Below are 456,087 nucleotides of genomic sequence, written 5' to 3' on the forward strand. Positions count from 1 at the left end.
GATCATCAGCCATTTGAATTAAAGCAAGCTGAAGCATCAGGTGTTGATTTATTATTGTCTGGACATACTCATAGAGGACAAATGGCACCGAATCATATCATTACAAGAAGAATGTACGAATTAGATTGGGGATATGTACAGAAAGACTTATTTCATGCGATTGTTTCCTCGGGATTTGGATTTTGGGGACCGGCTTTAAGACTTGGGAGTCGATCAGAGATTATTCAAATAGAACTTACATTTGATTGAGTAGAAAAAACAAGGGGTTACCTGTAAACACTGTTCCTAGTCTGATTTACTAAATATAGAGATAGACTGAACAAATATAAGATGTTGCACTTTATATTTAAAGGGATGAATCTTTATAAGAGATTTATCCCTATTTTTTTATATAAAAGACCACTTGGAAGAACCTTTACAACAACAACAAACTGTTTTACTAAGACAATGTAAATGTTGGGGTAAATGAAGTTGGTTGTAATATAAAATCTTGTTTGTTTAATAATAAATTCAAATGAAAATGAACGTACTTTTTGTTGAAGCGTATATTAAAAGTTTGCCAAGATGTTAATTCTATCAGATGGAGCTTTCGAACCATAACAAGATTCATTCTGCTGTAGCTTTGAAAAAAAGTTTGATGAAATTAACTCTATAAACCTTGATAAAATAGTAAATAGAAAAAGCGTGTTTTGAAAAAAGATTGATCAAAACACGCTTTAAATATATTCAATTAAACCATTCGTTTATAAATAAGTTTGATCATTTCTTGATCCTTGTGCCATTAAAGCGCCCGATTGTGAAATTGGCAAAGGTAGTCTAATTATCGAATAGCCCTCTTCCTCTCAGATTTGCGGAAATTGGCTCCTTTCCTATTTCACGTGCCCATATAGATAACTGGCCGATATGGTGGATTTCGTGGACAATGACATGACGTATGATCTCTCCGTGTGTACATTCAATGACTCGGCGCCTGATTAGTGCGTCTCTAGAGCTAGTAGGTTCTTCATTGAAATCAGTTTCTGAAAGTTTCCGAGAATCCATTTCATTTGTCCAAGATGTCACAAATGGCTTCACTTTCTCGTGGTATTGAGCTGAAAGATTTTTCACTTTTTGTAACCTAGCATAATCTTCAAATAATGGCTCCTTAGGCACTGGTTCACCTCGCAAACCTATGATCCACATATATTCCACATCTACAATGTGAAATAGGGTATGTAGGATACTGCCGAACCCACCGACCCGTTTCTTTAATAGCTCTTCATCCGGTATGTCTTCGCACAATGTAAACCAATCATCACGAACTTGCCAGTTATATTGAAACAGTTTCAACATCACAACAACCTCCATCTTTTAGATTAACATTTAATATTCACCAAAAGACTTCAAAATCCTTATTTAAATAATAACTCTAAAAAACCTGTTAAAATCCTCTACAAACGGGCCCTTTAATTGAACATTCCAGATAAAGTTAAAGGGTTAAAAGAAAAACCCTATTATACAGGGTTTTATCAAACTTTGTTTTAAATTATCAATCTTTTTTATAAATCAACATCTGCGATCGAACTTTTTCCTTCAGGGGCTCTTACAGACTTGGAAGTAAAAGGTTTGTCTAAAATTGAAAGCAGAAAAACCATACCTTGTTGAATGGGTATGGTCTGCTAAGCATTTTGTCTTAGTTGTCCCTTTTGGTATACAATTGGGGTATTTTTGAATTCTTTGTATATTATTGATTTGCCTTTGAAATTCCTACTGGCTTCCTTAAAGATATGTTGGATTTTTCTTCGGAAGCATTTTTAACACGTTTGATAAAGAAGGAAAGTAGCAAACTAATTATTCCGATTATAAGAATAATAAAATATGAGTCAGTTATTCCATGGATGGAAGCTTCCATAATCATATGTTGTTGTGTTTCACGTTGTCCTCCTCCCGTGGCGATTAAGTCTTGAAAGTAATTCTTTGTACTGTTTGTCATTACCGTCACAAGTAGTGCAGTACCTATTGCACCAGCTACTTGTCTAATGGTGTTGGATATAGCTGTGCCATGTGCATAAAGACTAGATGGTAATTGATTTAAACCTGCAGTCTGTATAGGCATAATCATCATCGCCATCCCGATACGACGAAATGTAGACATCAGAATGAGAAAAGTGTAGCTGGTCGAGTCAGTCAAATCGATAAAGCCAAGGGTTGAGATGATAATAATAGCTATACCGATAATAGAAAGCCATTTTGCTCCAAAGCGGTCAAAGAGCTTTCCAACTATAGGACTTAGCAAGCCCATTAGAAGTGCTCCAGGAAGCATAAGCAAACCAGACTCCAATGCAGTAAAACCGCGAGCATTCTGAAGGTACAGAGGAAGCAACATCATATCTGCATACATCATCATGGTAACACCTATATTTATAAGGGTAGTCAAGGTAAACATGTTGTATTTAAAGGCTCGAAGATCCAGTAATGGATTTTGAGAGACCAGTTGACGCCAAGTGAACAGGGAAAGGGCAAGGATTCCTACAATTAGAGGAACAACTACCTCTGTACTTGACCAACCATTGTTGCCAGCTTGGCTGAAGCCATACATTAAAGTACCAAATCCGATGGTTGAAAGGATTACACTAATAAAGTCTACCTTGGAGCGGACAGTTTCTGACACATTTTTTAGATAAATAAAACCGCAGATGATAACAATAACCGCAAATGGAATCATGCCGTAAAACATGGCTTGCCAAGGAAATGTATCAAGAACATAACCAGTAAGAGTTGGTCCAATTGCAGGGGCAAAAATAATAGCTAGCCCAACCATACCCATAGCCGATCCTCTCTTCTCTGGAGGGAAAAGCGATAAAACAACAGTCGTGAGCAAAGGCATAATAATTCCAGCACCAGCTGCTTGAATCAACCGGCCGGTCAGAAGTACAGGGAAATTGGTTGCGACTGCAGAAACAATCGTTCCGACAAGAAAAATAACCATTGAACTTTGGAATAATTGACGAGTGGTAAATCTTTGCATTAAAAAGCCTGTGATAGGAATCAAAACCCCATTTACCAACATATAACCCGTTGTAAGCCACTGAGCTGTTGAAGCTTTAATACCAAAATCATTCATTAACTCCGGAATGGCAACACTCATGATTGTTTGATTAAACGTTGCCAGGAAAGCACCTATTATCATCACAAACATGATTGGTCCCTTTTTTATAGATTGACTCATTGTTGCACTCTTACTCAAATTCATTCATCCTTTCAAGTATTCTATCGTATATTTAATTTACAATATGTTGTATAATCAACATTGTATAAATGAGATTATATACACAATTTATAGTGTTTACAATCTACAAATAGTGACAATGTGTAAAGTAGTTTACATAAATAAGTTTTATGTAGTTTATCCTGAAGAAATACGACGTAAATATTTAGAATGTAGCTTTGCATTTGACAAGAAAGGAAAGAGGAAATAATGGAAAATAAAAAGTCTCAAACAGACCCTCGCATACTCCGTACACGAAAATTAATTAAAGATGCCTTTGTTGAATTACTTGAGGAAATGGATATCCAAAAAATATCTGTTAATCGATTGGCAGAGCGAGCGACCATCAATCGAGTGACCTTTTATCTACATTATCGTGATATTCCAGATATGTTGGGAAAAATGACGGAAGATATGATTGAGGACATTTCAATGGCTCTTAATAAAACACAAATGAATCACATATTTTCTGAAGATGAGATTTGGCAAACATTAGAGAATCTCCTTGAGCATATAGCTGAATATGCAAACTTTTATAAAGTCATTCTAACGTCTAAGCAAATCCCGATCTTTAGAGATAGTTTATTAAAGTTATTGAGGGAAAGGATATCTACAAGGATAGAAGAACACGGAAGATACACAGATTATCAGATAAAAGATGTAAAAAGAGACGTTATGATATGGTATCATTCTTCAGCTATAATAGGTACGATTATTTCTTGGCTTCAAAATGATATGCCATATACACCAACTTTTTTAGCGAAACAATTCTCTTTGCTTCACCATAGAAGGCTAAATGAAGAAAGTTGATTATGTGCAAAATTTAACTATGTTAGTGTAGGTATGCGCTGAACTCTGTGTGGTAAAAAAATCCGTGTTCTCCTAGCTGATGACTTACAAATTGCACGAGAGCAGATAAAATTATGAATAAATGTACTTAAAGTAACAGGATGCTTTAGTCAAACAAGAATTATAAATAGAATTTAATAAGAAGCAATGTAGTACTGAAGTTAATTGTACCACTGCACTTATTTTAAATGTTGTGGTAATAACGAGTCTTTACAGGTCATTTAAAGTAAAAGGGACAGATTCTATCCCTTTTACTTTTATCTAAATGTAAAACATCATATATATAATTTTATGATTTCTGTCCATTAGGAAATATTACTTTTTGGTTTTAAATTTCTTATAATTTTGATTTTTCCATTTAATTTATTTAAAATAAAAATATGAGGTTTTAGTGATGTCAATGAAGAAAGAGCTGTATGAAAGTTTTGAAGAAAATAAGGGGGATACGAGTATGTTAATTAAGTCTATTAATTGTAAAGTTGACGAAGAAAAAAAGGAACGATTTTCAACTGCTCAAGAGCAATGGGGAGAGTTAAAAGAATTAGAAGGGTTTCACGGACAAATCGGGGGATGGAATGAATCAGAAGCTTATATAGTCGGTTGCTGGGAAAATATGAAAATGTATCAAAGTTTTATGAATGAAACACATGATACGATTTTTCAGAGTAGCCATCAAAAAGATACGTATACATCATGTGAAACGGAACTATATCAATCTTTATTTGACATAACGGATACCTCATTTGTAGAAGCAATGGAGCATAGCTCCTTCCTACGAGTAGCAATATGTGATGTGAGGCAAGGGAACGAAAAACAATTTTTACATATGCAAGAAAACGTTTGGAATCCAGGTATGGCAAGAACAGAAGGAATGATGGGAGGCATTGTTGGAAGATCTCTTTCTTCGAACCGTTACATTGTTCTGTCTTTATGGAAAGATGCAGCAGCTCACCAACATTATGTGAAAGAAATATTCCCTCAATTACACCATATAGCAAACCCATCTGAACCAGTGTTACATATAGAGGGGAAACAACTCACACTTGTCAGTTCTTGGTCTGTACTACCTATTCATTGTGTATAAAAATTCATTCATGCATACAAAGGAGTGGCATGTATGCCTTATCCAAAGCATATTGTAACGGCTGCAACGGTCGTATTAAATGATAAAAATGAAATTTTACTTTTAAAAGGTCCAATGCGAGGCTGGGAAATCCCTGGTGGTCAAGTAGAAGAAGGGGAAGCAATTCCAATAGGTGCTATTAGAGAGGCGAAAGAAGAGACCGGAATTGATATTGAGATTATAAAGTATTGCGGAGTATACCAAAATGTTTCACAATGTATTTGCAATCATTTGTTCATAGGAAAGCCAGTCGGTGGACAAGTTGCAACGAGTAGCGAAAGCTTAGAGGTAGGGTATTTTCCTATTGAAGAAGCATTACAAATGGTAACATGGACAAATTTCAAAGAGCGTATTTTATATTGTTTAGATGAAAAGAAACAACCATTTTTGGTGACTTTTTAATGAAATAACAGAATAGATATCGATAAAACAGCGGTTGTTGAAAAATAAACCGCTGTTTTATATTAGTATTTTTTATAAAGGAGGTAAATCAATTTTTCCTTCCTCAAATAACTCTTTCAGCATGTGCTTTGTATAACCAGCTGCCTGTGCGAATGTAATTTTTGCAGGCATAGGGGCTTCATTGACATCAACGATAACGTCAATAATACAGGGTTTATTTTGTTTTACAGCTTTTTCAAAAGCAGGCATTAACTCCTCAAGTTTTTCCACACGGTAACCAATTCCACCGCATGCTTCAGCATATTTTGCGAAATTTGGATTTGTAAGTTCTGTACCAAATTCAATATTTCCCATTACTTCTTGTTCAAATTTAATCATAGCAATTTTATGGTTGTTTAATACGACTACAATGATTGGGAGGTTATATTTCACAGCTGTTACAAAATCATTCATTGTCATACCAAATCCACCATCTCCGCAAATTGCGAAAACTTGTTTATTTGGATACGCAATCTGCCCGGCAATTGCGCCAGGAAGACCGCAGCCAAGTGTTGCTAACCAGCTCGACAAAATGAAGCGTTGATTTGTCATACGGAAATGGCGTGCTGTCCAAACTGTTACATTTCCTACATCTACTGATAAAATAGCATCATCGTGTGCAACTTGCTGCACAGCATGCATTACTCTTTGTGGTTTAATTGGAATAGAAGTGTCGTTTTCTTGATTGTGCAGTTTTTCTTCCCACTTCTTCATCAGTTCTTGATGATGCTCTAAGAAAAAGTGATCGTTATGTTTTTCAATATTTTGTGTGAGCCATTTTAAGGTTTTATCCGCATTACCAGCAAGACCAATATCAGTTGGATAACGCTTTCCGATTTGTGCTGGATCTGTGTCGATATGAATTGTTTTTGCTTTGTCTGGCAAAAATCCTGTGAATGGGTAAGAAGTACCGACCATAATGAGTGTATCAGCATTTTTCATTGCTTCATATGAAGGTTTTGTCCCGATTAAACCTAAACCACCGATACAAAGTGGATGCTCATCTGGAATAATCCCCTTAGCTGGAAGTGTTAACACAATAGGAGCTCCAATATGTTCTGCAAAAGCAAGTAAAGATTCCCTTGCATCTTTGGCTCCTTTTCCTGCTAGAATAACAGGTTTTTCTGCTTTATTTAAAGCAGCCATTGCTTTTTCTAAATCATGCTTTTGCGGAAATAACTCCGGCATCGTAAAAGAAGAGGTTGTAATTCGTGCTTTTGCATCTACCTCAAATTTTTGAATGTCATCCGGAACTGTAAGAACTGACACGCCTTTTTTTGTATAAGCCATGCGAATTGCCTGATTTACAACAGCTGGAAGTTGTTCAGCTGACATGATTCGCTGATTATAAACTGCAACATCATCAAACATTCTTTCTAAATTAACCTCTTGAAAAAAACCAGTTCCAATTAAATCAGACTCAATTTGACCGGTAATAGCGAGGACCGGTGCTTGATCTAATTTAGCATCATATAATCCATTTAGTAAATGAATTGCACCTGGTCCTGCGATTGCCATGCATACACCGAGTTTTCCTGTTAATTTTGCATAAGAAGCGGCTGCTAAAGCACCTGCTTCTTCGTGACGGACTTGAATGAATTTAATTTTATCTTGTGCTTTACGAAGGGGTTCGATAATAGAATTAATGGAATCACCCGGCATGCCATATACGTGATCAACGCCCCATTCGATTAGTAAATCGACTAGTACTTCACCAGCTGTTTTTCGAAACAATGTACTCACTCCTTTATCATTAAGCTAAATTTATTTTTTGATAAAAGAGGTAAAATATACAAATAAATGGAAGGTGTGGAGAAGATAGTTTATTTAATTACGATAATCCACAATGATAAGATATACAAGGGGAATGAAAGTACTGTGTACGAAAAAGATTCACATAGGAGAGTAAGCACAATAAAACAAGCAAAGTAGCTAATTTACTACTTTGCTTGTTTGTTGTAATAAAGTACAAGGAAAAAGTGAAAAGTACTCAATGATTCATATGGTTAGTAAAGTGATGTATTTTCTGCTGATGATAATAAGAAGGGAAGAGAATTCAATAGCTGTTAGCGCTTATGTATAGCTTGGAAATCATTTGAATCATCATTAGGGGAGATGTAAGAAAAAGCCTTGCAGAGAACATCCTGCAAGGGGCAAACTATGGTTTATCCTAATCGAGGCAATAAACGTTCTCCGCTTTTCATTTCACTTCCACATAAAGGACATTTCGGATGTTCTTCAAATGCGAAATTCTTTCGCATCCATCCTAAGCACTCTTCTGACTCACATTCCCAAACTGGGATTTCTTCTGGTGCTACTTCTGCAACGTCATTCTTTTTGTTACGATACATGAGATCACTCCTTTTATGTGAAATATTTGTTTATATAAGTAAAAAGGTTGTTAACCGTTCGTGTTAACAACCTTTTTATTGTCTAAATTATAGCTTTACAACGTTTTTAGCTTGAGGTCCGCGGTTACCTTCTTCAACTTCGAAGCTAACTTCTTGACCTTCGTCAAGAGTTTTGAAGCCATCGCCAGTGATAGCTGAGAAGTGAACGAATACGTCGTTTCCGTCTGCAACTTCGATGAATCCGAAACCTTTTTCGCTGTTAAACCATTTTACTTTACCTGTTAATGTCATGGTAAATGCCTCCTAAAAATAAAAAAATAAATGTAATATGATCCGTCTTATTTCTAAGAAAATAAAAATTCACATATTATCAAAAACCCATAAGGAACGCATATCATCCCTATTGATGCTTGATAATATGTGAAGTGGATTTGTTAGTATAGTGTATTCTATGGTTCCATTTTACAATGAAATGAGAAATATTGCAAGTGATGGTAACATTTTTGATATCCTAACAAATTACCTCTCCATACAGGATTAACTGACTTGGAGAGGTAGTGGGTTATAAGGAAGCTACGATATAGAATCGATGTGCTTTTACTTCAACATATTCAGCCTGTTGAATAGAGTTATGGATGTGAAGTAGGTGATCTTCATATTTGGATACGGAAAAATCAGGGATTTGCCATGGAACTGCTTTTAAATAATACACAATGCTTCCGATGTCGTAAAAGCGTTGATAAGGGAATGCTTCTTGTTGCTTAAGAATTTGAAAGCCAGCTTGTTTTAATTTGAAAGAGGCATATTTCATATTCCAATAAATGTATTTGCTTTCTGTATTTGCATGAAGCAGGTGATTTAATTCTAAATTATCTAATCCGCCAACTTGTTGTGTGATAAAAACTCCCTTTTGCTTTAAAATTCTTTTTATTTCTGTCTCAGAATATGATTCATGTTTATTAATAATTAAATCAAATTGGTTATCTGCGAAAGGTAAACATGTATCATCCTCGACTGGATAAACAGAGACACCTAAAGGCTCTAACTTTGCTTTTGCTAAAGTTATATTTGGTGGATAGCCTTCTGTTGCTGCAGTTCTAGCAGGAAGAGGGGTTAACAAAGATAAAAACTCACCGCCACCGGTCCCCATATCTAGCATGTTATCTACTTTTTGTATATAGTGTAATACATTTGCTGCATAACTCCACGGCAGAGGCTCTGTACTAAGCCTACCGGTATCTGCTAAAAATGAGAAGTTCCATCCATGAAAAGGTTTATCGGCCTGTTTAATGAAATTGTAAAAAGTGTCCTTCATAATAATTCCTCCTGAGTTATATATTAATAGCTGTAATATATAAGAGGAGGCCCACGACATGAAATGAAGTTACTATATGTCTGTTACATAGTGATACATATATGTACATTTCCTTTCTAGTAGAATATCAATGAAATATCTTAAGCGTTATTGTAAGATTTTAACGGCGATTAGTAAATATCGAAATCAGAAAAATGAGATTTTTTATTAGTAATAAGAAGAATAGTATGAAGAAGTTGTATAAAATATGGAATTACAAATGAAATTTTGTTAAGAATTTTTTTGAAATGAAACTTCAGGGTTAGAAAAGTTTAATTAGATAAACAACGTTTAATTTCAATCTAAACACTATTCAAACTAAATAATTAAGAAATAAAAATAAAAACTATATATCATTATATATGAATATACTTTTATTCCGCTTTTTTATAATGGTGATTATATTTTTGTGAACATAAACTTTTTTTAAAAATTTATGATAATATATTGTAAGATAAAATTTATTCTTTATGTCACTTCTTACATTTTATGTTAAAAAAAGGGGAATATAAGTAGTGATTTGTAAGTGGAGGAACAACATGGATAATCTTACAATTTGTGTTAATTATACGTTTGAAAATGAACGAAGAGAACAATTATACGAGTTGTTCGAACGAGTATTTCACATTCCGGTACATATATTACAAGACTTTTATAAAAAGGGATTTTGGAATGAAACATACTCTCCGTTTACTTTATTTGAAGAAGATACAGCAATTGCAAATGTTTCTATGTTTTCAATGCCAATGATGGTTGGGGGAGAGCGTATAAAAGCAGCTGGCATTCAGTCTGTGATGACACATCCTGATTATCGTAATAAAGGTTTGATGAAGCAATTGTTGTGTGAAGCATTGAAAAACATAGATGAAGAGTATACATATTCATTTTTATTTACAGAAACACCAGAACTGTATACATCATTTGGCTATCAAGTAGTGAAAGAATATATATCCACTATGCGGTATGAAAAGAATGAACTACAGTTATCGGCTATTCGAAAATTAGATTTTTTTAATGTAGAAGATTTGCAGCTTATAAAAGATGTATTTGAAAACAAAGAATGTCTTTCGCGAGTTTTTGCACCGTTACACTATCAATCTTCTTTTTATTTACATATGTACGATGAAAAGTGGAATGATAAGCTTTACTTTTCAGAAGAACTCAAAGCTATACTTATATACGAAGTTGTTGATGGTGTTTTAAAGTTATATGGAGTAATAAGTGAATTAATGCCTGTATTAGATGAATTATGTGCGGTAATTCCGGAAGCATTTCACACAATAGAGTTTTATTTTTCTCCAGATCAATTAGGAGTCGAAGATTTCGAGTTGAAATTATATGAATCAAATAAGCATTTTATGGTAAGAGGAGAACTTCCTAGTGAATTTAATCAGTGTAAGTTTCCAATCTTAGCAGAATTTTAATTTTTTTATTTAGAATAGTTAGAAAATACCGACTTTGCTGTTGCGTTTACAATAACAATACATATATAATGATTCAAATTATGGTAGGTGAACATGATGCCGATTCTATGTTTAGAAGGTGCTAGTGCCGTCGGAAAAACAACCGTTTGTAGGGAGTTGGAAAAACGATACGGTGCATACATTGTTCCTGAAGTAAACTTATTTTTTGAACGTCCTGCTGAAGAACAGAAGAATTGGTATTTGGATCGGCAAGTAGAGCGCTGGAAAATGGCATTAGAGCAGTCAAGGAATAATGAACTTGTTGTATTAGATGGAGATATATATCAGCCGTTTAGCTATAACTGGTGTTTTCACTTTCAAGTCTTTGGACAAACACTATCTTCATTAGAAACATTTTTTTGTGAAAAGATGTTTCATAAAGAGATTGGGTTACCAGATTGTTATTTTTATTTGTATATAAATAATGATACTTTACGTCAGAGAAAAGAGCATGATGTGACACGTAGACGTGGGAATTTTGAGAAACATATACATATTACAGAGTCGCATAAAAAATACTACACTGCTCTTAATAAGATAAAAGCAAATTATTGTACAATGATAGAAGCGAACCTTGTACAAGAAACAGTAGAAGAAATCATGGATACAGTATTCTCTGCTAATTTTAATTTGTATGATCGATATAATGTAAAGCTTTTGAACGAAATGATAAATTGGTTACAGGAAAATAAAGCGTAAAATACTATATCAATAGAACAGTACTTTATGGAAATAAGTAAAAAACACTCATCGAATTATAATTGATGAGTGTTTTTTGTTGTAACGAATTTTTCTTCTATCCAATTTACAACGTTTTCTAACTCGGCTTTTGTAATTCTATATTCAACTGCTGTTAAATCAAGACTTTAGGTTAATCTCAAAATTTCAGTTGTTTTTCAGGTTTATTTTTGTAAACTGTCATCCCTTCTAAAATAGGTGCTTTATATTATATGTTTTCATTATCGTCCTTTTCTTTGAAACGAGTTGTTAAAGTTGGCCACCAGTGAAAACCATCTTTTTCTAATAAAGCATCAGATTCCTTAGGACCTGTGGATCCAGATTCATAGTTAGGAAAGTCTTCGGCTTTTTTATTTTCCCAAACATTTGAGATAACATCAACAAATTTCCAGGAAAGAGCCACTTCCTCCCAATGCGCGAAATTGGTTGAGTCACCGCGCATACAATCATATAGGAGAACTTCATATGCCTCGGGTGTGTTCATTTTATCTGCACAGTTATTGCAATAGCTTAATCTAATTGGTGTTGATGTAACACTGCTATTTGTTTGTTGGGCATTTAAATGCAGTGTAATTCCTTCATCGGGTTGGATATGAATAATTAGTAAGTTAGGGTGAGTCTTTTTTTCTTTATTTAAATATAGATTCATTGGTAAGTCCTTAAATTGTATGACAATTTCAGTCGACTTCTCTTGCATACGTTTACCTGTTCGAATATAAATAGGAATCCCTGACCATCTAAAGTTTTCAATCATTAGCTTACCGGAGACAAATGTTTCTGTATTTGATGCTGGATCTACCGCATTTTCTTCTTTGTAGCCAATCACATTTTCTTCATTAACGATGCCGGTTCCGTACTGCCCACGAACAAAATATTGTTCGACTTCGTCTTCAGATAGAGGTTTTAAAGCACGAAAAATTTTTATTTTCTCGCTTCGAATCTCATCTGCTGTTAATTTAATGGGCGGCTCCATTGCAAGAAGTGCAACCATTTGTAGCATATGATTTTGTACCATATCACGGAGAGCACCTGAGGACTCGTAATAACGTCCGCGATCCTCAACTCCTAATGTTTCACTTGAAGTAATTTAAACGTTAGCGATATATTGATTGTTCCAAAGTGGTTCGAAAATAGCATTAGCAAAGCGGATGACTTTAATATTTTGAACCATTTCTTTTCCTAAATAATGGTCAATTCGATAAATTTGTTCTTCTGTAAACGCTTGGCGAAGCTGATTGTTTAGTGCTTCGGCTGATTCGTAGTCATGGCCAAACGGCTTTTCAATAACTAAACGAATCCATCCTTCCGTAGAAGTTAATCCTTCTGATTTTAAATTTGTAGCAATTGTACCGAAAAAATCAGGTGCCATTGCTAAATAAAAAATGCGGTTTCCACTCGTATGATAATTGTCATCAAGAGTGCTTAACAAACTTTTAAGCTCTTGATAAGAAGATATGTTTGTTACATCAAAAGGATGGTAATAGAAATGGGAAGCAAATGTATCCTGACTTCCATCATCATCTGGAAAGTGGTTAACAGATTGTTTGACATTTTCACGAAATGTTTCATTAGACCAAGGTCTTCTTGCAACACCAACAACAGCGAAATCTTCAGAGATTTCTCCATTTCGATACAGTCTATAAATAGAAGGAAACAATTTTCGTTTTGCTAAATCACCTGTTGCGCCGAAGATAACAATAATAGCTTTAGGAGTTTTTATCATATAATGGTCCTCACTTTATTCAAATTAAATTTACACTTAGTATGCGGTTTGCTTGGTAACATATGTAAATTTATTGTTAAATAATTTGTTTTAGCTGATAGGATACATATAGTACATTTGAAAAAAGAAGGAGAATTTTAACCAGTAGAGAAATGTAGAACTAAATTAAAGGTGGAGGAATAAGATGAAAGTGCAATTGGGAGCAGTGACGAGAGAGAACTGGCAAGAGGCTCTAAAAATAAAAGTAAAAGATGTTCAAAATCATTTTGTACCTACTGTAGCAGTATCACTAGCTAAGGTGTATATTAAACCAGATGGTGATAATGTAAATTATCTGCCCTTTGCAATTTATGAAGAAGAGCGGGGAATGATTGGTTTTGTGATGCATGCTTATGTAGAGAATACTAATGATATGTATTGGATCAATGGCTTTATCATTGATGAAAAGCATCAAGGTAAAGGATACGGTCGAGCGGCGCTACGAGAGCTAATGAATTGGATTATAAAGCAATATGCGCAGTGTAAAGAAATTCGCTTAACAGTTCATAAAGAAAACTATGCTGCTCGTCAATTATATAAAAGTTTTGGTTTTGTTGAAGCAGGGGAATTTGATCAAGAAGAAGATTTATTGTGCTTTATAATTAGCAGGGAAGAATAGGCGATAGGTAGATTTGAGGGTATATTAGTTAGAGCTAATATATCCTTTATATTTTTACGATGTTTTTCGATTTACATTAGTATGTGAATTTAAAAAAAGCACTTTTGTTGACGAATATATTGATATTTGTAAATGATAACATTTGTAAGGATTTTTGTTAAAATACAGCAATATTAATTCATAATTTTATATCTATGTGTACGAAAAGATATTATAATAACTGAATAAACAAATGATTATTTTAGGAGGAACTTTTTTGAAAGAGTTGATATATTTAGATAAGGATTTTATACATTCTTTTATTGCACAAATAAATAATGAATTAATAGGTACTAAAAGTATAGAGGTTCAAGAACAAAGAATGGAAACAAAGGAAAATACGCTAGGGCAGCAGTATAGTGCTCTGAATCAATTTGAAAATTACCTTCTTAAAAATTCTTCTTTAGTCAATTTTAATGAGCAGAAGGACAGCGAGGAAGTGACACCAGGTTCATATATTAAGTTTACTTCAAATTTTCAACCAATAAATTTTGATGTTGTTCAAAAAATGATAAATGATAAATTTATTAAATTTCTTTTTAATAAACTAGAAGAAGCAAAAAATGTCGAAGTACAAAATATCCTTGAACAAACATTAACATTAGAACAAAGGACTGTTTTTTTGAATGAACTAGAAAAAACCTATGAGAATATGGTGAGTGCTCAAAAGAATAAGATTCATTCAGTTAAAGATATGTTGGTATACATTAAAGAGGCTATTCCGTTTAATTCCTTTATAAAGATGGATAATTGTTTAATACCAGTTAAGGAAAGCTATTTAAGAGCGAGTATAGAAGAACTGGCTTTTAAATACAGATCGGAAAACACATCAATTGAAATTACCCTTATTGGAAAAATAACGAAAAAAATTAATAAAAAAGAAATGAATGACCTTGATTACTCGAATTTTGTGGATAAGCAATCACAAGAAATTTTGAATGAGCTTTTGGGATTACCTACCAATTTATTAGGTGGATTTGGATTGGTAACGGCAAATGATTATATCATTTCACCGGTTGCTATGTATTTTGAATAAGGATGCACTTTTTGATTTAACGGGTAGTAAGAGCGCGATTGGTTTAACTAACCCTCAGTGAAAGATGAAGAAAGAATCACTGAGGGCAGTTTCACTTTTTCTAATACTTTTGCCTTTGTAATGTTAAGTCCATTTTGGGGTGTTTTACAATTTTTAATAACTGGAAATAAAAAATACTTTTAACGTCTATAAACAAGATTACATTTGGTTGTTATCTAATTTTTTTACGAATCTGTCATACTGTAAACGGAAGAGATGAATAAGCAAAGGAAGGTCATCTTCGCTTTTCATGTAATAACTAACCCATCCAGAATTAGGGAAAATATGATGAGGCTGAGCTAATCCTTGCTTTAAAATCTCATCTCTTATTGATTTTGGAAATGGCAAATCAGCTAATGTGTCTCCGTGAATATGACCTAATTCTTTATTTTTATAATTAAATTCAACCCCACCGTATCGATGCGGCTTCTCAGTTACACCGTTCCAACTAAGAAGCTCTTTTTTAATCATTTCACTAAGTGACATAATAGTTCACTCCTTATAAATCGTAGATTTTAATAGTATAATATGTTTTTTCTTTGCTGTTTATATCGTTCAAAAGTATGAATGTATATACGAAAATGGTTTCATATACGTAGTTTAAAGAATCGATTTAAATTTGGATTCTGACAGTATCTTTGAACATTCTTGGAATGGGTATGGTATAATTTGGGAGGTGGAACCGGTATGAAAAAGTTAGGAGGGAGAACATGGGAAGAGAAGTACACTTTGATGATGAAGGTGTAGTTTTGAAGTTGAATGGAGTAACTGGTTTTTTTGCATTGAAACTATCCTTAAAAATGCCATTTCATACTATTAAAAGTGTATTTGTTGATTATTTTGATGCTCCGCGATGGATGCTTCGGATGCCTGGAACTTCTATTTCTTCTCTCAATATCTTTGAAGGAAGTTTTAAATATGCAGATGAATGGTATTTTCTTTCCTATGAAAATAGAGTACCTCTCGTAATGATTGAATTAGAGGGTCACGAAAAATATAAGTATGTTGTTTTTGAAATTGATAATCCTACTAAGGTGGCATCAGATATTAGGAAACGTTTGAGAGATTAGTGGGAATTATTTATTTTAATATAAGCGTTACATAAAGGGTGATACAATTCTGTAATTGTACCACCTTTTACATGTTATTGGCGCAATTTACTTTTTCCTAGCTTATTAGTGAGGGTGTGAAAACAAGGACCTCATGTTTTTATGTATGGAAACAGTTGCTTCGAAGTTTTAAATATGTAAAAAGTTTATTCTCCATGTAATGCTCTGTGAATTGCCACCTGTGCTTTAGATGTATTAGCAAAATTCAACCATTTTGCTTCAAGCTGAATGTTTTGAGAATCAATAATCATTTCGACAATATCTAAATGTGATAGAGTTGTCATAATTGACGTTTCAATGCCATTCATTTTTGCCGAAGACATATATATTGCCATTTTTCTGTTTACCGCAAATGCAAAATCAATAATCGTTGCTCCTTCACAAATTCACCTTCATTTGTCTATTTTTTACTTAATGGAATAATAGTTCGCTTTCATACAGGAAAAAGCCTTTCTAATGGCATATAATTGTAAGTAGATCTACATATCATTTTCAGCATCATCCATATGTATCATATATAAGGAGGATTATGTATGAGAATAGAAGTAGAAAAGTTACTGCAAAACCTTGAAGTATTTGGATTAGAACATGACCACATAAAAGAAACGAGAGAAGAAAAGTTACGCAACGTTTCTAAAGAAATGGGGCAGTTTTTATCTATTTTGGTGAAAATAAGTGGAGCAAAACATATTTTAGAAATTGGAACGTCCAATGGATTTTCTACATTATGGCTTGCCAATGCCGTAGAGGAAACTAAAGGGACTGTCACAACAGTTGAACTCTCAGCGAAACGAGTTGCACAAGCAATTGAAAACTTCGAAAAAGCAAACCACACAAATTATATTCATATTCACAACCAAGAAGCTGGGGCATTTTTATCAGATCAGCTAGACAAGTCGTATGATTTTATTTTTTTAGATGCAGAACGAACGCAATATATGTGGTGGTGGGAAGATTTAAAACGTGTTTTAACGCCTAAAGGGCTTATCGTCATTGATAATGCAACTTCGCATGCGGAAGAATTACAGCACTTTTTTGAGTTAGTAGAAGCAGAAAAAAGCTTTGAAACAGTATTACTACCTTTTAAAATGGGTGCCTATGTAATTCGGCAAAATAGCTAAAGGAAGTGCAGACCTCTAAACTAAAGAATCCGACTTAAGAATGGATGTTTCTCAGTCTTAAGTCTGAGGACAATCAAAAATACAATAGGTATACTTATAATATAAAACAGGGAATGAATGTAATATAAATTGTTTAGAGATATGGTACCCTACCATAATTATAAGTGTATGCATATAAAGGAGCGATTTTGTTGACGGAATTGCAAAAGAAGGAAACCTTATCAGTAGAGGACAATATAGAAGTAGTCGTAGATACAGTCATTAAAGATGATGAATTAGTTGAACTAAATAAAGAAGCAGATTTGTATGTACAAAAGTTAAATAGTGAGCATAATGCAGATCTTTCAAAAGTATTGGCACAACTTGCTGATTTAGGAGATAAAGAACAGCGTGATGCAGGACAAACATTAACAGCTTTAAAACGTCCAGTAACGGCAATGATGAATGGAAAAAATGAGGATATACCTAAAACATTACTTGATTTGCGTAAAGTTGTTTCAGAATTAGATCCGAACTCATTGCAAGCAACTGGTATGAAACGAATTATGTTTAAAGTATTTAAGAAAAATCCAATGGAAACGTATGTTCATAAATATCAATCCATTGATAAACAAATCGAAGAGATTATTAAGTCACTATTAGTTGGTCGTGATAATTTACGAGAAGACAGCGTCGGCTTAGAAATGTTAAAAGAACAATCTCAACAAAAGATTCATGCGCTTGATAAACAAGTATATTTAGGAAAAAAACTTGCGGATATGTTGGAAGTGGAGAGACAAAATCCAGAGAGACAAAAAGATGTTCCGTTAATTAATGATGCACTAGAAAAAATTCTTGTACGTACGCGTAACATGCAGCAAGCGAAGAGTGTCTTACTCCAATCTATTGCCTCTGTTGATATTATTAAGAAAAATAATGAAAAATTAACAGAAGCGATTCGAAATGCAATCACAATGACACAAAACGTTGTAACAGTATCTGCGGCTATTCAATTGGCGTTAACGAATCAAAGGAAAACAATTGACGCAGTGAATGCAACAAACGAAGCGATTGAATCTATGATATTAAGTAACTCGCAAGCATTGAAACAAAATACAGAAGAAACGACGAAATTATTAGAAAATCCAGCAATCGGCATGGAGAAACTTCGTGAATCATTCCAAAACGTCTTTGCAGCGATTGAAGCGTCTGAAAAATCGACAGAGCGAATTATCGAATCAAGTAAAATGTTTGTAAAAGAACTAGACTCGTTCAACGATGAAATGAAAAAGAAACTCATTCAGCGTCCGACTAAATAAGTTGCAATAGAGGAGGTGAAAACATGAATTTCTTTCAATTTATTTTGACGCTGATAGGTATTGTTCTTTTGCTAGGGCTTACCGCAGTAGTTTTACTAGCTTACTTTGGACGAAAGTTTTATTTATCATGGACAAAACCGTATAAACGAGCCACAGACTCAATAGAACGCTTATCACACAGCACAGTACCATTCTTACAAGAATTTACACAGCATCCGTTGTTTTACCGCTGGATTCGTACGGAAGGAAGCAGTAGCCAAAAAGTATTTACAGTTCTTTTTTGCACAGCTAATCAGCGCACAAAGGACCATGTTTTTTCAATGTTGCCGAGGGAAAAGCAGAAAAAACTACATTATGTCGTAAAAACAACAAAGCAAATTACAAGTGAAGATATGGAAATGGCAACGATGAAAGTAAAAGAATTTTTGAAACAAGAATCACAGCAACCATCGAAGCCAAAAGATTTCTCGTTTTACAAATTATACTTCTATGACCGTTATCCAGACGCATTAAAACATATTGAAATGTACAAACGTTCAGTAAATCCATCATTGCAAAGAAGTATTGATGATGTGACAATCTCCGTTTTACATGCCATTCCGTATTATCAAGAAAATCGTATGTTTGAACAGCAACATAAACTTGAGACTTTCTTAATGAAAGACTTAGTAGATATGTTGTCACTCATTGCACAAATTCCACCAGCGCAGCGTTCTGAGAAAGAAGAAGAGCTTACTGCTTATCTAAAAGGGTTTCAAAAAGAAATGGAAGCAGTAGAGCGTAATATTCGTAACGCTGTTGATTATGATTTACAAGTGAAGATGCGTGCGGCGAAAGAGAAATTTAAGAATTAAAGAAGCGAGCATTGATATATCAATGCTCGCTTCTTTAGTTTGAAGTAAAAATAGTAATATATAATTTCATGTACCGTAATGATACTTGTAATTTTATTAAATTCCTTGTATAGCTCGAACCATTCCATAATTAATTCAGCTATAAACGCGAGAAACCAAGGATGTAAAAACAAGATTAAGGAAAAACATGGAAAGGATATTTTGTTACTACAAACGAATTATTTATACATTTGCTACACAATAAAGGAAATGGAGGGAGTGTCTTTATGCCATTAGTAAAAATTTATTAAAAAAAAAGAAATGGAATAGATAAAAAGCTGATTGCTTTTACTGTAAGAGAGATACTTAAGGATGTTTTTAAAGTACCTGCTAATGATGGACCTGTAAAGTTTTTTGAAATAGATGAAAGTGACTGGTTTATGCCTGATGGATGGGAAGAAGAAAAGGTCTTTATTGAGTTTCTAATCTTGCCTGGACGCAAGAAAGAAACAAAAGCTAAATTGCTAAAAGAAATAACAGAACAAGTATCAAATATATTGAAAATCGACAAGAATGCCATAATTATAACGCTACACGAACTATCTCTTGATAATTGGGGATTTAAAGGAGGACAGCAAGCTTCTCAAATAGGTGTTACCTTTAGGCTGGATGTTTAATTTTGATACTAAGGAAACTTATTTATTAATCAAGCAGTGATAACTTAAAGAAATCTTGACTTGATGTAGATTTAAAACAGAGTTAAGCTGTTTAGAAATAAAGTGAAACTTTCATCAGTAGGACTTTTTTTATAATCTTGAGGTGGGAGTTTTACTGCCCACGAATAGTAAGATAAATTTGGAATGCTTTACCCCTTTAGATTTGATTTTCTAAAGGGGGTATTTTTATGCCTCAAACTCTCGGCTATTAAAAGTTAATAAAATATAAATTTGTTTAATAATAGTAGTTTCAAATTATTTTAGATAATTTTGAATAGGCGGTAAATTTGAATAGGATTTGGTATAATAATCTTATAAGCATAATTTATAAGAGGTGAAATTCATTTATGAAAAATGAAACTTTACATAGTATGGACGATGTAATTACTATGCTAGACTCTCTATTAAGATCACCTGAGCCGTTTTGGAATCATTTTTATTCTGATCGCGATAAAGAAGTACCTTTCTTTGCTAATGTACCGGATGAAAATTTAGTTTCTTATTTTGATAGAAACGTGATTCAGAAAGGAAAAGTGCTAGAATTAGGATGCGGTCCTGGACGAAATGCTCTATATTTAGCAAAAGCAGGTTGTGAAGTAGATGCAGTTGATTTATCAGAAGAAGGGATTAAATGGGGAGAAGAAAGAGCGGCTGAACAAGGCGTATCAGTTCATTTTATTTGTAAGTCTATCTTTGATTTGCAGGTTGAGAATCAATATGATTTTGTATATGATTCTGGCTGTTTACATCATATCCCGCCTCACCGAAGAATACATTATGTTGAGTTAGTCAAGCGAGCATTAAAGCCAAACAGTTATTTCGGTTTAACATGCTTTGCTGCAGGAGAATTAGATGAAAAAAATGGCTCGGAAATATCAGATTGGGATGTATATCGAGGCTGGAGTTTACAGGGAGGAATTGCGTATTCAGAAGAAAAACTACGTGATGTTTTTCAAGATTTTGAAGTAATTGAACTACGTAAAATGAAAGAATTTAAGCAACCGAATGAAGTGTTTGGAGAATCATTTCTTTGGACGGCCCTTTTCAGAAAGAAAGTGTAATTACGATGGAGAGAACCATTGTAATTTTCTTGAGTAATAATGATTTAGAAGAAATTGAAGCGATAAGAAGAAAACATGATCCTTTATTTGGCCTAATTTCACCTCATATTACGCTAGTATTTCCTTTTGTGAGCGAAGTGCCAAACGAGTGTCTAAAAAACATTTAGAAACAATCATAAGTAGCATGAATACTTTTCATATTACGTTAAATCCAGCTGTAACTAATGCGGATGAGTACTTATTTTTACTTATAGAAGAAGGAACAGAAAATATAATTGAGCTACATAATAAGTTATATACAGATTTTCTTCAACCGTTTCTTCGAAGAGAAATTCCCTATATTCCTCATGTTACAGTAGGAAAAAAAGGTGATAAAGAAGAAGCTTTTCACGTTATAAAAAATCTTCATCCACTTCGAGATACTATGCGATTCACTATTGATAAAATTACAGTGGAAAGAATAGGTGAAAACGAGGAATCTATTATAGAGTTTGAAGTACAACTTACAATAAAATAAGAAAATTGTTTTTCGAAATGAGAATCTTCATTGAAGTGAATTTTCTTTATAGGTAATTTTATGTACCTTTACTTGATTTTGTACATATAGTATAATAATTCCATAATTTAGATTTCAATAAGAATAAAAAAATAAATTAGACGAGGTGCTTTTTGTGAGTGGAGTAGTATCTAAATAGGAAAAAAATTTAATTAAGTAAATCCAATGATGAAGGGTATTTTTTAGAAATATATACCCCTTATTTGTTTATGGATTTATTTAAGTTACCTATGAAGATACCTACAACACTTTATAAAGCATGTAGCGGTATTTATTATTCAACACATAGGCCTTTATTTCAAGAAGGTTTGTTTAATGATAGATATTTGTTTCTACACTTGTCTTGTAAATGTCTGTAAAGCTGCGGTATCTCCGCAGCTTTTTTTATTTTTATCTCACGACTTTTGGATAGGAAGAGTTCTTCAGTATGGATGGGAATCGATCCTTTCTGATAGAAGTTTTATTTATAGACTTATTGAAATCTTATTATTAGGTATCTTCATACATGATTCAATTATTAAATCATAGTGAGGAGAACAGAAATGAATATCATGACATTTGAAAAATTGCAGTATAACGAATTAAAGGAAATTGTAAAATCATATTGTGTAAGTGGATTAGGAAAACAATTATTAGATAAATTGCAGCCAAGCTCAAATATGAAAGTAGTGAAGAATCGATTAAATGAAACGACTGAAGCAAAAGCAATATTAAATACAGAAAGTCATGTTCCATTAGTAGGAATTTCTAATATAGAGAACATAATTCGTAAGCTTGAAAAAGGAATGATTTTGGAACCAACAGAATTAGTTAATGTAGCAGATTTTTTAAGAGGATGTAGAAAAATTAAGGGATTCATGTTAAGTAAATCATTTTTTGCGCCTGTTTTAAGTTCTTACGTATGCTCTATGTCAGAGTTTACAAATATTGAGGAAGAGATTCATTTTTCTATTAAAGGGAATCGAGTTGATTCTGCTGCGAGTAAGGAGTTAAAGCGAATTCGAAATCATATCGAAACAACAGAAGGAAAGATTGGAGATCGATTAAATAAATTTTTAAAAAGTAGTGCAAATAAGGAGTATATTCAAGAATTCTTTATTAGTAAAAAAGATGATCGATATACTGTTCCTATTAAGGCTTCTTATAAAAATCAAGTTTCAGGAACAATTGTAGAGGTTTCTTCTAAAGGTTCAACAGTATTTATGGAACCTGCTGTTATTTCAAAATTAAGCGGTGAGTTAGCGAGTTTAAAAGCGGAAGAGGCGATAGAGGAGTATCAAATATTAGCGACTTTATCAGGAATGATTTTTGAGAATGTTAGTGATATAAAAATTAATATTGAGCTTATAAGTCAATATGATATGATTTTCGCGAAAGCTAAATTTAGTAAGAGTATGGATGGTATAGCACCGAAATTAAATAGTCATGGATATATAAAACTAGTTGAATGTAAACATCCTCTTTTACAAGGTGAGATTGTTCCATTAAATTTTGAGATTGGAAAAGAATATCGCAGTTTAGTCATTACAGGACCAAATGCTGGAGGAAAAACAATTGTCTTGAAAACAATTGGATTATTAACTTTAGCAACAATGTCAGGGTTTCATATTCATGGTAATGAAGAGACTGAAATTTCCCTTTTTGATTCTATTTTTGTAGATATAGGTGATAATCAAAGTATTGAAAATGCTTTAAGTACTTTTTCTTCACATATGAAAAATATTTCAGAAATTATGAGAGTATCTAACAATAATACATTGTTATTATTTGATGAAATTGGTAGTGGTACAGAACCGAATGAAGGTGCTGCACTTGCAATTGCCATTTTAGAAGAGTTTTATCATATGGGGTGTATAACAGTTGCTACGACTCATTATGGTGAAATTAAACGATTCTCAGAAATTCACAGTGACTTCATGAATGCGGCTATGCAATTTAATAATGAAACATTAGAGCCGATGTATAAGTTAATTATTGGGGAATCTGGAGATAGTAACGCACTTTGGATTTCTAGAAAGATGAATTTACGGGAACATGTTTTGGAACGAGCACAGTGTTATATGGAGAATAAAGATTATAGCTTAGAGCTAGTAAAAGAAAATAAAATAAAGAAGCCTGAAGTGAATGTGGTGAAAACGAAAGAAACTTATGAGTATGAGATTGGAGACAAAGTAAATTTATTAGATCATAATGATTTTGGTATTGTATATAAGAAAAAAGATAGTTTCAATAATATTGTAGTACTATATAAAGAAGAGTTTATTGAAGTGAATTGTAAGCGCGTTATTCTGGAATTGAAAGCAGCAGAGTTGTATCCAGAAGGCTATGATTTAAATACGTTGTTTGTAAGTTATAAAGAGAGAAAGCTACAACATGATATAGATCGAGGCTCTAAAAAAGCATTAAGAAAAATACAAAAAGAAATGAGAAAAAAGTAAACGAAAATATAATTCAATTGCCAGCAATCCCTCACTTTAACGTTAACACGTTTTGAAGAGAGGGATTGTTTTACATACTAAAAATAGAGTAAATGTAATCTTATTTTGAATAAATACAATAACAGTGTGTTTTGTTTTTCATATTTAGCTAAATAAATGGTACAATCAATATTTGATATGAAAAATAGTGAAAAGAAGTGATCGATTTGAAAAGTTTTTTAGAATTAGGAATTAGCACTACGTTAAATGATACATTAAGAGAAAATGGAATTGCGGAATCAACTCCGATTCAAGAAAAAGCAATCCCGGTAGTTTTAGCTGGAAAAGATATTATTGGACAAGCGAAAACAGGAACTGGAAAAACATTAGCATTTATTTTACCGATCCTAGAAAAAATAAATCCACAGTCTAGTCATGTACAGGCGTTAATTGTAGCGCCAACGCGAGAATTAGCGCTGCAAATCACAAACGAAATTGAAAAAATGACTGTGCATGTAAAGGATATTCATGTGCTTGCTGTTTATGGTGGGCAAGATGTTTCACAGCAAATGAAGAAATTACAAGGAAATACACATATTGTTGTGGCGACACCTGGCCGATTATTAGACCATTTACGCCGCGGGACAATGGAATTATCACATGTATCGATGCTTGTTTTAGATGAAGCAGATCAAATGTTGCATTTTGGTTTTTTACCAGAGGTAGAAGAAATTATTGAACAAACACCTGCAGAGAGACAAACGATGTTGTTTTCTGCAACGATGGCTAAGCAAATTCAATCGCTTGCAAAGCGTTATATGAGAAAACCTGAAATTATAAAAATTCAAAGTGCAGAGGTTACAGTAAATAATATTAAACAGCGCGTTGTTGAAACGACGGACCGAGCAAAACAAGATACACTGCGTCAATTAATGGAACGAGACCAACCGTTTTTAGCAGTTATTTTCTGCCGTACGAAACGCAGAGTTACAAAATTGTATGAAGCGCTGAAAGGATACGGCTATAACTGTGATGAACTTCACGGTGATTTATCACAAGCAAAACGCGAGCGTGTTATGAAACGCTTCAGAGATGCTGAAAGTCAATATTTAATCGCAACAGATGTAGCAGCAAGAGGTCTTGATGTAGAAGGGGTTACACATGTGTTTAACTATGACATCCCAGAAGATGTCGAAAGTTACATTCACCGCATCGGGCGGACGGGCCGTGCTGGCGGAAGTGGACTTGCGATTACATTAGTTGCGCCAAAAGATAAAATGTATTTACAACAAATTGAAAAAGGAATTAACGCATCATTACAACGACAAGTATTAGAGCAGCCTAACGAGCAAGAACCTGTAAAAAAGGAAACAAGATCACAAAAGCCAAAAGAAAAGAAACAGTTTAAAGAAAAGAAACAATTTGGACAATCCGGACGTCGTGATAGAAAAGAAGGACCGAAAACAGAGAAATCTCGTTTTGGTCAACCAAGCAAGAAGAAGCGCAGCGCAAAGCCGGGACAGAAAAATCGCGGAAGATAAGTTGAAGCTATATAAATTATGAAACATGAGTATCCTTTGAATAGGGACTCATGTTTTTTTGTGCGTAAAAAAATGACAGATATATTAACAAGTGTGGGGATTTAATGAAGAATTATCTAAATTGAAACCGGGATAACATTTACATGATTTATACAACATAAATAGAACAAATCTTGTAATAGCACATCATAGGAGTAATGAAAAGAAACAGCATGATTACAATTGTAAGGTTAAAAATTTTTATTATTTAGGAGGAAAATTCGTCATGATTAAAATTGTACTTCTTCGTCACGGTCAAAGTGTATGGAATTTAGAAAATAGGTTTACTGGATGGACCGATGTTGACATGTCTGAAAAAGGATTACAGGAAGCGCGAGAAGCAGGGCAAATTTTAAAGGCGAATGGCTATACATTTGACGTAGCATACACTTCCGTGTTAAAACGAGCAATTCGAACGTTATGGATTATTCTTCATGAGATGGATCTCGCTTGGGTACCTGTATATAAAACATGGCATTTAAATGAAAGGCATTACGGTGCACTGCAAGGTTTAAATAAAGATGAAACCATTAAAAAATATGGGGAAGAACAAGTACATGTATGGCGCAGAAGCACAAATGTCAGACCGCCAGCACTTACGAAAGACGATTCGCGCTATGAAGTTTCAGATCCTAGATATAAATATTTAAAAGAGGGAGAATTTCCACTTACAGAGTGTCTAGAAGATACAGAGAAACGAGTGCTTACGTATTGGCATGAAGAAATTGTACCTGTATTACAAAAGGGCGAGAAAGTTATTATTTCATCGCACGGTAATACAATTCGTTCGCTTGTAAAATATTTAGATCACTTATCTGATGATGGCGTTGTTACATTAAATATTCCTACGAGCATTCCGCTTGTATATGAATTAGATGATAACTTAAAACCGATTCGACATTATTATTTGAGCATAAATGGAGAAGTACCAGAAGGTGAAATTCCGAAGCATATAACACTCTCATAAAAATGAATAGAAAATTTCATGTTATTAAAATGGATGTGTCATAAGGTACATCCATTTTGGATTTTTTGGATGAGTTATATTGTGAGTGTTTCTTATAGTATATTGAAAAAAGTAGTTCTTGAGGCTCTTGTTGATGAAATAGAGGGATTGTGTTGTTAGGAAGTGTATAAATATTAAAAGTGTATGAATTATAAGGCTTAATTGACGAAATTATGTAATATGTAAGAGGTACAAACAGGTCATATATCATTTGAAAATGATACAATACTTATATAAACCTACACCTTGTTACATAGTAACAAGGTGTAGGTAAAATCAAAACTTAACTTTATTTCAATGGAAAAGAGGAGAAGCATATGTATAGCAATTTAGAGGAATTAATTAAGCATCCTGTATTTCATCATTTTGCAGAAATTTCAAAGATTCCAAGAGGATCTGGTAATGAGAAAGAGATTAGTGATTATTTAGTAAAGTTTGCACAAGATAGAAATTTAGAAGTTGTGCAAGACCATGCGTTAAATGTCATTATGAAAAAGCCGGCAACACCTGGATATGAGCAGGTGCCAACAATTATTATTCAAGGTCACATGGATATGGTATGTGAGAAGAATCAATCGACTGTTCATGATTTTGAAAAAGATCCAATTCAATTACGAATTGTAGAGGATATGCTGTATGCGAATCATACAACATTAGGTGCGGATAATGGGATTGCAGTTGCTTATGCATTATCCTTATTAGATGCAACTGATATTCCGCATCCTGCTCTTGAAGTCGTTATTACGACAGAAGAAGAGACAACGATGGGCGGCGCTTTTGCGGTTGATCCAAATCATTTTAGCGGTAAAATCTTTATTAATCTTGACTCAGAAGAAGATCACAAATTGTTAGTAAGTAGTGCGGGCGGTGCAAAAGCAGTTGAAACAATTCCCGTTGTTTGGGAAGAAGCTCCAGATCATGCATTACCTTATCGCCTTTTTGTTGGCGGATTAAAAGGTGGACACTCTGGCATGGAAATTGATAAAGAAAGAGGAAATGCCAATAAAATTTTAGGTAGAGTCCTTCATGATTTATTGAATGAAATTTCATTTTTTATAAATGAAGTTCATGGCGGATTAAAAACAAATGCAATCCCACGTGAAAGTGCAGCAACGATTTTACTTTCTGCAAGCGATGTGCAAAAGGTAGAAGAGAAAGTGGAAGAGTGGACAGGCATTTTGCAAGAAGAACTACGTGCTGTGGACCCAGATGTATATGTTTCACTTACGAAATTAGAAGAAACAGTTGAAAATGTATTCGCACAAGAAACGCAAAAGCAGCTTATTTCTTCATTATTCTTAATCCCTAATGGCATTCAAAGCATGAGCATGGATATAAAAGGACTAGTGGAAAGTTCTACAAACTTAGGCGTTGTTGAAACGTTACATAATGAAATTAAATTAAGAAACGAAGTAAGAAGTTCTGTGAAAAGTTTAAAACAACATATTGTAAATGAAGTTAAGCATATTGCAGAATTGGTAGGGGCTCAGTTTGAAAAAGAGTCTGAGTACCCAGAGTGGCCATATAATCCAAACTCCTCAATTCGCAGCTTATTTGAAAAAGTTCATAAAGAAAAGTATGGTACAGATGCAGAAATTTTTGCAGTTCATGCGGGAATCGAGTGCGGTGTATTTATTGAAAAAATCCCAGGACTTGATGCGATTTCACTTGGACCAGATATGTTTCATGTTCATACGCCAGATGAGCATGTAAGTATTCCTTCTGTTGTGAATAACTGGGAGTATTTTATTGAAGTATTGCGTGAGACGAAGTCGCTGATTTAAATATGTTTTAGGTTAAAAGAGATGCTTATATCCTTAAAGCATCTCTTTTGTTTTTTCTACCTTAAAAAAGGTATCGATTTAAAATAAAACTTATTTTGTTGATGGAATGTTGGTCAATATTCTTAATTGAAAAACTTGACCAGAGTAATTCAAGTTAGTTTATATAAATATTTAATCTACTACTAAAGTTGTAAAAAATTTAGATAATATGTAGCAAGTGTCTGTTATTAAAAAAGTGTAAAATAAATTTAAATGACTAAATTTTCTGGAATGAGGAGGGAGTTAATTGATTAGAGAAAAAAATAAAAAACTTGTAGTAATCACTGGAATAACTCAAGGTTTAGGGCGGGCATTGATTGATCGGTTTTCTGAATTAGATTGGTTGATTGTTGGATGCGGTCGTTCTAAGAGTAAGATTAAACAAATTAGAATTCAATTTGATGACAAACATGATTTTCAATCTGTTGATGTTTCGGACGATAAGGCTGTTAGAGCTTGGGGAGAATATACTCTTGAGCGATACGGTGTACCAGATTTACTTATCAATAATGCTTCCATTGTTAATAAAAACGCACCGCTATGGAATATTTCTTCGGAAGAATTTGCAAATGTTATGAATATCAATGTGAATGGTGTAGTCAATGTGATACGGTCATTTGTTCCAGCTATGATTCATAATAAACAAGGTGTCATTATCAACATTAGCTCTAGTTGGGGAAGGTCTGGTGAAGCTAAACTTGCACCGTACTGTGCTTCCAAGTTTGCTATAGAGGGTTTGACTCAATCAATGGCATTAGAATTACCAAAAGAAATGGCAGTAGTTTCAATGGATCCAGGTGGTAGCATCAATACTCCGATGCTGCATTTGTGTGCACCAGAATATATATCAAGTTCTCCAACACCTGAAGCTTGGTCACATGTCGCTGTACCATATATACTTAGTATTACATCCAAAGACAATGGAAAATCACTTACTTGTCCAAAGGTTTTCTAAAGTATCATACCTGAGAGATACGAATATACACTTTGGTTTGGTGGTGAAATTTTGTAAAAGGGGGTTCCATGTAAAATGGGAGACTGCTGCGGTGCTTCGAAAAATGTAACTAACGATGTTGTTTGTCCTTTATCCAAAATGAAAGGAAAACAAGTCAAACTAATTACATTAAAAAGCTTGCTGGATGCTAATGCCTTGGCTCGATTGGAGTCAGATAAAACATACTATTTTTGTTCAGAGCAAGAATGTGACGTAGTGTACTTTAATGAAGAACAGCAAGTATTTATTAAAAACGATCTTAAGGTTCCTGTTTTTCAAAAAGATATAGAGGAAGATGTTCCTGCTTGTTACTGTTTTAATTGGACACGAGCACGCATTCGTGAAGAAATAAAACAAACCGGAAAGAGCCAAGCGGTACAAGAGATATCAATGCATATTAAAGCAAACCGTTGTGGATGCGAGGTAAATAATCCTCAAGGTTCTTGTTGTTTAGGAAACGTATCTGCGTTTATAAAGCAAGTTGAAAAATAATATTATTAACTTCCGCTAACATTAATTATGTGAACGAAGCAAAAAATAGCTAGAGCTCATAATCGTTATCTACCTCAACTCCAGCTATTTTTGTTTATCATATCTGGCGAGAAGACCCTCTACCTCAAGCGTGAAGCGGTAGGTGGGGGTAGTTCAATCAGAATCAATAAGGTTAACAGCCCTAATTTTCATGTCGGGTTGTTGAGCTAATATCTGTTGTTTTGCTTCTTCTATATCACTCGCTTGTACTTTTCTGTAATACACAACTCTTTTAGGACATTGATATTCAACATTATAGTCTTTCTGTTTGGAGTCCATTTTTATTCCTCCTTGCATTATATAAATCTTTAAGGGAGTATCTTTTTTATATTTTAGACATTGAACATTATTTCTTTGATTCACTCATTGCGTACAAATAAAAAATATAATCAGTTGAAGTCCCTGTAAAACCTAACTGTCTTAACATAGCTGTAATATTTCCGCGATGGTACGTTCCATGATTCACAACATGCTGTATCAATTCAAAAACTGTTGTGTCTAGCCGTCCAAAGTGAGGGTGTTCAGGAGAAATGGCTTCATTTAAGTTCTCCTTATGAGTGAAGAATGCTTGGTAGTCTTCGGATAAATTTAAAAATAATTGTTCCATTTCTTTAATAGTTGTCTCTTTTATTTTTTCTGAAAGATGTATTGCTGATGTCTTCACTTCATCAAAAGGTTTGCCTAATAAAGTACCTAGCCAGATTGTATCAGCGACATACATATGCACGAATACTTGTGAAATAGAGGGGAATACACTTTGTATTTCTGTAGACCAAATATCTGTTGGCAATGTTTTTAAGTGTGCAAATATTTTTTGATTTGCCCATACATGATAATCATATGCTTGTAATGCTGGATGTTTCATTAAGAATTCCTCCGGTTTCATTTGATTTCACGTTATAAAGGGAGTGCTTACTTTATATATACAACCGGTGTTCATGATTTTCCTTTTAGAAACTATGAAAAAGCAGTTTTTTAAAAGGGAAGGGAGTTTTTTACTTTGTCCTGCATAGTTTCTAACATCTAAGCAAAAAGTAACGTTGGAGGTGAGCAAAGTGGGTCGAAAAACTAAACAGGATCCTTCCAGAGCAGGCCTTGGTTCTTCACAAGTTGAAGGGCAAGGAACTACTACGCAAGAAACAGGTTCCATTAAAGTACCTTCATCAAATAAGAGACAAAAACGTAGTTAATCATAATTTTTCATGAGTTTACTGTGTAACGTAGTAAAGTGAAAAAGCCATTGGAATTATGCTTATTAATTCCAATGGCTTTTTTAGATGTTCAAAGATACAAGGCGATAGTTTTCTTATGATCTGTTTTAGGAACAGATTTCTCCCTGTTTTTCTCTCATGTTATCATTAAAAATATTAAGATGTAATTTGTTTTAAAAAGGATGTGTACATACAATGACGTTTTCTAATAAAACAGTGGTCATTACGGGGGCTGGAAATGGAATTGGAAAAGGAATTGCTTTACGTTATGCAGAAAAAGGAGCTAATGTCATTTTAGCAGATATAGATGAAAAAACAGGAACACAAACAGCTACTTGTATAAAAGAACAGGGAGGAGAAGCACTTTTCGTACAAACAGATGTAAGGTTGGAAACAGATATTGTTCGATTAATGGAAGTATCTAATCAAACATACGGTCAGATAGATATTTTAATCAATAATGCAGGAAAGACGTTATTCAAGTCTCCTTATGATATATCGTTAGAAGAGTGGGACGATATAATAAACACAAACTTAAGAAGTGTTTTCTTGGGATCACGTGAAGCAGCAAAATATATGCGTCATAACAAGGAAGGTGGAGCCATTGTGAATATTGCCTCCACAAGAGCCATTATGTCTGAGCCGAATTCAGAATCTTATGCTGCCACAAAAGGTGGGATAGTTGCAATTACACATGCGCTTGCAGCCTCATTTAGTGAAGATATGATTACAGTTAATGCCATTTCTCCAGGTTGGATTGAAACAGGAGATTATGTGAAATTAAGTAAAATCGATCATGAACAGCATCTGTCAAAGCGTGTAGGAAAACCAGATGATATTGCACGAGCTTGTCTTTATTTAACGGCAAAAGAAAATGATTTTGTTACAGGTATTAATCTTATCGTAGACGGCGGAATGACGAGAAAAATGATGTATGAGGAATAGGCGGTAATCAATCAAGCAATATATTAATTTCCTGTACCAATTTAAATTTAGATAATCAACCACCTTAGAATTGTTACGACCATTCCGAAAGTCAAAAATAAAAAGCCGATTTTCTCGTGTTAAGGGAAATCGGCTTTTTGTTTAGGAGATAACGTTATATTATCATGGGTTTTATGTTATTTGTTTGATGGGTCTCCATATGAATCAAGCTAAGGTAATTTTTTATCCCGCTACTTTAGGGCAGTAAGAGCCCGATTGGTGAGAGCTTTCCATCTGTGGGGGATGAAGAAAAATCCCACTGATGGAAGTTTCACTTTATCTATTTTAAAATTTAACAACATTTGTTTTATAATTTACAGATAGGGAGGGTAACATCTATCGTTGTTCCTCTATTCACTTCACTTTCAATACTTATCTTGCCTTGATGCATTTCAATAATTTTGTAACAAATCATTAATCCTAGGCCAATGCCTTCTTCTTTAATGCTATAAAAAGGTTCTCCAAGGTATGGTATGCGCTCTTGAGGAATCCCACATCCTTGATCAATAAATCGAATATTTATTTGATTATTATCAGCTCTATTAATTTGAATTAAAATTTCTCCACCTGTTGTCATAGATTCAATTGCATTTTTTAAGATGTTAACGAATACTTGTTTTAATTGATTCCCTTCACAAAGTATCATTGGAATATTAGACATAACTTCTGTCTTAATTTGTATATTATTCATTAGTGCCTGGGGCTCTAGTAGCATTACAACTTGATTCATTAACATACTTATATCATTAGGCTGAATTTTCACCGCCTGTGGTTTGGCTATTGCCATAAATTCATTCGTAATGCTTTCAATTCGATCAATTTCTGATGATACTATATTTATATAGTGATGATTATTTTCATTTTCCATTGTTTTTAATAATTGCATAAATCCTTTCATTGCAGTTAAAGGGTTTCTAATTTCATGAGCTATTGCTGTAGCTAATTGACCTACAACAGCAAGCTTTTCAGATTTTCTTAATAATTCTTCCGTCTTTATTCGTTCGGTTATATCTCGAGAAATACTTAAAAAAACTTCTTTTCCATTCAACTTGAATACACGAATACTAAATTCAGTCGTTATTTTCTTTCCTGTATTAAAAACATATTCATCTTGCAAAGTAAAAGAATCTTCCCCTTTTTTAATTTTTTCTATTAATCTTTTTAAAAGGGGAACATCCGTAGAAACAAGATCAGGAAATGGCGTACTAAGAATTTCATCTCTACTTAAATTAAACCTTTCACATCCAATCGCATTTACTTCAATGAATCGAGTGGGAGTTCGATTTTTATTCAATTCTACTACGTATACCGCATCCGCTGCCTGTTCAAATAGTGCACGATATTTCAATTCACTTTCTTGCAATTGTTGATATAATTGATGTCGTTCTTTTTCTGCTTGTTTTCTTTCGGAAATGTCCCTACATATTGCAGAGAGAGCCATTACATTCCCCCTTAAATCTAGAATAGGTGAAATCGTCATACTTACATCAAATAAATCCCCATTTTTTCGTTGTCTAATGGTCTCTAATCTAGTAATTGTAGATTTTCCAGACAGAATATTTCGAATGATTTCTTTAGATTCATCCATTAAGAAACTAGGTACACAAGGTAACTTTTCACCTATTATTTCGTGTATTGACCAACCAAATATCGTTTCATAAGCTTTATTCGCTTGTAAAATATGCCCTTCTCGATCAGCGATAATAATCGCATCTATGTTGTTATCTACAAATGACTCCAGTAATTCTTTGGTCGTTTTTAATTCACATTCCATTTTCTTTCTCTCTGTAATATCAATTGCAGAACCAACAACTTCAATAACTTTTCCATTTTGCTTAATGGGCCTAAGCGCAATTAGAGCAATGGTTTCATCATCTGGCCAAGGAATTTCAAATATAACTTCGTTCCCATCCCATGCTTGTACATAATACTTCAGTAATTGAGGAACGAGATGGGGAGGAATAATGGAGGAATCGATAGTACGTAAACTTTTTCCTACCACTTGTTCAGAATAAAATCCATTTTGATAATAAAATTGTCCATCACACATCGTATGTATAAAATGCGTATCTATTTTAATAAATTTAAAAATTCCTCCTTGCAGCTCATGAACAGTATCTTTAAGTTCTTGCTTCGATTTTTCTAATTTTTGATTCATTCTAAATAAATCTCGTGTTAAGGAATATAATTTTTGATAAGCTTCCATCAGAAAAAGTCCAATTAAAAGGCCCATACTTATAAATAATAAGCTTTGAATGTATAGAATATCAGATGTTGCAGCAGGAATGAAGAATTCGCCTACCAATCGAATCGTAGCCACATAACAAATCATATAAAGGAAGCTAGCTTTAAACGGATGTAAGTTTTTGGAATATGTTTTAAAAATAGTAAATATAATACCTGTTCCTAATAAAGCAACGACATAAGGTCCACAATATCCGTCCATATAAATAATACGCATTATTAAAATGCTAATTAACGTAAACCAACCAGCAGTACGACCAAAGTAAACAAACGAAAAAATGAGAGGAACAACTCGAAGATCATAGTAAAACCCCATGTATTTAAAAGAGAAGGCCATCAAAATAACAGCAATGATTGCCCCATATAGTTTTTCAATAAACTGGTTAGATTTCATTACAAACACTTGGATGAATATAGTTGAACTAACTAGGAAAGCAAAAATAAAAAGGTTAATAAAAAAGTCTTTGATAAACATATAGTGTCCCTCCTTATATCAAACGAATTCGACAGAAAAGGAGAAAATCCTACAAATAATATTATAGAAATAGAGGGACAGCACTAATACTCATCAACTTAAGATATTTATTGGTCCTAATAACAAAAAATTTTATCGTTCTAAATATTGTTTTTAAATAAATTTTTATCATTTGTATATATTGGTATAATCAAATAAGGATCATGGAACAGGCTCAGTAGCTAAGTAAATTTCGTATCGTTAGGTACGATTACCTTAGAAGCCCCCACCTCTATGCAAAGCCTCGGGGGAGGGTAGTTCACTTGATTATGAATTAAGTTTAAATATAAAGCAGGTGGATATAGTAAAACTACCAATCTGAAAAAGGTGTTTTTGGTACATGAAAACACTCTTTGTTAACATAAAATCAATGCATTCCCAAACCCTGAAAAGTCCCTTCAGAAATCTGAAGGGACTTTTCATTCAGATAATCAGTGTTATTGGAAGTAAATATATTTGTTTTTTAACTGTAGCGCTCCGTTAGTTGAGCTGTAAAATCTCGAAAGTTCTTGTTTGTAGAAGTTAAAAAGACTGGGCAAGACGGAATCCAAGGTCGTCAATGCAAAATGACGGATGGCTACGACGGCGACACGAAGCCCCACAACCCCTGGCCTCTTCAGCCCAGCTACCTCCTCGGAAAATTCGGTAGGAGCCGTACACTTGTTCATCATATAAATCCCAACACCACTCCCAAACATTACCTAACATATCATACAGACCCCATGCATTCGGTTCTTTTCTTCCCACTTCATGGATTTTGCCACCTGAATTTTCATTATACCAGGCAATTTTATCAAGCTCTCCGTATCTATAACCAGTAGTCCCTGCTTTACATGCATATTGCCACTCTGCTTCTGAAGGAAGTCGATAGCCGTCTGATTTCCAATCACAAATAATGTTTTCACCATCATTACTTATAGAATAACACTCTTTCAGTCCAGCTTTTTTTGAAAGTAGATTACAAAAAGAAATTGCATTGTTCCAGGAAATATTCACAACCGGTTTTAGATCTCCGTCAAAAGAATTAGGTGATGTATTTGTAATAGCATAGTATAGATCCATAGTTACAGGATATCGTGCAAGAAGAAAAGGTCTTATTTCAGCTTTCCATTTGCTTTTTATTCTATCGTCTCTTAATTCTATTTCTCCCCCTGGAATTTTTACCATTGGATAGTCAAGGTAACTCTTTATTTTATAGGACACGCTACCTTCCTCCTAACAATCTTGTTTTTTACAAATTTTACCGCATTTAGAATCATTAACTCAATACAAAAATTACGTTGTTTTTTGCAGATAACTGCCCGTTATCCATTCATACTGCTTTTATAGCTGAGGGAGGAAGGTCGATCAACTATGATGCCTTAGAGCACATCCCTTAGTTGAAGAAGGAATAGTGTATATCGCATTCATTTCCTGTATATAAATTGTATATTCACTAGCTTGTCTAATATATTATTTTAATAAAAACTCTTTTCACAAAATTAATTATTCTTTTTAGGCTTTGTGTAAATAGAGTCTTTTTTTGCGTGACTTTTCTGGAATGAAACAAGCATGTAACAAGAGTTTTATAATTAAAATTTTGGAGAGAAAAATAAAAAATATTGTATATTATCATGCACATATTGTTTGCTAAGGAAATATATGTATAATTAAATTAGAACAATCGTTCAATTTTAGTGAGAAGGTTTGATTTTAGTGAACAAAAGACGTTATGACAGTGAACAAGCAAGAAAAGACATAATGGAAAAGGCAGTGCAAATATTTACTGAAAAAGGCTATAATCAAACTTCAGTAGCAGATATTTCAAAAGCTTCGGGTTACAGCAAAGGACACATTTATTATCATTTTCAAAATAAAGAAAAGCTTTTTGTTCTTTTAGCGCAAAAAACGATGCAAAATTGGCATGATAAATGGCTGATGGTAGAACCTAGCTATTCCTCAGCAACAGAGAAATTGTACGGTATGGCCATACATGTCCTATACAATTATCAAACACCTTTATTAAAAGCGGGGCAAGAATTGGCTTCCAATCCAAATTCAAGTCCTGAATCGGTGAAACAGCTATATGATTTATCTATTATTCCGCTGGGTACTTATCGCTCCATCTTTCAAGAAGGAGTAGACAAAGGAGAATTCAAAAATGGGAATATAGATGAATGGACCATATTGTTAGGAACATGGCTGGGTGGTTTATGTCAACTCACTAATACACAAGAATTCAGTTCCCTAGAGTCTATTTTTAAACAGGCAGTTACTATCTTCTTAGGAGCTATTAGTAACGAAAATTAGGGGGAATTAAAGTGAAAATAGGTTTAATCGGAGACAGTTTAACTGAAGGGCGACCAGGAGTTTCTTTCTTCAAAATTCTACAAGAACAGTTTGTAGCTGATAAATTCGTTAATCTTGGTAAACCAGGGGAATCAATAAAAAGTTTACATTCACGACTAACTAAATCAAAGTTAGAGACCGATTACGAGCTTACTTTTCTTTGGATTGGAGTTAATGATGTTTATGCTAAATTACTAAGTGTTCAAGCACAACCCATCGCAAAAGATCATGAGGAATTTAAAGATTATTACCAAAAAGTTTTAGAGATAGTTCTTGCCTCTTCAAAACAAGTGGTCACAGTGTCACCAGCATTAGTTGGAGAAAATACTACGAGTGTGTCGAATAAAGAAATAAAGCATTTGTCTACCATTATTCAATCGATTTCTAGTCAGTATCCAAATGTAAGATTTCTGAATATGCAATCCGTGTTTGAAGAACATCTTGCTAAAGTTAAAAGTTCAGATTATATCAGCACCAAAGTTATGAGAGTTATGTTAGATGTCCTCTTCTATAAGAATCCAAATCGAATCAATCAGCTATCCCAAAAACGAGGACTTCATTTCACAATGGATGGCGTGCACTTTAATAGCACAGGTGCTAGAATTGTTGCAGCCGAATATGCGTCGACTATAGATCGACTCTTATACAACAGGCATTAGGTAGTAGCAATTAATTTTGTATAAGGTAGGGTGCATGAAGGAGGAGTTATAGTGGGGGAAGGTAGGAAAGTTTCTATAGTAACGGGTGGTGCATCGGGGATAGGCCGGGCGCTTTGTAGTGAATTGGTATCTCAAAATGTATTTGTAATTATCGCAGATATTAATAAATTAGAAGGACAGATTGTAGAGGCTGAGCTTAACGAAAATGGAATTAATTCTAGGTATGTGTGCTTAGATGTTACACATTTTGAAAGTGTGGAGCGAACAATTACGGATATATATAAAGAGTTTGGTAGATTAGACTATCTCTTTAACAATGCTGGTATTGCTATGTACGGTGAATTATATGATATGTCGATTGAAGACTGGAAAGAAATCATGGATATTAATTTGTGGGGAGTCATTTACGGAACTCAAGTTGGGTATAATCTTATGAAAGAGCAAAGTTTTGGTCATATTGTTAATACAGCATCAGCAGCAGGACTTGGACCCTCTCCAATATCCTCACCCTATTCTACAACAAAACATGCTGTTGTAGGTTTAACCACATCTTTGCATTATGAAGCCGAAGAATACGGTATTAAAGTAAGCACATTATGTCCCACATTCGTTGATACTCCTATTTTTAATACAGCAAAAGCAGTTAATATTGATAAATCAGTTATTACAAAACAGTTGAAAAAGCAAAAAATGATAACCCCGCAGCAACTTGCAAAAATTACATTGACTGGAATTCATAAAAATAAACCAATCATTTGTCCCATGCCAATGCGAAGAACAGTGGATATTATTTTTACATTGTTTCCATCAGTCCACAGAAAATTGATGAGATTAGTATGTAAAGTAAGTAGAACAGCTCGTGTGAATTCATAAAAACGATATCCTAAAAAGAAACACGCTATTCTTTTTGTAAAACTTCAGGAAAGGATAGTGTGTTTCTTTATGTCCTTAAATGCTTCTTAGCTTGTTAATAATAAGGAATTAAGAGAAAAATATGTATGCAATAAACAATAAAAAGAAACGTTTGACATATATTAAAATTAGCTTAAAATAAAAGTGAGTACTCACTCATTTTTATTGTGAAGAGGAGGGAAAATTTATGTCTCTAACAAATGAGGCAGTATTGCTTAAAGGTGTTTCCAAGTACTTTGGTAAGAAACAAGTGATTCAAGATATTTCATTTTCAGTCGGAGAAGCTGAAATTTTTGGGTTAGTTGGTCCGTCTGGTTCGGGGAAGACAACACTTATTAAAATGATTGCTGGTATTAGCGAAGCAACAACAGGGGAAGTAACTGCACTGCAAACGGTTATGCCGAATTTGAATGGAATGAAACAAATTGGATATATGGCTCAAGCTGATGCATTGTACGATGAACTATCTGCTTATGAAAATGCTGATTTTATTGCGACAATGTACGGATTAAAAGGAAAGCAAAAGAAGGAGCGCATCCTTGAAGTTTTTGAGCTTGTCCAGTTATCTCAGGATGCAAAAATGCAAGTGCAGCACTTTTCAGGTGGAATGAAGAAACGTTTATCACTTGCTATGTCACTTTTGCATGAACCAAAGCTTCTTATTTTAGATGAACCAACTGTTGGGATTGACCCTGTTCTTCGAAAATCAATTTGGAATAAGTTTTATGAGCTGAAAAAACAAGGAACGACAATTATTGTTACAACGCACATTATGGATGAAGCAGAGTTTTGTGAACGCCTTGGTTTAATTCGTGAAGGGAAGTTAATCGCAATGGGTTCTCCAGCTGAATTAAAAGAGCGAACAACATCGGGACGTATTGAAGATGTCTTTTTACTGGAAGGAGTGGTGGAATAATGAGAGTATTGGGAGTTGTTATCCGCATTATTCGTCAGTTTTTCCGAGATAAAAGGTCGCTTGCGCTTATGTTCGGAGCACCGATGTTACTTCTTTGGCTTCTTTCACTTGTATTCACACAAAAAGATTACAAGCCTCATATTGCTTTAGTTGATGTACCGGCACCAATTGTAGAATCAATGAAAAAGCAAGATGCTTCTTTTTATGAGTATGATAAGGAAAAAGCACGTAGTGAATTAGAAAATCAAGCAATTGATGCGATAGTTACTGTAGATCATGGAAAGATGAAAATAACGTTAGAAGGTAGCGATTCATCGAAAAATCGTGCTGTTATGCAAGTTTTGCAAAAGAGTATGGAGAAAAAAGAACCGACGACTATGAAGCCTGATGTTTCTTATTTACATGGATCAGCTGATTTTACGATGTTTGATGGATTAGGCCCGGTATTAATTGGTTTCTTTACCTTCTTTTTTGTCTTTATTTTATCAGGGGTTTCATTCGTTCGAGAACGTTTAAGCGGGACTTTGGAGCGATTATTATCGACACCAATTCGGCGCTGGGAAATTGTTGCGGGTTATATCATTGGATTCGGTATCTTTGCGTTTTTACAATCCGTACTAATTGTTAGTTTTTCTGTGTATATTCTTGATTTATATGTTGCAGGTTCACCTTGGCTCACGTTACTTATTACATGTATGCTTTCATTAACAGCTCTAACACTTGGAACATTTTTATCAGCGTATGCAAACAATGAATTTCAAATGATTCAATTTATTCCATTGGTCATCGTGCCGCAAATTTTCTTTTCGGGTTTATTTCCGATTGAGTCTATGAATAAGTGGTTACAACTTCTTGGAAAGCTATTTCCATTAACATACGGTGCAGATGCGATGCGGCAAGTTATGATTCGAAATCAAGGATTTGGCGAAATTGCTGGTGAACTTGGAGTTTTATTATTATTTGCACTAGTGTTTACGGTAGGTAACGTATTTGCTTTGAGGAAACATAGACGAATATAATGGAAATAAAAAGGAGTTTATCATGACAGAGGATTGGTTAGAAGAATTAATTGCTGCCACAGGGACGGATAAGCGTAATGAACGGCAAATGCGCATTTTAGAAGCGGCAGTGGATATGTTTAGTGAAAAAGGATATTCGGCAACGTCAACGAGTGAAATTGCTAAGCGTGCGGGTGTAGCGGAAGGAACGATCTTCCGCTACTATAAAACGAAAAAAGATTTGTTGTTGGCCGTTGTGATGCCGACCTTGACGAAATTTGCCGCACCGTTTTTTGTACAAACTTTTGCGAAAGAAATATTTGAAAATACGTATGATTCATATGAGAATTTTTTACGTGCTGTCATTCGGAATCGTTTTGAATTTGCGAGAAAACACTTTCCGATGTTGAAAATTTTAATTCAAGAAGTACCGTTTCATCCAGAATTGAAAGATGAAATCCAGCAATTACTTGCAAAGGAAATTTACTCTCGTTTTGAAAAAATTGTTAATCATTTTCAGGAGCAAGGACAAATTATTGAACTTCCAACACCAGCAGTATTACGGTTTACCTTATCACCTGTAATGGGTTTGATTTTAACTCGTTTTTTATTACTACCAGAAGAAAAGTGGGATGATGAGGCTGAAATCGAGTCTACAGTTCAATTCATTTTATATGGACTAACACCTCGGAGGTAATTATATGAGGCAATTCGTAAAACCGAAAGTTGTCGTAAGTAAATGTTTAGAATTTGAAGCATGTCGTTATAATGGTGACAAGATTTCTGATACAACAGTACGAAATTTACAGCCGTATGTAGAATTCATTCCAGTTTGTCCAGAGGTAGAAATTGGCCTTAGCATTCCAAGGGAAACCATTCGTATTGTCGAACAAGATGGGAGGCAAAAATTAGTTCAGCCATCAACAGGTGCCGATTTAACGGATAAAATGCAGCAGTTTTCAGATGTATTTTTATCTTCTCTACCGGATATAGATGGTTTTATTTTGAAAAATAGGTCCCCAAGTTGCGGAACTCGTGATGTGAAAATATATGCTGGGGTAGGAAAAGCACCAACAAAAGGAAAGGGTGCGGGTTTATTTGGTAGTGCAGTATTAGCTACCTTTTCACATTTAGCAATTGAGGAAGAAGGAAGGTTGTCGAATTTTATCATACGTGAACATTTCTTTACGCAGTTATTTACGATTGCTCATTTTAAAACGTTAAAGAAAAAGAAAAACATGAAGGCTTTGGTTGAATTTCAATCTGATTATAAATACTTATTTATGGCGTACAATCAGACGAAGCAAAAAGAATTAGGGCGTATCATTGCTAATCAGGAAAAATGTCCGATTGATGAAGTATTTGCAAACTATGAAAAAACATTGTATGAGTTGTTAAAACGTACACCGCGGTATACATCAAATATAAACGTATGTCAGCATATTTTTGGCTATTTTAAAAATGAATTGAAGAAAGAAGAGAAAGATCATTTTCTTTCTTTACTTAGTAAGTATGCAGAAAAGAAAATACCATTAAGCAGTATTCTCACTATTTTAAAATCGTGGGCACTTCGGTTTGAGGAAACATATTTACTGAGACAAACATATTTTGAACCGTATCCAGAAGTTTTAGTGGAAATCACAGATTCTGGAAAAGGGAGAGATTATTAAACAAAAAACTACATAATTCGACCTTTTTATTCCTATGTTGTTGTAGAACAATGTAGGAATTTTTTCGTGCATTAGTACAGATTCTGTTTTACAATTGAATTATGACAGAATTATAGCAATTATCTTACTACTGTTCATTCTTTTTTCGAAGCAAGATTTGTACTATATACGCGCACGCTGTCGAAATAGCGAATTCGATAAGGGGTGTGACAAATGGAATTTACTCTTACTAGAGAAAAACAAATGATCAAAGAAATGGTGCGCGACTTTGCTGAAAAGGAAATCGCTCCAAAAGCGGTGTATTACGACAAAACGGCAGAATTCCCATATGAAACGTTTCAAAAGATGGGCGAACTTGGTTTGTTAGGAATCCCATTCCCTGAAGAATACGGTGGTTCTGGCGGCGATACGTTATCGTATGCATTAGCAGTTGAAGAAATTGGCCGTGCTTGTGGTGGTACAGGTTTAAGTTATGCTGCAACAATCTCACTGGGAGCTTCTCCTATCTATTATTTTGGTACAGAAGAACAAAAACAAAAATATTTAGTTCCAATGGCATCTGGTAAGACACTTGGTGCATTTGGATTAACAGAGCCAAATGCTGGATCTGATGCTGGTGGAACACAAACGAAAGCGGTATTAGATGGCGATGAGTATGTAATTAGCGGCGAGAAGTGCTGGATTACAAATGCTGAGTATGCGAATACGATTATTGTAACCGCTGTCAATGGTGTTGAGGAAAGTGGTAAGAAGCGAATTTCTGCTTTTATCGTACCGACAAATAGCGAAGGATTAACAATTTCTAGTCCGTACGACAAAATGGGTGTTCGTGCTTCGAATACATGTGAGATTGTTTTAGATAGCGTTCGTGTACCAAAGGAAAATATCCTTGGGGATGTAAATAAAGGATTTAAACAATTTTTATATACGTTAGATGGTGGCCGCATTTCCATTGCTTCATTAGCAGTAGGGATTGCTCAATCCGCATTTGAGCGTGCATTGCAATACGCAAAGGAGCGTAAACAATTTGGTCGTTCTCTATCAAACTTCCAAGCAATTCAATTTAAATTGGCTGATATGGCAACAGAAATTGAATTAGCACGTAATATGGTACATAAAGCTGCTTGGTTAAAAGACAATGATAAGCCATTTGGGAAAGAAGCTGCGATGGCAAAGCTCTTTGCATCTGAAACAGCAAGCCGTGTAGCAAATCAAGCGGTTCAAATTCATGGTGGTTACGGATATATGCGTGAGTATGAAGTAGAGCGTCATATTCGTGATGCAAAGTTATTAGAAATTGGTGAAGGTACTTCTGAAATTCAACGTCTCGTTATTTCAAGACATTTAGGATGTCGTTAATAGGAGGGTTCGCTATGTTTCGAAAAATACTAATTGCTAACCGCGGTGAAATTGCTGTTCGCATTATAAAGACGTGTCAAAAACTAGGGATTCGTACAGTTGCGATTTATTCAGAGGCTGATGAGTTTGCACTTCATGTAAAAATGGCAAATGAGGCTTATCTTGTTGGGGGGCCGCGCGTTCAAGAGAGTTATTTGAATCTTGAAAAGATTATCGAAATTGCGAAAGAAACAAATGTAGAGGCAATTCACCCAGGTTATGGATTGTTATCAGAAAATCCGACATTTGCAGCGCGCTGCGAAGAAGAAGGAATTGTCTTCATTGGTCCTCCTAAAGATGTTATTGCGAAGATGGGAAGCAAAATTGAGTCCCGTAAAGCAATGCTAGAAGCTGAAGTTCCAATTGTACCTGGTATTTCAACTAGCATTCCAACAGTAGAAGAAGCGAAAGAAATTGCAAGTCAAATTGGTTATCCACTTATGTTAAAAGCATCCGCTGGCGGCGGAGGCATTGGTATGCAAGTGATTGAAACTGAACAAGCGCTCACTCAAGCGTTTGAAAGTAATCAAACTCGTGCAAAGAATTTCTTCGGAAACGGAGAAATGTATATGGAACGATTGATTACAAATGCGCATCATATTGAGATTCAAGTGCTTGCTGATAAACAGGGGAATACAGTGTATTTGTGGGAACGTGAATGCTCTGTGCAGCGCCGTAATCAAAAAGTAATTGAAGAAGCGCCATCACCATTTTTAGATGAAGAAACGCGCAAGGCGATGGGAGAAGTTGCAGTAAAAGCTGCGAAAGCACTTGGTTATGCGAATGCAGGGACAATTGAATTTCTCGTTGATGATGAGAAAAACTTCTATTTCTTAGAAATGAATACGAGATTACAAGTAGAGCATCCAGTAACAGAAGAAATTACAGGTCTTGATTTAGTAGAGCAACAACTACGCATCGCATCAGGCGAAACACTTTCGTTCACGCAGGACGAAGTAAAACGCAGTGGTCATGCCATTGAAGCTCGTATTTATGCGGAAGATCCAAAAACATTTTTCCCATCACCAGGGAAAATAAAGTCTCTTTCTCTTCCAACATCAGTTCGTGTCGATCATTTCTTAGAAGATGGTGTAACAATTACACCGTTTTATGATCCGATGATTGCAAAAATAATTGCACATGGTGAAACGCGCGAAGATGCAATTCAAAAACTGCAAGTAGCATTAGAAGAATTGAAAGTGGAAGGTATTAAAACAAATACGCCAATGCTTCTGCAAGTGTTAGAAGATGAAGTATTTCAAAGTGGTATTTATACAACAAGCTTTGTCACGAAACAGCTTGTGAAAAAATAAAAGTTACGAAATTTAAAGGAGGAAATAATGATGACAAAAGTGTATGCATCGATGGCAGGAAACGTTTGGAAAATTGTAGTGGGTGTAGGAGATACAGTAGAGGAAGATCAAGATGTCGTCATTTTAGAATCTATGAAAATGGAAATTCCAATCGCTGTAGAAGAATCTGGAACAGTTATGAAGATTCTTGTGCAAGAAGGCGATTTTGTTAATGAGGGAGATGTATTAGTAGAAATTGAATAATTAGAAACGGGGTGTAATGATTGAAACTACCTTCTTTTGCTTCTATTAAAGAAGTTGGACCGCGTGATGGTTTGCAAAATGAAAAGAAAATTGTTGGCTCAAAAGATAAAGTGAAATGGATTCATATGTTGACAGACGCAGGTCTTTCTTATATTGAAGTTTCATCTTTCGTTCACCCTAAATGGATTCCTGCTTTAGCAGATGCACAAGATGTGTTTACAATGCTTGAGCGGAAACCACATGTTACATATGCAGCTCTCGTTCCAAATCAAAATGGTTTGGAACGGGCGCTTTTGCAAGATGTAGATGAGGTGAACGTTTTTTTATCTGCTAGTGAAACACATAATAAGAAAAATATTAATAAATCAATTGATGAAGCACTTTCTGTTATAGAAGACATAACGAAACAATCATTATTTGCTGGGAAAACGGTACGTGGTTACGTATCTACTGTGTTTGGTTGTCCATATGAGGGTGAAATAAACGTTCATGCCGTAGATGAACTTTGTGACAAATTGTTTTCGTACGGTATTTATGAAGTATCGCTTGGAGATACGATTGGGGTAGCAAATCCGGTACAAGTAGAACGTGTACTAGAGCACTTACTCAAAAAATATGATTCTTCCAAGTTTGCGATGCACTTTCATAACACGTACGGCATGGCACTTGCCAATGTTGTAAAGTCATTAGAATGCGGTGTTACAACTTTTGATAGTTCATGCGGTGGTCTTGGCGGATGCCCGTATGCGCCAGGTGCGTCTGGAAATGTCGCAACAAATGATTTAGTCCACATGCTTCATAAAATGGGCGTGCAGACAAATGTAAATGAAGAAAAGTTATTACAAGCAACAAAATTTATTCAAAGCAAGCTCGATATGCAGATTCCGAGCCATGTATACCGTGCTTTGCAACATAAAACAGTGAGTAGGTGATCCCATGTTACAGCTGCAAAATATTTCAGTTGAGTACGTAACGCCTCATATTGTGAAAGTAACGTTAAATCGCGAACGACAAGCAAATGCTTTATCACTTGCTCTTTTAGAAGAATTACAAGAGACACTTAGTCGTATTAACGAAGAAAATGATGTCCGTGTCGTAATGATTACGGGTGCAGGTGCAAAAGCATTTTGTGCAGGTGCAGATTTAAAAGAACGTGCGAATATGAACGAAGAACAAGTGCGCCATGCAGTTGGGATGATTCGCTCTACAATGGATATGGTAGAACAATTATCACAACCTGTTATTGCAGTCATAAATGGGATTGCGCTTGGTGGCGGTACAGAATTAAGTCTTGCTTGTGATATTCGCATTGCTTCTGAAACAGCAAGTCTTGGTTTAACAGAAACCTCGCTCGCGATTATTCCAGGAGCCGGTGGTACGCAGCGTCTTCCGCGTTTAATTGGAATTGGACGTGCAAAAGAATTAATTTATACAGCAAGACGTATTTCTTCGGCAGAAGCAAAGGAATATGGACTTGTGGAACATGTTGTTCCTGCTGAAGAACTAGAAGAAAAAGCGCTTGAAATTGCAAAGCAAATTGCTAAGAATGGTCCAATTGCTGTTCGCCTTGCGAAAGAAGCGATTACAAATGGTATGCAAGTAGATTTACAAACTGGTTTACAAATGGAAAGGCAAGCGTATGAAGGAGTTATTCATACGAAAGATCGCTTAGAAGGATTACAAGCATTTCGGGAAAAACGGAAGCCGATTTATAAGGGGGAATAAATATGCTAGATCAAAAACAACAATCTCGTTCATTAGAAGAGCGTGTAGAAACGATAAAGCAAGGCGGTGCACCGAAATACCACGAACAAAATACAGCAAAAGGGAAGCTGTTTGTTCGTGATCGTTTAGCGCTTTTGTTTGATAACGGTGAGTATGTAGAAGATGCGTTATTTGCAAACTGCGAACAAGAAGGCTTACCTGCTGATGGAGTTGTTACTGCAACTGGTAAAGTAAATGGGCGCACTGTTTGTGTTATGGCAAATGATTCTACCGTAAAAGCAGGATCATGGGGATCTCGTACAGTAGAAAAGATTTTACGTATTCAAGAAACAGCTGAAAAATTACGTGTACCGCTCTTTTATCTTGTTGACTCCGCTGGCGCACGTATTACTGACCAAGTTGAAATGTTTCCAGGTCGCCGAGGTGCAGGGCGTATTTTCTATAACCAAGTAAAATTATCCGGGAAAGTACCGCAAATTTGCTTACTATTTGGTCCATCGGCTGCTGGTGGTGCATACATTCCTGCTTTCTGTGACGTTGTTATGATGGTTGAAGGAAATGCATCTATGTATCTTGGTTCACCTCGTATGGCTGAGATGGTAATCGGTGAAAAAGTAACATTAGAAGAAATGGGCGGCGCACGTATGCATTGCTCTGTATCTGGTTGTGGAGATGTACTATGCAAAACAGAAGAAGATGCAATTTCAAAAGCACGTCAATATATTTCTTACTTTCCAAGTAACTACTTAGAAAAAGCTCCAATGACAGAACCTCAAGAACCGAAAGAATTTGAAAAAACATTAGAACAAATTATCCCAGAAAATCAAAATGCACCTTTTAATATGCTTGATTTAATTAAACGTATTATTGATGAAGACTCTTTCTTTGAAGTGAAAAAATTATTTGCACAAGAACTTATCACTGGACTTGCACGTATTGACGGTATGCCAGTTGGAATTATTGCGAATCAGCCTCGTATGAAAGGTGGCGTATTATTCCACGATTCCGCTGATAAAGCAGCAAAATTTATTACATTATGCGATGCGTACCACATTCCGCTTTTATTCTTAGCTGATGTACCAGGCTTTATGATTGGTACAAAAGTAGAGCGTGCGGGTATTATCCGTCACGGCGCAAAAATGATTTCTGCGATGAGCGAAGCAACTGTACCGAAAATTTCTATCGTTGTACGAAAAGCATACGGTGCTGGTTTATACGCGATGGCAGGTCCAGCATTTGAACCTGATTGCTGCCTTGCACTTCCGACAGCTTCAATTGCGGTAATGGGTCCAGAAGCAGCGGTAAACGCAGTATATGCAAATAAAATTGCAGCACTTCCAGAAGAAGAACGTCCAAGCTTTATTGCTCAAAAACGTGAAGAGTATAAGCAAGATATTGATATTTATCGTCTTGCATCAGAAATGGTGATTGATGGTATTGTTCATCCGAATCAATTACGCGCGGAATTGAAGCAACGTTTTGAAATGTATATGAGTAAATATCAAGTATTTACAGATCGAAAACATCCAGTTTATCCAGTATAAATGGAGCTTCCATCAGTAGAAGCCTCTAATTTTCCATTGCTGGTAAGTAGAATGAATCAAGTTCGTAATAGGCAATGCTTTGTTTGTCTAAGTGAGCAAGAAAAATAGCCCTTTTGAAGGGCTTTCTTTTCCAAAAAATAAGGGGGGAAAAATAGTGAAGCAAGCAGTTTGGTTTCCAACAGAAGAATATAAAGCAAAAACACGCTTATATCAATGGATGCAATCACTTGGCTATGATGATTATGAAACATTTTATAAAAAGTCTATTGAAGATACAGCTTGGTTTTGGGGAGAAGCAGAGCGAGCTGTGGGCTACCAATGGATGCGTCCATATACAGAAGTGTTAGATTTGGCAAACGGTATTCCATTTGCTAAATGGTATGTGGATGGAACTTGCAATGTCGTAGAATCTGCACTGTCTCGCTGGATTGCAGAAGATGATACGAAAGCGCAAAAGGCTCTCATTTGGGAAGGCGAAAATGGAACATCAAAATCGTTTACATATGAAGAGTTAGATCATTGGGTGAGCTGCGTTGCAAATGGTCTTAAGCATTTAGGGATTGAAAAAGGAGATCGTGTAACAATTTACATGCCGATGATACCAGAGACAGTGGTTGCAATGTTAGCTGTGATGAAAATCGGTGCGATCATTTCTCCTATTTTCTCAGGATTTGCTTCAGATGCAGTTATGACGCGTGTACAAGCGGCAGGATCCAAAATGATTATTACGGCAGATGGATTTGCACGCCGCGGTAAAACAGTTTCTTTAAAAGATGAAGTGGATAAAGCATGTGAGCATTGTCCAAGTGTTGAAAAAGTAGTAATTGTCCGTCATGCTGGGAACGAATTTACACCTCATGATTATGATATTTCATGGAACGTTCTTGAAAAAGAGAAACCATTTACTCATGCGGAAGAGATGAAAAGCGACGACCCACTTATGCTTATTTATACATCTGGTACAACAGGTAAGCCGAAAGGAACGGTGCATACCCATGCAGGGTTCCCGTTAAAATCGGCGTTTGATGCTAGTTTTGGCATGAACGTGAAACAAGGTGACCGCGCACTATGGATTACCGATATGGGCTGGATGATGGGACCGTTTCTACTATTCGGTTCTCTTATTAACGGAGCAACAATGGTTATGTATGAAGGGGTGCCGGATTATCCAGAACCAGATCGTTTATGGGAAATGGTTGATCGTTATAAAGTGACACATCTCGGTATTTCACCAACATTAATTCGTTCATTAATGGCAAAAGGTGATACATGGGTGGACAAACATTCACTGCAAAGTTTAGAAGTAATCGGTTCAACAGGCGAACCATGGAATCCAGACCCATGGATGTGGCTTTTTGAAACAGTTTGCAAAGGAAAAGTACCAATTTGTAACTATTCTGGTGGTACTGAAATTTCTGGAGGTATTTTCGGAAACGTCCTTATTAAACCAATTGCACCAATTAGTTTTAATGCATCACTGCCAGGAATGGCCGCTGTTGTATTAGATGAGAATGGCGCACCGGTTCAAAATGAGGTCGGAGAATTATGTCTAGAAAAACCTTGGGTTGGTATGACGAAAAGCTTCTGGGAAGAAGACGATCGTTATGTAAGCACATACTGGTCCCGTTTTGAAAACAAATGGGTGCATGGTGACTGGGTATTATATGATGGAGAACAATATATTATCACAGGGCGTTCTGATGACACGTTAAATATTGCAGGAAAACGTATTGGACCTGCGGAGTATGAATCGATTCTTGTAAAACACCATGATGTCGTGGAAGCTGGAGCAATTGGAGTTCCAGATGAAGTGAAAGGTGAAGTGTGTCATTGCTTTGTTGTGTTACGCGAGGGCACTTCGTTTACATCAGAATTGAAAAAAGAGTTAATGAGTCTAGTAAACTCTCACATTGGGAAAGCATTGTGTCCGAAAGACATTCATGTTGTTGAAGATTTACCGAAAACACGTAACTCAAAAGTGATGCGCCGTGTTATTAAAGCTGCGTATTTAGGAAAAGAACTTGGAGATTTATCTTCGCTTGTAAATCCTGAGGTTGTGACGTATATTCAAAGATTACAATCTCAGCAACAACTATAATTTTTAAAAAGCAAACTCTTTAATATAGGGAGTTTGCTTTTTAATTTGTGCTTTTGAATACTAAATCTAAGTAGGAGCAAGAAATAATGTACTGTATAAAAATCGAATAGCAAAGAAAAAAGTTCTTTCGCATTTTACCTAAACTTCTATTCGATAACAGTCTTTCTCGATAGTTGCACAATTATATTTTTAAAATTAGCTTCTTGTTTACTTCATTATGAAATAACAAGAATATTTGCAGGAGTTGAAGTCAATATTATAACTGTTAAAAGAAAAAGGAGGTTATGATCATGAATAAACAACGTGCACAAGAAATAGCTGCTTCACCAGTTATGGCTAATGTAACTTATAATGGAGTGCAAATCTACATTCAAAATGTAAATGAAAATAATGAAACAGCTAGAATTTATCCTCTCAACCAACGAAATAATGAACAAGAGGTTCCTGTATCTAGCCTAATAGAGCACTAATTGCTTACATGTTTTCTTAATAAAATAACTGTCGGGAAAATTTCGACAGTTATATCTTTATAATAAAGTCCGATTGTTTATAAAAAAGAGCGAAGTCCTGTATTAATAATGCAAGATTTCGCTCTTTTTATTGTTACAAGGTATTAATTAGGGTTGCAGAACCTATTTTGTGTATGTTTTGAAGAGGGGAAGACTTGGTAAATCAACCAAATTGAATGATCCAGCAGATTTAATTTTGGTTTTTATAAAAAAGTTTGATCAAACATTTCAATCGGCAGATATTCAAACTCAGACTATATTGTGTCACAAAATAGTAATGAAAAGTGTGCTTTATATATTTTTTTCGATTGTTGTAAAAGAAAATATAGTCCCATTTTTATTTGATTGTAAAGTATATTTTATATCGAGCATTCCAGATATATCCTTAATTATTTTTAATCCCAGCCCCGTACTTTTACTATTAATATCGAAACCAATTCCATTATCCTTAATAGAAACAATACTATTTTCAATAGTTACCTCAAGTTTTTTAGCTTTTGAATGTTTTAACGTATTTTGGAAAATGTTATCAAATAACCTTTGAATCCACAAATCGTTACTAGTCCATATCAAATCTTTATTTAGTGGATTATATATTAATTTAATATCATGAATACTATACAAATAACCCCACTTTTTAACCATGGTTTCTAATAAATCATGTATATTCACTTCATTATTTAAAATATAAGAATTCTCTAACGTATCAGTGGATTGTAAATTAAATTCATTGGTTAATTCAGCAATATATTGTATTTGTTGATATAAAGATTCTAGTATTGGTGCTTGATTATTATATTGACCTTCTAAGTAAAATAATTGTAATCTCACAGCTGTTAAAGGTGTATTAATATCATGTCTTAATTTATTTAAAAGTTCCTTTTTCATTTCCTCTTGCTGCTTAAGTTCTAATTCTCGATATGTAGTTCTTTCAATTAATAAATTTACTGACCTAATTAGTTCTCCTATTTCATCATCGCTTTTAACGTCTAATTTATTCGGGATCTTTTTATCACTAGCTAAATTTCGAATGGTTTTATTCAATATATTTATTTTATTTAATAGTGAGTTAATCGATTTCGAAAATAAAAAGGCTAATAACAATAGTGATAAAAAAAACACGACTAGCATTGTAGGATATGCAAAAGATTCATGAAAAGGAATGCCGTTATTTTCCATTTTAAAGGCCCTATCATAAATTACTGACATAAGGATACTAATCAATAGTAATAAAAACGGTACGCTTATAACAGCAGAAAATAACAATAGCTGGTATTTTTTCTTTAATTTCATTTCTTCATATAGGTATTTAATCTATACCCTTCTCCGTATATATTTTGAATAATCTCACCTATTTTATCATTGATTTTTGTTCTAATCTTTTTTATGTGTACATTCATGATATTTGGATTTCTGTCTTCAAGTTGCCATAAATAGTCAAAGAAATGTTCTTTCGTTAAAATTCTATCTCTATTTTCATATAAATAGAAGAATATTTTACGTTCAATCGCAGTAAAAACAACTTCATTATGTAAGCTATTATCGAAAACCTTTTTATGTTCTGCGTCAATATATAAATGTTTAATTTGCGTAAAAGTACCATATTTATTATCTAGCATTTTCTGCATTCTGAGTAATAATTCTCTAGGATCAAAAGGCTTTATCATATAATCCTCTCCAATTGTCAAACCTTGGAGTTTGCTATCCATATCACTTCGGGCGGATAGAAAAATAACCGGTATATTTAATCCAAGATTTTTTATTTTCTTTGTAATTTGATAGCCATCCTCACCTGGCAGCATAATATCCATTATGACTAAATCTATCTCATGGATTATATCAATAATATCTTTTCCTTCTTTCTTCCAACAAACATTATACTCTTCGCGTCGCAAAATTTTTTGCAATAAATCCCCAATTATCAAATCATCTTCAACAATTAAAATGTTATATCCTTTCATCACTTAGGCCTTTCATTTTTTACTTTTTTAACAAATTCCATGGTTAGATTATATATCTCATCAGGTGCGTATAAATAAATGCTGTGCGTACCTTTAAGTGTTATTACATCTGCTATGAATAGTTGGTCTGCAAACTCCTCATAATCTTTATTTTTCTGTCTTGTATATTTTGAATTTTTATATTGATCAGCAATCGCATCTAAAAATAAAATAGGTGTTTCTTTTGGTAACGGTAGGTTAACTGATTTTTTACTATTATTGTAACTCTGTAACAGCTCTTGATCCATATCATCATTAAAAAATTGTTTATATGATAGTGCTTTATAAACTTGTTTTTCATGTTTAGTTAAAAAAGATTGCCGAATTACTTCGGGATTAAAGGTAACAGAAGGAACAAGACGCTGAAAACCAATTTTCGTTAAAATATTTATTCCTCTTACTTTTAATGAATCCACTAGACCCATTTTATAAGTTACGTACTGCTGAGGTAAACCAATATCTAAAGCAATAATTCCTTTTACTTCATTCGGATATTTTTGTGCCCAGTAAATCGCTTCTATACCTGATATAGAGTGTGGCACTAATATATATGGAGGTTTGTTTCCACTTTGAATTAGCGCTTTTCTACTTTGTTCTAATATTGTATCAATATCTCTGTCATCGTGAAAAACATCACTGTATCCATAACCTGCTCTTTCAATTACAGCAATCTTGTTTTCTTTTGAAAACTTGCTATATAGTCCTTTCAATTCATAAACAGGAGCAGCTATCCCAGAGCCAGACATAAATACAAATGTATCTTCACCGCTTCCTTCATTATATACATTAATTTTCTTATTATTAAAATTAATTAATGTTCCCTCGCTTTTAATTAACGCTGATTCCTTGCTTAATTGGTAGTTATGGTATATAAAAACAGATACTGACACAAGTAAAACAACCGCAATGAACGCAACAAATATATTCTTTAATACCTTAAATAATTTTCTCATAGGATCCTCCTTTCAAGTTATATTGAAAGGATACGATATAAAAATAAATTTCTAATAAATTTTATAGTAATTAAATTTTTCTCTATTTTTTAGGTAAAAGTCATTTTTTAACTTCAAATGTTCTTCTTCTTTTGGAAATAAACGCCCCTTTGGTAATCAAAGCCAAAAAAGGGGGAGTATCGCAATTTTTTACAAACATCACGACTTTAGTTCAAAGTCACAGCTTTGATTAGATATATGGAGTTAGTAAAGTTCATATGAGCATAGTAGTTAAGTCCTTACAACAGGGGGAAGTGTCCGTATGATAACGTTTGTATCAGGTCATTTCATGCTACTTTAAAGATAACGTATACAATAGAAAGCCTAGCGCTATTTCAATATACCGAGGGATGATATAATTGTAAGAGAATACATAGTAGCATTAGTTATAAAACTCCTCAAGCAATAGAGGGTTTGGCAGTTTAGGTTTACCTTTTTTGTGTCCGTTAAATTCAGTAATTAAAGCAGATAGAATCATATTCTAAAGGGGAGAAATTAATGAGTGATATGGAAAAATATAGTGATAAATTAGATGAAAATAAAGATAATATAGTTACGTTATATATTACTAGACATGGTAAAACAATGCTAAATGCTAGTGAGCGTGTGCAAGGTTGGGCAGATTCTCCATTAGTAGAAAAGGGTGTTGAAGTAGCTAAAGATTTAGGAAATGGATTAAAAGGTATTCATTTTGTTGATGCTTATAGTAGTGATAGTGGTCGCGCAATTGAAACTGCTAACTTGGTATTAAAATATAGCGGGCAATCAACGTTAAAACTTGAACAAAGAAAAGACTTACGGGAATTGAATTTTGGGATTTTTGAAGGCGAGAAGAATGAAATTATGTGGAAAGTTATTGGAGATGCTGCTGGAGTTACATCAGTTGATGAACTAATGAAGTTATCTATTGAGAAAATTGTTAATTGCAGTGCAGCAGCGGACCATACGAAGCAAGCTGAAGATTGGAAAACCTTTTCAACTCGTATAAAAAAAGAAATTGATAAAATTAGTGAAGAGACTGCCAAAAATGGTGGAGGTAACGTTTTAGTTATATCTCATGGAATTGCGATCATGGTATTAGTAGACATGCTTGATAGTAGTAAAACAAAACTTGGATTAGAAAATGCAAGTGTAACTAAAATTCTCTATAAGGATGGGGAATATAAAATCGAATCTGTTGGTGATATGAGTTATGCTGAAAAAGGAAAAGAAAGTGTAAGAGTATAAAGATATATAAAGTAATAGAATGAGAAAAAGGCGGATTTCTTACGGGAGTAAGAGGCCGCCTTTTTCTTGCTGTTGATAAGTGGGGTAGTGTCAACAAACGTTAATATCTTAATCTCAATAGTTCTCACCATTGTTTTATTAATTTCCTTTTTTCTTTCGTTAGAATGTTCCCAATCAATGCCTATTCACCCCCAATATTCGTTTTAAATCAGCCATTTAGATAAAAGAAAACATTTTTTTAACTGAACAAAAATCCGCTATTAATTTAAACAGAATTTTTCTTTTTTACTCTTGTTGAAATTGTAAAACTCCAGTCGTGTTACTTCATTAAAAGGCCAAATTCTTAAATAAGAGAAGGAATTATTAAAAAATGAATCGAAACTTTAATTAATTTAATTATCAAAGCAAGTAGCGTGAATGAAACTACGTAATATGTATGTTAAGAGCAAAATTAGCCTATTTTTTCAACCCTCTTGGTGTAATTATACCCATTCTCTTTTATCAATAAATCCAATTAAAAGGAGTTCGAAGTTATGAAAATTTCTAAGGGAGTAGAGATGCTCCATCTTGAATTTCATGGGAATATTATTCACCCAACTCTTTTGTGGAATCAAGAAATGGCGGTTTTAATTGATACCGGGTTCCCGAGACAAATTGAAGATTTACGCCTGGCAATGGATGCAGTAGGAGTATCGTTCGACAAACTAAAAGTTGTAATTTTGACTCATCAGGATCTGGATCATATAGGCAGCCTTCCTGAGATATTACAAGAGCGTGGAAGTAATATTAAAGTATATGTTCACGAGCTGGATAAGCCTTATATCCAAGGAGAATTACCTCTATTGAAAGATGGGCACCTAGAGAATCCTCCGAAGGGAAGAGTGGACGATACCTTGAAAGATGGTCAAGAATTACCGTATTGCGGCGGAATTCGTGTCATCCATACTCCAGGGCATACCCCTGGTCATATCAGCTTATATTTGAGACAGAGTAAAACACTCGTTGCTGGGGATTCAATGTACAGTGTAAACGGAATAATTGAAGGGGTTCATGCCCCAACCACACTTGATATAAAGGCGGCTCGACTCTCTTTGAAAAAATATTTAGACCTCGACATTGAATCTATAATTTGTTATCACGGAGGATTAAGTAAGTTAAATATTAATGATCAGATTCAAAAAGTAATTTCATATTAAAATTCTAGTATATTCGTTTCAAGAAGCAACTCTTAACAGGTTATTCTATAGTAGAAAAAAACGCTATTCTTTCGGTATAAATTCAAAACGAGAGGATGGCGTTTTTATATGTATTTATTAATTTTTGAGTTTGGTCCATTTTATATTTTGTAAATTTTGTCGAATAAAGAAGGGGAAATAATCTATAGAAAGGAAATAAATAGAAGTAATTAGAAAATGAATGAAAGTAGGCCGAATCGATGAAAGAAAAGATCGGGGTAGGAAATACAGCAGAAATTTATTTATGGAACGAAAATGAAATTGTAAAACTATTTCATGAACATATTCCACAATCATTTATTGAAAAAGAACTTTTTGTCAGCCAAGAAATTCAAAATCTTGGATTATTTGTTCCTAAAGTAGGGGATAAGGTATTTGATCAAAATAGAACGGGTATTATTTATGAAAAGATTGATGGTGTAACTTTAACCGAACAACTAGCTAAAGACCCTATGAATGTAGAGAAAGAAGCAAAAAGATTTGCTGAATTACATTTTCAAATTCATGGTATGAAGTCCAGTGCACTTTCGGATATACATGAAAGTTTAATTTTCCATATAAATCGTTGCAATCGATTTACACTTGAGCAAAAAGAAAAGATTGTGTCATATATAGCGGCATTACCAACGAATCAAGCGGTGTGTCATATGGATTTTCATCCTGATAATATTTTAATCTCAGAACAGGGACCAATTGTTATTGATTGGATGACGGCAGGTTCTGGTAATCCATTTGCTGATGTTGCACGTACTGTCATTATATTAAAATACGCTCATCTACCAGCAAGTATACCAGAACCAGTGAAGCAAGGTATTATGAGGCTGCGTCATGCATTTTGTGAGGAGTATGTAAAAGAATATTTAACTTTATCAAAAGGTACGTGGAAAGATATAGAATCGTGGTTTCTACCTATTATCGCAGCAAGATTAATAGAAGGAATACCTGAAAATGAGAAAGATGAGCTATATAGACATGCTTTCTTTTATTTGAAATAAAATAATATACATTTTATTAAAATTTGAAGCGAACATACTAAAAATTCATAAAGGAAGAGTGGAACGAAATATGTGGAAGGCATTATCTAAGCCATGGAAAGAGTGTTTCAATCAAGCGTGGTTATCGTATTGTAATGGTTCATTTCCAATTGGTGCTGTTATTGTAGATGGTAGTGAAAATATCATTTCAAAAGGTAGAAATACAGTTTACGAGACGGCAGCAATGCCAAATGAAATATGTAATAACAAAATTGCTCATGCTGAAATTAATGCAATATTAAAAATAAACAATTTAGAAACAAATGCAGCGCGTAAGGAATATGAACTGTATTCTTCGATGGAACCATGTCCTTTATGTTTTGGTGCCATTGTAATGTCTGGGATTACAAATATTCATTATGCAGCAAGGGATAAGTTGGTCGGGGCAACCGATTTAAAAGACGGAAATGCTTATTTACAAGGGAAAAATATGAATATTGCAGGGCCACACAAAGAACTTGAAATCGTGCAATTTGTTTTGAAGACAGATTTTGTATTACGGAGAGGTCATTCTGTAGATCGGTTATTACAGACATGGGAGCAAGATTGCCCTATAGGCATTGCTATCGGTCGAAAATGGTATGAGACAAATAAACTAATACAGGCGAAGCAGGAAAAGAAAGATATTTCAACTATTGTAGATGAAATAATAGCTGAATTAGAAGCTTTAAAAGAAAGTGGTGGAATAAAAAAATAGATGTGAATTTTGAAGATAGAAAATATGCTTTTGATGGCATTGTCGAAGAATACGAAAAAATAAGACCTACATATCCAAAGAATGGGGGATATGTTGGTGATATAAGTTATGGTGAAAAAGGCAAAGAAATTATTAGAGTATAAAAGATGTACAAAGTAATAGCAAGAAAAAAGGCGGATTTCTTACAAGAGTAAGAAGCCGCCTTTTTTCTTGCTATTGATAAGTGGGGGGATGTCGTTTTCTAATTTGTATTTATATAAAAAATCCCCACTGATGAAAGTTTTACTTTATTAGCTTCTTCTTTGTTTTTAGGTAGTATGTTCTTTAGATTAAGAATGAAATTTTGATCCATTTTAAGTGATTTTAAAAAAATTTTGAAGGGATTTTCACTATTTATAGCGAATTTATGTGGTGAAAAATGGAAGTGGAGGGATTTTTATGAAAAATTTTGTAAAACAGACTGCAAAATGGGTAACAGCTTCGACACTTGTAGCTGGGGTATTATTTCCTTCTGGACTTACTATAAGTGCTGCGGAAACGGATTACCCTGTAAAAGGAGCATACCATCCGGCAGTTACATCTCCTGTTCAGCTGAAGACACCATTTCAGTCGCAATTCATGAACAAGCACGGACAAGATATATTTGGTCCAGCCAATCCAGACTATAAAATGAACGTTAACTATGATTCTACCAATCACACTATTAAAGGGGAAATGACTGTCACCTTTAAGAACAATACTCGTACGCAGCTAAACGAACTTTATTTTAACTTGTGGGGAAACGCAGAAACATTTAAAGAAAATGGCGGAAGTATGTCTGTTTCTAATGTAAAAGTAAATGGGAAAGCAGCAAAATTTACTGTTGATAGTACTGCAATGCATATTTCATCTGTTCAAATTCCCGATAATCAAAAATCTACTGTATCGATGGATTTTGTAGTTCATGTACCGGAACAACAAGATCGTTTTGGTTGGAATAAAAACACTGTTTCGCTTGGAAACTGGTTTCCCATTCTGGCAGTTTACGATAAAGAGGGCTGGAATGTAGATGCTTATTTTCCATATGGAGAATCTTTTTATTCTTTAACTGGAGATTTTGATGTAACACTTACAACTGATAAAGCCCAGGTCATTGCAACGACAGGAACGGAAGTGGGACAACCAGGTATTTCAGGAAATTTAGCAACGCATCATTATAAAGCTAAACAAGTTCGCGATTTTGCAATAGAAATGGATCCAACTTACAAAGTAAAACAAACGAAAGTAAAGAATGTAAAAATTAATGTGTATTATACAGATGAACAGGAAAAATATGCTGATTCGATGGTTGAGGCAGGGGTTGAGAGCATCAAGTTGTACAGTGACCGCTTTGGAGAGTATCCATGGCCAGAACTAGATATCGTTGGCATGGAAGGCTGGTTTGGCGGAATGGAATATCCACAATTAACGATGATTAGTATCGCTGGTGATCGTTCTCAAGAATGGGTCAAACATGTTACTGCGCATGAAATTGGGCATCAATGGTTTTACGGCATTATTGGAAATAACGAGAACGATGAACCGTGGCTTGACGAATCATTTGCTAGTTTTGCAGCTGCACTTTACAGCAAAGAACTTGATCAACTAAAAGCGGAACCTGTCGGAGACTATCATGTTTCATATCCTGTTTCAACATTTACTGAACGTGCTGCAGAAGGCGGGATTGGAGCATATTATGGTATGATTTATGGTTACGGTTCAAGAACAGTTAATGATCTTCGCCTTGAACTTGGCGATGAAGTCTTTTACAAAGCGATGAAAGATTATTTTAACGAAAAGAAATTTGGTGTGAGTACGACAAAAGATTTTATTCAAATTATGGAGAAATCAACTGGAAGAGATTTGACAAATTTCTTTGCGTCTCATAGGGTATTTGTTTCTGACCAAGAATAGACAGAAAAACCTGCCACGAATCGAATTCGGCAGGTTTTTCTGTTTAACGATAAATATCCCGCTGATAAGTTGCTACTTTCATCATATACACTACTTTGTAGAAAATATTATCATAATATGAGAGGATGAAGATAACGAATTTTCATTCTAATATTGGTACAATTGTAGATGAGACTATACGGAAAATTGAATTGTTCAAGGTAAAAAATTAAAGGGGGACGAAGAGATGAATCACCATTTAGAAGAAAGAAAATATACCTTCGATGATATTGTCTACGAATATGAAAAAATACGGCCGATCTATCCTGGAGAACTATTTGCTGATATTATTAATTATTCAAAAATTGAAAAATATTCCCCCGTTCTTGAAGTCGGCTGTGGTACAGGAAAAGGGACGGAAGGGTTTGTTCAATTAGGGTATAAAAATATTGATTGTGTTGAGCTTGGAGAGCGGCTAGCTCAATTTACAGCTGATAAATTCAAATATGAAAAAGACGTTCAAGTGTATCGAAGCGCTTTTGAAGAATGGACTCCGAAGCATAATGAATATTCGCTTGCATTCTCCGCAACTGCGTTTCATTTTATACATCCAGATATCGGCTATCCGAAAGTAGCAAATATATTGCGAGAAAATGGAACAATGGCATTTTTCTGGACATATTACATACAACCTAAGACAGACGTTTTTCGGGAGATTGAGGCTTGCTATGAAAAATATGTCCCGCATTTACACCCTAACAAGTTACCAACGCCAGAAGAACTAATTGAAGAACGAAAAAGTCTTACAATGAAACATAATTTGTTCCAAGATTTGATCGTTAAAACATATAAGTGGACTGATACGTATACAAGTGATGATTATATTGCGTTAATACATACACAGTCAGCACATCGTCTGCTTCAAAAAGATATAAAAGAAAAATTGTTTCATAGTATTTATAACGTAATCGAAAAACATGGTGGCATCATTGAAAAACCACAGTTTGTTGCATTGTATTTAGCACGAAAAAAATAATAAGGGATATCCTTAATAAAATCTAGGTAAGAAACAAAATGTATTCTCTAGCAACGAATCTACATAAGAAAGGGAACTTAATGATGAATAATTTCGAATGTAAAATGTTAACGATGTGTATGGTACAAGATGGAGACAAAGTCTTGTTAATTAATCGTCCGGATCGTTTAGGCTTTCCAGGATTTATTGCTCCAGGTGGAAAAGTCGACTTTCCAGAAAGTATTGTAGACGGAGCAATCCGAGAAGTACGTGAAGAAACTGGCTTAATTGTGAAAGACATCATTTTTAAAGGGATATCGGAGTTTTGTGAGCCGAATATGAAATTAAGATATATGGTATTTAATTATCTTGCTACATCTTTTGAAGGACAGCTACTTGAAAATCCGCCTGAGGGAGAATTAGTATGGGTGGATATAAAAGATGCGGTAAATTTACCAATGCAAGATTGGTTTAGAAAAAGGTTTCCGTTATTTTTTGAACCAGGAACATTTGAACGGCATTCGGTATGGGATAAAGAGCGTGATATTACTTTATATAGAGTAGAAAAACATTATAAACAATCACAGGTTCATGAAGTGTGATTGTTTATGAAAACTCCTCATCTTAAGCGTTAAGATGAGGAGTTTTTGTTTGTGAGGCTCATATTGATAAATATTAGAAATTAGTTTTTTTATATAATTGACTGAATGATTCAATCAAAAATAAAGGAGGTTGCAACATGTCATTTTCTAAATTCCCCTTAATTTTCTCATTACGTTACATATAAAATTTCACGTAACGTAATGAAAAGGATTATTTTTTATTTTGAAGAATAAAAATTAGTAGTTGTAAGCATTTTTTTTATAAAGGGGATTGTGTAAAAAGAAGCAATTTATAAATTCTATTTCTCTAACAGGAAATTGGGAATTAGATATTCAAAATATGCTTGAACAATATAACCTTTTGTTAAGGGCACTAATGAAGCAAAAGAATAGCAAAGAGATTTGGATTAGATGAAACAGAAGCAGTTATTGCTCGCTATTTACATGATATTAGTGCGATTATTACATATTAAAGTAGCAGAACAGATGCTGATTTTGATTTAAATGAAAAGCTAGGGAGGCAATAAAGAATGTTACACATACCTTCATCTTTCAAAACAACCATACAAGAAGTTCACGGAGAACGAGGACAACAATGGATTGAAAAGCTTCCAAGTACGATTCAAGAGCTTGAAGAAAAACTAGCGCTACAAATCATTCAACCGTTCCCAAATCTTTCTTATAACTATGTTGGTATAGCTCGAAAGGAAAATGAACAAGAACTAGTATTAAAACTAGGTGTACCATCTGAGGAGTTTAACAACGAAATAGAAGCGCTTCGTCATTTTCAAGGAGAAGGGGCAGTGACATTACTTGATTCAGATCCTGACTATGGATTTTTATTATTAGAATATATAAAACCAGGTATGTCACTTACGCATTTGGAAAACGAAGAAAAAGCAACGACTGCTATAGGACAAACGATGAAAAAACTTTGGAAGCCAGTTCCTGCTCAGTATAAATTCCCTTCTATTGAGAAATGGGCAAATGGATTACAAAATTTACGAGTGCATTTTGATGGTGATACAGGTCCTTTACCAAAAGAGCTTGTGGAAAAAGCAGAAGATTTATTTCCACAATTAATCAAAACAATTTCAAAACCGCTTTTGCTTCATGGTGATTTACATCATGACAACGTGTTATGTAAGGGGCTAGATAAGTGGGTTGCAATTGATCCAAAGGGAGTTATAGGTGAAGCAGAATATGAAACAATTGCGTATTTAAGAAATCACTTATTTAATAAAACAAATCCTAAGATTATATTAGCAAATCGTATACAACAATTGGCAGAGGAACTTCAACTAGACAAAGAAAGAATTATAGCGTGGGGACTATGTCACTGTATCCTTTCATCTTGGTGGTACATAGAAAGTCATGAACGAGTGCCTGAAGAAACAATTGCTTGTGCTCGCTGGTTTGATGAATTAAGAGTTAGTTTGAAATATGCTTGAACTGTTTAATAAAGAATATAGATCAATTACAAATAAAACTTTAGAAAACTAGGAGTGATTTCCGGTGTGTAATGTTGAGATAAGGAGACCACGAATTGAGGACATTGAAGAGATTCATCAATTCTTTAATACAACGATTAAAGATACGTTTGCTAAAGAAGGTTTATCGGAGTTGGTTGACGATATAGAAAAGGAAATTGAAAGTAAGGAACAATACTTGAAATGTGACTTTGATAGCAATGGGAGAAATCGATATTTTTTGATAGCTGTAGATACAAATTGTAATAAAGTTATCGGTACAATTGAATATGGCCCAGCTAGTGAACTGATTAACGTTTGTACAGATAGAGCACTGAAAGGTTTATATGAGGTAGGAACTGTATTTGTACTTCCAGAATATCAAAGGCGTGGTATCGGAACATTACTTTTAAATGTAATGTTTCTCACCCTGTTGAATAAGAATATTAAAGAGTTTTGTTTGGATAGTGGATATACAAATGCACAGAAGATATGGAAGAAAAAGTTTGGAGATCCGGATTATTTGCTGAAGGACTATTGGGGTGAGGGATATGATCATATGATTTGGAGGAGACGTACTGATGATATGTCTATAATATTTAGTAAATGAGTAAAGTATACTTCGAGATAGCAACACATTACTATTAATCTAAGTTCATATAAGTTCAATTTTAGATGAGATTATTAATTTCTTCTAAAGACCTAGTTTCTGAGTTTACAAAAAAATAGATAGGAGTTCAATTGCCATTGAAACAAAAACTATATTCTTATTGTTTACAAGGAAATGTTAATAAAGCTTATGAGTATCTGCAAAATATTGATAATAATATAGGTTTGGAAAACCTTAAAAATAAATACTACAACCGTTTTTATGCTGAAAAACCAATATTTCAATATAAAACGAAAGATATTTGGATGAGAAGTGTTATTAGAGTATATTACGAATACTTTATATCCGTCTTAACAAATAGAAAAAATAAAGAGGAAGCAGAAAGTATCTTAGCGGAACACCTAATAGAGTTGTTACCAGGATTCGAAACTACAAATGACCTAGATTCTATTGAAGAACTATTAGCTAAAGAGTTTAAATCAAGAGGTTTTTACTTTCTTGGAGGAGTTACCCCACCCTATAGGGGGCCATATATTTGGAGAAAAGAAGAGAAGATTGAGTATGAAGTTATCCTGCCAGATAAATCTAAAAAGGTTGTTGTATATTTCATGTCAGATTTTATTATGCAGAGCTGGTTGCATTTCGCTACCTTTGGTGAGAGAGCCGCAGGAGGATGGGCATCAAAAAATGCCTTATATTGTGTAAAAGAAAGGTATGAAAAAGTTCTAAATAAGCCGGATTTTTTATACTCATACCTTGCTCATGAAGCGCAACACTTAGCGGATTATGAAGACTTCCCATGTCTTCTTCCCGTAGATTTAGAATATCGAGCAAAATTAGTAGAATTAATTTACCATCCTTTAAATAATAAAGTATTAATGAAAAAGTTTTTATCAGATGCTGATAATAATAGGGAAAATCCACATCCATATTCAAGTTATGTAATTTGTTCTAATTTGTCAAAAGAAATATACGGTGTGGATGATGTGACTGATCCTGAAAAATGGAGGGAAATCGGCTCTAAAATACTTAGTAATGTAGCTAAAGAGTTGTTTCAAAAACATACCAACTTATTAACCAATCAGGGTAAAGAAAACGTAGAGAGTGTTATTTAAAAGAGGATTACTTAAAAATATATTAGATTGCTTTGGTTTAATCAAACACTAAAGTTACTAAATTTTGTGCAAAGTATTTACTTTTTCATTGGACAAATCATCTCTCCCTAGATAACTGTTCCAAAGTATATGGTGACATATTACGTTGGAATTTGTTAGAACATAATTGTAGTTTATTAGAAATCGATAGATTCATAAAAAACGCCATAGTACATTATAGAAAAATGCCGAGAGGGGTGTGTGTGATGGGTTTCCCGCCTCAACAACAAAGTAAACCTGGCATTGAATCATTAATGGTACCCAGACCTATATTTGATAACCCCAATTACAAACCAGCCGGTAAGCTTATAAATAAGATAGCGCTTATAACTGGCGGGGATAGTGGAATTGGGAGGGCTGTCGCCGTAGCCTTCGCGAAAGAGGGTGCAGATATTGCAATCTCATACCTAAATGAACACAGCGATGCAAAAGAAACAGAGTTCTATGTCAAAAAGTACGGCCGAAGTTGTATTACCATTCCAGGTGATATTGGGTATGAGCAGCATTGCCAACAAGCTGTAATGCGAACGATTCACCAATTTGGTCGTATTGACATTTTGGTGAATAATGCAGGTGTACTATACATAAGGAATAGTCTACTTGATGTAGATTCGAATCAACGAGCAAGCACCTTTCACACAAATGTTTTTTCGCAGTTTATTCTTACGAAAGCTGCTTTACCATACATGAATTCAGGGAGCTCCATAATAAATACAACATCCCTTAGTGCCTATCATGGAGATCAAGATGCAATTGACTACTCGGCGTCTAAAGGAGCCATTGTTTCATTTACGCGTTCGCTGTCATCGTCACTGGCATCGCAAGGGATTCGAGTTAATGGTGTGGCCCCAGGACCAATTTGGACTCCATTAATTCCATCTTCCTTACCGCCAGAATGGATTGCCACATTTGGAGACCATGTTCCTATGAAGCGAGCTGGCCAACCGTTTGAAGTGGCACCTGCTTATGTATTCTTGGCCTCCGATGATGCATCTTACATATCAGGGCAAATTCTGCACGTGAATGGTGGGGAAATTGTAAACAGCTAAATACCTACAAAACGAATATTAGTTGTTATTATTCAAACTGGGTATTTTCTCCACACCCTTGGATGACTCACTCCTATTGTAGTGTCATCCAAGGCTTTTTTTATTTCTTCCATAAGAAAGTTGTACTATGTTGAATTGTTTTGCTATACCGAATATTTGAATTTACTAAATACAAAAAATAATGAAGTTTGTCTTTTCTTTGCAAATGCGTTCAAAATAAAAATCTAATGTTTACTAATTTTACGATAACTCTCCTGCCTGCAAATTGACATTTACGAATAAGCTGTAACGAAAAAAGAAGGGGATAAGTTACAAAGAGCGAAGTAAAAGATTGAGGGTAATAAGTTATTTCATTATCAGGAGTACTAATAACATTGCATGATAGAAAATCAAAGCCTACATCATAATACTTCGAAAACACCTATTTAGGATTATTGTTGTTAGTGTAATAACAAAAAGGAATACATCATCATATTATCATTACCTCTCCTTGGTTTACTAGTAATGAGATATGTACTACATATAAGAAAAGAAATATAAGGAAAGGAATTCTATCTATGAAGCGAATTGCAATTGTTGCAGCATGGGAACCAGAGCTTACATATTTACATAAATATTACCCAAGCTATCGGAAAGAAAAACGAGCAGCTTGGGAATTTTATTTTCATAAAATGAACGGGATGGAATTGATTTCTGTCATAACTGGCGTCGGTAAAGTGCATTGTGCAAGTTGTGTTCAGCTTCTTATTAGTGAATTTCAACCAGAGCAGCTATTTATGACAGGGATTTGTGGAAGTTTATCAAGCAAGGTGAAAAACGGTGATATTGTTGTTGCCACTAAAGTTATGCAACATGATGTAACAGGAGCTGGTACTGGAACGGATCCATTTGATTTATATACTGGCAGAGCAGCGAGTATTGAACCTTCTAAACATTTGATTAAAGAAATGAAAAAATTACAACTAGTTTATACCTCTCATTATGGTACATTCATTTCAGGCGACCAACGTATTCGAAGTTCAGAAACAAGAGAATTGCTTCAGACAGTTTATGGAGCGCTTGCAGTAGATCAAGAAGTTTCTGCATTTTCTTACGTTTGTCATGTAAATGGCAAACCATTTCTTTGTTTAAAATCTGCTTCAGATCAGGCGAATGATAAAACAGTTGAAGAACAAAGAGTATTTAAAATGTTAGCTTGTGAGAAAGCGTGCGAATACATAGTTGCATTTTTACTGCACTTTTTTAAAGAAATTAAAGTGTAGGGCTTTACATATGGTAATACAACTATTTGTTAATGATTTTTTCCGAAAAGGCATTTTTGGGATGGAGATGCAAATGAAAAAAAGTATACAGAAAGTTGGTATGTTTTTATTTTTGGCGATTATCTTCATGATGGTTTTAGTTTGGAAAACATACACAAGTAACGAAATAAAAAAGTCTACAACGAAAATAGATAATAATACAGTTTCTAATGGGATGGATGGTTATATATTGCTTCAGGGAAATACTGTGTTTTTTATTGAAGAGAAACATATAAAAATAGATAACGACAGAAAAAATTTAGAAGAAAGGCTAAAATGGAGCAGTCCCGCTGACGCTATTTTGCAATTTAATAATCCAAGTATAAAAAAGCAATTACAAACGGGTGATAAAGTTAGAATAGAATGTAGTGAAATACTTGAATCATATCCTGCGAGGATACGAGTTACAAAGCTGGAGAAAATTCAGGGTTAAGAGGGACAGATGCGATTATGGAATAACAGTTTGCTAAGTAAATTGGAGGATTGTACAGTGGGTAAGAGTTTATCATAAATGTCACTTGAAGAATTGTGGAAATTGTTTCCGATTATACTGAAAGAACATAATCCAATATGGAAAGATTGGTATTTACAAAAAAAGGTGACAAAACTAACACCTTGTATTTAATGACAAATTTATTATTAGATGGAGCTCATCCTAAGACAATTGAACAATACTTAAATCAAGATTCAATTGTACAATACCCAGTAACAAATAATGGAAGAATTGCATTCTATTCCGAAAAATATCCCGACAAGGGGTGAATATACCTATTTTTGACACATTTTAGTATAAAAAAATGGAGTCTAGTTAAATTTATTGCTTGAAATTCTAAAAAAATAACGTAATCTATAATAATGGATAGGAAAAAGTTTTAGTAAAGAGGTTATGAAAATGGATAAAGTATACAACGATTTATTGAACATATTAGATGATAATAAAGTTAAGAAAGATGAACCGCTAAAACGATACACTTTCACGAAAACAGGTGGAAATGCGGATTATTTTGTTTTACCTACTACGTACCAAGAGGTACAAAACGTAATAAAATATGCAAATCAAAATAATATAGATTTTACTATTTTAGGTAATGGTTCAAACATAATTATTAAGGATGGCGGCATTAGAGGGATTGTTTTGAATTTAACTAAATTAACTGATATCTCATTGAAAGATACTAAGATAATTGTTCAAAGCGGAGCAACCATTATTGATACTTCTAGATTTGCATTGAAAAATCATCTAACTGGATTAGAATTTGCTTGTGGAATTCCAGGAACAGTTGGCGGAGCAGTATTTATGAATGCGGGAGCATATGGTGGCGAAGTATCACAAGTTATTGAAAGTGTATTAGTTTTAACTAGAGATGGCGAAATTCTTAATTTAAATAAAAATGATTTAGAATTAGAATACAGAAACAGTTGCATTTCTAGAAAAGGATATCTTGTGTTAGAAGCGACTTTTGATTTACAAGAAGGTGAATACAATAAAATCAAAGAAAAAATGGATGAATTGACATTTTTGCGTGAATCAAAACAACCATTAGAATATCCTTCTTGTGGCAGTGTTTTTAAACGTCCCCCAGGTATGTTTGCTGGTAAGTTAATTCAAGATAGCGGGCTGCAAGGAAAACAAATAGGAGATGCCCAAGTATCTACTAAGCACGCTGGATTTATTGTAAATTTAGGTGAAGCTACAGCGAGTGATTATGTAAAACTTATCCGATATGTGCAGGAAAATGTAAAATCCAAGTTTAATGTAGAATTAGAAACAGAAGTGAAAATTATTGGGGAAGATTTAGTATCTTAATAGTAAGCGCCTCTCGAAATGAGAGGTGTTTTTTATTTGGGATAATTGACCGGTAGCAAAAGTTAAAAAGTTATTTTTTTTAGAAAATAAAAGAGAGTTTAACAGATATGCCTAGTATGAAGATTTATAACGGTGATATTGCTAATTTTCTTATTAAGCAAATTTCTAGTCATTTATATATAAGAAAATCCCCTTTCTATAGTTATTTGTTTTAAAGAGACTATCTAGTAACCCAGATATGTGAGCTTTATATTTTTGTATCTTCTCATATCCTTTTATTGTAAAATTCTATTTAGATAAGGGGGAATATGTATGAAATTTGAAGATAACAGAGGACTAGGAATTCAGTTGGGTGCTTTGCTAGTGACAGAACATCATAGATATTTAGTGATTAAGAAAAATGACCATTATTCTTTACTTAATATTGAAACAATGGAATGCAGTATACTAGAAGTAGCCTTGGAACATATTGAAGAAGTAATGGCAGAGGATTTGCAGGAAACAGTGAAACAAATTATTCCTGCCGAGCATTTGAAACTTGTTGCGAAGAATATTGTATGAAAGGGCGTCTTGCAAATGGATGATACTGAATATTTCGTCATTCGTGATTTAGAAGCGTTACAAGCACATTTTGAAAATCTATTACAAACAGAAATTCAAAGTATTGAGGAACTTGAAGGTTGGTTGAAGTGTCAGTCCAGATTATTAGATGAAATAGATGAACAGCTTAAACAACATTATATTCAATTTCAATGCAACACTTATAACCAACAAGTAAAAGAAGCATATGATTTTGATCAAAAACATGTGCAGCCATTAGTGAAACACTACAAAAGCTTACTAGACAATAAATACTATGAATCTCCATTTCGTTTGCAATTAGATCCTGAATATTTCGGTTTATTGAATAAAAAAGTAGAAAATGCGATTAGTTTGTTTAATGAGAAAAATATAGCTTTAGAAATTGAAGAAGATGAGTTAGTAACGAAGTATTTCGAGATTACAGGTAACTTAACAGTAATGTGGGAAGGTGAAGAAAAGTCATTAAGCGACATGCAGGTGTATCTTCAAAATCCAGAACGTACGATTAGAAAAAATGCTATGACTCTTATTCAAGAAAGCATATTTTCAGTTGAAGAGGATCTTCAGATTATTATGGATAAGTTAATTGTGTTGCGACATCAAAAAGCTCAAAATGTTGGTTTGCAAAATTATCGCGACTATATGTTCAAAAAATATGAACGGTTTGATTATACAGCGGCGGACTGTCTTGAGCTAGCAGAAGCAATGCGTCAATATGTTGTTCCGTTACAGAAGAAGTTTCAAGAAAAACAACAAAAAACTTTGGGGGTAAATACTTTTAGACCTTGGGATATTAGAGCAGTCGCAGTAAGCGAGAAGCCTTTACAACCAGTACAAAATGTAGACGATTTAGTAAAAGGAAGTTTTCATATTTTAGAAAATGTTGATTTGCGTTTTTCAGCATTACTACATGAGATGAAAGAAAATAATCTCTTAGATTTAGAGAGCCGTAAAGGAAAAGCTCCGGGTGGTTTTTGCGAATACTTACCTGCTTCTAAACAATCGTTTATTTTTATGAATTGTTGCAGCACCCAAGATGATGTGGTGGTGCTTTTACATGAAATGGGTCATTGCATTCATAATGAATTTATGAAAGATATTGAGATTCAACAGTATCGAAATGTTCCTATGGAATCAGCAGAATTGGTGAGTACAACAATGGAACTCATGACGATGGAGTATTGGGATACATTCTATACAAATAAAGCTGATTTTAACATGGCAAAGGGTGAGCAGCTTAGGTTAATGGTAGAGTATTTACCTATTATTATCGTAGTTGATCAATTTCAGCATTGGATGTATGAAAATCCATATCATACACATGTGGAAAGAAAGGAAAAGTTTCAAGAACTTGCAAGAACATATGACTCTAACTTTGTGAATTGGAAAGGTTATGAAAATTGGTTAGCAACAAAATGGCTGTCTATTTTACATATTTTCGAGGTTCCATTCTACTACATTGAGTACGCAATTGCACAAATAGGTGCCTTGCAGATGTACAAGCAATATAAAGAGAATCCGAAGCAAGCTTTAATTAATTATAAAGAGGCTTTATCTTTAGGAAGTACAAAATCGGTAAAAGAAGTATATGAAGCGGCAGGTATTCGTTTTGATTTTTCTGTGCAAATAATAAAAGAGTTGATGGATTTTGTGGAGAAAGAATTAGAGTTATTTGAAGAAGCGTAACAAGATGTTGAGATTTTACCTTACAATAAATTTATTATTAGCTAGTACAGGAAGAATACAGTAAAATTCCAAAACAGATTTTGGATAGTTTCAAAATAGGGAGGGTTGGCAAAGTGAAAATATCTGCATTACAAAGAGAGGTTAGAGAGTTTAGTAAAAATAAAGGTTTTGAGAACTCAACGATTGAAGAAAGAACTTTATTTTTGGTTACAGAACTTGGAGAGGTCGCTCAAGAAGTCTTAAAAATCTCTTCCAAGCCGGATTCTGATAATATTAATGAACTAAAGGAACAGTTAGGTTTTGAAATATACGATGTGGTATGGAATCTTTTTGATCTTGCAAACAAACTCGATATTGACTTAGAAGATGCATTTAGAAAAAAGAGTGAGATAAACAAATATAGACATTGGGATGTATAAAAATAGTTCATTTCTATATTTTTATTCACTTTATCATGGGCACCTTGAAAATTATGATCACAAATATCGCGCGAAAGCTAATGTTATTATGTATGAGGTGTCTAGTCAAGAATGTTCTTTAGAAGAAATAAAACAGCATTTAGAAACGTTTTTACAAGTAGTTAATAAGAAATGCACATTACATAATTATATTATGTAAACTTCGTGCGAGATGTAAAGAGATAAAAATGTTCTTTAACTAACAATAAGGAGTATGAGCCTAATATTTTGAAAGTTAGAACTTTTATTCTATTATAGTATTAAAAATACTGAAAATTCGGAGTGAATTATTATGGAATGCGTAATAGGGGATGTAAAAGTTCATTATGAGATTTATGGTTCTGGAAAACCAATCATCATGCTTCATGGTTTTTCTCCTGATCATAGACTAATGTTAGGGTGCATGGAACCTGTTTTTGTGCAAAGAGAAGGTTGGAAACGAATTTATATTGATTTACCAGGAATGGGACAAACGAAGGGAAACGAATCTATACAAAACTCAGATGGAATGTTAGATCTTGTTTTAAAATTCATAGATACAATTATTCCAGACGAATCTTTCTTAATTGCAGGCGAATCATATGGTGGATACATAACTAGGGGAGTTATATCCAAAAGAAAAGAAAAAATAGATGGCGCAGCATTTATTTGTCCTATGATTATTCCAAATATAAACAAGAGACAGCTTCCTCCGCATACCGTTATTTACCGAAATGAAAAGTTTTTATCTCAGTTAAGTGCGGAGGAACGTGAGAATTTCAGTTTGAATTTTGTAGTGCTTAACGAAAATAATTGGCAACGTTATCTTGAAGAGATTATATCAGGAATTAAAATAGCAGATGAGGCGTTTTTAACAAAAATACAGAAGCAATATGCTTTTTCATTTGATGTGGATAATGAGATATCCTTGTATAAAAAACCAAGCCTCTTTTTATTAGGGAGACAGGATTCAGTAACAGGGTACAAGGATGCTTGGGAGATTATTGATAAATTTCCCCGAGCTACTTTTGCTGTTTTAGATAAAGCGGGACATAATTTACAGATTGAGCAGGATAGTTTATTCCATTCATTAATAAACGAATGGTTAAATAGAGTAGAAGAAAACATTGTGGCCTTTGAATGAAGATTAATAATTTATAGAAAATGAATTAAAATCCTGTTTAGTGCAGGATTTTTTTTATTAAATTAACGTATGAGATTTTATGGAACTGTTAAAAATGAGTGGTTATTCATTCATTTTTATGTTAAATTTAAAGATACAGAATATTCAAAATAAGGAAAAGAGGATATGATTATGAAAACAGGTGATGTTTTTACATGGGAAAGAACTTTTACTGAAGAAGATGTTTTACAGTTCGGAAGTTTTTCAGGTGACCAAGGTAGGCATCATATTGAGCATGATGAAAAAGGTCGTTTAATGGTGCAAGGCTTATTAACTGTAAGTATAGGAACGAAAATTGGCGGTGATCTAAATTACATCGCAAGAGAAATGGTAAGTGGATTTATTCGACCTGTTTTTACTGGAGATACCATTACATGCGAAATAACACTTTTAAATGTTGAACAAATGGAAGGTTTTAAAAAGGTAGAAATAAAGTTAGTATATCGTAATCAAAATGGGAAAGAAGTAATTACAGGATCAAGTTATGGAATTATTCGGGATTGAAAAAATATTAATGAAATTTCTTGAAATAAAAAAATAATTAGGTAACATGCTATTTATAATTTGGGCTAGTAAAGTAGCCTATTTTCATGTTTGTATAATTAGGAAGCTAATTATATAAACGCCAAAAGTAAGTGCTTAACGATGTAGTTTTGAAATATTAGGTTTATTATTTGATTTTTTTGTTTTTTAGTCATTAAACAAACTTCGAAAAATGTTATTTAAGAGTCAGAAATAGTTCGTATATCAACTAATAACGTTTTTATCCTATATATACTCTTCAGTATATATAGGATAACCTCTTAATTCTTCCCACATATGCTGAAGGCCTCCCTTCCATCATGGCTGCACCCATTTTCGAATATTAGTAATACTTACTTACAAATTAAAATCTTTAATTTTATTTAATTATAATTTATGAGTATACTTATTGTAATAATATTTTGAATATTCATAATAGTGGCTGCTTAAATGCTTCTACGTGAGTAAAAGGGGGGATCATTTAATGAGTTATAATTTAGACGAAAATCTGAAAAGAAGTGCAAGTAATTTCCCAGACAGTATCGCTTATATCTATAGAGATAAAAGTGTTACTTATAAAGAACTAAATCAGCAAGTAGATCGATTGGCTGCTGGTTTGTCTGCCCGGGGAATCGGGAAGGGAGATGGAGTGGCTCTTTTATTAGGAAATAGCCCTGAATTTCTCATTACGTACTACGGCATTTTACGAATAGGTGCATTTGTTGTTCCGATGAATCCTTTGTATACCAAAGAGGAAATCAACTACATTTTAGACGATAGTCAAGCTAAAGCGGTTATTGCGCACATATCGGTAGAACCGAAGTTATCAGAAGTAAGGGAACAATTGAAAAATCTAAAGCTAGTCATTTATACAGATGCCGAGGATCAGGAATGTACATGGGAGCATCTGATGGAAACAAGCAATAATGTTTGCCTAAGCTCTTTCAAAGTTTGCCTAAGCCCTTTCATTGATCAGGAGGACCTTGCAGTCATTTTATACACATCAGGAACAACAGGGAAACCAAAGGGTGCGATGTTATCGCATCGGAATTTGGCTTCGAATGCTGACGCCATTTCAGAATTAATTGAACTCCATGATAAAGATTGTGTAGTATCTGTTCTACCAATGTTTCATGTTTTCTGTATGACTATTTGTTTGAATGCGCCAATTGCTTGCGGGGCAACTGTCCTGATTATACCTAAATTCAGCCCTCTTGATGTGGTCCGTACCATTCGAGAAAAAAAGGCAACAGTGTTTGCAGGAGTTCCTACGATGTACAATTTTATCTTTCAATTTCCTGAATCCACTGCGGAAGATTTCTCATCCATTCGCTTGTGTATCTCTGGCGGTGCCTCGATTCCGGTCGAGCTGCTACAAAAATTTGAAAATAAGTACAACGTTTTTATCTTGGAAGGGTATGGGCTTTCGGAAACTTCTCCTCTCGTTGCTATTAATCCTTTAAATGGAACCCGCAAGCCAGGATCTATCGGTCTAGACATACCAGGCGTCAAGAGCAAAATTGTCAATGTGCAAGGAGAAGAATTGCCAAGAGGAGAAGTCGGAGAATTAGTAGTTCAAGGGCCAAATGTAATGAATGGATACTTGAGGATGCCGAAAGCTACATCAGCTGCCTTTATAGATGGATGGTTTTACACTGGTGATCTAGCAACAATGGATGAAGAAGGATACATCTACATCGTTGATCGAAAGAAGGACATGATTATTGTTGGTGGATACAATGTATATCCTCGTGAAGTGGAGGAAGTTCTGTATCAACATCCTGCTGTTATAGAGGCGGCCGTAATCGGAGTTTCTGATGGAGAATACGGAGAAAACGTAAAAGCTTATGTCGTAGTTAATGATGAGCAGATCACCATGAATGACATTATTCGATTCTGTCAGGATAAGCTGGTGAAGTACAAGCTTCCTAAACAAGTGGAATTTTCTAAAGAGTTACCTAAGAACTCAACAGGGAAAATTTTGCGCAGAGAGTTAAGACAATTGCTTGAAGTTAAGTAAGAAACTAACCATATTATTGAAGGAGGATTATGTATGTCATCTATTTTAAAGGAAAAAGTTCAAGAACCAGTAGCGTGGAAAGGTATTGATTTAGATAAAGATGATTCATGGGTATATTATTTGTCCGAGAAAGCGATCACATCTCTTGAAAGCGCTTTATTTTGTGTTAAACAAAAGGGGTTAAAAGCACCTGGTTTTAACAAGGAGGACTTCCCGATTCCGGATCTCTCTGACGAAATTGCTTACTTTGTTGACGAACTAGAGAATGGGAGGGGGTTCCTATTAATTCGTGGATTACCAATGGACAGATATACGGATGAAGAAGCGAGCATCATTTACTGGGGTCTCGGACTTCACATGGGTATTCCGGTATCGCAAAACGCAAATGGTGACCTCTTAGGGCACGTCATTGATCAAGGTCTTAGCTTAGAAAATTCAAATGTACGCGGTTACCAAACGAAACTCCATCTTCCTTTTCACGCAGATGGATCTGATGTCGTCGGATTATTAAGCCTTCGAAAAGGGAAATCTGGGGGGTTTAGTAGTATCGTAAGTTCCATGGCTGTTTATAATGAAATTCTTGAGAAGTACCCAGAGTATATTGGAATTCTCTGTTGTCCATTCATCTTTGATCGTCGTGGTGAGGAAGCGCCAGGTGAATCTCCGGTATTTACATCACCAATTTTTAGTTATTATGATGGCAAATTGAGCTGCAGATATGTCCGTACATTTATAGAATCAGCACAAGCGAAAACAGGAATCCATTTGTCAAAAGTTGAAATTGAAGCGTTAGACATACTGGATTCCCTCCTTCATGATGAAAAAATGCATTTTAATATGATGTTGGAGCCAGGTGATATGCAATTCGTCAATAATTATACTGTCCTTCACTCACGTACTCAATACGAAGACTATGAAGAACCGGAACGCAAACGTCATTTACTAAGATTGTGGCTCACGATGCCAAATGGCCGAGAAATTGCAACTGATTTCGCGATGTTTATTGATGAAAAAACAGGTAAAGCGGGTCGCGGCGGTATTCCCGTACGTGGAAAAACGGCTGGTGGTATTATAGAAAACTTGAAGTAATTGGGCTTAAACCTGAAAGACTTATACAGTTGATTCATGTGATGGGGAGCACCTTTTCAGATTTCAGGAAAAGGTTTTCCCTTGATGGTCAAATTAAGGGGGATTTATACATTGAGCACTCCAAAATATTCTTGGATTATATTATTATTTCTAGTTGCTTCTGGTATGATCAACCAAGTTGATAAAATTGTCATTGGATTGGTTTCCGTTCCCCTAATGAAAGAGTTACATTTAAGTCCTTCACAATGGGGATTGGTGGGAAGCTCCTTCTTTTGGTTTTTTACCTTTTCCTCTATCATTCTTGGCGGCATGGCTGATTCCAAAAACACGAGAAAAATGTTAACTTGGATGTCACTTATATGGTTGATTGTTCAATTTGCTACACCTTTTGTTTCTAGTTTGTCTTTGCTAGTGTTTACAAGAATGATCTTGGGAGCAGGCGAAGGTCCAGCTCCAGCTCTATCAACGGCTATCATGGGAAAATGGTTCCCGAAACATAGACATGGTATAGGTTTTGGTGCTGTTCTGTTAGGAACAACAGGCGGATCAGCGATTGCTTCGCCACTATTAATCTCCTTAATCGATCAATATGGATGGAGATCTGCTTTTATAGCCATGGGGATTGTTGGACTTATTGTACTCATTTTATGGATCATTTTCGGTAAAGAAAGTCCACAAGAAATTGGATTGTCTTCATTTCATCAAGAGGAGCAACATTCATCAACTCTTTCTAAGGTTTCTTGGCGTCAGTTTCTTCCGCATCTGTTGTCTAAAAATTTTGTTTTTACCGTTTTATGTGGAGGTTGTGCCTATTGGCTATTGTCTGTTCAAGCGATATGGTTTCCAGCATACTTTACTAAAGTTCAACATTTTGATGGTCAAACATTAAAATTAGCTGTGTCGTTACCTTTTCTTTTTGCTGCCATTAGCCAAATTGGATTTTCTATGCTATCAGATCGGATTTATCGCAAAACTGGGGATATTCGTAAAGCACGAATAAATCTTGCCGGTTCCATGATGGTGCTATCTGCACTTTGTGTATATATGGCAAATACTGTGAACTCAACTGCTATATCCATCCTGTTTTTCACTCTTGCTCCAGGTTTTGCGTATGTCATTCTTTCACTCGCACCCGCAATATTGATGGATTTTTTTTCTCCCAAAAACATCGGAAAAGCACAAGGGACGTTCATTGCTCTTTCAAGTTCAACAAGTATTATTGCCCCGCTCGTATTTGGGTATTTCATCCAATATGCAGCGACTGAGGCAATGGGATATCGTTATGGGTTTCAAGTAACTTCTTTGGGTATGTTCGTTATCGGATTATTATTTTGGATCGTTGTTCGCCCCGCAAAGCAAAGCAATACAACAATAAAAGCAGAGGAGCAAGTGAGTATTTAAAAGATATACAGCATGTTAGGGGATAGTTATAACTTCAACGAAGGATATTCTCAGTTAGTGAATATAACAAATTGAGGAAAGATGACCATAATTAAGTTCATTAATCATTTGATCAATGAATCTATTACTTAGTTCTTTTGAAAGAGTTAGTTTGTGAGATTGGATGACGGTATATATTAATACAACTTAATTATAAATTAAAAATAACAATTTTATTTCATTTATAATTATAAGTATACTAAAGGAAAGAAAATTCAAAATATTCAGTCATAAAACTTATGTAGACGCTATTAATGTTTTCGGAGATAGCGAGAGGTCCGGGCCCAAGAGCGATTAAGATGTTTCGCTTTTCTTCATTCTTAACGCTAAAAAATTCGGTCATATCAAGTAAGAAAATAACCAAATGAATAAAGGAGGAATATTTATGTCAGTCATTATAAAGGAAAAAATTCAAGGGCGTGCAGCATGGAAAGGTATTGAACTAGCTAAAGATGATTCATGGATTTATTATTTGTCCGAAAAAACGATTGCTGCTCTTGATAAGGCATTATTACATGTTCAGCAAAAGGGATTAAAAGCACCAGATTTTAAAAAGGAGGATTTCCCAATTCCTGATCTTGCTGACGAAATCAAATACTTTGTCGACGAACTGGAGAATGGGAGAGGTTTTCTATTGATTCGCGGATTGCCAATGGAACAGTATACTGACGAAGAAGCAAGCATCATTTACTGGGGTCTCGGACTTTACTTGGGACTGCCAATCATCCAAAGCAAAAATGGGGACCTCTTAGGACATATCAAAAACATAGGTAAAGACTTTAATGATAATACAAAAGTAAGAGGTTACCAAACAAATGTGCATCTTGACTATCACACAGATCTTGCTGATGTGGTCGGATTACTATGTCTTCGCAAAGCGAAATCTGGTGGTTTAAGCAGTATCGCTAGTGCAATGTCTATCTATAATGAAATTCTGGAGAAGCACCCAGAGTACCTTGAAATTCTTTATCGTCCATTTGCCCATGATCTTCGTGGGGAAGAAGCACTAGGTCAATCTCCGGTAGTTCAATCACCAATATTTAGCTATTACGATGGTAAATTGAGCTGCAGATATATGCGCCAGTATGTCGAATCAGCACAAATGAAAACAGGTATCTCTTTGTCGAAAGAGGAAATCGAAGCATTTGATTTTATAGATTCCCTTACTCATGATAAAAACTTTCATATTGATATGATGATGGAACCAGGTGATATGCAATTCGTTAATAATTATGCGGTTTATCATTCACGTACATTATTTGAAGATTATGAAGAAGATGACCGCAAACGTCATTTATTAAGATTGTGGCTCATGATGCCAAATGGCCGAAAAATTGCCCCGGATTTCGAGTTTTATATCGGAGGAGCCCCTGTAATTAGATAAAAAGCTGGTGGTGACGTTAATCACCAATGTCTCTTATATCAAGTTGTATGGTGATTTTATTCATCGAAATAAGGTGAATAAAATCACCATTGTATGTTTTTTTATGATGAAGTGAATGTGAGCGTTTCAGGATCGAAATCAAGGTTTAAGAAATAGCCGAGTTAATTTTAAAATAAATTGAAGTGAGGATGATGTTTCATGGCAAATTTAGATCTGCAAGCAGAAAAATATTTACAAGCATATAATCAGATGCCGCCTATTCACGAGATGGATCCTAAGGCAGTAAGAGATATGTTGTCCAATGCACCGCGCCCTGCTGTAAAATTAGATCCAGTTTCAAAGGTAGAGAACTTGATGATACCGGTAAGCAAAGACGAAGAAATCAAATGTAGGGTATACATACCGGAGGGGCAAGGTCCTTTCCCGATATTTATTTACTACCATGGTGGAGGATGGGTTCTAGGAGACATTGAAGTGATGGATGCAAGTTGCCGAATGATAGCAAATAGAACGGTTAGTATTGTTGTATCTGTAAACTATCGTCTTGCTCCAGAGTATAAGTTCCCGACTCCAGTCGAAGACGCATATGCGGCATTGGAATGGGTTTATGAAAAAGGGCCCTCCTTTAACGGAGATGTTACTAGATTGGCAGTCGGAGGGGATAGCTCAGGTGGAAATCTAGCGACAGTAGTAACTATGATGGCGAGAGACAGAAAAGGTCCCGACATCGCTGCACAGGTCTTAATCTACCCTGCGACAAATCTTGAGTTTAATACGGAATCCCATCAAACATTTGCAAAAGGATTTGGTCTGGATCGCGAACAGCTGATTTGGTTCCGTGATCATTATTTAAGGAATGATGAGGACAGGTATAATGAATACGCTGCTCCTTTGGTTGCTGAAGATTTAAGTGGTCTTCCGCCAGCAATCGTGATTACAGCAGAAAATGATGTGCTTCGGGATGAAGGAATGGCTTATGCTGAACGTCTGAAAAAATTTGGTGTGCAAGTTGAATATGCATGTGAGCTTGGTATGATCCACGGCTTTTTTGCACACATGGCTATTTTCTCTAAGAACATTGAATCAACTGTTTCTAAGATTGACAAGTTCTTGAATGCTGCTAAATATACTATAGAGATAGATTGAAATTAAAAAGTTCTAAAAAATGAGCCTCAGCTTTTAGTGAGGCTCGTTTTTTAAATACACTATTATCGGTAATCTACGATACAGTTACAATATCGATCCTAGCTTTTTTAGTAAAAAACGGTTTCTCCAATTCCGCCGGTTACTGAAATGACATCACCAGTAATCGATGCTGCCAAAGGTGAAGCTAGGAAGGTAATGACATTAGCAATTTCTTCTACTGTAATCAAGCGACCGAGTGCATTGAGTGCTGCCATCTGACGCACAGCCTCTTCGTTAGTGACGCGGTTTCTAAACATTTCCGTATCGACAATCCCTGGATAAACAGCATTGACGTTAATTCCGTGCTTTCCTAATTCCAATGATGCGGATTTTGTTAAATGGACAACAGATGCATTACGTGGACCGGAACTAAAATAATTGCCGCCAATTCTAGCAGCCAGACCACTTATATTTATAATACGTCCCCAATTATTTTCTATCATATAAGGAGCTACAGCTCGCATACAACGAAAATAGCCCATATACTTTTCTTCAAAATCTTTCAAAATAAGTTCATCTTTAATACTATTAAAATCCTCTGGCTCAAAGCCGCCAACACGGGCCCCACTGTTGATTAAAATATCAATGCTTCCCATTGCTGCTGCGGATTTTTCAATTAAATTTAGGATAGAGTCAGGATCAGTGGTATCTGCCACAATTGGATAAATATTTCTGCCTGTTTCTTGAGCTAATTCCTCTGCAGCGATTTTTAGTGAGGATTCGTTTCTTGAACAAATCGTACAATCTACACCTTCTAGAGCCAATTGGCGAGCAGTAGCTTTACCAATTCCTCGGCTTCCTCCAACAATCAGTGCTTTTTTTCCAGATAACTTTAAGTCCATAGTTCAACCTCCTGTTTTGATTTAACCGTAAAAGACCAAACTTGAAAGTCAATTTTCGGAATATTAAATCATTTCTATTTTTGATTCTACAGATAAATTATAATTAAATAAAATTAAAAATTTTAATTTGTAATTAAGTACTACTAATATAAAATAAAAAAAACTATTTTGTAAATAAAATAGGCCCGATACCTTAGTAAAATGTATGGGTCTTTTATTTTTCTTGTACGATTGAATAGGCTCTTCAAGAGGATAAGCGCACTCCTATTCTCGTTTATCCTGCTATTCGTGGCCACCTCAAGGTTGAGGGAAGCGAAGAAGATAGGGGAGAATAACTGCCCGTAAAAGCCCGATTGGTGAGAGCTTTCCATCAGTGGAAGATAAAGAAAGCCCCCACTTTCACTTTATTGAGGAAAGGAGGAGAGATACATGACAAAATTTGAAGCACTAAATCTGCAGATTTACATATGGATAATCATGTCTAAAAGCGACTCTAACTTTTACTAGTAATGTTATCAGTCTGGGGCCAGAAAATATTTTTAGTTCACTTACTTTCGTGGAATTGAGTAAGTAGGCCGTTTCTTTTGTTTCCTTGAGATTTACAAGTATTAGATTAGAATGATTCTATCTTCACCGGTTTGTACAGCACCGTATGCCTGTGAGCAATTAAAAATTTTTAGTCTTAATTCCTTTTCTAAGTTGGCAATGGGCTGGTTGATCGTGAATTGGGTCATAGGAAGATTCCATGTTACCGTAGATAGAGAGCTGTGTTTTGTGATTTTAACAATATGTTGTAATTGTTTACTGTCCATAACTGTACCCCTTTTTGGATATTAGTAATACTTACTTACACATTAAAATTTTTAATTTTATTTAACTGAAAATTATGAATATAATGAATTAAATAACAATTGACACAGTCGTAATAGTTGTTATTTAAAGCGCTTTCATGCAGATGAAGGAGGGGGATAGCACTTAAAAAGTTATAATTTATCTGACAAAGAATTTGAGAAGGGAGATGGAGTCGCTCTTTTATTAGGTAACAAGCTATCATATTTATGAGAGCACTTTCATCATTAGGAAGGCTTGCAGTAATTCTATACACATTAGGAATAACCGATGAAGCAAAGGCTGCAGTGTTATCTCATCGAAACTTGCACATAAATGACTGATTCTGTCAGGATTAGCTGATTTAGTACAAGCTTCCTAGATAAGTGGAGTTTTTAAAGGAGTTACTTAAGAAAACAAATGAGAAACTTTAAAAGTTGTATTAGAAAAGGAAGGAGGAGTACCTATGCCGTCCATTTTAAAGGAAAAAATTCAAGGAGCAGTAGCGTGGAAAGGTATTGATCTAGTTAAAGATGATTCATGGGTTTATTACTTGTCTGAGAAAACGATCGCATCTCTTGAAAACGCTTTATATCATGTTAAACAAAAGGGTTTAAAAGCACCTCATTTTAAAAAGGCGGATTTTCCAATTCCGGATCTCTCTGACGAAATTACTTATTTTATTGAAGAGCTAGAGGATGGAAGGGGTTTCCTATTAATACGTGGATTACCAATGGAAAGGTATACGGATGAGGAAGCGAGCATCATTTATTGGGGTCTCGGACTTCATCTAGGTATTCCGGTAACGCAAAACGCAAAAGGTGACCTCTTAGGGCATGTCATTGATCAAGGTCTCAACATTAATGATTCAAATGTACGCGGTTACCAAACGAATGCACATCTTCCCTTTCACCCAGATGGATCTGACGTAGTCGGATTATTAAGTCTTCGAAAAGCTAAATCTGGAGGGTTCAGTAGTATCGTAAGTTCTATGGCTGTTTATAATGAAATTCTTGAGAAATACCCAGAGTATCTTGGAATTCTCTATCGTCCATATTTCTTGGATCGGCGTGGTGAGGAAGCACCAGGAGAATCTCCTGTATATTCATCACCAGTTTTTAGTTATTACGAAGGTAAATTGAGCTGCAGATATAATCGCGGATATGTCGAATCAGCACAAGCGAAAACAGGTATCCATTTGTCACAAGTTGAAATTGAAGCATATGACTTAATGGACTCCCTCCTTCATGATGAAAACATGCATATTGATATGATGATGGAACCGGGTGATATGCAATTTGTTAATAATTATACCGTTCTTCATTCACGTACTGTATACGAAGATTATGAAGAACCGGAACACAAACGTCATTTACTAAGATTGTGGCTTACGATGCCAAATGGCCGAGAAATTGCACCTGATTTTGCGATGTTTATTGATGAGAAGACAGGTAAAGCAGGTCGTGGTGGTATTCCCGTACGTGGAAAAACAGCTGGTGGTATTGTAGAAAACTTAAGGTAAGGGGAGATTTTTATATTGAACACCCCAAAATATTCTTGGATAATATTATTATTTCTAGTTGCTTCTGGTATGATCAACCAAGTTGATAAAATTGTCATTGGTTTGGTTTCCGTTCCCGTAATGAAAGAGTTACATTTAAGTCCTTCCCAATGGGGATTGGTGGGAAGTTCCTTCTTTTGGTTCTTCACCTTTTCCTCTATCATTATTGGGGGCATGGCCGATTCCAAAAATACGAAAAAAATGTTAACTTGGATGTCACTGATATGGTTGACTGTTCAATTTGTTACACCTTTTGTTTCCAGTCTGTCCCTGCTAGTGCTTACAAGGATGCTCTTGGGAGCAGGTGAAGGCGCAGCTCCTGCTCTATCAACGGCTATAGTGGGAAAATGGTTCCCAAAACATAGACATGGTATAGGCTTTGGCGCTGTTCTCTGTGGAGCAACAATTGGGCCTGCAATTGCTTCACCATTATTAATCTCCTTGATCAATCAATATGGATGGAGATCTGCTTTTATAGCCATGGGGATTGTTGGACTTATTGTATTAGTTTTATGGGTCATTTTCGGTAAAGACAGTCCACAAGAAATCGGGTTGCCTTCTTTTCATCAAGAGGAGCAGCATTCATCAACCCTCTCTAAGGTTTCTTGGCGTCAGTTTCTTCCGCATCTTTTGTCTAAAAATTTTGTTTTTATCATTTTGTGTGGAGGGTGTGCCTATTGGTTATTGTCTGTTCAAGCGATATGGTTTCCGGCATACTTTACCAAAGTTCAACATTTTGATAATCAAACATTAAAATTAGCTGTGTCGTTACCTTTTCTTTTCGCTGCAATTAGCCAAATTGGATTTTCTATGCTATCAGATTGGATTTACCGCAAAACTGGTGATATTCGTAAAGCACGAGTAAATCTTGCTGGTTCCATGATGGTGCTATCTGCTCTTTGTGTATATTTGGCAAATGCCGTAAATTCAAGTGCTATATCCATCCTGTTCTTCACCCTTGCTCCAGGTTTCGCCTATGTCATTCTTTCACTCGCACCCGCAATATTGATGGACTTTTTTTCTCCCAAAAACATCGGAAAAGCACAAGGGGCCTACGTTGCTCTTGCAAGCTCAACAAGTATTATTGCTCCGCTCGTATTCGGGTATTTTATCCAATATGCAGCGACTGAGGCAACGGGATATCGTTATGGGTTTCAAGTAACTTCTTTAGGTATGTTCGTTATCGGATTATTGTTTTTGATTGTTGTACGTCCCGCGAAGCAAAGTCACACAACAATAAAAGCAGAGGAGCAAGTAAGTATTTAAAAATCATTGATGGATCGAGGAGGGAAAGAAATAAGTAAATATGAAAAGGAGGTTGCATAAATGGATCGTTGTGTATATTGTCATGAAGAATTAGCTATTATGGAGCGAAATCGCAGTGAGTGCTGGAATTGTCAAGAGAGGATGTCCGAGACTTACTCTGACGATCATATTGAAGTAGAAGATGAAGTAAAATAGTTTGTATAACAAAATTTGGAGTTTCGTAGGTAGCAAAAAAGCAGGGAATTCTCTGTTTGAACCAAACTAAAAGAAATATGTAAGAGCTTGTGAATCACCAAATCAATCGGAACGATTTCCCCCTTTATGACAGGGGGATAATTTTTCATTATGAAATCAGGAGCAGGTGTAATAGCCAAACTTTCAATGATGTCTTGCATAACTCCGTCCATATTTATAGTAATTGTTCAATGTTCATGACTGTACTCCTTTTTGAATATTAGTAATACTTACTTACACATTAAAAATTTTAATTTTATTTAATTATAACTTATGAGTATAATCAGTAACATAATATGTTTTAAAAATTTTGAATATTCTTAATTCAGGAGGGGATCTAGAATGTCATCTAAACAATTGTTTGATTTAACAGGACAGACAGCAATGGTTACCGGAGGTGGTAGCGGGTTAGGGCGTGTAATGGCACTGGCGTTGGCTGAGGCCGGAGCAAACGTGGTAGTTTGTTCACGTCGTATAGAGGTTTGCGAAGAAGTTGTGAAAGAAATCGAGGCGTTAGGAAGACAAGCACTTGCCGTATCATTGGATGTAACAGTTCCTGAATCTATCGTTCAAGGTGTGGAGAAAGCAGTTTCTCATTTTGGAAAAATCGAAATTTTAATCAACAGTAGCGGAACAGTTTTTGAAACGCCTGCTACGGATATGCCTTTAGAACAATGGCAATCTATGCTCGATACAAATGTGACAGGAACATTTTTAATGTGTCAGGCTGTAGGAAGACATATGATAGACAACGAATATGGAAAAATCATTAACATTTCTTCTTCAATCGGCTTTAAAGGTACTGACCCAGAAGCTGTAGATTCTGTAGGATATACAACAAGTAAGGGTGCAGTTATGACTTTAACAAAGGATCTTGCAGTTAAGTGGGGGCGCCATGGAGTGCATGTGAATTCCATTGCTCCTGGAGTTTTCACTACTGGAATGAATAACCCAGAAATACCGGGAACACTTGTACATAAGGCTGGCCCGATTATCGCCTCCCAAGTTCCAGTGAGAAGGTTAGGTAGAGACAATGATTTAGTAGGAGCAGTCCTTTATTTTGCTTCAGCAGCTTCTGATTATTGTACAGGACAAATATTGACTCTTGATGGGGGACTTGGCGCTAAGTAACTATCAAGTTGATAGCGTAAATTAATAAAATTTAATTATATGTTAAAAATAATAATTTTACTTAATTGATAATTATAAATATACTGAAAATAATAAATTCGAAATATTCAATTAACTTATTATTGTAAACGTTATCAATATGCGGATTTCAAAAAATTGAAAGAGGGGATAGAAGTGAGTAACGTAAAAAGTGTAAAAGAGGTAACGGCATTCCATGCCAATAATATTTGTCCAGACGATTTGCCTTGGATTCCTTATTTTGGAGATGCAAAATTTAAATTGCTTAAAGCCAACCCGGTGACAGGACAGACGGTTACGCTATTAAAAGTTCCTGCGGCTATGCAGCTTCCCGCTCATTTTCATCCTGGTACAGTTATTGTTTATACCGTCCAAGGTTCTTGGAGATATCTTGAGGATCCTTGGATCTCTAAAGCTGGTGATGTCGTTTATGAACCAGCTGGCTCCTCACATACACCTCAGGCTGTAGGGGATGAAGAAGTTATTACGTTGAATATTGTTGAAGGAACATTAGACTATTTAGGTGAGAATGGAGAAATTATTGCCAGAGATAATTTTGAGTCATTCCTGAAAAAATACCATGACCATTGCGCGGCTGAAGGAATTGAACCTGTAGATGTGACAAAATTTTAAAAGATAGATTCGTAAAAAAGAGAAGCCAGTCGTTCACATGCGACGAAGGTGCTTCTCTTTTTTTCTTTCTTAACTCGTAATAATTTTGGATTTTAGATAATGAATATATTTGTTGGCGAAAGTGGATAAATGTTTATTCTCTGATCGAACCAACCCTAAAGAAATATTTACAGTCCTATGATTCATCAAATCAATCGGAATGATATCACCATTGATGACAGGGGGATAATTTTTCATTACGAAATCAGGAGCAAATGTAATAGCTAAACTTTCAATGATGGCTTGGAGAACCCCGTCCATATTATTTGACGTAAATAGGATTTTTAAGGGCTTATATTTGTTAAAGAAATCTTGAACAAAATACTGCATAAATTCACCGTTATATGTAACGAGAGTTTGATCAAGTATATCATGCGGAGCTATGGTACCAAGAAACGCTAAGGGAGAATGCTTAGAAACATACACTTTCTGTTGCCCTTCAAATAGTGTTTCAAAAGCTATTCCTTCCATGTTTATGTTCAAATCGGCTGAATATGTAATTAGTCCGATGTCGGTCTTATGCTGTCGAATATCTTCAATCACAGCAGATCCACTTTTTTCGGACACCTCCACATTCACATGTGGATATTCTTGTCTAAAAGCGGCTATAGCTTTTACCAGAAACGTCGTCAATCCGGGTAAAGAAGATAATCTTAGTTCCCCCACATCCAAGGAATTGAATGAGTTGGCTGTCTCTTTAATTTCTTCAATTTTTTTCAGTACTTCGTAGGCGAGTTTTAGAATGATTCTACCTTCATCTGTTGGTACAGCACCGTGTCCACGGGAGCGATTAAGAATTTTAATCCCTAACTCCTTTTCTAAGCTGGTAATGGATTGACTGATTGTGGATTGGGTCACATGAAGATTCTGTGCTGCAATAGTCAGAGAACTGTGCTTTGAGACTTCAATAATATATAGTAATTGCTCAATATTCATGACTGTACCCCTTTTTTTGAATATTAGTAATACTTACTTACAAATTAAAATCTTTAATTTTATTTAATTATAATTTATGAGTATAATCAAAACAATAATAATATTTGGAAATTTTAGAATATTCTCGATATAAAGGAGGGTTTAGAATGTCATCAAAACAATTGTTTGATTTAACAGGACAGGAAGAAATAGTTGCTGAAGGTGGTAATAGTTTAGGGCGATTAATGGAAGTTAATGATACTCACATGGGCAGAAGAAGATGCAAACGTTGTAGTATGTTCACGTCGAATAGAGGGTCACGAAAAAGTTGTGAAAGAAATCGAAGTATTAGGGAAACGAGCACTTGTCCTAGCATTGGCGTAACAGATTCTGAATCTGGCGTTTAAGGTGTGAATAAAGCGCTTTCTTATTTCGTAACTGGATAAATAATACATGGGGAGGAGACAGATGTCAACAGAAACGGTTTTAATTACAGGTGCTACAAAAGGAATCGGTTTGGAATTTGCTAAAATTTTCGCAAGCCATAGTTATAACTTGGTTTTAGTGGCCAGAGACGCAACGTTGCTGGAACAACAAGCCGAGAATTTTAAAAAGGATTATGGCATACAAATAAATACTTTTGCCGGCGATTTGAGCAGCTTTACAACGGTAGAGAGCTTGCATCGCCATTTGAAAAACGAGGGAATTGACATCAATATTTTGATTAATAATGCTGGAGCTGGCGGGTTCGGGCTCATGACGGAAATGGATATTCAGAAAGAAATGGAATGTCTGCAGCTCAATATGATTTCGCTTACGTATTTAACTAGACTTTTTACGGATGACATGGTGAAACGAAAGCAAGGAAAAATTTTAAACGTGGCTTCACTAGCGGCCTTTCAGCCAGTTCCACGGATGTCGATGTATGGAGCAAGCAAATCGTACGTCTTATCCTTTTCGGAAGCGATTGCGGAAGAACTGAAAGGAACCGGGGTTCAAGTTTCCGTATTATGTCCTGGCTTTACCAAAACACCGCTCACGCAGCAATTTGCTGGAGCAGGAACGAAAGTGTTTAATAAGAACATGTTGGATCCGCAAATGGTTGCCAAGTGCGGCTTTGAAGGGTTAATGAAGAATAAAAGGGTAATCATCCCGGGCTTTAAAAATAAACTCATGGCTAAATCTGTGGGACTACTGCCAAGGAAATGGGTAACCATCTATACTCGAAAACTTCTCGAGCAAAAAGTGTAAAAAATAACAGACTATGGTATTGTTGGTGATTTATTTTAGGTGGTTCCACTTCTAACGGTAGAATTCAAAAAAATACTTGTAACTCTTAACAGAATCAAGGGAATATCTTTATAAATATATGACAACTAATAAATTATTCAGGTAATAGGAGGAGAAAAGGTGGCCCAAAACTTTAACTTTTATCAAATTTGGAAAGATAATTACTCCCGGTATAGCAACTTTTGGGATGAGCAAGTGACTAAAGAGTTTCCTGCTCAAGGGATAGGACAGATGTTGGAGATGAATCTTCAATTCAAAAAAATGATGAATGACACAACAGAACGTTTTTATGAATTTGTTAATCTACCAACACGGGATGACCTTGCGCATATTTCCTCTCAGATTGTCAATATAGATGCAAAGGTTGATGATTTAGAAGAATTTATACAAGAAACTCAGGATAATCAAGGAGATTCAGCGGAATTGCAACTTGAAATGGTAAATTTAAAAAAGGAAATGAAGAGTCTTGATACTAAACTGAATCAAATTATAACCTTATTAAAATCTCAAAAAGATGTGAGTACAAAAGGTACTGTATAAGTGATACAGAAAAAACAAATCTTTAAGTCTATTACTAATTATATAAGGGGTGAAGTCATGAGTGTTCTTATGACAAAAGAATACGAAGAGTTTATCGGAATGTTAACTGAGGAGTATCAACAGATGTATAGACGTGTAAAAAGTGCAACTCAAGTGTTAACATTGGATGCCGGGCCCAAAGTAGGTCCAACACCGAAGGAAGTTATTTGGACTAGGAATAAAACGAAGCTTTATCGATATATTTCTGATCAACGCAAAAAACATAAAACTCCGATTCTATTGATTTATGCACTGATTAATAAACCATATATTATGGATTTAACAAAGGGTAGCAGTTTAGTAGAATATTTAGTTAATCGTAATTTTGATGTCTATCTCCTTGACTGGGGGACACCCGGCCCCGAAGATAAAAATATGAAATTAGATGATTATATTATGGACTACATCCCACGTGCGGTTCGTAAAGTATTGCGAAAGTCTAAAGCTGATGAGGTGTCCATACTTGGTTACTGCATGGGTGGTACGATAACATCAATATTTGCGGCGCTGCACCCTGAATTGCCGATTCGCAACCTTATTTTTATGACAACTCCTTTTGATTTTGAAGAAACAGGTCTATACGGTGCTATGCTAAATGAACGGTATTTTGATATTGATAAAGTGGTCGAAACACTCGGTAATATTCCACCTGAAATGATTGACATTGGAAACAAATTACTCAAACCGATGGCAAACTTTTATGGGCCATATGTTAGTCTTTTCGATCGTGCTGAAGATGAAAGGTTCGTAAAGAATTTTAAGCTTTTGCAAAAATGGTTAAACGACGGCATTCCATTTCCAGGTGAAGCCTATCATCAGTGGATTAGCGATTTTTATCAAAAAAACAAGCTGATTAAAGGGGAACTGGTTATTCGTGGTCGTCAGGTTAAACTTGAGGCAATCACTGCTAATGTGCTCAACTTATCAGGTGAAATCGATATTATTGCTCAACCACATCAAGTAGAAGCATTGATGAATCACATATCAAGTAAAGATAAACAATATATAAATTTACCTGTTGGACATACGTCTATTGCTTTTGGAAGTAAAGCTTCAAAAATAACTTATCCAACGATTGGAGATTGGCTGGAAGAACGGTCCAGTTAATTGTAAACAATGTTCGAATAAGATAGTCTATATTCTTAACCTGCAGAAGTTGTGAAAAGCTAAATTCTATTAGTTTAGAAGACCTTTAGTCCATAAATCATAATGTAAGTGTTTATTTAGAAGAGATAATCTTAAGAAGAAAGTGAACTCCACAAAGTAAAGATTTTTTCATTTTTCACTTTGAGAGTAACTGTTACTGTAAAATATTAATGAAGGGGTGAAATTATGTGGGTCTGTACTACACACATGAAAGAAACATTACTATTTTTAGAAACCCCCCATGTTAGCAAAGCTTCGTTTCAAATTAAGTGTTCCCTTTGTGATAATCTTGCTACTGCGAAAGTTTATTACACTCACCGAACTTACCATTTTACTAAAAAACAATTCATAGATTCTTTATCAAAATCTCCTTCTAAAAAATCTGGTTAATTAGTTTTAAAAAATATAAATTTACATAAAGTGCAGGTTTTATACTTTTTTTGTGGATATGCATATTTATCTGGAATATGAGCACATTATTTACCAATAAAATGGAGGTGCTAAAGATGAATATTCAAGAACATAATCATACCAATGAAATTCTTATAACAAGCGCAAAGAGCGCGATTGAGCAAATGAAATATGAAATTGCACGTGAATTTGGGATCACACTCGGTCCAAATACAACAGCACGCGCAAACGGAACAGTTGGTGGAGAAATTACAAAACGCTTAGTACGAATGGGCGAAGAAAAGCTAGCTGGACAATATAGAATTCACTAAAATGACGTTTGCTTTCTCTTTTATTATTTTAGGGGGGATTGCCGTACACATAGTAAGTTAAGATTTTAAAGTCCCCTCCCTATATTCTACTTCATTGAAATCCATAATTAAGTAATTATTGTAACGTTATAATTTTTTTGAAATCCATTTTTATCAATAAAGTAGTTAAAAGCCTGTTTTGATGATTTTCAAAACAGGCTTTTTCTTTTACATACTAACATTTTTCTTCTTCGCTAACATGAATTTTTTATCTAAAAAGTTTGTACCTAATACACCGAGAATAATCATGATTGCCCCGATGATATGGTAGTATGCAAGATCTTCTTGCAAGAAGATTACACCAGCGAACATCGTAATTAAAGTTGATACATTGCTAAATACACTCATTTTTGACGCTTCCATAATGGATAAAGCGTAATTTGATAGAAATGCTGTTAATAACGAAGAGAGTATCCCTAAATATAAGATTGAAACTAGAAATAATGGGCTTGTAAAGGGCTGAAAATATAAATTTATCGTTCCCGCAGCAATATGATTTCCGATAGACAGTGCATTAAAACAAACAAACCCAATTGTAGTCATCATGTATGTTACATCAACTAATCGAAATTGTTTTGTCATCTTTCGTGCTAGAACGTTATAACCAGCTGACGATAATGCTGATAAGAGAATGAGTATAATTCCGATAAAACTAGTAGTATGAGAACCAAATCCTTTCGTAGCAAAAATGTAGATGACACCAGATACAGATAAAAGAAGTGAAAGTTTTTGCCAAATTGTTGTTCGTTCTTTTAAAAAGTAAGAGGCACATACCATTGTAAAGATAGGAATGGTAGCTTGAATAATGCCTGCTTCAGAAGATGATGTATACACTAATCCAAATGCTTGAAAAATAAAGAATAAAGCTGGGTATAGGATTGCTACTGGTAAAATAGAAAGCATGTTTTTAAATGTGATATTTAATTTGACAAAACCGAATATTACTGGAATTGATGCGACAAGAAAAGAAATGATAAATCGATGAGCTAATGTATCTAATGGCCCTGTAATCGTAAGGGTGAGTTTTACAAACATGAATGAAAAACCAATAATGAATGTATAAAGAATGGCTGCGGCGTATGCTTTTTTTGTTTGTGTCATATTTACACCTCGTATCATCAATTTTCTTACTGGCCAGTATATGTAAATGGTAATGCTTTCTTGTGGGTGCTACAATACAAATAAATACCATCTGTACCGGTACAGAAATATATAGAGGTGTAAGTGTGTATAAATATTTAATCGTTTTTAGTGACTTAGAAAAGTTAATTCAAAATGGGGAGTTAAAAGAAGGTGATAAATTACCCTCTATTCGATTTTTAAGTGCACGTTATCAATGCACGAAAAGTACAATTATTCGTGCACTTCAAGAATTAGAAAAAAGGCATATGATATACTCCGTTTTGAAAAGCGGATATTATGTTGTGAAAAAAACAAACGAATTTCATGTTAGTCGTAGTAGTGTAATAGATTTCGCAACTTCTGCACCTGATCCAGATATTTTTCCGTATTTAGATTTTCAGCATTGCATCAATAAAGCAATTGATACATATAAAAATGACTTATTTATATACGGGACTCCGAAAGGGTTGCCATCGTTAATTCGAGTTGTTCAAAGGCAATTAACGAATTACCAAGTGTTTACGAATGAAGAGAATATTTTTATTACATCTGGCGTGCAGCAAGCGCTGTCTTTGTTAACTTCTATCCCGTTTCCAAATAAAAAGAAAACGATTTTAATTGAACAACCGAGTTATCATTTATTTATCGAGTATTTAGAAACGCACAACATCCCTGTTATTGGAATTGAACGAACAGCGGAAGGGATAGATTTAAACGAATTAGAACGTATATTTCAAACAGAAGATATTAAATTTTTTTATTCGATGCCGCGGTTTCATAATCCGTTAGGTACATCGTATTCTAAGAAAGAAAAGGAAGTTATTGTCCGTTTAGCGAAGAAATATGATGTGTTTATCGTGGAAGATGATTATTTAGTGGATTTAGAAAGAGATGCTAAAGCGGATCCGATGTATAGTTATGATAATTCTTCTCATGTTATTTATTTGAAGAGTTACTCCAAAATTATTTTTCCTGGACTCCGAGTTGGTGTTGCAGTCATACCTAACTGTTTAACGGAAATTTTCTTTACATATAAAAAATTACTAGATATCGATAGTTCGATGATTTCCCAAGCAGCTTTAGAGGTTTACATAAAAAGCGGGATGTTTGATCGACATAAACAAAAAATTCGCGCTTCCTATTATGAAAGATCCAAGAGATTAGCTGTTTCTTTGAAAGAATGTAACGTTGTAAATAAACGTTTATTTCAATATCACGATGTGAATTTTCCTTGTATTCATACACACATTACGCTAGATAAAAATGTTATCGTTCAGCCACTTATTCGAAGGCTGCTAAAAAATAATGTATTACTAGATTCGATTGATAAAAATTATTTATCTTCGTTTCCGAAAGAAAAAATATTGAAATTGAATGTGTCGAATGTAAAGGAAGAAATGATTGAAGAGGGAATATGTAAGATTATTGATGAAATGAAACGTATATAAATCAAAACAGGTTTATCATAACTTTTGAGATGAGTCCATATGAACAAACTATTGTGAAAGGAGATGAGAATTTTGAGAAAGTCAATTCATTGCGTTATAGGAGAATTAAATGAGTTAATCCCTTTTCTCATTTCTTTAGAGGCAGTAAATGAAAAATTATTTTTTAGTCCTATTTGTCAAGGGAAATGGTCAACGGCTGCAATTATCTCTCATTTCATGTATTGGGATCGATATATTTTGGAGGAACGTCTTGAAGGTATGGTTAATGGGGATTTACTTCCAAAATCTAAGGTGAATCTAGAAGATATGAATAGGTTGGCGGAGGAGTATGCACATTCAGGAATTAGTAAGGCACAACTAATTCAAGAGGTCTGTGAAACGAGACAAAGATTATTAGATGCGTTAGTAGATAGGAATTTAGAGATTATTTTTCATATAGGATCAAAGGAAATGACAGTAAATGAATATTTTAAAGGAATGGTGGAACATGACAACCATCATATTAAACAAATTAAGGGATTCTATTTGACTCATTCATTTCCGTTCGGTAATATAACTGAGTGGTTATAAAATGTATAGGAATGTGATGAATATGGGCGAGAAAAAATACACCACAAGTTTGTTTGAAGTAATAGCTGAGGAAAACCGTAGAAAAATTATAGATCTTCTCAGAAAACGACCAAGGTCTGTTGGGGAATTAGTTGAGTGTACACAATTAAGTCAGCCAGGAGTTTCTAAACACCTTCGAAAATTAAGGGAAGCTGGGCTAGTGAGAATCATTAAGGATTCTCAAAAAAATATTTACCATTTGAATGCGGAGCCCCTTGCAGAAATTGATAACTGGTTAGAACCTTATCGAAAGTACTGGTCAGACAAATTAGATATGCTAGAACAATTATTAGATGAGGAGGAGTAATGTATGCTAGCAGTTGTAGAGAAGTTTGAGGATGGATATGTAGCCACATATAATCGACCACTACATCATTCAGTTGAAAAGGTTTGGGCCACATTAACTGAAAATGGGAAATTGGAAAAATGGATGCCAAACTTACAAGTTGTAGACCTTCGAAAAGGCGGAATGATTAAGTTCAATATGAACGACGGGACGGGGAAATCTATTGATATTTCGATTATAGATTTCAAAGAACTGGAATATTTGCAATACGAATGGGGAGAAGGTTGGGTTCGATTCGAGTTATTTCCAAAAGATGATGGTTGTTTATTAGTATTAAAAGAATTTATTCCTACCCTGAGTGATCATACTTCAAAAGATTTAGCTGGATGGCATGTATGTCTAGATATGTTCAGTACTTTACTGGACGGTCAATATATGGACTTCCCAAAAAGCGAATGGGAAAAATGGCATGAGAAGTATGTAAGGATAGTTAAACAATTATAGTGAATTTAATATTCAACTAAAGATGATGGATCTGTAATATCCGTGTAGCACAGGTGTTGTAGAACGATCTCCCGTTAGAGGACACCTGCGGACATCGTGAATAAAGACGATACGTTTGAGAATTTAACAATAGATGACCAGCTATTTTAAGTAATTTAAAAGCTTTTTCAAAACGTGAAACCTATTGACACCAAAGGCAATCACAGGATTGTTGTAATAAACTAAACACCACTATTTTCCAAAAGGAGATATGTTTAAATGAAAAATCCGATTACAATACCGGACCTCTCATCGAGACCGTTTAATCTAACAGTTGAACGATTAATGAATTCTTCGCCGGAAGCGCTGTTCAAAGGGTGGACAGAGCAGATTGACCACTGGTTTGCAGCACCTGGATCAGTACTAATGAAGGCAGAGGTCAATGAAGTCTTTTTCTTTGAGACAATCTACAAATTTGATGTACATAGTGAGGCACAGCGTCATCCACATTACGGACGATTTTTAAGACTTGAGCAAAACCATCTCGTAGAATTGACATGGGTTACGGGCGCTGAAGGAACAAAAGGAGCTGAAACAGTTGTCACGGTTAAGCTTGAACCTCACGGATATGGCACAAAGCTATATCTTACTCAAGCAGGATTTCCAGATGAGGAGTCAAGGAATCAAGCCGAACACGCTTGGCCATTTGTACTTGAAAACCTAGACAATAAGATGATGGATCGTTAATAAACAAAAAGAGAGTTGATTTAGTATGAACAACCTTACAAAAATGAAAATATTAAAGCCAACTAATGAAGTATTTGAAGCATTTGTAGATCCTTCAAAAATCAGGAATTTTTGGTTCTCATCGAGCTCCGAAAGATGGGAACAAGGCAAGACGGTTACATTGAGATATAATGAATACGATGCTCAAGTAGATATAGAAATAATGGAAGTCGAGATAAATAAGAAAATTGTGTACCAATGGGCGGCAGGACATATTGTTACAATTACGCTAAAAGAATTGGATAATTCGAGTACAATTATTGAAGTTAACGAAGAAGGCTTTAAAGAAAATGATAATGAGTTAATAAGTCAATTGATTGATAATAAAGAGGGTTGGGTTTATATGTTGACCTGTTTAAAGGGATATTTGGAATATGGTGTTAATTTGAGGGCAGCATTAGTTAAATAACTATCTGATTAATCTTTTGTCTGGCGACACAAACCTGGGGATTTCTCTGTAGAACGACACAATTCATGCAGTTTACACAAGAGAAAAATTTTTAATCAAAATTTCAATCTAAATACTTGTTGTTGATTTGTATTTTCATAACCAATTTGTTTACAAAAATTCATGTGCTTGTTGTAGCTTTAAAATAAAGTTACAACGTTTATAAAAAAGATGAGATGCTTGATCTCTTAAATCAAAGACGTCGAAATGAGTTTTGATTAAACTTTTTTATAAAACTGAAAGATTATTTAGAAGAAAGGATTCATTTTGACTAAACTATATCCAAAATGAATCCTTTTAATTTACTGTAAAATACGTGTTTGTAAGATAATTTTGATCAAACTTTATTTCAAAGCAACAGCTTGGCTACTAGATTTGAAAAATTTTAGTTTTATGATGATCAATAAAAACGAAAGCAGTGTAAATGTAAATCCGCTCCAGATAAGCTGGTGAATGCCTAGTTGAGAAATGAACCAGCCGCCAATAGAGGTTCCTAAAGTAATTCCAAGGTTGGAAAACGAGACGAATAAGCTATTGCCAAATTCCGGAGCTTCTTTTGCTTCACTTATTAACTATGTTTGACCAATAATTAAACTGTCGGAATGTACGATTCCCCAAATGAATACTATAAAAATCATTGGAATAAGATAAGACCCTAAATAATAAACCAACAAATAATTGGACCAGCATGGGTACTAACGTCGCATCACAGGTTAGAAAACCACTGGTAGATTTGCAAGAGAACGGAATTTGCTATAGTTATAAATCAGTTGTTCCGGTTCGATTGCTAGGCGAAGATTAGGAAACCGCTGTAACAATGTGCCAAATGCGATTTGTCCTTCTAGACGTGCTAGTGGAGCTCCCAAACAGTGATGGATACCAGTGCCAAATGCTAAATGATTATTTTCCTCCCGTGTAATATTCAATGTCTCTGGAGAAGGGAATTTCTGTGGATCAATATTTGCGGCAGTCAGAGAGAACAGAACTAATTCGCCTTTGCGAATCTTTTTTCCATGCATTGTCATATCTTCACCAGCAAAACGATTACCAATCATAATTGGACCAGCATAGCGCAATAGTTCGTCGACTGCGGAAGGGAGCAGGGAAGGATCGTGCCGCAGTAAATTCATTTGTTCGGGATGTTGAAGCAACGCCAGTACGCCATTACCGATTAGATTGACTGTCGTTTCATGTCCGGCGATAATGAGCAGCCAGATTGTCGAAAGAAGCTCGTTCTTACTTAATTTGTCTTCTTGCTCTTGCGCTTGAACTAGTGCGCTCATCAAATCATCATCAGGATTTAGGCGCTTTTCGTTCAGCAATACTTCGATGTAATGAATAAACTTTTCAAGTGTTGCAGTAACTGCAGTCACCTGACGAGGATCCAGAGCGGCGTTCATGAGTTCTTGTGTCCATTCGCGAAACTGGTTTCGATCAGCTGCGGGAATCCCAAGCATCTCTGAAATGACAATAAGGGGTAGTGGGTAAGCGAAATCCGCAATAATATCCATCTTTCCTTGTTCCTGTACAGCAGCCAACAATTCGTCGGCAATTTGCTGAATACGGGGACGAAGATTCTCGATTATACGCGGTGTAAAGGCTTTGGAGACTAGCCGACGTAGGCGCGTATGATCAGGAGGGTCTACCGTAAGCATATTCGGCATATTCATCATCCATTCAAACAGTTTATCCACAGATGTATTCTTCTCAATGGATTTCTGCTTATCATGGGGCGGTGTGAATTTCCGCAAATCTTTGATAAAACGGGGGTCTTTCAGTATGGTAACAACATCATCATAGTGCAATGCGAACCATGCCCCTCCCATACCATAAAAGTCATCAAGGTAAAAGAGACGCTCTTGTTGCTCGATGAGGTTTTTATAGAACATAATCGGATTACGCATAGTTTCCGGCGAGTTAAAATCGCCAATATTGATTTTTTTCATTAGTTTCCTCCTTGTCAGTATAACTAGTGAATAATATGGCATTTATACTCTTCTTTACCGTACAATCCCATGACCGTTCATGTTACAAAAACGAGTCATCTGATTCTTAGACGTAATCAAATGAATATATTTCTCTTCAAGAGCAAAGAAAAGAATTCCTTCTTTCTTAACTCGATTAGGAGAAAAAGTAAACAAGCATCTAACAGTATATGAAAATCTGTTAATAACGAGTAAACTTTTTTTATTTGCTTTATCAAAATTAAATCACTGTATCGAAGTCATTTGATTTAGGCGGAGAAGTTGCTTTTTTCATAAGTTGTTCCCATAATTGTACGGATTTTTTCCATTCTGATGCGGCCTGACCTTTTTGATACATAGTATTCTCATAACTAAGAGTAAGTTGTTGCATATCAGTCGAATTGTAAAATGTATCTATACGGAGTGCGTACTCTCGTAATGTTTGGCTTTCATTGCGGGGAATGCCTATTCTTGCAAATTGTTTTAAGAGTGCATTGTAAGCCTTTGGATAAACAGCATTACCTTTTCGGTATTTATAGTGGAGGATTATGAAAAATGTAAGCCACTTCATTCTAGTAGTAAAGAGAATGTAGCCAAGTACAATCATTGATATTATAGAGAGGAATAAGTACCACCAAGAAAATTCTTTTTTGGAATTCGTAATCTTCTTAGTTGAGACTTCTTCGGTATTTTCTATTAAATTTTTGAGCTTGGCTTCATTATTTCGCTGTTGTATTTGATCGTTGTTAGGATTAATCACTTCACTATTTTGTGAGCCAGAAGCCGGAGAGTCATTTATAAAGTTATACGTGTTGCTGAATCCTTTTGTTGGTTCGAACGGAACCCAACCGTATCCTGGAAAATAAACTTCCACCCATGAATGTGCCTCATTATTAGTAATTTTATAGACGCTATCACCTTCTAAATTAACGAATGTATTGTCTAGAGTGCCTTCGGTATAACCTTTTACCCAACGAGCGGGAATACCAACAGAACGAAGTAATACAATCATGGACGTTGAAAAATTATTACAGTAGCCGCTTTTCGTATCGAAAATGAATTGATCTACATAATCTTGTTTTTTGGCAGGTACTACAACATGCTCTGTTTCATAGATAAAAGAATTGTCTGCGAAGTAGCTTTCGATAGCTATTACTTTATCATATCGAGTGATTTTATCCTTTGTAAGATGTATCGCCAAGTCTTTTACTCGTTGTGGTAATGATCCGGGAAGCTGTGTATACTTTGTTATAAAATAAGGACTCGTTTCCATCCACTCACCCGTTTTTACAGCTTTTAAGTTTTCTATGGAAAACTGAGGAATTTCATAAGTCACTTTATATTCTTTTAACGAAGTAGAGGAGCTTTCTTTCATCGTATAAATTTTTTCTGAAAACGGATCAACGCTGAATGATACATCAGAAAGAGTTTCAACTGATACTAATCCTTCAGGATAAATAAGATGAGGATAACTTTTTTGCATATGAATTGTTGCTACGGCTGTACTTGTTTTTGTATTCGATTCATACCACTTCACTATATTGTTTTTATTCTTAAAATAACTTTTTTTTGGCTCCTCAGAAACTTCCCAACCTTTTCCGGTATAAAAGTCTTTTGTTTCTACCCTCCAATATTGACTATTTTGCGTTTGTGCTGTGAAAACAATTGTATTATCTGGTTTAAAAGGGCCACCTAGTTGAGAGTCATCTACACTGTATCCGATTTTTGAAACTTCGGCTTTCTTACTTGTTGCAGATGTATCGAATTTAAAAAAAGTGATGGGATGTTGCCATTGAGGGCCAAACTTTGGAGCAAAATATGCGATGACTACCGATAATACAATGCATATCGCAATTGGTATATGTAATTTTGATATCAGTTTGGAATGTTGTCGTAAGTGCTCAGTCGCTTTTATTTGTTCGAGATGAAGAAGATTAAGCATAAAAAAGCCTATGACAACGGTGCGAATAATTGCATGAGTGGCGTTGTATAAGTGTAAGTTATGAAAAGTCGTGATATAAATAATGGTCAATATAAGAAATAATAGTCTATGTTTTTGACGAATCACCCAGTAAGAGATGAGTGAACATAAAAACCAGAGCAACAGCAAAAATGAAAAGGTACGAAAAGCTGTGGAAAGACCTTGCCAATTTGTTTGAAAGAGAAAAGTGATATTTCGGAAAATATCAGAAAAGAATGTTATTATCCAAGATGGATTAATAAAAGTACCTTTGTAATATAGAGAATGAATAATGAATAAAATAACTGCAATTTTTATAGGGATTTTCCATTTTGTTTGCAAAAAGGAGAGAAAGAAGCACAACCCTATAAATGCTGTAAAAATATCTAATCTCTCCATATTCGTAACACTTATAAGCGGTCTTAACCATTCTAGTAACATAAGAAATCCACATAAATACATGAGGAACCTACTTATATCCCGTTGATTTTTTGTATGTAGTGTCATCATTTGCTCACCTCAATCAAAAAATACATTTGTATAACGATTCTCATAAACTACTTTTACAAATATTTTTCGCTTTTGTAGTGCTTCTAATATGCTCAGCTCGCGATTTGAGAATTGGTTTGCTTTTTCTTTCACAACAAATACTATCAGCTTTCTATTTTTCAGTACTAATCCTTCAGCTGCTTTTAGAATGTCAGGAGAAAGGTCACTTGTTATGAGTATAACTGTTACTGGGTGATACATTTTTCTTAATTCCATTTCTACAGTTTGAGAGAGCGGGAATATACTATCTGCTTGCACCTTTGCTAAATGACGAAAGATTTGTTGCAGCTGCATATCTCCGTTGTGCAAAGGGAAAACAGTCCGTTCTTTTCCGACAGATACGAATGACGCAGGTGAATTCTGTTTAAAGATAGCCTTGACAAGAGAGGCTGTAAACGTAACATTCGACTCGAATAGGGGAGATGGAGTTCTATCCATAAAGATCATCACATCTTGACTACGCTGCTGTTCAAATTCTTTCGTCATAATATTATTTTTGCGAGCGGTTGCTTTCCAATCGATCCATGAAAAGCGATCGCCAGGTTTATATTGCCGGACACTAACTGAGATTGTAGAATCTTTTGTTAAATTTATGTTTGCTGAGAGCGCTCCTTGTTCGAAATGATTTTCTAATTTTCGGTAATTTATATCTACATATTGAGGATAGATTAAAAATGTATTAGGAACTGAAAACCTGATATCTTTTTCAATAATACCGAATATATCGCTACTTTTTACACGTACATTTGAAAAAGTGTGTTCTCCTCTAGGTATAGTGTTAATTACATATTGATACGAAATATTTCGTTTAAATCCTGGAAATAATATTACTTTGGCAGCCTTTGCTTGTTTGCAATTTTTAAATTGTGGAGGAAGTTCATCTTCTATTATTAAATAAAGTAAGGGAAAGGGAATTTTTCTTTCTATTATAATAGTGCTTCGAAATTGTTCTCCAGCCATGTATTCTTTCTCATTTGTTAGCCGTCTTACTTTAGCATCTCGCAAGGCGTAAAAGGGAAGGAGTAGTGAGTAACAGGTAAAAGGAGTAATGCTGTAAAATAAAAACCAACTTACAAACCCTCCATGCATCATGGCATATAAAAATGTTAAGACAAGAAGTAAAGGGATTAGCATTAACTTTCCGATGTTATAAACTACTCGTAGTAGCTGTTTCATCAAGGATTTATCGTCCGTTGAATCGGCACTGAAGTTCGTGCGACGATTTTTGTGATGACTTTTTCTCCTGTAATCCCTTCAAATTTTGCTTCCATTTTTAGAATAAGTCTATGAGCTAAAACATAAGGGGCCAAAAATTTAACATCATCTGGAATTACATAATCCCTGTCATGAATGAGCGCGTAAGCCTGAGAAGCTTTCATTAAGGCGATAGAGCCACGTGGACTTGCACCTAACTGTATAGAATTATATGATCGAGTTTGATTGACGAGCTTTATGATGTAGTGCTTGATATCTTTTTCTATATATATTTTTCGTACGCTTTGTTGTAATTTTAGTAATTCTTCTATTGTAATAATAGCCTGTAAACAGGAAAGTGGATTTATTTTTTCCATCCGATTTAAAACTTCGAATTCTTCTTCTGGTGTAGGATAGCCCATTTTCATTTTCAGTAAGAAGCGGTCGAGTTGAGCTTCGGGCAAAGGGTAGGTTCCCTCATATTCAATTGGATTTTGTGTGGCCATTACAAAAAACGGCTTTGGTAACGGGTGGGTCATTCCATCTATTGTGACATTGCCTTCCTCCATACATTCAAGTAAGGCGGATTGTGTCTTTGGTGATGTACGATTAATTTCATCGGCAAGCACGAAATTTCCCATAATGGGTCCTGGCATGAACTCAAATTGCAGCTCTTTCGGATTATAAATAGAAACACCTGTCACATCTGATGGGAGTAAATCAGGTGTGAATTGAATTCGTTTGTAATCGGCATCAATTGACTTAGCAAGGGTGCGTACTAACATTGTTTTTCCAACACCTGGAACATCTTCTAATAGTACATGACCTTCAGCTAAAAGAGCTGTCAAGGTCAGAATCGTTTCTTTGCGTTTTCCGACCATTACTTTTTCGATATTGTTGATTATCTTTTCTACAATTGGATGTAATGAATCAAGCTGTGTCATTATACGCCTCCTAATTTTATTTTCTTTTTTTTTGATCTATGTAAATAAGAATTGAGTCTTTGGGTATGTTGTGGTGGTATTAATTTATGAGGTGATTGTTCCTTTTAATTACATTATAATTTCTATACCTGCTAGGAAAATCCTACGCTACACTTTTAAAATATTTGGTCTTGATTCTAGATGACATGTAAATAAAGTATGGTTCAAATAAGAAAAGGCTATATAGTGACAGAATAAGCACTCTACAGCCTTTTCAATTAGATTAACTTGCAATCTGATTGTTTGAATCCTTTGATTTTTCTGTTTGTAAAAAGCGCTTTGTTTCTGTAACAACGATTCCACTTAATCCAATAAGACCAATTAAATTTGGGATTGCCATTAGTCCGTTAGCGATATCAGAAAATGTCCAAACAAGTCCTAGTTTTAAATTTGCTCCAAACGCGACCATACCAACAAAAATGAAACGGTAGTATCGAACGGCATTACGGCCAAATAGATATTCAACACATTTCTCTCCATAGTATGACCACCCTAACATTGTTGAGTAAGCAAATAAAATAATTGCAATGCCAAGAATCATACTTCCGGCATTTCCAAATACAGTTTGGAATGCAAAGGTCGTCGCTTCAACGCCTGTTTTCCCAGAATTCCAAGCACCTGTTGTAATGAGTACTAAACCAGTGATTGTGCATACGACAAATGTATCAAGGAACGTTCCTGTCATAGATACGAGTGCCTGTTTAGCGGGGGAATCAGTCTTCGCTGCTGCTGCTGCAATTGGTGCACTTCCAAGTCCCGCTTCGTTTGCAAATACACCTCGTGCCATCCCGATTTGAATAGCTGAAGCAACTGTTGCTCCGGCAAAACCGCCAGCAGCTGCAGTGCCGTTAAAAGCACCTGAAAAGATGAGCTGAAATGCTTCTGGAATTTGATCTATATGATAAAAAATAATAATAAGTCCAGCAAGTATATAAAAGAAAGCTTTAATCGGAACAAAGTAACCTGTTACTTTTCCTATTTTTTTAACGCCGCCTAAAATGACTATTGCGATGAAAAGCGCCATTACAATTCCAGTCACGAAAGGCGATACGGAAAAATTAATTTTCATGGCCTGAGCAACAGAGTTGGACTGCACCATATTTCCGATTCCAAATGAAGCTGTTGTCCCGAAAATAGCAAATAATATAGCGAGCCATTTCTTGTCTAACCCGCGTTCTAAGTAATACATTGGGCCACCAGAGTATTCACCGTTAGCTCCATGAATGCGATACTTTACCGCGAGGATAGCTTCTGAATATTTTGTTGCCATTCCAAACAAAGCGGTAATCCACATCCAAAATATTGCGCCAGGTCCCCCGATAGATACTGCTGTTGCAACGCCTGCGATATTCCCCATACCAATAGTGGCTGACATCGCAGTCATCAATGCTTGGAAATGACTAATATCCCCTTTAGAAGATTTGTCCTCTGATTTTCCGAATGCTAGCTTATGTGCATATAATAGTTTAACAAATTGCAAGCCTCGCAGGCGTACCGTAAGGAGGATTCCTGTTCCAACAAGCAGTACGAGTGTAGGCAGCCCCCATACATAATGATTAATTACTTCCAATACTTGACTTACTGTTTCCATCTCTATTCTCCTTTACAAAAAAATAAAAAACCATTTCATATAAACGAAATGGTCTCTGGAGATACAAGGAATAGAAAAATAAACCGATTCGGGAATCGGTATTTTCTGTCGCTTGTCTCTGTCCTTTTACCTGAGAGATTATCCACTGTAATGGTGGATTTGCTCCTTCGGTGCTCTGTTTCCTCCTTTTTGCTATGCAATAGGAGGGAGTCTCTCCAGAGATTCGTCCCCATACAGTTCTACTTGAATACAAGACCTGAGAGTTTCAAAGCTGTCCGACCAGCTTTTTGCCCCATCGGTAGATCAAAGGATCTTCTCCTGTATGGTTCATCCGAATGCTATGAAATTAATATGAGTTATTATAATCATGATTTATATTGTAAGTCAAGAATTAAAAATATATAGATTCATAATTAATATTTTATATATCAATAATTTTTAACTGCTTACTTAGGCTGAAAAAGGCTTGTCTTTCGTATTTCATATATCATTTTAGTAAGCACATCATTATAATTTTCCTGCGTTAATTCATAAATTTCCATTTCACTATTAGCCTTTATTTCATCTATTTTAGGATGAGAATCATAGTATATTGTTCCTAACACAGTTTGAGAATTTCTCATGAATGGATTGATAGTAGATAGAAATTTAGAAGATGCGATTTGCATAGGACCAATCTCATCTATCACTATAATCTTCTTTGCGTTATTTTGAATAGATTGAATAGCTATCCTTTCAAATTTAGAAACGTTTATGCCATATCTGCCTACTCTAATATCACTTTTAGAATTAACATCTGCAATTACTGCTTCTTCCCCAGTAAGAGAGATAATTCTAAAACCAGTTCTATTAGAGTTCTCGACAATCTCCTCTGTATAAAATCCACTAAAGTTTTCTACTCCAATTTCATTTATTATTTTCTTAAGAGCTGTAGTTTTACCGACCCTAGGTTTTCCAGTTAGAAAAAAATAATTTCCCATAAAGATATACTTCCTCCTGTGTCGTAAGAGTAACTACTTGTTGAACTAGAGATGTTTCATTTCACTATTTTGTAAATGAGGACACTTAGCAATTAAAGTTTGTATGAACAATTCTTCGTTTTCTGGTGATAGTTTGACACTGCCGAATGTAGCATTTGGATAGTGAATTTCTACACCGTGAAATGCAGCTGCTGGGCGAAACCCCATAAGCATATCATCAGTTGGATGAACCCTTGTAATATTTTCATAGGGAACATTGCACCAAAAAGGACCGCACCTTGCATATAAACTCTTTTCTCGTAATTCATAGCGAATCCCAAAAATAATCCATAACATAAATAAATCAAATATTAAAATGATACTGGGAATGATGAACCAATCCACAGAATTCAATGTTTTATCTAGTAAAAGTGGAAGAGAAAGAAGTGTATTACATAACAGAATGGTTCCAATTATCATATACCAATATCCTCGATCTCGTCGTACTTTCCATCTCATTACATCACCTTCTCCTTCCAGAAATGATGGCTTTTTTGGGGTATATACAAATATTACCACATTTTCATTTGTATAATTAGGAAGATGTTACGTTAAGGAATAAAAATTGAAATTGAGGTAGTTTTTGTGAAATTTAGATGGCAAAATAAAGAGGAAAGATGTTCGTTTCTTGAAATGAAATATAACTAATATTATGGCAGAGGAGAAACACATGAAACCATTACAAGGAAAAATTGCAGTAGTGGCTGGTGGAACACGTGGTGCCGGACGTGGTATTGCGATGATGCTTGGTGAAGCCGGTGCTACTGTATATGTGACAGGAAGAAGTACAAAAGGAAATTTATCATCAATAGGAAGAACAGAGACAATTGAAGAAACGGCTGAACTTGTAACGAAGCATGGTGGAAAAGGAATTGCAGTTCGCGTTGATCATACTGTGAAAGAAGATGTTGCAGCTTTATTTGCGAAGATTGAAATAGAGCAGAATGGACAGTTAGATATTTTAGTGAATGATGTATGGGGAAGCGATCCGCTGACAGAATGGAATGTACCATTTTGGGAACATAATTTAAATAATGGAATCCAAATGCAAACAACAGCTGTACATTCTCATATAATAACAAGTCATTACGGTGTTCCGCTTATGGTGAAAAATAAGAAAGGGCTCGTTATTGAAATTACAGATGGTGTTGATTACGAATATCGAGGGAATATGTTTTATAGCCTCGCTAAAATTTCAACAATTCATTTAGCCCAGGCAATGGCAAGAGACTTAGTTCCCTACAACATAACATCTGTTGCAGTCAGTCCAGGATTTTTACGTTCTGAAGCTATGTTAGATATATTCGGTGTGACAGAAGAAAACTGGCAAGAAGGAGCAAAAAAAGATCCGCATTTCATTGCATCAGAAACACCATTTTTTATCGGAAGAGCAATTGCTGCTTTAGCGAGTGATCCTAATGTTCATAAGAAAACAGGAAAAGCGCTTAGTTCGTGGGAATTAGCAAGAGAATATAAGTTCAAAGATATAGATGGAAGACAGCCTGATTGGGGAAAATATTTTGAAGAACATGTACAACATACTTTATAAAGAATTTCCATTGATTTAGGAAAGAATAGATAAAAACTCGTAATCATACGGGTTTTTTATTTATTTTAGTCGTCTTCAATATTCAAATGATCGCTAAAAGGTTAATTAATATTGACATGAAACCAAAAGGTGTTATATTCTATGGAAGTGAAACCAAAAGGTTGTATTTTAAAATTAGGAAAGAAGGAAAAGTAATATGAATACGTTACAAGATATTAAACAAACTATCGTGCTAGAAGCACCTATTCAAAAAGTATGGGATACAGTATCAACTGCGGAAGGTATTGCATTATGGTTTATGCCAAATGATTTTCAACTAGAAGTAGGGCATGAATTTCATATACAATCTCCTTTTGGGCCATCTCCATGTAAAGTATTAGAAATAGATGCTCCTCATCACCTTTCTTTTGCGTGGGATACAGACGGTTGGATTGTTTCTTTTATTTTGAAAGATTTAGGAGATAAAACAGAATTTACATTAATTCATGGCGGTTGGAAAGACCCTGACTTTATTCTTCCGAAAGCGAACGAGAAAAGTGCTATTGTTCGCGATAAAATGGCATATGGTTGGATGGGTATTGTCAACGAAAAACTTAAAAAGGTTATTGAAGGCTAAGTGTCTCCATCAGCAGAAACATATGATGTATTCCAAGCGATTGCTGATCCAACTCGCAGAGAGGTACTTCGATTACTGGCAGAAAAAGAATTGCCTATTTCAGAAATAACATCTCATTTTCCAATTAGTCGTACAGCTGTTACAAAACATCTTCACATTCTTTCAGAAGCAAAGCTAGTGAGTGGAAAAAAGGTGGGAAGGGAAAAAATTTATCAGCTGCAGCCGGAACCTTTACAAGAATTAAAGCAATGGCTTTCGTTTTACGAACAATTTTGGAATAATAGATTATCTATTCTGAAACATGTGGTTGAAAATGGAGACAACAGTGGATTAAAGATTGTTGAAACAAAATTGAATAAACAAGAGGAATAAGATAATTTCCTTCTAAATGAAAAAGAGTATGTTTGAAACGATTTGTTTTGAACATACTCTTTTTCATATGGCAAATATGATTAGAGCTAATTTGAGGACTATATTTTCATAAACAAACGTGAAACGTCTTTAAAGAATTTCATTAATGACAATACTATGCATAAATTGCCATTAAAGGAATGGACTGTAGATGAATATTGTTTTCGAAAGTATCATACTAATCGTTACAGGTATCCTCGGTTTGAAGCTAACGGGGAGTAAAACTCTTAGTCAAATGACGAGAGCTGAAATTATTATCGTTGTATCTATTGGGCGAATTATTGTAGAACCAGTGTTAAATAAGAAAATAGGACCAACTATACTCGCTACATGTATATTTTCTGGGATTTTACTTATAATTCATTATTTAGAAATGAAATCACGAAAGGTGGAGCAATTTCTAAATGGTGATAATATCGTTCTTATTAAAGATGGAGAACTTTTAAAGAACAATTTAAAACGTGCCAAAATGACAGAACAGCAATTATTTATGCATCTAAGAGTACAGGGAATTCATGATATTCAAACGTTACAGCAAGTAACTGCAGAGCCAAATGGTCGTATCGGATATCAATTAACTGCTCAAGCTCAACCGGTTACTCGTGAGGTGTTAGAAAATGTACTGCATCAATACATTTCTAAAGAATAAGAAATATAATTATGCCTATTTTTGAAAATCGAAAATGATCTCACGTAGCTTTTGTAATCCAACAATTAAATCTTGATCTTTTAGCATAGAATAGCTGATACGCATATACTCGTGTTTGGACTCGTGAACAAAGCAAGCTGTTCCTGGTAAAAAAGAAACGTCAAATTCATTTGCTTTTTTTAGTAATGCAAATGAATTCATTGAGTCCGGAAGGGAAATCCATAAGTTAAAGCCACCTTGTGGTATTTGAAAATGAAGTATATCTGTTAAGGGTGCAAGTGTTTCTATCGTAGCATCCCGACGCATTTGTAAGGCAGTTCGTAGTTTTTCTAAATGATTCTTCATTCTTTCTGTCCGCAAAAAAGGTAGAATGGCTTTTTGCGTTATTAGTGGACTACCTATATCCATTAATGCTTTCGCAGCATATAACCAATCAAATACAGGTCCTTCTGCGACTAAGGCTGCAATACGAAGCCCTGGTGCTAACGTTTTACTGAATCCTTTTAAATAAATGACATGACCGTTCTTATCAAAATGTTTAATAGGAGCCGGAAGCTCAATATTATTAAAATAGATCTCACCAAAAGAGTCATCTTCAATAATAAAAAAATGATAAAATTCTGCTAGTTCTATAAGCTCTTTTCTTCTTCGTTCACTCATTAATGTTCCAGTAGGATTATGAAAAGCAGGATTCACGTATAACAAAACTGGATTATTCTTTTGACACACCTCATCTACTAAATCAGCACGAATGCCTTGTTCATCAAGCCCAACGGGAATAACATGAATTCCTTTGTTAACAAACACATCAATGGCAGCACCGTAACATGGACTCTCTACTATTACTGTGTCTCCAGGCTTTAATAACGTTTGAGCGATTAAGTCAATCCCTTGCTGGGCACCACTTGTAATTAATAAATGAGCAGGATCAGCTGTTAATCCTTGATAGTCTTTTAAATATTTGCAGATTTCCATGCGAAGCTCTTCATCACCTTGTACAGGCCCGTATGTAGCTAACATCATTTTGTCTTTGTCTAATATTTTTTGCATTTCGCTTGATAGAAACGGATTAGGTAAAAGACGTGGGTAGAGAATGGCCTGTGAAAAATCATAATACTTTTTGTGGCGATTGATAATATATTGAGACCTAATCACATTAACAGCTTTCATATGTTGCCATTCATAAGGATTCTGTATGTTTAGGGAAGTATTTCTTTTTCCTCTTATGTAAACCCCTTTTCCTGGCTGTATGTATACATAACCTTTTGTCTCAAGCTGTTTGTATGCTTTACGAACTGTTAATACACTTATTTTTAAATCGTCTGCCATAATACGTAGAGAAGGGAGAGCGTCTCCATCCGCTGACATTCCACCTTGAATACGCTGAACGATTTGTTCGTATATTTGCTGGTAGAACGGTATATTAGATTCTTTTCGGAGTACAATCTTCATTATCTCACCTAATCTTCTTTTTATTTTCATTTAAACTGAAAAAAACTTTATTATCAACAGAAAATTCATATAACTGTTATATAGCTTGATGTACTGTTATACACCGTTTCCTCTATACTCATTTCAACAATGAAAGGGAGGAAGCGTTATGGTTATTTTAAATTATCTTCTTATTTGTATTATTTTTGGGACGACATTTTTAACGATTAAAATAGGAATCGCAGCAGGGGCTCCGCCGCTTTTTTCAGCAGGGATTCGTTTCTTTTTCGCAGGTATAATTGTTATCATGTTTTTTATCGTGAAACGGAAACAAATCATACCATACCTTTTAACAAAAAGAATTATATTTGCTGGCTTTTGTCTTACATTTATGACATTTGCAACTTTATATTGGGCAGAGCAGTATATCTCATCGGGATTAGCGGCTGTTCTTTCCGCTACAGGTCCAATGATGATTTTATTGCTTCAAGCGAAACGAACGAAAATGAAATTGAGAAGGGAACAACTTTTTGCCCTTATACTTGCTCTTATAGGAGTAGTGTGTATTTCTTTACCGGGGTTGCAGCAGCAATTTTCTTATATGTGGAGTGTTGCTTGCCTTGTTATATTAGTAGGAGAATTTTTCTACGGAATGGGTACGATTCGTTCAAAGGAAATTTTATCAGATTTACCAAATGTCTCACCGTTTTTAATTAATGGAATTCAAATGTTTTATGGAGGTTTATTATTAATTGTTTTTTCTCTCTTAGTAGAGCAGCCAAACCTATCTGTCTTAACTTCATGGAGCGTTCAATGGCCTATTCTGTATTTAATATTTATAGGATCGATTGGTGGTCATGGATTATACTATTGGCTATTATCCAAAACAAACCCTGTATTTCCATCTACTTGGCTTTATGTTTCACCATTAATTGCTGTTATAACAGGATATATATTTTTAGGTGAACCAATTAAACCAGAAATGGGAATAGGAGCTTGTTTCATTTTGATTGGTGTTTTTATGGCGAATCGCTCTATACTTGCGGTGTATTGGAGACAAGGGAAGTTATTGAAAAAAGAGATGTAAGAATTATTATAAAAAAAATCTAATTCATACGTATTAAAAAAGCCTCTCACGTATCATTAAAACATTGATACATGAGAGGTTTATGTATAAAACGTTAATTCACTTTCTTTATAAATCCTTTGTAGTGACGTTTCACGAGCTGGCTTTCTAGCGTTTTCATTGTTTCTAACGCGACACCAACAATGATGAGTAAACTTGTCCCACCGATTTGCGCAGAAGCGGGTAAATCAGAAACTTTTGTAAATATAATTGGTAAAATAGAAATAGTTCCTAAAAAAATTGCCCCAATAAAAGTTAAGCGATATAAGATTTTTGTTACGTATTTTTCTGTCATTTTCCCTGGGCGGATACCTGGAACATATCCATTTTGCTTTTTCAAGTTTTCAGCCATTTGTTCAGGATTTACTTGAATAAAGGCATAAAAGTATGTAAAAGCAATAATGAATCCAACATATAGAAACATTCCAATTGGATGTGTAAAATCCAAGTTTGTATTAATCCATTTGGACACTGCAGAGTTTGGAAATAGCTGTGCAATTGTCCGCGGCGTCATTAAAAATGCTGAGGCAAAGATAACGGGAATTACACCTGCACTATTTACCTTAAGAGGTAAGTGTGTATTTTTTGCTCCTTGATACGGATTGTTTCCAGAAGAAGCTTTCGCATATTGAATAGGAATTTTCCGATTTGCTTGCTGAACATAAATGACACCAACGATGATTGCTAAAATGACTAAAATAATTAATGCAATTTTTATAATATGCATAAAGAGTTGATCTCCAGCATTATGAATTTGTTGTAGGTATATTTGATTCATAATACTTGGAATTCCTGCCACAAGGCCTGCAAAAATAATAATTGAAATTCCGTTACCTACTCCATTTGCAGTAATTTGTTCACCTAACCACATTAAAAACGCAGTACCAGCAGTTAATACGGTAGCAATTAATAAATAAGTTTTCCAACCTGGATCAGTTATTAATTGTCCACCTGCCATATTGTTAAAGCCAATAGACATTCCTATTGACTGAATGAATGCAAGAACAATTGTAAAGTAGCGGGTAAATTGAGCTGATTTTTTACGGCCCATTTCACCTTGCTTTGCCCACTCTGCAAATTTAGGAACGACATCCATCTGTAATAACTGCACGATGATGGAAGCTGTAATATATGGTGTGATGCCAACTGCGAAAATGGAAAAGTTTTTTAAGGCACCTCCGCCAAATACATTGAGCATTCCTAAAATATTTGTTTGATCTTGTACTTTTAATACCTCGGCATTAGTATGAGGAACTGGAATGAATGTGCCAATCCGAAAAACAATTAACATTGCTAAAGTAAAAAGGATTTTCCTTCTGATCTCAGTCACTCTCATAAAGTTTGAAATTGTACGAAACATCATTTCGCCTCCTATATGTTTACCAGTGGTTTCAAGTAAAGAAAAACTGGCTTTTATATCCTCACGTATAAACTGCAAACCTCCTTCCGAATAAAATTCATTATGACAAATGGATTTCTATACAGTTTATGGATATAAAATGAAGCGATATTTATATTTTCGTAACAACTCAATAACCATAATATAACTATAAAATGCGGATTTGTACATAGATAGGGCTAAAAAGAACGGGAAATACAAGAAGTATACTTTTTATAGCATCTTTATGGAAAAGAGGAAATTTCATATTTGATAACGAACATAAGTTATGTTTCACAATTCAACAAAGGGGTTTATTATATGGAATTTCATTTACATAATATAGATGTAGAAGAACAAACAATTACAATGATTCAAGAAGCAATGGAAAATGGTAAGTTCACATCAAGAGAGCTTGTTATGTATTATTTATACCGGATTGCCAAGTATGATAAAGCTGGACCTAATATAAACGCTATACTTGAAATGAATCCTGATGCAATTTTTCTTGCTGAATCATTAGATCATGAACGAAAGAAAAAGGGAAAACGAGGGCCTCTTCATGGGATTCCTGTTTTACTAAAAGACAATATAGAAACAGGAGATAAAATGCATACAAGTGCTGGTACACTTGCTTTAGAAAACCATGTGAGTCAAAAAGATGCGTTTCTAGTTAAAAAGCTTCGGGACGCAGGAGCTATTATTCTCGGTAAAACAAATATGACAGAATTAGCAAATGGAATGTCGCTAAAAATGTGGGCTGGGTATAGTGCAAGAGGAGGACAGACTCTTAATCCTTATGGTCCTGGAGAATTTTTTGTAGGTGGATCCAGTTCCGGTTCCGCTGCTGCAGTTGCTGCAAACTTTACAGTATTATCAGTTGGTACAGAGACAGATGCGTCTATCTTAAGTCCAGCGATACAAAATTCTGTAGTTGGTATTAAACCAACTGTTGGACTGATTAGTAGATCAGGAATTATTCCATTTACTTATTCACAAGATACTGCAGGGCCGATTTCTCGAACCGTAGAAGATGCTGCTCTTTTATTGGGTGTATTAAGTGGTCAAGACGGACTAGATCCGGCCACTTATTGCTGCGAAGGAAATAGTGTACAAGATTATACTGCATGTTTAGATAAGAATGGATTAAAGGGAGCTCGCATTGGTGTGTTCCAGCAATTTTCTGAAGAGAATTTTCTACCGGGTGAATTTGATGAATCGTTATTTTATAAAGTAATTCAAGTCTTAAAGGAAGCGGGAGCTGAAGTAATAGAGAATATTGAAATCCCTTCTTTTCATAGGAAATGGAGTTATGAAGTGCCAACTCATGAGATAAAACATAGTTTAGGAAACTATCTTTATCAACTGCCAGCACATGCTCCTGTTCATAATGATCGTGAGTTATTAGAATTTAATAGTAAACATGCTGATAAAACATTAAAATATGGACAGAATATGCTTGAATATAGAGCGTCTTTACCAAATACATTAAGTAACTCTGAATATTTAATGGCAAAATTAGAGGACCTTTATTATTCACAGAATGAAGGGATAGACTTTGCAATTCAAAAATATAATCTAGATGCAATCTTATTTCCTTCTTATATAGGATCCACTCTTTCTGCAAAAGCAGGTTATCCATCAATTGCTTTGCCAGCAGGATATATGGAGAATGGGCGACCATTTGGTATTACTTTTGCTGGAACGGCTTTTAGCGAGGGAACTTTAATTAAGATTGGTTATGCTTTTGAGCAAGTGACAAAATTTCGAAAACCGTCTAGTTTAATAGAAAAAGTATAGTAGATATAAAAGTGGTTTTGTGTAAGAAAAGAAGGACTCATGAATAAATAATATGTACGGGTAGTGATATAGTGAGGATTGGTAAATTTGGAGAAGTAAATAAATTGAGTATTGATACAATTAGGCATTATATGGATTTAGGGTTAATTGTACCTGAAAAGAAGGGAGGGCATTATTTTTTTGATGAGCGCTGTCAAAATGATTTAGAGATTATTTTAGAATTTAAAAGGATGGGCTTTAGTTTAAACGAGATTAAAAAATTTTTTCTGTATAAAAATTTTGGTGAATTTACGGATTATGAACATGATACGTACTATCAATCTTTATTTATGGATAAATATAAGCAGGTTGAGCAGGAAATAAATAATTTAGTAGAAATAAAGGACAATTTAAAGACGAAATTAAATGAGTTAACAGCAAAATCTAAAGGTTCAAGCTGGGTGATGGGGATTGATTTAAAAGTACTCGATATGCTGAAATGTTTAAGGTGTAGTGAAAAACTTATTCTTCAAGATGGAATGATAAATAGAAATCAAATTATGGAGGGAAAGTTAATTTGCAATTGTGGTGAAGAATATCTTGTTGAATCAGGCATTTTAAAGGTTGGTAATTCATTTCAAGCGACTACTGGCCCTCATCATGAAGAATTTGTTCTTGAATATATTCATGTAACTGATCCAGCTTATTTGGAAAATATCCATAAAGTTGGAGAATGGTCAAAGAGGAAACTTGGTCAATTAGACTTAAACGATAAAGTATTACTTGAGTTAGGATCCGGAGTTGGTTTTTTTCTGCGAAATATTTTTCGGGACCTACCGGAAAGTTGCTTGTATATTGCCATTGATCGCAACTTAGAGCGGCATCGATTTTTAAAAGGTGTATTAGAGAGAACTGGTTTCAAAAGAAACATTCTCTTTATTTGCGCTGACTTTTTAGATATACCGATACAGGAATACTCTGTCGATATCGTGATTGATCATTCAGGTACTAGTAATTATAGCTTTGAACACGAGGAGTTTTTGCTTCGTGAAGTGGTTTCCCTATTCAAATCTGATTGTTACTTGTTGGGATCATTTATTGCTTTTAAAAATTTTAGCACCAAAAGCAAAATCGAAGCTAGATTTAGAGACAACTTTATAGCTAGAAAAATTAAGGAAAACATCAATAGTTTAGAGTATATCCCCCTTGAGGAAAGGACTTCAAAATATATTGATCGAGGTGGAAAGTATGAAAATTTCTTTGTACAGGGGGAAGAAATATATTCATATTCATTTTTTGGAAAAAGGTAGGGTTAACCCTATCTTTTTTTCATTTTCCATTAAAAATTTATGGATTGCACCTATTGTTGTCGGGTTCACCCAGCAGCGTACACTTTGTTATATAAAAAGTTAAGCGAGGTGGAGTATTCATGGATACATTACAAATGAGTGTAAGAAATGAAAAGAACCAAAAACAAATAAAAAACCTATTCCTTTATTCTACAGGAAAGACTGTGTCAATATTTGGTACAGCTATTTATAATTTTGCATTAGGATTATACGTTTTAAAGCTGACAGGTTCGGCGTTAAGTTTTGCAGTTAGCCTTATATTAGGGGTTATTCCGATGATTGTCATCAACCCGTTTGCTGGAGTGATCGCGGATAAGGTCAATAAAAAGACGTTAGTTGTTATAATGGATCTACTTAACGGAATTCTGTTAGTTTCTGTTTATATATTATGTATGAAATATGAATTGAACTTACTCGTCATTTATGTAACTACCTTTTTTTTGACGGTGTTTACTACTTTTTTTGGGATAGCGTTAGAAGCGGCGAAGCCAAACATCGTGTCTGAAAAAATGTTGATTAATATCAATTCTATTAGTAAAATAATTGATTCCGTTTCTTCTATTCTGGGCCCGATGTTAGGGGGAATTGCTTTTGCAATCTTTGATATTAGAACTTTTATTATCATAAATGGAATTTCTTTTATCCTTTCTGGATTATCGATGATGTTTATTCATTTCAAACTTTTCAATCACCAATCAAATGAAGATCATTTAGGTGGGAAAATTCATTTGATTAGAGATATAAAGGATGGATGTTCCTATTTATTCGAAAGAAAGAGCATTAAGAGCACGTTTATTATCTTAATCTCAATTAATTTCTTTCTCGGCTTCGCTGTAACTATCCCACTACCATATATTATTAATACAGTTCTAAAGTTAAGTTCAAGGGAGTTTGGTATGATCCAAGGGGCCTTCCCAGTGGGTATGATCTTAGGGGCTTTATTGGTAAAAAAAATCACAGAAAGGATTTCTTATTCCATTCTTTTGAAATATTTAAGTTTTGCTTTATCAATTTTTATGATTATCTTAGGAGTCCCCGTCATTCTCAAAAGCTTACAAATGAATTCCATCGTTTATACTTGTTTTTACAGTGCTGTCATGTTCTTGTTTGGAGTGGTCATAGCGCTTATTGATATCCCTCTATCTTATTTTATGCAAAAAGAGATTTCAGATGAATATAGGGGTAGGGTACTAAGCATTGTTCTTAGTATTGCGAAAGTGATGCTTCCTATGGCAATGATAGCATCAGGAGTTCTATTAAATCTAATTCCTTCTTATGTCATGCCCGTTGCAGGAGGAATGTTATTTTTTCTATTTAATATGCGTTCATCGAATAAGTTGAACTTTGAATTGACTTCAAAAAATATAAGCACTTAATTTATAATAACGCTGGTTTATTGTATAACAAAAGCAGTGTTTATAGTTGAAAAAAACTCCACTTTAAGTATACTGAATACACACCTTTACCTTAAAGGTAAAGGTGTGTTTGATCATTTATAGATCAAATTTCTGGAGCGTATAAAAGAATAAAAAGGAAAAGGTGTTATAAATGAAATCGTATATTATAGTTGGAGCGGGGATTCTTGGAGCATCTACTGCCTATCATCTTGCAAAAGCAGGAGCTCGTGTCACATTAGTTGATCGCCAAGATTTAGGACAGGCGACTGATGCAGCGGCGGGAATTGTATGTCCTTGGCTCTCGCAGCGCCGAAATAAAGCTTGGTATCAAATCGCAAAAGGCGGGGCGCATTACTATGCTTCTTTAATTCAACATTTAGAAGCGGATGGCGAAACAGATACAGGTTATAAACGTGTAGGTGCGATCAGTATTCATACAGAAGAGAAAAAATTAGATCAAATGGAAGAGCGGGCATATAAACGACGTGAGGACGCTCCAGAAATCGGTGAAATTACTCGTCTATCACCTTCTGAAACAAAGAGCTTATTTCCGCCGTTATCAGAAGAATATAGTGCTGTACATATTAGCGGTGCTGCTCGTGTAAACGGTAGAGCACTTCGTCAGTCTCTTGTAAATGTAGCTAAAAAACACGGTGCTGTATGTATCGAGGGAAATGGATCATTAGTTCATGAAGATAATCGAGTTATTGGTATTGAAGTAAATGGTGAGACTTTACTAGCCAATCAAGTAATCGTAACTGCTGGTGCTTGGGCAAATGAGTTATTGCAGCCGCTTGGTGTTAATTTCTTAGTTACATTCCAAAAAGCGCAAATTGTTCATCTCCATATGCCAGAAATAAATACAGAAAGTTGGCCTGTTGTTATGCCACCAAATGACCAGTACATTCTTGCGTTTGAAGATGGTCGTGTTGTAGTAGGTGCAACACATGAAAATGATACTGGATTTGATTACCGAGTAACAGCAGGTGGATTACATGAAGTATTCGATAAAGCGTTATCGATTGCTCCGGGTCTATCAAATAGCACGGTACTTGAAACGAGAGTCGGATATAGACCATTTACACCCGGATTTCTTCCTGTAATTGGTGCATTACCTAACTTTGAAGGCATACTAGTTGCTAACGGACTTGGTGCTTCTGGGCTAACAGCAGGGCCTTACTTAGGTTCTGAACTTGCGAAACTTGCTCTTGGTGAACAGACAGAACTTGATCTTAGTTATTATGATGTATCCGGAGCAATTGAACAACCAAAGAATTAGAGAAATAGTATGTACTACATATAGGGGTAGCCTACATGCCTATCAGTCTAAAAAATAAAATAATTCATAACAAAAATTTTCTTTCTCTACAACTATTTATAAGAAGTAAGATTCTTTTTTTGTTGTGAAGAGAAAAGGATTTCTTAGCTTGATGGCCATGTTTCGGTACCCCTATAAGAAATTAATGACAGGATTCTTATTTTAAAATAGCTTAAATTGATGGATGTGATATTACCTCTAAACGTAGTTTCTTACTTATTAGTTAAACTGGACATTTCAACAGATTTTTGAGTACAACGTTTCATAGCTGAAATGATAGCTGTTCTTAAGCCTTTTTCCTCTAATGTTGCTACAGCTTCTATTGTCGTTCCACCTGGAGAACAAACCATATCTTTAAGTGCGCCTGGATGTATTCCTGTTTCAAGTACCATTTTTGCAGAACCTAATACAGCTTGAGCTGCGAATTTATATGCTTGAGTTCTTGGCATACCATCTAGTACAGCAGCATCTGCCATGGCTTCTATAAACATATATACATATGCTGGAGAAGAACCACTTACAGATGTTACAACATCCATTAATTTTTCGTTTACTATCTCTGTTTGGCCAAAACTATTAAATATATTTAGTATGTCTTCTAGATCTTTTTCTGTAACCATTTCATTAGCACATAACGCAGACATTGCTTCTCCAACAAGAGCAGGTGTATTAGGCATTACTCTAACAACCTTTAACTTTCTGCCGAAAGCATTTTCAGTACTTTTAATACTTTTTCCTGCAGCAATAGTTACGACTATTACATCGTTTTTTATCTGCTCTTTTATTTGGTTAATTACTGATGAGTATAGGTCTGGTTTGATTGATAAAATTAAAATATCAGCCTTGTTAGCTACTTCATTGTTATCAGTAGTTGTAGTTATGTCATATTTTTCACTAGCATTTTTTAAATTAATGACACTTACATCTGAACAAATTATTTTATCCGAAGAAACTATATTTTTGTTAATCATTCCACCTATCATAGCGATACCCATGTTTCCGCATCCGATGAATCCTATTTGTTTGTTCATAATAATTCGCTCTTGCTCCTTTTAGTATAAATTTTATTGGTTTGAAATTATTATTTTAAAAAAATAATAATATTCCGTACAGAAGAAATAAACATTATAAACTATATCGAGATTCGTATAAAAAAACATTTTAAGAGAGTACATTACTTTTTGCAATACAAAAAATATATAGAAATCATTTTTATTCTGCACTATACCAGTACATTTTCTTTAATTTAATATTTTTTGTTATATACCACTCAATAACATTTTAAATAATTTTGGAGAATATAAACGTATCACTATCTTTTCTTATTTTCTAAAATATCTCTTGACATAAAAATGCGTTATATCGCATACTAGATAAAAATTAAAGTGAAAATCGTTGAAGGGAACTAGTACATATGTCTTCTTGCGCAAGAGAGTGGAATCCGCAGGCTGAAAGATTCCTCGTATAGAAATTATCGAACCTATCCCTGAGTCCTAAACGAAAGTTTAGGCGTATGCCTGCGTTACAGGTGACAAGCGGATATAGATTTATATCAATGAAGGTGGTACCGCGGAACAATGACCGTTTCGTCCTTTTTTAAGGGCGGAGCGGTCTTTTTTATTTGGTTCTTTATTGCGAGATAGGCATCATTGGTGAGAGGTTCTTTGCTGCAAATTGCACGTGGTAGAAGAATAGTTTGTCTCCATTTGAAAAAAGAAGCAGCACAATTTACAAAAAAACTTTTATTTTAGACTAGGGGGTACAAAAGTGAAAAAACAACGTATTGTCGTAAAAATCGGAAGCAGTTCCTTGGCAGCGAATCATGGTGGCATCTGTGGCGAACAGCTTTCAGATCACGTTGCCGCCTTGGCACGACTGAAGCAGGAAGGACATGACATCGTACTGATTACATCTGGAGCCGTCGCCGCAGGTTTTTCCGCTCTCGGGTATCCCGGCCGACCTGTGACAATTAAAGGGAAGCAGGCTGCCGCCGCTGTCGGGCAAAGCCTGTTGATGCAAGCGTATACGGAGGAATTCCGCAAATATGGGATTGTTACCGCACAGCTTCTGTTGACAAGAAGCGATTTTTCTAGAAAAGAACAATACAGCAATGCCTACGCCACTTTATCGGAGCTACTAAACCGATCCGCTCTTCCTATAATCAATGAAAACGATTCTATTTCTTTGGAGGAGCTGACATTTGGTGATAATGACATGCTGTCAGCTTTAGTAAGCGGGCTCGTCTCGGCGGATATGCTCATGATTTTTACGGATGTGAACGGTTTGTATGACCGGAATCCCCAGAAAAATCCGGACGCGAAAAAGTATTACTTTCTCCCTGCCGTTACGGAAGAAATCGCCTCTCTTGCTGGAGATGCTGGCTCAAAACTTGGTACTGGCGGCATGAAATCGAAAATCGATGCGGCAAAGACGGCACTATCTCTCGGTGTGAGTGTATTCATTGGAACAGGACGTGGAAGGGAGAAGTTTTTAGATGTTTTGAAGGGTAAAGGTGATGGAACGTATATCGGCAATACGCCTCAAAAAGCGATCAAGATGAACAAGCAATGGATTGCGCTGCATTCGTTTGTCAGCGGACAAATCGAGGTGGATGCCGGAGCAGCCGCCGCTATCATTCAGCGTGGAAAAAGTCTTCTGCCTGCTGGTGTTACCGATGTGTTTGGGAACTTTCAAGCCGGCGAAGTCGTGGAGGTCATCACGCAGCAAGGACGTGTGATAGGGAAAGGACAGTGCAGATATAGTGCAGAGGAATTGCGGGAGCTAAAAGGTATGCAGAGCCACGACATTCAAGTGCGAGGCGAAAGACATAGCTACGAGGTCATTCATAGAGATAATTGGGTTTCGTTTTAAGAATAGAGAGATGTGCTCGTTCAAGTGAAGAACACAGGGTTCTTCGTCCTAAAAGGCGCTGTTTGTCTTTTCTCGCTCTAAGCGTTTAATATTTATGCAGGAGAAGGGGAGTCTTGGATGGTAGTACCTAGTTGGTGGAGTTGGACACGTCTCAAAATTTATACTTTTAATCTTTAAAAGGGGGAAATGAAAATGAATGAAGTGTTGGCAAAGGGACAAAAAGCGAAAAAGATTGCGGCAGAGCTTGTGACCAAATCGACTAATGAAAAAAATAAGGCACTGGCGGCTGTCGCTGAGCAATTGATAGTAGAGACATCCTATATTTTGGAGGAGAACAAACGGGATATCGAACAAGGTAAAGCGAAAGGAATGTCTGCCTCTCTCCTCGACCGCCTCATGCTGAATGAACAGCGCATTATTGATATGGCAGAGGGTATCCGGCAGCTGATTGAATTACGCGATCCTGTCGGAGAATGTGTAGCTGCATGGGAACGGCCGAATGGATTGTCTATTCGGGAAATGCGCGTGCCGCTCGGTGTTGTCGGGATGATTTACGAAGCGCGGCCGAACGTGACGGTAGATGCGGCTACAATTTGCTTGAAAACAGGTAACGCAGTGATCTTGCGTGGTAGTTCTTCCGCCGCTTATTCCAACAAGGCCATCGTCGCTGTCATTCATCGAGCGCTCAAACAAACGAGCTTGCCTCCAGATAGCGTACAGCTCATTGAAGACAATTCACGAGACAGCGCAAAGCAGCTGTTTACATTGAACGAGTACTTGGATGTTCTTATTCCAAGAGGTGGCAAGCAGTTGATAGATACTGTAGTGAGAGAAGCGTCTGTTCCTGTATTGGAAACAGGTGCAGGAAATTGTCACATTTTCATTGATGAAACAGCAGATAAACAGATGGCATTCGATATTATCGTAAACGCCAAAACACAGCGTCCGTCTGTATGCAATGCTATTGAAACAATTATACTTCATGAGAATTGGGCGCAGCGATTCGGTACCGAGCTGTTTTCTTTCTTGAAGGAAAGAGGAGTGGAGCTGCGTGGAGATAAGAAAGCATTGGCAATTGATTCTTCTCTTGTACCCGCTTCAGAAGAAGACTGGGAAACAGAGTTTGTGTCTCTTACGCTGGCAGTCAGAATCGTTTCCTCTGTTGAAGAAGCGATCCGCCACATCAATACTTATGGATCCATGCATTCCGAAGCGATCATTACAGAGAACGAGGAAAACGTCAGCAAGTTTTTCACGTCCGTCGATGCCGCGGCGCTCTACCATAATGCTTCGACCCGCTTTACTGACGGCTTTGAATTTGGCTTCGGCGCAGAAATCGGCATCAGCACGCAAAAGCTGCATGCGCGGGGACCGATGGGGCTATCTGCATTGACTTCCACAAAATATGTGATTCGTGGAAATGGGCAGATTCGGGGATAAGAAGTAGAAGGTCAGATGCAAAGCCCCTTTTGTTTTATTTTTGCTTTCAGTTTCTATCACTTTTTTAGTATTAAAGTGGTTTCTAGAAAACTTAAACTTAGCTTGATAGCGTCACATCGCCATCAAGCTAAGACTTGAAGCAGGAAATCTAATTTTTTCGCTTATGTTTTGTCAATTAGTTTGAATGAATGTATGGATAGCCGATGCAGGTTTTTTAATTACTGGAGTTGGATTACCATTACTAGGTATCACAGCATTTGTTTTTTTGGGTGAAAATAATTTACAATCTTTAGCTAGACGTGTACATCCGTTGTTTGGTATTGTATTTATGACTATTCTCTATCTAGCAATTGGTCCTTTTTTCGCTATCCCTAGATCTGGTAATGTATCATTTGAAAGATGCAAGTCCTGTTGCATTAATCATATTTACAGTCTTATTTTTCATAGTTTCATGCTTGTTATCATTTAATCCTACAAAAATTATTGATTTAGTTGGATTTTTTTACTCCTATTAAATTGGCATTTATCGAATTGCTCGTAGTTGTGGCTTTTGTTTTTGGAATTAGTATTGTGAATACAATTAAAGAAAAAGGAGTTATCACTAAAAAACAGCTTATGATTATTTGTGCAAAAGCGACGGTTATTGTTGATACAATCTTAGCTCTTATTTATACGGCCCTTTCCTATATGGGCGCTTCTAGTGTTGAAAAACTAGTTTGTTTAGATAATGACGCTAAAGTTTCAGCAAAAGTTTCGGACTATTATTTTGGTTCTTGGGGTGCAATTTTATTAGGTTTAATGATTACAGCGGCATATTTGACCACGGGTGTAGGGCTTATCACTGCTTGTTCTTCTTTTTTCATGAATTGTTTCCAGCCAGCTCTTATAAAAAAATGCTTTTATTTTGTCTGTGTTTAGTACACTTGTAGCAAATATAGGACTAACACAACTAATTACAGTTTCAATCCCTGTATTAATGACCTTGTATCCAATTGCTATCTCTTTAATTTTCTTAACATTCTTACATCATGCATTTAATGGTAGGTCAGAAGTATATCAAGGCAGGTTGATGTTAACATTTATTGTGAGTCTATTTGATGGTTTAAACGCTGCTGGAATACACATTGAAGTAATTCATAATTTTTTCACTTAGTTCCTACCTATGCATAAAGTAGGTTTAGGTTAGATACTTCCATTTATTATAGGGGGTTATCTGGTTACATTTTTAGTGGATTACGGAAGAGGAATATTCTTATTTATCGTGCAATTCTGCAAATAAGTAATTTGTCGACTGAATAACGAAAGGAAGATGAAGAATCTTTCTAACTGTTAGGAATGTTTAACAAGAAGTGAAGAATGAGTTTAGGGGGAGTTTTAAAAAAGACTCAAAAAAGGGACGCTTGCTTCATCATTTCGATACAGAATAGAGGTTGTATTATAGTATCTTGATTAAAATTTCGGTTATTAATAGTGTAAGGGGAGGAAATAGAATGGCACACGAAGAACTGAAGAGAGGCTTGAAAGCGCGTCATATTCAGATGATTGCTTTGGGCGGTACAATTGGTGTTGGTTTATTTATGGGTTCAACGAGCACGATTCAATGGACAGGCCCGTCAGTAATGCTTGCTTATGCAATTTCAGGGATTTTTATATTCTTCATTATGCGTGCAATGGGAGAAATGTTGTACTTAGAGCCAAGTACAGGTTCATTTGCGACATTTGGCCATAAATATATACATCCATTAGCAGGGTATATGACTGCATGGAGTAACTGGTTCCAGTGGGTTATCGTTGGAATGTCAGAAATTATAGCAGTTGGGACATACATGCAGTACTGGTTTCCAGATCTACCTGCTTGGATACCAGGTATCATCGCAATGGTGATTCTTGGTGCAGCGAACTTAATTTCCGTTAAATCATTTGGTGAATTTGAATTTTGGTTTGCGATAATTAAAATCGTTACAATTATATTGATGATTATTGCAGGGGTTGGTCTTATTTTCTTCGGATTTGGTAACGGAGGAAATGCAATTGGATTATCTAACCTTTGGAAAAATGGTGGCTTCTTTACAGGTGGCTGGTCAGGGTTCTTCTTTGCTCTATCACTAGTTGTTGGAGCTTATCAAGGTGTTGAATTAATTGGGATTACAGCTGGCGAAGCAGAAGATCCCCAAAAAACGTTAACTGAAGCGATTCAAAGTATTATTTGGCGTATTTTAATCTTCTATATTGGTGCGATTTTTGTTATTGTAACTGTTTACCCGTGGGATCAACTAAATTCAATTGGCAGCCCGTTTGTTGTAACTTTTGCGAAAATTGGGATTACATCAGCAGCTGGACTTATTAACTTTGTCGTAATCACGGCTGCAATGTCTGGTTGTAACAGTGGTATTTACAGTGCAGGACGTATGCTTTATACATTAGGAATGAATGGACAAGCACCAAGATACTTTACAAAAATCTCCCATAACGGTGTGCCTTTATTTGGTACGATTGGTGTGCTAATTGGTTTAGCAATTGGCGTTATTTTAAATTATATTGCACCAGGAAAATTATTCGTGTATGTATACAGTGCAAGTGTTCTTCCTGGTATGATTCCATGGTTTGTCATTCTAATTAGCCAAATTCGATTCAGAAAAGTAAAGGGAGCTGAAATGGACAATCATCCATTCAAAATGCCTTTTGCGCCTGTTACAAACTATTTAACGATTGCCTATTTAATTTTGGTATTAATCGGTATGTGGTTTAATAAAGACACACGTATCTCACTTATTGTAGGAGTTATTTTCCTGGCTATCGTTGTCATTAGTTTTTATGCTTTTGGAATAGGAAAACGTGTTCCAGTAGATGCTCAAACAGATGATGAAGTGATTAACCGATAATTCACTTTGTTTGATTAACGTTAAAGTAAGTAATAGCGAGTAAAAAAATTGGTTCTGGTGCAAAGATAGAATAAAAGACAATAAAGCGTATATATTCCTAGCGGACTTGTAGCTTATGCTGCAAGTCCAAACAATTAAAACTTCATGTACACAGTAACTGAAATCAAGGTTTGATAACCTGCTTTTGCAGAATTTTTAAAAAAACAACATATTTAGTTTATATGTGATATTATACTTAGGATAACAAAACTACATTAGTTTTTCTCAACTAAACCCTTAATAGTGTCCCGCCAACATTACGCGGATTTACAACGTTAAGGGCTCCAAGAAGAAAAAATTCCTCAATTCAGCCACGCTAAAAAACTGTTTCTATATGTCATAAAGTTTTTTGCAGGGATGACATACTGCAAAATTCTCATTCAGGACCTTGTGACATACTCTTTTCTAGACATATCGGGCCTGTTATAAAGCATGCTTTTTGATAGTAGCCACACATGAAAAATACCTTATTTTATTGTTGTTGTTTAAAAACGTTAGTCATATTATTCCATTTAAGGGCTAGATTATGGAACAATTAATTGACAAGAAAAGCTATTAAATTTATTGTAATCCATGGACTTTGTTGGATATATATTAGAGAATGCCTATTTAAGGTAAGAATTGCTCTTCTGTTTCTTTCTACTAACATAGTTTACAGGTGGTGTATTGTGAAAGAATTAATATTCGTCCAAAATAAAAAAAGAATCCTTATGAAATTTGTATTTTTAAAAAAGGATATAGTGCTTACCATTTCACTGATGCTGGCAATTGTAAGCTGTTTTATATATCCGCCAAGGATCGAATATATTAACTTTGAAGTGCTGGTTAGTTTATTTAATCTAATGGTGGCCATAAAGGCCTTTGAAGAGCTAAGGTTATTAGACAAACTTGCCGTTGCTATATTGAATAAATGCAATAATAGCAGATCAATATCAGTTATTCTTATTTTCTTATGCTTTATTTGCTCCATGTTTGTAACGAATGATGTCGCTTTGCTCACTTTTGTACCAATAACACTTGTCATTAGTAAAAGGACACAAATGAATATGATGGATACGATTATCCTGCAGACAATTGCGGCAAATATCGGAAGCAGCTTGACGCCTATGGGGAATCCGCAAAATTTGTACATCTATTCTTACTATGGAATTAAGCTCATCCCATTTTTTGGTTCAATCTTATTATTAGCTGTGCTTGGCATCAGTTCGTTGTTTATGTTTACTCAAAAGCTTCATAAAACAGAAGTAAAAATAGAATTTCCTGTTATCACCATAGAGGATCGGAAAAAAGCTACAGTCTGGAGCCTGATACTTGTCATTATTATCGCGTCTATTTTTGGATTCATCAATTATTACATTGCGCTAATAATCACATTGATAACAGTATTTAGTTTGAATAGAAAATTACTATTTAAGATTGATTATTTTCTTCTGATAACCTTTGTCTGTTTTTTTATTTTTATTGGAAATATATCTAACTCAAATGCCATGGACACATTTGCTCGCGCCAATTTAAGAGGAGGAACATCGATCTTTTTTAGTTCCATATTTTTGAGTCAATTGATTAGCAATGTTCCTACTTCAATTCTTCTGTCAAACTTTACTTCTGATTGGAAACCCTTATTATTAGGAGTAAATATCGGAGGACTTGGAACAATTATCGCATCTTTAGCCAGTGTAATCTCTTATAAACTATTCATTCAGGCTAACCGTAAAGAGAGCAAAAAATATTTAATTAAATTCAGTGTTTACAACTTTTCATTATTAGTCATACTTGCATGTATACAATACTTCATCTTTAAATTTCTAAAAATCTTTTAAAAAAATGATTACCGATGGGAGTGTAAAAAACCTATAGTGTTCTTATTTTTTTTCTGAAGTAATGAAAAAGCCCAATTTCTCAACATTAAATTAAGAAATTGGACTTTTTAATATTGGTACGCTTAAAGGGTGCGGCGACCAGTCCTTCTTTTTGGAGCCACTCACAAAAGTGGTCTTTTTTTATGCAATTTTACTATAGAGAACTAGATTTCGATGTAGTTTTTATTCATGATCAGTTATTTTTTCTTTACCGAACACACTAAAATAAGGAATATGTTTAATGAATTATATAGACTCATTTCAGCATTATTTACAAGAAGAGGGAAAACGCAATCGTACAATTCAAAAATATGTGATTGAAATAAAGTTTATTTAAAAACATCTACATCCTAGATAGCAAGAATACCGTTTTTTCGTTATGGGAGGATTTTAATTTATTAACTTGGTGGTGAAACGCAAATTTCGTACGCTAGAAAGCCGATGATTTCTACGCTAAGGAATCGTCGGCTTATTACATTTTTTTTGCTATATAGTTGTTTAAAATGATACAAACACGCTGAATTCTTTATGGGATATGTCAGAAAAACACGGGTCTACAACGTTAAACTAATTTCAGTTTAAAATATTTAATTTCATTTTCCTTAGTTATTATTCGATCCTTCTACTAACTTACTCAAATAAGGAAACCTTTAGCTAAACAAGATTTATTTTTCCATACTAATCATGTACTCTTTTCAGGATAATAGTTTCAGTATGCTAAAGGTTTAGAGATTGATTGCGATTTTTTGAAGTTTTTGCACCAAAATCACTTTTCTGATAGTTAAAAAATCTTTTTTGTAAAACTATGTCTTTTTTAGTTAGATTCTGTAGTGTTGATTATAAATTAATGAAAGTTCTGGTGCAAAAATTTGAAGAAAAGTGGAGGGAGTAAATCTATTTATATTATGTATTGATTTATAAGGGGAATACCAGAGCAGTCAAGTGCTTTTCTAAGAAGCTTTAATTATAAAATAAAGAGACATTACTCTAGAACAAATATGAAAGCGCTTGAATTTACTTTTATTTTCGGAAAATTTATTTAATTCCCTGTACAAATAATAAAAGAGACAAAAAGGATCTATATAAGTCAAATTTATAAACCCGGCATACAGAACAAGCACGATGGTGCAGCAACATTTCTGGATAAAAACTATTTTCTGCAGAAGGAGCTAGAGCATTCACGTGTAGAAGTGTCAGACTCTTTAAGATGTCAGCTGTACGGTTACATGTTACGGATATTCGTATAAACGAGGAAATACCATTTTCATAGAAAAATTTTACCTGTGTTACATGTGTATATGAGACGAGTTTAGTTATGTCGGGAAATTAAGATTTTTTATATGGATTAGGGGTTACTAAATTTTAATATGAGGTGATGATATGGAACAATTTTTGACGAATCTATTGGCATCAACAATTGACTTTATGTGGTCTAAATTGTTAATTATTATGCTTGTTGCTTGCGGAATATATTTCACATTTAAATCGAAATTTGTACAGTTTCGAATGTTAAAGGAAATGGTCCGTGTGTTAATGGAAGGGAAAGCTGGTTCTAAAGATGAAATTTCCCCATTTCAAGCGTTCTGTGTTGGTATGGCCGCTCGCGTTGGAACGGGAAATATCACAGGAATTGCGATTGCGATTGCATTAGGCGGTCCTGGAGCAGTATTCTGGATGTGGATTATTTCTATTATTAGCTCAGCATCCAGCTTTGTTGAAAGTACGTTAGCGCAAATATATAAAGTAAAAGATAAAAATGGTTTCCGCGGTGGTCCATCCTATTATATGGAAAAAGGATTAAACAAACGTTGGATGGGAGTAGTATTCTCCATTTTAATTACGATTACTTTCGGTCTTGTATTCAATTCTGTCCAATCAAATACTGTTACACTTGCTTTTCAGAACTCATTCGGTACAGATCGTTTAATTGTAGGGATTATCATGGCAATTGCTTTCGCTGTCATTATCTTTGGCGGTGTGCAGCGTATTGCAAAAATGGCTGAATACAAGGTAGTGTTCCTAGCGGTGTTATACATTGGTGTTGCATTATTTGTTGTAATTACGAATATAACAAAAATGCCGGAGGTTCTTTCTCTTATTGTTCAAAACGCATTTGGCTTTAAACAAATAGCGGGTGGTTCCATCGGCGCAGCGCTTATGAATGGAGTTAAACGTGGCTTATTCTCAAATGAAGCTGGTATGGGAAGTGCGCCAAACGTTGCCGCAACGGCAACAACAAGCCATCCGGTGAAACAAGGACTTATTCAAGCATTTGGCGTATTAACGGATACACTGATTATCTGTACAAGCACAGCATTTATTATTTTACTTTCTGATGCATACAAACAACCAGATCTAACTGGTATTGCACTTACACAAGCAGCATTAAGTGAACACATCGGTTCTTGGGCATCAGGCTGTCTAGCTATCTTTGTTTTCCTATTTGGATTCGGTGCTTTAATTGGTAACTATTATTACGGAGAAACAAATATTCGATTCTTAAACAATAGTAAAGTATGGTTGATGGTATACCGAATAAGCGTGTTGGCCATGATTGTATTCGGTTCTGTTGCAAAGGTCCAATTTGTATGGGATTTAGCGGATTTATTTATGGGCTTTATGGTTATCATAAATTTAATTGCTATTTCATTCCTATCAAAAACAGCATTTGCTGCGTTACATGATTACATGAAACAGAAAAAAGCGGGTAAAGATCCTATTTTTTATAAAGACAGCATTAAAGGGCTTGAAAACGTTGAATGTTGGGAGCATTATCAGGATGCTTCAACTTCTGAAAAGAAAAGTATGTAATAAAAAAGATATTCGGACTGTAATATGTCTGAATATCTTTCTTGGTTCTAGTGCAAATAAAATTGATTACAATAAAAAACAGTGTTGTAACTCGAGGGTTTTGAAACAGATTCTTTAACAACTAACGGATGCAGAATAGTAAAAGGTGTACATATATTGCAACTATATTAAGATCATGAAAAGAGGGACCTGAAAAGCAGAGAAAGTACTGGTCGATTCCCTTAAAATGATTTTTTAAACATTACAGTTCTATTAAGTAAAAATATGTTTAGCTGCTTATATCGGTAGAAAAAGAAAAAACAGCTGTTTTTGATTTAGCCACATTGCATTACCCTTAAGAGCAATATAGCTTATAATTGGTTAGGTTATATAAAATTTGAATGTGCTATTACCTATCAATCTATATAGAAAGGTGACCGTCTTGACAGTGTTTTTTTGCACTTTTTGTCTATTCTCCATAAAGAAAAATGTATACTGTATAAAATTAATAGGACGGGGGAATAAGGTTAAATGATAAAGGAGTGTAGCGTTCAAGTTGAGAGTCAAAGGAAGGCTTGCTTAGATCAATGGGTAGCACATTATCGATCCTATGCTGCTAAAGGACAAAACGTCAGTTATATTCCTGCTTTGGGAAAGATAAATTTATCGCAATTAGGTATTTGTATCATAGAGCCAGATGGAACAATGATACAGTCAGGCGATTGTAAGGTACCTTTTACCTTACAAAGCATATCAAAAGTAATTGGCTTTATAGCTGCTTGTTTAAGCCGAGGTATTTCTTATGTGTTAGAGCGTGTTGATGTAGAACCAACTGGAGATGCTTTTAACTCGATAATTCGTTTAGAGATGCATAAACCCGGAAAGCCGTTTAACCCTATGATTAATGCCGGAGCGATTACGGTAGCTTCGCTTCTGCCAGGAACGTCGGCACAAGAAAAATTAGAACATGTTTATGCATTAATCGAAAAAATGATAGGGAAGCGTCCAGCCATTAATGAAAAAGTGTTTCAATCTGAATGGCAAACAGCCCATCGAAATAGAGCTTTAGCACACTATTTAAAGGAGAATGGTTTTTTAGAATCGGATGTGGAGGAAGCACTAGAGGTTTACTTGAAACAATGTTCGATAGAAATAAATACAGAGGATATAGCCTTAATAGGACTCATACTTGCACATGATGGATATCATCCTATTCGTAAAGAACAAGTCCTGCCTAAAGAGGTAGCTAAATTAACAAAAGCCTTAATGCTCACATGTGGAATGTACAATGCATCTGGCAAATTTGCTGCTTTCATCGGATTGCCAGCTAAAAGCGGGGTGTCCGGAGGGATTATGACACTCGTCCCGTCAAGGCTAAAGAGCGAACTACCGTTTTCAAATGGATGTGGTATTGGTATTTATGGACCAGCAATTGATGAATATGGGAATAGTTTACCAGGAGTTATGTTATTGAAACGTATTGCACAAGAATGGGATTTAAGTATTTTCTAAAAAACATCGTGTATGTTTTGGTGCCAGAACGAACACAAAAATGTTCAGACTGTATAATGTGTCTGAGCATTTTTGTGTTACATAGCATCTTCCTGTTTTAAAGCCGAATAATATCAAGAATACTCACAATGTTCAATTCTTTCGTTTGTATCTGATATATAGTTTTTATAAAAAATAGCGTAAGTGTTATATTAATGTCAACGGGTTTGTATACTAATTGTTAGTCAAAATTGGGAAGTGATTATCTTGAATTTCAGTAATTTAGTAAAAAAAGACATCTATATTTTGGTTCTGATGATATTTACAGTACCCTTAGCAGGTGAAATAAAGTTTTTCCCCTTTAATGAGACGTTTCGAATGAGCTTTGGTGCACCAACATTTTTCTTTTTTTTGTTATTATTTCGGCGAATGCCAGCATTTTTACCGGGTTTTTTAACAGGAATGGTAGTTGTAGAATTTCGTATCCTGATAGACCTCATCACACAGGAAAATATGAATTGGATATCTTCTTTTCATATCCAATATCCTAGTTTTTTCTTTTATTTTACTTATTCTTGTCTCTTTTATTTAGCAAAAATCAAACGATTTCATCACCAACCATTGATGATTGGGTTTATTGGCTTCATCATCGAAATATTATCGGACGGTGTAGAATTAATAATTCAATATTTTGTATTAAAAACAACTATTACACCAGAGGCACTATATGAGATAATCGTTGTCGCATTTTCCCACAGTTTTATAGTTCTAAGCTATTTCAATATGATGAAACTGTATGAAGCACAGTCGAAGGAGAGGCATATTAAAAAACAAAATGAACACATGCTCATGCTCATTTCCAATTTATATGAAGATGCTGTTCATTTAAAAAAAACGTTGCAAGATGCTGAAAATATAACGAAAAAATCTTATGAATTATATAAAAGTTTAGACTCTTTAGGGAATGAACAGATGAGCTTTCGAGTTGAGGATTTACGGGATAATGCGTTGAAAATCGCTGGTGAAGTCCATGAAATTAAAAAGGATAACCAACGTATTTTTGCTGGGCTTTCAAAGTTGATTTCTGATGAAAGTTTTACAGATTATATGTCCATATATGAATTGGTAAACATCATCGTACGAGCAAACGAGAAATACGCTCGTTTACTAGAGAAAGACATCCAATTTGTGTACAAGATTAATGGTTTGCATCCTCATTATCATATTTACACAATTTTATCAATTATAAACAATGTCGTTGGAAATGCTGTAGAAGCTATTCAAGATATGGGAACCATCACAATTGACATTAATAAAAAGCATGATTCGGTTGAATTTCGAATAGAAGATAACGGTCCTGGTATTCCCTCGAAGTATAAAGAGTTAATTTTTGAACCGGGGTTTACTTCTAAATATGATGCTGCTGGTAACGCATCGACAGGTATCGGACTATCGTATGTAAAAGAAATGGTTGAACAACTTGAAGGTGAAGTTACATTTGAGGACAAATCTGAAGGGAAAGGATCGATTTTTATAATTAGATTAGGGATCGATCACATAATTGGGAAAGGGTGATTCTATGAATTTTTATTTAGTAGATGATGAGAAAGCAGTTCGCTCAATGTTGGCTCAAATTATTGAGGATGAGGATCTTGGAGAGGTTGTAGGAGAAGCTGAGAATGGTTCATTATTAGATCAACAAATGCTAATCTTGAAAAATATAGACATTTTATTTATCGATTTGTTAATGCCTATTCGAGATGGAATAAAAACGATTCGTCAAATAAAACCGTCATTCAAAGGGAAAATCATCATGGTTTCTCAAGTAGAATCAAAGGAATTGATTGCTGAAGCATATTCGCTTGGTGTTGAATACTTTATTATCAAACCGATTAACCGGATTGAAGTATTAACAGTCGTTCGAAAAGTTATCGAACGAATCCAATTGGAAAAATCGATAAAAGTCATTCAAGAATCACTTAATACTGTGCTTAAATTGGATAGTTATCAAAGTTCTCCAGAAAAATACCGTAACGAAAAACATATAAGTACTTCCAGCCATTTTCGAAAATCCGTTCATTTTCTTCTATCGGAATTAGGGATAGCTACTGAAAGCGGAAGTAAAGATTTAATGGACATGTTAGATTATTTATATAAATATGAACAAGATAAAACGTTTGAACAAGGGTTCCCCTCTCTAAAAGAGATTTTTGTGAATTTAGCTCAAAAAAGCCTTGGGGAATCAACCGAAGAGGCTGAATTAAAAAGATGGATTGAAGCCACCAAACAACGGATCCGAAGGGCAATCTACCAATCATTAAACCATTTAGCATCCATTGGACTTACTGATTTTTTAAACCCGAAGTTCGAAAATTACGCTTCTAGGTTTTTTGATTTTACAACCGTAAGGAGAAAGATGACAGAATTGAAAAATGAACCAACAGTACCTCCTCGTATTGATGTGAAAAGATTTATTCAGATTCTTTATTTTGAAGCGAAGCAGCTACATTTGGAATTTTAATGAGGAGCCCTTATTTATTTTTAATCTCAAGTGATGAATTTATAACTATCATTTGCAAAAAGGAGGCTTTAGAAACACTGGACTAAAGGAAAAAAATAAAAGTAATTTAGCTAAAAATATAACTAAATAGTTAGTTATATTTAAGGTAAAAAAGATGCTATCTAGCATCTTTTTTACTTTAAGAGGTACCTTTACATACTTATATTATTTTTAATTTGAATGTAAGCATATTAATAAGATAAAAGGAAATAATATCTAGCAAATTGCAATTAAAGATCGTAATTTAGGACAGAAAGTCTCAGTGTTAACCAATATTCAATATCGAATAAGAATAATGTTTCACCGTTCAATTTCTTAACCTTTTAGGAACTTTTTATTAAGCAAATACCAGATTTCTCAGAATTTTGCTCCTAGGATGGTACCTTTATAAGGAAATAAAAATGTGGAACATGATTATTTCCCATTTTTCAGATTAGAAAGTGTTTATACAAGCTTTTATCATATTTTTTATTCCACGTTATACGCTGTTGTAATCACCAGAAGATTATTATGAATGTTGGATTTCTAGTACGCTTCTTTGTCTATTGCGTTTCTTGACAGCGTTTGTTTCATTATTTACTCCCGCATTGAATATTTCCTTTGTCTCGTTTCATTCTGAATTAATTCCCATCAAGCTAGTTGCTTTTATTATAGGAATACGAGAATGGGTTCCTTTTCCCGCTTTAATATAAGCGTTGATTATGGAAGTAGCCATCGAGGTTTTACAGGAAGCAGGGTTGCGTTTACCTAAACCGATTGGTCCTGCAGTGGGAATTGTGGATGAACTAATCATTGGCCAGGCTGCCGTAGAAGCAAGGAGTGTCAGTACCATTATGATAATTATTGTAGCTGTAACAGCTATTTCTTCCTTTACTATCCCCACAATATAGTATAGGGATTGCATTAGCCATCCTTCGGTTTGTAACCATGTTGAGTGTGCCTTGTTTGGATTATACCAAGTCATTCTCTTTATTCTTACTTGGTAGCCATTTGGTGAAACTGAAAAGTTTTGGGTTTCGTATACCAGACCAGTTGTTTTTTATCAATTAAGTGATTGGAAAGATTTTATGGCTCGCATGCCGCAAAGGATAGCTTATGACGAAAGGAAGTGACCCTCAGTGATTACCAAATCCAAAGACCGAATTACAACACCACAAGCAGTTGTTATTGTTACTAACTTTATTCTTGGAACAGGAATCCTCACCCTGCCCAGAGCATCCGTTGAAAAAGTGAAAACACCAGATGTCTGGATAAGTGTAATTTTAGGTGGGATCATCGCAATGATTGTAGGGGTAATCATCGTCAAATTAAGTCAGCGGTTTCCCGAAAAAACCTTTTATCAATACAGCCAAGAAATTGCAGGGAAATGGATAGGCTGTTTACTTAGCTTGATTGTTGTATGTTATTTTCTGTCAACTTCTGGGTTTCAAATCCGTTCAATGGCAGAAGTAACGAGCCTTTTTTTGCTGGAAGGAACTCCTTCATGGGCCATTATCATGCCATTTATGTGGATAGGTCTCTATTTAATTATGGGTGGCATCAACCCAATTGCCCGGATGTTTGAAATCATATTTCCTATTACGGTTTTTGTTTTTTTACTAATTTCCTTGATGAGTGTCGGGATATTTGAGATAGATAATCTCCGTCCCGTATTAGGATTAGGATTTATGCCCGTGTTGACTGGGATAAAAACAACGACCCTCGCATATACAGGTCCTGAAATTATGTTAATCCTTTTGGTGTTTATGGAACAGCCAACCAAAGCAATAAAAGTTATTCTAGCTGGAATTTCTATTCCGTTAATCTTTTACATAATAACTGTCGTAATGGTCATCGGTGCATTATCTGTTGATGGAGTTGTAACGAGAACATGGCCGACAATTGATCTCATGCGCAGTTTTGAAATTCCTGGTTTGATATTTGAACGTTTTGAGTCTTTGTTGCTCGTAATATGGATTATGCAAATATTTGCTACTTATACAATCAGTTACTACGCTGCTGCTTTGGGATTGGCGCAGCTCTTCAAAAAGAGCATTTATCCTTTTATGTATGGTTTGCTTCCGATTATTTACATTATTGCTATGACTTCGAAAAATATAAATGACTTACTTAAATTTGGGGATATGATTGGCAATGCTGCATGTGTTTTATTTGGTTTACTGCCACTTCTCCTTCTTATTGTTATTCGGTATAAGGGGATACAGCATGAAGAAAAATCTTAATAATGTACGATTTTGACTTCGTTGTTGATTCCTGTGCTCCTGTTTCTGACAGGATGCTGAAGCAATAAAGAAATTGAAGGGTTGAGTTTAGCTTCAAATATAGCATTGGATAAAGGTAAAGAGTCAACAACTGAGAAAGAGATTTAAGAAAAAGAAAGGGGCTATCCTAAAAGAAACCTTATAACAGCTACTTATCAAATTGTTAGCTTACAAACGAAAATTAAAGAAGGTGCAGCAAAACCAAAGCGTTATATGAATGTTTCCGAGACCGGAGATTCTATTCATCAAATAATTTGTGAGTTTTCATTGAAAAGAGAGAGCCCTTTGTTCAGCCCACATTTAGTATATATACAAGGGATAACATCATAATGGTTTTTTTTACATAATTGTGATACTATTTACCTTTATAACAAAAAAGGACGTGACTTATCGTGATTAAAATTGAGATACCAGCACCAGATGTTACGATTACGCAGCGTAAACAAATCATTAAAGGTGATGAACCAAAAATTACTCCGATTAATGGATTTATTGACTTTCACCTGGTTCCTAGAGATAAAGGCGGCATTTTTATGTTTTATAATATGAATGATGAGCTGCTATTTGTTGGAAAAGCCCGGAAATTAAGACAAAGAATTAAAAAACATTTTGAAGATACTGTTTCACCAATGAAAGTACATAGAGATGAAGTGTACAGAATTGATGCATGTATCGTAGAAGATCCAATGGAAAGAGAAATTTACGAAACATATATTATTAATGAACTTCAAGCAAAATATAATGTAGATAAAGTATTTTTTAAATAAAAGGCTCTAACTAAAACGACCTCAGAACAATGCTGAGGTCGTTTTAGTTAGAGCTTAGTAATACATCTTTAATCTACGGCGAAGACTTGAATAGAAATCATTAAAAAGCGAAATAACGTAACGCTACGACCCATATAGAAAAGAGGACAAGGTAATATCTTTTAAGGAGGAAAGCGTGTGCGAATATTCCATGTAAGTGAAGAGAGCCATATCCAAGTGTTTCAGCCCCGAATACCTACTCGAACGGACTTAGATCCAACGAAAGGGCTTGTATGGGCGATAGATGATAAATGCTTACCTAACTTTTTAACGCCTAGAAAATGTCCACGTGTTTGCTATCATGTTGGACCAAATACATCTGAAATTGACAAGCAAGCATATATATCATCAAAAACATGTTCACATGTAGTAGTTATTGAAAACAAATGGTTTGAAACGATGAAAAATACTAAATTATACATGTATGAATTTGATACAAAGCAATTCACACTTCAAGATGAGATTGCTGGTTATTATATAAGTGAAAAAACACAAATTCCGATTGCTACATTAGAAGTAGCTGATTTATTTCAAGAACTGTTTAAACGGAATGTTGAATTACGTTTAGTAAATAATTTGTGGGATATTTGTGATGAAATTCAAAAAACAACATTTAACTGGTCAATGTGTAGAATGGGGTTTGCACAGCCAAGGTTTGAAGAATAATTTCTAATCAAGGAATCCATTTTGATCAATCTATTTTTCAAAATGGATTCTTTTGTTTTGGTTTAATATGAGCATTTTAGAAGTAGTTTTGAATGAATGTTATTTCACAACTACATTTTTGCAAGATTTAATTGCCAAGAAACACCATACTTATCTTGGACCCAAGCAAATTTTGCACTCCAAGGAGAAGCAGTTAACGGCATTAATACCGCGCCATCCTGAGATAACTTATCAAAAACTCGATCAATTTCTTCTTCCGTATCACAAGAGACAAATAATGACATGGCGGGAGTAAACTGATGTACATCTTTATTACTATTATCAATACACATAAATAGTTGTCCTTTTAATGAAAACGTAGCATGTAGCACTTTTCCTTCTTCAGCAGCTTCGTTTGCTCCATAACGAGAAATACTTTTGATTTCTGATTGATCAAATATAGAAGTGTAATGCTTCATTGCCTCCTCGGCTGTTCCAGGGAACATTAAGAAGGTAGTAATTTTTTGATTTGAGTTTTCCATTTTCTACTCACTCCTTTTATTAAATACAAAGACTTTTTCATTTTCATAAAACGAACATACATTCTTACCTATGCATTTATATTATCTTTAAGGGTTCTTCATTGTCAATTGTTATCACCTTATTTTCTAAATCACATTATTTTCATTTGGTATAAGAATCTATTAAAAACGAGTAACTTTACATAACTAAAAAATACAAACATATACTGGTACAAGCAAACTTGAAAGGAGACAATCATGAATTGGTTAGAAGCCTTTATCTTAGGAATTATTCAAGGTTTAACAGAGTTTTTACCAATTAGCAGTACCGGTCATTTGTATTTAGGGAGACACCTTTTTGGTTTAGATGAGGCAGGGCTCTTTTTAGATACGATGCTTCATATAGGGACGTTATTGGCGGTTTTTATTTACTATAAAAAAGAATTTCTCTATTTAATAAAAAATCCGTTCTCGAAATTAACTTATTTATTAATTATCGGAACAATCCCTGCAGTTGTAATTGGTTTACTATTTAAAGATTTCTTTGAAGAGATCTCAAAAACGGGTATAACGATTGGATGGGAATTTTTAGTTACAGGTTTATTTTTATATATGGCGGAGAAACAAAAAAGCGGACGGAAGAAGATGGATGATATTACATATAAAGACGCATTTATTATCGGTTCGTTTCAAGCATTTGCTATTTTTCCAGCGATATCTCGTTCAGGCATGACAATCGTCGCAGCACTTTGGAGAAAATTAGATCGTGAAACAGCAGCTTATTTCTCATTTTTATTATCAACCCCTGCAATTGTTGGCGCAATTATCTTACAGTTAGTTGATGTTTTTCAAGGAAAAGCAGAAGCAATCTCTAACACGTCACTTATTGTGGGTACACTATCTGCAGCATTCTTTGGATATATTGCCGTCTCATGGATGATTCAATATTTAAAACATCATTCTTTAAAAACATTTGCGTATTATGTATGGGCTCTTGGGCTTCTCATTCTTACCTTGCAATTTACCGGTGTATTTTAAGGGTGGAGGAACATGAAAAAATATGAGAAAATGATAAGGTTATTGTATGGGGGATTCTTTATACTAGGTTTAGCCGGTGGAATGTTATTAGAAAAACCTAACATCGGAATTTTTATAGGGATTGCTTGTGGATTATTTGCGCATTATTTGCGCATACGATTCTTGTTATGAGAAGTAGAGATGAATGAAATATCACCAGAAACTAAAATCCTGTATAAATATGATAATACAGGATTTTTAAATTTATTATGTTCAATTAAGAGATTTTAAAGTAGTAAAATTGATAGATAAATAGGGGACAAGGTAGATAGGGGGTAATATTTTGGAGAAGGCAATTGTAATTGGAGGAAGCATTGCTGGAAAACTTGCTGCAAAGGCTTTATCTCATTCTTTTCAGCAAGTAATAATTTTAGAAATAGGTGAAGAATGGACGGAAAAGATTCCTAGAAAGAGAGTGCCGCAAAGTTATCATCCACATGTTTTATTAAAAGGCGGAGAAGAAGCAGTTGAGGAGTTATTCCCTCAATTTATTTCGCAATTAATTGAGGATAAAAGTATTGTAAATAACTTTACACAAGATGTAAAGTGGCATCATTTTGGTCATTGGAAACCACAATTTACAGGAGATTTAACCATGGTTCAACAAAGTCGTCCTATGTTTGAGTGGCGTTTAAAAAGACGAATTGATCAAGTATCTAATATTGTAACTAGATATAGAATGATGGTTGAACAAATATTGATAGATGAAGAGCATAATAAAGTATACGGAGTACGAGTGAAAAACCTTGAAACAGGTGTAGAAGAAGAAATTCATGCAAATGTAGTTGTGGATGCAAGCGGGTTTGGGTCAAAAGCTGTGGAGTGGTTACAAACATATGGTATACAGGTTAAAGAGGAAAAAGTATGGATTCAACTATTTTATGCTACTAGGGTATTTCGTCTAAAAACAAAAGAACGGCTAGATTGGTGTAACCTTCTTGTTTCTCCTAGTTTTCCTGAAAACCCTTACGGTGCTCTTATCCAAACAATTGAAGACGATCGTTTTTATATAACTTTTAGCGGTTACGCAAATGAGCGTGCTCCGCAAACTGATGAAGAATTTTTCGCTTATGCTCAGAAATTACCAGTCCCTGATGTGCAAAGTTTTCTTGAAATAATAGAGCCTCTTTCAGATATAAGAATACATAAAATTCCTTATCAAGTGCGTCGCCGATTTGACTTAGTAAGGCATGTTCCGGAAGGTTTTTTAGTAATTGGAGATGCTCATTGCCGTTTTGATCCCGTTTTTGGACAAGGGATTTCGGTCGCTGCAATGGAAGCTTTAGAGTTGGAAAGGTGTCTCAGGGAAAATAAACATCTCGAAAAAGATTTTACTTACAAATTTCATAAGAGTATTTCGAAGTTGATAGCAACGCCGTGGGAAATGACTACAACAGAAGCATTTCGCGTTTCGAACATTAAAGGGGACAGACCTCTTATGCAACCATTTAAACAGTGGTACACCAAAAAGGTATATCGTCTTTCTGCTTTTAATCCGGAAATTTATATTCGATTGGTTAACGTTATGAACTTAATTCGTAGTCCCTTACATCTTTTTCATCCTAAAGTACTATTTGCTATATTTACGAGTCGAGGAAAGTAGCCTTTTTTCAGCAGGATTTTGTGACGAAATAGCAAATGTATATAGTTGATTGATTTTGAAAAGGAATGGTTAGCAAATGGAAGTCTACATAGAAAAGTTAAGAGAACAAGATGCAGAAGAATTGTTTGCTTTTGAATGTAGTAACAGGCCTTTTTTTGAAAAGATGGTGCCTAGTCGTGGTGAAGATTACTATACATATGAAACGTTTCAAAAGATTTTTTATGAAGTATTAAAAGAACAATTTGAAGGGATTTCATATTTTCACCTCATAAGAAATCAGGCAGGAACAATTGTCGGGCGAATCAACTTAGTAGATATTGAGAAAGATATAGAATTAGGGTATCTTGGCTATCGAGTAGGAGAAAAATATGTTGGAAGAGATGTTGCAACTAAAGCTGTAAAACTCCTTTTAGATGAAGCGGCGAACTATCATGTTACTGAAATTCACGCGAAAACAACAAATAATAATTTTGCTTCTCAAAAAGTATTAGAAAAGAACCATTTTTTACGTATCTCAATTGATGAAAATGCAGCAGAATTACATGGCCAAAAAATTAATTTTATCCATTATATTTGGAGACATTCTAACTAAAACAAAAAGGAGAGCAATATAATTATGGACTTACGTTATCCGATCGGTCATTTTACTTATGAAAGTATTACGCAAGATACAATAGAGAATTGGATAGAGCAAATTGAAAATCTTCCAATTGAACTAACACAGGCAATAAAAGGATTAGATAAAAATCAACTTGATACGCCGTATCGTCCTGGCGGATGGACAGTGCGCCAAGTCGTTCATCATATTGCAGATAGTCATATGAATAGTTATATTCGGTTTAAATTGGCGCTGACGGAAAATAATCCAACGATTAAACCGTATTTTGAAGAAAAATGGGCGGAGCTTCCTGATTCCCAGTTACCAATAGATGTATCCCTAGCACTTTTAGAATCATTACATACGAGATGGGTTACTTTGCTGCGATCTATGAAATCTAATGATTTTGAAAAAACATTTAATCATCCTGAAACAGGATTAAATAAATTAGGTGTAACGATTGGGCTTTATGTATGGCACGGTCGTCATCATACTGCACACATTACTTCTCTTCGTGATCGATTAGGCTGGTAATAGTTCTATAGATTATAAATTAAGAAATTGAAATGCAAGGGGGCAGTTTATATGGGGATAACTAATAAATGGACTGAGGTAGATCGCTATATAACAGATTTACTAGTTCCATCTGATCCTGTACTTGATACAGTACTCCAGGTTAACGCAGATTCTGGCTTACCCGCGCACGATGTTTCTCCGAATCAAGGAAAATTCCTGCAATTGCTTGCCCAGATTCAAGGAGCACGCACTATATTAGAAATTGGCACGTTAGGTGGTTATAGTACTATTTGGCTGGCACGGGCATTACCTAAAGATGGTCGTCTTCTTTCGTTAGAGGCAGATCCAAAGCATGCAGAAGTAGCCCGTTCTAACATTAAGCGTGCTAATTTGAATGATATAGTGGAGATTCGTCTTGGACCGGCACTAAACACTCTACAGCAACTTGTTGATGAAAAACATGAACCATTTGATTTCATCTTTATTGATGCTGATAAACGGAATAATCCGTATTATTTAGCATGGGCACTGAAACTTTCTCGCCCGGGTACTTTAATCATTGGAGATAATGTCGTACGTGATGGTGCAGTACTAGAAAATTCAGGTGATGATCAAAGTGTTCAAGGGATACGACAATTCTATGAGTTGCTGGCTACTGAGCCACGCTTGAGCGCAACGGCAATCCAAACTGTTGGTTCCAAAGGATATGACGGCTTTGCACTTGCGGTCGTTACGTCTATTTAAAGTGAATTTGAACCAAAAGAGACGATATGTCTTTCTTATCTAGTTACTAATGTAAAACATAAAAAAATTTCCAGTATAGTAATTTTTAAGATGCCAGGTGGACATTATTTAAAGTTAAAAGACTTGCATTTGTAAATGCAGGTCTTTACTTATGAGTGATGATTTAATAGGGGGATAGAAGTACCGTTTTTTTAAACTTAAGGTTTGTAATTATGTTCTTTTTGAGTAATCTACATTTCTTGTATAAAAATAGGTGTGATTATGGTTTCAAAACGATTTTTATGCAATCGTCTTCACGATTATTAAAAATTCGATAACCATGACTTGCATCTTCAAGAGGGATTTTATGTGTAATAATTTCTTTTGGGTCAAACTCGTTATTCGTTATTTTTTCAAACAGTTCTGGCATAAGATGAATGACGGGCGCTTGTCCCATTTTAAGATTTATATTTCTAGTCCAAAATGCTCCTAAAGGAAATGCATTGTAGTTTCCTCCATAAACACCCGTTATTTGTACAGTTCCACATTTTCGAACAGCCTTCGTAGCAATTTGAATAGGACCAAGAGTGCCACCTTGTAATTTTAATTTTTGTTCAAGATATTCTAGAGGTGATTTTTTCCCGTCCATACCAACGCAATCAATAACTATGTCGGCGCCGCCATGAGTAATCTCTTTTAAATGTTCTCCCATATCAGGATATTTTGTAAACTCGAATACCTCAACTTTGTTCATTTTTTTAGCATGATTTATACGATAATCTAAGTAATCAACAGCGATGACACGTTTAGCACCTTTCATCCATGCAAATTTTTGAGTCATTAATCCAACAGGGCCACATCCAAGAACAATGACAGTATCGCCCGGTTTTACACCTGCGTTTATGACACTCCAATATGCAGTTGGGAGAACGTCGGATAAGAAAAGCAATGATTCGTCTTCAAGTTCGCATGATTCAGGGATAACAAAAGGAGTAAAATTTCCAAAAGGAACTTTTAAATATTCAGCCTGGCCACCTGGATGGTTACCAAATTTCTCTGTATAGCCAAGGTATCCTCCGGAATCATAGTGAGGATTTGAATTATCACATTGACTCTCCATTTCGTGCTGACATTAAAAACAATGCCCGCATGAAACGTTGAAAGGAATTACAACACGGTCTCCTTTTTTGACCCTGGTGATATCAGGTCCTACTTCTTCTACAATACCCATCGGTTCGTGGCCAATAATATATCCTGGAGGTAATGGCATGTTCCCTTGATACAAATGTAAATCAGATCCACAAATAGCAGTTGAAGTAATCTTTACGATAATATCATCTTTCTTTTCAAGTTTTGCATCTTCTACCTGATTAACTTCAACAAAATTTGGCCCTTGATAAGTCACAGCTTTCATAATTCTAGAACCTCCTAGTTTATTGAATGCACCTTTTAGCACCTTTAAATATGTTCAGTCAAAGAAGTAAATAATATACTTATTCATCTTGTAACAGATAATAAATTTGTATGTGTTGGAAAATATATAAACAGATAGATTTTTAAAAAGCAATATAAGTTTGAAAAAGGAGGATATTCATTGTGAACATAGCAGGAAATAAACTATCCATTTTTGCTTTAGGCGGCATAAAGGAAATAGGGAAAAATATGTATGTTATACAGTATGCAAATGACATTGTGATAATTGATTGTGGTTCGAAGTTCCCCGATGAAAGTTTATTAGGAATTGATTTGATTATCCCTGACATTACATATTTAAAGGAAAATCAAGATAAGATTCGGGCTTTAGTTGTTACACACGGACATGAAGATCATATTGGAGGTATTCCATATTTATTAAAACAATTGAATGTGCCAATTTATGCAACACGTTTAACGCTAGGGCTAATTGAAGTTAAATTAAAAGAACATAAACTTCAAAATGAAACAGATCTATTTGTTATTGACTCTGAATCGTTAATTGAATTTGGACAAATAAGTCTAACTTTTTTCAAAACGAATCATAGCATTCCAGACTGTCTTGGCATTGCTTTTCATACACCAGAAGGTACAGTAGTACATACAGGTGACTTCAAATTTGATTTGACTCCTGTAAATAATCAATATCCTGATATTCATAAAATGGCTAAAATCGGAAGTAATGGTGTTTTAGCATTACTCTCTGAAAGTACAAATGCGGAACGTTCTGGATTTACTCCATCAGAACGATTTGTAGGTGAACATATTGAAGAAGCATTTCTCAAAGCTCGTAGAAAAGTTATTCTTTCCACTTTTGCATCTAATGTGAATCGCCTACAGCAGGTGGTAGATGCTGCATGTAAAACAAATCGAAAACTTGCTTTGCTTGGAAGAAGTATGGTAAATGTAGTATCTGTTGCATTAGAGCAAGGGTACTTAAATATTCCAGAGGGAATGTTAATTGAAGCACATGAAATCAATCAAATGGAGCCGGACAAGGTAGCCATTCTTTGTACTGGCAGTCAAGGTGAGCCTATGGCTGCTTTAGCTCGTTTAGCGAGTGGAAACTATAGACAGGTAGATATCCTGCCGGAAGATACTGTAATTTTAGCTGCAACTCCTATACCAGGTAATGAACGAAATGTTTCACGTATTGTAGACAACTTATTTTTATTAGGAGCTAATGTAATTTATGGATCAGGAAGTTCAACAGGGATGCACGTTTCTGGACATGCTTATCAAGAAGAATTAAAATTAATGCTCACTTTAATGAAGCCAAAATACTTTATTCCGATTCATGGAGAATTTAGAATGCTACATCATCATCGCCTTTTAGCGGAGTCCGTTGGTGTTGAGAAAGATAATATTTATGTTATGAACAATGGTGATGTTGTTGATATAAATAACCAAGTGGCATATCAAACTAGACGAATACCTGCAGGAAATGTATATGTGGACGGATTGGGTATTGGTGATGTTGGAAATATTATTTTACGTGATCGTAAACAGCTTGCAGAGGATGGTATGCTTGTTATAGTCATAACTCTTAGTAAAACTGATGGGAAAATGATTTCTGGTCCAGACACAATTTCTCGTGGATTTGTATATGTGCGCGATTCAGAAGATTTTTTAAAGAAAATTAATCAACTGGTTGTAACAACTGTTAATAATTCACAAAAAGCAAATATTAGCCAATGGAATGTTCTTAAAAAGAATATAAAAGAAACACTTGGACAATTTACATATGAACATACAAAAAGAAAGCCAATGATTCTTCCTATAATAATTGAAGTTTAAAATAGCTACTTTCATATACTAATTAACTTAAAGTGAAGTGAAAAAATTATAAAAGTCTAATTTCAAAAAAACATGTTACAGGTGATAGATAATATGCCGGAATACAAAAAGACTATCTCTATTGCAAGATAGTCTTTTTGTATTTTTAATCAAAATTAATGTATGTTGTTCCAAAATATACGGGGTAAATACTTTTGATTGTGTATAAAAATACAAAATATTATTTTATTGTGTAAGCTACAAGTGCTTTTTGAATGTTGTAAATACTATCGTCTTTTCTAAATTCTTTCGTAATCGGTGTAGACATGCTTGATACCCAAATTTTTAATTCGGCATCTAAATCGAAGTGACCAGCTGTTTCTATGCTAAATTGTGTAATACTTTTATATGGAATAGAATGATATTCTGTTTTTTTACCAGTCATACCTTGTTTGTCTACTAAAATCATTCGACGATCTGTAAATACAATTAAATCACGAATTAATTTATAAGCGTGTTCTACTTGCTCATCATCTAACATAATCGCTTGTAGATCACGTTCTACGCTACTTATATCTGCATCAGATGCATTTCCTAAAATACCACTAAATAAACCCATTATAAATTCCTCCTTTATATATAGAGTCAGTTTCTTTTATTGTAACATGTAACGGAAAAGCAGGTTCTTACTTTTCGATATAAGAATTAATTTTCAATTGCAATGAAACAATTTGATACTTCATCATAATATCTTATGCTAATATATTTATGTAAGAACTTTTGGACACTATGAACTAAAAATGTGATAGAGGGACAATATATGAATAATATCGGATTAGTTTTAGAAGGCGGAGGAATGAAAGGACTTTATACAGCAGGTGTATTAGAATTTTTCATGGAAAAAGATCTTTATTTTCCTTATGTGATAGGTGTTTCAGCTGGGGCTTGTATGGCCGCTACGTATTTATCTCGTCAAAAAGGAAGAAATAAGAAAGTAAATACGGAACTTGTAAGCGATCCACGTTACATATCATTTCGAAATTTTTTACGAAAACGTGAGTTGTTTGGCATGGATTTTTTATTTGATGAAGTACCTAACAAAATTGTTCCATTTGATTTTCATACATTCCTAAACGGGGCAGAACAGTTTGTTATTGGCACAACTGATTGTAATACAGGAGAAGCTGTGTATTACAATAAGCACGAACATGGAAATGATATTTTAAAAATTATTCGTGCATCAAGTTCAGTGCCATTTATTGCGCCGGCCGTTGAATATGATGATAAAAAGTTACTAGATGGAGGGATTACAGACCCAATTCCCATTCAGAAGGCACAGGCTGATGGGTTCCAAAAAAATGTGGTCATTATGACAAAACCAGCAGGATTTGAAAAACAACGGAATAAGCTGTCATCTATTGCGAAATGGTTGTATCGACATTATCCTAATGTGGCAAATCGTCTCGTGGAGCATTACGAAATCTATAACAATACTATATCTTATCTCTATTCAGAAAAACAAAAAGAGAATTTCTTTGTTATACAACCAAGTGTGCAATTGCCTGCAGGGGGATTAGAGCGGAATAAAGAAAGATTAGTTCATTTATATGAACTTGGCTATAACGATGCAAAGAATCAGTTTGAGCAGCTGAAACAATGGGTTAAGTAAAATAATATTTTGTTAGATGGGGGAATTTGAAATCGTTGGTTTTTTAAACAGATTTGTATTCCTTATGATTGGGCACAAGTAGAAGAAACAGTGATTAAAAATGGTTGTCAAGATTGTGCGATTGTATTGAAAAGAATAACAGCGTAATGAAATTAGATTGAACAACTTATGTTCAATCTAATTTCATTTACCGTATTTTTACAATAAAAACCCAAACCGTTCTAACAATATTCATCTATATTCAACTAGCAAAGGAATTTGACTTCTTACATTAGAATTTACTATCTGAAAAGTAAATAAGGAGGACCAAAATATGAAAACTCGTTTTCACCACGTTGTCAGGGGTGTACTTATAAAAGATGGAAAGCTTTTGGTAGCACATTTTAAGGGACATCATTCTTTTTTACCAGGGGGGCATATTGAATTAGGTGAGTCAGTCGAAAATGCACTTATACGAGAGTGGGAAGAAGAAATAGGTACAGCTTGTTCAATCGAAAAATTCCTTGGTGTAATTGAAAATCAGTGGAAAGATGGAGACACACTACATTATGAAATTAATCATGTATTTAAAGTTAACAGTGATAACTTAAATGCAGAAACACCTCCTAAATCTAGAGAATCTCATCTGGATTTTTATTGGATTGTACCTAATGAAGATAATTTGAAAAGATTTAAAGTCATGCCAGATGCTGCTGTACAAACACTTATGAAAAAAATTCAAGAACATGACATAGAAACATGTTGGGTTAGTACACTTTAACTACTTGAAACTGGATTTATGTCAAAAAGGGTGTTTTCACGTCTAGAAAACACCTTTTTAGTTTGTAAAGCTTTTACATTATTCTATAAAGTCCTAAATATAAATTTTGTTCACAAAATATACATTATAACTACAGTAAATAGCAAGGAAACGATTAATTGATAACTGAAATAAGTATAGAGTTAGAAAAGAAAAGGAGGCAAAAAATGAAGAAACTAATGAGTCCAATTATGCATGATTTGGCGAAGCAATTAAATCAAGGAAATCCTTCTGCTGTTACATTGTTTTTAGAGAGCATAAAGAAACAAGAAACACCTATTGTGGAGACTTGTCCAATTGATGCTGTGTACCATCTTGTTACATATATTTGGTTAGGTGATGAACAAACTGAAAATGCATATGTATTTGGCAGTTTTCCTGGTTGGGATATAACGGCGAATAAAATGGATAAGCTTTCACATACAAACATATGGTTTAAAACGTTTCGAACAAAAGAAAAGTTTGCTTCGACGTATTATTTTTCAATTAATGATGACTTTGAACAAGATTGGGTAAAGCGAAGTGAAAACTATAAGCGTGATCCATTGAATTCTAAAATATTTGAGCATAAAGCAGGACCAATATCTGTTTTAGAGTTAGGCCTATCGTCACAAACTGACAAAACAAAGCAACAAACTCATATTCCAAAAGGAAAAGTAGAAACATATCAGTTTTATAGTTCTATATTGAAGAATGAACGACAACTTTGGATATATACTCCGTATAATTACTCACCTGAACAAGCTCCTTATGACCTTCTTATCATGTTTGATGGCAGTTCTATGCTGCAGACGTTATCAGCAGCTGTAACACTAGATCATCTTATACATACAAAGGAAATTCCACCTTGTATTCTAATTGGCATTGATCATGTAGATCGATTTACAGAACTCACATTTTATGAGGAAATGAATATGTTTTTAACAAAAGAACTACTTCCTTGGATTCAGTCTCGGTGGTTTAGCAGCTTTTTATGCAGCGTTGCAGTATCCAGATATCTTTGGAAATGTTTTATCATTGTCTGGTTCTGTACATTGGAAAAAAGAAAATTACGCAGGGTCACATCCTTGGATTGAAAATCAATTTAAAAGAAGCAGCACATTACCACTACATATTTATATGAGCGCTGGGGAGTTGGAAAATAAACCATTGTTAGAAGCAAATAGGAAGTTATCACAAGTACTTAAAGAAAAAGAATATCAAAGCACATATGTTGAATTCCTTGGTGGTCACGATGAATTGTGGTGGTATAAACAGCTTGCTCAAGGATTAGTATCCTTACAACAATTTAAAATACCTATGAAATAATAAAAAGGGAGGAGAAAACATATGAAAGATAGAGAAAAAGAAATAGATAAGGCATTAAAGAAACAAGAAATTTTAGTGAAAGATGAAAAAGTATGGTCATTTACGTACGAAGATCATATTAGTTCGATTATTAAACGCGCTCAAAAAGAAGGTGTATTTGATGACTTAGTAGGCAAAGGGAAGCCACTGCAAATTGATAAAAGTCTCTCTTATAATCCAGAAAAACAACTATATAAAACGATGAAAGATAATCATATATTACCGAGGTGGATTGAACTTTTGAAAGAAATTGATGCGTTAAAGGAAAAATTGCATACATGCATGGAGAAGGAAGAATTTACTGCAATGGTTGAAATGATTAATAAAAAAATTTACGAGCACAATTTAACTTGCCCGCCATCAGCACAAAAAATGAAAATTAGTATACCAGGTTAATATTGTAAGGTTGTTACTCTTTCTGAAGATAAGCTCGGAAAGAGTTTTTTTATAGAATAATTCGTTATAAGCGGATTTTAATAAAAAAATACTGTATAAATCACTTGATTATATAAATAAATTCATCGAGAATTCTCTTTAAATGGATTTTTTATGTGCGTTATTTAATAAATACATATAACGAAGTAAACTGTTAGGAAGGAAGTGAAAAAGATGCATTCAGAAACTATTATTTTACGTAATATGAATCAATATATTGAAGCAGAAGGTTTAAAAAGAAAGCGTTTAGCGAAACGTTTGAACATGTCCGAGTCCAATTTCTCTGACTATCTAAATGAAAAACGAATGAATGGTATTTATGATTTTGCAGCTAAATTAGCTGATGTTTTAGGGCATGAACAAACGTTTTTTATGACTGATTCGTTTCATCATTTAAATCAAGAGCTAGAGGAAAGGGCTTTAGCTTTTCGGCCGGTAATCTGTTATCAGAGAGAGGGATAGAGGGGTTAGCTCAGTTAACAAAAATTTGTGATTTACTCGAAATTTACGATAGAGGTGATTCACATACCTGAGCTTTCGTTTGCAGATCTTCCGCAAATTTTAGAAGAAAATCAAAAGATAAAGTCTGAAATAGAAAATTTAATGAAAAAGTATTTGTAGCATTACCACCCAAGAGGCTGGACAATGATTGAAGGTGCGAAAAAATATATTTCTATACAACATTTTTTCATTGAAGCACCAATTCAAGATCAGTCTTTGGGTGGTTTTATTCGTTCTACAAATACGGATAAGTATATTTGCTATGTGAATACGTATCAATCTCGAATTTATCAAAATTTTAGTCTGCTTCATGAACTGTATCACCTTATTTCATTTCAAGAGCTTAAGTAGCAATTACATATTATTTATGTAGGCCTTGATAAAAATCAGTCTGAACGAAAAGCTGATTATTTTGCATCTGTTCTATTAATTGATGAACACGAGTTAAAAGCTTTTTATACGGGTACAGAAAATGAATTTGAAACTACATTAACAAAGATTCTTCTTTGCATGAGTCGTTTTCAGGCCCTGTATAAAGCAATTCTTATTCGTCTCTATGAACTGTACCTAATTGATGAACAATCATTAGAAACATATTTTGATAAAAAAGTTGATTATCATAAAGAATTTGAAAATCTTGGGTTAGATCCTTATATGATTGAACGAAGTAACGTTGTGAATTTTGGAAAACTAGAAAAATTAATGAATCAGCATGGTTTACCTCATGCAGCACAACAAGCTAATCAACAAGTTCTTGAAGAAGTTATTGGGTATTTCTATAATGTGAAGGGAGAGGCAGCAGAGTGACATCTTCAGAACTAAAAGGTTTTTATCCAACAACAAACCGCAAAAGAAATGCGTCTTACAGAGGATTTAGAAAGACTATATTTAGCTTATTAATACAGTCCTTTATGTAGAACTTAAAGTAGAATACGCAGCAGCACAAGCGAAACAATAGTTTTTAATTGCAAGTAAAAAAGCATTTCCCTGCATAGAGTCATTACGAGAAAGCATTAGAAAAGCAAGAAATACATTTCAAATTGCTGAAAAGATTGTATTTAACGACTATGAGGCTTTTTTTGTGAATTGTAACCATAAAAATCATGGAGAAATGTCATTATTATGGACAGCCTGTATATTGAATCAAATCCTAAGCAAACAAACCATCACATTTGTTGGAGTTGATCAAGACTTATATACATACGTAGAACAATGCTATTTTCTTATGGGGAATAAAAAAAGCATGCTAAATAATCCTCAGGTAATATACATTATTAGTAATAAGGTCTTGTTGCAAAGTTATTACATATAACAAGGCGATGTTGATACACTGGCAACACTAGTGCAAGTATATCGAAATGAAAAGCGCAAAGTGATTTATCATAATCGAAAAAGTGGCATTCTACATTTAGTTCGTCAAACAGAAAAGATAGTAAATAAAGAGTTTGTAGAAAAGACAATAGCTAATAGAATACAAGTTATTTATTAAAATTCTTCCTAAAATAACAAGGGAGGCTTTTTTTGTTCTATAAATGCATTATGTTAACTAGATGATAGGAATTTAGTAAAGGAAAATATAGGTTAGAGCTGAATGATGACAAATTTTTATGTAAGACATATTTCTGTATATATTTAGGGAATAAGATATTAATCGTATAATAAAAAACAAGCCAGAAAAAAACTTTTAAGTGCAAAATAAATATAAATTATAGCTTTGAACATTTAGCGTGAAAATTCTCCAGCTGTGTGCGAATGATTTTGCTGAATGAAATTATAATGGTTCATTTAAAATATGGAGTTTCGAACGATTATTTAAATCTGCTATAGATTGTTTCAAAAATATCCGTTTCGTCTCAAAATATATAGTTTACTTGGTTTTAGAGATATGAAACTCCTTCTATTTTACAACTTCCTATAATTTATATTATGTTAACTAGTAAAAAATAATCAACATAATTAAAGTAAGTTCTATTTTTAATCCCTCCCTATTTTTATCTTCTTGTCATAAATAAAAAATCAGTTAGTGTGCTTGTTTAAAGTCTGCACACTAACTGAAAGATAATTTATTTTTTCAGTTGGAAAATTTCACATTTCCTTTGTAAGAATAATTCTTTGTCTTTATAAATCTATTCAGCAAAATGTTGAATTTCGTTTTTGCCACTTAAGTATATATGATACTGTTTTTCTTTGTTAATAAACTTAGGTTTGTGGTTCTGTTCGGTTAGCACTTCTTTTAAAGAATTCATAAAAAGATAACAATAAAATAAGGACTTTAGCAACTAAAGAAAGATGCTAAAGTCCTTATCTTTTACTTAAATATAAAATCTAGTTTAAATGAGTATAATTCTTTCACTCTACAATCTATTTTTATTTATTGTCAAATTATCCAATCCAAACACCGCTACTATTGAAGTAATACCATTTGTTATCAATTAATGCCCAGCCCGTTCTCATATAACCTGAAGAGTCAAGGTAGTACCACTTTCCGCCGGTATTTAGCCAGCCTGTGTGTTCTGATCCATTGTTGTTATAATAATACCAAGAACCATAGTTTTGTACCCAACCTGTTTGCATAGCTCCTGAATTTTTATCAAAGCAGTAATATGCATTGTCTATCCATCGTCTTCCTGTTTCCATTTGGCCGTAAGAGTCAAGATAGTACCACTTTCCGCCGGTATTTAGCCAACCTTTGTATTCTGATCCATTGTTGTTATAATAATACCAAGAACCATAGTTTTGTACCCAACCTGTTTGCATAGCTCCTGAATTTTTATCGAAGGAGTAATATACATTGTTTATAGACTGTCTACCTGTCTGCATTTGGCCAAAAGAGTCAAGGTAGTACCATTTTCCACCGTTATTTAGCCAGCCTGTTTGCCTTACGCCATCGTTCTTTAAGAAGTACCAATATCCATTAACTTTTACCCAGCCTGTTTTCATTTCACCGGTATTAGGATCGAAATAATACCATGAATTCACTCCAGTTTTTTCGTTTTTGATTGGAACCCAGCCTGTTTCTCTAATACCACTATATTTATCTAGATAGTATTTCTTTCCGTTTAGTGTTAGCCAACCTGTTACTTTTTTACCATTCTTATCATAGTAATACCAATTTCCGCGTTCTTGTATCCAGCCTTGCTTTTTGCTTACATTACTAGCATATGTAATTTTAGAAGCATTAGTAGTATTTTGCGTTGCCTTAGTTTCTTCTGCATGAGCAATAGCTGGAATTAATAGTGTTGTAGAAAGTAAGCAAGTAATAATTTTCTTTTTCATTTTTATCATTTTTCCCCTTCCATTCAATTGGTAACATTGACAATTTTATCAAAAATATGGTATAAATTAAATGTTTTTTTATTAAAATTATATTTTGTCTTAAAATTTGCACATTTAAATTACATGCAAAACAACACATTTATACTTTGCGTATTGAATCTATTAGCTGCTATTCATCAATCTATTTTTTGGTGAACAATTTTGTGAGAATAATTCTATAACCCCTCTCTCCTGCTTCTGCTGCTATTTTAATTTATGTATAGTTTAGGTGTTAAGGAAACATTTCATTTTTACTCTTTATTTCCATAGCTCTCCTTTTTTACTGAAAAAACGTTTATAACATTAAGGAAACGGGAGTTTTTAATTACTAGAAGGACTTTAAGATATTAAATCGAAAATATACCAATTAGTACATATAAATTGGAGTGATAAAAAACAATGAATAACTCTTTGGAAACAGAGGTAAATAAAGTTGTTGAGTATTATTCTGCATTTGATGAATGGGGACGCCTTGATCGTGAACCGCTAGAATTTCAGGTTAATTGGCACTATATACAAAAATATTTACCTAAGACAGGAAAGATACTAGATAATGGAGCTGGACCGGGTAAATATGCTATGAAATTGGCTGAACAAGGGTATAGAGTCACATTAACTGATCTTGTGCCTAGATTAGTTAATGTTGGTGAAAATAAGGCAAAAGAACTGGATTTATTTAACCAATTTGATGGGTTTCATGTTGCGGATGCAAGAAGTCTTACTATATTAGAAAATGAGCAGTTCGATGCTTCTCTTATGATGGGGCCTATGTACCATTTGCAAGCAGAACAAGACCGTAATTTAGCAATTAAAGAGTTATATAGAGTCACAAAGAAAGATGGGATTGTTTACATAGCTTTTATGCCAAGGATTAAACATGTTCTTTCATCATTGTTGTATCCTCAGACGTGGAAACCGAATGATAACATGGATTCCATTCAGCAATTTATGCGTACGGGTGAATTTAATCATAGTGATGAAGGACGATTCACAGGAGCTTATTATTTTAATATTGAAGACATTCAACCTTTTATGGAGTCTTATGGCTTTGAGACATTAAATCTTATTGGTTCATCTAATATAGGTACTCTTTTATCCAAAGAGCAATGGGAGTATTGGCAAAATCGTGGAGACAATGAGTTTGCTCAACTTATTGAATTATTAAAAGAAACAGCAACCAATCCTTACGTTTTAGGAGTATCTTCTCACTTGCTTTACATTGGAAAAAAGAAAAAATAACTGAGGTTTGTGCCACTAGACAATTAACATATATCAAGAACCTCAATTCCGCAAGTTCTTCATAATTTTCCCTTACAGAATTGTTGTATTTTTAGAGATAATCCTATCGTTTTTAACGGTAACTTTTAGAAGGTTGATTGCACATGCACTATACATCAGAGTATACCGAACTATTGGAATTCGAGTCCTCAAGTTTATAAGAAAAGCCGCGGTTATTTTCGCGGCTTTTCTTTACTTCCACCAACCATCAAAAATAGTTACAGGAAGTTGTCGTTTATGTTCTGAAACTAAATATCGTTTTTCGATTGCTTCAGCCACTTCTTGTGCTACTTGCTTGCCTTCTAAATAATCGTCTAATTCCTCATAAGAAATTCCTAGCTCGGTTTCGTCTGCTTGTTGTGGTTTGTTATCTAATAAGTCCGCTGTTGGAACTTTTAAATATAATCTCTCAGAAGCGCCTAAAGCCTTTAATAATTCTCTTCCTTGTCTTTTTGTTAATCCAGCTAAAGGAAGAATGTCAGCACCGCCATCGCCGTATTTCGTAAAGAAACCTGTTACAGCTTCTGCTGCGTGATCTGTACCAATTACAAGAAGGCCATGCTGTCCCCCTACTGCATATTGCGTAATCATTCGAACTCGAGCTTTTACATTTCCTTTATTGAAATCTGTAAGTTGTTCTTTTGCATCCTTTTTATACTGCTCTGCAAAAGCATCAACTGTAGTTTTAATATCAAATGCAAGTTCTTCATCTGCTTGAATGAATTGTAAGGATGCTTGTGCATCATCTTCATCTTTTTGAATTCCATAAGGTAAACGAATAGCTACGAATTTTACATGATGTCCTTCGTTTCTTAGTTCTTCTACTGCTAGTTGAGCAAGTCTGCCAGCTAATGTTGAATCTTGACCACCGCTAATTCCTAAAACGAAGCCTTTTGCTCCTGTTTTACGTACGTAATCCTTTAGAAAATCTACTCTTTTACGAATTTCTTGAATAGGATCAATTACTGCTGATACATTTAAGTCCGACATGATTTTTTGTTGTAAAATTGTCATTTCAAAATCTTCCCTTTCAGTTTATAGAAGTTCGATATTAAATGTAGTACCACAAACCTTTTTGTTTGATTTAATAACATAGCAGCTATCTTGGAGAAGGTAACTTGTTTTTTCTCCATTAGAAAATTTTTCACGAAGATATGTAGAACCAATGTCCTTGGCTAACCTTTTATTAATTAATTGAAAGATATCATTTTCTATCAGTGATATCTGTTAAAAGATTTGCATCCATGATAAAGAACAAATCGGATTCTTTAAGCATGTTTCTAAACGTAATATGTATAGTGTTTGCCTGGTAATACATTTAATTCATGAGTGTCCAAAATGAACTTAGGATTCTCTTCTATAGCTAAACTTACCATATCAGAACGATAATCGCCAAGAATTTGTGTGTTCTTATTATGTAAAAAAGTACGATTAACCAAAAGTCTAATCGTACTTTTTTAAGATATATTATTCTTGTTCCGACATTGCTTCCTTTGGCACACCGAAGAAATAGGTTACGATAAATCCACCGATGTAACCTGCAATTAATCCAATGACGTATTTCCACCATACTCCACCAACAATTAAAGGAATTAATGTCACACCAGATGGTCCGATAGCAATTGCGCCAACGTTACCAAGTAATCCAATGACGGCTCCTCCAATACCTCCACCGATACATGCGGTGATAAAAGGACGTCCTAATGGCAATGTAACACCGTAAATTAATGGTTCCCCAATTCCAAGAATTCCTACTGGAAGTGCCCCTTTGATCATATTTGTTAAAGATTTATTTTTACGACAGCGAATCCATAATGCGATTGCTGCCCCAACTTGCCCAGCCCCTGCCATCGAAAGAATAGGAAGTAATTGTGTCATACCTGTTGTATTAATCATTTCAATATGAATTGGTATTAATATTTGGTGTAATCCTAACATAACAAGTGGTAAGAATGTTGCGCCAAGTACAAATCCTGCAAATGCACCACCGCGTAATAATACCCAATTGATAGCACCAATTAAGTTATTTGAAACGAAACCTGCAAATGGCATGATTAAGAAAATGGTTACAAGCCCTACTATTAATAATGCGATTGTAGGTGTCACGATAATATCAATTGCATCGGGAATCACTTTACGTAATTTCTTTTCTACAAATGCTAAAATCCAAACAGCCAATAATACGCCAATAACTCCACCTTGTCCTGGTGATAACGGCTGACCAGTAAAGATATTAAGAATTGGATTTTCTGGCGTCATGCCAATTAATAGGGTAATACCACCGATTACTCCACCAAGTGCTGGCGTTGCATCGAATTCTTTTGCTGCATTAATGCCGACATAGATTACTAGATAACTAAAAAGTGCATTTTTTATTACATTTAAAACTGTTACGTATTGTCCCCAAGTTTCTTTTTCTAAATTTCCTGCAGTAATATTATTTAATAGAATGGAAGCAATACCAGCAATTAACCCTGCTCCAACGAATGCTGGTATAAGGGGAATGAAAATGCTTCCAATTTTTCTTAAAAAATTTTTAAAAGGTGTATTATTCTTTTTCTTTAATTCTGCCTTGATGTCTGCACCTTTTGCTTGTAGTTCTTCTGCAGAAGAAGCTTTTGAAGAAACACTCTTTCCTTTTTTCTCTGCTAATACAATACCGAATTGTTCTGCTACTTTTGTTACAACACCCGGTCCAAGAATAATTTGGTATGTTTCATCATCAACAGTACCAAAAACCCCATCAATCTTTTTTAATACTTCTTCATTAATTAAATTACGATCTACAGGTGTAACACGAAGACGTGTCATGCAGTTTGTATATGTTGAAACATTTGCACTACCACCAACCGCATCTAAAATTTGAGATGCCATGCTATGATATTTGTTCATCATGTCTCCTTCTTTTCGGTTATTTTAATGCTTGTCTAACAGATCCTTGCGTTTCGTCTAATTTCTTTAATGCTTCTTCTTTTGAAAGTCCTGTCAAAATCATTACAATTGCAATTTTAGGCTTATTATCTGCTTTTATTAAATAGGTTTCAGCTGTTTCATAATCACAAGATGTTGCTTCCATCACGATACGCTTTGCGCGCTCAACTAACTTTTCATTTGTTAGTTGAACATCAACCATTAAATTCCCGTACACTTTCCCGATTCCTACCATAGAGGCTGTTGAAAGCATATTGCAAATTAATTTTTGAGATGTGCCAGCTTTTAAGCGAGTTGAACCAGTTAATACTTCTGGTCCGTTTACTACTTCAATAGCAATGTTTGCGACTTTTCCTAATGCTGAGCCTTTATTACAACATACTGCAACTGTTTGTGTACCAATTGAATTTGCATATTCTAACCCGCCAATAACATATGGAGTTCGACCGCTTGCTGCAATTCCTACTACAATATCTTTGTTTGTTAAATTAATATTTTTTAAGTCTTGAATACCTAATTCTTTACTGTCTTCTGCACCTTCTACTGCTTTAATGAAGGCTTTTTCACCACCAGCGATTAATCCAATTACTTCTTCTGGATAAGTTCCGAATGTTGGAGGACATTCAACTGCATCTAACAAACCAATACGTCCGCTAGTTCCAGCCCCTATATATATTAAGCGGCCGCCTTTTCTTTTTGCTGCAACAATCGCTTCAACTGCTTTGGCGATTTGTGGGAGTTCTTGTTTCACTGCTTCTGCGACTTTCGCATCTTCTTCATTCATGATTGTTAAAAGATCAATTGTTGACATTTCGTCTAAATTCATTGTTTTTTTATTGCGTGCTTCGGTTGTTAAATTTTCTAGCATAATTCTCATCCTCACTTTTTGAAATCGCTTTCTTTTGTTGGTTACAGAATAATATCTATGCACTTGATGATTTTTTATCTCCTTCATAGATGTTATATTAAGATTTCGCTTTACATACAATACGTAAAGATTTTATGACACCTCCTGAAAGAATAAAATTTTTTATTAGATTTAAATCTTAGAATTTGTGATTATTTTTAGTTCTTCATTCAGTTTATATGGCTTTATTGTGAACTAACTGTTTCCTTTATACATTAGTACCTGAATCCTATATAATAAGAAATGTATTCTTAAAAACTTAACAGAATGGATGGACATAATGAAGATTTTAGTAATTGAAGATGATCAGCCTCTTCTAGAAGGAATCACAGCAGTTCTACAAGAAGAAGGATATGAAGTTGATTGTTCTATAGCTGGCGATGAGGGCTTATTTATGGCTAAGCAAAATATTTACGATGCTATTATTTTAGATATTATGTTGCCAGAACTTAACGGATTTGAAATTGTGAAAGGGTTACGTACTGCTTCTGTTAAAACCCCTATTCTTCTTCTTACTGCTAAAGATAGTGTAGAAGACCGTGTAAAAGGTTTGGATGTTGGCGCAGATGATTATTTGATTAAGCCGTTTGCAGTACCAGAACTACTTGCAAGAATACGCGTGTTGTTACGGGAAAAAGGAACAATTGGAGAACAAAATTTTTCCTATGGCCCTATCCAGCTACATGTACAAGAACATGATGGATATATAGCTGGCAATAAATTATATTTGACTACTAAGGAATATGAACTACTTGAATATTTTATACGAAATAAAGAACAAATCTTAATCCGTGATCAAATTTTCAGTCGTATTTGGGGGTTAGATTCAGACGTAGGGCTCGGTGTTGTAGATGTATATGTGCATCATCTGAGAAAGAAATTAAACACATTTCATGATGAATCGTTTATTCATACCGTACGTGGTGTCGGTTTTATATTCAAAGGAAATGACCAAAATGTTTAAAAAAACAAAGATTCAACTTGTTACCTTAAATACGGTTGTTTTTTCATTGATTTTATGTGTATTCGGTGTTGTTTTGTATGTTTATATGAATCATTTTATTTATACGGAGATTGATTCGAAGCTTGCCGGCGTGTCTGAAGAAATACAGCAAGAAGGCATGAAACATGTTTTGAAAGAACATGAATCCAAACGAGAATCAGAACGGAAAACTGTGTACTTAGTTTGGGATGAAAACGGGCATTTCATAAAAAGTATACCTGAAAATGCTGTCTTTTCTAACGATATTAATGATTTTTCCCCTTCTCGATTTCAGGACAACAAACTATGGACACAAACAATCAATAAGCATAGTTATCGTATCCTTAAGTTTGAACCACCATCCAGTTATTTGGAGGATATTGGGATGAAATCGGCTCATACGGTTGAGATTGTCTTAAATATAGATTCTGAGGTCACTATACTGCAAAACTTGCTTATATTGACTATAGGAGGCTGCCTTGCGGGGGTAATTATTTCTTTCTTTATAGGGTGGTTTTTAGCAAATCGTTCACTTGTACCAATTCAAAACTCTTGGGAAAAACAAACTCAGTTTGCAGCAGATGCTTCTCATGAACTTCGAACACCGTTGTCTGTTATCCAGACACACTTGGAATTATTATTCCGTCATCCGCAATATACAATTGAACAAGAAAGCATGACAATTTATAAAGTGCTACAAGAAGTAAAGAGAATGAATAAACTTGTATCAGATTTGTTGACTCTCGCAAAGACAGATTCGAATCAGTTGCTTATTCAAAGGAAGGAGTTTGCAATAGGTGAATTAGTCAGCACAATCATTCATCAATTTGAACCAATTGCAGAGCTGCAAAATATTTCGATCCTTGAAGATGTCGACAAGCAACTCATGTATAAAGGAGATAAAGAACGGATACATCAGTTACTCGTTATCTTGATGGATAATGCCATGAAATACAATATTAAGAATGGACAAATCAAAGTTACCTGCAACAAGAATGGCAGTTTAGTCAATATCATAATAGAAGATACAGGTATCGGCATATCAAATGAGGAATTGCCCCATATTTTTGACCGCTTCTATCGCAGTGATAAGAGTAGAACGCGTTCTGAAGGCGGAACAGGGTTAGGTTTGTCCATAGCTAAGTGGATTACGGACGCTCATGATGGAGAAATAAAAATACAGAGTGAACGGCATAAAGGGACACGTGTTACCATTAAATTTCCAATATAACTAATAAAAGGGTGCTAAAAGGAACTGTTTCCTTTTGACACCCTTTGTTTATATAAATTTAAAATACAGATATGATCAACTTGTAAGCTGTTTTCTGTATATTTATTTCTTAAATAGCTGGTGAAGCAGATGATACATGTGTTGTTTTTTTGTTTTTTGAAAATTTTAATGCTTTCCACCCATTTGCAATCAATATGCCTACTAATAGAAAAATTAACCCTCCAAACATCATATAAGAAACTATACTTGCTATTGCTGTAATAATCCCGAATATAACTTGATCTTTATACTTTCCTAGAGAAGTCGGTGGATCAGTAAGCATAAAGAATGCTAAGAATAAGGTTGAATTTATATAAGGGACTCTTAGCATATCCCCCACATTTGCAGTTCCTGTAATTCCTATAATCAAAAGTATAAGAAAATAAACACCTAAAAATGAAAAAACTTGTGGAAACTTATTTACTTTCTGTGTTACAAGAAATCCTGCGATGCATACAAACATAATGCACCAAGTAGGAAGCATAGATAATCCCCCCCACCAACTTTGTCCGCTTGAAAATAAAAGAGCTGTAACAAGTAATCCGAAGGCAGCAGGATTAAATATAGGTTTTTTCTTAACTGTAAATAGATGCTTTGATGCAATTGCAATTGCTGCCGTTAATGCTGTAATATACGATGAAACCATTGGACTTAGTACGAGTGCGACAATTATCCCTGTTATAGCAGCTCCATCGGGAAATGTAAGCTTTCGTTTTTTTTGCATAGCGATGAAGGTATCTATAAACATTGCAGTTGCAGCTGCAATCCCTGCATGAACAAGACCGGTATAATTGGTCATATTTACCTGAGCTATTAACATTAATAAAAGCAGCATAACTAAGACGAGTCTTTTAGGAGTCATAAAGGGTTTATGGTTTCGCTTTTGTTGCCGGCTTTCTCTTGTTTCGTCCATGATCAAATATCCTTTTGGTGTACGAATATATTTTTGCCCACTCCCGCTCTTTACGTTTACTTTTTTATCCACGCTCATACAAATATTCCTCCATTCCTTGTGTCATATTTATGTCTAAAGAGGATGTAATCCATATACCTTCAAGATCAACATTTTTCAGCAGTGTAGCTCCTTCTTTTCTGCCTAATAGAAAAGCTGCTGTTGAAAAAGCATCTGCCATCATCGTAAAAGACGCGATTACAGTGCAGCTTACGATATTAGATTGAGACGTTCCTAAATGTGGGTGTATGAGATGATGCTCATTCATTTGAACAGGACTCTTTCGTTCATAGCTGCCAGAAGTGCAAACCGCCTGATTGGTTAGCTGAACTTTACAAATTGTTTTTTCCTTTTGGAAAGGATGTTGAATACCAATGACCCATGGTTCTCCCTTTTCATTCGTACCACTAGCAAAAATGTCTCCGCCGGCGTCGATAACAAAGCCTTCAAAATCACGTAGTTCTTGAACTGCTAAGTCAACTGCTAAGCCTTTTGCAACAGCACCTAAATCTAACAAAAGCGGTTTTTTCAGCAAAATAGTCCGTTTTTCTTCATCTAGAATCACATCTTGATAATTAGCAGGAACTACCGTAGATGAAACAAGTTCTTCACCTGTTAAATAATGACGGTTAAATCCGTACTCCTCAAGTGTATGCCCTAACGTTAGATCGAATGTTCCTTGCGTTAAATCAGCTACTTGCCATGCAAAGCGAACAGCCTCAAAAAGAATATGACTGACTTGGATTGCTTTACTGCTTTGAGTGCATAGACGCCGAAGTTCACTCTGATGATTGAAACGGCTGCATAATTCTTCTACAGCGTAAAATGCTTGAAATGCCTTTCCCACTTTTTCTTTTATATATCTTTCTGTGTGTGATGTGACTACTTTGATATGGATAATTGTTCCCATGTAAAGGGCGGATTGTTCATATGTTTTTCTTATTCGATTATGCATTCCCTGTCACACTTCCTGAATTTTGTGTTTTATAAGATACATTGGCCTGCTTTGCCTGTAATAAAGCATTCTGAACTGCTTCTTGAAAATCTTCCGTACTTCTTGTTGCGCCGGAAACTACATCTACATCTGCACTTTGTCGATCCACGACTTGTTGAGGCAAGTCGTCAATGTAAGATTGAGAATAAGAAGTGGTGCAATCTGTAATTTGCACAGATGTAATTTTATCTTTTTGAATGGTAACTGCTACTGTTACTGAACCAATGTGATTTGCGCCCTGACCATTATATGTTCCGTCTTTATAGATACTTTTAGCCTTTTTAATTGCTATATCAGAAGTACTAGAAGGTGCCTTAGGTTGCGGCGTAGATTCCACTATATTTTGGGAGGTTTGTTCCACTTCTGCTTTTGAAGACTCCGTAGTAATATATCCAGCTGTATAAATCATTCCTACAGCAACTGTGCATAGTGTAATCATTTTATTTCCCATTTTAGCCATACTCATGACCTCCTGCATCATTATTAAAATATTTGAATATCTATTTTGCATTTTACAAGGCTATTTTTAAAAAAGTTTTAAAAAACTTTTTCTTTAGTAAAAGATTCTTGTTTTTCTTTTTTACCCTACATATTGAATCTATATACAAATTTAAATCTTTCATAAAAAAAGAACAGCCTTTCCCGATTAAATATTGAGAAAAGGCTGTTCTAGTTAGCTGTTAAATTTTTAATCTAGTATACGTCTTCTTTATTTCTCATCTTGGGGTCCCGCTCCATGGCCATCAAGCTAAGGAGAACAAATACCCTAAAACGAAAAAATCAGCATCTTCAGATTGAAAATGTGTAAAATTCTTGTTTTGGGATTTTATAAAATTTTTAAGTTGATGACAATGTGGCGCTATCACAATAACAGCTTAAAATATTCTCTATTATGTTAAGGAATGTAACATGCTGCTTGTTCATGATGAAAAATTGTTTTTTGGTATTCTTCTAAACGATCATAGCATATACATAATTGAATATGGGAAATCCATGTATAGCAAACTTCATGGCTTTAGGTTTAGGTCCTTTAATTGTTGCATTTTAGATTATTATAAATCTTAAAATAATTACTATTTTGAGTGTAATATATTTTATTTACATCAACAATTTGTGAAAGTTTATTACTTGATGATCTTTTCATTTTCTGTATGGATATTATTTTGTTTACAATGCTATGCTAAATACACAAAAAAGAGTCTTAATTATTAAGACTCTTTTTTGATAAACAATTTGTATTTTAGAGTAACACTTACTAACGGAATCCAAGATTTCTATACTAAAATTTCTTCAATTCTTTCAAAGTATCCAGCACAGCAACCGTAAACAAAGAGTCTGCTTCTTTCTCCAAAGCTCGGAAATACAAGCTTCTTAAAAATGTTCTAATATTTTGTACTAATATATCATTTTGAGGAGCTGGGGCGGCTTCAATTATCGTAAAGCTATAAAGCCAGTTTTTCCATTCTTCTTGTGCCAAGATATTTTGGTTCCATAAAGACATTACTGCTGTCACTAATCTCTCATCTTCAAAGTTTATGTATAAGTAATCATGCAGACAAACCTTATGACGAACAGCAGCAAGGATTGCGTGCGAAAATTCACGATTTCGTATCGTACGGGATAAAGCGTCTAGGGCATCTGCGACATGCGCAGTAGAATGCGCCCACCCTTTTCCTTCTACATATCCTCTTACATCCTTTTCAAGGTATACATACTCAAGAACTTGTTCTGCGACGCTGTACAGTTGTTCTTCTGATAAGAATGGTTCTTTTTCATGAATGGATACAATAAGTGGTGGAATTAAAATAGAAAATGCACGCTTAAAAACAGAGTCTGTTCCCTTTTCACCAATTTTATAAAACAAATAATCAGGACTCAGCGCTTGCAGCAGCAGTCCGCGTAACTCTTTCTGTCTAAATACTTCGCCTGTAATCCATCGTTCGAGCGTACTGTAAATCAAATCATCACGAAGCTCGGCATCGGATGATCCGATATATTCAAGCATCCATTGTGCATATGGATATGCATCTACATCTTCCGGGACGGAGTAATTGTTATTTTTGATTTGTTGTAGCTCTTGTTTCAATTCGTATTGATCCATCATAATATGTTCTGTCCTCTCTTAAAGTTTTTACGTCATATTTTTTATACTACCTTATATTTCGCTGTATATGCCATACTATATTTATAATTTCATAGCATTACGTAAGAACCGCGCCTATTGTTCGCTTGTAATTGCATCCCTAAAACCAAATTTAATCTATTTGTTTACTAAATCCATAATTGGGATAGTGTCAGGAAAATATGGATTTACAACGTTAAGGAAATTACAATATTAAAAAGCCCCCTTTGAAACCTTTGCAGAAACGTTTTTCCTAATAAAATAAATGAAATAATAGTGGCAAAGAAGACAAAAAGGGCAATGATGACCAAGGTAACGAAAGAACTTCCATTCGTTGGATATCTAGGACAGGAACTGTCTAAAGTAACGCCTCCCTCTACCTCTAAGAGGAGCGTAGGTGGCGGGTAGAGTTCACTCAAACAATATTCACAATCTTTATACATTCAAGAGTGTTTGCGTTTTTGAGTTATACTTGATTGAGTTTCCTGCTGATATATCCAAGTTGCTGCACCTGTTGTGATCCCCAAAAACAACCACTCACCGTATACTAAGGCGACAAGCCACGCACTATTATCAAGAGGTATGGGACCATCAAAACCAAGTAACTGCATGAGAGACCCAAAAATGGCTAGAAAACCGAAAGGCACTGTTGCACAAGTTGCTGTCCAACCTCCAACAAGCAGTATCCACCGCGGAAAAATCCGCCCCCATTTTTGAACAAGAGCTAGGGAAAGTAATGCGTTTGCACCAAACAATACAATTTCTCCATAGGCCGCATGATGTCCAGATGCATGTATCCCGGCTAGACTTCCACCGAACGAAAGGTAAATTTTCAATAAAGGATATGGAAGTGATAATACAAAAGCTGCATAGCCAAACCATTTTTTTGAATGTGATTCCATTTTTATTATATAGTTAACCATATCACGAGAGGCATGCTGGAATTTCACGGTAGTTAAAGCCAGCAAAATCGCTGTCATGAGGCTGATCGCACGAGTCGCAAATCCAATCCAATCCACGATGGGTGGCAAACCGGGAGTCCCAAGGATTGCTACGGTACGAAGAACATCAAAAATGATGCCTCCCGATGACCAGATGAGTAGGATACAAGTGCCCCATGCTACAATGAGTACGATGAATCGAGGGAGGAGTCGCCGATAATTCCAACCTATCATAAGTAAACTAACAATTATCCCGAGAATCGCGGTCAAAGCTGTGATTTCAGTAGGAGCAAATCCCTTTGTATAATCATCACCGTTAGAAAAGAACAACTTGAATATTACGGCAACAAACGTTAAAGCAGATGCTGCAAACGTAGACCACATTTGAAAAGTCGATCCATTTGTATCCTGATTGTTCGAAGTCTCCACTTTATTAATATTTTTGTTCATACTCACACAAGCCTCCACATTATTAATTTTATTCCACACTAGAGACAACGTTCATGGCGGGTCCAAGAATTTTATAAATTCACTTGAGAGAGGTTCAAAGGAAGTGGTTAATTGTATCCAGAGTGCTTACATCTTTTTTTGTTTTGGGGTAACCATTCAGTTATCTTGATAGACAGAATATTGTGCCCCTCTTAGCACTCTCGATTTCCGATTGAAATGAATTAGATTTTAAAGAGAACTGAAACCTCATGACAAGGAAAGTTTCCAAAACTAATAAAACAAATAGTAAAATGATATGAGGAAGCAACGCACGCGTAAGAATCAATGAAACCAAAATCGTACACAAAATATTTGCCACATGTCACACAACAAAAATTTTTGTCTGCCTTTGCTTAATGTTCATAAGAACATAATTTAAAAAAGCAAGGAAAATAAGTAAACAACCGAAACTCGCGAACCAAAGGTCATTGATCGTATATCCCTTGTAACTGATTAGGGTCACAGCAATATGGCCGATTCCAAAAATAAAAATAGCGGTAGTAATTATTAAATTTATTTTTCTCATCTTGAAATCCCCTTGCGAATTTGATTAGAAAGTACTTTAATCACGTTAGAAAACTTAAGTTATGGCGAAGATGGAAAGCAAAGCAGCATTTTTTTCAAAACCGATCATCATCCTTTCTTTTTTAACTCATAAAATAACCCCACCTTCATCTTAATCATCGAAGGTTAAAATGAAGGTGGGGTTGAGTTTAAATTTCGTTTAACTATTTTTCTATTAAATAAATCCTCGTTCCGCAAGAGGAGCTTTCGAATTCACATTAATCAAATTTAAAAATTATATATAAGTATACATGAAGAAGAGGGACTTGCTTTTCTAATGAAAAGTAAATCCCTCTTTTTTTGACTGTAAACCTTAAATACGTCTCTTCTTTGGATGCAATAAAATAAAACATGCTTACGCTGCCCCGCGATCAATCTTTTGTTTTTCCTTTTGCTGATTAGGTGGTCGAATCAAAATCGAGATGATAAATGACACAATACACAATGCGCCAATTACCATAAAAGTTGGCTTAAATCCACCTAGAAGTGCACCAATAAATGAGCCTGCAAGTGCTCCGAAACCAAAACCTTGATACACGATACCGTAGTTTTTACTATGATATTTTAGACCAAAGAAATCACCAACAATGGCTGGGAAAATCGTGATATTTCCACCGAAACAAAAAGCAACGCTTGCTACACAAGCGAAATAGGTACCATAATTTAAGTTCACAAAACTAAGAACAAAAACAGACATAGCTATAATGACAAAAGTTGTCGTAACAATTTTTAAACGGCCGATTTTATCTGACAACGGCCCCAGAATGATTCGACCAACCGTATTAAAGATCGCAACCATAGCGACAGCATTAGCTGCCGTTGCCGCGCTAAGCCCTACAAGTTGAACACCAATATCCTTTACCATGCCAATTAAATATAAGCCACTCATACATGATGTAAATAACATGATAAATAGCAGATAAACTTCTCTTGTATGTAACATTTCTCTTGTTGTATAGTCATGGCTCATTGTTTCATGAACTGCATCTTGCTCAGGGGCTTTATGGATAAAACATGCGCCTATAACTACCATAATTGCAACAATTAAGCCCCAATATAAAAACGCTTGTGATACGCCAACTGAATCAATTAGCTTTCCATTAATGTATTTAAAAATTAAACTACCTGTGCCGTATGAAGATACGGAAATACCAGAAATTAAACCTTTACGCTCTGGAAACCACTTTATTAAATTGGATAGTGAAGTGATATAGGCTGTACCATCTGCGTAACCTACAACAACTCCTGCTAGTACATAAAGCATTAGTAACGAGGAAACTTGTGAACTAAGTATCAAGCCAATTCCTAGAGCTAATCCGGCTATCATAATAAGTTTGCGAATTCCCCATTTCTCTTGTAATTTACTCGCAAACAAAGTTGAAAATGATAAAGAGAAGCTAGTGATTGAAAAGGTTATGGCAACAGCATTAAGATTCCAGCCAAATTTATTTACTAAAGGCTGATTGAATAAGCTCCATGTATAAATCGTTCCAAGGCCTATTTGTACAATAATTGTACCGAGGACAACAAGCCATGGATTAACAGATGAAGGTTTCATATGATCCTTCCCTCTCTTTTCTTATTTCAATTCTTTTCAATGATTATCTAACGATGTTTATTATAACCACAATGCTACGCGAGATACGGATATTTAAATGAAAATTAATACCGAATAGTACCTTCCATATAAAAAAGACTTTATTGTTCTTTAGCAACAAAAAGACACTTATCAATGAAGTGTCTTTTTGTTGATTACATATGTACGATGATATTGCAGTAAAGCTATGCTAAGGCATCTTCAAATTTAGATGCTTTTACTTATGGTAACAATCTGTATGAACAAAGGGTTTAGTGAGCAAATGTATCAGCAACTATATTGCTAAATTCTCGTAAATAGTAAAGGTAATTCTTTCCCCCGTAGTTATATCTTTTGTTATACATCTTTGCGACAACGACATTATATTCAGGAATAACTAGAATTGTTGGCCCTGTCACACCTAATATTTGATAAGATCCTTTTGGAACTCTTTCACCTATTTCACTTTGTAATGCTGGTGTATTTTGAACAAACCAAAATAATCCGTTCTGTGGTAAATCTTTGTTTTTATAATGAGGACTTTGAATTTGTGTTGCTAATTCAATGACTTCTTTCGGGACGATTTGTTTTCCATTCATATACCCTTTATTTAGATGAAGGTGTCCCCAATAAGCAAATTCCCTAGCAGAGACAAAAAGATTTGTTTCTGTTCCATCATCTGTTGCTCCTATTTTGCAAACAGCTTCTTCATTTGGATTTATTACTACTTTTACTAAATCTTCATAATCTGCTGTTTGCCAGGCTGTTTCTTTAAAATCTGCTGGTATAAAGACTCGTTCTCTCAGCAAGTCCGGAAAACTTTTATTATTTAATTTATAGATTAGATTTGTCATCATTTCGATGTTAACACCTCTATAAGCCCATTCTTCTCCTGGTTCAAATTCTCGATACATGATTCCGCTGTCATTCATATGTAAACCGTGAGAATGTGTTACTAAATGTCTTAAAGTTGTTTTACCGAGTAAAGTTTTATCATAGTCTTCGAAGTAATCTACAGCATAATCGTCTAGACTTCTAATTTTCCCCTCATAAAGTGCATAGGCAATCGCGAGTCCTAAATAACTTTTTCTTGCAGAAGCAACATTAAATTGTGAAGTTGCTGTAATAGGGGGACTGTTTTTTGAATTAGAATGGTTTCCACTATAGTGCTCTAGTGCAACTTTATTATCTTTTATAATAAATAGTGCCGCTGCCGAACTGTGGTTTCGTTTTTTTATGTTTTCTATCCATGAAATTAATCGATTGTATTTTTCCATTTTTTAATCCCTTTCTTTATCAGATGTATACCGACATTTCAAATTCGACAAAAAAAGAAAAACACCTTTTCTTAGTATATAGAGTTATGATTATAAAAACTGCATGCCTTTTTCACACCTAAAAAGCAAAAAAAGCAGGAGATTTCCCCCTACTTTTTAACTAAAATTTTAGATGTCTTATTCAGTTGAACTCTCTTCAATTGACCCATGATTCATATTCTTTCCGTAAAATATTTCATCCATTTCCAACTTTAACTTCTTTGTAATTTCCCCCTGTTCGTTTATAGATAATGTTTCCTGTGTATATCCAAACAAATAGTTATTGAGGTCAAATTCTTTTAGTTTACATTTTGTATGAAAAATATGTTCTTGATATACATTGACATCAATCATGTCATACAAATTTTTTACATTCTCAGGGATGTAATTTTGGATTGAGCTTATTTCGTGGTCGATAAATAATTTATTACCTGTTATATCTCTTGTAAATCCTCGCACTCGATAATCAATTGTCATAATATCGGTATCAAATGAATGAATAAGGTAATTCAGTGCTTTAAGTGGTGAAATTTCTCCGCATGTAGACACATCGATATCAGCTCTAAACGTACTAATCCCCTCATCGGGATGATATTCAGGATACGTATGAACCGTGATATGGCTCTTATCTAACTGTATGACAACCGACCCAGGAAGAGGACCAGGTGATTCGTTAAATGATTCAGTCGGAACTTCTACAATTGGTCCTTCTGAAACTAAAATTGTTACACTTGCTCCTTGTGGAACATAGTCTTGCTTGGCTACATTTAATACATGTGCACCTATAATGTCAGATACGTTTTTTAAAATCGTTGTTAATCTATCTGCGTTATATTGTTCATCTATGTATTCTATATAAGCTTCTCGCTCTTCTCTTGTTTTTGTATAGCAAATATCATACATATTAAAACTTAATGATTTAGTAAGATTATTAAATCCATGCAACTGAATACGTTGCTCTGGTGTTAGTTTCATGGCGAAACTCCCCTTTTTTTATATTTAATAATGATTTACACATCCTTCATGAAATATAGTTCCATCCTATAATTTTTTAATGCATATTTTGCTTATTTAGAATTACTTATAAACCTTTTTACTATGCTTTAATTTAAATGGTTTGTGCATAACTTTCCTTTATATATTTAATTGTTTTTTTATTTTTACCAAAATACGGTAAATGAAATTCATTTTTTTATGAGAGGTATGGCTGAATTTTGTTATATAAAAAAAGCTTGAATCTGGTTGAATTCAAGCTTTTTTACGATTTATTGTTCAAAACATTATTTATTTAAATCTTTTTTCGTTACTTTGCTTCTAATATTTACATCTTTGGAGAATTCAGTATCGTTTTTTAGATTATTAGGATATTTGTTTTTACGTTCTCGATTATCATTTCGGTTCGTCATAAATTTACCCTCCTTTTGTTAAAGTTTGTACCTATTTTGTACGAAAGAAAAGATTTGATACAGATTAGATTTTTTCTTTTTATGTAATGAAATTTACAACCTTGTTTCCACTTTTTGTGAACTTTCTTTTAGGCAAAATATACACTTGTTAGCACATACTATTCTTATTGGAGGTGACAATCATGGGACACAATCAAGACCCGTTCACAACAAAGAAGCGTAATGCCAACGGACAGTACGATAAGGAAGCACACAGCATCGACAGCCATGGGAATTTTGTACCTAACACACCAACGAATGATGCTATTCTTCGTGCTGAAAGACCAAAAAAATGACTAACATGAAGGATAAGATATTGGAATTAGTACCAGAAACGGTAAAGAAGTTACTTCAAAAAGAAATTCAACCTAAAAAAAGACTTGTCATTGATTTGGTTATTGATGATGCAACTACTTATCAATTTGAGCCAGAGCAAGTAATCCCTTGTATTATGGCAGCTTATTATGTTTACGAATCCACAGCCTATCCTGATGAAATGGATGAAGAGTGGAAACTGAGCTTAGTTTTTCATGCTGCTTATCGTTCAGCGATGAAACTTTTATCTTATGGTAAGTATAAAGCGGAACGATCTGAGTGTGGATGGATGAGGTATACAAATTTATAAAGTTTTATTTAAAAATCGCTAATTAAATCACATTATTAAGTTTGTTTTCACGTAAAAAAGTCCGATTTTAACCGTATTAAGGTAAATCGGACTCATAACAAACGTAATTCTTGAAGAAATAGTATCTAGTATCCCAAACTTTCTAGATTTCTTTATTATTTTTTTGTATTTGATAACGCATTATATATATTTGCCTCACCATCTCCAAATAAAGCATCGTGTCCTGGTTTACCGTAATCTTTTGCTGTTTGTTTAATTAAGTTTGCTACTTGTGCAGGAGAATATGTTGGATGAGCTGCTTTAATAACCCCTGCAATTCCCGCTACTTTTGGCGAAGCCATTGATGTTCCATGAAGTAAAGCGTAGTTATGCAGATTTGAAGTAAAATATGGAGCCAAATATGTTGGCCATGTACTTAATGCACGATAATGGAAATCACGCTGGTTTAAATCTCCTGTTTCAGCATATGTAGGACCGTTATCACCACCTGGTGCCGCTACATCAATAAAGCTGTTTCCATAATTAGAGTAGAATGCAATTTTATCTTTTGACCATTGATTAGAAGAAGATACAGTGATTACACCCGGAATTTGACCAGGAGTTTCAACAGATGGACCTTTAAAGATAACGTCAGCTGAGCCGTATTCCTTATTTAAGTAATCTGTTACCATTTTCTTATCGTTCATATTCAATGATTCGTTTCCAGCTGCAGCCACGACTGTTACATTTTTTTGTACAGCATACTCAATTGCACGCTTCCAAAGAAGAACATCAGCAATATCACTATATTTTTGTCCATTATTATAGTATTTCAGGCTATCAAATCCGCCAATAGACATATTAATAACGTCTACTTTATCATTTGCAGCTGCAACAATAGCGTCTACAATCCAAGCTGTTGGCGCACTTCCTGATTCAGGGAAAACGCGATATGAACGAATTTTAAGATCTGGCCCAACCCCTTTTAGTTTACCGTTCGCTGCAATTGAGCCTGCTACATGAGTTCCGTGTCCCCCGCGATCCTTCACATCAGCAGAATTACCTGTTTCAGTTTCGTCTACACCAGCTGGTACAAAGTTTTGACCACCGGTATAGTTTTTTATTAAATCAGGATGATTAGCGTCAATACCGCTGTCAATTACACCAACTGTTGCTCCTTTTCCTGTCCCTCCATTAATCTTATAGGATTCACCATCATTTGTTATATTCTTTATATCCCATTGATAGTTCCAATAGTTGTCTATATTTTCTGGCTGTGGAATATCAGTTACTGGCTTTCCGTCTGCAGCTGCTGGACTTATTTCTTCTTTATCTAAAGTATGGACAATCTCTTGGTTCGCAGCTTGGATTGAAGAAACCCCTTTCAAATTATCTAAAAAGGAAGTGTTGCTCGATTTTACTTCTAAAGCGCCGATGGCAGGAATGGCGCGGATAACTTGTCCACCTGCATTCGAAATAATAGATTGATAATTACTTGGCAGATCCTTCTTAAATGCAATCAAGTAATTTTTTTCCGTTTGAGCAGAGTTGGTTGTTGTTTTTGTTTGTGCTGACACATTGTTTCCTGCTAGAGCGCCAAATGCTAAGGCTGTAGCTAATGTTACAGAGGCTAACTTAAAATTCATTACAATTCCCCCTAAAAAAATTAGTAATGTATAGCTAAGATTCTATTCCACATAAGAGAGGATAAAACCTCTAATAAATTACCTATGTCAAGATTATTTTTTACTGTCCCCTCCTTTATGAATTAAGTAGCTTTCGAACAGTAAATGATCCAGGTGGGAGTGTTGTTGTTCTATATTTTAAGGGGGAGAGCCAATATTGTTTTTTACTCGAAATGATTCCCCTAATCATTTCTTGTTTCCATACATTATTTTTTATAAATAGATAACCTGTCCAATCAAGAGGATATACATTTAAATAGAATGGTATGAGAACTACCTTCAAAGACCACCGTTTTTATTCTTGTTTTTCTAAACGCTACTTTATGTGTCTATCTACATATGAAGTATGGTTATTTGGAAAGGAGAGGTTTACAATAGCTTATTCATTCGAACAATGCATGAATATATGTTTAGAAATTTTCATTGCTCCAGATACAGATATAGAGCTTTCTATTAGTGACTACAACGAATGTTCGCCAGGGGTTACAATTCATGGTGACGTAATCATCATTGTGTTACCGTTAGTTGCATGTGTAGAAATTACAATCGAGGATGATTTTAGCATTTCGGTTGAACTTATTGGTTCATTAGTCTTTCTTTCTCTCCCGCCTGATAATAAGGAATAACACCAAAAAGCTGTCATCTAATATGGATTATTCGAGGACAGCCACATCACGATCGAGCTAAGCTTATGTAAGGATTGTTTAACGAGTTTCACGCTGCTTAATCGTCAAACATGATACAATTGTAAAGGACACCTAATATATCAAAGACGGTCTTTTTCTCATTCCCATGAGCTTTTCACATGTTTTTCTGTAGGAGAGTGAACAAGTGGACTAATACCTTTGGTCACTCTTGAGTGTTTTTGTATGGCTTGGAACAAAAGATGAGATGACTTTATAATGCTAACTCTTTTTTTAACAAGGTAAGATTATAATCATGAAATTTTTTCATTGCTTTTGGATAATTATATTTTTTTATGAGGGCATATGTTTCTTCTTGTTTGTCTTCTAGTAATAACTGTTTAACTTGTGAAATATAATCAATTGATTCGGATATTCTCTTTTTCATCTCTGTTTTATCATTTGTAAATCCACCATGTCCTGGTATTAAGATGTTGATATCATATTTCTCTATTATAGATTCGAATTTTTTTAAAGTTGCTAAATAGTCATCACTGCTATGATAAATATACGGAAACTCTACATTAGATAAGTAGTCTCCAGCTATTACGATACCAAATGGTTCGAGAACTGTAATAATGCCATCTTCAGTATGACCTGGAGCCTGATAAAAATAAAATTTTATATCTCCTATTTCTAATTCCTCATATTCTTTGCTAATTGAAATATCTACATTTGGAAACTTTATTTCATATCCTCTTGTTAAATAATAGGAATCATCAAAATCTTTAATGCTATTGATAATTGATTGCTTGTCGGGGTAATCATTTAATTTCTTACTTGCAATTACTTTGATGTGAGAAAACGCACCGTAACCTAAAATATGATCAAAATCGGAATGTGTAAAAAGTAAGTAAACGTCTTTATGTTTTTTATTTTTATAAACATAGTTCTGAATTTCATTTACTTCATTAGGTAACCAAGTAGGATCTATTACTAATACCAATTTATCAGTTTCTATAATAACTGAGTTTGTTTGATAAAGAGCGCTTTGAAAGATGGTTATGTGATTATCTTTATACTGAATCATAGTCCTATGCCCCCATTTTAGAATTGTTCATTTGTTTTGATGAGATTTAGATACATATCTCTATAAAATCAAAAATTATAAAAAAATAAAAGGAAATTATTACAAATACTCTACAGAAAGAATATCATTCTTTTTGTTTGTAAGCTATGAAATCTTTTAGCTTGCTGGGTATATGAATGTACCCCTTATTGAATTATCACTATCTGCACTCTTCTTCTCTTTATTAGTGGCTTATAGGGAATAGTGCATTGAAAAAGAAACCGAAACAATATTGTTTCGGTTTCTTTTTGTTCATTGATTAATATTCTATTTCATCATAATCTTTAGGCTGTGGTACTGGTTGCATATTACTTGCGTCTTTTGGATCGCTGTAAATAGCATTTTCCTCCGTATTTAATTTTCTAATGTTTGATTTTTTATTATAATTAGGCTGTTTTTTCATCTGAATCATCTCCTTAACATCTTTTCAAATGTAATTATGTCCTATACTACTCTTTTCTACTCTACTTGAATAATTAGGAGTTGATTCACATATTTATTTATTTTTTTGGTTTTTATCAATTGTAAAAATACGGTAAATGAAATTAGCTATTGATTTTTTATTATCTAATTGTTTTATCACGTCATCAAGATTCTAAAAAACAAAGAAAGTTTCGGGATAAACCTTTAACGACTTACATGTTAATTTTGTTTTGCTTTATAACGTCTTTCTTCATATAACTGATAGGCCCAGATGGATGCGGTAAGCCAAGTTCCGCTAGCTAGGTAACCTCCCAGTACATCACTTGGATAATGAACTCCTAAGTATATACGACTTACGCCAATAGCAATAATCATTATTGTGCTAATTAAAATTAAAATAACACGTCCAAATGAACTTTTGACGTGCCGCCACAACAAAAAAGCGACGATTCCGTACAAACTAAATGCAGCCATTGAATGTCCACTAGGAAAACTGAACCCATTCGCATCAACAATACGATGAATACTTGGTCTGGCACGCTGAAATATCATCTTTAATATCCAATTTAGAAGTGCTGATCCTATAACAACCCACACGAATAAAATCAATTCTCTTCGATGGTGCAAAACCTTATATAAAAAAAGGATGATAGCTACCGCAAGAAAAACAACGGATAGCCCCGACCCGATGAAAGTAAAGAATTTCATGATACTTGTAAGTGTTGGAGATTCCAGTCCTTGAATAAAAGAGATGACGGCATTGTCAAATCCAACAATTTTTTGGTCACTTATAAGCAGTGCAATGAGCCCAAATGCACTAGCACATAAAAGACTAATAAAAAAAGCGCGAGTTAGTTGTAATTTTAAATTCATTTCGTTAAAATAATCCTCCTTAAATACACATGCCTATCATCAATTACAGCAATCATACTGCTCTTGTTACAGGCAAGCAACGATAGATCCGAATATTTGCCATGATATTTGCCGGTATTACTGGCAAATCCGTTATAGCATTAAAGGTACCTATCACTATACTTCTCTGTCCTTCGGATATAATAAGCTTTTTGTCTTCTTCTGTAAAGGTGTAGTAAAGTCCGTATGAAACAAATGGTATCCAAGCCCGAAATAAATGACCGCAAAATCTAGAAATGAGGACAGAGCGTCGGCCAAAATGGTCAAACAACATCACAATTGGTATTAAAAGCTAGAGAAACATAAGAAAAGTGGCCAAGCGTAAAAAGTGTAGAAATCATAAAAACCAAATAACACGATGATTTATATTTATAAAATCTTATCCTCACTATTATTTTTTAGTCTCACTTCTTTATTCATTCATATAGGAAACAGGTAATAACAAGTCCACATCGGTTCCTTTTCCTTCCTCGCTTCGTATCTTGATTTCTCCCTTATGTTGTTTCATAATATTTTTTGCAATAGCTAGCCCTAATCCTGTTCCCCCTGTCTCTCGACTCCTTGCTTTATCCACCCGGTAAAATCGTTCAAAAATATGTTCTATTTCTTCCTTGGGGATACCGATACCATAATCGCTTACTCGTATAACAGCATGATCTTCCTTCTTCTCTAAGAAAATTTCAATTTTGTCAGAACTATACTTGATAGCGTTATCGAGCAATATGATGATGACTTGTTTTATCTTCAGCTCATCCATTTTAACTATAATAGGTGCTTGATCGTAATGGAGTGTAATTTCTCTTCTATAAACATCTTTGAATTGCTGTAAAATGCTTTGACATAGTGATACTAAATCAGATGATTTCATTTCTAAAACAGTTTCTTTTTCTGATGCCGCTAAATCCAGTAATGCTTCCGTCATTCTTTGCATTCGAGTTGCTTCTGAATGAATTGCCTCAATTGCTTCTATTGTCATTTCTTCGTTTTTGATGCCTCGTCTTCTTATTAAATTGGCATAACTTCTAATAACTGTAAGAGGGGTCTTTAGCTCATGAGAGGCATCCGAAATAAATTGTTTTTGTTTTTCGGAGTTTTCTTGTAGTCTCTTAATCATAAGGTTAAACGCTGTAGCCAACTTTTCAAGTTCATCCTTTGTTTGTTTATGAATAGCTATTGTTTTTGGAACACCGCTTTGTTCAATATCTTCCATCGTTTTAATCATATTGGAAATTGGTCGCATAATAATATTTGACAACCATCTTCCACTGAGAAGAGACAATATAACGGCGATAGCGGAACAAGCGATAAGAATAGATAATAAAATATCTTTTCTCGTTTCAAGTCCGGTTAACCGCTCGCCAATCTCCAATGTACCCACCACATGATTATCAAAAGTAATGGGAACGCGAGTGATTAAGATTTGTTCCTCACGAATTTTGTATAGCTGTGACTCAGATTTTTTAGAGAATTTAGCTCCTATATCAAATAAATGTTTATCATCCGTAACTTGGCTGATCACATGAGAATCAGAATCTATAATCCGAATGAAGGAATGCTCGACTAAATATGATTTTAATGTGTCTTCTGTCAGCATCGTTGTATTTTGTTTATGAAGTTCTTGTATAATATCGTGTGTTTTTTCAAACAGTACTTGTTCTTCCATATTTACAGTTGTTTTCATAAAAGAAAAAAATACAACAACGTTTATAATTAGTAATATACAAAATAGCCAAGCTGTCGTTAACAAATTAATTTTTGTTGTGATCTTCATCTTATTTCTCCCTTATGGAATACCCTATTCCCCGGATTGTATGAATTAATGGAGAAGAGAACTCCTCGTCTATCTTCTTTCTAAGATGACGAATATACACGTCGATTACATTCGTTTCTCCTTCGTATTCATATCCCCAAACATGAGTAAGAATACCCTCACGTGTTACAATCTTGTTTTTATTAGTAAGTAGATATACTAATAAATCATACTCTTTTGGAGTTAGTGAAATGGATTTCCCGTTCCTTGTCACTTCTCTCGTATCCATATTTATCGATAAATCAGCAATGGATAAAAGAGTTGCTTGTTTATGTAACGGAACCCCAGCTGTCATCATGGTGTTCGAACGAATGCTTGAACGTACCCGCGCAAGAAGTTCCTCCATTTCAAACGGTTTTGTAACATAATCATTTGCCCCTTGGTCTAAGCCCATGACTTTATCTAATGTTGTATTTCGAGCCGTTAAGAGGATTACCGGTACATGGATACCAGCCTTTCTTAATCGTCGTAACACTTCTATACCGCTCAATTCCGGCAACATTACATCCAGCAAGATTAAATCTAAATTTTCGTGTAAGGCTACTTCTAATCCTGATTTCCCATCATGTTTTACTAATACTTCGTACTCTTCATACTCCAGTTCTAACTGTAGTACCCTGGCTATTTGCACTTCATCTTCTACAACTAAAATCCGTTTGTTCATAATCTCCTCTTCTTTCTACATTCATTGTCTGTCATATTTCTGTATGCACTGGATATTAAATTTGCTTATTTACGATAAGGCGAAACATCTCAAATAGTAAGAAATTCAAGAATATCCACACCGCGCCATATACATATCCACCCACGATATCGCTTGGAAGTATATGAGAAAACCCAATATTTGCAATTGCTATACATAGTAATAGTAATATACCCAGAAGAGGGAGAGCAAATTGTATATACTTATTCTTCAGGTGGCGTACCATTAGAAATAAGCAGCTGCCAAACACAATAATGGTAATGGTTGCTTTTTCATCTGGAAAAGTAGAAGAACGAGTTGCCGCATCTTTTCCAATAAAGTGAAAATAAGACAGTGTGTGTATGATCGCATTATGGTATATATGCGCTCCAAGTATGGAAACGATAAGTAAGAGGCCTTCAAGCCATCTATTCCTTCCTTTTCTCCAAATGGCTAAAATCGTAATCATAATGAGAACACTAAATGCGATAGGTGACTGCAACGATAGGAATCCTTTGATACTACTTGTCCATCCTGTTTGAAGTACAGAATGAACAATATAGGTAGTAACCTCGTTAAACTGAGTAAACTCATTATATAAATAATCCTGTGCCATTCCCAACATTAAGGTTGTCATTCCTAGTAAGACTAGTGTAAGACTGATAAGGAATACTTCCGTTGCTCGGATTGTTCGAAAATAAGAAATAAGCCGATTAAGCAGTCGAATGAAAAAGCTTTTGATTTGATTTTTGTAAAATTTGTAAACTAGTAACCCTACTATAACGATAGCGAGTACAAGGACAATGTAGATGAGATATCGACCGGCCAATTTATGAAAATCCTGCCAGCGCGGTCCTAATATTTTACCTAGTGTAATAAAGCTAATTGCCCATAAACTTGCCCCTATATATGCTGGAATAAAGAAGGTTCGATACGGCATTCTTGAAATACCAGATACGTATCCTGTGAAGTGCCGAACCCCAGTAATGAAATAAGCAACTACCAACAATTTACTGCCTGATCGCTCCATCCAAGCGGCTACTTTTTTGTAGTTCTTAGGTCCAAGGTGAATATACCGTCCATACTTCTCAATCAGTTTATAGCCTCCTAACCTTCCAATCCAGTATGTGACTGTAATTCCGACTCCTCCCGCAGCAATAGCTGTCAGAATGGCCAAGGTGTAATCCATTTTTCCTTGAAACACAAAATATCCGGCAAAACTCATAAAGAATTCAGCCGAAATCGGAACCGCAAGCAGTTCAATCAAAATAACAGTGAATAAAATACTATAGCTGTGCTGCTCAAATAATGAAATTAAATGTTCCATGTCGTTCCTCCGAGCCTCATTCTTTTTTTTGTTTTTATTTATAAACTACCATAGCACCAAATACTCGTTTTTTTTCATTTTTAATTCAATTTTAATGTAATTTTCATAGGATGTTCAGCTTCCCTCGGTACACTTAGGGTACATATTTTTGGTGAGTTTGAGTGTTCACTTTTCTAAATAAGTCACCAAACTCTAACAAGTAAGGAGTTGAACAATATGAACTATGAAATATTTCAATGGATTAACGATTTGGCCGGTCGCTCCTCTTTTTTAGATAGAGGTATGATATTCATCACTAATAGCGTACCTTATGTCGTAATCGCATTCATGTTATTTCTATGGTTTACTACAAACAAAGAAAAAAGAGTAGAAAAACAATATACAGCTATATACATTGTCTTTTCTTGCTTACTTGGATTGTCCATAAACGCAATCCTTCACCTTGTCTACTACCATCCACGTCCATTCGTGGCACACCATGTTCATCAATTAATACCGCATCCTGCTGATTCTTCGTTTGTAAGTGATCACTCGGTATTAGTATTCTCTATAGCATGTACGCTGTTGCTACGAAAAGATTCTTGGAAGTATCCGGTATTAATATGGGCAATAATTGTTGGCATTTCGCGTGTATTCGTCGGGGTCCATTATCCTGCAGACGTGATTGGTGGCGCTCTTATTTCATATGGGGCAAGCCTATTGGTTATGAAGTTCTCTAAAAAGTTGGAGCCTTTAGTACAAGTAGTGTTCTACATGTATAAGAAATTAACGAAACATATCCCTTTCCTAGCTAAGTACAGCTATAAGATCTAAATCTAGAAAGATAAGGATGTTTCTAAGGAAAAAGAGCGCAAGCTCCTATGATTACTAGAGAAACATACTTTTTCTTATATTTCGAAAATTACATTTACACAAATGAAACGAGGAGGTCAGAGAATGAAGAAGATTATTGAGGGATCGATGCAACGAGGCATATTAATGATTATTTGTGCTCTCATTATATTGGCTTGGGGAGGCATTTCTGCTTTCCAAATGCAACGCGACTACTTACCAGGAATTAACAACAATACTCTTACAGTAAGTATGCGTGTTCCAGCGGAGCAAGCAGATCAAATCAAGAAAGAGATTACAGACCCGCTTGCGAGTGCTGCACAAACTGTAGACGGATTAGCGAACGTAGAAACAACCTCATATGATGGTGGTTTGTTTATGAGTTTGTATTTTCCTATGAATTTTGACATGAAGAAAGCAGAAGACGAAGTAAACAAAGCGTTGGCAAATGCACAGTTACCGCCTACTGTTACAGCGAAACCAACTGTGACGAGAGTCACTACAAGTTCATTTCCTGTTTTAACGTATAGCTTAACAAGCTCTAAATTTAACGAACAAGCACTGCGCTCTAACGTACAACAAGACATTGTAAAACAACTCAAATCTGTACCAGGTGTTTCAGATGTGAGTGTCTTTGGCGGAGCAAAGGATGGATTTGTATTAAACGTACGCATGAAGGATTTAGCAAAAAACGGACTAACACTGGATGATGTAAATAAATCTTTAGCTACATCTCTTCCAAGTTTACCAAAAGGAACAATGCTAAATAATCAATTATCCATTCCAGTAAGCTTTGATGGATTAACACTAGATGAACAACAAATAAAAAATGTACCTGTTAAAAATGCAGAAGGGAAAACTGTACCGTTATCAGCGATTGCAGATATCTCTCATTCCTTAAATGATGTGAAGACTGTGTCTAGAACAAATGGTCAAGCTAGCGTAGTGCTAAATGTTATTAAAACTCCTTCTGCTAATATTACAGACGTAGCACAACAGGTAAAAGACCGAGTACAACATCTTGATTCCGTTAAAAATGGTGACGTTTCAATGCAAGTCTTATTGGATCGCGAACAGGAGTTAAACAGTTCCTTATTCGGATTAGTTCGAGAAGGATTACTCGGCTGTGTATTCTCCATGATCTGTGTATTTTTCTTTTTCCGTAATGTTCGATCCACTTTGCTTATCGCAATCTCATTGCCGATTTCCCTATTGGCAACAACTGCGATATTAAAATCTATGGGTATCACGTTAAATATTTTAACAGTTTCCGGTTTGATTGTAGCGATGGGACGAATTGTGGATGATTCGATTGTCATTTTGGATAACATGTACCGTAAAAAAGAAGAATCAAAAGAGAAATCTTTACTCTCATTACTAGGGTCTGCGGTAACGGAAATGTTACCTGCGATTCTCGCATCCACTTTAACAACTATTGCAGTATATATACCGATCACCATGGTAGGAGGTATGATCAGTGCATCTTACAGTGGATTTGCTTGGTCAGTAGTCATTGCGCTTATTACTTCATTCTTTGTTGCGATGTTCGTCATCCCAGCTTTAGCATTCATGGGTTGGAAAGGTGCTCCATCCAATAAAAAATCAGTAAGCATAGAGCCGAAGATGAAGCCGGTTTTACAATCTGCTTTAAAACATAAAAAAACAATGGTGTTTGGGTCTGTTATTATCTTTGTGTTCGCAGCCATTTATGCTGCTTTCCTTCCTATTAACTTTTTGCCAAGCGCCAAATCTGGTCAAATTGCCGTTAAGGTAGAATTACCAAAAGGAAGTACATTACCAGAAGTAGATGCAGAAGTTCAAAAAGTGGAAAAAACTTTAAAAGAAAATCCGAAGGTGAAATCGTATTCTTCTAGCTTTGGTTCCACTATGACTCCTCAAAGTGATGATGTGTTCGACCAAGGAGGAGGATTTATTCAAAGTCCAAATGTCGCGAATCTCTCTGTTGCATTGAAAAATGATAAGGATGCAGATTCTGTTATTCAAAATTTACAATCTCAATTGCCGCATCTTTCCGATAAAGTAGCCTATACCGTAACTAGTCAAAATATCTCCGGTGATGATTCACAAATGAAACTATTGCTCACTGGTGCAGACCAAGTTACACTCGATCAAACGGCTCAAAAGGTAAGAACGGAGTTAGCAAAAATACCTGGATTAAGCGTAGATGGAAAAGTAGATTTAACGAATGGATTACCGAAATATAAAGTAACTTTAAATCGTTCAGCTATTGAACAACAAGGTGTGAACGTTGCCGACATCCTAAAAGTAGTAAACAGATATATGGCACAGGCGAAGGATGCAACGATTACCATTAATCACAAGAACCTTCCAGTAGACGTATATCTCGATCAAATTGCTTCTGGACAGGATTCAAAGGTTCAGATCGATGCTTCGCCAAGTGATGTAATGGCTTCATTAGGAGCTGAAGCGTTCCAAACGAAAAACGGAAATAGTGTAAGATTTGACCAGCTAGCAACGATTACAAAAGATTCATCTCCGTCTACAATCAGTGAACGAGATGGCCAACCATTTTCTGTTGTTACAGCTCAAATTACTTCAAATGACATTAACAAAGTTTCAGGCCAAGTGGATCAAACACTGCAAAACATGAAGCTTCCGAATGGTGTAAGTTATTCTATAGGAGGTATATCAGAACAAGTTAAACAAATGATTTTTGATATGTCCGTTGCTATAGCGTTCTCCATTTTGTTAGTGTTACTGATTATTTCATCAGTATTTAAAGGTTGGAGAGCTCCATTAGCTGTACTCCTCAGCATTCCGCTTGCCTTAAGTGGTGTCGTAGTTGCACTCGTGCTATTTGGCGGGGAATGGAACTTAGCAGCCCTAATTGGGGTACTTATGTTGACGGGAATCGTGGTAACGAACGGAATTGTATTAATCGACAAAATCGAACGAAATCGAAAAGAAGGAATGCCTATTAAAGAGGCTGTTTTGAATGGTAGCCTTTCAAGGATTAGACCAATTTTAATGACAGCAGCAGCAACAATCCTTACTTTGTTACCACTTGCATTTTCTCATAATGCGGATACGGTTATTTCTCAAACATTAGGTATCGTGGTTATAGGAGGAATGGTAACATCGACAATTAACAGTTTTATTATCATTCCAATTATTTATGAGTGGCTTCATAAGAAGTCCGCTCACAGTAAAATAGAAGTAACAAAGGATGCTAAACACTTATCCTAAACATTATAGAAATACTGCCAATAAAAATAGATTTTTTAAAAGAAAATTTTGTTCCTCTAATTTAAAGAAACAAAAGCCTCAAAAACTGTAGTTTTTGAGGCTTTTTTATTTTAAGAATGTTATATCACAAAGAGATGAAAGTACTGGAACTCTCCATTGTGAATTTTTCTTGCAAACTATGAGAACTAATTCTTCTGTCATTCAATTCATTTACGATTGGTAAAAATGCAGAAAATTAACTTATCAGTATTTATAATGAATTTTAAAAAAAGACCGCCTCATTGACGATCTTTTTAAACTACATCTCCCGTTACTAACATAGAATTTTTTTGAAGGCCATCGGAACGCAGGCTGTACGCGACTACTTTCTTCTTGTACTGTTTGAACACATCAACGTGATCGTCATAGCTGTATACAGAAAACCTAACATCCTTTTTTCCCCTCTTAGTATCAATTATTACTGGAGTCCCACTGCTCTGTGGAGGAAAGTAATATTTCTCTAAAAATAACGCTTCGTTAAAATGATTAATAACTTCAATTTTTCCTTCGTTTTGTAAGCGTTTTCCGTCGAACGTTACAGTGACACTCTCGTCATTAAGCGTTGGATGCAATTCAAATTTGCTGACAAATGAGTCTACAACAGAGGTTGGAATAGATGTCACTATTATTTTAATCAAACCAAAAATAATCAACGAAACTATAAACCAGGTCGTCATATTTTATCATCTCCGTTACGGTTTAAAATAATATCATTACATAACTAATATTACCATAGTGCAAATAGTTAAATTTTGTACATTATGTGAAACTTGATAAAGTTATGGGGAAATGTCAATGGTAAATCATGGTCACACCAATGGTCTTTGATATTTTAGGCATCGTATACAATTGTTCTATGCTACACAATCATGCAGCTTAATTAAAAAAATGGAACCCCCCCGCTTCAACTAAAATTAATCTTATATAATCTTAGTTTGGCTTGATGTGCATATGGTGCTATCCATACATAAAATGTTTACTACATTAAAAAGCTTGCATTCAATTGAATGCAAGCGATCTGGGATTCCTTATAAAGTGAAACTTTAATCAGTGGGGATTTTCTTCATCTCCCACTGATTATTAGCCCTCACCAATCGGACTTTTACGGGCAGTTTATCTCCCAACTAACTTCTTTGTTTTTGTCGAATTTTGAGGTGAAGTATTACTGCCCGTTAAGAAGGGATAAACTAGGGCTATTTTTAATTTGCAACAATTTAACAATGCAAACTCCCTTTCAACCAAGGACGTTGACGATGGAAACCAATCGGTATCTGGATTAGGCTCGTTTTTTCTTCTGAACTAAGCTTATAAATTTCATCACACACGTTAACATCGAACCCAAGAAGCGGGTGTCCTCCTAGCCCAAGGGCGGAAGCTGCTAACAATAATTTTTGTACAAGAATGCCTGCTTCCATCTGTTGAATGCGATATCCTCTATATCCAAGTGCTGTTTTAAGGTGATTTTTATCCCCTACCACATGTAGACAAAGCGGCACTTGGAATAGGTTCACATTGTGGAATGTCATTCCGCTTTGCAGTAAAAGTCGATGATCTCCAAGCTGTACTTGTCGTAATGCATGAGCATCACTGTCATAATGATAAACGCCGTTCTGAATACCTTCAACGCCAAGCACACATACATACAGTGAGACTCGGATCATGCGTGCTTCGTGCGTTTCATCCAAATCGTTTTGATAAGCAAAGGAATCAGTTGCATCGTATAGTAACTTAGTCAATTGTTCTTGACTCATTTTCTTAAAAGTGAAATCCATTTCTGGTGAAAATCGATTTTGGCACGCAGATGCTAAGTCGTACGACATTCGCTTTATACGAGGAAGAACTAACGCTTGACCATCACGCATTTTATTCGTTTCACTCTTGATTTTTTGAAACGCTCGTGTAGATTCAAGCATAGATGCTTCATTCATTTGAATTAGCATCGGATACTCTGCAATCTTTCGTGATCGGACATAGTGATTATGATGAATGATTGGTAATTCTTCGCATAGTTGAGTAGCAGAGACTTCTATATTCGTAGCATCATCTTCATTATTAAACTGTGGGGTTTCAAAATTTATCGATAGAGGGATAACTGCATACGCACTCTCCTCTTTTTCGGATAACCCAAGTAAATGATTGATGGCCCGGTCTAGAAATTGAAAATGCACGCTTGATGTGAATCCAAATTTTTTTGCCACTTCTTGCAATTGTCCTATTAGCACGCCTGCATCCAATCCTTGCAGACGATAAGAAAAGTTATGGTATTTAAAAAAGTTTTTCCAAAACATTGTCGATACAAAAACAACACCAAAACAAGTGGATATGTCACAACTATTTCCAAGAGCCCGCGTTACATAGGAATCAAAATGACCTTCTCTTACTAACACTAAGCGGTGGTGTGCTACATCATAGTGATAAATCCCAACAGGCACATTTTCTGTCTTTAAATATATATACAATTCATTTGGATATAAGCCTCCACCCGAGGGAACAAATCTCCGATACGACTGCATAAAATTTATTTCTGGTGTTGGTAAGGTTGACTGACAGAATTGAGTAATCCCAAATACGTACCAGAGAAAATGACCGATTTCGCGAAGATTTGGTTCTGTTGATACTTCGAGATTTTCAAGTGTCAGTGTTACTTCTGAAGATAACGGAATTCCCGGTAAGTCCCGATAAAGCTTATATGAAAGTGGACCATCTTCCCAATCCACCTCCCAAGTCGAAGATGTTGATTCGTCGGTATTAAAATGTAAATTGTTCAAAAATGTCTCTAAACCCATCCTTCTCCCTCCTAATCATCACTTACGCAAACGGATGCGGATGTGGATTGAGTTGTTCGAACGTTAGCGATTGATTCGTATATCCGAGTTCCATTGGGACCCGTAATACTCTCTCTAGACCTGTTAAACGCGTAAGATGATGCCCAAATGTCATTGGCAACATTCCTGGAATGAGTACTTTCACACAATGTAATCCATTTCGCATTATTTCTGGAGTCGTCTGATCTACTACAATCACATCGAGGTTTAACTGGTGCAACATCTGAAGTATTTCGCTTAAATCATCTGTCAAATCTGCATATCTTGTTTTCTGTTTGAATGCCTCGGTAAATGTTTGTAGCGGACGATTCTTATCTAACAAAAACTGAAACCGCTCTTCTGCTTCTGGCAAACCGCATACCATAGGATGGTCAGGCATTTGCTTCACGAGCGAAGGATTGTGGAACATCTGTACATATTTTTTACGATTCGCCTCAAATTCCTTATCAAGTGTTAACATCATGCCAGCTAATTCATATATTGCACTTTTCGTTGCCCGTACTGGATCTAAATGAGCTCCAGCTGCACAGATAATATTTATTCCCTTCTCTTTTCTGTTTTTTGCCAGTGCCCAGACGCTTGGAATTCCGTGCTCCATTGTCGAGTTAAACAAATGTATATCATATCCCCCTACTGCACGCACGCGTTCTACCATCAACTGCAACTCTTGATCATGGACAGAAGAAAGATCAAGACGCGGGAGAGGAAGCTGAGCATACCAAGTTAACAAAAATGAATCGCGCTCAATTACTTCCAAAATGCCATAAAAAATCGCTTCTTCTAAACTGCCACCCAATGCACAACCATTGGAAGTCTCATAAACAAAACCATCTCTACCGCCTAAACTATAATAAGCAAGTAGTTCTGGAACTAAAATTGGACGTTCTTGCAAAAATGAATAACCCCATACCCAATTCATTGGACGATCTGGATGAAACGGTTTAAATGGAAAATTAGGTTGCATATATTGTTCCTTTGCATGTACACCCACTTCAAGGGGATTAAGTGCTTGATGAGCTAAATTGCGGAATGTGTCCTGAATAACTGTACGTTTCCCCCGAGGTTCTAGACCGCAATATCGTTCTAATCCTTCTAAAATAGCAGTTAATTCGCTAGTTGCATATGAATGGGTACGGCCAGCTGTTACTTCATTTCCAAAGAGAAACGGAAGATTTACAGTTACCTCGGCAAATGGAGGTGTAAGGTTATACATTTTAGCATTTAAAAACCCCGTTTCATAATCTAGATAATCCTTGGCTAATACTTTACTCAGTTCAGAGATTGAACGACAACGATAATCATTTATGTTAATCTTCGGGCTTGATTGCAATGAAATCTCGGCTAAATTTGATGAATCATTAGGTACTTGACTACAATTTGAGCATAAAGGATGAGGTAGAAAAAAATGATACGAGCTTTTCAATGTTTGTAAATTAACGAAAAACATGTGTCCTTCTGATCGTGCATGATCATCTTGTAAAATGCACCGCACTTCTTCTAGCAAAATATGCGTCATCTGTAATAATCCATTCCTTGATGCCCATGTGTCTCGGGGCATTTCCTTTTTTGTTGTTAGGCTCTGCAATATCTTCCACATCTCTTTAGAATCATTTCCTGCAAAAGTACGGCGTATATCTGTACATTGGGAACATCCTGGTGTGCCAGGACGAACTAGTGGACCGATTATTCCTTCTCCAAATGAAACGAAGGCTCGCAGCCAAGGAATATTTGTTGATTGAAGTATACTTTCTGCTTCTTTATGAAAAGAAGGATTCCAAGTATCGTGTAATACGAGAACTAAATCCGTTGTTGCGGGTATTTTTAGATCAAAGTCAGTGTGTTGATTGATTTCATATTGGACAGATAATTCTTCATATACGCGATTTGCCAATAGTCCCTCTCCAATAATTAAAATGGAAGCGCTCACCGGGATTCCTCCTCCCCCAATAATACCCCAAATATTCCTGCCAATTCCTCCTTCCAGACTTCTTCTAGCGTTATTTCAAATACGCAGAGCCGTTTTCCATTCTGTTTTAGCGTTTGTTCAGCAGATTGTAATATTTCTAAGTGTGTCTTGTCTTCGTAAGAAGAAATAACGAAATGTAATGGCGTTTTATCTGGTAATAAAACCGATGAAGGCTCTAATGCTTGTGATGTAAGACAATCATCACAATTTTGCGCTTCTATAAGCGCCTGCTGTAATGCATTTCGTAGTGCTATTGTTATATCGAATCCTACACTTCCGTACCAACGATTATTCGTGCCGACCCATATAACAGGAAAATCGAAAATAGGTTCTCCAAAAGCGATTGTAGGTGTTCCTTGCAGAGTGGTAAGTGCTTGTAAATAAAAGCGACAGTGCTCATCTTCTATTGCGTCTAATTCTACCCGAGAAACAGCAATATTTTGGCTCATCTGTCTTTTATGAAATTCTTCATTCAAACACTTTTGTAATCCTCGTAAAACACATTCTGGAATTGTTTTTCCGGTTCCAATTCCTACAACATTCTGTGAATCTGTCATATTTCTCTTTATTTGCGGATGTTCGGAAAGTTTTGAAACAAGTAAGCTAGCCATTTGTGACATATAAGCCTCAACTCCGGCTAATCCAGCTTCGTACCTTGCTTCCATATGTGTTAAACCTGTACAAATCATATCTGGTAATAATTCAGCAGGTCCTTCTGACAGCGGATCAACCGTTTGAATGCGACATTGAGCCAATGGCAGCTGTTTCAAGTCCCCTGCTTCCCAAATATGAAAAATCCCTGCTTCTTTTGATACAAGGTAATTCAAGTTCAGAATAGATTCATCCAATTCATTTTTATTTGCGTTCTGTTTGATTCTTGTATGGAAATCTCGAACCCATTCGATTTCCACTCTCTCAGTTACTAAAGGATGAGGTAAAAAGGAATGCCAGTTTCCTTCTAACGTTTCCGAATTTAGCAGAAAAAATTGATTCGTTTGCGTGGGTTTTGTTACATCAGTAACATTTTTAAACAGTTCAAATACAACTACATTTGCTAACATTGCTTCTGTTGTAGAAGAAAAAGTGTGTTCTTGAGAAACTTTAGAAAATGCAGACTTGTGTATACGTCGCCAAGCTGATTCCCAGCAAGCATCACTTTCTGGGTGTACGAGTGGCCCGGCTAATCCGACCCCTTGCATATATATGGCAGGGATGAATATCTTTTTTTCTTCTTTACAAATGGAATGAAGAATTTTTACTTTCTCTATGTCTTCTTCTTGTGTTACATACAAAATTGTATGAAATGGTTGCAAAGCCCTTTTTAAAATATTTACTTTTTCTTTTTGTGGAAAAATCTCTTCGACCCTCACCTCGGGGTCTGTTTTTTGGGCATGTTCTATTAATTCTTTTATTCGTCTTTGATTGGTTGATACTGGGTCAGTAATCATCATATGAAATTTCGGTAACCCAGATTCAAGTAATGCGGAAATAAGAGAAACAAAAAAAGAACCAGCGCCAACAACTAATACTTTCGTTTGGCGATAAGATTGAAAACGATATGCACCTGAAACGCCTGAGTTATCTAAAAATTCAATCTGAGATGCGTATTTTTGGAGAATGTTTTCTGGTAATTGGTGTGGATGATCTTGACTTATATCTGTTGCAAATTCATTTTGGTACAGTATTTCTGCTATTTCAAATACTCGCTTTCGATATGGCTCAGATAAGCCATCCGTCAAATTTCCTAATGTGTATTCTCCATTGAACATTGGTATCAGTTTTTCAATCCATTGGTTGATAGAATTCCCTTCCATTCGGAATGAACTAGCATTATTTCTAAAATACACTTCTCCTTTTGGATCAGAGAGAAAAAAAGTATCTCTTTTCATTTTTAAACGTGTAGAAGCGTTTAATTTTGTCATTGTACTCCTCCTTCTCTGTTCATTGTTCTTGAATGAGCAGGATAACTTCCGTCATAACAATTTTATGTATACTATTTTTTCTTATGTCAAATGGAAAAGTGAAGAACGGTTCAAGAAAAGTATTTCTACAACAAAAATCATGTAGCAACACTTTTCTTGAAGTAAAATTCCCGTTAACAAATCAGTATTAAATAAACCAGAACAACGAGCATCCGAAGCAACCACCGCAACCACCGCATCCAAAGCATCCAAAGCATCCAAATCCTCCGCAACGGCCAAATCCTCCGCAACGGCCAAATCCTCCGCAACGACGAGTATAGTCCTCATCAACATAGTATGGATAAGGAATTTGGCTATCCCAGTATACGACATTTCCAGTTTGATAATCATTCAGATTTAACGCTTGTAATTCATGTTGAAAATTATTCATTTCATAACCCCCATGTAAATAATTAGCAAGCCATAATAAAAATACGTCCTGTAATAGATAAGACATAGGAATTAAATAATGCATACTCCGTCCACGCAGAATCCGCCACCACAACCGCCGCATCCGCCACAACCGCCGCATCCGCCACATCCAAATCCAAATCCAAGGCATCCAAAGCATCCAAAGCAACGGAATCCGCAACGGCCAAATCCTCCACAACGACCGAATCCTCCGCAACGGAATCCTCCGCAACGACCACATCCTCCGCAACGACGAGTATAGTCCTCATCAATATAGTATGGATAAGGAATTTGGCTATCCCAGTACACAACATTTCCAGTTTGATAATCATTCAGATTTAACGTTTGTAGTTCTTGTTGAAAATTATTCATTTCATAACCCCCATATATATTTTTAACGAGCCATAATGAAAATACGTCCCGCAATAAGTAAGACGATAAATTATTGTGAATGCACTCTTCAACAAAGTATGACCTATAATTAGGGATTGTAACTTGTTCAAATGCCTAATTTGGGGTTATATAAAATAATCATAGTTCTAGGCTTGTGAATACAAAAATCCCTCAAAAATTCAAAATATAAATATATCAATATACAAAACAAGTATGAAAGAATGAAAGATATAACTGTAAAAGAGGATGTATATATTTCTATATTTTTCATTCCCTGGACGTTTTTTGACAAAAGAAAAACACGCAGTCTATGCGTGTTCTCAAACTTATAATTTCATTAACAATGTTTTTATTTCGTATTGCTCTAAGCACCAATTATATTTATCTATAATCTTTTTAGGAACCGCAGCTAAATCTACTACTTCTTGATATCCATGATTACTATAAAAAGGTTTTAAATGTTCAAATGGAATACAATATACATTTTGAATTTGAAGGTTCCGAGCTTCTTTAATAAGAAATGCAACGATACTATCAGCAATCTTCTTTCCTCTATAGTCTTCTAACGTATATATTCCACCCATTTCAAAGATGTTTTCATCAACTTTTACTAATCTTCCTAAGCCGGCTTTTTGACCATTATAATACGCAATTCCGATCTCTTCATTGTCTAAATGTGATGGCACAAAATTAATCTTTTCATATTGAAAATTAACCCATTGCATATCATCTAAGTTAGCTTTCTGTATATATAGCATTTGCTTTCTCTCCTTGATATAAAGTGAAACTTCCATCTTTGTTACTCTACATTTTGATTTATTGACTGATGTGCTGCAACGCTTACTTTAACACTTTTAATCGGTAAAAATGTTCCGATACATGCAATACATGCGCAGCCAGCAAAGACAAATGGTAATGTATTAACGGCTAAAAATGATAGTGTTCCGAAAATAGCAAGATCTAATATCGAATCTAGAATAGATAGTAACGAAATCGTTGTTGCTCGTACATGAGACGGTATAATGTCATTACTAAGCTGCGAATAAATCGGATATCGAATTGTGCGTACGAACCGTAAAATAAAGAACGCTCCTAATACGACCCACAGTTTATTTCCATAAAACGTTGATAAAAGCAACCCGCCAACAGCTAAACCACCTGTTACATTCATTAATACTATACGTGAGAATTTGCTAGTAAGCCATCCGATTGATATCGAAGAAAAATATCCAAGGATGGCAGCTAAAGCGTACATAATACCAATTGCAAATACAGGAAGGCCTGCATTCGTGAACAATGGTTGGTTAAATGTATCATAAACTGCACTTGCCGGAATGAATACAAGAGAGACATTTAAAAACATAACAAGTAATTGTGGTGCCTCACGAATAACCTTTATTCCTTCGATTACTTGTGAAAAAGACTCTTCTCGGTAAGATGACAGTTTCTTTGGACTTTTAATAAAAAGTAATAAAACAAGTTCTATCAGATGAAATAATATTCCGAGTATAATTAAAAATGTAAATTGTTCTTCACGTAAATCTTTAGCGAAATACGAACCGAAGATTACTGCGATTAACATTGAAATGAAGCCTGCTGATTGGATTTTCCCTATTGCTTTATCCATTAGATCGTGCTCATTTGTTTCCTTTAATGATTCATAAATTAACGCTTCGTCTGCGCCAGAGAAAAATGTAACCGAAAAACCGTTCAATAAACTATATAAACAAAATAACCATAGATTATCTGCAAATAATAAGATAGAAATACTAAAAGTTTTTATGATAGATCCTGTCAAAAATGATAATTTCGCACCGAATCGATCAGCAAAAATACCTGTTGGTAATTCTCCAACAAGTACAGCTCCACTCCAACACATGAGTACAATAAATATATTTGCTGCCGTTAATCCTCTTTCCATATAAAAAAGTGTCATTACCGGCTGCAAAAAACTTATCGTTCCAAAAAACTGTACCCAAAATAAAATTCCAATGTTATGTGACGCGATAGTTTGTTTCTTCAATTATTCTCCTACTTTCTACCATTCGTTTTTTATGATGATTTTAGAAGTAGGAGTGTTATCTTGCGCTAGTTGATATTCACTCCTCTTCCTTCATTTGAAAATGTTTTTAGTGTTTTTTGCATGTTAATTCCTCCTTCAATATAGATAACTTCATTATAACAATCTTCTTAATATTAAATAAACTTATTTTTAATATTGAGAAGATTGTACGAATATGTAAAGTGGTATATAATAGAAAACAATAAATGATTATTTTAGGTATTCCTAAAATAAAGGAGCGATACATATGAAAATTACTATTTATTTTGGAAGCCATGAAGATCAAGATGTACGTACAATGGATTGTCATTTAGACGTTGAAGATGCAGAAGAAATTACATCCATTTCTTAATATAAATATACATAATTCATAAGGGGTGATTAATCGCCCCTTTTCTTAATTTAGATGCCTTTTTGAGGCATCTTTTTATTTATCCCGCTATTCGTGGACAGTAAGAGCACCATCCCAAAGTTCAAGATAGGTGGGGATAACTGCTGGCATGCGCCCGATTGGTGAGAGCTTTCCAGTTGGGGAAAAAACCCACTGATGGAAGTTTCACTTTATTTTTGAAGATAAAACATTTACTTTTTAACCAGTAAATAGTACAATATAAACATAAGAACAAATGTTCGTTTCATACTCCCTCTCCCCTATCGGATGGGTATTAGGAAGGAAGGATTACATTGACTCAAAATAAACGCAGAGGAAGAAAAAAGCATACTCCTACCATTTCAAATACAGGCTTTATTGGCTCTGTGTTTATCGATACATTGGAATTACAAAAAAAATCATATTATTTTTCCCGTAAACGACTACATATTGCACATCATGTATTAGATGGTCTTGTACAAGCAACAAGTTCTCTTTTTGCTGAACATAATGTTGCTGCCTATTTATCATGCGTGTATTTACATAAACAAAAGAAAATCGGTTTCGTTCTTTCTACGAAACCTTTTAAAGAGTCTGAAGGCGTTGCTTATTTTAAAAATTACTTAATTGAAAAGAATTTTTACAATGGAAAGATAGAAGAGATAGATTACCAAGAAATTTTTAATACTGGTTTTATTGGGGTTGTTTTTGCAGACTTATCTAGCATTGATCGCTTTAATTTTGAATTTGAAATGAGTCTTTTATCAAAGTTAATGAAAGACATGATTATTCCAGTTAAAGAGTTATTTTTACGTAATAAAATCCCCGCCTATATTTCTACGGTTGAATTGGAAGAACAAAATAAAATGGGATTTGTTTTATCTGCGAAGCCATACGATGAGCGTGCTGAAGCTGATTTGTATTTTGAGATGTATTTGAAAGAACGTGGTTTATATGTTGGTGATGAAGAAGAGGACATTGACAAGATTGTGATTCGAAAAAAAGTTGAGATATTATAGTAAAAAGGATGGCTAATATGTTGTTAGCCATCCTTTTTGTTATAAACTATTTAAAGTTTTCATTTTCTAATATCACAACATCTTCATTTGTTAGTCTTCCGGCTTGTTTCGTATATTCTACAAGCCTGATAATATTATTACAGGCTTGTTTTGCGCCGACAACTAATAATGGTACACCAATAAAATCGATTTTTAATCTTCTTGAAAATAAACCACCAAATGTCATAGCGATTGGAACAGTTGGTGATGTATTAGAGAATACAATTTTTTCATGGTTTTGATATCGATCTTGTAATAGTACACTTAAATTTTTTAAAGCTGGAACGACAACTTTAGATGCACCGTGGCCAACCGTATAAACAGGATTTCCATTTTCATCTCGTCCATGAAAAATAATTTTCCCCATATCAGAGGTTTTTAATTTATTGAAATAATCAACGTTTAATATTTCATCTTTGGTTAATTTTCGATTAGTAGGCAGCTTTTTCAGATGGTACGCTGCTGCTAATGAAGTTGTATGTGTTCCGCCATAGTCAGTATAGATATAGATCATACTATCATCCTTTAAATTGATGTATATTATTACTAGTATGACCATTTATCTGTATACTAAACTTTTTCCAAATAGCATAAGCTCCGATTTCAGATAAAATCAATTGTCAGATCATTAAATTGTGTGATTGTACTTAGATAACAACGGAATTCGTTTTGTTATTTTAGCATAAATTAGAAACAATAGATGTGCCAAAGGCTCTATTTTACTTGTATATTTAATGACTAAAGTACTTGTTAGGAAAGTTAAAACGGCTCCTCCGATAATATCTGCTGGATAATGTACACCAACATAAATACGTGAAATCCCAACCAATATAGCCCAAAGTAAAGCGATATTTTTCCAAGCTTCTCCACGTAAAAGCATTGTAAATGCGATAGAAAATACAAGTACAGCATGATCACTTACAAACGAAGAATCATTAGCATGTGGTACTAATTGGTGTACATGGTATGTGATAAATGGTCGTGGATGATAATATACTAAGTGAATCACAGCATTTAAAAGTAATGCTATACCAAGAGAAAGAACCATATACAAAGCTGTATATTGCTTACGAATAGCGTCTTCTTTTTGTTTGTTGCTAAACCATAAAGAAAGCAGGAAAATAATTGCAACAAAGGGTGCGCTCTTTGTAATGAATATCATTCCTTTATCTAGAAAAGTAGACGACCCTGCCCAGCTATTGATCCAGTGAAATATTGTGTAATTCATATCAGTTCTCCTTACTTAATTAAACATGTTATCAATTATTGTTGATTTACACATTATACACTAGCTATATGAAATACTCTTTAATTTTTTCTCATCTTTTTCTCATTTTTCTTCTGTATCTTAAAAAATTCTATGCTAGTCCTTTATAAATAAAAGCGGAAGATATATGAGATATCTTCCGCTTTTATTATATATTTTTTACACAATAAAACGATAAAGTAACCTTTGTTCCTTTTTGTTCTTTACTGTCTATCATGATACGTCCATTGTATTTTTCTGTAAGGCGCTTTGCAATGGAAAGACCTAATCCATTACCACCTTGTTTCCGGCTTCTTGCTTTATCAACTCGATAAAAACGATTGAGTACATATGGTAGGTCAGATTCAGGTATTCCGACTCCATGATCTGTAATGATGATTTTAATTTTATCTTCTTCTACTTCACTTTGTAAACAAATGTGTTTTTCATGTTCTTTTGCATATTTTATAGCATTATCTAGTACGATGACTAAAATTTGTTCGAGATAAGAAGAAGGAATAGAAACATATGCATGATTCGCATGTAACTGTCTATCGAATTGAAAGTCAGCATGCAACAATTCGAAATTTTGTGTGACTTGTTCTATTACTGAATTTACATGTACAGGCTCGGCTGCAACAGGATATATTTGTTCAGATTCTGCTCGAGATAATTCTAATAACTCTGATACAAGCTTATTGAGACGATCCACTTCTTTTAAACTCGAATTCAGAGATTTTTGCAAGACATCAGGATCGTCTTTTCCCCAACGATTTAACATTGACAGATGTCCTTGTATAATCGCAAGTGGTGTGCGTAATTCATGGGATGCATCTTCAACAAATTGTTTTTGTTGCATGAAGGAAGTTTCTAAATTGTCCATCAGCTCATTAAAAAGTAATCCGAGCTTGGCAAATTCATCGTTATTTTCGTGAATCGGCACTCTTTCTTTTAAACCATTTGTCTTTATTTTATTCATCGTATCTGTAATAGCTTGAACACTTAATAAAAGTTGCTTTGCAAGAATTGTACCGCCTAAAAAGCTAAGTAATAATCCGCCGATGCCAGCAGCTATCATAACGAGAAAAATCAGCTTCATCAAATGATCGAAAGCTTCGAAATTTTGCCCAACTTCAATTGTGCCAGTAAATGTAGGTGTTTTAATAGGCATACGCTGCACAAGTACCTTATCTTCAAGATGCCTTGTCATAGAGGTTTCTGATTGATCGACATTCATTGGAACAACCCAGTTCGGATTAAAATCGCGGGAAACAGTGACAAGTGCTTTTCCTTTTGCATCCAAAATTCGAATCATTTGATTTTTATCATTTATACTTGCAAGAAACTCTTTGCTATTTTCAATCGTATTTGCTGTGTGATTTGTATTTTCATTATTGAAATAGGCTTCTATTTCTTTTACTTGCCTATCAATTTGTTTTTTTTCATAATTAAGCGTCCAATGGTCAATAATAACATACTGTAAAATATTATATAAAAAGAACAAGATAAATAATAATGTACTTGACCATAGTGTTAATTTCCATTTTATAGGAAGATTTCGGATGTGATTTTTTAATTGCTTCATCATCGCATCACATACCCTACGCCTCTGACAGTTTGAATATAAGTTTCTTTGTCTTGGCTACTCAATTTATTACGTAAATACCGAACATATACATCTACTATATTTGTCTCGACAACTGCATTGTATCCCCATACTTGCTCCAAAAGCATCTCTCTCGTCAATACACGATTAATATTTTTCATAAACATCATAAGTAACTCGAATTCTTTATTTGTTAATTCAATAATTTCTTCGATTTTGTGCAACGTGCGAGATTCTACATCGAGTTCTAAATCTTTAAATCTTAAAAGGAGTTTATTTTTATGTTCCTTTTTTTGATTCCGCCTCAAGATTACACGCATTCTTGCTAATAATTCTTCAATGGCAAAAGGCTTTGGTAAATAATCATCTGCGCCGCTATCTAATCCAGTTACACGATCCATTATACTATCACGAGCTGTTAGCATAATAATAGGCGTCTCTTTTGTTGCACGTAAACGGCGACATACTTCTATTCCATTAAGGCCAGGAAGCATTAAATCAAGAAGAATAATGTCATAATTATGATGAAGAGCAGTTTCTAATCCTTTTCGCCCATCATACACAACATCTACTGCATATCCTTCATATTTTAGTTCTAACTCTAAAAATTCTGCTAAACTTTCTTCATCTTCGATAATTAAAATACGTTGCAATACTATCACTCCTATACGTTAAGGTGAATGAGTAATCCAATCCCAAATATAATGGCAACAATTTGATGAGCTTTTCGATACTTTATATATTTTTTCTTATCTTTTAGTTTGTGTAATAGAATCCCTACTATCGCAACAAGAATTAATCCTATCAAGGTGAAAATTCCACTATAAATCCGAATCATGTGACGGCTACCTACCATTAAAAAATATATCCCATGACAAGTAGCAACTGAAAAAACTGCATATCCGATGAACATATGATATTGCTTTAGTAACATATAAAGTTCTTTTGTGTATTTCGCAACCGTTATTTTCCTTTTATGAAAATATAACCAAATATTACGAAATAACCATAAAGAACCTGCTGCAATCGCTCCGTATTCTGCCAAAGAACCAAGATTTTTATTCAGACCTTTTAATACTATTTGATCTCCTACCATGAAATCCAACACTAATATTGTAACACTAAATGCAATAATACAAGACCCTATAATTTTTATAGATAAATGAAAAATTTGATTGAATAGACTTCTTGACATTTCCATCTCCTTCTCTCAACGATTATGTAAAGTGATTGTTCATTTATATTTTAACCATAAAAAAAGAAAAGACCGTGAAAGAAAGATTAAAATTAGATGAGAAAGTGTATAATTGATTCTTAAAGAAGATACTGAATTTAGCAATTCTCTGTTTAGCTTTCTTAAATAGAAGTTTTACTTTATAAGTAAGTTGTTTTAAAATATTGCTCTGTTAAAAAGTGTTGTTGAATTTCTTGTTAAATTAACTGATAAGTTAGTTTAACAAGACAAAAAATAAAAAAAAATAGAGATAAAATAATCTCTATTTTTTTTCATCAGATTTATTATAAGAGCCATACCATTCCCTCTAAAGACTACTTAAATGGAAATTTAGAATGTTCAACAAATGATCGGAAATCATCTGTATTAGCAATAATTTCACCCCACTGCATAAAATCTTCGTCAGATAATTTCCATGTGTGTTTCTTCGTATCATGGCGTACGACAGCAAAATTATGTTTATCAGTAGAATAGATTTTAAAACCATTCTTTTTACAGCTGTCTATAAAGAAATAATCTTCAGCTCTATTTACTTTTTCAAATTGAACTTTTTTGAATACTTCTTTTTTGAAAATTAGAGTAGCTCCTGCCACAGAATCAGTGAAGGCTTTTTCTGTATTTGATACCAACATCAAGGCTTTTTTATTCTTAAAATAAACATAATAAGAGCTTTTACCTAAAACAGAAATTTCTTTATTTTTAAATTCGGGCATTGCATGAGCTAAGTAGTATGCACCATAGTAATCATCATCATCAAATTTGGCTATATAATTATATTTAGATTTTTCTACTCCAAAATTTAAACAATCGCCTAACGTTGCCTGTTCATGTAGTTGATACACACGGACATTACGAAATTCGAAAGCCTTTTTTTTCCATTTATCTAGATTCATAGTATCCTTATTTAAAATAATAATTAATTCTTTATCTTTCCACACTTGCTGTTCATAGTTTCTAAAAACATTTTCTATATACTCCTCTCTAATTGTACAAGTAATGATTGAAACCATTTTCTTTTTCACTCCTAACATAATATAGATACCTTAGACGAAGAAAGGGTATAAAATACACATTAAAATTCCACAATCTATTTTAGGAAACCCTCTTTATTTTGATTTTTTGTCAACAATTTTCGTCAAGATATAAATTAAATTGTTGTATTTTTTTAACTCTTTTATTTTATCCATATCAGATAAAAGTTCATTTTTCTCTTCCAAGTCAAAACCTGCTGCATTCAATATGTTAATATGTCGAATATCAACCTTTAACAAGAGTACAATAGTTTCTAGAATCGCAGTGAACTTTTTTTGAAAAGATAGTAAATCATTTGGGTGATTTTGAACGAGTAACTTATATTCACCTAATACTTTGTTCATCGTTAATAAATCTGTAATTCGAGCAAGCTCTAAGCCTAGGATAAGAATGTCCACATCAGGATGTTTTAGGGTAAATAAGTGGTAATTTGCTATCGCTTCTTTCCATCTGTTCTCTCCGATAGGATGCTCTTGATGATAAGCTATAACTGTCTTACTAACTAAATATTTAGCCCCAGCCTTATATAAGCGGTATCCTAGCTCCCAGTCTTCATAACCATAATTTATAAAATCTTCGTCGAATGGACCGACTTGTTCAATTAATTTTTTACGTAAGGAAACATTTCCGGTTAAAAATGCCATCCACGGGAACTGAAATCCATTTAACTGCGCATCAAAATTTTTTAGTATTGTATTATACCAATATGTTGAAGGGGTCTTAACTTTTAATTCTCTATAAAGCCTGGTATCTATATCTTTTCTTTCTAATAACGGATAGGAAGCAGTAATATTGGAATGCTTAAAATTTTCAAGTCGATTGTAGAGTACTTGGTTATTTTTTGTCTTAGTGTATATTTCTTTTATTTGTTCTTGATTAAATTCTGGGAATATACAAGAATATACGGCGTTATAGTGCATACCTCCTGATAAAACCAAGTTATCCGTTAATTGATGATGTTTAAAATGATTTTCAACGAATTCAGGCTCTACAATCATTTCTGCATCTAAAAATATAAGAACTTTTCCTCTCGAATATTCAATCCCAATATTCCGAACTTTCGCTCTACCAAGATTTTGTTTACATCTAAAATACCTAAGATGATAAGAAAAATGATGCTTTCGTATCATTTGTAAGGTTTGATCAGTTGAAGCATCATCAATAAAGAGGACTTCCATTTTCGAAAGGTCGAAGGTTTGATTATTTAAAGAGTATAAAGTTAATAAATTTAGCGGGTATTTATTATAGGAAGGAATGATAATACTTACTTCTATACCATGATCTTTATTTAGATCCATCTTATTTTGACTAGGGGTATTTAACTTTTTTTTATCCATATAGTTAAATTCTTCACTCTCCATTTCTATTCTCTTTCCTTTTCAAACTACTAATAGTTAATGCGAAAAAAAGAGTAAAAGATTGGACAACCTCACTAGGTAAAAGCGCTTTTTAACAAAAAGTTTTTCGATTGTAGAAATTGGCCTATTCTAGGTAATACATCATTTTTGAGTATTCTTACATACTCTTCTAGTTCATTAATTATTATTTAGATTTCTAAAGCTTTATAAAGGTAATAAATAAAAACGGATATATAGGCACGATGTCTTTAAGGAACCCTATCACAAAATGATCGCGCAATGACACGGAGGTCTATTTATATGCAAAATAAGAGTAAAAGAACTTACCCAATAAAAGGTAGATTCTTTTACTCTTAATACATAAGTTTATTTTAAATTTACTAATTAAATTTAAATATTTTGCTTTTGTTATATTATCTATTAACATGTCTATCAAATTGAACCAACAAAAATATTCCTTATTTAAACAGGTTGAGAAATTGGTAAATAAATTTCTACCGAGGTTCCTACTCCAACTTTACTTGTTATATGAATCCTTCCTTGATGACTTTCAATAATTTTATAACTAATCATTAGACCAAGGCCTGTCCCTTTTTCTTTCGTACTATAAAAAGGTTCTCCGAGTTTTATAATTCTTTCTTCCGGAATACCTATTCCCTCATCTGAAATACAAATAACTACCTCATTGGCGTTCATTTTTTTAGCAGTAATTTTGATTTCCCCTCCATTTGGCATTGCTTCAATAGAGTTTTGTAAAATATTGATAAATACTTGCTTTAATTGATTTTCGCAGCAATCAATATACAAGAAGTCAGGATTTGTTTGGCATGCAATATGAATATTTGTCATAATTGCCTTTGTGTTAATTAATGACACAACATTTTCCAATATAAAACAAAGGTTCTTCCTTTCGAAAGAAGTAATCTCAGGTTTAGCGATCGATAAAAACTCATGAATGATAGATTCGATTCGCTCAATTTCAGAAATCATGAGTCGAAAATATTCTGTATCATGCCTTTCTCTAGTTTGTAATAATTGTATAAATCCTTTAATGACTGTTAGAGGGTTTCGTACTTCATGTGCAACTCCTGCAGCTAGTTGACCAACCGCAGCTAATGTATCTGACTTATTTAATAATTCTGCCGTCATTTTCTTCTCTGTAATATCACGAACCATAACCATAACTTTATCTGTTAAAAGCGGCAAACATCTTGCTTCAAAAAAATAAGTACTATCATGCATTGGTAAGGAATACTCTACAATTTCCAAAGAAGGTTTCTGTTGTATTTTTGCAATTGCTTCGTGCAGCTGCTGGGCGACATCTGAAGGTAAAACTTCTTGAAATCTTTTTCCCATAAATTGTTCGACAGGTACATAAAACTTTGATGGGCAGCCTGCCTTATAATCAACAATTGTTCCGTCAAAATCTGTTAAAAAACATAAATCTGGTAGAGCTTTAAAGATTAATTCTAACTCTGAAGATTTTTCTATAAGTTTCTTTTCTACCTTTCTTCGATGTGTAATATCAATGCCAATTGCCCAATGGCTTAATCCAGGGACAGGGAACTTATCTGATATATTTGACCACACAATCGTTTTTTTATCACCATTTTTACAAGTAAGCACCATTTCCCAATCTCGGAAGTTTTTACCTATAACAGAAAATTCATGTAGCAGTTGATTTCGGTATCCTTCATCGGGATAGAGTAGTTCTAGAGCATGAGGATTTTTAATAATTTCAGCTGCGCTATAACCTGTTACTAGTTCGCATTCTCTATTCCATACAATGAAAACACCTTCTTCATCACATGCATTAACTAAAACCGGCATGTTTTGTAAAATGGTATATAGATTTCCAGCAGGTATGAATAGATTTTCTTTAAGCTGCTGTAATTTACTAGTCATTAATGCTGCAAGAGATTTGAAATATATTGTGCAAGACTCAACAAGGTTTTTGGGAGCAAAAATGATGAAGGCACCAACAGCTTGTTCATTTATTATAATCGGAACATGAATTTTTATATGTAAATTTAAATCGATGGATTGTGCACCGTAATGAAATAATACCTCTCCATTACAATCAAGAAGCTGATGTGAAATATGTGTTAAAAGATAAAATTGTTCTGTTATTGTTTGTATTTCTTCAATATTAATAAGTTCTGTAAGCCGGTACATATACTCCCACCTCTACCTCTATAAATGTAATTTAAATGTATTTATATTAATTTTTTAATTATGTCTAATTTTTAATTTATTTAGCTTTTTTATTATACGAGTTATATTCATTAAGGTACATAGAAAAAGAAAAGTTATTTAGAAATTTTTTGTTTTTCAATAGAATTGATGAGGAAAGTAGATAAAAACAAAAAAAAGAGAACAAATTCCAACAAAATTTGTTCCCCTTTTTTCATCATTAACTATTTATCTCGCATTAACGAACAGTAAGTCTTTCACTGATGGAAGTTTCATTTTATATTATTTAAGACATAGCGGCGAAGAGCATAAGCAACACCGTGGTCATCATTTGAAAGTGTTTTGTATCGACAAATTGCCTGGATTTCTTCTACTGCATTTCCCATGGCGATAGATATGTTAGCTTTCTCCATCATAGACATATCGTTTAAACCATCACCAATTGCAACAGTATGTTCTCTTAATATATCAAGATGGTTCGCTAACGTATATAAGCCATTTCCTTTTTGGGCGTGAATATGATTGATTTCAAGATTGTGCCAGTAAGATGCAGTAATTGATAATTCCTTATTATTGATGAATTGATCTTTTAATAACTTTAAACTTTCCTTCTGATACGAGAATGGTAGAATTTTATGAATATGAATTTGCTTTGAAAATAGTGGTTTGCAACTTGCAATTTTTTTGATTTCAGTATGCTGTAAATATAAAGCTGCTATATGCTCTAGTTCTTCTTTATCAGCATATGAATCAGATTCTATTATAAAATCCATCTCAAATTGAACGCTTTCTTCGCCATATTCTGGAACGTATACACCTTGATCTGTATACAATTGATAAAACATTTTTCTTTCTTCTAGGTAATCAACAATTTCTTTCGCATGTTCATTTGCTATTGGAAATCGATGCAACATTTTATTATTTGAATACAAAATTGCACCGTTTTCTGCAATAATTGGACATTTTAAATTTGCTTCTTGCAAAAGTTTTTGGACATCTATTATAGAGCGCCCTGTACAAATAGCTACAACATGCCCTTTTACCTGACATTCCTTAATAGCGGCAGCATTTTCTTCACTAATTATCTTCTTTGATGTAAGAAGAGTTCCGTCTAAATCAATTGCAATAAGTTTCATTCTATTCCCTGCTTTCGTTTCTATATAACGATTGATATCGTTCTCATATATGAGTGTATGCAACAACATCTTAGTTATAATTTATGAAACGCATTTCAGGTCAAGGGTTAAATGCTGGTTTGGAATAAAATTTGTTCAAAAAGGTCCACTGCATAGGAGTTTTCTTTAACTAGCGGTCTGTTCACACGTCGGTTCAAATTCACTTTATATTGCAATTCCCTGAAAAATGCTACTAACTTTAAGAAGCTATATTTCTAATGAATATTGAAAATAAAAGAAGAAGATACATATCCGAGCCTTAAAAATCATATTTAGTAACGATTGATGGAAATTAAATTTTGGAGGATATAATAATGAATGAAAAACATCATAAACAGAGGCAATCTTTATTAGAAGAAAGCCATTATGAGAATCGAGACTCCAATGAGTCAGCTAAACTTCATTCCCAGACGATCGGCTCTAAGGGACCTGTACTGGAACAAGATGGTGTACTACACGAAACCTTACAAGAATTTATTCATGAAAAGATTTTAGAAAGACCTGTTCATGCAAAAGGATTTGGTGCATTTGGTTATTTTCAAACGATATATTCGATGTCCGGACATACAAAACTGAGCTTTTTACAAAACCCTAATCAGAAAGTTCCTGTTATGGTTCGCTTTTCGTTAGCTGTCGGTATGAAAGGAACACCTGATACATCTAGAAATGTACGTGGTTTTGCTACAAAGTTTTATACAGAAGAAGGCGCTTTTGACCTTTTATGTAATCACATTCCTGTCTTTTCTGTTCGTGATGCGATACGATTTCCGGAATTTATTAAAGCATTCTCACCTTCACCAAAAAATAATTTAATTGATCCTGATAGGTCCTGGAGCTTTGTAGCAAGAGCTCCTGAATCGATTCATTTTGTTATACGTTTATACTCTGATGCTGGTACGGTAAAAAGTCTTCGCCGCATTCCAGGACATAGTGTAAATACATATGTATGGAGAAATGCTCAAGGTATTAGAAAGTACGTTAAATACCATTGGTACCCATTTGAAGGTGTACAATACATTGATCGCGAAGAAGCAAATAGATTAGCCGCTGAAAATCCTGATTACGCTGGCCAAGATTTATACGATGCGATTGCGGGTGGTAAACCGGTGGTATATGGCTTATATGTCCAGCTCATGGATCCAAAGGATGAAGCAAATCTTTCTTATGATCCTTTAGACGCTACAAAAGTATGGGATGAAAAAGAGTATCCCCTAATACCAGTAGGCAAAATGCTATTAAATAGAAATCCTGATAATTATATGGAACAAGTAGAAAAAGTCGCCTTCTCCGTTTCTAATTTACTAGACGGCGTAGAATTATCTGATGATAAAATACTGCAGGGCCGTGCCAATATTTATAGTGATTCTCAAAGAAGAAGAATTGGAGCTGAATTTCGTAAATTACCGGTTAACCAACAGCAAAATTGGACACCAGCTAATCAAATTACAAGTGGTGATGGGAGATATGTTAAAGGCAAACTAGAAAGAGCTTCTATAACAAAGCAAGACGATTTTGGGCAGGCTAGTGAATTCTATACGAGGTTAACTCAAATAGAAAAAGAACATCTTGTCGAAAATTTAGTTAGTGATTTGAAAGTTATATCTGATGATATTAGAAAGAAAGTTATGGAGTATTTCAATAAAGTATCATCTGACTTAGCAAAGAGAATTGAGATTGAAATGAAAAAGTGATAAGAAGATTAAAAAACGTCATTTTTACGATTAAAATGATGTTTTTTTGTATGAAATTTATTAATTTCCACCATGTTCTTAATAACCGTATACTTTCACAAATACTACAATTGTTGCATTGAATTGAACTACCCCCATCTACCGCTTCGCGCTTGAGGTGGGGGATTAATCGCCAGATATGATAAAATTTAATTAAAAGTATCGCGCGAACCCATATTTTACGATAAATAAAAAGAAGCCAAAGTGGTCATGTCCGCCATTGGATTACTCGGCGCAGGAAATGAAACTACAACGACACTGATTTCCAATGTATTTTATTCTATGCTGTTTGACCAGCCGGGTATTTATCAAGAATTGCGAGCAGACGTATCGTTGGTTCCCAAGTTGATTGAGGAAGTGTTGAGTTTTCGCTTTCCGTCTACAAATGATCGTAAGGTGGTGCAAGATACTACGATTTTTGGACACGAAATGAAGCAAGGACAAATGATTATGGTATGGACTGGCGCTGCTAACCGGGATGAATCTCAATTTACCCACGCAGAAGAGTTTGATATCCATCGACCAGAGAATCAATCCCATCTCGCCTTTGGATCCGGTCCACATTTCTGTTTGGGCGCCCCGCTCGCTCGGATGGAAGCGCGCATCGCTTTGACTTCATTTGTGAAACGGTTCGCCGATATCCGTCAAGTAAAGGAGTTTGATGTTATCGAGCATTTGACCGATTCGCCGATGGGCCAAACCTTAAAGAGTTTACCTATTTTAATTGATCATAAAAAATATGAATGAAAATGATATTTATTATCGATAATATAAATAATAAAAGGGTAACCTATATCGTGGTTACCCATAGAGAGTTAAACTTCTGGTACAAATGTTTTACAATCTGTTTCTTTACTATCAGATGCCTGTTTACCTGTATGACTTACTACATAAATCGATTCTGCATTGCACTTATTTCCATTACCCCAGTACTGGCAGTTATTTACTTCACAAAGAACATCTTGAGCCATAGTATGACACCTCCTTTTTATTTAGTATTAACAGCATCGAGAGGTGTCATACTGTTTCGTATTCATTTGTCTAGAAAGATAATGGTAATTCTTCTAATGATCGCATTAAATAATTACCACTCCACTTTATATCCTCTCTTCTTTCTTTTATTTTAAGGCCAGGCATGCGATGTAATAAGGTAGAAATCGCGATCTTCGCTTCTAAACGAGCGAGCGGCGCACCAAGGCAGAAATGAATGCCGTGCCCAAAGGAAATATGACGATTATTTTTTCGTGTAATGTCAAAAACATCAGCGTTTGAAAATACCTTTTCATCACGATTGGCAGAGGCTAATGAAATAATAATCGCATCTTTTGGCTGAATATTTTGACCATGTAATGTAAATGATTCCGCAGCCCAGCGCATAGTCGTTAATTCAACAGGGCTGTAAAAACGTAATGATTCTTCAATTGCCGAATCAATTAAATCAGGATTTTGTCGCAGAAGTTGCAACTGATCAGGATGCTCAAGCAACGCAAACGTCATGTTTGTAATTAAATTTACAGTTGTTTCATGTCCAGCAACGATAAGCAGCATAATCATCGAACTTAATTCAGGTGCACTTAATTTTGTTCCTTCGCTTTCTACTTGTATTAATGCACTTATTAAATCGTCTGAAGGATCTTCTCGTTTTTTATCTATTAAATATTGTAGATAGTGAATGAATTCACCTAGTTTTTTATCGACTTCAAGAATAGCTTCTGGCGTCTCTGGAGAATCAATGACTGCATGTGACCATATTCTAAATTTATCTCGATCTTCTTGAGGGATACCAAGCATCTCGCTTATCACAATAATTGGTAGCGGGAAAGCATAATCGTTTACAAGGTTTATAGTGTGCTGGTGTTCTACTTTATCTAGTAAAGTATCAGCAATGGATTGGATACTATCTTTCAGCTGTAAAATCATCTGCGGGGTAAAAGCTTTTTGAACAAGGGATCTTAGGCGACTATGGTCAGGTGGATCAAAGTTCAGCATTTGTTTTCTCAAAAATTCTCCATTTTCTAGTGTAAAAGAGGCTTTAAATTCTTCTTTACTAAATACATTTTCAGCATTTTTCAGTAATCGTGCATCTTTCAAAAGACTCACTGCATCTTCATATCTTGTAATAAGCCAATTATGAGGATATACCTGATAGACAGGATGAGATGCGCGTAAATCTTTGTAAATGTCATATGCTTCATGCTTAAATTTTGATGAAGTTAATTGTATCTCAGGCAATGTATTGCGATTCAATTCATTGTTTGAAGACATACTTCCAACCTCCATCTTTAGAAATAATTGGTGACCATGGCACCTAATGACCATTATAACGCATTGGATTTTATAAAAGTTGAGAAAATTGCGACTGAATATTACTTTTTATGTTGAAACAAAAAAGAGATGTTCAGATATACACCCATTTCTTGTTGATTTATATAATGTACTACTCTAACTTTACTATGTTAGGTACATCTTCTCTATCATATTTTTTTTGTGTATGTATTTCCATCTGGAGTTACAAATAACAAAGTAATCTTGCCACAAACACCGGAGTAAAACTGAAACTCCCCTTGTGAATTTGTAACAGTGCGTTCCTGATTAGCAATTGAATTTTCATAAACTTTCACATTAGATACAGGTTGATTCTTATAATCAACCGCAACAGCTTTGATTTGAACAGCATTCGCTCTACAATCTAATTCATTTTCATTATGCATTTTATTGAATACAGCAATCACTATTCCAAAAGCAACTATTACAATACATGTAAGAAAGGCTATTATTCTTCTTTTCTTCAAGACGGATCGCCTCTTTTGTTTCGTATTCATACATACTTTTTAGCTATCATAGTTATTGTAAGAAGAACTATTACTTTTTTGGTTTTTGATTTGTTTTAGTTGTGCCACAATCATAATGCTAATGACAACGAGTAAAAACCATGAACTAATTTTTCCAATGTGAACGAGTTTCCATGTTCCATGTTGATTTGGATATTGCCACGCTCCAAAAAAAGTTGCGATATTTTCTGCAATCCAAATGAAAAAACCAATCAATAAAAACGAAAGAACAAGCGGCATTTTATATGTAATTCCCTGCACAGAAAAATGAACATAAGTATGAAAAAAGACTACAAATAATAAGGCTGTTAAAAACCAGCGGAAATCATACATAAAGTGGTGTGTGAAAAAGTTAAAATAAATCATCGCCCCCAGTGGTATCGTCCATATCGCATTTGGCCATCCTTCTACTTGCAAGTGTAGCCTGCGCCATGCCTGACATATATAGCTAGCAACACTCGCATACATAAAACCACTATAAAGCGGCACTCCCATCACCTTTGTCCATGCTTGTTCTGGATAGGACCAAGAAGCATGGTGTACTTTATATATTTCTAATGCTAACCCAATGAAGTGAAAAACGGTAATCACTTTGAGCTCGTCTTTTGTTTCTAGCCCGGTTTTATACATTCCATATTGAATAAAGAGGCAGACGAGTAAGATAAAATCATAACGGTATAGGCCAGGAATATGGATAAACTTCGAAAGAGCAAGTGTTAAAAAGATTAGTACAGGAAAAATGCAGGAAAGAGCTTGTTGATAACCAAAATAAAATAATTGTCGTAAATATACCATTCTTACTCTCCTTAAATCGTGTATCAGCTGTTTGATAACTACCATTTATTTCATTTTTGAAAATCTTTCTATAATCTTCGCCTTAAGAAATATTTGGTAAACGTAGCATTTAATCCTCATTATAACGCATTTGATTTTATGAAAGTTAGGAAAGATACAATCGTATATTACTTTTTATATGAAAATAAAAAAGGAGATGTTCACATATACATCTCCTTTCATTCGCTATCATTTTTCTGGCTGTGCTAATCGTACATTATAAGACCTCATAGAATGCAAGGATCCTGTCATATGAAAAATCCCCTTTTGTATTAATGTTTTCAGGCGATATTCAATAAAATCGTCCCCTACGCATTGCTCAAAATGTCCTAAAACTTCTCCAACTAATCGAGCAGACTTATAGAATTGATCTGTAAATCCATCAGTTTCTAAACTTTTAGCACATTGTATGATGAAATGATCCATATAGTCTTTAGAAACAGAAACAACACGATTATTCTCCCAAATACGTAAAACTGCGTGCTCTTCGCGTAATGTTTCCCATTCATTTTCAAATACTTGTCGCTCTTCTTTTGTTAAAGGAGATTGCTCTTTATATGCTTCGCGTATTGCCATTAATCTGCTAGGAGCAAGTTCTGCGGTATGGCGTACTGTGTAATCCAAGTTTGGTGTGCGAAATAACTTATCAAAACCATCAGCTGTATTCACGACATATATATGATGAGTAGCCTCTTTTAGTAAAAATAAAACAAAAGTAAGTCCTACATGTTCATATGCATTATTCCCTGTCCAAATTGTAATCGGAATATGAGATGGAATCGCATATGATTTTTCTAAAATTGCTTTCATTTCTTGCAAATATTCTTCATAAAAGCAGCCGTCTATCGTTAATTTTTCCTGGAGCCATTGCTGACGTGCCACTTGCCCTGCTTCTTCATCTAAATGAAAAAGAGGTCCAACAGAAAAAGCATCGGAAAATAACAAAACGTGCTCTTCTTGAATGTTCGCTTCTTTTAAAGCGCATTTTAATGACCCTGCTGCTGAATCACCAAAAGCGATATGAACATGTTTACTTTTCGTAATATCAGTTTTTTGTATGTACTGTTGAATCAGTTCTTTTGGTGTATTTATAAGTGAAGTTAATGTTTCTTTATTAAAATGTGTTTCTAGTGAGTGAAGTTGTGTGAGTATATTGAAGAGCACTTCCTTTGCTTCTTCTTCAGTTAAGTGTTCGAGTGTTTTCTGTAAATGTTTGAGCATAGTTTCTCCTTTATGTGTGTATTATTATTAGGCATATAATTGGCATAGGCTTTACGTTACTCAACTTCCTCTTCTAACCAAGGAATATAAATGATATAACTAACTTAATAGATACAAAATATATTTGACTGTTTCTCATATCAATTATACATTATCTACATACTCAAAAAGGAAGAATAGCTAATCATGCCGGTAATCTAATTCGGCAAAACAACAATTGAATAAGACATCCAGTATACACAAACAAAAACAATTAACGTAACAGTTGAATGAAGTGTACAAATATTAGCACCTAAAGGCATTCCTGATGAGCAGCTACTTCCTGTATTAAAAAGAAAAGCATCATGGATTGCAAAAAAAACTACGTGAAATTAATAACATTGAAGATCCTATCAAAAAAGAATTTGTAAATGGAGAAAGATTTTCGTAACTTAAGTCGTAATTAGCGATTAAAAGTATATAAAACAGATATACTATCCCCTTCCACTTTATAATATTTGCAAGGAAGGTTTATTGCGAAAATCCTAGATGATATGGAGAATGCAATGGAGAACAATGAGACAATTGTTTAAAGAATGGTAGATTTATATTTTCCTTCATTATTTTCTCATCAAAAACCAAGCTGGTTTATTATTTGTCGTTCGATTCCCTTTCGCCATATAATGGAAAAAGATTTTATGTTCTATTAGTGGGAATAAAATTTTATTAAGCTCCCTACCGCCAATAATCCATAATGTTCCGCCGCGATTGCGTTTATCTAATATTTCGACATCTTGTGCTTTCAAATATGTCATAAGATCAAACTGCGTGGCTTCTGCCTGCTCTTGCTGTGCATCTTGTTTTGATGTTGTCTCGCTTTTTTTATTTGTTAAGTATGAACCAAATAAAAACCAAGCTGGTTTATTTTTTGTCATACGATTGCCTCCTGCCACAAAGCGAAAGAATATGTTCTTTTCTTTTAATGGAAATAAAATTTCATTTAACTCCCAGCCGCCAAGCACCCACAATGTACTTCCAAATTCACGTCTGTCAATTACATCTACATTGTATTTTTGAAGATATGTAACTAAATCAAAAGTTGTGTCAGGTACTTGTTCTATTTTTTCTTCATTAGAAATAGCAATTGGTGTTTCTTCTATTTTCTCTTCATTAGAAACAGCAATTGGTGTTTCTTCTATTTTCTCTTCATTAGGAATAACAATTGGTGTTTCTTCTATTTCCTCTTCATTAGAAATAGCAATTGGTGTTTCTTCTATTTTCTCTTCATTAGGAATAGCAATTGGTGTTTCTTCTATTTTCTCTTCATAAGAAATAGCAATTGGTGTTTCTTCTATTTTCTCTTCATAAGAAATAGCAATTGGTGTTTCTTCTATTTTCTCTTCATTAGAAATAACAATTGGTGCTTCTTCTATTTTCTCTTCATTAGAAATAACAATTGGTGCTTCTTCTATTTTCTCTTCATTAGAAATAACAATTAGTATTTCTTCTTGTTTTTTGAAAGCGACATTGATTATCTCTTGTTGTTGCATCATTTGTGCGAATACTTCTTGTATCGTTGTTTGAATGGATTTTCCAATCGTTTCTTCCACTGTTTTACTTAATAGTTCTGTTAATTCATCGCTACTAATCTCAGATGTCATTTGTGGTATCTCCGGATCGCGATATTCCGGAGCTTTGAAGCTGAAATCGCCATATAACTCCATAAACCAAACTGCGATTTTAAAAACAGTACGATAAATTTGTATGGATTCTACGATACTACCGTAATGCACATTATGGGCAGCTTTATTGCCGATTTTATGAATTAAGTCAAAATAATTACGGAACTTTTCATCTATAATTCCTTCATGAAATAGCTTATATATGCGCTCTATATACTTTATCTCATATCCACTTTGTAAATTTTCTTTATCCCAAATCTCATTTGCAACAGCTTCTCCAAATAGACGAGCTTTAACGATTGTTCCATGCGGATCATTATAGATGCTCTTTTCTATGCTATATGCAATATGAGCTAGGTTTGGATACTGCGGTTGCAAAAAGGCGAGTACATATTTTTCTTGCATGATGTCCTCCCTGTTATTAATGTATTTTTATTTATTTTACTATAAGATTGTTGATTATATATTTTGTCTTCATAAAAAATTTCGATATTTAATATACAGTGAAAAAACCCGCATACCCCATTGATTATTACAGGGTATTACGGGTTTTTATAGTTGTACAAACATAGTTTCTAAGCATTATAACGATTTCTTCTTCGTTCCATTCTAGTTTGTCCTTGCTCTGTTCCGTTATGTTGCTCTGTTTGTGTTGTATGGTAAGTTGGTATTCTTTCTTTATGATTTCGTTCATACGGACGAGTCTCTCTTTGTTTGGAAGACTTTTTACCGAACTTGAATATTTTAAATTTAATTCGTGGTAAACTCGGAATGCGAATTTTAAATGTAGGTCTCATTCGCTTCTTTTTTTGTTTAAATATGGTTGTTTTTTCTTGTCTGTTACTACTGTTATCACGATGTAGTGCATTTGCAAGTAATCCACCAATTAAAAATCCTGCTACTAGAATAATTAAATACAATCGTTCTGTTGTGAGTAAGTTCATCATTCGCCCTAAAACCGCTAATGATTGAATTTGTTTTATATCCCACAACATAGCACCCCATAATGCGAGCAAACCTAGTGTAATTGCATACGTGCGGAATCGAAATAAAAACGGAATCACAGCAATACATGCAGCGATTTTTGCATTTGCTACTAAAGAGCTGGTTGATACGAATTGATTCCAAATAGTCAGCAAGAGTGTGATAAATGCTGTATAAGCTACCCAACTAAATATTCGTGAATGCATTCGTTTTGCATGATAGCTTCCAAAACTAGTTAAAAACAATAATCCTCCCATATATAATGATAATTGTAGAGGCATTTGTTTCATTATACCCGCAACTGGGAACAGGACGCTGAGCACCATTAACAGTACATCAAGTTTCTTCACAATTCTCAATCCCTTTCAGCTTTCTTTCTAGCTTCTATATCATAATGGTATTTTTCTATTTTGTATATGTATAATTCGTCAAACAACTACATTCTTAAAAAACATCTTAATCCTATTCATGCCAAAAAGTAAACAAAAAAACACAGCTTTAATTAACAATAGATAGCTACTTTTTAATAATGAAATGACAAATCCCGCTACTTATAAAAGAGCGGGATTTTCACATAATCGTATGTAAAGCTACATCAGATCTTTCCGATACAGATTAATTACATCTTTTAAAGCTGCAGCTGCAGCTCCTCTTGGATTAGAAGCCCCGCCAATAGAAGTAACTGTTCCCATTGTATCCGTGTAAAAGGTAATTCCTTTTTCAGTTCCTATAACGCTTGCTAGTGAGTGATTATGTTCTACTGCATATGGATGTACTTCAAGCCGCACTTCTCCTTCATCTGCTTTATATGCTTTCGCTAGAAGTTTCATTTGCTTTCCTTGTTCTTTTGCTTTTTGTATATCTTGTTTTGATAGATTTTCTATCCCTTCAATGCTTATATCTTCAAGTTTATATTCTGTATGCAGTAAACTGTTCGATAGCAGCAACAACTTACAAGCACTATCCATTCCGCTTACATCTAATGAAGGATTCGTTTCAGCAATTCCTTGTTGCTGCACTTGTTGCAACGCTTCTTCGTATGAAGTTTTGTCTTCATGCATTTTCGTTAAGATATAATTTGTTGTGCCGTTTAAAACTCCTTCTATACGTTCAATTTTACATCCTGCTAAGCTGAATTGACCAATATCTAATGTGGGAAGTGCTGCAGCTGTTGCACCGCTATAGCGAATACGAATATTTGCAAATCGAGCCGCTTCGTTTATTTCTTTCCATGACGTGACAAGTGCTCCTTTTGAAATAGAAACAATATCCATTCCGTTTTCAATGGCCTGTAAAATATACTGCTTTCCTGGATTGCCGTTTTCGAGATTGGTTGGTGTGGATTCAATGAAAACATGACCGTTCATTTTTTCGTTATTAACAGAATGTTGTTCTAAATATTTGTGTAAAGCTACTGATCCCTCACCTAGTGTAAGTAAAGTGTCGATACAAAGTCCTTCTGGATGATATAATTTCAAATCACGTCCAATAATACCAACAAGGACTAAATCTAAACCGAATTCTTTTTGAATAAAGGATGATTTTTCATGAATGAGTTTTACAAATTCTTTTCCAACGGTGCCGTAACCGGCAAGAATTAATTTTACCTGCATAGTATCCTCCATAAATAACTACAATAGTTTCTGCTTTGTTATTAAAAATCCTTATTAAACGGATATAAACCCTCACATTATACATATACCTTTTAGTTATTATAATATGATTATTTTACATTGTATTTTCTGAAATTTTATTTTTCAATGATAAATATAAAACAAATTGCGGTCCAATTGGCCCTATTCTACGATGTCCTCTATCTTCAAATCCGACTGTTGTATATAATTTTTGAGCGGGAATATTTCTTTCATTGACCGCTAAAACAATTTCCTCTATGTTCGGAAAATATGTATCTACATAATTCGGTAGCTGATATAGCGCTTGTTTCGCATATCCTTTACCTTGTTCTGTATAATTAATTGAAAATGAAACGAGTAATAAAGAATTTTCTTTATTTGTATATTCCTGTACACGATTCCCTGATTGCAGCGCAAAAATACCGACTGGCTTGTCGTTAGCTAATATTACAATAGGATTCCGAGTTACATCCTGCTCTGCTTTGGCTAAAAGTTCCATTGGATGAGATGTAAATTGCACTTGTTCTTCAGGTAAAGTAAACGCTTGTAGTGATTCTTTAAATTTTTCCGTATATGGAACGAGTTGAATAGATTCATTCATTTGCATGACGTATATCCCTCCATTTATAAAAACATATGTTTCCTTTTATACAAAATCATACAACATTTTCAGTAATAAACAAAACATTCAGTTTTTGTTTCAAGAAATAATCCCCGTGCTGTATAACACGGGGATTATTTTACCGTTTTAAATTTTGATTGGATTGATCAACTTGTTCTTGTTTTAGTTCATTTTGTTCACTTTTGTTTAATTGTTGATCATTTTCTTTAGTTGGATTGATCTTTTTGTTTTCAAATACATCATTTGGTACTTGCGGCATTACACGACCAACTATTGCTGCGAGTTCATCAAGAATGCCTTCACCAGCTTTTCCTTCTTTTATTCGTTTGCCCATGTCTTTTAACCGCTGATACGTATCGATATCTGCTACAACTACTGCATTTGCTCCGAGTGGGTCATGCTTTATGCTTTCCGCTACTGAGTATTTGATTGTCTCTACCCTAGAACGGTCTAGTTTTGCGTTGACATCGATTCCGACAACTGCATATTTTCCAAGTACAACTGCTGTTGCATCGTTTACACCTGGTACGCTCGCTGCTAATTTTGCCAAGTGATCCGCCACTTTTTCATCTGATTTATAAGTAACATCCTGATTTGTTTCGCTTTTTGTTCTTATTAATTTAGCATTCGAAGTTGGACTTGGACTCGCTGCATTATCGTTCTTTTTTGTACTGCAGCTTGCTAATAGAAGCAAACAAATACAAAAGTAAAAGATTTTCCTCAAAGGTGTCACTCCTATTCATTAGTCATAAACTTGTTCTACACTTTGTAATTTTTTCACTTTTTCTTCCATGCCATTATTGGCATTAATAAAGATTTGATATGTGTCTTTGCCAAGTGTCCCTAAAAATTCATAACATAGTACCTCTTTATGCAAGTCATTTACAACGACTGCTTCACGTTCTTCCATAACTTTTAAATTGGGATTGATTTTCTTCCGTGCATCCGAAACCGATAATGTTGGTTTTGGGAATTTTAAATCTTTACGAGAAGCTAAATAGTCTTTTGCCGAGAAGCCGACAATCGAACCATCATCGAGTGCAATTTTCATTTGAATGGATTCCGGATATATACGCACGTTGTCCCGATTCGTTACAAATGTGAAAACACCGACAGAATCGTATTGCGAACTTTCATATAACTCCATGTTTTTGAATTTATTTTGTTTTAAAAAGGAAAGCCCCTTATCTCCTGCATCTTTTAAGCTAATTTTTTGTTCTTTAATTTCCCGATTGTTCATGACCCAAATTGGAAAGCCACCTTGTTCAGTAATGTCCATATTCGTTTCACTATTTGTCTTTGGATCCTTTACAGTAATGCTATAAAATTTTTCTTTTGCTCCCTTACTACTTTTTTCAACAGAAATGTTTTCAGATCCCTTTAAGCTAAGGAAAGATTTTGCAATATTTATTGCTTGGTCTTCCGAAATTTTTGGACCAGATATGTGCGTCTCGCCTTTTTTCTCTTTTTCCAAACTTGTAAACGTTGGTCCAAAATGGCTTTGGGAGTAAGATTGACTGTTTTTTTCCACTGTTTTAAAGCCATCGATGATTGTGTTGTCAGCTGGATTATTATTAGAGGCAAGAGCTAATTCAACATCCATCCAACGTAAGTTGTTTTTTAGGGCAAGATGCTGTACTTTGCGCAGTTCATCTTGAATATTTGCAGCATTATTATATAGCTGCTGGAGTGTATTATATTCTTGATCGTTTAATGGTTCTTTATCTAAATCGCGTATAGCTGTACGGTAACTAAAGTCTCCAATATTCGATAGAAATTCTTCTGTTTTATTAAACGGAAGCAATGTAAGTGGCAATTGGCCAATATCAGAGTGTGCCTGAGATGTGATGCGCCACACGTCAGCTAATGCAGGTGATAATGATGTTCGTGAATTCATTGCTAATGTTGTCCCAATTTTATCGTGTAATAAATCGACTTGATACGCTAAATCATGGAATGCCCGCTGGTAGTTATTTTCAGCATGAATTAATACCGCATTTTTCTCTTGGTGTTCTTTATATCCCCAATATCCTGTACCTACAACTCCAATTGTTAATAAAACGATAATGAGACCTCTAAACATATCTCATCCACCTCCTAACTAGTTACAAAAAATGTGTCTTCCAATTTTTTTAATTTGCGGACGACTCCAAATCCATTTGCTTGTTGCTGTATCTGGATTAAAGTAATAAATCGCGCCTCCAGATGGATCCCATCCGTTAATCGCATCAAGTACAGCTTTTTTTGCTGTTTCATTTGGTGTTAAATTGATTTGTCCATCCGCAACAGCGGTAAAGGCACGCGGCTCATAAATCACACCTGCTACTGTATTTGGAAAAGACGGGCTGCTGACGCGATTTAAAATAACAGCTGCTACGGCAACTTGTCCTATATAAGGTTCACCGCGAGATTCTCCGTATACAGCATTTGCCAATATTTTAATGTCGTTTTGCGAATATCCATTTGGAACATTTGTACCTTTATTTGGTGCCGGTTTGTTATTTTTCTTATTTGCTGTGTTATTTGATTGTTTTTCATATTTTGTAGCTTTAACGAGTTTTTGTTTTGTAGCTGTACCTGCAAGTCCGTCAACTGGTAACCCGAACTTTTGTTGAAAATTCCGAAGTGCCCAATATGTACCCCATCCAAAGACACCATCTACTTTTCCATTGTAAAATCCAATATATTTGAGCCTTGATTGTAGTTCGATTACATCTTCTCCAGAAGCTCCTCTTTGAATGACTTGATTGGAAAAAGCCTCTACCTCCTTCTCATGAACACTACTTACTAACAAAGCGGCCGCCAATGTTATGAGTAAAAGCGGTACTTTGAAGAAAGCTTTACGACGCATAGTTCAACCTCCTTGAATATGGCGATGATTTCAAGGTTATTTTTTGTAAATGATGCGGTTTTATGTAATGAAGACAAAAAAAGGCAAATTCATATGAATTTACCCAAGTGTAAACACTATAAAGTGAAACTTCCTCCCCGCACTGATGGTCAAACCAATCGGGCTTTTACGAGCAGTATCTCCTACCTACCTTCTTTGCTTTCCTCTGAATCTTTGAGGCTGTTCATGCGGGATAAAAAATTCGATAAAGGAGCTTAATATGACACGTTTATTTACTCGTTTACTTCTGTGTATTGGACTTACTGCAATTATCTTAGTTATTTATAAACCTTTTCCTGCTGTTCATGCGCAGCCACCATACGCGAAATGGGGAAAACTTGCAGTGCAAAAAACGAAAGAAAAATACCCACAAGCTGATATTATCGATTATCTTCATATAGGAAGAAGACCGAAAACAGTAAATACATCAGTTGAAAAATTTAAGTTGTGGTTGCGGGATAAGAACGGAAAAGAATTTGGGGTATTTGTTGATGTAGAATTTGAAACAAAAACAGAAAATTTTATAAATATTTATTTCAAAGAAACACCGAAATAAGAAAAAATAAAATATCACAACAGAAGAACAAGCTTTATGTAGAGTGGGTTTACAAGTAAACTAATGTTGTTTTGATTGCCTTTTAAATATTTATGTTCGGAATGAACAATCACAGATGTGTATATTCTTAGAAGCATGGTTGTCGGAATACACTTAATCATTACTTTATGCAATTAAATGTCTCGAAATAAATGGATTTTAGATTGCATATAAGTATTGTACAAATTATGTAGGTAGGTTTGTCATTTTACAATGCAACTCGTATAAAGTTCAACTAGCCATCAGTGGTTTTTTCAGCTTCCACTGATGGCTAATTGAACTGATTGGGCTTTTATAGGTAAAATTTGTCCTTTTTAATACGTTTCTTGTAAATGGTTCATAAACAATTCAAGCGGTACCAACCCCCGTTTTGGCATTTGGCTACTAATAACTGCAACTAACTCTAATTGCGGTACAATAATAATATATTGACCGCCATATCCCATCGCAAAATATGTATGGTATGGTATGTTGAAGTTGTTTGGATCTAATACCCACCAATGATAACCGTATGCCCCAATATGTTCGTATGTTGTAAATCTTTCTTGATGGGATTGCTCAATCCAGCTTGAAGAAACAAGTTGCTGTCCGTTCCAATATCCATTTTGTAGACATAACAAGCCGATTTTCAGCATGTCTTCTGCTTTCATTTTCATGCCAAAACCACCGACAAAAATCCCCTGTGGATCTTGCTGCCACTCATAGTCGGTAATATGTAAAGGATCAAATAGATGTATCTTTGCAAATTGTTCCGTCGTCATGTTAGTTGTTTTTTGTACAATATAACTTAACAAATGTGAAGAACCTGAATTATAATTCATTTTTGTTCCGGGCTGATTCATCAGGGGCTTCTTTAAAATATAGTCTATCCAATGATTGGACTCAACAAAATCATTCGGGAAAACAACACCATTTCCAAATTCCTGCCATTCCTCACCCGTTGTCATCGTTAATAAATGATATATAGTCAGATCTTGTTTTTCTTTTGGTATATTTGGAATCCACTCTACAATGGGTGTATGTATACTATGGATATATCCTTTTTCAATTGCAATGCCAATTAGAATAGAGATAATACTTTTTGTTATCGAATTAATTTTATATACATTTTGTACACATTTCTCTGTTTTATAATATTCTGTAACGATTTCACCTTTTTGATAAATGAGAAAAGCATTTACTTTTCTCTTCTTAAATGCATGTTCTAATTCTGGTAAGTTCAATAGAAACTCCTCCATTACTACTTATTGCTAATTTGACTATTATAACGGAATTTAAAATGAGAAACAAAAAAGAGTAGATTTTTTCTACTCTTTTTATATGTATTCATATGAGCGGTTTGTTTAAGGAAGCGGCGGATTATCCCATTCTTCGCGTTTCCAAGGTGCTTGGCGAGGATCACTATATTCATCTGAGTATAAGAGATAAGCCGGATCACCGTAATAAAATGTATCAGGAGCAGCTACATATTTTGTTACACCATCAATTGGATCATTGCTATAGAGAATCCATGGTTGATTCGTTTGATCTCCTTCATCAAGACGTCCGTTGTGTTTTGTGATATCTCCATTATAACGAATTTTCACTCCATCTTCTTTATCCCATTTCATCGCATGAGCTCCTCCATCAACACCAATTAAAGGATGCCCATCATCTTTTGGGACTTCTGCCCATGTCTTTATTTTATAACCATTGTGGCTCGATATAAGCAGATGAATTGGAACACCATTTTTTAAGTAAACAAAATACTTTTCCCAATCGTGTTCATGGTTGTTAATCCAATCATTGTCAGCATAATAAAGCCAATATTCATATATTTCATATTCTCCTCTTTTAGCAATATGAAAATAAACAGCTGGTTGTTGATTATTGGGACCACGATTTGTTACCCCTGTTGATCCTATCCCTGTTACAGCATTTCCAATTTTGAAACGAATTTCATTTTCTTTATTATGTTCAATATCGTTATCATAAGACTGGAAACGAAATGCGTGAGGGAAATTTTTTTCTCCTGTATCCATCCAATCTGTTCCATCAAACTGAAGTGTTGCTAAATAAGCAGATGGATTGGGAGCTGCTTCAACATTTGATGAAAGAATTCCAAAAGATGTCCCTATTGCAGAAAATAATATGAGTGTCTTTTTAAAGACATTTTGTTTACTAAACATAATTTTTTCACCTTCTTTGTTTCGTATAAGAATAATATAATTCATAATTTCAATTTAAAAATATGCAAATAAGCATAAAAGCTTTTTCATAGAGAAAACTTTTATGCTTATTGTTTAATCGTTTATAGTTTTGTTCGAATAGCCCAAAGCTCTGGGAAAAATGATTGATCCAGTACACGTTTTAAATAAGAAACGCCTGAAGAACCGCCAGTTCCCATTTTATGTCCGATAATACGTTCTACAGTTTTCATATGACGGAAACGCCATTGCTGCAGCCAATCTTCGATATCGATTAACTTTTCAGCCAGTTGATATAAGTCCCAATATTTCTTCACATCTGAGTAAACTTCTAACCATGCTGCTTCTACTGTTGCATCTGCTTCATATGGTTGCGTAATATCACGCTCCAGCACACTTGGGTTAATTGGAAATCCTTCTTTTGCAAGTGTTTGAATTGCAACGTCATATAAACTCGGTGTATGAAGTGCCTCATCCAGACGAGCGTGCAATTCTGCATCTTTTTCATAGATTTTTAGAACATGTGGCGTTTTATAACCAAGCGCAAATTCAATCATTCTATATTGAAAAGATTGAAATCCGGAGGCTTGACCGAGTGAATCGCGAAATTCAATATATTCAGCTGGTGTGAGCGTAGCAAGAATATCCCATGATTGGATAATTTGCGATTGAATTTTTGAAACACGTGCAAGCATCTTAAAAGCGGGTGCAAGCTTTTCGTTTTTGATTGATTCAATAGCTGCTTCTAATTCATGTAAAATTAATTTCATCCAAAGCTCGCTTGCTTGATGAATTACAATAAATAACATTTCGTCATGATGATCAGAGAGTCGTTTTTGGCTAGATAGTAAGCTATCTAGTTGTAAATATTCCCCGTATGTCATGTTATTACGAAAATCTGTATGAATTCCTTTTTCCATAATTACTTTTTCATTTTCCTTCATATGTGGACATCCTCTCTATGCAGTGGCTCTTTTTATAATGGTTTTATAACAGCACGAACCGGGCTACCGTCTGCATCTGTTAACAAAAGCGGCAGAGCTATAAGTTCGTAGTCTCCGTCTTGTACATTTTCTAAAACAACATTTTCTAAAATGTGAATGCCGTGTTTAAATAATTCATGATGTGCTGCTAGCTCCTTATCATCAAGCGGATCAACAGATGGAACATCTACACCGATTAAGCGCACACCTTTTTCATGAAGATAGGGTGCAAGATCAGTACGTAAATACGGAATTATTTCAGGAAATACTTGTGGATTTGTTTTTGATGAGGTCCGCAATAATAATCTACTAACCCCTTCTAAATCATGCATTTTTAATTCTTTCGCTCCTATGCTTTCATAACCCGTTACATCAATAATTCGAGCAGGACCGATGTAAATGTTAATATCAAGGTCACTTACTTTTTTACCATCATTATCAAAGTGAAATGGCGCATCAATATGTGTACCAGTGTGAATACTCATTGAAATTTTACCAACATTAACAGATCCGCTCTGTTCTTTTGTCCATGACACTTCATAGGAAAAAGGTGTATCGCCAGGCCAAGTGGCAATATTATTGTTTAGAGGTTGAGAAATATCAATCCACTTATTCTCTTTCATCCTTATGCCACAACCTCTCGTTTATTTTCGAATTGTTTATACTGCTCTTCCACCATAATCTTTTTCAAAATTTGTACGGCTTTCCATACTTCTTCATACGAATTGTATAAAGCGACAGGAGCTAAACGAATACCGTTTGGTGCACGAAAATCTGGAATAACTCCATTCGCTTTTAGTGCCTTACAAATACGCGCTGCTTCTTTATGTTCTAAATAAATATGTCCACCTCTTATTTCATCTTTTAACGGATTACCAATTGTAAAGCCCATATCTGTTAATTCATGATGTATTAGATTTATCATATAGCGTGTAATATGAAGAGATTTTTTTCGTAATCGCTCCATACCCGCTTCTTTAAAAATTTCTAAAGAACCGATAAGCGGTGCAACACTTAACACATGCGGTGTACCAATTTGATATGCACCTGCATGCTCAGCTGGTGTAAGCTCGTGCTCCATATCAAATTGTTTATCTTTTCGAGAACTAAACCAGCCTGCTAATCCTGGTAAACGATTGAAATGCTTTTTGTTAACGTACAGGCCGCCAACTCCACCTGGACCGGCATTTAAATATTTATAATTGCACCAAACTGCAAAATCGACGTCCCATTCTTGAAAGTGATGCGGAATAGAACCGATGGAATGACAAAGATCAAAGCCAATATGAATACCACGTTTATGTGCTTCTTTTGTAAGAAGCTTCATATCTAAAATTTGCCCGCTTCGATATAACACGGCCGGAAGTACAATGAGCGCAATATCTTCTGTCATTGCTGTAATGATATCTTCTTCATGCAACATTCTTCCATCTCTGCTTTTCACTTGAACAAGATGTTCGACGGGATCTAGTCCTTTTAAACGAATTTGGCTCTGCAATGCGTAAATATCAGATGGAAATGTTAATTCATCGGCAAGGATTTTTGTCTTCCCTTCCTTTGGTTCATAAAACGTAGCGACAACTTGATGTAAATTTGTTGTCGTGGAACCGGTTACAATCACTTCTTCTGGTGAAGCGCCAATAAGCGGAGCGCTCAATTCACCTAATTGTTCGGATAAAAAGTACCAAGGATACTTCCCTTCTGTCCAACCATCAATACCGTATTGTTTCCACGAATCAAGCATTGTAAGTAACGACTGCTCAGCTCGTTTTGATAAAAGTCCAAGCGAATTTCCGTCTAAATAAATGACATCTTCTTTTTTATAAAATTCATGTTGAAACGATGCAAGCTCATCATAAATGTCGCATTGACGAGCATACTCGTAAGATGGTTCAAATGGGTTTGAATACATTTTTTCACCTTCTCTTTAATTTTCTTTTAATTCTAATTAGTAAAAATATATCATCAAAACTGACATAACGTCAATGACATAATATCAGTTGACATTATATTACTGTTTCCCCTAAAATAAAGTTAATTTTTCTGATATTTCAGTATAAAGGTGTGGTACATATGAACAAAGATACTTTCTCAGCTAGACAACGACGTTCACTAGAAACGAAAAAGAAATTACTATTCGCTGGTCGTGAAGTCTTTATAGAACAGGGGTTTCAAAAAACAACAATTTCCCAGATTATAAGAAAAGCGGAAACAGGATATGGAACCGCATATGTATACTTTAAAAATAAAGATGATTTACTTATTGTATTAATGGACGATGTGATGAACCAATTTTATACGATCGCAGAACGTATCTTTCAACCAGTAACGAAGCAAGAAGCACGTAGTATGATTCGGCAGCAAGTACATGCGTTTTTGCAAATGGCGGAAATGGAAAGACAATTATTACAGGTCGTTGAAGAAGCAATAGGTACTTCTAAGGATGTTCGCCACAAATGGAGTGCTATTCGTGAACGATTTATTGAGCGAATTGTTCAAGATATTACGTATTCACAAAACAACGGTTTAGCACGTAAGGATTTGAATTGTTTTTTAGTAGCAAGGAGCTGGTTCTTTGCGAATGAAATGTTTTTATGGGAAATTGTACGAAATGAACGAGAGTTTTCTCTCGAAGATATTGTACATACATTAACAGAAATGTATATGGGTGGGCTTTATTCATAAAAATTAGTTTGTCTATACTGCTTAGATTATTTTAGGGAATAAAAGCACTTTAGTAATATTTCCCTGGTAAGCGCATATTCTGACATAAAAAAAGCAAATCCCCTAAAAATCTACTTTTTTATGTCAGAATATAAATATACCTATTTAAACAAATCTATTGAATCCCCCTTCCTCCTTTCGATATGATAATATCAAACTGCATTCCTATAGAAAGTGAGAAACAAATGACAGAAAAAATTGCGATTATTACAGGTTCGTCAAGCGGATTTGGGCTTCTTACATCATTAGAATTTGCTAAAAAAGGCTATCTTGTCATTGCTACGATGCGAAACATTGAAAAACAAACAGAATTAATAAAACAGGCTACATCGTTGCATATAGAACAAAATATAAAAATTCATCAGTTAGATGTAACTTCCAAAGAGTCTATTGGTAAATTTACAGCTTTTATAAACAACATTGAACGGGTAGATATTCTTATTAACAATGCGGGCTACGCAAGCGGTGGTTTTGTAGAGGAAATTCCAATTGAAGAGTACCGTAAACAATTTGAGACAAACGTGTTCGGAGCTATCGCAGTAACAAAAGCTGTTCTTCCAATTATGAGAAGACAAAAACGAGGGAAAATTATTAATGTTAGTAGTATTAGCGGGAAAATGGGTTTCCCTGGTCTCTCCCCTTATGTTTCTTCTAAATATGCACTTGAAGGTTGGAGTGAATCTCTTCGCCTAGAAGTAAAACCGTTTGGGATCGAAGTTTCATTAATTGAGCCGGGATCATATAACACAAATATTTGGGAAATCGGACAAAAACTTGCGGAAGCTACTTCAGGATCTGAGTCTTCTTACAAAGAATACATGAAGAAAATTGAACAACATATTCATAACGGCAATGAGACTTTAGGAAATCCGAAAAATGTTGCTGAGAAAATAGTAGCTATTGCTGAATCGCAGCATCCAACTTTACGTTATCCAATTGGAAAAGGTGTAAAGTTAATGATTCTATTAAAGAATCTACTGCCGTGGAAATGGTGGGAATTTCTTGTTTTAAGCCGTTTTAAATAATTTCAAAAAAGACAGCTTGCGGGCTGTCTTTTTTACGTAACAAGTAATAATCATACATCTTTAACTGTTATTGATGATACAAATTAACTTTTCTAATACTTCCGCTACACCCTCTTCATCATTAGATTTAGTAACGAAATACGCCATTTCTTTTAGTTCAGGTATTGCATTTTCCATAGCAATTGGAAAACCACAAGCATAAAAAAGCTCTAAATCGTTCCAATCATCACCAAATGCCATTATGTTGTTCATCGGAATATGATTTTGAACACAAAGATCCATTACAGCTTGTTTCTTAGAAACACCTTTGGCCATAATTTGAATTAAAGTTCCTGAGTCGGTACATACAGTGTTTACTTTATGTTCAAATTGCTTGTGTAATTTCTCGTAATACGGATATTCTGAGATTAATAATTTCGAAGCATGGATTCTTTTAAATTCATGTAAAGAAACTACAATTGGATTTACAATTGTATTCATAGATTTACTATAATCTAATGATTTGTTACTGTACCACGTATCTTCTGATTCAATAGACAAACACGCATCCGAATGATGAGAAATTACATGCTCAATTATTTCATTTGTAACAGTTGATTCAATCGTATAATGTTTTCTGTATTCTGATGTATTGTCAATGGTTAAAGCGCCGTTGTAATACACAATAGCTGCTATCTCTTGAAGTTTCCGAGGAAGAAAGGCTTTTACTGAACGTGGGGGTCTTGCCGTTGCAAAAATAACAGTTACTCCTTGTCTATAACATTCGAGTATGGCTTGTTTATTTCGTTTAGATACTTCTTTTTGTGAATTTAGTAACGTACCATCTAAGTCTAAAACAATCCCTTGAATATTTGATATAAGATCCATGTAAATATCTCCTTGTTTGAAAGTATTTTTTCATATTCTACATACGGTATAGAAATCCTCCTCTCTATTTAATTGAATCTAATAATAAATTAAAAAATTATTGACAAAATATTTATTTTATGTTATGATTAATTATTTATAGTTGACTTAAATTTCAAAGGCGTGATAAGTTAATCTATGTAGTAGTTAACTACAATACAAACACGCCTATTAAGGGGGATTTAATCAATGAAGGTTTCGAATGGAGTTGCAATGCTTGAATTAAAAATACAAGGTTTCGTTTTACACCCTACACTTATTTTGGACGATGAAACAGCTGTTTTAATCGATACAGGTATGCCTGGACAGTTAGATCAAATTCGTGCTGCTATGAATGATGTGGGGGTTCCTTTTGAAAAATTAAAAGCAATCATTGTAACACACCAGGATTTAGATCATATAGGAAGCCTTCCTGAAATATTACAAGAAGCTATTCATCAAATCGATGTGTATGCACATGAACTTGATAAGCCATATATCGAGGGGATATTCCCGCTTATTAAAACAAATCCTGAGCATATGAATAAAGATGCATGGGCATCTCTTCCTAAGGAAATGCAATTCTTATATAAGAATCCTCCTAAATCTAAAGTAGATCATTCTTTAGAAGATGGACAAGAGCTTCCTTATTGCGGAGGTATTCAAGTAATTTATACACCTGGACATACCCCTGGTCATATTAGCCTTTACTTAAAGAAAAGTAAAACTCTTGTTGCCGGTGATTCTATGATATGTGTAGAAGGTTCTTTACAAGGACCTGTTGAGAAAACAACATTAGATATGAATACGGCCCTTTCTTCTTTGGAGAAATATTTAGATTTAGATATCGAATCAGTAATTTGTTATCACGGAGGCATATGTATAAACGCTCCAAAAGAACAAATTAAAAATCTTGTAAATCGAGTTGAAAAATAAAGTATTAGATTAGGTGTGCGATTTAAAATACTTAAAGAACGCAATAAAGTAGATTTTTAGATACAATACCTTCAAAAGAAAAGCCTCTTTAATATTTTTAAAGAGGCTTTTTATATTCACTTAAATCTTTATACAACTTTTCTAAAAGGGGGCATTTGTTTGCTTATTGAGGAGCTTTTGCTTGAAATAACTTCAACCCCATACCGATAAAAATGATTCCTGTTATTTTGTTCAATACTTTTCCTATCTTTTCGTTTCCTCTTATTTTTTTTGTAACATAAGAAGAAAAGTAAGCAATAAATAGACACCACAACAATCCAGTAATCGTAAAAGTAAGTCCTAATATAATAAAAGATATAGGACTGGAAACTTTTGTATCTATAAATTGCGGGAGAAACGCAATAAAAAATAAGGCAACTTTCGGATTCGTAAGACTTGTTAAAAGTCCCTGTACATATATCTTTTTAATGTTCAGTTTACTCGGCGCATTAGCTTGAAAGTTTACATTCGTTTTATCAATAATCATTCTAATTCCTAAATAGACTAAATAGATAACACCAATGATTTTAATAGCATTAAACAATACAATAGATTTTGTAAGTATGATGGATAATCCAAAAGCAACTAATAACGTGTGAATTAACGAACCGGTAATAATACCAAAAACAGAATACACACCTGCTTTCCTACCTTGCGAAATACTTCTTCCCACTATATACATTGTATCAGCACCAGGAATTAGATTTAAAAGAATTCCTGTAATTAAAAATACCTCATAATTTATTATTCCATACATTTTGACACCTCTTTCTATTTTTTGGTGCCCTTATTCATAATAAAACAAATTTTATAAAAACAACAGATTTTTACACTGTATTTTATTCCTTTTCTTTTGCTATGATTCATAATACCGTTACACGACAAAATTTCTTTATAAATATCATTGGTGGTCAATTTATCCCGCTATTTGCGGACAGTAAGACCCCCACCTCAAAATTCAGAGAGAAACAAAGAAGATCGTTGGAGAACAACTGCCCGTAAAAGCCCAATTGGTGAGAGCTTTCCATCAGTGCGGGATGAAGAAACCCCCCACTGATGGAAGTTTCATTTTTTCTTAACATATATTCTTACTAATTATAATAAAATGTACCATAATCCTATAATAAAGGGAGGCATTATCTTTATGAATAGAGAATTTTCAGGTAGAGGAAAACAGAGAACAGAAAATACATCTAGTACGGAAAATATACCTAGCATAAACACTAATAAAGAAAACGTAACAGAAGCAGCTATAATATCTGCAGGAAAATCACCATCGACGGTTCAGACACATGTGCATGAATTTGTTGCTAGTACTAAACTAGCAGGAGAAGGAAACGATAGGCATAATCATCGTTTTGCTGGATTTACAAGTGAAGTAATTCCAAAAGGAGATAGTCATGTACATATAATAATGGTTAATACTGACTTTTTTAATCATCATCATAAGGTCGCAATAGAAACAGGTCCTGCCATCCCTGTTGCCGATGGAAAACATGTACACTATGTTAAAGGAACTACTACATTAGACGACGGACATGTCCATGAAATAGAATTTGCTACTTTAATTCAAAAACCTCTTATATGAAAAAAACGCTGATGATAAAAAGTCAGCGTTTTTTTGTATCCTTTATACATGTAAAATCAACATAACGCGCGTTATTGGAAATAAATATGGTTGCTCAATTAGCACTCGTTAACTTAATAACATCATCCATTTCCTTCATTGAACGGATAGTTTTTTAATAAACCCTTTTTAAATTTCAATACAGGACTTCGAACAATCTTTTTGTTTATTATTTAGATCTCTTTAACACAATTTCCTGTTATTGAAACCAACGATAAAACTTCCATATAAGAATCATGAAGAGTGTGTATCCGAAAAAAGAATAAGAATGATGCCATGCTTCGCTATGAGTGAACCATCCTAACTGCTCCGCAAACCGTTCAGAAATACTCATACAAAGTCCAATCAAAGTGATAAATAGGATTTTTAAAAATGAAGGTAACATTCTTGCAATCCATAAAAAGAACAAAGTAAAGATTGGTAATATCAATAATGTAAACGCGACATTTATTGTAAATATATGCGGGAACGGTCTTACTGGAAAGTCATACATTTGTTTACTGACAAACAGTAAATCTAAATATGTTCCAATCAAACAAGAGAAAATGATAGTAGCTACAACAGCTTGAGAGTTACTCCTCCCTTTCTTCTTCTCGGAGCAGGACATTTTTTTTGACCAGTATGGCAAGTTCGATTTTTTCAAGCGTTTTGCAGTATTCATTATAAATCTTTCCATTTGTGTTTTCTCCCTTATCGATTAAATAGTCCATGATACGCCAGTCTTCAAACCAGTCTTTACTTTCCGCTTCTTCATGATGAAGATCTTTCCATGCGTATATTAATCGCGGACTATATAAACGGTTTGCGCCTTTTCTTAATTGGCAGTTTTTTATTCGACGTTCATAAAATGCACGAGAGAATGATTCATTCACATCATAAAATAAATGCGGCCAGTAGTCTTTTCGTGAGCCAGTATGCGGATGATCATGAGCCCAATTTACTACCCTTTGTAAGACGTTCTCATGTCGAAATAGCAGTGAGTATAATCGTTTTCCGAGCAAAATCCGCTCATGCAGGGAGGTGAAATGTCTCATCGTATCACCAAATAGCAATGTTTTTTGTTTGGTCCCATCTTTATAGAATGGAAAAAGGATATGATTAAAGCGGAAAAAATCATAAAGTTTGAATCCAACACTACTTAGTACGGTCTTTTTAAAATGAGGATTTTGAATAACTCTTTTTTCTAAATAGCTTTGTTCATTAATAACAGTGGCAATAGCTAATGTATAGTGGTCACCTGTGTTCCAAAAATGGTTCCATATTGTTTCCATAAACGTTGATACATGGAGAAAAGGTAGAAGATAAAACAATCTTTTAGATTTTTTCACACTTTGTTCGTATAACAAAAATTGTGGATACACATCCTGGAAGATTAACCAGTTTCCTCTTTCTAAAAAAGAAAAGAAGGTAAGTTGATCTTTTTCTGATAATAATCTGGTATATAACTCTCCTCTTAAATCTGTCATATTCCAACCACCATTACGTGATACCATATGTCCAAGCAGTGCCCAATGTATCTCTGGGTATCGGAGGTAAAAGCGATAATAAGCATGCGTTCGCGTCACATTATTTTTGTTGTGCTTTCTTGTTTGCTCTTTAATTTGGTGAATTAGCATAGTCTCTTCTTCTGTTAACCTCCATGTTTTAACAGGAAGTTGTTTTTCTTCACATTTTTTCTTTAATTCATTTTTCACCTCTAAAAGAGAATGCGGGATCGTTTTGGAAAAGTTTTTCCATTTTCTTTTCCGGTCGTTATGATGCATTCCTTTTCCTCCCATTAATATGAATGTCCTTCTATTATTTTATTACGAACGTTAGAGATAAATGATGATTGTTTTTTCATACAAGAGGTAGCCGCCAGCAAGATAAAGCTAGAAAAAAAGAGATACCTCAAAACAAAAAAATATCTTTCTACGATTATTTTTTGTTTTGGAGGTTCTCTGTTTCTCTAATTTGCTAGCAATGCAATGGTGGGCGAATAATGATTGATAGAGGTTTATTACCGATTAAAACTTAAATGAAGGTTGTTGCTTCTCTAAGAAAAGCATAAACTAAGTGAATGTAACTTTATCTAAATCTTTTATAATCCTCTTGAAGAATACTATATATTTCTAAATCAACGATTCCTTTTCCAGACCATAATGTAGCTTGTCTTAATAATCCTTCTTTTATAAATCCGTTCTTTAAAAGTACTTTCTTTGAGAAGTCATTTGCTGGCATAACCTCAGCTTGAATTCTATTAATATGGACATCCTCGAATAAAAATTTTACTATTGTATGAACTGCTTCAGATGCAATACCTTTTCCCCAATGCACTTCTGCTAAAAAGTATCCGATTGTAACCATATTGACCTTTCGATTAAAATCCATTGCTTCAATGATTCCAACTAATGTATCACTTTCATTCTTTCGAAAAATCCCCCATTTAATTCTACTCTGTTTATTATAGTCCCTCTCAAAGTGTTGAATCATTTTACTTACCGTCTTCATATTATGTTTCGGTATAATTCCGCAGTATTCAAACACTTTATCGTTATTGAAGATTGCATATACGTCCTGTAAATGAACATCTTCAATTTTCTTTAATACTAAATTTGCAGATTCCAAAACTGGAAATTCTTCAAAAACTATTTCAAAATCCATGTTACTCTCCTTCTTTATATTCATATTCATTCACCAAATACATTTTAATCCTTTCATATTATAGTTCGATTTCTTTTTCTCTTTGTAGAGGCGCCCCTGACCATGATGCAATTTTTGCTGGGGACCAAAATTCTTTCGGAGTGTTCGAATAGTACGGGATAAGATGCCTGTGCATATACGGTACACCATTTCCAGATACAAATGCATAAATATGTTCCGCACCTTCGCATTCTTTTAAAGTTTGGCTCACTCTGCTAACGGTGAACCCGAATACTTGCGCTTCTTTTTCACTTAACTCTACCAATCCCGGTGTGTGTCTTTTCGTAGCGATCATCAGATAGTCTTGTTTTTTCTTCCCAATAAACATGTCCAACATAGACAAAATCAGCTTCATAAATGACACCACCTGGTACGGATATACTTCCTTCGTGTTGGTTACAAATAAAATAGTTTTGATTATGAGAAAATACACATAATCAAAACTATTGTTAATCTGTTATTTTAAAATTTCTACTAATTTATCTAACGGCAATGCATGTACTTGTCTTTGTTTTTGTCCTGTTATATTTTCCGCCATACACATAGAATTAATAATTGCTTCTTGAACAGATTCAATTGCCGCTTCAAATATAAAATCTAGCTGCTCTGATGGAAACATATCGACTGGATAAGCTTTTTCGTTATCATAAGAATAGCAATTCCCAGTGGAAAAAGTCAGGAAGAAATCGCCGCTACCTTCTTCGCCAATACCACCTAACCTAGCCATTGCTAACGATGCTCGTTTTGATATTCTTTCACATTGCGAAGGTAATAACGGAGCATCTGTTGCGACTGTAACGAGAAGAGAGCCTGCGTTTTCCGGAGTACTCCATGGTAGTGGTACTTCCGTTTCATTTAATATACTTCCAACAAGTTTATTATTAATGATAAGATCTTCTCTTCTACCAAAATTGGTTTGTACAAGAGCACCAACTGTATAAGTACCGGATTCACACTCAACAATTCGGGAAGCAGTACCGATTCCGCCTTTAAATTCAAAACAGATCATTCCTGTGCCACCACCAACATTTCCTTCTTCAACTACTCCAGATTTAGCATGTATAATCGCTTCCTCTAAATCTCCATATGTCATGGAGGTTTTTTCTAAATTACTTAACCAACCATCCCAAGTCTCTGCTACTATTCCATTTGAAAAAGGTTCTAAATTTTCGATTCTTCTTGTAGCGCGCGAAAGAAAATGGTGAGCTAATCCAAGTAAATGACTGCCGGTAAAAACAATAGGTGTTACTAAAGTACCTGTTTCATCAATCCAATGACTTCCAGTAAACTCTCCAGTTCCATTAAAAGAAAAGAATCCTGCTGGGAAATGCGCCCCAGCTAGATTTCCATTGTTAGGTAGAATAACTGTAAGTCCTGAACAAACATCTGTGTGTAAAATTGTTTTGTGACCGACGATTACTCCTTCTACATCGGTAATTGCGTTAAATGTTCCTGGTTTTAATTTTCCGATATGAATATCTAAATCTCTTAATCTTTTTCTTTGCATTATAGGCCCCTTAAATAATATGTATTTTATATATAAATAACAATGAATATATAATATTTTCATTTTATTCCATTAATTGAGAAAATTCAATTGTTTTCCGATCTAAAAAAGAGGCCATTGAACAATAATGTTTCAATAACCTCTTTTCAGTGTTAACCGATGATTCCGTCTACAATACCATACGCTTTTGCTTCTTCTGCACTCATAAAATAATCTCGTTCTGTATCCTTTGCTACTTTCTCAACTGGCTGCCCTGTTTTATCGGCAATGATTTGATTGATATGTTCTTTCAACTTCAAAATCCGTCTTGCAGAAATTTCAATTTCAGTTGCTTGCCCTTGCGTTCCGCCAAGTGGTTGATGAATCATAATTTCACTATTTGGTAAAGCGAAGCGTTTCCCTTCTGCTCCTGCCAGCAGCAATAATGCTCCGAATGAAGCAGCTAAACCGATACAAATGGTTTGTACATCCGGTTTAATATAATTCATCGTATCTAAAATCGCAAAACCAGCAGAAGTAGAACCACCAGGACTGTTTATATAAATAGATATGTCTTTCTCTGCATCTTCTGCTGCGAGAAATAACAACTGCGCAACAACACTGCTGGCGACTTGTTCATTAATTTCTTGACCAATCATAATGATTCTATCCTTTAATAATCTGGAATAAATATCATACGAACGTTCTCCAAGTTTCGTTTGCTCTATAACATAAGGAATTGTATTCATAAAAAATCCCTCCAGCATTTTAGTTTAAGCAGCACATGAGAAACAGTTGTAAGAAGATTTTTGATGTAATAAAAGTAATGGTTGTTGTAGCGAGATTCTTGAAAATTTCAGTGTTGGTATAAGGTTTACCAACAACTCTGGTGTTTGTTGCCGAATTGCTTTTACAAGTATTTCAATTTCTTCTTCCATATCTTTTGAAGATACAAAACCTTCCTCTTCTTTTATCATTTTTAATTTATTGCGTGTTCGAAACAAAGAAGCTTTTACGGCCCCTTCTGACATAGAAGTAATGGCCCCGATATCAGCTAAGCTATATTCAAACACATCCTTTAATAAGAAAATGACAGTTTGCATTTCATTTAAACAAGATAGCATTGTTTCGATTAAAGCGTATAATTCAGCAACGTTTGCATGTGGTTCATAAGAAGCTTCTTGATTATTTTCTCTTTCATATGCTTTTGTTCGCATTTGATCCAGCCATTGATTACGAGCCACTTTGTATAACAACGTTAAACAAATACTTTGGTTACATTCCGCATTTGTATATTTCTTCAATACTTTACATATCGTTTCTTGTGCAAGATCTTCTCCGTCCCATGTGCTTTGTGTTAAAAATGTACAATAACGCTTTAGTTCCGCATAATGTTTAACAATAACAGATTTATTTGATTGTTGAATATCCGAATCGGATTGTGAAATCATCTTTCTCTTTGTATTCAAAGTGATCACTCCTTTTAAGCGCGCTTACTTAATAAACGATTTAACAAAGAAAAAAGTTACGGCATCTACGAATTTTTCAAAGTAATTTTTTCACTAATGAAACGTTATATAGTCTTATGTTTACCTTATACATGGCAAGGTGATAATTATGTTATTAACATTTTATACAAGGAGGAGTTAAAATGCCAAAAATAACCGTTCCAGGAACAGGAACTTTCGAAGTGGAAACCGGAACAAAATTAGTATTAGCACTGGAAGATAATGGTGTAAACGTTCTTCACCGGTGCGGTGGAAAAGCAAAATGTACAACTTGCCGAGTAGAAATATTAGATGGTGATTTTTGTGAACCTAACAAGGTTGAAAAGCATGCATTTGCGGAAAAAGGTGTGGAAGATTACTTACGTTTATCGTGTCAAGTGTATGTAAATGCAGATATGACAGTACGTCCTGTTTTAACAGTGGAGACTTCCGGAATGGATGCGGGACCAAGGCCAGCTGAATAAATTGTACGATGAGGAGGTAATATGTTGCATGCAAAGCGCTTAGCTGGTGAATATGCTGTTGATTTCATAAGAGAAGGTATGACAATTGGACTTGGTACGGGTTCAACTGTATATTGGACAATACAAAAATTAGGAGAGCTTGTAAGAGAAGGTCTAGCGATTCGTGGTGTACCTACTTCTAGACAAACAGAACAACTTGCGAAAGAGCTACAAATTCCTTTAGTGTCATTATCTGAAGTAGATGAACTTGATTTAACTATTGATGGAGCAGATGAAATAAGTGATGATTTACAATTAACAAAAGGTGGCGGCGGTGCACTTCTTCGTGAAAAGTTAGTTGCAACTGCATCAAAACAGCTTATTATTGTAGCAGATGAATCTAAATTAGTGTCCCGTTTAGGTGAATTTCCATTGCCTGTTGAAGTTGTTCCTTTTGCAGCAGAGCATACAGCACAGAGAATCCGCACATTATTAGGCTGCACAACTACTTTACGTCTTCAAAATAATCAACCATACATAACAGACAATGGAAATTTTATTGTAGATTGTGCTTTTCCTGATTTCATAACAAATCCAATTGAAACACATCAATTTTTGAAAACATTAACAGGTGTAGTTGAGACAGGTTTATTCATTAACATGGCTCAAATAGTTGTTATTGGTCAAAGTAATGGTGTGAAAAAATTAATATCTCAGAACAAATAGATGTAGCCCTAAAGGTACTAGTATAAAGTACTTTTTTGCGCTACATCTTTTTAATTTCTGTTCTAGTTTGATTAAACATCCATCCTTTCTTCATACAATTCTCTTGGAATTTGTTGAATTAAAGGTGAACATGTCCCTGAATAAAAAATCCGTAAGTCATGTAGAGAACGAGTACATCCGACATACAGCAATTTAGCATCTTGTTTTGTTTGTTTATAGTGAGCCTCATCTACATCGATAAGTAGTACTGCGTCGAATTCTAATCCTTTTGCTAAATAGACAGGAACGACTGAAATACCACCTTCATATTTACTTTGATTGGCTTCTATTATATTTGTAGAAATACCAGCTTCTGTGAGTTTTCCATATATCTCACGGCACTCTTCCTCAGTTCGTCCAATGATAGCAATCGTTTTTACATGTTGTTCTTGCATAGTCTTCACAGTAGATAAAACAGATTGAAATTGATCATTCGTCGAGATTATTTTTACACTTTCGCCACTGCGAAAGACAGGATTGGCAAGTCCTACAGGAATATTAGCATTTTGAATGACTTCATTTGCAAAGTGAATAATTTCCTTTGTTGAGCGGTAACTTCTCGTTAATTCGAAATACTGGGCATTTTGATTAAATACTTCTTGAAACTGTTGCCAATCGTGAATACCTTGATATTCATGAATAGCTTGTGATAAATCACCTAAAATAGTAAAGGAGTTTCCAAGTGTTATTTCTTTTAAGATGAAAAGTTGAAACGGGGAAAAATCTTGCGCTTCATCAATCACAACATGATGAAATTTTTGCTCAGGTTTTATTCCCTCTAAATAGTGATGTATATAGATAAGCGGTGCTAAATCTTCTAGAGTAACCTCTTTTTTTCGGCAATTTTTTGCTGTTTCTTGTATAAGCTCAGCTGGCAACACACTTAAAATATCTTCTTGTTTCATTAACATACTGTAAAAGGATAGTGCATTCATCTTCGGCCAAAACTTTAAATAGCTATTAAGTCTTTGCGTTGCTTGTTTTTTTAGTTGCTTCTTTTTATTTGTGTCTGAGATCGTCTTGAGTTCCATCTCAATCCAGCGTTTCATACGAGCAACAATCCGTTCTCTTCGCTTTCCTAACGGATAGTGTTTATATTCCGTTTCAAACCACTGCTGAATTACCTCTCCTTGTAATACTGAATAGTCCCAAGGCTCAAAATTTCTCGTTAGCACAATACTTTTTTCGTAATCGGACAGACTCTGATTGATAAACGCTTGAAAGTCTATGGATCCTTTTAATTTACCAGCCGCTATCTCATCTTTGTCCTTATGAATAGAGAATGCTTGTTGTAATTGTTTATCAGTACTCTGTACAGAAACACTATTTTCTAAAGTATGTAATGCCCAATCTTGAAACGTAGTTTGATGAATATCACCAACACCAAGCTCTGGTAATACGCTAGATATATAATCAAGGAATATACTGTTAGGTGCAAAAACTATCATTTTCTCAGCACGAAGCTGCTCGCGATATTGATAAATTAGAAAAGCAAGACGATGCAAGGCAATCGTTGTTTTTCCACTACCTGCAACACCTTGAATAATGAGAGGGACATTTTTTTCCGCACGAATAATTTCGTTTTGTTCTGATTGAATCGTTGAAACGATATCTTTTAACTTGTTATCTTTATTTTCTCCTAAGCGATAGAGAAGAAAGTCATCCGCAAGTGATAGATCATCACTTCCTCTTACATATGTATCTACAACTCGTTCTAATGTTTGCTTTCGAATAGCAATGTTCCGTTTTAAGTGAACAATTCCTTCAACGATTCCTTCTGGAGAATCATAAAAAGCTATATCCTCTCCTCCAGTAAATGAATAAAACATACTTGCAACAGGTGCTCGCCAATCAACGACGATTGGTTGCTGTGTTTCCTCATCAGAAGCGCCAACTTTACCAATATAGACAGGTTTTTGCTGTAGCTCTCCTTCTTCTTGAAAATCTAAACGCCCAAAATAAGGTTCCTGACTAGCGATTCGAAGTTTTTGGCGATTAGATTCTCGCATAGTTTCAAGCACTTGTTCTGTAAAATTTTCTCCGTAATACACTGGAGTATTCTCTAGCTTATCCAATTGCTGATTAATTTGCGAAAGCGTGTTATTTAATTTCTCTAACTCTAGTTCAAATATTTCCTTCATGTTCGTATTTCCCTCCTATTCGTTGAAATTTTCAGTCGAATATTAATTCTATTAAAAATGAAGCCTGTAAGTCAAGTGTTTAGAGGGAATTTTCTAAGGGAAATCTATATGCAAAATCAAAAGGAGCTATCTCATCTGAGAATAACTCCTTTTGAAAGTCATCAAATTATGTTTGGGGATTTTGTTAGTTCTGTATTCCCGCGTGTTCAATGATGCGCTTCATCGCTTGAATTTGTCCTAAGTGATTTGCTTCATGCATTAATGAAAGACCGGCTAATTCTCCAAAGGTTCCAAGTCCCATAAATGGTTTTTCCAGTGTTTCATTTAACCGTTCAGCTGGAATTTGTTGAAGACGAACTAACTGATCTTTCAACTCTGTAATGAGTTTATCTACTGTAGGTACATCTCCCTTCCAATCAGCCGGTTTTGTACCATTTCCAAATAGCTCGATATAATTTGTAGGAAGATGCGTCGTTTTATGTGGAAAGCCGAGCATAAACTGTTCAGTAACCGTTAATACATGGCCAATATGCCATTGGATCGTATTGTTAAAACCGGCTGGCTGTACATTTGTTATTTCCTTTGAAAATGATTCTACGTTTTTAATAAAATAACTTCTTGTCATCGCAAATTGTTTAAATATTAGTTTATTCATACCTTGCGCCCCTTTCAGATCTCTCTCATTCATTAGCGTATTAAAAATCTGGATAAATTAGAAGTGACATGAAATAAAGATCGATTATATTCTATACGAATCATTCATATCATGTAAAGCGGAATGACTTCATACAAATTATCATATGTTCATTTGTATATAAGCACGAATCATAAAATAACTACACGAACTGTTTCATCCATTCTGGTGAAGGCATTTGTTTTTTTATTTGTTCTGATTGAATCATCGGCATGGTTTCTCTATCTTTCTGTATATATTTATGAAAAAAGGAGAGGGTTCTCCCTCTCCTTCCATTATCTATCCTTATATAATAATTTACGATAGGATACCCAATCACCTTCTACAATCTGATGCTGCAGCATATCTTGCTTTTGTGATATATATACATAAGCTTCTAATATCTTTTCGTTTATATAGATAGCTTGTGTAATTCGGTTGTATAGATCTTGTTCAGAGTCCCCTGTATATTCTTCTAATTTATCCAAATCCCTTAATACAGCATCTGTTACTCTATATACTTCCCCATATACTTTCTTACCCTTTGAATGAATCATCGCTGGATACCCTTCATTCGTATCAAATAATGAACCGTATGTCCAAGCTTCGTTTGCAATACATATGGAATCTTGTAAAAAATGAGCGTTTGCTTCATTTTTTCGCAGCGTTCCATATACAAAAACATAATGCATATTCTCATCCCTCGCTATCACTCTGTTATTTGTTCATTTGTATATAAGCACGAATCATAAAATAACTAATATTATCAGGAAGCTGTTCTTTAATAGCTTTTAAACCACCTTCAGCTTGCCCTACTGCGGATGCAATCATAGATTCATATTCTTTCGGAACAAAGCTTGACCAATCTACTTCCATTCCTTCCTCAAAACAACGAATTAAATGATTTTCTACAGTTTGCTTGGACAGCTCGCGTACTTCAGCGATATGAGAAAGTGTATCTCCCTGTTTATACATTTCATATGTAACATGATGAGAATTTTTCATTGTCTTTTTCGATTGCTTTCGTTCTATTATAACTTCTGTCGTAATCATCGCATCTATATCGGGATTCTGTTCGAGGAAGTTTGTGATAACTTGTAAAAATACATTCCCGTATTTCTCTAGTTTATGTTCACCGATTCCTTTTACTTGTAGCATTTCTTCTAGTGTTTTTGGCAGTTTTGTACACATATCTTGCAATGTTTGATCAGAGAAAATAACAAACGGTGGTACTCCTTCTCCTTGTGCAATTTCTTTACGCACATGACGCAATTCTTCGAATAATGGATGATCTTTCACAATTTGTTTTGTTTCTACTCTTTCTTTTTGAAAAATAAGCTGGTTACCAAGTAGAACGTCTTTCCCTTTTGTTGTTACTTTTAATGTTGGATACGTCCCATGCTCAACTGCAATGAGATCCTCAGAGATTAAAAACTCAATGAACTCACTAACTTCTTTTACACTTTGATTTGATAACAATCCATATGTCGGTAACGTATGGAAATTAAATTCGATTACCTTTTTATTTTTTGATCCTGTTAATACTTGCGCAATCATTTGTTTACCGAAACGTTGATTTGTTCGAATCATACATGAAAGTACCATTTGTGCTTCCTTTGTAACATCGACACTGTTTCGATCATCTGTACAATTGCCGCAGCGACCACAATCTTGTTTTGGCTCTTCGCCAAAATATTGTAAAATAAATGATTGCAAACAATTCTCTGTATGGCAGTAGTCTGCCATATGTTGCAGTTTCTCCAGTTCATTAGAAAATCGAGAAGCTCCTGTTGATTGATCAATTAAATATCGCTGTACTTGCACATCTTGCGGAGAATATAGTAGGATACATTCACTATCTAAACCATCACGTCCAGCACGTCCAGCTTCTTGATAGTAACTTTCCATGTTTTTCGGAAGTTGATAATGAATCACGTATCGAATATTAGATTTATCAATTCCCATTCCAAATGCAGATGTTGCAATCATTACATTTACTTCATCTCGTAAAAAACGTTCTTGCTGTTCATTACGATCGTTATCATTCATACCAGCATGATAACGTGCTACAGAAACGTCTTCTTTATTTAGTTTTTCATAAAGTTGATCGACAACTTTACGTGTCGCTGCATAAATAATACCCGCTTCTTTTTTATTTTGACGAATATACCCTGACAAAAAGTCATCACGGTCTTGTCCTTTTACAACGGAAAACGATAAATTCTCTCGTTCAAAAGTCGTCATAATCGTATTATGTTCTGCTATTCCTAAAGTACTGCAAATATCTTGTCGCACTTGCGGTGTTGCTGTTGCAGTCAATGCAAGTACGATCGGCTGTACTGGAAGATAATCAAGTACACGATGAATATGTAAATAACTCGGACGAAAATCATGCCCCCACTGTGAAATACAGTGAGCTTCATCAATTGCAATTAACGGGATTTTCATATCAATCAGTTGATCAATAAAATCAATAGAATCAAGACGCTCCGGCGCAATATATAACAATTTATAATGTCCTTGTTTTGCTAGTTGAATGCGCTGATTGGCTTCTGTAATTGAAATAGAACTATTAATGTACGTAGCCGGAATTCCGTTTTGTGTTAAGGTATCAACTTGATCTTTCATCAGTGAAATAAGCGGAGAAATAACTAATGTTGTGCCCTCTAATACGAGTGCTGGAATTTGGTAACATAAAGATTTACCGCCACCTGTTGGCATAATACAAACTGTATCTTTTCCATCCAATATATTTTTAATTGTTTCATCCTGCCCTCTACGGAATGACGAGTAGCCAAAATAGGAAGCTAAAAGTTCTTGTGCTTTTGTAAACAAAAAAGATTCACCTGCTTTTCTTAGTCTTTCATCTATTAGCATTATATCATTAGTTAAAAGTCATTGTACTCTCTACTTCTCTCCAACACTTCGTATGCTTACGAATAATTATTAACAACTTATGCAAAGCTAGAGAAAATCATTTTTAGTAATAGCCTTAATAAAAAAATGACTAATATCAAAATTATCATTCGCTATTTGATATGATTATTTCCATTGTTATCTAAGATAATTTTTGAAAACAAATTACATGTATATAATATTTGCTTCTCCAACATAATGAACGGATTCTTTTCTAAATCCACCTTATCCCTTTACATTTAACTTATATCGATATATTTTATTAGTATCTTTTTTTATACCGTATTAATAGGCAGTAAGGCCCCATCTCAAAATTCAGCAAAGGCAAAGAAATTAGTTGGGAGATGTACTGCCCGTAAAAGTCCGATTGGTGAGGGCTGATTAAAGTTTCACTTTATATTTATAGGAGGCAACATATTGATTAACGCAATAGGTATCGCTTTTATTCTTTCTAATAAGCCTGAAAAGAAGAAAAAAGTTTATCTTAATGATAGATTTGCACTAATAGACATTATTGAATCTAAAGATGTATATGATTCTGAAGGTAACCCACTAGTAGAGCTAACATGTAAATATAGCATTTATCTAGATGAAAAATACTATTGTAAATCTCTCGAAGACTACACTGGACAAGTATTCCCTTTCCTAAAGGAAAAAATCGGAAAAGGTCTTGTTAGAAATTTAAATTATTATTTTTCACATATTGATATATACGATAAAAAACCACCAGTTAAGGAAATAAGAAATCTTATGAAGCAAGTTATAAACTATAACTAACATTGAGTATGATCCTAATGAAATTCTCTTTAAAATAAAGGGGAATCCCTAATGCCCCTTTATTTTTCAATAACTAATTATTAATCTTCCTCATAAATCAAATTCTTTTAACTTTTACTGAATCTCGTTATGATTTTCAACTGCCTTCTTCAGCCCCTGCAACATATATCCAATCCCTTTACAGCCTTCTAATGGATAAGAAATGATCTCTTCTAGATATAACTTTGTCACTACTTTTTTATGCTTCTTACCTGCAAGCAGAACAATTTCATCAAAGTCTAGCAAGTCTTTATCTATCATCTGTTTTTTTAGTTGTTCTATATTAATAATCTCACTACTTTTCGAATTAAAAGCAAGATCATAGTTTTCTTTCACTATATCGGTTGGCAGTAAAAACCCATGCTTTGCGGATAAAATAACCCAGTGTGTAAAAAATTGAGAAGCATACGCTTGGCACGCTTTTCCGAATGGACTAATGTACACTTCTTTTGCTTCTGTCGGCCCTATATTAGGAAATTTATCCCAAATCTTCCTTTTCCCACATGGAATTATGCATAGTCTTCTCATTGTTACCTTCTTACCTCTTTTCTCTTTCAATCCTATATAATCTGCTTCATTTTTTCATTATTACTTTTAAGCTATGACATAATAATTAGCAATAAAATCATAGCATTTTTCATTCACAGCTAAAAATATCAGGTCTTTCTTTTCTCCCTAGCCACTTTCCATCTTTCCTATATGAAACATTAAAATAACAGATCTTAATATCCGAAATTTTATGCTTCCTAAAAATAAAAAAAGAACAAGTAGACTGTATATCTGCTTGTTCTTTCCTTTTCGTCCAAGTCTTCTCTTAAAGAGTTTGGAATGTTTCTGTTAAAACAGGAACAATTTGTTTTTTACGAGACACAACGCCTTTTAAAGTAGCTGTGTTGTTTTCTAACGTTACGTTGTATGCTTTCTCAACAACTTGTGCAGCTTTACCAATTGCAAGGCCAACGGAATCATTTGTTAAGATGTCAGTAACAACGAATAAAAATAGGTCTAAACCTTTCTCTTCTACTACTGCAGAAATTACTTTTTCTAATTCTGCTTGGTGTACAAGAACATCATTTGTATCAACAGCGTTTACTTGTGCGATTTCAACTTTTGCATCTCCCATTTGGAATTCTTTTGCATCAAGGGAAATTAATTGCTCCATTGTTTTACCACTTAAATCTGCACCTGCTTTTAACATTTCTAAGCCATAGCTTTCTGCATCTACACCAGCGATTTCTGCTAGCTCACGAGCTGCTGCTATGTCTTGATCTGTGCAAGTTGGAGATTTAAATAATAAAGAATCTGAAATGATTGCAGATAACATTAATCCTGCAACTTCTTCACGAATTGCAACGCCGTTTTCTTTGTACATTTTATTTAAAATTGTAGCTGTACAACCAACTGGCTCGCAACGGTAGTATAAAGGATCGCTTGTCTCAAAGTTAGCAATACGGTGATGGTCGATTACTTCTAATACACGAACAGATTCGATATCATTAGCACTTTGTTGACGCTCGTTATGGTCAACTAAAATAACGTTGTCCACTTCGTTTGCTACTGTCTCAACAAAACGCGGTCCTTCTACTTTAAAATGATCTAACGCAAATTGAGTTTCACCGCTGATTTCACCTAAACGTACAGGTTCAGCATTCATTCCTAATTCTTTTTTCAGCTCTGCATAAGCAATTGCAGAACAAATTGCATCTGTATCTGGGTTTTTATGCCCGAAAATAAGTACTTTTTCCATGATTTCCACCTCTTCATGAAAAGGATATCTTAAAGAAGCGAATATGACAATATTTTAGACACATTTTTTTATAAATAATTGCACTTTCTTCTAAACATTTCATTTTGACACATAAAAAAGCAAAGGCATCTCCCTTTGCTTTTTCTCTTCCTTATAAAGCTTCTGTATTATTATTTATCATTCTTTCTTTTGGATCTTTAGATAAAAATAGTGCAATACCGAATAAAACTTTTATTACCCCATCAGCAATTGCAACATACATAAATGGAATATTAGAATCGATTAGTCCAAATAACGTGATTATGATTAATGGAATAGAAAGATAAACCATACTTTTCCCATGAAGGATTGCAAATGGAATAAAATGAATACCTGTTGCAAGTAAAGCTCCCATCCAAATCATACGATAGTCATTCGTTTCAAAATATCTTCCTGAAATTAATCCCATAAGAACAAATAAAAGAACTATTGATAGATTCCCAACTTTAGACTGAAATTTAGATAGCGGTCCAAATGAAAGCTTCTTTCTTAAATATTTATTTCGTAAAATGAATATGAAACCTGTAAAATACCCAATCCCAAAAACTACGGGATGAATAAAAAATTCCCCACCGACAATCGTAGCCATAATAATAACGACTCCAATCCATATTAACCATAAACCAACGATTCTTTTGTTTAAAAATTCTAACTTTCCTCCTTTCTCATAACCTAATTTCATTGCCAATTTCTCGAGTACTTCCATCATTCATTCCCCTTACTAGCTTTTATATAATTTCAATATAAAATTATATAGTTATTATGTATTTTTTACCATTTTTTTAAAATTTGACTATGAAACATAACCTGATATTATAAAACTTAAAGTAAAAATAATTAAATATAGTGCTCACCTGTTTTTATAAGTATCTTTGAATACACAGCTGCAATAAAGCATATTTTTGAATATGTAAACTTATTTTTTCTGTGAAAAGGAGGTTTATGTACATGCCCTATATAAAACTTGATCATGATGTGAATATATATTATGAAGATCAAGGTCAAGGAACGCCGATTATATTCGTACATGGTGTTTGGATGAGTAGTCGCTTTTTTCATAAACAACTTCCTTATTTTAGTGAAAACTACCGCGCGATTTCACTGGATTTGCGAAGTCATGGCCGTTCTTCTCACGCTCAATCTGGGCATACCATTGCAAACTATGCTCGTGATTTACATGCTGTTATAGAAAAATTATGTCTTGAGAACGTTGTATTAGTTGGCTGGTCTATGGGAGCATTTGTTGTTTGGGAATATTTGAAACAATTTGGAGAAAGTAATGTGAAAGCTTCTGTTATCGTAGATGAACTAGCTTCAGATTTTAAATGGCCTGATTTTTCAATTGGAGCATTCGATTTCTCTGATCTTATTCATATAATGCGAGAAATTCAAATGGATCGAGTTGGTTTTTTGAAAGGATTTATACCATTAATGTTCAAAAACCCTCTTTCCGAAGAAGATTTTGAGTGGATGTTAAAAGAAGTGACAACTATTCCAGAGTCTATTGCAAGTGCTGTATTATTTGACCAATCTGTTGTGGACTATCGAGACTACTTAGGTCAAATTACCACTCCGACTCTCCTTTGCTTCGGGAGAGAAGAAAAACTTATTCCTGTTGCAGCAGGTGAACATTTACACAAACATATTAAAAACTCTCAGCTTATAGTTTTTGAAGAGAGCTGTCACTGCCCTTTTTTAGAAGAAACAGACCATTTTAATAAAGTAGTAGAAACTTTCGTTCAGTCGTTAGATGACAATAATGCACCATGATTAATATGTTCCTTCGATTCGTTTTAAGCAATGAGCAAAAAACTCCTTCGTTCTGAAGGAGTTTTTTATCTTTCAATGCTTCTGTCGGTGTAGTTCTTCCATACATTCCTGTACAAGTGTAACAGCTTGGCTCATTGCAGCACCACCGGCAAATGCTGCTGCAACACTGCACGATTCTAGCACTTCTTTTTCGGAGCATCCTTGATCAATACAACCTTTTGTATGGTAAATTGTACAATATTCATCTTGCATAGCTAAACTAATACCTAATGCAATTAACTGCTTTTCTCTTTTTGTTAACGTCCCTTCTTGGAAACAAGCTTGTGTAAAAGCATTATAAGCTTCAGCAATTTCAGGAATTTGTTGTGTAAACTTTCCTAACCCTTCTTTATAATGTTGTAATGATTGGTATGTTGAACCTTGTTGTTGAAAATCCACTATATTCCCTCCATTTTTTCAATATGTACTACAACTTAGTATGCACGAAAAAAATGATGGTATCCTAATTAATCATCATTTTTTTCGTGCATACTTTCTCTTATAAGCATAAAAAATAGCTGCTGAGAATAGTTACATCTCAACAGCTATTTTTATATTACTCTATCAATTATTTAAATTTGCAAAAGCGATAATACCCTCTTCATCATGTAATTCAAGCTGTAATCTTGCTGCGAATGGATTAATATGATATTCCATATCAAGCCATAGGCGAAGTGCCTCGATTAAATTTGCCTGAATTAAAATTTGCTGACGACCATTTACTTCTACTTCAGCTGAGAAACCATAATCGTCATCATACATTAGTTCCACAAGAACATGTTCCGGAGCAACTTGACGTTTTTGTGCAATATATACACAGAGTGCATTAATTAACTCTTGTTCAGAAATTTTTATCGTTTCCATGCTGCTTCTTCCACCTGTTTCTTACGTTGATTTTTAAAGTATCTAAATGCGCGAACCGCTAGCATTACAATACCAGCCATTACGAACATATTAATCATAAATGCTAATACAGAGCCAAGAGCTCCCATGTTAGCAAATAAACTTCCCATTAATAAACCACCAAGACCACCAAGTAAAAGACCTTTCATAAAGCTTCCTTTATTACTTTTTGGCGCTGTATTTGTTGCTTTTGTTTTTGAATCTGTCGTTTTATTTGCATTTACATTAGAATCTTTTTTCTTTAAATCCACTGTTGATTTTTGTGTTTGACCTGAGCTTGGAGTATAAGATTTTTTACCAGATTTGTAGGTTTTTGCATAAGCACTATCTACTGAAATGAAACTACTTGCGGCGAAGACAAACATAAATGCGGTTAATATTGTAACGATTTTTTTTAACATATAATATTCATTCTCCTTCTACTATAAGTAATACTATCTATCTTTCTCTTAAAATATGAAAAAGATAATTGAATCTTAAAGTTAATTGAAAGGTTCTTATGAACTTATTATATGAACTTTCAAAAGAATAATCAAGGGTTATTTCTTATAATTACTAAATTCTTCGCCCACAGGAAAAATCATGAGAATACAATTGACTTTATACAAAACAATACATAATATAAGTTCATAAGAACTTTTATATTATCGGAGGTGAAAAGATGGAAACATTTCATCTCACACGAAACGAAATGGCAATGCTCCTCCTGTCTCTTAGAGGATGGAATACAAAAAAACCTCTTGCAATTTTACAAGAGGCCTGGGCAAAGTCACATAAAGAAGATATTGAGAGCGGTCAAAGTTTTACAGCACTTATTACAACCGCACTAGCACCTATTTTTGAAAAGCTTATTAAAGTAGAAGAAACGGATATTGGACTCTCTTTAAATGAAATTGTTGCTCTTGGGAATCAAATAGAAAACACTAACTTTTCTATTACAGCACTGCAAAATTGGGTGAAACGTGATATAAAAGAGATGATTGGTTCTCCGCAAAAAGGAAAAAAATATTCAATTGACCAAGCTGCCTTATTATTTATTGTGGAAGATTTAAAAACAGCGCTCGATTTTGAATCCATTAGAAAGTTGTTAAAACTAATTGTGAATGATCCTGCAGATCGCACTGATGATTTAATTAATCCTGTTCAATTATATGTTTTTTACTCTTCTTTATTTGAAGAACTAAATCAACAAGGTTTCGCTCAGTTCAATGCAACGAATACGATTCATACTATTGAGCAAATAATTAAAGAAAAAGCTGATCAATTAGCAGCTAAAATTGAACATATAAACAAAGAACAACGCGAAGCAATTCGAAATGCAATTGTAATTGCAACATTATCTGTCCATACTGCTTATGTACAAAGGTTAGCGAAGCGCTACGTATCAGCTACTTTATTTTTACAACATTTAAATTTGAATTAAACTTTTATACAACCACATATAACCGATAACATTTATTTTCGGTTATATGTGGTTTGATTATTTGTTCGCCCAATTATGATACCGCTTATCATATATAGAATTGAAGCGACATAAAAAATAGTTCCAATGGTTAAAAAATCAACTAAATAACCTGTTAGAATAATAGCTATTCCTGCTCCTAAGGATGTCCATACGTGATATTTTCCGATTTCATAACCAGCTTCTTGACGTTCTACCTTTCGTGCAAGCGATGTTTTTTCTGCATTTTTCTGAATAGCTCCCAAACACCCCATCATAATTTGTAAAATATACACATGCCAAACTTCTGTAGCAATTGGAAAACATAGCATCAAAACAGCCATTGACCAAGAATATATGATTAAGAGCTTCCTATCACCAAATTGATCGGAGATTCTACCAATTAGAGGATACACAAGTGCTGATGTTAACGTAAATAGACCATATGCCCAACCAAATTGTGAAAAACTGTTTCCTACATTTCTAAGTAGTAATACATAGAAAGGAAATACCATACTTCCTGCCATCATTATGAGACTTTGCGAAACTACAAATCTTTTATATGTCATTGACCATACTCCTTATAAAATAGATTAACAAACCGTTCTTGTGGGTCATATTCCCTCTTTTTTTGAAAGAATTCGTTTACACGTAAGTAGGCATCTTGTAATTGCTGTTTTTCTGTATAAGGATAATATGGCAAATAATAGCTTCCATTATGTTGTAACGTAACGTTTACCATCTTCTGTATCACTTTTTTTGTCTTTTGTATGTCTTCTTTAGAGCGTCCTTGATTGATAAGCAGTACAAGAGCAAACATATCCTCTTTCGCATATGACAAAACCGCACTATCATTTTTTGTCACATATCGAACAGTAATATTAAGAAGATTTAGTTCTTCTTGTTCTAATACTTTTCGCAAGTCATCTATATATGAAGAAAAGTGATCAACAGGAATAAAGTATTCTTGTAAAATTTCTGTATAATTAGGATTTTCATATTCCATGAATGTACTATCTGATCGCATTACATTATTACGAGTTTCATAAGACCCATTCGTACGTTCAAAATATTTTTTTTGGATATTCCAAAACATTGCTTTTCCCCAGTCGCTGTACCTAGATAATCCAAGAAAAAACTTTGGCAGGGCAACAGTTGTCTCTTCTTTTAAAGTGCTATACCGCTCTCGCGTTTCTCGATTCGTAACAAAAACATAATTTGTCACATACATCTCACGTAAAAATGAGTCCGGTGCTACAGAAATACGGGCTAAATGCATGCGCACCCCTTCATTACCTTCAACGTGTTTCTTGAAATAGGAAGCATATTGATCATAGTCTAACATTTTAGTTTGTATTTGATACAGTTCATCTTCCGTTAACTTAAGCGTTACATCTAAGATGACTCCAAATAAACCATACCCCCCAATCACTAAAGAGAATAGTTCTGAGTTTTCATCTCTACTTACATTTTTAATTGTGCCGTCTGCCATTAACAAACGAAATGAATCAACTGTATCTATAAGTGCATCATGCCGAATATCCCTTCCGTGTACATTTGCACTTAAAGAACCACCAATTGTGAAGATGTTTTGTGACTGCATAACTTGAATGGCAAGACCATATGGATTAATAACCTTTTGAATATCATTCCACGTTGCACCACTCTGCACTCTTATTCTTTTTTGCTTCGGATTGAACTCCAATATTTTATTATAACTTTTCATATCTAGAACAGTGCCATTCGGATAATATGTATGTCCTCCTTGAGTATGCTGCATCCCAGCAATAGAGAGTTTTTCATTTGAAGTATTTGCATCTCGAACCAATTGTTGCAGCTTTTTTTCATCATCAACACTCTCTATTCGTTTAACCTTTGTTGGAAGTAATCGTCCTGAATCTGTTATAACAGGCTGAGTTAATTGTTGTCTATACGTATGTACCGATACAGTTAGTAAGGTAGTGTATATGACTAAAGAAATTATTATTTTACCTCTTTTCAATTGATCCTCTCCTTTCAACAAAAGTGTAATATTACACTTTTATTGAAATTATATCATTTGTTTTTAGGTATATAAAGCGATATTTTCATTAGTAGAGGTATCTTTTTTGTTTTTTTTAAATCTTTTAACCAATGAATAGTGGGATAAATAAAAAAATCGGCACTTTATCGTAAAGTACCGATTTCCTCCAAATACTCATTTCTTTCTTCAGCAAATTAAAATTATGCTCTTCTCCATACCGTACCTCTTTTTTCATACTCTAGTCTGCTTTCGACTAAATAAGCTACTTCAGAATTTACAAATCGTTCAATGAGCCATAGAGCTAAATCAATACCGGAAGTTACTCCTCTTGCTGTAATAATATCATGATCATCAACAATTCTAGCACTTAACACTTCACAACCGTATGATTCCATTTCATTTTTAGCAAGATGGTGCATAGTAGTTTTCCGTCCTGTTGTAATTCCTGAAACAGCCATTAACATTCCGCCCGTACAGACACCGGCGATAATACCCCCTTGCTGATAAATTTTAGCGATTAATTCCGGTAATTTACCTCTATCTGCTTCTATTCTTGCTCCCTTCTCTCCTTTATGATTCCATCCACCACCAGGTACGATTAAAATATCTGGACAATTGTCTTCACTAAGAAAGTCATTCACTTCAACTGTTAAGCCATAAAACCCAGTCACCGAATTCAAATTTAATGTAACCATTTTCACATCGAATTTTGCTCCGAACTCATTCGCACGTTTTAATACCTCATATGGTCCTATGGCATCCAGTTCGTCAAAGCCATCAAATAATACAATTCGAATATTCATCGTTGGCCCCCTAACTATAAGCATCTTCACCATCCATATTAAATGAGTTAACAGAATAATAACATAATGTTTTCCTTATCAATGTTTATAAAAAAATGTTATTTACTCTTTCACCGCAAAGGTTTGTAATATCAGCGATTCATTATTTTTGTCGAACTCTTATACAGGATTTTAGTCAATCTATATCGAATTTCTAAAGGGCTTTATTTTTGTTAAGGAGGAATTTATCGAGATGAACTATTTTTCTATAATTAGTGATTTAGTGTTTATAGACCGCAAACATCTGTTTACAGAAACAGATATTATGCTGTATCATCCTGGTCATTTCCCTGAATTGAACGAACTTGTTGCAAAACATTGCTCTCAAGAAGTTGTAAAATACATTTTCATTCCTTCTATTTTCAATACATTTCTACAAGCGAATGAATTTGAATATCATAGAGAAATATTAATTCGATTAGGTGTTCCTCATGAGAAAATCCAACCGATTACAGGAAATTTTTCTAATGTAGAAGGTGTAATAAAAAGTGCGTTTAACATGATTAATAATCAAGAGGTAACAAATGTATTACTCGCTGGAAAAAGTTTTTTCTGCCGAAGATTTTTATTACTTGCTTCACTATATGCTGCGGAAGATAAAATATTAGATGTTCTCCCACTGCAAGATATTCGACAGATTAATCGCGATACTTGGCACACAAGCGAAAAAGGAAGACAACGAATCACAAATGAAATTAAACAATATCACGAAATTACGGAAAGAAATTCTTGTTCTTTCACTCGAATTTCCAATACATAAAATTATTATGTAAACTATATACAAAAAACAGTCCCCAAATATATCCAAATGAATTTAAGGATCCTATGAATCTCGCTATAGAGTTTTATATGTTACAGGTATAATATCATTATTACTTATATAACCCCCCCTAATAAATGAATCTGAAAGGTCGTTTTTTAAGTTTTTTGGATATTTTTGTATATTAAGAGGCTTATCTACATGATAAGCCTCTTAATGTTTCATTGTATATCGACCTAATTTTTCTCGTACAGCAGAAACAATAAATTCCTCTATTGAAATTTTTTCTTCATTTACTATATTTGAGATAGACTTATACTCAGATGAAGATAGTACAATGCTTTTTGTAACACTATTACTGTCTAAGTAAATGCTATTATTTGGACGTTTTACTAATTTCCCTTCTATTATATATGGCATAAGAGAGTCAATCCACTCTTGTTGAAACTGCATAGGAACTTGAATAAGTGATTGGCGAATTTCAATGATCCAAAAATTGTGTTCTTCTGAAATTCGAAGGTTTCGTGGTGATACATATTGCAATAAGAAATCAATTCGCTGAAAAATATCACTTCGTAAATTGTGTGTTTTCAAAAAACGAAACTTCACGAATTTTTGATGGTGACTTCTCGGTTTATCTGATAATTGATAAGCTGGCAAAAAGCCCCTTTCTTCCGCTTCCTGCAATGTCATATCATTCCCAAATTCATCCGTTACGATAATGTTTCCTCTTTTCGGAATAGATGTTATACGTGCAATTGTATTTCCCTGTATAAACTTTTGAAATAAGACGAGATTATATTTTCGAGAGTATGTATAAAGACTATTAGCATCATCTAATTTTTCAGCCAAATTCTTTACATCTTCTTCTTGGACAAACCTTGTTTCTTTATTTCTATGCAATTGAATTGTATAGGTTAACTCCCCTTCTTCAATCCATTTCCATAATTGATACATACTAATGTGAAACTGTTTACTTGCTTGGTTTAATGTAATTCCCTCTATGTGTAACTGTGATTGTAATGCAGTAACTTCCTCCCTTTGAAATAAAAAACTGCCATCTAATCGCCACGTATCTTTATTAATTGGGGTTAATTTATTTTCCTTCATCAATTTCTTAAATGTGAAATTTGTGATACGTAAATACTCTTTGACTTCATTTGTATCCATATATTGTTCATATGTATGCTCGTACATGCTAATAAATCCTTTCCATTCAAAACTTAATATAATTTATATAAAAATAGAATTTAAAAGAAAAACAAAACACAATGTAAATTTATTATATCACATATAAATACGGAACTATAATTATATTATAAACATACATAAATTCTTTTTATTTTAAAATTAACTTTTCTATCATTTTAATTCAACTTATAAAATTCAAAATTTATAAATCGATTTTAAATCATAGAAAATGTATGATTTTCTATAGTTAAGGATTAATATTGTATTTTAGATACATGCACTTTAAAATAAATTATATATACATTTTATTTTTTTAAATTAATACTCTATGCAAAATAAATAAGGATTTGATATAATATGGAATTTAATTTATTACCAATTTATAATAGTAATTCGTTATTACATAATAAAAATGGTAAAGAAAAGTTTGCGAATACTATTGCAATATGGAATAAAGATTTTTTAAAACAAGCTGAAGATCAAAAAGAGAAAAATGAGCGTGAAGATACATATACATATGAGGGTTTTTCTGATGAAGAGATTTTATATTATTATTTGAATCGACAAACACATTTTGATAAAAACAAACGAGTAAAAGACACATCTCGTCTTCTATATTCTAGAGATTTATCACAGTTTTATTTTTTTATTCGAGAGCATATAGAATTTTTACAAATGGATGTGGAGAATTTTATCGAAGGTAAAATATGGATAAATTTAAGGGAACGACACATTCGCAATTATCAAAGGTGGCTTGTTGAAGACGCAATCTCTTATCAATCTAACCAAGTATATAAGCCAGCAACGATAAGTCGAAAGCTACGAATTATTCGATCCTTTTTAAAATGGTTATATGAAATTGAATATATTAAAGATCCTATTTACATTGACATGCTCAGTACAACGATAACCCAAAATCATAAACCAAGAAGAGAATTATCTTATGAAGAAGTAAAACAATTGCTATCATATTATAAAAATAATCCTATTAATTATGCTTTGCTTTCAATATTAGCAACAACTGGACTACGTATTGCAGAAGTTGCACATGCAAAGTGGGAAGATTTAGAGTACGATGCATTGCGTGATCGATATTATTTATATGTAAATACGAAAGGTGATTCTGAACGAATTGTACCAATTAACAAAGCTGTATTTCAACGGATATCTGCTTTTCGACACCGTCGCCGTTTGCCAACTGAGTTAGGCATTAAGCATGGTGGCACTATTTTTCAAACAAAAAATCATACAACATATAAAGAAAATTATTTGTCTCAGTATATCACCAAAATCATAAAAGAAACTAATTTACCATTTACAAAAAATGCAAAAATAACTCCTCATTTCTTTCGGCATTTTTATGTTCAATATTTATATGATTATAAACAATTACCACCTCATATCATTGCAGCAGCTGTTGGTCATAAAGATGATCGTACAACAAAAGAAAATTATTTGAAGCAGCGATTAATGAAAGATCATGATGCAGGGAATTTAATTCATGAGGATGAGTTTTAACTACAAAACAGGAAGAGCATATGTTATGAGCCCTTCCTGTTTTGTAGTTTACAATAATTATCTTATATTAAACTATATCTATTTTGCTTGCGCCCTTTTCCACTCTCTTTGATTATATAAGATTTCCTAACTAGTGTTGTTAAAGAGTCTACCATTGTTTTATATGATAAATTCGATAAAACAAGCAAATCATTCGTATATAATATTCTATGTTTTTCTAATAGTAGTAAAATAAGTCGTTCCGATGGTTTTAATTCCTCATCGCTTTCAAGAATAAAATCAATATTTTTCATGAAGATACACCCTTAAAATAAAATTTAAACGTTATTAAATTAATATTTATTGTATTAAAATTATATAATAAATTTAATGATTTGTCGTGATAATTATCATATATAGTATCAATAATAGTTTAAAAAAATAACAAAAAAGCTGTTTCCTAACAAGGAACAGCTTTGAAAAATGCCTTTCATTTTTTATGCAACCCAAGCGCCATCGTTACCAATTTTATATCCATCAATTATAGTGTTCATCGCCATATGACCATCTGTGTACATGTAATACCATTTTGTTCCTACTTGTATCCAACCAATTTTCATTGTTCCAGAATTCTCAAGGTAATACCATTTCCCGCCTTCACTTAGCCAACCTGTTTTCATTGCTCCAGTATTCTCAAGATAATACCATTTCCCGCCTTCATTTAGCCAACCTGTTTTCATTGCTCCAGTATTTTCAAGGTAATACCATTTCCCGCCTTCATTTAGCCAACCTGTTTTCATACTTCCATTATTATAGTAGTACCAATTGTTATTTTCGTATTTCCAACCACTTTTAGGTTTATCATATTTTTTTGTAAGAACTGTTCCTGGATAATAAAAGCTTAAAATTTCTTGATAACCTTTTCCTAAACGAGCCATTTGCTGAGCACCATATTGACTTAGACCAACGCCATGTCCATTACCTTTTCCTTGAACAATAATTTCGTTAGTAGAATCGATTTGCTTACTAACTAAATAGCTCTTCATAACAGAACTTCCAATAATCGGGCGTATTTTATCTGCATTTACATCTATTAATTTTAATTGTTTTGTAATTAGTTTACCTTCTGTATCGACTTCACCTTTTACAAAAAATTCTACAACAATATTTCCTTTTGAAACTCGTCCACCTGATGTTGGTTTTGTAAAAGTAAGTGTAGGAATAGAAACAATCTTAATATCTTTTCCGGTATATCCGTAATTATTTAACCAAGTTTTCATAGTTTTTGTGATTTGTTCGTCTTTCTCTTTTGTTACATTCCACCAAGATTCATAGTTTTTTAAGTCTTTATTTGCTATATCAATTTGTTGCTTTTGAATTTTAACCTCCCATGAAAATTGTGGATCATATGGATCATCTTTTACGACAAAATAAGGAAGTTGTTCCGCTTGCCAAGCATTGGAATTTGATTCAATTTTCCCTCCGTTTGAAGAAGAAAATACAGCGTTAATAAGTGTACCATTATACTCCAGCACTTGCCCATATGTATCTTCTACTGCTTTTGTGCTCTTTGGGTGTAATGCATCATACCCACCATATACTTGATATTGCACTGTATCATTAATTTCTTTTCCTATATATCCCATTGCATATGTACGAGCAGCTACAGCTTGACTTTTTACAGCGTCTGGATACCATTCTGCTGGCATTTCATCTGGAACTACACTTTTAATATAACTTTCAAGGGGCATGATATTCACAACTTTCAACCATTTCCCCTCTTTTATTCCGAATTCAAACGAGCCTTCATATCCACGATTATTAATTTTAATTATGTTTCCATTTTCTTGTTGTAAAGAAAGTGTATTCATTTCTTTAATAAGTTGATTTCCTTGATAAAGAAAAAGAATAGAACCATCCGTTTTCAACGTATAAGTAGTATCAGCTTTCAAAGTAATACTAGAGTTGCTCGTCTTTGTATCTTTTAATGTTTGTACTGAAACCTCTGTTTGATTTCCTAAAAATCGTTTTAGTTCAACTTTTATCATTGGTTCGCTTGTTTGTGCCTGTACAAATGTTTGCGGAAAATTAGAAATAAGTAAAAACATCATGGCACATACTATTAAAAATTTTTTCAAGATTTCCCCATCCTCACATAAAATAATAGTTTACAATTTTATAATAAACCTGTAAGCATTTGGAAATCAATGATTTTTCGGAATAAAAACAAAAATGTCTCTTATTTTAAGAGACATTTTTGTTTTTACGCTTCATTTAAGAAAAATATAGCTAATGTTCCCGGGCCGGCATGAGCTCCAACAGCTGCACCAATTGAATTTACTACAAATACTTTACATCCAAATTTTTCAGTAATCATTTCTGTTAGTATGTTTACACTTTCTAAATCATCACCGTGTGAAATCCCAATTGTTTGATCTTTAAGATCTTTCCCTCTTGTTTCCATAATATCTACTATACGCTGAAATACTTTCTTCCGGCCGCGTATCTTTTCAAGTGGAATAAGTTTTCCGTCTTCTACATTTAAAATAGGCTTAATATTTAATAAGCCACCTATAAATCCTGCTACTTTGCTTACTCGTCCACCGCGAACTAAATATTGTAAATCTGCAACAGTAAATATATGTTCCATATGTTTCATCATGAAAGCAATACGGTTTAAAATTTCCTCTTTTGTTGCTCCGCCTTGTGCCATCTTTGCAGCCTCTAATACTACAAGTCCTTGGCCAGTTGATGCACATTTTGTATCAATAATGTCTAAAGAAAAACTAGGATACGCTTCTTTTACTTCTTCTCCTACAAGAACAGAAGATTGATACGTACCAGAAAGTTCAGAAGTAAAAGCTAAATAAATGCATGTTACATCTTGTTTTGCGTATGTAGTGAATACTTCTTGAATTGTTTCTAAAGAAGGTAATGATGTTCGATATACTTTTCCTTCTTTCATATTTCGAAGCAAGTCTATTGGATCTAGTGTTACTCCATCTAAAAATTCATTCTCTTGTTCATCATATACACGAAGCGGAATCACCTCTATATCATAAGTATGAAGCAACTCTTTTGGTAAATCTGCCGCGCTATCTGTAATGATTTTTATTGTCATTGTTCGTTAAACCTCAATTCTGTTATAAATATACATAAATTCGATTAGTCCCTCCTAAATTATATATGCAATACATGGATTAAGAAAGTGAAAAATCTTATATAAAACATTTCTGTTATATTGTATTCATAAAGACAAACAGCAATGAATTTTTTCTAGTATAAATAAAAAAATGTTTTTTTATTTATATCTATGTTACTATTTCATGTTTTTCACGAAAACCGTTATAATAATATATAGCCTCTTAGATTAAGAAATAAAGGAGAATACAATATGGCTAAAATTAAAGTATATCAACCAAGAGAAGAGCATGTAGGTGCAGTGAAAAGTATAATTGATGTTGAGGAATTAAACCCAACGGCTGCTGATTTACAAAATTTATATGCATGTGTATTAGAAACTGAAGATATGTCTTTGCCTGAATCCTACATTGAAGAAGACATTTTAATCGACTCTGTTGAGGGTATGGTAAATGCTTCGACAAGTAAAATTAAAAATTTAGGCGCGTATGATGTAATTGAAGTACATAACAAAAGTAAAAAGATTCAAATTTTATTACTTGCAGATGACGAATATGAAATTATTGAAGAATAATTTCAATTTATTATTTATGAGTCATTAAAATAAAAACACCCTTTTCATAAATAATATGAAAAGGGTGTTTTTCGTTAGTTTCCACTTAAATTCTTCTTTATTTCGAATGACCATCTTTTCATTTCCCACGAAGAATTTAAACTGGAATACTTTGGTCCGTACCAGATAATTTACCAAATATTATTATACCTACTATCTCTACTGCCATGTAAGCAGAGACGATCCAAACGAAATTTTCAAGTTCATGCAGGTGACCAACAATTGTTCCCATCACTGTTACAATGATTGTATTATTCATCGAAGCGAAATAAAAGACCAGTAACGATGAAATCAAGATTACGACCTTTAGCAACAATAGAATCGTTCTTCCTCCATATAATTATATTTGTTTATATTCTTTCACAAGTGATTGACCTTCATTTTTATAGCTTTCATGATATTCTACTACACTAATTTCACATTCTGGTCCAATCGTAACATTGTTACCTCGAACAACATCAGCTTTTGTGTATTCAAGATAAATTTCATCTCCTTCGATTACATTGGCTTGAAGATATCCTCCGTGTTTCGAGAAAGGAAAGAATGATGATTTTTTTCGAACTGTAATTTTCTCGCCTCCTATTTCTTTTACATTGCTGTGCTCATACCTTATAATGATATTAATATTTCCAGCATTCAGCATACCTGTAATTGTAAAACCGCCATTTAGTGTGAAATTCTCTGCCTCTAAGTTGCCTTTCACATTTATTCCACCTGTTACATCGACTTCTTCACCAGCAAAATTTTCACCAATGTCAAACATCCCTCGTACTTTTGTACGTTTCACTCCTGCCGAACCACCAACTTCAAGATTACCGTTAACTTTCACATTTTCTGAATGCAAATCTCCACGAATTTTCGTTTCTCCAAACACAGTTACCATGTTTGCTTTTACATTTCCTTGCACTTCACTCGTTCCAAACGTCTTAAACACATCGCAATCAATATCATCCAAAATCGTTCCTTCTCCGCGAATTTTGACATTTTTGTAAATACCGCCAGATGAATTACCAGAACCATTTAAACTAAGGTTATACTGTTCTTTCATGTTATCTGTCCCTTTCTATTAAAAAATTAAATTTTTCGGCTCTCTTTTACGTTAGCGTTTTTATCGATTGTACAAACCCCTGTATATTCAATAAGATTAATTTCACAATTTGGCCCAACCGTTACATTGTTACCTCGAATCGTGTTCGTGTTTGTATACTCAACTATAATATTGTCACCTTCTATTAACTCTGTTTCCATTCGAGTAGTAAACATTGTTTCGAAGAGCCAACTTAAAGCGGATTTCTTATATTTTATGTTAATCGTTTGACCGCCTATTTCTTTTGCTTTACATTCTCCGTGCATATCAATAAAAATATCATCTGCACTCAATAAGCCACCCACGATAAATTGTCCTTCTGAATTGAATGTATCTACTTCACAATTCCCATCAATGATTGCTTTACCTTGAATATTCATGTCCTCACCAGATACATTTCCTCCGACTGTTCCTTTACCGGAAATTTTTATTTTCTTTACAACCGCATCCTGTTGTATACTGCCGCTGCCTTCAATGCTCATTTGTAGAGCATCTATTTTTCCATTTATCTTTCCGGAACCACTTATTTTTACTGTCTCAGCCTTTATATCTCCATTTACATGACCAGAGCCGTTACATTCGAAATCCACACATTCTAAGTCCCCATTTACAGTCCCTCTTCCGTTTAATTGCACATTGCGAAACTGTCCTCCGTTCGACGTTCCATGTCCATTAATTAATAAGTCATCAGTTTTCACTACTTTCCCTCCATCATAACAACTTCGTTTTTAATTCTTCTGTACAATTCATTAAAGGTAAACGAATAACAATTTTAGTACCTTGATCAAAATAAATATCCTCTACGCTCGAAAGTAAGAAACATGTTGAAACACCTAATTTTCGAATAAAAATAAGTTCGCCATTTTTATTCTTCATCGCTTCATAGTGTTCATTTAATACATGTAACACCATTTTTCCTTCTTCAAGGCTAACTTCTCCAGACTGAAGAATTTTTTCTAAAATATAAACGAAAAGAATTTTTGAAAAACGAAATTCAGCTAATTCTTGACTTTGTTCTATAAAAAAACGTACAACGGATTCTGAAGCAATCCCACGCTGTATAATTCCTTCCTTAGTTAAACTAATCTCAGTCACATTGGGTGAAAACATGTTTGCTAAATCATCAAGAGACAAATTCTCTTTCATCGTCTGAATTTTTTCGATTCTATCTAAAATTTTTTCTTTAGGAAAAAACGTCTCTTGTCCAGTAAAGGTTGATTTTCGCACAAACCAATCTTCTGGTATTAAGTTTTTTCTTTTCCACCTATATAGCTGACCATAAGAGATTCCAGTAAGATCTAGCAAATCTTTTTTCGAAATTAAGTCCTGACTCAAAATTCTGCTCTCCCTTCTTTTTATTCAACATAACATAACATTGTTACGCTATAAAGATACATTATTCCATTTTTATGAAAAATAGACTAAAATCATTGATACGCTTAACCTTTATCTACTCTATCTAAAGAATAAACCCACCATTTCATCGTATGACGGTCGAAGAAATGATGGGTTATGGGCACTTTGTTTTACTACTTTGTTACGTTATTTGTATGCTTAAACCATATATGATAAAAATTAATCCAGCCCTGGGAGTTAATTGCTACATTTTTCACTCCCTCATGCGTATGTATCGTCATATAATTTCGGTACAAAGGAATTACATGAATATGTTGTAACAGCTCCTGTTCAGCTTCCTCTAAAAATTGCATACGCACATTCGGATCTTGCTCCTTAAATACACGTTTTAATTTCTCGTTTAAATTGAAGGAGCTATGCTGATGAAGAAAACTATTTGTAGTTAGCAATAGATATAAATAACTTAATTCAGCATGTTCGCTTATCGTAGCACTATCATGAATCAAGTCCGCTTTTTGTATTATGTGAGGCGTAAGAAGTTCATGTGCATCTAAAAAAGATAGCTCTACCTTAATTCCATATTTGGCACATTCACTTTGAATCCAATGTGAATCCTCAACATGATCCTTATCTTGAAAGGTATATAAATATAATGTCTCTCCGTTATATCCACTATTCCCCAACAATTCTTTGATTGAACTTTCTTCACTTATTTCGATTGTTTTTCCTAATAATAGATTTGTTGCTACTTCTCCGCGTTCTCCTCTTAAATCGTTTAGTATTTGCATGCCGTTGATGATTTGTTTTAAGGCTTGCCGAAATGCTATATATTGCATTGGACCTTGCTTCTTTGTATTGAGTGTAATATATGTTACATTCGCTTCTAATTGAGACATTTCTTTTTGAACGTTCTTTATATCATGCTGCAAAGAAGCTAATAAAACTTCATAGCCGCTTTGACTACTTATATCTTGTGAATACCAAAGTTCAATCCGATCAAGAAATGGGCGCTCACGAAAATACAAAGGATTTACTTCTAAAATAAGTAGTGCATCGTTATTTTTAACAAGTTTGAATGGACCTGTTCCATTTAATACGTATTGATTATTCTCCTTTGCGTATGATTTAGGAATAATAGAACAATGTTCTCCAGCTAAAATATGTAAAAATAGTTCATTTTCTGTTTGTAAATGAATTTCAATTGTATATTCATCTACAATATGTATTTTTTCAATATCTTGTAACATCCAGTGATAAGGATTTTCTTTTGTAATTAAAAAACGATTGAACGTGTACTTGACATCATGTGCAGTAAAGGGTTTTTGATTATGAAAATGCACTCCTTTACGAAGATAAAATGTCCATATTTTATGTATATCATTGTACTCCCAATAAAAGGCGAGGCGAGGTTCGACTTCATTTGTCATTTCATTATAATGAACGAGCGTATCACAAACGTGCTTAACAATGTGACACTCGGAGCGAAGCGTTACATACATAGGATCTAAACATATAATTGGCTGTATGCGCATGTTTAAACGTAAAACATCGATTCTTCCTTGGGGTGACTGTTCAATGTGATATCCAAAAAGTGTATCAATCCATGTTTGGAATTTTTCTAATACGTAGGGAAAATGCTCTGCAAATGTTTGAATAAAAGCTTTTCCACTTTTGATTTCACCTTGCTTTACAAGTTCTTTTCCTTTTTCATAAATAAGCGTTGCGGGGTCTTGTAAAAAAGTAATTTTAGATCGATTTCCTCTTCCACGTCCTGGGACCCAACCAATCCACTGCATTTCTTCTAGTTTTTTTATTGTAAATTTACTATTTCGATCTGTACAATATAATGACTTTGAAATGTCTTGCAGCGATATTTCTATGTTGTCGCCAAGATTTTTCCCCCTTGCATACTGAAGCCATAGCTGTATATAATGGTCCAAAATTATCATGCCTCTCCCCCTAAAAGATGAAAAATTTCTTTGCTTCATTCTACTCTTTTTCCTCTTTTCTTTCCATCATAGAATTTTCATATAGAAAGGAGAGAATGAAATGATGATATTTGCAAATCGTTATAGTAAACCTATATGGATTCGATTATTTGGAGAACTACTAACGAGTACAACCGGTGCAATGCTCGCACTTATTTTTATCTTATATGTAAACAAAGCATTAAACGGAAATGCCTTATCTACCATGTTACTTTTCGGATTACAGCCGCTTAGCGAAATTATTTTTACACTTTTTGGGGGGAGTATTACTGATCGCTTTGGTAGAAAATCAATTATTTTAATTGGATTACTCTTACAGGCATGTGCTATGACTGGTTTTATTTTCGCAGAATCCGTTATACCATTCGCTCTCTTCTATATTATGAATGGTCTGGGCCGTTCTCTGTATATTCCTGCACAACGAGCACAAATTGCTGATGTGACAGAGAAGGAAAAGCAAGCTGAAGTATTTGCTCTTATTCAAACAGTTGGAGCCGTCGGAGCCATTATTGGTCCAGCGCTTGGATATCTCTTCTACAAAGATGATCCGACCATTCTTTTTATCTTAGAAGCTACTGCTTTATTTCTCTATTCTATTCTTGTATGGACGCAACTTCCAGAGACTGCTCCACTTCTACAACATGATGAACAAAAAACTCCGCCTACGAAATGGAAGCATTTTCTCTCACAACATTATAGCGTGTTTGGACTTATGGTTTTTATGCTGCCTATTAGTTTTTTCTACGCACAAATGGAAACGAATTATCGTCTTTATGCTGAAAAGGAATTATTCACTAATTTTATGTTTGTTTTTACGTTTATGGCTACTTGTAAAGGAATTATGGAGATTGTTTTGCAAGTTGGGGTGGTAAAATGGGCGGAGAAATTTTCTATGCAAAGAATTATTGTTATTTCTTATATTTGCTATATGATTGCAGCGATTGGTTACGGATACTCCAATACATTATGGTTACTATTTTTTACACTACTAATTTTAACAATTGGAGAAAGTATAGCTTTAAATCATCTGTTACGTTTTGTTTCAGAATTAGCACCGGAACATATGCGAGGGATATATTTCTCTATTTACGGTACGCACTGGGATATTTCACGAATGCTCGGTCCTGCAGCTGGAGCGTTATTATTACAACATTTTAGCGGGAGTTTTTTATTTAATATTTGCGCCGTATTTCTTATTATTGGTGGCATCGCTCAATATTTCTTTATAAATCATATTCTTAAACAAGACAAAATAAAAAGGCTGTCCGCATAAGGAACAGCCTTTCTTATGTAATTAAGCTTCAATCTCTTTTCCATCTTCTACAATATGATACAATAAGTGCGCTAAATGATGAATTGGACCGTATTCTTCTTCTTCTTCATCTGTTTCACCTTGGAATTCAAGATCATTTAAATAAAGTGCTACAAATTGATAAAATAGCTTTAAATCGAAACCGTAGCAAGCGTTCGGTTCTTCTTGCTCACCTTCATATTGAAGCATTAAATATTGCTCATTACCTTCTGCATCTTCTGCATCAAAGAATACAAAAAAGCCAACATTTGTATCTAAATCAAACAGATGACGAGTTCCGCCTTCTGTTGCTTTGTTAAAGTCATCTTCATTTAACTTATAAACATTCGTTGCTTTTACATTATCTTCTTGATGAAAATTAACTGTAAATTTTTTCATGTTGACACCTCCAAATGGTATGTCCCTAGCATAACAGATTTATGAACATAACACAAAATTAACAAAAAAGGACTGTCTACAAAAGTAAACAATCCTATTGTTTAATTGTTTTATTTTTTCATCATCCGAAGCAAAAAGCTAACGATAAAGATCAGTATAAGGGCACCAATTAAAGCCGGTACAATGTAAAAGCCACCAATAATTGGCCCGAATTTTCCAAATAAAGATGTACCAATCCAAGAACCGATGATGCCGGCAATTATGTTACCAATAACACCACCAGGAACATCTTTTCCAACAAGTAGGCTAGCAAACCATCCTAAAATACCACCAACAATTAATGACCATATGAATGACATAAAGTTATTTCCTCCTTATAACAATAAATATAGTTATACATAATACAAATGCGGAATTACTTATCATTAGTTATGCTACATTGTTATGGAACTATGCAGTAAAGTCGCTATTTCTTCACGAAATTACATAGTTAGGATATCGACTTTTGAACATCCTTTTTGGAACGAAAACTCTGTTTTAAATCATTATGAATGACATTTCGTTACTCCCTGTGGAAACGAGAATACATTTAACGGATCATATTTCTCTTTCACTTTCTGTAATTCATTTACATTTCTTCCATAGTAAGCTTCTTCATAATCTTTCAAACCACTATAAGGGAAGTTCACAAATGATCCTTCTGTTATTGATTCTATATATTTAAAACGCGGTTCCACCCATTTGATATTATCTTTTTCAAAGTTTGCATTCTCCCATATAGTTTGAATCCCCATTATATATTTAGCATCTCGATAATAAAATGCTGTCGCTTCTTTAGTTATCTCTTTTACTTTTCCTCCAAGAGCATGTAGGCTCACTGCTGCAAAAATACTTCCTGCTGGTCTCTCTTGAATGAGGTCAACAACGGCATTGATTTCCTGTTCATCATACTCCTTATACACAAATCTTCCTGTAGATTTAAACTTCTCTGATTCTGGATAATGTGATTGTAACTTTGTAATAGCTTCAAAAAATGTTATATATTCTAAACTTATTCTTGCGCCATCTATACTAATTAACATTTGTAAAATTTCTTCTGTTTCTTCTGGCGTTCCATAAAAAATTCCTCGTCCATAAATCGCCATTCCCTCAGTTTCTGCGTTATATATACTAGCGCCGAGTGTCATTCTACTATCTAGATTAACTAGCCACCCTTGCCACTTATTCAGAAATTCTCTTTGTGTTTCTAATAAAGCATCTGGCCAATATATTTCAACTAAGGTCACTTTATCTACTTTTGGCGGAAGTTTAAATGTCATGGATACAACAACACCAAAGTTCCCACTCCCAGCTCCGCAGCATGCCCAAAATAAATCTTTATGAGACTTTTCGTTTGCAACAATCAACCTACCTTTATAATCCACTAATTCCAGCTCCAGTAAACTATCACATCCAAGTCCAAGATGCCTGCTCGAGTATCCCCATCCGCCCCCTAATGTATACCCACTTACCCCTACAGTCGGACAAGTACCACCAGGAAACGAATATCCTTTTGCAGAAATAAAATCAAAGACTTGTTGATTCTTTACACCGCCTTGTACTTTTAACCTATGCTTATTCTCGTTCAATTGCATACGATTCATTCTACTTATATCAATGACAAGAACACGATTTCCTATAGAATATCCTTCATAATGATGTCCTCCTGATCGAATACGGATTTCTATACAATTTTTTCTTGCCCAAATAATTGCATTACTCACATCCAATTTTGTATAACAATACACAATAACTAAAGGAAATTTTTGAATTGCTTGATTCCACTCTTGTCTAGCTTCTTCATATTCCTGATCATATCTTGTAATTACTTCACCTGTTAACCCTTGATAACTCATTTCAAGCATGATAAACATCCTTTACCTATTCCAAACAGAAGTTGTTTTCTTTTCAAAATAATATATGTCTATTATGCATTGTGTGTTCGTCATATTTACAGATGTACATGTTGCATTCAGGCTCTCATCGGCTATTCATCAAGTTAATAAGTTATAAGTATCGTTTTTTCTTTCTTATGCAAAATAAAATAACCAATCCTAAATAGGATTGGTTATTTTGTAATCTATTATTTTATTTGTGCTTTTTGCTTAAATGTTAAATACGCTAAAACACTCTTGCTATTTGTATACTTCGGATTATTTCCCTTTCGCGGTTCACGAGAATGTGTTTTTTCATATCCTGGTACCTCAGGCATATCTTTTAAAAATTGCATAACTTCAGCTTCTGTTCCTTCAATACGTACACGAATCATTGTTATTGCTCCTTGCTATATATGTTTTACTCTACCAAGTATATCGACTAATACAAATCCTGCAAGTACGAATTATCGTTTTAAAGTAGATGATTTTCTAGCAACGAACAATGTCATTTCTGTATAAAAAGACTGTACTTCATTCTTTTCTATTGTGATATGAAACCACTCTTGTATTTCTTTAGGAGCTTTTATCATATAGTGTGTTAATTCATCTCTTTCATTTTTAGGAACATTTATCATATCACACCACCATTCAAACATGAATTTTTTATCAAAAGTAGTATATGATTGCACCTGCAAACCATTTTTTTCTAATAAGGATATCCACTCTGTTTTTTTATAAGCACGATTATGACTTGGATCACGTTTCTTCTCTAAAAAGTTATAAAAAACATCGTATTCTTCAACTTCCGGAGCGACATTGTCAATAAGAAAAAAGAGACCATCTTTTTCTAATGTTCGATGTACTTCTGTAACAAACTGATCAATATTCATAAAATGATGTGCAGCGATGCGACATGTAATTGTATCAAACGATGCGTTTGGAAATGGTAATTTCTCTGCGTTCCCTTGTACAAACGAAACATTTGTATACCCATTTGAACGAATAAATTGCTCTGCTTTCTCTAGCATGCTCTCCGTTAAATCAAATGCAACGACATCTTGAAATAAAGAAGCTAATGCATTTGCAACGTGTCCTCCGCCTGTAGCAATGTCAAGAAGGCGATTATTCTTATTGTTTCGAACATTTTCAATGAGAAATTGTAAATCCTTTCCCTTTGCATGAATTTGACTTGTTACATATTTCGCAGAATTTTGACCAAATTGGTTCATAACTAATTTTTCATTATTTATTTACATCAGCCCCTTAAATCATCTTTTCCTTCAAAAAGTGATATGAATAGTTACTAAAATCCCGCTTACACTAGTTTTTATAACGGAAAATATAAAAATAGGTAATTTAATATAATAAACAGTTGATTACATTTGTGTATATGTACAAGGTAAATTAAACACAAGTTGACTCTTCCCAATCACACATCTGCGACCAGCTGATTATTGCTTTTGAATCACGTTCTCCCATAACCCCTACCCAAACATGTTGAGTTGAATGATTTTCTAAATAATGTTGTAATACAAAACGATTACTTTCTGTCATTTCACGCACAAATATGTTTTGACTGGAAATCCAATGTAACTTTCCTTCTATCGTTTGACCTACATGTTTTGTAATTGTTTTTCCAAAATAAATATACTGCTGACGCAACTCATTTTCTTTCTGCCGTAAAATAATATACTTTAAAGTTAATGATGAAATATGTTCTTCTGTTAACCCTGTTTCTTCTTTTATTTCCCTTAAACAAGATGTTTTTATATCTCTATGTTCGTTCGCTTCAACATGTCCTCCAATACCAGACCACATACCTGGAGCAATTTTTTTATTCATGGATCGCTGTAAAAGTAATATTTCGTCTTCATGAAATAAATAAGCTGTCGTCATTACACGTAATTTGTTTACCACATTTAGTCCTCCCGTGTATACATTCATCATATTTATATACGCCTTTATATCCTTATTTCCTTGTTGATTTTATATATTAATAGTTAAATGAATTTATTTTAATCTTTCCATTTGCAATAAGAATAACTTCTAAATCAAAAAAATTGAAATTCCTTTTTTAAACCCTTAATATATACTCTGATTCAAAGTATAAAATTATAAGATGAAATGGAAAAAGGAGGTTTTATATACGGTTTTCACTACAATTAAAGACTGAGAGGTTATTCTATGTGGCGTAATAAAAATGTATGGGTTGTTCTCACAGGTGAATTTATTGCTGGAGTAGGTTTATGGCTTGGAATTCTAGGTAACCTGGAATTCATGCAAAAGCATGTTCCATCAGATTTTATGAAATCCGTTATTATGTTTATTGGATTATTAGCCGGAGTTCTTGTTGGTCCGATGGCAGGAAGATTTATTGACCAATATTCTAAGAAAAAAGTCCTTCTATATGCAGGATTTGGCCGTGTATTAAGTGTTATTTTTATGTTTTTCGCTATTCATTACGAGAATATTTTATTTATGATTTTATTTATGATCGCCATTCAAATTTCGGCAGCTTTTTATTTCCCTGCGCTGCAATCTGTTATCCCACTTATTGTTCAGGAACATGAATTATTACAAATGAACGGAATTCATATGAACATCGGAACAATCGCTCGTATTGTCGGCACCTCACTGGGCGGAATCCTTCTTGTTGTAATGAGTTTAAAATATATGTATGCTTTGTCAATGGCTGCATACACGCTATTATTCTTTTCTACTTTTTTATTAAACTTTAAAGATACAAAAACAGATATAACAAATGTAAAGAAATCGCAAAATACGGGCTTTATGGAAGTTTTTCATATTTTAAAAGACGTTCCTATTGCATTTCGCGCTCTAACTCTAAGTACTATTCCACTTTTATTTATCGGTGGCTTTAACTTAATGGTCATTAATATTAGTGAAATGCATCATGATACAACAATTAAAGGCTTTATTTATACAATTGAAGGTTTATCGTTTATGCTCGGTGCATTTGTAATTAAACGTTTATCAGAACACGTTTCATCATATAAGTTACTGTATATCTTTTCATTTTGTATTGCTTTCTCTCACTTATCTCTCTTTTTTAGTAATATAAAATGGATGACACTTGTATCTTTCGGTATGTTTGGATTTAGTGTTGGCTGCTTTTTCCCTGTTATGTCAACGATTTTCCAAACGAAAATTAATAAAAGCTACCATGGGCGTATATTCTCATTCCGTAATATGTTTGAACGTGTAATGTTCCAAATTGTCTTACTCGGAACGGGTTTCTTCTTAGATACAATTGGATTACAATATATGGTACTTATTTTTGGTGTTATATCGTTACTTATTATTTTCATTTCAGTATCACAGCAAAAACAACCGAGTAAAAGTAGTTCTCAAACAACAAATATGTAGGAGCCATCTCATTTCGGAGATGGCTTTCGTTATTATGAAAGTAGTTCACCAAAATCGCCTGTCTTTATATTTCCACTGTTTGCTTCATCCGTATCGATATGCATATCTAATGCAAATGTATCTTTCACACGAACTAATACTTGATGAAAAATTAGCGCTCGGTCTCCACTTACTTTAATACTCACATATTGCCCATCTCTCACTTGAAAATGTTCCGCATCTTTTGATGTCATATGAATATGCCGCTCAGCAACAATTACTCCTTTATCAATTTGAATTTCACCATTCGGACCAATTACAGTGATACCAGGCGTTCCAACAATGTTTCCCGACGAACGAATAGGCGCATCAATCCCAAGTTTCCGTGCATCTGTTTTTGAAATCTCAACTTGTGTAAATTTGCGAACTGGTCCAAGAATTCGTACCTTCGCGATTTCTGATTTCTCTGTTTTGATGGTAACTGTTTCTGTTGCAGCAAATTCTCCTGGTTGAGAAAGTTCTTTTGCTACAGTTAACTCATAGCCGTTTCCAAAAAGTTTTTCTAAGTCTTCCTTGGTCACATGAATATGACGATTTGATACACCAATAGGGATTTGCTTCATGTTTATTTCTCCTTTTATCAATTTCTATTCTCTATTGTTACCTGATTTACGAAAATTAGTTACAAAAATGTTCTTTGACGATATGAATACCCTCGAATAGAATGTTATTCATTAAAACAATATATCAATATTTTTTAATTTATACTTTTATGATTTGGAGGACATTAAAGAAAAGTTTTACTTAAGCTTTGCATACAAACCTTCAAGTAAAACAAGATATTATGAAAGAATTAACTTTAGCTGCTCTTCAAGTTGAAAAATATCCAAGACATTGTGTTGAAGAATAACGAGTGTTTAAAAAGAAAGATTGCTTCATGTTTTTAAAGCGATCTTTCTTTTTATCGTATTTATCCCGCTATTCGTGGGCAATAAGACCTCCACTGATGGAAGCTTCACTTTATCTGAATAAGGAGTTCACACTTTAGTGTAAATTTTAGGGGAATTATATTTTTTTATTGTATTTATAAAAATAATATGGTGAATGAAATTTTGTTTTCATTGCTAGTTTTGTGTTTTCGTAAAAAAATGTTAAAATATAAATATGTGTGTTTTCAGAAAAGTATAAGAATATGAATACTAAAACAAAAATCCAATGACAACAATAGCATTTTAGGAGGGGTTATTCATGAATTACACGCTAGCAACAAGAATGAAAGCATTCCAATCCTCAATTTTTAGCGAATTAGCAGCCTATAAAAAAGAGAAAATTGCAGAAGGTCATGAAATTATTGATTTAAGTATCGGAAATCCAGATATGCCTCCGGCTGATATTGTAAGGGAAGCACTAGTAAGTGCAACAAATGAAAAAAATAATTATGGATATACATTGACAGGTACAAAAGAATTTCATAATGCTGTGACAGAATATTATGAGATTCATCACCATGTTACTTTAAATGCTGATAACGAAGTATTATTATTAATGGGATCACAAGACGGACTTGTTCATTTACCAATGGCTTTTGCTGATCCAGATGATATTATCCTTGTTCCGGACCCAGGTTATACAGCATATGCAACAGGACTTGCAATGGCAGGTGCAACTCCGTATTTTATGCCGTTAAAAAAGGAAAATGATTTTCTTCCTGATTTACATACGATTCCGAAAGAAATTGCTAAAAAAGCAAAAATGATGATATTAAACTTTCCAGGTAATCCTGTACCAGCAATGGCAACGGAATCATTTTTCACTGATGTTATTGCTTTTGCAAAAAAATATAATATTATCGTTGTTCATGACTTTGCTTACTCTGAATTTTATTATGATGGACAAAAGCCTATTAGCTTCCTATCCGTTCCAGGTTCAAAAGATGTTGGTGTCGAAATCAACTCCCTATCTAAAAGTTATAGCTTGGCAGGTAGTCGTATTGGCTATATGATTGGAAATAAAGAGATTGTAGAAACGCTTAAACAATTTAAATCAAATCTAGATTACGGCGTCTTCCTTCCTATTCAAAAAGCTGCAACTGTTGCTTTGCGAGAAGGTGCTTCATATTGCGCTGCAAACCGGGCAATATATCAAAAACGAAGAGATACATTTATTGATGGACTAGTTGAAGCTGGCTGGCATGTTGAAAAACCAGCTGGAAGTATGTTCATATGGGCAGAAGTTCCAAAAGGTTGGACTTCTTTAGAATTTGCATACGCATTGATTGATCGTGCTAATGTCGTTGTCACACCTGGTCATGCATTTGGCCCGCATGGAGAAGGATTTGTTCGCATTGCCCTTGTTCAAAATGAAGAGAAGCTAAAACAAGTAGTTAACAACATTAAAAATAGTGGTATTTTTTCTAATGAGAGTGCAGCAAATTTAGTAAAAAATTAATTACCTTCCCTCTGCTCTTTTTTTAAAGCAGGGGGTTATTTTTATAAAAGGAATAAATAGCTACTACAGTTCCCATTTTTATCTAGACTTAGAAATTGCACTTATAATATACAACCAGGAGGTAACTCATGAGCAAAATTAGCATTCAAAGTGTATTGCCGCACCGATATCCTTTTTTAATGGTTGACCATATCGTTGAAATGGAATCTGGCAGATGCGTAAAAGGTTATAAAAATGTAAGTTGCAATGAATGGTTTATAACAGAATCACAAACGACAATGCCACACATGTTGATTATTGAAGCAATTGCACAACTCGGAGCATTTGTCAGTCTTGAAAATACTGTTAGGTTAGGATTTCTCTCATCACTAGAGGGAGTAGAATTTTTAGGATCCGCTCAGCCTGGCGATCGATTAGATCTGTATTATGAAGTTATTCGAAATAAACGTGGATTCGTTCTTGGAAAAGGTCATGCCGCTATAAATGGAAAAACAATTGTCAACGTAGATAAATTGTTAGTGTATATGGAGTCTGTATAACAATAGGACCAAAATCTCAATTTATAAAAGTTAGAACAGTGATGTTTAAATTCACTGTTCTTTTCTGTTCTTTAAAAGAGATAGAGTCTCCAAAAAAGGGTATTAATCCTAATGTCTACTATTATTGATTTTAATTGATTTTTTTTACAAAACTTTGCTTCTCTTAACATGAATAGATAAAAAACTATTGAGGAAGGAATCTCACTCTTAAGACCCTTTCGCGCCATAATCCTTAATAGTTAATTTTACGCTGTATTTGATTGGAACCTCACTAAATGTTTTATCCCAATCTTTTTTAACTTTTTCCCATGTTTTAGGATACTTAATTCTTAATCTGTTTCCGAAGCCAGCAACGTCGACTTGATATTCTTTTTGAATTTTCTCCAGTGTATGTTTCACTAATCGATCTACTTCTTGCGTAGCCGCTTTTTCTGCCCTTTTTAGAAACTGATTTTTAAAAGGTGTACCTGAAGCAACCCAGTTTTCAGATATCCGTCCCTCTGATTCCATTTTTACATCAAAAGAGATTTTATTTCCTTTAACGTGAGGAGTAATCGTGCTTTTCATAGATACGACCTCATACATAATCAGCTGTCTTGTTTTTTTATCAACACCTTTCACTAAACCACCTTTCCCCTTCCCAGATATCCATGTTAAACCTTCCAATTCCTTTTCACTCAAAAAGCCGCGCAGTTTTTTTGTCTTTCCTTTGATTACCGCAGCTCCCGAAAATTTTACTTCCCCATTTGACGAAATCACATTTTGCAAAAGAAAACTAGATTCTGATTGCATTTTTCCTGGTAACTTAGCAAGCGGAACAGGAGGTAAAATCCTTGATGTTCTATATTGATTATCTACAATCCCAAATAACCGAAACGCCGGAATTTCTCCTGGTTCATCTGTTTCTAGCGTCTTGCTAGCTCGCCCCTTGCTAATTAACATGAGGCAACTTGGTCGAATCTCGTTATCACGAAGATAAACATCAAGTACCTTTTTCAAACTATATGTGCGTGCGAGATCTGCACTAATAACCATCACTTTCGTGTGGTGAAAAATTACAGGACGATCCCTTCTTAATGCAACTTCACGAATCATTTGGTGGAGAGAATCGCCGGTTTCAGAAACATTCTTGTAAGATTTTTGTTGCATTCCTCCACCTTTCCCTCCACCACTGGATAATTGGGGTTCAACAAATTGATAGGTCGATGTTATAATATTCTTCTTTGGATACCCCCCGCCTTGTTTTTGTAGTTTTTTCTCAATAGTTGACTCCTTTCCCTTATCAAATGCCAGACCTACCTCAAAACCCAGCTCTTCAATTTCGTGACTGCTCCAGCATCCTGTGAGAGATAGAAGTAAAAGAACCCACAGTAACATCAAGAGAAACCGTGTATGATTAAGAATTTGTTTCATTCTTTCTCTTCCTCCATTTGAAGATTATGAGAAGAGGCAGTGGCAATGCACCGAATAATAGCAAAGCAGCATTACCAATCATATCCCCAAATTTAAATAGATCATTGGTGTTTTTGGGAATTATAGAAATAATATAAACAATTGGAAGTAACCCATACAGAAACGAATGAATGTCCTTTTTAAAGAGTTGTGCCAACCCCAAAGCAGCAGCGTAATAACAGATTGCATAGGTTGAAAAAATTTGCATAATCCATATTACAAGTAATAAAGATTCAAAACGTTCAAATATTAAGCCTGGGATTTCAAAACTTCGCATGAGATCAATCGTTGGCCATGTTCTCGTTATCACTCCATCCACAGAAAATGCTCCGATAACCATCACAACTGTAATCACATAAAAAATAGAAGGAATGAGAGCTCCAACTAAAACAACCTTTCCGGCCTTGTTTGGCTCTTGCATGAACGCCAAAAGGAGCAACATAATTTCAAATCCTGAAAATGCAAGCGTTGTTGTTTTTAACCCTTTTAGTACTGGCATAATTCCTAATCCTAGTACTGGACGAAGATTATCTATCTCAAATATTCCAATACTCATGAAGGCAGTCAGCAAAAAAAGGAAGACCGTAATTGGAAATATAATTTCAAACAGACGAGCCATTGGGTTTATGCCGCCTAACATCAAATAAAGACTCGTCCACATAAATGTCATGATAATAGCCCAGCCAGGGGTTCCTTCCAGTAAAAAAAAACTCGTTACTTCTTCCAGTACTCTAACTTCAAATGAGGAAAGGGTAAAAAAGTAACCTATTATAAGTAGACTGATTACACCGCCTATCCATTTTCCTACAATGTCTTGGCTGTATTGATAAAATGTTTTTTCAGGAAATTGCTGGCTTAATTTGACCATAATCAATCCTGCAACCATCGCAATTAGCCCGCTTAAAATAACAGTTATCCAAACATCTGGTGTCTTTACTTTCTCCCCAGCTGCTCTAGGCAAGGTGAGAATACCTGCTGCAAGTACATAATTAATAAGAATAACAGCTGCTTGCGACGTCTTAATTCGATCTTTAGGTTTAATAATCATCACTGGTCACTTCCTTTTCAAAGTAAGCTATCCTTTTCGTATTGGATCTTTTGGATTTAGCATCTTCGGACGACGTTTCATCATTTGAAATGGCATGCGAACCATAAAGTCTTTCCAATCACTTAATCGATAAGGAACAGCCGGACTGACATAGGGTACGCCAAAACTCTTAAGTTTCACCATATGACTACTTAGGAAAAGAAAAAACAAAATGACCCCGTACAATCCAAACATGGCAGCGCAAAACATGGCTACAAAGCGAAGAATGCGCAGTGGAATCGCTGTACTATAATGTGAGAGCGCAAAGGAAGAAATGGCAGTTACTGCTACTACTATGACCATAATCGGACTAACAATCCCTGCTTCTACCGCAGCCTGTCCAATGATTAATCCGCCAACAATCCCCATTGCCGAACCAATTGGTTTTGGCAAACGCAGTCCGGCTTCCCGTAAAATTTCGATAGCCACTTCCATAAGCAGTGCTTCTATAATTGCAGGAAACGGAACACCTTCTCGTCCTCCTATGATAGATACGGCTAGCTTGGTCGGAATCAATCCAGGATGAAACGAGATAAAGGAAATATACAAGGCCGGTGTAAAAAGAGAAATGATAGCTGCTCCAAAACGTAATAGACGGATGAGCGTGCCGGGAATCCAACGTTCATAATAATCTTCGGGCGATTGCATCATCATACTAAATGTAACTGGTACGATCAAAACAAAAGGTGTCCCGTCCAATAAAATTGCAACCCGACCTTCCATTAGCGCAGCGATGACGCGATCAGGGCGCTCCGTACTCTGCGCTTGCGCAAAAGGACTAAAATAATTATCTTCGATGAGCTGCTCTACGTAGCCTGATTCCAGTACATTATCAATATCAATTTTCTGAATTTTTTTCTTGACTTCTTCTACTAATTCTGCGTTAGCAATTTCTTTCATATAAGCGACAACTAGTTCTTTTTTTGCCCGCTTTCCTACTTGAAATTTTATTAACGATAAGCCTTCATTTTCACCATGGCGTCGTAAAAGAGCAGTATTATCGCTTAAAACTTCTGTGAAACCTACCCGTGGACCTCTGACCGATACTTCTGATATCGGTTCTTCAACATTCCGCGTTCTCCCTTTCGTTGTATCAAGAATTAACACATCTGACGATCCATCAATCAAAAGTGCCGTTGAACCTGTCAACACTTTTGACATCAAATCTTTTATTTTATGGACTTCTATTACTTCACTAATAGAAAGAATTTGATCTTTAATAAACTCTTTTGAAACTGTACCTTTCATATAAGATGAATCACGTTTGTATTCTGCATTAAAATCGAGCATCAATGATTTCAGAATATGTGTGTTGATGAGTTCCTTATCTGACAATCCTTCCACAAAAAAGATTGCCGCCTGAATACCTGTACGCCCGATGTTAAACTCCCGAAAGTGTACATCTGAGTTATAACTTATTTCTTTCTTTACAAGTTCTAAATCCAAGGTGAAATCGCCTGTAAAATATTCTGTTGAGTCCTGAAAAGACCTAACTTCCTGCTTATCTTCATATGTATTGGTTGTTTTCTTCATTTGTTTGATCTTTGATTTCTGCTCACTCATTCTCATCACTCTTTCTCTTAAAAAGCTTAGTGTACATTCTAATTAAACTGCAATCTAGTACGGTACTAATGTCAGCAGGAATCAAAGCATCTTGTTTAGCATCACAACAATCCAACATTTCTCCCAAACGAAAAAAGAAACATTATGGCGAATGTTTTCCGTGTTGGGAGGATATTCATTCATAAAGAATCACTATTTTTCAGTTTATCCCGCTATTCCCACACCTTAAGATTCAGAGAAAAGCGAAGAAAATAGGTGGGAGATGAAGATTACCCAATTTCACTTTATTATTTCCAATATTTCATGGTATATGTGATTCTTCCCCTGCTTTTCATAAATTAACTATAAGCTTCTCACATAAACATTCGCCTATTTCTCTTTTTGTTTTTCTTCCCAAGACTTAAATGAAAACGGAATTCCAATCATTTGCGCAGTCAAGTAATCATAGGATACTAAATCTTTTTTTGACAACTCTTTTAAAGAGCGTTTCCCCATCGCTCTTAATCCCATTTTCATTTCTTCTGTACTTGATATTAAGAATTTCTCCGCTGTTTTTACCCCTTCTTCAATCTTAAATTGATCCCTGAATTTCCCTTTATTCCAAACAACTTGTGTAGGCGGTTCAAATGGAAGTGATTGCAATACTTGACTATGCGCGACCGTAAATAACATGACAGACCCCAAATAAACCGCATCGGCACCAAGTGCAAGCACTTTTAAAAAGTGGCCAGGTGTAAAAAGTCCTCCTGATGCAATTAAACTAACTTGTCCTTTCATATTTCTTTTTTCTAAATGATTTGCAGCTCGGACAACCGCATGCAATGTTGGTATTCCAAAGTCATCAGATAAAATGGGTGGTGCGCCAAATGTGGCTGCTTGTCCGCCGTCAATTGTAATAAAATCAACACCTATGTCAATTAAACGATCAATATCTTCTTCAATTTTTCCAGCTGCGCCAATTTTCACGCCAATTGGAACACCGCCCGACATGTCCCTAAGTTCCTCAATAAGTCCTTTAATATCCTCTAGAGTTTGATTTTCAAAAAAATGTTCAAAAATCACTGCATCTTCATTTTCTTCAAGTCCCATCACTTCACGAGCGCGGCCAGTTAAATTATTAGGTGAAATTTTCTCTCCCATCCCCATTAACGCGCCTTGTCCAAACTTAATTTCAATCATGTTAGCACGCTGAATAACGTCTTTTTCCTTTGACCATGATGTTTTTGAAAATTGTAAAATATACATTCCCACTTGATCTAATTCTTCAGGTAAGATTCCACCTTCACCAGAATTAATTGCTGTTCCTGTGTTTTTAGCGGCTTCCGCCAAAGCAACCCTCACTCCTTCATTAAGGGCTATCCCATAGGCCATCCCGCTAATCATAAGCGGAATTTTAATTTCCAATGGCTTTTTTGCTTTTGGTCCAATTTTTACGTTGACATCTACCTTTTCTTCCCCATCAACTGGGAACGGTGTTGTCTGTGCAGGAATAAATGTAATCGGATCAAGATGCGGCCAGCTTTTTGAAGAGCCGAGTGGACGATGAAGAATATCGCCTGTTTCTGCACGCAAGCTATTTTCAAGTACATTTTGAATGCCCATATGCCGAAAGCCTGGTATCATCTCGATAAGATTTTCTTGATAGCTGTCGGTTAAAATGATGTTCCCCATTTGTTTCACTATGCATTTCATCAACCAACGCCAACCAACAAGCATGAATAAACAAAGGAAAAATAGCATCGTAATCATTGAAAAAGCTAAATAATATAAAAGATTCGACATATTTATTTCTCCACTATCACGTAAATTTAATAATTCATAACTAACATTATTTCCTTCAAAAAGAAATTTATGTTATTGTATAAAACCGATTCTTTATCAGATAAAAGCTATTGCAATAGTGAAATCAAGTTTAAAATAGAAGAAATGTTTGTGCTTTTTTGGAGATTAATAGATTCGCTAACTTAATTAATTGAGTTAATCGTTTAAAAATGTCTAATATTTAGAGTAGCGATTTGTATTAAAATCTTTGCAGGAGAATAGATTAGAAGAAGATATTGAAATTGGTATAAAAGCGAAAGTGGCCTGTTTCATTCTTTCACCTTAAACTAGACACATATAAAAATAAAGGAGATCATTTCATGGATTTAATGAATAAAATCAATCACCGCCTTTGGCCATTACCTTCAAAAAAATGGAATATGCGGCAAACTTGGAAGAATGCATTGTTTGTTCATTGGCCTATTCCTGCTGAAATACTACAACCACATATTCCTTCTTCTTTAAAAATTGACACCTTTGATGGATACGCTTGGATAGGCGTGGTTATATTCGTTATGGATGGAATATATCACCGTAGATTACCATCTGTATCACTAGTTTCTAAATTTCCAAAAATCAATGTACGGACATATGTTCAATACGATGGTAAACCTGGTGTTTATTTCATATCCCTTGATGTAGAGGATTGGGTTTCATAAACAATAGCGAGGAAATGGTTTCGTTTGCCTTATTACTCCGCACAAATTTCTTTTCAAAAAGAGGGACAAACTTTTCATTGCCAAAGTATTCGTAAAGAAAAAACAAATACTCCTATAACTTTTAACGGAAAATACGTTCCCTTATCAGAAATTTATTTTGCTAAAAAAGAGACTCTCGACTATTGACTCACAGAGCGATATTGCTTCTACAGTACCGATAACAAATCCAATATTTATTGCAGTGAAATACACCATCTTCCCTGGCCATTACAAAAAGTAGAGACGGAAATATATATGAATACACTTTTTTCTCCTTTTCATTTTGGCTTTACTGAAATAAAACCGATTTATCATTTCTCTAAAGGTGTCGATTCCATCATTTTGAACATTAAGAAAATACAATTGTAGTGTAAAGTCATCAATATTCTGTATTCTTTTTTTAGTTGAACCAAAAATGAATACACTTAATAATGCAGTTCATCACTCATCCTCTAACGAATGAATCCAACTAAAAATCTTTGAAATTACATACGGAATGAAAAATACGATAAAAGCTTGCCCGAAAACTTTCCACTCCGGAAGATAGGAAACAATCATTTTCCACATTTTAATCATCCTATATCAGCAGTTGACACCACAATTTTTTAATCTAATCGGAATTTCTTACATATTATTATGTCTTATGTGCGGAAATTTCATCCTAAAAAACACTCCATTTGTCTTGAATGAAAAACAGTGTAACCTTCAGCTGCCATATAAAAATGTATGCTAAACAGAGATCACGCTATAAATCATGATCTCTGTTTGTGTGGTTATTTATCCTGCGTATAAGTATGTGCCTCGACTGTTGATAAAAATGGGCTGATTTCATTTATATAATAAATTTCTAATTCGTGCATAGCACGTGTACAAGCTGTATAGAAAAGTTTACGTTCACTTTCTTTTCTATATTGTTGGTTTGAAGCATTATAAATAATAACAGCGTCAAACTCTACACCTTTCGCTAAATAAGAAGGTACGATAAGTACACCTGAATCGAACGAAGCTGTTTCTTTTTCGATAAGATGAATTTGTACATATTGCTGCAATATGTCATATGCATCTTTACTTTCTTGAGCAGTTTTGCAAATAATTGCTATCGTTTTGTGACCATTTTCCTTCAAATTTTTAATTCGACTTACAATTTTCTTATGCAGTTCCTCTTCTTTTTCTATTTTTGTTATAACTGGTTTGCTTCCCTCACGTTGGAAAGGTTCAATAGAATCTCCCCCTGAAATAAGTTGCCGTGTGAATTCAATAATTTGTTTCGTCGAACGATAACTACGTGTAAGCTCAATGCGCTCACTTTTTTCTTCTCCATACAAATCATATAAGTGAGAAAATTCATTTTCAGCAGCATGTGCATGTATTGTTTGATTAAAATCACCAAGTATCGTCATTTTACTATGCGGGAATAATCGCTTCAAAAAGGTAAATTGAAAAACAGAATAATCTTGAGCTTCATCAATAAAGATATGCTCTACAGATGTATTTCTTTGCAAATCCTCCAGCTGATCTTTTATATATAAATAAGGTGTCGCATCCTCATATGCCATATAAAAGCGCTGTATGCGTTCTACCGTTTTTTCGCATATCTCTTTCCAATTTAGAGGTAAACTATTATTATCTGTAAATTGCTTTGCAAATAACGAATCTGTAAACAACCGTAAATAAATTGCGGGCGTATTAATGAATTGAAGTCTCTTCACACGTTTACGAAGTGGTTTAAAACGTTCGTTCACAATCATTGCAGCTAACATTTGTTGTTCGCGTTCAAAATCATCGAATGTATTATCACCATACTGTTTCTCTTGTTGAAGTTTCTTATGAACTTTAGCATACATTTCTTTATCTAATAGCTGTATTTCTTCTTCAACCCAAAGTTCTTTTCGTTCTAGTCGCTCTCTTTTCTTTAGTTCTTTTAATAACCACTCAGAAATTAATTTTATTCGATTAGGAATTCTCATAGAAACAGGAAAAGAATAAAATTTCTCTTTTATTTCTTCCTTCGAAATTAATAAATTTCCGCGAAATTTCACATCTTTAAAAATCATTCCATCTCGGCTCAAATACGTCACATAGTTATCTACAACTTTCACGAAAGAGGCACTTGCTTTATATCGAATTCCTTGCATACGTACTGAGTATTCTGGTTCTTCTATCCCTGAAAGCACATATTCCATTTGTGTGAATGGATCTTCTACATCAAAAATCTTATCTATATGCTCCTCTACATACTCTTGAAATGTTGTCTGTTTCATATTTTCTTCTCCTAATTCAGGAAGAACAGTCGAAATATAGCTATTAAACATTGAATTAGGAGAAAAAAGAATAATTTGATCCGCATGTAATGTATCTCGATATCGATATAATAAATAAGCCACACGCTGCAATGCAGCTGATGTTTTTCCGCTTCCTGCTGCTCCTTGCACAATAAGTAAACGGCTCGTTTCATTACGAATAATTAGATTTTGTTCTTTCTGAATCGTAGCAACGATACTTTTCATTTGTGTATTCGCATTCTTCCCTAACACTTCTTGTAATAATGCATCACCAATTGTTACTCCTGTATCAAACATACTTTCCATTTGACCGTTACGAATGATAAATTGTCTCTTTAAAGTTATTTCTCCTGTAATGATTTCATTTTGCACCTTATATACAGCCGATCCTAACGAATAATCATAATACAGACTGGATATTGGTGCTCTCCAATCATAAACAAGAAATTGTTCTGTACTTTCGTCAAAAAATGAATGAATGCCAAGATAAATCTGATCTGTACTACTTTCACTTTTTTCTATAAAATCAATTCTCCCAAAATACGGAGATTGCTCTAGTCGTTTTAACATCGTAAGCTGCTTATCTGCATGATAATGACTCCGTTCTCTTTCAGCTAGCAACTCTGCTTGTTGCTTTATACTTGCTGCAGTTTCCACGGCTTCTTCAGCATTATCAAAGTTAACTGTTACATCACTCCAAAAGCTTTTCCGAATACTAACTACCTCTTTTTTTCCACTACTTACATATTGCTGAAGAACATCTTTATCCTCTTTAATTCTCTTTATTACTTCCTTTATTCGTTGCTGTTCTCTCTTCTGCTCTTGTTCATACTGTTCCATATTGTCACTCCTTATCGACAAAAATAATTTGACCAAAAGTTTGACAAACACAGTTGTTTTTTGATAAAATAATATTGGGTAATTATTGAAATAAACCCAATATTACCCTGTTGTCATTTTTTCATTGTAACATATACATCTTTCTTAGTTCAACAAAAATAGCTACAGTTATCAAACAATTCCACTCTGTATGAGAGAACTAAAATAAAATTCCAGACATTTTACACATTAAATAGATTACACTAAATAAAAAGTCGATTTCCTTTACAGGAAATCGACTTTTTATTTTATATATTCAACTACTTCTTATCCTTATTAAGAAAAACATCTTAAGACAATTTCATCAAAATTTGAATTTAAGTTATTTGAAATTCCCTTTCAAAAGTAACCGTATAACCTTTTTCGAACATCTCATGAATGACTTCAAACTTTCTCGTTTTGGATATAGCTTTTATGCCTCCTTTTACATCCCTAAGAGCTTTTTTAACATTTCATTCTCCACTTCTAATCGTCTAATCTTAGCTTCTGAATCTTCTGGTTTCGTTCTTGGTCTCCCTAGACCTGTTCCTTTCGCTTTACCGCGTTTTTCTTCTAGTCCTTTGATCCCTTCAGCTTCAAAGTGTTTCACCCAACGACTTACGACTGAGTGATGAATTCCTAATTCTTTAGCAACGGTTTTATAGCTCATTCCTTCTTTCAAGTACAAATCTACTGCTTTTTTCTTAAATTCTATATCGTAAGTTACTCTAATTTTCCCCATAGAAAAACCCCCTCCATAGTAAACAGATTAATGTGCTTTCTTTTTACTGTCTACTATAAGGGGATTATATCAAGATGATAGGCTCTTTCTTTTTTATTGTTTTTTACGACGGAATACAAAGATACATGTACCTAGTGAAACAATAATAGAAAGAATGGATAAAAGAATAGCAGTTATTTGCAGGCTTGTACTTTCTTTTTCTTTTGAATCAGATGCTTTTAATTCTCCATGTTCTCCTGTTAGCACTGTCCCTTTTGTAATGGTAGTAAATGAATGCGGTTTATCGGTTTTCTCGTCACCTGTCCATTCTACAATATCTCCATCCTTATACTGCTGATATGCATCCCAAGGCACTTTTTGCTCTTTATCTGGATTTTTCGCAATAAACGTAAATTGCTGAAATTGACCTGGTAAAATCCCTTCTCCAGTCGCTTCCCACGTAACCGATTTAATTTTTCCAGACGTATCTTTTTGTTCACTGACTTTCCATCCCGGTACCGGCTCATACTGTTGAAACTCTACTCCCTCTGGGATTTTAAGCGTAATTTTGGTTGTTGCCATATCCTTTTCAACAGGCACCTTTATTGTATATGTTTCCCAAGAACTAACTCCAGAAGTAGCCGGTTTCACAGTTACATGTGCACTAACAGGTAACGAAAAAAGCCCCATTGCAATTACTGTTGCTATCATTGTTGTTCCTATTTTTTTATACGTTTCATTTTCCTATAACTCCTTTTTGTTTCTCTCTAAGTAGCTCTTCACTTTATCGGCCGCCTACCATAAATTGAAAATCCGTATCAAAACTATCGAGAGATTTTGTTAACCCATGGACATGTATGTTCCATTTACCTGTCATGTTAATATACATTCCTTCTGCTTGATACGATCCTGGTGAAATTGAAGAAACTCTAAACGTACCTTTTCCCATATCCATGTCTAAAGATTTCGTTGTCACTACGATTTGCTCCATGTCGGTAACAGGTTGTCCATTTGTATCCTTTAAATCAACACGGAATGTATTCATCCCTACCTTATTTGGACTAACATGTAAAGTAAGTTCATATCCATTATCGAGTTTTTGATTTCCTGTAAAAGGTCCAGTTGGCGGCATCGGTGGCGTTTGTACATTTGTTAAAAAAGCTACTATTATAAAAATAGCTACCCCTACACAAAACTCCACTTTCACCGTAGCACCTAATTTTTTCTGTCTCCTCATCCTTCCCTTCACATAATGAATAAGTCCCAATATCCCCATACCAATAAATAAAATAAATTTCATTAACAATGCTAATCCATAACTTGTATCAAATAACGAATGAATCGTTGGAATAAAGAAGGTAGTATTAAAGAGACCGGTTACGAAAAGAATAATGACCGCACATATTGCCCATGGTGAAAAACATTTAATAGCATCCCAATACATCGTCCATCTCCCATCCTCATGGTCTTTAGGTAAAAGAAGGACGATTGTCGATAATCCCCCAATCCATAGCGAAGCTGCAAGTAAATGTAAAAAATCCATAGTTACAGCGATTTCTTTATACTTTAAACCATATGCATGACTATTCATTGCTTTCATAATAAGTAAACCAATGAAAAATAGAATCGGAATTGTCCATACCTTGAACGATGAAGGCCTTTCTCGTTTTAAAGCAACAGATGTAACAGCAATCAGTGTTATTACTAGTACCATCTGAGCCATCCATATATATCCAAAAACAGATAGCTGTAATGTTTCTTTTAATAGTGAAGGTTGAAAAGTATCTATCCATGAAACATCAGCATTTATCTTCGCTTGTAAAGGAAGAGTAAATAGTAAGCTAATGAACATACCCAGCAACGAAGTCCAAATGAGTTTACTACTTCTTGATTTTACTTTATTAAAATCCCCTTTATAAATAATAAGATTAAAAAATAGAACACCTATATAGAGAGAAAAACTTGTATATAGAATTCCTCTTTCTATCAGCATATCCAACTGCGGGACATAACCAATTTCTTCTGCCTGTATATCACTCGTTCCTTTTCCCTCTGCCCCAATACGGAACGGAATGACACCTTGAATGGGATGCCCATCAGCAGAAATAGCTTTCCACTGAATGGAATACGTACCATTTGGTATATTTTGCTTTACTCCAGCTTCTAATAATTTGGGATTCTTTTTATCAATATGAGCATTTTTTAAATCTACTCGTTTCCCTGAAGCATCCCTTACGGATACTGTATTAAAGTGTGAGGACTGAAGCATTTCATCAAATTCTATCTTTACAACAGAAGGTGCTTTCTCTAACGTTTCATTTTCTGCAGGGTTTGATTTAACAATATAAGCATGAGCGGAAGCAGTTGTTGGTACCACTCCCATTAATACACATGCCATTATCATCCATGCTCCTAATTTTCTTAATACACTCACATTCATTTCACTTCTTTCTTTTGTATCACTGTATTTCACTTGAAAGTTAATAAAGTATCACTATTTTTATTCTCTTTTCTAAAAATTAACCTCATTACGTATTAAATAGTAAAATATAAATTTTCATTATGAACTGTTCACGCACCATCTCGAACTTACACTTATAAAGCTACTATCTTTACAAAAATCACTTATCTTTAGAAAGCTAGTTACGATTATAACATATAATATATAAATACAAGTTTTTAAAGAAGAAAAGAAACAGTGAATCATTTGTGAAGAAAGTGTGAAATCCACTTTCATACAGCATAATTCCTCACAAAAAAGGTATTACGCCAATGCGTAACACCTTTTTTGATCAACATTATTTAACTGACTCTACTTGTTTTTCTAATTCTGTTCCAAGGAATTTAGCAAGCTCAAGCATGCCAAATCGATTAGCTACAGACTCTGCGTCAGAATTATAGTTTGTGTTTGTATTGATATCATACGTATAAATTGTTCCATCTGAACTGCGAATAAATTCAATACCAGCAACAGCAATTTCATTTTTTCAGAAATTCCTTGTATTGTTCAATAATTGGTTCATGGAAATCCGATATAATTTCAAATTTTGCTGGAGCCTCTTTCTTACTCTCTCCTACTGGGCAAAAAGCATCGTCAATGGAGCATGCATCTGCCGGACAAAGCTCAAAACCTTCTGATGTATCTACTTTAACTGCATATACAAACTGACCGCCTACAAACTCACAGCGTGTAATATACGGTTCAGGTGCTTCAATATATTGCTGGATTAAAGTAATTCCATCAGTGGGGCTCTCCCACTGATGGAAAGCTCTCTCCAATCGGGCTTTTACGGACAGTTTAGTAGCAAAAGGATTTTACTATAATTACATCGAATTTATGAGGTAAAGTGCAGGGTATTATTGTAATTTATTTTAAGGAGAGAAAATAATTGAACCTAGGTAATCAAATAGCTATGGGAAATACAGCAAAGATATATCTTTGTGATAATAAAATTGTGAAAGTGTTTAAAAAACACTTTCACAATACAGAATCTTTATATGAGGCAAAGAAACAAGAATACGCTTATTCATGTGGGCTTCACGTCCCCAAGATATTAGAAGTCACAGAAATAAAGAGTAGACAAGCAATTATAATGAAATATGTAAAAGGGAAAACAGTAGGTGATCTCTTAATAAATAATATGGAATTAGCTGAGCATTACATAAATATTTGTGTCAATATACAACAAAAGATGCATGCTGTTGCTGTTGATTCAAATTTACTTGAACCGATGTCAGAAAAATTACATCGCCAGATTGAGTCCGTACATAATTTAGATGAAAAACAAAAGGATAAATTATTAAGAAAATTGGATTCAATGGTATTTGAACCTAGGCTATGTCATGGAGATTTTCATCCATTTAATTTAATCATGAGTAATGATAACGTGAATATTATTGATTGGGTTGATTCTAGCTCAGGAGATATTCGTGCAGATGTATTTCGAACATATCTATTGTATTCACAGTATTCAGTAGAATTAGCTGAAATGTATTTACGTCTATATTGTAAAAATACTGGTTTATCCAAGGATGAAGTTTTTCAATGGGCTCCTATTATTGCAGGGGCAAGATTATCAGAAAATGTATCTTCAGAAAACATAGAACGTCTATATAAGTTAGTAGATCAATATTGTAATTAAGGGATATCTTATTATGAAACTATAGAAGCAGCATTCCTGTAATGAATAAAATTAAAATAATGTGTTTTTTAGGGTAGTTGAACAAAATTTGCGAATAAATGTACTTAAACAAATTGAGGTGTTTATTTAATAGATTTTATTGAAATGATCAAACTTTATTTCAAAGTTACACCAACCGCTAGTTTTTAAATGTAGTGCAGTGCTTTAAGAAAGAAGACAGATTCTTTTATGAGAATAAATCCCACCTTTTTATGTAGAAAGGTGGGATTTATTTATGGTACAGTCATTTCTCAGAGAACTACACTATATTTAAAATTCATTTATTGTCTGTTTACTAGAATTCAAATTAAAAAAAGTGTTAAAATCCCTAAAGTTATTGTGGTCAATTATATCTCCGTACCATAGGAGAGAACTTAAAAGAAACCTATTTAAGTATTACACTTTAGATTATATAAAATCTTTATGTTATCCTAAATGATATTTAAAAAGCTAAACCCATACATCGAAGCAACTACAAAAATGACTGTCCATACTGCTAGACTTACCGTCATCCAACTTATGACGTGTCTCCGGGAAGATCCAAATGTTAAAGCTAGTACGGCCGCAATATCAGTCCCTACAAGAATTGGAGCTAGCAGAGCTAAACCCGGAATACCATATCGTTCCCATATTCGTCTTGATCTGGTTTCCTTTTTAGAAGGTGTTGTTATCCCTTTTTTAAATTTTCTTGCCGTTCGCCATTTTGCAAACTGCTTAAAGAAGAAGCCCAGTAATAGAACCAAAATAAGATTCCCTGTAAATGCCGTCAGTCCTACTGCAAATGGTTGTAATCCCCATACGATACCGAGTGGTACAACAATTGATACATCCATCCATGGAGCAAAAGCCAATAAAAATAAAACCAAATATTGCCATAATTCACCTGCATTTTGAGCCCACTCCAACATACTGTTTCATCTCCCTTTTTTGTTCAGATTAAATACGATTTAAAACACGAATAGTAGTTAGCCAATAGACAATGTATTGACCTACACCTAGTACACCAATGCACATTAATGGAACGAGAATATTATGAGAAAAGAGGAAGCAAATTCCTGCCGTTACTGGAAGGGCAAAGCTATAATAAATATACACATTCCTACAAGCCTTATAGGTGACCCACTGTTGACCTTCATCTATTTCACGAAATTCGGATGGTATAAATCCAAATACTTTAATCTTATCATCAGGATTCTTTCGGTTATAAAGCTTTGTAAGAATGAACCACAAAAAAGTAAACATTACCAAAATCCCAAAACACATTCTAGCCAAAGCGACCTGTGTGCTCATAAGAGAAAACAGTAAAAATGCAATGATCAATACAAATAAACTCGCACCAATAAGCGGTGACCTCAAAATCTGTTTCATCATACTCATTTATTCCTTTCCTTTTAAATAAAAAACATCTTCTACAGTAACATTAAACGCAGCAGCTATTTTTAACGCCATAGTGACAGATGGAGAATAATCACCTTTTTCAATTAATCCGATTGTCTGCCTTGTCACTCCAATTGCATCGGCCAAGTCTTGCTGAGTCCACCTAAATCGTGCTCGTAATTCTCTAACTCTGTTTTCAAGCATCACAATTTCCCTTCCCTCATTTTCTATCATTGTAAATGATTACCAACAAAATGTAAACAATCATTTGCATTTTGTAATAAATAATTGCTCAAGAAAACATAAATAACACCATCTATTACTAAAATGGCGTTGTTTAGCTTATATGGCTTTTAAAATTTAATTAAGTACAAATAGAATTAAACATTTTGATTAGACCTTCATTTTATAACTTCGCATCACTTGCACATAAGAACACAAAAACAGACTGTAGAGAAACTTTTCTCCACAGTCTGAAAAATACCTTTTATACCTTGTTCCCGCTGTACGAATGGATAATAAGATTTCCCACTCATGCACATTTTACTTTCACTGAATTTCAATTACTCTGCTATTTCCATTCTTTGCAATTTGTACTTTAGCATACAGCCCCTCCCCTTTTACAAGGGTAACAGGAACTGCACGCGTACTTCCTATCGTAATATACCCGTAGTTCATATATCCTTTTATCCAGATACCTTTTTCCTTCGAGTAGTCATTGATCTTTATTTTATCTATTCGATAACTCTCTCCCTGTCCTTTTTTCAATTTTATAAATACAGGTGTTTTTGTTTCTTTTTTTGTGTCACGATTCAACATCATTTCGTTCGCTTCCACTTCTATTTTGTAAAAAAACCACACTTTTTTCGTTTGAGCTGATTTCTCAATTGGATTTTCTAATTCTAGTAACACAGTATTACTGTTATAATAGTTCCATTCTTGATGTGTAACAGTACCTAATAAAATAAAAGTAGAAAGTATACCCACTAACCATACATATTTTTTCTTGTATGTTATGATATATGTTATAATATTCTCTTGTTTTTGCGGCTTTTTTGTTTGTAACAATACAACCCCTGCAAGAATTAACATCCAGCTCAATCCATAGTTTCCAATATAATTTGTTTCATACATAATAAGATTCGTAAACAAATAAATAACGATACCAATCCGCTTCATTACAGAATTCTTTACATAAAGCATACCTAACACAAGAAGTAATATATATCCACCGTGTGCGATTACAATAAACCAAGAATCCGCACCTTCATATTTCTCTAACAAATAGAAAAATACATACATCATTCCAAACCCAACACTATTTCGTAATAAAAGTTCATTTTTTCGTGCAATCGCAAAAATGAAAAATCCGATATGAATGAGTACGAGATAACTCATACTTGCTGAATAATCCGTATTTCTCATACATTCGCTTAGTATAATTCCTTCCAATAGCCACCATAAACTATGTCGTTCTGCCTTATGTTTTGCGAACATCCAATACACAAAAATACAACTAGCATACAACACTCCCCATAAGTAATGATGATTTGTTACAAGCGTTGTAATTCCCGCCATGATGGCAAAAACAAATAAAAAAATTCGCAAAAATTTTGCTGTTATTTTTTTATATCCCAATATTCCAAGTACGCTTAGCGTAGCGCCTACAATCATAATCATGCTGCTTTTTCTTAATGTTTCCCATAAAATGAAATAAAGACTCGCAAGAAAAAGAACACTTCCAATTGAGCTTACTAAAACATACAGCACATATTCTCCTATTTTCCGATGATTTGTTTGTGTTTGATTCTTTTTTTCTTGCCAAGTAAAAAATTGCTGCGAAATTACAACAAACAAAACGACCAATCCCATCAATATATAAGAGATATTCATAGTTAAATTTGTAAATAGATTGGTGATGTCTATCAATGCATGCAATGACCACGCCGTTAAGATTGCGCCAGTTGTTATTCTATATAAATTTCCTTCTTTTAACCTTTTAAATATAATAACGTACATGGCTGTCATGAGGATCGCACACACTACTTTGATCCAATAGTTAGGCTCTCCTCCTTCGTATAAACTTACAAGGTACACCATCCATAATCCTAATAAACTAGTTGTGTAAAATAAATAACGCCCCGGCATTTTCAGCTCAATTCGGTACCATATAAGGGAAGCGATAGTTATTATAATAGATTGCCATTTATCTGAAACAGTAAACCACTTCATTTCGTTTATCGTTGATAAAAAGAAAAGTAACGCTCCGCCTCCAAGCACATACCATTCTGCTTTTTTGTCTGTTACATAAAGATATAACGCTGGAAGTAACCAACTAACAGAGAGCCATACTTCTTCGTTTTCTACACCGTAAATATTTCGAAGCATCCAACATGACCACGCATAAGCGAGATATAAAGTTACACGCATTCCTCTTAGAAACAACGTGTTTGCACACATTACATTTGTTATCGCAAAATACCACACTATTCCAATGATAAGTACCCCGATTACAGCTAAGCTTTGATACACGGTAGCCCATGAGTAGCGCATAGTCATCGTTAAAATGATATAAGCACCAAGTAGCGACCATACTCCAAGTATTTTAAAAATGTCATCTTTCCAACCTTTCATCCCCCATCCCTCCTTCTACAAGTGTATTCTTTTATACATATTTTTTACTTATAATTTATATATTTTTCCAATTTATTATTTTTGATTTAATCATATAAGGTAATGCTATAAAGAAAATAAAAAGATCAAGGTTTCTCTTATTTTTATAGAAACCTTGATCTTCTCAACACTTTATTCTAAAAGATTTCAACACGTAGTAACCGTCCTTTATTCTTTAAATATAATAGCATTTACATCCGTTCTAGTATGGTCTTTATCACGACCTCCGGATTTTCCAACTGAATCGAATGACCATTCTCTGTTTGAATATGCTTTGTACAGTTTGTTAGTTGGCATAAAAGTTGCTGCAGCTCTTTCCATGTTGGATCTGAATTGTTAGAACTAATCACGATTACCGGCAAGTTTTCTCGTAAGCTATTTGCTCGTTTTACTTGTTTCGCTGACTCTTCACTATACAGCATCTCTTTATAGACAGCTTCATATGCTCCGGCAGTGTATCCCACATGTTTTACGTGATCTTGAACTTGCGCCGGAAGGCTCCTGCCTCCTACTGGCATCTTTAATAAACGCGGCAAACCAATCGTAGAAGTAATATATCCTAATCTCATTTGTTTTACACTTTTTACGTATTGTTGTAATCTCTCCTCGTTCATTTCCTCCTTTAAATATCGATTTTCATGTACAGCATCAACCAATACAATTCCTTCCACTTCATCAGGATATTGACTTGCAAATAAACGCATATTTAGTCCTGCAAATGAATGTGCTACTAAAATATAAGGAGGAGCAATTTGCATTTTTTCTAAAGCAATTTTCAAATCATTGACTACTTCTTGACTAGTCGATAAACCACTTCTCGTATCACTCCAGCCATATCCAGCCCGGTCAAAAGAAACCACCCTTGTAAACTTTGATAATTCAGGCTGGACAAGACACCAAGCTAAGCAATTACCACTTAATCCTGCATCTAAAATAACAGTCGGATTTCCATTTTCTTCACCAGAAATCATAGTATGAACATTACGACCATCTACATTTACAATACTTCCAGGCTCTTTCGTTGCATTCTTTTTTCTTATGTACATATTTACAGCTGTAAATGGAAATAGTACTGTGCTAATTGCTGTTTTTAAAAGAGAATCTGCTTGAAAACTCATGACAATGGTTGTGCCTCCATCCAACTTTTCAATAATTGTTGTTCTTTTTCAAATGCTAACCCTGCTTTTCGTTCTTCGGTTTCACTATGCAACTGTTCCCACTTCCAAATATCAAAAATAGTTTCTTCAAGTGAGCGAAATGTCAGCCCCGTACTTAACACCTTATCAATATTAAATGAACCGTCACCTCGCCAAGGTTCTTTCTCTTCTGGAAGAGCAAATTCCTCCGGTATCCATAACGGCATTTCAGTCCAAGGTGCTACATTGTTCTCAAGTAAAAACTTTTCACTTACCCAAACAAATTCTGCGTCACTATTTGTTATACCTTTGCAACTTTCTAATAACCGCTCCATTGTTAATGGATAGTCTGGTCCTGTCACATTATAAATTCCTGTAATATTTCGTTGAATCATGTTAACAATCCAAATCGCCAAATCTTTCACATCAATAAATTGCACTCTTCTTTTGGGATTTCCTGGCGCTAATACTCGGCCACCTTTTGCGATTCGTTTTATCCAATAAGGTAACCGATCTGAATAATCATTTGAGCCGACAATAAGCCCCGCTCTTACAGACAGTACTTGACCCGGCAAATGTTTCTCAGCTTCTATTTCGCATAATCTTTTTAAAGGACCATAATACTCGTTGTAAGTAGTCCCTGTGGCACTCCGGTTAATTTCTGCTGCTTTTTCTTCCGATAAAGCTTGCACTTCATAATCTTCTGTAATTCCCATTGGAATCCAATCTTTATATACAGACAAACTAGAGATGTAAGTATAATGCCGGACATGATTTGCTAACATAGATGTGGACTTCTCTACAGTTCGCGGAGCAAATCCGCACGTATCAACTGCTGCATCCCATACTCTTCCCTTCAGTACATTTATGTCTCTATCTCGGTCACCGATAAGCACTTCTACTTTTTTATCTTTGAAAATATCATTGTTGTTACCCCGATTCAAAATAGTCACTTCGTGGTTTCTCTTCAATGCTTCTTCAACAACAGCTCTTCCTAAAAAGCGTGATCCACCTAAGATTAATAATTTCATTCCCATCCCTCCTCACACTAATAATTCGTCATTTTCGATAACATTTCCCTTAGAAGTTATGCGATTTCATCAAAATTCAAAATTTTTATCCTATTTTTACATTTCAAGGGTTTACAAAAGTTACCTAATTGTATATACTTACTTAAGTAAGAAAAAATTTCCAAAGGAGGTCGAATGAAATGATGAAAATAAGTGTTTATGTAGCATCTGTCTTACAATCAAATATATATTCGACCACCCATATGGAGAATTGAAAATCGCCTTTATTATGATTAAATAATTCTGCCACAGGAGGTCGAATGCCTTCCTGTGGCTTTTTCACGCCTTGCCGCAGGAGCAATTTGTCTTCCTGTGGCTTTTTTGTGCGATTTTCGCCTTCTTACAAATTTATTCACTCGAGAGGAGTAAACAGTATATGACATTTCATGTATTCTTTTTAACGATTACGATTCAAAAAACACGTCTATCTAGAGAAGAACTTGAACATGAACAACGTGTTCAAAAGATCATGGACGAAGTAAAAGATCGTCAAATTTCGTTTTATAACCACCTTTAATTTTTTAATAACAAATAACAATGAAAGGAGATGTTTAGAATGATTTTGTCAAAACGGCGAATTATGATTTGGATTGCGGAGGTAGACTCTGCATAACAAATCATAATCTTATGTGAGAATGTTAAATAAACGAAGATAAGTATTTAAAAGAATTTCATTATGTGTAACCGGAGATATAATCATGAAAGCTATGAAGAATTTATTAGATGGATGATTCTTTTTCAAATCTCACCCGAGCGTGTAAAACCAATGTTGGAGGTACGGCGTGAATATATAGATGAGATCTACAATGAAATTATAGAAAAATACAGCACTATTGAAAGTTATCTTTATTAAACTTGTAACATAGAGCAAAGTAGTTTGCAGAATCTGAAAAATCTACTGCTGGAATAAAACCATACTATCGGTACTAAAATACAAGAAGACCAGCTACAATACGTAACTGGTCTTCTTTCTACTTCTTATTCTTTTTCAATTGAAACAGCCTTACTACATTTAAAACGATTGTTTTCGTCACAGCATATGCTGGTACAGCTAAAATCATCCCGATAATTCCCGCAAAATTTCCGACACCAAGAATTAACACGATAATCGTTAACGGATGAATGTTTAATTTTTCACTCATAATTCGTGGTGATAGAATATTACTTTCGAATTGCTGAACAATCGTTACAACTACAATAACCCATAACGCTTGCACCGGTGATACAAATAATCCAACAATAACCGCGGGCGCTGCCCCAATGAACGGACCTAAGTTTGGAATAATATTTGTGATTGCCGCCACAACTCCTAAAACAAAAGCATAAGGCATCCCTATGATTAAATAACCAACAAATGTAAAAGCCCCAACAAATAAACAAACAAGCGCTTGGCCTTGAATGTATGCAGCAAGAGTTTCATTCATTTCTTTTAAGACACGACGCCCTTCTTCACGATACGACTCTGGTAAAAAACGAACTGCTGCTCCAGGAAATTTATGTCCATCTTTAAACATATAAAACAAAATAAATGGAACTGTGAAAATTACTAATGCAACGTTTGTAATTATACCAAATAATACACTCGCACTCGATGTAAGCGTATTTGGTACATCTTTCAAATAATTGAGAGCATTCTTTTCTAATACTTCAAGTGAAACATAATCTTGTGTTGTAAGCCATTGAAATAACCTATGATTTGATAAATCTGCTATGTATTCTTTCCCTACCTTAATATAAGTTGGCATATTCTTTACTAAATCCATAAGTTGATGAGAAAGAGTTGGAACCACAACACCAACCGAAACGGCTATTAATGCAATAATGAATACGTACAGCAGCAAAATAGCTAAATTACGCGGCACTTTTTTGTTCTCTAAAAAAAGAAGAACTGGGTTAAACATAAAATAAAGAAATAAAGCAATTAAAATAGGGAAAAACAATGTGGAAATAAAAATACCGATTGGCTGAAATAAAAACGAAATTTTTGTACAGATAAAAATAATCGTTACAACCATCAGCACTTCTAATGTCCAAAAATGAGCTCTCGATTTCAAAAAAAAATCCTCCTTTTAAATTTCTCCTCTAATTGTAACAAATCAAAACGAAATTTTACATGCTATTTCCTCGTTCTTTATTCCAAAAACAAAATAAATACACTACAATAAAGACATATAAAAATTTGCAACTAAAAGGTGATAACTATGACCATGTGCAGTATATGTAGAGAAAAAGAAAAAGAAAAACAACATATAGAACAATATGTTATTCCAGAAGTGTTATGTGGATATTACTATATCAATACAGTGTGTGAAACATGTCATGAAAAAATAATAACAAATGTAGATCGTCCATTAATTAGCCATAAATTAATACAGTATAAAATTGATCAACTTAAACATCAAATTGACTCCCCTCTTCTTGATATATATGATGAAGAATATACAAATGACGAAACTGATACCGACGAATTTCAATTTTCAAATTCCCTTATTATGAAACTATGTAAAAGACACGATATCTCACTTCATGATGAAATATGGAAAGAAGAACGAATAAAAAAAGTTTCCGGTTCCATTCAACGCGAATTACTGCTTGATAATCGCAAATATAAGATGAGTTTATTGAAAATGGCTTATTTATTTGCTGTAAATACAATAGATGGTTATTTTCATGATCCAGACGCAGTTGCAATTTCTAACATTTTATTCAACGTAGATTTTATTGAATTAAAAGATAGAAATATTGTGCGAGATTTAAGCAAAAGCTCATTGTGGAACACATTAAATACTGATTACGAAAATCATTATTTCATTTTATTAAGTGACAAAGATGGCTTATTCTGCTTTATTCGTCTCTTCGATGTATTTGATGTCGTTGTTCATCTTTCTCAAAAAACATACGACCTTCCGTCACCAATTATTGGTGTAAATGATACAATCAATCAAGAGTTTTACAAAAAAAGTTTAAAAGAATATATGAATGGATTATTTAAAACGACAAGCACAATTCGATCTTAAAAAATAATCAATATCATCACAAAAATAGGAACATACGGTCTCCTTTCTTACATAAACAGGATTGTGCTATAATAACAATGAAAAGAACGATACAATCAAATAAATAAATCAAATTAGCATATGAATAAAAAAAGACTAGTGTGCGGCAACACACTAGTCCCATATAACTCAGCAGAGTGGATTATTCATTATCCTATTTTGTTTCTTATGAATGAAACAACCCACCTTCTATTGGCGTAGAGTGGGTTGTTATTTTTTGAGCTTGTCAATTAATAACACAACAAACGTCAGCAATGCAATGAGAAAAAGACCACCTTGCAAAAGTAACGAAAGTTCACTCAAATTATCACCCCCCTTCATTAGAGAAGTGATAATAGAACAACCACCCTGGCCATGAGTTACTCTTTCATTTTATCATATTTTTCTAATTTTTACGATGAAAACCGGTAAGCTTTATGCTTGCCGGTTTTTAATTGTGTTGAAAAATAATAAATGTGACATACTATGAAAAAAAGAAGGTATTCATATGAAACGAAGGATAAAAAAGGGAATAAAACGAATAAGTCTCGTACTCCTCATTGTCCTAGCAGGAGGAGTGATTTGGTTGTACGCTACAAGCGCTGGCCATAAACTTCGCGAAATGATCGGAGGATCTATTCTGTCATCACAGCACCCGCAATTCGCAAGACTGCTTTTGTCAAAAAGTGAAATTCAACAATTGGAAACTGCTATTTATGCACCGCCCACCCAAAAATCAAAACTTCCCAATTTTTTGTTTTCGCGTAAAAAACAGCACTTATCTGTAACAGTTGAAACGCACGAAGATTCACATTTCACAGCAAAAATAATGAAGGTTAACGATCCGACTACCATTCATTTAGTAAGTTCCAAATATCATAATCAAGGACAACCATTATCTGATCTCATTGAACAAAATGGTGCTATTGGAGGTATCAACGCAGGGGGATTTAAAGATCCAGGAGGTGTTGGGCGTGGCGGAGAAGTCATAGGGATTGCAATTTCTGATGGCATTATTCGTTCAGAGCCTGGATTTAGTCGAGATGCACGTAATGCTGTTTGCGGATTCACAAAAAAAGGACAATTCATTACAGGAACATACTCCATTAATGAGTTAGAACATATGAACGTAACACAAGCTGTTACATTCGGACCGCAACTGATTGTAGACGGAAAAGATATAGTGACGGATCAAATTGAAGAAGCATATGGCTGGGCGCCCCGAACAGGAATCGGACAAGATTCACAAGGGAATGTAATAATGATTGTAACAGACGGAAGATTTTATTGGAACAAGCACCACCGTGGTGCTTCTATGAGAGATATGGTATCCATTTTCCAAAAATATGGATGTATAGATGCATTTGCCTTAGACGGTGGAGGTTCTTCAACGATGATTTATAAAGGAGAATTACAGCTTAAACCTGCAACTGAAACCTCCATAGGAATGCGATATCTTCCAAATGCATTTGTAATCATCCCGAAATAACAAGTACTCATTAAAGAATGTTGTTATTTCAGTACCCTTAACTACCGGCTAAATGTTTCATTTTTCGGCCGGTAGTTATTTACTTTTAACCCTACCATTTTATTTAAAGATTTCATTTAAACGCTCTTTATAAAATGTAATTGCTTTTGCATATGTTTTTACACTTTCCGTTTTCATTGCCACATCTAGCAGGAGCTTCATCGCTTCTTCATGAGATTGTACATTATACTTTGCCATGGATAAAAACACTTTCATGATATCATCATCTGGATAACGCTCTATTCCAGCTTCTAATGCATCAATCGCTTTCTCATATTCCCCAATACAGCGATATGTACTCCCTAAACCGATATAAGCACCACGTAAGCTTTCTCCTTCTAATCCTAATTCAATAGCTTCCTCATAATATGGGATAGCTTCAGTTTCCATTCCCATCGCATCATGCGTCCATGCACATTGATACAAGACTTCTGGATCTTGCGTAAAGTTTGTTAAACCTAACAATATCTCTCTTGATTGAACAAATTTTTTCTCGATGCGCAGTTGGATTGCTTTTTTTAGTAGATTTTCCATCCCCTTGCCCCCTTATTTCACTCAATATATCTATGTATGATTCCCAGAATTACCTTTTAGTGATATATACGTATATTCCTGCCTATTATGAGTGGGGAATAAGCAATTTTTTCTCTTCAGAATGAACCATTGCAATTTTATCAATCAAATTTTTTGCTGTAGCTGCTTTATCGTTACACACTTGCACGTCACCATCTTTAGAAATAATGTAGTGGTTCGTTTCATAGCTATATAACGCATCCGAAGCATTCGCAACCATAAAATCTGCTTGTGAACCTTGCATTCGAACTTGCGCTCTATTTAGTAATTCTTGTTGATTTACACCACTTTCTAATTTAAATCCAGCTAATACAACATTTGGATCCCATTGTTTAATTTGTGCTAATACCTTTGGAGCTTTCTTAAAATGAATAACTGGCGGCATATCGCTTGATAATTTACCTATTTCATTCATTACATTTCCGTCTTGATCGACAATTTTATCAACAATCCAGTCTGATCCAGCCGCCGCCATAATAACAATATCTATTTTTTCACTAGTAATTATTTGTTTCATTTTATCTTGTAAATCGACAATTCCTTCAAAAGAGTAGGACGAAAGACTATCATCTGCTTCAGGTTTCTCTGCAAAATACCCGTGTAAATATACAACAGAAGCCCCGGCATTTAAAGCTTCTTCCGCAAGAAGTCTTCCCATTCTTCCAGTTGACAAATTTGTATGCCCTCTTACTTGATCCCACTTTTCTAAACAACCGCCGCTTGTAATTAATACCTTTTTATCCTTCATGTTCTCCATCCTTTAATTAAAAATTTTCTTCGTTTGCTTTTGTGTCAAAAACCACTCTGTTCCAAAATCGACAGCTTTTTGTTGTTTCATTAATTTACATGATGCATTTCCAATCGTTCCATATGTAACCATTCCTGTTTCATCAAATGCCTTTCCTAGCGGCTCAAAATCATCAGAATCATATTCGAATTCCTCATACTCTTTCCATATACGAACTCCATTTTCAATAATCGGTGCCCCAATTTGTATTTTATCTCGATATTGCGCACGAACTTCAGATAAATGAAGTGATGTATTGGAATCATGATCCACCCCAATTAGCAATATATATCCATCTAAATCATATACTTTTTGTAAAGGTGACTGTTCTCCAAAACTAGGAGAAAGCTTGTGATTTTCGGTAATTTGTTCTGCATTCTTTCCCCACGCTGCAAAGCTATGTAAAGGATGATTACTTCTCTTTGTATTTGGATAAGTACGAAAACATTCCACTACTTTCCCCATACTTCGCGTCGGTGTTGTTTCTGGATGAAACGGTGGGACGTTTTCACGGATAATTTCCCACCAACCTTCTGGAACCGGTGGCCTTTGCCAATTTTTCGGATCGGATAAATCGCTCGTTTGTGTTGGCATAACAATTGTTCCTTCTTCTGTAACAACTTCCATTAAAGCTTCTACTACCGCCAAAGCTTCTCCACTTACCCAGCCAATCGAACTGAGAGATGAGTGTACAATAACGGTCATTCCCTCTGCAACACCTAACTTCCGCAAATCACTTGCAATTGTATGAATTGTATTTGGTGTTTTTGTTTTTGCAATTATGTCATTTATATTCATAAAAAATCCTCCATGCTATATAGGAAATATAATTTCTTATAAATTCCATTTCTATATTATCATATTTTTCTTAATATTTAACAAAAAGTAAAAGAACAACTAAAAATACAAAGAGAGTATGTATGATAACAACCATTCATACTCTCTCTTTTATGCAATATAAATAGATAACCATATAAGATCATCTTCTCATGCTGTTATTTTTCCCTCTTTTTTCTTCATAACTGCCACATAACTATGTAGAATCATCCCAACTACAACAAGACTCATTCCAGTCCAAGACATAGCTAACGAAAATGAGGCTGATAATAATAAATTTCTTATAATCCTTCTATCATTAACAAAGGAAGGGAGAAGCCCTCCCTCCCTAAAAAATATAAAGGCGTTCCCAATTTATATTCTTCATATATTATTCGTCACAATCATGGTCTTTTGCTATAGCTAGAGCACTAAAAGACAGTGGTCCGACAACAGCAGCCGTTGTACCTGGAGTAATATTCTCAGCAGTTACACGATACTTATGAGAACCAGCTTTTACATTCGTGTCTATAGCTTGAAATGTTACGATATAAAATTGTTCTGAGTCAGCAGATTCTATCCCTTCTTGAGCCATAAAGATTTCTTTATCATCACGAAAAACTCTAAACACAATTTGAGCGATACCAGTAATCCCTTTTATACCAACAGTTAAAATCAGTTCCACATGATTTTCGCGTGCATGTTTTTTCGGAATATGAACTTGTAGCTCTGCCAATTTAACTTTTTTTGGAGATTGTGGAATATTAAAAGATTTTGCTTCATCTACCTTACGAAGCGGCTCTGTTGCTTGGTAATCAATAATTCGAAATATTATAATCACCTCCTCTACCTATATTTTAAGATATGTAATAGAGATAGAGTTCGCTTGGATATCTATCATCCTTTCTGTTTTTTTATAGAGCTGTACCAATTAAATCTATTTCACTTTTTTATGTATATTTCTTATAAAAATAACACCATATACTCTTCATCCCGATATATTTCACCAGTTTTCAATGCTTTTTTTTCTACACCATACGTTCCAAATCCAATTGAATGATATAATTTTTTGGCCGAAATATTGTCAGAAACAACCGATAAACCAATTTGTTCTATATTTAGAGTCTTTGCTTTTTTCACGATTTCTTGTATTAGATTTCTTGCATATCCCCTCCCTCTGCTTTGAGAACTTACATACATTCCTACGATGTGTCCTTTATGACGGAGTGCTGCTCTTGATTCTGTTAATAGTGTTACAATTCCTACTAAACTATTCTTCTCATCAAAAGCCCCGAACGTATAGTTATCTTCTGCTTTTAAATTTTGTGCCGCTTGCTTGAAAGGTTCTTTCTTTTGCATTGCTTCTTCATATGTAGTAACGTATGCCTCTGGATTTTTCTTTAGTGCTTCTAAACGTAAATTCCAATAATTTTCCGCATCAGTTTCAGTCAAGATTCTAATCATTATGCTACTTCCTTTCTTTCATATAAAAATAGAAAAATTTTCTTTTATATCATTATTTTTAAGTTTACATAATATTATTATATATTTTTTTATACTATGACTCTAATCCATAGCTTTCTATAACAACTTCCATGTTTAACTTTCTCATCATGAATTTCTCTAGTTCTGTAATTTTCTCAAATCCATACTGCTCGTATAACGTATGAGCATCTTGCGTAACTAACATAAACCGCGTACCTTTCAACTTTGGATGGTTTACTATCGTCTCAATTAACCACTTGCTTAAACCTTTTCCTCTGCACGTAGGAAGAATAAATACATCTGCTAACCAAGAAAAGCGAACAAAATCTGTGATTACTCTTGCAAAACCTACTTGTTCATTCGTTTCGCTATCATATACGCCATAGCAAAGCGGCGAGTTTCTAATTGCTTCTACAACTAATTCTTTATGTATTCCTTTTGCCCAATAGGAATCATTGCAAAGAAAACTATGAATGATATCAATTTGCAACAAATCTTTATTTTTTGAAATAAAATAACCGTTATTTTTCTCCAGACATAAATCAGTTTCCTTCATTTCAAGTTCCTCCTTATTTCGCATAAGATAAAGGTAGATGCAAGTGTTTTGGAATAGATTCTAGAAATTCTGGTGTATGTTTCAATGTAATAGAATACGAATACTGTTTAAAATCTAATATATCCTGCCATGTATTTATACTTTATTTTTTTATAGTTTGGTTATCACTTCGTAGCATTTCTGTAAACTCCTCTTTCAGCATACTAAATCGATAACGATCAACAAATTCTCCTCGTCTCAGTCGGTCTTTTCTCATCAATCCTTCACATACAAATCCCGCTCTTTCATAACTTTTCATTGCTTTCGCATTGTCTGCATCTACCCGCAGCCAAATTTTTTCTAAATTGAATTGCCTAAAGCCAATTTGCAACATGTGGTACAGAGCCGCCATTCCATATCCTTGTCCCCAATATTGCCTATCTCCAATCGCAATTCCTAGTTCTGCATTTTTATTTGTTTTATCAAAATTTTTCAAATCTACCCAGCCGATATGTACACCTTCTTCAGAGCAAATCGCTCTTTGCTCATACCCATTTGTTCGATTAATACACATTTCAATCCACCTTCTTGTATCTTCACGCGTGAATGGTGGATATTGATCTGGAACCACCAAATGCCTCGTTATTTCTTTATCTAATGACCATTGATAGCGATCTTCTATATCATCTAATGATAATTCTCTTAATCGAATATTCGGTAAACTCATTGTCTAATTTCTCCTCACTTTTTAACCTTCCCTATACAAAAACCATCAAAAAGTCTTCCTCCGTACATGTCTAAAATACCATTCACAAATGCAATAACTTGCTCTTTCTCTCCTGTTTTATAAAATTGTTCAAACACTGCTACAAACTCTTCGGCAAACTGTTCATCATATTTCTTTAATGTCTTCATAAACCACTTCGATTGTCCAGTCCAGCAGTTATTCATTCGCAATATAAACTCATGAAGGAGAGTGGCAAGATGACCTGCGATAAACAATTCATCTTCTCGTTTTGTGGCACCAATAAGGTCGTTTAACACGTCTGTAATAAAATAACGTTTCTGCTGTATCATATCTTTTGTCCAAGGCTCAGGTCCTTTTTCCAAAAGACATTGCGCCTCTTTTTTTATAGCTGGTATGATGCCCTTAATATCTTTTAACACAATTCCTTCTACAACGAGCTGTGGTAAAGAAGGACGACCACGTTTACAATCACTCGCAAAAAAGTCTTTATAAGATGTAAAGTTGTGCACAAACACCTCAACAGGCCACCCGTAAGCTATGAAAGATTCACGATATGCAGCCGGAAGCGTGCCATCAAAAATAATAATGTCCAGATCCGATGTTTTTGTTCCTTCTCTCCTTGCAATACTTCCTCCTAAAAGAGCCGCATCACAAGTTGGAAATTGAGATGCTAGAACTTGTTTAGCTACCTCCATTGGTTCCATTTTCATATATACCCCTCTTATTTTGTTTTCTTTGGCTTTCATCTAATGCTTACGATATATTCGACATTTATTTCTTTTTTCCTATTTTTTATAAAAAAATATAGTATGTGAAATTATTAAAAATAAGTACCTAAAATGTTACTTGTCTTAATCATCGAATTGTTATATCTCACTATTTTTAGACAGTAAAATTCCTCATGTTTCAACCAAACATTAATAAAAGAATGAAAAATTCCTCACTGATTACAACTGAATTTTCATTAGTTACACCTTAAGTTATCTAAAAAACTCTTAATGATCCTATACAGCTTGCTGTCTACTAAAACTATATTTTATTAGAAGCATGTACTCTTACCTCTCTTTAAATTCTCAGTTTAACTGAAAATTTTCATTTTAGCTATAAGAGAATTTATAAGATGTTAGTAGACCTATTTCTGAAATTTAATTTACAAATTTATTATGGTACGTGAAATTATATAGATTTAATTTAATAAAATATGGATGAAGATACGTTATTGTTCGTAGGAGTTCCACACTTCAAGCGTTGGTTAAGTGGGGGGAGTTCAATTATTCAACGCTATTGTTTATTAGCTTAATAAAAAGAGCTCTCATTTTAAATATCCATACAAAAACCAGTGATATCCATACGTATACATGATATCACTGGTTTTCACGAGTTTAACATTTTGTATCTTTTGTAAAGCTTAGTATGATTAATTAGCATTTTTATATTTTTTTCAAAAATGGGTTCTTGTTATTGAAAAGATCGGGTTCTATATCACAGCCAAAAGGGTAACCAGTGCTAAAATAGCTGGAAGTCCCTGTTTCACAATAATTGACTTGTTGGATGTAATGCCTCCGAAAACGGCTGCCGCCACCACACAAATTACGAAAAACAATTGAATCATATGGCCAATTGGATTGAATCCAAGTATGAGTCCCCAAATAAGACCAGCAGCTAGAAATCCATTATATAGACCCTGATTTGCAAACATGACGGCTACGTTCCGATCTCCTTCTAAATGCTTCGGCAATTTGAAAGATCGTTTTGCCACCTTTGAATCAATAAAAAACATTTCAAGAATCATAATGAATAAATGCTCTAATGCTACGATTCCCACTAAAATCGCCGCAAGTATTTCCACACACTATTCTCCCCTCTCTGTTCGCTAATATCAGTTTTATATTATTTCCATTGTGCAATTCTATCGACGGGGAGACGGTATGAAGCATATCCTTCATCTGCTGCTTTTCCGATGGATAGAAGCATAACTGGTACATAACGTTCTTTATCTAATCCGAAGACTTCAGCGATATTTTCTTTGTCATAGCCCCCAATTGGATTTGTATCGTATCCATGTGCACGCGCTGTCAGCATTAACTGCATGGAGACAAGACCTGAGTCAATCAGAATAGTTTCGCGATTCTCTTGCACTGGAAGCTTTTCAAAATGTGCAGTCAACGCTTGTACTTGTCTGTCTTTTACCTCTTGCGGCATATATCCTAGTTCAACAGCTTTTGAATAAATTTCTTCTATATAGTCATCGTTGTTCATATCTGCAAATACTGCTATGACAGCAGATGAAGTGGAAACTTGTGATTGATTAAATTTAGCAAGTTTCGCAAGCTTTTCTTTCCCCTCCGCGCTTTCGATAACAAGAAAACGCCATGGCTGTGCATTAACTGAAGACGGTGCTGTGGTAGCTTCCTTTAATATTTCGGCCATCTCTTCTTTGCCGATTTTGACTGTTGGATCATAATTACGTATGGATCGACGTCCTTTCATGATTTTCATAAAATCGTTTGTTTTTAATGTAGTTCCCATGTATAAACACTCCTCTATGCTTTAATCTTCTCTACATTTTTTTGCATCTGTGACAGTATATAAATAAGTACATTGCGTTCTTCCACACTGACATTAACGAGCATTTCCTTCATAAAACGTTCCTTTTCTTTCTTGGAAGACTCGATTTGTTCTCGTCCTTGCTCAGATAACCGAACAAGTGTTATACGGTTATCTTCAGGTTTCTTTCTTCTTAATACTATTCCTTTGGCTTCAAGCTGTTTAACGTGTCTGGTGATGGCTGCGCCATCAATATTCACCTTTTTTTGAAGGTCGCTTTGACTAATTTCATCAATTTGATAGAGCAATGCGAGTAATTCCAATCGAGATTGACTGATGCCCGTGCATGCTTCAAACTTCGTACCAATTACTTTGTTCAAACTTTGTAGCTTATATAAAATTTCGGCTTCTTCTGAATAATATGTTGCCAAAACTCACCCCTTCTTTCTTACCGAAAATTAATTGATATATCAATAATTGATACATCGATAATATACATCCCTCTTTCTAGTTTTGCAAGTTTTTTTGCTTAATTAGTTTTATTTTGTTCCATCGGCTTTATATTTATCCACAATATCAGTTCGCATCTCTAGAAATCACAGATATTTTCAGTTTCTTCTGATAATCAGATATAGCTAAATATATAAAGGAATTCAGCTAAATCACCATCAAGTTAAAAGATTAGTTTCCCCCAAAACGGAAACTTTATGTCTTTATAATAATGAAACTCACTTTTATTGTTTTGGAGGTAGTCCATTTTGTTAGCTTGATGGGTATGGGACGAGCCCCCTCTTATAGCTTTTTCATTATTATTCATCTTACAACTTTAAAGGGCAATACTACATACAAACTGTAGTATTGCCCTTAGTTTTTTAGATTAAAATGCAACTATTTTATTGCCTTTGTACATTTTTTGAAGAATTAGAGCGATATGTAACGCCCGTATTCTTAGAAAAACTTGCAAGAGAAATCGAATTATTAAACAAACCTTTTCTTGAAATTAAATATAGCATCTACTGCTTTCTTATAACCTCCAGCTTCTTTAAGAGACTTTCCTATTGTATGACTATTTTGAGAGAATTCCTTATTATTTAGCACCTGTTCTGTTGCTTCACACAGCATTTTAGCAGTAAGCTGTAAACGATCTAATTGAATACCAGCTCCTAATTCTTCCACTCGTTTTGCAACGATTGGTTGGTCACCAGCAACAGGAATAACGACAAGTGGTACACCAAAATATAATCCCTCACTGGAGCTGTTCATTCCGCCATGTGTAATAAATACATTAGTATGTTGCAAAACTTCTAATTGTGATACATAGTTGTATACTAAAAAATTGGAAGGAATGTTTTTAAATTGGCTAATATCTGTTTTTTTCCCGACTGCTAGCACAAAAGTAGCTTCCATATCTTGAAAAGCTTCGAAACATGTTTCGTAGAATTTTGGTTGCTGGTTGAATACAGTACCCATGGAAATAAAAATTACTCTTTCTGTTTTGAGCTTTTCAATAGGAAAATGACTAACATCTTTTCTTGGACTAATAGAAGGCCCAACAAATATAAACGAGTCATCAAATAATTCTGCACGTGGTTGATATAGCTTTGAGGTAAATACGATTGTAATGTCCCCTGGCTGATTCATGATGTCGAATAAACTATTACAAACAATATTGTATTGTTTTTCCCATTTCTGCATCGTGTCTAAACACACTTGATACATCGGAGAACTTTTCGTTATTTCATTTAATTTAGACGTTGAACCAAAAGACATATGATGATTAAAAGCAAAAGTGGTACAAGAAGAAATTTTGGGTAATCTTAATACATTAGCAATCATAACCCCTACAATAAAATTATTATCGTAAATTACATAATCATAGGATTCTTCTTTTATTTCCTTTAAAATTGTAGGTACTATTTTGTCTGCGACGTTTACTATGCGATAGATCATTTCTAAAGGATTGTGCCCTTCATCTATTTTTTTCATAATATCGATTTGTGAGGTGAAATCTTCATAAGGCCGAAATGATGCCCTTGTTTTTTCAATCTTGTTCCTATATTGTTCAATACAATAATAAACTACCGTTTCTCCTCTACGTATCAATTCTTCAACGATTGCTAGGGTTGGATTAATATGTCCCTCACCCGGAAAGCCTATAACAAGAACTTTTGACATGACCATTTCTCCTTATCTATCTTTTGTTGAAATTTAACATTTTAAAGTTAATTATTAATAATGGTAATTTTTTGTTAATGAAGTATATGAAACACACTTCTTCATTAATTATTTTGTAGTTTATTTAATATTACCTATATATAGAAGCTAATATACATTAGGATTTGTAATTTATTATAGGTTATTTATTTTTAATTGTTAATATAATTATACAAAAATTGGTAATTTGTGTGTTGAGAAAGTTTTATTTCGAGCCCTGCCGGTTTTCATCTGTTGAATAAATCAAGTATTTCACTTTGAAGTGAAATGTCCAATCAAAAACGCCATCCTTTCCTATGATTCTACAGAAAGAATAGCGTATTTTTCATTTGATGGAAAGTTTGTTTTGTTAGTTTAATAGCGATGCGCCAGGACTCTATTAAGAAAATTATTTTGAGTTTCCCTGTGGTTGATTTTATCAACGAAAATCAACTTTAAATCCATCGTTTGTGTGACAATAACCTGTATAATTATAACTGAGGTGATGAAATGAAAGAAATCAATATCGCTACAACACTTATCGCAAAGCGCAGGGAAAAAGGTATTACACAGGATGAGCTGGCGGAATATATTGGTGTTACAAAAGCATCTGTTTCAAAATGGGAAACAGGACAGAGTTATCCTGACATTACCTTTCTTCCTCAATTGGCAACATATTTTAACATTAGTATAGATGAGTTAATTGGATACAAACCCCAAATGACGCAGATGATATTAAAAATCTATATCACATGCTTGCGTCCGCTTTCGCTGAAAAGCCTTTTGATGAAGTGATTGCAGAGTGTAGGAATATCATTAAAAAATATTATTCCTGTTTTCCTCTACTGCTTCAGATGGCGGTGCTGTTTGCCCTAGCAAAAACAAAGAGAATATCCCAGTATGGGTATTTGTAGTTGCTAACACTGTATCAGCACTTTTGTTTGCAGCAGGACATATTCCGGCAACGATTGCGACCTTTGGTAGCCTGAACGCTCTTATTTTGATACGCTGCTTCTTACTCAACGGTATTTTTGGAATGATCTTTGGTTGGCTGTATCGGAAGCTAGGATTGCAATATGCGATGATTGCACACGTTTTGTGTCATGTTACTCGTTATATTATCCTCGTATGCTTCCTGCTTTAATAGTGATAAAGGCTTGATACAAGCTATTACTTCAAGTGTAATGATAACCTAGAATAATAAAGAGAAAGGGAAATAAATTCATTTATTTTCCTGTTGAACAAATCCTATTTTTCTCGATAATTTATCCAACATATATAATGACATATGTTGAGGTAATTTATCGGTAAGCAATTGTAGTTCATTTTGAATAGAAAGAGTCATAAAAAACGTTATTCTCTCTGTACATTTCTACAGAGGGAATAACGTTTTTTCGTTTTAAGGGCGTTTATTTTTCTTAAGCTGATGGATATGGAGTCCCCCCTTAGATTAAATAAATTTCCACTTAGAAACAAGTGATTTTAATAACGTTAGGAGTGTTTAATGCAACACAATATCATTTGTATTGTATAACAAGAAGAAAAATCACATTAGAAAAAAACAGAATTTATCCTGTTAAGAATAAACCGACTCTTTAATATTTAAAGGGCGAAAAAAAACATAAAAGTGAAAAACCTCTGTGTTTCTTTTTGATTAATATATTTATTGAAAAATATTTTCTTTCCGGCACAGAACCTCCTTATACCCTATTATAGAAGCTATTTTGAACGTAAGTAATTTGTAAGGAATGGGTAAGAAAAAAGAAAGTTTCATTGTGTATGATAAAAATATAACGAGGTGTGAAAGGCGGAATAGATATGACGTATATATGAAAAACAAACCAGTTAACAAGAGTATTTCAAGAAAAAGAAGTAATTTCTAGAGTTAGCATACATGTGAAAAAAAGAGGGATTTACCACTTGTTAGGACAGAGTGGCGCTAGTAAAACAACATTTATAGAGATGATAGCTGTGTGATTAATATGGAACAGTAAGCAACCACCTATACAATATTAATAGAGGAGAGGAATGCCTTATGAAAATACGTAATCAAATTACATTTGCAAGTCTGGCCCTTGTAATCACTGGAAGTTCCCTACTATACACATCGCCAACCTCAATTGTAAAAGCAGAGCTCACTCAAAATGTATCTAGTTTGTTACACACAAACACTCAACAAGATCGTAATTCCGTCAAGCAAGCAATGCGGGATACACTGCAACTTGGATTCCCGGGGATACTTGCTAAAACTTCTGAGGGTGGAAAAACGTGGAGTTATGCGGCTGGAGTAGCGAATCTGAGCACTAAGAAACCAATGAAAACAGATTTTCGCTTTCGTATTGGCAGCGTGACGAAGACGTTCACCGCAACGGTTGTACTTCAATTAGCTGGAGAGAACCGCCTGAATATAGACGATCCCCTCGAAAAATGGTTGCCTGGTGTTATTCAAGGAAACGGATATGATGGTAAACAGGTTACTATCCGGCAGATATTGAATCATACAAGTGGTATCGCTGACTACTTAAAGTCAAAAGACGTTGATATGATGAATACAAAAAAAACATATACCGCTGAAGAAATAGTGAAGATTGGGCTTTCTTTGCCCCCAGACTTCGTCCCTGGGAAGGGCTGGGCTTATTCAAACACAGGATACGTATTACTGGGTATCCTTATTGAAAAAATAACCGGAAACAGCTATGCGGAAGAGATTGAGAATCGGATTATTGAACCGCTGGAATTGTCGAATACATTCCTACCTGGTAATTCAAGTGTTATTCCAGGCACCAAGCATGCCCGCGGATATTCCCAACCAGACGGAGCAAGTGAGCTAAAAGACGTTACTTATTATAACCCAAGTATAGCTAGCTCGGCTGGAGATATGATTTCTACCGCTGATGACTTAAACACATTCTTTTCTTCCTTACTCGGTGGCAAATTACTAAAGGAACAGCAACTAAAACAAATGCTTACTACAGTTCCTACAGGAAGAGCAGAAATTAATGGATATGGTCTTGGAATCTATGAAACTAAGCTTCCAAACGGTGCCTCGATATGGGGACACACAGGTGGCATTCCAGGTTTTGTTACTTTTGCTGGAGGTACACTTGGCGGCAAGCATACGTTGACCGTCAATTTGAACAGTACAGGTAGAGCTAACAGTCCTGATCCTTTTAAAAATATTTTACTTGCTGAATTTAGCAAGTAGGCAAAAAGGAAAACCAGATAAATTTTGTCATAGTTTTTATAATTTAAAATATATCTTTCTGGTTCAAAAACCCCCAACTTACTCTAAAAATAAACTTTGGGGTTTTTGGAATTCCAGCGGCAATCCAACGCTATTAAGCTAATAAAAAAGAACGAATTTATATAAAAACGTTCTTTTTTAATATATTTATTTCTATTTTTCCAGTGATTATTATCTCGCAATTTTATCATGTACTTTTGACATTGTTTCCTCTTTTAGATTGCTGTGCTTTATCGAATAAAGAAAATAGATCGTTGCTCCAATGGCTAACCAAATACTGAAGTATACCCATGTTCTTAATGGCAAATTTAGCATTAAGAATAAACAACATATAATTGATATGATTGGTAAAACAGGTACAAATGGTACTACAAATCCACGCTTTAAATTTGGATGTGTTTTACGAAGAATAATAACTGATAGACTAACTAGCGAAAACGTTACTAAACCACCAATATTAACTAAATTAACCAGTTCTTTTAAATTGATAAACCCAGCTATTACGGAACTTCCTATTCCCGCCAATCCGACTGTAAAGGTTGGTGCTCCAGTCTTCTTATTAATCTTCGCAAGCGATTTTGGTAACAGTCCATCACGACTCATTGCAAAGAATACTCGAGTTGCTGCGTACATACTCGAGGAAATAACAGCCATAAGGCCAATTACAGCCCCTGCAGCAATTACACCACCGACTTTCCCTTGTCCTACAACTTCCATTGCATAAGCCATAGCTTCAGGTACATTTAATTCTTTATAGGAAACCATCCCTGTCATAACAAGACACACTATAACGTAAATAAGTGTACATATGATTAACGATACAATAATACCAATGGGAAGATTACGTTGTGGATTTTTTACTTCTTCTGCCGAAGTGGCTAATATATCAAAGCCCATAAAAGCGAAGAATACGGCTGCTCCACCAGCAAGAACTCCACTTAAACCGTATGGTGCAAATGGTACCCAGTTCTCTGGCTTTACATAGAATATACCAACCATAATAAATAATACAACCATTCCAATTTTAATTAGCACCATTATGTTATTAATACGTTTACTTTCCTTCGTACCACGCGATAACATCCATGTTAATAGCAATGTAATGATTACCGCTGGTAAATTCATAATCCCACCTTGTGATGGAATCGTTAATAGAGATTTTGGTATCTCTAATCCAAATCCACTTATTAAATTGTGGAAATATCCTGTCCATCCACCAGCGACAGCCGCTGTTGCCACGATATATATTGAGAGTAACGTCCAACCTACTAAATGAGCCACAAACTCACCGATTGTTGCGTAGGAGTACGTATATACACTACCTGACGTCGGGAGTGTAGAAGAAATTTCTGCGTAACATAATGCTACAAATCCACAAACAATCGCTGCAAGTACAAATGAAAAAATAACTGCTGGACCAGCATCTTTTGCTGCTACTAATCCAGTTAACACTAGAACTCCCGTCCCAATTATCGAGCCTATTCCTAACATAATTAAATCAAATGCTCCTAATGTTTTCGTTAAGCCCTTGCTTTTATTATGCTCTAACAATTGTGTAACAGATTTCTTTTTTAACATCTTACTCATATCCCCTGCATCCCCTTTAAAAAATACGGTATATTCTTCTAGTTCTTGTTGCATCCCCTTAAGTTTATTTGCACTTTAGCTAAAGCCAAGTTATCAATTTTATAGTGTATAGGTGTATGGTATTTGATAGACTTATTAATGCTTTTTCCAAATTCTTTATATGAATCAATTCTATTAACATTGATTAATTATAGCTATCTAATTCCATTATTTTACCAACCTTTTTAATTTATAAGACTAATATGAGTGAAGGCTAAAATATTTTATTTTTTTGAATATTCAAGTCGAATTTTAATTATTTTTGTCGAATCATATCGATTATTGTAATTAAGGATAATATATTTGTAAAGTATTATTTTTTTAGGAATCTCTTACGATAAAAAAGATTCATAATCGTTTGAAAGTAGCAAGAGCGGAGAAAAAATATCACAGGGAGAATTAGCTGAAATGGTAGAAGTATCTAGGCAAACAATTAGTTCTATTGAAATAGCGTTTTACGGCCTTTAATTTCTCTCCAATTATAAATTTATCCATAAGAAAAAGCACCCCCAATTGTTAGACAGTGTCTAACAATTGGGGGGCAGTACATTATTTAGGATTCTTTTTGTAGATTTTTAATAGGAACATTTAATTTGATTTTTCGATTAGTCATATAAACTCCCATTAGTATAAAAATTAATCCAATGATTAATTTCCAACTTATAGCTTCACTTAAAAGAATATATCCCCAGAAAATAGCTGATACTGGTACTAAATATGTAGATATTGAAGCGAAATCTGGGCTTCCTTTTTGAATTAAGTAAAAGTAAAGTAAATACGCTATACCTGATCCAAATACACCTATTCCAATTAATGCGCCTATATGATGCCATGATATCTTAGTTAAAATTTGAATAGGATCTTCTAACAATAAAACTATGAAACCGCTACATATACTACCGACTAATAGTGTGCCTAAAGAAATTTGAAACATGGACATTTCTTTAAGATAACGTTTTGTTATATGGGTAGCTAAACCATAGCAAAAAGTTGCTGTCAACATAGCGAAGAAATTTAAAGAATTTACTGAAAAAACATTAGACAGATGTAAGTCCGAGAGAATTAAAATACCTATGAATCCAATAAATAAACCTATAAGTTGATTGCGATTAGAACGTATACCAAAAAATAAAATTCCTAAAATCATTGTCCATAAAGGTTGGGTTGCATTTAAAACAGAAGCTAAATTACTAGTCATTTTTTGTTCACTAAAACAAATAAGTGTCCATGGAATTACAGTATTTAGTATTCCTACAGAAATTAAAGGTATAAATGGAATTTTCCCTCTAAAAGATTTGCGAAAAAACGGTATAAGTACAATAAGTGTTATAACTCCAAAAGTTGAACGTAAAAATGCTACAACTAAAGGGTTAAAATCTGCAACTAACACCTTGAAATAATAGAAAGACCCTCCCCAAATAAGACTTAACATAATGAGTGCAAGGTATAATTTACGAGACATTTCTTTCCCCCTCTTTATTTGTATAGATTCGGTTTTTATATATTCGCCGAAAGTTGAGAAATGAAACAATTCTCCAAGGTAAAATATATCCGAGTGCTACTGTTACAAACAGTGCTACCTCAGTATCCATACTGAGCCACTTTAAATAATCGCGAAGTAGAAATCGGATAATCAAAACAATAATAAAGACGATGATGAAACTTCTATTTTTTGTAGCGTAGATATGTTGATCGGACCGGAGTTCATAGTTAGTCGTCCGAATAAGTGGAATAGATAAAAGAAATCCAAAGATAAGTACACAAATCCATCCCCAGCCAGCAGCATGAACCTTTGGATTCAATATGATGGGAATACTAAGTAATAGCAAATATAATATCGGTAGGAGAAAGTGAACTTCTTTTCCTTTAATTGGGCGATACATAGCTCTCGTTCTGCGACATAAAACCAATGCAGTAATTGCAATAACAATCAGATAAAATACATAATAATATTACTTTCCATTTACCACCTACAACATCAAGAGTTTCCCTAATAGGAAAATTGTACTAAAACCTCCCCTCCCTACAATAGTTCTAAATCTAAAGATCACGAACAAGGCGCTAAGCCCCTTTCTTCTCGTTCTTATAGGAACCATAAAGTTCCTATAGCACTTTAAAGTGCCTACTTTAAAGTGTGTAATTAAAAGATTATTATATACCATATAATATCAATATTACCAAATGTTGTACAATATCAAAATGGTATTGATGTTACCTATTATTCTTTGAAAAGAGGGAGAATTTATGAAAACACTTGTAATCATTGCACATCCAAATATTGAAGAATCTCGAGTGAATAAACGTTGGCTCGAGGAAATTAAAAAATATCCAGAAGATTTTACTGTACATGAAATATATAAACGTTATCCAGATTGGAACTTTGATCTTGAATATGAACAAAATCTATTATTAGAACATGATCGTTATATTTTTCAATTTCCATTCTATTGGTACAGCTCTCCCCCGTTGTTAAAAAAATGGTTTGATGATATTTTTACATATGGATTTGCATATGGTTCTAAAGGGGATAAACTCCAAGGAAAAGAGTTTTGTCTAGCAATTTCTGCTGGTGTAGTAGAGAGGGAGTATCAAGCAGGTGAAGCAAATGAGTATACATTAAGTGAATTATTAAAACCTTATCAGGCTTCATGCCTTTATACTGGTATGAAATTCTTACCGACTTTTGCTGTATACGGTGCGGAACATAACTTAACAGATGAAAAATTAGAAGAAAGTGCTAAAAACTACATACTTCATATGCAGAATCTTTCTAAAAAATAAGAGTTTAATCATCTTTTTTCTTAAAAATAAAGAAAGAGACTTTTTTATAAAGTCACTTTCTTTATTTTTAGGTTAATCTAAGTTTCAGTTTATAAGTCAAGCACACTCTGAAGTATTGTCTTCGTTATAGTCAGGAAAGTACTTAGAAAAGATAATATACTTTTTAGCCCCCAGTAAGCCCTCTATACGGGGTACCGCCACATACCCATCAACCTAAGATTTTAAAGTATCCCCAAAAGGAATTTCTTTAATTTTACATAGAATCTCATCTTGCAAGATATTAATGATCAAGCTTTTTTATAAAGCTATAGAATTATAAAAATACAGTACATAAATAATATTGAAAAAAATACAATTTATGATAAAATATGGTTAAATTTTACAGAAAAATGTTTAGCATAATAGGAAAATAATCAATAAATTTAGTTTTAAAGGGGGAATTAATTTGGAAAGAAGAAGCAATAACATGATTAATTATTTTCGAAGCTTATTAGTTATTAGTCTATGTTTCTTGTTAGTATTTTTAGGCAGCAATAGTTCAAAGGCTAAAACAGTTTCTTCTATAACATTAAACGCTAAAGGTGTGGAAGCTTTCGCGAATAATGTAATTCCAGAAAAAATGAAAGCAGAAAATGCGCCTGGTGTAGCTTTTGTAGTTGTTAAAGATAATCAAATTCTATTTCAAAAAGGGTACGGTTTTTCTAACAAAGAACAGAATATTCCTATTGATCCTAAAAAAACAGTTTTTCGATTAGCATCAGTATCAAAAGTTTTTACTGCTAGTGCTGTAATGCAGTTAGTTGAACAAGGAAAAATCGATTTAAATAGAGATATAATAAATTATATGGGAGGATTAAAGTACGAAAATAACACGGGTGAACCAGTTACAATGAAACATTTACTCACCCATACAACAGGTTTTGATTACGTAGATCCTAGACCGGGGGATATTCATTATCGAATGAATGAATATACAAAACTTAAAGATTATGTAGAAGAAAATATGCCTACAGTAGTGAGAAAACCAGGAGATACGTATACATATGATAATTTTGCTTCTATGCTACAAGGATATATTGTTCAAAATTTGACAAACACACCTTTTTATAAATATATGGCTTCAAATATTTTTTACCCTTTAGAGATGCAAAATAGCAGTTTTGTTATGACTAATTTTATCAAAGATAAACTTGCAACAGGATACGATGGAAAAGGTAATGCCATTCCATTTTATGAAACAAGACCGACGGATATGCCACAAGGGAGTATGTTCTCTACAGGAAGTGATGTAGCCAATTTTATGATTGCTCAATTGAATGGTGGTAATTTTAAAAATAAACAAATACTAAAAAGTGAAACTGTTCAAGATATGCAAAAAACAAAATTTGCGTTACATCCAAAATATCCAAACATGACATATGGGTTTGAATTCTTTTCACCACATAGTCATAATGGCCAATATGTTTTTGGAAAAGGTGGAAATATACCAGGTTTTTCTTCTTTAATGTGGTTAATTCCTGAACATAAAATAGGTGTTTTTGTTGTCACGAATAAAGATAGTTCATCACTTCCTTATGAATTATTTGATAAATTTATGAATCACTATTTTCCAGACAAGACGAAGCCAGAGTATTTAACACCTAGCGAAGAAGAGTTAAAAAAATTTGAAGGTGCTTACCGTGACTTGCGGATAAAAAATCTTATTTCACATGTAAATATAAGTGAAGGAAAATTATTTGTAAGTGATAAAGTATATGGTAAACAGGAATTAAAACAAATAGATCCTTTACTATTTGAAGATGAAAAAGGTAATTATATGGCGTTTAAACTTCACAATGATGGCACTGTAAAAGAAATGATACACTGGGATTCTGCTAGTTCAGCGATGAAATTAAGTGAACCTAAGAGATTTCAAGATGTAGAGGTAAATCATCCATATGTTAAATTTATAGATCCTTTACATCAATATGAAATATTAAAACCAAATAATGAGGGGAATTTTGTTCCTGAAGCCCCTCTTACACGCGGAGAATTTTCATATTGGTTATCTCAAATTGCTTACTTTACACCACCTTCGAAAAATGACCCTGTATTTTCTGATGTAAAGGGCCATCAGTATGCATCTCATATTCAAAAGTTATATGAACTTGGTATTCTATATGAAAAAGATGGAGACCAATTCTATCCAGATCGTGCCATCACTAGACAAGAAGCAGCATGGATTGCTTGGCATTATTTAAAAATGCTAGAAGCCCCACCTAAAGACGCTACTTTAAGAGGAGAAACTGATGATTGGGCAATAGAATCTGTTAAAAATATTGTAGGTTATCGTTTAGTTGGACCTGAGGTTATATATAATGAAGATGGATCAGCAGATTATTTATCGAAACAAATAATGAAACGGCAAGAGGCAGCTGCCTTGTTATTTTATGTTATGCTATCTAGTTGATTTGCTTCAAGTATAGATTAGCTAAAATACTGTATTCTAGGAGAAAGGCACTTATCAAAAAAGTGCCTTTTCTTTATGGAGTGCTGCCACATCGCTATCAAATTAACATACGAAATTCTCGTTTTATTAGCGAGACTCCATACCCATCAACCCGGGATTTTGATATATCCCATTCGAAATTCGAACAATTGAACCTCTCTCCCCCTCCACTCCAGCCTTTTATAGATTCTAAAAAATAACAATTGTACTACCTTATTAATAAATAAAAATTAAAAAATCTCACATATAATTCATAAATCACTTTCATATTTGTAAACATATTTTTTTACAATACTATACATAAAATTGCTAATATAATAAAATGAAATAGAATGGAATTATTAGAAATAGAAAGAAGGACATTTATGCGTAGCAAATCATCTCTTGTAATCTTATTTAAAAGAGCTTTTATTATGTGCGTAGGAATTTCGTGCATATATGAAGTATCCGGAGGATCAAAATACATTGTAAATGCAAGTACAGAAGATTCCTCACAATCAGTTCAACTAGTAAGTGAAATACAAACTGCACTAGCTCCAAAGCAAGCACCCGACCAATATAATGGTCAAGTTAGAAAAGTAGCTTATCTTACTTTTGACGATGGACCTGGAAAGCTCACATCCCAATTATTAGATATACTGAAACAAAACGATGCGAAAGCCACTTTTTTCCTAGTTGGTTCCAATGTTAAAGCATATCCTGATTTAGTTAAACGTGAAAAATCAGAAGGACACTATGTTGGGATGCACAGTATGTCTCATGACTATAATAAATTGTACAAACAAGGTGGTTACGTAAATGAAATGACAGAGGATCAAACATTAATAGCCAATATTCTTGGCTATGCCCCAAAACTAACACGTCCACCATACGGTTCAATGCCAGGCCTTACAGAAGCTGAGAGAAATCAAGTCGTTGAAAAGGGTTTGCGCGTATGGGATTGGACAATTGATTCTTTGGATTGGAAATATAATAAAATGCCAGTAGATGCTGCTTCTGCTAAAGTTGCACAACATGTACTTGAAGGTGCAAAATCAAACACAGAAGTTATTCTTTTACACGATATTCATCCACAATCCGTTTCTGCTGTACCTGCTATTATTAAAGGGTTAAAGGAAAAAGGTTATGAGCTTGACAGTTATGATGAAAATGAACATTTCCCATTAAACTTTTGGCATGATAAACGAATTTAATATACATAAAAGGATGGATTTTCACATATTGGAAATCCATTCTTTTCTTCACTCGTTTAATGCGTATCAATATGCAAATGTCTTAACTTATCAGGATTTAAAATAATATAAATAGATTTAATTTTATTTCCTTCAAATTCCAAGCTCAGTACTGCCTGTATTCCCATATGATTTCTTATTACAATTCCACTACAACCATTTACCTCTGTTTGGATCATAGAGTAATTTTCTTGAATGGTAAGAAATTTAGTTGCTAAAGAAATAAGAAGTTGTTTCACACGCATTGCACCATAAATAGGTTTTATTACAGCTGTTACTTTTGCGCCACCATCTGCGTAATAAGCTACACCTTCCCGAAGAACTTCCATAACTTGATTTGTATTTCCCTGCTGAATAGCGTTTACAAAACATGTGATGACTTGTTCTTGATCTACTTTTACACTTTCAACTGTAATCCGCTTTTCTAGCTCTGGAAGCATTTTTTTATCCTGCTTAAAATTTTACGGCAATTCGCTTCCTTTTTTTGTACAATTTCAGCAATCGTTCCATGGTCATATTCCAAAATTTCACGGAGTATAAAAATTTCTCTTTCAATTGGATTTAATTGTTCGAATAATACAAGCAAAGCGTATGAAATATCATTTTTCACCAGTATTTCCTGTAATGGATCTGTTTCTATCACAGCAATTGGTTCTGGCAGCCATGTCCCAACATATAATTCTCTTTTTTTCTTAGAAGATTTCAATAGATCTAAACAGCGATTCGTAACCAATTTACACAAAAATGCTTTTACATTTGAGGTATGCTTCATTTCATATTCATTCAACTTTATAAACACATCTTGAATAATATCTTCTGCATCAGCAATGCTACCCGTCATTTTATAAGCAAGTGAGAAAAGAAGAGATTTATACTTGATATATAGTTGGCTTAATTCAGCGTTTTCCATAGAAAAAATCCCCACTTTCTATTCCATTATGCATAATTAGACAAGTAAACTCGCCTGATCCCATGTTCGTTCTCGAATACGAGCACCAATCTTTCCTGATAAAACAAAATCAAGTCCCCATTTTTGAACCCAAACAAAGCCATTATTAGGTCCGAGACTAATACAATATAATTTGACTGGATACGCTTTGTGTGTAACGGAATTAGATATTCCGTATATCTCATTTTTTAAGATTTTACTTAATCTCATTGCTTGAGGAATCGCTTCTTTACATGTCATTCCATCCACTTGATTCGTCTTCTTATCAACAATTTTAGCGCAATCTCCGATTGCATATATATGTTACAGTACGTATCAGTAACTAATATTTGGTTCTCATTTGACAAAGGCAGATTGAATGTTTGGATAATTGGATTCACTTTAACACCTGGTGTCCAAACACATTCTCCCGCTGTATATGTTGTTCCATTTGTACAAAGTAATTTACCATTTTCAAATTGTTTCACTCGCGTTTTAGACACAAATTTTATCCCAATTTTTTTGAGTTCGTAAGCTAATCTCTCACTTACCTTTACTGGCACTCCTTGTAATAAATGTTCTTTTGAGTCAAACAAAATGACCTCTATCTCACCAGGATTAAGCCCTGCTTTTTGAACTTCTTCTTTAAACCAAACACATATTTCTGCAGAAGTCTCAATACCTGTAATCCCTCCGCCAACAATAGCGATCCGTAGCAGTTCACATCTCACTTCTCTATTCTCTTCCGCTTTAGCTAATTGAATTAAAGAAAGCAATTTTTGTCTTACTTCTACAGCACTCTTCACGCTTCTTAATGTTGTCCCTCCTAGCGTACTAGGAATTTCTTGGATAACACTCCCTAGAGCTAAAATGAGATAGTCATATTGTATTGTTCTTATTTGTTCATGTTCTAATTTTATAGCAATCTCTTTCTCAGAGTGATTACATGCTATCGCTTCTCCTTTTATATATTCCATTCCATCTGTACAATACCTTTTTAGTGGAACTTTTAAGTCTGCATCTTCAACAACTGATTTAAACAACAAAATTTTTCGGAAATGAAACGAATTTTTATCTACTAAAGTAATTTTTACTTCTTTTCCTATTAAATGACCTAATTCTTTTTTTAATCCATTTAGCAAATTAATACCAGCAAAACCTCCACCTAAAATAACAATTTGTTTCATTTTAATTCCCACTTTACCCTTAAAACGATTTGACCTCCTGACTTGTGACATATTGAAAAGGGAAATTAAGAAAAAAACTACCCGTTCCTCCAGTGAATATGGAAACAGGTAGTTTTTTTAAAATATGCATTCCATTTTAATGGTTCATTTTATACAAATTACTTGACCCTGTGTCATCTGTACTAGTTCATCAGGTGTTAAACGAAATATCGCTTTCGGGTGCCCGGCAGCAACCCAAATCACATCATACTGCAAAAGATCTTCATCAATGAATGTCATTATAGGCTCTGTATGTCCTAATGGCGGAACACCTCCGATTACAAACCCAGTATGCTTACGTACAAAATCAGCATCCGCTTTTCCTAAAGTATCATCTAGATGTTTAGTAATTTGCTTTTCATTAATTCGATTTGTTCCACTCGCGACAACTAACAGTGGTTTATCAATCGTTTTGAGCCTAAAAATAATCGATTTACCAATTTGCGCAACTTTACAGCCAATTGCTTCTGCTGCCTCTTGAGCAGTTCTTGCGCTTTCTGGTAATTCTATTACTTGATTGGTATATCCTAGTTCTAATAACTTATTTTGTACCCGTTGTGCACTTTCTTTCAAATCTTTCATGCATTTCATTCCCTTCAACTTTCTAAAATATTTACTATCTATTCTTTGTGAATGCCCCCTCCTTAACACTCTTACAAGTTGTTTGAAGAAGGGGTTTCCTGTTTCTTAGAGCGTTGCTGCTTGGGATTCCCAAGTAGTCTTACATACTCTCCGCAGGCTTCGTTTATACTGTTTGGACACAACCTTGCCCTACAGTTTCAGTCTTTAGCTTCTCTCATCTAATTGTTCTAATCCCTTTCGCAAAATGTTTAGACTCGCATTATGATCTCTGTCTAATACCGTTCCGCACTTTATACAAATATGCGTCCGAATAGAAAGTGATTTTTTTACACGATTTCCACAGTCAGAACAATCTTGTGATGTGTATGCTGGATCTACTTTTACAAGTAAGCCTCCAAATTTCTCAAACTTATACGAAAGCATGCGGCGAAAAGCACCCCAGCCTGCATCAGAAATCGACTTTGACACCTTTCGATTTCGAACCATGTTTTGGATATCAAGATTTTCCATACAAATTACCGAATACATTTGCGTAAGGCGATAACTTAATTTGTGTAAAAAATCTTTTCTTTGATTCGCCACCTTTTCATGAAGGTTCTGAATCCGTTCCACTTGCTTCTTATAGTTCGCAGAGCCTTTCTTTTTCTTCGAAAGGTTACGCTGCGCTTTCTTTAGTTGCTTTTCTTTTTGACGAAGAAATCTAGGATTTTTAAATGATGTTTCATTGGAGAGCACAACATATTTATCTAGTCCTACATCTATACCAATTGCGTGCTCCAAAACAATAGAGGAAGGTACAGCTTGTCTTTCAACACTAAAAATAGCGTACCACCTCTTAGATTGGCGTTTCAAAATCAATTGTTTAATGGTTCCTTCTATCGGACGATGCAGAAGGATATCGATTTCCCCTAATCGTTTGTTATATAATTTTCCGTTATCCGCAAATGACATCGCATAACGATGTTTCCCATTCGGTTTGAATCCAAATTGAGTAAAAGTGAGACTGTTATATTCTTTATACTTTTTCATTTTTGGATAATTGGCATCCCCATGAAAAAAGCCATCATATGCCTTTTTCAGTCGTAAAAATACTTCTTGTAAGGGCTGTGATGGCACTTCTTGTAGAAAAGGATACCTCTTCTTATCGATTGTTTGTTGCTTTTGCATGTCAGAGCGCGTATACGATTGTTTGCTTTCTTTATATTTCCTCTGTTTATCTAAAAGAGCAGAGTTATAAGTTTGACGGCAATATTGTAACCAACGTTCTAATATTTCTTTTTGTTCTTGAGTAGGGAAAATTTCATATTTTTGGCTTAGTAACATTGTCATCACCTTCCTCTTTTTTCGCCCTTGTGTTTCAGATACCTACACACAAAACAGAATGTACGTTCCCGTTCATTTCTAGGACTATCATACATGATATTACATAAAAAGGAAAGAGAAACTTCGTGCTGTACACGAACAACGTTCATCCCCTCCCTACCACCTGGGCTTTGCCCTGCACGTACTTGAGGAAGGGGACTTCTGTTGAAATTTTGTTAAAAAGCAGAGACTCCTCTTATTATGCAGCATCAATTTTACCTATTCCATAAAACATAAAAAAGCATCCCCTTCATATAAGGGGATGCTAGCATTTATTTTGCTTCTTTATACATCGCTTCTACTTGTTTTTGAAGCTCTTCGTTCTCTAAATACTCATCATATGTCGTTTGTTTATCAATTAAACCGTTTGGTGTTACTTCAATAATACGATTTGCAATTGTTTCAATAAACTGATGGTCATGTGATGTAAATAGAATTGTACCTTTAAATGCCATTAAACCGTTGTTTAATGCTGTGATAGACTCAAGGTCTAAATGGTTCGTAGGATCATCAAATGTTAATACGTTTGCACCACTTAACATCATTTTAGAAAGCATACAACGTACTTTCTCTCCTCCAGATAAAACAGAAACATTTTTCTTTACTTCTTCACCAGAAAACAGCATACGACCTAAAAATCCGCGTAAGAAGCTTTCAGACTCATCTTGTGGTGAGAATTGACGTAACCATTCCACTAAGTTATACTCACTATTCTTGAAGAACTCAGAGTTATCTCGTGGGAAGTATGCTTGAGATGTTGTTACACCCCATTTAAATGAACCGCTATCAGGCTCCATTTCACCTGCTAAAATTTTAAATAATGCTGTAATTGCGATTTCATTACGACCAACGAATGCAATTTTATCACCTTTATTAACAGTGAAGTACACATTATCTAATACTTTTTCACCATCGATTGTTTTAGAAAGACCTTCTACTGTTAATAAATCATTACCTACTTCACGCTCTGGTGTAAAACCAACGAATGGATAACGACGAGAAGATGGTTTAATATCATCTAATGTGATTTTATCTAATAATTTTTTACGAGAAGTCGCCTGCTTCGCTTTTGATGCGTTCGAACTAAAGCGTGCAATAAAGTTTTGTAATTCTTTTACTTTCTCTTCTTTTTTCTTATTTGCATCTTGTGTTAACTTTAATGCTAATTGGCTAGACTCATACCAGAAGTCGTAGTTACCAACATAAAGTTGAATTTTACCAAAGTCAAGATCCGCCATATGCGTACATACTTTATTTAAGAAGTGACGGTCATGGGATACAACGATAACTGTGTTTTCAAAGTTCATTAAGAAGTTTTCTAACCATTGAATTGCTTTTAAGTCTAAGTGGTTCGTAGGCTCATCTAGTAATAGAATATCTGGTTGACCAAATAATGCTTGTGCAAGTAATACTTTTACTTTCTCTGCCCCTGTTAACTCAGACATTTTTTTCGCATGAAGGTCTTCACCAATGCCTAGCCCTTTTAAAAGAATCGCAGCTTCTGATTCTGCTTCCCAACCGTTTAATTCAGCAAATTCGCCTTCTAACTCAGCTGCGCGCATGCCATCTTCATCGCTGAAATCTTCCTTCATGTAAATCGCATTCTTCTCTTGCATTACTTCATAAAGACGTGTATGCCCCATAATAACTGTTTCTAAAACTGGGAATTCTTCATATTCAAAGTGGTTCTGTTTTAAAACGGCTAAACGCTCACCTGGTGTAATATGAATATCTCCTGTTGATGGATCAATTTCACCAGATAAAATTTTTAAGAATGTAGATTTACCAGCACCGTTTGCTCCAATTAAACCGTAACAGTTACCTGGTGTAAATTTTATGTTAACATCTTCAAAAAGCTTACGATCTGCAAAACGTAAACTTACGTTACTTACTGTAATCATGTAGTTCCTCCTAGTAATACCGCTGCATCCAGCGTTTTCTCACCGAATGTCCTAAAAGTCGCAGTTTACGACTCACTTATTTTAGACTATAGCTATTATATAGTAGAACTTGAATGAATAGCAACATAGATTCATTTTCTACAAGGAAATCAAAGAGCTTTCAGCAACAATTTCCTCATCTTTCTCTCATAAATTTCGTTTCACTATCCTATACATTTAATGTCGTCCAAATACGATTCCCTTCCTACAAATGTATATTACTATTCTGAAAGAAGCTCAGGAAGCATAACTTTTTGTTCAAAACGCGTAGACAATACCATCAAAGGAGATGTTAATGTATGAGCTATCATAACAATCGAAATGGTTCCAATGTTTTAAAGATACAACGCAAAACTTCCAATTTTGATGCTTGGAAATATGAGTCTATTTATAAATATTCTCCTCTATTTTCGTATAAAAAGCTTTTCAAAACTTTTTTTCGCATCTTTTTCACAAAAATAAAAAATTGAATAACTAAAATATTGATATAAAGAAAACTATTATTAAGTAAACAATTGACTCATCTTTACGCCACGAAAGGAACATTTATTTACAACTAATTTTATTAGTTGTATTTATCTAGTTTTTCGGCATTTTTTTGAATTTTCAGCGATATTAAATTATCATGGATTAAGACCTATTGAAGGCGGAGGGATTGTTGTGCAGAGTCAAATTGAGTTTCAAATATCCAATTTTTATAAAGAAGATATACCTAGCCTTATTGCTCTTTCAGCTTCAGTTGGTTGGGATTATGACGAGAATGAAATCTATACAATTATGTCAGCAGGTACCATTTATGGGCATAAAACAGAGCAAGGTGAAATTATTTCAAGCGCAGCCCTTATTCCTTATGGAAATAACTTGGCTTCTATAGGAATGGTAATTGTGAATGAAAATTACAGAGGATATGGATTAGGTAAGAAGGTTATACAAGCTTGTATTGATTCAGTATCTAATAATGTCACAATTATGTTAGCTGCAACTGAAGAAGGCTATCCTCTTTATAAAAAATTAGGATTTCAATCAATTACTTGTATACATAAATTATTAAGTGATAACAATAATTCATTCTACCATATCAAAAAAAATCATGATTACGACATTGTTCCGTTAACTGATAATCATTTTATTGATGTACATAAGTTGGATCGACGTGCAGTCGGAGCAGATAGAAAATCATTTCTTAAATCTAGAATTAAACAGGCAAATCAAGGAGTATTAGTTAGAGAAAAAAATGGAAATTTAATTGGCTATGGATTAAGCATACAGGGACCAATTCATTTAATTCTCGGCCCCATTGTAGCACTTAATCAAGATGTAGCAACTCATATCATTCATTACCTTACTACAGGCTACAAAGGAAAACTGAGAATAGATATACCTGATGAACAAAGTTCATTTATAACATATTTAGAGCAATGTGGATTTAAAAAGGTAAGCCAACCACCAATAATGATTAAAAACTCAATTCAATTACCAAGAAGAAATGGTACACTTTATGGTATTGCTGCTCAAGCTTTCGGCTAAAAAATTTAGCATTTCAAAAATAATTAAATCCTAATTTCTCAGTTTTATAAGCGAGGAATTAGGATTTATTAACATTATAAATTCATATTTTCTTACCACTATCCAATTATATTATGGGCATTCACTTGTTCATTTTTTGTTTTAAGTAAAACAAAAGATAACCCCGCTGATATACAAATGAGCGCAGCTCCAAATATATAAACCATTCTGATACCTAAGTATTCAGCTATCATGCCGACTATAAAAATAGAAAGACTCGAGATTGTTGATAATAGGACGCCGCGAGAGGCATATACTTTTGGAAGTAACGATACATCTATGTTTATTTGAAATGCGGTTTGCTGCGCTACATCCCGTATTTGATATGCCGGCCCCATCGCAATACAGAGTAAAAGTGATAAAAGAGGAATACTATTAAGCCCATATAACAAAGTAAGAACGCTAAATAAAAAAGATCCTATTGCCATACTAAGTATAAGGTTTTTTTGAATCTTTTTCGCTAAATATATCGTTATAAATCCTCCTACAATTGTACCGATATAATAACTAGCGTTAATATATCCCCACCATTGTTCTCCTTTATGAAGTATTTCTTTTACATAAACCAAGGTAATCGCACCAACCCATATTTGACTAGCAACCCCTTCAATTACATCCATTAATGTAACCACTCGCAGGGTTGGGTTACTCCAAAGGTGAATCCACCCTTCCTTCATAAGAGTCCATTTAGATGCCCCTTGATTTTCTGTTACCTGATTGTAAAGGGAGCGAATTGCTATATACAAACAAATAATAGAAAACCATAATAAGACAGTTGTTATTAGTAAAGTTGAATTATGACCTATTTTTACGACAATAAATCCAGTTAAAGTATAGCCACCAATTTGTACTGCTTGATTTGAAATGCTTAACAAGCTATTGGCTTTTACAAGCTCTTCTTTTACAACAATTTGGGGAACTATAGAATTTAATAAAGGACTACCCCATCCTTCTACGAAAGAAAGAATCAATATGTAAGTGAATAAAATATAAATATGAGAAGTTAAAAATGTAAATCCTAATAGTAATAAAGTGATCAAAATAGCCTTAGTAATTTGTAAGTTTACAAGTGCCTTTGATATAGAAGTATTTTGTAGAATTAGTGGTGCTGATAAGCCAGCTATTAATCTTGTAACGGCTTTAAAAAAAGGAAATAAAGAAGCGAATAATATAGATTCTGTTTTCTGATAAATGTAAGTCGTAATGACCATGATGTATACGACATCTGCTAATGAAATGCTTGTTTGAGCTATCCAAAATGAATAAAATCTATAATTTTTCATCGACACCTCCAGGTAAGAAATATAATTTAATTAAAATTATTATAAAGTAAATATTGTTAAAAATAAATAAAAATTACAAACAATAAAAAGAACCTTTACAACCCTAAATAAAATTTCACCTGCACATTTCAAACAAACAAATGAATATACTATTTCATACATGATCCATTGGAGTGAACTTATTATGAACCTCTTTCCAATAAGGGTTGTTGCTGTTACTCCCGTAGTAACCCCTTCCGTTCACGTTGCCGCTATTCATACAGCAAGCCCCGTTGTAGGAATTGTAACGCCATTCATTTGGCCATATCCACCCATTCACTTATCAGTAACACATCCACAAGTCAGCTATTATTACCATCACATTCCTACAATATATAGAAAATATTGATGAACCATTTAATTTTTATGTTCTTTATCTATTTATAAATGATTAAAAGAAATCATAAAAAAATGGTTGTTCGGTAGGAATTAGGTTTTCAAATTGTTTTATGTCTTTTTCCATCCCAGAAATGGCACCAATTTGATATAATTCCCATGGACTTTTGTAACCGAAAAGAGCTGTAGACAGTGCATTAATATTTACATGTACTCCCTTCTCTTTTAATGCTACAGCTTCTTTTTTTCTTACCAAAGCTGCTTCTTTTTCTCGTAAAACTACTGTTTGATTATTCCAATGTGCAAATGAATCAGAAATATGTAAGATAACCTCTTCTTCATTATGTTCCCAAGCAAATGGATATTGCTTAATAAACCGCTCAACATCAACGATTCTAACCATAAAGTAAGGTTTTATTTCCGCTTTAATACGCGGCTCTTGTAGTGAAAATAGCAATGGTTCTTTTTCATGAACGACTATCTCAAGTTCTTTAATCATTGAATCATGCTGGCAAATGAAATTCCATAAACCCGTTCTAGCTTCACTGTTTAAGGGTACAAATTCTTCTACTTTCATCTTAGAGCTCTCTATTTTATACAAAATATAGCCCATTGGCTCATCCGCTCGATTATAATAAACTGCTGCATTTAGGTCACCATAGACAAAATTTAACCATATATCTCGATCTCGAACTAACATACCGGAATATTTCTTCGCAAATTGCTCATATACAATTTCAATCTCTTTCAAATGAGAGTCCTTCTTAAATCGTTTTATGCTTCCTGATACATGTTCTTTCATAATTAAATCAGCTTTTGTTAATGAACATACAAGGCGATTCGCAAACAACTCCCATCCATACTTCCTGTAAAAAGAAACAGAAAATGGGTGTAGCATAGAAACGCTATAACCGTCTTGTCTCATTGTCTCTAAAACATGTTTTAATAGTTTTTTTACATAACCGTTTCGTCTAAATTCTGGATATGTAGCTACCCCTGCAATTCCACCCATTTTAAATTTTTCTTCACCTAAAAATACTTCAAGCGGGATAAGATGTAATTTTGCAGCAAGCTCTTTTTCTTCTAATATCCCAAATATTTGATGATACTTTTTCAACAGCTGAAGTCGTTTTTCAATTTGATCTTCTGGTACTTTATATTGAAAGGCATATTCAGATAGCCGAATTGCCTTCAGGTATTGTTCTTCTAATAATTGGATTACTTCCATACTCCCGTTCCCCCTATATCGTATTCATAACTACACATGCAAAATTTAATATAACACAATAATCAGAAAATATAAATTTTACAAATTAAAACCCGATAGATCTCATATCAATCTACCGGGTTTCTAACTTCAATTTCTCAATCTCTTCAAAAAATCTCGGATACGATACTCCAACAGCTTCCGCATCATGGATTAATGTCTCTCCTTCTGCAATGCAGCCAGCTATTGCAAGCATCATTCCAATTCGATGATCGCCATGACTATTAACGACATTTCCCTTTAAAGGTGTTTTCCCATAAATAATCATACCGTCATCAGTCGCCTCAATACGTGCCCCTAATTTTGTTAGTTCTTCTACAACTGTATCAATTCGATTCGTTTCCTTTACCTTTAGCTCATGCGCATCTTTAATAATTGTAATTCCTTCTGCCTGCGTTGCTGCAAGAGCAATAATTGGAATTTCATCAATTAATCTTGGAATGATTTGGCCGTCAATCTCAATTCCTTTTAAATTAGATGTTTCAATTATAAGATTAGCAGCTGGTTCTGCAGCATCTATATCAGACTGTTCCATTGCTAACTTTGCTCCCATTTTTGTAAGAACATCGATTATTCCCGTTCTTGTTGGATTGACTCCGACATTTTGTAATGTAAGTTTACTATTTGAAGTAATCGCTCCGCCGACTAAGAAAAACGCAGCCGATGAAATATCTCCTGGCACATGAATGTTCGTTCCTGTTAGCTGTTGTCCGCCTTCTATTGAAACTTTCGTTCCCTCACGCTTCACTTGTACACCAAACGCTTGAAGCATTCGTTCTGTATGATCTCTTGATACATGAGGTTCTGTAACACTTGTTACACCTTTTGCTCTTAGACCTGCTAATAAAATTGCAGACTTTACTTGAGCACTTGCAATAGGCGAAATATAATCGATGGCTTGAAGATTTCCTCCTCGTATCGTTAACGGTGTATACGTACCGCCTTCTCTTCCGTCAATTGCTGCTCCCATTAGACTAAGTGGTTTTGTAACACGTTTCATTGGTCGTTTTCCAATAGAATCATCACCTTGCAAGCAAAAATGAAGATCTGTATTCGCTAGTATTCCAAGCAATAAACGAATTGTTGTACCAGAATTCCCAACATCAAGTACGTGCTCTGCTTCTTTTAACCCTTCAATTCCTGTTCCAATTACCTCTACTTCTTCTCCGTTTTGTGTTATCGATATGCCCATCTCACGAAAACAAGAGATCGTACTTAAACAGTCTGCTCCTGGCAAAAAGCCCTTAATTGTTGTTTTTCCATGAGCAATTGCGCCAAACATGACAGAACGATGTGAAATGGATTTATCACCTGGAATAACAATCGTTCCTTGCAAACCTTCTATAGCTTTCTGTACAGTTTTCATATTTACTACGGTCCTTTCTTTCCTTTATATATTTTCATATGTTTGATACTGTTCGTACTGTAAAGATTGTGCCGCTGTCATACGATCTTCTTCTGTTTGAAAACTAATACGTAACACCCCGAGCAATCCTTCACGTGCTTCTAGTATTTGCAAGTTTGTAATACTAATCTCTTGCCTTGCAAGTATGCTTGTAATATGCGCTAATGCACCTACCTTATCTAAAACATCAACGTATAAATCGTGATAAGCGGGAATGGCACCACTTTTACGAACTGGCATAGAATCACGATATTCTTTTGCATTCGCAAAGTAAGTGTGTAATACTTCTGCATCTCCTTCTGCAACTGTATGCTGCAGTTGTTTCATTTCAGTAATCCATTCCTCTAATAATTGTAATAAATGCGAACGGTTTTGCCTTACAATATCACTCCACATTTTTGGACTACTAGAAGCGATGCGGGTAATGTCTTTAAAACCACCAGCTGCCAACATGTGAATTAACGGATTATCTCCAGCATGTTTTTCTACTTGCTTGACTAAGCCTGCGGCAATTAAATGTGGAAAATGACTGACAACACCTGTTACATAATCATGTTCCTCTGTATTTAATACAAGAAAATGCGAACGCGTTCCTTTTAGCCAATCTTTTAATTGTTCGACCTTCTCCGTCTGAACATGACTCATTGGTGTTAAAATGTAGTATGCATTTTCAAATAAATGCGCCTTTGCACTTTCTACTCCCGTTTTGTGAGATCCTGCCATCGGATGTCCGCCAATAAACGGAACACCGTTTGTCAATAATCTTTCCGCTTCATTCATAATTGTTCCTTTTGTACTTCCAACATCCGTCACGATGACATCTTCACGTAATTGATACGAAGCAATTTTTTTTAGCAGCTTAGTTGTTTCCTCGACAGGAGATGCAAAAATAATCAAATGTGCGTCTTCACACATTGTCTTTAAGTTCACTCCTACCTCATCAATTACGTTCAATCGTTTGGCACGTTCCACTTGTTCGCTTTGAATGTCATAACCAGTAATGATTACATTGTGTTCTCGCTTAATTGCTAAAGCAAGTGAACCGCCAATTAATCCTGTTCCAATTAATACAACTTTTTTACACATGTGCCTCAGCTCGAGACATTTTATTATTAAAGTGTTGTTTTAACACTGCAATCACTCCTTCATTTTGTTCACTTGTACCAATTGTGATGCGAACGCCGTTTGAAAATGGACGAATGATATATCCGGCGTGTGCACAAAGCTCGTAAATTTCCTGGGCATTTTCTAACGGTAAAAAGATAAAGTTCGTTTGAGACGAATAAAATGGAATCTCATTTTCTTTACAAAAGCTTTCATATTGATCTAAACCTTCTCGATTTGCACGAATTGTCCTTTGTAAAAATGGTTCATCATTCCATGCAAGTACTGCAGCTTTTTGTGCAAGTGATGACACATTAAAAGGAAGACGAACAACATTTAATTTCTCAATGATTGTTTCATTTCCAATTGCATAACCAACTCGAAATGCTGCTAATCCGTATGCTTTCGAAAATGTTCTTAATATCAGAAGATTCTTATACTCTCTCAAAAATGAGATTGTATCTGGAAAGTCACTCGCTGTGACGTATTCATAATATGCTTCATCAATCACAACTAATGTTTCTTTTTGAACTTGCTTCATAAATTCACGTAATTTTCGGTCATTTATATATGTGCCTGTTGGATTATTCGGGTTACAAATCCAAACAATCTTTGTTTTTTCATTCATAACTGCCGCAATTTTATCTAAGTTATAGACTCCATTTTGAAGCGGAACCTCCTTCACTTCACAGCCCTCAATTACTGCATGATGGCGGTATTGCGGGAATGTTTCTCCAGCCGTCACAATATTATCACCTTGGCAAAGCAGTGTTCGGCTAATAATTTGAATGGCTTCATCAAGACCGCTACCACATAAAATTTCTTCTTCTTTCACATGTAATTTTTCCGCAATCGTTTGACGCAGTTCTACCGCTCCCCCATCCGGGTATAAAGCATGTTCATTCCACTCTTTTAGTAATCCGTCCATCACACGAGGTGAACAACCAAACGGATTTTCATTTGAAGCTAATTTTACAAATGAATGGGCACCATAATCTGCTTGCATTTGTTTTGTGGATTTACCTGGTTTATAAGGATGCAGCGTTGCTAATTGTTCTTTTACTTTCATGAAAATCCCCCTATTTAAAATTCTTTCGCATACTTTTTATGTTGAGCAATATTTTGCTTAATAAGATCTATACGATCTTGCCCGAATTGTTCTACTAATGCAGTTGCCAGCTCCCAAGCGACAACAGCTTCTGCCACGACACTTGCTGCTGGTACTGCACAGCTATCTGAACGTTCAATACTTGCTAGAAACACTTCCTTCGAATCGATATCCACACTTGCAAGTGGCTTATATAATGTAGGAATTGGTTTCATAACACCTCTGACAACAATCGGCATTCCTGTGGTCATTCCGCCTTCTAATCCACCAGCGTTATTCGTTTTTCGTGTGTAACCCGTTTCTTCATCCCACAAAATCTCATCATGTACAGTACTTCCTGGTTGCCCGGCTGCCCCAAAACCAATGCCGATCTCAGCGCCTTTAAACGCATTAATACTCATGATCGCTCCAGCTAATTTGGCATCTAATTTCCGGTCATAATGAACGTAACTGCCAACACCAATCGGCATTCCTTCAGCAATTACTTCAACGATACCACCAATGGAATCTCCGTTACTTTTCGCTGCATCAATCGCTTCCATCATTGATTGCTCTGCTTCTTGATCTAAGCAGCGGACAGGCGAACGTTCTGAAATCATCTGTATCTCTGCTAATGATTTGTCTAGAACTTGCTTAGCTTTTACACCACCTATTTCAAGGACATGTCCTGCAATATTTACTCCTAACTCTGTTAAAATCTTTTTCGCAACAGCTCCTGCCGCTACTCTCACAGTTGTCTCCCTTGCAGAAGAACGTTCTAATACATTGCGTATATCACGATGACCATACTTAATTGCTCCATTTAAATCAGCATGCCCTGGACGTGGTTTCGTAATCGTTCGTTTCATTTCTTTACTTTCTTGTTCAGAAATAGATTCAGCTCCCATCACTTTTGTCCAATGCTTAAAATCGTCATTTTTCACAACTAATGTAATTGGTGATCCAAGCGTATAACCATGACGCACACCGCTTACAATTTCAACAGTATCCGTTTCAATTTGCATACGTCTTCCGCGACCGTGACCTTTTTGTCGCCTTAATAACTCTGTATTAATATCTTCTGCAGTTATGGAAAGACCTGCAGGAACACCTTCCAAAATAACCGTCAACTGCGGACCATGTGATTCTCCAGCTGTTATATATCTCATTTTTATTTCCCCTTTACATTTTCTTCCTGTACTAACGACCAGTAAGACTCCTACTGCTTGAAGTTGCACTTTATAAAAAAGCCCCTACTGATTCAGCTCAGTAGGGGCGATGATATCGCGGTACCACCCTAGTTATAGACAAATATGTCTACCTCTTTTTTTGTTAACGATCATATTGACCGTCTTTCCCTTCATAAAAACTTTCGTCTTTACTACGAAAAAGATGCTCCAGGGTTGTAATTCACATATATCTCTGTACTGATTTCCACCAACCATCAGCTCTCTGTTACAGGAAGATAGATGCTACTGTTTTCCTTTCAACGCAATATCTATTATATTATGATAACTTATTTTTAAATCCTTTTAACTCTTCCATGAATGCATGGAATTGTGGAATATCCATTTGCTGTGCAGAATCCGATAATGCAACAGCTGGGTCTGGATGTACTTCTGCCATAACTGCATCTGCACCAATTGCTAGTGCTGCTTTCGCAGTTGGAAGCAGTAAATCTTTTCGTCCTGTTGAATGCGTTACATCAACAACAACTGGTAAATGTGTTTCTTTCTTTAAAATTGGTACTGCAGAAATATCAAGTGTATTACGCGTTGCTCTTTCGTATGTGCGAATGCCGCGCTCACATAAAATAATTTGATCATTTCCTTGTGCAATGATGTATTCTGCTGCATTCACAAACTCATCAATTGTCGCTGCTAAACCGCGTTTTAATAATACTGGTTTATTTACTTTTCCAACAGCTCTTAATAAATCGAAATTTTGCATATTACGCGCACCAACTTGAATGACGTCAACGTAATCAAGTGCCATTTCTACATCATTTGGATTTAAGATTTCGCTAATAATTGCTAAATCAAACTCATCTGCTACTTGACGTAAAATTTGCAAACCCTCTACTCCTAATCCTTGGAAATCGTAAGGGGATGTTCTCGGTTTGAACGCACCGCCGCGCATTAATTTTATACCTTGTTCTTTCATAGCCTGAGCAACTTGGCGAACTTGATCTAAACTTTCAACTGCGCAAGGCCCCATAATAAATGTTTGTACACCGCTACCTAATAATTCACCTTTTACATCAACAACTGTATTTTCTTGTTTCTTTTTACGTGAAACTAATAATGCTTTACGATTGTCATCTTCTTGCAATTCTAAACTTGCTTTAAAAATTGTTTTGAAAATATGTTGCACTGTAGATGTTTCAAATGGCCCTTCGTTATGTTCAGCAATCATATCAAGTACTTCACGCTCACGAACAGGATCGAAGCGTTTCGTACCTTGCAGTTTCTTTTGTTGACCAATGTCTTGAACAACCTTTGCACGCTCATTTAATAAGTGCAGAAGTTGTAAGTTAATTTCATCCACCTGTTTACGTAATTGTTCTAATTCATGATTTCCCATTGAAAATTCCTCCTTGTATCATTTGAAAATTTATAATAAGGGATTGAAAATTCCCTATTTTCTGAACCTAATGTTTGTAACAAAAGAAGGTTGGTAACGATTCCTTGTGAAAAATATACAAAAAACCCCTACTGATCCGATCAGTAGGGACGATTATTATCGCGGTACCACCCTAGTTGCAGACAAAATTGTCTACCTCTCTTCTTTGTTAACGATCACACTGACCGTCTTTCCCTTCATAAAGACATCATCTTTACTACGAAAAAGATGCTCCAGGACTGTAATTCATGTTTGTTTATGTACTGGTTCACACCAACCACCAGCTCTCTGTTACAGGGAAACAACCACTACTATTTTTCCTATCATCGCGCTTTTTATTTTATTGTCATATAGGTCCGCATATATGCAAAAAGTCCCTACTGATTCATCAGTAGGGACGATTATTATCGCGGTACCACCCTAGTTGTAGACAAATATGTCTACCTCTCTTCTTTGTTAACGATCATATCGACCGTCTTTTCCTTCATAAAGACATCTGCCTTTACTACGAAAAAGATGCTCCAGGACTGTAATTCACGTTTACCTTTGTACTGATTCCCACCAACCATCAGCTCTCTTTAACAGGGAGATAAACACTACTCTGTTCCCTTCAATGCTTTATTTTTATTAAGTATTGATTTGTATTATAAAGTGTTATTTTTAACCATGTCAACATTTTTTTATTATTTTTTGAATTTTCCCTTCTGTTGCATCGTCTGTTTCACAATGATAAATGCGAATCCTTTGTACTTTGATTTATCATTCCAATACGCATCATCTCATTTTGAATACACTCAAATAGCATATTTTCGAGCTTTGTCTCAGCAAATAATTGTTGGAGATGAATCACTTCATCTTCAATATACTCTGCATTATTTATCTTTGTTAATAGAATGAAAAATAATTTTGCATATACACTAGGTTTTTGTTGAATTAGCTCACTCTTTTCTAACATCTGTTTGAACAAATATTTCAATTCTTGTTTTTCCTCATACAGTGAAGAGATAGAAAAATACGATAAAATAGCTTCAATCCCTTTTTCAGCAATAGCATCCATATGTAATACAAATCGTAGAAACATGATATACTCTCTCTCTGTTATCATACTCATTTTTGGACGTTCTATTAAAAAATCCGCAAGCCAATCTTGCCAAAATTTTTGTTGTTCTTTTATGCTCAATGTTTTTACATAATAAGATACATTTTCTATAAACTTTATTTTCCTTACCTCTTCTCCCTGAATAAAAAGAGTGTTCAGCCAGTCTATTTTTTCATCCCAATATAAAATACACTTTAAAAAGACAAAACTTAGCCATTTCATAAATACCTCTTGTGTTTGTTTATTCAACAAATGTAAATGACGCACCGCAAAAGTGATGTATTTCTTTGTTTGTATGAATAAAGGTAAGTTAATTTGAGTATTTACAAAACCAGCCCATGCATACTTTGTTTCTTCTTCACTTTGCTGCAAATCTAGACAAGGAATCATGTATTTTCTACACCAATGCTTCTCTATATGATATAGAAACGTTAAATCAGCTGTAAGCCTAACAATCATTATATTTACGTAGTATGATTTTTTTCGTAGCTGCTCTTCAAATAAATACAAATACGCATGTATATTTCGATCATATAAATGCTCATATGCAAGCAACTTTAATAAAACTGCTGTTATTTTTCCTACCGGATGCTGAACAGCCTCATTGTAGAAGTCCGATTGCTCTTTTCTTCTTCCCTGCTCTCCTTTCATTACATGAGGAAACAACGAAAAAGCAAGTTGTTTTATTGCTCGAATTGTTCCTTCTTGAAATTCTTCTAAGCGATTAATCTTTTCATACAGAAAACTACTAATAAGCCAATGATAAGTAGCTTGTCGGACAAATTGATGTAGCAATGGTAAAATCTCTTGTATTTGTTCATTTGTTAATTGCCGATTATTTCGCCACTCCCTCATTAATACAAACCACACTTCTTTACTCACTTCTTTATACCTAACTAATTGATATGCAAGAGAAATACTCCATTGTACATTTGTTTTACATGCTTTAGAAAGCACCTCTAAAAAATGATGCTTCTCAAACAGTCCTTCATGTGAATATTGAAGAACTTGCCTCATCATTTCTTCCTCTTTCATGCGCAATAAACCATCAGCTGTTAAATTGCATGTAATCGGCTGCAACGTACGCTCTTCTTGTAAATCTGGAAACTGTCTCGATGAAAAATGAGGGAATTTCTGTTTCATAAATTCATATGTTTGTTTTGTAGACTCGTTAGCTGGAGCGCACATGTAGAGCCAATCTATTAAGTTACAAGCTCCAAAATAAGTTTTCACTTCAAGCTGTTTCACTATCTTTCTTAGCACTTTTTGTTTTGTTGATTCAGATGCATCTTCATAATGATTCTTTAATAGCTGAAACACTTCATGCTTGCAAGATTCTTCCGTAAGCAATTTATGCTGTAATAACCACTCTATTTTTTCATTTTTCGTTCGGAAAACAGTATGATTCATACTATGAATTGCAATTCTCTTTTGCAGGTTGCTTCCAAATTCAAGCATAAAAGTAATATAAAAATTTGCTTTGTCTTCATAATGGGCACAAACATAATCCATACAATCTCTAACAATATTAATTAAAAATGAAAATTCACGAGGCTGACTATCTTGCTCGTGCGGTTCGATTGCACTTCGTGATTCACTAACTGTGTCGTGAATTTGAAGTGACTGCTGTTTTAACGATAATCTCTTTAATTTTTCTAATCCAATCTGTAAAATTGGTATAGCAAAATAAGAAAGATGCGGCTTCATTTTCACCTTCCATATATACTGCATCCTTGAAAAGGTTACAGCTGAAAGATGATTCGTTTCTGCTAACTCTACAACATCTGGCATCTCCTGTTCCCATTGTCTAGTTCGTTTTAATTTTAGTTTCCCATCTAACATAAATGTTAGTAAAAGAACCATGATTTCTTTATGCTCTGGATATATACATTTCTGAAATAATGACGGTAGATTTTCAATAAAAAATTCATTTATTTTCGCCTTTTCTAACAATAATAAAATCCATTTCGCAAATGAAACCTTATGTATCGGCTGTTCCATTTCTGCTAAAAATGCACATATCGTATTCCATAACAAGGCAGATATTTTCGTATTATTTTTATACATTAACTGAAATAATTCATTTTGGTGGCTTACTAAAAAATGATTTACAATCCACTGTGCAAGCAATTGATCTTTCTCAGTAGCCTCAGCTTCTTCCGAAAATAAGTTTCGTAATTGTCCCTCTTTTTCTAACCACTCCACCCATTCATAGTCTCTTGCAAACTCTACAAAATAACGAAGGGTTTCAATTTTTTTTACAGATTGTTTTATATAAGACAGCTGCTCCTGCTCTAAAGATGGCGGAACCGTTACAATATCACGAATTCGTGTTCTTTTTGTAATATAATTATCGCCCATTAGCTCTGACCATCGTTGTACTGCCTTTGCTAATGATTGATGATTTTGTGTCTTATTCGGATATACAATCGGCTTAATCCCTAAATGCTCCCAATGATATGTATTTTCTCCCTCTGCAACAAATGCATACCGTCTCGTACTAGGTGGTAATCCAGTTGCTAAATATTTCATGACAGGATCATTATGACTATAACCAATAAACAAAACCGTATAATTAGAAAATAGATCTACTAAAAACCTCCTTGCCCATCCTTCTGTTAAGTAAGCCCTTCCAAAATCACCGTCTGTTAAAATTAAATTTTCTTTTTCTTGTTCTACATTGCCATGAATATACGCTAATCCTTTAAAAGCTCTTCCAGTTGGAAGTGCAGGGGCATAATACATATTCACTTTACGCTTCGATTCTTCAAGTACCATTGTAAAATGCTGATCAAAATTTGTAGTCACAATACGAACATTCTCATCAGCCGCAAATAACTGTAAAATAGAATGGTGCAACGGATTTGGCTTTGAATACGATACTTGAACAAGATTCTTAGCAACTTGATGAACATCTTTCGTTTTCGCAATTTTTCCAAGATAATAATCATGCGGTTCGTTTTCCTCACGCTTTTCTACATATAGAGCGTTCGCAATATAATCAACTAAATCATCAAAATTTGGTAAGTTTGAATTGCCTTTCATAGATACTCCAGCTCCAACAAATAACACTAGCTTCCCTTGTTCGAGTTGATCAAATAGTTCATCTGGAATTTCTACCTCTGAAGTAATCCACATCTCGGTCCCCCCTTACCTAAAAATGTTAATTTTCTCTTTTTAATATAACATTTTTTGTGTTTTTTTAACATTCAGATAAATGAAAGGTAATAAAAATTTTTACTTTTAAAAATCAGCTCTACCTTTGAGAATAATATTTCATTTTCCTTTCAGGTCATTCAAAAATTCTTCAACTTAAAGTTAAACAGCAGTTCAAATCACTACATTCATTTAGACAAAATATATTTGAACAAAAGCCCAGTTAATATCGATAAAGCTGGATATATAATTATCCAAAATAGAAATGTTTCATTTGCATACATAATCATAAAGACTATTGAAAACAGAAAAATGATGAAAGGCATAACAAACAATTTTTTTAACCTTATATAAGCAATTGCACTTAAAATTACCGTAATAACCGGAAACAGAATGAGTACTAAAAACATCGGATTGATTAATAATTGAGTCATTATCTTTCCCCTATTTAGGTATTTGAATTAGGTGTTTATCTTTTTTACATTGATACATTGTTAATTTAACTCTACCTTACAATTTAAACTTTAAATTCCCATGTATAAATTCCCTTTTTTTTATTCAAACTAAGTAGAAAAAGAGAGGTTCAGATGATGAATCATATTACTGTTTTGCTTATAAAATTTGTATCCTGCATGATTGCTTTTGCAATTGGTTTGGATTTCTTCTTTGACGCAACGATTGTTGACATCTTTTCCTTCAGTCTATTTATCACAATTGCTTCATATATGTTAGGAGATCTAATCGTCTTACCGCGAGCGGGAAATACTGCTGCAATCATGGTTGATTTTCTGTTCACTTATATGAGTGTATGGGTTTTCGGTAGCGTACTTTTAGATAATTATATGCAAATTGCTTGGGGGAGTATTTTATCAGCAATTGTAGTTACAGTGGCAGAAATCTTCGTTCATCGTTATTTACACGGCCGTATTTCAACTGAGCAAACACGCGAAAGAAAAGGTGTTAATTTCCATCGATCGTTAGTTTACGGAACGGAATTTGCTGAAGAACAGAATGTTACAGATGCGAAAAAACGGAAATGATGCAACCTTTTTGCATCATTCTCTCAACTTCCATATAATATACAACAACATCTGCTAATACATTTCAAACAGCTAGTTACGATCATACTCCATCAGAAATAACGAAAAAGTGATCTCTTGCAAGATCACTTTTTCAATTACAATAAGTTAAATTCGTCAGTAGTTATTAATCTTAAATTCAATTGGAAAAATCCTGAGAACCATGAATTGTTCCTGAAACGTATAGTCCTAACCGATTGGAAATTCTAGTAGAACTTAATAACTACATCGAGATGAAAGAAAAATCATTTCGTAATCAGTTTAAATATATGAATTTAAAAATGAAAGTTTTGAAATATGGTTAAGCTAACTGTCCGTTCCATGTGAACTTCCGACGATGTTATATTAACTTGATGTGAATAAGATATACACCGTCATTTCCTCGCCTCTTCCTGTATTCTGTATACCTGCATACCAAACATGTTTATATCATATATTGGTACAAGCAATTATATATACCCTACCTATATGATACATAAAGCAATAATACAGGCATTGCAGTACATTGCAATGAGAAAGGAGCATGTCTTGTGGAATCACGACCTTCGAAGAAAACTGTGTATGAAAATATTCCGCACCCTATAAGAGATGACGGCGCTGGCGCGACCGATTTTGGTCCCCGGGACATCATGCGAGATATTGAAAATCCCGACATGTTCGTTCCACCGGTCACCGACGCCGGAACGATCCCTAATTTAAAGTTCTCCTTTTCCGACACCAATATGCAGTTAAATCACGGCGGTTGGTCACGGCAAATAACGATTAGAGAACTACCGATTGCAACCACGCTTGCGGGGGTGAACATGCGTCTGACACCGGGCGGTGTGCGTGAGTTACATTGGCATAAGCAAGCTGAATGGGCCTACATGATTTTAGGACGGGCACGAATCACCTCGGTCGACCAGGACGGGCGGAATTTTATAGCCGATGTCGGCGCAGGGGATTTGTGGTACTTTCCAGCCGGAATTCCACACTCGATTCAAGGACTGGAGGAAGGTTGCGAATTTCTGCTCGTGTTCGACGATGGCAGCTTCTCCGATTTCGATACCTTCTCTATTACTGATTGGCTCGCCCACACACCAAAGGACGTGCTGGCTGCGAATTTCGGTGTATCGGAAAGCGCCTTTGCTCATATCCCTACAAAACAGCGATACATTTTTCAATCAAAGGTGCCTGGCTCACTAGAAAGTCAGAAGGTCTCAGATCCTTACGGTACTGTGCCAAAAAGCTTCACACATCGGCTGCTTGCACAAGATCCGATTGTAACTCCGAGCGGGACGGTACGTATAGTTGATTCCACCAACTTCCCCATTTCAACAACAATTGCGGCGGCGTTAGTGGAAATCAAGCCAGGCGGAATGAGAGAAATGCATTGGCATCCGAATAACGATGAGTGGCAATATTATCTCTCAGGAACTGGACGCATGACGGTATTTGCAGCGAATGGCACAGCTCGAACTTTTAATTACCGGGCCGGCGATGTTGGATATGTACCGTTCGCCATGGGACATTACATCCAAAACACAGGTCATCAAAGCTTATGGTTTCTGGAGATGTTCAAAAGTAATCGCTTTGCTGACGTGTCATTGAACCAATGGATGGCGCTGACTCCAAAAGAGCTAGTAGAGGAACACTTGCATGTAGGGCCAGAATTGATGAACGCGCTACGCAAGGAAAAATGGCCTGTCATCAAATAGATGATTGTGCTTTCTTTTGTTAACTATTAATTCAACTTCTGATAACACTAATTTGTAACCCCCCCTTCAAGAAGCGATCTGAAGGGACTTTTAAAGATTTTGTGATAATTTGGTTTTATGTTAACAAAAAGTGCTTTCATATACAGAAACTACCTTTTCAGTCTACAACTATTTTTTAATCGTCTAATACTCTTTTCTATAATCTAAAACATTTTTTAATGAAACACCTGTCCCATGGTTCAATAAAAAAACCGAAATTTAGATTATTCCAGTTCATCTTTTTTATAGACGGTTAAACATTTTTCAAAACGGTACGACCTTTTATAAACAGTTAAACTCTATTTCAATCCAGCAATTTAAATGAATGTAGTAATGAAAAGACGGAAAACCCATAAAAAATAGGTGTATCAACCAAATTGTTGATACACCTTAAAACTACATTGTTAAACAACATGTGTCGTCGTGTAATAATATTCTCAGGATTTTTTATCAATTTGAGGGAATTCTTTACCGATCTACGATTTAAATGTTACCAACGCATTGCACTTCACATGAGGAATTATCAAAGCAGCATTTTTCAATTTTTTTATTTCAACGTTAAGGATTTTCTCCAATAACCTCTATCTTTATGATACAAAATAAGAGCAATCACTAAAATTCCAGATGCAATCCAAATAGATTTGATCCCTATATGAGTGGTGGAAAAAGTCCCTAACAGCACACCAAATATAAAAGAAAAAATGATAACAAGAAATTCTGTAAATCGTTTTTTCTCTTCCTGATCATGTTCTTTGAATGCTAAATATGCTGCCTGCGTTGCAATTCGAAGATTACCTGTTGTCATCGTTGAATTGTAAGCCCACTTGTCTAGTTTATTAAAAGTAGAGATCTGTAAAGATGATACAAATGAAATACACACTGTTACTACTATGTTAGGTATACTTTTTGGCAAGATACCTACAATGATTAAAACAATACATTCTAGTATGAGAATAGAGCGTCTATAACTATGTAATAAATGCCTTATATGAGGAATCTTTACTACTTCTGATATCAAAACACCTAACATAAAAGCTAAAATAGGCGGGATATAAAGCAAAGCATTTTTCCACTCTCCGTTAGCCGCTCTTATAGCGAGTAGTACTACATTTCCTGTCTGTGCATTGGCGAACACTCCGTCTCTACTAATGAAAGTATAAGCATCTAAAAAACCTCCAACTACAGCTAGCAAAACACCCAAATAAACAGAGTTTGAAGATAATGAGGGGATTGTACTTAGTTTGTCTTTCATATTATTATCTCCTTGTACCTTATATTGAAAATATTCATTTATAGTTAATATTCTATTTATACAAAAACAGCGTTACTTTAAAATCCTCCACAGTAGAATATCAACCTTATCTTGATTTCGCTTCCCTTTTCTTTTTCCCATATTAGCTATAACAATGTATAACCATACCAAGTTTTTTTACTATAATCAACACAATTATTTAACATATTTTATTTGTTTCATTTCGTTCACATTTAAAGATGTTACCCTTATAACAGAGTATCAGCTTAACGGAAAATTATCTCCGGCATGACAGTTACAGAGCACGTACAGACCGGCGATAGCCCTTTATCAAAAATAACCCCAAAAGTGTTCTTACACAGAATCACTTTTGGGGTTATCTTAAGTAATGGTCATCAATACTGATTAATTTAAATTTTAATTGAGAAAATTACGCCTATACCTATCTTAGTTAACTCTTTCCTTCAAGTTCCACTCGAACCATCTTCCATGCCCATCTGTTTCTCCAATAGTTTGATTATATTCTATACCATTTAAGAAATAGTCAAGATGAAGTTTCCTATCCCACATGTTGTTGTATAGATGAAAAACATCTCGTTTACTTCCAATCGTTTTTATTTTTTCTATTAGTCCATGCTTAGAATCTTCTGGTATTTGATTTGCAACGTGAGTATGAAAAATACAAATAGCAGTATCATTTGGAAGTTTTTCTACAACATTTGTGAGTAATGCCACTCCATCTCCTTCTATAAGTTTTACTGGATTCTCGATAAAGCATTTTGCTGCACTTTCAAATAGCGCTAATCTTTCTTCATGTTCAGGCCAAATAAGCGATTTTAGCCATAAATAGTCTTCTGAATTGTTTAAGTCACTAATATGTAAGTCTAATCCTACCTTTGAAGCTACTGGAGGACTAGCTAAGAGAAATAGCGGCGTATTATTTCCCTTTATTTCAGATGTTATATGGACATTTGAGTCCTTATCTCCATAAATCTCATTTGTTCCATATGAATAACTATACTTGTCCCATAACAATTGAAGACCAGCACTCGTTCCAATTTCTATTAGTGATAAAGGTTTCTTTACAACGTTGTAAATATAGCAAAAAACAGGATATAAATAAGCAGCGCGTCTTACTTCATTCGTCTGTACTAACTTGCTTTTTAAGATAGAAATAATTTCTTCTCTATACAATTGACAAAAATCCTTGAAATGAATAAAAGAACCTTCTATTTCCCTTGGATTCTTAGTCATACTTGGATAATACTCTTTTAAAACATGTTCTTTTCCTTTTAGCAGAAGATAATGAACAGCCCCTAACAATAAATTAGGTACTGGTTGCCCTTCTTGGGAATTCGCACTTAACTCTATTAATTCATCATCTTCTGAAATTTTTATAGATAAATACTCATAAAGTTCACTTGAATTCCTACACTCATTTTTCGCAAAGTTCTTAAATCGTTCAGATAATTGGACTTTATCCAAAATCCCCGCCTCCTGTCGATTTTAATTTTCTGATTTTACACACTATTTTATTATAATTGAAAATAATGATATGGTACATCGTTATCATTACAATTTATGGAATTGCATGAAACCATAAAGAAACTTCCATCTGTCAGCTCTTACTACCCGTTAACGAAAAATAAAAAAAGTACACCACCTTAAACTAGTGATGTACTAATGAATAAATTTAAAATAGAATATTTAACTGCCGATAAAAACCGATTACAAATTTCATCCTTTTTGATAGTATTCTTCCATAATATGAGGCGGAACCATCCCTCCACCTGTTCCCCACATGATATGCGTTGCTTGCATCATTTTTTCTTGCAGATGATTTTCTTGTATATATTGCTGTTGTTTGAACAATTGAACAGGTCCGTATACACTTGCCAATGCTGACGGCTCTAATTTGATTCCTTCTGTATCTACAAACGCTTTTAATAGTCTATATAATTCTTGATCGCTTACTGTGTAACATCCACTTAATAACGGTTCAATTACTTTCCCTACAAATCCCGATGCTCTTCCTACCGCAAGACCATCAGCTTCCGTCACATTATCAATACCAAAGTCTTGGACAGAAATTTCATCGTGAAGACCTGTCAACAACCCGATTAACATACAAGGCGAATGAGTAGGCTCTGCAAAGAAACAATGTACATGTTCACCAAATAATAATTTTAAGCCGAACGCTACGCCGCCAGGTCCGCCGCCGACACCGCATGGTAAATAAACAAATAATGGATGGTCAGCATCAACAACAATATTTTGATCCTGCAATTGTTTTTGCAAGCGAGAAGCAGCTACAGCGTATCCAAGAAAAAGATTTTTTGAATTCTCATCATCAACGAAATAACACATAGGATCCGCTTCTGCTTGTCTTCTTCCTTCTTCTACTGCTTTACTATAATCCGCTGCATATTCAATAACTGTGACATTTTTACTTCGAAGTAAATCTTTTTTCCACTGCTTTGCATCAGCAGACATATGAACTGTCACATTAAATCCTAATTTTGCACTCATAATGCCAATACTAAGCCCTAAATTCCCGGTTGAACCTACTGCGATTGAATATTGCGAGAAGAATGTGCGGAATTGATCACTATCTAAAATTGAATAATCATCTTCTTTATTTAATAAATGATGTTCCAGAGCTAAATCTTCCGCATGTTTAAGAACTTCATAAATTCCGCCTCTTGCTTTAATAGATCCTGATATAGGAAGCTGACTATCACATTTTAGTAATAAATTACCTACTATATGTTGCTCATACTCTTGTTCTAAATGTTGTTTCATAGAAGGCGTTGCAACTAAAGGGGATTCAATTATCCCATTCGTATCTTTTGTTTCAGGGAAAGCTTTCGCAATATACGGGGCAAAACGTTTTAATCTTTCCTCTGCATCCTTTACATCATCTGTAGTAAGAGGTGCTTTTTTTATTCCGGTTTCAAAATCTTCTTTATTAGGATTGACCCAAAATACTTCCTCCGTCAAAACGAGTTGATTTAGTAAAGGGTGCTTTTCTTTTAAGATTTGTATAGATGCGCTATCATACTTCTTCATTTGTGAATTCTCCCTTCTTTATCCTTATTTAATTAATATTAGCTGTTAGCATTTTAAAATTTAATTTTATTTATTATAATTAAACTAAATTTAACACATAAACGAAATAAATTAAATATATATTAATAATTTTAAATTAAATTTAATTAAAATCTTTAATAATTCATATACAAGGAGAATCAACATGAATGATATAAATGTCGGACAAAAAATAGCAGAACACCGAAAAGCGAAAGGTCTGAGTAGTCGAGAACTAGCAACACTCGTCAATGTCACACCTTCCATGTTAAGTCAAATTGAAAAAGGATCAGCAAATCCATCCCTGCAAACCCTAAAATTAATATCTAATGCATTAAATATTCCTATGTTTAATTTCTTTTTGGAAGATACAAGTGCACAAAGTTTAGTTGTAAGAGCTGATCAACGAAAAAAGATTAGTTTTCCTGAAAGTGAAAATTTGTCATACGAATTACTATCTCCCGATTTAACTGGAGCCCTCGAGCTTGCTCTTATGACTTTATTACCTCAAGCCTCTTCTTCCGAAAAACTAATAGAGCATAAAGGTGAAGAAATCGCATTTGTTTTAGAGGGAACTGTTACTCTATATTTAAATCAAGAAACATTAACTTTACACACAGGTGATAGTGTAAAAATCCCATCTTATATGAAGCATAAATGGGAAAATCCGTATAAAGAGAAAGCAGTAGTAATTTTTGCAATCACTCCTCCTACTTTTTAACTCTGCATGACATTGACTAATTTCGGCGAGAAGAACTGTGTAAGGACTTAATGAAAAACTAAATTTACTCATAAATAAGCCACCATTTCTAGGGATTTATGTAGCTTTGAAAAAAAGTTTGATCAAAAATACCTCGCAATCCCAAATTTTACGATAAATAAAAAGAATCCATTTTGAAAAAAGATTGGTCAAAATGGATTCTCCTAAGCAGATTTAAGTTTGGTTTTTATAAAAAAATTTGATCATTTCTACCTATATTGTTCTACAATCGCACCCGATTGTGGAAGATCGTCGCTTAAATCTTATTCAAGATAAGCACTCAGTTAGTGCAATAAGATTTTTTGTCCAGCCACCTTTTTTTGTCACTGCTTCAGCAGGAGTAAATGCTCCGTATTGGTTATAGTTTGTCACTATTTGGGTTATAGTCCTTTTACCTGTATCTGGATTCTCCCCTAAAGCAATGACTTTTTCTCCTTTTCCATAGTTTCGGATCAGGTCGAAATCTCTAAAGATCGCGTACGTTCCAAACTATCTCGCCGCGCTCGTCCCACGTGCTGTGGTGCCGCTCAAATCCTATCTTTTCTAGCACTCGGAAGGACGCAACATTCCAAGCGCCTACAGTCGACCAAAGCCTGTTGCGCCCGGTAGCAATCGCAGCGTCCAGGACCACTGATGCTGCCTCAGTCGCATAGCCTTTACGGTGAACGCTGCGGAACAGCTCATATGCGATCTCCGGCTCTTCAAGTGTAGAACGACCGATAATCAAGCCACAGTATCCGATGAAATCGCCTTCGTCTCGGCGGCGAATAGTGAGAAGGGAAATACCATTTTCGACTGCTCTCTTGCGCATCTCGATAATCTGGCTACGGACGGCGTCAAGAGTTGGCATGTCCACACCACGTTCACCAACTAGTTTTCTCAACCAGGCTGCATCGGATTCCTCCCACATACTCAGGTCAAGTCGTTCGGTTTTCAGCTGGAACGCCATAGGTTTAAAGAAAGCTGTCATAGTGGAAACCTCCTAGTTATTATTTTTCTAATTTAACTTTAAATCTTTTACATTTACTATATCCGCAAACCAACCTAATACTTTGTTATGATGCTGAATAATATCTTCTGCACGTAATTGCTCTGAATCAAACGTACTATGTGCACCATGAATGAGTGTTACTTTATACCCTTCACTAAAGGCACGGCGAACAGTTGTATCTACGCAATATTCGGTTTGCAGTCCACAAATAAACAGATGTTCAATTTCTTTTTCTTGCAAAACTTCCCGAAGGTTCGTTTCATGAAACGAATCAGGTGTTTCTTTTTCCACTACATCCTCATTTGGCATCGGAGTAATTTTAGAATGAATATGCCAACCCGCTGTTCCTTTTTCTAATGGATGACCTTTAGATCCATTATGTTTTACATAAATAACAGGGATATCATGCGTACGACATTTTTGAATTACCTCCTGCACATTTTCTATCAAGTCTAAACCATTATGTACAGGCACATCTGCTGTATACATTCCTTCTTGCACATCAATTACTACAAGTGCTTGTTTCATCAACAAATTCTCCCTTCATTTTTATACTCCATCATCCAACAATCTTCCAATACACCTTCATGCAATTCATGTTCTTTCAACACTTTCACTTTTTGAAAACTACACTTTTCATAACAACGAACTGCTCTTTCATTACCTATTCTTGGATCCATCGCAATTGCTACAGCTCCTAATTTGTTAACGATATATGTAATTGCGGCTTGCACAAGCTCTGTACCAATTCCTTTGTTCCAGTATGCTGTTTCTCCGATAAATTGGTCCATCCCCCATACATTTTCTTTCTCACCATATCCATATAACACTTTCCACTCTGCATCTAACGGATACATTTGTATATAACCAATAGGCTGGTCTTTATATTCTACAATACACTTTTTCTCTTTATCTTCCGAATTACTTATATAGTGCTCTCGAACTTGTTCTGGCGATTGTGGTTTGTCTCGCCCTTCGTAAAATCGTAAAACTTCAGGATCTGATAGCCAGCTTGATAATGTTTGAACATCATCTTCCGTTACAGATCGAATAACTAACTCTCCTTTTTGCAATACCATATCATCACTCCTCTCTTGCAACATTACTGTATTCGACTTTTAATGAAACAACCCTTTCTTATGAAAGAAAGGGTTGTTAAAAAATTCATATTCCACTTCGTTGAGATAAAAGGTTAAAGCAGCTAAGTATCGAATCCTTTATAAAAAGTATTTTTTAGGAGGGTGTTTATAGTGGGAATTGAAAAAGAGTATTTACGCTGTGTATTAAAAACATTTCAGTCTATGAAAAAATTAGGCGAAAATGCTATGGATCAATTAAGTTATGAAGAACTCCATATATGTCCAAATGAAGAATCTAATAGTATCGCCATTATCGTCAAACACATGTGGGGAAACATGCTTTCTAGATGGACCGATTTTTTAACTACAGATGGGGAAAAAATAACTAGAAATCGTGATGATGAATTTATTGGGCAATTCCCCTCCAAAGCAGCCTTATATCAGGCATGGAATCAAGGATGGGAAGTTTTATTTAAAGCATTGAATAGTTTAAAAGAAAACGATTTAGAAAAGACAATTCATATACGCGGAGAGGCTCATTCTGTAATTGAAGCTATTGAAAGGCAAATATCACATTATTCCTATCATATTGGCCAAATTGTATATGTAGGGAAGTTACTTAAAAATGAGAAATGGAAATGCCTTTCTGTTCCTAGAGGAAAATCTATTGAATATACGGAAAAACTCATGAGCGAACATAAAAATCTAGAGAATAAATGAAAATTGTGTAATATAAAAGGGGCTACATCTGCCCCTTTTGTTTCTATATCTAGAAAATTTTTTTCGGTCTAAGTTATTTAAAGGAGGGTGATTATGAAGCCATTCAGCATATGGTCAATAGGATTTATTGTTTTAGGGCTACTTTTATTCGGATTAAATTGGATTATAGAGGGATATTTTGAACCTATTGTCCTTATTGGGGTTATTTGTTTATTAATTGGAATTATATTAAGTTTTATCGCCATTGCTAAAAAGGAAGCAGGAAGATTAAAGTTTGTTTCACTAATATCTTTTTTTATTGTACTGTTTTTAATCAATTGGTTTGAACCTTTCCAAGTTATTCGTATTATAACTTGGCTTAAAAATATAAGCTAATTTAATAAAGCCATTCCATAAAAAAGAACAACCATATTAGGCTGTCCTTCATATGAAACTATTTATCATTTAAAAATTATACTTTTCAATGTTATCCTTTGTAAACACAACCCGTTCCGGCAATACTATAATTCCATTTCCTTCTGCTTCATAATCGTATCCTTGAATCGAATTTGGCTCCACTTTCACTTTTCCAATACCAGGAACTTCAAAACTGTCACCAACTTTTAACTTTTTACCCTTTACAACCATTTCATTTGCAACATAGGTTGCAAGTGCACCTTGTTGTTTTACATCCCACAAGCCAAACTGTTGAACTGTACCCCGCTTCACATAATCACGCATAACATTAGGTGTTGAAAAGCCAGTAATAACAACTTTCTTATCCATTTTCAAATTCTCTGCAGCTTGTGCCATTGCTGGTAATGCAGTTGCATCAGGACAAATGACTGCATTAATATCTGGATATGTTTTCAAAATACTTTCACCTACTGCTAATGATTTTTGAGCATTGTTTTCACCATACTGGGTCGTCACAATTTCCCAATTCGGATATTTTTCTTTTATAATTGCTTTCGCTTTTGTAACCCATTGATTCTGATCTGTTACTGTTGGACTAGAATAGAAGAATGCTACTTTTCCTTTATCACCAATTTGCGAAGCAGTCATTTGAATAAGCAAATTGGCCAATTGTTCTGGTGTTCCTTGACTAATATAGAAAGAGCGATCTTTCGGATTAACATCAGAATCCCATGTTAATACTGTAATTCCCTTTTTCTTTGCACGTTGTAAAGCTTGTGATAAACCGTCGACAGAAGTAGATGAAACCATAATCGCATCATAGTTTTGATTAATAAAGTTATTAATATATTTTACCTGTCCTGATACACTTGCCTCAGAAGGGCCATCGTATTTTAAATTCACCCCGAGCTTATCCGCCATTTCTTTTGCGCCTTCTCCACCCGATGTAAAGAACCCGACTCCAGTTAATTTAGGAATAAAGGCAAATTTTACATCTTTTGATTTCTTCCCATCTGATTTTGTATTTGCACATGCCATCATAGAAACAACAAACACTAATAAAACAATGAATACACTTATCTTCTTTTTCATGTTGTTTCCTCCCTATGTGAAACACTTTTTTTGATAAAGAAATATCTTATCTTGGAATGACGTATCATAACAGAAAGAATTAAAATAACACCAATTACAACATTAGATTGTTCATTTGTTAATCCTGTCATCTGTAGCCCATATTGCATAATTCCAATAACGACACTGGCAAGAACAGTTCCTACTATACTTCCCTTTCCACCTGTAATAAGAGCACCGCCTAATACAACTGCTGTAATGACTGGTAAAATTGCTTCATTTCCTAGATCCGCTCGAGCTGAACCAAAGTATGCAGTTAGAAATATTCCACCTAATCCACCACCTAAACCAGAAAGCATATATGCTAAAATAACAATTCGCTTCGTTTGAATTCCAGAATATTTAGCTGCTTTTTCATTCATGCCTGTTAAAATTACATACCGACCATATTTTGTATAGTGCAGCAGAATAGAGAATAAAACAGTCATAATAAGGAGTAACCAAAATAAATTAGGAATCCCTAAAAATATTCCATTTGCAAACTGGACATATGAATCTGGTAATCCGTTAATTCCTTCATATCCAGTTGCTTTAGATCCACCCGAAATCACTAGAGCAATACCAGAATATAAAAACATTGTTCCTAAAGTGACAACCAGTGGTTCGACAGTTGTCATTTGAATAATAACACCGTTCAAAAAACCAGCTAATACGCTTACGATAAGAGCAATCATTACAGCAATAACAATAGATTCCCCATTTATCCACAATACACCAATAAGAATAGATGTAAGCCCCATAACTGCCCCAACTGAAACATCGATTCCTCCCGTAATAATGACAAATGTCATCGGTATCGCAGCAATTGTAATAAAAATAAAATCATTAATACTAAACAATAAATTCCCTATATTAAAAAAGTCAGCATTTAATAAGCTAAAAACGGTAAACTCTATACATAACAAAAGAAGGAGTGTTCCCTCCCAGCGACAGAGCCAGTGAATAAACTTCATATTTCCACCTCCCTCTGCCTCTGTTTCCTCCATTTCTGTACTACACTATCTAGAATAATAATTAGTAATAATAAGAACCCTGAAATTGCGTTGTTCCAAAAAGCGGGGATTTTTAAGTATACTAACGAACTACTAATCACCTCTAAAAACAATGCTCCTAAAGCTGCACCAAAAACGGATCCCGTACCACCTTTTAAACTAATACCACCAAGCACCGCAGCAGCGATTACTTGCAGTTCAATTCCTGTTCCTGTTTGATTCGGCACAAACCCAATATTCATAACAAATAGACATCCAGCAATTGCAGCAGTAATGCCTGAAATCATGAAGGCTAAAATTTGCACAAACGATACCGGAATCCCAATCAGTCTTGCACCTTCTTTGTTATCTCCTACCGCATAAAAATATCTTCCGAACGACATCTTTGTTAGGAAAAGATAAGCAGCTAATAAAAATAGTCCAATGAACCAAACTGTTATCGGAATCTCTAACCATGTTACGGAAGACATTTTTTTATAGTCATTTGGAATATCTTCGATCCATTTTCCTTCTGTATATATAATCATCAAACCTCGAATAATACCCAGCATCCCTAGCGTCATAATAATTGCGGGAACATGAAACTTTGTTACACCTACACCATTTACGATTCCGATAAACGCACCGAGCAAAAATGTAATTATAATTGCACTAAAAGAATTATTTCCGTTGGTCAAAAACATCCCACATAAAGCAGCACATAAGCCCATTATTGATCCTACCGATACATCAATATTTTTTGTGAATAGTACAAATGATTGACCAATTGCAAGAATGATTAAAATAAGACTTGATTTTAAAATAATCGAAAAAGAATCAAATTGAAGAAAATCTTTGTTCATTACACTAACAAAGATAATATAAAGAAATAACAGCCCTACAATAGAGGTTTCACGCATTTTCAATATATATGTAACATATTTCATCCATTTGAAACCTCCTCTCCCCCATAAGCAGAACGTGTAATACGATCCAAAGAAAAGTCTTCCTGTTCTAAGTGTGAAGCGATATGGCCATTTCGCATTACATACACACGATTTGCTAAATTCATGATTTCTTCTAAATCTGAGGAAATTAATAATACCGCCAAACCATTTTCTCTTAACTCTTTAATTGCTTCATATATTTCGAGTCTCGCTTTTGCATCTATACCACGTGTTGGCTCATCTAAAATAATAAGCTTAGGCTGACAAGCAAGATATTTCCCTAACACTACTTTTTGTTGATTTCCTCCTGATAAAGACTCTATAATTTGATTTGTATCGTGAACCATAATGCTAAATTTTTTAATATACCCTTTCGTTAAAGCGCTTTCTTTTTCTTGGTTTAAAAAAAATGTACTTAAACGATATAGGAGAACAGATGTCATATTTTGTTGTACAGAAGCGATTGAAAAAATCCCATGCCCCGCTCGATCTTCAGGTACATATATAATTCCTGCATCAATTCTCTTTTTTGTTGACCACGTTGTAATTTCATTCCCATCTAATAGAACGTTTCCTTCAGTTGCAGATGTAATGCCATATAATACTTCAGCTAGTTCCGTTCTTCCCGCTCCTACAACACCAGCAATTCCAACGATTTCTCCTGCTTTTACTTCTAATGAAATATCTCGAAATTTATGACTACATAAATGATTTACTTGTAACATTTGCTTTAAAGATACTATCTCGGTATATAAACTCTCTTGCTTTGGAATTTGCTGATACCCTTCTGGTAGTAGCCCCTGTAATAGGATATCGTAAGTAAATTCATTTACAGAACCTTGATTAGCAATTACACCATCTCGTAAAATAGCTACTTGATCTGCAATTGCAAAAATCTCTGGAAACCTATGCGTAATATAAATCATGCCAATTCCTTGTTCTTTCAAGTTTTTCATCACAACAAATAGACTCTTAATTTCATTGGCTGTTAACGTCGATGTAGGTTCATCTAAAATAAGAATCTCTGCCTCTCTTATTAATCCTCTAACTATTTCTACTAATTGCTGCTGTGCAATAGACAACAATGAAGCACGTTCATCCAGCTTTAGATTCCACCCCAGTTGCCTCATGAGTACATCTAATTTCGTCCGAAGCTCTCTTTTTCTTTGCCTCATGCCTAATAAAATATTTTCTTCAATAGTCATATTAGGAAAAATAAGCGGTTCTTGCGGAACTAAATAAATCCCGTTTCGATGAGCTTCAGATGGATTGGAGAAGGTAACAGATCTTCCTTTTATTTTTATTTCTCCTTCGTCATACATGTACAATCCCGTCAATATCTTCATTAACGTTGACTTTCCAGCCCCATTACCACCAACTAATGCAAAAATATTCCCTTTCTTTACTATTAAATCGATTCCTTTTAACACAGGTTGCTGTAAGAATGCTTTTTTTACATTTTTAACTTCCAATAAAGGAACTTGTTCCAAGCTTCTTTCACCCACCTTTAACAGGAAACAATTTTTCAGGCGTTAATTTTTTGCTCTACTTGTTTGTAGCATTGTATATACTTTTCCTCATATCTAGAACTTATTTTTCTCCAGTAAATCTCCCATTACTGACGGTATAAATAAAAATATATTTACATATGTTTAAACATCGGTCATTTGTTGAAAGGATGAAAAGCATGACACAGCTGAATTTTGAAGAAAATTTGTTAACAAAAGCTGCTTGGTATTATTACAAAGATCACCTTACCCAACAAGAAATCGCCTCATTATTACATATATCTCGGAACAAGGTTGTCCGTTTATTAGAAAGAGCACGGACTGAGGGAATCGTTACATTTCATATTAAAGGCACTGGTTTACATTGTTTAAGTATGGAAAGAGAACTTGTAAAAGCGTTTCATTTAATTGATGCTTTCATTATTCCGACGCCGAAGGAAAATCTTTCTGATTCACTAGGAAAAGCGGCGGCACAATACTTAGAAACACATTTACAAAACGGAGATCTACTTGGTATTGGCTGGGGAGAAACAATCTCAAGAACACTAGAAAATATCAATCTCGATTCATCTATGAATCTTTCTATTGTTACACTAACTGGAGGAGTAAATTATTACCTCCCTAAAAAACAAAATTATCTCAATCAAGTACATGGACAGCTCCATATTATCCCTTCGCCATTTTTAGCTTCTACGAACGAAATGGCGAACAGTATACTTTCAGAACCATCTGTGAAAGACATATTACATGTTGCATCATTCGCAAATACTGCTGTTGTTGGAATCGGTGGACTATCTCCTGATGCAACTATTTTGAAAGAAGAAAAGATGACTCTTCGTGAAATGACATGCATTCGAAATCAAAATGGTGTTGGCGATATCCTTGGGCAATTCTACAATATTCATGGAGATATTCTAAATTTATCTCATCATAAACGACTCATCGGTACGCCTCTTTCTATACTTCGAAATATGAAGCATGTTGTTGGAGTAGCTGGTGGTAGACAAAAAGTTGATGCAATTTACGGAGCATTGAAAGGCAGGTACATTCATACATTGATTATCGATGAGGAAACAGCCCTTTCCTTATTGAAAAAGGAGAGTGAAGTATAATGTCTGCGCTATTAGCTTATGATGCCGGAACTGGTAGTATACGAGCTGTCTTATTTGACTTACAAGGTAATCAACTTGCAGTTAGTCAACGAGAATGGGTTCATACAACAAATTCTCGCTACGAAGGTTCAATGGATTTTGACGTAACGCAAAACTGGACACTTATTCAAGAATGTACAAAAGATATACTACAAACAAGCGGTATTCTCCCTTCTTCTATTAAAGGAATTAGTGCAACAAGTATGCGAGAAGGATTTGTTTTATATGACAAAGATGGTACTGAAATTTGGGCGTGTGCAAATGTTGATAGCCGTGCTTCAGCCGAAGTTACACAATTAAAACAAATACACTCTCACCTTGAACAAGATTTATACACAACATCAGGCCAAACATTCGCTCTAGGTGCATTGCCAAGATTACTCTGGATTGCGAAACATCAACCTGAAATTTATGAAAAAGTACACTCTATCACCATGTTAAATGATTGGATACTGTATAAATTGTGCGGCGTATTACAAATTGATCCTTCAAATGGATGTACAACGGGAATTTTTAATTTACAAGATAGAAATTGGGCTCCAGAATTAGTGGAGCAATGCGGACTATCGTCTATACTCTCTCCACAAATAAATGAAGCCGGAACTGTCATTGGAAACGTAACAAAACAATGCGCAGCAGAAACTGGTTTATTCGAAGGGACGCCTGTTATTACTGGCGGTGGGGATGCACAAATGGCTGCCCTCGGTTCTGGAGTTGTAAAAAATGGGCAAACATTCATTTGTGGTGGTAGCTTTTGGCAACAAGAAGTAAACATAAGCGCCCCTGTACCAGATCCAAATGCTCGTATTCGTGTAAATTGTCACGTTCTTCCTACTCTTTGGCAATACGAAACAATCGCGTTTTTTCCCGGCCTTGTTATGCGCTGGTTTCGGGACGCTTTCTGTCAAGAAGAAAAACAGCGAGCAAAAGAACTAGGTATTGATGCTTACGAATTATTAGAGGAACAAGCAAAGCATGTTCCAGTTGGAGCACACGGCATCATTCCCGTTTTTTCTAATGTCATGAACTATATTTCTTGGCGGCATGCATCTCCCTCTTTTTTAAATTTAAGCTTAGATTCTGAACAATGCGGGAAGAAAGAACTGTTTCGAGCAATTGAAGAAAATGCTGCTTTTGTAACATATGGAAATTTAAAATTAATTGAAGAATTAACAGGACAGTTCCCAAGAGAAGTAGTTTTTGCTGGAGGGGCTTCAAAAGGAAAGCTATGGTGTCAAATTGTATCTGATGTATTAGGCGTTCCTGTAAAAGTACCAGTAATGAAAGAAGCGGCTGCTTTAGGAACAGCAATAGTTGCAGGAGTTGGTGCTGGTATTTATCATTCAATGGAAGCTGTTTCTGAACAATTCGTAAAATGGGAAACAACGTATATACCAAATATCGAAAACCATCAACAGTATCAAAAATTATATCAAAACTGGAAAATTGTATATCAGCAGCAATTACAATTAGCTGATCAAGGATTTACTTCTCATATGTGGATTGCACCTGGCTCTCTGTAAATTGTTACATAAAGGAGTGAAAAGCATGATAAAAGTAAATGAAGAAGATTTTTCTTATCGCTTCGGTGATAATGGACCAAAATATTTAGTGAAGGGACCTAATATTGATATAGGTGTTGTCGTCATTAAACCAGGGCAAAATTTTCAAAATCATTACCATACAACTTGTGAAGAAATTTTCTATGCATTAGAAGGCGAAATAGATTTCTATGTTAATCATGTAAAAGTTCCTATTAAAAAAGGCGATGTTTTACAAGTTCGTCCTCATGAATCTCACTATCTCATCAATCGTTCTTCTCAAAATTTTAAAGCGCTCTTTATTAAATCGCCTCATTTGCAAGAAAAAGATACTGTGCAAACAGAAAATCCAATATGTAATTAAGGAGTGATATCCTATGACTTGGGGATTTCAAAATCGCTTAAATACTATTTTACCTGACGGAAAAGCAGTTATGTTGGCAGTTGATCACGGATACTTTTTGGGACCAATTCACGGATTAGAACAACCTCATGAAACAGTAAAAAGCTTACTCCCATACACAGATTCCCTATTTTTAACTCGAGGTATTCTTAATTCTTGTATACCTGAAGATTGTAAAACTCCTATGGTCCTTCGTGTATCTGGCGGGGCGACTGTAGTTGGGAAAGATTTATCTAATGAAACAATTGTTACTCCAATAAAAGAGGCACTGCGTCATAACGTGGCTGGAGTTGGCGTATCTGTCTTTATTGGATCTGATTATGAAACACAAACTGTAACAAACCTTGCCAATGTTGTATCTGAAGCGCATGATTATAGTTTGCCCGTATTAGGAATTACTGCAGTAGCAAAAGAACTTCAAAAACGAGAAGCACGCTTTTTAGCACTAGCATCACGCGTATGTGTTGAAATGGGCGCTGATATTATTAAAACGTATTACTGTGAAGGCTTTGAGAAAATCACAAGTACATGTCCTGCCCCAGTTGTTATTGCTGGAGGACCAAAATTAGACACGATTGAAGCAGTGCTAACAATTACATACAACGCACTGCAAGAAGGAGCAATCGGTGTAGATATGGGACGGAATATTTGGCAATCTGAACATCCAGTTGCTATGATTCAATCTATTCATGGCATCGTAAAAAATGGATTGAATGTAAAAGAAGCTCTAGAATTATACAATACTGTTATAAACTAAGCGTTCATATAGCCTCTTACTTAACTTTATATGTTTCGTAAATTGCTAATATAAAAAGTTCATGAGTCGCAAATGCGGCTTTTTTTGTTTGTGCTGTAATTATTGCGGTAAAGATTCCTCCATTCAATAAGGGCTAGGACGCACATTTTAACGTTTTTATACGCTAAGGGATTCTCAAAACTCCATAACACGAGTTGAATTGAGAATTTGATTTAAAGGTATGTATGTTTAAATCATATATCCCAAAGAATTATGATATTGATGTAGTCTTCAAATAAAGTTGGATTAAAAATCTTTTCCAAATTTTTATATTACGTCAAAATAAAAGAATCCGTTTTGAAAAAAATAATCAAAATGGATTCTCCTATAACATTTCTATATGTTTTATTTACAAAAAGGGGTACTGAAGCATGCCCATCAAGCTAAGATTTTGGATCATCCCCTAAACGAAAATTTTATAATTCTACTAGGGGTGCAGCCACATGCCCATCAAGCTAACATTTTAAAATATCCCAAAACGGAAATTTCGTCCTTTCATAGTTGTCCGTAGGAATTTAGTTCATTTTTTTCATTTTGAGGAAGAATGTATTTCTTAACTTGATAGCAATGTAGTGCTACCCCTAATAAAACTTAATCAGTGAAGGCCGAAAAATCCTTTACTGATTATTAGCTACTACCTAACTCCTTTGCTACATTCTGAGATGAAAATATCACGATACATTTAGCTTCTTTCTCTTATCAACTCCTAATTTCCTTTCACGAAACACAAAACCGACTAAACTACAGATCAAAATAACTGGTATACTCGTTTTATATAAATCTGTAAAACTCAATGCCATCTCTTTTTCAGCGTAATGACTCATATCATCTGAGAAGGCCCCCATTTCTCTCTTTGTGTCCTCTATTTTTTCATCAACCGCTTTCGTTACTTGATTTGTAATTTCTGCCCGTTTCATTTCTCTGTATTCTACTGGAATTTCATTTAAAGCATTATTTACTTTTTCTTGAACTAAATTTTCCTTTTGTTCCTGACTTAGGCCAATATTATCTGTTCCTTGTTTCTTTTCTATATGTGATTCTAAGTTTTTATTTTGTATTTTTTCCTTTGTTACTGTTAATATTTGATCTTGCTCCGCTTTATCAACATGAAGATCATGCACCTTTTCTTCTGCATAGTGATACACTTTTTCTTTATTTGCAGATAAATTATGAGTCAAACCTGATACAAAAATAGCTACAGCTAATACGATTCCTACTTGTCTAAGCATGGACACGACACTCTGAGAGGCAGTTAATAATTCTCCCTCAAATGAGGATGCGGTTAATATCGTAATGGGCCCAACCACTAAACCATAACCAACACCTAAAATCATACACGGAATGATAATTTCTATATTAGTTGAATCAACACCTACCTTCTGTAAACTATAATAAGCAAGACTCATAACGATAAATCCTATTAATATAACGAGAACCTTGCCAAGTTTCTTCATAATTAGCGAAGCAAATGGTGAAACTAAAAATATCATAGCTGAAATAGGTGTTACTAAAAAAGCGGCTTCGATTTCTGTTCGGTGTTGCATTTTTGTGAGGAATGTCGGAAGTAAAACCGTTACACCAATTAAAAATAAATTACTTAATATAACTACGATTGAAGCTCCAACAAAAGTTCGATCTTTAAATAACTGTAAATTTACCATCGGTGAAGTAACTTTTCTTTCAACTAAGACAAATAGAATAAAAGAAATAGCACCAATGATATAGCAAATCCATGAAACGTTACTCATCCATCCCCAAGTATTCCCTTTCACTAAAACAAGTGTGGAAAAGAAAATGGCAACACTAGAAAGCACCAATCCAGCCCAATCAATTTTAGCGGCCACTCGTTCTTCATTTTTTATTGTTAGCATAATGAAACATAAAATGATACCAATGATACAGATGGGAACATTCACAAAGAATACCCATCTCCATCCTAAATTTTGTGTAATAAATCCTCCTAGTACAGGTCCTATAGCTGCTGATAAGCCTTGTGTCACGCCTAAAATACCAAGCGCAATATGCCTCTTTACCAATGGAACTGCCGATACTCCAATTACCATACTTGTCGGAAATAAAATAGCGGCTCCAATGCTTTGAATAAAACGAGAAAAAATAAGAAAATCGCCCGTATTCGCAAAAGCACATAACGTGGAACCAAATCCAAAAATGATTAAACCCATAATATATAATTTTGCCTTTCCAAATATATCAGCAATTCTCCCTAGTGGAATCGCTAATACTGCAATAGACATCGTATATACATTCAAGATCCAAGACATTTTCTCCAATGATGTATTCACATCAGCCTGTATTGCGGGCAAAGCAATATTCATAATTGTCGTATCAATCATACACAGGAAAATACCTAAACACATTAAGAAAACAACTTTGACTCCCTTTGCTTGTTCCACAATAATCCCCCTTTTCTCACATGTAACTTTACTTTTCGTTTTTTTCTCGTACTGCAAGCTGAGCTAATTTATTTTTTAATGTTTCAACTTGCGCAGTATAAGACGCAATCCCAAGATCTAATGAAATCTCTTCCGCAAATGTAATTCCTTCTTTCCACTTTTCATATTTCAAACGGAGATCTGCAATATACGCTTCTTTTCTCTCTATTTCTTCTTCAATCCATCTTTTCATTGTCTTGATATCGGCATAATCCCCAAAATACATACGCATTAAAAAGTCAGAACGCAATACATCCTTCTCTACATCTGTCTTCATATATTGATAAAATTCTTCACTTCCTTCATCTGTTATGAAATACATTTTTTTATTTGGCTTCCCCTCTTGCATCACAACCTCTTTTTTGATTTTCCCTTCTTTTTCCAACTGCCTTAAAGTCGGATAAATCATTCCAAAACTTCCATCGAAAAAATGAGTGAATACTTCTTCAAAAACAATTTTTATATCATAGCCAGATAATTCTTTTTCCATAAGTAAACCTAAAACAACATCTCTTCCTTTCAAAATAAGCACCTCACATCATCAATATAATCAAAAATCATATTAACATTGTTAATATGATTTTTGATTATACATTATATTTCTTCGTTTGTAAAATGTAACCAGTAAGAGGTAGCGTCACATGCCCATCAAGTAAAGTTAAAATCATACCCTCAAAATAAAAAAACGCTATGCTTATCGTAAGAAGTTTATGAGAAAGGATGGTGTTTTTAATGAATCCTATTATTTCAAATGAACTGAATCTTTTCGCACAAGAGCTACAATACTTTTTATCTCCAGTAGTCCTACAAGATACCGCCAAACAAGTTGGCTTTGTACAGCGATCTAGTAAGTATCAAGCAAACGAACTCATTGCCCTTTGCGTATGGCTCAGTCAAGAAATTGCTAGCACATCACTTGCACAATTGTGTGGTCAGTTAGAAGTTTCCACTGGGGTACTTATAAGCCCCGAAGGACTGAATCAACGCTTTAATCCAGCAGCTGTCGCATTTCTTCGAGAAGTCTTTACTTCTAACTCTGTTCAAATCACTCACTTTCTGCACACGTGATCTCTACTTTCAATCGTATCCGTATTTTAGATGCAACAGTGTTTCAACTGCCTGACCATTTCGCCACTAACTATCAAGGTTCAGGTGGGAGTAGTAATACCGCAGGCGTGAAAATCCAATTGGAATATGATTTACTTAGTGGTCAATTTCTTAACGTGCAGCTTGGACCAGGAAAGAATAATGATAAAACATACGGTACCATTTGCCTTGAAACCGTAGAAGCAGGCGATTTATGTTTACGTGATCTTGGTTACTTCGATTTAGGAGACTTACAAACCATTCATGATAAAGAGGCTTACTATATCTCGCGGTTGAAGTTGAATACACGCATTTATATCAAGAACCCTGAACCAGAATACTTCAACAATGGTACGTTAAAAAAGCAAACAGAATACATCCAGCTTGATATGACACAAATGATGTCTGGTCTAATCCCTGGTGAAACGATGGAAATCCCCGAGGCATACATTGGCCAAAATCAGAAACTTCCAGCACGTGTTTGATCATCGTTTAACCGATGATCAAACACAAACACGTCTGAAAAACCAAGCGATACGTGAAAAGAAGAAAGGCATTGTCATGAAGGATAAAAGTAAACGTTTAATGGGCATGAATGTATATATCACGAACACGTCGCTAGAAGAAGTACCGACGAACTACGTGCATTCATTATATTCACTTCGTTGGCAGATTGAAATTTTGTTTAAAACGTGGAAGTCATTCTTTGAAATTGATGAATGTAAAAATATAAAAAGAGAACGCTTAGAGTGCCATTTATATGGACAACTCATCGGCATTCTCCTCTGTTCTTCTACGATGTTTCAAATGCGACAGTTTCTGCTTGAAAAGAAAAAGCAGGAGCTGAGTGAATACAAAGCGATTTATATGATTAAAGATTACTTTCCGTTACTGTTTCAAGCGATAGCCGTTGGCACAGAAGAACTTTTAAAAATTCTGCATCGCCTTTATCTGCTGCTCAAAAAAAACGGTCGTAAATGTCATAGGTATAAGAAGATGACCGTCTTTGATATTCTAGGGATTGTGTATAAAACGACGGTGAAGCATAGACAAGCTGCCTAGCGAAAAAATTGCGTTTTAATAGGCTTCTTTAGCATGCCTACTTTTTTATCATTTGCTAGTTTTGAAACAAGGATCATTACGTATCTAGTAATTTACTTGGTTAGCTTGATGGGCATGGGGTACTGAAGGCAAAACGCAGATTTTATACGCAAAGACAGTTTATAAAAGTGAAATCTCATCATTTGGAACATCGTCGAATAGACTTGATGCTATTGCATGGGATACTTACTTCACGAGCACCGATGAAAACCACTACATCATCGTTCGTAACGTGAAAAAATTTAACTTCTCTACCGATTTCTCCAAAGACCTCGGACACAATAACAATACAATCTAAAGGAGCAAGACGTTCTCTTCGAATAGACTGGAAAACCTCTTCACAAGAGTTAAAGCATCGTTGAATAGAATTGATGCTATTACATGGGATACTTACTTTACGACCACCGATGAGAACCACTATGGCATCGCCCTCAACGCCAACAAATGAAACTCTTGTATCGAATTTCCCTCCAGTGCCCACAAACATAATAACAACACAGTCGCCAAGGGCAAGATGTTCTCTTCGAATAAACTCGAAAATCTCTTCACAGTTCATATCAACCACCTCCTTTTTCTAATTTTCATATATGGAATAGCTTGTAAAATTTTTGTACAAGTAACTTTTCTGCAAATTGTACCTACTACCAATACATGTGACTTGTCCATTCTTGGTAACGGCACTTGTGGAGTTTTTGTATGAAATATTCATGTCAAGTTAACATAATGTGTCATTATTAGTAGTAAACAAAGCCCAGAAAGCCATTCATACCAATAGTTTGCAACCCTTCCGTTCCCTCCGCTGTATGTAGGATTTCATACATCCCTGTCACAACAGCATTTGGTAGTTCAAACCGTTCTCAAAGCCTGCATGAAGCCCTGCATATCTTTAGCGTATAAAATCCGTGTTTTGCCGTCAGTTATCCGAAAAGTTGAAATGAATCTCATAACAGCAGCATACAAAAAACCGCTTGTTATCACTGGATAGTGTCCAACAACAACAAACGGTTTCATTTAGTTAAATAGAGGAATGTGAATTTGTTTTAATTCTCCTTCAGCTAATGGATCAAAGAACGCATTGCTCAATCCTTGTTCATGTAGCACTTCACCGATACATAGACGAATATTAACTGTCTTCAAGCTTAGCATTAACTCTCGATTCAAGTACTTCGCCTTTTTGATTGTAGGTACATAGATTACAAGAGCAGCAGGATTCACTGGATAATCAAGTACAACTAGATTTTTACCTTTTTGTACGAATTCATCCCAGGCTTTCATAATGGATTTAATACGTGAAAGGTTCTCTGGTTCAATTACAGAGTGCACAATAAAATTGATTTCATTGTTTTTACTCTGCTTTACACGAAAACTGAAAGACAATGGAAGCAGACCATCAGTTAACTTTGCATGCATGATATGGTCTTGGAATATCGACTGGTTTCGCAAGTGACACAGCATATCGATATCCTGCCAATATCTTAAATGAACGTACTTACCATGCTTATCAAAATTCTGCGGATGATAAAAGTACTTCTGTCCACATCAGTACTTGAGGAGCTGATAGCCATACTCTGTAATGGTAAAAGCACTTTCCTTGTATGAAGCAGCTTCTTCTGATTCTTCATCCTGCCGATTTAGTCTCTTTTTCATAAAATAGAGTAATTGACTATATCTTACGCTAACATAGTTGTTATTTTGTTACTTCTTAAACCTTAATTCAGGCCCCTTATTGATAATATTATTATCAGACTATCATATGTGGTGTAAGTGTAGAATAATTAAATTTCTACACTTATTTTGCCCACATTTTCATTGCAGTCGCACCATTTCACTCCATTTAAAAAATGTAAAAAACATAACTACTGGGTTAAAGCTCTACAATTATTAGAATAATCAATTAAAAAAACGATATAATAAAAGCAGTAATATGAATCTACTATATTGGACGGTGTTATATATGAACGATAGCATTACCTTAAAAGAGTACTCTTCTGATTATCAATCTCAAATTTTAGATTTAATTATTTCTATTCAGCAATCTGAATACAATATCCCTATTTCAAAAGAGGATCAACCTGACTTAGTTGGTATAGAAAGTGTTTACCAATCTGGAAACGGTAACTTTTGGATCGCACTTTATCAAGGAAAAGTTGTAGGCACTATCGCTCTTTTAGATATTGGCAACCGTCAAGTAGCTTTGAGAAAAATGTTTGTGAAAAAGGACTATAGAGGCAAGACATTTCAAACGGCTAGTCTTTTATTACATAATGCAATTGCATGGGCAAAGACAAAAGAAGTAAAAGAAATATACTTAGGAACGACGTTGCAATTTGTAGCGGCTCATAGGTTTTATGAGAAACATCATTTCGAAAATATAGAACCTAATCATTTACCTATAAATTTCCCTATCATGCAAGTAGATAAGAAATTCTATAAATACATCATTTCATAACTAAAAGACAATCTAAACCTTATGTTTAAGGTTTAGATTGTCTTTATTCATATTTATGTATTTAACGTACTTTTTGAAGTAATGTTGCCCATTCTTCCTGCAGCAACGAATACATAATTGCATCGTGAGCTACCTCATTTTGAATCATATATTTTCGAAGCAATCCTTCTTCCGTAAAGCCTGCTCTTTGTAATAATTTACGAGATGATTCATTTTCCGGATACACAACAGCTGAAATCCGCTTAAAGTAAAGTGTTTCAAGCCCATACGTAAGAATGGCTTGCAATGCTTCTGTCGCATATCCCTTTCCCCAATATGTTTCATCTAGCTCATATCCAATTTCAGCACGTTTATGTTTGTGGTTAATTAAATGAAATCCGCATGTTCCAATTAATTGATCTGTTCCTTTTAATACGATACCCCAGCGAATTGCAGATCCCTCTTCATATCTCTCTCTAAAATTCCGGATGACGTTTTTTACTTCTTCTATATTTTGAAATGCATCCATTCCAAAATAACGAATAACAGGTTCTTTAACAAAATAACGAAACATCGCATCTGCATCTACTAATGTTAATTCTCTTAATTGCAAACGATCTGTTTCTAATATAGGAAACTTTCTCATTATCTCCCGCTCCTTTAGTCTAATGAACTGCAAATTTCAATATAATTTCCATCTGGATCAGCAACGTAGGAAATTGTTTGTCCCCATGGTTTTGTAACAGGCTCTACTAACACTGTTACTCCGTGTTCTTTAAAGTTATGTATTGTTTCTGTAACATCATCGACAACAAATCCAATCTCAAATGTAGATGATTTCGATAACGTATTCGGAATTGATAATCCCGTTAACTCTTGAACACTATCTCTACTGTTTATTGCTAAAATCGTTGAACCTGTATCAAATTCTACATATGTACCGTGCTCGCCTTTTATCGGTAGCTGTAATATATCTCGATAGAATGTAATACATTCTTCATATTGCTTTGCATACAAAATGATGTATTTCATTTGAAGTTTCACACTTTACTCCCCCTTTACATTCTTACTATTTTGACAAAAATTGCAGAAACCCTTTTAAAGTATGAAATATGGAGGATTTTCTTATGAATAAATTTTACTATAACAACAAACACTAAAAATGGAGGTGTGTTGAAATGGAACCAATGCTTTGTCCAAACTGTAAAACAAACCGAACAAGATTTAATATCATTGAACAAACAGCAAAACCAGTAAAATTAAATCCGCAAACTGGTCAAATCGAAGAAGAATATACAAGCGAAAATATGAGTGCATTTCATATGGCCTACCAAGGACCTACATATCGAGTACAATGCGCTGCGTGCGGATTAATCGAAAACCCAGAACAATTCATTAAACCGGCGCAAAACCAATCATTTTAGTCTTTTAAATAAAAAAGTTGCTTGTAAAATAAGCAACTTTTTTCACTTTCGAAGAAGTTCGATTTATCCCGCTATTCGTGGGCAGTAAACCCTATATAAAGTTTGATCAAACATACTAATAGAACGTGGTTTTTTACAATAAACAAAAAGGAATCCATTTTGAAAAAAGATTGGTCAAAATGAATTCCTCTACATCACACCATAATGTATTCTTTATAAAAAAAGTTGGATTAAAACTCCTAGCTGCAAGTGCTGGAAAAACACAGGCTATTTATTGATCATACGGCTATCATGCGTTGGATGCATGAATTAAATGAGTGAATTCGAAGACACTTGAAACAAACGAATGATTCTTGGAAAGAATATAAGACATAGTATTCTTTATCCGAAATCATATTTTCCAATACTATTAAAATACCAGAAAGACTAGAACAGTTACGGTCCCACTAGGTCTAAAGCGCCTGAATCAACAATACGTTTTAACACTACAGTTAATTATGTTTCTTTTAAAAGCCTTCGTTTTTCCTAACCCGTAAGGAGGTTTCAATAATCATATCCAATAGCTTACTATAGGTGATTCCCACCGCATGAGCGCTTTTTGGTAGTAAGCTATTTTTTGTCATCCCCGGTAATGTATTCACTTCCATCACATATGGGATTCCATCTTTTATAATCATATCAACCCTAGCATAAACACTGCATTTTAATGCTCTATAGCACGCCATTGCAGCCTCAGCGACACGCTTTTGCGTTGTAACCGGAAGTTCTACAATCTCTTCAATCGTAGCCGCATCATCATATTTCGCATGATAGTCAAAGAACTCGGCCGTATGTTGAATTGAAATAATCGGTAAAAGTTTTCCGTCCAGTATGGAACATGTAATTTCTTCGCCCTTTATATATTTTTCAATTACGATTTCAGAATCCCATTTCAATACATCCTCAAGCGAGGATAGTAAAGAATCCTTATCGTATACGATCTTTACCCCTACACTGGAGCCACCCGAATTAGGTTTTACCACTAACGGATACCCCATTTTTTCGACTTCATCAAGCTGAAGTTCTTCCATATTCGAAAGATGAATCCAATCCGGGGTTTGAATTCCTTCATAACGAATCAATTTTTTCGACATATTTTTATCCATACAAATACCGCTTGATAACATGACACTTCCGGTATAGGGAACGCCGAGCGATTCCAGTGTACCTTGAATCGTACCATCCTCCCCATATTCTCCGTGAAGCGCCAACAAGGCAATATCGATATCCCTTACCTTTTCAATAAGCTCTTTTTTGTTATTTAGTTGAATAGGAACAATTTCGTACTTACTTTTATCCAAATGTGCAATCATTTCTTCCCCAGTCATGAGGGATACTTGTTTTTCGGAGGACACGCCTCCCATAATTACGCCAACTCTCACTTTTTTTAACTCCCATTTTCATTTTTCAATGTATCTCCAATTATCTTAATTCCCTTGAGAATATCCGCTTCTTTTAACCGAGAGAATCCTAATCGAAACGTATTACTTCCCCTTCCATCTGTGTAAAAGACGTCCCCAGGAGAAAAAACGACTCCCTTTTCATAGCATTTTTTCAAAAGTGTACGCGAATTCAGTCCTTTTTCTAACTCTATAAAAAGATGGAGCCCCCCATCCCCAGTCATTCTTTGAAAAGGAATGTATTGATGACAAGCATGAACGGCTAGTTCATATTTTTTCTTATAAACTGACTTGGCCTTTTTTAAATATTTTTCGAAATAACCATCATGCAAATATTGATAAAGCACTGCCTGATCTAGTGTAGATGTATGAATCGTTCTTGCCCTTTTCACACTTTCCAAGCAATGAATTAATTCTTTATCCGCTAAAATCCAACCAACACGTAATCCTGGAAAAAGAATTTTTGAAAAGCTACTGATATAGATAACATTGTTGCCGGAACCGGTGAATGTTAATAGGGGTGCTAAATGAGAACCCGAATAACGCAATTCCTCATTAAATCCATCCTCCACGATAGGAATCCCATATTTCGAAAAAAGGTTCATGATCTTAGTCCTTTTTTCCGAGGATGTGACAATTCCAGTCGGATTATGATAAGACGGGATTAAATATGCAAAATCAAAATCCATTTCGGATAAACTTTCCTCAACTTGATCAATATCAATACCATCATCCTTCATTTCAATCCCATGCACATCAAGTCCATGTAATCGAAAAAGCTTTAATGCAGCATGATGGGTTGGATTTTCACATATAATGCGACCGGATTTTTTCGCTAAAGAAGACAATAAAATATCCAGCCCTTCGGTGAAACCATTCGTTATCAAAATATCCTTATTGGAAATATCTACCCCTTTCATTTCCATATAATGAAGAAGGTAATCAATGAGAGGTTTATAACCTTTTGCATATCCGTAGTTCAAAACGATATCCCCTTCAATAGACATTCGATTCAGAAAAGCTCTTTTAAAATTTTCAACATCAAAAAGCTTTTCGTCTGGGGCAATGCTATTGAATGAAATCATGCCTTTTTCCCAGCGAACACCGTGCTTCATTAAATCTAATTCATCAGCTAACAAGGTAACTTCATTGACCTTTTCTTTCCAATTTATTTCGATGGATGGAGTTTTGGATGTTTTAACTTTTCCTATAAAATTTCCTTTTCCCTTTATTGCATAGATTAAACCTTCTTGTTCTAAATCTGCGTAAGCAGTGAGAACAGTATTTCTGCTGACCGATAATAATTTACTAAGTTCTCGGGTAGATGGAAGCTTCTGGTGTTCCAACAGATGTCCTTTCATAATCATTTTTTTCAAATAATCCTTTAATTGAATATAAAACGGACGATCATCCACAAGTTTAAAATCATTAAACACTTCCTTGACCCCCTTGCTATCATTTTTGCATAACTATATCTATCCTAAAAGGTCCACAACATATGTATTTTCTTTAACCAGCGGTATGGTTTTAAGAACCATTCATACAACTTTGAGATGAAGAATGTTGCAAATTTAAATTCACTTCACCCTCTTATCCAATAATAAATTAAGCTTTTTTAATGTAGTGTAGCGCTATCCTAAGGGGAAGTAAAAAATCCCTCTTAATAATAGTACTATTTTTATACAGTAAACAGTTGTTTTTTATCTTTTAAAACACTTAGAGGAAATTAGTATTTTTTAAGTCTTAATGTAGCTTTGAAATAAAATTTGATTGAAATAATTGTTGTTTTAAAATAAAGTTTGATTAAAAATATCGTGTTAACCCGTATTCTACGGTGATTAAAAAGAATCCATTTTGAAAAAAGATTGATCAAAATGGATTCTTATCCAGCAGATTTATGTTTCGATTTTATAAAAAAGTTTAATCATTTTCTACCTGTGTTGCTCCACAATCGCGCCCTTTAGTTGAACAAGCCTCATCACTTTCTATTGCATATATTCACGAACTGTATGGTACATCTGTAACGATCTTGGAAGGTAACTGTATTAATACCAAAGCTACCTGCACCATATCTTTTCACAAATTCACGATACATATTTGAAAGTCGAAGTTCTAATGCCTGTTCAGCTTTCTTTATTAAATCCTCGGAACGTTCTCCCACAAAATCACATTCATCTTCATATTGTTCCATTAAAGTGATGGCTTTCTTATAGTTGTTCCAACTCATTTTTTGCCCCCAAGATTCAGATATAATTAATATATGAATATTATTATTTCTTCCTTCGCTAACCTGCCCCGTTAATCGAATAAGAAAAAGACTGTCGCAACAGTCTTACTTTATTGAACGCAAGCACCCGTTAGCTTAATTAGAAGTAAACGTAATGTAATTCCAAAATATACAATAAAAGTTGATTTTGGAGTTGCTTTTTGTTTACTGTTTTTTTAAAATACTCCAAGGTAAACTTTTAAATAATAGTTTACCTTCAGTTTCTATAATACAACCCAATAAATGTTAATATATGTTATGTATAGTAGATATTTACTTTATAAAATAAGGGGGAATATTATGACTGAAACAAACGAATCTTCAGGAGTCAATTTAAAAAAAGATGTGAAGTTTTCTATTATAATCCCTGCACACAATGAAGAAAAGTACATTAGAAAATGTTTGGATTCAATTGCAAAGGCATCAGAGGCATATAAAGGTCAAACTGAAGTCATAGTTGTTTTAAATCGTTGCACAGATAACACAGAAGAAATAGCAAAGTCTTATAACTGTATTACATTAAAAAATAACGATAAAAACTTATCCAAAATCCGAAATGCAGGGGCCCAAATAGCTAGTGGAGAAATAATCATTACTATAGACGCTGATACCCAAATGACAGAGTCTATGTTGTCTAATGTAGATAAATATTTAGCTTCAGGTAAATACATTGGTGGTGGGGTAACTGGGAAGTTTGAAAGAATATCTTTAGGAATATTCGTTTCCGCAATGTTAATAATAATCCCCTTACTTTTTAAGTATGGAGCTATATCTGTAGGGATTTTTTGGTGCTATAGAAAAGACTTTATGGCAATCAACGGATTTAATGAAAACATGCTTATGGCAGAAGATGCAGATTTCGCTAAACGGTTAAAAGAATGGGGAAAGCAAAATAATAAGAAATTCGGTACAATTAAAAATGGAATGATAACTTCATGCAGAAGATTTGATAAATATGGAGACTGGGCTTTACTTAAAAATCCAAAAGTAATCTTATCCTATCTAAAAGGAAATGATAAAAAATACGCAGATAAAACATATTATGATAACCAAGAAAGATAACTGTGAAGATTCCTAAACAAATCATCATCAAATGAACTAGTGAAACAAAATAAATAAAATTTAACAAAACTAAAAGAATCTTATTTATTTAGGATTCTTTTAGTTTTGTTGAATGTAAACTTTTACATAAAAGATTACTTCCATTATTGTTCAACAATCGCGCCCGTTTGTTGAAGATCACTGAGGCTTCTATTAGCTAGTTAGTTTAAGCAGAAAGCTTCACACTCTTTTGTTCTATTCCCGTCATTTCACTTATTTTCTCACTGTTTAAATTCGACAAAAGAAATTCTAGTTATTTCTTCCTTTGTTAAAGGAAACAAGAAGGGAACGGAGAAATCTATTCCCTACTTGTCTGCATACCAAGCCCTATTTAGTGAATTTTGGTTTAAGATTACCTTTATAAGGTTCATGTTCAACGAATATAGTTATGTCCTTGCCATCTATGTCTTTACCAGTTCTTTTATACGTAAATTTATTATTATTAAGTTCGGTAAGTTCAAGGGCGGCGCCATACTTATTATTTCCAATTGAAACATGGGCTCTTATCTTATTTCCGTGTACAACATCGAAGTAGCCATAATCACCGCGGCTTTTGCCTGTTTCAGCATTGAAAAACTCATATTTATTAGTCTTATCATTAAATTTTGCCAGACTTATAAAATTTGAATTATATTTTGTTACATCATTGCCATTTTCATCTAATACCTTTGTTCCTTTCCAAAGGGTGCTACCTAAAATTTTATCTCCATCAACGTTTTTAACAATATCTCCTGTAGTAGTGTCCAACTGCTTGTCCGGATCAGTAAAAGACAGCTCTTTTTCTTTATATGGAACATGTTCAACGAATACCTCTACGTCGTTGCCATTAGCATCTTTTCCCACTCTTTTATAAGTAAAAACATCTTTATTTAGTTTTGTGATGTCAACAACAGCTTGGTAATTCATTGATTCTGAAATTAATATTCTCTTCTTCCCATCATTGGTGATAAAGAATGTTCCTTTATCGCCACGACTTTTACCTGTCATAGCATCAAAAAATTCATATCTTCCTGATTTCACATCATATTTCGCAAGACCAATGAAGTTTGCATTCTCTTTTGTTAAGTCATTATTATCTTTGTCATACACTCTTGTACCTTGCCAATCTGTGCTACTAAGAATGTTAGCCATTTCCTGACCTTTGGTTAACTTATTTTCCTTTTTAATCTCTTTAACAGCTTGTTCTTGCTTCTGTTTACTATGATATTCTTGGGCGTTAGCACCAGCACTGCACCATGTTAAAACTAATGTGAATCCGAGTAGTATTGATGATATTGCTTTTGCTTTTTTGTTCATTTTTATCGTCTCCTCATTATATGATTGTAGTGAATTTACATTATTGTCTATTATTTATAGTAGTAGTACGGTTTCGCTTGTACTGATTGGAATCTTATACAATCCGGCTATTTTGCCCCTGCTTTTAACAAAATTTTTTCAATCTCTTTAAAGCCTTTCTCACGTGCATGTTGTAAAGGAGTCACCTTATTATTGTCTGGAATGTTCACATCCGCCCCATGTTCAATCAGCAATTGCACCGTTTGCTGCTGCTTATCGTCTCCATCATTCAAAATAATCGCTTCTAATAAAGCTGTCCAACCAAGATTATTGACATGATTCACATCAATATCCGTATGGGTGAGAAGTTCTTTTATTACATCCACATATCCATGTTCTGAGGCAGGGATTAAAGCAGTTCCTCCATACCGGTTTGTAATCGTCGGGTCGGCCCCTGTTTCAATCGTAAGTTTTAGAATATCTATATATCCTTCTGCACCAGCATACAGGAAGGGATTGTTTTTCATATCATCCTTGATGTTCACATCCGCACCTGCCTTGATAAGTACTTTTGCAGTTTCTATATCATTGTTATATGTCGCAATCATAGTGGCAGTCCTTCCTTTTGAGTCCTGTGCGTTGATGTTCGCACCTTTTTTAATAAGTTTGTTTATGGTGTCTGCCTCTCTATGTTCTACTGCTTGAAGTAACTGTTTATTTAATCCTTCGCTCACGATTTCCTTCTCCTTTTCTTGTTTTTTCGGTTCTCCACTAATGTTAGAAATACAACCTTGAAGCAAGAGAATACATCCTATAAATGCCATCATCCACTTCCACATAAAATATTCTCCTCTATTCTAATATTGTTTTTGCTCTGCTCTTTTTACCTGAGGAGTGAAATTTTTTATATTCTGCGGCTTTTTCTCTCGGAAAACACGTTCCGTTAAATATATAATTTATTTATTCTTTTCTTTCCAAAGAGCAAAAGGATTCTTTTCATGATGATTTTTATCGAGCTTTAATAATTTTATGTCTCGTTGTTCCTTTGGAAGAGCTATTTGCTGATAAACGTATTTTGTTCCTAATCCAATTTCTTCTGCCTCTTGTGCAGTATAGGAATAATAAACATGTTTAAGATTCGCCCAATAAATCGCACTTAAACACATCGGGCAAGGCTCTCCACTTGCGTATAGTATACATTCGGAAAGATCAGGTGTACCAAGAATGCGACAAGCTTGACGGATAGCTAGAAGTTCAGCATGCGCACAGTGGGGTCGTGTGTTTTAAGAACATCATTTACTCCCTTTGCAACAATCTCACCATCTTTAACAAGCACTGCACCAAATGGTTTTCCTTTTTTGTTTTTGGTATTGTCGTAAGCTAACTCGATTGCCAATTGCATAAATTCTTCGTGACTCATTTAAAAACACTCCTTTAACAATTAAATATTAAATATGATTTTTTCCACTCATGTTTTTTGTTTTCCATAGTTGTTCTAGCACAATTACGATGATCGTACCAACAATGAGACCATTGCTTAAAATATATTGGAGAATAGTAGGCAGACCATGAAATATTGCTTTAGGAAGAAACATTAATCCAATACCGATTAACAATGTGATTCCTAATATAGTTAGCCGACGTTGATCTAATTCGTCTTTCAATAGGGATTGAAACGAGATCCCTATGATTTGGACAAAGGATGCTAAACTGGCAGCACAAGCAACAGGGCCAGGAAGCATAGCTAAGAAGTTGACGATTGATGGAACAAAGGCTATACCTGCTAAGGCTAAACTTGCTATTAGGAAAGGCATTATTCGTTTTTGCTCGGTTAATCGGATAAAACCCGCCGATACTGGCAATGGCACAATTCCAATTGTCGAAAAAAGAGCTGATATAACATGTGTAATACCGCCTGCCCAACTGGCACGGTTAATGGTTTGTTTTTCGGATTCTCCTGATTCTGGAACCACTTGTTTAACAGCCGTAACGGCCGCTATCGTATTAGAGACTAAAATAAACGTAAATATAATTGAGGTTATAACCATTCCAGCATTTAATTGCGGAGTCCCCCATGCAAAAATGTCTGGTAATTTAATGAAGGAAGCCGGTGTAGAAATCGTATTGGGGTTTTTTCCTAATAAGAAATATAGTAACCACCCAAATAAAATTCCTAACAGTACGGAGTAACTTTTCATCCATCCTTTTCCTTTAATTGATAGCACTATCACTAGAACAAATACGCCAAATGAAATCGCTGCTATTTGATAATCTAGGTTAGACTGTCCTTGTGTTCCGAACATTCCCTCTAAAAAAATACCACTAAGTTGAAGACTCAGAATCAAAAGAAAAGAACCAGTAACTAAAGGAGTGAACAAAAACAACAGCCGATTAACCAGGCCGGTTATGCCAAGAATAACTAGTAAAAATCCTGTAACCAGCAAACCACCTTCTAAAAGTTGTAATGTTTCTTTCGTACTTTCCCCCTGCTGAATCGCCATACCCGCTAAAATGACAAATACACTGACCCATGAACCTGCAGGTCCGTCAGCGATTGGATAGCGATGTCCAAGCCAGCCTTGTATAAAAGAGCTAATGCCCACCACAAAAAAAGTTCGTTGCATCAAATCGGATATTTCCTCGATTGATAAATGAAATACTCCTCCGATTACAATCGGTAATGCAACAGAAGTGGCCAGCAGGAAAAAGAACCATTGAAATATGCTTAAAGCGCCGTAAAAACGTTGTTTTTCCATATTGTTTCACCTTCATATAAAATATTTATTTTTTTCAAGTACCAATAGAAATTAGTTCTAATTGGCCTACAAATAAAGATTTCACGCAAGAAAAACTTTTTTTAACCTATCTCGATGTTCTAGCTAACATCTGCAAAATTTTTTTGTTTAAAAATGCATCGTGGTTTAAAACCGTTGCGGGAAATTTCTTTTCATCTAAAATTATGATATCTTAGAATGTAGTATATGAAAAATATAAAAAAAATTAATTTTACTTAAGTTTTTCATATAGGAAGGGTGTTTTTTCCAATGATGGATATTAGACAACTGCGATATTTCATAGCAATTGTAGAAGAAAGAAAAATTTCTGCTGCCGCTAAAAAACTTCATATCTCCCAGCCTCCGCTAAGCCAGCAACTGAAAACAATGGAAGATGAATTAGGAACGAAATTAATAGAAAGAAATGGGAAATTTTTAGAAGTGACGGAAGCAGGAAAAGCCTTATATAAGTATGCGCTACAAATGACTCATTTAATGGAAGAAGCCAGAATGGAGGTAAAGGAAGTCGGAAACGGGGTAAGTGGAAGACTGACGATAGGTATCAATACTTTTTCGTTAGCCGGATTACCTGAGTTACTTCACCAATTTCACAAAAAATATCCTAAGGTTACATATAAAGTTCATCAAAATGAGTCATCTCATCTTTGTCAATTAGTGAGAGACAGGATTGTAGAACTGGCGATTATACGCTTACCGCTCGAGTTAGATGATTTTTCAGCTATCCATCTTTATACAGAACCTTTTTACTTTATTACTTCAAATAAAAAGCAGCCTTTTAATCATCCGGTTATACTTGCTGACATTCAAAATCACCCTCTGATATTACCGAGTACAGAAGGATTGGGAGTTCATTATATGATTTTGGAAGCATTTTCAAAAGCTCAACTACATCCGAACATTATTGCCGAGTGCTCCGACATCTCCCTTTTATTAGATTTAGTCGCTTGTAACTTTGGAGAAGCTATTGTTCCGGAAACCGTCATTAAACAATTTAAAAACTACAATATCCAGGCTTTCAAAATTACAGATACAGAGCTATCTGCATCCACGAGCTTAATATGGCTGAAGAATCATTATCTATCAAAAAACGCTCAAAACTTTATAAAACTGTTAACGGGGTACATCCAGCAAAACACGGATTTACAGCGTTAAGGATATTCCAGCATTAAAAATCCCAATCTCTCAGTGTCATAATTGAGAAATTGGGATTTATTTATTCAACTATTTGGCCCGATTGGTGAATACAATGATTGGTATTTTTTAAACAACTTTATTATTTTTTAAATAACTTTATTGTCATTTAACAGTTACATATTAGTTATATGTAATATGTGACATCCTTTATTTTTGATAACTTTTTACGATTTAGGTCTTGATAACCATTTGTTGCTACTCAACAGTTCCTTAATCCGCCTTTCAGTTCAGATCTTTTTTTCAATTTTCACTATAAAAACACCCCTTTAGATAAACAGATCCAAAGGGGCAAAACATCGTGTCTTTTTTATAAACACCATGACTTTATTTAAATGATATAATCATAATATATAGAAAGAGGTGTTAGCAATGTCAACATTACAAGATACAATAAAAAACTTACTCTACGAAAATGAAACAATCCTTTTTCACACTAAATGTTCTCTATCTTTATTTTTAGGTAGACTTCACTCTGCACCCGGAGTAGTATTAACAACAAATAAAAGGTTGTTGTTTATATATAAAGAAACGACGGAATCTACTCCTCTGCGATATGAGGAATACTTTTACGAACGTATTGATGAAGTAAAAGAACATCCTTATTTTTTCAGCTCTCATTCGTCTATTTACTACAACGATGATTGGGTACGTTTTGAAAGAATATACAATCAAAATATAAGAAAACAACTTTGTTCAATCATACAACAGCAAATTGTAAGTAGCTCGTTAACATAGAGCTACTTATTTATTTACTTTATCAGAACATCTACGCACATGCTTAACATTGCATTATAACGAAAAGTGATTTTATTTTTTTAGAAAATTTTGTTAAAATTAAGAAAAAAAGGATTGCGAGAAAGGAATAAACACATGATACATAAGTTAAAAGAAAACATCTCGTCTGTATTTGTCGGAAAAGAAAATGTAATTGACCTTCTCTTAGTTTCATTATTAGCAGATGGGCATGTCTTATTAGAAGATGTCCCTGGGACAGGAAAAACATTGTTGGCAAAGACGATTGCTAAAAGTATTGGCGGCCAATTTTCCCGCGTACAGTTTACACCTGATGTACTGCCTAGTGATGTAACAGGTATTGAATACTTCAATCCAAAAACAAGTGAATTTGAACTGCGCCTCGGTCCTGTTATGACAAATTTATTATTAGCAGATGAAATTAACCGCGCCATGCCACGTACACAATCGAGCTTATTAGAAGCGATGGAAGAACGACAAGTGACACTTGAAAAACAATCCACACCTCTTCCAAAACCATTTTTCGTAATTGCAACGCAAAATCCAATCGAATCACAAGGAACATTTCCACTTCCAGATGCACAGCTTGACCGTTTTTTAATGACCATTTCGATTGGTTATCCTACTCCGGAAGAAGAGCTCCAAATGATGAGACGTTTTCGAAAGGATAAACCATTAAACGAGCTTCAGCCTGTCATCTCACTAGATGACATTATTCAAGTACAAAATAAAGTAAAAGATGTTTATGTATCAGAACCTTTAGAAGGCTACATAATCAAACTTGCTAATGCAACTCGTAATCATGATTTTATCGCAAACGGAATTAGTCCACGAGGAACACTCGCTTTAGTAAGAGGTATTCAAGCTCTTTCCTTTTTAAGGAATCGAGAATTTTGTACACCAGAAGACGTGCAATTACTACTTCCTTACATTTGGAAACACCGCATTATTTTATCCATGGAAGGCGCTCTTCGTACGACAAAACAAGAGATTATAGAAGCGATTTTGAAAGAAGTTGATGTACCAGTGGAGATTGAACAAACATGAATGGGCAACGTCTCGTCTCCGTCCCATTATTATTTCAAAATCATACCATAAAATTAACAATTCCGATTGCACTGTTGTTCACATTTTTCTTACCGCAGCCATATATCGTATATCCGCTTCTGTTTTATTATATATTTTCTTTTTTTATTTATCGGTATATCACTTACATAGAGAAGTACTTTCAAATTATAAATAAGAAACAAACAACAAGATTGTTTCCTAAAGAGAACGGACAACTATCCATTATGTTACAAAATGAAGCAAAAGTACCGTTGGTGAATGGAAAATGTTTTTTTCATATACATCCATCACTCGATATTTATCCAAGCATAGGACTAGAACAAATATCAAAAAGTCTCTTTTCTTTTCCATTTTCACAGCCTGCTCGTTCACAGCAAAAGTTGGATTTAACTTTCACAGCGACAAAACGGGGGGTTTTTCAAATCGAACAGTTTGAATGTATCATTGGTGATCCTTTTAACATCATTCAAGTACATTTACCAATTATGCATAAATTAAAAACAGAAATTATTGTCTATCCTACCCCGAAGCAAGTTGCAGGACTACAAGAAATACAGCAACTATTACTGGGCTCTTATAGAACAAATTTTTCTTTTTTCCATGATGAAACGTCAATTGTCGGAGTAAAACAGTATGAAAGAGAATCATTTCGTTCCATCCATTGGAAAGCATCTGCCAAAATGCAAAGCTTACAAGCCAAGAAATATGAAGCAGTAAAAAATTATAGCTGGACAATTTGCATATACCTTGCCTCAAATCGAGGAATTGGATGGAAAGAAAATATAGAAGACTTGATTTCCTATGCAACATACATTTGTCAAATTGCAACAGAAAAGAAAATTCCCTTTGAATTATTTATTAGCATTTTAACAGAAGATGGACCTATGCACTTGACGCTGAATGAAGGCTCTATGCATTATGCAAAAGCATTGGAAGAACTTGCACGTATTTCAGAAGATAGTACATTACTGCCGCGAGAGAGTTTTCTGCATTATATGATGCGAAAAAGAGTGAGGTCGTCTACACTATTTTTCCTTGGCGTCCCTAAACATAATATACCTTATACAACACAGCCAACATATATTGTTCACAATGAAGGAGTGGTGGAACAGCTTGAATACATGGCTACGGTACGTTAATGATTTTATTCTTCTCCTCCTTCTTTCTTTATTAACTGAAAAAGGAGAAGTTGTACACATTGTTTTGTTTCTTCTAGTCAGTCATATTTGCTTACTGCCTATTATGAAAATTAGTAAAAAGAAAAAACCATGGTTTGTAGCACTATTCATTCTACAAGTCATGGTTTGCTATTCTTTGGCGTTATTTTCTACTATAAGTTCCGTGTTATTACCGTTTTTCTTTTTTCTTGTGTACGCAAAAGATGATGTTTCACCCTTTCATAAATTATTAGGAGCTGTTCTATGGTCTTTTTATTCCATTTTTATCCATATGAAACTCCCTTCCATATGGGAATTAGGATTACTCATTTTACATACACTCCTAACATTATGGATGACAAGTTTTAATCGAAATCAACAAATAATGCGATTACTATCAGTTACAGCTATTGGGATTATTAGTTTTTTATTCATACCTTTCCTTTCTTACATACGAACTGGCATCACTTATGTCATTCAATGGATTGCTTTAGGATTAGGATATATTTTAAACCCACTATTTCTAGCAGCTGAACTGAAGCAAACAGACCGTTCTTTAAATAGTAATTTGATGCAAGGTAATTCGCCGCCTCCACAGGTTCTAGGAAAAGAATATGATCCGTTCGTTCTACAATGTATTACAATTCTTATCATTGTAGTTGCTGCCATTTATGTAATTTGGAAACTATATAAGAGGCGTCATGAAATCAACTTTGGGCGTATGTCTTCCTATGAACCTATCATTGTTGGTCCAGAACAACGAAATATACAAAAGCGAAACCGAAAGTTACGACCACCAAACAATGCAATTCGTAAAGAAATTTTTAATTTGGAAAAGAAACTAAAACCACCATTAAATCGGCTACGCGGTGAAACAGTTGAACAATGGATGGAAAGACTTCATAGAGACGAAGAGGTCTCCATTCAATTTGATGTGATTATCGATGCATATAACGCTACAAGGTATGCAAATCGTGATGATACTGAACTTCTCCAGAAATTTAAAAGCGAAGTTCATACATTATACAAATATCGAAAATGAGTGAAAGAAAAGAAAAATAAGCTTTAATCTCAATACTAGCTAAAAACCTCGACTTCTCCTACTGGAGTCATCGAGGTTTTTAGTATTATTATAAGGGTGATATAAATTCGGTTCCCTATTTTGTTATTACCCTTGCAGTGGTTTTCCATCAAAAGCTTTTATATCTAATGGTGCAACTAAAAATTGATTTGCTTTACCAACAAAAGTAGTGAAATGCTCACTCTTATTGTGATTAGCAACTACTTCTGCATTTTCCCATACCTCTACCATTGTATAGACATTTTCTTTTTCGGTATCCTTATACAAATCATAAGACATATTTCCACTTTCTTTTCTTGACCCACTAATTAGCGGCTGAATCTCATCTAAAAACGCTTCTTGTTTTGCTGGATCCACATGAAATTTAGCATGAATTATAATCATAGTACTGTCTCCTCTCACTTTTCTACTTGTATTTATATATAAAAAAGTCAATCACGCAAATGATGAAACCTTGTGCTCTTCTATCAATTACTTCCACTGAGCAATTTTATCAATTGGAAGGCGAACTGATGGGTAACCACTGTTAGCTGCTTTTCCAATTGATATTAACATAACTGGTACATAACGATCCTTATCTAAGCCAAATACCTCTGCAACTTTGTCTTTTTCATATCCACCGATTGGACATGTATCGTATCCGTGAGCACGAGCTGAAAGCATAAGTTGCATCGCTGCAAGACCCCCATCAATTAAAACTACGTCTTTCATATCTTCTCGAGAAATTGTTGAGAAATAACCTTTAAGCTTCTCCATTTGACTTTCTTTTACGTCTAAAGGCATATATCCAAGTTCAACTGCTTTACTGTAAATTTCTTCACCATTTTCAAAATTATTCAAATCACCAAAAACAGCAATCATTGCTGCTGAAGTTTCCACTTGACGTTGATTAAATTTAGCAAGCGGAGCAAGCTTTGCTTTTCCTTCAGCACTATCAATTACTAAGAAGCGCCATGGTTGCATATTTACAGAAGATGGTGCAAGAGTTGCTTCTGTAAGGATCTCTGTCATTTCTTCTTTACTAATTTTCACAGTAGGATCGTAATTTCGAATAGAACGTCGACCTGTTATAATTTCTGTAAAATTATGTGTTTTTTGTGTGTTAATCATAGTTGAATGCTCCCTTTTTCTGTCTAATAATGATATTAGAATTCTTTTATATTCTTTTGAATGCGATTTAACATATTTAGAAGCTCATCCCGTTCTTCTTCGTTAAAATCCTTTAACACAGAAGCGGCAAATCGCTCTTTTTCCTCTTGAAAGGAATGAATTTTATTCCGACCAGCATCTGTTAAACTAACAAGGGTTATTCGATTATCATTCGGATTTTTACGTCTTGTAATCATTTCGTTAGCTTCAAGTTGCTTTAAATGCCGGGTAATTGCTGCATTGTCAATATTGATTTCCTTTTGAAGTGCTTTTTGACTTATTTCATCTACTAGATACAGTTGATGTAAAAGTTCCAATCTAGACTGGCTAATCCCCGTACAACCTTCGAATTTCGAACTTATGTCTTTATTGAGGAAATGTAATTTATATAAAATGACCGCTTCCTTTGAACATGAATCGCTCAAATTACCACCCCTTTTTTATACTGATAAAAAATTTGATATATCAAAAATTGATATATCAAACAATATACATGAGTTTCATTTAAAAAGCAATAATTTTTGTTTTTATCCTCTTTTTAATGAGCAGTTAACTCTTCTACTGCTCAAAATTATATTTACTATTCCCTTTGCTCACCAGAATTATTATTCAACTATATTTCTACATGTACAGTTTAGAATCGGATATCTTATATGCTAGACAAAACCATAGTTCACTCTTCTTATTCTCCTCTGACCTATATCCAATTTTTAAAGATAGGATTTCACAAAAAGAGACTGCCCCAAAAGGCACATATGTACCTTTTGGGGCAGTCTCTTTTTGTTTGAAATTATACATAACCTTAGCAGGTACAGGGTCGTCTTTCTTTTAATTTGTCACAATATGTTCTACACACTGCGGTAAATGATCTAGCTTTGTTTTTAAAAAGGCAGGTTGCGTATTAAAATGATGGATTTCCTCTAGTGGAACCCATTGAAACTCAAATTCTCGTCCGCCATCTTCTCTTATAAAAGAACCCGTTTTCGGAATATCACAACCCTCTAAATGCGTTTCATAATAAAAGCCTATTTCATGAAACTCATGATGATCATAAGTAAAAAATTTTTCAACAACCCACATTAATCGTTTTACATTTGCATCCACCTCTAATTCTTCTTTCAGCTCTCTTTTAAGAGCAGACTCACTACTTTCAAGCATTTGAACTCGTCCGCCAGGTAGACACCAAAAGTTATCTCCCTTCCCACGATGAAGAAGAACCTTTCCATTTTCAATACACACAGCTGCTACTCGATAATTAAAACGTTTCCCATCCTCTGTAAAAACAATATCCATCCCGATCCCCCCTATCTAATAAATAAAAACCCACAAATTCCATTATAAGAAATTTGTGGGTTTTTTTCTAATTATTCAAAAAAACCTTTTGCAACTTCTCTCGCGTGTGCCATTGCTTTTTCTTTAATATTCTCTGCCTCATCCGGCATTTGATTCATACCTTCTACAATAATAGATTGTACATCTTCAATTCCAACAAAGCCCATAATCGCTCGAAGATAACGATCTCCAAATTCTACTTCTGTTGCTGGCCCTTCTGAATATATACCACCGCGCGCTTGAATATGAACGGCCCTTTTACCAGATAACAAGCCAACAGGACCTTCTGCTGTATACTTGAATGTTTTTCCTGCCATACAAATTGTGTCAATATATGCTTTCATAAGCGGTGGAAAGCTAAAATTCCACATCGGTGTTACAAATATATATCTATCCGCTTCTACAAACTGATCTGTTAATTTATTAATTGCAGCAATCTTACTTTGCTCTTCTGCAGAAAGATTTTCAAACGCTGTCCCTTTTTGTAGCTTTCCCCATCCATTAAGTACATCCGCATCAATATATGGAATATGGGTTTTGTACAAATCAAGATCAATAATTTCATCATTTGGAGCCTCGTGACGATATGCTTCTAAAAAAGCTTGTCCAACTGTAAGTCCATACGATTGATCAGTTGGTTTCGGATTTGCGGTAATGTATAGAACTTTACTCACTTGCTATCCTTCCTTTCGAAATATAAATTCAACCCTCCTTATATTGCCTTTTATCTTGATTTTTATTAAAAATTTTGTATCTGTTCGAAAGAATTCTCATTAACTTATCATGATGTATACTGCAAAAGTGCGATTATTTACTGCAAATTCTACTTCGGACTACACTGATATTATGTTTTGCGAGCGCTATCATGGATACTGTTTTTACAAAAAGGTTAAATCGTTTATAAAAATAATGAACTGAAATATCCTATTCTGATTAAAATAGACATTTCAGTTTTTCTTCTTAAACTAACAAAGCAAGATTCTTAAGGAAAGTATGGTTATATAAAAAAGTGGATAACTACAAACATTAGTACCCACTTTTTTATTTAATAGCGTTTATCTTGCATTAACGGGCAGTAAGATTCCCACTGATGGAAGTTTCACTTTATGCTTTTCTTTTTTTCACAGGAATCCATATTTCACTTTTGAAATTAGGTGCAGAAGTCGCTTTACCTTCAGTCCATAACAATTCTGGACCATCTACTGCTTCATAATTAGAAGAAGGAAACCATTCAGAATAAATTCGTCCCCATACATTTTGAGTGTCTTCTGGAAACTTTCCTTCAATTTTAAAAATAGCCCAAGTTGCCGCTTTAACTTCTTGTGTCTCAAAATGATGCATTTCTTTAGAGGTTGTAGCGACACCTATTAAGTGATCGAGCTCTCCCTTTTCTTCCATACGTTCTTCAGAAAAATTAAACGATGCACTAATGAGTCCTTTCGGTTCTGTGTTTGAAAGTTGGTTTAATTGTTTAATCTTTTCAGAATCTAATTCTGCCCACATTGCTGTAATAGCAGTATTCTCACCTTTAAACACAATAGGTACTCTTTTTTTGATTCCTACAAGTGTAAAAGCTTCTTTATTCTCTATACGATAATTCATTTCTACTCCTCCTTGAATCGTTAATTGGAAAGTCATACGCGGAAATGCTTTTAACGAATGCCCACGCTGTCTTACTTCTGAAGGAGTTAAACCATGCAATTTATAAAATGCCTTCGTAAACGAATCTGGAGATTGATAGCCATATTTTAGAGCTATATCTATAACTTTGACGTTCTGAGAACTTAACTCAAAACCCGCATTAGTTAAACGTCTACGCCGAATGTATTCTGCTAAAGTTATTCCAGCTAGAAAAGAAAACATTTTTCTAAAATGGTATTCTGAACAATGGGCAATGCTCGCAATTTTTTTATAATCTATTTCATGTTCAAGGTTCTCTTCAATATAAGCTAACGCTTTATTCATATTTTTTAGTAAATCCATTTGCATGACCTTCCTTTCATTTATAGATTATCATTCAAACAAAAGAGGAACCCGATATTTTATGTTCATTTTAGACGGATTATAAAAGTAAGCGTCAAATATTCCCCACCTACTATTTGTAAATAACCCATGAGATAATCTCCTTACATACTACATGTGGAGGTTTTTTTATGAAAAGACACCTATTAAAGAAAGAATGGGAAACTTATATTCAAGACTATAAACGCAGTGGATTATTCAACGTTGCCTGGTATCAAAAATAGAACCTATCAATTCATCGGCTATATTACTGGCTAAAAAAATTATCACCTGAAACTGAAGATCAAAATAAAAATGAGCGTGTGAATTGGATTTCTATGAATGTCCCTGTCGTAAAAGAAAACATAGATACCGCGAGGTGCTTTTAATCAAACTTTATTTCAAAAGAAAGCGCCTATGTTGAAAAATAGGCGCTTTCTTTAATAATTTTAATTAACATTTTTTAGGTTCAACTTGTTGTTTAATTGTAAGTGATTTAGGCTTCATATTCACACAACAGATGCTCACAACAATGAATAAGAGTCCAATAAAAAGACTAAGGGTAATTGCTTCATGTAAAAAAATAGCACTCGCTATAATCGCAATAAGTGGAATGAGAAATGTATAGGCTCCCACTTTGCTTGCCTCTCCTGAGCCGATAAGTGTAAAGTAAGCTAACCAGCCCATTGCAATAACAAAGATAGAGACAAACAGTAATATAGATGTAAATGGCACGTTCCAAACAATACTAGACCAGCTTTCAAATTCTGATCCAAACCCGATTAAGAAAAAGCCACCAATAATCAGTTGAAGTGTAACCATCCAAATTGCGTTTACACGATTACTGGTTTTCTTAATGAACACCGTACCAAGTGCCCAGCCAAGGGAACAGCCTAAAGCGAGTAATATTCCAACGATAGAAATATGACCACTTAAACCACTCGAACTTATAACAGCCACACCGAAAAATCCAAGAATCAAGCCGAAGATTTTTAATCCATACATTGCTTCTTCGAGCCAAATCCAAGAGAAAATGCCAAGCAGCACTGGCTGAAGGAAAACGATAGCTGAAAACAGGCCAGCTGGCATATATTCAAGTCCTATAGTCTGAAGCCCATAAAATAATATGTTATTAAGTAAAGCGGAAATAAAGTATAAATGCCATGTTTTCTTTAAGTTCAACTCTTTATATTTTGGCAAGGCAAAAATAAGTAGGATGAATCCGCCTAACACTGTTCTCATTCCGGCAAACAACACTGGCGGTGTATAATGAAGAGCGAATTTTGACAAAGGCCAATTGATTCCCCACATGATGACAAGAAATGTAAGAAGTAAAGTCATTCTTGTTCGCGAAAGTTGTTTCACGTTAAGACCTCCTTGTTGTATTTCATTTCACTATGATATGATATTGGACATAATAAATAAAATGAATCTTTTTTATAAGGAGTATAAGTAATTCGTTATGACCATTACGCAACTTCAAGTATTTGTAAAAACCGTCGAAATGGGAAGTTTCACGAAAGCTGCTCAAAGTCTGAATATGACACAACCAGCTGTGAGCCACGCTATATCTAGTATTGAATCAGAATTAGGCGTCACACTAATCATTCGTGATAAGAGAAAAGGATTAATTCTTACTGATGTCGGAAAACGTATTCTTATTCATATTCGAGAGATTTTGAATGGGATAGAAAAGGTGGAACAAGAAGTAGCCGCAGAAAAGGGACATGAAGTAGGGACAATTCGTATTGGAAGTTTTCCGAGTGCTTCCGCATATTTCTTGCCTAAAATCATTAACATCTTTCGGCAGAAATATCCGAACTTAGAGCTGATCCTTTATGAAGGAACACTTAAGGAAGTAGAAGGTTGGTTATTGTCTCGCGTCATCGATATCGGGATAGTTATCCTTCCAAATGAAGAAATGGAAATTATCCCATTGACAAGGGGGAAAATGGTTGTGGTACTACGAGATGATCACACCCTATATAAGAAATCAGCTATTACAATACAGGATTTGAATAATGAACCAATCATTATTTTTAAAGGGGGATATGAACCTCCGATTATCGATATGTTTAAACAAGCCGGAGTACCGCTCTGCATTAAATATGCAGTTTCTACCGTAACGACATCACTAAATATGATACAAGAAGGGCTAGGGTTGGCCATCTTAGCTGAGTTATCCTTATCTAATCTACCCCCGAATGTTCGAACTCGAGAGCTAGAACCACAAGTTTGGAGAGAAATTGGTCTAGCTGTCCCTTCATTAAAGGAATCATCGCTTGCAGTCCAATTATTTATTGAAGAGGTGCAAGAGCTGTTTTCTTTGTAAAATAGGCTTATCCCTTATATGAAGGGGGAGCCTTTTCTTTATAATTTTCTGTCCAAATTGTACGAGAAATGGAATTTTAAAAGTAAAAGTCAAGTAGCCCCAAAACATACAATAAAAGTTGACTTTGGAGTTACTTTACGTTTACTTTTAAAATGAGTTAAAGTATTACATACGCTGAAAGTAACCGATACTTTAGTGTAAATAGAATTTCAAAATGATCAAACTTTATTTCAAAGTTACAAATAATTTCTTATTAAAAAACATCTCTCAAGAAAAAACAAAAATATATATTTTATAATAAAAAAGCAGCATAACAATTTTATATCGTTTTGCCGCTTACATCATTTATAAATGTTTTATAAATAACACTCGACTTCCACCTTGTCCATCATAATTTGTATGTACAGATAACCCCTCTATTTCACTATCACCTTTTTCAATATCAAACCCTATATCACGATGAAATTGAATGGACTTTTGATTAACGGGGGATGTTACTGCTTTTACAACGTGACGCCCCTTAGAGCGAACGGCATCACAAAATGAGGCATACAGTGCTGACGCAATCCCTTCTCTTCTATGTTTTGGATTCACACCAACAAAATGAACATATGCTTCATCTTCAAAGGTTTGCGAAAAAAAGCCACATAAAAAGCCTGCAATTTCATTATCCTTTTCAATAATAAAACTCGTTTCTTGAAAATGAACAAAAAAGAGCTTTGGCAACATGTCTGCCATCTGTCTCCCGCCCCACCAATCATTAATAACTGAATGAATTGTAATATAATCCTCAGGTTTAATTTTTCTAACGTACATATTTCATACCCTCTCTTTTTCCATTTATACTTACGTTATTAGATATTGAGATGTATTTTCCTGTTTAACTTATAAATTCATTTTTTCAGATTCATATCATCATATGAGATAATTCGATTAAAACAAATGAAATTAGGTGAAAAACATGTACATAAAATCTTCTTTTGGCGAAAAAAAACAACATATAGAATACACCTCACGCCCGAGCTCTTATGCCATTATTTTCAAAGAAGATACTAGTAAAATAGCAGTAATTCAAAAGGGAATGAGATATTTTTTACCTGGCGGCGGAATGGAAAACGGCGAAACAAAAGAAAGCTGCTTACACCGTGAGCTATTAGAAGAATTAGGTTGGGAAATTGAAGTGCAGCATTATATCGGAAATGCTAAGCGCTACTTTTATGCCGAAAAAGAAGATATACATTATTTAAATGATGGTCATTTTTACATGTGTAGCAAAATACATGAACATCATGTTCCTACAGAAGATGATTACATCTTGCATTGGGTATCTTCTTCTGAAACGCAACAGTTGCTTGTTCACGATCATCAACAATGGGCTGTAAAGCAAGCAATCTTATTATGCAAACAAAAATGACCACTCCTCTCAGGACGTGGTCATTTTCATACTAACTTACCTTTTTTAAATTGAGTGCTGGCTTTTTCACTGTCCCTTTTTTCACAACATATAACCCAATGAAAATAACAAAACCACCAAACAATTGCATGATGTTCACCTGTTCGCCTATCGTTACAGCTGCAAATATAACCGCGAATAATGGAACAAGATACATATAAACCATTACTTTTGTTGAACCAATTTTACTAATTCCAACGTACCACATTGCAAGCCCAAAAATCGTTGCAAATACAATCGAATATCCTAACGATCCCCAACTCAGCATATCAGTCGGCCATGTTAAGGAGTCTACATTCATAAAGCAGTATAAAACAAGCGGAACAATTCCTAATAAAGTTGACCAAGCGGTTACTCGCATCGCAGAATATTTCGTAATTAGCGGCTGAGCAAGGATCGGATACCAGCCCCATGCGATCGACGCAACCAATCCAATTATATTTCCAAGCCATGCATATTCATATATAGATTGATTCGTATGCCCAGTTAATAGTACAAGTGCTGCCCCTCCAAAAGAAAGCATAGATCCGATTTGTATTTTCAGAGAAAAACGTTCTTGTTTATGCAATACAGCTAAAATCCCTGTAAAGATTGGTGACATCGCAATTAGTAATGAAGCGTTCGTCGCAGATGTATATTTTACTGAAAGCATGAATAGCGTTTGATATAATGTCGTCCCAACAATACCAACCACCAAAAGTCTCAACCAGTCTTTCCTCTCTATACGTAATGAACGTTCCATAATAAAGGTAATAAGTAGCAAAATTGGTGATGCAATTAAAAATCGCATACTATTAAATTGAATGGATGACATATATGCCACTCCATATTTTCCTATCGTATAATTTGCTCCCCATACTAAAGCAACTGACATTAGGAGCCATTCCATTTGCCTTTGTTTCATCCAAATCTCCCCTTCCTTATTTAGCATAGTAAAATTGGCCTGATGTAACACCATCCAATTGGCTGTTTTTTCACCCAGCCAATTTGCTATACTGTTAATAATGAGAGCATAAGGAGACAGGATAAATGAAATGGAAATTAGATTCAGATAGTAAAATTCCGATCTATCAACAAGTTGTTGATTATATTGAAAGACGTATTATGTACGGAGAGCTTCCACCAGGAAGTTTCCTCCCTTCAGAACGTAAGCTAGCAGAGCAACTTCAAGTAAATCGAAGTACAATTACAACAGCTTATAATGAACTGCGTGCAATGGGAATTGTTGAAAGTACAACTGGAAAAGGAACACGTGTCAGCACGCATATGTGGGGGGTCTCTCCAAAATTCACACCGAATTGGAGAGGTTTTATAGAAGGCGGGACATTTTTGCCTAACTTACCACTCCTTCGCTATATTCGTGAACAAGTGCAGCAAAATGAAAATATCATTGACTTTGCAAATGGTGAACTTGGATGTGATTTGTTTCCGCATCAGCAATTACAAACGATTTTACATGAGCAACCGTTAACACGATCGTTAAGCTATGATCATCCACAAGGCTATCTTCCTTTACGCAAAATTGTAGCAAAATATATGAAGGAACATTTACAAATTGATGCCACTGAACAATCAATTATGATTACTTCCGGCGCGCAGCAAGCACTGCACCTTATTGTGCAATGTTTATTAAATCCAGGTGATGCAGTAGCATTTGAAAGTCCATCTCATTGCTATTCCTTACCTCTTTTCCAATCGGCAGGTATTCGTATATTTCCATTACCTGTTGATGAACATGGCATTCATCCAGACGATGTACATGAACTTTATCGAAAGCACCGGATTAAAATGATTTTCTTAAATCCCAATTATCAAAATCCAACAGGGACACTCCTTCATCCAAAAAGAAGGGAAACACTTCTATCTTTATGTGCCGATTTACGAATTCCGATTGTTGAAGATGATCCTTCGAGCTTATTAACATTAGAAAATAAAGAACAAGCATGTTCAACTCTAAAATCAATTGATACAAACGGAACAGTCATTTATGTTCATTCCCTATCTAAAATGATAGCACCAGGATTACGAATCGGCTGGCTCGTTGCTCCGCAGTCCGTTGTTGAACGATTATCAGATGCAAGGCACCAAATGGAATTAGGTTTAAGTATTTTTCCGCAATGGCTTATGCAACAATTTTTTGAAACAGTTCCGTTTGAAACACACTTACAAAAGCTACGCTATGAATTATTACAAAAAAGAAATGTATTAGCTAGTGCACTGCAACATTCACTCCATGAAGAACTCTCATTTTCCATGCCGACAGGTGGAATTTATATATGGGGGAAATTGAAACACCCTGTTCAAGAAAAGCAGCTGATTATGCAGAGTTTAAAACAACAAGTTGCCTTTATGCCCGGCAGTATTTTTGGTGCAAAAGATGGTTATATTCGTCTCTCATACGGAAAAGTAGATATAAACCATATTACTGAAGGGGTCTCTCGACTTCAAAAAGCAATCAACTTTTGTGATTTGTAAAGGCCTCCAACATTACGTTTGGAAGCCTTTTGATTTATACCAAAATGTTGTTTGGACAATTGCCGGCCAATTTGTATGCTCTGGTAATTGTCTTATTACTTCGTTCACCTTGATTCCTCCTAAAATATGTACATCCCATTCGATATCTGATATACACTCTTATTCTCCTTGTCTCCTTGAAACTCTACAGCAAATGGTACCTCCCCGCAGTTCTGTAATTGATTCTGTACCACTCCATTTCCTATCGGTTCACAAAGTTGAATTGTTATTTTCCCAAGAGAGAAACTTCGAAATACCGCATTCCACTCTTTATCTATTTTTGGTGTACTCATTTCTATTTGCAATAACTCTTCCCATAGTTTGCTTGTTTCATTTACATTATTAACAGCGTAAAACACTGTTTTCATTCCAATTACATTATTGTCATGAAGTGAAATCACTCCTTTTTTCTGTAAATCTGCTCTTCTTTTTCCATCCGATTCACCCCACTCAATAAAAAACGGGAATCTAGGACCGCCATCCTCCTGTTCAATGAATAGCATTTTCCAGCTTAATAGAGTACCATCATCTCTTAAACGTTTTCCCTCCAATGGACCATTTATATGAAACCCTTTCTCCAATAATTTCTTAGCAAGCTCTTCCATATGTTCTGTACGCAATGCAATTTGGATCATCCCTTCCCCTTTTTGCAACTTATGAACAGTTTGCTGAATGAGAGGATTCTCTGCTCTGTTTGCGGCTTCTTTGTTCTGAACTGCTAAAAACTCAATATACGCCAAATCAAAATAACATAAGCTATTATATGTCCCCCAATTCGTATGCTCTCCTCCTTGTACTGTATGAAATCCGAGTATCTTCATTTGTTTTATCACTTCAGCTGGAGAGCATTGAACTACGTGAACAAGATGATCAAACTGTAACATCTCATCACCATCCTTACTTTTATTATTTTTAGTGTATTACTTTTCATTTATTTCTTGCAATTCAAAATTTTATAGAAAACCCAGTTGTTTTATATGATTAATGTGTATTATAATGAAAAAAATTAGAATATGATAAAGCTGATTGGAAAACCAAAGGCTCTTTTCTCATTAGAGAAAGGAGCCTTTTTTATTTTATCTCGCTACTTTTGGGCAGTAACACTCCCTCCTCAAGATTCTGAGAAGTCAAAGGAGATAGATGGGAGAAAACTGTCCGTAAAATTCAACTAACCATTAATAGAGGATAAAGAACCTCCACTGATGGTAGTTTCACTTTATTATAAACGGAGGTATTAAACATGCAAAAATTAATTGTCTTTGCTATCATTGGTTTTTTTGCACAACTCATTGATGGAGCTTTAGGAATGGCTTATGGGGTAACATCTTCTTCATTATTACTCATGTTTGGAATTGCACCAGCCGTTGCTTCAGCATCTGTTCATTTAGCCGAAGTTGTTACAACTGCCGCTTCTGGTATTTCACATATCCGATTTGGAAATGTCGATAAATATACTGTTTCAAGGCTAACATTACCAGGTGCCATTGGCGCTTTTGTAGGTGCTTGCTTTTTAAGTAACTTACCAGGAAATTTAATTAAACCGTATATTTCAGTGTTTTTATTCGTGTTAGGTGTATATATCTTATTAAGATTTATTTTACAAAAACAAGTTGTTCAAACAAATAATAAACGTCTGTCTGGTAAGCAATTAATTCCACTTGGCCTTTTTGCAGGTTTTGTAGATTCAACAGGCGGTGGCGGCTGGGGACCTATTACTACTCCTGTTTTACTTGCACGCGGGAATGAAGCAAGAAAAGTTGTAGGTTCTGTAGATACGAGTGAATTTCCTGTCTCATTAGCTGCCACATTGGGATTTTTCATTTCTCTTGGCTGGGAACAGATCAGTTGGTTTTGGGTGTTTGCTCTTATGCTTGGCGGTATTATTGCAGCACCTATTGCTGCATGGTTAGTACGAATTGTTCCTTCACATTTACTTGGGGTTCTTGTCGGAGGGCTTATTATTTTTACTAACATTCGTACGCTATTAACAGCTTTTAGAATAGATCAAGATATAATATTTCTTTCTTACATTGCAATAGGTCTTGCCGTTACAATTGCACTGATAATTACGACTCGTAATCAATCACAACATACAAACAAAAAAATTGTATATAACAAACAAAAACAAGTTTCCCCATAAAGGGAAGCTTGTTTTCTTTTAGTCTCCTTTTCGACAATATATTTTGTCGAAATTTATTTGTCTCAATTTTCTGTTAATTTTAAAGGATTTTTTGAAACACAATGCGAAACTATTGTATAACCTTTTTCAACAAGAGGTTACATATTACATATTTTTTAGGATCGGGATGAGTTTTGAAAGCGCTTTTCTAAAATAGCCGTTCTTTTTTCTCTTTTTTTCTACAAAAAAGTCCTTGCAATATTCCCAGAAAATCATTACAATTGCGATATATTAAAAATCATAGCAATAGAAAAATCCTCATCAATCCGATGAGGTAGAGGTTGCGGCTTTTATTAGTAGTCCGGACGAGACACAGAGAACGTCAATAACTCCGAATGAAAGGAAAAGCTGCCGAAGTTTATGCTTCTTCTCTGGAAGTATATGCTGGGGCTGTTTTCGAATAGGAACAGAACTGTCACGTTTACAAAATTACCGTGTAAATGTGGGGCGCTATCTTAACGGAAGGTATGATGGGGTGGCTATTTTTGAAATGCTCCGCTAAATTCTTTTGGCGGTTTTTTTAATTCCCCCCGCTCCTTCCCATCTAACAAGAAAAGGAGTGTTGAAAATGAACGGCGCAACTACAAAAGTTACCTCTACATCTACAAGTCAATCTGCACAAACACATGGTGAGCTAAAACGTGGATTGAAATCTCGCCATCTTACAATGATTTCACTTGGTGGTACAATTGGAACAGGTTTATTCCTAGCAAGCGGTGGAGTTGTCCACACAGCTGGTCCTGGTGGCGCTCTCGTCGCCTATGCTGCAATTGGTATTATGGTATATTTTTTAATGACAAGTTTAGCAGAATTAGCATCGTACATCCCTGTAGCAGGATCTTTCAGCACATACGCAACAAGATTTGTTGATCCATCTCTTGGGTTTGCATTAGGTTGGAACTACTGGTATAACTGGGCCATCACGATTGCTGCTGAACTCTCTGCAGTTACATTAATTATGAAGTATTGGTTCCCAAATACTTCTTCCCTGCTTTGGAGTGGTATTTGTTTAGCTATTATGTTCCTTTTAAATTATTTATCTGTTAAAGGATTTGGGGAAGCTGAATATTGGTTTGCACTTATTAAAGTTGTAACTGTTATCGCCTTTTTAATTGTCGGTTTTCTTATGATTTTCGGTATTATGGGCGGAGAACCAGTTGGTTTTAAAAACTTCACAGTTGCAGATGCACCGTTTAGCGGCGGCTTCATGGCAATTATTGGTGTGTTTATGGCAGCCGGATTTTCATTCCAAGGAACAGAATTATTAGGAGTTGCGGCTGGGGAAACTAAAGATCCACAACGCAGTATTCCAAAAGCAATTCGCAGCATCTTTTGGCGAATTCTACTGTTCTATATTTTAGCAATTCTTGTAATTGGTTTACTCATTCCATATACAGACAAAAACCTTGCAGCAAGTGATGTGACAGTAAGTCCATTTACACTTGTATTCGCTAAAGCAGGTGTTGCCTTTGCGGCATCAGTAATGAACGCCGTTATTTTAACAGCTGTTCTGTCTGCTGGTAACTCTGGTATGTATGCAGCATCACGTATGCTTTGGGATCTAGCAAACCAAGGTAAAGCACCTAAATTTTTAGGAAAACTAAATAGTCGTGGTATACCTGTAAATGCATTGATTGCAACATCATTAGTTGGATGTGCTGCTTTCTTAGCTTCTTTATTCGGTGATGGCGTGGTCTATGTATGGCTCTTAAATGCTTCTGGTATGTCAGGCTTCATCGCTTGGATCGGAATTGCAATTAGTCACTACCGTTTCCGTAAGGCATACATCGCACAAGGAAAAGATTTAAATGACTTACCATATAAAGCAAAATGGTTCCCATTCGGTCCTATCTTTGCATTTGTACTATGTTTAATCGTTATTCTTGGTCAAAACTACGGTGCATTTATGGGAAAATCTATTGACTGGGACGGTATACTCGTTTCATATATTGGCCTACCTCTTTTCTTAATACTTTGGTTAGGTTATAAATTTACAAAGAAAACAAAAGTCATTCCATTAGATAAATGTGAGCTTTAAAAATAACAACCTATCAACGAAAGTTGATAGGTTTTCTTATGTGCCCGAGTAGCCGGTTCATTATATTTTTGCCATAATAGAATAAGAGTTTAAGAAAAGGAAGGGATTACATGAATATTCGTGTTACAAATACAGCAAAAGAAAAACTGCAACAATTACAAAATGGAGGTAAAACAATCATTAGAGTAAAAGGAACTATAGGCAATACCTGTACTGTCTATGTGAATATCGATTTAATTGTCGATGAATATCATGCCAATGATGTCGTATTTGAAGATGAACAGCTTGTTATTCAAATCGATGACTTCACAAAAGATTATATCGGAAACACAATGACGCTAGATTACAATACAGGCTTTAAAATTACAACACCAAGTGAAACGATTGTTTATGGTTTATCGCTGAAAAAATAATATAAAAATGTAGTGTTCAAAAAAGAGAAGGCACATATGATCGTTTCATATGTGCCCTTCTTTTTAAATTTTTTTAGTTTACATCTTCTGTTCTTAAAAATCCATCCACAAATTCTCCAATTGTTTCATGAAACGCATAATCAAAATACGATTCTTGCCCCGTTCGCTCGTCATTAATAAGGATTGTCGTTGCCCCTATTTCTCGTTTTGCTATTTGCGGGAATGACGCTACAGGCTGTACTTTTAACGACGTTCCCATTACAAGCAATACATCTGTTTCATACAAGCGTTCAATGGCTGTTTGAAATTGAGGCAATGTGTCTCCATATAACACAACGTCAGGATTTAAAATGAAATTACACTTCTCACAGCGCGGCACTTCATGTGCAATCATATATTGTAAGTTATATTTCGTACGACACTTTGGACAATGAGCAGATTGTAATGTACCATGTAAATCAATGACACGTTTACTTCCGCCTAATTGATGAAGTCCATCAATATTTTGTGTTAAAACAACAAGATCTTTTCCGCTCTCTTCTAACTGCGCAATAAATACATGTCCTCTATTCGGCTTATATTGATGAAATGTTTCAATTTGAAAGATTGCTTTATAATGTTTCCAAAAATCTTTCGGGTTTCGATTATAATATCCTCTTGATAAATACATTTCTACATTTGCATCTGCATACAAACCGTTTGCTGATCGAAAGTCTGGAATCCCACTCTCTGTACTTGCACCTGCCCCAGTTAACACCGTAATCTTCTTAGCATTGTCAATGATAGAACGCACTTCTCCATAATGCTGCACAACATTCACCTCTATGTATATTTCTTCTTTCATTATAACAGGCATATGCAACAACTTAGAAATTTTTTCTTAATGCGTTGTACCTTCTGCTACTACTATATCTATTTTTACTTCCAAAGCTGTTTGTATTAAAAGCTCTATTCCTTTTGTAATGTTAGAAAGTGACATGCTCGGTTGACCAGAATATGCACTCGCTTGTTCCGGTAAAAACGGAATATGTACAAAACCACCAGAAATATGCTCTTCCTGTTTAGCTAATATGTGCATAAGTCCGTAAAAAAGATGATTACAGACAAACGTCCCTGCTGTTTGTGAAACAGATGCTGGAATTCCTCCTTCACGAAGTTGCTTCACAATCGCTTTTATGGGAAGTGTTGACCAATACGCCACTGGACCATCATCAATCACTGGTATATCAATCGGTTGATTTCCCATATTATCAGGAATTCTTGCATCATCTACATTAATTGCAACGCGCTCAACTGTAATGTCGGAACGCCCTCCTGCTTGTCCAATACACACGACAAGAGCTGGATCTACTTCATCAATATAAGATTCTAGCATTTGTAAGGATGTATGAAAAACCGTAGGAATTTGTTTACTAACGATTGTATATTCTCCTATTCTTTTTTGATCAAGTTGTTTAGCAACTTCCCAAGCAGGATTGATTTTTTCTCCTCCAAATGGTTCAAATCCTGTTAGTAAAATTTTTTTCATCAATCCCACCTCCTTTAAAATCGATATACAAGTGCGTACATAACAAGCATATTAATTACAAAAATTGCGACGGCAACTGGCGCTTGCGCTTTAATAACAGCATTTTTATCTTTAAGCTCTAATAACATTGCTGGAACGATGTTAAAGTTAGCAGCCATCGGCGTTAGCAATGTACCGCAATACCCAGCAAACATACCAAGCGCTGCCATAATCGCTGGGTTTCCGCCGTGCATTTGAACAATAAGCGGCAATCCAATCCCGCCCGTAATAACAGCAAAAGCAGCGAACGCATTTCCCATTACCATTGTAAATAACATCATTCCTAAGCAATATGCCATGACAGCCACGAATGGATATTCAGTCGGCAATACTTTTCCAACTAAATCCGCCACTACCTGTCCAACTCCAGACTTAGCAAATATACCGCCAAGAGCAGCCAGCATTTGTGGTAAAATAACGGCCCATCCAACTGCTTGCAGTAAACGGCTTCCTTCTTGAACTGGCTCTGTCACTTTTGCTTTTGTAATGGCCATCGCAAAAGCAAAGGCAACTAATGCACCTAATGCTAGTGCAATTAGCGTTACTTTTTCAGGATCCACAACAAATATATTTCCAAATTTCAATTTTCCAAGTGTGAGCGTTCCGATAATAGTAAACAAAGGGATTAAAATAGCTGGCATGAAAATTTTATTCCCTAATTTTGCTGCATGTTTTACACGCTCCTCTACTGGTGCTTCTTGTTCATTTGATTTTGTTACTTTGTTTAATGATGCTAAAATAACCATAACTAAAACGAGACAACCGACATAAAACGAGGGTATGATATTTCCAAATAAAAATGTAATTGCAAACAACGCCCAAAACAAACTAGAACCGAAACGATTCGGATGTTGACGATCAAAAGCAACACGAATTGCAATAAAAGCAACAATAATACCAAGTAGATAATAAATTGTATCCAGTGTAATTAATTTCACGCTACATCGCCTCCTTATTTTGATTCTCTTCTTGTTTCATGACGTCGTCTATATGTCTATCAATTTGACGAAAACGGATCCAACTTACAATAAATGCAGAAATTGCTGTTGGAATCCCCCAAAGTGCCATATCCCACACACCAACATGCATACCGACAGAATCAAAAAATCCTTTCATTAATAAAATTGCTCCCGTTGCAATAAAAATATCTTCTCCAAAAAACCATGCTGTATTTTCTGCTGCCGCTGCATATGCTTTAATTTTTTCTCTTAACTTCTCTGGAAGTTTTCCATAACGAGCATGCGCTGCCCCTTCCGCCATTGGTGCAACAAGTGGTCTTACTGCTTGTGCATGTCCTCCAATGTTAAGCCCAATCGCTGCAGTTGCTTCGCGAATAGTGAAATACGATAGAAGAACGCGTCCAGTTGTTGCTCCTTTTGATTTTGTAATCAGTGTTTCCGCTCGTTCTTTCAATCCGTAACGCTCTAAAATCCCGATAACCGGAAGTGTTAATAGAATTGGCATGGACATATATCGATTTTCTATAAAGAATTTCCCAAATAGACTTATCACTTCATGAAATGACATACCGGATACCATCCCTGTTACAATTCCAGCTACCATAACAACTAACAATGTATTAAGTCGGAATAAAAAACCAACTGCTACAAGTAAAATCCCAATCAATTTTACCATACGTAATCCCCCTATCTTTTTTACGTGTTAAGGTGCACAAATATTAATTTGTGCCTGCTGCAGTGCATTGTAAATGCCTTTCGCATAATCAACGGCATGCATGCCATCCCCATGAATACAAATTGTATGCGCTGCAATTGAAACGATAGTCCCATCAACAGCTTGAACATTCCCTTTTTGCACCATTTGCAATACTTGTCTTATCGCATCTTCTTCATTTGTAATCAATGCATTCGATTCTGTACGATTTGTTAAAGTCCCGTTACATTGATACGTTCGATCTGCAAATACCTCTTGCACAACACGAAGATTATATTTTTCTCCTGCACTCACAAATTCGCTACTTGCTAATCCGAATAAAAGAAGATCCGGATTTACTTTATAAATAGCTTTTGCAATTGCATCTGCGATTTCTGAATTTACTGCTGCTAGATTATAGAGTGCACCGTGCGGTTTAACATGGTTCATTTTCCCACCCAATGCACGAATGAAACCATCTAATGCTCCGATTTGATAAATCATATAATCGTACACTTCATCTGGTGAAACATGCATCATTCTTCTTCCAAAACCTATAAGGTCTGGTAAGCCTGGATGCGCACCTATTGAAACACGATGTTCTAGCGCTTTTGCAACTGTACTATGCATAACTGAAGGATCACCAGCATGAAATCCACAAGCAATGTTTACTGATGAAACATAAGGTAGAATCGCATCATCATTTCCAATGTTATATACTCCAAAACTTTCTCCTAAATCACAATTTAAATCCACTACATTCATGCTTTTTCTCCTTTCAGCTTAATGAACATTTTTAAAAGATTCATTGTCTGTTCTTGTTTTATATATAGCTGCTGTGCTTCTATTACTGAAATTTTTGAAAATGAAAGATAGTCTCCTGGCTTTAATTGTGCAAGCAGCGGTATATCAATTGAAATTACATTGGCAATTCGCGGATATCCCCCTGTTGTTTGACGATCTGCCATTAATATAATAGGCTGTCCTTCAGGTGGTACTTGGATTGTCCCATATGTCACAGTATCTGATAACAACTCTAATTTTCCCTCTACCATTACCTGCTCCCCGTCTATACGATAACCCATTCGATCTGCATAATTGGAAATTTTAAATTGCTTTTTGAAAAAAGTACGCCGACTCTCTTCTGTAAACTTTTCAAACTCTAATCCTTCCACGACACGAATCTTAGGACAATTATGATAGTTTGGTAAACAACTAGAGTTTATTCCCCACATCGTTGTATCTCGTTTTTCATTTACAAGTTGCTGTATAACATTCTTTGCCCAAAGGGAAGGTGTTCCTATTTGCAATTGATCACCCTTTTGTAAAGCACGACCTTCCATTCCACCTAAATTAGCTCGCATATACGTACTTTTGCTCTGCATTACAGCCGGAACATGAATTCCACCAGCAAATGCTACATATGCTCTGCACCCTGACTGAATTTTCTTAAAACAAAGCATACTTCCCTCTTTGACTAATACCGGGCGCCACAATGGAACTCGTTTTCCATTTAAAAGCGGTTCCATATGCGCACCGCCAATTGCAATTAATGTCGTCTGCTTAATTAATAGCTTTGGCCCAATAATCGTAATTTCTAATCCAGCTTCCCCTTCTTCATTCCCAACTAACATATTTGCAATTCTAAGTGCAACTGTGTCCATCGCTCCGCCAACTGGTACACCGTATTGTTGATATGTATGTCTACCTAAATCTTGTACAGTTGTCAACATTCCTTGTTGTAACACCTCTATATTCATACATTCTCATCCTCCCATTGCTGAAATTCTGTTTCTGTTATGGGGATGAAACGTAAATACATACCACTTTTTAGATAAGTAGGCGGTACTTTTTGAGGACGAAATAAAGAAATCGGTGTGCGTCCGATAATATTCCATCCGCCTGGTGTTTCAAGTGGATATATACCCGTTTGACTTCCACCGATTCCAACAGATCCTGCTGGAATCTTTAATCGAGGAGTATGTTTTCGTGGAGTTGCAATCCGTTGCGACATACCTCCTAAATAAGGAAATCCTGGTGTAAAACCAAGCATATAAACAAAATAAGTGGATTCACTATGAATACGAATTACATCCTCTGTTGTTAACCCATGATGCTTTGCTACTTCTTCCAAATCAGGACCGTATTCTCCGCCGTAACAAACTGGAATAGATATATATTCATATTCTTTCATTTCCTTATGATTCTCAGCTTGCAAAAGGGACTGCACATGATAACAAACATAATCATATGGTGACACATTTATCTTTTTCTCCCTATACAATGTGTAAGAATCATAATAAATAGTCACAGATGTATAAGAAGGAACACATTCTATCATCCCAGCAAATGGTACATTTTGTAACGCCTCAAATAAAGATTGCACTTTCCTATAAATCTCCATATTGATTTTCTGTCCAAATGTTACGACAATCGCTTGATCACCTAATGCTGAAAACTTCATTATTCCCCTACCTTCTTTTCTTTCCATCCTAATTCTATTGATACTTGCTTCGTTGTTTGGGTAAGATTTTCAATCCATTTTATAATTGCTGTTTCATCATACTCAGCTTCTAGTCCCGAAATGCTCATGCCCCCAACAACCATATCATCACTTCCAAAAATCGGAGCAGCTATAGCCGCTGTATGATTTTCAAGTTCTGAATAACTAATGGTATAACCGTTATCCTTTGCAGTTTGCAACATATCACGTAATTCATTTTCATCTGTAACTGTGCCCTTTGCAAATGGAACAAATGTCGTATTGCTTATATAATTTTCTTGTTCTTCTTTTGAAAAATATGTAAGCAAAATACGTGGACACGCTCCGGCATAGAGTGGAGCTCGCCGCCCAATAGCTGTATATACACGTACAGGTTGATCACCATCAATCTTTTCAATATAAATAGCTTCATTACCATCTTGAATAATTAAATTAACTGCTTGTCCGACTTCTTTTTGCAATTTTTCCATATAAGGCTTCGCAATTTTCCGTAAAGATAATCTCTCTGAAACAAGCTGACCAAATCGTAAAAAAACAAATCCTAACCTGTATGAACCATCTATTGTTTTTTGCAACAAACCCATTTCTTCAAGCGATCCAATAAGACGGTATACTGATGTTTTAGGCATATCAGTTAATTTCACCATCTCAGCTAATGTTAACGTTTCATGCTCATAAAATAGTTCTAAAATGCTCATTGTTTTCACTGCTGTTTTGTTATAACTCATGAGGCCCTCCTTCGTTCCGTATTTCGGAACATCAATTCCGATTTTCGAAACATAATATCTGTTTTAAATTATAAAATATTCTTTCAATTCAGACAATGTTTTTTTATCTTTATTATGAATAAAATAGTTATGCAAGATTATTTTTTAATACTTGATATCTTTTTAAAATAGATAAATAATCAAGGATATATCAGCGACATTTTATATCTTTTTTGTATAAGTGTTTACAAGTTCGTTTGCAAACTTGTTAGCACTTTTATATTTCTTGAATCAAATAAACCTTCGCAAACACATCATACTTAGTGGTCATTCGCTCTAGCTTCTTTTCTCGATAAGAGGTAACTGTAAAAAAATGAATTACAGGAACTTTCCAACCACTCATTATATTCCAATTACAAACTCTTCAGATATTTCTTCAGATGATAGCGATATTATAAGTACATATAACAATAAGTATGCTTTTACATACGACTTAGTTGTCAGCATAGAAGCAGATTCCAAATATATCTCACAAGTTAAACAGATTTTGGTGAATCTAAGTATAGTTAAATTAGATAAAATGAATAAAAATAATAAGACTTCGATCAAGTGTCAGTATCATTCCGAGCTGGACAAGAAAATAAACCTTTTTATATATTTGATACCGATGGAAAAGGTCATCAAAAAGCATAAAAAAAATCCAGCCCATAAAAAAACCGGGTTTCGTTATTTACTTAATTATTACAACTTCTCCTATAATCCACTCATTTGCACCAATACAGTAATATCCGTTAAGTTCTGCCCAAACAATCCACTCTGTATTAGGGTTACGATTACCGACTATGTTTTTGTTTCCTTTAGGTGCACCCATTTTCTTTGGTTTATCATTTTGTATGCACACTATTCCGATTCCAATTGTACCTGGTCTTTCATGATTTAATTGTATTAATGCTCACTTCATATTTCTCAGTAAGTTCCTTATATTTCATTCCTTGCATGTAAGCTTCTTGTGCCAACTCGTATTTTCACTTCACGTCACATCACCACACCACCTCTATATTCATTAGGAAGTAAAATGTTTTAACTCATCCATACAATAAACTCTTGTATATATCTAAACTATTTCTAATGACTTTAATCTAGTTATATGTTTAACCAGTATGTTATTCCAATCTATTTTCGTACCTTTTATAACAAATCTTTTCTTTTGAACCTAGCTTCCTTAGGTTCTTTTTTATGCAAAATAAAAAAGCAGCTATTAAGCTACTGTAAATGCTAATACAAATGGTATTTTAAATTTTTATTTACATTTTATCCAAAAAAATGAAATTATTTTATTCTTATATATAATTATTAAAGGGGTGTGTAAAAGTGAGAATTGGAATGCCTATAAATACAATGTATCAATCTGAAAAAACAAATCATTCAAACGTTGTGGAAAATGATAAAAATAATTTCTCTACTAATAAAGTTAATGACAACAAACAAGATGATTCTATTAAATTTGATATTCGATTATCTGATAAAGAAACAAAAAAACTAACCATAAGTTTACTGAAGTAGATTTGTGGAAGATGTTAAAAGACAAAGGTGTGCCATTATGGATTATTTTAGAGATTCTAAAATAATTCCATTCAGAAAAAGACAAAGAACCTAATAATACTACAAACAGCTCTTCTAGCATATTTGAATCTGTAAATGAAACTAGATTAAATGAAGTAATATAACTTAAACACTATCTTAAAAATATGGGTTTAAGTTATATCATTCGGAATGACAAAAGGAATCCTTATGGGTTCCTTTTGTCTATGCATCAATCTCATCTTGTGTGATTCCTATATAACGTTTCATCACTTCCTGGGAAACATGATTAAAAATTGTCATTTGATACGCCACATCTTTTGTCCTCTTATCTTTGTTTGTTTTGCGGTCGCAAGTCCATCAACTCGTCAACTTCCTCAGCTGTATGTACACAATATAGTAAGAACAATCCATATGCGATGATGAATATTAGCCACGCCATCTATTTACTCCTTATCAATTACTATCTTTAGTTGATTCATATGTACTGTTAGTTTATCTATTATGTTTAAATAGAGATATTCATTTTCCTTACATATGCCTTACAATGTTGTAATATCCTACCCTATTCAAATGTCCATTTTGTTCAGTAATTATGTAATTTCCATACAACAAAGAAAATAGCACCCATTATGGATGCTATTTCTTAAAAGCTTATGGCCACAAGCTCTTTTTAACAGTTTCACTTACAACATCAACAAGAATATCTCTAAACGTTGTTCCTATTTCCGTTCCGAATCTTGGTGCGAATTTTTTAAACCTTGTAGTAATATGCTTCATCCATCCTTCAGAAATCATTTGTTAGCGTAAGATGAGATCTTAATCCATATTGATGAACTCAACAAATAATTATTGTTCACCCCTACTTACCATTTGGTTACGCCCTTCACATGATTAAAGCGGAGATAATATTACTGAAAATCCAAACTAAATAAGATAATCACATGTCACAATCCGCTTGTCAAGGCAACTAATTTCTTTTCAATGCTCTTATATTTTTACAATTTTAATTTAATTGAATATAAAACAGACGATTTATTCATAAGCTTAAAATGATTCCCTTGCTATCATTTTTGCATAACTATATCTATCCTAAAAGGTCCACAGCATATGTATTTTCTTTAACCAGCGCTACATTGAACTACCCCCACCTACCGCTTTACGCTTGAGGTAGGGGTCCTCTCACCAGATATGCTAAAATTAGCATATTTACCTGGTATACCTACTCTAACTAATGCACTTGATCTCCTATCATTTTTACGAAGTCACAAAACTTAAATTGGGCCGAAATTACCATCACTGTGACTCAGCTATCGCTGAACGAATAGCATCACTGAATTTTTTCATCTTGGAAGAATCATTTGTGAGTTCGGTACGCAAGTCATAGGTGAGCTCCAATTGCGCGCCTTTTAAATTTTTACCCTTATTTACGATATTCTCTGGGCTGGTTCCCTTTAAGTTGTCAGGTGTAGTCCCAATACTGAAACCTGCGCTGGACAATTTATTCGAAATCTTCGTCTTTAATTCCTCATCGAGTCCGCCCATGTAAACTAGTTTTTCTGTTCCTTTCGCACCATGAATAGAAACAACTTTGCTTTTTTGTGCTGTCATTTTCAAAGCTAATGGATCGTCGTAATGGGTAGAAGTTAGATGCAAATCATTTCGCTCATCACCATTAGAGTCCTCCTTTTTTTTAGCATTAAATATGTAGTAACTGTAATCACCTAGGGCAATTTTTTTTGCAATTTGGTCAGTTCCAAATTCGATTTCTCCACCGTGAATTGCTAGAATGATCACATCAGAATTTGGTATATCTTGGGTTTCAATAGTATAATCTATACCTTTTTGATAATGCGCTGATAATTCTGCAAAGTTCTTGTATATATCTGATGCCTCTGATGTGTCCGATGCAGCTGAAACTGTAGACATAGAGAATGCTGAAGCAGTGAACAAAGACGTTAGAGCTAGCATAAATTTTTTCATTTCAATTCCCCTTTTCATTTGAACTCTCATTTTTATAATCTTACATTCTGAAAATGAATACATGGTCATCTTAAGCAAATAAACAACTCCTGAAGAATCAATGAAATGTATATCAAGGTAAAATAACAATGGATGTATCATTATCATGCGAGAGATTTCGAAGAAAAAACATTGATTTTTATCTGTTGTGCAATTGCTTATTTTTCAAGCATTAATTAATTTACTTAAAACATTTTTCTTTCATAAAGACTTATTACATAATCAAAACCTTTATGAAAGATGGCTCTTCATAACACCAGCCATAAAATTTAATATAATATTTGCTGCAACGTGTGGTGTATAATTTTGTTGATGATCATACCAAGGACTTACTTCATTAACATCTATTCCAACCACTTTAGACTTTAATGCAATTTCATAAATGCTATCAATTACCTCATGTGGGTATAATCCATTAGGATTAGGAACACTACATCCTGATATAAAAGCCTGATCCATAGAATCAATATCTACAGATAAATATATTCCATTGGTAGATTTTGTTACATGGTTTATAGCGTCTTCTATAACTCTTTCTCTTCCCATTTTTCTAAAATCATATAACGTCCAAATTTTAGCGCCTCTTCTTTCTAATTCTTCCATGTAATAATTGGAATAAATAGGTGCTCCAATCCCTATAATTGCGACATTATTATAATCAATCTTATCCTGCAAAGTCTTTAGCCAATGACCAGAATGCTCTTTACCTTTTAACGGATCTCTAAAATCAAAATGTGTGTCAAAAATGATAACACCGAATGAATCATTACCTAATCTATTATACATCCCTCTAAATTTCTAGGTGTGACAACCAAATCAATTGCCAATCTTGTCGGTATCGTTTTTGTAAACCCTTTCACAACTAACTTTTCAAGGACTTTCTCTAGATAAGCACCATATCCTTTAACCTTAACAATGTCATCATTAATTTCCGGACTTGTAGAGTTATACTTTAAAAATATAGTCGCACCTAGTTTATATAAACGATCAATTGATTCATCATCTAAATGCCATCCACTTGTAAAAATAACTGGTGTCATTTCATTTTTATGAATAAATTCAATCACTTCCCAGAATCCTTCATCAATCATCGGCTCTCCAGATCCAGGAAATTCTACAGTACGTGCTCCTAATTCTTTTGCTTGTAAAATTAAACTCTTTCTATCTTCCGTTTTTAGTGGCTGACGCTCTCCTTTGTTAAAACGATCGGGAGTGCGATCACAATAATAACAATGTAATTTACATTCACTTGTAAAGTCCATATCTAATAACAACATCCTATTATTTACTTTAGCTGCCTCTACTTCTTCTTTTGAAAAAATCAGTTCCTTTAACCCACAATACTTCAATTTTTTGTTTTGCCTGTTCAAAGTGTTCTTTACTATTTAACACCTCAGGTAACATGCTAAATCTCCCTCTTAATAATTTGAATATTCAAATTCATCCAATTCACTTCCTATTATACCAAATTATTACAATAATTTAGACCGTTATTTGATAATTTCGTTTATTTTTCATTATTTTTTCACAAAATATTAATTTTTTGTCTTTTGCAAAAAATAAAATATCATTATAAAATGGACGGTTATATAAAATATAATGAAGGACGGATTTTTATTGAATTTACCTAAGATCCATCCATTAGGAGTTAACATTATTGTAGGTACATCGTTTGCTAGATTAGCAACTACCATGAGTATGCCTTTTTTAGCTATTTTGTTAACAACTCAAAAAGGAGTAAGTCCCTCAGTTACAGAGATTAAAGAGTTAAATTCAGCCGAGCAACATCACTTGAAAGAACTTTTTATCTAAAATAGGCGAGAATACTACTACCTCAAGGAATGTGAAGGGCGTATTTTAAAGGCTACCGTTAGACGTAATCCAAGCTAACAAACAAAAAAACGGAGCACGAAAGCTCCGCATACTTTACTATCTCTTTATTTGTTGAATGCCTGTTTCTACGATAAAAACTCGTATGTTTAAAGCTTCTGTCTTGGCATTAACATGTTCTATAATTCTTTCTGTACAAGCATCAAGACTTTCAATAAAAATGTGCTTAAAAGAGTCTAGAACCCCATATTTGCACTAGAGTCCACAATCCGTTTTTTCCGTTGTTTTGTTTCAATTGGCTGATTAGACAACTTAGAACATTCACTAAAAGCAAAATGCTCACAGCTCATACATTCTTTAATATTTAATTGTGTCAATGCATAATTAATAGCGTGCCCTGTACGTTTAAAAAAGTACTCCTCGCCTATCTTTTCATATAGTCCGGTTCTTTGTAATAGTTCCCTTGGCTGTTGTTGGATACCGGATACAATAATTTTACCACCTTGTTCTTTCATTCGTTTCATAATACTTACAAGCATAGCTTCACCCGATGTATCTATAAAAGAAACTTTACTCATGCGTAATAGTAAGATTTTTGGCCTAGATTGAATAGTGTTCTCAATAGACCTCTCAAATAATTCTGTTGATCCAAAAAAGATGGGGCCTTCAATCGTATACATACTGATTTGAGGACAATTTGAACCTTTCTCCACGATTTCTGGCTTCACATACTTATCGAGTGGATCTGGCAACACTTTGGAAATTTTCAAAGCACTACTCATTCTCTTCACAAACGCAAGTATAGCTAGAAGCAATCCAATTCCAACGCCAGTTGTTAGGTCAGTAAAAACCGTAAGGAGAAATGTAACAACTAACACCAGAGAATCCCCTGTTTTAGTTTTAAAAATATGTACGAATTCTTTTCGTTCACTCATATTCCATGCTACAAACATTAGGATAGGAGCCATGCTTGCCAATGGAATATGAGATGCATATGGTGACAAGAGTAACAACACAAGTAAAACAACAACCCCATGTATAATTCCCGATATCGGAGATGCGGCACCATTTTTTATATTGGTAGCCGTTCGAGCAATCGCACCCGTAGCAGGAATTCCACCAAATAATGACGTGATCATATTGGCTATTCCTTGTGCAATGAGTTCCTTGTTGCTATTATGTTTGCTATTTGTCATTCCATCCGCGACCATAGCAGATAATAAGGATTCGATTCCTCCTAATGCTGCAATCACACAAGCAGCAGGAAGAAGATTTACAATCGTTTTCCATGTTATTTCAGGAAAATCAAAGCTAGGTAATTGGCTTGGTATTGATCCGAAGGTGGAACCGATGGTAGCCACCTGATTTGGAAAGAAGAATGTAGCTGCTAAACTGGAAATCAGCAGCCCTAATAGTGCACCAGGAATACGCTTAAAAAATCTAGGTGCTAACAGAATAACAGACAGGCAAATGCCTGCAGTAACGACACTATATATATTGATCGTTCCTAGATTAATCACTATTTCTTTCATATTTAAAAGAAATGTTTCTTGCTTCTTTATATTACGAAGTCCTAAAAAGTTTGCAATTTGCCCGGAAAAAATGATTACGGCTATACCAGCAGTGAATCCTATGGTAACAGGACGAGGGATAAAATTTATTAATTTTCCTAGTTTTAAAGCACCCATAAGAACCAGAATGATCCCCGCCAACAAACCAGCAATCAATAAGTTCTCATATCCATATTGCATAACAACCCCAAATAGGATAGGAACAAAAGCTCCAGTAGGGCCTGCAATTTGATACTTGGAACCACCTAAAAGAGAAACAAGAATTCCAGCAATAATCGTCGTGTAGATACCGTACTCCGGCCTCACTCCGGAAGCAATGGCAAAAGCCATCGCTAAAGGAATCGCCACAATTCCAACTACCAATCCGGCGACGAGATCTTTTTGAAAATGCCCTAAATTGTATCCATAAAACCTGCTAGAGGTAATCATTTATAACATCCTTCCTTTACACACTAATTATTTCATTGTTTCTAGAATTAACATTGCTATATCCATCTACAACAAGATCTAATTTACCTGTCTCGGGATGAATGACCATACCGTGAATGGCAACATTATCTGGCATTAAAGGGTGATTTTTGATCAAATGGACACTATTTCTGACACTCTCCTCTACGCAATGAAAGCCCGTCAGCCATTTAGATAAATCAATACCAGCGTTCGATAGGGTATCAATTCGATCTTTACTAATTCCATTTTTCTTTGCAGCTTCAAGAATGGAAGAAGGATGAAGGCCTATCATGCCGCATCCATGATGCCCAATTACACACACCTCTTCAGTTTTCAATTCATAAATGGCCACAAGAATACTTCGCATAATGCTGCCAAAAGAGTGAGAGACAACAGCTCCAGCGTTTTTAATAATTTTCGCATCCCCATTTCTCAGCCCCATTGCTTTTGGAAGCAATTCCAATAAACGGGTATCCATACAAGTTAGGATGACTATTTTTTTGTCTGGATATTTTGTGGTATAGAATTCTTTATATTCTTTTTGATCTACAAAAGTATTATTGTAATCTAAAATTTTTGAAATAATAGACACTTATTTTTCCCCTTTCTATTCCTTTATCTTTTCTTTCAATTTAAGAAATTTAAAGCTACTATTCACAAAAAATCTGTATAAAAATATAGATTTCTGAGCATCCTCCTTTTATTTAAGCTTAATTTCACTTTAAGGTCTCTAAATTAGAAGAAAATAATAAAGAAATTAGAAATCAATGAGAAATTTCAGAGAAATCAAAAACAAAGAGAGAGTCCTATAACTTTCGAGGGCTCTCTCTATTATTTCAATCTTAACCGTTTACTCAAATCTTCTTTGCTTCAATCTCACTTCAAGGAGAAGGAATTTTGTTTGAATGCTTCTTTTTATTTCTGCAGCAGTCAACAACATCTTTTGATCTCTATCAGCAACAATAAACATAACTATTGAAAAGCTAAAGAGAAAAACACCTTTTTTAGGTTCATATGATTTCACCTAACTGGATAGTTTCCTTTCATTATAAAAATGACAGTTTTCCTTCCAAACATTAAAAATTGATAAGAAACTATTAGCTATTTCGGTAAAGTTACAGTAAAGCTTGTTCCTTCTCTTTCTTTACTAATGACATCTATGTTTCCTCTATGGGAATCTACAATTCGTTTTGCAATTGATAAACCTAGACCAGCTCCGCCAGTTTCCCGGTTTCTCGCTTTATCGACCCGATAGAAGCGATCAAAAATATGTGCGATATCTTCTTTCGGTATGCCGATGCCATAATCCTTCACAGTAAAAAAAACGTGGTTATTCTCATATCCCACATATAACTCAATAGATGATGTGCTGTATTTTAACGCATTATCAAGCAAGATAAACAATAGTTGCTTCATTTTTTGTTCATCTGCACTTGTTATTACTTTATCATGCTGAGTATGTACAGAAATGTGTCGACCATAAACGCTTTCAATCGTTTTACTTGTCTCTTTACTAAGGGAGACAACGTTCACCTTTTTTATATCTAAATTCCATTCTGCATCATGATTGGCAAGCATGAGCATTTGTTTTGTCATTTCCTGCATTCTGACGGCTTCTGAATAGATTGCTTCCACAGATTCTTCTAATAGATCCGCATCTTTCATTCCCCATCGTTTCAGCATGCTTGCGTAACTTTCAATAACAGTTAGCGGTGTCTTTAATTCATGAGAAGCATCAGAAACGAATTGCTTTTGTTTTTCAAAGTTTTTTGCCAAAATATCTATCATCTTATTAAATGCACTTCCCAATTTGTATAATTCATCTTTTGATTGTGTTTTTAGCTCAATCCTTTTAAATATATTCCTTCGCTGAATTTCCTCCATCGTTTCAATCATTGAATTGATCGGTCTTAAAATGATATTGCTTAGCATTCTACCAGCTAAAAATGATGAAATCAGAACAACAAGTGAAGCGACAGTTAACACAAGCTTCAGGATTTTCAAACTTGTATATGTAGATGCCAAATTTTCTGTAACTTCCAACATCACAATATTTCCATCGTTCCATTTGATTGGAAAACTCGCAATGGCATACTGAATTCCATTAACTGATTTCAGTTCGACTGTTTGTGTGTTTTTAAATGTTGGTTTAAACTCCGTAAATTCCGTCTCCTCTGTAATAGTCATAATTGAATATGAGTCCTTATTCACAACACGAATCATTCCATTCAATGGTAAATGTGATTTCAAAATATCAGGCACGTTCATGGGATTCGTGATAGGTTTTATTGCTCCAGCAATATTTTTAGCCTGTGAATAAACGTCATTTAGGTTTTCATTAATTGTAATTTTATAAAATAAAAAATAAACGGATGCATTGATCACAAGGCTAATTAATAGTAGCCAAACCGTTGAAAACAAATGGATTTTATTTCGGATACCCATAACATATTACTCCTTTACAACATATCCAATTCCACGAACTGTATGGATTAGTGGAAAATCAAAGGAATAATCAATTTTCTTGCGCAAGTACCTAATATATACATCCACGACATTTGTCTCTCCATAGTAATCAAAACCCCAAACATACGTTAAAATCTGTTCTCTGTTTAGTACTTGATTTTGATGCTCTATAAGATAAATAAGTAAATCGAATTCTCGCGGAGTCAATTCAATATTTGTGGAATCACGTATTACAACCCGTGTTTTTTTATCAACCTTTAAATCTGCAACAGTTAATATTTGCTCGTCTATCCTTTTCTTCATCATTTGATTTATTCGTAAACATGCACGGATTCTTGCCAATAACTCTTCAATTTGAAACGGTTTTGTAATGTAATCATTCGCTCCATGATCAAGCCCGCTCACTTTATCAGGAATAGAATCTCTTGCTGTTAGTAAGATAATAGGTGTCATGTCCTTTGAAGCCCGAATTCTTCGAAGTACCTCCATCCCGTTTAGCTTAGGTAACATAACATCCAGTAACACAAGGTTCCATTGACCGTTACGAAATTTTTCGAGCCCTGTTATACCGGTTTCAGCTGTCTCGACCTTGTACCCTTCATGTTCAAGCTCTAATTTAATGATTCTCGCAATTTTTGTTTCGTCTTCAATAATTAAAACTTTTCCGTTATCCATCAATAAAATCACCATCCCCACTGCTGGTCATGCATTTGTTAACTTTTATTTAAACATAATTTATCAAAAAATGTGAGTTCTACCTGCAAAATATAGATTTTATAGTTTGTTGAGGAAATTGGGATATCATGCATGCGCTTAGGTATCAATGTAACAAGTAGTCTAACACAGTGACCGTGCAATTCTGTAAAACCCGTAAAAGTAAACATTTGCTTTTTCATAGAATTATATTATTGAACATTACATGGCTGGCATAGGGATATCTGTTGGTTTTACTAAGCCTTCCTCATATTGTTTATCAATGGGTGCTCGGGCTTCCTGAAAAGATACACCGTTTTGATACATCATAGTAGCCTGGAATGCAATATTTACACAAACTGTTTGTGTTATAGCATACGAGTCCCATGCTATAACATCATTATCCTTTATCTTACTGATAAAGCAGTCTGTAATTCTTCAGATTCTGGTGCAAATATGATTTGTTAGAAACATAGAACCTCAATATCATTTTCATCCATGAATTATGATGCTAATCCAAACAATCTATGGATGAATTCAACTTCATTTTGTGCAGACTTCACCAAAGGGTGAACTCTGCACAAAATGAGGTTAGAGTCATTCATAAGTTATTTGGATTAGCCGTTTAATCTCAAAGTTAACAGGAGATTGCTGTTCTATATTCCTATTAAGCTATTTTCGCACCAGAACCTTTTTTTTATAATATTGGCTATTTCTTGGATATTTTCATATAGATAGAAATGTTTACCTTCAAAAGAGTGAAATGTACACAAACCCTTTGTATATTCCCCCCATTTTATTACCTCATCATATGTAGTAAATTCATCGTTTTTTCCATTAAATATAAGAAAATCAATATCACATGCTTGTCTATTGTTGTCATGTATATATGTCTCCACAATTTTAAAATCTGCTCTTAGAATGGGGAGAAAAATTTCCATTAACTCTTCTGATTGAAGTACCTCGGATGGTGTACCCCCCATTGCAATAATTTCTTTTTTAAATTGTTCGTTAGATAGATTATGTCGGATATTTTTTATTTTACTATTTGGGTGATTTCTACCGGACAAAACAAGAAATTCAGGCAATACGTTATTAGAATCCTGTATTTTTCTAGCTACTTCATAGGCGATCAAACTTCCCATGCTATGCCCGTATAGAATATAGGGCGAATTATCTAGCTGCTTAACTATACTAGTATGGACATCATTTACGGCCTCTTCCATACTTTGATACAAGTTTTCTTCAATTCTATATCCTCTACCAGCTAACTCTATTGGGACTACCTCAATATATGGATTAAAGTAATTTTTCCATTTTGAGTAACTAAACGCAGATCCCCCAGCATGTGGAACGCAAAAAAGTTTAGTCTTCTTCATTATTTTCTCCTTACTTTAAAATTTGTTTATATTTTGTCCAATTGTATAAATGTCTTTAATTATTATCTCCTGCGGTAATTCATCACGTGTTGCACAAGCAGCTACCTTATAATTTGCCTCAATATTATATTGTCTAAAGTAAAAGTTTTGAGATATATTCTTGTATGAAATTAAAGTTCGTGAATCTTTTTTTATAGAGAATGAATTTAACGGGATATAAAGTCCTTTCCCAATTGTTTTTATATAGCTTTCTTTTAATGTCCATAAATCATAAAAATAATTGACTTGTTCATCAGAATCTATATTAGATAAATCATAAAATTCTTCCTCTGAAAAAAATTCATTTGCTAATTTAAGAGCCTCTATTTCTGAAACTTTTTCTATATCAATACCTACATTAGAATTTGCAGTGGCACAGACCACCCATTCTCCTGAATGCGAAATATTAAAATGAAAGTCAGAAAGATTTTCAACAAAAGGTTTTCCGTACTCATTATATATAAATCTAATTTCTTCATTATTAATTTTATATTTTTGGCAAATTAGGGACCGGATTAGTAAATCTCCTATCAAAGTCCTATTAATGTCGCATAAATTTAATAAACGCTTCATTCGTTCTCTCTTCTCATTTGAAATCAAGTTACTAAATTGATTAAACAAATGTTTTTCAATATTCTTTGGTATTTTCACAGCGTGAATTTGTATGATAAATCACTTCCTTTTTAAAAGGATGGCTTCCTACGTATACGTTATAGAAATTCAATTTCATATTATATCTTGCCTTTATTCAAGTCCAAATACAGTAGAAAAGGTGCATATTTACATATCAATGAAAATATACACCTTTCCTCAGCAATATCATCAAAGCATTCGCTTCTGGTACAAAAACTTCAGAGAATTTACATCATACTATGAACAACTTATATAGGTTTCTATGTCCCTTTCAAGCAATTTCCGTTCATAAAGTTGCATCTTTTGTACTCTCTATTTTTCTTTTAACGAAAGGAACATCTTTTTTATTCCTCCTAATTCATTTAGTAGATACTTAGCTATCTTTTCAACTGCGGGAGAGGCTACTATTTCTTCGTGTGATCCAGGGACTGAATACTTATTCACTCTTCCTTTTAATAAAGGCTCCCAATCTGTAAACAACTCTTTGCCTTCCTCAGCACTAAAGTAGATAACTTCCCCAAAGTATGGTATCAAATCATGTTCTGCCATTAAATTCAGACATTTCCTGTGAGCATTGATAACTTGCTTCAAATTCATAAGATCTCCATCAGGCGGGAGTACTCCTTCCATAATTAATCGCTCCACAAGCCTTTCCTGTTGATGGACTGATTCTCCTTCCTGCTCTGTTGGATCTAAATGAATGAAATGCTTAGATATATATGAGAGCATATCCTCCCTTGTTTTGTGATCCTGCTCTGAAGGTACTTTACTATCCATGAGTACCAACAACTCAACTTCTTCTCCTTGATTCCTTAGTACAGTTGCGATTTTATAAGCAATTGCACCGCCTAAAGACCATCCTCCAAGACGATATGGGCCTTCTGGCTGAACACGCTTTATTTCTTCGATGTAAAGTTGAACTACTTCCGACAAAGTCAACTCGTCTATTTCTCTCTTTTCTATGAGAGGATTCTGTAAACCATAAAATGAGCAGTGGTTCTTAAGCAGTCTTGCTAGTTGAATATAACAAAATACATTCCCCATAAACGGATGAACGCAGAAGAAAGGTCTTTTCTCTGATTCTTGTAGTGGAACCAGCGACGATACAGATTTTGTCATATCATGCTTATCACGAATAAGACATGCGATTCCTTCCACTGTTGGATTCTTAATCAATGTAGACACCTTAATCTCTTTTCCAAACTTCTCTCTTATTTTTGAAATCAATTTGATTACAAGGAGAGAATGTCCCCCTCTATTAAAGAAATCATCATTTACATAGACATCTTCTGTCTGTAGCAAATCCTGCCAGATTTTAATCAGCTGATATTCAATTTCATCCCTTGGAATGATTGGCGTAGAGAAGTTATTTTCTCTTTGAATGGTTAAGCTGTTCAATGCCTTTCGATCAACTTTTCCATTCGTTGTAAGAGGAATCGTTTCTACCTTAATAAAGTGTGCGGGAACCATATAATTCGGTACTTGTGTCTTGAGATGTTCACGCCATTCATGCATACTTCCATCTCCAACTACATAAGCGACCAATCTCTGCTCTCCTAATTTATCCTCTGTTACCAAGACTACTGCTTCTTTCACCAATGGATGACTTTCTAAATTTGCTTCAATCTCTTCAAGTTCAATACGGAAGCCTCGAATTTTCACTTGATTATCGATTCTTCCCAAGTAATCTAAATGACCATCAGATAAATAGCGAACCAAATCTCCCGTCCGATATAACCGTTCTTCTTCATTAAATGGATGTCGGATGAATCGTTCAGCTGTTAACTCTGGGCGATTCAAGTATCCTCTCGCTATACCTGCACCACCAATATATAGCTCACCTGTTACACCAACTGGAACAGGTAACAAATTTTTATCCAATACATAGACTTGAACGTTCGGCAACGGACGCCCAATGGTTACTCTCTTACTATCTTTTTTGATAGGATAGAATGTTGCATCAACCGTACATTCTGTAGGACCATATACATTATAAAAATCAATTTTTTCAGTCTCTACTAGCTGTTCCCATAATGACGGTATAATTGCTTCGCCACCGACCAATATCTTGCTTGGTACATGAACATCAGCGCTCGTTTCTAACAACCCTCCATCTATAAGTAATTGAAGTAATGAAGGTGTCATATCAAACATTTCCAACTCATTCTCCCTAATATAGGACACAAATTGTTCCGGATTAGTGCGAACTTCGCTTGGAATAATATACAAACTTGAACCAGACAACAGCATTTGTAATTGCTGAATAGATACATCAAAGGCAATTGACGCATTTAAACCGACGCGCATATTATTAGGTATCTCATATGAGAAAACTTCTTTTTGTAAACCATATGATAGGTTTATTACAGAATGGTGCTGCACTAAAACCCCTTTTGGATTCCCTGTTGAACCAGAAGTGTAGATAACATACGCTAAGTTTTCCCCTGTTACCTCACATATTGGTGAAAGTTTGCTTTCTTGTGAAATCATTGCTTGATCCCTATCTAGGCAAACTGCCTTGATTTCTTTTGGTATCCAACCTTCTAATGCCTCATTCGTAACTAATACTTGAATTCCTGTGTCTTCCAAAATATATCGTAGGCGACTTTCCGGATAGGATGGATCCAATGGAACATAGGCTGCCCCAGCTTTCCAAATTCCCATGAGGCCAACAACCATCTCAACTGAACGATCGAAGCAGAGGCCAACCAATGACTCTATCCCAATTCCATATTTCTGAAGATAATGGGCCAATTGATTAGCTCTTTCATTAAGCTCCCGATACGTTAGTTGCTGTTTTTCATCTACTACTGCCACCGCATCGGGTGTACGATTCACTTGCTCTTCGAATAATTGATGAATCACATTCTCCCGTGGATAGGATATAGCATTATCATTCCATTCTTCCAATAGTTTTCTTTGTTCAGCTTCCGTAATATATACCAGCTCCGACAAGGTTTGATCAATGTTTTTGAGCATTTGCATTAACACTTGGTGTAAATGACCCAACATTCGTTCAATAGTTAATCTATTAAACTTACTACGGTCATACATTAACTTTAACGATAACTGGATTCCTGGAACTACAGCCAACCCTAATGGGTAGTGGGTTTGTTCTACTCCTTCCAATTCACCAATTTCCAGATTTTCTGAAGACTCCTCTTTCACTGGATAATTTTCAAACACATATAAACTATTGAACAGCGGTGTTCCCCTAGGAACTTCACTCCAACCCTGAATCTCTGTCAAAGAAGCATACTCATATTGTCTTCTTTCTATCTCTTCCTCTTGTATCTTCTGCAACCAATCTATTACTTTTATATCATCCATCAATTGAATTCGCGCCGGTGACGTGGTAATGAAAGGACCTACGATGTTTTCAACATCAATAATCTCCGTAGAACGCCCTGAGCTTGTTACACCAAAGACAATGTCATTTTCTCCACTATAACGGCTCATGAGATATGCCCATGCACCTTGAATTACCGTACTCAAAGTAAGTTTATTTCGTTTCGCCCATCCTTGTAACGCTTTGGTCTGCTCTTCTGATAAATGAGTAACCTTCTCTGAGTAACCTTTTTCTTCCTCTTTACTTTCTAAGCCCAGCAAAGTTGGTGCAGTAAAACCTTTAAGTTTCTCTCTCCAGAATTGTTCCGCCTGCTCCTTATCTTGTTCTCTTAGCCATTGGATATATTTCTTATATGGCGATGACTTAGGTAAATTCACAGCTTCTCCATTCATTCTCTTTTGATAGAATGTAAGTAATTCATTAAAGACCAGTGGCAAACTCCATCCATCCAGCAAAATATGGTGATGTGTCCAAACAATCCGATATTCTTCCTCACCTTCTTGAATGACCGTTACCCGCATCAATGGCGCTTCTTCAAATAGGAAGGCTTGTTTTCGATCTAATGCCAAGAAGACTTTTCTTTCTTCCTCTATCTCTTCAGTTGTCATTGTGCGCCAGTCTTCTTTGTTCACCTTAAATGGAATATTTTCATATACCACTTGTAAAGGTTCTTCAATTTCGTCCCAAACGAATACTGTACGAAAAATTTCATGCCGCTGAATTACGGATTTCCACGCCTGCTCAAAAATAGGAATATCCATTTTCCCTTTAATCATAAAACTTAATTGCACTATATACGGTGCAACATGTTCATCCCCTTGGTCATGCAATGTGTGGAAAATCATACCTTCTTGCAAAGATGATAGTGGATATAAATCAGTAATTGGATAGTTCTTTCCACGATTCATCTTAGTTAGTACTTTTGTCAAACTCACTTGGTTAAGATTAGTCATCCCAAAATCCGAAACGGTCAGTGCAGATTCTCTATCTGAGGATTGAATCAATCTGCTCAGTTGATGAAGCATATTCTGTGCAATACTTTGAATCGTTGATTTCGCGAATTGTCCAACATTGTATACCCAAGTGAACTGAAGTTTTCCATCCGTTACAACCCCAATCACATCAATTAAATGCGATCGCTTGGAACCGGAAGCATGATCTAAACGCTTAAATTCGTTCTCCGGAATAAACATTGCATCGTTAGAAAACATTTGGTCAAATTGTCCAAGATAGTTAAAACTAATAGATGGTGTATGTTGAGAGCCCAATTGCTCACACATTGTTGCGTTCATGTAACGCAACACTCCATAGTCAACACCCTTATTAGGAATTTTGCGTACTTGTTCTTTAACTGCTTTTAATGCTGCAATTGGCGTGTTGGCACCAGCAATATTTAAGTGAACAGGATAAATACTTGTAAACCATCCCACGGTTCTCGATAAGTCAACATCTTCAATAATCTCTTCTCGCCCATGCCCCTCTAGATCCACGCTCAATATCGGCTGTCCTGTACATACTGCCGTAGCTTGTACCAATGCTGCTAATAATACTTCATTAATTTGGACACGGTAAGTGCTTAAAGTCTCTTGCAATAACATACGGGTCTCATTCTCATCTAGCACCACAGTAACTTCCTCAGTTACTGCGCTTACTGGATCACTTATAGTAAGATCTACTGGTAGCGTAACTACTTCTTGTTCGGACTGCCGCTCCCAGTAATGCAGCACTTCTTGCGATATTCCAGATTCAGCGTAATGATGTAATTTCTCCGACCACTCTTTAAAAGAGGTACTCTTCATAGGTAATTGGATTTTCTGCCCCTGAATTGCTTGATTATAAGCTGTTTGCAAATCTTCCAATAAAATTCGCCAAGAAACACCATCCACGGCTAAGTGATGAATCGTCCAAAATAATCGGCCAGTCTTCTCACCTTCATCAAAATACACCATTCTCATTAACGGACCATCATGTAAATTCAAACTTCCTTGTGCAATGTTAATCTCTTTTTGAATAACTTGATGCCAATCGTCTTCCGGCACTTCGTCTAATGAAATGACAGTCAGCATCAATTGTTCTTCTATTCCTTCATTCCACTGTTTCCAGGCCCCATCAGGTAAACGTTCATATCTTAAACGCAGGGCATCATGATGAAGTAGAAGATTACGCACTGACTTCTCCAGTGATACTATGTCCAGTTTCTCTTTTGTTCTAAAGAACGCGGATTGATTCCAATGATGTGGGTTAGGATGATTTTGTGCAAAAAACCTTTGCTGAATAGGTGTAAGTATCGTATCTCCAGTTATAATTCCCTGTTCGACTTGTATACCTTGTTCTTCTTTGACTACTTGTGCCAATCCTGCAATCGTTTGGTGTTCAAATATTTGTTTTGGTGTCAATTGTAAACCAGCTTGCTTCGCACGGGAGACAATCTGAATGCTAAGAATTGAATCCCCACCAATTTCAAAAAAGTTATCATGAATACCAATACGTTTTGAACCCAGCACACGTTCCCAAATGATAGAAAGCATATGTTCACGTTCATTTCTTGGGGCCACGTAGCCTTCTTTTATTCCTTGATAATCTGGTATAGGCAACGATTTCCGATCAACCTTTCCATTTATGGTTAGCGGCAACTCTTCCATTTCGACAAAGTAGGAAGGTATCATATGGATTGGCAGTTTTGTTTTAAGATACTCGCGCCATTCTTCTAAACTGCCTTCGCCCACTACATAAGCTACCAGCCTCTTATCTCCCGACTGATTTTCCCTAACGGTTACAACTGCCTCTTTTACCAAGTAATGCTCCTGTAAGGTCGACTCAATCTCCCCAAGTTCAATTCGAAATCCTCTAATCTTCACTTGATTATCCATTCTTCCTAGATAGTCTATATTACCGTCAGGAAGATATCTCACGAGATCTCCCGTTCTATATAACCTCTCGCCTTCTTTGAATGGATGGGAAATAAATCGTTCGGATGTTAACTCTGGACGATTCAAGTATCCCCTCGCTAGACCTGCTCCTCCGATATAAAGTTCACCCATCACACCAACTGGAACTGGTAACCAATTTCTATCCAATACATAAGTTTGAACGTTCGGCAACGGACGCCCAATTGTTACTCTCTTACTATCTTTTTTGATATGATAGCATGTTGTATCAACCGTACATTCTGTAGGACCATATACATTATAAAAATCAATTTTATCAGCCTCTACTATCTGTTCCCATAATGACGGCATAATCGCTTCGCCGCCGACCAATACCTTACTTGGAACATGAACGCCATCGCACGTTTCTAACAATCCGCCATCTATAAGTAATTGAAGTAATGAAGGTGTTATATCAAAGATTTCTAATTTGTTCTTCCGAATATAAGCTACAAACTGTTCCGAATCACTTCGAACTTCATTCGGAATAATATACAAACTTGAACCATACAACAGCATTTGTAATTGCTGAATAGATGCATCAAAGGCGATTGACGCATTTAAACCGACATGCATGTTAGATGGTATCTCATGTGCGAAAACCTCTTTCTGTAAACCATGCGACAAGTTTGTTACAGAATGATGCTGTACCAAAGCCCCCTTTGGATTCCCGGTCGATCCCGAAGTATAGATAACATACGCTAGGCTTTCTCCTGTTACCTCGCATTTTGGTGAAAGAATGCTTTCTTGTGAAATGATTGCTTGATCTCTATCTAGACAAACTACTTTGACTTCTTTAGGTATCCAATTTTCTAATGCTTCGTTCGTAACTAATACTTGAATTCCAGTGTCCTCCAAAATATATCGGAGGCGACTTTCTGGATACGATGGATCCAATGGAACATAGGCTGCCCCAGCTTTCCAAATTCCCATGAGGCCAACAACCATCTCAACTGAACGCTCAAAGCAAAGTCCAACCAATGATTCAGTCCCAATCCCACATTGCTGAAGATAGTGGGCCAATTGATTAGCTTTTTCATTCAGCTCTCGATACGTTAACTGCTGGTTTTCATCTACCACTGCCACCGCGTCAGGTGTACGATTTACTTGCTCTTCAAACAGCTGATGAATCGCACTTTCTTGTGGATATGCTACGGCATTATTATTCCACTCTTCTAACTGTTTTTGCTGTAATCCTGATAGTATAGGCAACTTGGCTAATGATTTATCAGGATGTTCCACGATTAAATTCAACCAGTTTCCAAAATGTTCAGCCATAGATTCAATAGTTAAACTGTCAAATAAATCAGTCCTATAAACAAAATTAAGCAATAAACCCTCTTCCACTTCTGCAGCAGTTAAACTTAAATCAAACTTAGCGATTGGAGCGTTGCTCTCCATTACCTCTATATTTCGTCCATGTAGCTCTGGTAGCTCCTGTCCCGTATTTTGCAAAGTAAACATGGTTTGGAAAATCGGAGAATGACTTGTACTTCGTTCAGGTTGAATAACCTCTACAATTTTCTCAAACGGAACATCTTGATACTCATACGCCTTCAATGCTTTTATCCGCACTTGAGACAACAACTCTTGAAATGCCGGTGCGTTACTTAAATCAGCTCGATAAACCAACGTGTTGACAAAGAAACCAATTAATCCTTCAACATCTCGATAATTTCGATTTGCAATTGGGCTGCCAACAATAATATCCGATTGTCCTGTATAACGGGCAAGGAAACTTTGATACGATGCCAATAAGGTCATGAAAAGCGTGGCCCCTTCTTGACGACTTAGTTCATTTAATTTATCCAGTAATGAGCGTGATAACAACACATTATGAGTTAATCCATGGTGGGTTTGCACTGGAGGACGCGGACGATCCATCGGCAACATTAAGACTGGTAACTCACCAGATAATTCTTCCTTCCAATATGCAAGCTGCTGATTTAGCACTTCATCTTTCAACCATTCTCTTTGCCATTGAGCAAAATCGGCATATTGAACTGGTAGTGGTGCAAGCTCTGCTGGTTTTTCACCAATCGCCTCCTCGTAAAATGCCATCCATTCTTGGAGCAAGATTTCCATCGACCATCCATCCGAGATAATATGATGCATATTACACTGAAGAACCCATTCTTCTTCTGAAATTTTCACAATTTGTCCACGGAACAATGGCCCTTGCTCTAAGTCAAATGGGGATTCGACTTCAGTTTGAATCCATTGCTCCAACTCTCTTTCTCTCTCCTCTAATGAAAACTTAGTTAAGTCCATATGCGGAAGAGGGCGGAAAATATACGGTTGAATCTGCTGCACAGGATGACCGTCCACTTCATGAAATACCGTCCGCAAAGATTCATGACGCTCTATCAACTGATTCCATCCCAACTCCAATGCTTCAGGTAACCAATTCCCTGTAAGGCGGCATACCATTGGCATATTATAAAGTGCACTATTAGGTGCAAATTGATCAATAAACCATAAGCGCTGTTGGGCATAAGAAAGCGGAATATTATTTCCTCGTTCCATCGGCATCAATGGTGGAATTTCTCGTTTTTCGCTCCCCTTACGTAACTGATCCATTCGTTTCGATAATGCCTCGACCGTTGAATATTCGAACAGTTCACGTACCGGTAATTTGATTTGAAAGACTTCTTGTAAGCGTGAGACCACTTGTGTAGCAAGTAGAGAATGACCACCAAGCTCGAAGAAAGAATCCTGAACACCAATGTTTCCTATTCCTAGCACTTGACTCCACACTGAAGCGATAAGTTCTTCCAGCGGAGTTCGTGGGTATACAGTATTTTCAGTAGATAGTTCACTAGGTATAGGCAATGCCTTCAAATCAAGTTTTCCATTCGGTGTAAGTGGTAAAAATTCCATCTCAATAAAGTTTGTTGGAACCATGTAATTTGGTAAATGTGTTTGTAGATGCTCTCGCCATTCATGGACACTTCCTTCACCAACTACATAAGCTACTAATCTCTTATCGCCTGGATCATCCTCTCGTACCAATACAACTGCTTCTTTCACAGAAGAATGTGCCTGCAAAACTGCTTCAATTTCTCCCAATTCAATCCGGAAACCACGAATTTTCACTTGGTCATCTATACGACCATGGAACTGGAGAGTACCATCAGAAAGATAACTTGCTTTGTCTCCGGTGTAGTAGAGACGTTCTCCTGACTTGAATGGATGCGGAATAAATTTTTCCTTTGTGAAATCCGGACGATTAGCATATCCGCGAGCAAGACCCTTTCCTCCAATATAGAGATCTCCAATCACACCAATTGGTACTAGCTGAAGATGAGAATCTAACACATAAACTTCTGTATTCGCAATCGGTCGACCAATCGATGGCGTACCTGTTGTCACTCCTACAGGTACATAACAATCCGTGGTAACGACTGTATTTTCCGATGGACCATACTGATTAATTACCGCAAAAGGAATATCGTTAGATGGATACTGTGTTAATTGATCCCCGCCCGTAATGATAAAACGAAGATCAGTCTTCTCTGGCCAAGATAATTTCAAGAGTCTTTCCAGAATAGGCGTAGGTGCAAAACTAGCTGTAATTCGCGAATCAATGAGCCAGTCTCTTAGCGCTTCTGGATTAATTCTCAATTCCTCTGTTGACAAGTAGAGTGCTGCACCAGCAGTTAGATACGGCCAAATCTCCTGGACAGCCGAATCAAAAGCAATGCCCGCAATCTGAGTCGCACGATCCTCTGCTGTAATACGATAAACTTCTTGATGCCAAGAGACCATATTCATTAATGAGCGATATTCAACCATGACACCCTTTGGCTTTCCTGTAGAACCAGAGGTATAGACGATATAAGCTAAGTTCTCTGGATTTATCTGTCGCTTCGGTGCGATTACACTTTCCACTGTTAATTCTTCTAACCTCACCATTTCAACCTGTTTGGAAAGGCCTTCTTGTCCTTCTGCCGTCACTACAATTTGAATTCCTGCATCTTCAATCATGTATTCTAACCTCGATTTTGGATACAACGGATCTAAAACGACATAAGCCCCACCAGCTTTTAATATGCCCAGTAAACTTACCATGAGCTCAGCCGACCTCGGAAGATAAACTCCAACGACTGATTCTGGAGCGACTCCTTTTCGCTGTAAAACATTTGCCAACTGATTTGCTTGTGCATCCAGTTCACCGTAAGTCCACTCTTTTGTTTGATCAACCACCGCAATCGCTTCAGGACGCCTTGCTACTTGTTCCTCAAATCTGTCGCAAATAAGGCCCTGTGGGGACATTTCCATTACGGTGTCATTCCATGTTTCTAATAACAAAGTACGCTCAGGTTCCGATAGTATGCTCAGACTATGCAACGGATTTTGCGGGTGATGGGAAACTTCGTGTAGCCATTTCTCAAAGTGTCCTGCCATCCGTTCAATAGTTGTAGCATTGAATAAATCCTTATTGTATTCAAAAGTAAAAAGTAATCCCTCTTCCGACTCAGCTACCATTACACTTAAATCAAACTTTGCAATCGGACTATGGCTTTCTATCATTTCAATACTTCTACCAGATAACACCGGGAACTCTTGTTTCATATTTTGCAAGATGAACATAGTCTGGAAGATTGGCGAATGACTTGTACTCCGCTCTGGTTGTACAACTTCTACAATTTTTTCAAAAGGGATATCTTGATATTCATACGCCTTCAATGCCTTTTGACGAACCTGAGACAGAACATCCTGAAATGTCGGTCTACCACTCAGATTAACCCGATAAACCAGCGTGTTGACGAAGAAACCAATTAGTCCTTCAATTTCTCTATAATTTCGATTAGCAATTGGACTTCCGACCAGAATATCTTCTTGTCCCGTATAACGTGATAGAAAACTTTGATATGCAGCCAACAGCGTCATGAAGAGTGTAGCCCCTTCTTGACGACTAAATTCGTTCAATTTGTCATGTAGCGCGCTTGGCAGAACCAGGGTGTATGTCGACCCGTGATGAGTTTGTATTGCGGGACGCGGGCGATCCATAGGAAGTTGGAGTACAGGAAGCTCCCCAGACAATTCTTCCCTCCAATATTGCAGTTGTTGATCAAGCACTTCTTCCTTCAGCCATCCTTTTTGCCACTGAGCGAAGTCGGCATATTGAACCGGTAATGGTTCAAGTTCTGCTACCTTTTCATCCGTGGCTTTCTCATAGAATGCCATCCACTCTTCAAGTAGGACTCCCATTGACCATCCATCTGAAATGATATGATGTAGAGTACAAAGGAGCATCCATTCTTCCTCCCCCACTTGCAAAATACTTGTCCTGATCAGTGGACCCTCGTCTAAATCAAATGGCACTTCTGTTTCTTGTTGAATCAAACGTTTAACTTCTGCTTCTCGGTCTTCTGGAGAAAGCATAGTTAAATCCATTTTTGGAATTGAGCGAAAAGCATACGGTTCAATTTGCTGCACGGGTTGACCGTTCACTTCATGAAAGACTGTCCGCAATGATTCATGACGTTCTATTAGCTGATTCCATCCCGTTTCCAATGCCTCAGGTAACCAATTCCCTGTAAGGCGGCATACCATTGGCATATTGTAAAGTGCACTATTAGGCGCAAATTGATCGATAAACCATAAGCGCTGTTGGGCATAAGAGAGTGGAATAGTTTCCCCTCGTTCCATCGGCATTAGTGGAGGAATCTCTCGTTTTCTATCTCCTTTACGTAACTGATCTAATCGTTTTGCCAGTGACTCCACCGTTGCATACTCAAATAGTTCACGTACCGGTAATTCGATTTGAAAGATTTCTTGTAAGCGTGAAACTACTTGGGTAGCTAGTAGCGAGTGACCACCAATTTCAAAAAAAGAATCCTGAACACTAATATTCCTTATACCCAACACTTGACTCCATACAGAAACGATGAGCTCTTCCACTGGTGTTCTTGATGAAATAATATCTTCACTTATGAACTGTGCCTCCAATTCCAGTAAAGCTTTTCGATTCACCTTACCATTTGGAGTGAGTGGCATCGATTCAACTTGGAAAAAATATGCTGGAACCATATAATTTGGCAATTGCTTCTTGAGATATTCACGCCACTCTCCAACATCCCCTTCACCCACTACATAAGCTACTAACTGCTTATCTCCTGGTCGATCTTCCTTCACCAACACGACAGCCTCTTTTACAGATGAGTGATCATGTAAAGCTGCTTCAATCTCTCCAAGTTCAATTCGGAATCCTCTGATTTTCACTTGGTTATCTATTCTTCCGATATACTCCAAGTTACGGTCACTCATATACTTCACCAGGTCACCCGTTCGATATAATCGTTCCCCTTCCTTAAAGGGATGCGGAATAAAACGTTCAGTAGTTAACTCTGGTCGATTGAAGTAGCCACGTGCCAAGCCTACTCCACCAAGGTAAAGTTCCCCCACCACACCAATCGGTACCACCTGTTGATATTGATCCAATACATACAACTCTGTATTATCAATTGGACGACCAATTGGAATAAGCATTGGTTCTTTTTCTAAATCACAATCATAATAAGTCACATCCACAGTTGCTTCGGTAGGGCCATACAAGTTAATTAACTTCGTTTGCTGAACATCGTAAAATACCCTCTTAAACCGACGAACCTGTTCAGTGTTTAATGCTTCTCCACTAGTAAAAACCTGATTTAAAGACGATACATCCCTTTTCAAATTATATTGTTCCATATAATCCAAGAAAGTAGATAACATCGACGGAACAAAGTGCATGGTGGTCACACGATATCGTTCGATATACTCCTCAATCACCGCAGGCTCTTTCTCTCCTCCTGGTGGAAGCAAACAAACACGTGCTCCTACAAATGACCACCAAAATAATTCCCAGACAGAAACATCAAACGAAAACGGTGTCTTTTGTAGGATTGTATCCTCCTCAGATAATGGATATTTTTTCTGCATCCACTGTAGGCGGTTGATAACCGAATGATGTTCAATCATTACTCCCTTCGGATTTCCCGTCGAACCCGAAGTGTATATGATATAAGCTAAGTTATTTGCTGTTACTCCACTCACCGGAGCCAAATTACTCTCTTTGGAAATCATTACTTGATCCCGGTCTAAACAAATTGCTTGAATATCTTTAGGTAACCAGTCCTGTAGTGCCTCTTTTGTTAACAGCACTTGAATTTGTGAATTCTCTAAAATGTATCTCAAGCGGTTTTCGGGATAACTTGGGTCCAGTGGGACATAAGCTCCACCTGCTTTCAAAATCCCAAAGAGACCAATAATCATATCAGGAGAACGTTCAACACATACACCGACCAATGATTCAGGTCCTATACCTCGTTTTTGTAGATAATGTGCCAATTGGTTCGATTTTTCATTGAGTTCTTGATACGTTAGCTTGCCATCTTCATAAACTACCGCCACTGCATCAGGTGTACGTGCAACTTGCTGCTCAAATAGCTCATGAATCATACACTCATGACCATAAACTACGTCAGTATCATTCCATTCTTTTAGGAGTTGTTTCTGCTCTGTGTCCGATAACATTGACAGCTTTGTATATGATTCATCTGGATGATACGTGATTTCATTTAACCAGTTCTCAAAATGGTCTGCCATACGTGCAACGGTACTACTATCAAATAAATCCGTGTTGTATTCAAATGAGACAAATAGACCTTCTTCCACTTCGTAGGCAGTTAAACTCAAATCAAATTTTGCAATAGACATATTACTTTCTACCATTTCGATACTTCTACCAGATAGATCTAGTCGTTCCTGTTTTATATTCTGTAGTGTAAACATGGTCTGAAAGATAGGAGAATGACTCATACTTCGTTCAGGTTGCACAGCTTCTACCACTTTTTCAAACGGTATATCTTGGTATTCGTAAGCTTTTAACGCCTTTTTCTTTGTTTGATTCAAAATCTCCCGAAAAGTAGGGGTGCCACTCAAGTCTGATCGGTAAACCAACGTATTAACAAAGAAACCGATCAATCCTTCTACTCCCTTATGATTCCGATTTGCAATCGGACTTCCGACTAGAATATCTTTTTGCCCCGTATAACGAGCAAGAAAGCTCTGGTATGCAGCCATTAAAGTCATAAATAAGGTAGATCCTTCTTGTCGACTTATATCCTTCAATTGACTGAGTAATCTATTAGGAAAAATCACGTGATGCGTATCCCCAGCGTAAGTTTGCGTAACCGGTCGAGGTCGATCCACTGGCAGTTGTAATATAGGAAGCTCCCCAGACAATTCTTCCTGCCAATACGTAAGTTGACGATTTAACACATCACCTTGCAACCACTCCTTTTGCCACTTCGCAAAGTCGGCATATTGAATGGATAGTGAACTTAATTTAGCAGGATTCCCGCCCGTTTCTTCTTCATAGAAAGCAAGTAATTCATTCATGAATATACCGATGGACCAAGCATCAGAAATAATATGATGCATCGTACACAGTAATAACCATTCACCCTTTCCTAATTGAGCAAGCTGGTAACGAATTAAAGGGCCATTCATTAAATCAAATGCTTCTTGTGCTTCTCTCGCAATTAAACTATCTACCTCTTTTTCTTTTACTTCTAGAGGAAGGTGAGAGTAATCCCTTACAGATAATGTTCTAGGAAGGAATTCGACAATATGTTGTACAGGTTGTTCTCCTACTTCCTTAAAAACGGTTCGTAATGATTCATGACGTTCAATGAGTCGATTGAATCCCTTTTCTAATGCTTCAGGAATCCAATTTCCTTTTAGACGCCATACCGTTGGAATATTATATAAAGAACTGTTTGGGTTAAATCTGTCCATAAACCACAAACGTTGTTGTGCATAAGACAATGGGAGTGCTTCTTTATTCTCCTTTTTTTGCATTTGCTTCTGAAGCCAAGCTCTCTTCTCAGGAGAAAGTGAACTCAGCTTTGCAAGTAAATCACTTTTCATTTTTTACCCCTTCCTCAACCAAATTACTCTCGAATATCCCTTGTGCTTCTTCCTCTGATAGCTCTTCCAATTGCTTAAGAAGTTCAAGTAATTCTTCATCATTACTCACTTCTACTTCTTTTTGAATATAGTCTTGAAGACTCACATTCTCCTTACTATCATTCTGCATTTCTTGCTTTTTGTTATAGAGCAATTGATCAATCTGTTCTGCCAATTGCTGCACCGTATGAAACGTAAATAAATCATGCAATGGTAACTCGATTCCAAAAGCCTCCTTAAGATTGGAAACAGCTTGCGTAGCAAGTAATGAATGACCACCGATTTCAAAAAACGAATCCTGAATTCCGATACTTTCCATACCTAAAACTTGATGCCATATTGAAACGATTGTTTTTTCCGTAGGTGTACGAGGAGCAATATAACCATTCGCTCTCTCCTGTCTCTCTGGTGCTGGTAAGGTCTTCCTATCAATTTTCCCATTTGGGGTAAGTGGAAATGCGTTCAATCCGACAAAATAGTCAGGAACCATGTAATTTGGTAACTGGGCCTTAAGATAATCACGCCACTTATGAGCATCCCCATCTCCAACAACATAGGCAACCAAACGTGGATCACCAGGATAATCTTCCCGCACCATCACAATGACTTCGCTAACTAATGTATGCTTTTGTAATGTCGCTTCAATTTCTCCTAGTTCAATCCGGAACCCACGAATTTTTACCTGATGATCGATTCGGCCAAGATACTCCAAATTTCCATCCGGCAGATACCTTACTAGATCTCCAGTCCGGTATACTCGCTCTCCTTCTCTAAACGGATGAGGTATAAAACGCTCTTTTGTTAAGTCAGAGCGGTTTAAGTATCCACGTGCTAATCCTGATCCACCAATGTAAAGCTCACCAACTACACCAATTGGAACCATTTTTTGTTCCGCGCTCAGTACATATACTTCTGTATTGAAGACTGGTTTACCAATTGGTGGTACCCTATGAATGGCACTCTTTTCTAATTCCATATATGTGGAATACGTAGTATCTTCGGACGGTCCATATAGGTTGTACACCTTCTCAATCGTACTTCTCTCGTATAAGTCTTGAACAAGTGAATATGGCAATGGTTCTCCAGCCAAATTCATCACCTTTACCGAAGAAGGGATTGTTTTTGCTCGAACCAGTTCCTTTGCTGCTGATGGTACAGTATTGACCAAAGTCACACCCTTGGTAGACAACTTGTCTAGATGTAGAGCATTTTCAGCGACAATCACTTTACCACCCATCGTTAAGGGAACAAACACTTCAAAAACGGATAGATCAAAGGATAGCGAAGTTGAAGCCAATACTCCCGCTAAATCCTTTCCGGAATATGTGTGATGCGCCCAATGAATCATTGTTACTGTATTCCTGTGCTCAATCATTACCCCCTTTGGATTTCCAGTGGAACCTGAAGTATAGATAATATAAGCTAAGTTATCGTCCGTCACTTCACTCGTACACACTGTAGTTACTTCCTGTTCTATTTCTGCTCGATCACGATCAATACAAATCACGTCAACAGATTTAGGTAAAACCATTTTTTGTTGTAACTTTTCCTGTGTCACCAATACCTTTATATGGGCATCCTCTAAAATATATTGCAATCGACTTTCCGGATACGTTGGATCAATTGGGACATATGCTCCTCCTGCCTTTATAATTCCTAAGAGACCGACAATCATCTCGGAGGAACGTGTAACGCAAATTCCAACCAATGATTCGCATCCTACACCATTTTTCTGTAGATAATGTGCCAGCTGATTCGAGCGTTCGTCTAATTCTTGATATGTTAGTTCTTCATCTTGGCACACTACTGCAATTGCTTCTGGTGTTTTTTTCACTTGTTCTTCAAACAATGTATGAATCGTACTTTCTCGTATATCTACAACACCTGTTTCATTCCATTCCTCTAGTAGTTGCTTATATTCTACTTTTGATAACATATTCATTTCCGATAATACATCTTTTGGATGAAAGACAATTTGATATAACCAATGTTCAAAATGACTTGCCATACGTTCAATGGTTGTATCATTAAACAAATCAGTATTGTATTCAAAGGTTAGAGATAATCCTTCTTCCGTCTCAGAAGCAAATAAACTCAAATCATATTTCGCAACAGAAGTATGACTCTCCATAAGTTCCATGTGTCTTTCAGATAACTGAGGAAACTCTTGTTTCGTATTCTGTAACGTAAACATGGTTTGAAATATCGGTGAATGACTTGTATTCCGTTCCGGTTTTACGGATTCTACTACTTTCTCAAATGGAATATCCTGATACTCGTATGCTTTTAGTGCTTTTTTTCGTATCTGCGACAAAAGTTCTTGGAACGTCGGATTTCCACTGAAATCAGCTCGATAAACCAACGTATTTGCAAAGAAACCTATTAATCCTTCAATCTCTTTAACATTTCGATTTGCAATTGGGCTTCCAACCAAGATGTCGTCTTGTCCTGTATAACGAGAAAGGAAGCTTTGATACGCTGCCATCAAGGTCATAAATAAAGTGGATCCTTCTTGCAGACTTAAATCTTTAAGCTTTTCTTGTAGGGAATTCGCCACCATTAAGGACTGACTCGCACCACGGTGGGTTTGAACCGCAGGTCGAGGACGATCCATCGGTAATTGTAAAACTGGTAATTCCCCAGACAATTCTTCCTTCCAATATTGAAGGTGCTGATCCAGATTCTCTTCTTTTTGCCATTCCTTTTGCCACATGACAAAGTCTGCATATTGAACAGATAACTCGTTCAGTTCCACAGGTTTTCCGCTTAGTGATCCTTCATAAAAAGCCATCCATTCTTCAAGTAAGATTCCCATTGACCATCCATCCGAAATAATATGATGCATCGTACAAAGGAGAACCCATTCTTCCCTGTCCACTTTCAATATTCGTGTTCGAATCAGTGGACCTTGTCCAAAATGAAATGGTTCCTCCGCTTCGTTTTGAATGAGTCGTTTCATTTCTCTTTCTCTATCTTCCAAAGAGAAATTTGTTAGATCTGTTTGAGGGATAGGTCTGAATACATGAGATTGAACCCGTTGAAAAGGTTCACCCTTATGTTCTAGAATTATCGTTCGTAATGCTTCATGACGATCCAACAACTGATTCCAACCGGCCTCCAATGCCTCAATTGACCATTTTCCTGTTAAGCGGCAAGCTGCATGAATATTGTACATCGCACTATTTGGCATTAATTGATCAATAAACCATAGGCGTTTCTGTGCATAGGAAAGTGGGATAAATTCTTTCCGTATCATAGGTAAAAGGGGTGGAACCTCTCGTTTTTTATCTTCTTTACGCAACTGATCTAATCGTTTCGCTAATGCTTCCACTGTAACGTGCTTGAAAAGTTCACGTAGCGGGATTTTAATCTGGAACAATTCTTGTAATCGAGAGACAATTTGAGTAGCTAGTAGTGAGTGCCCACCCCGTTCAAAAAAGGAATCATGAATACCGATATGTTCTGTTCCTAATACTTGACCCCAAACCGAGGCAATTAGTTCTTCCGATGGTGTCCGAGGCAGAACATTTAAATCTCCTATCGGTTGCTCATCAGGTGCTGGTAAGGCCTTTCGATCAATTTTCCCATTCGGAGTAAGCGGGAACTGTTCTAACTCTACAAGATGAGCTGGAATCATGTAATTCGGCAATTGGTTTTGTAGATACTCTCGCCACTTTTGAGTATTTCCATCGCTTATTACATATGCAACCAATCGCTGATCGCCCGGACGATCTTCTCTAACTAATACGACAGCCTCTTTAATAAACGAACATTTTTCTAAAGTCGCTTCAATTTCTCCTAGTTCAATCCGAGAACCACGTATTTTTACTTGATGGTCCATTCTCCCTATAAATTCTAAATTTCCATCTGCTAAATATCTTACTGAATCTCCTGTTCGATATAGTCGCTCTCCCAATCGAAATGGATGCGAAACGAATTTTTCTGCAGTGAGATTCGGACGATTTAAGTATCCACGCGCTAAACCTGCACCACCAATATATAACTCACCCTCTATCCCTATTGATTGCAAGCGTTGAGCTTGGTCTAATACATATAATTGCGTGTTCTGTATCGGCTGCCCAATAGAAACAAATTCTTGATTAGGTTGAATGTCAAATGCATTTACATAAATAGTGGCTTCCGTTGGTCCATAAAAATTGGTTAATTTTACTTGTCCACTATGATTCCATTGCTGTTGAAATCGTCTAACCAATCCTGAACTTAGTTCTTCTCCACCAGAAAATACATGACGTACGGACGAACATTTCATGTTCAATTCAATATGGTTGAAGTGATCTAAGAAAACAGATAACATCGAAGGAACAAATTGAACAATAGTAACCTGATGTTTTTCAATCACATCAGCTATAATGGAAGGATCTTTTTCTCCACCTGGAGGTAAGAAAGATACACATGATCCCACGCTAATACCCCAAAATAACTCCCAAACAGATACATCAAATGAGAATGGGGTTTTCTGCAAGACCACATCCTTTTCAGAAAGTGGATATTGATGTTGCATCCATTCTAGGTAATTAATTACTGAATGATGCTCAATCATCACTCCCTTTGGATTTCCTGTAGATCCTGAAGTATACATAACATACGCTAAACTTCTTCCTGTTACACTACTTGTACATGGGGTTGATTCTTCTTTTTCAATTGCGGTATAATCTTGATTCATGCAAATTATTTCAACTGGTTCAGATATATATAATTTTTCGGAATTTTCTTCCGTCACTAGTACTTCGATTCCAGCATCCTCTAATATATAGCGAAGCCGACTCTCTGGATAAGTAGGGTCAAGTGGAACATACGCTCCTCCTGATTTTAGAATCCCTAATAACGCTATCATCATTTGTAATGAGCGTTCCATATATACCCCGACTAGAGACTCTGGACCTACACCACGCTTTTGTAAATAATGAGCTAACTGATTCGCACGCTCATCCAACTCTTTATAGGTAATTTGTTCAGTCTCATAAATAGCTGCGATTGCTTCTGGCGTTTTCTTAACTTGCTCCTCAAATACCGTATGAATCATGCCTTCAGCTGAATACCTTACTTGAGTATTATTCCATCCCTCTAGTAACTGTGTCTGCTCTTCCATCGTTAAATGGGTGATTTCGGAGAGATTTGAATCTAGGCCTTTCGTCATCTGAATTAATATTTGCAATAAGTGACCCTGAATCCGATTTATTGTTTCTTCATTAAAATAGCTTCGGTCATACATTAACTTTAAAGTAATTTCCTTACCAGGCATTACAATGAGTGTTAAAGGATAATTTGTTTGTTCTGCACTTTGAACCTCTAGTAATCTTAAATCATCATTTCTCTCACCTTGAATTGGATAATTTTCAAACACATACAAGGTATGAAATAAGGAACTATTCCGCGGAACCTCACTCCACCCTTGAATATCAACCAACGAATTATACTCATATTGTCTTCGTTCCATTTCTTTCATCTGTATATTACGAAGCCAATCTACTACTGATGTATCATCCGTTAATCGAATTCTAGTAGGTAATGTGTTAATAAATAGACCTACCATATTCTCTGCTCCTATCAAATCAGTAGGACGTCCAGAGCTAGTTACGCCAAATACGATGTCAATTTCACCGCTATACCTACTCATCAAGTAAGCCCATGCGCCTTGTACTAACGTATTCAATGTTAATCGACTATTTCGTACCCACTCTTGTAAATTCTCAGTAAGTTCTTCAGATATTTGATAAACACACTCCCCATAACCCTTATCCTGTCCTTGATCCTTTCTTTTCATCGCTAATGGCGTAGGTGCATAAAATCCTTTTAATTCTTCTGTCCAAAATTTCTCTGCTTGACTTTGATTCTGTTTATTTATCCACTGGATATATTTTTTGTAAGGAAGAGATTTAGGGAGATTCAACAATTCTCCCTTTACCATCTTGAGATAAACTTCCATCACTTCACTAAAGACCAATGACACACTCCACCCGTCTAGCAAAATATGATGATGTGTCCAAATGATTCTCGTTTCCTCTTCTGCTTCTTTAATCGCAGTGACTCTCATCAATGGTGCTTCATCCAATGAAAATCCTTTTCTACGATCCGCAGTCAAAAACTGGTGTAATTTCTTCTCCTTCTCCTCATTTGAATGGGCACTCCAATCCTCTTGATGAATAGTAAAAGGAAGACGTTGGTAAACTGCTTGCAGAGGTTTTTCAACTTCCTCCCACACAAATACTGAACGTAGAACTTCATGTCGATGAATAACATATTCCCAAGCCTTTTCAAAAGTAGCAACATCCAATTGCCCCCCGAGCAAGAAGCCTACTTGTACAATGTAGGAAAAAGAATGTTCATCATCTTGATCGTATAAAGTATGAAACAATATTCCTTTTTGCAAAGGTGATAATCCATATATATCTATAACGTCTCCCATCTTTACACCCTCTTCTTTGTTAATTTAAGTAATACTTTGCTTAAGCTTTCTTCCGTAAGGTCCTCCGCATCAGCAAAATCTGATACTGTAAAAGCAGACTCTGTTGTTGGTTTATTTATAAGTTGACGAAGATGCCTCAACATACCATCTGCTATCGCTTGAATTTTTAATCTAGAAAACTGTTCTCTACTATACATCCAAACAAAATGTAACTTCTCATCTTTTACCATACCGATAACCTCAATTAGGTGAGATGGCTTGGAATCTGGAGCATGATCTAAAAATGTAAATCCTGTCTCTTGCATAAACAAAGATTCCTTTGAAAACACTCGATCAAATTGGCCCAAATAGTTAAAGCTTATTGAAGGCTTTTGCTGATAAAACGGAAGTAATTCTTTTTTCAAGTAACGTAAAATACCATAATCAACTCCGCGATTCGGAATTTGACGCAATTGATCTTTTACAGCCTTTAATCCTTCAATAGGTGTTTTAGTTCCTTGAAAATTTAGATGAACAGGATAAATACTCGTGAACCAGCCCACTGTCCGTGATAGATCAATACCTTCAATCATCTCTTCTCTCCCGTGTCCTTCTAGATGAATAGAAACCGTTTGCTGATTTGTACAATCGACAATAGCTTGTCCTAATGCCGCCAATAGTACCTCGTTAATCCTGGTCTTATGAGTCACTGGGACTTCTTGTAACAATGCGTGTGTTTCTTCTATTTCTAAAGTCCTCGTCACTTGATCAATCGATTCTTCTGTTGTTTCTTGTATTGGGTAGTCCATTGGAATTGTCATCGTTTCTTTTTCTACCTGTTCATTCCAATAATCTTGTACTTCTTTTGAAATAACCGAATCACTGTATGTCTGAAGTCGTTCCGACCACTCTTTAAAAGATGTACTTTTCGCAGGTAAGTGAACTCCTTGACCTTGTTTCATCTGGTTATATACCGCCTGTAAATCTTCCAATAGAATTCTCCACGATACTCCGTCTACTACTAAATGATGAATCACCCAGAATAGTAGATCATTTCCAGTCAAGGTATCCTCAAAGTAAACTACTCTCATTAACGGACCAGTAACTAAATTAAAACTAGCTTGATTAATGTTCATCTCTTCTTGTATTATTTTATTCCATGTTTGTTCATTAGCTTTGTTCCGTTTTACCACATGAAGTACTGACTGCTCATTAGTCCCTTCATTTCTCTGCCTCCACGTTCCATTTGGTAACTGTTCGTACCGGAAACGTAAAGCATCATGATGTTTGAGTAAATTTAATATTGCTCCCTCTAGTAATTTCACGTCCAATCTCTCTTTTACTCTTAAAAGCATCGATTGATTCCAATGCTCCGGACGTGGATGTTCTTGCTCGAAGAACCAGTACTGAATTGGAGTAAGAGGCACATCTCCTGTCACAATTCCCTGCTCCGCTTGTACTCCTTGCGTTTCTATAGCCACTTGTGCCAACTCGGCAATAGTTGGGCATTCAAACATTTGCTTTGGAGTAAGTTTTAATCCCACTTGACTTGCTTGAGATATGATTTGAATACTGAGAATCGAGTCGCCACCAATTTCAAAGAAATTATCATAGATTCCCACCTTTTTAACACCTAATACTTGCTTCCAGATGGTAGCCAGTATCTGTTCGTTACTATTCCGGGGGGCAACACATTCACTGTTAATCTTCTTTTCCTCCGGCATAGGTAAAGCCTCACGATCAACTTTACCGTTAGCTGTTAGTGGAATGGATTCCATCGTCACAAATCCCGAAGGGACCATATAGCTCGGTAGTTTCGCTTTAAGATACTCTCGCCACGCACCTATGTTTCCATCTCCTACAACATATGCTACTAATCGTTTATCACCCGGTTGATCTTCTCTAACAATTACAACAGCCTCTTTTATAGATGCATATGAATTTAAAGTAGATTCAATCTCCCCAATCTCAATTCGGAAACCACGTATTTTAACCTGATGATCAATTCTTCCACGATAATCCAGATTCCCATCCGGCAAATACCTCGCTAAGTCTCCTGTCCGGTATAATCTTGCTTTCGGATCACTACTAAATGGATGAGGTATAAAGCGCTCTGCAGTTAATTCAGGTCTATTTAAATACCCACGTGCAAGCCCTGCCCCGCCAATATAAAGCTCACCATCTACACCTATAGGTACAGGTTGTTGATAAGAGTCTAATATATACACTTCTAAATCTGGAATCCGCTTTCCGATATTACTTCTTGAAGCATGCTGCACATCATCTTGAGTAATTGGATAATATGTAACATGAACTGTAGTCTCTGTAATTCCATACATATTAATTAACTGCGGTTCTTTCTCTCCATACCTTTGAAACCATGGTAACAAGCTAATAGGTTCTAACGCTTCTCCGCCAAATATCACATAACGCAGCTGCAAGTTTTTATTCTCATCTTCTTGTTCACACACTTGTATTAATTGCCGAAATGCGGAAGGTGTCTGATTTAGAACTGTGACTTCTTCCTCTACCAATAATTGATAAAAATCCTTAGGCGATCGACTAATCCAGTACGGAACAACAACTAATTTCCCACCATATAATAATGCTCCCCAAATTTCCCATACTGAGAAATCAAATGCATAAGAATGAAAAAGCGTCCAAGTATCTTTTTCATTAAACTGATACCAACAGTCCGTCGATTTAAATAAACGAATGACATTGTGATGCTCTATCATAACGCCCTTTGGATTCCCTGTTGATCCCGAAGTATAGATTACGTAAGCTAGGTTTTGAGAACTTACATCAGAAAACGGCAAGGTCTTACTTTCCTGCCCAATCTCATCTCGATTACGATCCAGGCAAATCGATTTAATATTTTCTGGTAACCATTTCAATTCTTTTAAACTTTCTTTCGTTACGAATAACTGAATACCAGTATCCTCTAAAATATATTGAAGTCGCTGCTCTGGATATGTTGGATCAAGTGGAACATAAGCTCCACCAGCCTTCAAAATCCCTAAAATACCTACAATCATTTCTAGAGAACGTTCAACGCACAGTCCAACTAAAGTATCAGGTCCAACTCCTTTTTTCTGTAGATAATGAGCTAACTGATTTGCACGTTCATTTAGCTCCCTATAAGTAACTCTCTCTTTTTCATACATAACTGCAATAGCGTTTGGATAAATCATCGCTTGCTGTTCGAACAATTCATGAATAGTTACTTGAGGTGGAAAATCAAACTTAGGACTGTTGAACTCTACTAAACTTTTTCTTTCATCTTCTTCAGAAATGATTTCGATTTCAGCTACCTTCTGTTTTGGATTTTCAAAAGCATTTTCTAATATCGCTAACATAACTTTAAAAAAACGTTTTATCTCTTCATTAGAAAATAGCTCTTCACGATAATCAATATGTACATGTAAAGAGTCTATATCAATCAAATTCTCAATATGCACTGCAAAATCTTGTACTTCTTCACAGTTTGGAATCCATAGTGAGTCACCACTTTCATCACGATCTCTATAATCAATCGTAGTTCCGAAAAGTCTAACATTGCTGTTATTCTCTTTATTAATCTGCTTTAATAACAAATCAAATGGGTATTTCTGATGTCGTAATGATTTACTTTGTTTTCTGGATACCCTACCAATAAATGAAAGCACTTCTTCTTCTGGATCGATACCCATTCTTAGAGGAACTGTACTCACCATCATTCCAATTAATTCTCGTTCCATTTTAGTTATACGGTTGCCATAAGCCATTCCTAATGCAATATCAAGCGATGAGGTCCACCGATACATAGACAACGAGAAAGCAGCAACAAAAAGGGTATACAAACTAAAATCATAATTATTAGAAAAATTTTCTATCTTTCTCTTCAAATGCTCCGATAATATAAACGTCTCACGTAATGCTCTGGTACTAACCTGGTACGTATTATAGGACTTCAATCCCGTCACAGATGGAAGTGTTTTAAATTCCTCTAACCAGAATTTTTGATCTTTTTGAAAGCGACTACTATTCAAGTATGTTTGTTCATTGACCAGAAATTGAACATATGAATTTCTAAGTACGCCTTCCTCAGTCTCGCTATGCATCTCATAATAATATTTTGCAATCTGACTGGTAAATATTTGGATTGATAAACCATCCATGATAATATGATGAACATTTCCAAAGACTGCACATTCATTATCGTTTAATTTTATTAAAGCGAAATAGTATAAATCCGAATTAAATAATGTAAACGTTTCTTTTGTTTTCTGTTCGATCCATTTTTCCAGCAAATCTGAATCTTCCACGGAACTAAAATCGAAAAACTCAAATTCTTGTTCTTCATGTTTAACAAAATATTGTTCAGGTTCCTGATGCCCATTTTCTTTTAGTCTGATGCACAGACCATCATTTTCACTGATAACACGATTCACAACTCGGTTTAATTTTGAATAATTCATTTTTCGATGAAGTTTAAACAAGAACCTTAAATTACATATCCCCTTATCAGAATGAATAAATTCTGTATACCATATTCTCCTCTGCGGGTGACTTAATGGATAACATTCCTCATTGGTCATAAAAAATCTTCCCTTCAAAAATTATTTACTCTTATAGGTTCGTGTTTATGTTTAGCCCATAAATATTTCTGCAGTGAAACCCCAATTACTCCAATGGTAATAAGCCCAATCCCTCCATAAACATAGAGTTGAGTTACTCCAAACAAATGAACTAATGGGCCACTCATAGCAGGAGAAATAATTAAAACTGCATTTGTTAAACTACTTTGTATACCAAATACTCTTCCTACTTGATCTTGATCGGATTCTATTTGTAAAATAACTTGATTAGATACAAGCATCAGTCCACTTCCAATCCCAGCAATAAAACTAATCAGATAGGCCAAAACGAAGACCGTACCGGGCGTTATCAAGCCGATCCCCCCAAAACCAATTCCCATTAAAACCATGCCCCCACATACTACCCAGCCATATTGAAATTGTTTTAATTTCTGAGTTAGTAATGCACCAAGTATTCCCCCAAGACCAATAATAGAAATGATATATCCCATTTTACTTTTATCATGTGGAAATAAGCTCTTAAATAAAGTAGGGAACTGTGAGTCTACTAATTGTAATACTGCCATAGCTATTGTAACGAAAATCATAGTTGATAATATTATCCGATTAGATAACACATAACCCCACCCTTGTACCCAAGCGGTCCAAGTGCTTTGCTTTTGCTTTTCAACAAGTTCTTTCGATATAGTTTCTTTGAATTTTATTGTGGGTATCAGAACTAAAGTAGCTAATAAACAACTTATAGCTCTTATAATGAGGCAGAACTCTGGCTGAAACCAGCTTAGCAACATGCCTCCTATAAGTGGACCTACTATCTTGGTCCCCTGCTCTACTATTCCATTGATACTTACTGCTTTAGTAAGCAAATCAGGGGACACAATCTGTCTTGTTAGTGTTTGCTGTGCAGGATAATAGAAAACAATAAAAATAGAACGAATCATTAATGCCACTAAGAGCCAGTGGATATTTTGTACAAATAAAAGAGCAATTGTTATTAAGCCAACCATAAGATTACAAAACATCATGATAGGAATTTTCCTAAAACGATCTGCAATCACACCTGCCCATGAACCAAAGATAATTCCGGGAAGTGCATACGCAACAGGAATCAATCCAATCATGGTAGGGTCTACTTCCCATTCAAAACCAACAATAGTCATAATAGCTAACATATCAATAAACACACCAAGCATAAGCAGTGAATACGCAGAGAAAACCTGTAAATAAATTGTATTTCCCCATAGACTTTTTGAGTCAGTAGTTTTCATAAAAACATGCTCCTTAAATTTATTAAAATAAATATTGGACTTCCATATTTTCCTGGTTCTTCCATGTTTTCTAACTACTATAATAGCACATGAATTTTTCTCCTCCATCCTTCATAAAGTTGAAAAAATAAAGTTAGAAAATTCCGTTAAGACAATTTAAAGATACCGTTATTATTTATACGGTTCTGTTGCAAAGTTTCTTAAGAGTTAAAAATTCAGGTTGAGTACGATTAAATCACAAGCAATTGTAAGTAACTTTCGCAATTCATTGTACGTTGAAAAACCGCAGTTTGGCCGTAAACTGCGGTTTTGTTTATATAGCATGAATGGTTTCGATTCCTTTCAAGGTACGTGAGGTGTGGCGATGATTTTGAAATCCTGAGGATTTGGAAAAACGTTGCTTGATATATCTATGATCCTATTCTATAAGATTATTCAAATGCTTGATTTTGCAGTGAGTAGTATAGGTTCTGTTGCAAAATTTTCTACATGAAGCTACACTCTAGAAAATTTTGCAACAGAACCCTTTACACTATATATTGGTTAGAAAAGGAAATATCGTTCGATTTTTTTTGAGTTAGAAGTTCAGATAACAAAATGTGAATATTATACGTTAAGAAATGAAAAACCAGCCGCCTATTTAGGAGCTGGTTAACATAGCAATACTTATCAGTAGCAAAACAGAAGAGGAACTGATTCATGATCTTATAAGTCAGTTCCTTTTCCACTTTTCTTTATAATATATATAGAGTTTCATAATAGTAAAAAAACAATATTTCTCCCCTGTCCCTAGTATCGGCCCCACCTACGCCAGATACCTTGATAGCCACTCGTGCCATCCTACCCATTATTATCATCATATAAGGAACCACTTGCTTGGAGTATTTTCTCTTCTAGTAAATAAATTTTATATTAGAGTTACTAAGATTTATGTGAAAGTTGTTTATCTAATAGTTTGTATAATGCTTGGGTTCCATTATTTTCTGCTCCTTTGTCAGCGAGCTCATCATATAATGATTTAGCTAATTGTAATCCTGGTGTTGATAATCCCATTTCTTTTGCTGATTCAAGAGCAATTCTCATATCTTTTATAAAATGCTTAATATAAAATCCTGGTTCAAAATCTCCATTAATCATTCGAGGAGCTAGATTACTAAGAGACCAACTTCCTGCTGCTCCTGTTTCAATACTTTTTAGTACAGTTTTTGGATCAAGACCTGCTTGCTTAGCGTACACCATTGCTTCACAAACGCCTATCATATTTGAAGCAATAGCAATTTGATTACACATTTTCGCATGTTGTCCTGCCCCAGCTTTTCCTTGTAAGATAATATTGGTTCCCATTAGCTCAAATATAGGTTTCATTGCATCAAAATCTTGTTGTTCTCCCCCTACCATAATGGCTAAAGTTGCTTTTTTGGCCCCAATATCTCCTCCTGACACAGGGGCATCTAATGTATGAATTCCCTTCTCACAGGCTATTTCGTAAATGTTTCGCGCTAAAATAGGACTTGATGTAGTCATATCGATAACATATGTACCTGATTTAGCGTGGTGTAAAATCCCTTTTTCCCCCAAATAAATTTCTTCTACATCTTTCGGGTAACCCAACATTGTAATAATAATATTCGCTTGAGCAGCAATCTCAGCTACAGTTTCTTTCCAAATGGCACCATTTTCTATTAACTCTTGAGAACGGGCAGGAGTTCGATTATAAACTAAAACCGTATAGCCTGCTTTTATAAGGTGGGTGGCCATACTTTTTCCCATAACGCCTGTACCAATAAATCCGATGATTGCATTTTTAGTATTATACATACTTTACTTCATCTCCTCTTTTTGTTTTTAATCATTCTCAAAAACAAAAAAGTATTTGATTGTTATGTTACTTACAATCAAATACTTTTGCCCAGGCGTACGACTATATGAACTATACGCTTCCTCGTGGTACTCCACGCTTCGCCAGTTACGTATAGAGGAATTACACTTAAACTGATTATAAACCAATATACAAAAAAAATCAAATATTCGGATTAATAACCTACAAGAAAAAGAGAAAGAAGAACAATGAATATTCTATACATATTCGATTAACATAACATACCATTATCAGTAATTCTCCTACGCCCCAAACCCGCATTATTCCTATAATTTGTACAGTCTATGAAATTTCAGGTTATGCATGTTTTTATGCAATACAAAAACAGCAAGGATTTTAGTATCCTTACCGTTTTATTTCCCAATCCGAAATTGTATAAAATCTTGCATGAAAATAACAGGAAAACATTGGAAATCAATTCATACTATAATATACTTTAAATGTGCGAAATGTAATTTTGATCCTGAATAAAGTAATAATGTACCCTCTTGGGATCGAGGCATGCATGATATCTCCATGCATGCCTTATTTTTTGCGCCGAAACCAGCCGAATATGCTGTTCTTTTGTTGTTCTGTGGCCGCAATGATTTTCTTTGTTTCCTGCATATCACGAATAAGTGACATGGGTTGTTCATCACGCTTACTTTCTTTGTCAAAACGTTCATGTTCTATTTGAGCTTGTTTTTTTCCTGATTATGAATTATTTCTTTTAAGTACTCATTTTGAGCCTTTATATCTTGTAATTCTTGCTTTATTATTGCAAATTCAACTGCCATTGTTTCTATATGTTGAAATATCAGAGCCATTCTCTTGTTTTCTTGTTCTCTAAGCTGTTCTTGAGATTGTGTGGCATGGTTATTTTTGGTTTGGAATAAGTTGTTTTCCTCGCGAACAGCTCCTGTTCTTCTATCAAGATCAGCCCTTGATAATACAACATTTACAGCTGTTTCTAAGGTTAAACTTCGTGTTTGAACGAGCTCTTTCATATGCTGTAAAACAAAGATATCTTGTTCCATGAAAGCTCTACTGTTGTTCCCTCCTCTAACAAAGGGATACCCTTGACTTTCCAAAGCAAAGCACCATTTAGTTAAAGTACTTCTACCAATCCCTAATTGCTTTGCTACGACCTTACCCCATTAAGCCCTTTCAGTATGCTGTTCGGGCATCTGTTCTCTTCCTATTCTCTCAATGTTCTTCTAATAAAGAATAAAGTTTGCTGTAACAACAATTCCTTGCTGTTCTCTTGTTCTCCTGCTTGTTCTTAAGCTGTTCTTCATTTGTTATTTATCGCATGAATCGGTAAAAAAAGAAAGTTAAAAGAAAAAACTTCCTTAGTTGCTATTTAGTAAAAAAAGAGATAGCAACTAAGGAAGTAAAAAAGCCCTGCATATATGCAAGGCTTTTTTATACAGAATTTTATACAGATTTTTGTACTAATACAGGTCATTCGTAAGCCTGAAAAACCCCATCATTTCCACAATGTATAAAATCATGTATAGCATCATAAAAAAAGAAAACGCACAAACCTAATTGGTTCAATGGTTTGTGCGTTTTTCTTGCTACCTATAATGTTACGTTATGTTAACCTTACATGAATATCTATTCATTGTTCTTTCTTCAACGAAATGGCAGAATAATTCAATAAACCCCGTCTTTTTTCGCTTTTCTGACCTACAACTGGGATAGATACTCATCTATGTTAACCAAAATGAATATCTTATTGTTGAAACCATATTAATTACGGAGGAATTGGCATGGGATACTTTGTTACTGTAGAGTCAGGTGTAAATCTATATGTGGAAGATATTAACCCAGGGGGTAACAAGACTATAGTGTTTATACATGGTTGGCCATTAAACCATAAACAGTTTGAGTATCAATTCGATGTTCTTCCCGGATTGGGTTACCGCTGTATTGGCATAGACTGGAGGGGCTTTGGTAATTCGGATAAGCCAATGAGCGGCTACAACTATAACCGATTGGCAGATGATATTCGCTCCGTTATTGATACACTTCAATTGAAAAACTTTACACTAGCGGGTCACTCTACAGGTGGGGCTATCGCTGTTCGTTATATTGCTCGACATAATGGTTATGGAGTATCTAAACTTGTCCTTATAAGCGCTGCCGCTCCTGTAGGCTTTACAACAGAAACTGCTAATAAATTTCTTAAAGAAACATTAAATGATCGCCCTAAAATGATGCAGGGAGTAACAGATAGTTTTTTCTTTCAATATATAACTGGCCCATTCTCGAACTGGTTTTTTCAAATGGGGTTACAGGCGGCAGGTTGGTCAACCGCCGCAGTCGTTGTTATGCTAAGAGATGAGAAGCTAGATGCTGATTTGCTAAAAATATCAGTTCCTACTTTAATCTTTCACGGCATTCACGACAAAGTGATTCCATTTGCACAAGCTCAGGAACTAAATCAAAAAATAAAAAATTCACAGCTTGTTCCGTTTCAATATAGTGGTCATGGCCCTTTCTGGGAAGAACGTGACAAGTTTAACCAACTATTGACACAATTTATTTAGTTAAAACTTTGACCTTAATTCAAATAATTTCCGATAACGAATTTTACGTCAACTAGCACTTCATTTTGGGCAGATTTCACCCTTCGGTGAAGTTGCCCTTTTTTCAATATGCATGGCTTCAATACCTCTCAAAATCAAGGCTGCTGTATGAAGTGATTTCAATCTTAACATGGAACGAACCCTCTTCTTTATAAAACGATGATTCTGTTTCACGATATTATTGAGATATTTACATTTCCTTATCTGCATGCCTTCAGGCATACATTTCTCCTCTTTTAATTCTTGTATTGCCAGCGGATAAGCCGGATTCTTATCTACTGTAATGACGCGAGGCCTAGAAGCATGAAAAAACTGCAAAGCTTTCTTAAAGAAGCACTTTGCAGCCCTTGTGTCTCTTGTTTCACTGAGATAAAAATCAATCGTGTTTCCTTCAGAATCCACTGCACGATACAGATAAATCCATTGATCTTTTACTTTGAGATACGTTTCATCGACTCTCCACGAGTTATTTGTTGGACGCCATATTCTTTCATCTAATTCCGGTCCATATTGATGAACCCAACAACATAATAGTAATGTGAGCGACGGATAATCTACATTCCTCCATCATTTCCACCAAATCATGAAAGCTCAGTTTGTACCGTAGATACCATCTTACCATTAATAAAAGTATCATCTTTTAAATGTATAGTTCCTACTAGGACTTGTTTTAAAAATAAAAATGAAAAAATTTCAGATGTGACGGGTCATTCTACAGTTAATCGTCTCCTCTATTCAATCTTAGTAGTTGAACACTCCTAAAGAAGAAATTGCGTCATTCCATCCATAATTATTCAGGTTAATTGTATATCCCCAATAAGAATAGTTGTCCCAAGCATAAGTAGCTCCTCCATAACTAGCATGTTCCCAAACTCTTGTATAGCCACTAGCTGCAGTACTAATTGAAGAAATTTGATCGTTCCAGTAATTACCGACGTAATTTGTGTAAGTTCCTATTGCATAAGAAATGCGGGATCCACCTTTATTAATATCCCAGTAGAAATCAGTATAATTTGGTCCAGTGCCCAGAGTAGTCAAGTTTTCTTTCTTGATTAGTTCTGCTTTTGGATTTTTATATTCACGGTGTTTTTCGTATTCTTTATTTTGAACAAATTGCTGAAATTCTTTTTCATTGGTGAATCCATACTTAATTTCTTTTCCATTCTGATCTTTCGAGAAGAAGATATGTTTTACTTGACTATCTTGGACGGGAGAACTTGCTTTTTTCCCATTAATCAAAACAAATTGACTTTTCCCCTCTTCAGCAAAGGTTGAGGGTGCTGCTGAAAAAAGGACTGCAACTAGAGCAAAGCACATCATAAAGACAACCGACTTAAGATTTCTTCTCATCAAGATCACCTCATAAATGTATTTTTAGAATATTTATACCTTTTTGTAATAAAAAGAAAATAATCCCTTAAGTATTCTACTATTCTTGAATCTGATTAAATTTCTTACTTTAGGAGTTTGGAAACGATTTGTAGAATGACCCGCCACATCTGAAAACTTTTCACAAATAAAAACTATTGATATTGATTGAAGGAGAACACTAATTGAATATAGTTACAGTGTCTCTCTTAAACAAAAAAGTTGATTTTTAAATTTTGTTTTTTGACTTAACCTAAAAATTATTACTTGATGAATATTTATTCATCCGAAAGTTTACATAAGAATATGTTCCACCACCTATTGGTTCTACATTAAAATTATATATATCACCCGCCATTTCTCCTCCAAATCCTGCAGTATCTGTATCAAATTTCGTTTTGCTTGAATTTAACAAATTATCCGAAAGAATTCTCCTTCCTCGAGCGTGTACAGGGCGATAGCCCAACGTACACATACTATTTTTAGGGGTAGGGACTACCCTGTTAGCTTGGTAAACATAAGTGACTAGCAAAAGCACTTACTTCCCAAGAAGCTCTCACTTCAAGCGTCAGCTAAGTGGTGAGTAGTTCACCATCTGATGTGTTAGAAATATTTACTGAATTTAATGTAGGTGAATTGCTTTCCTCTGCACTAACTGCAGTTGTTCCTATTAATCCTAACCTGCTTAATCCAATCACTCCTGCTAAAGCAACTCCTGCAAGTTACATTCCTCATTTTCAAATCTCCTTTTTTAAGTTTTTTTCGGCTTACAACCACAATGTACATCTATATGCAAAAAATGTAAATATATTACAATTTTAGAAATAAAATACAGAATATTAAGAATGTTTAGTTAATATTCATTACTTTTTAATAATGATATATTAATATCTTTATACCTTAAATTAGCATATAAAAAGCACTATGATTGCATAGGCTATATTGCCTTCGCTATCTCAACAAGTAGTTTCTCACCCTTACTTTCCTTGTATATCTCAAACGCCCTATCCCTATCTAGACTACATTGACTTGCCATTTACATTACACCTACCTCCATCTAAACAAACCCTTATTTTGTTTCCAAAGCTTCCTATCTACTTTGTATGTGTATATCATTGCTCAAAACAAACTCAAAAATGAACCTACACTAATTCCCAGCTTATACATGAAATACGATGTGGGCCCATGTATATAATGCTTCTTGTTCTATCTCATCTCCTTAGTCCAAAACTTCACCAATCCCATTTATCAATCACCTTGCGATAACCTCTTGCATATACTTTATTCATATTGTATTATTAGGATTCGGTCATTTTCTAAACCATTACTAACTCTTTATCTTTGGATGTACCTAGACTATCTAGGTTCTTTTTTTATGCAAAATAAAAAAGTAGCTGTTAAGCTACTTAATATTTAATATAGATATAAATTCACAGCCAAATTCATAATACGAAGCTAGTTTTTTACCTATTTATCTCTTAAAGAGAAATATTTTTACCAAAATACACAACTATTTGCTTGTACTAATGAGCGGTAGAAAGGTTAAGTGTTTGAAATAAAGTTGCTCCGATATTCATATAAAGGACCTCATCAATATTTCCTAGCATATTTATCATAATGAAAAACATTGTCATTATAAATCAATTATTTTAACAGTATTCTTTCCGTCAACACTTAAAATTACATAATTTTCTT

At 34.8% G+C, this 456,087-nt stretch carries 410 protein-coding genes, 25 pseudogenes, 3 riboswitches and 4 other annotated features (1 of these 442 cut by a window edge); of the genes and pseudogenes, 189 read left to right on the forward strand and 246 right to left on the reverse strand.

All coding sequences use genetic code 11. The annotated features are described in order from the left end of the window. On the forward strand, positions 1 to 249 hold the 3' portion of the coding sequence (locus ACFQZ1_RS23250; protein WP_377884531.1) for a metallophosphoesterase. 888 nt of this gene lie to the left of the window's left edge; the window shows 249 of its 1,137 coding nt (coding positions 889-1,137); the start codon falls outside the window, past its left edge; the stop codon is at positions 247 to 249. A gap of 567 nt (positions 250 to 816) precedes the next feature. Here ACFQZ1_RS23250 and ACFQZ1_RS23255 read toward each other — a convergent pair. After that, the gene (locus tag ACFQZ1_RS23255; protein WP_377884532.1) at positions 817 to 1,332 is read right to left on the reverse strand and encodes a DinB family protein; all 516 of its coding nucleotides are present in this window, start codon (positions 1,330 to 1,332) and stop codon (positions 817 to 819) included. 391 nt (positions 1,333 to 1,723) lie between these two features. After that, positions 1,724 to 3,208: a DHA2 family efflux MFS transporter permease subunit gene (locus ACFQZ1_RS23260; protein WP_377884961.1), complete on the reverse strand. Its 1,485-nt coding sequence runs from the start codon at positions 3,206 to 3,208 to the stop codon at positions 1,724 to 1,726. Between the two features lie 249 nt (positions 3,209 to 3,457). Here ACFQZ1_RS23260 and ACFQZ1_RS23265 point away from each other — a divergent pair, with 249 nt between their 5' ends. The 3 genes from ACFQZ1_RS23265 to ACFQZ1_RS23275 all read left to right on the forward strand — a co-directional run bounded on the left by ACFQZ1_RS23265 (position 3,458) and on the right by ACFQZ1_RS23275 (position 5,621). Next, complete coding sequence (locus tag ACFQZ1_RS23265) at positions 3,458 to 4,057, forward strand: TetR/AcrR family transcriptional regulator (RefSeq protein WP_377884533.1); 600 nt, start codon at positions 3,458 to 3,460, stop codon at positions 4,055 to 4,057. A 490-nt stretch (positions 4,058 to 4,547) separates the two neighbouring features. Beyond that, on the forward strand, positions 4,548 to 5,180 hold the full coding sequence (locus ACFQZ1_RS23270; RefSeq protein WP_377884963.1) for a YdbC family protein: 633 nt from the start codon (positions 4,548 to 4,550) through the stop codon (positions 5,178 to 5,180). Between the two features lie 33 nt (positions 5,181 to 5,213). Next, positions 5,214 to 5,621 (forward strand): NUDIX hydrolase, encoded by a 408-nt coding sequence (locus ACFQZ1_RS23275; RefSeq protein ID WP_377884534.1) that lies wholly within the window; start codon positions 5,214 to 5,216, stop codon positions 5,619 to 5,621. 72 nt (positions 5,622 to 5,693) lie between these two features. On the opposite strand, the gene ACFQZ1_RS23280 is transcribed toward ACFQZ1_RS23275, so the two are convergent. The 4 genes from ACFQZ1_RS23280 to ACFQZ1_RS23295 form a co-directional block, all read right to left on the reverse strand. Beyond that, positions 5,694 to 7,394 carry a pyruvate oxidase gene (locus ACFQZ1_RS23280; RefSeq protein WP_377884535.1) on the reverse strand — a complete coding sequence of 567 codons (1,701 nt, stop codon included), beginning with the start codon at positions 7,392 to 7,394 and terminating at the stop codon, positions 5,694 to 5,696. A gap of 431 nt (positions 7,395 to 7,825) precedes the next feature. Next, complete coding sequence (locus tag ACFQZ1_RS23285; RefSeq protein WP_020061359.1) at positions 7,826 to 8,011, reverse strand: cold-shock protein; 186 nt, start codon at positions 8,009 to 8,011, stop codon at positions 7,826 to 7,828. 87 nt (positions 8,012 to 8,098) lie between these two features. Continuing rightward, positions 8,099 to 8,302, reverse strand: coding sequence for a cold-shock protein CspD (gene cspD / locus ACFQZ1_RS23290; RefSeq protein WP_090911503.1), 204 nt, complete (start codon positions 8,300 to 8,302; stop codon positions 8,099 to 8,101). A gap of 271 nt (positions 8,303 to 8,573) precedes the next feature. Continuing rightward, a complete protein-coding gene (locus ACFQZ1_RS23295) occupies positions 8,574 to 9,326 on the reverse strand; it encodes a class I SAM-dependent methyltransferase (protein ID WP_377884536.1) in 753 nt (250 codons plus the stop codon). A gap of 578 nt (positions 9,327 to 9,904) precedes the next feature. On the opposite strand from ACFQZ1_RS23295, the gene ACFQZ1_RS23300 reads away from it, so the two are divergent. Further along, on the forward strand, positions 9,905 to 10,789 hold the full coding sequence (locus ACFQZ1_RS23300; protein ID WP_377884537.1) for a GNAT family N-acetyltransferase: 885 nt from the start codon (positions 9,905 to 9,907) through the stop codon (positions 10,787 to 10,789). A gap of 96 nt (positions 10,790 to 10,885) precedes the next feature. Then, on the forward strand, positions 10,886 to 11,527 hold the full coding sequence (locus ACFQZ1_RS23305) for an AAA family ATPase (protein ID WP_377884538.1): 642 nt from the start codon (positions 10,886 to 10,888) through the stop codon (positions 11,525 to 11,527). Between the two features lie 247 nt (positions 11,528 to 11,774). Here ACFQZ1_RS23305 and zwf read toward each other — a convergent pair. Continuing rightward, a pseudogene (zwf, locus tag ACFQZ1_RS23310) lies at positions 11,775 to 13,289 on the reverse strand (glucose-6-phosphate dehydrogenase). Positions 13,290 to 13,473: 184 nt separating this feature from the next. Between zwf and ACFQZ1_RS23315 the strand changes: the two are divergent. Both ACFQZ1_RS23315 and ACFQZ1_RS23320 read left to right on the forward strand, forming a co-directional pair. Then, positions 13,474 to 13,947 (forward strand): GNAT family N-acetyltransferase, encoded by a 474-nt coding sequence (locus ACFQZ1_RS23315; protein ID WP_377884539.1) that lies wholly within the window; start codon positions 13,474 to 13,476, stop codon positions 13,945 to 13,947. Between the two features lie 256 nt (positions 13,948 to 14,203). After that, positions 14,204 to 15,022, forward strand: coding sequence for a DUF6414 family protein (locus tag ACFQZ1_RS23320; protein WP_377884540.1), 819 nt, complete (start codon positions 14,204 to 14,206; stop codon positions 15,020 to 15,022). A gap of 198 nt (positions 15,023 to 15,220) precedes the next feature. Here ACFQZ1_RS23320 and ACFQZ1_RS23325 read toward each other — a convergent pair whose 3' ends face one another. Next, entirely contained in the window at positions 15,221 to 15,547 is a 327-nt protein-coding gene (locus ACFQZ1_RS23325; RefSeq protein ID WP_377884541.1) for a luciferase domain-containing protein, read from the reverse strand. Positions 15,548 to 15,771: 224 nt separating this feature from the next. On the opposite strand from ACFQZ1_RS23325, the gene ACFQZ1_RS23330 reads away from it, so the two are divergent. Beyond that, entirely contained in the window at positions 15,772 to 16,131 is a 360-nt protein-coding gene (locus ACFQZ1_RS23330; protein ID WP_377884542.1) for a hypothetical protein, read from the forward strand. A gap of 185 nt (positions 16,132 to 16,316) precedes the next feature. Here ACFQZ1_RS23330 and ACFQZ1_RS23335 read toward each other — a convergent pair whose 3' ends face one another. Then, complete coding sequence (locus ACFQZ1_RS23335) at positions 16,317 to 16,493, reverse strand: hypothetical protein (RefSeq protein ID WP_377884543.1); 177 nt, start codon at positions 16,491 to 16,493, stop codon at positions 16,317 to 16,319. A gap of 210 nt (positions 16,494 to 16,703) precedes the next feature. On the opposite strand from ACFQZ1_RS23335, the gene ACFQZ1_RS23340 reads away from it, so the two are divergent. The 12 genes and pseudogenes from ACFQZ1_RS23340 to ACFQZ1_RS23395 all read left to right on the forward strand — a co-directional run bounded on the left by ACFQZ1_RS23340 (position 16,704) and on the right by ACFQZ1_RS23395 (position 30,067). Next, positions 16,704 to 17,291: an O-methyltransferase gene (locus ACFQZ1_RS23340; RefSeq protein ID WP_377884544.1), complete on the forward strand. Its 588-nt coding sequence runs from the start codon at positions 16,704 to 16,706 to the stop codon at positions 17,289 to 17,291. Positions 17,292 to 17,482: 191 nt separating this feature from the next. After that, positions 17,483 to 18,589, forward strand: coding sequence for a toxic anion resistance protein (locus ACFQZ1_RS23345; RefSeq protein WP_377884545.1), 1,107 nt, complete (start codon positions 17,483 to 17,485; stop codon positions 18,587 to 18,589). A gap of 23 nt (positions 18,590 to 18,612) precedes the next feature. Next, positions 18,613 to 19,443, forward strand: a complete 831-nt coding sequence (locus ACFQZ1_RS23350) for a DUF3974 domain-containing protein (protein ID WP_377884546.1) — start codon at positions 18,613 to 18,615, stop codon at positions 19,441 to 19,443. Between the two features lie 398 nt (positions 19,444 to 19,841). After that, positions 19,842 to 20,099: a tautomerase family protein gene (locus ACFQZ1_RS23355; protein ID WP_377884964.1), complete on the forward strand. Its 258-nt coding sequence runs from the start codon at positions 19,842 to 19,844 to the stop codon at positions 20,097 to 20,099. Between the two features lie 386 nt (positions 20,100 to 20,485). Further along, positions 20,486 to 21,199: a class I SAM-dependent methyltransferase gene (locus tag ACFQZ1_RS23360; RefSeq protein ID WP_377884547.1), complete on the forward strand. Its 714-nt coding sequence runs from the start codon at positions 20,486 to 20,488 to the stop codon at positions 21,197 to 21,199. 5 nt (positions 21,200 to 21,204) lie between these two features. Beyond that, a pseudogene (locus tag ACFQZ1_RS23365) lies at positions 21,205 to 21,716 on the forward strand (2'-5' RNA ligase family protein). A gap of 581 nt (positions 21,717 to 22,297) precedes the next feature. Then, the gene (locus tag ACFQZ1_RS23370) at positions 22,298 to 24,193 is read left to right on the forward strand and encodes an endonuclease MutS2 (RefSeq protein ID WP_377884548.1); all 1,896 of its coding nucleotides are present in this window, start codon (positions 22,298 to 22,300) and stop codon (positions 24,191 to 24,193) included. A gap of 197 nt (positions 24,194 to 24,390) precedes the next feature. After that, the gene (locus ACFQZ1_RS23375) at positions 24,391 to 25,713 is read left to right on the forward strand and encodes a DEAD/DEAH box helicase (RefSeq protein WP_377884549.1); all 1,323 of its coding nucleotides are present in this window, start codon (positions 24,391 to 24,393) and stop codon (positions 25,711 to 25,713) included. Positions 25,714 to 25,978: 265 nt separating this feature from the next. Beyond that, positions 25,979 to 26,719: a 2,3-diphosphoglycerate-dependent phosphoglycerate mutase gene (gene gpmA / locus ACFQZ1_RS23380; protein ID WP_377884550.1), complete on the forward strand. Its 741-nt coding sequence runs from the start codon at positions 25,979 to 25,981 to the stop codon at positions 26,717 to 26,719. A gap of 356 nt (positions 26,720 to 27,075) precedes the next feature. Then, positions 27,076 to 28,542: an aminoacyl-histidine dipeptidase gene (locus tag ACFQZ1_RS23385; RefSeq protein ID WP_377884552.1), complete on the forward strand. Its 1,467-nt coding sequence runs from the start codon at positions 27,076 to 27,078 to the stop codon at positions 28,540 to 28,542. Positions 28,543 to 28,828: 286 nt separating this feature from the next. After that, positions 28,829 to 29,536, forward strand: a complete 708-nt coding sequence (locus tag ACFQZ1_RS23390; RefSeq protein ID WP_377884553.1) for an SDR family oxidoreductase — start codon at positions 28,829 to 28,831, stop codon at positions 29,534 to 29,536. Positions 29,537 to 29,611: 75 nt separating this feature from the next. After that, positions 29,612 to 30,067, forward strand: a complete 456-nt coding sequence (locus ACFQZ1_RS23395; protein ID WP_377884554.1) for a putative iron-sulfur cluster-binding metallochaperone — start codon at positions 29,612 to 29,614, stop codon at positions 30,065 to 30,067. Positions 30,068 to 30,220: 153 nt separating this feature from the next. Here the strand turns inward: ACFQZ1_RS23395 and ACFQZ1_RS23400 are convergent, their stop codons facing one another. Together ACFQZ1_RS23400 and ACFQZ1_RS23405 are read right to left on the reverse strand one after the other, a co-directional pair. Then, on the reverse strand, positions 30,221 to 30,385 hold the full coding sequence (locus tag ACFQZ1_RS23400; RefSeq protein WP_377884555.1) for a hypothetical protein: 165 nt from the start codon (positions 30,383 to 30,385) through the stop codon (positions 30,221 to 30,223). 67 nt (positions 30,386 to 30,452) lie between these two features. Then, complete coding sequence (locus ACFQZ1_RS23405) at positions 30,453 to 30,971, reverse strand: DinB family protein (RefSeq protein ID WP_377884556.1); 519 nt, start codon at positions 30,969 to 30,971, stop codon at positions 30,453 to 30,455. A gap of 190 nt (positions 30,972 to 31,161) precedes the next feature. Here ACFQZ1_RS23405 and ACFQZ1_RS23410 point away from each other — a divergent pair, with 190 nt between their 5' ends. Continuing rightward, positions 31,162 to 31,296 carry a YuzL family protein gene (locus ACFQZ1_RS23410; RefSeq protein WP_377884557.1) on the forward strand — a complete coding sequence of 45 codons (135 nt, stop codon included), beginning with the start codon at positions 31,162 to 31,164 and terminating at the stop codon, positions 31,294 to 31,296. A gap of 216 nt (positions 31,297 to 31,512) precedes the next feature. Next, the gene (locus ACFQZ1_RS23415) at positions 31,513 to 32,262 is read left to right on the forward strand and encodes a glucose 1-dehydrogenase (protein WP_377884559.1); all 750 of its coding nucleotides are present in this window, start codon (positions 31,513 to 31,515) and stop codon (positions 32,260 to 32,262) included. 346 nt (positions 32,263 to 32,608) lie between these two features. Here ACFQZ1_RS23415 and ACFQZ1_RS23420 read toward each other — a convergent pair whose 3' ends face one another. Next, a complete protein-coding gene (locus tag ACFQZ1_RS23420) occupies positions 32,609 to 35,020 on the reverse strand; it encodes a PAS domain S-box protein (protein WP_377884560.1) in 2,412 nt (803 codons plus the stop codon). A gap of 561 nt (positions 35,021 to 35,581) precedes the next feature. Next, entirely contained in the window at positions 35,582 to 36,226 is a 645-nt protein-coding gene (locus ACFQZ1_RS23425; RefSeq protein ID WP_377884965.1) for a formylglycine-generating enzyme family protein, read from the reverse strand. A gap of 528 nt (positions 36,227 to 36,754) precedes the next feature. On the opposite strand from ACFQZ1_RS23425, the gene ACFQZ1_RS23430 reads away from it, so the two are divergent. From ACFQZ1_RS23430 to ACFQZ1_RS23500, 15 genes are all read left to right on the forward strand, one after another. Further along, positions 36,755 to 37,348, forward strand: a complete 594-nt coding sequence (locus tag ACFQZ1_RS23430) for a TetR/AcrR family transcriptional regulator (protein ID WP_377884561.1) — start codon at positions 36,755 to 36,757, stop codon at positions 37,346 to 37,348. A gap of 11 nt (positions 37,349 to 37,359) precedes the next feature. After that, positions 37,360 to 38,046 carry an SGNH/GDSL hydrolase family protein gene (locus ACFQZ1_RS23435; RefSeq protein WP_377884562.1) on the forward strand — a complete coding sequence of 229 codons (687 nt, stop codon included), beginning with the start codon at positions 37,360 to 37,362 and terminating at the stop codon, positions 38,044 to 38,046. Positions 38,047 to 38,097: 51 nt separating this feature from the next. Next, positions 38,098 to 38,919, forward strand: coding sequence for an SDR family NAD(P)-dependent oxidoreductase (locus ACFQZ1_RS23440; RefSeq protein ID WP_377884563.1), 822 nt, complete (start codon positions 38,098 to 38,100; stop codon positions 38,917 to 38,919). 226 nt (positions 38,920 to 39,145) lie between these two features. Beyond that, positions 39,146 to 39,874, forward strand: coding sequence for an ABC transporter ATP-binding protein (locus ACFQZ1_RS23445; RefSeq protein ID WP_377884564.1), 729 nt, complete (start codon positions 39,146 to 39,148; stop codon positions 39,872 to 39,874). Further along, on the forward strand, positions 39,874 to 40,893 hold the full coding sequence (locus tag ACFQZ1_RS23450; protein ID WP_377884565.1) for an ABC transporter permease: 1,020 nt from the start codon (positions 39,874 to 39,876) through the stop codon (positions 40,891 to 40,893). The genes ACFQZ1_RS23445 and ACFQZ1_RS23450 overlap by 1 nt, the downstream gene beginning before the upstream one ends. 22 nt (positions 40,894 to 40,915) lie before the next feature. Continuing rightward, the gene (locus ACFQZ1_RS23455) at positions 40,916 to 41,569 is read left to right on the forward strand and encodes a TetR/AcrR family transcriptional regulator (protein ID WP_377884566.1); all 654 of its coding nucleotides are present in this window, start codon (positions 40,916 to 40,918) and stop codon (positions 41,567 to 41,569) included. Between the two features lie 4 nt (positions 41,570 to 41,573). Further along, entirely contained in the window at positions 41,574 to 42,542 is a 969-nt protein-coding gene (locus tag ACFQZ1_RS23460; protein WP_377884567.1) for a YbgA family protein, read from the forward strand. Between the two features lie 213 nt (positions 42,543 to 42,755). Then, a complete protein-coding gene (locus ACFQZ1_RS23465) occupies positions 42,756 to 43,901 on the forward strand; it encodes an acyl-CoA dehydrogenase (protein ID WP_377884568.1) in 1,146 nt (381 codons plus the stop codon). 14 nt (positions 43,902 to 43,915) lie between these two features. Continuing rightward, positions 43,916 to 45,253, forward strand: coding sequence for an acetyl-CoA carboxylase biotin carboxylase subunit (locus ACFQZ1_RS23470; RefSeq protein ID WP_377884569.1), 1,338 nt, complete (start codon positions 43,916 to 43,918; stop codon positions 45,251 to 45,253). A 27-nt stretch (positions 45,254 to 45,280) separates the two neighbouring features. After that, entirely contained in the window at positions 45,281 to 45,496 is a 216-nt protein-coding gene (locus ACFQZ1_RS23475) for an acetyl-CoA carboxylase biotin carboxyl carrier protein subunit (protein WP_098307438.1), read from the forward strand. Positions 45,497 to 45,516: 20 nt separating this feature from the next. Further along, positions 45,517 to 46,428, forward strand: coding sequence for a hydroxymethylglutaryl-CoA lyase (locus ACFQZ1_RS23480; protein ID WP_377884570.1), 912 nt, complete (start codon positions 45,517 to 45,519; stop codon positions 46,426 to 46,428). Between the two features lie 4 nt (positions 46,429 to 46,432). After that, entirely contained in the window at positions 46,433 to 47,221 is a 789-nt protein-coding gene (locus ACFQZ1_RS23485) for an enoyl-CoA hydratase (protein ID WP_377884571.1), read from the forward strand. A gap of 2 nt (positions 47,222 to 47,223) precedes the next feature. Then, positions 47,224 to 48,765 carry an acyl-CoA carboxylase subunit beta gene (locus tag ACFQZ1_RS23490; RefSeq protein WP_377884572.1) on the forward strand — a complete coding sequence of 514 codons (1,542 nt, stop codon included), beginning with the start codon at positions 47,224 to 47,226 and terminating at the stop codon, positions 48,763 to 48,765. 154 nt (positions 48,766 to 48,919) lie between these two features. Then, positions 48,920 to 50,863, forward strand: a complete 1,944-nt coding sequence (locus tag ACFQZ1_RS23495; RefSeq protein WP_377884573.1) for an AMP-binding protein — start codon at positions 48,920 to 48,922, stop codon at positions 50,861 to 50,863. Positions 50,864 to 51,153: 290 nt separating this feature from the next. Then, complete coding sequence (locus ACFQZ1_RS23500) at positions 51,154 to 51,333, forward strand: small acid-soluble spore protein H (protein WP_377884574.1); 180 nt, start codon at positions 51,154 to 51,156, stop codon at positions 51,331 to 51,333. 330 nt (positions 51,334 to 51,663) lie between these two features. On the opposite strand, the gene ACFQZ1_RS23505 is transcribed toward ACFQZ1_RS23500, so the two are convergent. From ACFQZ1_RS23505 to ACFQZ1_RS23515, 3 genes are read right to left on the reverse strand one after another with little or no spacing between them, the layout of a single operon-like run. Continuing rightward, positions 51,664 to 52,665 (reverse strand): sensor histidine kinase, encoded by a 1,002-nt coding sequence (locus ACFQZ1_RS23505; protein WP_377884576.1) that lies wholly within the window; start codon positions 52,663 to 52,665, stop codon positions 51,664 to 51,666. Beyond that, positions 52,662 to 53,333: a response regulator transcription factor gene (locus tag ACFQZ1_RS23510; RefSeq protein WP_377884577.1), complete on the reverse strand. Its 672-nt coding sequence runs from the start codon at positions 53,331 to 53,333 to the stop codon at positions 52,662 to 52,664. The genes ACFQZ1_RS23505 and ACFQZ1_RS23510 overlap by 4 nt, the downstream gene beginning before the upstream one ends. Next, positions 53,333 to 54,325, reverse strand: a complete 993-nt coding sequence (locus ACFQZ1_RS23515; protein WP_377884578.1) for an alpha/beta fold hydrolase — start codon at positions 54,323 to 54,325, stop codon at positions 53,333 to 53,335. The genes ACFQZ1_RS23510 and ACFQZ1_RS23515 overlap by 1 nt, the downstream gene beginning before the upstream one ends. 279 nt (positions 54,326 to 54,604) lie before the next feature. On the opposite strand from ACFQZ1_RS23515, the pseudogene ACFQZ1_RS23520 reads away from it, so the two are divergent. The 26 genes and pseudogenes from ACFQZ1_RS23520 to ACFQZ1_RS23645 form a co-directional block, all read left to right on the forward strand. Next, a pseudogene (locus tag ACFQZ1_RS23520) lies at positions 54,605 to 54,790 on the forward strand (IS3-like element ISBce13 family transposase); the annotation flags it as partial. 72 nt (positions 54,791 to 54,862) lie between these two features. Then, the gene (locus tag ACFQZ1_RS23525; protein WP_377884579.1) at positions 54,863 to 55,591 is read left to right on the forward strand and encodes a histidine phosphatase family protein; all 729 of its coding nucleotides are present in this window, start codon (positions 54,863 to 54,865) and stop codon (positions 55,589 to 55,591) included. A gap of 533 nt (positions 55,592 to 56,124) precedes the next feature. Continuing rightward, positions 56,125 to 56,787: an MBL fold metallo-hydrolase gene (locus ACFQZ1_RS23530; RefSeq protein WP_377884580.1), complete on the forward strand. Its 663-nt coding sequence runs from the start codon at positions 56,125 to 56,127 to the stop codon at positions 56,785 to 56,787. A gap of 239 nt (positions 56,788 to 57,026) precedes the next feature. After that, entirely contained in the window at positions 57,027 to 57,821 is a 795-nt protein-coding gene (locus tag ACFQZ1_RS23535; protein WP_377884581.1) for a phosphotransferase family protein, read from the forward strand. A 70-nt stretch (positions 57,822 to 57,891) separates the two neighbouring features. Further along, the gene (locus tag ACFQZ1_RS23540) at positions 57,892 to 58,557 is read left to right on the forward strand and encodes a nucleoside deaminase (RefSeq protein ID WP_377884582.1); all 666 of its coding nucleotides are present in this window, start codon (positions 57,892 to 57,894) and stop codon (positions 58,555 to 58,557) included. A gap of 2 nt (positions 58,558 to 58,559) precedes the next feature. Then, a complete protein-coding gene (locus ACFQZ1_RS23545; RefSeq protein WP_377884583.1) occupies positions 58,560 to 58,700 on the forward strand; it encodes a hypothetical protein in 141 nt (46 codons plus the stop codon). 295 nt (positions 58,701 to 58,995) lie between these two features. Next, on the forward strand, positions 58,996 to 60,489 hold the full coding sequence (locus ACFQZ1_RS23550) for a M1 family metallopeptidase (RefSeq protein ID WP_377884584.1): 1,494 nt from the start codon (positions 58,996 to 58,998) through the stop codon (positions 60,487 to 60,489). Between the two features lie 226 nt (positions 60,490 to 60,715). Then, positions 60,716 to 61,504, forward strand: coding sequence for a methyltransferase domain-containing protein (locus ACFQZ1_RS23555; RefSeq protein ID WP_377884585.1), 789 nt, complete (start codon positions 60,716 to 60,718; stop codon positions 61,502 to 61,504). An 83-nt stretch (positions 61,505 to 61,587) separates the two neighbouring features. Then, complete coding sequence (locus tag ACFQZ1_RS23560; RefSeq protein WP_377884586.1) at positions 61,588 to 62,085, forward strand: 8-oxo-dGTP diphosphatase; 498 nt, start codon at positions 61,588 to 61,590, stop codon at positions 62,083 to 62,085. Between the two features lie 530 nt (positions 62,086 to 62,615). Beyond that, positions 62,616 to 63,536 carry an aminoglycoside phosphotransferase family protein gene (locus tag ACFQZ1_RS23565; protein WP_377884587.1) on the forward strand — a complete coding sequence of 307 codons (921 nt, stop codon included), beginning with the start codon at positions 62,616 to 62,618 and terminating at the stop codon, positions 63,534 to 63,536. 64 nt (positions 63,537 to 63,600) lie between these two features. Next, positions 63,601 to 64,164, forward strand: a complete 564-nt coding sequence (locus ACFQZ1_RS23570) for a GNAT family N-acetyltransferase (RefSeq protein WP_377884588.1) — start codon at positions 63,601 to 63,603, stop codon at positions 64,162 to 64,164. Positions 64,165 to 64,301: 137 nt separating this feature from the next. Beyond that, complete coding sequence (locus ACFQZ1_RS23575; protein ID WP_377884589.1) at positions 64,302 to 65,279, forward strand: hypothetical protein; 978 nt, start codon at positions 64,302 to 64,304, stop codon at positions 65,277 to 65,279. 245 nt (positions 65,280 to 65,524) lie between these two features. Further along, a complete protein-coding gene (locus tag ACFQZ1_RS23580) occupies positions 65,525 to 66,367 on the forward strand; it encodes an SDR family oxidoreductase (RefSeq protein WP_377884590.1) in 843 nt (280 codons plus the stop codon). Positions 66,368 to 66,924: 557 nt separating this feature from the next. After that, positions 66,925 to 67,629, forward strand: a complete 705-nt coding sequence (gene mtnN, locus ACFQZ1_RS23585; protein WP_377884591.1) for a 5'-methylthioadenosine/S-adenosylhomocysteine nucleosidase — start codon at positions 66,925 to 66,927, stop codon at positions 67,627 to 67,629. A 10-nt stretch (positions 67,630 to 67,639) separates the two neighbouring features. Further along, on the forward strand, positions 67,640 to 68,101 hold the full coding sequence (locus ACFQZ1_RS23590) for a hypothetical protein (protein ID WP_377884592.1): 462 nt from the start codon (positions 67,640 to 67,642) through the stop codon (positions 68,099 to 68,101). Between the two features lie 453 nt (positions 68,102 to 68,554). Beyond that, positions 68,555 to 69,475 (forward strand): UDP-N-acetylmuramate dehydrogenase, encoded by a 921-nt coding sequence (gene murB, locus ACFQZ1_RS23595; RefSeq protein WP_377884593.1) that lies wholly within the window; start codon positions 68,555 to 68,557, stop codon positions 69,473 to 69,475. A 312-nt stretch (positions 69,476 to 69,787) separates the two neighbouring features. After that, the gene (locus ACFQZ1_RS23600; protein WP_377884594.1) at positions 69,788 to 70,036 is read left to right on the forward strand and encodes a hypothetical protein; all 249 of its coding nucleotides are present in this window, start codon (positions 69,788 to 69,790) and stop codon (positions 70,034 to 70,036) included. 15 nt (positions 70,037 to 70,051) lie between these two features. Next, positions 70,052 to 71,743 (forward strand): M3 family oligoendopeptidase, encoded by a 1,692-nt coding sequence (locus ACFQZ1_RS23605; protein WP_377884595.1) that lies wholly within the window; start codon positions 70,052 to 70,054, stop codon positions 71,741 to 71,743. A gap of 113 nt (positions 71,744 to 71,856) precedes the next feature. Beyond that, on the forward strand, positions 71,857 to 72,162 hold the full coding sequence (locus ACFQZ1_RS23610) for a pyrophosphatase (protein WP_377884596.1): 306 nt from the start codon (positions 71,857 to 71,859) through the stop codon (positions 72,160 to 72,162). 328 nt (positions 72,163 to 72,490) lie between these two features. After that, complete coding sequence (locus ACFQZ1_RS23615; protein ID WP_377884966.1) at positions 72,491 to 73,324, forward strand: alpha/beta fold hydrolase; 834 nt, start codon at positions 72,491 to 72,493, stop codon at positions 73,322 to 73,324. Positions 73,325 to 73,489: 165 nt separating this feature from the next. Next, positions 73,490 to 73,867, forward strand: coding sequence for a hotdog family protein (locus tag ACFQZ1_RS23620; protein WP_377884597.1), 378 nt, complete (start codon positions 73,490 to 73,492; stop codon positions 73,865 to 73,867). Between the two features lie 502 nt (positions 73,868 to 74,369). After that, positions 74,370 to 75,905 carry a long-chain-fatty-acid--CoA ligase gene (locus ACFQZ1_RS23625; protein WP_377884598.1) on the forward strand — a complete coding sequence of 512 codons (1,536 nt, stop codon included), beginning with the start codon at positions 74,370 to 74,372 and terminating at the stop codon, positions 75,903 to 75,905. 33 nt (positions 75,906 to 75,938) lie between these two features. Beyond that, positions 75,939 to 76,994 (forward strand): TauD/TfdA family dioxygenase, encoded by a 1,056-nt coding sequence (locus ACFQZ1_RS23630; RefSeq protein ID WP_377884599.1) that lies wholly within the window; start codon positions 75,939 to 75,941, stop codon positions 76,992 to 76,994. 111 nt (positions 76,995 to 77,105) lie between these two features. Next, entirely contained in the window at positions 77,106 to 78,395 is a 1,290-nt protein-coding gene (locus tag ACFQZ1_RS23635; RefSeq protein WP_377884600.1) for an MFS transporter, read from the forward strand. A 424-nt stretch (positions 78,396 to 78,819) separates the two neighbouring features. Continuing rightward, positions 78,820 to 79,818 carry a TauD/TfdA family dioxygenase gene (locus ACFQZ1_RS23640; RefSeq protein WP_377884601.1) on the forward strand — a complete coding sequence of 333 codons (999 nt, stop codon included), beginning with the start codon at positions 78,820 to 78,822 and terminating at the stop codon, positions 79,816 to 79,818. Between the two features lie 198 nt (positions 79,819 to 80,016). After that, the gene (locus tag ACFQZ1_RS23645) at positions 80,017 to 80,964 is read left to right on the forward strand and encodes an alpha/beta hydrolase (protein ID WP_377884602.1); all 948 of its coding nucleotides are present in this window, start codon (positions 80,017 to 80,019) and stop codon (positions 80,962 to 80,964) included. A gap of 107 nt (positions 80,965 to 81,071) precedes the next feature. On the opposite strand, the gene ACFQZ1_RS23650 is transcribed toward ACFQZ1_RS23645, so the two are convergent. Then, the gene (locus ACFQZ1_RS23650) at positions 81,072 to 81,845 is read right to left on the reverse strand and encodes an SDR family NAD(P)-dependent oxidoreductase (RefSeq protein WP_377884603.1); all 774 of its coding nucleotides are present in this window, start codon (positions 81,843 to 81,845) and stop codon (positions 81,072 to 81,074) included. A 608-nt stretch (positions 81,846 to 82,453) separates the two neighbouring features. Then, positions 82,454 to 82,657 (reverse strand): hypothetical protein, encoded by a 204-nt coding sequence (locus ACFQZ1_RS23655; protein ID WP_377884604.1) that lies wholly within the window; start codon positions 82,655 to 82,657, stop codon positions 82,454 to 82,456. 482 nt (positions 82,658 to 83,139) lie between these two features. Between ACFQZ1_RS23655 and ACFQZ1_RS23660 the strand changes: the two genes are divergently transcribed. From ACFQZ1_RS23660 to ACFQZ1_RS23680, 5 genes are all read left to right on the forward strand, one after another. Next, positions 83,140 to 84,195 carry a TauD/TfdA family dioxygenase gene (locus ACFQZ1_RS23660; RefSeq protein ID WP_377884605.1) on the forward strand — a complete coding sequence of 352 codons (1,056 nt, stop codon included), beginning with the start codon at positions 83,140 to 83,142 and terminating at the stop codon, positions 84,193 to 84,195. A 15-nt stretch (positions 84,196 to 84,210) separates the two neighbouring features. After that, positions 84,211 to 85,500 carry an MFS transporter gene (locus ACFQZ1_RS23665; protein WP_377884606.1) on the forward strand — a complete coding sequence of 430 codons (1,290 nt, stop codon included), beginning with the start codon at positions 84,211 to 84,213 and terminating at the stop codon, positions 85,498 to 85,500. 60 nt (positions 85,501 to 85,560) lie between these two features. After that, positions 85,561 to 85,695, forward strand: a complete 135-nt coding sequence (locus tag ACFQZ1_RS23670; RefSeq protein ID WP_268865323.1) for a hypothetical protein — start codon at positions 85,561 to 85,563, stop codon at positions 85,693 to 85,695. Positions 85,696 to 86,076: 381 nt separating this feature from the next. Next, the gene (locus ACFQZ1_RS23675) at positions 86,077 to 86,865 is read left to right on the forward strand and encodes an SDR family NAD(P)-dependent oxidoreductase (protein WP_377884607.1); all 789 of its coding nucleotides are present in this window, start codon (positions 86,077 to 86,079) and stop codon (positions 86,863 to 86,865) included. A 174-nt stretch (positions 86,866 to 87,039) separates the two neighbouring features. After that, positions 87,040 to 87,516 (forward strand): 2,4'-dihydroxyacetophenone dioxygenase family protein, encoded by a 477-nt coding sequence (locus ACFQZ1_RS23680; RefSeq protein ID WP_098309852.1) that lies wholly within the window; start codon positions 87,040 to 87,042, stop codon positions 87,514 to 87,516. A 69-nt stretch (positions 87,517 to 87,585) separates the two neighbouring features. On the opposite strand, the gene ACFQZ1_RS23685 is transcribed toward ACFQZ1_RS23680, so the two are convergent. After that, positions 87,586 to 88,491: a LysR family transcriptional regulator gene (locus ACFQZ1_RS23685; RefSeq protein ID WP_377884608.1), complete on the reverse strand. Its 906-nt coding sequence runs from the start codon at positions 88,489 to 88,491 to the stop codon at positions 87,586 to 87,588. A gap of 234 nt (positions 88,492 to 88,725) precedes the next feature. Here ACFQZ1_RS23685 and ACFQZ1_RS23690 point away from each other — a divergent pair, with 234 nt between their 5' ends. The 5 genes from ACFQZ1_RS23690 to ACFQZ1_RS23710 all read left to right on the forward strand — a co-directional run bounded on the left by ACFQZ1_RS23690 (position 88,726) and on the right by ACFQZ1_RS23710 (position 92,207). Then, the gene (locus ACFQZ1_RS23690; RefSeq protein ID WP_377884609.1) at positions 88,726 to 88,854 is read left to right on the forward strand and encodes a hypothetical protein; all 129 of its coding nucleotides are present in this window, start codon (positions 88,726 to 88,728) and stop codon (positions 88,852 to 88,854) included. Between the two features lie 84 nt (positions 88,855 to 88,938). Beyond that, positions 88,939 to 89,721 carry an SDR family NAD(P)-dependent oxidoreductase gene (locus tag ACFQZ1_RS23695; protein WP_377884610.1) on the forward strand — a complete coding sequence of 261 codons (783 nt, stop codon included), beginning with the start codon at positions 88,939 to 88,941 and terminating at the stop codon, positions 89,719 to 89,721. A 159-nt stretch (positions 89,722 to 89,880) separates the two neighbouring features. After that, on the forward strand, positions 89,881 to 90,300 hold the full coding sequence (locus tag ACFQZ1_RS23700; protein WP_377884611.1) for a hypothetical protein: 420 nt from the start codon (positions 89,881 to 89,883) through the stop codon (positions 90,298 to 90,300). A gap of 69 nt (positions 90,301 to 90,369) precedes the next feature. Beyond that, positions 90,370 to 91,446, forward strand: coding sequence for a class III poly(R)-hydroxyalkanoic acid synthase subunit PhaC (phaC, locus tag ACFQZ1_RS23705; RefSeq protein ID WP_377884967.1), 1,077 nt, complete (start codon positions 90,370 to 90,372; stop codon positions 91,444 to 91,446). Between the two features lie 545 nt (positions 91,447 to 91,991). After that, positions 91,992 to 92,207, forward strand: coding sequence for an alpha/beta-type small acid-soluble spore protein (locus ACFQZ1_RS23710; RefSeq protein ID WP_377884613.1), 216 nt, complete (start codon positions 91,992 to 91,994; stop codon positions 92,205 to 92,207). Positions 92,208 to 92,414: 207 nt separating this feature from the next. Here ACFQZ1_RS23710 and ACFQZ1_RS23715 read toward each other — a convergent pair whose 3' ends face one another. Then, positions 92,415 to 93,347, reverse strand: a complete 933-nt coding sequence (locus ACFQZ1_RS23715; protein ID WP_377884614.1) for a DMT family transporter — start codon at positions 93,345 to 93,347, stop codon at positions 92,415 to 92,417. 125 nt (positions 93,348 to 93,472) lie between these two features. On the opposite strand from ACFQZ1_RS23715, the gene ACFQZ1_RS23720 reads away from it, so the two are divergent. The 6 genes from ACFQZ1_RS23720 (at position 93,473) to ACFQZ1_RS23745 (ending at position 97,389) form a co-directional block, all read left to right on the forward strand. Continuing rightward, positions 93,473 to 94,816, forward strand: coding sequence for an aminotransferase-like domain-containing protein (locus ACFQZ1_RS23720; protein WP_377884616.1), 1,344 nt, complete (start codon positions 93,473 to 93,475; stop codon positions 94,814 to 94,816). Between the two features lie 72 nt (positions 94,817 to 94,888). After that, the gene (locus ACFQZ1_RS23725) at positions 94,889 to 95,386 is read left to right on the forward strand and encodes a DinB family protein (RefSeq protein WP_377884617.1); all 498 of its coding nucleotides are present in this window, start codon (positions 94,889 to 94,891) and stop codon (positions 95,384 to 95,386) included. A 22-nt stretch (positions 95,387 to 95,408) separates the two neighbouring features. Continuing rightward, positions 95,409 to 95,732 carry an ArsR/SmtB family transcription factor gene (locus tag ACFQZ1_RS23730; protein ID WP_377884618.1) on the forward strand — a complete coding sequence of 108 codons (324 nt, stop codon included), beginning with the start codon at positions 95,409 to 95,411 and terminating at the stop codon, positions 95,730 to 95,732. Between the two features lie 3 nt (positions 95,733 to 95,735). Beyond that, on the forward strand, positions 95,736 to 96,215 hold the full coding sequence (locus ACFQZ1_RS23735; protein ID WP_377884619.1) for an SRPBCC family protein: 480 nt from the start codon (positions 95,736 to 95,738) through the stop codon (positions 96,213 to 96,215). A 258-nt stretch (positions 96,216 to 96,473) separates the two neighbouring features. Next, on the forward strand, positions 96,474 to 96,941 hold the full coding sequence (locus ACFQZ1_RS23740) for an SRPBCC family protein (RefSeq protein ID WP_377884620.1): 468 nt from the start codon (positions 96,474 to 96,476) through the stop codon (positions 96,939 to 96,941). A gap of 25 nt (positions 96,942 to 96,966) precedes the next feature. Beyond that, positions 96,967 to 97,389, forward strand: a complete 423-nt coding sequence (locus ACFQZ1_RS23745; RefSeq protein WP_377884621.1) for an SRPBCC family protein — start codon at positions 96,967 to 96,969, stop codon at positions 97,387 to 97,389. Between the two features lie 383 nt (positions 97,390 to 97,772). On the opposite strand, the pseudogene ACFQZ1_RS23750 reads toward ACFQZ1_RS23745, so the two are convergent. The 8 genes and pseudogenes from ACFQZ1_RS23750 to ACFQZ1_RS23785 form a co-directional block, all read right to left on the reverse strand. Further along, positions 97,773 to 98,105: pseudogene (locus tag ACFQZ1_RS23750) on the reverse strand (MFS transporter); the annotation flags it as partial. 36 nt (positions 98,106 to 98,141) lie between these two features. Then, on the reverse strand, positions 98,142 to 99,374 hold the full coding sequence (locus ACFQZ1_RS23755) for a cytochrome P450 family protein (RefSeq protein WP_377884622.1): 1,233 nt from the start codon (positions 99,372 to 99,374) through the stop codon (positions 98,142 to 98,144). Positions 99,375 to 99,633: 259 nt separating this feature from the next. After that, positions 99,634 to 101,862 carry a transglutaminase TgpA family protein gene (locus ACFQZ1_RS23760; RefSeq protein ID WP_377884623.1) on the reverse strand — a complete coding sequence of 743 codons (2,229 nt, stop codon included), beginning with the start codon at positions 101,860 to 101,862 and terminating at the stop codon, positions 99,634 to 99,636. Positions 101,863 to 101,871: 9 nt separating this feature from the next. After that, on the reverse strand, positions 101,872 to 103,077 hold the full coding sequence (locus ACFQZ1_RS23765) for a DUF58 domain-containing protein (RefSeq protein ID WP_377884624.1): 1,206 nt from the start codon (positions 103,075 to 103,077) through the stop codon (positions 101,872 to 101,874). Continuing rightward, positions 103,077 to 104,039, reverse strand: coding sequence for an AAA family ATPase (locus ACFQZ1_RS23770; RefSeq protein WP_377884625.1), 963 nt, complete (start codon positions 104,037 to 104,039; stop codon positions 103,077 to 103,079). The genes ACFQZ1_RS23765 and ACFQZ1_RS23770 overlap by 1 nt, the downstream gene beginning before the upstream one ends. Before the next feature lie 262 nt (positions 104,040 to 104,301). Continuing rightward, entirely contained in the window at positions 104,302 to 105,669 is a 1,368-nt protein-coding gene (locus ACFQZ1_RS23775; RefSeq protein WP_377884626.1) for an alanine/glycine:cation symporter family protein, read from the reverse strand. Positions 105,670 to 105,777: 108 nt separating this feature from the next. Further along, positions 105,778 to 105,898: riboswitch (glycine riboswitch) on the reverse strand. 217 nt (positions 105,899 to 106,115) lie between these two features. Beyond that, the gene (locus tag ACFQZ1_RS23780; RefSeq protein WP_377884627.1) at positions 106,116 to 106,649 is read right to left on the reverse strand and encodes a nucleoside-triphosphatase; all 534 of its coding nucleotides are present in this window, start codon (positions 106,647 to 106,649) and stop codon (positions 106,116 to 106,118) included. Between the two features lie 45 nt (positions 106,650 to 106,694). Continuing rightward, complete coding sequence (locus ACFQZ1_RS23785) at positions 106,695 to 107,147, reverse strand: PH domain-containing protein (protein ID WP_377884628.1); 453 nt, start codon at positions 107,145 to 107,147, stop codon at positions 106,695 to 106,697. Between the two features lie 211 nt (positions 107,148 to 107,358). On the opposite strand from ACFQZ1_RS23785, the gene ACFQZ1_RS23790 reads away from it, so the two are divergent. The 4 genes from ACFQZ1_RS23790 to ACFQZ1_RS23805 all read left to right on the forward strand — a co-directional run bounded on the left by ACFQZ1_RS23790 (position 107,359) and on the right by ACFQZ1_RS23805 (position 109,913). After that, positions 107,359 to 108,237, forward strand: a complete 879-nt coding sequence (locus ACFQZ1_RS23790; protein WP_377884629.1) for an SDR family oxidoreductase — start codon at positions 107,359 to 107,361, stop codon at positions 108,235 to 108,237. A gap of 196 nt (positions 108,238 to 108,433) precedes the next feature. Continuing rightward, on the forward strand, positions 108,434 to 108,853 hold the full coding sequence (locus ACFQZ1_RS23795; protein ID WP_377884630.1) for an SRPBCC family protein: 420 nt from the start codon (positions 108,434 to 108,436) through the stop codon (positions 108,851 to 108,853). Then, on the forward strand, positions 108,854 to 109,225 hold the full coding sequence (locus ACFQZ1_RS23800) for an ArsR/SmtB family transcription factor (RefSeq protein ID WP_377884631.1): 372 nt from the start codon (positions 108,854 to 108,856) through the stop codon (positions 109,223 to 109,225). It abuts the gene before it with no gap. A 190-nt stretch (positions 109,226 to 109,415) separates the two neighbouring features. Further along, positions 109,416 to 109,913: a DUF421 domain-containing protein gene (locus ACFQZ1_RS23805; RefSeq protein ID WP_377884632.1), complete on the forward strand. Its 498-nt coding sequence runs from the start codon at positions 109,416 to 109,418 to the stop codon at positions 109,911 to 109,913. Positions 109,914 to 109,928: 15 nt separating this feature from the next. Here the strand turns inward: ACFQZ1_RS23805 and pdxR (ACFQZ1_RS23810) are convergent, their stop codons facing one another. Next, complete coding sequence (gene pdxR, locus ACFQZ1_RS23810; RefSeq protein ID WP_377884633.1) at positions 109,929 to 111,365, reverse strand: MocR-like pyridoxine biosynthesis transcription factor PdxR; 1,437 nt, start codon at positions 111,363 to 111,365, stop codon at positions 109,929 to 109,931. 148 nt (positions 111,366 to 111,513) lie between these two features. On the opposite strand from pdxR (ACFQZ1_RS23810), the gene ACFQZ1_RS23815 reads away from it, so the two are divergent. Continuing rightward, the gene (locus tag ACFQZ1_RS23815) at positions 111,514 to 112,431 is read left to right on the forward strand and encodes a DMT family transporter (protein WP_377884634.1); all 918 of its coding nucleotides are present in this window, start codon (positions 111,514 to 111,516) and stop codon (positions 112,429 to 112,431) included. Positions 112,432 to 112,525: 94 nt separating this feature from the next. On the opposite strand, the gene secY is transcribed toward ACFQZ1_RS23815, so the two are convergent. After that, positions 112,526 to 113,830 carry a preprotein translocase subunit SecY gene (gene secY / locus ACFQZ1_RS23820; protein WP_377884635.1) on the reverse strand — a complete coding sequence of 435 codons (1,305 nt, stop codon included), beginning with the start codon at positions 113,828 to 113,830 and terminating at the stop codon, positions 112,526 to 112,528. Between the two features lie 339 nt (positions 113,831 to 114,169). Here secY and ACFQZ1_RS23825 point away from each other — a divergent pair, with 339 nt between their 5' ends. From ACFQZ1_RS23825 to ACFQZ1_RS23840, 4 genes are all read left to right on the forward strand, one after another. Beyond that, positions 114,170 to 115,648, forward strand: a complete 1,479-nt coding sequence (locus ACFQZ1_RS23825; protein ID WP_377884636.1) for an amidase family protein — start codon at positions 114,170 to 114,172, stop codon at positions 115,646 to 115,648. Between the two features lie 71 nt (positions 115,649 to 115,719). Next, positions 115,720 to 116,937 carry a MerR family transcriptional regulator gene (locus ACFQZ1_RS23830; protein WP_377884638.1) on the forward strand — a complete coding sequence of 406 codons (1,218 nt, stop codon included), beginning with the start codon at positions 115,720 to 115,722 and terminating at the stop codon, positions 116,935 to 116,937. A gap of 119 nt (positions 116,938 to 117,056) precedes the next feature. After that, positions 117,057 to 118,352 (forward strand): MFS transporter, encoded by a 1,296-nt coding sequence (locus ACFQZ1_RS23835; RefSeq protein WP_377884639.1) that lies wholly within the window; start codon positions 117,057 to 117,059, stop codon positions 118,350 to 118,352. A 172-nt stretch (positions 118,353 to 118,524) separates the two neighbouring features. Beyond that, complete coding sequence (locus tag ACFQZ1_RS23840) at positions 118,525 to 119,652, forward strand: NAD(P)/FAD-dependent oxidoreductase (protein ID WP_377884640.1); 1,128 nt, start codon at positions 118,525 to 118,527, stop codon at positions 119,650 to 119,652. Positions 119,653 to 119,903: 251 nt separating this feature from the next. Here ACFQZ1_RS23840 and proC read toward each other — a convergent pair whose 3' ends face one another. Further along, on the reverse strand, positions 119,904 to 120,722 hold the full coding sequence (gene proC, locus ACFQZ1_RS23845) for a pyrroline-5-carboxylate reductase (protein ID WP_377884641.1): 819 nt from the start codon (positions 120,720 to 120,722) through the stop codon (positions 119,904 to 119,906). A 355-nt stretch (positions 120,723 to 121,077) separates the two neighbouring features. Further along, positions 121,078 to 121,288: a binding site (T-box leader), on the forward strand. 170 nt (positions 121,289 to 121,458) lie between these two features. On the opposite strand from proC, the gene proB reads away from it, so the two are divergent. The 16 genes and pseudogenes from proB to ACFQZ1_RS23925 all read left to right on the forward strand — a co-directional run bounded on the left by proB (position 121,459) and on the right by ACFQZ1_RS23925 (position 139,356). After that, entirely contained in the window at positions 121,459 to 122,562 is a 1,104-nt protein-coding gene (proB, locus tag ACFQZ1_RS23850; RefSeq protein ID WP_377884642.1) for a glutamate 5-kinase, read from the forward strand. Positions 122,563 to 122,754: 192 nt separating this feature from the next. Continuing rightward, a complete protein-coding gene (locus ACFQZ1_RS23855) occupies positions 122,755 to 124,002 on the forward strand; it encodes a glutamate-5-semialdehyde dehydrogenase (protein WP_377884643.1) in 1,248 nt (415 codons plus the stop codon). Positions 124,003 to 124,186: 184 nt separating this feature from the next. Next, a pseudogene (locus ACFQZ1_RS23860) lies at positions 124,187 to 124,517 on the forward strand (branched-chain amino acid transport system II carrier protein). A 55-nt stretch (positions 124,518 to 124,572) separates the two neighbouring features. Continuing rightward, a complete protein-coding gene (locus ACFQZ1_RS23865) occupies positions 124,573 to 124,920 on the forward strand; it encodes a branched-chain amino acid transport system II carrier protein (protein WP_377884644.1) in 348 nt (115 codons plus the stop codon). Further along, positions 124,913 to 125,155: a branched-chain amino acid transport system II carrier protein gene (locus ACFQZ1_RS23870; protein WP_377884968.1), complete on the forward strand. Its 243-nt coding sequence runs from the start codon at positions 124,913 to 124,915 to the stop codon at positions 125,153 to 125,155. The genes ACFQZ1_RS23865 and ACFQZ1_RS23870 overlap by 8 nt, the downstream gene beginning before the upstream one ends. Positions 125,156 to 125,492: 337 nt before the next feature. Then, the gene (locus ACFQZ1_RS23875; RefSeq protein WP_377884645.1) at positions 125,493 to 126,884 is read left to right on the forward strand and encodes an amino acid permease; all 1,392 of its coding nucleotides are present in this window, start codon (positions 125,493 to 125,495) and stop codon (positions 126,882 to 126,884) included. A 707-nt stretch (positions 126,885 to 127,591) separates the two neighbouring features. After that, positions 127,592 to 128,743, forward strand: a complete 1,152-nt coding sequence (locus ACFQZ1_RS23880; RefSeq protein ID WP_377884646.1) for an anion transporter — start codon at positions 127,592 to 127,594, stop codon at positions 128,741 to 128,743. A gap of 1,419 nt (positions 128,744 to 130,162) precedes the next feature. Next, positions 130,163 to 131,593, forward strand: a complete 1,431-nt coding sequence (locus ACFQZ1_RS23885) for an alanine/glycine:cation symporter family protein (protein ID WP_377884647.1) — start codon at positions 130,163 to 130,165, stop codon at positions 131,591 to 131,593. 510 nt (positions 131,594 to 132,103) lie between these two features. Next, the gene (locus ACFQZ1_RS23890; RefSeq protein ID WP_377884648.1) at positions 132,104 to 133,084 is read left to right on the forward strand and encodes a glutaminase; all 981 of its coding nucleotides are present in this window, start codon (positions 132,104 to 132,106) and stop codon (positions 133,082 to 133,084) included. 237 nt (positions 133,085 to 133,321) lie between these two features. Beyond that, positions 133,322 to 134,638, forward strand: a complete 1,317-nt coding sequence (locus tag ACFQZ1_RS23895; RefSeq protein WP_377884649.1) for an ATP-binding protein — start codon at positions 133,322 to 133,324, stop codon at positions 134,636 to 134,638. 4 nt (positions 134,639 to 134,642) lie between these two features. After that, positions 134,643 to 135,584 (forward strand): response regulator, encoded by a 942-nt coding sequence (locus ACFQZ1_RS23900; protein WP_377884650.1) that lies wholly within the window; start codon positions 134,643 to 134,645, stop codon positions 135,582 to 135,584. A 533-nt stretch (positions 135,585 to 136,117) separates the two neighbouring features. After that, positions 136,118 to 136,735: pseudogene (locus ACFQZ1_RS23905) on the forward strand (spore germination protein); the annotation flags it as partial. 6 nt (positions 136,736 to 136,741) lie between these two features. Then, the gene (locus tag ACFQZ1_RS23910; protein ID WP_377884651.1) at positions 136,742 to 137,845 is read left to right on the forward strand and encodes a spore germination protein; all 1,104 of its coding nucleotides are present in this window, start codon (positions 136,742 to 136,744) and stop codon (positions 137,843 to 137,845) included. Between the two features lie 9 nt (positions 137,846 to 137,854). Continuing rightward, positions 137,855 to 138,187: pseudogene (locus ACFQZ1_RS23915) on the forward strand (Ger(x)C family spore germination protein); the annotation flags it as partial. Between the two features lie 89 nt (positions 138,188 to 138,276). Continuing rightward, positions 138,277 to 138,651, forward strand: a complete 375-nt coding sequence (locus ACFQZ1_RS23920; RefSeq protein ID WP_377884652.1) for a nucleotide excision repair endonuclease — start codon at positions 138,277 to 138,279, stop codon at positions 138,649 to 138,651. Between the two features lie 177 nt (positions 138,652 to 138,828). Then, a complete protein-coding gene (locus ACFQZ1_RS23925; RefSeq protein ID WP_377884654.1) occupies positions 138,829 to 139,356 on the forward strand; it encodes a DUF6886 family protein in 528 nt (175 codons plus the stop codon). A 110-nt stretch (positions 139,357 to 139,466) separates the two neighbouring features. Here the strand turns inward: ACFQZ1_RS23925 and ACFQZ1_RS23930 are convergent, their stop codons facing one another. Beyond that, positions 139,467 to 139,877, reverse strand: a complete 411-nt coding sequence (locus tag ACFQZ1_RS23930) for a VOC family protein (RefSeq protein WP_377884655.1) — start codon at positions 139,875 to 139,877, stop codon at positions 139,467 to 139,469. A 237-nt stretch (positions 139,878 to 140,114) separates the two neighbouring features. Here ACFQZ1_RS23930 and ACFQZ1_RS23935 point away from each other — a divergent pair, with 237 nt between their 5' ends. From ACFQZ1_RS23935 to ACFQZ1_RS23960, 6 genes are all read left to right on the forward strand, one after another. Next, positions 140,115 to 140,894, forward strand: coding sequence for an undecaprenyl-diphosphate phosphatase (locus ACFQZ1_RS23935; protein ID WP_377884656.1), 780 nt, complete (start codon positions 140,115 to 140,117; stop codon positions 140,892 to 140,894). Between the two features lie 12 nt (positions 140,895 to 140,906). Then, positions 140,907 to 141,065 (forward strand): hypothetical protein, encoded by a 159-nt coding sequence (locus ACFQZ1_RS23940; RefSeq protein WP_377884657.1) that lies wholly within the window; start codon positions 140,907 to 140,909, stop codon positions 141,063 to 141,065. 148 nt (positions 141,066 to 141,213) lie between these two features. After that, positions 141,214 to 142,536 carry an NAD(P)/FAD-dependent oxidoreductase gene (locus ACFQZ1_RS23945; RefSeq protein WP_377884969.1) on the forward strand — a complete coding sequence of 441 codons (1,323 nt, stop codon included), beginning with the start codon at positions 141,214 to 141,216 and terminating at the stop codon, positions 142,534 to 142,536. A 76-nt stretch (positions 142,537 to 142,612) separates the two neighbouring features. After that, positions 142,613 to 143,128 (forward strand): GNAT family N-acetyltransferase, encoded by a 516-nt coding sequence (locus ACFQZ1_RS23950; protein WP_377884658.1) that lies wholly within the window; start codon positions 142,613 to 142,615, stop codon positions 143,126 to 143,128. Between the two features lie 21 nt (positions 143,129 to 143,149). Further along, positions 143,150 to 143,668, forward strand: coding sequence for a YfiT family bacillithiol transferase (locus ACFQZ1_RS23955; protein ID WP_377884970.1), 519 nt, complete (start codon positions 143,150 to 143,152; stop codon positions 143,666 to 143,668). 51 nt (positions 143,669 to 143,719) lie between these two features. Then, positions 143,720 to 144,394, forward strand: a complete 675-nt coding sequence (locus ACFQZ1_RS23960; protein ID WP_377884659.1) for an O-methyltransferase — start codon at positions 143,720 to 143,722, stop codon at positions 144,392 to 144,394. Positions 144,395 to 144,653: 259 nt separating this feature from the next. Here ACFQZ1_RS23960 and ACFQZ1_RS23965 read toward each other — a convergent pair. Beyond that, positions 144,654 to 145,787: pseudogene (locus ACFQZ1_RS23965) on the reverse strand (zinc-dependent alcohol dehydrogenase). Between the two features lie 182 nt (positions 145,788 to 145,969). Between ACFQZ1_RS23965 and ACFQZ1_RS23970 the strand changes: the two are divergent. Further along, entirely contained in the window at positions 145,970 to 147,643 is a 1,674-nt protein-coding gene (locus ACFQZ1_RS23970) for a ribonuclease J (protein WP_377884661.1), read from the forward strand. Positions 147,644 to 147,863: 220 nt separating this feature from the next. On the opposite strand, the gene ACFQZ1_RS23975 is transcribed toward ACFQZ1_RS23970, so the two are convergent. Then, on the reverse strand, positions 147,864 to 148,241 hold the full coding sequence (locus ACFQZ1_RS23975; protein WP_377884662.1) for a PH domain-containing protein: 378 nt from the start codon (positions 148,239 to 148,241) through the stop codon (positions 147,864 to 147,866). A 201-nt stretch (positions 148,242 to 148,442) separates the two neighbouring features. On the opposite strand from ACFQZ1_RS23975, the gene ACFQZ1_RS23980 reads away from it, so the two are divergent. The 7 genes and pseudogenes from ACFQZ1_RS23980 (at position 148,443) to ACFQZ1_RS24010 (ending at position 153,180) form a co-directional block, all read left to right on the forward strand. After that, positions 148,443 to 149,291 carry a patatin-like phospholipase family protein gene (locus ACFQZ1_RS23980; RefSeq protein WP_377884663.1) on the forward strand — a complete coding sequence of 283 codons (849 nt, stop codon included), beginning with the start codon at positions 148,443 to 148,445 and terminating at the stop codon, positions 149,289 to 149,291. Between the two features lie 313 nt (positions 149,292 to 149,604). Further along, the gene (locus ACFQZ1_RS23985) at positions 149,605 to 150,051 is read left to right on the forward strand and encodes an NUDIX domain-containing protein (RefSeq protein ID WP_377884664.1); all 447 of its coding nucleotides are present in this window, start codon (positions 149,605 to 149,607) and stop codon (positions 150,049 to 150,051) included. Between the two features lie 206 nt (positions 150,052 to 150,257). Continuing rightward, positions 150,258 to 151,398, forward strand: a pseudogene (locus ACFQZ1_RS23990) (alpha/beta hydrolase). A 21-nt stretch (positions 151,399 to 151,419) separates the two neighbouring features. Then, positions 151,420 to 151,833, forward strand: coding sequence for a DnaJ family domain-containing protein (locus ACFQZ1_RS23995; RefSeq protein ID WP_377884665.1), 414 nt, complete (start codon positions 151,420 to 151,422; stop codon positions 151,831 to 151,833). 213 nt (positions 151,834 to 152,046) lie between these two features. Next, positions 152,047 to 152,334, forward strand: coding sequence for an XRE family transcriptional regulator (locus tag ACFQZ1_RS24000; protein ID WP_377884666.1), 288 nt, complete (start codon positions 152,047 to 152,049; stop codon positions 152,332 to 152,334). A 183-nt stretch (positions 152,335 to 152,517) separates the two neighbouring features. Next, a complete protein-coding gene (locus ACFQZ1_RS24005) occupies positions 152,518 to 152,724 on the forward strand; it encodes a hypothetical protein (RefSeq protein ID WP_377884668.1) in 207 nt (68 codons plus the stop codon). A 159-nt stretch (positions 152,725 to 152,883) separates the two neighbouring features. After that, the gene (locus ACFQZ1_RS24010) at positions 152,884 to 153,180 is read left to right on the forward strand and encodes a hypothetical protein (RefSeq protein ID WP_377884669.1); all 297 of its coding nucleotides are present in this window, start codon (positions 152,884 to 152,886) and stop codon (positions 153,178 to 153,180) included. 1,575 nt (positions 153,181 to 154,755) lie between these two features. Here ACFQZ1_RS24010 and ACFQZ1_RS24015 read toward each other — a convergent pair. Further along, positions 154,756 to 155,649 carry a cell wall-binding repeat-containing protein gene (locus ACFQZ1_RS24015; RefSeq protein ID WP_377884670.1) on the reverse strand — a complete coding sequence of 298 codons (894 nt, stop codon included), beginning with the start codon at positions 155,647 to 155,649 and terminating at the stop codon, positions 154,756 to 154,758. Between the two features lie 438 nt (positions 155,650 to 156,087). On the opposite strand from ACFQZ1_RS24015, the gene ACFQZ1_RS24020 reads away from it, so the two are divergent. Further along, complete coding sequence (locus tag ACFQZ1_RS24020; protein WP_377884671.1) at positions 156,088 to 156,927, forward strand: class I SAM-dependent methyltransferase; 840 nt, start codon at positions 156,088 to 156,090, stop codon at positions 156,925 to 156,927. A 231-nt stretch (positions 156,928 to 157,158) separates the two neighbouring features. On the opposite strand, the gene nadE is transcribed toward ACFQZ1_RS24020, so the two are convergent. The 3 genes from nadE to murQ all read right to left on the reverse strand — a co-directional run bounded on the left by nadE (position 157,159) and on the right by murQ (position 160,765). Continuing rightward, positions 157,159 to 157,980, reverse strand: a complete 822-nt coding sequence (nadE, locus tag ACFQZ1_RS24025) for an ammonia-dependent NAD(+) synthetase (RefSeq protein WP_377884673.1) — start codon at positions 157,978 to 157,980, stop codon at positions 157,159 to 157,161. A gap of 453 nt (positions 157,981 to 158,433) precedes the next feature. Further along, the gene (locus tag ACFQZ1_RS24030; RefSeq protein WP_377884674.1) at positions 158,434 to 159,858 is read right to left on the reverse strand and encodes a PTS transporter subunit EIIC; all 1,425 of its coding nucleotides are present in this window, start codon (positions 159,856 to 159,858) and stop codon (positions 158,434 to 158,436) included. Between the two features lie 19 nt (positions 159,859 to 159,877). Next, complete coding sequence (gene murQ, locus ACFQZ1_RS24035; protein ID WP_377884675.1) at positions 159,878 to 160,765, reverse strand: N-acetylmuramic acid 6-phosphate etherase; 888 nt, start codon at positions 160,763 to 160,765, stop codon at positions 159,878 to 159,880. A gap of 319 nt (positions 160,766 to 161,084) precedes the next feature. Between murQ and ACFQZ1_RS24040 the strand changes: the two genes are divergently transcribed. Continuing rightward, positions 161,085 to 161,768 carry a response regulator transcription factor gene (locus tag ACFQZ1_RS24040; protein WP_377884676.1) on the forward strand — a complete coding sequence of 228 codons (684 nt, stop codon included), beginning with the start codon at positions 161,085 to 161,087 and terminating at the stop codon, positions 161,766 to 161,768. Then, positions 161,761 to 163,017 carry a sensor histidine kinase gene (locus tag ACFQZ1_RS24045; RefSeq protein WP_377884677.1) on the forward strand — a complete coding sequence of 419 codons (1,257 nt, stop codon included), beginning with the start codon at positions 161,761 to 161,763 and terminating at the stop codon, positions 163,015 to 163,017. Before ACFQZ1_RS24040 ends, ACFQZ1_RS24045 begins: the two co-directional genes overlap by 8 nt. A 109-nt stretch (positions 163,018 to 163,126) precedes the next feature. Here ACFQZ1_RS24045 and ACFQZ1_RS24050 read toward each other — a convergent pair whose 3' ends face one another. From ACFQZ1_RS24050 to ACFQZ1_RS24095, 10 genes and pseudogenes are all read right to left on the reverse strand, one after another. Then, a complete protein-coding gene (locus tag ACFQZ1_RS24050; RefSeq protein WP_377884679.1) occupies positions 163,127 to 164,047 on the reverse strand; it encodes an RnfABCDGE type electron transport complex subunit D in 921 nt (306 codons plus the stop codon). Further along, complete coding sequence (locus tag ACFQZ1_RS24055) at positions 164,034 to 164,963, reverse strand: FAD:protein FMN transferase (RefSeq protein WP_377884680.1); 930 nt, start codon at positions 164,961 to 164,963, stop codon at positions 164,034 to 164,036. The genes ACFQZ1_RS24050 and ACFQZ1_RS24055 overlap by 14 nt, the downstream gene beginning before the upstream one ends. Then, positions 164,956 to 165,462 (reverse strand): FMN-binding protein, encoded by a 507-nt coding sequence (locus ACFQZ1_RS24060; RefSeq protein WP_377884681.1) that lies wholly within the window; start codon positions 165,460 to 165,462, stop codon positions 164,956 to 164,958. The genes ACFQZ1_RS24055 and ACFQZ1_RS24060 overlap by 8 nt, the downstream gene beginning before the upstream one ends. A 435-nt stretch (positions 165,463 to 165,897) precedes the next feature. Beyond that, a pseudogene (locus tag ACFQZ1_RS24065) lies at positions 165,898 to 166,011 on the reverse strand (glycosyl transferase); the annotation flags it as partial. Positions 166,012 to 166,281: 270 nt separating this feature from the next. Next, positions 166,282 to 167,106 carry a DUF2785 domain-containing protein gene (locus ACFQZ1_RS24070; RefSeq protein WP_377884682.1) on the reverse strand — a complete coding sequence of 275 codons (825 nt, stop codon included), beginning with the start codon at positions 167,104 to 167,106 and terminating at the stop codon, positions 166,282 to 166,284. A 461-nt stretch (positions 167,107 to 167,567) separates the two neighbouring features. Continuing rightward, on the reverse strand, positions 167,568 to 168,515 hold the full coding sequence (locus tag ACFQZ1_RS24075) for a hypothetical protein (protein ID WP_377884683.1): 948 nt from the start codon (positions 168,513 to 168,515) through the stop codon (positions 167,568 to 167,570). Between the two features lie 958 nt (positions 168,516 to 169,473). Continuing rightward, positions 169,474 to 170,676: an L-lactate MFS transporter gene (locus ACFQZ1_RS24080; protein ID WP_377884684.1), complete on the reverse strand. Its 1,203-nt coding sequence runs from the start codon at positions 170,674 to 170,676 to the stop codon at positions 169,474 to 169,476. Between the two features lie 290 nt (positions 170,677 to 170,966). After that, on the reverse strand, positions 170,967 to 171,971 hold the full coding sequence (locus tag ACFQZ1_RS24085) for a serine hydrolase domain-containing protein (protein ID WP_377884685.1): 1,005 nt from the start codon (positions 171,969 to 171,971) through the stop codon (positions 170,967 to 170,969). 177 nt (positions 171,972 to 172,148) lie between these two features. Next, complete coding sequence (speD, locus tag ACFQZ1_RS24090) at positions 172,149 to 172,985, reverse strand: adenosylmethionine decarboxylase (RefSeq protein WP_377884686.1); 837 nt, start codon at positions 172,983 to 172,985, stop codon at positions 172,149 to 172,151. Positions 172,986 to 173,290: 305 nt separating this feature from the next. Continuing rightward, on the reverse strand, positions 173,291 to 173,416 hold the full coding sequence (locus ACFQZ1_RS24095; protein WP_377884687.1) for a hypothetical protein: 126 nt from the start codon (positions 173,414 to 173,416) through the stop codon (positions 173,291 to 173,293). Positions 173,417 to 173,598: 182 nt separating this feature from the next. On the opposite strand from ACFQZ1_RS24095, the gene ACFQZ1_RS24100 reads away from it, so the two are divergent. Further along, positions 173,599 to 173,751 (forward strand): hypothetical protein, encoded by a 153-nt coding sequence (locus ACFQZ1_RS24100; protein WP_377884688.1) that lies wholly within the window; start codon positions 173,599 to 173,601, stop codon positions 173,749 to 173,751. A 5-nt stretch (positions 173,752 to 173,756) separates the two neighbouring features. Further along, positions 173,757 to 174,080 carry a hypothetical protein gene (locus ACFQZ1_RS24105; protein WP_377884971.1) on the forward strand — a complete coding sequence of 108 codons (324 nt, stop codon included), beginning with the start codon at positions 173,757 to 173,759 and terminating at the stop codon, positions 174,078 to 174,080. A gap of 155 nt (positions 174,081 to 174,235) precedes the next feature. Here the strand turns inward: ACFQZ1_RS24105 and ACFQZ1_RS24110 are convergent, their stop codons facing one another. Continuing rightward, positions 174,236 to 175,705: a S8 family serine peptidase gene (locus tag ACFQZ1_RS24110; protein ID WP_377884690.1), complete on the reverse strand. Its 1,470-nt coding sequence runs from the start codon at positions 175,703 to 175,705 to the stop codon at positions 174,236 to 174,238. Positions 175,706 to 176,067: 362 nt separating this feature from the next. Between ACFQZ1_RS24110 and ACFQZ1_RS24115 the strand changes: the two genes are divergently transcribed. Next, the gene (locus tag ACFQZ1_RS24115; protein ID WP_377884691.1) at positions 176,068 to 176,370 is read left to right on the forward strand and encodes a hypothetical protein; all 303 of its coding nucleotides are present in this window, start codon (positions 176,068 to 176,070) and stop codon (positions 176,368 to 176,370) included. Between the two features lie 97 nt (positions 176,371 to 176,467). On the opposite strand, the pseudogene ACFQZ1_RS24120 reads toward ACFQZ1_RS24115, so the two are convergent. From ACFQZ1_RS24120 to ACFQZ1_RS24150, 7 genes and pseudogenes are all read right to left on the reverse strand, one after another. Then, positions 176,468 to 176,630 (reverse strand): annotated as a pseudogene (locus ACFQZ1_RS24120) (IS4 family transposase); the annotation flags it as partial. 11 nt (positions 176,631 to 176,641) lie between these two features. After that, positions 176,642 to 177,457 carry an MBL fold metallo-hydrolase gene (locus ACFQZ1_RS24125; protein WP_377884692.1) on the reverse strand — a complete coding sequence of 272 codons (816 nt, stop codon included), beginning with the start codon at positions 177,455 to 177,457 and terminating at the stop codon, positions 176,642 to 176,644. Positions 177,458 to 177,755: 298 nt separating this feature from the next. Continuing rightward, a complete protein-coding gene (locus ACFQZ1_RS24130) occupies positions 177,756 to 177,899 on the reverse strand; it encodes a hypothetical protein (RefSeq protein ID WP_377884693.1) in 144 nt (47 codons plus the stop codon). A gap of 239 nt (positions 177,900 to 178,138) precedes the next feature. Further along, on the reverse strand, positions 178,139 to 178,792 hold the full coding sequence (locus ACFQZ1_RS24135) for a phosphatase PAP2 family protein (protein ID WP_377884694.1): 654 nt from the start codon (positions 178,790 to 178,792) through the stop codon (positions 178,139 to 178,141). Between the two features lie 451 nt (positions 178,793 to 179,243). Next, positions 179,244 to 180,602 (reverse strand): HAMP domain-containing sensor histidine kinase, encoded by a 1,359-nt coding sequence (locus ACFQZ1_RS24140; RefSeq protein WP_377884695.1) that lies wholly within the window; start codon positions 180,600 to 180,602, stop codon positions 179,244 to 179,246. Position 180,603: 1 nt separating this feature from the next. Continuing rightward, positions 180,604 to 181,305, reverse strand: a complete 702-nt coding sequence (locus tag ACFQZ1_RS24145; RefSeq protein WP_377884696.1) for a response regulator transcription factor — start codon at positions 181,303 to 181,305, stop codon at positions 180,604 to 180,606. Positions 181,306 to 181,360: 55 nt separating this feature from the next. Beyond that, positions 181,361 to 182,650, reverse strand: a complete 1,290-nt coding sequence (locus ACFQZ1_RS24150) for a VTT domain-containing protein (RefSeq protein ID WP_377884697.1) — start codon at positions 182,648 to 182,650, stop codon at positions 181,361 to 181,363. Positions 182,651 to 182,866: 216 nt separating this feature from the next. Here ACFQZ1_RS24150 and ACFQZ1_RS24155 point away from each other — a divergent pair, with 216 nt between their 5' ends. Further along, positions 182,867 to 183,463 (forward strand): undecaprenyl-diphosphatase, encoded by a 597-nt coding sequence (locus ACFQZ1_RS24155; protein ID WP_377884698.1) that lies wholly within the window; start codon positions 182,867 to 182,869, stop codon positions 183,461 to 183,463. Between the two features lie 123 nt (positions 183,464 to 183,586). After that, complete coding sequence (locus tag ACFQZ1_RS24160) at positions 183,587 to 186,709, forward strand: efflux RND transporter permease subunit (protein WP_377884699.1); 3,123 nt, start codon at positions 183,587 to 183,589, stop codon at positions 186,707 to 186,709. Positions 186,710 to 187,002: 293 nt separating this feature from the next. Here the strand turns inward: ACFQZ1_RS24160 and ACFQZ1_RS24165 are convergent, their stop codons facing one another. The 8 genes from ACFQZ1_RS24165 to ACFQZ1_RS24200 form a co-directional block, all read right to left on the reverse strand. After that, the gene (locus ACFQZ1_RS24165) at positions 187,003 to 187,425 is read right to left on the reverse strand and encodes a YfmQ family protein (protein WP_377884700.1); all 423 of its coding nucleotides are present in this window, start codon (positions 187,423 to 187,425) and stop codon (positions 187,003 to 187,005) included. Between the two features lie 537 nt (positions 187,426 to 187,962). Further along, positions 187,963 to 189,534: a SagB family peptide dehydrogenase gene (locus ACFQZ1_RS24170; RefSeq protein WP_377884701.1), complete on the reverse strand. Its 1,572-nt coding sequence runs from the start codon at positions 189,532 to 189,534 to the stop codon at positions 187,963 to 187,965. Between the two features lie 22 nt (positions 189,535 to 189,556). Then, the gene (locus ACFQZ1_RS24175; RefSeq protein WP_377884702.1) at positions 189,557 to 191,500 is read right to left on the reverse strand and encodes a TOMM precursor leader peptide-binding protein; all 1,944 of its coding nucleotides are present in this window, start codon (positions 191,498 to 191,500) and stop codon (positions 189,557 to 189,559) included. After that, positions 191,497 to 193,461, reverse strand: a complete 1,965-nt coding sequence (locus tag ACFQZ1_RS24180) for a putative thiazole-containing bacteriocin maturation protein (RefSeq protein ID WP_377884703.1) — start codon at positions 193,459 to 193,461, stop codon at positions 191,497 to 191,499. Before ACFQZ1_RS24180 ends, ACFQZ1_RS24175 begins: the two co-directional genes overlap by 4 nt. A gap of 187 nt (positions 193,462 to 193,648) precedes the next feature. Further along, positions 193,649 to 193,891 carry a heterocycloanthracin/sonorensin family bacteriocin gene (locus ACFQZ1_RS24185; protein WP_377884704.1) on the reverse strand — a complete coding sequence of 81 codons (243 nt, stop codon included), beginning with the start codon at positions 193,889 to 193,891 and terminating at the stop codon, positions 193,649 to 193,651. Positions 193,892 to 193,962: 71 nt separating this feature from the next. Next, positions 193,963 to 194,283 carry a heterocycloanthracin/sonorensin family bacteriocin gene (locus ACFQZ1_RS24190; protein ID WP_377884705.1) on the reverse strand — a complete coding sequence of 107 codons (321 nt, stop codon included), beginning with the start codon at positions 194,281 to 194,283 and terminating at the stop codon, positions 193,963 to 193,965. Positions 194,284 to 194,630: 347 nt separating this feature from the next. Further along, complete coding sequence (locus tag ACFQZ1_RS24195) at positions 194,631 to 195,062, reverse strand: GNAT family N-acetyltransferase (protein ID WP_377884706.1); 432 nt, start codon at positions 195,060 to 195,062, stop codon at positions 194,631 to 194,633. 41 nt (positions 195,063 to 195,103) lie between these two features. Beyond that, entirely contained in the window at positions 195,104 to 196,327 is a 1,224-nt protein-coding gene (locus ACFQZ1_RS24200) for an MFS transporter (protein ID WP_377884707.1), read from the reverse strand. A 723-nt stretch (positions 196,328 to 197,050) separates the two neighbouring features. Here ACFQZ1_RS24200 and ACFQZ1_RS24205 point away from each other — a divergent pair. Next, positions 197,051 to 197,755 carry a hypothetical protein gene (locus ACFQZ1_RS24205; RefSeq protein ID WP_377884708.1) on the forward strand — a complete coding sequence of 235 codons (705 nt, stop codon included), beginning with the start codon at positions 197,051 to 197,053 and terminating at the stop codon, positions 197,753 to 197,755. Between the two features lie 46 nt (positions 197,756 to 197,801). Here ACFQZ1_RS24205 and ACFQZ1_RS24210 read toward each other — a convergent pair whose 3' ends face one another. From ACFQZ1_RS24210 to ACFQZ1_RS24250, 9 genes are all read right to left on the reverse strand, one after another. Further along, positions 197,802 to 198,308: a DUF3189 family protein gene (locus ACFQZ1_RS24210; protein WP_377884709.1), complete on the reverse strand. Its 507-nt coding sequence runs from the start codon at positions 198,306 to 198,308 to the stop codon at positions 197,802 to 197,804. Positions 198,309 to 198,422: 114 nt separating this feature from the next. Next, positions 198,423 to 199,022 carry an undecaprenyl-diphosphatase gene (locus ACFQZ1_RS24215; RefSeq protein WP_377884710.1) on the reverse strand — a complete coding sequence of 200 codons (600 nt, stop codon included), beginning with the start codon at positions 199,020 to 199,022 and terminating at the stop codon, positions 198,423 to 198,425. A gap of 187 nt (positions 199,023 to 199,209) precedes the next feature. Beyond that, positions 199,210 to 200,628 (reverse strand): HAMP domain-containing sensor histidine kinase, encoded by a 1,419-nt coding sequence (locus ACFQZ1_RS24220; protein WP_377884711.1) that lies wholly within the window; start codon positions 200,626 to 200,628, stop codon positions 199,210 to 199,212. After that, positions 200,625 to 201,299: a response regulator transcription factor gene (locus ACFQZ1_RS24225; RefSeq protein WP_377884712.1), complete on the reverse strand. Its 675-nt coding sequence runs from the start codon at positions 201,297 to 201,299 to the stop codon at positions 200,625 to 200,627. The genes ACFQZ1_RS24220 and ACFQZ1_RS24225 overlap by 4 nt, the downstream gene beginning before the upstream one ends. A gap of 11 nt (positions 201,300 to 201,310) precedes the next feature. Then, positions 201,311 to 201,841 carry a hypothetical protein gene (locus ACFQZ1_RS24230; RefSeq protein WP_377884713.1) on the reverse strand — a complete coding sequence of 177 codons (531 nt, stop codon included), beginning with the start codon at positions 201,839 to 201,841 and terminating at the stop codon, positions 201,311 to 201,313. Positions 201,842 to 202,194: 353 nt separating this feature from the next. After that, a complete protein-coding gene (locus ACFQZ1_RS24235; protein WP_377884714.1) occupies positions 202,195 to 202,890 on the reverse strand; it encodes a glycosyltransferase family 2 protein in 696 nt (231 codons plus the stop codon). Between the two features lie 96 nt (positions 202,891 to 202,986). After that, on the reverse strand, positions 202,987 to 204,273 hold the full coding sequence (locus tag ACFQZ1_RS24240) for a glycosyltransferase family 2 protein (protein WP_377884715.1): 1,287 nt from the start codon (positions 204,271 to 204,273) through the stop codon (positions 202,987 to 202,989). A 459-nt stretch (positions 204,274 to 204,732) separates the two neighbouring features. Then, a complete protein-coding gene (locus ACFQZ1_RS24245) occupies positions 204,733 to 206,445 on the reverse strand; it encodes an ATP-binding protein (RefSeq protein ID WP_377884716.1) in 1,713 nt (570 codons plus the stop codon). A 290-nt stretch (positions 206,446 to 206,735) separates the two neighbouring features. Then, positions 206,736 to 207,599 (reverse strand): Cof-type HAD-IIB family hydrolase, encoded by an 864-nt coding sequence (locus ACFQZ1_RS24250; RefSeq protein WP_377884717.1) that lies wholly within the window; start codon positions 207,597 to 207,599, stop codon positions 206,736 to 206,738. A 353-nt stretch (positions 207,600 to 207,952) separates the two neighbouring features. On the opposite strand from ACFQZ1_RS24250, the gene ACFQZ1_RS24255 reads away from it, so the two are divergent. Beyond that, positions 207,953 to 209,329 carry a catalase gene (locus tag ACFQZ1_RS24255; protein WP_377884718.1) on the forward strand — a complete coding sequence of 459 codons (1,377 nt, stop codon included), beginning with the start codon at positions 207,953 to 207,955 and terminating at the stop codon, positions 209,327 to 209,329. 249 nt (positions 209,330 to 209,578) lie between these two features. After that, complete coding sequence (locus ACFQZ1_RS24260; protein ID WP_377884720.1) at positions 209,579 to 210,115, forward strand: cytochrome P450; 537 nt, start codon at positions 209,579 to 209,581, stop codon at positions 210,113 to 210,115. 68 nt (positions 210,116 to 210,183) lie between these two features. Here ACFQZ1_RS24260 and ACFQZ1_RS24265 read toward each other — a convergent pair whose 3' ends face one another. The 12 genes from ACFQZ1_RS24265 to sleB form a co-directional block, all read right to left on the reverse strand. After that, entirely contained in the window at positions 210,184 to 210,339 is a 156-nt protein-coding gene (locus ACFQZ1_RS24265; RefSeq protein WP_377884721.1) for a DUF1540 domain-containing protein, read from the reverse strand. A 70-nt stretch (positions 210,340 to 210,409) separates the two neighbouring features. Further along, positions 210,410 to 211,633: a cytochrome P450 family protein gene (locus ACFQZ1_RS24270; RefSeq protein ID WP_377884723.1), complete on the reverse strand. Its 1,224-nt coding sequence runs from the start codon at positions 211,631 to 211,633 to the stop codon at positions 210,410 to 210,412. Between the two features lie 209 nt (positions 211,634 to 211,842). Then, the gene (locus ACFQZ1_RS24275) at positions 211,843 to 212,160 is read right to left on the reverse strand and encodes a hypothetical protein (RefSeq protein WP_377884725.1); all 318 of its coding nucleotides are present in this window, start codon (positions 212,158 to 212,160) and stop codon (positions 211,843 to 211,845) included. A 39-nt stretch (positions 212,161 to 212,199) separates the two neighbouring features. Beyond that, entirely contained in the window at positions 212,200 to 212,994 is a 795-nt protein-coding gene (locus ACFQZ1_RS24280) for a DUF817 domain-containing protein (RefSeq protein WP_377884726.1), read from the reverse strand. 228 nt (positions 212,995 to 213,222) lie between these two features. Then, complete coding sequence (locus ACFQZ1_RS24285; protein WP_377884727.1) at positions 213,223 to 214,254, reverse strand: DUF1835 domain-containing protein; 1,032 nt, start codon at positions 214,252 to 214,254, stop codon at positions 213,223 to 213,225. 599 nt (positions 214,255 to 214,853) lie between these two features. Continuing rightward, entirely contained in the window at positions 214,854 to 216,320 is a 1,467-nt protein-coding gene (locus ACFQZ1_RS24290; RefSeq protein ID WP_377884728.1) for a hypothetical protein, read from the reverse strand. A 170-nt stretch (positions 216,321 to 216,490) separates the two neighbouring features. Beyond that, the gene (locus tag ACFQZ1_RS24295; protein WP_377884729.1) at positions 216,491 to 217,249 is read right to left on the reverse strand and encodes a DUF3959 family protein; all 759 of its coding nucleotides are present in this window, start codon (positions 217,247 to 217,249) and stop codon (positions 216,491 to 216,493) included. 240 nt (positions 217,250 to 217,489) lie between these two features. Beyond that, positions 217,490 to 218,512, reverse strand: coding sequence for a homoserine dehydrogenase (locus tag ACFQZ1_RS24300; RefSeq protein WP_377884730.1), 1,023 nt, complete (start codon positions 218,510 to 218,512; stop codon positions 217,490 to 217,492). 115 nt (positions 218,513 to 218,627) lie between these two features. Then, complete coding sequence (locus ACFQZ1_RS24305; protein WP_377884732.1) at positions 218,628 to 219,140, reverse strand: GNAT family N-acetyltransferase; 513 nt, start codon at positions 219,138 to 219,140, stop codon at positions 218,628 to 218,630. 133 nt (positions 219,141 to 219,273) lie between these two features. Further along, positions 219,274 to 219,879, reverse strand: coding sequence for a YhcN/YlaJ family sporulation lipoprotein (locus ACFQZ1_RS24310; RefSeq protein WP_377884733.1), 606 nt, complete (start codon positions 219,877 to 219,879; stop codon positions 219,274 to 219,276). Positions 219,880 to 219,897: 18 nt separating this feature from the next. Continuing rightward, positions 219,898 to 221,238: a germination protein YpeB gene (gene ypeB, locus ACFQZ1_RS24315; RefSeq protein WP_377884734.1), complete on the reverse strand. Its 1,341-nt coding sequence runs from the start codon at positions 221,236 to 221,238 to the stop codon at positions 219,898 to 219,900. An 18-nt stretch (positions 221,239 to 221,256) separates the two neighbouring features. Then, complete coding sequence (sleB, locus tag ACFQZ1_RS24320) at positions 221,257 to 222,006, reverse strand: spore cortex-lytic enzyme (protein WP_377884735.1); 750 nt, start codon at positions 222,004 to 222,006, stop codon at positions 221,257 to 221,259. A 259-nt stretch (positions 222,007 to 222,265) separates the two neighbouring features. Between sleB and ACFQZ1_RS24325 the strand changes: the two genes are divergently transcribed. Further along, on the forward strand, positions 222,266 to 222,601 hold the full coding sequence (locus ACFQZ1_RS24325) for a YqzG/YhdC family protein (RefSeq protein WP_377884736.1): 336 nt from the start codon (positions 222,266 to 222,268) through the stop codon (positions 222,599 to 222,601). A 353-nt stretch (positions 222,602 to 222,954) separates the two neighbouring features. Here ACFQZ1_RS24325 and ACFQZ1_RS24330 read toward each other — a convergent pair whose 3' ends face one another. From ACFQZ1_RS24330 to kynU, 5 genes are all read right to left on the reverse strand, one after another. Then, on the reverse strand, positions 222,955 to 223,878 hold the full coding sequence (locus tag ACFQZ1_RS24330; protein WP_377884737.1) for a serine hydrolase domain-containing protein: 924 nt from the start codon (positions 223,876 to 223,878) through the stop codon (positions 222,955 to 222,957). Between the two features lie 105 nt (positions 223,879 to 223,983). Then, the gene (locus ACFQZ1_RS24335) at positions 223,984 to 224,808 is read right to left on the reverse strand and encodes an NPP1 family protein (protein ID WP_377884738.1); all 825 of its coding nucleotides are present in this window, start codon (positions 224,806 to 224,808) and stop codon (positions 223,984 to 223,986) included. A 122-nt stretch (positions 224,809 to 224,930) separates the two neighbouring features. Next, positions 224,931 to 225,770, reverse strand: coding sequence for a tryptophan 2,3-dioxygenase (gene kynA, locus ACFQZ1_RS24340; protein ID WP_377884739.1), 840 nt, complete (start codon positions 225,768 to 225,770; stop codon positions 224,931 to 224,933). 32 nt (positions 225,771 to 225,802) lie between these two features. After that, a complete protein-coding gene (kynB, locus tag ACFQZ1_RS24345; RefSeq protein ID WP_377884740.1) occupies positions 225,803 to 226,432 on the reverse strand; it encodes an arylformamidase in 630 nt (209 codons plus the stop codon). Positions 226,433 to 226,434: 2 nt separating this feature from the next. Next, positions 226,435 to 227,721, reverse strand: a complete 1,287-nt coding sequence (kynU, locus tag ACFQZ1_RS24350) for a kynureninase (RefSeq protein WP_377884741.1) — start codon at positions 227,719 to 227,721, stop codon at positions 226,435 to 226,437. Positions 227,722 to 227,882: 161 nt separating this feature from the next. Here kynU and ACFQZ1_RS24355 point away from each other — a divergent pair, with 161 nt between their 5' ends. Then, on the forward strand, positions 227,883 to 228,494 hold the full coding sequence (locus tag ACFQZ1_RS24355) for a TetR/AcrR family transcriptional regulator (protein ID WP_377884742.1): 612 nt from the start codon (positions 227,883 to 227,885) through the stop codon (positions 228,492 to 228,494). A 224-nt stretch (positions 228,495 to 228,718) separates the two neighbouring features. Beyond that, positions 228,719 to 229,558 (forward strand): oxidoreductase, encoded by an 840-nt coding sequence (locus ACFQZ1_RS24360; RefSeq protein ID WP_377884743.1) that lies wholly within the window; start codon positions 228,719 to 228,721, stop codon positions 229,556 to 229,558. 60 nt (positions 229,559 to 229,618) lie between these two features. Here the strand turns inward: ACFQZ1_RS24360 and ACFQZ1_RS24365 are convergent, their stop codons facing one another. Further along, complete coding sequence (locus ACFQZ1_RS24365) at positions 229,619 to 230,425, reverse strand: Cof-type HAD-IIB family hydrolase (RefSeq protein ID WP_377884744.1); 807 nt, start codon at positions 230,423 to 230,425, stop codon at positions 229,619 to 229,621. A 228-nt stretch (positions 230,426 to 230,653) separates the two neighbouring features. Between ACFQZ1_RS24365 and ACFQZ1_RS24370 the strand changes: the two genes are divergently transcribed. After that, the gene (locus tag ACFQZ1_RS24370; RefSeq protein WP_377884745.1) at positions 230,654 to 231,379 is read left to right on the forward strand and encodes an MBL fold metallo-hydrolase; all 726 of its coding nucleotides are present in this window, start codon (positions 230,654 to 230,656) and stop codon (positions 231,377 to 231,379) included. Positions 231,380 to 231,542: 163 nt separating this feature from the next. Here ACFQZ1_RS24370 and ACFQZ1_RS24375 read toward each other — a convergent pair whose 3' ends face one another. Next, positions 231,543 to 232,175, reverse strand: a complete 633-nt coding sequence (locus ACFQZ1_RS24375) for a LysE family translocator (protein ID WP_377884747.1) — start codon at positions 232,173 to 232,175, stop codon at positions 231,543 to 231,545. Between the two features lie 387 nt (positions 232,176 to 232,562). On the opposite strand from ACFQZ1_RS24375, the gene ACFQZ1_RS24380 reads away from it, so the two are divergent. Then, entirely contained in the window at positions 232,563 to 233,006 is a 444-nt protein-coding gene (locus tag ACFQZ1_RS24380; RefSeq protein ID WP_377884748.1) for a YmaF family protein, read from the forward strand. Positions 233,007 to 233,244: 238 nt separating this feature from the next. On the opposite strand, the gene ACFQZ1_RS24385 is transcribed toward ACFQZ1_RS24380, so the two are convergent. The 7 genes and pseudogenes from ACFQZ1_RS24385 to ACFQZ1_RS24415 form a co-directional block, all read right to left on the reverse strand. Then, the gene (locus ACFQZ1_RS24385; protein ID WP_377884749.1) at positions 233,245 to 233,652 is read right to left on the reverse strand and encodes a CBO0543 family protein; all 408 of its coding nucleotides are present in this window, start codon (positions 233,650 to 233,652) and stop codon (positions 233,245 to 233,247) included. Further along, a complete protein-coding gene (locus ACFQZ1_RS24390) occupies positions 233,618 to 234,808 on the reverse strand; it encodes a DUF2515 domain-containing protein (protein WP_377884750.1) in 1,191 nt (396 codons plus the stop codon). The genes ACFQZ1_RS24385 and ACFQZ1_RS24390 overlap by 35 nt, the downstream gene beginning before the upstream one ends. Positions 234,809 to 235,112: 304 nt before the next feature. After that, complete coding sequence (locus tag ACFQZ1_RS24395) at positions 235,113 to 235,688, reverse strand: GNAT family N-acetyltransferase (RefSeq protein ID WP_377884751.1); 576 nt, start codon at positions 235,686 to 235,688, stop codon at positions 235,113 to 235,115. A 58-nt stretch (positions 235,689 to 235,746) separates the two neighbouring features. Then, a pseudogene (locus ACFQZ1_RS24400) lies at positions 235,747 to 236,131 on the reverse strand (HIT family protein). Between the two features lie 53 nt (positions 236,132 to 236,184). Next, the gene (locus tag ACFQZ1_RS24405; protein WP_377884753.1) at positions 236,185 to 237,234 is read right to left on the reverse strand and encodes a P1 family peptidase; all 1,050 of its coding nucleotides are present in this window, start codon (positions 237,232 to 237,234) and stop codon (positions 236,185 to 236,187) included. Between the two features lie 152 nt (positions 237,235 to 237,386). After that, positions 237,387 to 237,977, reverse strand: coding sequence for an ATP-dependent Clp endopeptidase proteolytic subunit ClpP (gene clpP / locus ACFQZ1_RS24410; protein WP_377884972.1), 591 nt, complete (start codon positions 237,975 to 237,977; stop codon positions 237,387 to 237,389). A gap of 9 nt (positions 237,978 to 237,986) precedes the next feature. Further along, a complete protein-coding gene (locus ACFQZ1_RS24415; protein WP_377884754.1) occupies positions 237,987 to 238,682 on the reverse strand; it encodes an RNA polymerase subunit sigma-70 in 696 nt (231 codons plus the stop codon). Between the two features lie 182 nt (positions 238,683 to 238,864). Here ACFQZ1_RS24415 and ACFQZ1_RS24420 point away from each other — a divergent pair, with 182 nt between their 5' ends. Together ACFQZ1_RS24420 and rpiA are read left to right on the forward strand one after the other, a co-directional pair. Beyond that, entirely contained in the window at positions 238,865 to 239,185 is a 321-nt protein-coding gene (locus tag ACFQZ1_RS24420) for a 2Fe-2S iron-sulfur cluster-binding protein (RefSeq protein WP_377884755.1), read from the forward strand. 24 nt (positions 239,186 to 239,209) lie between these two features. Continuing rightward, entirely contained in the window at positions 239,210 to 239,890 is a 681-nt protein-coding gene (gene rpiA, locus ACFQZ1_RS24425) for a ribose 5-phosphate isomerase A (RefSeq protein WP_377884973.1), read from the forward strand. Positions 239,891 to 239,961: 71 nt separating this feature from the next. Here rpiA and ACFQZ1_RS24430 read toward each other — a convergent pair whose 3' ends face one another. From ACFQZ1_RS24430 to recQ, 4 genes are all read right to left on the reverse strand, one after another. Beyond that, positions 239,962 to 242,070 carry a HelD family protein gene (locus ACFQZ1_RS24430; RefSeq protein ID WP_377884756.1) on the reverse strand — a complete coding sequence of 703 codons (2,109 nt, stop codon included), beginning with the start codon at positions 242,068 to 242,070 and terminating at the stop codon, positions 239,962 to 239,964. A gap of 184 nt (positions 242,071 to 242,254) precedes the next feature. Then, positions 242,255 to 242,725: a DinB family protein gene (locus ACFQZ1_RS24435; RefSeq protein WP_377884757.1), complete on the reverse strand. Its 471-nt coding sequence runs from the start codon at positions 242,723 to 242,725 to the stop codon at positions 242,255 to 242,257. 314 nt (positions 242,726 to 243,039) lie between these two features. Next, positions 243,040 to 243,435 carry a gamma-glutamylcyclotransferase family protein gene (locus tag ACFQZ1_RS24440; RefSeq protein ID WP_377884758.1) on the reverse strand — a complete coding sequence of 132 codons (396 nt, stop codon included), beginning with the start codon at positions 243,433 to 243,435 and terminating at the stop codon, positions 243,040 to 243,042. A gap of 25 nt (positions 243,436 to 243,460) precedes the next feature. Beyond that, positions 243,461 to 245,578 (reverse strand): DNA helicase RecQ, encoded by a 2,118-nt coding sequence (gene recQ / locus ACFQZ1_RS24445; protein ID WP_377884759.1) that lies wholly within the window; start codon positions 245,576 to 245,578, stop codon positions 243,461 to 243,463. 498 nt (positions 245,579 to 246,076) lie between these two features. Here recQ and ACFQZ1_RS24450 point away from each other — a divergent pair, with 498 nt between their 5' ends. After that, positions 246,077 to 246,436 carry a cytoplasmic protein gene (locus tag ACFQZ1_RS24450; RefSeq protein ID WP_230576793.1) on the forward strand — a complete coding sequence of 120 codons (360 nt, stop codon included), beginning with the start codon at positions 246,077 to 246,079 and terminating at the stop codon, positions 246,434 to 246,436. Between the two features lie 114 nt (positions 246,437 to 246,550). On the opposite strand, the gene ACFQZ1_RS24455 is transcribed toward ACFQZ1_RS24450, so the two are convergent. From ACFQZ1_RS24455 to ACFQZ1_RS24465, 3 genes are all read right to left on the reverse strand, one after another. Then, positions 246,551 to 247,003 (reverse strand): DUF6884 domain-containing protein, encoded by a 453-nt coding sequence (locus ACFQZ1_RS24455; protein WP_377884760.1) that lies wholly within the window; start codon positions 247,001 to 247,003, stop codon positions 246,551 to 246,553. A 286-nt stretch (positions 247,004 to 247,289) separates the two neighbouring features. After that, complete coding sequence (gene ppaC, locus ACFQZ1_RS24460) at positions 247,290 to 248,222, reverse strand: manganese-dependent inorganic pyrophosphatase (protein ID WP_377884761.1); 933 nt, start codon at positions 248,220 to 248,222, stop codon at positions 247,290 to 247,292. Between the two features lie 151 nt (positions 248,223 to 248,373). Beyond that, positions 248,374 to 248,967: a DUF6609 family protein gene (locus tag ACFQZ1_RS24465; protein ID WP_377884762.1), complete on the reverse strand. Its 594-nt coding sequence runs from the start codon at positions 248,965 to 248,967 to the stop codon at positions 248,374 to 248,376. Between the two features lie 242 nt (positions 248,968 to 249,209). Between ACFQZ1_RS24465 and ACFQZ1_RS24470 the strand changes: the two genes are divergently transcribed. After that, positions 249,210 to 250,031: an alpha/beta fold hydrolase gene (locus ACFQZ1_RS24470; protein ID WP_377884763.1), complete on the forward strand. Its 822-nt coding sequence runs from the start codon at positions 249,210 to 249,212 to the stop codon at positions 250,029 to 250,031. Positions 250,032 to 250,103: 72 nt separating this feature from the next. Here the strand turns inward: ACFQZ1_RS24470 and ACFQZ1_RS24475 are convergent, their stop codons facing one another. The 3 genes from ACFQZ1_RS24475 to ACFQZ1_RS24485 form a co-directional block, all read right to left on the reverse strand. Continuing rightward, on the reverse strand, positions 250,104 to 250,469 hold the full coding sequence (locus ACFQZ1_RS24475; RefSeq protein WP_377884764.1) for a carboxymuconolactone decarboxylase family protein: 366 nt from the start codon (positions 250,467 to 250,469) through the stop codon (positions 250,104 to 250,106). A gap of 165 nt (positions 250,470 to 250,634) precedes the next feature. Next, positions 250,635 to 250,934: a YxcD family protein gene (locus tag ACFQZ1_RS24480; protein ID WP_377884765.1), complete on the reverse strand. Its 300-nt coding sequence runs from the start codon at positions 250,932 to 250,934 to the stop codon at positions 250,635 to 250,637. Then, positions 250,922 to 251,374 (reverse strand): hypothetical protein, encoded by a 453-nt coding sequence (locus ACFQZ1_RS24485; RefSeq protein WP_377884766.1) that lies wholly within the window; start codon positions 251,372 to 251,374, stop codon positions 250,922 to 250,924. The genes ACFQZ1_RS24480 and ACFQZ1_RS24485 overlap by 13 nt, the downstream gene beginning before the upstream one ends. 260 nt (positions 251,375 to 251,634) lie before the next feature. On the opposite strand from ACFQZ1_RS24485, the gene ACFQZ1_RS24490 reads away from it, so the two are divergent. Then, positions 251,635 to 252,396, forward strand: a complete 762-nt coding sequence (locus ACFQZ1_RS24490; RefSeq protein ID WP_377884767.1) for a DUF1836 domain-containing protein — start codon at positions 251,635 to 251,637, stop codon at positions 252,394 to 252,396. A 32-nt stretch (positions 252,397 to 252,428) separates the two neighbouring features. Here ACFQZ1_RS24490 and ACFQZ1_RS24495 read toward each other — a convergent pair whose 3' ends face one another. From ACFQZ1_RS24495 to ACFQZ1_RS24505, 3 genes are all read right to left on the reverse strand, one after another. Beyond that, on the reverse strand, positions 252,429 to 252,983 hold the full coding sequence (locus ACFQZ1_RS24495) for an MFS transporter (protein WP_377884768.1): 555 nt from the start codon (positions 252,981 to 252,983) through the stop codon (positions 252,429 to 252,431). Next, positions 252,980 to 254,416 (reverse strand): FAD-binding oxidoreductase, encoded by a 1,437-nt coding sequence (locus tag ACFQZ1_RS24500; protein ID WP_377884769.1) that lies wholly within the window; start codon positions 254,414 to 254,416, stop codon positions 252,980 to 252,982. Before ACFQZ1_RS24500 ends, ACFQZ1_RS24495 begins: the two co-directional genes overlap by 4 nt. Before the next feature lie 221 nt (positions 254,417 to 254,637). After that, positions 254,638 to 255,240 (reverse strand): DJ-1/PfpI family protein, encoded by a 603-nt coding sequence (locus ACFQZ1_RS24505; RefSeq protein WP_377884770.1) that lies wholly within the window; start codon positions 255,238 to 255,240, stop codon positions 254,638 to 254,640. 232 nt (positions 255,241 to 255,472) lie between these two features. Between ACFQZ1_RS24505 and ACFQZ1_RS24510 the strand changes: the two genes are divergently transcribed. After that, the gene (locus ACFQZ1_RS24510; protein ID WP_377884771.1) at positions 255,473 to 256,039 is read left to right on the forward strand and encodes a hypothetical protein; all 567 of its coding nucleotides are present in this window, start codon (positions 255,473 to 255,475) and stop codon (positions 256,037 to 256,039) included. A 213-nt stretch (positions 256,040 to 256,252) separates the two neighbouring features. Here ACFQZ1_RS24510 and ACFQZ1_RS24515 read toward each other — a convergent pair whose 3' ends face one another. Continuing rightward, positions 256,253 to 257,236: a DNA-binding protein gene (locus ACFQZ1_RS24515; protein WP_377884772.1), complete on the reverse strand. Its 984-nt coding sequence runs from the start codon at positions 257,234 to 257,236 to the stop codon at positions 256,253 to 256,255. Positions 257,237 to 257,587: 351 nt separating this feature from the next. Between ACFQZ1_RS24515 and ACFQZ1_RS24520 the strand changes: the two genes are divergently transcribed. Next, entirely contained in the window at positions 257,588 to 258,748 is a 1,161-nt protein-coding gene (locus ACFQZ1_RS24520; RefSeq protein WP_377884773.1) for a tyrosine-type recombinase/integrase, read from the forward strand. 62 nt (positions 258,749 to 258,810) lie between these two features. Here ACFQZ1_RS24520 and ACFQZ1_RS24525 read toward each other — a convergent pair whose 3' ends face one another. The 3 genes from ACFQZ1_RS24525 to ACFQZ1_RS24535 form a co-directional block, all read right to left on the reverse strand. Continuing rightward, positions 258,811 to 259,041 carry a hypothetical protein gene (locus ACFQZ1_RS24525; protein ID WP_377884774.1) on the reverse strand — a complete coding sequence of 77 codons (231 nt, stop codon included), beginning with the start codon at positions 259,039 to 259,041 and terminating at the stop codon, positions 258,811 to 258,813. Positions 259,042 to 259,224: 183 nt separating this feature from the next. After that, positions 259,225 to 260,865, reverse strand: coding sequence for a SpoIID/LytB domain-containing protein (locus ACFQZ1_RS24530; protein ID WP_377884775.1), 1,641 nt, complete (start codon positions 260,863 to 260,865; stop codon positions 259,225 to 259,227). Positions 260,866 to 260,990: 125 nt separating this feature from the next. Beyond that, positions 260,991 to 261,848, reverse strand: coding sequence for a DegV family protein (locus ACFQZ1_RS24535; protein WP_377884776.1), 858 nt, complete (start codon positions 261,846 to 261,848; stop codon positions 260,991 to 260,993). A gap of 273 nt (positions 261,849 to 262,121) precedes the next feature. Here ACFQZ1_RS24535 and ACFQZ1_RS24540 point away from each other — a divergent pair, with 273 nt between their 5' ends. Further along, positions 262,122 to 262,442 carry a hypothetical protein gene (locus ACFQZ1_RS24540; protein WP_377884777.1) on the forward strand — a complete coding sequence of 107 codons (321 nt, stop codon included), beginning with the start codon at positions 262,122 to 262,124 and terminating at the stop codon, positions 262,440 to 262,442. A gap of 163 nt (positions 262,443 to 262,605) precedes the next feature. Here the strand turns inward: ACFQZ1_RS24540 and ACFQZ1_RS24545 are convergent. From ACFQZ1_RS24545 to ACFQZ1_RS24565, 5 genes and pseudogenes are all read right to left on the reverse strand, one after another. Further along, positions 262,606 to 262,798: pseudogene (locus tag ACFQZ1_RS24545) on the reverse strand (MFS transporter); the annotation flags it as partial. 23 nt (positions 262,799 to 262,821) lie between these two features. Further along, positions 262,822 to 263,529 (reverse strand): cytoplasmic protein, encoded by a 708-nt coding sequence (locus ACFQZ1_RS24550; protein WP_377884778.1) that lies wholly within the window; start codon positions 263,527 to 263,529, stop codon positions 262,822 to 262,824. A 26-nt stretch (positions 263,530 to 263,555) separates the two neighbouring features. Then, complete coding sequence (locus ACFQZ1_RS24555; RefSeq protein ID WP_377884779.1) at positions 263,556 to 264,266, reverse strand: polymer-forming cytoskeletal protein; 711 nt, start codon at positions 264,264 to 264,266, stop codon at positions 263,556 to 263,558. A 13-nt stretch (positions 264,267 to 264,279) separates the two neighbouring features. After that, positions 264,280 to 264,903, reverse strand: coding sequence for a YhbD family protein (locus tag ACFQZ1_RS24560; RefSeq protein ID WP_377884780.1), 624 nt, complete (start codon positions 264,901 to 264,903; stop codon positions 264,280 to 264,282). Between the two features lie 194 nt (positions 264,904 to 265,097). Then, the gene (locus tag ACFQZ1_RS24565) at positions 265,098 to 266,873 is read right to left on the reverse strand and encodes an SgrR family transcriptional regulator (protein ID WP_377884781.1); all 1,776 of its coding nucleotides are present in this window, start codon (positions 266,871 to 266,873) and stop codon (positions 265,098 to 265,100) included. 100 nt (positions 266,874 to 266,973) lie between these two features. Here ACFQZ1_RS24565 and ACFQZ1_RS24570 point away from each other — a divergent pair, with 100 nt between their 5' ends. Continuing rightward, on the forward strand, positions 266,974 to 268,185 hold the full coding sequence (locus ACFQZ1_RS24570) for an MDR family MFS transporter (protein WP_377884782.1): 1,212 nt from the start codon (positions 266,974 to 266,976) through the stop codon (positions 268,183 to 268,185). A 21-nt stretch (positions 268,186 to 268,206) separates the two neighbouring features. On the opposite strand, the gene ACFQZ1_RS24575 is transcribed toward ACFQZ1_RS24570, so the two are convergent. From ACFQZ1_RS24575 to ACFQZ1_RS24600, 6 genes are all read right to left on the reverse strand, one after another. Further along, positions 268,207 to 268,602 (reverse strand): cytosolic protein, encoded by a 396-nt coding sequence (locus ACFQZ1_RS24575; RefSeq protein WP_377884783.1) that lies wholly within the window; start codon positions 268,600 to 268,602, stop codon positions 268,207 to 268,209. A gap of 110 nt (positions 268,603 to 268,712) precedes the next feature. Beyond that, the gene (locus tag ACFQZ1_RS24580) at positions 268,713 to 268,961 is read right to left on the reverse strand and encodes a GlsB/YeaQ/YmgE family stress response membrane protein (RefSeq protein WP_377884784.1); all 249 of its coding nucleotides are present in this window, start codon (positions 268,959 to 268,961) and stop codon (positions 268,713 to 268,715) included. Positions 268,962 to 269,147: 186 nt separating this feature from the next. Continuing rightward, on the reverse strand, positions 269,148 to 270,506 hold the full coding sequence (locus ACFQZ1_RS24585; RefSeq protein ID WP_377884785.1) for an FAD-binding oxidoreductase: 1,359 nt from the start codon (positions 270,504 to 270,506) through the stop codon (positions 269,148 to 269,150). A 218-nt stretch (positions 270,507 to 270,724) separates the two neighbouring features. Continuing rightward, complete coding sequence (locus ACFQZ1_RS24590; protein WP_377884786.1) at positions 270,725 to 270,910, reverse strand: DUF3970 family protein; 186 nt, start codon at positions 270,908 to 270,910, stop codon at positions 270,725 to 270,727. A 72-nt stretch (positions 270,911 to 270,982) separates the two neighbouring features. Next, a complete protein-coding gene (locus tag ACFQZ1_RS24595; protein WP_377884974.1) occupies positions 270,983 to 271,768 on the reverse strand; it encodes a class I SAM-dependent methyltransferase in 786 nt (261 codons plus the stop codon). Positions 271,769 to 271,922: 154 nt separating this feature from the next. After that, positions 271,923 to 272,435 (reverse strand): NUDIX domain-containing protein, encoded by a 513-nt coding sequence (locus ACFQZ1_RS24600; RefSeq protein ID WP_377884787.1) that lies wholly within the window; start codon positions 272,433 to 272,435, stop codon positions 271,923 to 271,925. Between the two features lie 267 nt (positions 272,436 to 272,702). Between ACFQZ1_RS24600 and ACFQZ1_RS24605 the strand changes: the two genes are divergently transcribed. Continuing rightward, positions 272,703 to 273,905, forward strand: coding sequence for an MFS transporter (locus ACFQZ1_RS24605; protein WP_377884788.1), 1,203 nt, complete (start codon positions 272,703 to 272,705; stop codon positions 273,903 to 273,905). Between the two features lie 32 nt (positions 273,906 to 273,937). Here ACFQZ1_RS24605 and pduL read toward each other — a convergent pair whose 3' ends face one another. After that, entirely contained in the window at positions 273,938 to 274,507 is a 570-nt protein-coding gene (gene pduL / locus ACFQZ1_RS24610; protein ID WP_377884789.1) for a phosphate propanoyltransferase, read from the reverse strand. 625 nt (positions 274,508 to 275,132) lie between these two features. On the opposite strand from pduL, the gene ACFQZ1_RS24615 reads away from it, so the two are divergent. Continuing rightward, a complete protein-coding gene (locus ACFQZ1_RS24615; RefSeq protein WP_377884790.1) occupies positions 275,133 to 276,332 on the forward strand; it encodes an LL-diaminopimelate aminotransferase in 1,200 nt (399 codons plus the stop codon). Positions 276,333 to 276,460: 128 nt separating this feature from the next. Beyond that, the gene (locus tag ACFQZ1_RS24620; protein WP_377884791.1) at positions 276,461 to 276,871 is read left to right on the forward strand and encodes a 3-hydroxyacyl-ACP dehydratase FabZ family protein; all 411 of its coding nucleotides are present in this window, start codon (positions 276,461 to 276,463) and stop codon (positions 276,869 to 276,871) included. Positions 276,872 to 277,078: 207 nt separating this feature from the next. Here ACFQZ1_RS24620 and ACFQZ1_RS24625 read toward each other — a convergent pair whose 3' ends face one another. The 4 genes from ACFQZ1_RS24625 to ACFQZ1_RS24640 form a co-directional block, all read right to left on the reverse strand. Further along, positions 277,079 to 278,284 (reverse strand): Ger(x)C family spore germination protein, encoded by a 1,206-nt coding sequence (locus tag ACFQZ1_RS24625; protein WP_377884792.1) that lies wholly within the window; start codon positions 278,282 to 278,284, stop codon positions 277,079 to 277,081. Then, a complete protein-coding gene (locus ACFQZ1_RS24630; protein WP_377884793.1) occupies positions 278,268 to 279,371 on the reverse strand; it encodes a spore germination protein in 1,104 nt (367 codons plus the stop codon). The genes ACFQZ1_RS24625 and ACFQZ1_RS24630 overlap by 17 nt, the downstream gene beginning before the upstream one ends. A 27-nt stretch (positions 279,372 to 279,398) precedes the next feature. Next, positions 279,399 to 280,979, reverse strand: coding sequence for a spore germination protein (locus tag ACFQZ1_RS24635; RefSeq protein WP_377884794.1), 1,581 nt, complete (start codon positions 280,977 to 280,979; stop codon positions 279,399 to 279,401). A 363-nt stretch (positions 280,980 to 281,342) separates the two neighbouring features. Then, positions 281,343 to 282,755, reverse strand: a complete 1,413-nt coding sequence (locus ACFQZ1_RS24640; protein ID WP_377884795.1) for an FMN-binding glutamate synthase family protein — start codon at positions 282,753 to 282,755, stop codon at positions 281,343 to 281,345. Positions 282,756 to 283,114: 359 nt separating this feature from the next. Here ACFQZ1_RS24640 and ACFQZ1_RS24645 point away from each other — a divergent pair, with 359 nt between their 5' ends. Both ACFQZ1_RS24645 and ACFQZ1_RS24650 read left to right on the forward strand, forming a co-directional pair. Then, complete coding sequence (locus ACFQZ1_RS24645) at positions 283,115 to 283,453, forward strand: DUF2071 domain-containing protein (RefSeq protein ID WP_377884796.1); 339 nt, start codon at positions 283,115 to 283,117, stop codon at positions 283,451 to 283,453. A 198-nt stretch (positions 283,454 to 283,651) separates the two neighbouring features. Next, positions 283,652 to 283,861: pseudogene (locus tag ACFQZ1_RS24650) on the forward strand (DUF2071 domain-containing protein); the annotation flags it as partial. Positions 283,862 to 283,933: 72 nt separating this feature from the next. On the opposite strand, the gene ACFQZ1_RS24655 reads toward ACFQZ1_RS24650, so the two are convergent. From ACFQZ1_RS24655 to ACFQZ1_RS24680, 6 genes and pseudogenes are all read right to left on the reverse strand, one after another. Beyond that, entirely contained in the window at positions 283,934 to 284,059 is a 126-nt protein-coding gene (locus tag ACFQZ1_RS24655) for a hypothetical protein (protein ID WP_377884798.1), read from the reverse strand. 206 nt (positions 284,060 to 284,265) lie between these two features. Continuing rightward, positions 284,266 to 286,614: an RNA polymerase recycling motor HelD gene (helD, locus tag ACFQZ1_RS24660; protein WP_377884799.1), complete on the reverse strand. Its 2,349-nt coding sequence runs from the start codon at positions 286,612 to 286,614 to the stop codon at positions 284,266 to 284,268. A gap of 463 nt (positions 286,615 to 287,077) precedes the next feature. Further along, positions 287,078 to 287,374, reverse strand: coding sequence for a transposase (locus ACFQZ1_RS24665; protein WP_377884800.1), 297 nt, complete (start codon positions 287,372 to 287,374; stop codon positions 287,078 to 287,080). A gap of 93 nt (positions 287,375 to 287,467) precedes the next feature. Beyond that, positions 287,468 to 288,064 (reverse strand): YcnI family copper-binding membrane protein, encoded by a 597-nt coding sequence (locus ACFQZ1_RS24670; RefSeq protein ID WP_377884801.1) that lies wholly within the window; start codon positions 288,062 to 288,064, stop codon positions 287,468 to 287,470. 73 nt (positions 288,065 to 288,137) lie between these two features. After that, on the reverse strand, positions 288,138 to 289,793 hold the full coding sequence (locus ACFQZ1_RS24675; protein ID WP_377884802.1) for a copper resistance CopC/CopD family protein: 1,656 nt from the start codon (positions 289,791 to 289,793) through the stop codon (positions 288,138 to 288,140). Between the two features lie 358 nt (positions 289,794 to 290,151). Next, positions 290,152 to 290,611 (reverse strand): annotated as a pseudogene (locus tag ACFQZ1_RS24680) (alpha-L-glutamate ligase); the annotation flags it as partial. A 131-nt stretch (positions 290,612 to 290,742) separates the two neighbouring features. Between ACFQZ1_RS24680 and ACFQZ1_RS24685 the strand changes: the two are divergent. Further along, positions 290,743 to 291,495 carry an aminoglycoside phosphotransferase family protein gene (locus ACFQZ1_RS24685; RefSeq protein ID WP_377884804.1) on the forward strand — a complete coding sequence of 251 codons (753 nt, stop codon included), beginning with the start codon at positions 290,743 to 290,745 and terminating at the stop codon, positions 291,493 to 291,495. Positions 291,496 to 291,965: 470 nt separating this feature from the next. Here ACFQZ1_RS24685 and ACFQZ1_RS24690 read toward each other — a convergent pair whose 3' ends face one another. The 6 genes from ACFQZ1_RS24690 to ACFQZ1_RS24715 form a co-directional block, all read right to left on the reverse strand. After that, positions 291,966 to 292,442, reverse strand: coding sequence for a small multi-drug export protein (locus ACFQZ1_RS24690; RefSeq protein ID WP_377884805.1), 477 nt, complete (start codon positions 292,440 to 292,442; stop codon positions 291,966 to 291,968). A gap of 28 nt (positions 292,443 to 292,470) precedes the next feature. Next, positions 292,471 to 292,905: a hypothetical protein gene (locus tag ACFQZ1_RS24695; RefSeq protein ID WP_336481345.1), complete on the reverse strand. Its 435-nt coding sequence runs from the start codon at positions 292,903 to 292,905 to the stop codon at positions 292,471 to 292,473. A 6-nt stretch (positions 292,906 to 292,911) separates the two neighbouring features. Then, positions 292,912 to 293,118: a helix-turn-helix transcriptional regulator gene (locus ACFQZ1_RS24700; protein WP_336480791.1), complete on the reverse strand. Its 207-nt coding sequence runs from the start codon at positions 293,116 to 293,118 to the stop codon at positions 292,912 to 292,914. Between the two features lie 342 nt (positions 293,119 to 293,460). Continuing rightward, positions 293,461 to 295,545 carry a hypothetical protein gene (locus ACFQZ1_RS24705; protein ID WP_377884806.1) on the reverse strand — a complete coding sequence of 695 codons (2,085 nt, stop codon included), beginning with the start codon at positions 295,543 to 295,545 and terminating at the stop codon, positions 293,461 to 293,463. A gap of 230 nt (positions 295,546 to 295,775) precedes the next feature. Beyond that, positions 295,776 to 296,702, reverse strand: a complete 927-nt coding sequence (locus ACFQZ1_RS24710) for an alpha/beta hydrolase (RefSeq protein WP_377884807.1) — start codon at positions 296,700 to 296,702, stop codon at positions 295,776 to 295,778. Continuing rightward, a complete protein-coding gene (locus ACFQZ1_RS24715; RefSeq protein ID WP_377884808.1) occupies positions 296,699 to 297,751 on the reverse strand; it encodes an NAD-dependent epimerase/dehydratase family protein in 1,053 nt (350 codons plus the stop codon). The genes ACFQZ1_RS24710 and ACFQZ1_RS24715 overlap by 4 nt, the downstream gene beginning before the upstream one ends. A 415-nt stretch (positions 297,752 to 298,166) precedes the next feature. Between ACFQZ1_RS24715 and ACFQZ1_RS24720 the strand changes: the two genes are divergently transcribed. Continuing rightward, positions 298,167 to 298,307 (forward strand): YrzI family small protein, encoded by a 141-nt coding sequence (locus ACFQZ1_RS24720; RefSeq protein WP_336480795.1) that lies wholly within the window; start codon positions 298,167 to 298,169, stop codon positions 298,305 to 298,307. Between the two features lie 454 nt (positions 298,308 to 298,761). Here the strand turns inward: ACFQZ1_RS24720 and ACFQZ1_RS24725 are convergent, their stop codons facing one another. Then, the gene (locus ACFQZ1_RS24725; protein ID WP_377884809.1) at positions 298,762 to 299,844 is read right to left on the reverse strand and encodes an AI-2E family transporter; all 1,083 of its coding nucleotides are present in this window, start codon (positions 299,842 to 299,844) and stop codon (positions 298,762 to 298,764) included. A gap of 147 nt (positions 299,845 to 299,991) precedes the next feature. On the opposite strand from ACFQZ1_RS24725, the gene ACFQZ1_RS24730 reads away from it, so the two are divergent. After that, on the forward strand, positions 299,992 to 300,807 hold the full coding sequence (locus tag ACFQZ1_RS24730) for an HNH endonuclease (RefSeq protein WP_377884810.1): 816 nt from the start codon (positions 299,992 to 299,994) through the stop codon (positions 300,805 to 300,807). Positions 300,808 to 301,056: 249 nt separating this feature from the next. On the opposite strand, the gene ACFQZ1_RS24735 is transcribed toward ACFQZ1_RS24730, so the two are convergent. Then, positions 301,057 to 301,149: a putative holin-like toxin gene (locus ACFQZ1_RS24735; RefSeq protein ID WP_098308626.1), complete on the reverse strand. Its 93-nt coding sequence runs from the start codon at positions 301,147 to 301,149 to the stop codon at positions 301,057 to 301,059. Between the two features lie 184 nt (positions 301,150 to 301,333). On the opposite strand from ACFQZ1_RS24735, the gene ACFQZ1_RS24740 reads away from it, so the two are divergent. Next, positions 301,334 to 302,314, forward strand: coding sequence for a phosphodiester glycosidase family protein (locus tag ACFQZ1_RS24740; RefSeq protein WP_377884811.1), 981 nt, complete (start codon positions 301,334 to 301,336; stop codon positions 302,312 to 302,314). A 99-nt stretch (positions 302,315 to 302,413) separates the two neighbouring features. Here ACFQZ1_RS24740 and ACFQZ1_RS24745 read toward each other — a convergent pair whose 3' ends face one another. The 13 genes and pseudogenes from ACFQZ1_RS24745 to ACFQZ1_RS24805 form a co-directional block, all read right to left on the reverse strand. Next, positions 302,414 to 302,887: a tetratricopeptide repeat protein gene (locus ACFQZ1_RS24745; RefSeq protein WP_377884812.1), complete on the reverse strand. Its 474-nt coding sequence runs from the start codon at positions 302,885 to 302,887 to the stop codon at positions 302,414 to 302,416. A gap of 85 nt (positions 302,888 to 302,972) precedes the next feature. Further along, a complete protein-coding gene (locus ACFQZ1_RS24750; RefSeq protein ID WP_377884813.1) occupies positions 302,973 to 303,674 on the reverse strand; it encodes a phosphopantothenoylcysteine decarboxylase domain-containing protein in 702 nt (233 codons plus the stop codon). A 12-nt stretch (positions 303,675 to 303,686) separates the two neighbouring features. Beyond that, positions 303,687 to 304,511: an AAC(3) family N-acetyltransferase gene (locus ACFQZ1_RS24755; RefSeq protein ID WP_377884814.1), complete on the reverse strand. Its 825-nt coding sequence runs from the start codon at positions 304,509 to 304,511 to the stop codon at positions 303,687 to 303,689. A 189-nt stretch (positions 304,512 to 304,700) separates the two neighbouring features. After that, positions 304,701 to 304,793, reverse strand: a pseudogene (locus ACFQZ1_RS24760) (multidrug resistance efflux transporter family protein); the annotation flags it as partial. Between the two features lie 127 nt (positions 304,794 to 304,920). Continuing rightward, positions 304,921 to 305,361: an exosporium protein C gene (locus ACFQZ1_RS24765; protein WP_377884975.1), complete on the reverse strand. Its 441-nt coding sequence runs from the start codon at positions 305,359 to 305,361 to the stop codon at positions 304,921 to 304,923. A 131-nt stretch (positions 305,362 to 305,492) separates the two neighbouring features. Then, positions 305,493 to 305,993, reverse strand: coding sequence for a GNAT family N-acetyltransferase (locus tag ACFQZ1_RS24770; RefSeq protein ID WP_377884815.1), 501 nt, complete (start codon positions 305,991 to 305,993; stop codon positions 305,493 to 305,495). 94 nt (positions 305,994 to 306,087) lie between these two features. Next, positions 306,088 to 306,570 carry a GNAT family N-acetyltransferase gene (locus ACFQZ1_RS24775; protein ID WP_377884816.1) on the reverse strand — a complete coding sequence of 161 codons (483 nt, stop codon included), beginning with the start codon at positions 306,568 to 306,570 and terminating at the stop codon, positions 306,088 to 306,090. 142 nt (positions 306,571 to 306,712) lie between these two features. Then, positions 306,713 to 307,276: a GNAT family N-acetyltransferase gene (locus tag ACFQZ1_RS24780; protein ID WP_377884817.1), complete on the reverse strand. Its 564-nt coding sequence runs from the start codon at positions 307,274 to 307,276 to the stop codon at positions 306,713 to 306,715. 14 nt (positions 307,277 to 307,290) lie between these two features. Then, positions 307,291 to 308,001: a nucleotidyltransferase domain-containing protein gene (locus ACFQZ1_RS24785; protein WP_377884976.1), complete on the reverse strand. Its 711-nt coding sequence runs from the start codon at positions 307,999 to 308,001 to the stop codon at positions 307,291 to 307,293. A 773-nt stretch (positions 308,002 to 308,774) separates the two neighbouring features. Continuing rightward, entirely contained in the window at positions 308,775 to 309,146 is a 372-nt protein-coding gene (locus tag ACFQZ1_RS24790; RefSeq protein WP_377884818.1) for a DUF1304 domain-containing protein, read from the reverse strand. A 41-nt stretch (positions 309,147 to 309,187) separates the two neighbouring features. Then, complete coding sequence (locus ACFQZ1_RS24795; RefSeq protein ID WP_377884819.1) at positions 309,188 to 309,826, reverse strand: nitroreductase family protein; 639 nt, start codon at positions 309,824 to 309,826, stop codon at positions 309,188 to 309,190. Between the two features lie 14 nt (positions 309,827 to 309,840). After that, positions 309,841 to 310,275, reverse strand: coding sequence for a MarR family transcriptional regulator (locus ACFQZ1_RS24800; RefSeq protein ID WP_377884820.1), 435 nt, complete (start codon positions 310,273 to 310,275; stop codon positions 309,841 to 309,843). 547 nt (positions 310,276 to 310,822) lie between these two features. Beyond that, positions 310,823 to 312,019, reverse strand: coding sequence for a macrolide family glycosyltransferase (locus tag ACFQZ1_RS24805; protein WP_377884821.1), 1,197 nt, complete (start codon positions 312,017 to 312,019; stop codon positions 310,823 to 310,825). Positions 312,020 to 312,547: 528 nt separating this feature from the next. Between ACFQZ1_RS24805 and ACFQZ1_RS24810 the strand changes: the two are divergent. The 3 genes and pseudogenes from ACFQZ1_RS24810 to ACFQZ1_RS24820 form a co-directional block, all read left to right on the forward strand. Next, a pseudogene (locus ACFQZ1_RS24810) lies at positions 312,548 to 312,906 on the forward strand (helix-turn-helix domain-containing protein); the annotation flags it as partial. 23 nt (positions 312,907 to 312,929) lie between these two features. Then, positions 312,930 to 313,181, forward strand: a complete 252-nt coding sequence (locus ACFQZ1_RS24815; protein WP_377884977.1) for a CPBP family glutamic-type intramembrane protease — start codon at positions 312,930 to 312,932, stop codon at positions 313,179 to 313,181. Between the two features lie 891 nt (positions 313,182 to 314,072). Further along, on the forward strand, positions 314,073 to 315,242 hold the full coding sequence (locus ACFQZ1_RS24820; RefSeq protein ID WP_377884822.1) for a serine hydrolase domain-containing protein: 1,170 nt from the start codon (positions 314,073 to 314,075) through the stop codon (positions 315,240 to 315,242). Positions 315,243 to 315,452: 210 nt separating this feature from the next. Here the strand turns inward: ACFQZ1_RS24820 and ACFQZ1_RS24825 are convergent, their stop codons facing one another. Continuing rightward, positions 315,453 to 316,868, reverse strand: a complete 1,416-nt coding sequence (locus tag ACFQZ1_RS24825; RefSeq protein ID WP_377884823.1) for an amino acid permease — start codon at positions 316,866 to 316,868, stop codon at positions 315,453 to 315,455. A 376-nt stretch (positions 316,869 to 317,244) separates the two neighbouring features. On the opposite strand from ACFQZ1_RS24825, the pseudogene ACFQZ1_RS24830 reads away from it, so the two are divergent. Beyond that, positions 317,245 to 317,354 (forward strand): annotated as a pseudogene (locus ACFQZ1_RS24830) (helix-turn-helix transcriptional regulator); the annotation flags it as partial. Positions 317,355 to 317,460: 106 nt separating this feature from the next. Here ACFQZ1_RS24830 and ACFQZ1_RS24835 read toward each other — a convergent pair. Then, a complete protein-coding gene (locus ACFQZ1_RS24835; RefSeq protein ID WP_377884824.1) occupies positions 317,461 to 318,369 on the reverse strand; it encodes a DMT family transporter in 909 nt (302 codons plus the stop codon). Then, complete coding sequence (locus tag ACFQZ1_RS24840) at positions 318,359 to 318,841, reverse strand: CcdC protein domain-containing protein (protein WP_377884978.1); 483 nt, start codon at positions 318,839 to 318,841, stop codon at positions 318,359 to 318,361. Before ACFQZ1_RS24840 ends, ACFQZ1_RS24835 begins: the two co-directional genes overlap by 11 nt. Before the next feature lie 310 nt (positions 318,842 to 319,151). Here ACFQZ1_RS24840 and ACFQZ1_RS24845 point away from each other — a divergent pair, with 310 nt between their 5' ends. The 3 genes from ACFQZ1_RS24845 to ACFQZ1_RS24855 all read left to right on the forward strand — a co-directional run bounded on the left by ACFQZ1_RS24845 (position 319,152) and on the right by ACFQZ1_RS24855 (position 323,369). Next, on the forward strand, positions 319,152 to 319,688 hold the full coding sequence (locus tag ACFQZ1_RS24845; RefSeq protein ID WP_377884825.1) for an NAD(P)H-dependent oxidoreductase: 537 nt from the start codon (positions 319,152 to 319,154) through the stop codon (positions 319,686 to 319,688). Positions 319,689 to 320,154: 466 nt separating this feature from the next. After that, positions 320,155 to 322,137, forward strand: coding sequence for a serine hydrolase domain-containing protein (locus ACFQZ1_RS24850; RefSeq protein ID WP_377884979.1), 1,983 nt, complete (start codon positions 320,155 to 320,157; stop codon positions 322,135 to 322,137). Positions 322,138 to 322,541: 404 nt separating this feature from the next. Beyond that, complete coding sequence (locus ACFQZ1_RS24855) at positions 322,542 to 323,369, forward strand: peptidoglycan-N-acetylglucosamine deacetylase (RefSeq protein WP_377884826.1); 828 nt, start codon at positions 322,542 to 322,544, stop codon at positions 323,367 to 323,369. 56 nt (positions 323,370 to 323,425) lie between these two features. Here the strand turns inward: ACFQZ1_RS24855 and ACFQZ1_RS24860 are convergent, their stop codons facing one another. The 7 genes from ACFQZ1_RS24860 to ACFQZ1_RS24890 form a co-directional block, all read right to left on the reverse strand. Further along, positions 323,426 to 323,848, reverse strand: a complete 423-nt coding sequence (locus ACFQZ1_RS24860; protein WP_377884827.1) for a sigma-70 family RNA polymerase sigma factor family protein — start codon at positions 323,846 to 323,848, stop codon at positions 323,426 to 323,428. Next, positions 323,833 to 324,318, reverse strand: a complete 486-nt coding sequence (locus ACFQZ1_RS24865) for a sigma-70 family RNA polymerase sigma factor (protein WP_377884828.1) — start codon at positions 324,316 to 324,318, stop codon at positions 323,833 to 323,835. The genes ACFQZ1_RS24860 and ACFQZ1_RS24865 overlap by 16 nt, the downstream gene beginning before the upstream one ends. Positions 324,319 to 324,354: 36 nt before the next feature. Beyond that, positions 324,355 to 324,606, reverse strand: coding sequence for a hypothetical protein (locus ACFQZ1_RS24870; protein ID WP_377884829.1), 252 nt, complete (start codon positions 324,604 to 324,606; stop codon positions 324,355 to 324,357). Continuing rightward, complete coding sequence (locus tag ACFQZ1_RS24875; RefSeq protein ID WP_377884830.1) at positions 324,594 to 325,523, reverse strand: NAD(P)/FAD-dependent oxidoreductase; 930 nt, start codon at positions 325,521 to 325,523, stop codon at positions 324,594 to 324,596. Before ACFQZ1_RS24875 ends, ACFQZ1_RS24870 begins: the two co-directional genes overlap by 13 nt. A gap of 144 nt (positions 325,524 to 325,667) precedes the next feature. Then, the gene (locus ACFQZ1_RS24880; protein ID WP_377884831.1) at positions 325,668 to 326,144 is read right to left on the reverse strand and encodes a YbaK/EbsC family protein; all 477 of its coding nucleotides are present in this window, start codon (positions 326,142 to 326,144) and stop codon (positions 325,668 to 325,670) included. A gap of 204 nt (positions 326,145 to 326,348) precedes the next feature. Then, on the reverse strand, positions 326,349 to 327,473 hold the full coding sequence (locus ACFQZ1_RS24885) for an RNA-guided endonuclease InsQ/TnpB family protein (RefSeq protein WP_377884832.1): 1,125 nt from the start codon (positions 327,471 to 327,473) through the stop codon (positions 326,349 to 326,351). 305 nt (positions 327,474 to 327,778) lie between these two features. After that, positions 327,779 to 329,407: an ABC-F family ATP-binding cassette domain-containing protein gene (locus ACFQZ1_RS24890; RefSeq protein WP_377884833.1), complete on the reverse strand. Its 1,629-nt coding sequence runs from the start codon at positions 329,405 to 329,407 to the stop codon at positions 327,779 to 327,781. 699 nt (positions 329,408 to 330,106) lie between these two features. Here ACFQZ1_RS24890 and ACFQZ1_RS24895 point away from each other — a divergent pair. Next, positions 330,107 to 330,973 carry a GNAT family N-acetyltransferase gene (locus ACFQZ1_RS24895; protein WP_377884834.1) on the forward strand — a complete coding sequence of 289 codons (867 nt, stop codon included), beginning with the start codon at positions 330,107 to 330,109 and terminating at the stop codon, positions 330,971 to 330,973. 98 nt (positions 330,974 to 331,071) lie between these two features. Here ACFQZ1_RS24895 and ACFQZ1_RS24900 read toward each other — a convergent pair whose 3' ends face one another. After that, positions 331,072 to 332,295 (reverse strand): MFS transporter, encoded by a 1,224-nt coding sequence (locus tag ACFQZ1_RS24900; RefSeq protein ID WP_377884835.1) that lies wholly within the window; start codon positions 332,293 to 332,295, stop codon positions 331,072 to 331,074. 184 nt (positions 332,296 to 332,479) lie between these two features. Here ACFQZ1_RS24900 and ACFQZ1_RS24905 point away from each other — a divergent pair, with 184 nt between their 5' ends. Next, a complete protein-coding gene (locus tag ACFQZ1_RS24905) occupies positions 332,480 to 332,683 on the forward strand; it encodes a hypothetical protein (RefSeq protein WP_377884836.1) in 204 nt (67 codons plus the stop codon). Positions 332,684 to 332,725: 42 nt separating this feature from the next. Here ACFQZ1_RS24905 and ACFQZ1_RS24910 read toward each other — a convergent pair whose 3' ends face one another. The 8 genes from ACFQZ1_RS24910 to ACFQZ1_RS24945 form a co-directional block, all read right to left on the reverse strand. Then, positions 332,726 to 333,898, reverse strand: a complete 1,173-nt coding sequence (locus ACFQZ1_RS24910; protein ID WP_377884837.1) for a GNAT family N-acetyltransferase — start codon at positions 333,896 to 333,898, stop codon at positions 332,726 to 332,728. 112 nt (positions 333,899 to 334,010) lie between these two features. Then, positions 334,011 to 335,303, reverse strand: coding sequence for a 3-phosphoshikimate 1-carboxyvinyltransferase (aroA, locus tag ACFQZ1_RS24915; RefSeq protein WP_377884838.1), 1,293 nt, complete (start codon positions 335,301 to 335,303; stop codon positions 334,011 to 334,013). Positions 335,304 to 335,327: 24 nt separating this feature from the next. After that, positions 335,328 to 336,428 carry a prephenate dehydrogenase gene (locus ACFQZ1_RS24920; RefSeq protein ID WP_377884839.1) on the reverse strand — a complete coding sequence of 367 codons (1,101 nt, stop codon included), beginning with the start codon at positions 336,426 to 336,428 and terminating at the stop codon, positions 335,328 to 335,330. Then, positions 336,421 to 337,515 carry a histidinol-phosphate transaminase gene (gene hisC, locus ACFQZ1_RS24925; protein ID WP_377884840.1) on the reverse strand — a complete coding sequence of 365 codons (1,095 nt, stop codon included), beginning with the start codon at positions 337,513 to 337,515 and terminating at the stop codon, positions 336,421 to 336,423. The genes ACFQZ1_RS24920 and hisC overlap by 8 nt, the downstream gene beginning before the upstream one ends. Before the next feature lie 14 nt (positions 337,516 to 337,529). Further along, the gene (gene aroC, locus ACFQZ1_RS24930) at positions 337,530 to 338,702 is read right to left on the reverse strand and encodes a chorismate synthase (protein WP_377884841.1); all 1,173 of its coding nucleotides are present in this window, start codon (positions 338,700 to 338,702) and stop codon (positions 337,530 to 337,532) included. 99 nt (positions 338,703 to 338,801) lie between these two features. Beyond that, positions 338,802 to 339,032 (reverse strand) — a binding site (T-box leader). Between the two features lie 7 nt (positions 339,033 to 339,039). Further along, positions 339,040 to 340,116, reverse strand: a complete 1,077-nt coding sequence (locus tag ACFQZ1_RS24935; RefSeq protein WP_377884842.1) for a bifunctional 3-deoxy-7-phosphoheptulonate synthase/chorismate mutase — start codon at positions 340,114 to 340,116, stop codon at positions 339,040 to 339,042. Between the two features lie 142 nt (positions 340,117 to 340,258). Beyond that, positions 340,259 to 340,491: a binding site (T-box leader), on the reverse strand. Positions 340,492 to 340,545: 54 nt separating this feature from the next. Further along, positions 340,546 to 340,778, reverse strand: a binding site (T-box leader). 98 nt (positions 340,779 to 340,876) lie between these two features. Continuing rightward, a complete protein-coding gene (locus tag ACFQZ1_RS24940) occupies positions 340,877 to 344,392 on the reverse strand; it encodes a DUF4020 domain-containing protein (protein WP_377884843.1) in 3,516 nt (1,171 codons plus the stop codon). 206 nt (positions 344,393 to 344,598) lie between these two features. Beyond that, on the reverse strand, positions 344,599 to 344,844 hold the full coding sequence (locus ACFQZ1_RS24945; protein ID WP_377884844.1) for a DUF2651 family protein: 246 nt from the start codon (positions 344,842 to 344,844) through the stop codon (positions 344,599 to 344,601). Between the two features lie 156 nt (positions 344,845 to 345,000). On the opposite strand from ACFQZ1_RS24945, the gene ACFQZ1_RS24950 reads away from it, so the two are divergent. Together ACFQZ1_RS24950 and ACFQZ1_RS24955 are read left to right on the forward strand one after the other, a co-directional pair. Continuing rightward, positions 345,001 to 345,450, forward strand: coding sequence for a YndM family protein (locus tag ACFQZ1_RS24950; protein WP_377884980.1), 450 nt, complete (start codon positions 345,001 to 345,003; stop codon positions 345,448 to 345,450). Positions 345,451 to 346,019: 569 nt separating this feature from the next. Beyond that, on the forward strand, positions 346,020 to 347,186 hold the full coding sequence (locus tag ACFQZ1_RS24955; RefSeq protein ID WP_377884845.1) for an oxalate decarboxylase family bicupin: 1,167 nt from the start codon (positions 346,020 to 346,022) through the stop codon (positions 347,184 to 347,186). 586 nt (positions 347,187 to 347,772) lie between these two features. Here ACFQZ1_RS24955 and ACFQZ1_RS24960 read toward each other — a convergent pair. The 3 genes from ACFQZ1_RS24960 to ACFQZ1_RS24970 form a co-directional block, all read right to left on the reverse strand. After that, entirely contained in the window at positions 347,773 to 348,477 is a 705-nt protein-coding gene (locus tag ACFQZ1_RS24960) for a YoaK family protein (RefSeq protein ID WP_377884846.1), read from the reverse strand. 447 nt (positions 348,478 to 348,924) lie between these two features. After that, positions 348,925 to 349,965: a DUF2332 domain-containing protein gene (locus tag ACFQZ1_RS24965; protein WP_377884981.1), complete on the reverse strand. Its 1,041-nt coding sequence runs from the start codon at positions 349,963 to 349,965 to the stop codon at positions 348,925 to 348,927. Positions 349,966 to 350,214: 249 nt separating this feature from the next. Further along, positions 350,215 to 351,546 (reverse strand): D-serine ammonia-lyase, encoded by a 1,332-nt coding sequence (locus ACFQZ1_RS24970; RefSeq protein ID WP_377884848.1) that lies wholly within the window; start codon positions 351,544 to 351,546, stop codon positions 350,215 to 350,217. Between the two features lie 184 nt (positions 351,547 to 351,730). On the opposite strand from ACFQZ1_RS24970, the gene ACFQZ1_RS24975 reads away from it, so the two are divergent. Continuing rightward, entirely contained in the window at positions 351,731 to 352,285 is a 555-nt protein-coding gene (locus ACFQZ1_RS24975) for a cupin domain-containing protein (protein ID WP_377884849.1), read from the forward strand. Between the two features lie 505 nt (positions 352,286 to 352,790). Here ACFQZ1_RS24975 and ACFQZ1_RS24980 read toward each other — a convergent pair. From ACFQZ1_RS24980 to ACFQZ1_RS24990, 3 genes are read right to left on the reverse strand one after another with little or no spacing between them, the layout of a single operon-like run. Continuing rightward, positions 352,791 to 353,294: a GNAT family N-acetyltransferase gene (locus tag ACFQZ1_RS24980; RefSeq protein WP_377884850.1), complete on the reverse strand. Its 504-nt coding sequence runs from the start codon at positions 353,292 to 353,294 to the stop codon at positions 352,791 to 352,793. 27 nt (positions 353,295 to 353,321) lie between these two features. Then, positions 353,322 to 353,843 (reverse strand): cysteine hydrolase family protein, encoded by a 522-nt coding sequence (locus tag ACFQZ1_RS24985; protein ID WP_377884851.1) that lies wholly within the window; start codon positions 353,841 to 353,843, stop codon positions 353,322 to 353,324. Beyond that, positions 353,843 to 354,394 carry a GNAT family N-acetyltransferase gene (locus tag ACFQZ1_RS24990; protein ID WP_377884852.1) on the reverse strand — a complete coding sequence of 184 codons (552 nt, stop codon included), beginning with the start codon at positions 354,392 to 354,394 and terminating at the stop codon, positions 353,843 to 353,845. Before ACFQZ1_RS24990 ends, ACFQZ1_RS24985 begins: the two co-directional genes overlap by 1 nt. Before the next feature lie 171 nt (positions 354,395 to 354,565). On the opposite strand from ACFQZ1_RS24990, the gene ACFQZ1_RS24995 reads away from it, so the two are divergent. Both ACFQZ1_RS24995 and ACFQZ1_RS25000 read left to right on the forward strand, forming a co-directional pair. Further along, the gene (locus ACFQZ1_RS24995) at positions 354,566 to 355,114 is read left to right on the forward strand and encodes a DUF1572 domain-containing protein (RefSeq protein ID WP_377884853.1); all 549 of its coding nucleotides are present in this window, start codon (positions 354,566 to 354,568) and stop codon (positions 355,112 to 355,114) included. Between the two features lie 93 nt (positions 355,115 to 355,207). Then, the gene (locus ACFQZ1_RS25000; RefSeq protein WP_377884854.1) at positions 355,208 to 355,489 is read left to right on the forward strand and encodes a hypothetical protein; all 282 of its coding nucleotides are present in this window, start codon (positions 355,208 to 355,210) and stop codon (positions 355,487 to 355,489) included. Positions 355,490 to 355,558: 69 nt separating this feature from the next. Here the strand turns inward: ACFQZ1_RS25000 and lsrB are convergent, their stop codons facing one another. Genes lsrB through ACFQZ1_RS25020 form a run of 4 tightly spaced genes read right to left on the reverse strand, consistent with a single transcriptional unit; the run spans position 355,559 to position 360,049 of the window. After that, positions 355,559 to 356,551, reverse strand: coding sequence for an autoinducer 2 ABC transporter substrate-binding protein LsrB (lsrB, locus tag ACFQZ1_RS25005; RefSeq protein ID WP_377884983.1), 993 nt, complete (start codon positions 356,549 to 356,551; stop codon positions 355,559 to 355,561). A 47-nt stretch (positions 356,552 to 356,598) separates the two neighbouring features. Continuing rightward, entirely contained in the window at positions 356,599 to 357,594 is a 996-nt protein-coding gene (locus ACFQZ1_RS25010; protein ID WP_377884856.1) for an ABC transporter permease, read from the reverse strand. Beyond that, the gene (locus tag ACFQZ1_RS25015; protein ID WP_377884857.1) at positions 357,591 to 358,559 is read right to left on the reverse strand and encodes an ABC transporter permease subunit; all 969 of its coding nucleotides are present in this window, start codon (positions 358,557 to 358,559) and stop codon (positions 357,591 to 357,593) included. Before ACFQZ1_RS25015 ends, ACFQZ1_RS25010 begins: the two co-directional genes overlap by 4 nt. Then, entirely contained in the window at positions 358,556 to 360,049 is a 1,494-nt protein-coding gene (locus ACFQZ1_RS25020; protein ID WP_377884858.1) for a sugar ABC transporter ATP-binding protein, read from the reverse strand. The genes ACFQZ1_RS25015 and ACFQZ1_RS25020 overlap by 4 nt, the downstream gene beginning before the upstream one ends. Positions 360,050 to 360,246: 197 nt before the next feature. Between ACFQZ1_RS25020 and ACFQZ1_RS25025 the strand changes: the two genes are divergently transcribed. The 4 genes from ACFQZ1_RS25025 to lsrF are packed head-to-tail and all read left to right on the forward strand — an operon-like array spanning position 360,247 to position 363,919. After that, positions 360,247 to 361,179 carry a sugar-binding transcriptional regulator gene (locus tag ACFQZ1_RS25025; RefSeq protein ID WP_377884859.1) on the forward strand — a complete coding sequence of 311 codons (933 nt, stop codon included), beginning with the start codon at positions 360,247 to 360,249 and terminating at the stop codon, positions 361,177 to 361,179. After that, positions 361,179 to 362,741: an autoinducer-2 kinase gene (lsrK, locus tag ACFQZ1_RS25030; protein ID WP_377884860.1), complete on the forward strand. Its 1,563-nt coding sequence runs from the start codon at positions 361,179 to 361,181 to the stop codon at positions 362,739 to 362,741. The genes ACFQZ1_RS25025 and lsrK overlap by 1 nt, the downstream gene beginning before the upstream one ends. A 25-nt stretch (positions 362,742 to 362,766) precedes the next feature. Next, positions 362,767 to 363,123, forward strand: a complete 357-nt coding sequence (locus tag ACFQZ1_RS25035) for a cupin domain-containing protein (protein WP_377884861.1) — start codon at positions 362,767 to 362,769, stop codon at positions 363,121 to 363,123. A 13-nt stretch (positions 363,124 to 363,136) separates the two neighbouring features. Then, positions 363,137 to 363,919 (forward strand): 3-hydroxy-5-phosphonooxypentane-2,4-dione thiolase, encoded by a 783-nt coding sequence (gene lsrF / locus ACFQZ1_RS25040; RefSeq protein ID WP_377884862.1) that lies wholly within the window; start codon positions 363,137 to 363,139, stop codon positions 363,917 to 363,919. Positions 363,920 to 364,629: 710 nt separating this feature from the next. Here the strand turns inward: lsrF and ACFQZ1_RS25045 are convergent. Together ACFQZ1_RS25045 and ACFQZ1_RS25050 are read right to left on the reverse strand one after the other, a co-directional pair. After that, on the reverse strand, positions 364,630 to 366,372 hold the full coding sequence (locus ACFQZ1_RS25045) for an MFS transporter (RefSeq protein WP_377884864.1): 1,743 nt from the start codon (positions 366,370 to 366,372) through the stop codon (positions 364,630 to 364,632). A 28-nt stretch (positions 366,373 to 366,400) separates the two neighbouring features. After that, positions 366,401 to 366,934: a helix-turn-helix transcriptional regulator gene (locus ACFQZ1_RS25050; protein WP_377884865.1), complete on the reverse strand. Its 534-nt coding sequence runs from the start codon at positions 366,932 to 366,934 to the stop codon at positions 366,401 to 366,403. A gap of 209 nt (positions 366,935 to 367,143) precedes the next feature. Here ACFQZ1_RS25050 and ACFQZ1_RS25055 point away from each other — a divergent pair. Continuing rightward, positions 367,144 to 368,559: pseudogene (locus tag ACFQZ1_RS25055) on the forward strand (IS4 family transposase). Between the two features lie 178 nt (positions 368,560 to 368,737). Here ACFQZ1_RS25055 and ACFQZ1_RS25060 read toward each other — a convergent pair. Both ACFQZ1_RS25060 and ACFQZ1_RS25065 read right to left on the reverse strand, forming a co-directional pair. Then, positions 368,738 to 369,154, reverse strand: a complete 417-nt coding sequence (locus ACFQZ1_RS25060; protein ID WP_377884866.1) for a hypothetical protein — start codon at positions 369,152 to 369,154, stop codon at positions 368,738 to 368,740. A gap of 455 nt (positions 369,155 to 369,609) precedes the next feature. Beyond that, the gene (locus ACFQZ1_RS25065) at positions 369,610 to 370,053 is read right to left on the reverse strand and encodes a hypothetical protein (protein ID WP_377884867.1); all 444 of its coding nucleotides are present in this window, start codon (positions 370,051 to 370,053) and stop codon (positions 369,610 to 369,612) included. Positions 370,054 to 370,552: 499 nt separating this feature from the next. Between ACFQZ1_RS25065 and ACFQZ1_RS25070 the strand changes: the two genes are divergently transcribed. Further along, complete coding sequence (locus ACFQZ1_RS25070) at positions 370,553 to 371,047, forward strand: GNAT family N-acetyltransferase (RefSeq protein WP_377884868.1); 495 nt, start codon at positions 370,553 to 370,555, stop codon at positions 371,045 to 371,047. Between the two features lie 61 nt (positions 371,048 to 371,108). Here the strand turns inward: ACFQZ1_RS25070 and ACFQZ1_RS25075 are convergent, their stop codons facing one another. Further along, positions 371,109 to 371,672, reverse strand: a complete 564-nt coding sequence (locus ACFQZ1_RS25075; protein ID WP_377884869.1) for a GNAT family N-acetyltransferase — start codon at positions 371,670 to 371,672, stop codon at positions 371,109 to 371,111. 14 nt (positions 371,673 to 371,686) lie between these two features. After that, a complete protein-coding gene (locus ACFQZ1_RS25080; RefSeq protein WP_377884870.1) occupies positions 371,687 to 372,070 on the reverse strand; it encodes a VOC family protein in 384 nt (127 codons plus the stop codon). Between the two features lie 134 nt (positions 372,071 to 372,204). On the opposite strand from ACFQZ1_RS25080, the gene ACFQZ1_RS25085 reads away from it, so the two are divergent. After that, complete coding sequence (locus ACFQZ1_RS25085; RefSeq protein WP_377884871.1) at positions 372,205 to 372,450, forward strand: DNA alkylation repair protein; 246 nt, start codon at positions 372,205 to 372,207, stop codon at positions 372,448 to 372,450. A gap of 506 nt (positions 372,451 to 372,956) precedes the next feature. Here the strand turns inward: ACFQZ1_RS25085 and ACFQZ1_RS25090 are convergent. From ACFQZ1_RS25090 to ACFQZ1_RS25100, 3 genes are all read right to left on the reverse strand, one after another. Next, the gene (locus tag ACFQZ1_RS25090) at positions 372,957 to 373,871 is read right to left on the reverse strand and encodes a D-alanine--D-alanine ligase (protein ID WP_377884872.1); all 915 of its coding nucleotides are present in this window, start codon (positions 373,869 to 373,871) and stop codon (positions 372,957 to 372,959) included. A gap of 5 nt (positions 373,872 to 373,876) precedes the next feature. Then, positions 373,877 to 375,325 carry a MocR-like pyridoxine biosynthesis transcription factor PdxR gene (gene pdxR / locus ACFQZ1_RS25095; protein ID WP_377884874.1) on the reverse strand — a complete coding sequence of 483 codons (1,449 nt, stop codon included), beginning with the start codon at positions 375,323 to 375,325 and terminating at the stop codon, positions 373,877 to 373,879. A gap of 542 nt (positions 375,326 to 375,867) precedes the next feature. Then, on the reverse strand, positions 375,868 to 376,116 hold the full coding sequence (locus tag ACFQZ1_RS25100; protein WP_377884875.1) for an SMI1/KNR4 family protein: 249 nt from the start codon (positions 376,114 to 376,116) through the stop codon (positions 375,868 to 375,870). A 339-nt stretch (positions 376,117 to 376,455) separates the two neighbouring features. On the opposite strand from ACFQZ1_RS25100, the gene ACFQZ1_RS25105 reads away from it, so the two are divergent. Continuing rightward, the gene (locus ACFQZ1_RS25105) at positions 376,456 to 377,217 is read left to right on the forward strand and encodes a glycosyltransferase family 2 protein (protein ID WP_377884876.1); all 762 of its coding nucleotides are present in this window, start codon (positions 376,456 to 376,458) and stop codon (positions 377,215 to 377,217) included. Positions 377,218 to 377,583: 366 nt separating this feature from the next. On the opposite strand, the gene ACFQZ1_RS25110 is transcribed toward ACFQZ1_RS25105, so the two are convergent. The 5 genes from ACFQZ1_RS25110 to ACFQZ1_RS25130 form a co-directional block, all read right to left on the reverse strand. Next, positions 377,584 to 378,552, reverse strand: a complete 969-nt coding sequence (locus tag ACFQZ1_RS25110; RefSeq protein ID WP_377884877.1) for a DUF4822 domain-containing protein — start codon at positions 378,550 to 378,552, stop codon at positions 377,584 to 377,586. Positions 378,553 to 378,659: 107 nt separating this feature from the next. Next, positions 378,660 to 379,370 (reverse strand): ankyrin repeat domain-containing protein, encoded by a 711-nt coding sequence (locus tag ACFQZ1_RS25115; RefSeq protein ID WP_377884878.1) that lies wholly within the window; start codon positions 379,368 to 379,370, stop codon positions 378,660 to 378,662. A 117-nt stretch (positions 379,371 to 379,487) separates the two neighbouring features. Then, positions 379,488 to 379,775: a nucleoside deaminase gene (locus ACFQZ1_RS25120; RefSeq protein ID WP_377884984.1), complete on the reverse strand. Its 288-nt coding sequence runs from the start codon at positions 379,773 to 379,775 to the stop codon at positions 379,488 to 379,490. Positions 379,776 to 379,777: 2 nt separating this feature from the next. Beyond that, positions 379,778 to 379,951, reverse strand: a complete 174-nt coding sequence (locus ACFQZ1_RS25125) for a tRNA-specific adenosine deaminase (RefSeq protein WP_377884880.1) — start codon at positions 379,949 to 379,951, stop codon at positions 379,778 to 379,780. Positions 379,952 to 379,979: 28 nt separating this feature from the next. Next, the gene (locus ACFQZ1_RS25130) at positions 379,980 to 381,287 is read right to left on the reverse strand and encodes a purine/pyrimidine permease (protein WP_377884881.1); all 1,308 of its coding nucleotides are present in this window, start codon (positions 381,285 to 381,287) and stop codon (positions 379,980 to 379,982) included. 291 nt (positions 381,288 to 381,578) lie between these two features. Here ACFQZ1_RS25130 and ACFQZ1_RS25135 point away from each other — a divergent pair, with 291 nt between their 5' ends. From ACFQZ1_RS25135 to ACFQZ1_RS25155, 5 genes are all read left to right on the forward strand, one after another. Further along, entirely contained in the window at positions 381,579 to 382,478 is a 900-nt protein-coding gene (locus ACFQZ1_RS25135; protein WP_377884985.1) for a LysR family transcriptional regulator, read from the forward strand. A gap of 411 nt (positions 382,479 to 382,889) precedes the next feature. Further along, the gene (locus ACFQZ1_RS25140) at positions 382,890 to 383,255 is read left to right on the forward strand and encodes a PH domain-containing protein (protein ID WP_377884882.1); all 366 of its coding nucleotides are present in this window, start codon (positions 382,890 to 382,892) and stop codon (positions 383,253 to 383,255) included. Positions 383,256 to 383,390: 135 nt separating this feature from the next. Then, the gene (locus tag ACFQZ1_RS25145) at positions 383,391 to 384,320 is read left to right on the forward strand and encodes an AAA family ATPase (RefSeq protein ID WP_377884883.1); all 930 of its coding nucleotides are present in this window, start codon (positions 383,391 to 383,393) and stop codon (positions 384,318 to 384,320) included. Next, a complete protein-coding gene (locus tag ACFQZ1_RS25150) occupies positions 384,317 to 385,480 on the forward strand; it encodes a DUF58 domain-containing protein (RefSeq protein WP_377884884.1) in 1,164 nt (387 codons plus the stop codon). Before ACFQZ1_RS25145 ends, ACFQZ1_RS25150 begins: the two co-directional genes overlap by 4 nt. Further along, positions 385,455 to 386,540 (forward strand): DUF4018 domain-containing protein, encoded by a 1,086-nt coding sequence (locus ACFQZ1_RS25155; protein ID WP_377884885.1) that lies wholly within the window; start codon positions 385,455 to 385,457, stop codon positions 386,538 to 386,540. The genes ACFQZ1_RS25150 and ACFQZ1_RS25155 overlap by 26 nt, the downstream gene beginning before the upstream one ends. A 126-nt stretch (positions 386,541 to 386,666) precedes the next feature. Here the strand turns inward: ACFQZ1_RS25155 and ACFQZ1_RS25160 are convergent, their stop codons facing one another. The 7 genes from ACFQZ1_RS25160 to ACFQZ1_RS25190 form a co-directional block, all read right to left on the reverse strand. After that, a complete protein-coding gene (locus ACFQZ1_RS25160) occupies positions 386,667 to 386,963 on the reverse strand; it encodes a putative quinol monooxygenase (RefSeq protein ID WP_377884886.1) in 297 nt (98 codons plus the stop codon). Positions 386,964 to 387,050: 87 nt separating this feature from the next. After that, positions 387,051 to 387,689 carry a nitroreductase family protein gene (locus ACFQZ1_RS25165; protein ID WP_377884887.1) on the reverse strand — a complete coding sequence of 213 codons (639 nt, stop codon included), beginning with the start codon at positions 387,687 to 387,689 and terminating at the stop codon, positions 387,051 to 387,053. A 35-nt stretch (positions 387,690 to 387,724) separates the two neighbouring features. Then, positions 387,725 to 388,153: a MarR family winged helix-turn-helix transcriptional regulator gene (locus ACFQZ1_RS25170; protein ID WP_377884888.1), complete on the reverse strand. Its 429-nt coding sequence runs from the start codon at positions 388,151 to 388,153 to the stop codon at positions 387,725 to 387,727. A gap of 403 nt (positions 388,154 to 388,556) precedes the next feature. Next, complete coding sequence (locus tag ACFQZ1_RS25175; protein ID WP_377884889.1) at positions 388,557 to 389,021, reverse strand: NUDIX hydrolase; 465 nt, start codon at positions 389,019 to 389,021, stop codon at positions 388,557 to 388,559. Positions 389,022 to 389,092: 71 nt separating this feature from the next. Further along, on the reverse strand, positions 389,093 to 389,734 hold the full coding sequence (locus ACFQZ1_RS25180) for an FMN-dependent NADH-azoreductase (protein ID WP_377884890.1): 642 nt from the start codon (positions 389,732 to 389,734) through the stop codon (positions 389,093 to 389,095). 430 nt (positions 389,735 to 390,164) lie between these two features. Next, entirely contained in the window at positions 390,165 to 391,043 is an 879-nt protein-coding gene (locus ACFQZ1_RS25185; RefSeq protein ID WP_377884891.1) for an AraC family transcriptional regulator, read from the reverse strand. A gap of 471 nt (positions 391,044 to 391,514) precedes the next feature. After that, positions 391,515 to 392,426, reverse strand: coding sequence for a DMT family transporter (locus ACFQZ1_RS25190; RefSeq protein ID WP_377884892.1), 912 nt, complete (start codon positions 392,424 to 392,426; stop codon positions 391,515 to 391,517). Positions 392,427 to 392,523: 97 nt separating this feature from the next. Between ACFQZ1_RS25190 and ACFQZ1_RS25195 the strand changes: the two genes are divergently transcribed. Continuing rightward, complete coding sequence (locus tag ACFQZ1_RS25195) at positions 392,524 to 393,393, forward strand: LysR family transcriptional regulator (protein ID WP_377884893.1); 870 nt, start codon at positions 392,524 to 392,526, stop codon at positions 393,391 to 393,393. Between the two features lie 345 nt (positions 393,394 to 393,738). Here the strand turns inward: ACFQZ1_RS25195 and ACFQZ1_RS25200 are convergent, their stop codons facing one another. Beyond that, positions 393,739 to 394,209: a GNAT family N-acetyltransferase gene (locus ACFQZ1_RS25200; RefSeq protein WP_377884894.1), complete on the reverse strand. Its 471-nt coding sequence runs from the start codon at positions 394,207 to 394,209 to the stop codon at positions 393,739 to 393,741. Positions 394,210 to 394,354: 145 nt separating this feature from the next. On the opposite strand from ACFQZ1_RS25200, the gene ACFQZ1_RS25205 reads away from it, so the two are divergent. Further along, entirely contained in the window at positions 394,355 to 394,807 is a 453-nt protein-coding gene (locus ACFQZ1_RS25205; protein ID WP_377884896.1) for an NUDIX hydrolase, read from the forward strand. 31 nt (positions 394,808 to 394,838) lie between these two features. On the opposite strand, the gene ACFQZ1_RS25210 is transcribed toward ACFQZ1_RS25205, so the two are convergent. Further along, entirely contained in the window at positions 394,839 to 395,750 is a 912-nt protein-coding gene (locus ACFQZ1_RS25210; protein ID WP_377884897.1) for a DMT family transporter, read from the reverse strand. A gap of 125 nt (positions 395,751 to 395,875) precedes the next feature. Here ACFQZ1_RS25210 and pdxR (ACFQZ1_RS25215) point away from each other — a divergent pair, with 125 nt between their 5' ends. Continuing rightward, positions 395,876 to 397,321 carry a MocR-like pyridoxine biosynthesis transcription factor PdxR gene (gene pdxR, locus ACFQZ1_RS25215; protein ID WP_377884899.1) on the forward strand — a complete coding sequence of 482 codons (1,446 nt, stop codon included), beginning with the start codon at positions 395,876 to 395,878 and terminating at the stop codon, positions 397,319 to 397,321. Positions 397,322 to 397,440: 119 nt separating this feature from the next. Here pdxR (ACFQZ1_RS25215) and ACFQZ1_RS25220 read toward each other — a convergent pair whose 3' ends face one another. Beyond that, positions 397,441 to 398,244 carry a VOC family protein gene (locus ACFQZ1_RS25220; protein ID WP_377884900.1) on the reverse strand — a complete coding sequence of 268 codons (804 nt, stop codon included), beginning with the start codon at positions 398,242 to 398,244 and terminating at the stop codon, positions 397,441 to 397,443. 356 nt (positions 398,245 to 398,600) lie between these two features. Here ACFQZ1_RS25220 and ACFQZ1_RS25225 point away from each other — a divergent pair, with 356 nt between their 5' ends. The 3 genes from ACFQZ1_RS25225 (at position 398,601) to ACFQZ1_RS25235 (ending at position 401,990) form a co-directional block, all read left to right on the forward strand. Next, positions 398,601 to 399,500, forward strand: a complete 900-nt coding sequence (locus ACFQZ1_RS25225; RefSeq protein ID WP_377884901.1) for a sulfite exporter TauE/SafE family protein — start codon at positions 398,601 to 398,603, stop codon at positions 399,498 to 399,500. A 306-nt stretch (positions 399,501 to 399,806) separates the two neighbouring features. Next, positions 399,807 to 400,000: riboswitch (Lysine riboswitch) on the forward strand. 107 nt (positions 400,001 to 400,107) lie between these two features. Beyond that, positions 400,108 to 401,577, forward strand: coding sequence for an amino acid permease (locus ACFQZ1_RS25230; protein WP_377884902.1), 1,470 nt, complete (start codon positions 400,108 to 400,110; stop codon positions 401,575 to 401,577). 110 nt (positions 401,578 to 401,687) lie between these two features. Further along, positions 401,688 to 401,990, forward strand: coding sequence for an iron-sulfur cluster biosynthesis family protein (locus tag ACFQZ1_RS25235; protein ID WP_377884903.1), 303 nt, complete (start codon positions 401,688 to 401,690; stop codon positions 401,988 to 401,990). A gap of 73 nt (positions 401,991 to 402,063) precedes the next feature. Here ACFQZ1_RS25235 and ACFQZ1_RS25240 read toward each other — a convergent pair whose 3' ends face one another. The 10 genes and pseudogenes from ACFQZ1_RS25240 to ACFQZ1_RS25280 form a co-directional block, all read right to left on the reverse strand. Further along, positions 402,064 to 402,846: an NAD-dependent protein deacylase gene (locus ACFQZ1_RS25240; protein WP_377884904.1), complete on the reverse strand. Its 783-nt coding sequence runs from the start codon at positions 402,844 to 402,846 to the stop codon at positions 402,064 to 402,066. A gap of 24 nt (positions 402,847 to 402,870) precedes the next feature. Continuing rightward, on the reverse strand, positions 402,871 to 403,518 hold the full coding sequence (gene pcp / locus ACFQZ1_RS25245; RefSeq protein ID WP_377884905.1) for a pyroglutamyl-peptidase I: 648 nt from the start codon (positions 403,516 to 403,518) through the stop codon (positions 402,871 to 402,873). Between the two features lie 14 nt (positions 403,519 to 403,532). Continuing rightward, a complete protein-coding gene (locus tag ACFQZ1_RS25250) occupies positions 403,533 to 404,495 on the reverse strand; it encodes a DUF979 domain-containing protein (RefSeq protein ID WP_377884906.1) in 963 nt (320 codons plus the stop codon). Position 404,496: 1 nt separating this feature from the next. Then, on the reverse strand, positions 404,497 to 405,192 hold the full coding sequence (locus tag ACFQZ1_RS25255; protein WP_377884907.1) for a DUF969 domain-containing protein: 696 nt from the start codon (positions 405,190 to 405,192) through the stop codon (positions 404,497 to 404,499). A gap of 27 nt (positions 405,193 to 405,219) precedes the next feature. Beyond that, positions 405,220 to 405,975: a 5-oxoprolinase subunit PxpA gene (gene pxpA, locus ACFQZ1_RS25260; protein ID WP_377884908.1), complete on the reverse strand. Its 756-nt coding sequence runs from the start codon at positions 405,973 to 405,975 to the stop codon at positions 405,220 to 405,222. Then, on the reverse strand, positions 405,972 to 406,970 hold the full coding sequence (locus tag ACFQZ1_RS25265; protein ID WP_377884909.1) for a 5-oxoprolinase subunit C family protein: 999 nt from the start codon (positions 406,968 to 406,970) through the stop codon (positions 405,972 to 405,974). The genes pxpA and ACFQZ1_RS25265 overlap by 4 nt, the downstream gene beginning before the upstream one ends. Next, on the reverse strand, positions 406,967 to 407,674 hold the full coding sequence (pxpB, locus tag ACFQZ1_RS25270; RefSeq protein WP_377884910.1) for a 5-oxoprolinase subunit PxpB: 708 nt from the start codon (positions 407,672 to 407,674) through the stop codon (positions 406,967 to 406,969). The genes ACFQZ1_RS25265 and pxpB overlap by 4 nt, the downstream gene beginning before the upstream one ends. Continuing rightward, positions 407,674 to 408,441, reverse strand: a complete 768-nt coding sequence (locus ACFQZ1_RS25275; protein ID WP_377884912.1) for an IclR family transcriptional regulator — start codon at positions 408,439 to 408,441, stop codon at positions 407,674 to 407,676. The genes pxpB and ACFQZ1_RS25275 overlap by 1 nt, the downstream gene beginning before the upstream one ends. Positions 408,442 to 408,697: 256 nt before the next feature. Further along, positions 408,698 to 408,811 (reverse strand): annotated as a pseudogene (locus tag ACFQZ1_RS26730) (replication-relaxation family protein); the annotation flags it as partial. Between the two features lie 420 nt (positions 408,812 to 409,231). Continuing rightward, positions 409,232 to 409,418 (reverse strand): annotated as a pseudogene (locus ACFQZ1_RS25280) (hypothetical protein); the annotation flags it as partial. A gap of 373 nt (positions 409,419 to 409,791) precedes the next feature. Between ACFQZ1_RS25280 and ACFQZ1_RS25285 the strand changes: the two are divergent. Further along, a pseudogene (locus tag ACFQZ1_RS25285) lies at positions 409,792 to 410,147 on the forward strand (DUF3914 domain-containing protein). 508 nt (positions 410,148 to 410,655) lie between these two features. On the opposite strand, the gene ACFQZ1_RS26735 reads toward ACFQZ1_RS25285, so the two are convergent. From ACFQZ1_RS26735 to ACFQZ1_RS25300, 4 genes are all read right to left on the reverse strand, one after another. After that, the gene (locus tag ACFQZ1_RS26735; RefSeq protein ID WP_483861721.1) at positions 410,656 to 410,799 is read right to left on the reverse strand and encodes a DUF2321 domain-containing protein; all 144 of its coding nucleotides are present in this window, start codon (positions 410,797 to 410,799) and stop codon (positions 410,656 to 410,658) included. A gap of 498 nt (positions 410,800 to 411,297) precedes the next feature. Beyond that, positions 411,298 to 411,984: a poly-gamma-glutamate hydrolase family protein gene (locus tag ACFQZ1_RS25290; protein WP_377884913.1), complete on the reverse strand. Its 687-nt coding sequence runs from the start codon at positions 411,982 to 411,984 to the stop codon at positions 411,298 to 411,300. Positions 411,985 to 412,254: 270 nt separating this feature from the next. Further along, on the reverse strand, positions 412,255 to 412,809 hold the full coding sequence (locus tag ACFQZ1_RS25295) for an arginase family protein (RefSeq protein ID WP_377884914.1): 555 nt from the start codon (positions 412,807 to 412,809) through the stop codon (positions 412,255 to 412,257). Next, positions 412,794 to 413,285 (reverse strand): radical SAM protein, encoded by a 492-nt coding sequence (locus ACFQZ1_RS25300; protein WP_377884915.1) that lies wholly within the window; start codon positions 413,283 to 413,285, stop codon positions 412,794 to 412,796. Before ACFQZ1_RS25300 ends, ACFQZ1_RS25295 begins: the two co-directional genes overlap by 16 nt. A 355-nt stretch (positions 413,286 to 413,640) precedes the next feature. Here ACFQZ1_RS25300 and ACFQZ1_RS25305 point away from each other — a divergent pair, with 355 nt between their 5' ends. Then, positions 413,641 to 413,835, forward strand: coding sequence for a hypothetical protein (locus ACFQZ1_RS25305; protein WP_377884988.1), 195 nt, complete (start codon positions 413,641 to 413,643; stop codon positions 413,833 to 413,835). Positions 413,836 to 414,089: 254 nt separating this feature from the next. Here ACFQZ1_RS25305 and ACFQZ1_RS25310 read toward each other — a convergent pair whose 3' ends face one another. From ACFQZ1_RS25310 to ACFQZ1_RS25385, 16 genes and pseudogenes are all read right to left on the reverse strand, one after another. Then, positions 414,090 to 415,853 (reverse strand): SulP family inorganic anion transporter, encoded by a 1,764-nt coding sequence (locus tag ACFQZ1_RS25310; protein WP_377884916.1) that lies wholly within the window; start codon positions 415,851 to 415,853, stop codon positions 414,090 to 414,092. A 16-nt stretch (positions 415,854 to 415,869) separates the two neighbouring features. Further along, positions 415,870 to 416,466 carry a beta-class carbonic anhydrase gene (locus ACFQZ1_RS25315; RefSeq protein ID WP_377884917.1) on the reverse strand — a complete coding sequence of 199 codons (597 nt, stop codon included), beginning with the start codon at positions 416,464 to 416,466 and terminating at the stop codon, positions 415,870 to 415,872. A gap of 258 nt (positions 416,467 to 416,724) precedes the next feature. Continuing rightward, positions 416,725 to 416,898, reverse strand: coding sequence for a hypothetical protein (locus ACFQZ1_RS25320; RefSeq protein WP_377884919.1), 174 nt, complete (start codon positions 416,896 to 416,898; stop codon positions 416,725 to 416,727). A gap of 77 nt (positions 416,899 to 416,975) precedes the next feature. Continuing rightward, a complete protein-coding gene (locus tag ACFQZ1_RS25325; protein ID WP_377884920.1) occupies positions 416,976 to 418,319 on the reverse strand; it encodes a sensor histidine kinase in 1,344 nt (447 codons plus the stop codon). A gap of 6 nt (positions 418,320 to 418,325) precedes the next feature. Continuing rightward, the gene (locus ACFQZ1_RS25330; RefSeq protein WP_377884921.1) at positions 418,326 to 419,015 is read right to left on the reverse strand and encodes a response regulator transcription factor; all 690 of its coding nucleotides are present in this window, start codon (positions 419,013 to 419,015) and stop codon (positions 418,326 to 418,328) included. A 240-nt stretch (positions 419,016 to 419,255) separates the two neighbouring features. After that, positions 419,256 to 419,468: a PCYCGC motif-containing (lipo)protein gene (locus tag ACFQZ1_RS25335; RefSeq protein ID WP_377884986.1), complete on the reverse strand. Its 213-nt coding sequence runs from the start codon at positions 419,466 to 419,468 to the stop codon at positions 419,256 to 419,258. A 221-nt stretch (positions 419,469 to 419,689) separates the two neighbouring features. Then, positions 419,690 to 420,412 carry a thioesterase II family protein gene (locus ACFQZ1_RS25340; protein WP_377884922.1) on the reverse strand — a complete coding sequence of 241 codons (723 nt, stop codon included), beginning with the start codon at positions 420,410 to 420,412 and terminating at the stop codon, positions 419,690 to 419,692. Positions 420,413 to 420,427: 15 nt separating this feature from the next. Continuing rightward, on the reverse strand, positions 420,428 to 421,102 hold the full coding sequence (locus tag ACFQZ1_RS25345; protein WP_377884923.1) for a 4'-phosphopantetheinyl transferase family protein: 675 nt from the start codon (positions 421,100 to 421,102) through the stop codon (positions 420,428 to 420,430). 294 nt (positions 421,103 to 421,396) lie between these two features. Continuing rightward, positions 421,397 to 436,279, reverse strand: a complete 14,883-nt coding sequence (locus tag ACFQZ1_RS25350; protein WP_377884924.1) for a non-ribosomal peptide synthetase — start codon at positions 436,277 to 436,279, stop codon at positions 421,397 to 421,399. Further along, a complete protein-coding gene (locus ACFQZ1_RS25355) occupies positions 436,269 to 442,745 on the reverse strand; it encodes an amino acid adenylation domain-containing protein (protein WP_377884925.1) in 6,477 nt (2,158 codons plus the stop codon). The genes ACFQZ1_RS25350 and ACFQZ1_RS25355 overlap by 11 nt, the downstream gene beginning before the upstream one ends. A gap of 2 nt (positions 442,746 to 442,747) precedes the next feature. After that, entirely contained in the window at positions 442,748 to 447,304 is a 4,557-nt protein-coding gene (locus ACFQZ1_RS25360) for an amino acid adenylation domain-containing protein (RefSeq protein ID WP_377884926.1), read from the reverse strand. Between the two features lie 14 nt (positions 447,305 to 447,318). After that, the gene (locus ACFQZ1_RS25365) at positions 447,319 to 448,572 is read right to left on the reverse strand and encodes an MFS transporter (RefSeq protein ID WP_377884927.1); all 1,254 of its coding nucleotides are present in this window, start codon (positions 448,570 to 448,572) and stop codon (positions 447,319 to 447,321) included. A 207-nt stretch (positions 448,573 to 448,779) separates the two neighbouring features. Beyond that, positions 448,780 to 449,038, reverse strand: a pseudogene (locus tag ACFQZ1_RS25370) (DDE-type integrase/transposase/recombinase); the annotation flags it as partial. Between the two features lie 455 nt (positions 449,039 to 449,493). Next, positions 449,494 to 450,390 carry an NAD(P)-dependent oxidoreductase gene (locus ACFQZ1_RS25375; protein WP_377884928.1) on the reverse strand — a complete coding sequence of 299 codons (897 nt, stop codon included), beginning with the start codon at positions 450,388 to 450,390 and terminating at the stop codon, positions 449,494 to 449,496. Between the two features lie 82 nt (positions 450,391 to 450,472). After that, positions 450,473 to 450,552, reverse strand: a riboswitch (ZMP/ZTP riboswitch). Positions 450,553 to 450,976: 424 nt separating this feature from the next. After that, positions 450,977 to 451,123, reverse strand: a complete 147-nt coding sequence (locus ACFQZ1_RS25380) for a DUF3967 domain-containing protein (protein WP_377884987.1) — start codon at positions 451,121 to 451,123, stop codon at positions 450,977 to 450,979. Then, a complete protein-coding gene (locus tag ACFQZ1_RS25385; RefSeq protein WP_377884929.1) occupies positions 451,120 to 451,467 on the reverse strand; it encodes a hypothetical protein in 348 nt (115 codons plus the stop codon). The genes ACFQZ1_RS25380 and ACFQZ1_RS25385 overlap by 4 nt, the downstream gene beginning before the upstream one ends. Positions 451,468 to 452,205: 738 nt before the next feature. Between ACFQZ1_RS25385 and ACFQZ1_RS25390 the strand changes: the two genes are divergently transcribed. Beyond that, on the forward strand, positions 452,206 to 452,985 hold the full coding sequence (locus ACFQZ1_RS25390) for an alpha/beta fold hydrolase (RefSeq protein WP_377884931.1): 780 nt from the start codon (positions 452,206 to 452,208) through the stop codon (positions 452,983 to 452,985). Between the two features lie 14 nt (positions 452,986 to 452,999). Here ACFQZ1_RS25390 and ACFQZ1_RS25395 read toward each other — a convergent pair. The 4 genes and pseudogenes from ACFQZ1_RS25395 to ACFQZ1_RS25410 form a co-directional block, all read right to left on the reverse strand. Further along, positions 453,000 to 453,661, reverse strand: a pseudogene (locus tag ACFQZ1_RS25395) (IS6 family transposase). A 104-nt stretch (positions 453,662 to 453,765) separates the two neighbouring features. After that, a complete protein-coding gene (locus ACFQZ1_RS25400) occupies positions 453,766 to 454,374 on the reverse strand; it encodes a hypothetical protein (RefSeq protein ID WP_377884932.1) in 609 nt (202 codons plus the stop codon). 271 nt (positions 454,375 to 454,645) lie between these two features. Beyond that, positions 454,646 to 454,924 carry a hypothetical protein gene (locus ACFQZ1_RS25405; RefSeq protein ID WP_377884933.1) on the reverse strand — a complete coding sequence of 93 codons (279 nt, stop codon included), beginning with the start codon at positions 454,922 to 454,924 and terminating at the stop codon, positions 454,646 to 454,648. 417 nt (positions 454,925 to 455,341) lie between these two features. After that, positions 455,342 to 455,428: pseudogene (locus tag ACFQZ1_RS25410) on the reverse strand (phage terminase small subunit-related protein); the annotation flags it as partial. Positions 455,429 to 456,087 lie beyond the last annotated feature (659 nt).

Source organism: Bacillus sp. CGMCC 1.60114, from assembly GCF_042676365.1.
Classification (GTDB): Bacteria; Bacillota; Bacilli; order Bacillales; family Bacillaceae_G; genus Bacillus_A; species Bacillus_A rhizoplanae_A.

Coding starts and splice junctions, on each gene's coding strand:
- ACFQZ1_RS23255 (WP_377884532.1), bottom strand. CDS start 1,332: ATGTTGAAACTGTTTCAATATAACTGGCAAGTTCGTGATGATTGGTTT.
- ACFQZ1_RS23260 (WP_377884961.1), bottom strand. CDS start 3,208: ATGAGTCAATCTATAAAAAAGGGACCAATCATGTTTGTGATGATAATA.
- ACFQZ1_RS23265 (WP_377884533.1), top strand. CDS start 3,458: ATGGAAAATAAAAAGTCTCAAACAGACCCTCGCATACTCCGTACACGA.
- ACFQZ1_RS23270 (WP_377884963.1), top strand. CDS start 4,548: ATGTTAATTAAGTCTATTAATTGTAAAGTTGACGAAGAAAAAAAGGAA.
- ACFQZ1_RS23275 (WP_377884534.1), top strand. CDS start 5,214: ATGCCTTATCCAAAGCATATTGTAACGGCTGCAACGGTCGTATTAAAT.
- ACFQZ1_RS23285 (WP_020061359.1), bottom strand. CDS start 8,011: ATGTATCGTAACAAAAAGAATGACGTTGCAGAAGTAGCACCAGAAGAA.
- cspD (WP_090911503.1), bottom strand. CDS start 8,302: ATGACATTAACAGGTAAAGTAAAATGGTTTAACAGCGAAAAAGGTTTC.
- ACFQZ1_RS23295 (WP_377884536.1), bottom strand. CDS start 9,326: ATGAAGGACACTTTTTACAATTTCATTAAACAGGCCGATAAACCTTTT.
- ACFQZ1_RS23300 (WP_377884537.1), top strand. CDS start 9,905: ATGGATAATCTTACAATTTGTGTTAATTATACGTTTGAAAATGAACGA.
- ACFQZ1_RS23305 (WP_377884538.1), top strand. CDS start 10,886: ATGCCGATTCTATGTTTAGAAGGTGCTAGTGCCGTCGGAAAAACAACC.
- ACFQZ1_RS23315 (WP_377884539.1), top strand. CDS start 13,474: ATGAAAGTGCAATTGGGAGCAGTGACGAGAGAGAACTGGCAAGAGGCT.
- ACFQZ1_RS23325 (WP_377884541.1), bottom strand. CDS start 15,547: ATGTCACTTAGTGAAATGATTAAAAAAGAGCTTCTTAGTTGGAACGGT.
- ACFQZ1_RS23330 (WP_377884542.1), top strand. CDS start 15,772: ATGGGAAGAGAAGTACACTTTGATGATGAAGGTGTAGTTTTGAAGTTG.
- ACFQZ1_RS23335 (WP_377884543.1), bottom strand. CDS start 16,493: ATGTCTTCGGCAAAAATGAATGGCATTGAAACGTCAATTATGACAACT.
- ACFQZ1_RS23340 (WP_377884544.1), top strand. CDS start 16,704: ATGAGAATAGAAGTAGAAAAGTTACTGCAAAACCTTGAAGTATTTGGA.
- ACFQZ1_RS23350 (WP_377884546.1), top strand. CDS start 18,613: ATGAATTTCTTTCAATTTATTTTGACGCTGATAGGTATTGTTCTTTTG.
- ACFQZ1_RS23360 (WP_377884547.1), top strand. CDS start 20,486: ATGAAAAATGAAACTTTACATAGTATGGACGATGTAATTACTATGCTA.
- ACFQZ1_RS23370 (WP_377884548.1), top strand. CDS start 22,298: ATGAATATCATGACATTTGAAAAATTGCAGTATAACGAATTAAAGGAA.
- gpmA (WP_377884550.1), top strand. CDS start 25,979: ATGATTAAAATTGTACTTCTTCGTCACGGTCAAAGTGTATGGAATTTA.
- ACFQZ1_RS23385 (WP_377884552.1), top strand. CDS start 27,076: ATGTATAGCAATTTAGAGGAATTAATTAAGCATCCTGTATTTCATCAT.
- ACFQZ1_RS23395 (WP_377884554.1), top strand. CDS start 29,612: ATGGGAGACTGCTGCGGTGCTTCGAAAAATGTAACTAACGATGTTGTT.
- ACFQZ1_RS23400 (WP_377884555.1), bottom strand. CDS start 30,385: ATGGACTCCAAACAGAAAGACTATAATGTTGAATATCAATGTCCTAAA.
- ACFQZ1_RS23405 (WP_377884556.1), bottom strand. CDS start 30,971: ATGAAACATCCAGCATTACAAGCATATGATTATCATGTATGGGCAAAT.
- ACFQZ1_RS23415 (WP_377884559.1), top strand. CDS start 31,513: ATGACGTTTTCTAATAAAACAGTGGTCATTACGGGGGCTGGAAATGGA.
- ACFQZ1_RS23420 (WP_377884560.1), bottom strand. CDS start 35,020: ATGTTTATCAAAGACTTTTTTATTAACCTTTTTATTTTTGCTTTCCTA.
- ACFQZ1_RS23425 (WP_377884965.1), bottom strand. CDS start 36,226: ATGGTAAAAATTCCAGGGGGAGAAATAGAATTAAGAGACGATAGAATA.
- ACFQZ1_RS23445 (WP_377884564.1), top strand. CDS start 39,146: ATGTCTCTAACAAATGAGGCAGTATTGCTTAAAGGTGTTTCCAAGTAC.
- ACFQZ1_RS23450 (WP_377884565.1), top strand. CDS start 39,874: ATGAGAGTATTGGGAGTTGTTATCCGCATTATTCGTCAGTTTTTCCGA.
- ACFQZ1_RS23455 (WP_377884566.1), top strand. CDS start 40,916: ATGACAGAGGATTGGTTAGAAGAATTAATTGCTGCCACAGGGACGGAT.
- ACFQZ1_RS23460 (WP_377884567.1), top strand. CDS start 41,574: ATGAGGCAATTCGTAAAACCGAAAGTTGTCGTAAGTAAATGTTTAGAA.
- ACFQZ1_RS23465 (WP_377884568.1), top strand. CDS start 42,756: ATGGAATTTACTCTTACTAGAGAAAAACAAATGATCAAAGAAATGGTG.
- ACFQZ1_RS23470 (WP_377884569.1), top strand. CDS start 43,916: ATGTTTCGAAAAATACTAATTGCTAACCGCGGTGAAATTGCTGTTCGC.
- ACFQZ1_RS23475 (WP_098307438.1), top strand. CDS start 45,281: ATGATGACAAAAGTGTATGCATCGATGGCAGGAAACGTTTGGAAAATT.
- ACFQZ1_RS23485 (WP_377884571.1), top strand. CDS start 46,433: ATGTTACAGCTGCAAAATATTTCAGTTGAGTACGTAACGCCTCATATT.
- ACFQZ1_RS23490 (WP_377884572.1), top strand. CDS start 47,224: ATGCTAGATCAAAAACAACAATCTCGTTCATTAGAAGAGCGTGTAGAA.
- ACFQZ1_RS23500 (WP_377884574.1), top strand. CDS start 51,154: ATGAATAAACAACGTGCACAAGAAATAGCTGCTTCACCAGTTATGGCT.
- ACFQZ1_RS23505 (WP_377884576.1), bottom strand. CDS start 52,665: ATGAAATTAAAGAAAAAATACCAGCTATTGTTATTTTCTGCTGTTATA.
- ACFQZ1_RS23510 (WP_377884577.1), bottom strand. CDS start 53,333: ATGAAAGGATATAACATTTTAATTGTTGAAGATGATTTGATAATTGGG.
- ACFQZ1_RS23515 (WP_377884578.1), bottom strand. CDS start 54,325: ATGAGAAAATTATTTAAGGTATTAAAGAATATATTTGTTGCGTTCATT.
- ACFQZ1_RS23525 (WP_377884579.1), top strand. CDS start 54,863: ATGAGTGATATGGAAAAATATAGTGATAAATTAGATGAAAATAAAGAT.
- ACFQZ1_RS23530 (WP_377884580.1), top strand. CDS start 56,125: ATGAAAATTTCTAAGGGAGTAGAGATGCTCCATCTTGAATTTCATGGG.
- ACFQZ1_RS23535 (WP_377884581.1), top strand. CDS start 57,027: ATGAAAGAAAAGATCGGGGTAGGAAATACAGCAGAAATTTATTTATGG.
- ACFQZ1_RS23540 (WP_377884582.1), top strand. CDS start 57,892: ATGTGGAAGGCATTATCTAAGCCATGGAAAGAGTGTTTCAATCAAGCG.
- ACFQZ1_RS23550 (WP_377884584.1), top strand. CDS start 58,996: ATGAAAAATTTTGTAAAACAGACTGCAAAATGGGTAACAGCTTCGACA.
- ACFQZ1_RS23555 (WP_377884585.1), top strand. CDS start 60,716: ATGAATCACCATTTAGAAGAAAGAAAATATACCTTCGATGATATTGTC.
- ACFQZ1_RS23560 (WP_377884586.1), top strand. CDS start 61,588: ATGAATAATTTCGAATGTAAAATGTTAACGATGTGTATGGTACAAGAT.
- ACFQZ1_RS23565 (WP_377884587.1), top strand. CDS start 62,616: ATGTTACACATACCTTCATCTTTCAAAACAACCATACAAGAAGTTCAC.
- ACFQZ1_RS23580 (WP_377884590.1), top strand. CDS start 65,525: ATGGGTTTCCCGCCTCAACAACAAAGTAAACCTGGCATTGAATCATTA.
- mtnN (WP_377884591.1), top strand. CDS start 66,925: ATGAAGCGAATTGCAATTGTTGCAGCATGGGAACCAGAGCTTACATAT.
- ACFQZ1_RS23590 (WP_377884592.1), top strand. CDS start 67,640: ATGGTAATACAACTATTTGTTAATGATTTTTTCCGAAAAGGCATTTTT.
- murB (WP_377884593.1), top strand. CDS start 68,555: ATGAAAATGGATAAAGTATACAACGATTTATTGAACATATTAGATGAT.
- ACFQZ1_RS23600 (WP_377884594.1), top strand. CDS start 69,788: ATGAAATTTGAAGATAACAGAGGACTAGGAATTCAGTTGGGTGCTTTG.
- ACFQZ1_RS23605 (WP_377884595.1), top strand. CDS start 70,052: ATGGATGATACTGAATATTTCGTCATTCGTGATTTAGAAGCGTTACAA.
- ACFQZ1_RS23620 (WP_377884597.1), top strand. CDS start 73,490: ATGATTATGAAAACAGGTGATGTTTTTACATGGGAAAGAACTTTTACT.
- ACFQZ1_RS23625 (WP_377884598.1), top strand. CDS start 74,370: ATGAGTTATAATTTAGACGAAAATCTGAAAAGAAGTGCAAGTAATTTC.
- ACFQZ1_RS23630 (WP_377884599.1), top strand. CDS start 75,939: ATGTCATCTATTTTAAAGGAAAAAGTTCAAGAACCAGTAGCGTGGAAA.
- ACFQZ1_RS23640 (WP_377884601.1), top strand. CDS start 78,820: ATGTCAGTCATTATAAAGGAAAAAATTCAAGGGCGTGCAGCATGGAAA.
- ACFQZ1_RS23645 (WP_377884602.1), top strand. CDS start 80,017: ATGGCAAATTTAGATCTGCAAGCAGAAAAATATTTACAAGCATATAAT.
- ACFQZ1_RS23650 (WP_377884603.1), bottom strand. CDS start 81,845: ATGGACTTAAAGTTATCTGGAAAAAAAGCACTGATTGTTGGAGGAAGC.
- ACFQZ1_RS23655 (WP_377884604.1), bottom strand. CDS start 82,657: ATGGACAGTAAACAATTACAACATATTGTTAAAATCACAAAACACAGC.
- ACFQZ1_RS23660 (WP_377884605.1), top strand. CDS start 83,140: ATGCCGTCCATTTTAAAGGAAAAAATTCAAGGAGCAGTAGCGTGGAAA.
- ACFQZ1_RS23670 (WP_268865323.1), top strand. CDS start 85,561: ATGGATCGTTGTGTATATTGTCATGAAGAATTAGCTATTATGGAGCGA.
- ACFQZ1_RS23675 (WP_377884607.1), top strand. CDS start 86,077: ATGTCATCTAAACAATTGTTTGATTTAACAGGACAGACAGCAATGGTT.
- ACFQZ1_RS23685 (WP_377884608.1), bottom strand. CDS start 88,491: ATGAATATTGAGCAATTACTATATATTATTGAAGTCTCAAAGCACAGT.
- ACFQZ1_RS23690 (WP_377884609.1), top strand. CDS start 88,726: ATGATACTCACATGGGCAGAAGAAGATGCAAACGTTGTAGTATGTTCA.
- ACFQZ1_RS23695 (WP_377884610.1), top strand. CDS start 88,939: ATGTCAACAGAAACGGTTTTAATTACAGGTGCTACAAAAGGAATCGGT.
- phaC (WP_377884967.1), top strand. CDS start 90,370: ATGACAAAAGAATACGAAGAGTTTATCGGAATGTTAACTGAGGAGTAT.
- ACFQZ1_RS23710 (WP_377884613.1), top strand. CDS start 91,992: ATGAATATTCAAGAACATAATCATACCAATGAAATTCTTATAACAAGC.
- ACFQZ1_RS23715 (WP_377884614.1), bottom strand. CDS start 93,347: ATGACACAAACAAAAAAAGCATACGCCGCAGCCATTCTTTATACATTC.
- ACFQZ1_RS23730 (WP_377884618.1), top strand. CDS start 95,409: ATGGGCGAGAAAAAATACACCACAAGTTTGTTTGAAGTAATAGCTGAG.
- ACFQZ1_RS23735 (WP_377884619.1), top strand. CDS start 95,736: ATGCTAGCAGTTGTAGAGAAGTTTGAGGATGGATATGTAGCCACATAT.
- ACFQZ1_RS23740 (WP_377884620.1), top strand. CDS start 96,474: ATGAAAAATCCGATTACAATACCGGACCTCTCATCGAGACCGTTTAAT.
- ACFQZ1_RS23745 (WP_377884621.1), top strand. CDS start 96,967: ATGAACAACCTTACAAAAATGAAAATATTAAAGCCAACTAATGAAGTA.
- ACFQZ1_RS23755 (WP_377884622.1), bottom strand. CDS start 99,374: ATGAAAAAAATCAATATTGGCGATTTTAACTCGCCGGAAACTATGCGT.
- ACFQZ1_RS23760 (WP_377884623.1), bottom strand. CDS start 101,862: ATGATGACACTACATACAAAAAATCAACGGGATATAAGTAGGTTCCTC.
- ACFQZ1_RS23765 (WP_377884624.1), bottom strand. CDS start 103,077: ATGAAACAGCTACTACGAGTAGTTTATAACATCGGAAAGTTAATGCTA.
- ACFQZ1_RS23770 (WP_377884625.1), bottom strand. CDS start 104,039: ATGACACAGCTTGATTCATTACATCCAATTGTAGAAAAGATAATCAAC.
- ACFQZ1_RS23775 (WP_377884626.1), bottom strand. CDS start 105,669: ATGGAAACAGTAAGTCAAGTATTGGAAGTAATTAATCATTATGTATGG.
- ACFQZ1_RS23780 (WP_377884627.1), bottom strand. CDS start 106,649: ATGGGAAATTATTTTTTTCTAACTGGAAAACCTAGGGTCGGTAAAACT.
- ACFQZ1_RS23785 (WP_377884628.1), bottom strand. CDS start 107,147: ATGAGATGGAAAGTACGACGAGATCGAGGATATTGGTATATGATAATT.
- ACFQZ1_RS23790 (WP_377884629.1), top strand. CDS start 107,359: ATGAAACCATTACAAGGAAAAATTGCAGTAGTGGCTGGTGGAACACGT.
- ACFQZ1_RS23795 (WP_377884630.1), top strand. CDS start 108,434: ATGAATACGTTACAAGATATTAAACAAACTATCGTGCTAGAAGCACCT.
- ACFQZ1_RS23805 (WP_377884632.1), top strand. CDS start 109,416: ATGAATATTGTTTTCGAAAGTATCATACTAATCGTTACAGGTATCCTC.
- pdxR (WP_377884633.1), bottom strand. CDS start 111,365: ATGAAGATTGTACTCCGAAAAGAATCTAATATACCGTTCTACCAGCAA.
- ACFQZ1_RS23815 (WP_377884634.1), top strand. CDS start 111,514: ATGGTTATTTTAAATTATCTTCTTATTTGTATTATTTTTGGGACGACA.
- secY (WP_377884635.1), bottom strand. CDS start 113,830: ATGTTTCGTACAATTTCAAACTTTATGAGAGTGACTGAGATCAGAAGG.
- ACFQZ1_RS23825 (WP_377884636.1), top strand. CDS start 114,170: ATGGAATTTCATTTACATAATATAGATGTAGAAGAACAAACAATTACA.
- ACFQZ1_RS23835 (WP_377884639.1), top strand. CDS start 117,057: ATGGATACATTACAAATGAGTGTAAGAAATGAAAAGAACCAAAAACAA.
- ACFQZ1_RS23840 (WP_377884640.1), top strand. CDS start 118,525: ATGAAATCGTATATTATAGTTGGAGCGGGGATTCTTGGAGCATCTACT.
- proC (WP_377884641.1), bottom strand. CDS start 120,722: ATGAACAAACAAATAGGATTCATCGGATGCGGAAACATGGGTATCGCT.
- ACFQZ1_RS23855 (WP_377884643.1), top strand. CDS start 122,755: ATGAATGAAGTGTTGGCAAAGGGACAAAAAGCGAAAAAGATTGCGGCA.
- ACFQZ1_RS23875 (WP_377884645.1), top strand. CDS start 125,493: ATGGCACACGAAGAACTGAAGAGAGGCTTGAAAGCGCGTCATATTCAG.
- ACFQZ1_RS23885 (WP_377884647.1), top strand. CDS start 130,163: ATGGAACAATTTTTGACGAATCTATTGGCATCAACAATTGACTTTATG.
- ACFQZ1_RS23890 (WP_377884648.1), top strand. CDS start 132,104: ATGATAAAGGAGTGTAGCGTTCAAGTTGAGAGTCAAAGGAAGGCTTGC.
- ACFQZ1_RS23900 (WP_377884650.1), top strand. CDS start 134,643: ATGAATTTTTATTTAGTAGATGATGAGAAAGCAGTTCGCTCAATGTTG.
- ACFQZ1_RS23930 (WP_377884655.1), bottom strand. CDS start 139,877: ATGGAAAACTCAAATCAAAAAATTACTACCTTCTTAATGTTCCCTGGA.
- ACFQZ1_RS23935 (WP_377884656.1), top strand. CDS start 140,115: ATGAATTGGTTAGAAGCCTTTATCTTAGGAATTATTCAAGGTTTAACA.
- ACFQZ1_RS23940 (WP_377884657.1), top strand. CDS start 140,907: ATGAAAAAATATGAGAAAATGATAAGGTTATTGTATGGGGGATTCTTT.
- ACFQZ1_RS23950 (WP_377884658.1), top strand. CDS start 142,613: ATGGAAGTCTACATAGAAAAGTTAAGAGAACAAGATGCAGAAGAATTG.
- ACFQZ1_RS23960 (WP_377884659.1), top strand. CDS start 143,720: ATGGGGATAACTAATAAATGGACTGAGGTAGATCGCTATATAACAGAT.
- ACFQZ1_RS23975 (WP_377884662.1), bottom strand. CDS start 148,241: ATGGGTTTATTTAGTGGTATTTTAGGAAATGCATCTGATGCAGATATA.
- ACFQZ1_RS23980 (WP_377884663.1), top strand. CDS start 148,443: ATGAATAATATCGGATTAGTTTTAGAAGGCGGAGGAATGAAAGGACTT.
- ACFQZ1_RS23985 (WP_377884664.1), top strand. CDS start 149,605: ATGAAAACTCGTTTTCACCACGTTGTCAGGGGTGTACTTATAAAAGAT.
- ACFQZ1_RS23995 (WP_377884665.1), top strand. CDS start 151,420: ATGAAAGATAGAGAAAAAGAAATAGATAAGGCATTAAAGAAACAAGAA.
- ACFQZ1_RS24000 (WP_377884666.1), top strand. CDS start 152,047: ATGCATTCAGAAACTATTATTTTACGTAATATGAATCAATATATTGAA.
- ACFQZ1_RS24005 (WP_377884668.1), top strand. CDS start 152,518: ATGATTGAAGGTGCGAAAAAATATATTTCTATACAACATTTTTTCATT.
- ACFQZ1_RS24010 (WP_377884669.1), top strand. CDS start 152,884: ATGAGTCGTTTTCAGGCCCTGTATAAAGCAATTCTTATTCGTCTCTAT.
- ACFQZ1_RS24015 (WP_377884670.1), bottom strand. CDS start 155,649: ATGAAAAAGAAAATTATTACTTGCTTACTTTCTACAACACTATTAATT.
- ACFQZ1_RS24020 (WP_377884671.1), top strand. CDS start 156,088: ATGAATAACTCTTTGGAAACAGAGGTAAATAAAGTTGTTGAGTATTAT.
- nadE (WP_377884673.1), bottom strand. CDS start 157,980: ATGACAATTTTACAACAAAAAATCATGTCGGACTTAAATGTATCAGCA.
- ACFQZ1_RS24030 (WP_377884674.1), bottom strand. CDS start 159,858: ATGAACAAATATCATAGCATGGCATCTCAAATTTTAGATGCGGTTGGT.
- murQ (WP_377884675.1), bottom strand. CDS start 160,765: ATGCTAGAAAATTTAACAACCGAAGCACGCAATAAAAAAACAATGAAT.
- ACFQZ1_RS24040 (WP_377884676.1), top strand. CDS start 161,085: ATGAAGATTTTAGTAATTGAAGATGATCAGCCTCTTCTAGAAGGAATC.
- ACFQZ1_RS24045 (WP_377884677.1), top strand. CDS start 161,761: ATGTTTAAAAAAACAAAGATTCAACTTGTTACCTTAAATACGGTTGTT.
- ACFQZ1_RS24050 (WP_377884679.1), bottom strand. CDS start 164,047: ATGAGCGTGGATAAAAAAGTAAACGTAAAGAGCGGGAGTGGGCAAAAA.
- ACFQZ1_RS24055 (WP_377884680.1), bottom strand. CDS start 164,963: ATGCATAATCGAATAAGAAAAACATATGAACAATCCGCCCTTTACATG.
- ACFQZ1_RS24060 (WP_377884681.1), bottom strand. CDS start 165,462: ATGGCTAAAATGGGAAATAAAATGATTACACTATGCACAGTTGCTGTA.
- ACFQZ1_RS24070 (WP_377884682.1), bottom strand. CDS start 167,106: ATGATGGATCAATACGAATTGAAACAAGAGCTACAACAAATCAAAAAT.
- ACFQZ1_RS24075 (WP_377884683.1), bottom strand. CDS start 168,515: ATGAACAAAAATATTAATAAAGTGGAGACTTCGAACAATCAGGATACA.
- ACFQZ1_RS24080 (WP_377884684.1), bottom strand. CDS start 170,676: ATGAAACCTTCATCTGTTAATCCATGGCTTGTTGTCCTCGGTACAATT.
- ACFQZ1_RS24085 (WP_377884685.1), bottom strand. CDS start 171,971: ATGGAAAAATACAATCGATTAATTTCATGGATAGAAAACATAAAAAAA.
- speD (WP_377884686.1), bottom strand. CDS start 172,985: ATGAAACTAACACCAGAGCAACGTATTCAGTTGCATGGATTTAATAAT.
- ACFQZ1_RS24095 (WP_377884687.1), bottom strand. CDS start 173,416: ATGACGAACCGAAATGATAATCGAGAACGTAAAAACAAATATCCTAAT.
- ACFQZ1_RS24100 (WP_377884688.1), top strand. CDS start 173,599: ATGGGACACAATCAAGACCCGTTCACAACAAAGAAGCGTAATGCCAAC.
- ACFQZ1_RS24105 (WP_377884971.1), top strand. CDS start 173,757: ATGAAGGATAAGATATTGGAATTAGTACCAGAAACGGTAAAGAAGTTA.
- ACFQZ1_RS24110 (WP_377884690.1), bottom strand. CDS start 175,705: ATGAATTTTAAGTTAGCCTCTGTAACATTAGCTACAGCCTTAGCATTT.
- ACFQZ1_RS24115 (WP_377884691.1), top strand. CDS start 176,068: ATGTGTCTATCTACATATGAAGTATGGTTATTTGGAAAGGAGAGGTTT.
- ACFQZ1_RS24125 (WP_377884692.1), bottom strand. CDS start 177,457: ATGATTCAGTATAAAGATAATCACATAACCATCTTTCAAAGCGCTCTT.
- ACFQZ1_RS24130 (WP_377884693.1), bottom strand. CDS start 177,899: ATGAAAAAACAGCCTAATTATAATAAAAAATCAAACATTAGAAAATTA.
- ACFQZ1_RS24135 (WP_377884694.1), bottom strand. CDS start 178,792: ATGAATTTAAAATTACAACTAACTCGCGCTTTTTTTATTAGTCTTTTA.
- ACFQZ1_RS24140 (WP_377884695.1), bottom strand. CDS start 180,602: ATGAAGATCACAACAAAAATTAATTTGTTAACGACAGCTTGGCTATTT.
- ACFQZ1_RS24145 (WP_377884696.1), bottom strand. CDS start 181,305: ATGAACAAACGGATTTTAGTTGTAGAAGATGAAGTGCAAATAGCCAGG.
- ACFQZ1_RS24150 (WP_377884697.1), bottom strand. CDS start 182,650: ATGGAACATTTAATTTCATTATTTGAGCAGCACAGCTATAGTATTTTA.
- ACFQZ1_RS24155 (WP_377884698.1), top strand. CDS start 182,867: ATGAACTATGAAATATTTCAATGGATTAACGATTTGGCCGGTCGCTCC.
- ACFQZ1_RS24160 (WP_377884699.1), top strand. CDS start 183,587: ATGAAGAAGATTATTGAGGGATCGATGCAACGAGGCATATTAATGATT.
- ACFQZ1_RS24165 (WP_377884700.1), bottom strand. CDS start 187,425: ATGACGACCTGGTTTATAGTTTCGTTGATTATTTTTGGTTTGATTAAA.
- ACFQZ1_RS24170 (WP_377884701.1), bottom strand. CDS start 189,534: ATGGGTTTAGAGACATTTTTGAACAATTTACATTTTAATACCGACGAA.
- ACFQZ1_RS24180 (WP_377884703.1), bottom strand. CDS start 193,461: ATGACAAAATTAAACGCTTCTACACGTTTAAAAATGAAAAGAGATACT.
- ACFQZ1_RS24185 (WP_377884704.1), bottom strand. CDS start 193,891: ATGAATAATTTTCAACATGAATTACAAGCGTTAAATCTGAATGATTAT.
- ACFQZ1_RS24190 (WP_377884705.1), bottom strand. CDS start 194,283: ATGAATAATTTTCAACAAGAACTACAAACGTTAAATCTGAATGATTAT.
- ACFQZ1_RS24195 (WP_377884706.1), bottom strand. CDS start 195,062: ATGCTATATATACAGAAAGCTAACTTAGATGATATGCAATGGGTTAAT.
- ACFQZ1_RS24210 (WP_377884709.1), bottom strand. CDS start 198,308: ATGATCTATATCTATACTGACTATGGCGGAACACATACAACTTCATTA.
- ACFQZ1_RS24215 (WP_377884710.1), bottom strand. CDS start 199,022: ATGAATTACACAATATTTCACTGGATCAATAGCTGGGCAGGGTCGTCT.
- ACFQZ1_RS24220 (WP_377884711.1), bottom strand. CDS start 200,628: ATGATGAAGCAATTAAAAAATCACATCCGAAATCTTCCTATAAAATGG.
- ACFQZ1_RS24230 (WP_377884713.1), bottom strand. CDS start 201,841: ATGTCAAGAAGTCTATTCAATCAAATTTTTCATTTATCTATAAAAATT.
- ACFQZ1_RS24235 (WP_377884714.1), bottom strand. CDS start 202,890: ATGGTTTCAATCATTACTTGTACAATTAGAGAGGAGTATATAGAAAAT.
- ACFQZ1_RS24240 (WP_377884715.1), bottom strand. CDS start 204,273: ATGGAGAGTGAAGAATTTAACTATATGGATAAAAAAAAGTTAAATACC.
- ACFQZ1_RS24245 (WP_377884716.1), bottom strand. CDS start 206,445: ATGTACCGGCTTACAGAACTTATTAATATTGAAGAAATACAAACAATA.
- ACFQZ1_RS24250 (WP_377884717.1), bottom strand. CDS start 207,599: ATGAAACTTATTGCAATTGATTTAGACGGAACTCTTCTTACATCAAAG.
- ACFQZ1_RS24255 (WP_377884718.1), top strand. CDS start 207,953: ATGAATGAAAAACATCATAAACAGAGGCAATCTTTATTAGAAGAAAGC.
- ACFQZ1_RS24260 (WP_377884720.1), top strand. CDS start 209,579: ATGTCCGCCATTGGATTACTCGGCGCAGGAAATGAAACTACAACGACA.
- ACFQZ1_RS24265 (WP_377884721.1), bottom strand. CDS start 210,339: ATGGCTCAAGATGTTCTTTGTGAAGTAAATAACTGCCAGTACTGGGGT.
- ACFQZ1_RS24270 (WP_377884723.1), bottom strand. CDS start 211,633: ATGTCTTCAAACAATGAATTGAATCGCAATACATTGCCTGAGATACAA.
- ACFQZ1_RS24280 (WP_377884726.1), bottom strand. CDS start 212,994: ATGGTATATTTACGACAATTATTTTATTTTGGTTATCAACAAGCTCTT.
- ACFQZ1_RS24285 (WP_377884727.1), bottom strand. CDS start 214,254: ATGCTCAAACATTTACAGAAAACACTCGAACACTTAACTGAAGAAGAA.
- ACFQZ1_RS24290 (WP_377884728.1), bottom strand. CDS start 216,320: ATGCAAGAAAAATATGTACTCGCCTTTTTGCAACCGCAGTATCCAAAC.
- ACFQZ1_RS24300 (WP_377884730.1), bottom strand. CDS start 218,512: ATGCAGGTAAAATTAATTCTTGCCGGTTACGGCACCGTTGGAAAAGAA.
- ACFQZ1_RS24305 (WP_377884732.1), bottom strand. CDS start 219,140: ATGCAAATGAATGAATCTATTCAACTCGTTCCATATACGGAAAAATTT.
- ypeB (WP_377884734.1), bottom strand. CDS start 221,238: ATGTTTAGAGGTCTCATTATCGTTTTATTAACAATTGGAGTTGTAGGT.
- sleB (WP_377884735.1), bottom strand. CDS start 222,006: ATGCGTCGTAAAGCTTTCTTCAAAGTACCGCTTTTACTCATAACATTG.
- ACFQZ1_RS24325 (WP_377884736.1), top strand. CDS start 222,266: ATGACACGTTTATTTACTCGTTTACTTCTGTGTATTGGACTTACTGCA.
- ACFQZ1_RS24330 (WP_377884737.1), bottom strand. CDS start 223,878: ATGGAGGAGTTTCTATTGAACTTACCAGAATTAGAACATGCATTTAAG.
- ACFQZ1_RS24335 (WP_377884738.1), bottom strand. CDS start 224,808: ATGTTTAGTAAACAAAATGTCTTTAAAAAGACACTCATATTATTTTCT.
- kynA (WP_377884739.1), bottom strand. CDS start 225,770: ATGAAGGAAAATGAAAAAGTAATTATGGAAAAAGGAATTCATACAGAT.
- kynB (WP_377884740.1), bottom strand. CDS start 226,432: ATGAAAGAGAATAAGTGGATTGATATTTCTCAACCTCTAAACAATAAT.
- kynU (WP_377884741.1), bottom strand. CDS start 227,721: ATGTATTCAAACCCATTTGAACCATCTTACGAGTATGCTCGTCAATGC.
- ACFQZ1_RS24355 (WP_377884742.1), top strand. CDS start 227,883: ATGAACAAAGATACTTTCTCAGCTAGACAACGACGTTCACTAGAAACG.
- ACFQZ1_RS24360 (WP_377884743.1), top strand. CDS start 228,719: ATGACAGAAAAAATTGCGATTATTACAGGTTCGTCAAGCGGATTTGGG.
- ACFQZ1_RS24365 (WP_377884744.1), bottom strand. CDS start 230,425: ATGGATCTTATATCAAATATTCAAGGGATTGTTTTAGACTTAGATGGT.
- ACFQZ1_RS24370 (WP_377884745.1), top strand. CDS start 230,654: ATGAAGGTTTCGAATGGAGTTGCAATGCTTGAATTAAAAATACAAGGT.
- ACFQZ1_RS24375 (WP_377884747.1), bottom strand. CDS start 232,175: ATGTATGGAATAATAAATTATGAGGTATTTTTAATTACAGGAATTCTT.
- ACFQZ1_RS24380 (WP_377884748.1), top strand. CDS start 232,563: ATGAATAGAGAATTTTCAGGTAGAGGAAAACAGAGAACAGAAAATACA.
- ACFQZ1_RS24385 (WP_377884749.1), bottom strand. CDS start 233,652: ATGTCCTGCTCCGAGAAGAAGAAAGGGAGGAGTAACTCTCAAGCTGTT.
- ACFQZ1_RS24390 (WP_377884750.1), bottom strand. CDS start 234,808: ATGCATCATAACGACCGGAAAAGAAAATGGAAAAACTTTTCCAAAACG.
- ACFQZ1_RS24395 (WP_377884751.1), bottom strand. CDS start 235,688: ATGGATTTTGAAATAGTTTTTGAAGAATTTCCAGTTTTGGAATCTGCA.
- ACFQZ1_RS24405 (WP_377884753.1), bottom strand. CDS start 237,234: ATGCAAAGAAAAAGATTAAGAGATTTAGATATTCATATCGGAAAATTA.
- ACFQZ1_RS24420 (WP_377884755.1), top strand. CDS start 238,865: ATGCCAAAAATAACCGTTCCAGGAACAGGAACTTTCGAAGTGGAAACC.
- ACFQZ1_RS24430 (WP_377884756.1), bottom strand. CDS start 242,070: ATGAAGGAAATATTTGAACTAGAGTTAGAGAAATTAAATAACACGCTT.
- ACFQZ1_RS24435 (WP_377884757.1), bottom strand. CDS start 242,725: ATGAATAAACTAATATTTAAACAATTTGCGATGACAAGAAGTTATTTT.
- ACFQZ1_RS24440 (WP_377884758.1), bottom strand. CDS start 243,435: ATGCATTATGTTTTTGTATATGGAACGCTGCGAAAAAATGAAGCAAAC.
- ACFQZ1_RS24455 (WP_377884760.1), bottom strand. CDS start 247,003: ATGAGAAGACTATGCATAATTCCATGTGGGAAAAGGAAGATTTGGGAT.
- ppaC (WP_377884761.1), bottom strand. CDS start 248,222: ATGGAAAAAGTACTTATTTTCGGGCATAAAAACCCAGATACAGATGCA.
- ACFQZ1_RS24465 (WP_377884762.1), bottom strand. CDS start 248,967: ATGGAAGTACTCGAGAAATTGGCAATGAAATTAGGTTATGAGAAAGGA.
- ACFQZ1_RS24470 (WP_377884763.1), top strand. CDS start 249,210: ATGCCCTATATAAAACTTGATCATGATGTGAATATATATTATGAAGAT.
- ACFQZ1_RS24480 (WP_377884765.1), bottom strand. CDS start 250,934: ATGGAAACGATAAAAATTTCTGAACAAGAGTTAATTAATGCACTCTGT.
- ACFQZ1_RS24485 (WP_377884766.1), bottom strand. CDS start 251,374: ATGTTAAAAAAAATCGTTACAATATTAACCGCATTTATGTTTGTCTTC.
- ACFQZ1_RS24490 (WP_377884767.1), top strand. CDS start 251,635: ATGGAAACATTTCATCTCACACGAAACGAAATGGCAATGCTCCTCCTG.
- ACFQZ1_RS24495 (WP_377884768.1), bottom strand. CDS start 252,983: ATGACATATAAAAGATTTGTAGTTTCGCAAAGTCTCATAATGATGGCA.
- ACFQZ1_RS24505 (WP_377884770.1), bottom strand. CDS start 255,240: ATGAATATTCGAATTGTATTATTTGATGGCTTTGACGAACTGGATGCC.
- ACFQZ1_RS24510 (WP_377884771.1), top strand. CDS start 255,473: ATGAACTATTTTTCTATAATTAGTGATTTAGTGTTTATAGACCGCAAA.
- ACFQZ1_RS24515 (WP_377884772.1), bottom strand. CDS start 257,236: ATGTACGAGCATACATATGAACAATATATGGATACAAATGAAGTCAAA.
- ACFQZ1_RS24520 (WP_377884773.1), top strand. CDS start 257,588: ATGGAATTTAATTTATTACCAATTTATAATAGTAATTCGTTATTACAT.
- ACFQZ1_RS24525 (WP_377884774.1), bottom strand. CDS start 259,041: ATGAAAAATATTGATTTTATTCTTGAAAGCGATGAGGAATTAAAACCA.
- ACFQZ1_RS24535 (WP_377884776.1), bottom strand. CDS start 261,848: ATGACAATAAAAATCATTACAGATAGCGCGGCAGATTTACCAAAAGAG.
- ACFQZ1_RS24540 (WP_377884777.1), top strand. CDS start 262,122: ATGGCTAAAATTAAAGTATATCAACCAAGAGAAGAGCATGTAGGTGCA.
- ACFQZ1_RS24550 (WP_377884778.1), bottom strand. CDS start 263,529: ATGAAAGAACAGTATAACCTTAGTTTAAATGGTTCTGGTAATTCATCT.
- ACFQZ1_RS24565 (WP_377884781.1), bottom strand. CDS start 266,873: ATGATAATTTTGGACCATTATATACAGCTATGGCTTCAGTATGCAAGG.
- ACFQZ1_RS24570 (WP_377884782.1), top strand. CDS start 266,974: ATGATGATATTTGCAAATCGTTATAGTAAACCTATATGGATTCGATTA.
- ACFQZ1_RS24575 (WP_377884783.1), bottom strand. CDS start 268,602: ATGAAAAAATTTACAGTTAATTTTCATCAAGAAGATAATGTAAAAGCA.
- ACFQZ1_RS24580 (WP_377884784.1), bottom strand. CDS start 268,961: ATGTCATTCATATGGTCATTAATTGTTGGTGGTATTTTAGGATGGTTT.
- ACFQZ1_RS24585 (WP_377884785.1), bottom strand. CDS start 270,506: ATGCTTGAAATGAGTTATCAAGGGTTAACAGGTGAAGTAATTACAAGA.
- ACFQZ1_RS24590 (WP_377884786.1), bottom strand. CDS start 270,910: ATGATTCGTGTACGTATTGAAGGAACAGAAGCTGAAGTTATGCAATTT.
- ACFQZ1_RS24605 (WP_377884788.1), top strand. CDS start 272,703: ATGTGGCGTAATAAAAATGTATGGGTTGTTCTCACAGGTGAATTTATT.
- pduL (WP_377884789.1), bottom strand. CDS start 274,507: ATGAAGCAAATCCCTATTGGTGTATCAAATCGTCATATTCATGTGACC.
- ACFQZ1_RS24615 (WP_377884790.1), top strand. CDS start 275,133: ATGAATTACACGCTAGCAACAAGAATGAAAGCATTCCAATCCTCAATT.
- ACFQZ1_RS24620 (WP_377884791.1), top strand. CDS start 276,461: ATGAGCAAAATTAGCATTCAAAGTGTATTGCCGCACCGATATCCTTTT.
- ACFQZ1_RS24625 (WP_377884792.1), bottom strand. CDS start 278,284: ATGAAACAAATTCTTAATCATACACGGTTTCTCTTGATGTTACTGTGG.
- ACFQZ1_RS24630 (WP_377884793.1), bottom strand. CDS start 279,371: ATGATTATTAAACCTAAAGATCGAATTAAGACGTCGCAAGCAGCTGTT.
- ACFQZ1_RS24635 (WP_377884794.1), bottom strand. CDS start 280,979: ATGAGAATGAGTGAGCAGAAATCAAAGATCAAACAAATGAAGAAAACA.
- ACFQZ1_RS24640 (WP_377884795.1), bottom strand. CDS start 282,755: ATGTCGAATCTTTTATATTATTTAGCTTTTTCAATGATTACGATGCTA.
- ACFQZ1_RS24645 (WP_377884796.1), top strand. CDS start 283,115: ATGGATTTAATGAATAAAATCAATCACCGCCTTTGGCCATTACCTTCA.
- ACFQZ1_RS24655 (WP_377884798.1), bottom strand. CDS start 284,059: ATGTGGAAAATGATTGTTTCCTATCTTCCGGAGTGGAAAGTTTTCGGG.
- helD (WP_377884799.1), bottom strand. CDS start 286,614: ATGGAACAGTATGAACAAGAGCAGAAGAGAGAACAGCAACGAATAAAG.
- ACFQZ1_RS24665 (WP_377884800.1), bottom strand. CDS start 287,374: ATGGGGAAAATTAGAGTAACTTACGATATAGAATTTAAGAAAAAAGCA.
- ACFQZ1_RS24670 (WP_377884801.1), bottom strand. CDS start 288,064: ATGATAGCAACAGTAATTGCAATGGGGCTTTTTTCGTTACCTGTTAGT.
- ACFQZ1_RS24675 (WP_377884802.1), bottom strand. CDS start 289,793: ATGAATGTGAGTGTATTAAGAAAATTAGGAGCATGGATGATAATGGCA.
- ACFQZ1_RS24690 (WP_377884805.1), bottom strand. CDS start 292,442: ATGTTGGAGTGGGCTCAAAATGCAGGTGAATTATGGCAATATTTGGTT.
- ACFQZ1_RS24695 (WP_336481345.1), bottom strand. CDS start 292,905: ATGATGAAACAGATTTTGAGGTCACCGCTTATTGGTGCGAGTTTATTT.
- ACFQZ1_RS24705 (WP_377884806.1), bottom strand. CDS start 295,545: ATGAAAGGTTGGAAAGATGACATTTTTAAAATACTTGGAGTATGGTCG.
- ACFQZ1_RS24710 (WP_377884807.1), bottom strand. CDS start 296,702: ATGAGTTTTCAAGCAGATTCTCTTTTAAAAACAGCAATTAGCACAGTA.
- ACFQZ1_RS24715 (WP_377884808.1), bottom strand. CDS start 297,751: ATGAAATTATTAATCTTAGGTGGATCACGCTTTTTAGGAAGAGCTGTT.
- ACFQZ1_RS24720 (WP_336480795.1), top strand. CDS start 298,167: ATGACATTTCATGTATTCTTTTTAACGATTACGATTCAAAAAACACGT.
- ACFQZ1_RS24730 (WP_377884810.1), top strand. CDS start 299,992: ATGACCATGTGCAGTATATGTAGAGAAAAAGAAAAAGAAAAACAACAT.
- ACFQZ1_RS24740 (WP_377884811.1), top strand. CDS start 301,334: ATGAAACGAAGGATAAAAAAGGGAATAAAACGAATAAGTCTCGTACTC.
- ACFQZ1_RS24745 (WP_377884812.1), bottom strand. CDS start 302,887: ATGGAAAATCTACTAAAAAAAGCAATCCAACTGCGCATCGAGAAAAAA.
- ACFQZ1_RS24750 (WP_377884813.1), bottom strand. CDS start 303,674: ATGAAGGATAAAAAGGTATTAATTACAAGCGGCGGTTGTTTAGAAAAG.
- ACFQZ1_RS24755 (WP_377884814.1), bottom strand. CDS start 304,511: ATGAATATAAATGACATAATTGCAAAAACAAAAACACCAAATACAATT.
- ACFQZ1_RS24770 (WP_377884815.1), bottom strand. CDS start 305,993: ATGATTAGAATCTTGACTGAAACTGATGCGGAAAATTATTGGAATTTA.
- ACFQZ1_RS24775 (WP_377884816.1), bottom strand. CDS start 306,570: ATGAAGGAAACTGATTTATGTCTGGAGAAAAATAACGGTTATTTTATT.
- ACFQZ1_RS24780 (WP_377884817.1), bottom strand. CDS start 307,276: ATGAGTTTACCGAATATTCGATTAAGAGAATTATCATTAGATGATATA.
- ACFQZ1_RS24785 (WP_377884976.1), bottom strand. CDS start 308,001: ATGGAACCAATGGAGGTAGCTAAACAAGTTCTAGCATCTCAATTTCCA.
- ACFQZ1_RS24795 (WP_377884819.1), bottom strand. CDS start 309,826: ATGGGAACTACATTAAAAACAAACGATTTTATGAAAATCATGAAAGGA.
- ACFQZ1_RS24805 (WP_377884821.1), bottom strand. CDS start 312,019: ATGTCAAAAGTTCTTGTTATAGGCTTTCCGGGTGAGGGACATATTAAT.
- ACFQZ1_RS24820 (WP_377884822.1), top strand. CDS start 314,073: ATGAAAATACGTAATCAAATTACATTTGCAAGTCTGGCCCTTGTAATC.
- ACFQZ1_RS24825 (WP_377884823.1), bottom strand. CDS start 316,868: ATGAGTAAGATGTTAAAAAAGAAATCTGTTACACAATTGTTAGAGCAT.
- ACFQZ1_RS24835 (WP_377884824.1), bottom strand. CDS start 318,369: ATGTCTCGTAAATTATACCTTGCACTCATTATGTTAAGTCTTATTTGG.
- ACFQZ1_RS24845 (WP_377884825.1), top strand. CDS start 319,152: ATGAAAACACTTGTAATCATTGCACATCCAAATATTGAAGAATCTCGA.
- ACFQZ1_RS24850 (WP_377884979.1), top strand. CDS start 320,155: ATGATTAATTATTTTCGAAGCTTATTAGTTATTAGTCTATGTTTCTTG.
- ACFQZ1_RS24855 (WP_377884826.1), top strand. CDS start 322,542: ATGCGTAGCAAATCATCTCTTGTAATCTTATTTAAAAGAGCTTTTATT.
- ACFQZ1_RS24860 (WP_377884827.1), bottom strand. CDS start 323,848: ATGCTTCCAGAGCTAGAAAAGCGGATTACAGTTGAAAGTGTAAAAGTA.
- ACFQZ1_RS24865 (WP_377884828.1), bottom strand. CDS start 324,318: ATGGAAAACGCTGAATTAAGCCAACTATATATCAAGTATAAATCTCTT.
- ACFQZ1_RS24875 (WP_377884830.1), bottom strand. CDS start 325,523: ATGAAACAAATTGTTATTTTAGGTGGAGGTTTTGCTGGTATTAATTTG.
- ACFQZ1_RS24880 (WP_377884831.1), bottom strand. CDS start 326,144: ATGAAAGATTTGAAAGAAAGTGCACAACGGGTACAAAATAAGTTATTA.
- ACFQZ1_RS24885 (WP_377884832.1), bottom strand. CDS start 327,473: ATGACAATGTTACTAAGCCAAAAATATGAAATTTTCCCTACTCAAGAA.
- ACFQZ1_RS24890 (WP_377884833.1), bottom strand. CDS start 329,407: ATGATTACAGTAAGTAACGTAAGTTTACGTTTTGCAGATCGTAAGCTT.
- ACFQZ1_RS24900 (WP_377884835.1), bottom strand. CDS start 332,295: ATGAAAAATTATAGATTTTATTCATTTTGGATAGCTCAAACAAGCATT.
- ACFQZ1_RS24905 (WP_377884836.1), top strand. CDS start 332,480: ATGAACCTCTTTCCAATAAGGGTTGTTGCTGTTACTCCCGTAGTAACC.
- ACFQZ1_RS24910 (WP_377884837.1), bottom strand. CDS start 333,898: ATGGAAGTAATCCAATTATTAGAAGAACAATACCTGAAGGCAATTCGG.
- aroA (WP_377884838.1), bottom strand. CDS start 335,303: ATGAAAACTGTACAGAAAGCTATAGAAGGTTTGCAAGGAACGATTGTT.
- ACFQZ1_RS24920 (WP_377884839.1), bottom strand. CDS start 336,428: ATGTGTAAAAAAGTTGTATTAATTGGAACAGGATTAATTGGCGGTTCA.
- hisC (WP_377884840.1), bottom strand. CDS start 337,515: ATGAAAGTAAAAGAACAATTAGCAACGCTGCATCCTTATAAACCAGGT.
- aroC (WP_377884841.1), bottom strand. CDS start 338,702: ATGAGATATATAACAGCTGGAGAATCACATGGTCCGCAGTTGACGGTT.
- ACFQZ1_RS24935 (WP_377884842.1), bottom strand. CDS start 340,116: ATGGGAAATCATGAATTAGAACAATTACGTAAACAGGTGGATGAAATT.
- ACFQZ1_RS24940 (WP_377884843.1), bottom strand. CDS start 344,392: ATGTGGATTACTTCAGAGGTAGAAATTCCAGATGAACTATTTGATCAA.
- ACFQZ1_RS24945 (WP_377884844.1), bottom strand. CDS start 344,844: ATGACTCAATTATTAATCAATCCGATGTTTTTAGTACTCATTCTGTTT.
- ACFQZ1_RS24950 (WP_377884980.1), top strand. CDS start 345,001: ATGAATCATATTACTGTTTTGCTTATAAAATTTGTATCCTGCATGATT.
- ACFQZ1_RS24960 (WP_377884846.1), bottom strand. CDS start 348,477: ATGAAAGACAAACTAAGTACAATCCCCTCATTATCTTCAAACTCTGTT.
- ACFQZ1_RS24970 (WP_377884848.1), bottom strand. CDS start 351,546: ATGAAGAAGTATGATAGCGCATCTATACAAATCTTAAAAGAAAAGCAC.
- ACFQZ1_RS24975 (WP_377884849.1), top strand. CDS start 351,731: ATGAATGATATAAATGTCGGACAAAAAATAGCAGAACACCGAAAAGCG.
- ACFQZ1_RS24980 (WP_377884850.1), bottom strand. CDS start 353,294: ATGACAGCTTTCTTTAAACCTATGGCGTTCCAGCTGAAAACCGAACGA.
- ACFQZ1_RS24985 (WP_377884851.1), bottom strand. CDS start 353,843: ATGAAACAAGCACTTGTAGTAATTGATGTGCAAGAAGGAATGTATACA.
- ACFQZ1_RS24990 (WP_377884852.1), bottom strand. CDS start 354,394: ATGGTATTGCAAAAAGGAGAGTTAGTTATTCGATCTGTAACGGAAGAT.
- ACFQZ1_RS25000 (WP_377884854.1), top strand. CDS start 355,208: ATGAAGCCATTCAGCATATGGTCAATAGGATTTATTGTTTTAGGGCTA.
- lsrB (WP_377884983.1), bottom strand. CDS start 356,551: ATGATGGCATGTGCAAATACAAAATCAGATGGGAAGAAATCAAAAGAT.
- ACFQZ1_RS25010 (WP_377884856.1), bottom strand. CDS start 357,594: ATGAAGTTTATTCACTGGCTCTGTCGCTGGGAGGGAACACTCCTTCTT.
- ACFQZ1_RS25015 (WP_377884857.1), bottom strand. CDS start 358,559: ATGAAATATGTTACATATATATTGAAAATGCGTGAAACCTCTATTGTA.
- ACFQZ1_RS25025 (WP_377884859.1), top strand. CDS start 360,247: ATGACACAGCTGAATTTTGAAGAAAATTTGTTAACAAAAGCTGCTTGG.
- lsrK (WP_377884860.1), top strand. CDS start 361,179: ATGTCTGCGCTATTAGCTTATGATGCCGGAACTGGTAGTATACGAGCT.
- ACFQZ1_RS25035 (WP_377884861.1), top strand. CDS start 362,767: ATGATAAAAGTAAATGAAGAAGATTTTTCTTATCGCTTCGGTGATAAT.
- lsrF (WP_377884862.1), top strand. CDS start 363,137: ATGACTTGGGGATTTCAAAATCGCTTAAATACTATTTTACCTGACGGA.
- ACFQZ1_RS25060 (WP_377884866.1), bottom strand. CDS start 369,154: ATGAACTGTGAAGAGATTTTCGAGTTTATTCGAAGAGAACATCTTGCC.
- ACFQZ1_RS25065 (WP_377884867.1), bottom strand. CDS start 370,053: ATGCTGTGTCACTTGCGAAACCAGTCGATATTCCAAGACCATATCATG.
- ACFQZ1_RS25070 (WP_377884868.1), top strand. CDS start 370,553: ATGAACGATAGCATTACCTTAAAAGAGTACTCTTCTGATTATCAATCT.
- ACFQZ1_RS25075 (WP_377884869.1), bottom strand. CDS start 371,672: ATGAGAAAGTTTCCTATATTAGAAACAGATCGTTTGCAATTAAGAGAA.
- ACFQZ1_RS25085 (WP_377884871.1), top strand. CDS start 372,205: ATGGAACCAATGCTTTGTCCAAACTGTAAAACAAACCGAACAAGATTT.
- ACFQZ1_RS25100 (WP_377884875.1), bottom strand. CDS start 376,116: ATGAGTTGGAACAACTATAAGAAAGCCATCACTTTAATGGAACAATAT.
- ACFQZ1_RS25105 (WP_377884876.1), top strand. CDS start 376,456: ATGACTGAAACAAACGAATCTTCAGGAGTCAATTTAAAAAAAGATGTG.
- ACFQZ1_RS25110 (WP_377884877.1), bottom strand. CDS start 378,552: ATGAACAAAAAAGCAAAAGCAATATCATCAATACTACTCGGATTCACA.
- ACFQZ1_RS25115 (WP_377884878.1), bottom strand. CDS start 379,370: ATGTGGAAGTGGATGATGGCATTTATAGGATGTATTCTCTTGCTTCAA.
- ACFQZ1_RS25125 (WP_377884880.1), bottom strand. CDS start 379,951: ATGAGTCACGAAGAATTTATGCAATTGGCAATCGAGTTAGCTTACGAC.
- ACFQZ1_RS25130 (WP_377884881.1), bottom strand. CDS start 381,287: ATGGAAAAACAACGTTTTTACGGCGCTTTAAGCATATTTCAATGGTTC.
- ACFQZ1_RS25135 (WP_377884985.1), top strand. CDS start 381,579: ATGGATATTAGACAACTGCGATATTTCATAGCAATTGTAGAAGAAAGA.
- ACFQZ1_RS25140 (WP_377884882.1), top strand. CDS start 382,890: ATGTCAACATTACAAGATACAATAAAAAACTTACTCTACGAAAATGAA.
- ACFQZ1_RS25145 (WP_377884883.1), top strand. CDS start 383,391: ATGATACATAAGTTAAAAGAAAACATCTCGTCTGTATTTGTCGGAAAA.
- ACFQZ1_RS25150 (WP_377884884.1), top strand. CDS start 384,317: ATGAATGGGCAACGTCTCGTCTCCGTCCCATTATTATTTCAAAATCAT.
- ACFQZ1_RS25160 (WP_377884886.1), bottom strand. CDS start 386,963: ATGATTATAATTCATGCTAAATTTCATGTGGATCCAGCAAAACAAGAA.
- ACFQZ1_RS25165 (WP_377884887.1), bottom strand. CDS start 387,689: ATGATTAACACACAAAAAACACATAATTTTACAGAAATTATAACAGGT.
- ACFQZ1_RS25175 (WP_377884889.1), bottom strand. CDS start 389,021: ATGGATATTGTTTTTACAGAGGATGGGAAACGTTTTAATTATCGAGTA.
- ACFQZ1_RS25185 (WP_377884891.1), bottom strand. CDS start 391,043: ATGGATTTACTAAAAAATATGAATAAAGCGTTAGCTTATATTGAAGAG.
- ACFQZ1_RS25195 (WP_377884893.1), top strand. CDS start 392,524: ATGACCATTACGCAACTTCAAGTATTTGTAAAAACCGTCGAAATGGGA.
- ACFQZ1_RS25200 (WP_377884894.1), bottom strand. CDS start 394,209: ATGTACGTTAGAAAAATTAAACCTGAGGATTATATTACAATTCATTCA.
- ACFQZ1_RS25205 (WP_377884896.1), top strand. CDS start 394,355: ATGTACATAAAATCTTCTTTTGGCGAAAAAAAACAACATATAGAATAC.
- ACFQZ1_RS25210 (WP_377884897.1), bottom strand. CDS start 395,750: ATGAAACAAAGGCAAATGGAATGGCTCCTAATGTCAGTTGCTTTAGTA.
- pdxR (WP_377884899.1), top strand. CDS start 395,876: ATGAAATGGAAATTAGATTCAGATAGTAAAATTCCGATCTATCAACAA.
- ACFQZ1_RS25220 (WP_377884900.1), bottom strand. CDS start 398,244: ATGTTACAGTTTGATCATCTTGTTCACGTAGTTCAATGCTCTCCAGCT.
- ACFQZ1_RS25225 (WP_377884901.1), top strand. CDS start 398,601: ATGCAAAAATTAATTGTCTTTGCTATCATTGGTTTTTTTGCACAACTC.
- ACFQZ1_RS25230 (WP_377884902.1), top strand. CDS start 400,108: ATGAACGGCGCAACTACAAAAGTTACCTCTACATCTACAAGTCAATCT.
- ACFQZ1_RS25235 (WP_377884903.1), top strand. CDS start 401,688: ATGAATATTCGTGTTACAAATACAGCAAAAGAAAAACTGCAACAATTA.
- ACFQZ1_RS25240 (WP_377884904.1), bottom strand. CDS start 402,846: ATGCCTGTTATAATGAAAGAAGAAATATACATAGAGGTGAATGTTGTG.
- pcp (WP_377884905.1), bottom strand. CDS start 403,518: ATGAAAAAAATTTTACTAACAGGATTTGAACCATTTGGAGGAGAAAAA.
- ACFQZ1_RS25255 (WP_377884907.1), bottom strand. CDS start 405,192: ATGGTAAAATTGATTGGGATTTTACTTGTAGCAGTTGGTTTTTTATTC.
- pxpA (WP_377884908.1), bottom strand. CDS start 405,975: ATGAATGTAGTGGATTTAAATTGTGATTTAGGAGAAAGTTTTGGAGTA.
- ACFQZ1_RS25265 (WP_377884909.1), bottom strand. CDS start 406,970: ATGAATATAGAGGTGTTACAACAAGGAATGTTGACAACTGTACAAGAT.
- pxpB (WP_377884910.1), bottom strand. CDS start 407,674: ATGAAGTTTTCAGCATTAGGTGATCAAGCGATTGTCGTAACATTTGGA.
- ACFQZ1_RS25275 (WP_377884912.1), bottom strand. CDS start 408,441: ATGAGTTATAACAAAACAGCAGTGAAAACAATGAGCATTTTAGAACTA.
- ACFQZ1_RS26735 (WP_483861721.1), bottom strand. CDS start 410,799: ATGATTTCTGAAGGATGGATGAAGCATATTACTACAAGGTTTAAAAAA.
- ACFQZ1_RS25290 (WP_377884913.1), bottom strand. CDS start 411,984: ATGAAAAAATTTATGCTAGCTCTAACGTCTTTGTTCACTGCTTCAGCA.
- ACFQZ1_RS25295 (WP_377884914.1), bottom strand. CDS start 412,809: ATGTATAATAGATTAGGTAATGATTCATTCGGTGTTATCATTTTTGAC.
- ACFQZ1_RS25300 (WP_377884915.1), bottom strand. CDS start 413,285: ATGGACTTTACAAGTGAATGTAAATTACATTGTTATTATTGTGATCGC.
- ACFQZ1_RS25310 (WP_377884916.1), bottom strand. CDS start 415,853: ATGATTACCTCTAGCAGGTTTTATGGATACAATTTAGGGCATTTTCAA.
- ACFQZ1_RS25325 (WP_377884920.1), bottom strand. CDS start 418,319: ATGGGTATCCGAAATAAAATCCATTTGTTTTCAACGGTTTGGCTACTA.
- ACFQZ1_RS25330 (WP_377884921.1), bottom strand. CDS start 419,015: ATGGATAACGGAAAAGTTTTAATTATTGAAGACGAAACAAAAATTGCG.
- ACFQZ1_RS25340 (WP_377884922.1), bottom strand. CDS start 420,412: ATGAAGAAGACTAAACTTTTTTGCGTTCCACATGCTGGGGGATCTGCG.
- ACFQZ1_RS25350 (WP_377884924.1), bottom strand. CDS start 436,279: ATGAAAAGTGATTTACTTGCAAAGCTGAGTTCACTTTCTCCTGAGAAG.
- ACFQZ1_RS25355 (WP_377884925.1), bottom strand. CDS start 442,745: ATGGGAGACGTTATAGATATATATGGATTATCACCTTTGCAAAAAGGA.
- ACFQZ1_RS25360 (WP_377884926.1), bottom strand. CDS start 447,304: ATGACCAATGAGGAATGTTATCCATTAAGTCACCCGCAGAGGAGAATA.
- ACFQZ1_RS25365 (WP_377884927.1), bottom strand. CDS start 448,572: ATGAAAACTACTGACTCAAAAAGTCTATGGGGAAATACAATTTATTTA.
- ACFQZ1_RS25375 (WP_377884928.1), bottom strand. CDS start 450,390: ATGTATAATACTAAAAATGCAATCATCGGATTTATTGGTACAGGCGTT.
- ACFQZ1_RS25385 (WP_377884929.1), bottom strand. CDS start 451,467: ATGGAACAAGATATCTTTGTTTTACAGCATATGAAAGAGCTCGTTCAA.
- ACFQZ1_RS25390 (WP_377884931.1), top strand. CDS start 452,206: ATGGGATACTTTGTTACTGTAGAGTCAGGTGTAAATCTATATGTGGAA.
- ACFQZ1_RS25400 (WP_377884932.1), bottom strand. CDS start 454,374: ATGAGAAGAAATCTTAAGTCGGTTGTCTTTATGATGTGCTTTGCTCTA.